Below are 453,750 nucleotides of genomic sequence, written 5' to 3'. Positions count from 1 at the left end.
TCCGGAGTACCGGTTGCTCTGTTGTCGGTGGCAGGCGAGAACCACACGATGCTCCAGCGCAGCCCGGACTGGAACGCGCTGGTACGAGACTTCGCTGCCGGTACGTCGTACGAGCTCAGCCTCGACTCCGATCGCGTCGACCCGCTGCCGCACTCGAAGCACGCGGACAGCGCGCTGCGCGGCGTACTCGACATCGCCAAGGCACGGCTGACCCATCGGGTCGTCGGGCGGCTGTAGAAAACTGCGGACCAAAGTGCACCGCTAGGTCCCCAGTAACGGCCAGCGGTAGGCCGGTTCTGAGGATCAGCCTGCCTCGACAAGGTGAACATCCTCCTGCGTCCGCATGACGCCGAGCTGTCGAACGACGGCCTACTGCTTAGTGGCGGGCTCCTGGCCGGGGCGGCGGCAACGGACGCAGCACCTCGTCCGTCGGCGAGCCGGTCAGGAGCCCGCTCGTGAGATCGATCATATGTTCGAATCTCCTGCGAACGCAAGTCAGGGGCGGGCGACCCGCCGGCAGGAGTACGCGACGGCGTCCCGGCCGATCCGGGTGACGATCAGGGTGGCGCTCGCCGCGCCCTTGGGGGCCAGCTTCTTGCGCAGGACGGCCGGGTCGAAGTCCACGCCGCGCTTCTTGATCTCCAGCGTCCCGATGCCCTGTGTGCGCACCCAGGACCGCAGCGCCTTCTCCTTGTAGGGCAGCTCCTCGACCACCTCGTACGCCGATGCCAGCGGCGTCGCCACCAAGCTATCGGCGCTCACATAGGCGATCCGCGGATCCAGCAGCCACCCGTCGACGGCTTCGGCCACTGCGGTGACCAGGCCGGCCCTGACGACGGCTCCGTCGGGCTCATAGATGTACTGGCCGACCGGAGCGCTGTCGACCTCCGGTGCGGACGTCACTGTCGCTCCACTGGGGAGGAGGGTCGCACGGCGCGTAGTACCGGCGTAGAGCTTGCCGGACCAAAGCGCTGCCTCTTTGACCTCGCCTGCGTCGCTGACCCACTCAGCCTCGACGCCGTCCGGGACGGCCTCGTGCGGGATGCCCGGGGCGACCTTCACGCAGGCAGTGCCCGCCAGTAGATCGGTAATGAAGGACCACGGCGGCGAATAGGCGTTGTGATCGAACACCCGCTTCCCGTCCGCCCGCCGTGCCGGATCAGCAAACACCACCTCGTACTGCGAACAGTCCTGCGCCTCTGCATCACCCACCAGAACTTGGCCGGGCAACTCCAGGGCGGCAAGGTTCGCCTGAGCCGCTGCAGCCGTCGCGGGATCCCGCTCGACACCGGTGACTCTCAACCCGGCCCGTGCCGCGCTGATCAGGTCGCCCCCGATCCCACAGCCGAGGTCGACCACAGTTGCTCCCGGAAGCGTCGCAGCGATGCGAGCGGCCCGGTGCACCCCGACCGTCGTGCGCGTGGCCTGCTCCAGGCCGTCCGGGGTGAAGTACATGCGTACTGCATCCTCGGCACCGAACTTGGCCACCGCCCGATGCCGCAGAGAAGCCTGCGTGACAGCAGCGGTGACCACAGCAACGTCGTACCGGCGTCTGAGCTTCTCGACCAGGCGTAGTTCGCCTCCTGGCGTGAAGCCGGCGCAGGCCTCGGCTAGCACTTCAGCTCCGGCCGGCGCCAGCAACAGCGAGATCGAGTCAGGTGTCACCCGGCACAGTCTGCCCCGCCGCTCAGAGCGGGCTTGCGCAGGTGTTGCTCCAGGCGTGCTTCTGCAGCGAGTACATCCGCCAGTTCATCGCGGACCTGGTCTTCGGGCCGTAGATGCCGTCGGCGGTGATCTTGTGCTTGCGCTGGACCTTCAGCACCGCCGCGCGGGTCTTGCTGCCGTACTTGCCGTCGACGGTGAGCTTGCTGCCGTAGCAGAAGTTCAGGTCCCGCTGCAGGGCCTTGATCGCCGACGCGGGATCGCCGACGTAGTCCGGGCCGTAGCGCCGCGGGTTGTCGCCGTACTTCAGGTTGCAGTTGGTGGAGGTGTCCTCCCAGCCGCCCGGCACCTGCACGGCCCAGCCCTTGCCGACCGGCTTCATCAGCGCGGACAGACACTGCTCCAGCCCTTTGATCTTGACCGGTGCGGCATCGGCCGTCGTGGTCGCGACCACTGCGCCGCTGATGGCCATCACGGCCGTCGCGCCGACAGTGACTGCGGTACGTAGAAATCCCATGGTGTGCCCCTCGAGTATCCGATCCCCCCTCCGGGATCGCTTGCTCGTTGAGACTGCGCCGGCTGCCCTTTTGTTCGTTGCAGTTGGTTGCAGGAAGTTGCAGCGGGTCAGAGCGGGCTGGAGCAGTTCTTGCTCCACGTGTTGGTCTTGGTGGCGTACAGGCGCCAGTTCATCGCCGAGCGGGTCTTTGGACCGTAGATGCCGTCGACGGCCAGCTTGTGGCGCCTCTGGACGGCCTTGATCACTCCACGGGTATTGCTGCCGTAGATGCCGTCCACTGTGAGCCTGTAGCCGTAGCAGTAGTTCAGGTTGCGCTGAAGGACCCGGATGGCGGTGTCCGGGTCGCCTCTGTGGTTCGAGCCCCGGAACGGGTCGTCGCCGTACATCAGGTTGCAGGTGGTGCTCGGGCTGTTCCACAGCGACGGCATCGGGATGCCCCAGCCGGTCTTGCCGATCGGTACGACCCGGGCATACAGGCACTGCGGGGTCGCGGCGGCCGCCTGGGCCGCTGCTGTCCGGGCAGCGGTCTCTGCGGCCGCGTCCTTGGCCTTGAGCTGTACTGCGGGCGCGGCGCCGCCAGGGGCCGCGTTGCCGGGGTGGCCGGAGGAGGAGTCGTGCGCGCCTTTGGCCGCGAGGCCGGCGACCGCGAACGGGCTGATCACCAGCAGTGCGATCACCACCGTCTTGCGGGTGGTCAGCTTCGGCAGTGACGGGAGGTGGAGCGCCATGGTTCTCTCCTCGGGCGGTCGGTCCCGGGGCGGCCGGGATCCCTACAGAGACGACGGTCCCACGAGCGGGCGGGGTTCGCCCAGCCCTTGATGGCAGAAAGCGTCGAGGCGGACACGGGCGGTACCTGCGTTCGCCGGTGGCGAGAATCTGGCACTCGAGTTGACCGAGTGCTAATCGCGGCCTAGATTCTTTATTGGCACTCTCCACTCGAGGGTGCCAGCGGCCCGGCCTCTGATCCCCGCGACGGCAGAGGTGGAACGGCCGCTCGCAGCACCCCTTGAACACACAAGAACTCGACCGTGGAGGTCAGCAAGTGTCGGTCACGATCAAGCCGCTCGAGGACCGTATCCTCGTTGCGCCGCTCGAAGCCGAGCAGACCACGAAGTCCGGCCTGGTGATCCCGGACACCGCCAAGGAGAAGCCGCAGGAGGGCGAGATCCTCGCCGTCGGCCCCGGCCGCATCGACGACAACGGCAACCGCGTCCCGCTGGACGTCAGCGTCGGCGACAAGGTCATCTACTCCAAGTACGGCGGCACCGAGGTCAAGTACGACGGCCAGGACTACCTGATCCTGGGCGCCCGCGACATCCTCGCAGTCGTCACCAAGTGACGATCGCTCGTTCCTGACCGACACCGCTCCGGCGCCGACTCGGCTCCGGAGCGGAGTCGTTCGGGTCGCGGGCATCATTGTTGAAACTCAGAGAGGGACTTGTTTTTTATGCCGAAGATCCTCGAGTTCGACGAGAACGCGCGGCGCGCGCTGGAGCGTGGCGTCGACAAGCTCGCGAACACGGTGAAGGTGACGCTGGGGCCCAAGGGCCGCTACGTCGTGCTGGACAAGAAGTGGGGCGCCCCGACCATCACCAACGACGGTGTCACCGTCGCGCGTGAGGTCGAGCTGGACGACCCGTTCGAGAACCTCGGTGCGCAGCTGGCCAAAGAGGTTGCCACCAAGACCAACGATGTCGCCGGTGACGGAACCACCACCGCGACCGTCCTGGCGCAGGCGCTGGTGCACGAGGGCCTGCGCGCCGTCGCCGCCGGCGTCAACCCGATGGGCCTGAAGAAGGGCATCGAGGCCGCCGTCGAGGCCGTCTCGAAGAAGCTGGTCGAGACCGCCCGTCCGGTCGACGACAAGGGCGACATGGCCCACGTCGCCACCATCTCCGCCCGTGACGCCGAGATCGGTTCGCTGATCGCGGAGGCGTTCGACAAGGTCGGCAAGGACGGCGTCATCACCGTCGAGGAGTCGAACACGTTCGGCACCGAGCTGGACTTCACCGAGGGCATGCAGTTCGACAAGGGCTACATCTCGCCCTACTTCATCACCGACGCCGAGGGTGGCGAAGCGGTGCTGGACGACCCGTACATCCTGATCAACCAGGGCAAGATCTCCGCGGTGTCGGACCTGCTGCCGTTGCTGGAGAAGGTCGTCCAGTCCGGTAAGACGCTGCTGATCATCGCCGAGGACGTCGACGGCGAGGCGCTGTCGACCCTGGTCGTGAACAAGATCCGCGGCAACTTCACCTCCGTCGCCGTCAAGGCGCCGGGCTTCGGTGACCGCCGCAAGGCGATGCTCGAGGACCTGGCTGCCCTCACCGGCGCCCAGGTGATCGCGCCCGAGGTCGGCCTCAAGCTGGACCAGGTCGGTCTCGAGGTGCTCGGCACCGCCCGCCGGATCGTCGTCACCAAGGACAACACCACTGTTGTCGAGGGTGCCGGCAAGTCCGACGAGATCGAGTCCCGGGTCAACCAGATCAAGGCCGAGATCGAGCGCACCGACTCCGACTGGGACCGCGAGAAGCTGCAGGAGCGGCTGGCCAAGCTGGCCGGCGGCGTCTGCGTGATCAAGGTCGGCGCGGCCACCGAGGTCGAGCTGAAGGAGAAGAAGCACCGGATCGAGGACGCGGTGTCCGCGACCCGTGCGGCCATCGAGGAGGGCATCGTCGCCGGTGGCGGTTCTGCTCTCGTCCACGCCGCCGCGGTGCTCGACGAGGGTCTGGGCCTGGAGGGCGACGAGCTCGCCGGTGTCCGGATCGTCCGCAAGGCGGTCGTCGAGCCGCTGCGCTGGATCGCCGAGAACGGTGGCTACGAGGGCTACGTCGTGACCGCCAAGGTCGCGGAGCTCGAGGTCGGCAGCGGCTTCAACGCCGCCACCGGTGAGTACGGCGACCTGCTCGCCCAGGGTGTCCTGGACCCGGTCAAGGTGACGCGTTCCGCGCTCGCCAACGCCGGCTCCATCGCCGCTCTGCTGCTCACCACGGAGACGCTGATCGTCGACAAGCCCGAAGAAGAAGAGCCCGCCGCAGCCGGTCACGGCCACGGTCACGGTCACTGACCTCTTCGTACTTGGCACCACCAGAACTGCCCGGCCGGTCCTCGGACCAGCCGGGCAGTTCTTTGTCTGGGTGCCCCTGGGCGTGGCTACCGTCTGGGGTGTGAAGTACTGCTGCGAGTACGCCTACGGCTGCCCTGAGCGGGTGGCGGTGGTCTGTTATGTCCACGGAGGTGAGGACCCGTGCTGCCTGGACGAAGGGGCGCACGAGTGTCTGGAGGACATGTACGGCAGCGAGGACGGGCTGATGCTCGGCGATGGGTTCGTCTGCCTGCGATGCGGGAACTACGAGATGGTCGGGCTGGCGCATGGCCCGGCCACGGAGCCCGGGTTTCCGCGCAAGCAGGGATTGCCCAGGGAGCACTGGCTGGAGGTGCCGGCTGAGGTGGCGCCGGTCGTGTTCTCGGTCGAGGAGGTCTTCGACCTGGACTCGCGGGGTGGGTTGCTGGTCGCAGGACAGCTCGTCACGGGCAAAGTCGCGGCGGGGTCGGTACTGCGGACCGCCGACGGCCAGGCGGTCAAAGTGCTCGGGCTGGAGCTCACCGGGGTGGGTGGCGGACGGTTCACGCTGCTGGTCGAGCGGAGCGGCGTACCGGCGCTGGCGGCGGGGGCCGTGCTGACCTCGTAGCGGCGATCACTGTTCGTGATGAAAAAAGCTCGGTTCTCACCTATTGCCACTAGGCAAAGGGGGGCCGGCGTCGTATTCTCTTGCAGGCTGGTCAGTCCGTGAACTAGGGGGGCGAGGGGTGACCGAGGTCCAAGTGCCGCACACCCAGGATCGCGTTGAACTTCGTGATCTCGCCGCTTTGGCGAGTGCAGGCGACCGGAATGCCCTGAACGACCTGCTCACCCGGGTCCGGGCCGTTGCTCACCGCTACGTGCGGTCGCGGCTGTGGACGTACCCCGGTGGCGCCGACATGGTCGATGACGTCGCTCAGGAAGTGTGTGTCGCGGTGTTCGGCGCGTTGGGCCGGTACCGGGACGAGGGGAGGCCGTTCGAGGCCTTCGTGTACGGCATCGCAGCCCGTAAGGTGGCCGATGCGCAGCGTGCGTTCGCGGTGGCGGACTTGTCGACGCCGGATCTTCCGGACGGAGCGGACGAGTCGCCGACGCCGGAGGAGCACGCGGTCAGACATTCAGAGGTCCAGCACATCGTGGGGCTGCTGGACAGATTGCCGGAGAAGCTGCGGGAGATCCTGCGGCTCCGGGTGGTAGCGGGGATGTCAGCCGAGGAGACCGGCCGGGCACTGGGGATGACACCGGGGGCGGTGAGGGTCGCACAACATCGGGCGTTGAACACGCTCAGGGGGTTTGTGGGGCATGAAGCAAAGGCGCAACGAGAGGCAGGGGAGGAGTGACCATGGCTGACCGTTTCGATCTAGACGCGATTGAGGCCGATGACGCACTGCTCGACCTGCTCGCAGCCGGTGGGGAGTCCGCCTGGCAGGCGGGCGAGCACGACCCGGCCCTGATGCTGCTGGCCGATCTGCGGCTGGCGGTCGAGGTCGAGGGCGAGCTCCCGGTGGAGTCGATCGACGATCCGGAGAGCTTCCTGGCGCGCTGTGCCGCCTTGAACCCGGTCACCGACCCGTTCGCCCGGAAGCTGGCCGCGCGCGGCCTGGCGCTGGGTGTCGCCGCGGTCGCGGCGCTGTCGGTGTCGGGTGTGGCGGCGGCCGTGACGGGCAACCCGCTCTCGCCGTACGAGAAGGTGATCGAGAAGATCGCCGACGGGCTGCGGCCCGAGACCAGCCTGCCGAAGGAGCAACTCGACGGGCTGCCCGCCTTCGACAAGACGAAGATCGTCAAGGTCGGCAAGGACTTCCGCGCCCACCAGGAACAGCGCAACGACGGCCAGCAGACGGCCTCCGCCACCGACACCGACGATTCGACCAACGCGCCGGCCCAGTCCGTCGCACTGCCGAAGCCGCCGTTCCTGGTGCAGCCGGTGGTCGACAAGACGTCGCCGATCGAGACGACGCCGGCCGCGCCGCCCCCGCCGGTGGACCCGAAGCCGGCCGACCCGGAGCCGACGGACGCCAACCCGCCCGCGCCGGTGGACCCGCAGCCGAGCCAGCCGACGACGACCGAGCCGACGCCGCAGCCGACCGACGGCCCGACGACGACCGAGCCGACGCCGCAGCCCACAGACGGCCCGACCACGACCGAGCCGACGGAACCGCCGGCCACGACGCCGCCGACCACGCCGGCTCCAGGGCCGGGCGACAACGGCTCGACCGGAAACCCGGGAGACACCCCGCCGCAGGGCCCGGGAGACACCCCGAGCGCTCCGGTCACGAGCGAGCCGCCGATCACGCTGCCGAACACCGGTCCCGGCGAGACGAGCACGGGTACCGACACCGAGGACCCCGGGACTCCGCCTGCCGGCGACAACGGTGGGGACAACCAGACGCCGCCGGGTGGCCAGACGGGTGACTCGAAGCCCGACGTGCCCGCAGGCGACCAGCCCGTCAAGGATCTGCCTCTCCCGGACCTGCCCATCGTCCCGGTCGGCGACCAGAGCGGGGAAGTGAAGGGCGACCCGATCTCCGAGGTCGTCGAGAACGTGCTGCCGGTGGCGCTGTCGACTCGGACCGCTGCGCCGGCCGAGGAGCCGGCCCGGCTGCCGCAGTACGTCGGCAAGGGGTTCACCGGCCACGGGAAGCACTCCAGCGGCAAGCCTGCGCTGGGCTACGCCAAGTCGGAGTACGCCAAGGGCAAGCACTCCACCGGTCACTACGCCGAGGGCAGGCACGCCGCGTTCACCCGGGCGCACGGCTCGATGGCGCCAGTCACCATCCGCCAGATCCTCGGAGTCCTCAACACCCCGATGTCCGACCGCTGATCCACCTCTGACCGCCGCCGCTGCCTCCGGCAGCGACGGCGGAAGAGCGTGATATCCGCGCCGGAGCGTGGGGCGGAGGCCGGGGAGTGGTTCTGTTTGGCGGGGTGGCACGGGGTGGTTGAGTAGGACCGATTCGGGAGGCTGGGGAGCAGCGGCTTACGATGGGAGCCCGTTCTCGCCGTGCAAAGGTGCTTGCCTTCCTCATGGACATCACACCCGCTGGAGTTCCCGACAAGTTCGCCGTGCTCGGACTGACGTTCGACGACGTGCTACTGCAACCGAACGAGTCCGACGTGATCCCGTCGGAGGCCGTCACCAAGTCGCGGGTCAGCCGCAACATCGAGGTGAACATCCCGCTGGTCTCCAGCGCGATGGACACCGTGACCGAGGCGCGGATGGCGATCGCGATGGCGCGCCAGGGCGGTCTCGGCGTGCTGCACCGCAACAACTCGATCGAGGACCAGGCCCAGCAGGTCGACCTGGTCAAGCGTTCCGAGTCCGGCATGATCGCCCAGCCGATCACCATCGGCCCGGACGCCACGATCGGCGAGGCCGACGCGCTCTGCGGTCAGTACCGGATCTCCGGCGTGCCGGTGGTCGACAACGCCGGCGTCCTGGTCGGCATCGTCACCAACCGTGACATGCGCTTCGAGAACGATCCGTCCCGGCCGATCCACGAGGTGATGACCCGCCAGCCACTCGTCACCGGCCCGCAGGGCATCTCCGCGGATGACGCGATCAAGCTGCTCAGCCAGCACAAGATCGAGAAGCTGCCGCTGGTCGACGAGTCCGGCAAGCTGACCGGCCTGATCACGCTGAAGGACTTCGTCAAGCGCGACCAGTTCCCGCTGTCCACCAAGGACTCCGGCGGCCGCCTGGTCGTCGGCGCCGCGATCGGCTTCTTCGGTGAGGCCTGGAAGCGCGGCATGACGCTGATCGAGGCCGGCGTCGACGTGCTGGTGGTCGACACCGCGCACGGTCACTCGCAGGCCCAGCTGGACATCATTCGCAAGCTCAAGGCCGACCCGGCCACCCGCGGCGTCGACATCATCGGCGGCAACGTCGGCACCCGGGCCGGCGCCCAGGCGCTGGTCGACGCGGGCGCGGACGGCGTCAAGGTCGGCGTCGGACCGGGCTCGATCTGCACCACCCGGGTCGTCTCCGGAGTCGGCGTCCCGCAGGTCACCGCGATCTACGAGGCGTCGCTGGCCTGCAAGCCGGCCGGCGTCCCGGTGATCGGCGACGGCGGCCTGCAGTACTCCGGTGACATCGCCAAGGCACTCGTCGCCGGCGCGGACACCGTGATGCTCGGCTCGCTGCTGGCCGGCTGCGAGGAGTCGCCCGGCGACCTCGTCTTCATCAACGGCAAGCAGTTCAAGGCGTACCGGGGGATGGGCTCGCTCGGCGCGATGCAGTCGTCCGGCGGTCTGCGCAAGTCCTACTCCAAGGACCGGTACTTCCAAAGCGACGTCGGCAGCGACGAGAAGCTGATCGCCGAGGGCGTCGAGGGCCAGGTTCCGTACCGCGGCCCGCTGTCCGCCGTCGCCCACCAGCTGATCGGCGGCCTGCGCCAGTCCATGTGGTACTGCGGCTCCCGCACCGTCCCCGAGCTGCAGGAGAAGGGCCAGTTCGTCCGGATCACCTCGGCCGGCCTGCAGGAGTCCCACCCGCACGACATCCAGATGACGGTCGAGGCGCCGAACTACTCCGGCCGCTGAGCTCCGCCAACACCGAAGGATTCAGATGACCGAGATCGAGATCGGCCGGGCCAAGCGCGGCCGGCAGGCCTACGCGTTCGACCACATCGCGATCGTGCCGTCGCGGCGGACGCGGGACCCGGAGGAGGTCTCGGTCGCCTGGCAGATCGACGCGTACCGGTTCGAGCTGCCGATCCTGGCGGCGCCGATGGACTCGGTGATGTCGCCGGCCACCGCGATCGCGATCGGCAAGGCCGGCGGGCTGGGGGTGCTCAACCTCGAAGGTCTCTGGACCCGGTACGACGACCCGACCTCGCTGCTGGAGGAGATCACCAGCATCAGCAAGGACCAGGCCACCACCCGGTTGCAGGAGATCTACTCGGCGCCGATCAAGCCCGAGCTGATCTCCCAGCGGGTGCAGGAGATCCGCGACTCCGGGGTGACCGTGGCCGGTGCGCTGTCGCCGCAGCGGACCAAGCAGTTCGCCAAGCACGTCGTGGACGCGGGTGTCGACCTGTTCGTCATCCGCGGTACGACGGTGTCGGCCGAGCACGTCTCGGGTCAGGCGGAGCCGCTCAACCTCAAGCAGTTCATCTACGACCTCGACGTACCGGTCATCGTCGGTGGGTGTGCAACGCATCAGGCCGCGCTGCACCTGATGCGGACGGGCGCTGCCGGCGTACTGGTCGGCTTCGGTGGCGGTGCTGCGCACACGACGCGCAAGGTGCTCGGTGTGGCGGTGCCGATGGCGTCGGCGGTCGCGGATGTCGCGGCGGCCCGGCGGGACTACATGGACGAGTCCGGCGGCCGGTACGTGCACGTCATCGCCGACGGCTCGGTCGGTCGCTCCGGCGACCTCGCCAAGGCGATCGCTTGTGGCGCCGACGCGGTCATGGTCGGCTCCCCGCTGGCCCGCGCGAGCGATGCCCCCGGTGGCGGCTTCCACTGGGGTGCCGAGGCCTGGCACGCAGACCTGCCCCGCGGCGAGCGCGTCGAGGTCGGCGTCAGCGGCACGATGGAGCAGATCCTCTTCGGCCCGTCCTTCGTCCCGGACGGCACGATGAACCTCGTCGGCGCCCTCAAGCGCGCGATGGCCACCACCGGTTACACGGAGCTCAAGGAGTTCCAGCGGGTCGAGGTCGTCGTCGGGTGACCACCGGGGTCCTGCTCCTGCATGGCTCGAGCGGGCAACCGGGTGCCGATCGCATCCGGATCCTGGAGGCAGCGGGGTACGACGTCGTCGCGCCCCGCTGGTTCGACGGGCCGATCAGCGAGATCCCACTGGAGTCCTTTCCCCTGGACGAGTTGGCCGCTCGCACCGACCGGCTCGTCGTGATGGGAATGTCGTACGGCTCCCTGGCCGCGTTGCTGCTGGCCAGCTTCGACGAGCGCATCGACGCCGTCGTCGCGATCGCTCCGGGCGCACACGTGTGGGCCTGGATCGGGGACGGCGAGCAGACGTCGACGTTCAGCCGGCAGGGTCAGCCGCTGCCGTTCGTACCGTTCGACCTGGACTGGCAGCCGGCCGACGATCCGCCGAGCTACCTCGGGCTCTATCGCCAGTCGCTGGAGCGGTACGCCGAGCAGGCCGACGCGGCACAGATCCCGATCGAGCGGTTCAAGGGCGACCTGCTGCTGCTCGCCGGTGGTGACGACCAGACCTGGCCGTCGGCGCAGTTCGCGGAGCAGCTCGCCGCCCGACGAGGCAGCCTGCCCACCCGAGTGCTCATCTCCAGCGCGGCCGGACACCGGGTGGTGTTTCCCGGCGAGGAGGTCAAGACGAGCGGACAGCGGATGGCTCGCGGCGGGAGCGAGGAGGCCGATCGGGCCTTCGGCGGCCTGGCCTGGCCAGTTGTCGATCGGGTGCTGTCGGGGACGCGCTGAGACGACCCCGCTTTGCTGAGTCTGCAAGGATTGGGGCATGGGACTGTTCAGCAGCCGCCGTACCGAGGTTGACAATGTCGTGCTGGCCGAGGCTCGTGGCCGGCTCACGTCGGAGGATGTCGATCAGATTCGTTTCCTTCTGACGACGAAGAAGACGGTCTTCGCGGTCAAGTACGTGATGGACCGGACCGGCATCCAGATGAAGCACGCGAAGGACATCGTCGAGGACATCCGGCTCGGCCGGTACGTCCCACCGGTGACCGACACGCCGGTACTGCGGAGGCCGGGCAACAACCTGGCCGAGCGCACCCGTGCCTTGAAGGCGGCCGGCGAGCTGCACCAGGCGACCGCCCTGGTGGTCAGCGAGACCGGCATGACCGAGCTGGAGGCCGGCCTCTTCGTCGGCGCCCTCCGCGCCGAGAACCACTCGACCCAGGACTCCTGAAGTTCAGCCCTTCACGTAAGAGAGCTTCTCCGCGACCTTGCCGTCGCGCAGCCGCATCACGTCGACGCCGCGCACATGGCCGCGCTCGCCGTCGTCGCCTGAAGCCCACGAGAACTTCCACCGGACGATCGCCCGGTCACCGCGCACGACCCACTCCTCGGTCTCGAAGAGCGGATCCGGCGTCTCCGCGAACAGCTTGCGCCACTGCTCCCGTACCGCCTCCGCGCCCTCGTACCGAGCCCCGTCGGGCGCCGGCGAGGTCGACTCGAAGACGCAATCGTCCGTCATCTGCGCCATGATCGCGTCAACATCACCTGCCCCGAAAGCCGCACCGAGCAACGCGACCGCCGTATGACCAGGCGTCCAGGCAGGATCGCGACCGAAAGCGCCGATCAGCGAATCCGAGGCGCTGGAGAACCCGTCGACCCGCGCCCCGATCGCACCCCCACCGCGATAGAGCTCCTCCCGGTCCTTGAACCATGCCGACACCGCCTCGACCACCTCAGGATCGAGCTGAGCCGTTCCACCGATCGCGACGGCCAGATCCCACCCATGCACCAGATGGTCGGCCGCCAGCTGATACGCGTACTCCGCGGCCGACTCCTCGCCGTACGAGAGCTGCACGGTCGCATCGCGCGGGATGCCCTCGGCCAGCGCGTCCTGGGCCGCGCGGGCCGCTTGATCCGCAGCCGCGGCCGGGTCGTCGCCGAGCAGGTCACCGTCGAGCGACGAGCCGACTTCCGAGATCGTCCGGCCGGCCATCAGCGGTACCGTCCAGCGCTCCTCGCCGACGACATGGTTGACCAGCTCGCGCACATCCCAGTCCGGGCACGGGGTCGGAGCGCCCCACTGATCCGCCCGCACCGCAGCCACTTGCCGGACGAATTCCGCGACCGCCCGGCGATGAAGTTCCACAACGTCCATGACAACCTCCCCCAAGCGTCAGAGTGCGCCTGGGGGACAACCAGGTCAATGGTTACAGCTGGGCGGCCGCCTCGTGCGCGTGCTGCGAAGCGGTGAAGTCACCCTTCGCGGCCAGCAGGTCACCGTGGTGGCGCAGGCAGTCGCCGGCCAGGATCTTCATCTCGAGATCCGTCATCGTGAACGGGATCAGCGCGGTCGCCACCTCGGCGCTCCAGCCGGCCAGGTCGAGCGCCATCTCGGTCTGGCCGCTCGCGTGGTACGCCCCGGAGATGTCGAGCAGCACCTTCGCCCAGACCGGCGCATAGGTGCTCGTCTCGTAGCGCATCCGCTGCGACTCACGCTCCGACGAGATCGCGAAGAGATAATGCGCCTCCAGCCCGAGCGTCAGCGCCGTCTCGGCGTCGTGCGCGAGCAACGGACGGACCAGCTCGGCGAGCTCGGTGGCCCGTACCGCGGCCGACTCCGGATCGGTCCGCCCGGACACCGTCGCCAGCGTCATCCCCGGCGCGGGCTGGCTCAGGGCGAGGAGTCGGTGGTACTGCTCGTACGGACCGAGCTTGATCTCTGCCGTCTCCAGCGCGGTCGTCAACGACGGCGGTACGCCGCGCTCGAGCTCCTCGGTGACGAGCGCGGCCGTCGTCGGGTCGGTCGCGAACGCGGTCCGCACGCAGTTCTCGCCTTCGAGCACCCGGCCGGCGATGGCGAGGTGCTTGCCCTTGCGGGTCAGGGCGGAGACGAGGGTGCGCAGGTCCGTCGCCGACTCCGAATCGGCCAGGGTGTCCGCGGTGCTCAGCCCGATCTCGTCGGCCTCCAGCGCGAGGTCCAGCCGACCCTCAGCGGCATGGATGTCGGCCGAGACGGCTGCCGCCGAACAGAGGTAGCGCGCGTATGACAGGGACTGCGAGCTCGCGTTGATCTGATCGGCCAGTTGCAGGAACAACTGGGTCGCCGCGTCGGCGGATGCGACAGCGAGGTCGGGATCGCCGTACCGGCGCAGCACGAGCGCGTTCATCGCGAGCACCCGGGCGAAGTCCGGTTGGTGCAGGAGGCCGTCGGGACCGCCGACCAGCTGGCCGTACGCGATCACCGCGCCGTCCATCTCCAGTACCGCGGTCGCTCCGTACCCGCGATGCGCCTGCGTCATCGCGCGTCGCGCACGCACGTCGGCGAGGAACGAGGTGCAGTCGAGTACGTCGGCGTCGCTCAGCTCCGTGTAGCCCAGCTGGGCCTCGTGCAGAGCTGCAAGCGCTTCCTCGTGCCGGCCCGAGGCGTTCAGCGACCCGGCCAGCTCGTACTGCGTCGCCGCCATCAGATGCTTGGCCTCGTAGTGATCCGGGCGATCCCCGGCGCGCTCCCTGGCCAGCTCGATGACGCGTTGCTGGTACGGCCCGGCCTCGTCGGCGCGACCCTCCTCGATCAGCACCTGGGCCGTCTGCAGAGCCTCACCGAGCTCGTCCTCAGGGGGCGTCCAGAGCCCCCCGCTGTCCACCATCTTTACGTTCCACCCCTTCACAGGTTCAATCGCTCACCCTAGCGCCAAAGTCCCGCCGATCGCGCACGTTCAGGACCGTTACATCGGTGCCGTGGCAAAGTACTGACACGAGCTGTTACCGGCAGGTAGCCTGGGTGGATGAGCGAGCAGACCTCGATCCCTGCCGACCCCGAGCTCGACCCGACCGCGTCGTACGCGACCGACCAATCGGTCATCCGTCGGCTGGCCGGTCTGTTGCGCGCCACGGCGGGTACGCGCACCTCCTATGCGCCGGCGACCGGGCAACCGGTTGCCGAGTTGCCGGTGTCCGGTCCGGACGACGTGGTGCGGGCGGTCAGGTCCGCGCGCAAGACGCAGCGGAGCTGGAAGGGCACGTCGATCGCCGACCGCTCGGCCATCCTGCTGCGGTACCACGACCTCGTCCTGGACCACCGCCACGAACTCGTCGACCTGGTGATCACCGAGTCCGGCAAGGCCCGCAAACAAGCCTTCGAGGAGGTCGCGCACGTAGCGCTGACCGCCCGGTACTACGGCCGCAAGGGCGCCGAACTGCTCGCCCCACAACGCAAACTCGGCATGTTCCCGGTGCTCACCCGCGCCGAGCAGCGGTTCGTCCCCAAGGGTGTCGTCGGCATCATCTCGCCCTGGAACTACCCGCTCAGCATGGCGATGGCCGACGGCATCCCGGCGATCATGGCCGGCAACACGGTCGTCCACAAACCCGACAGCCAGACGCCGCTGACGGCTCTGCGCGCGATCGAGCTGCTGTACGAAGCCGGTCTCCCACGTGATGCCTGGCAGCCGGTGAACGGCGACGGCCCGACCGTCGGCGGCGCGATCATCCAGAACACCGACTACGTCTGCTTCACCGGCTCGACCAAGACCGGCAAGCTCGTCGCCCAGCAGGCCGGCGAGCGCCTGATCGGCTGCAGCCTCGAGCTGGGTGGCAAGAACCCGATGCTCGTACTCCGCGACGCCGACGTCCACCGAGCAGCCGAGGGCGCCGTCCGGGCCTGCTTCGCCAGCGCCGGCCAACTCTGCGTCTCGATGGAACGGCTCTACGTCGCCGACCAGATCTACGACGCGTTCGTCACCGCGTTCATCGACCGGGTGAAGAAGCTCAAGCTCTCGGCCGGCACCGGCTGGGACGTCGACATGGGCTCGCTCATCTCCAAGGCCCAGCTCGAGACGGTCAGCCGGCACGTCGACAACGCCCGCGAGCACGGCGCCGTCGTACTGGCCGGTGGCAAGGCGCGGCCGGACATCGGCCCGCTCTTCTACGAGCCGACCGTGCTGTCCGGCGTGACGCCGGAGATGGAGTGCTTCGACAACGAGACCTTTGGGCCGCTGGTGTCGGTCTACCGGTTCTCCGACGAGGCGGAGGCGATCGAGCGGGCCAACGAGGGCGAGTACGGGCTGAACGCGAGCGTCTGGACCAAGGACGGCCGCCGCGGCCGCGCGATCGCTGCCCAGCTGGTGGCCGGCACGGTCAACGTCAACGAGGGCTACGCCGCGACCTTCGGCTCGATCGACACCCCGATGGGCGGCATGCGCTCCTCCGGCTTGGGCCGCCGCCAGGGCGCCGAAGGCATCCGCCGGTACGTCGACCCGCAGGCGATCGCCACCCAGCGCGTCCTGCCGATCGCCGCCTCGCACGGACTCAAGGACGAGGCCTACGCCGAGCTGATGACCGGCGCCCTGCGGGTGCTGAAGAAACTGGGTCGCGCATGAGTTTCGACCACGACGTCCTGATCATCGGCTCCGGTTTCGGTGGCAGTGTTTCAGCGCTGAGGCTGGTCGAGAAGGGGTATGACGTCGGGGTCCTGGAAGCCGGCGCGCGGTACGAGGACCAGGGGTTCGCGAAGAACTCCTGGGACAAGAGCCGGTTCCTGTTCGCGCCGAAGCTGGGCTGGTACGGCATCCAGCGGATCAGCGCGCTGCGCGACGTGATCATCCTGTCCGGCGCCGGAGTCGGCGGCGGCAGCCTCGTCTACGCCAATACCTTGTACGAGCCGCTGCCCGCCTTCTACGCCGACAAGCAGTGGGCGCACATCACCGACTGGAAGACCGAGCTCGCCCCGTACTACGACCAGGCCAAGCGCATGCTCGGCGTCACCACCTATCCCGGCTTCACCCCGGCCGACAAGGTGATGAAGCAGGTCGCGGACGACATGGGCGTCGGCGACACCTTCCACCCGACGCCGGTCGGCGTGTTCTTCGGCGAGCCCGGCGTCGAGGTGGACGACCCCTTCTTCGGCGGCGCGGGACCCCGGCGTACCGGCTGTATCGACTGTGGCGAGTGCATGACCGGGTGCCGGCACAACGCGAAGAACACGCTCACCAAGAACTACCTGTACCTGGCCGAGAAGGCCGGCGCGCAGGTGTACCCGATGACCACGGTGACGTCGGTCGAGGAGCTGCCCGGTGGCGGCTACGCGATCGAGACGCGGCGGACGTCGAACAAGAAGGCGACCCGCAAGTTCACGGCCCAGCAGGTGATCTTCGCTGCCTCCGCCCTCGGCACCGCGAAGCTCCTGCACCGGCTGCGTGACGAGGGCAAGCTGCCGCACCTGTCCGACCGGCTCGGCGTACTGACCCGGACCAACTCGGAGTCGTTGCTCGGGGCAATCGCCCGGGACAAGTCGGTCGACTACACCAAGGGCGTGGCGATCACCTCGTCCTTCCACCCCGACGACATCACCCACATCGAGCCGGTCCGGTACGGCCGCGGCAGCAACGCGATGTCGCTGTTGCAGACCGTGCTGACCGACGGCGGTGGCGACAAGCCGCGCTGGCGGACCTGGCTGCGCGAGATGGCGCTGCAGCGCAAGAACCTGCGCCGGCTGTACGACCTGAAGCACTGGTCCGAGCGGACCGTGATCGCGCTGGTGATGCAGACCGCGGACAACTCGATCACCACCTACGGCAAGCGCGACCGGCTCGGCCGCTGGAAGCTGACCTCGAAACAGGGCCACGGCGCCCCGAACCCGTCCTGGATCCCGGTCGCCAACGAGGTGGTCCGGCGGATGGCGAAGCTGATGGGCGGGACGCCGGGCGGCACGATCGGCGAGCCGTTCAACGTGCCGATGACCGCGCACTTCATCGGCGGCTGCGCGATCGGCGACTCGGCCGCGACCGGGGTGGTGGATCCGTACCACCGGGTCTACGGGTACGACGGGCTGCACATCGTCGACGGCTCGACCATCTCGGCGAACCTCGGGGTGAACCCGTCCCTGACGATCACCGCCCAGGCGGAGCGGGCGCTGGCGTTCTGGCCGAACAAGGGCGAGGAGGACTCGCGACCGGCCCTGGGTTCGGAGTACCAGCGGCTGACACCGGTCGCACCGGCCAACCCAGTGGTACCCGTCGATGCCCCGGCGGCACTCCGCCTGCCCATCGTCACCATCACCCACCCTGACAAGCCAGGCGCCACCCCCACCCAGCCTGACAAGCCGGGCGCCACCACCACCCGCTGACCCACGTCGGCCGGACGCGGCTACCCACCGCTCCGCGCCAAGAGGACTTGGCCGACTGGGGAGGGAAATGCACCGGGATCGGGCTAGAACACTCCCCGCCCCCGGACAAGTTCCTCCCCGGGAACGGTTAGGTGGGCTGTTCGGGGGACGGTGGGGCAGCGGGTTGTAATGAAACCGTGACGCAGTGATGACAAAGTCCCGTGACCAGAGAGGGTCGCGGGACTGGAATGCACTGGGGGGAAAGTGAAAAACCCTCAGAATGAGGTTCTGAGGGTTTGGTTGGTGCCGTAAAAGGGAGCAAGCCCCTCGGGAACGTTTCCGCCCAAATCGTTTCCCGAGGGGCTCACTCAAGCCGGGGTGAGGCGCCCGGCGCTTTGGGATCGGGTCACCGACCATAGCCGGCGACCCGAGTTCGTGGTCCTCACTCTACTACCGATCCGAGCCATTTTGACCTGCTCGCGGTGACCGTAATCACTCTGCGTGCTGTTCGTAATGTGCGACCTTGCAGTCGCTCCTCGTAACCGGAAGCGGTGTTCTTGCGATCACCGCCTCTGCACACATCAACGAGGCCACTCACAAGGGGTTACGAGATTGGCCAAAAGTTTTTTCTGCGGGGTGATACCGCTCGCAGCGGCCGGTGGGGACCTGGCTTACTGTGGGCCGACCGTTCGATGAGGCAGGAGAACCATGAACGACATCCTCGATGTGGCGCGTGAGCAGGTTCTGGAGCGAGGGATCGGCCTCACCCAGGAGCAGCTGGTCGAGGTCCTGCGATCGCCGGACGAACAACTCGACGACCTGCTGGCGCTCGCGCACGAAGTACGGGTCAAGTGGTGCGGTGAAGAGGTCGAGGTCGAGGGGATCATCTCCCTGAAGACCGGCGGCTGCCCGGAGGACTGCCACTTCTGCTCGCAGTCCGGCCAGTTCACCTCGCCGGTCCGCTCGGTCTGGCTGAACATCCCCGAGCTGGTCGAGGCCGCGAAGGAGACGGCGAAGACCGGCGCGACCGAGTTCTGCATCGTCGCCGCGGTCCGTGGCCCGGACGCCCGGCTGATGTCGCAGGTGAAGGCCGGCATCGAGGCGATCAACGCCGAGGTCGACATCAACATCGCCTGCTCGCTCGGCATGCTGACCCAGGAGCAGGTGGACGAGCTCAAGGCGATGGGCGTGCACCGGTACAACCACAACCTGGAGTCGGCCCGCTCATACTTCGGCGACGTGGTCACCACGCACTCGTTCGAAGAGCGCTGGGACACCTGCCTGATGGTTCGCGAGTCCGGCATGGAGCTGTGCTGCGGCGGCCTGGTCGGGATGGGCGAGTCGCTCGAGCAGCGCGCGGAGCTGGCGGCGCAGCTGGCTGAGCTGGAGCCTCACGAAGTACCGCTGAACTTCCTGAACCCGCGTCCGGGCACTCCGTTCGGCGACATGGAGATCATGGCGGGCAAGGATGCGCTGCGGACGATCGCCGCGTTCCGGCTGGCGATGCCGAAGACGGTACTTCGGTACGCGGGCGGCCGTGAGCTGACGCTGGGCGACCTCGGCACCCGCGAGGGCCTGCTCGGCGGCATCAACGCCGTCATCGTCGGCAACTACCTGACGACCCTGGGCCGTCCGGCTACCGCAGACCTGGACCTGCTGGCCGACCTGAAGATGCCGGTGAAGGAACTCCAGAAGACGCTATGACCACTCTGCTCTACTGCGGCCACTGCGGCCGTGACGCCGCCGACGGCAGTCACTCGGACTGCCGTCGCGCGCTGGCGATGGAACCGCCGCGGTACTGCGCGGAGTGCCGGCGGCGGATGATCGTCCAGGTGCACCCGATGGGCTGGACCGCCAAGTGCTCCGTCCACGGCGAACTGGCGGGTTGACCTATGTGGTCGGCTGAGGAAGTGCTCGGGCGGGATGCGGCGACGTTGTGGCATCCGTACTCGTCGTTGACGGAGCCGGCGCCGATGCATCTCGTGCGCGGGGCGTCGGGGGTGCGGCTGCAGTTGGATGACGGGTCCGGTGGGACCGTCGAGGCGATCGATGCGATGGCTTCGTGGTGGTGCATGATCCACGGATATCGGCACCCGGTGCTGGATGCGGCGCTGAAGGCGCAGGTCGACTCGTTCAGCCATGTGATGTTCGGTGGGCTCACGCATGAGCCGGCTGTGCGGCTGGCGGACCGGCTGGTGGAGATCGCGCCGGAGCCGATCCGGCATGTGTTCTTCTGCGACTCGGGGTCGGTGTCGGTCGAGGTCGCGATCAAGCTGGCGCTGCAGTATCAGGTTGCGCGGGGCAACAACGGGCGGACGCGGATGCTGACCGTCCGGGGTGGGTATCACGGGGATACGTTCGCGCCGATGAGCGTGTGCGATCCGGTGAACGGGATGCATTCGCTGTTCACGGGGGCGCTGAAGGAGCAGGTCTTCGGGCCGCAGCCGCCGGCTGGGTTCTCGCGGGCGGAGGATGACCCGGAGTACTTGGCTTGGGCTGCTTCGATGCGCGCGCTGGCTGCGGAGTACCGGGAACAGGTGGCGGCGATCATCGTCGAGCCGATCCTGCAGGGGGCGGGTGGGATGTATCCGTACAGCCCTGCTTGCTTGAAGTTGCTGCGCGAACTGGCCGACGAGCACGGCTTCCTGCTCATCCTCGACGAGATCGCCACCGGATTCGGCCGCACCGGCACTCTCTTCGCCTCCGAGCATGCCGATGTCGCCCCCGACATCCTCTGCGTAGGCAAGGCCCTCACCGGCGGCTACCTCTCCATGGCAGCCACCCTCTGCACCACAGAGGTCGCCCACACTGTCTCGAGTGGTCCCGGCGGCGCCCTCATGCACGGCCCCACCTTCATGGCCAACCCACTCGCCTGCGCGGTGTCGTTGGCGAGCATCGACTTGCTGTTGTCCCAGGACTGGGCTGAGCGGGTGGGGGAGATCTCCGCCGGTCTGACCTCCGGCCTCGCCCCAGCTGCTGCGTTGCCTGGCGTGAAAGACGTCCGGGTGCTCGGCGCCGTCGGTGTCGTCCAGCTGGCCGGCCCGGTCGACTTGAAGCGCATGACCGACGCGGTACTGCGTCGAGGCGTCTGGGTCAGACCTTTCCGGGATCTCGTCTACACGATGCCGCCGTACGTCAGTACCGATGAGGACATCGCCACGATCACCTCCGCGATCACCGAAGCAATTGCCGAGGGCAACTGATGTTGGAGGACTGGCTGGCCCCGAAGGCGGCCGCTCTCGAGTCCCGCGGCCTGACCCGCCGGCTCCGCCCGCGGCCGGCTGACGAAGTACTGATCGACCTGGCCGGCAACGACTATCTCGGCCTGGCGCGTGACCCACGCGTGGTGGAGGCGGCCGTAGCTGCCGTCCGCGAGTGGGGCACCGGCTCAACAGCCTCCCGACTGGTGACCGGTACTACGGAACTGCACGCCGAACTCGAGTCGGAACTGGCCGCCTACACCGGCCACGAAGCCGGCCTGGTCTTCTCCTCCGGCTACTTGGCCAACCTAGGCATCATCACCGCACTGGGCGGCCCCGGCACCCTGCTCGTTTCCGACGAGCACGTCCACGCGTCGATCGTCGACGCCTGCCGCCTGGCACGCTCGCGAGTGGAGGTCGTCCCCCACAGCGACCTCGACTCCATCGGCAAAGTACTAGCCGAACGCAAAGAACCACACGCCATCGTGCTGGTCGAATCCGTCTACAGCGTCCTGGGCGACGCTGCACCCCTTGAGGCCCTGGCCGCCCTGGCCCTCAAGCACAACGCGCTCCTACTCGTAGACGAAGCGCACGGCCTAGGCGTCACTGGCAACGGCCGCGGCTCAGTAGCAGCCGCAGACCTAGCCGGCCTCGACCACGTCCTGGTCACCATGACCTTGTCCAAAGCCATGGCCAGCCAAGGCGGCGCAGTCCTGGGCCCCACCATCCTGCGCGACCACCTGATCAACCGCGCCCGCCCCTTCATCTTCGACACCGCCCTAAACCCAGCCGCCTGCGCCGCAGCCCTAGCCGCCCTGAGGATTCTGCAGGGCGAGCCCGCCCGCCCCCGACGGATCCACGAGACCGCGGCGCGACTGGCCGAAGCATGCGAAGTCATGCCGTCTTCGGGGGCCGTCGTGTCCGTACCGATGCCCGGGCCGCGAGAGGCGGTCGCGGCCGCAGAGGTGTGCCTCGCAGCCGGCGTACGGGTCGGGGTGTTCCGGCCACCGTCGGTACCCGACGGCATCAGCCGCCTTCGGCTGACCGCCCGTGCGGATCTCTCGACCGCGGACGTCGACCGGGCCTGTGCCATCATCAGCAGCGCGATCCGCTGAGCCCGGCCGACTGACCGACCGGGCTCCAGCGGCCAGGGGGCCAGTTCAGAACGCCACTGAGTCGAGGTTGAACGAGCTGTCGTAGCGGATCTTGGCCAGCGCGGTGTGCACCTTGGTGCCCGGCCGGTTGCCGACCGGATCGCCACCTTGTGCCCAGTTGCAGGTCCCGTCCTTTGCGACGAACAGGTATCGGTTCGCGCCGCTCCACGGCTGATACCAGGTGCCCTCGACCCGGTCGCCGCTGTCCCGGTCGTAGTAGCCGCCTGGCTCCTCGCCACTGACGCCGTCGAATACGACCCGGCGCGACCAGGTGTCGTAGCTGTCGTCCGACACGTTCTCGGCGGTGAAGTAGAACGCGGCGTTGGTGCCGGCCTTGGTCCGCTTCTCGACCTTGCCCACGACGGTGCCGATCCGGGCCTTGAAGGCGGCGTGCACGTTTCGGCCGAACATCCCGCCGTTCCCGGCAGGCTTGGTGTCCGGCACGATCCAGACGAACGAGCGGCCGAGGTGGTCGGTGGCGGGAATCTCCACGTCGGCTTGGGGATCCCCCGCGGGAAGCGGGATGAACGTCCGGTCCATCGCGTACAGATGCCCTCGGGCACCACTGACCAGCCGGACCAGCCAGCAGGGCTGACCGTTCAGCTCGCCGGTCAGCTGCCGCGACAGAACCGTCTCGACCCGGACCCCTTCGTCCGTCGTCGTCGGGCAGGTGGGTGGTCCGGCCGTCGCCTTGCCCTGCGGCAGCGCCCGTTTGAGCGCGCCGGTGATCGCCTCGATCCGGCCGTAGAGCTTGCCGCCGTCGACGTCCTGGGCCGCGGTGGCCGGGATCGCCGACGCGATGATCTTCGCGATCCGGCCGGCCAGCGCGCGGATCGCCGTACCGGCCGCCAGCTCCACCGGGTTGAGTAACGTGAAGACGTTCGAGGTGATGGTCTCCTCGAGATCGTCGAGCATCCCCTCGCCGGTGTCGCCGACGATGCCGGCGAGCCGCTTGGCCGATTCCTCCAGCGTCAGGTCGGACCAGTCCGCCTCCTTCTCCTTCAGCCCGAGCTTGACCTTGGCGATCTCGATCCGCTTCTGCTCGTGCTCGTCGACCGTCTTAACGATCGTCTCCCGGATGCCCTCCCACAACGTGGAGACCACCATCGGCGGCGCGAACGGGGCCAGCTCCCGGATCACCGGGTCGGCGACCTTGCTGAGCACGTAGTCGGCGTCGCTGACCCGCTTGCGGGCGAGCATCTCGGCGATCAGCATCGGCTTCTTGTCCAGCGCGATGTAGGCCGCACCGACGTTCTCCTTCTTCTTGTACTGCGCGACGTCCAGACTCGACGCCGACGACTTGACCAGCCGGTCGAAGTCGACCTTGAGCACCGTCAGCACGCTGACCGCCGCGGCCAGCCCGACCGAGGCGGTCTTGACGTGGGCCTCTGGCACGTCCGCCATCACGTCGGAGGTCGTCTCCAGGGCGCCCATCCCGTTGTCGGTGATTTTCAGCCCGGCCTTGGCGCTGTCCTGGTAGGTCTGGTACTTCGGGTTGTCCGGGTCGGTGACGATCGCTTTCATCGCCTCGAACTCGAGTGCTTCCTGGGCGTCTTGCTGGCTGGTCGCGATCTTGCCGGCGATGTCGACCGCGATCTCCTTGGCCTCCCGCCAGTACCGCGCGTAGGCGACCCGGGCGTCCGAATCCGGATCCGGCTGCTCGCCTTCGGCGGTGATCGCCTCGACCAGCCTGGCCGCCTTCCCATGCCATTTGGTCGTGTCGCCGCGGACCTGGCTGAGATAACCGACCGCGATGAGCAACCCGCGGCCGTGGCCGGTGTCCTGTACCAGCTCGAGATCGGACAGACCGCGCAGTGCCTTCGTCAGCTCGTCGAGCACCCTGTTCTGCAGGGTAAACAGCGCCATGTGGCCGGTCAGATCGTCGAGGATCTGCTGCCGGGGGACTGGCCGGCCACCCTCCAGGTCCCCGGTCTTCACCGTATGCTTGATCGACTGGTGCCGGTAGATCTCCTCGATCCACTCCTCCTTGTCGGCGGCGCCCGCCGAGATCACCCGGCCCATGTTGAGCGGCCCGACGATCCGGATGAAGTTCTTGAGCTCGAAGCCGGTCCTCCCCATGGCTTCCTTCAACTGGGCCTTGATCTTCTGCTTCAGTTCGGCCTTGGCCTCCTCGGTGCCGACCGGAGCTTCCAGCGTCGTGTGGTCATTCATGCTGCTCCACCCATCGTGAGTTCATCGGTTCAGTTCTCGGCCTCGCTGAGCTCTTCCTCGAAGATCTCAGCGAGCACCTGCTCCACCTCGGCTTGCGACAGTTCGGTGACGAGCGAGCGGTCCAGTTGCTCCAGCGAAGGAACGAGCAGGTCGGCGACGAAGGTGTCGACGACCTGGTCCAGGTCGGCGGCGCTGTCGGGCGCCAGGCGCAGAACGCTCAGGACCGTGGACAGCCACTCGACGAGTACCTCGTCAGGTTCCGACTGCCAGCCCGGCCAGCGCTGGTCCAGCTCCTGCGGTACCCATTCGTGCCAGTTGCCGCGGTCTTTGGCGAGTTCGTCCAGCTGGACCAGTTGTTCGTCTGTCACCCAGTCGAGCTGACGAGTGCCGGCGGCCGTGATCTCGTCGACCACCGTGCCTTCCACGCCGGTGTCGCCACTGGCCGCGGCGGCTTCGGCTTCCGATGTGTCCTCGGGGGCGAGGGCGAGTAGGGCTTGGTCTAGCCAGGGGGTTAGTTGGGATGGTGGGGCTTCGGTCCAGCCGGGCCACCAGGTGTCTAGTTGGAGGGGGAGCCATTGGCGCCAGTCGCCTCGGGTGGGGGTTAGGGAGTCGAGGTGGGTTTGCTGGTCTGGGGTCAGCCAGTCCAGGGCTCGTGGGTCGGAGGTGGGCTGGGTTGGGGTGAGGCTGGGGAGGGCCTGGGTTAGCCAGGGGGTTAGTTGGTCGGCGGGGGCGGTGCTCCAGTCGAGCCACCAGGTATCCATCTGGAGGGGGAGCCACTGGTGCCAGTCGCCGCGGGTGGGGGTGTGGACCTCCAGTTGCGCCGCCTGTTCGGCGGTAACCCAGGTCAGTGCGCGGGCATCGAACGCCGCCTCCTGCTGGGGAAGGAGGCTGGGGAGCGCGCTGTCGAACCAGTTCGTGAGTTCGGTGGGCGCGGCCTTCGACCAGTCGGGCCACCACTCGTCGAGTTGGCGGGGCAGCCATTCGCGCCAGTCGCCTCGGTCGGCGGTCAGCGGGTCGAGCTGCGTCCGCTGGTCCGGGGTGAGCCAGCCGAGCGCGATCGACTGGATGCGTTCCTGGACCCAGTCCTGACGAGTCTCGTCGCCCTCGTTCTCCCAGCTGGGCCAGGTCTGGTCGAGGTACTTGCCGAAGTACTCCGGCCACTCCCTCTCCCAGGCCGAGCTCTGGCTGTCCTCGAGCTGTTGCCGCTGGTCGTCGGTGAGCCAGTGGAATGCTTCCGCGTCGGTCACGGGGTGCTCCCTTCGGTCGAGATCCGCGCGCTGCGGGCCGCTCCGGGCGGCATGAATCACTATCGGCAGGCAGGCTGGACCGACGGGGAAGACGTCGGACCGGAGATCGTGCACGCACGGATGCCCGATGGGGCGGACGGCCGGGCCGGGCGGTCAGAAGAACTTGCGGAGGTCCCGGCGGGACGAGATGCCCAGGCGCGTGAAGACGTTGCGGAGGTGGTACTCGACGGTTTTCGGCGTGATGTGGAGGGTCGCCGCGATCTCGCGGTTGGTGCGGTTGTCGAGGACCAGGTCGACGACCTCGCGTTCGCGGGCGGTGAGCTGGGGAGACGGGATCGCGGCGGGGTGGGTGGTGAGGATCGCGAGGTCGGCTCGGGCTCGGTCGCGGTAGGGGGTTGCGAGCAGGGCGGTGAAGCACTGGTCTGCGGCGGTCAGCCACTGGGTGGCAGCAGATGTGTTGCCTGCTTGGAGAAGGTGCCGGGCGTGGGCGTGGTAGAGCTGGCCGTCAGCTAGGCGGGGGCGGCTTTCCATGGTGGTGGAGAGGTGGCGGGCGGCTAGGGCGATTGCCTCGGGGAGGTTGCCTTCCGCAGCGGCTTGTTGGGCGGAGAGGCGGATGACGGTGGAGGCGAGGACCACGCTGGCGGTGGTGCGTTTGCGCAGGAGGGAGAGTTCGGAGGCTGCCTCGCGGAGTTGGCCGGTGGCTTGCAGGGCGTCGATGAGGAGTGGTTGCCACCAGGGGCTCCACCACTCGTGCAGGCCGGAGGTGCCGCCGTTGCGGAGGTTGGGGACGGCGCTGAGCGCTCGTAGTACGCCGGAGTGGTCGCCGCGGGCTTGGTGGAACAGCGCGGCCGCGATCGCGGCGTACTTGAGGTCCTGGGGACCGCCGACTCGTTGAGCAGCGGTGACGGCGGTTCGGACCAGTTGGTCGGCCGTGTCCCAGTCGCCGCGGGCGGACGGGACGATCGAGGCGACGAAGGAGAGGATGACGTCGTTCATCGCCGGCTGGTCGTCGTCCGCGAGCATCGAAGCGCGACGCAGGGTCCGGACACAGGCGTTCCACTCGCCGAGCTGGTACTGGACCGCGGCCAGGTAGCAGTGCGGGGTCACACCGGACAGCATCGGAGCGCCGGCCTCCTGACGGCGTACGACCTCGGCCAGGTCTCGCTGTGCCTCCTCCACCAGGCCGACCATCGCCCGCAACGCCCCGCGGCAGGACAGCGCCTCCAGGTGGCGGGAGGGGATGTCGGCCGCATGCTCGGACAGATACCGGAACTCCTCCAGCCCGGCCGGCAACCCGTCCTTCCTGGCCCGGGCCACCCCGCGCAGGCAACACACATAGTCCCGCAGGGGAGCCGGTACGCCGACCGAGCCGAGCGCGAGTTCGGCGTAGACGAGGGCGTCGTCGTCCTGGCCACGCCAGACGCTCACCCCGGCCATCCCGGCCGCGGCCGAGCCGTGCACCCAGGTGTCCTCTCCGGTAGCTCCGAACGCATGCAGGAGATGGCGCTCGGCGGAGCTGCGGTCGCCGGTCATGTACAGGTCGCAGAGCCCGAGAGCCAACGAGCGGAGAGCGCTCGGGGCACAACGGTAGGCTCGCTCGCGCAGCTGTTTGGCCCGGCCCCGGCGCGAGCTGAGCACCAGATGGATCATCGACCTGAGCAGCAGTTGCTCGCTGCGCGGACTCCAGGGCGTCAGGCCGGCTGCCCAGTCCAGGAAGGTCGCTGCCGTTCCGTGGTCGCCGTCGGCTGCCTCGTCCTCGGCGGCCTGCTCGAGCTGAGCAGCGAGGGTGGCGTCCGTGGTTCCGGCGGCGGCAACTCGGTGCCGCCAGGCGAGGAATGGTTCGACGGTGGCCGCGGCACGTTCGTGCAGCTGGCTTCGACGGGCCGGTGACATCGCGCCGTAGATCGCTTCGCGTTGCAGGTCATGGGTGATCGCCACCGGGCCCGCGGGTTCTGCGGGGGACCAGGTGGCCAGCCCGGCCTCGATCGCCGGGCCGAGCGCGTGGTGGGCGGATCCGAGCCCTGCCACGTCGGCAGCCTGGGACAGCAGTGGCCGGCCACCTAGGACGGCCAGTGCCTCCAGCAACGACCTGGAGGCGCTGGGCAACTTGTCGAACGTCTGCCGGATCGCGGTGTCGACCGAGGGCGGCACCGCCAGCCGCCAGTCCATGCTGCTGAACCGCTGGGACGAGATCTCGTTCAGCATCGTCCGCAGCATCAGCGGATGCCCACCGGTGTAGGAGTGGAATCGCCGAGCCACTCCGGCGGGCACCTGCCGCCCGGCCAGCGCCCTCGCCAGATCGCTGACGTCCACCAGGTCGAGCCCGGCCAGCTCGAGCGACAGATCGGCCGGGATCCCGCGGATCAACCGCTCCAGCGCCGGATCGGGGGACTGGTCTGTCCCGGTCCGGGTGGCCAGTACGACGATCAGCCGCTCGGTCCACAGCCTGCGAAGTACGAACCGGAGCGCTTCGAGGGAGGAATGGTCGGCCCACTGGACGTCGTCGACGACCAGCGCCACGGGGCTGCGGCGCTGGAGCTCGCCGAGCGCGTCCAGTAGCTGGCTGCCGACCGCGAGCGGGTTGGCGCCGGCCGGTGCGCCGGAGCCGAGCGATGCCGTGCGCGCGCGGATGTCCGCGGGGGTCTGCAGCAGCAACTGGTCGATCACGCCCAGATCCAGCAGCGACTCGGCCGGATCGCCGGTGGCCGACAGGACCGCGAAATCGCCGATGGTGGTGAGGAACCGGCGGATCAGGCTGGACTTGCCGATCCCGGCCGCGCCCTGGATCACCACGGTCGCGTGCTGGCCGAACCGGACCTTGCCGGCCAGGTCGGCGAGCAGGGCGATCTCATCCGTGCGGCCGACGAAATCTCGGTCCGCACGCTGCGCGGTGCCAGGGGTCATGGGCGCCTCAACTCCATGAGGGAGCAACCGACCGGCCGCCTGCGCCCCCGAAGCGACACGTCATTTGATCAACTATCGAGAGTGCCCGGAAGTTACGCGGAATCCCGGAGAAAATCTCGATGGCCCCGGCCGAAGCCCCAGGCAACGGTCCCGGGGCTCTGGGCAACGACCTCGGAAGAGGATCAGGTCCAGGCCGGTATCAACCCAGCAGGACCTGGCCGGTGGCAACGATCGTGCTGGTCGGAGCGGGCGCGGGGTCGTTGCAGGTGAGCACCTTGTCGCCGGCCCGGGCGAGCGGCTTGCCGTTCACCAGGACCAGCACACCGGTGGCGATCAGCGTGCCGCGGTTGTCCGGCTGATGGGCGAAGGTACCGCCGGTGGGCACGTGCGGCGGCTGGTTCACCGCCACGCTGCCGTGGACGGCGGCCGGCTTCCCCTCGATCAGTACGTCCGTGCTGCACCCGGTGAGGATCCGCCCGGTGAACGGCATCGAGCGGGGCGTCGGGACCGAACCGCCCGACGCCGGGACCAGCACGATGTGGATGTCGGTGCCGATCACCTGATCACCCAGCTTGGCCGCCGGCTGCGGCATCGCGACTCCCCTCCGTGATCCGGCCCATCGGCCGTCGGGGCACCCGGTCCGGACTGTCCGCCGGGTTGTTGCCGACGGCAGCGGATCCGACCCCCAGATCGATGATGTCGGGCGGTCCCGCGATCTCGGTGATGACGACGGGCGCCACCGGCGCCGTGACGACGAGGTCGAGGAACGTCCGGGGGCGGACCCCGAGGGCCGGCCAGATCTCGGACGCGGCGGCCGGCGTACCGGTCCGGCCGATCGTGATGGTGACCGGGCCTTCGGCGTCGGCCAAGGTGCCGGCCAGCAGTTCGCCGGGGACGGTCGGATGGTGCGCGACAGCGCGGAGTACGCCGCCGAGCAGGTTCAGCTCACGCTCGTAGCTGGCTGCCCACGCGGTGACGAGATAGCAGAGGTCGTACCGCCGTTCGGCCGCGGTACGACGGATCACCCGGCCGGTGTCGTCGCGATCCTCCGACCAGCCGCGGATCGCACCGTCGGCATGGCTCTCCCTGACCAGGTGCAGGAACAGCCCGACGCAGCCGGGGCCGTCGTCGCCTGCCAGTTCGCCGGACCAGGTGTCGCAGGGCGGCTCGGTCCGGAGCAGCGTTCCGGCCGGCAACTGCTCACAGAGCAGCGCGCCGACGGCCTGTTCCACCTCGTCCAGCATGCAACCCACTGTTCGGCCCGGCCGGGCAGCCACCCAGATCCTTCCGAGCAGCGGTCCGGGCGTCCGGATTGGCCCGATCAGGCATCCATTCGTGCACCGGCTCTTATAGCGGCCGGACTCCGCGGCGGCGCACGCTGACGGCAGATCGATCCGTCGGTCCGCAAGCCCAGCCAGCCAGGAGGTCCGGATGCCGTCGTACCTGTCCCCAGGGGTCTATGTCGAGGAGGTCTCCTCGGGTTCGAAGCCGATCGAGGGCGTCGGGACCGCGGTCGCGGCCTTCGTCGGGTTCGCCGAGAAAGGCCCGCTCGACGAGCCGGTACTGGTCACCAACTGGACCCAGTTCGTGGAGACCTTCGGCCAGTTCACCGAGGGCGCGCTGCTGGCCCACTCCGTCTACGGCTACTTCCTGAACGGCGGCGGCACCGCGTACGTCGTCCGTGTCGGTGGTGGCCCTGGGCAACGATCCGGGGAGCCGGTGGAACCGGCCGCGCGGGGTACCGAGCTGCCGAGCAACGGATCCGGCAAACCACTCGTCGTCCGGGCGATCGAAGGCGCCGCGGGCGGGCCGCTGACGGTGGAGGTCCAGGAGGCGTCCGAGCCGGCCGACGAGACCTTCAAGCTGGTCGTCCGATCGGGCGAGGACGAAGAGGTCTTCGACAACATCACCACCCGGCGTGGACCGGCCAACGTGGTCACCGCACTGCGCAAGTCGCGCTGGATCGCGGCCGAAGAGGTCAAGGGCGGCGCTCTGGCCGTACCGGAGACCGGGAGCCGGACCACGGTTCCGCGCAACGAACCGGTACGCCGGACGGCCGGCGCCGCCGAGTACATCGGCGACGCGGAGGAGCGAACCGGGTTCTCCGGTCTCGAGGCCGTCGACGACATCACCATGTTGTGCGTCCCCGACCTGATGACCGCGTACCAGGCCGGCACCCTCGACCTCGATGGCGTCAAGGCGGTCCAGTCGGCGATGATCGCGCACTGCGAACTGATGTCCGACCGGGTGGCGATCCTCGACCCGCCACCGGGACTGCGGCCCCAGCAGATCAAGGACTGGCGGCTGAACGTGGCCGGCTACGACTCGAAGTACGCCGCCCTGTACTGGCCCTGGGTGAAGGTCTCCGACCCGCGCAGCGGCAAGCCGCTGATGATGCCGCCCAGCGGGCACGTGGCCGGCGTCTGGGCGCGCAACGACGACACCCGCGGGGTGCACAAGGCGCCCGCGAACGAGGTGATCCGGGGCGTGCTCGACCTGCAGTCCTCGCTGACCCGTGGCGAGCACGACCAGCTCAACCCGATCGGGGTGAACTGCCTGCGGTTCTTCCCCGGCCAGGGCATCCGGATCTGGGGAGCGCGCACGCTGTCCAGCGATCCGGAGTGGCGCTATCTCAACGTCCGCAGGCTGTTCAACTACCTGGAGAAGTCGATTCTCGGCGGGACCAACTGGGTCGTGTTCGAGCCGAACGACCCGTTCCTGTGGTCGTCGGTGGAGCGCATCATCGGCATGTTCCTGCGCCGGGTCTGGCGGACCGGGGCGCTGTTCGGGCGGACCCCGGAAGAGGCCTTTTACGTGAAGTGCGACGCCGAGAACAACCCGCCGGAGAGCAGGGACGCGGGCATCCTCACCGTCGACATCGGGGTGGCGCCGGTCAAGCCGGCCGAGTTCGTGGTCTTCCGGCTGGCGCAGTTCGCCGAGGGAACGGAGCTGCAGGAATGACGGGCACCACTTTCGCGACGGTCGCCGGGAAGGCGCTGAGCCCGCCGGTCGTCAGCGCGCCGCGGTTCTTCGTGATGTGCGAGGGATGGACGGCCGGGATCGGGTTCTCGAAGCTGGCCGGCTTCACCTCCGAGGTGGAGATCCAGGAGTACTCGTACAACGGGCGGCTGGGCAACGTGCACAGCAAGCAGTTCGGCCGGGCCAAGGCGCCCACGATCGTGCTCGAACGCGCCCTGGACCGGACCGGGTTCGCTCAGCTCTACGGGTGGCACGTGCTGGCCCGGGCGAACAACCCGCTGGCGAAGCTGCCGGCCTCGTTCGACATCTGTGACAGCTCGGGCGAGCCGGCGATGGCCTGCCTGCTGGAGAACGCGTGGTGCTCGAAGCTCGAGCTCGACGCCGCCCAAGCGGGCGGCGCGGCCGTGCTGATGATGCGCGCCACCCTCAGCTGCGACTCAATCATCCAGCTGTGACCTCGCTGCGACGAAAGGATCGATGAGATGGCGACCAACGAGGGAATCGTCAGCGCCGCGAGATTCGTGGTCGACTTCCCCGGCGCGATCGGGCGGATGGACTTCTCCGAGCTCGGCGGGATCAACTCCAAGGTGGCGTCGCAGGAGTACATCTTCAGCGACCCGCAGGGCCAGATCGTGCACACCAAGCAGTTCGGCAAGACCGAGCCGCCGACCATCAGCCTCAAACGCGCCGTCGACAAGACCGGTACCAACGCCTTGCTGGTCTGGCACGAACGAGCCCGCAACGGCGATCCGGGGGCCAAGGTGGACGGCACGCTGAGTGTCTTCGGGCCCAGCTCGCAGCAACCGACGGCGGTCTACATCCTGCACAGCGCCTGGCTGATGGAGGTGAGCATCACCGCGTTGAAGGCCGGCGCCTCGGACGTGGCGATGATCGACTGCAAGCTCACCTGCGAACGGATCGAGGGCAAGCAGTGAGCGTGGCCGGGGTGGTCTCGCCGGCCGGGCTGCGGACGGAGTACCCGTTCGTGCTGCCGCGCGGGTTCGTCGACGAGCAGGGTGTCCTGCATCGCGAGGGCGTGATGCGGCTGGCGACCGCCCGGGACGAGATCAGCACCCAGACCGACCCGCGGGTGCGGCAGAACCCGTCGTACCTGACCGTGCTGCTGCTCGAGCGGACGCTGGTCCGGCTCGGGGCATTGCCGATCGTGGACACGCTGGTGGTCGAGTGCTTGTTCGCCTCCGATCTGGCCTTCCTGCAGGACCTCTACCGGCGGATCAACCAGAGCGGGCACACCGAGGTGGACGTGACCTGTCCGTCCTGCGGGCACGACTACGCGGTCGACATCGCCGGTGATCTGCCGGGGGAAGCCTGACGACGTACCCGGCCGAACGCCTCTGGGAAGAGGTCGTGTACGTCGCCTACTACCTGCACTGGTCGCACGCCGAGATCCTCGATCTCGAACACGGCGTCCGGGCCAAGGTGATCGAGGGAATCGGCAACATCCACACCAGGCTCGACTGAATCGGAGGTAACCGATGCGCTGGCCGTTCACCCGCAAGCCGGCCACTCCACCGGCCGCCCCAGCCCTGTCGACCACGGCGGCCCCGGTGGCCGGCGACCTGGTGCGTTCGCGGGCGACGCGGGCCTGGATGGGAGTGCCGGTCCTGGACCCGGCAGTGTCGATGCGCCCGCCGATTCTCGTTCCGCTGCTGGAGGCGCCGGAGATCGCCGGCGCCCGTCAGCTGGCACGGCAGCCGGAGGAACTGCTCGGCATCCGCCCGGAACCCCTCGGAGTCGAACTGCTGAGAGGACCGGACCACGGACGAGGAGCACCGGCTTCCCAGCCAGGTCCGCCTGGTACGACGCGCCGCGCCGCGCGACTGGCGCCGCCCCGACGCCACGCCGTCGGCCACCCACGCGATGAGCTGGACGGTTCGAGCGGTGTGCCCGACGGGGCGAGCGATGAGCTGGACGGTTCGAGCGGTGAGCTCGGCGGGGCGGGCGATGGGCTGGGCGCTTCGAGCGGTGACTCGGGTGACGGGAGCGCTCGGCGTGGCCGGGTGACGGACAGAGCCGGACGAGCACGCGGGGAGAGCGAGCGGCTCGGCGGGGAGAGCGAGGAGTTGGCCGGGGGGAGCGAGGGGTTCGGCGGTTCGAGCGGTGACTTGGGTGACGGGGGTGCTGGGCGTGGCCGGGTGACGGGCAGAGCCGGCGGGGCGAGTGAGGGGTTTGGCAGGGCGAGTGAGGGGTTCGGCGGAGCGAGGGACGGGGGCGGTGCGGAGGGGGACGGGGCTGGTGGGGTGTGGGACGGGGATGGGGCGGAGTTGGGGGGTGCGGGGGGTGAGGTTGTCGGGGTGCGGCGGGCGCGGGTTGTACTGCGGGGGGCGGGGGACCGTGGCGTGTTGACGCGGGTGACGGCGGAGTCGGTGGGGGTGCCGCGGGAGCCGGATCGGCCGTTTCGGAGTATCGGGGAGTACGAGCGGATGCTGGCCGAGTTCGAGGCGAACGATGTGGCCGGCCTGGCGATGCTCACCGGGTTCTCGTCGGTCGCGGCGCCACCGCCGGTCACGCCGGTCGCTACCCCGGCGTCGGAGGTCCGGCAGTTGCCGCGCCCGAGCCTGGCAGAGAGCCGAAAACGAGGGCTCAAGGCAACCACTTCCACCGAACCCGATCCCACCGAACCCTCACCCCACCCGCCCACCACCCCAGACGGAAGCGCGCCCACAGGCCACAACGGGCCTCCAGACCGGAGCGGGCCCACGGACCGGAACGCGCCCACGGACCGGAGTGCGCCTACGGACCGGAGTGCGCCTACGGACCGGAGTGCGCCTACGGACCGGAGTGCGCCTGTGGACTGGAGTGGGCCTACGGACCGGAGCGGGCCCATGGACCGGAGCGGTGTGGTGGGCCGGGGGGTCCCGCGGGAGCCGTCTGAGCTGCCGTTGGCGGCCGAGCTGCCGTTGCCGCTGGAGGTGCCGTTCGCGCTGGGGGTGACCGAGCCGGCCGAGTCGGCGGGATTTGGTGGTTCAGCTGTGCTGCCTGCCCGGGGCGAGGCTGCTTCAGGTGGCTCGGGACCAGCCGATCCGTCCCATGAGTCCAGCGAGTCCAGCGAGTCCAGTGAGTCCGGCCGGGACTGGTGGTCCGGAGATGGCGGTTCATCACGCGGGGCCGACGGGCCAGGTTCGGCCGGGCGGGCCGAGTTGATTGGTCGGAATCGGGCGGTGCAGGCCGACATGGTGAGGCGGGCGAGGTCGGAGGAGGTGGTTGGGCTTCGGTACGAAGGGCGGCTGGCGGTTGGGGTGGCGCCGGATTCGTTGGCGGAGGCAAGCGTTGGTCAAGAGGTGATGCTGCGACTTGGTGGAGGTTGGGGCAGCACCTCCGGGGAGGTGCCGGTACGACGGGGACCGGCGGTGGGGGTGCGGGCGAACGAGCTTGGTGCGCGGGCGTTTACGGCTGACGGAGTGGTGTATCTGCCGGCGGAGGCTGGTGAGCCGAGCGACCCGGCTGTGCAGGGCCTGCTGGCTCATGAGTTGACTCATGTTGCTCAGCAGCGGGTTCTCGGGGCGAACCTACCGTCGGCCGACTCAGCGGAGGGGCGATGGCTGGAGGGGATGGCGGTCCGAGCTGAGCAGCGGCAACGGTCGTCGGGGGTCGCGATTCCCCTTGTACACAAGCCGATCGAGCATCCGTCCGCCGGTCCAGCACCAACAGAGCGCATCCAGGCGGCACCGGTCGGCGCAGAGCTGACCTGGTCGATGCCGGACCACTTCCTCGGTGACAACCAGCTGCTTTCAGAGCCAGCCGGGAGCGAGTTCACTCAACCCCACGATCCGGGCGAAGGCGTACCGGCAGCACAGGACCCGTCCGACGGTTGGTCGCCGGCCTGGCAGCGGCCGACCGCGCCGGCGGCGACGACCGATCCGGGCGTGCTCGACCGACTGGATCGGCTGGAGGTCACGCTGGACGAGATCCAGGACCGGTCCGGCCCGGACCTGACCGACCTGGAGGTCAGGCTGGACGATCCGTCGCTGCTCAGCCGGCTCGCCGAAAGGCTCTATGCCAACTTCCGGCATCGGCTGCGTTCGGAGTTGCTCATCGACCGCGAGCGCCATGGCGCGCTCGCCGATCCGCGGTAGGAGGAGACGCCATGACACCGTCGCCGTTGTCGGCCGGCAAGGGACTGGAGCAACTCACCGGCCAGGTCGGTATGTCGCACCGGTACGTGATCGACATCGACAAGTCCAGCTATCAGCTCGGCTCGTGGAGCAAGGCCGCGGGCCTCGGCGTCAGTTGGCAGAAGCTCAGCTACCGGCCGGGCAACGCGACCCACGAGACCATCGTGCCGGGCAACGTCAGCTACCCGAACATCAGCCTCTCGCGCGCGGCGGGCGCCGATTCCGAGCGGGTCCAGGACTGGCTGAAGTCGGTCATCCGCGACCGGAGCCCGTTGAGCGGCGCGATCTACCTGGTCGACTTCCTCGGCCTGCCCGTCGTCACCTGGCAGCTCAAGGAGTTCTTCCCAATCGGCTGGCGGCTGGCGGAGTTCGACTCGGCCGGTTCGCGGCCGGCCCTCGAGACGCTCGAGCTGGCCCACACCGGGTTCTTGAACGCCGAGGGGCGGTTCGGGCGATGAGCGTCCCGGGCGTTTCGATGGTGGGCGGTGTACTGGGCACCACGGAGACGCTGATCCCCCGGCAGCCGGTCACGAAGCAGCGGGGCCCGGCCCCGGGCGTGACCATGTGGTTCAACGTGTGGGTGTCGAGACTGGACCACTCGATGTCGCTGGGTACCTGGTCGGCGTGCTCGGGGCTGGAGGTCCAGCTGACGCCCGAGGGACCGTTCGACGAGGGCGGCAACTACGCCGTACCGCACTATCTGCCGGGCAAGGTCAGCTACGGCAAGGTGACGCTGGAACGAGCGATGACGTACGCCGGTTCGCGAAAGGTGCGGGAGTGGCTGGAGGAGCAGGCGGCGGAGTGGAGCGCCGGCCGGGACTCCGAGGTGCTGAAGAAGAGCGCCACCACGACCGTCGTCGTCGAGTTGCACAGCGGGCCTGGCAAGAAGGACCAGCTGATCCATAGCTGGAAGCTGACCGAAGCCGTCGCGGTGGGCTGGACGGTGCCGCCGTTCTCGACCTCCGGCGGCGGCATCGCGATCGAGAAGCTGACTCTGGTGCACGGTGGCTTCCTGGACGGAACCGAACGGCAGCCGGTCAAGCTCAGCCTGGTCGACAAGGCCGATGAGAGCGAATCGCTGACCTTCGAGTACAACCCGGCGAAGATCACCCTGAACCGGAAACGGCAGGTCGACACCGGACGGAGCACGGTCGACAGCTCCGCCCCGATGGTCGATCCGAACGCGGTGGCCATCACCCTGGCGGACCTGCGGCTGGAGGGCACCGAGACGGTCAAGACCTCCGTGAAGAAGCTCAGGAAGTGGATCGAGCTGCGTTCCGACCGGTCGTCGTCCGCGGGACCGACGCCACCACCCGCGACACCAGGCACTCGCCCGGTCTGCGAGGCGTGCAAGCGACTGGAGCCGTCCCCCGACAGTGACACCGCCCCCGGATCACCGGTGGTGCTGAAGCTGCTCTGGGGAGCGGGTGGGGGCGGTCTGCCCAAGGAGATGCTGCTGAAGGGCTTCGACCTGCACTTCGTGCGGTTCACCTCGGCCGGCGTACCGAGCCGTGCGACCGTCACGCTGACGCTGGAGGAGTACAAGGGCGCCAACACCGCGGGTGGCGGGCTGAGCAAGGGCCGGTCCGCGCCGGGGCGGTCTCGATGACCATCGTGGCCGAGCGGGAAGAGCCTGCTGCCGTCCGGCCGACCGTGTACTGCGGGCCGGCCCGGCAGCCGCTCGCGCAGGACCTGGCCGACTGCATCATGCGGGTGGTGGTGGACCAGAGCCAGCGGCTGCCCGACATGTTCGAGATCGTGTTCGACGACCGGGGGCTGCTGGACCAGCTGTTCGCCCGGCTCGCGATCGGTACCGAGGTCGGCATCGCTGCCGCGTCGCCGTGGCGGTCGGGCGATCCGCGGATGCTGATGACCGGTGAGGTGACCGCGATCGAAGCGGAGTACGGCGAAACGGCGTTCGTCACCGTGCGCGGCTACAGCCAGGACCACCGGCTGCAGCGGGTCCGCCGGACCAGGACCTTCGTGAACATGTCCGATGCCGACATCGCCCGCAAGATCGCCCGCGAGGCCGGGCTGACGATCGGCGAGATCACCCCCGGCCGGGTTGTCGAGGAGCACGTCGGCCAGGTCAACCAGACCGACTGGGAGTTCCTGACCGCGCGGGCGGCGGCGGCCGGCGCCGAGGTCGGTGTCGCCCAGGACAGGTTCTTCTTCGGGGCGCGTACGCCGGCGCCGCCGATCGCGTTGCTGATGCTGTCCAACCTGCGCGCGTTCGCGCCGCGGATCACGGCCGGCAATCTCGCGCCGGAGGCCGAAGTGCGGGTCTGGGATCCGCTGGCGGCGACCGTGGTCAGCGAACGGGTCAAGCTCGCGGCGGCCGATACCGTGGTCGGCGCCGGGCTGGGCGAAACAGTTGCCAAGGTCAACGATCGCCCGGCGGCGCGGGCGGCGGCGAGTGGTGAATGGGGTCCACCGCCGTCGGCCGAAGCGACCGTCCTGGCAGACCGGCCGCTGTCGTCAGGTGCCGGGATCAGGCCGGCTGCCAGGCGCCGGGCCGGCGGACTGGCCGAGCGGCTGGCCGGCACCTTCGCCGAGGCGGTCGGCGAGAGTGTCGGCGACCCCTGGCTGGCCGCCGGGCAGCTTGTCGAGGTCTCCGGCGTGGCCGCGCCGTTCGCGGGCCGGTGGACGGTGACCAGAGCGCGACATGAGTTGGAGCACGGCCGGTATCGGACCAGGTTCGAGGTGAGTGGCGGGCACGATCGCAGTCTGCTCGGGCTTGTTCGTGGTGGTCAGGGCGCCGACGACCGGATCGCCGGCGTGGTCTGCGGCATTGTGAGCAACAACCTCGATCCGCTGGGGAAGGGCCGGGTCAAGGTGATCCTGCCGTGGTTGTCGCCCGACTACGAGACGGGCTGGGCCGCTGTCGTCCAGGCCGGCGCGGGTGAGCGCAGCGGCGCGCTGTTCCTGCCGGAGACCGGTGACGAGGTGATGGTCGGCTTCGAGTTCGGCGATCTCCAGCGGCCGTACGTCCTGGGTGGGATCGTCAACAACCGCAGTACGTACGGACTCGGCGCGCCGGCGATCCGGGCCCAGGGCAACAGTGCGGCCGTGCAGTGGCGCGGGCTCGTCGCACCGTCGGGATCCCGGTTGGCCTTCCACGACGAGCTGACCGGGCAGGCCCGGGTCGACCAGGCCGAGATCCTGCTCGGCAGCGGGGACGGGAACCTGACGCTACGGATCGACCAGGTGGCCGGTGTGGTCGCGCTCCGAAGCGTGCCCGGGCAGTTGACCCGGCCGGGAGAGAAGGGCCGGTTGGTGATCGAGTGCGGTCCCGGTGGCGCGATCGACATCGTCGCCGGGGCCGGCGGCGCGGTCACCATCGACGGTGGCGCGGCGCTGAACCTGAAGGCCCAGCGGCTGAATCTCGAAGGCGCGCAGATCACCGTGAACGGGACCGGGCCGGTCGAGATCAAGGGCAAGCCGATCAAGCTGAACTGATGGCCGGAGGAGACTTCATGACGACGCAGGCTGTGGCCGGGCTCCGGTTCCCGCTGGAGGGCGCGACCGGACGACTGGGTTTCGCGCGCGGGATCGACAAGCTCGAGCAGTGCATCCGGCTGGTCCTGCTCACCTATCCCGGCGAGCGGGTGATGCGCCCGGACTTCGGCTGCCGGTTGCGCGACTTCCTGTTCGAAGCGGCCACCCCGGCCACCATGGTCAGGATCGCCGACGAGATCGAACAGGCGATCGCGGCGTGCGAACCGCGGGTCGAGGTCCGGCAGGTCGAGGTGACCCCCGACGAGGCCGTCGACGGACTGCTGCACATCGCGATCCACTACCGGCCTGTCGACGAGAGTGAACCGGTCGTGATCGTGGTCGACTTCGCCACGGATCGCCACCCGGCCGCGGCGGAGGTGGCGTGATGGCGCTGCCCGCCCCCGACCTGGACGACCGGCGCTTCGGCGATCTGGTCACCGAAGCGCTCGACATCGTCCGCCGGTCCTGCCCGGAGTGGACCGACCAGAGTCCGGCCGATGCCGGCGTGACGCTGATCGAGGCGCACGCCTATCTCATCGACGGCCTGTACCAGCGGTTGAACCGGGTGCCGGACCGGCTGCAACTGAAGTTCCTCGACCTGATCGGTTTGCGGCTGGTACCACCGACGCCGGCCACCGCGCCGGTCACCTTCTGGCTCTCGGCGCCGGCCCGCGCGCCCCTGACAGTTGCCCGGGGCACCGAGATCGGCACGATCCGGTCCGGGGCCGAGCCGGCGGTCGTGTTCACCTCGACCGCCGACCTGACGATCTCTCCGTGCTCCGTGGTCGCCTTGCTGACCAGGACCGAGGACGAGCCGGACCCGGTCGAACACGACCTCGGCGCCTCGGCCGCCGTGGCCTTCTCCACCCCGCCGCGAGCCGGTGACGAGTTGCTGATCGGCTTGGACGGCGCCGCCCCCTCCCTCGCTGTACGGCTCGAGTACGGCGGGCAGACCGAGGGGCTCGGGATCGATCCGGACGATCCGCCGCTGGCCTGGGAGGCGTGGACCGGCTCCTCGTGGACGGCCTGCGACGTCGATCGGGACGAGACCGGGGGCCTCAACCGGTCGGGTTCGATGGTCCTGCATCTGCCGGCGGGACATCAGACCAGCGTCATCGGTGGGCAGCCGGCGGGCTGGATCCGGGCGCGGGTGGAGGAGCCGGGCGATGGCCAGGCCGGCTACACGGCTTCCCCGTTGGTCCGCCGGCTGGACGCGTGCAGTGTCGGGGGTACCGCGGACGCGGTCCACGCGGAGCTGGTGTTCGACGAAGTACTGGGCGAATCCGACGGAGTACCCGGCCAGGTGTTCGCGGTCGGTACCGCGCCCGTTCTGGCCGGGATCGCGAGTCCGGTGATCGAGGTGAGTTCGGAGCATGGCTGGACGGAGTGGAGCGAGGTCGACGACTTCGCCGCCAGCGGGCCGGAGGATCGGCACTTCCGGCTGGACGCGGTACCGGGTGAGGTGTCGTTCGGCCCCGCGGTCCGCCTTGCTGACGGCGGTTTGCGGCGGCACGGCGCGGTACCGGCCAAGGACGAGATCGTGCGGATCCGGGGCTACGCGACCGGTGGTGGACTCCGCGGCAACGTGCCCCGGGCGGCGATCGTGAGCCTCCGGTCATCGATCCCGTTCGTTTCGGCGGTCGAGAATCGGGTGGCGGCGCAGGGTGGTACGGACGGCGAGAGCCTGGCCGAGGCACGGGACCGGGCGCCGATGTTGCTGCGCACCCGTGGCCGGGCGGTGACTGCCGAGGACTACGAGGCGCTGGCACGGGAGGCGGTGCCGGAGGCGGCGAGGATTCGCTGTATCACCGCGGGCGATGCCGAGTTGGCCGGGACGGTGAAGGTGCTGGTGGTGCCGGCCGCGGCGCAGCGGGACGGAGAGATCATCTTCGCCGACCTGGTGCCGCCCGTGCCGCTGCTGGAGAAGCTGGCCGAGCGGCTGGAGCAAGTGCGGTTGATCGGGACGCGGGTGTCCGTCGAGCCACCCCGGTACCGCGGAGTGACGGTGGTGGCGCGGTTGGTGGCCCGGCCGCGGGTCGATCGCGACCGGGTTCGGGCGGAGGCGCTGGCGGTGCTGTACCGGTTCCTCAATCCCTTGCCTGGTGGGGGTTTCGACGGTTCAGGCTGGGAGTTCGGGCGGTCGGTGCGGTCGGGCGACGTGTATGCGGTGCTGCAGGCGGTGCGCGGGGTGCAGGCAGTGGAGGACATCCGGCTGTTCAGTGCCAATCCGGTCACCGGTGAACGTGGTACGGAGCAGGCGCGGATCGATCTCGAGCGCAACAGTCTGGTCTATTCGTTCGAGCACCTGGTCAAGGTGGAGGACCACTGATGCTGATCTGTGGCGAGTGCGGACATCACAACTCAGGACGCGACACCTTCTGCGGCTCCTGCGGCGAGTTCCTGGAATGGAACGCCCAGCGGGTAGTCCCGCCAACCCCGGTAGCCGAACCCGCTGACCCCGAGCCGCTCCCGCCGAGACCCGGCTTCCTGACCCGCCTCTCCCGAGCCACCGCCGAACTGATCGGCGGCCCACCCCTCCTCGAAACCACCCCCGCCGCCACCGCCCCCGGCACCCCGGGGGCCCCACCCCCACCGCCCGGAGCCACGCCACCCCCACCGCCCGGAGCCGCCCCGCCACCCCCGCCAGGTCGAACCCCGCCACCACCAGCAGGCGCCGCGCCGCCTCCACCACCCCCACCTCCGAGCGCTGCGCCGCCACCACCTCCGAGCACTGCGCCGCCACCACCTCCGAGCGCCACGCCCGTGCCTCCACCACCTACGAGCATTGCGCCCGTGTCTACGAGCGCTGCTCACCTGCCTACTAGCGCAGTGCCCCCGCCTCCACCTCCCAGCCCTCTGTCGTCCGCGCCGCCTCCTCCGGGCGGTGCGCCACCACCGCCTGCCCTTGCAGCGCCTCCTCCGACACCGGCAAATGCTGCGGCGGTGAAGCTGGTTGCGCCGGTTGTCGAGGAAGAGCCGGAGGAAGTGGAACCGCAGGTGGTGAAGGCGCGGCCGGGGCCGGTGCGCCGCGTGGCGCCCAGTAGCAAGCCGCGGCCGGGGGAGTTGATCTGCGGAGAGTGTGGGGAGGGCAACGACCCCGCGCGGAAGTTCTGCCGGCGGTGTGGGAACTCACTGGCTGAGGCTGAGGTCGTCAAGGTGCGATGGTGGCGGCGGCTTCGGCTGCGCCGCAGGCCGCGGGTGCTCGCGGCCGGCAGCCGCCCGGCTCGGCCCGGCGACGGCAAGGGACGGCGTGCCTACCAGTCGACGCTGCGGCGGGTGCGCGCCGGGATCGGCGTACTGATTCTCGGATTCGGTCTGCTGGCCGGGTTCTATCCACCAGCGCGCACCCTGGTCACCCAGCAGGTCGGCAATGTCAAGCAGAAGATCCGCGGTGTGGCGGACACCGCCCTGACGCCGATCAGACCGGTCTCGGTGCAGGGCCCCAGAGGATCCACCGGCCACCCACCGAAGGCGGCGTTCGACACCTTCAAGAACACCTCGTGGATCACGGCGTGGAACGAGAAGTCCCCACCGCGGCTGACCGTGCAACTCGACCATCCGGTCGCCTTGCGGAAGGTGATCGTCTCCACCGGCGACTCGACGGACTACGCCGGCCACATCCGTCCCGCGCTGCTCGAGTTCGCCTACTCCAACGAGAAGTCCGATCTGGTGCAGCTCAAGGACACCCCAGGCCCCCAACAGGTTGCCCTTCGCAACGCTGTCGGCGTCAGCTCGATCACGGTCAAGGTGCTCAACGTCTACCCGGCGCCTGACGTCAAGACTCTCGCTCTGACCGAGATCGAGCTCTTCGGAATCGGCTGAAGCCGCAAGGAGGACCATCATGCGCGGAGCAACCACCGGCCTCGGTACGCCGTACCCGCTGGGCTCACTGCTGCCCGCCGTATTCCAGGAGGACCCGCTCCTGATGCGCTTCACCGCGGCGATCGACGAAGTACTCGCTCCCGCGATCAGCACGCTGGACTGCCTGACGGCGTACGTCGATCCGGCTCTGGCCCCGCCCGACTACCTCGGCTGGCTGGCTGGTTGGGTCGGGGTCGAACTGGACGAGAACTGGCCGGTCGCCCAGCAGCGGGCCGAGATCGCACGAGCAGTGACCGCGCACCGTCGCCGGGGCACCGTCGACGGACTGCGCCAGCAGCTCGAGTTGGTCACCGGCGGCGAGGTGGAGGTCAGCGACACCGGCGGAACCACTTGGTCGACCGCGCCTGTCGATGGTCCGAGCGACCGGGTCGTACCGAAGGTGACCGTGGTAGTGACCGGCAGCCGGGTGAGCCGGACAGCGGTGGATGCCGCAGTCGACGCGGCGAAGCCGGCTCACGTCCTCCACGAGGTGCAGATCGTGCAACCGGTCAACGACGCGACGTGAACCCAGGGGGTTGATAGCTCCCGGGCACGAGCAGCACCGGCGCCTGGGCCCGGACCAACGTCCCCCCGACACTCGCCAGCACAGGCCAGGTACCGGTGCTTGTTTGCGGGAAGACCACCAAGGCAGCGGAGAACGTGCCGTCCGGCTGGGCGACGGTGTTCAGAAGCAACCGGGTTCCGGGCGTGGTCAGCGTGAGTGTGACGGCCTTGCCCGGCGGGAAGTTCTGCCCGGTCACCGACGCCACGCGGTTCATCCGGACCACACCAGGATTCACCTGGAGAACAGGTTGAATCGCCGTACTCCGCAACGCGATCAACCGGCTATAAGCCGGATCGGCCGTGGTGATGGCCAGTACGCCGACCCGTTGCCCGCTGTTCTGCGGCGTCGCCACCATGACGATCGAGCAGCTCGCGCCGGACGCCAGCGTGCCGGAACAGGTGTTGGCGCTGATGGCGAAGTCGCCGATCGTGAAGCGAGGCCCTTCGAGAACGCCGACCGAGACCACCGTGATCGCGACGGTGGCCGCATTGCGCACCTGCACGGTCTGCGGGGGAAGCGTCACCAGCGCCGGCCGCGAGCCGCCGAAGTCCAGCGGATCGGGACTCACCAGCAACTGCCCGGACGGCCCCTGCGTCGGCGGCTCAGGTGGTCCAGGCGGCCCCGGCGGCTCGACCACCGGGGATTCGATGCCTTCAGCAACCAATTGGACCTCGTCCGGTACCTCGCCCGGCCGGCCGATCCGCAGGATCGCCTGTTTCACCCCGGCGGCCGTCGGTGTGAACGACACCGCGACGCTGCAGGTCTCGCCGGGGTTGAGGGTCGCCCCACCGCAGTTCTCCGCCCCGGTCAGCGAGAAGTCCGAGGCGTCCGGCCCCGCCAAGCTCAACCCCTCGATCAGCAACGGTCCGAAGCCGCTGTGCCGCAGGACGACCGTCCGTCCGACCGACGCGCCGAGCTCGACCGGCCCGAAGTCGGTCGTCGACTTTTCGATCCGGGGCTGAAGGACCCGGGCGAAGACGGCTCCCACGCAGCACGGATCAGGCAGCAGATCGTCGCCCGCCGAGCTGAAGACGACGACGGATCCGTTCGCGGCCAGCCGTGGCGAGCCGCTCGGCCCCGTCGCAGGGCAGACCATCCCGGCGCAGTCCGGATCCGCCGCCGGCGAGCCGAGTTCGCCCGCCAGCCGGGGCAAACCGGCCTGCTCCCGGCCGGCATCGAGGACGAGATCCCGCAGTACGACGGCCTGCCGGCCGGTGCCCTGCGCATCGTCGTGCATGCCGTCCGCCGAGCTCGCGAACGCCAAGTAGCGCCCGTCACTCGAGAGCGCCGGAGTCAGCCCCTCCTGCTCCTGCCCCTCGATGTCACGCGAGGCGATCGACGCCGCGACCGGTACGCCGGGGGCCGGGCCGAGCGTGCCCGTGGCGGCTGGATCGCGATCGACGACGACCGCCACCATCGGCCCGCTCACACCGAGCCGATGCTCGTAGGCGATGAATCTGCCCGTGCCAGAGATGGACGGGAGGTCCGCCTTTCCGGAGTACTCGCCGCTCGGCAGGACGTCGACCCGGCTGGTCTGTCCCGTACCCGGTGCGAAGACCTCGATCGTCTGCGAGCCGTCCGGGCAGATCAGCGCCGTCTCGCAGTCGTCGGTGGCGAAGGCCACCTGCTGTCCGTTCGCGGAGACTTGCGGAGACGTGTGTCCGACGTCTTCGAGTGAGCTGCGCAGGAAGGTGTCCGGCCGCGGTGCCGCGATCCGTCCGGCGACGTCCTTGATCAGCCGGGCGACGACCAGGGTGCTGCGGGTGGTGAAGGGCGGCTGTTCGAGCCAGGCGATCACGCCGGCGTCCGCGGACAGGCTCGGCTCGGTTCCGCCGGTCGGTCCGTTGCCGGTCGGCGGCCGGCCGACGTACAGATAGAGGTAGTCCATCGTGCCGTTCGGGCGTTGCTCGTCGAAGGTACCGTCGCCGTCGGGATCGCGATCACACAGGACGACCCGGCCACCAGTGGCCGGGTAGCCGTCCTGGAGGTTGGTCGCCTCGCTCGCGAAGGCGATGTACCGACCGTTGGCGGACAGCGTCGGGTGCCGGCTGTCGGCGTTGCCCCCTTCCTCCAGAGGCGCGGCCGCGCGGCGTGGAGCGGAGTTGCCCCGCGAAAAGGTGAGCGAGGTCATCGGCAGGCCGCGGCTGATCAGGATGGTCCGGCCGGGCGCGCGCCGGTCCCGGACGTAGACATTGCTCGGCGGGTTCGCGGTCGGCCGCACGGCCGGGTCCAGCGCGGCCCGCGACTCGAAGGCGATCTGCTGCCCGTCGGCCGAGATCGCGGGCGCGCTCGCGGCGCCGACGGAATCGTTGCTGTCAGCACCTACTGAGACGACTTCGGTATGACCCGGCGACACCGCCCCGGCCGGCGGGAGCAGCGTCGCACTCAACCCGGCGGTGGCGGCGAGCAGCGCGCCCACCAGGACCACGCGGGGCACTCGTCGCTCGCGGTCGGCCAGGACCGGGCGGGGCAGTCGTCCCTTGCGTCGGCTCACGGCTCTCCCCTCGGTGGCTCTCCGATCGTAGGATCGGCGACCGGCCGCGAGCTGCCCGATGGCGGTAGCCAACGGGCCGCCCGGGCAGCCCGATCGGGCAGAAATCGTGTCGCTTCGGGTTAACCGCTTGACGCTGCCCGGCAGCCCGGCGCCACGTCACTGTGAACGGCATGGCAGCCACGGTGTCCTTGTCGACGGATTCGATCGAGCTCGTGCCGGGAGAGACCGGTGGGTGCGAGGTCAGTGTCACCAACACGGGAAGTCTGGTCGATCAGTTCTCGATCAGTCTGGTCGGCGTCCGCGAGGACTGGGTGACGGTCGAGCCGGCCACCCTCAATCTGATGCCGGCCGCCAGCGCGACCGCGACCGTGACGTTCGCGCCACCCCGGTCGCCGGAACTGGTCGCGGGCCGGCATCCGTTCGGGGTCCGGGTCGGCTCGCGGGAGGATCCCCGGGCCTCGGTGGTCGAGGAAGGCGCGGTCGAGGTCGCGCCCTTCCAGGAGATCGTCACCGAGCTGGTTCCCGGCCGGCGCCGGGCGGCCCGCCGGGCGAAGTTCAAGCTGGCCGTCGACAACCTCGGCAACAGCGAGGTGGTGGTCGGTGTCAGCCTGCGCGACCCCGACGACGAACTCCGGCTGGAGACCAGCCGGCAGGCGATCACGACAGCGCCGGGTACGGCGACGATCGTCAAGCTGCGGGCGACTCCGCACCGCCGGTTCTGGCGCGGCCAGCCGAAGATGCTGCCGTTCGAGGTGGTCGCGACTCCCGTCGGGGAGGAGCCGATCCGGACCAGTGGCGTGGTTCAGCAGGAGCAGCTGATGCCGAAGTGGCTCCTGCCTGCCCTTGCCGCGGCGGTGGTCGTGGTGGTCGCAGCGGCCGCGGCGTGGTTCGCGTTGCTGAAGCCCGCCGTGGAGTCCGTCGCGACCGAGCAGACACAGCAACAGGTCGCCAAGGCCGAGAACGCCGCTTCGCGGGCCAGCGGCGCGGCCGACAAGGCGACCGCGGCGGCGACGGTGGCGCAGCGGGCCGCCGGGATCGGCCCGTCGCCGACACCAGGTGGCGCGGCGTCGGCGGCCGGGCTGACGTCCGTACCGCCGCCATCCGGCCGTACTCCGTCTGCTGTCAAGCCCGGGGCCGCCGCCCCGACCGGCCCGCTCCCGTTGAGCTTCCGGGTCGCCACCGAGGCCAAGCTGGTGACGGACGGCTCGTTCCAGACCTTCAGCTACACCGCACCGCCGAAGAAGCGGATCGAGATCGCCGACCTGGTGCTGCAGAACCCCCGCGGCGACAGCGGGATCCTGCGGATCTCGATCGGCAAGGACATCGTGCTGGAGATCGGGCTGGCCAACTTCCGCGACCTGGACTACCACTATCTCGAGCCGCTCAACGCGGCTGTCGGGCAACCGGTCGTGGTGTCGGTGAATTGCACGGCGGCAGGCGTCGGGTCGGATCGCTGCACGCCGTCGGTCTCGTTCTCGGGCCGGCTGCTGTCGTGATCAGATCAGGCCTTCCTTCAGCGCGTACGCGACCGCGTGCGAGCGGTTGCGCAGCTGGAACCGCGTCGTCACCCCGTGCAGGACGTTCTTCACGGTGCGCGGCGAATAGCTCAGCCGGTCGGCGATCTCGTCGGTGTCGTAGCCCTCGGCGACCAGCTTGAGGATCGCGGTCTCCCGCGGCGACAGTCCCGCCAGCCGCAGTCCGCGCGGAGTCAGTACGTCGTTCTGCATGTGGGAGACCTGCCGGAACAGCCGGGTGAGCAGATCCGACGGCAGCTCGGCCTCGCCGGCCGACGCCCGCCGGACCAGCTCGGCCAGCCGGTCGGGGGTTACCTCGGAACGGCGGATCAGGGCGCAGACACCGGCCTCGATCACCGAGATCAGGTCGGCGTCGTTGAGGGTGGCGACCACCAGGATGATCTTGTCCACGCCGCGCCGGCGCAGGTCGGCCAGCGAGTCCAGCGTCGCGGGGTCGGGTGACTCGGCGGCGACGACGGCGACCACGCTGTCGTCCAGCCGGTCGTCCTCGACCACCCGGACCTCCGGCCGGAACCGGAGCTGACTCTCCACCCCCGATCGCGAGATCGAATCGGCCGAGTGCACGTACACCGGAACCCGTAGCCCCATCGTTCCTCCCCATGAGTGACGCGATGCGTACTACGATGCGCGATCGGCCGGTTACCCGCCCTAGGGTCAATCCCTAGGGGTGCCCCAGCACCCACCCGGTTCACACCCGTAGGCTCGGCGAAATGACCCGGATCCTCTTCGTCACCGGTACCGACACAGGCGTCGGCAAGACCGTCGTCACCGCGGCGTTCGCGGCCACGGCGCGGGGATCGGTCGCTGTCCTGAAGCCCGCTCAGACCGGTGTGACCGCCGACGAGCCGGGCGATCTGCAGGAGGTCCAGCGGCTGACCGGGGTGGCCGATCTGCACGAAGGGGTGCGGCTGCTCGAGCCGCTGGCGCCGACGACGGCCGGACGGCGGCAGGGGGTTGTGTTGCCGTCGGTCGACGATCATGCGCGGACGATCGAGAAGCTTGCGGTGGATCGTGATCTGGTGTTGGTCGAGGGCGCGGGTGGGCTGCTCGTCGGGTTGGATGACGATGGCAACGATCTGGCGGATCTGGCCGCCCGGTTGGAGATTCCGTTCGCGTTCGTTGTTGTTGCCCGCGCAGGGCTCGGGACGTTGAACCACACCGGGCTGACCGTCGAGGCGTTGCGGGCGCGGGGGTTGCCGATCGCGGGGCTGGTGATCGGGTCGTGGCCGGCTGAGCCGGAGCTGGCTGAGCGGTGCAACTTGGAGGACTTGCCGGCCACGACCGGCGTACCGGTGATCGGCCGCATTCCGGCAGGCGCTGGTGCGCTTGAGCGGGAGGCGTTCGTTGCGGCGGCGGCCAGTTGGTTCGAGTGAGTTGCAGGTTTTGACATCTCCTGGGCTGTAGGAGATCGGTTTCTCTGCGGGTAGGACAGAGCAGAGTCCGATCTACGGTGGGGGATAGATGAAGGTATTGGGATCGATGGCGCTGGCGGGTCTGCTGCTGGCGGGAGTGGCCGGGACGGCAGCGGCCGCGGATCCGGTGGGGACGAAGAAGCTCAACGGGGTGCGGTCGGAGCAGCCGCGGATCAGGGTGCTCGGGGCTTCGGCCGCCGGGACGCTTTACCAGGTGGGGCGGGTGGGCGACCCGACACCGGCGACGACTTGGGTGAAGCCGGCCGGCGCAGCTGCGTACGAGGTGACTTTCGGGCGGCTGTCCGGGGACAAGGTCTACAGTCCGGGGCTGCAGACGAAGTACCAGGTGATCGGGGATCCGCAGGTCAGGACCTGTCCGGCCGGTACGCCGGAGCCGGCTGACGACGGCGGCGTCGATCAGTCGGACCTTGCGGTGCGGGCGGTGACTCCGTTCGGGTGGATCAGCGCGGATGGGCGGCGGGTTGATGTCTCCGCTGGTGGTTGCGTGGTGAGCTCACCTGGCTATCCGGCTGGGGATCAGATCGTTGCTACCGGACCGGCGGGATATCTGGTTGCGCCGGCTGGACCGACCGACGGGAAGATCACCGTCACCTATGTCCCGTACGCCGCGCCGTCGGCGCAGGTCGTGCTGGGCGACGTACCGGCGGGGAGTGTCTGGGCCTACTCGCTGTCCGCGACGCATGCAGGCTGGGCGCGGTTCAACCCGGCGACGGGTGGCAGCGAGATCTGGCTGGCAGCGCTCGGTACTGCGGGGTCGGGGCACGCGATTGGGGATGTGCCCGGGCGCGTCTCACGGACCGCGGTTGCGGGTACTTCGGCTGCCAGTACGTCGGTTGGCTGGGACGTGTGCTCGCTAGGGACCGCCGACGAATGCACCTCGGGGTCGATCACCGCGGGCGGGGTCGCGAGCACGCTGGTCGGGACGAGGACGGTTGTGTCCAACGGGAGCAAGTTCTTGTACGACGTACCGGGTGAACCGGCTTCGATCGTGAAGGCGGCGGCTGTCAGCGCGGCGGCGGTGAAGACCCGGGTGCAGGCGGTGCAGCGGCTCGTGCCGGTCACGGGGTCGGTCGCGCTGGGTGCGGATCGGGTGTTCTACAGCGACGGGCGGGGCAAGGACACGCTCTACCAGCGCAGCTACAAGGTGCAGGCCGGGGCGGTCAAGCTCGGCGCGGAGACGACGGTCGCGCCGGTGGTCCGGGCGACGCAGGTGACGACGGAGAACCGGAGTACGGCGTATCTGGACGGTCATGGCGATCTCCGGCTGATCTCGCCTGATGGGAGCCAGTCGCTGGTCTTCGTCTCGGACCAGGAAGGGCTGCGGGCCTCGCCGGATTACGCGATGAGTGTGAGCGGGCGGTGGGTGCGGTGGACGCGGGAGCAGTACGCCGGACCGCCTTGTGAGGGTGGGGTTTGCGAGGACCTCTACTCGGATCAGACCGCGATGCTGTACGACCGGGCGACCGGGACCAACACGGTGCTGGGCGAGGAGGACTTCCTGCCGGTTGCCGATGGCAAGCTTTATCACTACGACGACGACTTCGCGATCGTGCAGAAGGACCTGTCGACCGGGACCGAGACGGTGATGCGGCCGGCGGGCTCGGAGACGGTGCTGGCGGCGGACGCGGACTCGCAGTACCTGGTGTGGCTGAGCTACACGGGTGCCGGGTATCGGATCGGCTATCGCAACCTGGCGACCGGGGTTGTGACCGAAGGGGTCTCGCTTGGAGGCGAGTTGGGCTTCGGGCAGCTCAAGGTGGGTGGTGGCAAGGCGGCGTACACGGTGCAGCAGGCTGGTGATCCGCAGGTGCGGCAGGTGCGGGTGCTCGATCTGGCGAGCGGTACGTCGACGGCGGTCGGCGAGACCCGGCTCGGCTTCGATGTCTCGGGCAACGCGCTGGCGACGATCGGTGCGGACTGGACGGCGCGGATCACACCGCTCGGCTAGCGGCTCGAGGCGCTGGATCTACACTCGCTCGGTGACCCACTGCCCTGCCCGGTACGACGAATCGCTGGGTATGTGGGTCATCGACGAGCCGGCCGAGGTGCGCGAGGTGTTGCTCGATCCGGCGACGTTCCGACCGGACAACGCGGTGGTCGCTCACACTGCGTTGAGCGTGAAGGCACTGCGCGTGCTGCAAGGTGCTGGGTTCGCGCTGCCGCCGACGCTGGCGAACAACGCAGGACCGTCCCACCGCCCGATCCGCGCCGCTGTAGCCCGCTTCTTCAGCCCCGCCCGGGTCGCCGCTGTCGAACCACTGACCCGACGGCTGGTCTCCGAGCGGATTGATGCTGCTCGCGCGGCGCTGGAGTTCGGTCCGGTCGATCTGGTCGAGGCGGTTGCCGCAGAGCCGCCGGCTTTGGTGCTGCTGCATCTGCTCGGGCTGGACGATGTCGACGTACCGGCGCTGAAGGCCTGGAGCCGGGAGTCGCTCGAGTTGTTCTGGGGCTGGCCGGACGAGGATCGGCAGTTGGAGCTGGCGCACAGCGCGGCGGAGTTCTACGGATGGTTATGGCAACGAGTGGGTGCTGCGAGGCGGCTGCCCGGCGACGATCTCTTCGGCGTACTGGTCACCCTCGGCCTGTCCGATGAAGAGATCTGCGCAGTCGCCTACTTCCTGCTGATCGCAGGCCAAGAGACAACCACCCAGTTGATCTCCACCGTTTTCCACCGCTTACTCACCGCCGCCGCGGCTGTGGTGGCCGATGCGGCCGCTGTCGTTGAGGATGCGCTGCGGGAGGCCTCGTCGGTGCCGACTTGGCGGCGAGTTGCGGCTCGGCCTGCCGCAGTCGGGGGAGTTGAGTTGCCTGCTGGTGCGCCGATCCTGCTGGGGCTGTCCGGGCATGGAGGGCCGGCCGATCTGGCTTTCGGGCTCGGGATTCACCGCTGCCTCGGGGCCGGGCTGGCCCGGTTGGAGGCGCGGGTTGCGGTGGAATGTGCAGGGGCGTTGCTGTCCGTAGTACGGGCTGTGGAGGATCAGCCGCCGATGATTGAGTTGTTGTCGTTCCGGGCGCCTGCCCGGGTGGTGGTGGCCAGCGCGATTACAGCCGAGCTGACCTGCACCGATACCCTTGACAAGTGACTGAGCATGAGCTGGTTCTGGTCGTCGACTTCGGGGCGCAGTACGCGCAGTTGATCGCGCGCCGGGTGCGCGAGGCCAACGTGTACTCCGAGATCGTGCCGTCGTCGATGGCGGTCGAGGAGATGCTGGCCCGGAAGCCGAAGGCGATCGTCCTGTCCGGCGGACCGCAGTCGGTGTACGCCGAGGGCGCGCCGCGGGTCGAGTCGGGGCTGTTCGAGGCCGGGGTGCCCGCGTTCGGGATCTGCTACGGGTTCCAGGCGATGGCGCAGACGCTCGGCGGCGACGTCCGGCGTACCGGGCTGCGTGAGTTCGGCCGGACCCCGGTGACCGTCGGCGCGGCCGGCACGCTGCTCGCCGGGATCCCGGTGGACCTCAGCGTCTGGATGTCCCACGGCGACGCGGTGCACGCTGCGCCGGCCGGGTTCGACGTACTGGCTGCGTCCGAGGGTGCTCCCGTGGCGGCCTTCGAGGACCTGGACCGCAAACTGGCCGGTGTGCAGTGGCACCCGGAGGTGCTGCACTCGCAGGCCGGGCAGGCCGTGCTCGAGCACTTCCTCTACGACATCGCCGGCTGCAAGGGCGACTGGACGACCACCAACCTGGTCGACGAGCAGGTCGAGCTGATCCGCAAGCAGGTCGGCGACAAGCAGGTCCTGTGCGCGCTGTCCGGCGGCGTCGACTCAGCCGTCGCGGCCGCCCTGGTCAGCAAGGCGATCGGCGACCAGCTCACCTGTGTGTACGTCGACCACGGGCTGCAGCGGGCCGGCGAGTCCGACCAGATCGAGAAGGACTTCGTCGCCGTCACCGGCACCCGGCTGGAGGTCGTCGACGCGGAGGACCAGTTCCTCGGCGCGCTGGCCGGCGTCACCGAGCCGGAGCAGAAGCGCAAGATCGTCGGCCGCGAGTTCATCCGCACCTTCGAGGCGACCGCCCGCAAGCTGGACGCCGAGCGCCACATCGAGTACCTGGTGCAGGGCACCCTGTACCCGGACGTGGTCGAGTCCGGCGGCGGGACCGGCACGGCCAACATCAAGTCGCACCACAACGTCGGCGGGCTGCCGGACGACCTGCAGTTCTCGCTGATCGAGCCGCTGCGGACGCTGTTCAAGGACGAGGTCCGTGAGCTCGGGATCGCCCTCGGGCTGCCCGAGTCGCTGGTCTACCGGCACCCGTTCCCGGGCCCGGGGCTGTCGATCCGGATCATCGGCGAGGTCACCAAGGACCGGCTGGAGATCCTCCGCGCGGCCGACCTGATCGCCCGCACCGAGCTGACCGCGGCCGGTCTGGACCGCGACATCTGGCAGTTCCCGGTGGTACTGCTCGCCGACGTCCGCTCGGTCGGCGTCCAGGGCGACGGCCGCACGTACGGGCACCCGGTCGTCCTGCGCCCGGTCACCAGCGAGGACGCGATGACGGCCGACTGGGCCCGCCTGCCGTACGAAGTACTGGAGAAGATCTCCACCCGGATCACCAACGAGGTCGACGAGATCAACCGGGTCACCCTCGACATCACCAGCAAGCCGCCGGGCACCATCGAGTGGGAGTAGCCCCCACCACGGTCCAGCTCATCGTCGTCCGCCACGGTCAGTCGACCTGGAACGCGGACGGCCGATGGGCCGGGCAGGCAGATCCACCGCTGACCCAGCTCGGCAGGCAGCAAGCAGCCGAGCTGGCCCGTCGTTGTCGCGACGCCGGAATCGGAGCCGTCAGCTGCTCCGACCTGAGCAGAGCACGAGAGACCGCCGCAATCGTCGCCAAGACCCTGGGCCTCGCCGAGCCGACGGAGTTGCCGGACCTGCGAGAGCGGTGGAGCAGGACCCTCACCGGGCTCACGGGCGCCGAGATCGAGAGCGCCTTTCCCGGGGCGTTGGCTGCCTGGCGAAACGGCACCTCGACTGCCCTTCCGGGTGACAGCGAACCTTTCGATCTGTTGGCCGACCGCGTCCAGCGAGGGCTGAAGAGTGCCGCCGCCCTTGCGCCGGTGGTCCTCGTGGTTGCTCACGCAGGTGTACTCCGCGCCGTGGCCGCACTCACGGCAACTGCCACAGCCGGCCAGCTGCTGAACACGGACGGTCGGCGAATCGCGGTGGCGGGGGATCAGTTGAAGGACGACGGGCCGGCCTTCGGGAGCCAGTAGGAGCCCCGCCATGTGGTGGATTGCTGAGAGTTCCTGCAGAATTCGGGGGGATCGGTTGTGAGGCCGTGAGTCGAGACGCAGAGTAGGGATTGTGGGGACGTCTGTGGGTGGGGTGAGGCTGTCACGCCGTCGTCTGCTCGGATTCGGGGCAGTCGCCGTTGCCACGGGTGCGGCGATGGTCGCGACGTCGAACTCGGTCTCGGCGGACACCTACGGCTCGGGGCAGCTTGAGCCGTGGGAGGGGCTGAACACCTCGATCTCCTCGGACGACCAGATCCGCCGGGTGCTCGCGGCCGATGGGGTCTTCCTGTTCGGCGACAGCATCATGGTCCAGGACGGCAACCACCTGGCGCGCCGGGTGCTCACGCTGACCCACAAGCCGATGGCCATGCACAACTGGGCCGGCCAGCCGACCGAGGCCGCCGTCGACGCACTGGAACGCTGGAAGACGAAGTACGGGCTGCCGAGCCGGATCGTGATGGCAGTCGGCTCCAACGACATCTTCAAGCCCCCCGCCTTCGGCCCGCAGGTCGACCGCGCGATGCGCATCATCGGTCCCGCCCGCGAGGTCTTCTGGGTCAACACCTACGTCTGCCGCACCCGCGAGTCCGACCTGGTCCAACGGGCTGACCGCCGCAACACCAACTGGGTCAACCGCCAACTCGACGACGCCGAACGCCGCTACCCCAACCTCCATGTAGTCCGCTGGGCCGAGTTCATAGCCACGGTCAAATCCACCCGCCACTACGTCCGGGACGGCGTCCACACCACGGTCCCCCTGGGCCAACGCTTCCGCGACGAACTAATCACCGACGCCCTGACCTCCAGCCGCCAGGTCACCGGCTCCTGAACCAATCCCGCCGTACGCCGGCAGCCGTCCTCGCTCGCCACGAGCCGGCCGCACTGCAGAACCACGGGCCGGCCGGGCCTCAACCCCCTGCTGCACGAGTTTTGATCGGCTGGAGGTCGGGCCCCGACCGCCAGCGCACACCAAACGCAACGAGCAAACGCTTACCTCGGCGTGTCGCGACCGTTCGCGGGGGTTGTGTATGCGTGGCGAGCCGGTTTATTGGTTGGTGAGCCGGGTCTCCAGGGCTGTTGCTTCTTCGGTTTGGCCTTGGGTTCGGAGGCGGTCCAGGAGGAGGTAGCCGGAGCGGTACCAGAAGTCGTCGCCGGGGGTGGTCGAGTTGAAGATCTCGCGGGCCAGGGCTTCGTCTGTGGTGCCGTGTTCGGCGATGAGGAGTTTGGCGTTGGTCAGCTGGGAGTCGAAGGCGCCGCGTTCGTAGTACGCCGCGGCTTGGTGGGCTTGGGCTACGGCTGCGGCGGGGTCGCCTTTGCTGAGTTCGAGCATGGCTAGGTCCCAGTGGATGCCTGCTTGCTGGAAGATGACTGACTCGTCGGCTGAGGGCAGGGCTTCCAGTACTGGTTGGGCTTTGGCCAAGAGCTCCGGTACCAGGGGGAAGTTGCCGCAGTAGCGGGCTGACTGGGCGGCCAGGCGGATTGCCTGGACGTACTCGATCGGCTGCTCGGCGGCTTCGAAGTACTCGGCCGCCGCGACCAGGGCGTCGACTGCTTCCTCGTCGCGGTCCATGCGCTCGAGGAGCATGCCCTCGTCCTTGCGCAGCAGGCCCAGCCAGTGCGGGTGCGCCTCCTCGGGAGCGTCGGTCAGCTGGGCGCGGACCTTGGCCAGCGCGGCGTCCAGTTCGCCGAGAGCACGGTAGGCATCGACCAGTACGCCGCGAGCGTCCGCCAACGTCCAGGCGAAGTCAGGGTCGCTCTCCAGCACCGGCGACGCCTCCTCAGCCGTCTCGGCTGCCTCGAGCGGCCGCCCGGCCATCAGGTAGGCGCGCGCCAGGTCGACCTGACCGAAGGCGACGTGCGGTTGCGAGACGGGAAGGCCGGACGCGATGGCGATCCCCTCCTCCAGATCGTCGACAGCCTCAGCCGCGCGATCCAGCTTCGCCCGGACTCGACCGCGCTGCCGGTAAGCCACCGACCGAGCCAGGTCGTCGCTGGCGGTCAGGCCGACGGTCGCAGCCGCCTCGGCCTCCTCCAGCCGGTTCAGCTGGACCAGGAGGTTGCTCAGCAGGATCGACGAGCTGGCCAGCTGGTCGGCGTCGGTCTCGGGGAGTTGGCGGGCGGCGTCGAGCTCGGCGATCGCGTCTTCGAAGCGGCCGTCCTGGGCGTAGAGCGTGGCCAGCGAGTCCTGCCAGCCGGCGCGTCGCCGGGGTTCGTCGTTGGCGATCAGCCAGCGCATCGGCTGCTCACCGGTGGCCAGGGCCTCTTCGACTTGGCCCAGGTGACCCAGCATGCGGGCGATCCGCGCACGGTTGCGCAGGAGACGGGCCTCTTCGCCCAGGTCGGCGTACAGGCTCAGGGCGCTGCGCCAGGCGTCCAGAGCGACCTCCGGCTCGTCCTGGGAGGTCAGGCCCAAGAGGTCGAGCAGACGGGCACGGTCCAGCGCAGTGCGGGACTCCTCGGGGACCTCGGCTTCGAAGGACTTCCAAGCTGCGATGGCTTCGTCACGCCGGTAGTGCTGCCAGGCCTCCTCAGCCCGGTCCAGCCACCCACTGCCATGGGGCATCTCAGTCGGTACCTCCGCCGGCTCCGGTTGAGGCTGCGGTACTTCGACTCGTGCCCGAGCGCGCCGCGCTGTCTCGGACAACGGCAGGTACTCGACCCAGGGCTCAGCCGTGAGTACCGACTGGATGACCTGAGTCTGGTGCTGGGTCCCATTGCGCTCGTCAAACCGAGCCGCGAGCCCGAGCGCTCGATCAGCCAGCTCCGCGGCGAGCTGAGGCGCCGGTACGTCGTCACCTTGGGGCCGACGGATCATGAGGGAGCCGACTCGCCCCAGCGCAAAGGATGCGGCTGCGGCGAAGTTCATCTCCGCCAGCGTGGTCGGCGGGTCGTCGAGATCCGCCAGGTGCCGCTCCACCAGCTCAACAGCCTTTGTTTCATTGCCGGTCCGGGCAAGGAAGACGACATGGTCGGCGTAGGCCTTCAGCTCACCGGGCAGATTGCGCAGCGCTCGATAAGCCCGCCGATGTGCGTCGACCGCCTCCGAATACATGCCCTCGGCAACATAAGCCGGCAGCAACGCGGTCAGCATCTGCTGTGGTTGCTCGTTGCAGGTCAGCGTCCCGTCCAGTACGCCGACAGCCAACGCCACCGCATCGGCCGGCCGCCCGATGTCGATCAGGTGGCTGACCTTCGAGGTCGGATCGCACCCGACGCAGTCCGACAACGAGTCGCGCGGCGCGGTCGACCAGAGCCGGTACTGCTCGGCTGCCGTCTCCGCATCACCGACATGACTAGCCACCAGCCAGCGGTACTGGTGCACCGCATGCATGCTGTGCCCGCCGGTACGCCACCGCCGCTCCATGTCATCCAGTACGCCGTAAGTCTGCGCCAACGGCACCTCAGGGAACTGGCTCAACGTGCTGGGCGCGTACTTGAACGTCCACAGGAACGTATGCGTGTGATCGCTGTACCGCTCCGGCTCCGCATCCCAGTCGGCCACGCACCGCGCGAACGGCACCAACGACTTCCGCGCCTCGCCACCCATCACGTACGCCGTAACCAGGCTCAGCCGCGAGTAGAACGACAGCTCCTGGTTCTCGGCCGCGTCAGCCCGGCGGACGACGTCCTCCAGCAACGCCGACCGCGCCTTCCCGTACGGCGTACTCTCCGCGCGCTGCAGTCGGTCGACGAGCTCGTCACTCATCGCGGGTCCTCCTGGGACGGTACGGCCTGGTCGAGCAGGCCGAGGAAGGAGCGGTTCACCAAGGCGGAGTCCGCGGGGCCGATCGGGTGGTAGCCGAGCATCAACGCGTGCCCGTACAGGCCTTCCACGGCCAGCCGGGTCAGCTCGGGGTCGGTCAGCGAGACCATCCGGCGTACCAGCGGGCTGCGGTGGTTGAGTACGAGCTGCGGACGGCTGTCGTCATGCGTGTCGAGCGCGCCGAGCACCTCGGCCCACAACGCGTCTGCCTTGCTCTTCGTACTGCGAAGCTCAGCGGCGAACTGCGCCGACCGGTCGACCAGGTAGATCGCAGGCAACCCGGCCGGGTCGAAGGCGCGCACGACGACCTCGCACCCGACCGCATCCAAAGCATCCTGGGCAAGGCGGATGAACGGCCGCAACGCCAGCTCGGTGGCCGGATCCAGACTGTCGAAGCTGGTCGAGAGCTCGGTCGGGTCGAAGCGGCTCGTGGTCAGCTCGGGGACGACGTCGGGCAGCCGTTCGAGCAGCTCGCTGTCGTAGGTGTAGCCGCCGTTGACGACCGTGAGCTGCTGCGCGGCAGCGACGGCGGCGAGCTGCCGAAACTCCTCGATCGTCGCGACATAACGGATCTCGCCATGCCGTTCGTGCAGCTCGGCAGCGGTCATCCGGCCGTGGTTGGTCTCGAACCGCAGCCAGCGGTAGACCAGCCGGAGCATCTCGTCGTCGTGCAGCGCGAGCGCCTTCACGCCGAGCTGGTGGATGCCGAGGAAGCGGTCGAGCTTGGCCGGATCGGTACTACCGAGTCTGACCAGCCAGCCGCGCAGCTGAGCGCCGAGCGCCTCCCGGGTCGCCTCGAGGTTGCCGTCGTCGAACAGGGCCTCGCGACTCGCGGTCGGGCGCAATTCGGAGGTGTCGATGACAGCGCGGACGAAGAACGCCCAGTCCGGCAGCAGCCCCTCGACGCCTTCCGCGAGCAGCATCCGCTTGAGGTAGACGCGATGGGTCGCGCGCTCAGCCGGGTTGGCGGGGAAGGGCAGCACGAACGCGACGCCGGTCAGCCCGGCGGCCGGGATGTCGAGTGGGATGACGTCGAAGGGGGTGAACCCCAACTTGTCCTGCGCGTAGCCGAGTAGTTCGGCGCGTTGCGTAGTACCGGTTGCTTCCCAGGGGGCGCGGCCGTCGGTGACCTGCTCGCCGTTGACCTTGATCTCCAGTGGGAGCAGGGCGCCGAAGAGGCGGATCAGCTCGATCACGGTGGCCTGCTTGTACCACTGCTCGGCGCCGCGTCTCGCGGTCAGCGTGACGGTGGTGCCGACCTCGTCGCGCGGGGCGGTCTCCTGGAGCGAGTAGCTGCCGTCCGCCGTACCGATCCAGAGCGTCGTCGGGCCGTCGGCCGGGCGGGTGACCACCTCGATCTCCTCGGCCACCATGAACGCCGACAGCAGCCCGATGCCGAACTGGCCGAGGAACTCGGTCCGCGCGAAGCCGATCTCGTCCCGCTTGGAGCTCCGCCCGATCGTCGCGAGCAGCTCGGTCACCTGGCCGGGGTGCAGCCCGATCCCGGAGTCGCTGACGCTGATCCGCCGGTCATCGACCTGTACGTCGATCCGCCCAGGCGCACCGGCGTCGCCGGCCCGGCGCGCGGTGATCGCGTCGACGGCGTTCTGCAGCAACTCGCGCAGGTAGACCCGCGGACTGCTGTACAGGTGATTGCTCAGCAGATCGACGACCCCGTGCAGGTCGACCTGGAACTTCTCGCTTCCCATCCCCACTCCTTCTTCGGCCGCCCCCCAGCGGCTGGGCACACGCTACTAGCACCCGCAGTTCACCTCCGAGTTGGTGACGAAGCGTGGCCGGGGCCGTACCTTGAGGAACAGGGGGCGAGCCTGGGGAGGGCTGATGGAGCTCACGGTGGGGACGTTCAATCTGAACAACCTGTTCGACCGGTGGAACTTCGCCGGCGCGGTCGAGGTGCTGGCAGCCGGGACGAGTTCGGTGCCGGCGACGTACACGTTCGACAACGAGGACCGGCGGCGGCTGCAGCTGGACGGGCACGGGAAGCTGCTGGTCGCCAAGCCGCCGGAGGACACGGCCCGGATCGCCGAGCGGCTGCTGGCGGCCGATGTCGACGTCTGGGTGGTGCAGGAGATCGAGAACGTCGACGTGCTGCGGGAGTTCAATCGCGACCACCTGGGCGGCGCGTACGAGCACGTGATGGTGATCGACGGCAACGACTCGGTCCGGTTCATCGACATCGGGATCCTGTCACGCCGGCCGCTGGGCGGGGTGACGAGTTATCAGCGGGTGTTCCATCCCGACGTACCGGACCGGCCGATCTTCTCCCGCGACCTGGTCGAGGCGGAGATCCTGGACTCGACGGGCCGCCGGATCCTGACCATCTTCGGTACGCACCTGAAGTCGAAGTTCGTCGACTTCACCGTGGCCGACCCGGTCGCGGCGGCCGCGGCGGCCCAACTGCTGCGGCAGCGGCAGGCCGAGACGATCACCCGGATCATCGCGGCCCGTACTTCGAGCCGCCAGCGCTATCTGCTGTGCGGGGACATGAACGACACGCCTGACTCGCCGGCGCTGGTCGCGTACGAGCAGGCCGGGCTGGTCAGTGCGCTGCTGTCGCCGACCGAGGTGGGAACGGTGAAGACGACCGTCGAGCTGCCCGCGAGTCCGGCGTGGACGTCGACCTTCAAGGAGACCGGGCAGCCGCGGTCCTTCGATCTGATCGACCAGATCTGGCTGTCGCCCGCGCTCGCTCCGCGGCTGACCGGCGCCTTCATCGGCCGTCGGCGCAAGCTGGCCCGCGACGGAACCGACCACGACCCAGCTTGGGTCACCCTCGACCTCTAGTCGGTGGTGGGTCGACCTCGACCTCTAGTCTCTTGGGGTGGACCTTGAACTGCTGATCGCCCAAGTGGACCGGCTGGTGTTCGGTGCGGATCCGGCGCTGGCGCTGGAGCCGTTCGGTCGGGCGGTCGCGGCGTACGACGCCGAGCCGGATCCGGAGCAGCTCGACAGCCTGCTGACCACCTTCGGGTACGTCGTGCTGCAGTTCGACGAGTATCCCGGGTTGCCGCTGGATCGCACGATGGAGCTGCTCGACGATCTGGAGCGGCGGCATCGGGCGGCCGGGAACAGCCTGCGGATCGTGCATTTCTGCCGGTGGCTGGTGGCCCGGCATCTCGGTGACGCGGAGACGGCGGAAGCGCAGTACCAGGCGTGCCTGGCCGCCGAGCGGGACGACTTCGCTTGGTGTGAGGGTTGTGAGCAGGTCTACCAGGTCAGGCATTTGATCGAGACGGGTCGCGCTGCCGAGGCCGTCGCGGTGACCGAGGCGGCCTTCGCTTCGCCGGTTGATGGTTGCCATCAGCAACCGCAGGCGTTGCTGGCGGCGGCGCTGCCGGCGTACGTCGCGGTGGGGGATCTGGCGGCGGCCGCTGATGCTCATCGGGTCGCCTATCGGCTGGTGCGTGACGATCCCGACGAGTTGTTCGCGCATGCGCAGCACATCAGGTTCTGCGTGCTGACGGGGAATCTCGAGCGGGCTCGGGAGCTCGTCCAGCGGCATGCATCCGGTCTCGACGCGCAGGTCTCGTCGGCTGACGCGCTGGCCTTCTGCATCGCGGCCGGGCGGGTCGACGAATCGTTCACCGAGCAGGCGTGGAAGCTGGCGGCGGGCTTTGATGCCCGGAACGGCAACTGGCATCAGAGCGAGCTCGCCCGCGCGTTGCTGGCTGAGCGGCCGTGGGTCGCTTCACTGGATCTCTTCGGCGACGGTGGTTGCGCTGAGCAACTTGCTGCGGTCGCTGCCCGGCCGGACGACCCGGTGGCGGGCTGGGCGCTCGCCAAGGCGCGGATCGAGATGGCGCATCGGATGCACCTTCAGGAGCGCAACCTGGAGGCTGCGGAGATCGGCGAGCAGGTGCTTGGCATGCTGACCGACTCCGCTGTTAGTTCGCTGGCCGAGGCGGAGAGCTTGCGGGTACTTCGTAATGTGCTGTTTGCCGCTTACCTGGACCTCAATGAGCCGGCGGCCGCGTTGCCCCAGGCTGAGCTGGTACTGGCCGACGTACCGCCTGATGCCGGGCCGGAGTGGCTGGGCATGGTCCTGCGCAAGAAGGGTGAACTGCTCGAACAGCTCAACCAGGACTCCGAGGCTGTCGAAGCTCTGGTGGCCGCTGCAGCGCAGTACGCGCTGGCTGGGGAGTTGCACGACCAGGTGGCGGCGCTGCGGCTTGCTGCGCAGTCGGCGCGCTATACCGGCTCGTTGGACCAGGCGGAGGGGTTGCTCGACGAGGCCCGGGCTGTGGTCGACGAGTTGCCTGCGGATGACCTGCGGAGTCCGACGAGCGATGCGGTGGTGCATTGGGAGCTGGCGCTGGTACGGGACATGCAGGGGCGGTTGCTGGAAGCGATCGAGCTGGCGACGGTGTCGGCCGAGCTGTACGAGTCGGTCGGGCAGTTGGAGAGTGCCTCGAACGCTCGTGACTACATCGCGGATCGGCAGGAGCGGCTCAGGGCTTCAGGCTCGTGAGGGCCTCGATGCCGTCGAGGAGGCGGTCCAGGCCGAAGCGGTAGGACTCGTCTGCGGCTTCGCGGGTGCCGTCGCCGTAGCCATTGGCGTTCCAGATCGCTGTCATCGTGGGGTGGCGGTCCTGGTCGAAGTAGGTCTCCCAGAGGTCCCAGCGCTCGGTCCACCAGGCGTCATGGCTCTGGCCGGTCTGCCGCTCCAGCTGGTCGCTCTCCGCCTCCAGACCGGCTGCAGAGTCGATGTACGTCGTGATGGCAAGGGCAGCTGTGTTGGTCTGGCGGGGGGAGAGGCCTAGTACTGCACAGGCGGACAGCAGGTACTCGCGAGCGGCCAGCATGCCAGGGCCGACGGGTGGGCGGATGGTGGAGATGCTGGCCAGCCAGGGGTGCCGGTGGAACATGGCGCGGGTCTGCTCGGAGTACAGGTTGATCTGGTCTCGCCAGCCGGTGGGGCGTGGTTCGCCGGGGGCGGGGAGGTCGCGCTCGGCCAGCACCTGGTCGACCATCAGGTCCAGCAGTTCCTCCTTGGAGGGGACGTAGGTGTAGAGCGTCATCGTGCCGACGCCGAGCGCCTTGGCGACGCCGCTCATCGAGGCGGCGGCCAGGCCCTGTTCGTCGGCCAGCGCGATGCCGGCGTCGACGACCTTGTCGAGGTCGAGAGTGGGGCGGCGGCCGAGCTTGGTCGGCCGGCTCGGCTCAGCCTGCTTGTGGTTCCGCCAGAGCAGGGCCAAGGTGCGGTCGGCCGAACCGCCGCCGCTGTGCCGTACCGCCATGTCGCCTCCCCGTTTCCTGCCGTCGAGGAACTTTCTCATATGCATGCCCCTGCTATTCTCGTATAGGCTACGGAAATTGCTGTGGGGTCGGCGTGAGGAGTGGCGGATGACGATTCTGGTGACGGGCGCGACGGGCAGCGTGGGGCGGCTGCTGGTGGATGAGTTGGTGGCTTCCGGGGTGTCTTCTGTTCGGGCGCTGACGAACAACCCTCGGCGGGCCGCTTTGCCTGCTGGAGTGGAAGTTGCGGAGGGGTATCTGGGCCGGCCGTCGACGTTGCCGGCTGCGTTGAAGGGCGTGGACACGGTCTATCTCGCGCCGCTGCCTGCTGCGGTGGATTCCTTTGTGGAGTGCGCGGTGGAGGCGGGGGTGCGGCGGGTGGTCGTGTTGTCGGGGGAGCCTGCGGAGTACGAGGCTGCGGGGGATCCGTCGGGATGGCACTACTACAAGGTGGAGCGGGCTGTGGAGGAGGCCGGCTTCGAGTGGACGCATCTGCGGCCGGGGCAGTTCATGAACAACACGCTGGATTGGGCCGCGTCGATCAAGGCCGAGGGGGTGGTGCGGGCGCCGTATCCGGAGGCGGTGCAGACGCCGATCGACTTGGCGGATATCGCGGCGGTGGCACGGGTCGTGTTGCTGGATGAGCGCTATGCCGGGCGGAAGTTGGTGATGAGCGGGCCGGAGGCGATCACGCAGCCGGAGGAGGTGGCGTTGATCGGGGCGGCGATCGGGCGGTCGGTGCGGTTCGAGGCGTTGACGCGGGCGGAGGCGTTGGCGGCCTGGGCGCCTTCGATGGGGGTGCAGACCGCTGAGTGGTTGCTGGACGGGTTCCGGATGATGTCGGAGTACCGGATGACGCCTGAGCCGACCGTGCTGGAGGTGACCGGGCGGGCTGCTTTGTCTTATCGCGAATGGGCGGTGCGCAACGCTGCCGCGTTCATTTGATTCCTGACCGAACATGTGTTCGACTGTTGTCCATGCGATGGGCTGGGCAGCGGATCGAAGCAGAGGCGCCGGGTGCGCTGCCGGGGCTGGGGTCGATCGCGGGGCTGGTGCGGAGCGTGACGACCCCGGAGTTCCGGGGCGTCACGTTCCACGAGGTGCTGGCGCGCTCGGCGCTGAACTCGGTGCCGGGCTCGGGGATGCCGTTCAACTGGACGATCAATCCGTACCGCGGCTGCACCCACGCCTGTCGCTACTGCTTCGCCCGCCCGAGCCACCGCTATCTCGAGCTCGACACCGGCCTGGACTTCGACCAGCAGATCGTCGTGAAGACCAATGTCGCGGACGTCCTGCGCCGCGAACTGGCCCGCCCGTCCTGGGGCTTCGAACAGGTTGCCCTGGGCACCAATACCGACCCCTATCAACGGGCCGAGGGGCGCTACAAGTTGATGCCCGGCATCATCGAGGCGCTGGCCGCCTCAGGCACCCCGCTCTCGATCCTGACGAAGGGCACGCTGCTCCGGCGCGATCTCTCGGTTCTTGCGGCCGCCGCCGAGGAAGTCCCCGTCGGCCTGGGCGTCTCGCTGGCCCTCGCTGACGAAGACCTCCGCCGCTTGGTCGAGCCCGGTGTCCCGTCGGTGCGCGGCCGCCTGGACCTGATCCGCGCCATCCGCGAAGCCGGCCTCCCCTGCGGGGTGATGGTCGCGCCCGTACTTCCCTGGCTCACCGACTCACCCGAGCAACTCGACCACCTCTTCGGCGAACTGGCCGAAGCCGGCGCAACCGGCGTCACCACCCTCATCCTCCACCTCCGCCCCGGCGTCAAGGAATGGTTCATGAAATGGCTGGCCGAGGATCGTCCCGACCTGGTCCCTCGCTACGACCAGCTCTACTCCCACGGCTCCAACGCTCTGCAGAGCTACCGCAACGCCTTCGAGGAGAAGGCCCGCCCCCTCCTCGACAAACACGGCTTCGGCCGAGGCTCCCGCCACCGCTCCTCAACCAATGGAGTAGTAGAAGCCTCCGGCCCAGGCTCCCAATCCGGCTGGGGCGAACCAGACCAGACAAACGCCCGCTTCCGCACCCGCCGCCAACCTGTCGACTACACCAACCGCCGCTCCACCCGGCGCACTTCTGCGCCAGTCCCGCCCATCACCCCAGACCCCAACCAGCAAACGCTCTTCTAGCGCAGTTGCCGCTGCTGCACGTGAGCAGCAGGTCTGGTGGTGAGGGGTCAGCTCAGGAGGTCGCGCAGTGCCTGGACCTGGGCGAGGAAGTCTTGCTCGGGGATCTGCGGTTCTGGGTGCCGCGGTGCAGGGAAGGGGAACGGCTGGCCGGGGCGCGGGTCTTCGGTGTACCTCGGCAGTAGGTGGGTGTGCAGATGCGGACTGGTGTTGCCGAGGGTCTCGTAGTTGAGCTTGAGCGGCTGGTAGATCGCGATGACCGCCCGCGCGACCCGGAGCGTCTCCAGCCAGTAGCCGGCTGCCTCCTCGTCGGTCAGCTCAACCGGCTCGACGACGTGCCGGCCCTTCCAGATCGACAACGAATAGCCCGTCTGGACGACCGCGCTCTGCAGGTAGGCGTCGATGTATTGCCCCTGGAAGATCCGCGCACCGTACTCGTTGCGGTCCTGCCCCATGCCCTGGCAGAAGTCGCATTCGGCCCCTGACACCAGGGCGGCCCAGTTCTCCGGCCAGCGCGCGGTCATCCGCGGGCCGTCAGGATCTCGGGGCCGTCCGGGGTGATGGCTACGGTGTGTTCGGCGTGGGCGCCTCGGGTTTGGTCTGTGGAGCGGAGGGTCCAGCCGTCTTCGTCTATGAGGTAGACGCTGCCGGGGCCGTGCCAGAACCAGGGTTCGATGGCGATGACGTGGCCGGGACGGAGTTTGAGGCCTCGGCCGGGGTGGCCGCCGTTGGGGACGTGGGGTTCTTCGTGCATGCGGCGGCCGATGCCGTGGCCGCCGAAGTCGAGGTTGGTGCCGACGCCGGCCCGGCGGCCGATCTCGCCGATGGCTGCGCCGACGTCGCCCAGTCGGGCACCCGGTACGGCGGCGGCGATGCCCGCGGCGAGTGCTCGCTCGGTCGTCGCGATCAACTCGAGATCCTCGGCGCGCGGCGTACCGACGACGAAGCTGGTGGCCGAGTCGGCGCACCAGCCGTCGACCGAGGCGCCGCAGTCGACATTGAGCAGGTCGCCGTCGGCCAGCCGGAGATCGCTCGGCAGGCCGTGCAGGACCGCGTCGTTGACCGAAGTACAGATCACTCCGCTGAAAGGTCGCGTCGCGAATCCGGGCTGGTAGCCGTCGAACAGTGACACCGCGCCCGCGGACCGGAGTACCTCGCGGGCGACCTCGTCCAGCTCGCGGAGCGAGACGCCGACCGAGGCATGCTTCTTGACCGCGATCAGGGCTGAGGCGACCACTCGCCCGGCGACGCGCATCTGCTCGATCTGGTCCGCGGTCTTCAGTTCCACCATCCGCTGAGGTTAACCCGCTCACAGGGCCTCAACTTTTCCGGCCGCCACGGCGTCTCTTCAGCAGGACCGCGGCGTGCGGACCTGCTGAACCGGGGGAAACAGATGACAGGCTTGGGGCGGGCTGCACGAAAGACGGTCGCAGCGTTCCTGTTGACCGCGGGCATGGTGGCGCTCACCGGCTGCATCGCGGACACCGAAGCAGCGGAGAACAAACCTGCTGCCGCACCCAAGACGAAGCCCGCCAACGAATCGAACCAGCCGGACCAGCTGACCTTGGTCGCGACCGGCGACGTTCTCCTCCACGAGCGCCTCTGGAACACCGCCAAGCGCGACGGCGACAACGGCGAATGGGACTTCGCACCACTCCTCAAGGGCGTCAAACCCCTGGTAGAACAAGCCGACCTGGCCGTCTGCCACCTCGAGACCCCGCTCGGTACGCCGCCCAAGGGCTACCCACTCTTCCAAGGCCCACCGCAGATCGTCCCGGCCCTGGTCAGTACCGGGTACGACGCGTGTTCCACGGCCAGCAACCACAGCTTCGACCAGGGAGCGGCCGGCATCGACCGCACTCTGAAGCTGCTCGACAAGGCAGGCCTGAAGCACACCGGCACGGCCCGCACACCCGAAGAGGCCGAGACCCCGACGATCGTCACCGTGCGAGGCGTGAAGGTCGCCCTGCTCAGCTACACCTACGGCTTCAACGGCCTCCCGTACCCAGACGGCCAGACGTGGCGGGCCGGCAAGCTCGACGTCGGCAAGATCAAGGCGATGGCGCGGAAGGCCCGCGACAACGGTGCCGAGATCGTCGTGGTCAGCTGCCACTGGGGCGACGAATACAGCAAGAAGCCCAACGAGCAGCAGCGTACGGTCGCCAGGGAACTCCTTGCCGACAGCAACATCGACCTGATCCTCGGCCACCACGCGCACGTGGTCCAGCCGGTCGAGCAGCTCAACGGCAAGTGGGTCGTCTACGGACTCGGCAACCTCGTCGCCGCGCATCGGCAGCCGGACAGCACGAAGGCCGAGGGGCTGCTGATGAAGTTCACCTTCCGCAAGGACGGCGACCGGTGGAAGGCGGACGCGCAGTACGCGCCGTTGCTGATGACCGACACGCTGCCTGTTCGTGTCCTCGACGTACAACGCGAACTGGCCAAGCCCGACGTGTCGGCGGCCAGGAGGGACCGGCTCGAGCTGGCGCAGCGGCGTACCAGCGAGACTGTCACGTCGTTGGGCGCGCAGCCGAAAATGCTTTGATGGCAAGGCGATCCACGTTCTAGGGTCGGGGCATGTCTGTGAACTACTTCGTGATGGTCCGTCGTGCCCGGCTACGGGCAGGCGAGGGGTGCCTGGGGATGGCATCCGCTCGATAGTCGTTGGGCCCAACGTGTCGTCGACGCTGCCGGAGTCAAGCCCGGTGACCTCGTCCTCGACGTCGGGGCCGGCCTCGGCGCGCTGACCGCGCCGCTGGTCCGGGCCGGGGCCAAGGTGGTCGCCGTGGAGCTCCACCCTGGTCGCGCCAACCGTTTGCGGCGGCGGTTCGCGGACGATCCGGTCACGGTGGTCCGTGCCGATGCGAGTGACCTCCGGTTGCCGTCACGGCCGTTCCGGGTCGTCTCCAGTCCGCCGTACGGGATCTCCACCGCGTTGCTCAAGAGACTGCTTGCCCCAGGCACCCGTCTGGTCGCAGCGGACCTCGTCCTGCAACGCCAGGTGGTCAACCGCTGGACCAGCCACCAGGCACCGGCCGCTTCCAGATGGAGCCGGTACTACGACCTGTCGCTCGGCCTGCGTCTTCCCCGCAAGGCCTTCACGCCCCCACCTCACGTCGACTCCGCTGTCCTGACCGTCAGGCGCCGGTAGGTCAGGCGGCGGAGCAGTACCTCGAACGGCCCGCGCATGCCATGCCGGCGGACGCCCAGCACGACCATCCAGCGGCCGCGGCGGCGCAGTAGCTTGCGGGTGCCGGGCCAGTCGGCGCCGCTGGCTTCTTGGCGGCGCATGATCTGCACCATGCCGTAGCCGAACAGTGCGGCGAACATCGTGTACGACCGGCCGTCGACGAGCGTGGTCTCCAGGAAGGCGGCGATGCGGTCCGGGAGGGCGGAGGCGATCGGCGTACCGCGGATGTCGCTGACGCCGGGTGGGTGAAGGAACCCGTGGGTGTTCGCCAGGGCGATGAAGAGCAGGAGAAGGCCGCGGGCAAGGTCCGGCCCGAGCGCCCGGGCGGAGACGGCGGTCGGCCCTGGCAGAGTCATGGCTCTGACAGTAGGGCCGGGTTCGGCGTACGGCGTCTGACTTCGGTATCCGGTCACCCGCCGAAAGGAGCGGAGCACAGTTGGTGGGCGAGCTTCACTTTGCGTTGGGCAACGAGTTCCCGCCCCGCCACCTGGGGCGCTTGTGCTGGAACCATGCTGGTGATCGCGCATCGGGGAGCGAGTGGCTACCGTCCGGAACACACGCCGCAGGCCTATCGGCTCGCTGCGGCCCTAGGCGCCGACTATCTGGAGCCTGACCTGGTCCCGACGCTCGACGGCGTGCTGGTGGTCCGGCACGAGAACGAGCTGTCCGGTACGACGGACGTCGCCGACCACGCGGTGTTCGCGGACCGGCGAATCACCAAGATCGTCGACGGGACGGCCGTGACCGGCTGGTTCGCCGAGGACTTCAACTACGCGGAACTCCGCATGCTGCGGGCCCGTGAGCGGATGCCCGCCCTGCGCGCCGCCAACACGGCGTACGACGGCCGCGAGGGGATCCAGACCTTCGACGAGGTCGTCGCGCTGGCGCGGCAGGAGTCGGCCCGGCTCGGCCGCCCGATCGGGGTCATCCCGGAGATCAAGCACCCGGCGTACTTCCGCCGCCTCGGCCTGCCGCTGGAGGAGCTGCTCGCGGAGCGCCTGGTCGCGCTCGGCCTGCACAAGGGCGAGGCGATGATCCAGTCGTTCGAGCCGACCAGCCTGCGCCGGCTGTCGGTGATGACGGACGTCCCGCTGGTCCAGCTGATCGACTCCGAGAACGCGCCCAACGACTTCCTCCGGGCCGGCGACACCCGCACCTTCGCGGATCTGATCGAGCCGGCCGGCCTGCGCGAGATCTCGACGTACGCGCAGGTCCTGGCGCCGCACAAGGACCTGGTCATCCCGCGGACGCCGAGTGGTGCTCTCGGCGAGCCGACCCGGCTGGTCGACCTCGCCCACCGCGCCGGCCTGTCGGTCCAGCTCTGGACCTTCCGTGCCGAGCGCCGCTTCCTCCCGACCGGCCTGGACCTGGCCGGCGAACTGGCCCGCTTCGCCGCTACCGGCGTGGACGGCGTCTTCTCAGACCACCCCGACATCGCCGTCGCGGCCGCAGCCAAGACCTCCCTGAAGGTCTAACGCAGCGCAGCCAAGACCTCCCTGAGGACTAGCGCAGCGCGGACCGCAGCTCCTTCAGAACGGTCCGTGCGGGTCCGGCCAGCTCCTTGTCGATGACCTGGCTCTCCTCGAGCTCCAGCTCTACGAGCGGGTCCTGCGCGGGCCTGGTCCGGATCAGCTTCGCGCGGAGATTTGTCGGCGGGTGAGTCGAGTCGCTGCGGGTCTCCCGCAGCCGGCTGACCCGGAGCCGCCGCTCGACCTCACGGGCCGGGATCTCGCTTACGGCCCCAGCAGCCGCCTCCAGCGGGTCGGCCTCCGAGTTGAAGCGCAGTGCCTGCTCCATGGCCCGGTACGAAGTCGAGCCGAGCTCGTACCGCTCCAAGGCGCCGGCGGCCGCGTCCGAGCCGGCGATCTCCGCAGAGCGCCGGTCAGCCAGGTACTCCTCGCGCTGCTGGGCTCTCAGGTCCGCTGTCGTCAGCACCCACTGCACGGCTCGGGCCAGCGAGCCGATCGTCGCGTCGAGGAAGCTGTTGACGGCGTTGTTGCTGTAACCGTGGAAGTAATAGGTCTGGACCTCCAGCCGGTACTCGTCGGACTCGTCGTTGCGCGACGTCATCTGAATCTCCTGCAGCGCATCCACCGCCGAGCCGACGACCCAGCGATGCAGGCCGTCACCGTTCTTGCCATGGCCGAGCTCGTGCGCCAGTACGGCGACCCGCTCCTGTGGCCCGAGCCCTGCCCACAGCGGCAGGCCGATCCTGATCACCGGCGTGAACCGCCACCCGACCTTGAGGAAGCCGATCCCCGGATACGGACTGAGCTCGATGAGCCCCACGCTCCTGGTACCGATCTTGGCGGCGATCTCGTCGACCAGGCCGAAGAGCCGGGGCGCCTGCTCCCGGTGCACCACATGGGTGTCGGGGCCGAGGCGATGGGCGCGGGGGCGGAGCAGGAAGGTGACCCCGAACGGGATGACGGACAGCAGCACGCCCATCCAGAGCGGCCGGTACGAGACAAGTGCGTAGACGCCACCGATCAGGCCGGCCAGGGGGAGGACCACCAGGATCACTGTCGACAGCAGATAGGTACCGACCCGTGCGACGGTCCAGCCCGGACGGCGGATCTCTCCGTGCTCCAGCTCCCGGAACAGCGTGTCCGCCAGCCGATGCTCGCGTCGCCGTCGCCTGGCGGAGACCTGATGGGTCGGGCCGGTCGGGTCCACATTCCAGTCGCACTGGTCACACCACGTCACGTACTGCGGATCAGTGGGGATCTCGTGGTCGCACTGGGGGCAGCGGCTGGTGCCCTGGTCGGTCTGCACTTGAGGAGTGTGGCAGGAGAAGCCAGTTACGGAGTGCTGTGAGCTCAACTGTTGCAGGAACTTGCAGCTCCGGACACTAGGTCAGTGCGGCGTCGGTCGGCACGGCAGCAAGTATGAGAGCGCCTGTGGCCTATCTGTTGGCGCTGTCACCTTGCTGCCGTGCGTCCGCCCGTCACGCCGCCGGCGGCTTGTCGTCGTAGATGCGAGCGGCGATGTCGGACTCGGGGGTGGACTGCTGCTGGGGCTGCTGGACCGACTGCCAGACGGCCTTGCCGTCTGCCTCGGGCATCACGATCCAGGCGATCACGTAGCCGATCAGCGCGGTGCCGCCGGTGATCAGGGTCAGGCCGACGATGGCCAGCCGGACCAGCGTGGCGTCGATGTTGAAGTACTCCGCCAGGCCACCGGACACACCGGAGAGCATCCGCTGGTTACGCGAGCGGCGAAGGGACTTACCGGACAGGTTCGAGAACGGTGCAGTGGAGTTCGTCATGTCCACTACTCTGCCGCCGCGAACCCCTTCCCCACATCGGGATCGGTACCGACCCGACCCTGGTCGCACCCCTGGTCCGGGTCAGCCGGGGCGGCCCCGGACCCCTGACTACTTTCGATATTTTCTGTCGGTGGCGGGTCGTACCGTCAGGGGATGGATGCTGAGGCGGTGACGAAGATGCTGCTCGCCTTGCCCGGGGTGGAGGAGCACGTGGGGTGGGCCGGGCAGCCTGCGTTCAAGGTGCGGAAGAAGGGCTTCGTCTACCTGTCGGCGGACGAGACCTCGGTGATGCTGAAGGCGCTGCGCGAGGAGCAGGAGGCGCTGGTGGCGGAGAGTCCGGAGATCTACACGGCCTCGTGGGCGTCCGGGCGGTTCGCCTGGCTGGAGGTCAAGCTGGCGATCGCGGACGAGGACGAGTTGGTGGAGCTGCTGACCGAGGCCTGGCGGCTGACCGCGCCGAAGATGCTGATCGCGCAGCACGAGCAACCGTCTGCTTGACCGGCGTGCGCTGTCAGGTCGCCCGGCGGTAGGCGCTCGGGGTGGTGCCCACCTCGCGGCGGAAGTGGGCGCGGAAGTTGGTGGCGCTGCCGAAGCCGGTGGCGGCGGCTATTCGCTCGACTGACCAGTCGGAGGTCTCCAGCAGTCGGCGGGCGCTCAGCACGCGCTGCAGGGCGACCCACTGCATCGGTGGCATGCCGGTCTCGGTGGTGAAGTGCCGGATGAACGTCCTGCGTGGAAGGTTCGAGTGCTCGGCCAGATCCCGCACAGTGAGCGGTTCGCCCAGGTGCTGCATTGCCCACTGGCGGGTGGCCGACAGGTCTGAGCGGGGCGGGGTCAGTACGTCGACGTACTGGCGCTGATCGCCGCTCCGGGCAGGTCCTGCCACCACGTGCTTGCCGGCCTCGTATGCGGCCGCGGCGCCGAAGTCGGAGGTGATCACGTGCAGGCAGGCGTCGATGGCAGCGCCGCCGCCGGCCGAGGTGAGGATCTTGCCGTCCTCGACGAACAGGCGGTTCTCCAGGACGTTGACGAGCGGGTGGTTCGCGCGCAGGCGGGCCACGTACTCCCAGTGGGTGGTCGCGTCCCGGCCGTCCAGTACGCCGGCTGCCGCCAGCGCGAGCGTCCCGGTGCAGATGCCGACCAGCCGGGCACCCCGGTCGGCAGCTGCCCGGAGCAGGTCCAGGTACTCAGCGGGCAGCGGGACCTCGGGGTCGTCGTACCCGGGTACGACGATGATGTCGGCGTCGGCCGCCGCGGCCAGCGGGTGCGTGGACATCGCCTCTCCGCAGACGAGCACGCGGTAACCGGCGTACCGGCCGAGGATGTGCAGCGGAATGCTCAGATCGAGCGCGATCAGGCGCGGTACGCCGAGGATCGCCACCGTCAGGCCTGGCATCATCCTTGCCCCCTTTGGCATCGTCGCTCCTGGTGACGTGCGGTACCCGAATCCTACGGTTGATTCAATATTCAGCTTTCGGATCGGGAGAGACATGACCGCGACACAGGTGGAGAGCTTCGGACTTCCGTGGGAGAGCAGCTACGGCTACGCGCAGGCTGTTCGGCACGGGGACACCATCTACCTCTCCGGGCAGCTGGGGCACCGCGGCGAGGACCTGCTGGCGCCGGCGCCGCTAGACGCGGCCGGTGAGGTGACGGACTTCTCGGGGATGGCCGAGCAGATGCGGCAGACCTACGTGAACGCTGCCGAGCTGCTGGGCCGCTTCGGCGCCGGACTGGAGAATGTAGTCGAGGAAGTGCTCTACGTGCTCGACATACCGTCGGCCTTCGAGGCGGCGGGGCCGGTGCGCAAGGCGGCATACGGGCGGGAAGACCCGCAGGTCGCCAGCACTCTGGTCGGGGTCACCCGGCTGGCGCTCCCCGGCCAGCTGATCGAGGTCAAGTTCATCGCCAAGGTCTAGAGCGTCTTGCTGACCAGCACCCATTGCGGCGACGTACGGCTGAGTTCTGTGAAGCCTGCCTCGAGGTAGACGGACAGTGGGCCGCGGTAGAGGTCAGCGGAGGGGACCCTGCCCGAGTAGGAGAGGTCCACCGCGCAGGCCTCCAGTACTGCGGCCCCCTGGGTGCGGGCGAAGTCGATTGCTCCCTGTAGGAGCTCCCCGGCCAACCCCTGACGGCGGTGACCGACCGGTACGACGAAGCAGGTGACCACCCAGGCGTCGGGGTCGCCGCCGCGCCAGTTGGGGGAGGCGATGACCCGGGGATAGGCCGAGCGGGGAGCGACGGCGCACCAGCCCACCGGCGTACCGTCGGCTGTCGCCAGGACGCCTGGTGGTCTGTCCGAGGCGACCTGAGCGCTGAGGGCGTCACGCTTGGCTGCGGGGGAGGTGTCGGACCAGTCCTTGCCGCGGAGGCGGAAGTACTGGCAGAAGCAGCGGGCGGGGTCGCCGCGCTCACCCATCACCGTGACGACGTCCGGCCAGCGGTCCGGGGTGGCCGGGAGGACCTCCAGAGTCATGCCGGCACCGTACTGCGGACGGGGACCTGGCTTGCACTCGCTTGGGTCGAGTGCTAATACTTGGTTAGCACTCGATGGGCGAGAGTGATAACGCTCCTGCCCGGACGGTGTGACCATAGACGGCCTCGATGAGGTGCCGGAGGCGTGGCGGGACGTGACCGCCGCACCGATGACACCGTCCGTCGCGGGCATCCGGCCGGCTGAACAAAAAACTCGACGCGGGAGGACTCGCGGAGAATGCCCAAGCTGATTTCTTTCAATGAAGAGGCGCGCCGTGGCCTCGAGCGGGGTATGAACACCCTCGCCGACGCCGTGAAGGTGACGCTCGGCCCCAAGGGCCGCAACGTCGTGCTGGAGAAGAAGTGGGGCGCCCCCACGATCACCAACGACGGTGTCTCCATCGCCAAGGAGATCGAGCTCGAGGACCCGTACGAGAAGATCGGGGCCGAGCTCGTCAAGGAAGTTGCCAAGAAGACGGATGACGTCGCAGGCGACGGCACCACCACGGCGACCGTGCTGGCCCAGGCGCTCGTGCGCGAGGGTCTGCGCAACGTCGCCGCGGGCGCCAACCCGATGGGCCTGAAGAAGGGCATCGAGAAGGCGGTCGACGCCATCAGCGAGCAGCTGCTGGCGCAGGCGAAGGACGTCGAGACCCGGGAGCAGATCGCTTCCACGGCCTCGATCTCCGCCGCCGACACCCAGGTCGGCCAGATCATCGCCGAGGCGATGGACAAGGTCGGCAAGGAAGGTGTCATCACCGTCGAGGAGAGCAACACCTTCGGTCTCGAGCTCGAGCTCACCGAGGGCATGCGCTTCGACAAGGGCTACATCTCGCCGTACTTCGTGACCGACACCGAGCGGATGGAAGCGGTCCTCGAAGACCCGTACATCCTCGTGGTGAACAGCAAGATCTCGAGCATCAAGGACCTGGTCCCGGTGCTGGAGAAGGTCATGCAGACCGGCAAGCCGCTGGCGATCATCGCCGAGGACCTCGAGGGTGAGGCGCTCGCGACCCTGGTCGTGAACAAGATCAAGGGCACCTTCAAGACCGTCGCCGTCAAGGCGCCGGGCTTCGGTGACCGCCGCAAGGCCATGCTGGTCGACATCGCCGTGCTGACCGGCGGTGAGGTCATCTCCGAGGAGGTCGGCCTCAAGCTCGACACCGTGGACCTGGAGCTGCTCGGCCAGGCCCGCAAGATCGTCGTCACCAAGGACGAGACGACCATCGTCGAGGGTTCCGGCGACGCCGACCAGATCTCCGGCCGGGTGAACCAGATCCGCGCCGAGATCGAGAAGTCGGACTCCGACTACGACCGCGAGAAGCTGCAGGAGCGCTTGGCCAAGCTGGCCGGCGGCGTTGCGGTCATCAAGGTCGGCGCGGCCACCGAGGTCGAGCTGAAGGAGCGCAAGCACCGCATCGAGGACGCCGTTCGCAACGCGAAGGCCGCCGTCGAAGAGGGCATCGTCGCCGGTGGCGGCGTGGCGCTGCTGCAGGCTTCGGTCGTCGCGTTCGAGAAGCTGGAGCTCGAGGGTGACGAGGCCACCGGTGCCGCGATCGTGCGGTCCGCGGTCGAGGCCCCGCTGAAGCAGATCGCCTTCAACGCCGGCCTCGAGGGCGGCGTCGTGGTGGAGAAGGTTCGCAACCTCGAGCCGGGCTGGGGCCTCAACGCCGCAACCGGTGAGTACGTGGACCTGATCGCCACCGGCATCATCGACCCGGCCAAGGTGACGCGCTCGGCGCTGCAGAACGCAGCGTCCATCGCGGCCCTGTTCCTCACCACCGAGGCCGTCATCGCCGACAAGCCGGAGAAGGCCTCGGCCGCTCCGGGCGGCGCGCCCGACATGGGCGGCATGGACTTCTGATCTCCTAGAAGTTCCTTCTGTACAAGAAACCTGGCTCCGGGCACTTCGCCCGGAGCCAGGTATTTTTTATGCGTCTCTTGCTGCTTTGAGCAGGCGGAGTTGGCCGATTTCGGCGGCGTTCTTCATCAGTTCGGTGTTGACCCAGGCGAACTGGTCGGCGGTGGAGCGGCGGGCTTCGGGGGGCCAGGGGAAGACGGCCGGCCGGGTGAGGTCGGTGATGTCTTCGAGGATGTGGGACCACTGGTCGCGCAGGGCTCGCATCCAGCCGAGGGTCTTGGCCAGGTCGCCCGGCCACAGCACCGCAGTACGGTCCGGTGGTACCGCGCCACGGGCGTGGGCGGCCGCGGTCGACCACCACCAGCCGATGTGCCAGGTGAGCCAGCCGATCGTCGGGACCGGGATCGGGTCGAGCGCGCTGTCGGACCAGTCCGCCCGCCAGTTACCGATGCTGTCCGGGCGGACTGTCCAGCAGAGTTTGGCCGGTTCCCAGAGCAGATCGTCGGGGGTCAGGCGCTCCAGGTGGTACTCGAACAGCGCCCAGGTGAGCTCGAACTGGTTGCGCAGTACGTTCTGGATGTCTGACGTCACCGGCCGATTCTCTCAGCCGTTCTCGTTCACCAGACAGAAGGACGCGTAGTGGTCGCCGGTGTAGTACACCGACACGGGCGTGGTGAGGGCGCCACCACCGATCAGCCGGCGGGCGCCGCGGGTGGAGGAGCCGGGCGTCTTCACGGTGTACTCGTGGTAGTAGCTGCTCGGCTTGGCGGGCAGGATCCCCTCGCGGTTCTGGAAGACGGTGCCGTCCTGGCTGTACGGGAACGGGCCGCCGGAGTGGATCAGGCGGAGGGTGGTCGCCGCCTCCGACGGGAGGGTGCTGAGGCCGCAGGAGGGGATCGCGGTGACGGCGGACGGTACGGCGTACCGGGTCTGGGTTGTTGTCGAGGCGGTCGCGGGGGTCGCGGTCAGGCCGATCGAGAAGACGGCGACGGCGGCTAGCGCGCTGAACTTGTGTGCGGTGGGCGTTCGCATGCCCTTCAGCTTTCCCGTGGCAAACGACGCCGGTACATCTCAACCATGAATAATCGGTGGACTATGACCTCGGGCGGGTTCTAGTGTCTGCGTGGCGAGAACGACCCCTCGAGTGGAAGGAGCGACCGATGAAAGCTCATGTTCCGGCGCGCCTGATCCGCTCGTCCAGCTCGCACTGAGCGGAATCGCGCGCCTCCTTTCTGGAGGACCTGTGAAGATCCGTACCACCGTCGAGTCCGACCTCGACACCATCCACACCCTGATCGCCGACCAGTCGCTCAACACGGTCACGCGGGAGCGGTGGGATTCCTACCTGCTCACCGGCGCCTACCGCCACGAGTGGTCCTGGGTCGCCGAGCAGGACGGCAAGATCATCGCCCTCGCCATCTGGTGGGGGATGGAGCAGTTCGCCCATCCGTTCAGCATCGACGGCCTGTACGCCGTACCGGGTGTCGACCGCGTTGCCGTCTGGAGCTCGTTGATCCGGCATGCGCTGGACACCTTCCCGACGGACGGGGAGGAGCCGGAGTACCACATCTTCCTGCCCAACGGCTGGCGTGATCAGCCTGCTGTGGTCGACGCGTTGGAGCCGCGACTGGCGGCGGCTGCGGCGGCTGGGTTGTCTCAGCTGACTGAGCGTTTGCGCTACGAGTGGACGCCGGCTGATGGATTGCCGGCCCGGTCGACCCGGTTGCGTTTCGAGCCGGCCGACGACGATGCCTTCCTCGACGTCTTCCGTCGTGTCATCGAAGGCAGCCTCGATGCGGCGACTGCGCGGGCGGTCGCGCGGGTCGGGGTCGAGGGCGCGGCGAAGGAAGACCTGGAGATCTACCAGTCGATGCCGGGGGAGTGCTCGTGGTGGCGCCTGGCCTATGACGCTTCTGGCTCGTTGGTCGGCTTCGCCCTTCCCTCTGCCAACAACGGCGGCCCGGTCGTCGGCTACCTCGGCGTACTGCCCGAACACCGAGGCCACCGCTACAGCGACGACCTCCTGGCCGAGATCACCCACCTCCTGGCCGAAACCGGCGCCGACCGCATCCGGGCGGACACCGACCTGACCAACACCCCCATGGCAGCCAGCTTCGAACGCCTTGGCTACCGCAACCACGCAGTACGAATGGTCGCCAGCTACCCCATCCGCTAACCGATTCCCCCACGCTCGGCTCCTTCGTCGCTCCCACGGCGCTGAGCTCCCACCCCGGGGCGCGGGCTGCTTCGCACGCCCGCTTGGTGATAGCGGGTTGTTGTGGAGCCGGGCTTGGGGGCGGGCTCCAATCGCATCTGCCTGGTCTGGTGTGTCCCCGTGGACGCGCGCGATGGTGGATGGCGTGCGTATTCAGGCCGTACGTCATCCACCGCTGGGGATTGCCTCGGACGAGACCTGCGGTACGCCCCTCAGCCTCCGACGTCGGTCTCCGGCCGACCTGATGGGTCGTTCCCGTCGGCTCGGCGTACCTCGGTGAGCCGACGTCGGGGGTGAGCCGCGCACTTCTGGTGGGTTTGAACACCATCCGGTGGGCTTGGACACCGTATTGCTTGTTCAAGGTCGCCATTTGGTGTTCAAGCCCACCAGGGGTGGGCGAAGGGTGCTGGGCGCCGGCGGGGATTTCGGCGGGTGCGAGGGGGAGACGGGGCGGGGTGGGAGGACTATGGTTCGCTGACATGTCAGGTTGTTGTGCTGATGCGTGATATTGCGCTGATTCTGCATGTGGTGGCTGGGCTGGTCGGGGTTGTGTTCGGGCCGCTGGCGGTCGTTGTCACGTTGCGGGTGCGGCGGCTGAACTGGGCCGGGGAGATTTTTCACTGGGCGGTGGCGTTGATCTGTCTGACGGCGCTGGTGATGGTGCCGTACGACTGGGCGCGGTTGTGGGTGTTCTGGCCGTTGTCGATCGCGGCGTACCTGTTCGTGTGGCTCGGTCAGCGGGCCGCGGAGTCGACGGGTGAGCTTTGGTATCGGGGTGTGCTTCGCGGGTACGGCGGTAGCTGGATCGCCTTGTGGACGGCGGTTCTGGTGGTCAATGTGGCTGGTCGTCCGTGGAGCTGGCCGTTGCCGATCGTCCTCGGTGGGGCGGGGATCGAGTGGTTCAGCGCAAGGGGCGGAAGAAGGTTCGCAGGTCAGCCGTGAGCAGGTCCGGTACCTCCATCGCGGCGAAGTGACCGCCGCGTTCGTACTCGACCCAGTGCTCGATCTTGCCGGCCGGATCGGTCAGGCTCTTGATCGCCGTCTCGTTCCCGAACACCGCCACCCCGGTCGGCGGCCCAGCGACCTCGCCGACGTCGGAGCCCCAGTCGCCGGAGTCGCCCCAGCCCTGCCCCGCGGCGTCGCCCGAGCCCCAGCTCTGGGTCGCCAGGGCCTTCCAGGCGGCCATTCCTTCATAGACGGCGTGCGCCGACGACGCGCCCGAGCCGGTGAACCAGTACAGGCTGACGTTGGTGAGCAATTGATCGCGGTCGACGGCCTCCTCGGGCAGCCTGTACGCCGGGTCCGTCCACTCCGCGAACTTCTCCACGATCCACGCCAGCTGCCCGATCGGCGAGTCGTTCAACGAGTACGCGAGCGTCTGCGGCCGCGTCATCTGCTGGACCAGATAGCCGAACCCCTCGTCCATCAACGCGTTGAACCGCTCGGCCCGCACCCGGTCGGCAGCACTCAACCCATCAAGCGCGATCGGATCGCCGAACGGCGTCGACGCAGAAATCCCGGCCAGGTGGATCCCGATCACATGCTCCGCATCCACCATCGGCAGCATCCCGGCCACCCCCGACCCAGCATCCGTGCCGTGCGCGGCGTACCGCTCGTAGCCGAGCCGGTTCATCAACGACGCCCACATCCGCGCCACCCCGAACAGGTTGAACCCACCCTCGCCAAGAGGGTTCGAGAACCCATACCCGGGCAGCGACGGTACGACGACATGAAACGCGTCCGCCGCGTCACCGCCATGCGCAACGGGGTCAGTCAGCGGCCCGATCAGCCGCTGGAACTCAACAGGTGACCCCGGCCACCCGTGCGTCAGGATCAGCGGCGTCGCGTCCGGCTCGGCCGAGCGCTGGTGGAAGAAGTGGATCCGCTGCCCGTCGATCTCGGTCACGAACTGCGGGATCTCGTTGAGCGCCGCTTCCTGCGCCCGCCAGTCGAAGCCGTTGGCCCAGTACTCCGCCAGCTCCTTCAGATACCCGGTCGGTACGCCGCGGCTCCAGTCGTCGACCCGAGGCGCCGCCGGCCAGCGCGCGCCCAGTAGCCGGGCCCGCAGGTCGTCGAGCTCACTGTGCGGAATCTCGATCCGGAAGGTCTGAATCTCGCTCTGTTCCGTCGTCATGAGACAACGGTATGAACAGTAGCGGCCAGCTTCTGGCCGCTACTGCGATCGTCTTTCAGGCCTGGCCGGCCTGCTCCTCCGGGGTCGACTTCCGTACTACGAGACGCGTCCAAGCACCCACGTAGACACGATCGTCGGCGTTCAGCTCCCGCCGTTGGCCAGGACTGATCGGGTCCTCGGGCAGCGGCCCGGACGACGGCCCGACGAAGGTGCCGTTGGAGGACTGCAGATCCTCAACCCACCAGCGTTGCCCGTCCGTGGTGAGCTGCGCCTGGCGCCGGCTGACCCCGGTGTCCTCGCCACAGTCGATCTCCGGAGTGATGCCGCGACTTTTGGAGGGGCGACCGACGAGGACGCTCTTCGCGGTGACCGGGATGACCACGGGCAGACCAGGGGACGGGCACGGGTCGTCACTCTGCTGGACCTCGTACCAGTCCGGGTCGACCCAGCGCTCCACCACCCAGTCGGCGACCTCCTGCGGCGCAGGAGGTACCGGGGGCGGCGTACCGAGGTCCAGTGCGGACGCCGGCCGGGGCATGGTGCCCGTGGTGAAGTCGTAGCCGCAGTTCTCGCAGAACAGCGCGTCCGGGGCGGCCGGCTCCGAGCAGTTCGGGCAGGCCTGCGTGGTGGGCCCAGGAGCCGCCACGGCGGGCGCCGGCACCGACGCAGCCGACGGTGTAGCGGCTGCCCCGATCGGCAGGCCGCAGACGTCGCAGTAGTCGGTGGAGACGGACGGGTGCCCGCTCGGACACGTCGCTGAGGTCATTTCTTCACCCGGGTGGTCTTGGTGGAGGCGGTGTCGAGTGCCATCTCGTCAGCCTTCTCGACGGTCCGCTTGAGCCGTACGGTGCCGTTGTCCTGGTCGTCGATGTCGACCACCTTGCGCAGCCGCGTGGTCGCTTCCTCGTTGCCGGTCTGCGCGGCGAGCTGCACTGCCCGGCCCAGCTTGGTAGTAGCCGTCGCCGTGTCGCCGGCGGCCTTCGCTGCAAGGCCTTCCTGGATCGCATCGGCCAGCTCGGTCTGCCCGGTGTAGTGGGCGACCTCTGGGCTGATCCGGGTGGTCAGAGCCTCGTCCTCGGACCACAGCGCCCGTACGAGCCCCTGTGCCACCACCTGGTCGCCCAGTGCCAGCTGCACCCGAGCAGCGAGCTGCTCCTGGCCGATGCCCTTGGCAGCGAGCCGGATGGCCACGTGGTAGTCGCGGGACTCATCGCCCCACGAGCCGGTCGGGTAGGACCCGGTCAGCGCGTTCACCTCGGTACGCCGGGACGTCAGGTCATCCACTGTCGGGGCAACCTGCCGTACGAACAGCACCTGCGCGCCCTGTGGAGCCCAGACCCGCATGTCGGCCTGCGCGACACCCTTGCTCATCGCGTTCTGGATGATCTTGGCGAACTCGGCGGCGAGCTGGTCCTGCGCCGGGATGATGTCGACCGTGCCGAGCAGGGCGGTCGCGATCCGGCGTACCTCGTCGACCTGCCAGGCGACGCCGACACCGCGGCAGTCGCACTGGAACTGGCCGGTGACGGACTGGATCGCCTGGGTCAGCGCCTCGGGCGTCTCGTGCTGGTTCTCGCCGTCGGTGAGCAGCAGCGCGTGCTTCTGGGTCAGCGACGGCACGGTCGCGAAGACCCGCGAGGCCAGCCGCAGCCAGGTGCCCATCGCGGTGCCGCCGTCGGCGTAGAAGCGGGCCACCGCGTCCTTGGCGGCCTGCCGGGTGAACTGGTCCATCTTCACCATCACCGGCTCGGGCGACGGCGGGAAGGCGAGCTGGGCCCGGTCGTTGCCGGAGATGACCGCGAACCAGACCCCGTCGAGGATCTGGTCGAGCGCGGTCTGCGCGGCGAAGGCGGCGGCCCGGACGCCCTCGGCGCCCATCGAGCCGGAGGTGTCGACGATGATGATCTCGCCTGCGTCGCCGCTGCCGCTCTGGCCGGCCGAGCCCGCGCCGCTGCAGGACACCGTGACGATCGCGTGCACATCGGTGCCGCCGTCGGGCAGGAACTCGTTCTGGTACACGGTGGCGGAGAACTCGGCCATCTCAGGCGTCCTTTCAATACGGCGACTAGCGGAGCAAGATCAAATACGAGCGAGTGCGACGGTGATGTTGTCCTGGCCGCCCTGGGCGTTGGCCCAGTCGACCAGTGCGGACGCCGTGGCCAATGGCTCGTTCGCATTGGCTGCAGCGGTCTGACGTACCAGGTCGGCGAGCGGTGCCGCCTCGGAGCAGTAGTTCCAGAGCCCGTCCGAGCAGACGACCAGCCAGCCCGGCCCGGCCACCTTCAGCGACGTAGTACGAGGTGTGTGGTCCGGAGCGTCCTTGCCGAGCCAGCGGGTGATCGCGTGCGCCTGCGGACCCGTCTCGGCCTCATGCCGCGGTACGCCGGTAGCGATCAACTCAGCAGCCCAGGAGTCGTCCACAGTCAACGCAACAGCCTCAGCGTTGTCCGGGAACCAGTACGCCCGGCTGTCACCCACCACCCCGGCCACCAGCAGGTCGCCCTCGAGCACAGTGGCCACGAACGTGCAGGAAGCCGGGTTAGGACTGTCCGGCGAGGTGTTCGCCAGTACTGCGTCGCTAGCGGCATCCGCTGCAGCCTTGAGCCGCGCGATGACCGCACTGTTCCGGGAGGACTCAGTTCCCATCCCCTGCGCATGACCAGCAGCCAGTACGTCACGCGCTGCGCGGGCAGCGGCCAGGCTGGCCACGTCGGAGTCGAGCGAGGAGCTCACCCCGTCGCAGACCACGAGCATGGCGCGGCTACCCGGCTCTGGGTCGGCAGCGATCGCCGCTGCGTCCTCATTGCGGCTGTGCCGGATCCCGCGGTCGCAGACGGCGGCCACCCAGGGAGCGGGCTGCTCGCTGAAGTGGTCGCGCGCCTTGGTCGCCTTGGTACCGCAGGTCTCGCAGTACCCGTCGGCGCCGATCGTGCCGCCGCAGGAGCGGCAAGGGCCGGGCAGCGCTTCCGCACCGCGCGCAGCACCCGGGTTGAGCTCGACCGTCGGCTCAGTGTCAGTGTCGATAGCCGGTGTGGCCGCAGCCGGGACGGCCGGAGTGAGCTCGGCCCCACACGCCTCGCAGAAGCGGTCGGCGTCGGAGATCGGTCCACCACAGCTGGGGCAGACCGTCTGGGTCGTACTCGTCATCGCAGCGTCCATCCTCGAACATCGTTGGCCAGGTCGACCAGGGCGACACGTTCCTGCCGGCTGTGCGCGTGGCCGGCGAGTTCACGGTAGGCCGCCTCGAGCCCGTCCCGCAGGTCCGGCTCGACCGCCTCCCGGCCGGCGATCTTCAGCCCCGGCTGTGGGCCGCTGCCGAGGACCTCCGCCAGCGCGGTCCGGAAGATGCTCGCGGTCAGGTTCGCCCGGTCGACCGGGTCGATCGTGACGCTCTCGATGTTGCTCATGGCCTCGGCCAGCGCAGACAGTCCACGCCCCGATCCTGCCAGGAGACCGGCTCGCGCCCGGCGAGCCCGCACATACGACCCGCTGGTCGGCGGTACCAGGTCGAGCGCAGCGACCGCGCCGTCGAGGTCACCCCGAGTCGATCGGATCGCTGACAGCCCGAAGGCCGAGGGGGCGATGTAGTTGGCGTCGGTACGGGCACAGGTGAGGTACAGGCCCTCGGCCACGTCGTACTCGCCGCTGGCCTCACAGGAGACAGCCAGTGCGAGCTTCGGCGCCAACTCACCCGGTACCTGGCCGTAGACCGCGTTGAACGCCGACTGGGCCGTAGCGGCGTCGTTGCGAGCCAGCGCGACGAGTCCGGACATCCAGACCGCACGCCACTCCCACGGGTCATCCGCGAGGAGGTCGGAGACCGCGGTGTCGACCATGTCGTACCGCGACGGGCCGATCTCCAGCGAGGTCTGCGCGATCTCCAGCAGGATCTGGGCAGAGGACTCGGGTGCATCGACCAGCAGATTGAGCCGCTGCTCCGGGTCGGGCACGCTCACGGTCTTCAGCCAGCCTGCCATCTTGTCGCTCTCGTCCCGTACCAGCGACGGCAACCGCCGCCACAGCTCCGCCTGGTCTCCCAGACCGGCAGCGAGGTCGCCCGGGCTGCCGAAGAGCAGTGACGAGGTGGAGTGCTGCGCAGCCTTCACACCCTGCTTGTCGGCCACCACCTCCCGCAGTACGCCGAGCAGCTGCACCCGGAACTCGTCAGCCGACACGAAGCGGTCGGCCGGGTCGGGCGCGCACGCCTTCACCAGCAGCCGGTAGACCGAGTCGTACTTCTGGAACAGCGGCACCTCCGCCACCGGGGGCAGCGTGGCGACGTACTTCGACTGGTAGCCGCGGAACTCGAAGGCGAGCACGCACAGCGTCCGGCCGAGCGTGTAGATGTCCGACGCCACCGACGGGCCGACCTCAGCCACCTCAGGGGCCTGGAAGCCGACCGTGCCGTAGATGGCCGAGTCCATGTCGTCGATCCGCCGCACGCCGCCCAGGTCGATCAGCTTGACCGCGTCGCCGACCTGGATGATGTTGTCCGGCTTGAAGTCGCAGTAGACCAGCTCGAGGTCGTGCAGGTAGGAGAAGGCCGGCATGATCTCCAGCATGTAGGCGATCGCCTGGTCGATCGGCAGCGCGTCGTACTGGCCGCGGTTGGCCTCCATCCGCTGCTTGAGCAGGGTCTTCAGCGAGGTGCCGCCGACGTACTCCATCACGATGTAGCCGGCGCCGTCGTGGGTGACGAAGTTGTAGATCTCGACGATCAGCGGGTGCTCGACCCGGGCCAGGAACTGCTGCTCGGCGATCGCGGCCGCGACGGCGTCCGGGTCCTCCGAGTTCAGCAGGCCCTTCAGCACCACCCAGCGGTTGGACACGTTCTGGTCCTGGGCCATGTAGATCCAGCCGAAGCCACCATGCGCCAGGCAGCCGCGAACCAGGTACTGGCCGCCGACCAGGTCGCCGTCCTTCAGCTTGGGCGAGAACGAGAACGGGCTGCGGCACTTCGGGCAGAAGCCGTCGGTACGGCCGGGCTGGTCGCCCCGCGAGCGGCCGACCGGGTTGCCGCAGTTGGGGCAGTTGCGGCGCTCCTCGGGGACCATCGGGTTCTTGAGGATCGCCTTGCTGGCGTCGATCGCGGGGATCGGCGGTACCTGGGTCAGGCCGGCGCCCAGTCGCGCTCCGCGCAGTCGCGTGGACGACGTACCGAGCTTGCGGGTGAGCTTGGAGCCGGCCGCTGTCGCCCGGGCCGAGCCCAGTGGGGTCGAGGCCAGGCGGTTGGACGCACGGGAGACCGTCGAGGCGGTACTGATCGGGTCCAGCGCCGCTGAGCTGGATCCAGCGGCAGGTGTGCCGCAGACGTCGCAGTACCCGTCCACTACCGTCCCGGAGCAACCAGGTTGCTGGCAGGCGCCAGTAGCCGTGGGTGCTCCGGAGATGCCCGGCCGTCCGGTGACAGCCGATACCGGCGGTAGACCCGAGGAGGAGGTACCTCCAGGGGTACCGCAGACATCGCAGTAGCCGTCCACGATCGTGCCGGTGCAGCCCGGCTCTTTGCAGGCGTTGGTCGTCATGTCGTCACTCCCAGATACGTCTGGTACGCCGCAACGAGCGCGCCGAGCCGAACCAGGTCAACTGGTTCCGCGTCGAGCACCTCACGGCCGCGTCGGTAGAGCTCTGCCAGGTCTTCGGTCGTTCCACTGCTCCGGGGGACGCTGCCGGCCTTCACCTGATACGCGTCCAGCCGCCCGGCCAACTCATCCTTGCGCTCCAGTGCGGAGCCGTACGCCGTCTGCGCCTGCCCCAGTGCACGCCGTACTGCGTCCAGCCGGGTCAGGTACTTCTCCAACTCGGCCGGTGTGTTCGGCACCGGCCCCAACGCGGTGACATCGGGTACTGCGAGCCGTGGCGCTGGTGTGACCGCGGCGACGCAGCGATCGGCCAGCGTCCGTACAGCCTGCCCCTGCGCTTCGAGCTCGGTCCGTACCGCGCGAGCCCGGGCCACGTCGGCCGCGCGCTCGCGCCGGGTCGCAGCCCCGACGATGAGGTCCCGCTCGGCATGCGCGGCGTCGATCTCCAGCGGGCCGATCAGCCCGCCGATGTCCGCGCCACGCTTGGCCCGCTCGGTCAGATCGGTGGTACGCCGGTCGAGATCGTGGTGCGTCGCGATCGCCGCGTTGCGGGTCGCTGCGGGCTCGATCGCGACCAGGTCGTTGATCCGCTCGACTCCCGCGCGCAGCTGGCGCAGGCGTGCGGCCAGGTCGGCGTCGCCGGGTTCGAGCGCGAGCTTGGCCCGCAGCGTCGACGCCAGCGCGTCCGACAAAGTGCATGCCTCAGGCAACGAAACCGCGAGCGAGCCGGCCGCGCCGCCGGTGTCCAGGCCGCCCCAGATCAGGGTCGAGATCCGTTCGGTCTCGGTGGTCCCGACCCGGCCGGAGTCCCAGGTGACCAGGATCAGCTCGTACCGGTCCGAGACCGCCTTCCAGACCGCCATCGACAACACGATGTCGCCACTCAACGCGTCGGCGTCAGCCGAGTTCAGCGCCGCCTGGTCGAGCTCGTCCAGCTCCGCCCGCCGCCGATCCCGCCAACTACCCAAGGCGTCCAGAAACGCCAGCAGCTCCTTGGCAGGAATGCTGCTGCCGATCCGCCCCGGAGGAGACGGCGCCGTCGCCGTCGGCGTACCAACTGTCATTACGGCGCGACTCTCCCGTAGACAGCCACCGGCGGCGTCGCCTTACCAAGCGCAGGCTCAAGCCACCGCTTGTACGACACCTGCCACGCCGTGTTACCGGCCGGCTCCGTCTTCATCTTTTCCAGTACGCCGTTGACGAACCTGACGAAGTCGACCTGGTCCTTGTTGATCCCGAGGCCGTACGGCTCGTCGCTGATCTTGGCGGCGGTGGTCACCCGGGCGTACGGATCCTGAGCGGCGTCGCCGGCCAGCACGGTGTCGTCACCGGAGATGCCGACGACCTTGCCCTGCTGGAAGAGCGCCAGGCAGCCCGTGTCGGTGTCCGCGGTGACCGGGATGATCTTGGGATTCGCCTTCACCATGTTGTCGAAGCTGGTCGAACCGGCCGGTGTGCAGATCTTCTGGCCGCTCAGTTGCGACAGGTTCTCGACCTTCAGATCGCGCTGGACGAGCAACTTCTGGCCCGAGTGGTAGTACTCGGCGGAGAAGGCGATCTCCTTCCAGCGGGCGCAGTTGATGGTCATGTTGCGCGCCACGATGTCGACCGTCTTGTTCTTCAGTGACGGGATCCGTTGCGGGCTGGAGATCACCCGGTACTCGACGTGTCCCTTGGCCTCGCCGAAGATCGCGGCCGCGACGGCGTTGATCATGTCGATGTCGAAGCCCTCGATCACGCCGGTGATCGGGTTGCGCGACCCCAGGTTGAGACTGTCGGCCGAGACTCCGGCGATCAGCCGGTTACGCTCCTTGATCTTGGCCATCGTCGAGCCGGCCGGCATCTCCCCACCAGGGGCCGGCAGCGGTTCGACCGGCGCGTAGGACTGCAGTGCGTTGGTGCAGTCCTGGGCAGCGGGAGTGGCCGGCTTGGCCGGGGTCGGTGCCGGTTTGGTCGGGACCGGGGTTGCGTCGTAGGAGCTGGAGCCACAGGCGGTGGCGGCGAAGAGGAGGGCGATGGTGCCGGCGATCAGACGGGTCTTGTTCATCGGTACTCCTCCAGTCGCTGGGAGAATCCCCAGGCGGCGAGCAGGGCGGCGGCGATGCCGATCGGCAGGCCCAGCCAGCCGATCGGCGGCAGCCCGTCGCGGGCGTCGGTCAGCTCGGCGCGGGTCTGGTCGCTGAAGTCGGCCAGCTTGCCGGCCGACTGGTCGTCGAAGGTCTTGAACGTCGCGTTGGACGTCCCGTTGGCGGACCCGATCGCCCGGTCGACCGCCTTGTCCCAGTCGCCGCGGTCGTCGAACCCGCGGATCTCGACGTGCACCTCGCGGTAGTTGTCCCAGGCCGAGCCAAGGCCGGGCGCGACGTTGCTGACGTCCCTGAGCCGGTCGCTGGTGTTGTTCGCCGACGCCTTCCAGCCTTCTTCGAACGTGCCACCCGAACCACGCGCGATCAGGGTCAGGCTCTCGTTCGACTTCGCGTCGTACGCCGAGATCCGGGCCTGGGAGAGGGCGAGCGTGTCGGCGTACGCGTTCTTCCTGGTGTCCTTGGCCGAGCTGGATGCGCCGGCAAGTGAGGCGCCGCCGACGACCATGGTGAGCAGGACCAGCGCGGCGGCTGCTGCGACCGGCAGGTTCAGGTAGCGGTGGGTGCGCTTGGCCAGCCACCACAGGGCGAAGCCCAGTACGGCCAAGGCGACCAGGCCGCCGAGAATCAACCAGATGTTGCCCTTGCTGACGCCGTCGAACTCGGTGTCCACCCGGGCCTGGTTGGCGTCGACCAGCGCGTTCAGCAGCGGCAGGGAGTCGTCCTGCAGGGTTGCGCTGGCGTCCTTCAGGTACTGGGAACCCAGGGGCAGGCCCTGGCGGTTGTTGGCTCGCGCCTGCTCGATCAGGCCTTGGTACGTGAGCAGCGTGACGTTGAGCTCGCCCAGTGCCTTCTGGTCGGCGGGCTGCGCGGTAGCGGCCTCGGAGATCAGCTTGGCGGCGGTTGTCATCGCGTCGGTGAAGTGCTGGCGCTGGGCGGGCGGCTCGAGGCCGCCGACCAGGAAGGAGTTGGTGGCGTCCGCGTTGGCGCTGACCAGGTTGGTGTGGATCGCCTGGATCCGGACCAGCTGGGCAGTGTTCGCCTCTGCCCGGCTGAGCGCTCCGTCGGACTGGTTGAAGCCCTGTGCCGCGGTCAAGCCGAAGACGACGCTGAACACCGCGGCGACGATGAGCATCGCGCGCATCCGTCCGGGCGTGCCCTCGAAGAGCTGGGCGACCCGGCCGCTCTGACGCTGCTGGGCCGGCGGCGGCGTCGGCAGGCCCGGCGTCGCGGCCTGCGGGACCACCGGCGACCTGGTCGCGGGTGGCGCACTGGCTGTCTGTGTCACGCCGTCTCTCCTTGCTCGTCCTCAGGCTCATCCGGTACTACGGGCTGCTCCGGTACTGCATCGTCCAGCTCTGCCGCGACGGCCGGCTTGTCCGGTACTGCGGTCTCTGGCTCTTCGTCGGTCAGGTCTTCGGCGAGGATCTGACGCAATTGCTCGGTGGTCGGTGCCGTCACGTCGCGCAGCCGCCAGGCGTGCCGGCCGATCGCGGCCTCCAGCATGTTGCGCGCGAACCGGCCGTTGCCGAACGAGCGGTCCCGCCGGGTCGACGCGAGGATGACCTTGAACTCGTCCAGCGCGTTCGGCGTCAGCTCGTAGTCGGCGCCCTCGGCCAGGCCGGTGAGGATGTCGGTCAGCTCGTCGTCGGTGTAGTCCTCGAACGCGATCGTGGTCCGGAACCGGCTGGCCAGCCCTGGGTTCGCCGCGATGAAGTCCTCCATCGGCTCGGGATAGCCGGCGACGATGACGACCAGGTCGTCCCGCCGGTCCTCCATCTCCTTGACCAGCGTGTCCACAGCCTCACGCCCGTACTGGTCAGCCCCCAACTCACCCGCCGTCAAGCTGTAAGCCTCGTCGATGAACAAGACCCCACCCGCCGCCGACGCAACCACCTCGGCGGTCTTGGTAGCCGTCTGCCCCAAATACCCAGCCACCAACTCGGACCGGTCCACCTCGACCAACTGCCCCTTCGAGAGCAGCCCCAGCGCTTTGTAGATCCCGCTCACGAGTCGGGCCACTGTCGTCTTACCCGTGCCCGGATTACCCGTGAAGACCAGGTGCCGGGTGATCGTCGGACTCTTGAGCCCTGCCTCGACCCGCAACTTCTCCACCCGGAGCACAGCAACCTGCCGATGCACTTCCCGCTTGACCTTCGCCAACCCAGTCAGCTCATCCAGCTCAGCCAGCAACTCCTCAACCGACCGCTCCGGCACAGCCGGCTCCGCCTCCACGGCGGGCTGCGTCGCGCTGGCCACGGCGCCGATGCCTGTCCCCGCGCCCGGCCCCGCGGGGCCACGCCCGCTTCCAGCGCCTTCAGCGCTGTCGCTCCCGGGTGCATTCGCGCCGAGCAGTCCTGGCGTTCCACCCAGCAGCCCGGGAACTCCGCCTACTTCCAGGCGCCTTGCGCCCGCTGCTTGTAGCTGCGCAGCAGCTGCTACCGAGGCGTTGCCGATGACTCGCATGGTCGGTTCGCCTAGCGAGCAGGCTGCTGAGGCAATCTCGGCCAGGGCTACTGCGTAGGGGACCTTCTCGGCGGAGCCCTGGGCAACGAGGTCGGTCAGCACCGCGGTGGGTGCGCCGCGCCAGCGGCGGCCGCGGACTGCTGCGTCGAAGAAGTCCTGGGTGCCGAAGCCCGGGGTTACAGCGGCCCAGTCGGCGGGAGCGCCTGGGGCTGACTCGGCCAGGGCAGCGGCCAGGGAGAGGGCCTCGGCACGGGCGACCGACTCGTCAACCCCTGCGCGCACAGCGACAGCAAGCAGGCCGGCTAGTGCGTCCTGCAGCGAAGTACCCCCCGCGCCGCTCATGCGCCTCCTCGTCCAGGTGGTGGTTGCAGTGGGCCGGACCCGGTGTCCGGTGGTGGTGTCGACTCCGTCGGGCCGAGGGCGAGACTGCCACCCGTCGACCCGGTACCGAACTTCTCCTGCAGGAACCGGCCATGGGCGATCAGCGCCGCCGCGTCCGCCCGGTTCACCGCGTCGAAGACCTTGTCCATCGTCGACCCCAACAGGTCCAGCTGGTCGATCAGGATCATCAGGGACGTCTTGCCGCGATCCACCGGCCGGCTGTCCGCCCACTGGCGTGGCAGCCGCAGGTAGCCCCCGATGGCCTCCGGCAGGTAGTCCGTCGCGGTCGCCATCACGGAGTACGCCTGCGCACTGCCGCCGAGGTTGCCCAGTCGCGGGATGGTCTCCCGCACGATGCGGACCACCCGGTTCACCCGAGACGCCACCACGGCCGGTACCGCGCCATCCGCGACCAGCTGCTCGACCCTGACGAGCGACTGCAACAGGTCGTCGTTGGTCGGCGCGCGGGGGATCGGGGCAGGCTCGGGCTCCGCCTTGCGGCCGGTCAGCCGCGCAAAGAAGTCACCCAGCGCCATGCAGTCAGTCCCCGCTTCTGTGGTCAACAGAGCCGGACCGGGCCTCACCTGCGCCCGGCCGGCTGCTTCCGGCGTACCTGCTGTGTACTTGTGCTCAGCGGCCGAGGTCGAGCGTGCCCGAGACGACCCGCTGGTCCTGCTTGGCGACCCGGTCCAGGTAGCTGCGGGACTTGGTCACCTCGTTCTCCAGGGTGCCGATGGTCGCCGCCATGTTGTCCAGTGCCTCCGACTTGAAGGTGTCGATCGCGTCCATCGTGGCGTAGATGTTCGCGAACGCCGCCTGCAGCTGCGGCAGTCCGATGGTCGCCGACGCCGCCTGCTGCTGGATCGCGACCGAGTTGTCCCGCAGCATCTGCGAGGTGCGCTCGATCATGCCGCTGGTGGTTGTGTTCAGCGCGGTGATCTGGTCCAGCACCAGCTTCTGGTTGCCCAGTGCCTGCGCCACGATGACCGCGGTCCGCAGCGCCGAGACGGTCGTCGTGGACGCCCGGTCGACACCCTTGATCAGCTCGATGTTGTTCTTGATCACGATGTCGATGGCCAGGTAGTTCTGGATCGACACGGCCAGCTGGACGAGCAGGTCCTGGTGCTTCTGACGGACGTAGAACAAGACGTCCTCGCGCAGCGCCTTGGCCTTGTCCGGGTCGGTCGCCTCCAGCTCGGCGATGGTCGCCGACAGTCGCGCGTCGAGCCGCTCGGCGACGTACACGTACTGGTTCAGCCGGCCCATCGCGTCCCAGAGCTGCTGCTTCTCCAGGTTCAGCGCCGCGTTGTCCTTGCCGAGCTCGTCCTGGCCGTTGCGCAGCGAGTGCAGGATGCCCTCGAGGTGGCTCTGGGCGCTCTGGTACTTGCGGAAGTAGTCCTCGATCTTGTCCCCGAACGGGATCATCCCGAGCAGCTTCTTCGGGCCGGTGGCTTCCTTCGGGTCCAGGTTCTCGACCGTACGCCGAAGCTCCAGCAGCGTCTTGCCGACCGTCGAGCCCTCGGACAGGCCGCCACTGGTCAGCGCCTTGACCGGCGACTGCAGGAGCCGGTTCGAGCTCTCCGCGGCGTGCCGGATGTCGACGTCTCCCATGCTGCGGACGTCGCCGGCCTTCTGGGCGAACTCCGGCGAGCGCGGCGCGGCCGTCATCAGCGAGGTCAGGAACGAGTCGACCTTCGAGTCCAGGCCGGGCAGCGCGGCGGGGTCGACCGCCGGGGCCAGGCTGGGCGCTGCGGTGGCAGCTACTGGCTGTGTCGGTGCCGGCGCGGTTAGTATCAGGCCAGGCGCGGTCGCGGTGGGCGGCTGCAGTGGCGACATAGCCGGTGCAGCGGCAGCTTGCTGTGCCGCCGCCGGTGCTGCTGCGGCGCCTGGTGTGTTGTCAGCTTCGGTCATCGTCGTTCCCCTCGGTGGCCTACCGCGAGCCTCGGGCCCGCGTCCCCTGTCACACACTCCGTGACGCGCACACAATCTACGCGGTTCCCGGTCATCTGCGGGGAACCTTCCCCGATCCGTGACCAGCTCCTTGCCAGACAGCGATCACGGATCCAGAATCGGTGACTGACCGAGGGGGGCCTCGATGAAACGGTTACAGCGTGGAGTGAACATCCGTTTGTTCACACTCGTCTTCATAGGAACATTGATCGCGGTGCTGCTGACCGCAACCGGGGGCCGCGCGGTACAAGCCGCCACCGACCCCGGCTATGACTGGGACGACGGAACTCTCCAGGGGTGGAGCCTGGACTGGGGCGACGCGGCTCCGGTGAACTCCACGACGGCCGCCCGCAGCGGCGACCGATCGCTGGCGCTGCCGGTGGAAGGGGACGAGTACCCCGGCTTCCAGTCGCCCGCCAAGCCTGCCGGACTCGGTGTCGGGTCCGTGGTGACGTACTACGTCTATGCGCCCAGGAACGCCAGGACGCTCGAGGTCAAGCCTTACGTGACCGACGACGCGTTCCTGGAGCACTTCGGCGACAAGGTGGACCTCAGGCCGGGTGAGTGGACCACTGTCACCTTTACGGTGCCATCGGTGCCGAACGTCCACCACCTGGGCATAGAGGTCGACAGCGCTTCGTGGAGCGGGCGCGTGTACCTCGACGACGTGCAGTGGACGGCACCGACCGAGTTGCCGCCCGTGGTGACGACGGGGCCGGCCCGGGAGGTTCGCAGTACGACGGCTGTGGTCACCGGGACGGTGGATCCGCGCGGCCTGGCTACTACTTGCCACTTCGACTACGGCACCTCCAGGCGGTACTCCGCGGCTACGCCGGACGCTGCAGCCACAGCGGACGTGTCGGCCAAGTTGACCGGCCTCAAGGCTGGTACGACGTACCACTACCGCCTGAACTGCCAGAACTCCGGCGGGCGTCTCACTGGCGCCGACGCGACCTTCACGACGGCCACCAAGGCGACGGACCCGCGCGGCGCGCTCTTCGAGGCGCAGAACCTCATCTACGGCTCGCACATCGGCGCCTGGGACATGGACGGCGGTACTGCGATCAGCAACGCCACCGCAGGTGCCAACGTCATGGCCGCCAAGATCCGGGTCATCAAGTGGCAGATGTGGAAGCCACCGTGTGAGTTGCGCCCGACCGACTGCCAGACGGAGGCGCAGTTCAACACAGCCATCGACGGGATCCGCCGGCTCGGCGCGGAGCCTTTGATTGGCCTGCCACCGATCTGGGACCAGCAGTGCGCGACAGCACCCGACGCCTGGTCGCTTGCCTGGCAGCAGTGGATCATCCGGACCGCAGGTAGCCGGGTGCGGCTCTACGAGCTGGGCAACGAGCCGGACCACTACTGCAACATGACCGGGCAGCGGTACCACGACGAGCTCTGGGTGAACGCACCAGTGCTGAAGGCCTACGCCCGTACGCTCGGCCACCAGATCTTCATCGGTGGGCCCGGCGTGGCCAACACCGATGCGAGCACCCTGGCCAACGTCGAGACGTGGCTGGCCGCGACGAAGGCCGACTACCTGGCGAACGGCCAGAACCGTGACTGGATCCCGGACTTCGTCTCGACCCATACCTATCTGACCTCGGCCGAGAACGACACCCAGGCTCATGCCCAGGCCCGGATCGACGCGTGGGGAGCCTTCTACGACCAGCTGGGGGCGTTCATCGCCACCACCTTCGCCGGCCTGACCGACGAGGGCTTCCCGATCGCCGACCAGGTGAAGCTCGCGGACACCGAGTGGAACGACACGATCGACATCGACTGGCAGGGCAACGAGGACGGCGCCTGGACCGACTTCTACATCAACGCGATGTTCACCATGCTCCGCGGCCACGGCGTCTGGCTGTCCAACCAGTCCACCATCGCCTCCCACAACGGCGGCTCCTTCGACCTGCTCCTGCCGGACGGCAACGCCAAGCTCCTCTACGAGTCCTACCGCACGGCAAGTACGTCGGACCCGCGCAACAACTAGCGAACGTAGGTGACGAACGCGAAGCCGTCGTGCTGGGTGCGGGCGGTTTCGCGCCAGTCGGTGCGGTCGAAGGCAGGGAAGGTGACGTCGCCGTCGGGGGACTGGTCGACCTCGGTCAGTTCCAGGCGGTCGGCGTACGGGAGGGCCTGGCGGTAGATCTCGCCGCCGCCGGCCACGTGCGCGACCTCGACGCCGTCGACAGACCAGTCGGGCTGCCGGGTGACGACGACGGTACGCCGGCCGGGCAGCGGCCGGCCGATGGAGTCGTAGGTCTTCCGGCCCATCACCAGCGTGTGGCCGAGGGTGAGCGCCTTGAAGTGCTGCAGGTCCTCACGAATCCGCCAGGGCAGGTCGTTGTCCCGCCCGATCACGCCGTTGGCGCCGACCGCGGCGATCAGGATGACGGTCATACGGCGATCGGCGCCTTGATTACGGGGTGCGGGTCGTAACCGTCCAGCACGACGTCCGCGATCTCGTACGAGTCGATCGAGTCGCGCTTGGCCAGCTGCAGCGTCGGCAGCGGCCGGGGCTCGCGGGTGAGCTGGAGCTTGGCCTGGTCGAGGTGGTTCAGGTACAGGTGCGCGTCGCCGAGTGTGTGGACGAAGTCGCCGACCTCGAGACCGGTCTGCTGGGCGACCATGTGGGTCAGCAAGGCGTACGACGCGATGTTGAACGGGACGCCGAGGAAGATGTCGGCCGAGCGCTGGTACAGCTGGCAGGACAGCTTGCCGTCGGCGACGTAGAACTGGAACATCGTGTGGCACGGTGGCAGTGCCATCCCGTCGACGTCGGCGACGTTCCAGGCGTTGACGATGTGCCGGCGGGAGTTCGGGTTGGTCCTGATCGACTCGATCAGCGCGGCGATCTGGTCGATGTGCCGGCCGTCCGGGGTCGGCCAGGAGCGCCACTGGTAGCCGTAGACCGGGCCCAGCTCGCCGTCGGCGTCGGCCCACTCGTCCCAGATCTTGATGTTGTTCTCGTGCAGCCACTTGATGTTGGTCGAGCCGCTGAGGAACCAGATCAGCTCGCCGATCACCGACCGCAGGTGCAGCTTCTTCGTCGTCACCGCGGGGAAGCCCTCGGTGAGGTCGTAGCGCGACTGGTAGCCGAAGACGCTCAGCGTGCCGGTGCCGGTGCGGTCGCCCTTCTCGATGCCGGTGGTGAGGACGTGGTCGAGAAGCTCCAGATACTGCCGCATGCCGCCAAACTAACAGGCCCGGAAGTCGGTGACCTGACAGACTCGGCGGGTGAGTTCTGATGAGTACGTGGCTTCGCCTGAGTATGTGCTGACGCTGGTGCTGCAGGTGGAGAAGGCGGAGCGGCCTGGGCAGACGGATGCGCTGGAGACGGCGGCGCGGGCGGTGCTGGCGATTCTGGCGGATGAGCGGTCGGTCGGTGAGGGGGAGTGGGCCGAGGCGATGCGCGGCTGGCAGGACGCGCGGATCCGGAAGGTGGTCCGCCGGGCCCGCGGTGCCGAGTGGCGCCGGGCGGAGGCGCTGCCGGGGATCACGGTGACGGGCGGGACGGCCGTAGTACGGGTATTTCCACCGGTACCACTCGACGACGTCCCCAAAGACCTGGCCAAACTCCAAGTCACCGGCACCGATCTGGAGGATCCGGACGAGTTGCCCGCCACAGCTGACGGCGAGCCGGTGCTCTGGGTGAATCCAGGACTCGAGATGTCCACCGGCAAGACGATGGCCCAGGTAGGCCACGGCGCACACCTCGCCTGGTTCGAGCTGTCGGACGCTGACCGGAAAGCCTGGCAGGAGGACGACTTCCACCTCGCCGTCCGCACCGCCACCCCGGCCCTGTGGAAAGAGTTGATGGGCAGCGGCCTTCCCGTAGTACAGGACGCTGGTTTCACCGAGATCGACCCGGGCAGCTACACGGTCATCGCAGACCATCCCGCGCTTCGGTAGCGGTCCTCCGCATGAGCAAACGAGTCGCACCTGGACCAGCGGATCTGGGCCGGTACGAACTGCAGCGGTCGTAACACCCTGATCCGCTCCGGTGGCCAGGGCAGCGTCAACCTTTTCTGGAGTGTTGGCGGGTTCTAACTGATCTTGTAGTGCAAGTGGGTGACCCGGTCGCCTTCGACGACTTTGGGGTTGTCGAAGAGTTGTTGATGGCCGGTGTAGTTGCCGAAGAAGGGGCGGCCGGTGCCGAAAACGACGGGGACCAGGTTGAGGACCAGGTCGTCCAGGAGGCCGGCTTCGAGGAGTTGGCCGGTGAGGTTGCCGGCGGCGACGGCGATGTCGCGGTCGCCGGCGAGGGACTTGGCCTGGGCGACTGCTGCCTCGATGCCGTTGACGAAGGTGAACGGGGCGTCGGGGAACGGCCAGTCGGTCGGGGGTTCGTGAGTGACCACGACGACGTGGTCACCCACCGACGGTACGCCGTTCCAGCCGTTGGTCAGGTCGAAGAGGCGGCGGCCGATCATCGTCACGCCGATGCCCGGCCAGACGGATCCCAGGTAGTCGGCGCTCGCCTGGCTGAGGTGGAACGGGCGGCCGGGGTCGGCGCCGTAGAACTCCACCGGCCCGTTGTTGTACCAGTCGAACAGTGGACCGACGGCGTCCGACGTATCAGCGACGAAGCCGTCCAGCGAGACAGCGGCGGTCGCGATCACCCGGCTCATCTGCCCTCCCCGCGGGCGAGGAGTTCGGCGAGGCGGTCCATCGACTCGTTGATGCCGTGGACCATCCCGCTCTCGACCGCCGCGTCGCGCGACGCGATCGACGGGAAGATGGACTGGGTGTGCAGCCGTACGCCGGTGTCGGTCTTCTCGTAGGTCGCCCGCTCCAGGCAGACCTCACCGGGTGCCCCTTCCCACTCGAAGGTCTGGATCACCAGCGTCTCCGGCTCGACGGTGTGGAAGACGCCGCGGAACGCGTACTCCTCGTCGCCGCGCCGGTGGAGGTACCGGTAGCTGCCGCCCGGGCGGACGTCGTACTGCTCGATCGTCATCTCCAGGTCGCGCGGGCCGAGCCACTGGACGACGAGCTCGGGGTCGGTCTGGACCCGGAACAGCTGGGCCGGCGTCGCGTCGAACTCACGCGTCGTCTCGAGGAACGGCGTCCCCGCGGGTGCTTCGATGGTGGTCGGGTTGGTGCTCATTTCTCCTGCTCCTTCACGGTTTCGAGGACGGCGTCGATCCGGCGGAACCTGGCCTCGGCGGCCAGCCGGTACCCGTCGATCCAGCTCGTCAGGCTCTCCAGAACGGCCGGGTTGAGACGACACGGACGGCGCTGGCCGTCCCGGCTGCGGGTGATCAGACCGGCGGCCTCGAGCACCTGCAGGTGCCGCGAGATCGCCTGCTTGGTGATCTCGAACGGCTCCGCGAGCTCGTTGACCGTCGCCTCACCGCGCGACAACCGCGCGATCAGCGCCCGGCGGACCGGATCACCGAGTGCGGTGAACGCCCGATCGAGTGCTTCTTCATCAACCGGCATCTTTATCAACCATTCCGTTGATCAACTGATGTGTTGAATATAGGCATCGCGTCCACGCAAGGTCAAGGGTGCGCTTTTAGCAACCTGGGTTGACAGTTGAGGCTTGTCAACCTAAGTTGCTAAGCATGGAGAAGTTGGTGGAGGAGGACGATCCCGGCGCCGGCCTGGCGTCGGTGGTCGCGTTGCGACGGCTGGCCGACCGGATCGAGGACAGCCAGGTGGAGCAGGCGATGCGAGCGGGCTGGAGCTGGTCCGACGTCGCCGAGGTGCTGGGCGTGACCCGGCAGGCCGTACACAAGAAACACGCCAAGCGGCTGATCGCCGCGGGCGTCGCCCTGAGGAGGCGTTGATGACGACGAAGGTGAACGATGTCCGCGCGGTGGTGGTCCACGGCGCCCGAGCCGAAGCTCTCGAGGACGGCTCACCCATGATCGAGGCCGAGCATGTACTGCTCGCCCTGACCGAACTATCCGGTACTACGATCGCCCGCCTCCTCGCCGACGCCGGCCTGACCCATGACGCCACGCGGGCGGCGCTCGACCGCGAATGGGAACAAAGCCTCGCAACAGCAGGCGTCGCCGTATCGATCGCCGAGTTGCCCAAGGCGACACCAGATCGCAGCCGGAACCCCCAGATCGGTGAAACCGCGAAGCTCCTGCTCAAGCGCGCGATGGCCACCGCCTCCACAACCGGCGGCGGCCGCATCGGCGCCGCCCACCTACTGATCGGCGCGCTCGACACCACCCTCGGCCGCATCCCGCGCGCCCTGGAGCTGGCCGGCATCGACCGCCAAGGCCTCCGCGACCAGGCCTACCAAGCAGCGATCCGCAGCGAGCACTGATGACCACCACGGCCCGGCTGCCGTTGGTGCGGAACCGCTTGCTGGACTGCGGATTGCTCGCAGGGCCGCTGTTCGTCCTCACCTTCCTGCTCGAAGGATTCTTCAAAGGCGACGGCTACAGTCAACTCCGCCACCCCGTCAGCTCGCTTGCCCTCGGCAACAATGGCTGGATCCAAACCGCCAACTTCCTGGTGGCAGGCGTGCTGACGGTCCTGTTCGCCATCGGCCTGTGGCGCCAGGCGCGTGTGGCACCGGCACCCCGGGCCCACCTGGGTGCAGTGCTGGTGGGTATCTGGGGAGTCGGGTTGCTCGGTGCGGGAGTCTTCACCACCGACCCGGTCAGCGGATTTCCGCTCGGAACACCCGCCACGGTCGAGTACACAACCTCGGGTGCCTTGCATGACGCCTTCTCCCTTCCGGCCTTCCTGGCCTTGGCGGTGGCGATGGTCGTTCTGGCCCGCGGTTGGCGGCTCTACTCGCTGCTGAGTGCTGCTGCCTTCGCCATCACTTTCATGCTGGCCAGCGCAGGCTTCTCGCAGACCGGATCACTGGTCGACGTGGGCGGGTTCTTCCAGCGGCTCGCCGTGATCATCGGCTGGACCTGGCTGGCCGCCCTCGCCTGGCGGAGGCGCTAGACCGTTTCGAAGGCGGCCATCATCGCCATGTCCTCGTGTTCGAGGTTGTGGCAGTGGATCAGGTATTTGCCCTTGTGGGCGGTGAATCTGACCAGGACGTCGACGACCTCGGCGGGGCGGATGTCGACGGTGTCCTTCCAGCCGGCGTCGTACGGACCGGGTTTGCCGCCGCCTCGGCGGAGTACCTGGAAGGGGGCGAGATGGACGTGGACAGGATGGTGGACGTCGGTGACGAAGGACCAGACCTCGTACTGGTCGAGCTTGACCGAAGCCTGCATCTTCTGGGGATCGAAGGCCTTGCCGTTGATCGTCCAGCCCTGGTGACCATTGGCTGAGCCCCGGCGGAAGCGCCACTCGCGGTGGATCAGGCCGGACGGTTCGGGGACAGCGGCGTACGACGAAAGCTTCGCCGGGACATTGCTGTCGTCGCCGGCCCTCCGCATGACCTTGAAGCGCATGACCTGGCCGGCCCGGCCACTGTCCAGCTTGTTGAGGAGAGTGACTTCCGTGCCGGGCTGGTACGCCGAAAAGTCCACTACCACGTCGAATCGCTCAGCCGGCGCGACCACCAGCGTCTTGTGTTCGACCGGCGCGCCGAGCAGCCCGCCATCGCTTCCGATCTGCACGAATCGAGCCGGCCCGCTGTCCAGCGCCAACTCGAACCGCCGAGCGTTCGACGCGTTGAGGATGCGGAACCGATAGCGCGCCGCGTCCACCTCGAGCACCGGCCAGGGAGCGCCGTTGACCAGCATGACGTCGCCGATCACACCCTCCATGTACTTCGCCTCGACCCCCGGCCCGTCCGTCGCGGCCGGGTAGAGGAACGACCCATCGGCCGCGAAGGCCCGATCCGCCAGCACGAGTGGGATCTCCCGATCGCCGCCAGGCAACGGAAGCGCGTCCTCCTCGGCATCGCGAATCAGGTGCAACCCGAACAGCCCGCGATAGACCTGCGGAGCCGTGTAGTCCATCCGGTGATCGTGATACCAAAGCGTCGCGGCGCGTTGCGTGTTCGGATACGTGTACTTCCGACTGCCCGTCGCCACGTCGCCGCCACCCATGCCGCCGTGCCCGGCGTGCTCATGGTGCTCGCCGTTGGGCATCAGCAGATCCAGTGGCCAGCCGTCGCTCGCAGCCGGCGTGTGCCCGCCATGGAGATGCACAGCCGTCGGTACGTCGAGGTGGTTGACCTGCTCGACGACCGTCGTCCGGCCGCTGCGTACGTCGAAGGTCGGGCCCGGTAGCAACCCGTCGTACCCGAGGATCTCGGTCTTCAGGCCGGGCAGGATCTCCAGCGACGCCTTCTGCTGGACGACGCGGTAGTAGTCGATCCCCGCTTGCGTGCGCAGAGGCTTCTTCACGGGCGGGATCGGCAGCGGCACCTTGAACGCTTCGGGCAGTGGCGCTTCGCTCTTGAGGAGTTCGGCGCTCTGGGCGGGGGAGGTCTCGAGGCCGCAGTTGGCCAGTGTCAGGGCGAGGCCGGTACCACCGGCTGCTCCGAGGAATCCACGGCGGGACAGCTTCATTTGTTGACCTTTCGGCGTGCTCCGGAGCGGAATGACCAGACCGTCATCCAGAGCACGGCGATCACGATGGCGGTGCCGAGTGGCACGTGGACGGCGAAGTTCTGCTGGTAGCCGAAGACGACCTGGGTGAGCTCGGCGACGATCAGGCCGACGGTGACGAGAGCCGGCCAGAGGCGGCCACGGCCCGGGCGCCAGTACAGGATCGCGGCGATGAGCTGGATGAACGCGATCAGGAACAGCGACGACCCGATCGGCCCGTGCAACTCCATCGCGTCGACCTCGCCGGACAGGAAGTACCCGGCGAGGATCGGCTGCGCTGCGACGAAGACGGCATGCAGGAGCAGCGTCAAGCGCAACATCCACAGCGTCATGCCGGCACCTCCGACGAGGATCGCGGACGCCGTACTGCCGCTGCCGGGCGGAAGGTCCAGACGGCGAAGGCGCAGACCGCCGCCACGATCGCGATGCCGAGCGGGATGTGCAGCGCGAGTTGGCGGTTGTAGCCCATCGCGATCTGGAAACTCTCCGCGGCGAGGACCAGCAGCGTCACCAGTACGGCCGCGGCGCGGCCGCCGGAGCGCCAGTAGATCGTCGCGATCACCAGTTGGCCGAGCGAGGCGAAGGCGAGGCCGAGCCCGATCGGCTCGTGCAGGCGCAGCGCGGTGCCCGAGCCGTTCAGGTAGACGCCCGCGAGCACTGGTTGCAGGCAGACCGCGACGGCATGCGTCACCGCGACAACCCGAAGGACCACCAAAGACTTCATGGTGGTGAGAGTAGTAGCCTGTCTACATGTAGCGCGACCAGTTAAGTCCCTGGCTGAACCCTCAGGTCAGATGGCCGAGAGGTGATACCGATATGCCCGCACGTTCGCAGACCCAGTGTGGATCGGGGCCGAGCTCGGGCTCGATCCGGAGTTCGTGGTCGTGGAGGTCGTCGCAGGCGGTGCAGCGTGGCCAGCGGACGCCGGAGTCGGAGAGGCGGTCCTGGACGTCCTGAGCGACCAGGCCGGCGATGTGCTCGGCCCCGTCCGGCCATTGGTCGAGCCACCATTGCCGTCCGGCGACGGCGTCCTCCAGCAGGGACACCATGATGGCGTCGTCGAATCCCCGCGCGGCCAGGTCGTGAAGCACCTGTGCCCGGGCCGTCAGCAACACACCTGGTTCGTTCATCGCCCTTCAGAGTGCCAGACGGAACCGACAAAACCCCAGGCCGATCGGCCCGGGGTTCTGTCGCCGTGGGAGTGGCTACTGGTGATCACCCGGCAAGCGGCTCGCAGCGCGGTGCCGGGTCGAGCCGATCGGCGAGCTTGAGCTCGCGCTCGGCAGCGGTTCGCAGTACCGCGCTGAGGCGGGTCCGGACGGCGAAACCGCGGCGCGCGGCCGGCTCGTAGTACTCCTCCTGGGGAGCATTCGGCAGTGCGGACTGGGCGAGGGACCTCGCGTTCTCCACTGCGGTGTTGCCGGCGATGAAGTAAGTCATGGTCGTGCTCCCTTCCGAAGGGCGTGGTGATCAGAACCCATGGCCGGGACGGCCATCGGCGAGCTGTGGTGGGTTGATTCAGTTGCGGGGTGCCGGACCGCTGCTGGCGCGGACCACCAGCTCGGTCGGCATCGTGAGGTGCCGCTCGGTCGCGTTCGGGTCGAGCAGCAGCCGGCCGACGGCGCGGCCCTTGTCCTTGATCGGCTGCCGGATCGTGGTCAGCCCGGCCGTCTCGGCGGCGGGGATGTCGTCGAAGCCGGTGACGGTCAGATCCCGGCCGGGGATCAGTCCGCGCGTCTTCATCGCTTCCATCGCGCCGAGCGCCTGCACGTCGCTCAGTCCGGCGATTGCGGTCGGCCGGTCCTGCGAGTCGAGCACCCAGCCGGCCGCCGCCAGCCCGGACCCGAACGCGTTGTGGCCACCCGAGACGATCCTGAGCCGCGCGTCGGGCATCGTCTTGCGCAGGCCCGCGATCCTGAGCTCGCAGTCGTCGCAGCCGACCTGGTCGAGGTCCAGCTCGATCGGCTGCCTGCTGGTCGCCTGGTGGCTGTCGACCAGTACGACGACGTCGCGGTGGCCGAGCCGGGCCAGGTGCTCGCCCATCGCCGCGGCGCTGTCCAGCTCGTCGATCGCCACCCAGCCGTCGGCCAGGTCGTGACCGCGCTGCGTCGACACCATCGGGATGCCCCGGTTCTTCAGCATCTCCAGGGCCGGGTGGCCGTGGTCCACGCAGAAGATCGCGGCGGTGTCGATCGCGGCCTGGCGGACCGCGTTCGTCCCGGACTCGATGTCGACCGAGCTGATCGGCATCAGCAGCAGGCTGGTGGTGAACTCCTCGGCGACCTCGGCCAGGCCGGCCAGGAAGCCGACCGCGTACGGGTCGGAGAACGCGTAGGAGAGCTTGTCGGTGAACAGCACGCCGACAGCACCGGCCTTGCCGCTGCGCAGGGCGCGGGCGGCGGCGTCGGGACCGGCGTACCCGAGTTCTGCGGCCTTGGCCAGGATGCGCTCGCGGACTGCGGCGGACAGCTGGTCAGGCTTGTTGTAGGCGTTGGAGACGGTCGACGGCGAGACCCCGGCGGCCTGCGCCACGGTCTTGATGGTGACTCTCGGTGCCATCGGCCTGCCTCCTTCTGCATCGTTCTACTAAATCGTTCTAGAAAAACGATACAGAAGACTTTCGGAGAGTGCAACAGGTATTTCCGGGGCGATGCCGTGGGGCGATGCAGGATGATGGCGGGCATGGGTTCGTTGCTGGAGATCATCGCTTTGCATCCGGCGGATGCCGAGGCGGCTCAGGAGGGCGGCGCGGACCGGCTGGAGCTGTGCGCCTCGATGGAGGCCGACGGCCTGTGTCCGTCGGTGTCGACGGTCAGTGCGATCCGCCGGGTGACCGACCTGCCGTTGCGGGTGATGCTGCGGTTGTCCGACTCGTTCGGTACCGACGGCGCGGAGCTGAACCGGCTGACCGCGATGGCGCAGTCCTATCTGTCGGCGGGGGCGGACGGGTTCGTGTTCGGCTTCCTGAATGCCGACAACGAGGTGGACGTCGACTCGGCCGCCGCCCTCGCGAGCACCTTCGCCGGTACGCCGTGGACGTTCCACCGGGCAGTCGATGCCGTACTCGAGCAGCAGAAGGCGTGGCGGGCGCTGCGAAGCCTGCCGGGTCTGGACTGCGTGCTGACCGCGGGGTCGTCGCTCGGGGTCGGGCATGGGCTGGACGATCTGCTCAAGCTGGCGTCCGGCGACGAGCAGGTGGCGAAGGTGATGATGGCGGGCGGGTCGCTACAACCGGAGCATGTGCCGTGGCTGTACGGCGCCGGGGTGCGGCGATTCCATGTCGGCTCGTCGGTGCGGCAGGACGGATCGTGGACGAAGGCGTACGTGAACTCGCGCTTCGTCCGGGCGTGGCGGAATCTGCTGGATGCGCAGGACGAGAAAGCATGATCTATATCGATCCGCCGGCCTGGACGGCCCACAATCGGTTGTGGTCGCATCTGGTCAGCGACTCGTCGTACGAGGAACTGCACGAGTTCGCGCGGAAGGCCGGGATTCCTGCCCGTGGCTTCGACCGTGATCACTACGACGTACCGTCCGATCGGTACGACGCGTTGGTGGCGGCCGGCGCCGTACCGGTGTCGAGCCGGGTGATCGTCGAACGGCTGCTCGCGTCGGGGCTGCGGCATCGCAAGGGAGCCCGGCGTGGACGCTGAGCTGGACCTGGCGGCCTTCGCCGGTCTCGGCGCGGTGGTCGGGGTGTCGCAGCATGGGAAGCGCTCGATGGCGGCGACCGGGGTCGCGGTCGATGCACCGTTCCGGATCGCCTCGCTGAGTAAGACGTTCACGGCGGCGGCGACGGTGAGAGCCCTGCAGGACAAGGGGTTTGCGCTGCAGGCGCCGGTGGCTGACATCCTGCCGGAGCTCGACACGGCTTTGACCGTGGAGCAGGTGCTGGCGCAGTCGACCGGCCTCAAGCAGACCGTGGCTGCCGCGACCGTGGCGGCGCTGGGAGAGGGCGACGAGGTCTTCCTGGAGGCCGCGAAGCTGGTGATCGCCGGCGGCCAGGAGTATCCGCCGGGAGACCGCTGGTCCTACTACAACGGCAACTACTTCCTCGCCGGGGCCCTACTGACTCGCCTGACCGGAGAAACCTTCGAGGAGGGCCTCGCCAAGCTGACCTCAGCAGCTGGCCTCATGGCCACCGGCTTCACCGCGCCGGAGTCGAGCGCGGGAGCGGCTTATCCTCGGGCTCGGCGGCCCAGCGGTGGGCTCTGGTCGACGGTGCCGGACCTGCTGAGCTTCTGCGAGTTTCTGCTGCGGGACAAGGGGTTGCTGGGCGAGATCTCCACTCCGCGGGTGTGGACGCCGTTGGCCTACGGGCTGGCGTGGGCGGTGGGTCCGGCGGGGATGTTGTACCTCAACGGGCGACTGCCGGGGTATCGGGCGGCGATGCTGTTGTCGCCCGGGGACGAGTGGGCGGCTGCGATGCTGGTGAACGATACCGATGCGTTGCCGGCGATCGCGGAGTACCTGGATGGGCTGCAGCGACCGCTTACCGGCGTACCGATGGCTGGGTTGATCGATAGGTTCGCGGCATAAGAAAGGTGCCCCGGGCAACTAGCCCGGGGCACCTTCTCTTCAATCCATCAGTTCGGTCACCGTGCCGGCGGCGACGGTGTGGCCGCCTTCGCGGACGGCGAAGCCGAGGCCTACCGTCATCGCGATCGGCTTCTCCAGCTCCACGCCGAGCTCGATCGTGTCGCCCGGCATGACGAGGGCGATCTCACCCAGGTCGATACCACCCGACACGTCCGTGGTCCGGAAGTAGAACTGCGGCCGGTAGTCCGAGGCGAACGGCGTGTGCCGACCACCCTCGGCGGTCGACAGCGCGTGCAGTTGCGCCCGGAACTTGCGGTGCGGCTGGACAGTGCCCGGCAGTACCAGTACCTGACCACGACGGACCTCGTCGCGCTTGATGCCACGCAGCAGTACGGCCGCGTTGTCGCCCGCCTCCGCGGACTCCAGCGACTTGCCGAACGTCTCCAGCCCGATCGCCGTACTGGTGATCGTCGGGCCGAGACCCACCACCTCCACGGCGTCGCCGAGCTTGAGCGAACCCTGCTCGACCGCGCCGGTGACAACGGTGCCACGACCGCTGATGGTGAGCACGTTCTCGATCGGCATCAGGAACGGCTCGCCCAGCTCACGGTCGGGGACCGGTACGTACTCGTCGACCGCGTCGAGCAGGTCGCCGACCGCCTTCATCCACTCGGGGTCACCCTCGAGCGCACGCAGGCCGGAGACGCGCACGACCGGTACCTCGTCGCCCGGGAAGCCGTACTCCGACAGGAGTTCGCGGACCTCCAGCTCGACCAGGTCGAGCAGCTCGGGGTCGTCGACGGCGTCGGCCTTGTTCAGCGCGACGACCAGGTACGGAACCCCGACGCGTTGCGCGAGCAGTACGTGCTCACGGGTCTGCGGCATGGCGCCATCCTGGGCCGACACGACCAGGATCGCGGCGTCCACCTGGGCGGCGCCGGTGATCATGTTCTTCACGTAGTCGGCGTGCCCGGGCATGTCGACGTGCGCGTAGTGCCGGTTGGCGGTCTCGTACTCGACGTGCGAGATGTTGATCGTGATCCCGCGCTGGACCTCCTCGGGCGCCCGGTCGATCCCGTCGAACGCGACGAACGAGTTGAGGCTCGGGTAGCGCTCGGCGAGCACCTTGGTGATCGCGGCGGTCAGCGTGGTCTTGCCATGGTCGACGTGCCCCATGGTGCCGATGTTGAGGTGCGGCTTGGTCCGCACGAACTGGCTCTTGGCCATGATGTGTGTTTCCCCTTGCTGGTCAGAAGATTCGACTGAGCCAGGACCCAGGGCACCCGTCCGTACCAGCTGGTGTTTCAGCGGTCGGAGGGGGCCGGTTGCCAGCCACCCTCCTCCGCGGGTCCTGCGTGTCAGCAGGAGGAGGGTCGGCTTCGCGCGCCGGTGAAATCGACTGAATCGACTGACGCCCACGCAGCAGCGCCTGACAGGCCCAGGCCTGACAGGTACGCAACAGAATCCACGCGGAACATGCTCATCACGGTAGGTGTCAACGCTGCCGTCGGCAACGGATATTCCCGCTAGGCCAGCTTCTCCCGGGCGTACCGGAGGGTGGCTTTTTGCATGGCCGGTTCGTGGGTTCGGAGGAAGGTTCGCAAGGACGGTTCGTCCAGGATGCCGGCGTATTTCAGGGCGATGCCTACGGGCTTGGAGACGACTGGGTTCTTGTCGTCGAGGAGTAGTTCGGCGAGGGCGTAGAGGTCGGTCAGGTCGGCGGGGGTGCCGTAGCGGGCGAAGTACAAGGGGGCTGTGATCGCTGTCCGGCGGCGTAGTGGGTCAGCGGTTCGGGCCAGGTCGAACAGCGGTGTTCTGTCGCGGGTCAGCAGGTGAAGGCCGATCACGTGGGGTGCCGCTCGGTCGACCATGTCCCAGCTGTCGATGGCGTTGTGTCGGGCGAGGTACAGGTCGTAGGCCGCCTGCCGGTCTGCGGCGGTGGTCTTTTTGGAGCGGGCTTTGAAGTCTAGGACGCAGAAGGCGGCCAGGCGCAGCTCGTACGCCGGCTCGTCCATCAGCTTCGCTACCTCGGGCAGCGGCAGGGTGGTGAAGGTTTTGGTGGTGTCGAAGGTGTTCCGCATCGGCACCCCCAGCACTTCGCCGGTACCTGGGTAGTGCTTGTGTACGACCTCGCCGGGCCGCGCCTGCGCCCGCAATGTGTTGGCGAGGGCAGACGCGGTGAGCTCCACGCGGTCAGCTTAAGGCGGTACTGACCAGCTTGGCGGCGTCGGCGACCAGTTGGTCGTTGTACTGGGCGTCTTTGACGCCGCGGGTCGACAGGATGGAGATGACGATCGGGGCGCGGCCGGGAGGCCAGGCGATGGCTATGTCGTTGCGGCCGCCGTAGTTGGCTGAGCCGGTCTTGTCGCCGACCTTCCAGGTGGCGGGGACGCCGGCCCGGATCAGTTTGGCGCCGGTCGTGTTCGTGACCATCCAGTTGATCAGCAGATCGCGCTTGGGCTTCGGCAGGACGCCGTTCTGAAGGGTGAGTTTGCGCAGGCTGGTGGCGATCGAGCGCGGCGTACTGGTGTCCCGCGGGTCGCCGGGGATCGCCTCGTTCAGGGTGGGTTCGGTGCGGTCGGTGCGGGTGACGTGATCACCGATCCGCCGGAGTTCGCGCTGCAGTCCGGCGGGGCCGCCGAGTTCGCGCAGGATCAGGTTGGCGGCGGTGTTGTCGCTGTAACGCAATGCCGCGTCGCAGATCGCGCTGAGCGTCATGCCGGTGCCGACGTGCTGCTCGGTGATCGGGGAGTAGGTGACCAGGTCTGCTTCCGTGTAGCGGATGAGCTTGGAGAGGTCGGCGTGCTGCAGCAGGATGCCGACGGCGAGCGCCTTGAAGGTCGATGCGTGCGCGAAGCGCTCACCGGCGCGGTAGCCGACCGTCCGGCCCGAGCCGGTGTCCAAGGCGAACACACCGAGCCGAGCCGCGTACTGCGCCTCCAGCTTGCGGAACTGCTCGGCACCCGGCGTGGGCTTGGCGGCGGCCACGGGCGCCGGCGTCGAGGGGGCAGGTGTCGACGCGGGTGCAGCTGTTGCTTCGGGTTCCGAGGAGCAGGCGGCGCTGATCAGCACCGCGGCGGAGAGGGCGGCTAGAAGGGCTCGTCGCATGCCCTCGACACTATTCAATCGATCAATTGAGGGCGAAGAGGCGGGTGCCGTCTGTGAAGATGGGCCGGCCAGTGGCGACTGTGACGGCCGGCTGGTTGCAGGTGACGTTCTTGGTGTCGGCTACCGAGGCTGCGGTCGGGCCGGGGACCAGGGGGCGTGGCTGGACGCCGGTGGTGCCGACCATGAGGGGGGAGCAGCTGCCGTCCGCTTGTGGCATCAGGGTGACCACCCGGCCGTCCGGGAGCAGGCCGAAGCCGTCACGGGGGAACTCGGGGTGTTGCAGCTTCGGCGGCACCTGCAGCAGGTGGTGCCACTGTGGTGTGCCGTCCGACGGGTTGAGAGCGGACACGTCGTACGTCTGGTCCTCGCCCTCCTCGGTGCTAGTCCGGCAGGTGACCAGCACGATCGAGTTGTGCGTCGCGGCGAGCTGGGCGTCGCAGGATGCTCGCCCGAGCCGCGGCCTCGGCGTACCGGGCACTGGGTCGGTCCAGAGGATGCGGCCCGAGCCGACGTCCACTGACCACTGGTACAGGGTGCCGCCAGCCGCGCCGGTCCAGACGAGCCCGGAGACCTCACGGGTGTCCGGTACTGCGACCAGCTCGCCGATCCACGTCGACGGGTCCAGCTCGGCGCTGAGCTCGAACTGGATGCCCAGGTTGACCTCCCAGCGCTGATCCCCGTCAACGAGGTCCAGCCCGCGCACTACCGCGCCGTTGCCGCCGCATGCGTCCACCACGACGGCCTGGTCGGCCAGCAGCACGCCCTGGGTGACAGTGCACTTCAGCCGCGCCCTCCAGTGCGTCGGGCTGCTCACCCCGTGCGCCACGACCTCTGTACCTTCGGCCACCAGCAGCTGGTTGGCGTCGACCGCCAGCGCAGTACCGTCCGTGTGAACCTCAGTGAGCACCCGGCCGCTCACAGCGTCCAGTACTGCGTACGTCGGCAGCTCGATCCCGCGAGGAGCGTTCCCGTTGTCGTACGGCAGATGCGCTGCGATCGTCCGGCCGTCGCTGGAGACCAGTAGTCCGTCGGAGCCGTTGGACGCGGCATCGTCGACGTCTGCTCGTGTGTACCGCCACCGGGTCTGGCCAGTGGTCGCGTCGGACATCACCACACCGTCCGACCGCAGCTCGGCCACGCCACCTGCAGTACCGGCGATAGCGCCCGTCGCTGGCACCTCCCGGCTCCAGGCGACGCCACCGTCGAGCTGCACCGGCAGTGTCCCGGGTGCCTCGTCCGTAGTCGTGCTCACCGTGTTGGCCGTCTCCAGCCTGGCCTGTACGAACGGCTCACCCGCCGACACCACGATCCAGGCGAGCAGTGATGCGCACACCACGGTCACGCCGAGACTCAGCGCCCAGGGAGGAGTCAGCGCGTACGGCGGTGCGAGCCGTAGCCGCCGCGCCAGCCCGAGCAGCGCACCGGCGACCAGTAGAGCGAAGGACGCGAGGATGAGGTACGGCCAGCGCTCACTCATGGCCGCACCGGGCTTGGCCGAGGGCCACTGCCACCAGCAGATCCCGATGGAGATCACCCCGACCACGGCGAACACCAGCGCGGGGATCGTCACCAGTCGAGGCTGCGCCCGGCGAAACCATGCACACGCCAGTCCGGCCGCGACCGCCGTACCGGCGATCGGTGCCCAGACCGGGAAGCCATTGATGTCGCCGGGCCCGGCAGGCCAGCGTGCGGCCGCTCCGAGTCCGCGGCCGAGTAGTACAGAGGCTGCGATGATCACGCCGAGCGCTGCGCCCAGGTAGATCATCGGGATCAGCCCGGCGATCGGCCGGGCCGCCTTAGGGCCCCACTGCTTCAACTCGCGCTTGAGGTTCTCCCGGGCCGCGTGCTCCCAGTGCTCGCGGCCGTGGTCGGTCGCGTACAGGGAGGTCTCGGACAGGCCCTGCAGGAACTTCGTCCGGCCCCTGGCGAAGTCGCGGTCCGCGACGTGCGCGTACTCCGCGCGGATGCCGACCGCGTATTCGTCGTACCGTTCCGCGGACATGCTCAGCACCCGCAGGTCCGCGTCGCACAGGACCGCGCCGTTCGCGTCGCCGGGCTCGCAGTCGTGCTTGGCGGTCAGCCGGATCAGCCGGCCGATCTCGGCCACCTTGGCGGCCTCGACGCCGTACGCCGACAGTTCGAGCTCGGCGAGCTGGGCGGAGACCTCTTCGTTCTCACCCGGGTCGGCCTGCGGGTCGTAGATCGCGTCGTGGAACCAGGCCGCCAGCCGGACCGCCTCGACGTCCTTGGCCACCGCGGCGAGCTCGTCGATGGTCTCGAGCATCTCGGTCAGGTGCCGCTGATCGTGATAATGACGATGTTGCTCTGCGTAACGAGCCAGCAGATCATCGCCCAACGGCTGCGCGTGCGGCAGCAGGCGATTCCACTGGTCGCGCAGGTCCATGGCGGTGAGTCTCGCACCCTGTGACGGCCTCCTCCGACCGATCCGGCGTTCCCGGTTAGGGTCGTGGCCAAAGCGATATCGGCTCGTCACCTGTTCGGGGCCGGCGGGGTGGGGAAGGCTGAAACAGTGGACACCATGCGCTTCGGATTGGTCGGAACCGGGCCTTGGGCTCATTTGACCCAAGGGCCGGGCCTGAAGGCCGCCGAAGACGTTGAATTGGTGGGTGTTTGGGGCCGCAATGAGGACAAAGCGACTGCATTGGCTGCAGATCTAGAGGCCGCGGCCTATACCGATTACGCAGAGTTACTCGCAGACGTCGATGCGCTGGCTTTCGCGGTACCTCCGAACGTGCAGGCGTCGATGGCGCTCGAGGCCGCGGCGGTCGGCAAGCACCTGCTGCTCGACAAGCCGGTGGCCGATTCGCTGGACGATGCCCGGGCGCTGGCCGACGAGGTGAACGACGAGGGGATCGCCTCAGTGGTCTTCTTCACGGGCCGTTTCCAGCCGGAAACACGGGTGTTCTTCGATCAGACCCAGAAGACCGGCGGCTGGAGAGGTGGCTGGTCCCGGATGCTCGCTTCGCTCGATGCACCCGGCAACCCCTTCGGCGGATCGGCCTGGAGGCCGGAGCAGCGGGGTGCGCTCTGGGACGTCGGGCCACACGCGCTGTCCAACCTGATCGGTCTGCTCGGCCCGATCGGCGAGCTGCGCGCAGTAGGCGGTCAGGGCGACCTCGTGCACCTCGTCCTCACCCACGAGTCCGGTGCGACCAGTACCGCGAGCATGACCCTGTCGGCGCCGCCCGAGGGCATCAGCTTCGAGACCGCCGTCTGGGGAGAGACCGGTACTGCGATCCTGCCCGCCCCCGAGACCACGGCCGTCGAAGCCTTCGCCCTAGCCGCTACCGAGTTGGTCGCAGCCGCTGAGTCCGGGGACACGCACCCTGTCGACATCACCTTCGGCACCAACGTCGTAGAACTCCTGGCGTCGGCAGAGGCTCAACTAGCCGCAGGGCGGTGAGGGCGCGAGACGTCAGTGCAGGGCGATGACGCCGGCCGGGCCTGAGGTCAGGACCAGGTTGCCGATGGCTACCGGGTCGCGGCTGCAGGAGATGCCAGTGGGGAGCGCTACCCGGCGGAAGCCGGTGCTGTCGATGATGTTGGCCGCACAGCCGCCCGAGCTACTACCACCCAGCGACACGACCCGGCCATCGGCAGTTACTGCGACCCGAGTGCGAGGGTCGACCGGCGCGGTGGTCTGCCAGGCGGTCTGACCGGTCTGCGTGTCGATGGCGGTGACCACCGTCTTGGTGTTCTGCTGACTCTCCGGCCCCGGGCAGTCCACGACGATCAGCAGCCGCCCGGCCGCCTTCAGCAGCGTCCGGCAGGACCAGTTCGCCGGTACCGGCCACCGCCACTTCGTCTCGCCGGTACGCGGCTCGATCGCCACCAGCGCGACCGGTACGTCGGAATCGCCGCCCGGCTCGGCCACCACGACCAGCCCGCCGACCACGACCGGCCGCCGGTACATGTCGGTCGGCGACTTGCTCCACAGCTTCTTGCCGCTCTTCAGGTCGAGCCCGGCCACTTCATCGGGCTCGCTGCCGCAACTGTGCCCGAGGAACGCCACCACGGTCTGCGAGGTCGCCACCGCCCCGATGTCGGTGCAGCGGCCCGGCTCGAAGGTCCACCGGTTGTCGCCGTCCGGATCAACTCCGTAGAGCTTGTCGGATCCACGTGAAAACCGCTGGCCGGTCAGCAGCGGGTCGGCCTGCTGGATGCTGTGGTCCCGGGTGCTGCCGGGCCAGGCCGCCTCGCGCTTGCCAGTGTTCGCGTCGAGCAGGAGATATCCGATGTCGGGAAATGACGCCAGCACGTACTCGCCGTTGCCGGTAGCGACGATGTCCGGCTTCTCGTCCGAGTCGGACCGGCTGTAGCGCCACCGCAGCTCCCCGGTGGCCGCGTCCAGCATCTCCACCACACCGCTCTGCCGCGGTACAGCGATCCCGTACTTCGTCCCGACAGCCTCCTCGGCGCCGGCGCTGGTCAAAGCCCGGCTGACCCAGGTGACACCACCGTCGAGCAGCGACGCAGGCATCTGCCCGGCCGGCCTGCGTGGACCTTCCGACCGCTCGTTGGAGCCCAGCACGTACCCCCTGGCGAGCGGTTGCACGACCAGGAGGAGCAGCAGTGCGATCACCCCCGGCACCGCGAGCCATGAGAGCTGCTGGCCGAGATTCCGGGTCGGCAGAAATCGTGCGTTCCTGGTCCGTAGCAGCGAGGCGACCAAGGCCGCAGTACCGGCTACGAGCAGTAGTAGGAGGGCGGAGATGACCAGTGGGACGCGGAGGCCGATACCAACGGCAGGGTTGGTCGCTGGGACTTTCGCCCAGGCAATCAACACTGCGGTGACTGCAACGGCCACCACCGTGCCAGCGATCAGCCTTGCGCGTTGACTCGCGCTGCGGGACGTCCGGAAGAGCAGTGGCGCGCAGAAGAGTGCGAAGACGGCCAGAGCGACCGGTGGCCAACCAGCCTCGGGCTCTACGGCCGGCACCTGCCAGGGAGCTCCAGCGGCGGCTATCGAGGTCACTGTCGCCGCTATCGCGGAAAAGGTCGCAGTGGCAGCCAGAGCAGCCTGCTGCCAACCACGCCAAGGCGCTGGCAGCTCACTGTCGAGCCCGGTGAGCTCGGCCTCCAGGTTGGCGCGAGCGGGTGCGCCCATCCGCTGCCGCGCTAGTTGAGTCCGGTAGAGATGCCCGTCGAGCAGGACGCGCACTTCGTCGTACCGGCGTCCGATGGCGGCAGTGCGGTCACCCGCGTCCCGGCGTACCTCGGATACATGGGCGGCATAGCGGGCCGGAGCCGTCGCCATGATGCCGTTGACCGCATCCAGCAGGACGTCGCCGTTCGCATCTCGCCGCGGCGGTGCATAGGAGTCGGTGGGTGGAGTCGCCAGGTCACCGGTGAGCCGGACGAGCCGGGCTACCTCGGCGATGCGGATCGGATCCACCCCGTACGCCGGAAGCGTCTGCTCGACCAGCCGGGCCGACGACTCGGCGTCCTCGGCGGACCCGCCACCGGGCTGGTGCACGGCCCGATGGAACCAGGCCGCGAGCCGCACCGAGGTCGGGTCGGTACTGAGCTGGATCAGGGAATCGAGAGTGTCGAGGACCGCTTCGAGGTACTGGTCGCGATACGCGCGACGGGTCCGCTCGACGTAGCGCGCGACGAGGTCGTCCGCCAGCGGCGCAGAGCCGGGCAGCAGCTCGTTCCACCGTTCACGCAGGACCACCACCGCCACAGTCTGCCAGCCCGATCGCAACGGTGACCGCTCGATCGCCGCACCTCTGCCTTGCGGTTGCGGATCAGCGGCGTGCGGCGAGGACTCCGGAGAGCAGGCCGGGGTAGAGCTCCTCCAGGTCTTCGCGGCGCAGCTTGCTGATCCGGCGAGTGCCCTCGGTGTGGGTGGACAGCACGCCGGCCTCGCGCAGGGTGCGCAGGTGATGAGCCCGGGTCGACGCCGTCACGGGCAGCTCGATCTCGCCGCAGGCGATGCCTTCGGGGACGTCCGCCAGGGCCCGGACGATCTGCAACCGGACGGGCTCGCCCAGTGCCTGCAGGACGGCCTCGACGCGGATCTCCTCGCGGTCGGGCTGCGGCAGGGCTTTCGAGGTGCTCATGGGTCCATAGTACGACGTTGGTCGAAGTTCGACGACAATCGTAGTACGATCATCATCGAACAAGTGCCTGAGCCGAACCCTGAGTCTTCTGGAAGGTTGTTTCATGTCCGCACGGATCTACCTGCTGGCCGCCGGCGCCTTCGCCGTCGGCACCAGCGCGTACGTCGTGTCCGGGGTGCTGCCCGCGGTCAGCTCCGAGCTGCACGTCTCGCTGACCGCCGCGGGCCAGCTGGCCACCGCCTTCGCCCTCTCGTACGCCGTCGGCGCGCCGCTGCTGTCGACCCTGACCGGTCGCTGGGAGCGCCGCACGCTGCTGATCGCCGCGCTGCTGCTGGCCGCGCTCGGCAACGGGATCGCGGCGATCGCGACGAACTACCCGATCCTGATCGTCGGCCGGATCGTGGCCGCTTTCGGCGCTGCTGCCTACACGCCCGCGGCCACCCTGTTCGCGACCAAGTTCCTTCCGCCGGAGGAGCGGGGTCGAGCCGTGGCCGTCGTGTTCGGCGGATTGACCTTCGCGCTCGTTCTCGGCGTACCGGCGGGCAGTCTGCTCGGTGACAGCCTCGGCTACCGCGGGGTGTTCGCGCTGATCGCCGCCGTCTGCCTCGTGGTCACGCTGGCCGTCCGGTCCGCGCTGCCGACAGTCGAGGCGCCCGAGGCCGTGAGCCTGCGTGAGCGCTTCGCCGGGCTGACGGATCGCCGCGTGCAGACCGTCCTCGCGATGACCGTGCTCGCAGTACTGGCGACCATGAGCGTCTTCATCTACGTAGTGCCGCTGCTGGCCGAGACTGCCCACCTCAAGGGCGGCACAGTCAGCATCCTGCTCCTCGTGTACGGCGTAGGCGCGGTGCTCGGCAACCTGGTCGGTGGTCGCGCCACTGACCGCTTCGGCAGCCTGCGGACTCTCACTGTCACCCTCACCGGCTTCACCGTCGTCATCGCCACTCTGACGCTGACCGCCACCACCGTGGCCGGCGCAGCCGTCGCGCTCTTCGTGTGGAGCCTCTTCACCTGGGCGTTCAACCCGCCGATCCAGAACCTGCTCCTGGAGATGGGTGAAGGCGGTGGCCTGCTGCTGGCGATGAATGCGTCCGCCATCTACCTGGGCGCGGGTCTGGCAGCAGCGGTCGGCGGTGTGGTCATCCACTTGGTAGGGGTACAGATGCTGCCGCCCATCGCCGCAGTACTCGGCGTGGCCGTTCTCGGCCTCCTGGTGACGCTCCGCCGCGACCCTGCGCTACAGCAGGTCGAGCACCTGGACGAGGAAGCCGAGTACGCCCCCGAAGCGGCCTAGCTGAAGGACAGGTGGGCCAGCTTCTCGGGGTTCAGCATCCACTGGACCTGGTCGATCCCGTCGGACGAGGCGCTGACGGTGATCACCACGAAGACCTCACCGTCGCGGGAGGCCACGGCGGACCAGCCGCCGTTGGTCTCGGCGAAGGTGAGGTCGGAGCCGGTCCAGAAGGTGCCCGCGAAGGCGGCGGTGACCTTGGCGATCACGTCGGCGCCGACCAGCTCGACCCTGGTAGCACGGACGATGCCGCCGCCGTCGGAGTAGCTCACGGCGTCGGCGGCGAGCAACTCGACCAGGGTCGCGAGGTCGCCTTCCTGGGCGGCGGCCATGAAGGCCGCCAGCAACTTGCGCTGCTCGTCCTTGTCGACCGGCTCGCGGCGCTCCTCGGCCAGCCGCTTGCGCGACCGGCTGACCAGCTGACGAACGTTCGCCTCGGACAACTGGACGATCTCGGCGATCTGGTCGTACGGATAGTCGAACGCCTCGCGCAGGATGTACGCCGCCCGCTGCGTCGGCGACAGCTTCTCCAGCAGCACCAGCATGGCCAGCTCGAGCGCCTCACCGCGCTCGGCGCCCAGCGTCGGGTCGGCGCTGGTGTCGACCGGCTCCGGCAGCCACGGCCCGACGTACGTCTCCCGCCGGGCCCGGGCCGTCTGGCTGGCGTTGATCGCCAGCCGGGTCGTCGTGGTGGCCAGGAACGCGGCCGGCTCCCGGACCGTACTGCGGTCGTAGGCCTGCCACTTCACCCACACGTCCTGGACCAGGTCTTCGGCCTCCTGCACGCTCCCGAGCATCCGGTAGGCGATCCCGAACAGTCGGGGCCGCACCCGCCCGAAGTCGACAGCAGCCTCGTCCAGGTCAGTAGTCACGCACCCCAGCCTACGATCAGCCCTTCAACACCTCGGGCAGGTCCTCGCTGTGCAGTACGGCGAGCGAGGTGACCGCACGCGTCAGGCAGACGTAGAGGCGGCGCAGTCCGGTCCGCTCGTCCGCCTCGCCCGCGACGATGCCAGCCGGCTCCACCAGCACCACGTGGTCGAACTCGAGACCCTTGGCCAGCCCGGCCGGTACCACGTCCACGTGGGCCTCGACGTCGTCCACATCGCCCAGTACCGCGTAACTCAGTCCCTTGCCCTCCAAAGCCTTCCGAGCGGCCGGGACCAGGGCGTCAGGAACGATCAGCCCGATCGAACCGGGCCGGTCCATCACCCGGCTGACCGTGTCGACGGCGGCGGACATGCTGTCGGCGACCAGCGTGATGTCCAGCTCACCGCGGGACCGTCGTACCGCGGTGGGCGGGGTCAGGTGGGGTGCGATCTGCGGGAGGAGGCGGGCGGCGTACTCGATCACCTGGCCGGGTACGCGGAAGCCTGCGGTCAGCTCCTCGGTGTGGGCGCCGCTCTTACCCAAGTGTCTGAGGGCCTCGTCCCAGGAGGGTGTCGCCCACGGGGTCGTGCCCTGGGCGATGTCACCGAGCACGGTCATCGAGCCGGTCGAGCACCTGCGTCCCACTGCCCGGAGCTGCATCGCGGACAGGTCCTGCGCCTCGTCCAGTACTACGTGCCCCAGACTGGGGGTCCGATCGACCAGGTCAGCGATCTCGTCGATGAGCGTGGCGTCGGCGACCGACCACTTGGCGGCTCCGGCGGACCGGGGAGCCTTCTCCCAGAGCAGGAGTGCCTGCTCGTCCTCGGTGAGAATGCCCGCCGCGTGCTCGGCCAGTAGCTCGGCGTCGGTGAACAGCTGGAACAGCAGCTTGGCCGGGTCTATCGCGGGCCACAGCGCATCGGCGTACTGCTTCACTGGACGGCTACGGGCCACTGAGTCCTGCACGAGGTCGTCAGGGGAGTCACCGGCCGCTTCCATCCGCAGTAGGACGGCGTGCGCGAGCCGCTGCGGCAGCATGGCCCGGCCGGCGCCGTACCGGACTCCGCGGGTCCGCAGCTCGTTGACCAGCTCCTCAGCCTGGTACGCCGCTACGCGCCATCGGTGGGATCCCCTAGGGACTACTAGGGGTTCCTTGGGCAGCTGGACCTGCGACCAGACCGCCCGATGCAGTACTTCGGCCAGCCGCGCATCCCCCTTGAGCACGTCCAGCGCGGCCGGACCCGGCCCGGCGACCTTGACCCGGGCGACCATCTCCTCGACCGTTGTCTGCTTCGCCTCGATCTCGCCCAGCGCCGGGAGCACGTCACCGATGTACCGCAGGAAGCTCGCGTTGGGGCCGACCACCAGGACGCCCGCCCGGCTGAGCTGGTCCCGGTACGCATAGAGCAGGTACGCCGCCCGGTGCAGCCCCACGGCCGTCTTCCCGGTGCCAGGCGCGCCCTGGACGCAGATGGTCTCCTCGACGCCGGCGCGGACGATCACGTCCTGCTCGGGCTGGATGGTGGCAACGATGTCGCGCATCGGGCCCGAACGAGGCCGCTCGATCTCGGCGTCCAGGATGTCGCTGTGCTGCTCGGGGACGGCCGCGCTGGTCAGGTCCTCGTCCTCGAAGGCGGTCATCTCGCCGTGCGTGAATCCGAACCGGCGGCGGATCCCGACGCCCATCGGCTCGGTCTTGCTGGCCCGGTAGAACGGCACCGAGATGTCGGCCCGCCAGTCCACCACGAGCGGCTCGCCGGCCTCGTCGTTCACGTGCCGGCGGCCGATGTGGAAGGTCTCCTCGGCCGGTTCGAGGTAGTCCAGCCGGCCGAAGAACAGCGGGACGTCGGGGTCGTCCTCGAGCTCCTTCATCCGCCGCCAGATCGCGGCCTTGAGGAACTCGGTGTTGACCGGGTCGGCGCTGGCGATCTCCAGCGATCCGGTCTTCTCGCGCATCACGGCCAGGGCGGCGCGCGACGTACTGAGATAGGTCTTCTCGGCGTGGAGGATGGGATCGTCTGGGGGCACGACAGAACCTCCGCAAGTGCGGTCGAGGGCAGGGAAGCCCCGTCACGTTACTTGAGTGCCAGCTCCGGAGCGACTGATTTATCCGCGCCCGGCCTGTCGGCGTGCAAGCCCGGCCGGAGCAGCAGCGGCAGCGTGACGGCCAGCAGGATCAGCGCGACGATGCCGTCGAGCCAGTAGTGGTTCGCTGTCATGACCACTACGGCGAAGGTGATGATCGGGTGCAGCAGCCAGAGCCAGCGCCACTTGGTCTTGGTGATCAGGATCATCGACAGCGCGATCAGGGCCGCCCAGCCGACGTGCAGGCTCGGCATCGCGGCGAACTGGTTAGCCACCCCGCCGGAGGCGTCGGGACCGTACACCGACTGCCCGTACAGCAGGCCGGTGTCGACGAATCCCGGCATCATCCGCGGCGGCGCGAGCGGGAACAGGATGTGGCCGACCAGGGCCAGTCCGGTCAGCGCGACGATCGTCCAGCGCACGTTGGAGTAGGCCTTGGGGCGCCAGATGCTCAGCCAGATCAGCACCGCGCCGGTCAGCGGCGCGTGTACTGAGGCGTAGTACAGGTTTGCTCCCTCGACCAGATGAGGGACTTGGAGGGCCGCGTGCTGCAGCGATGCCTCATTGGGCAGATGCAGCCAGTTCTGCCACGCCAGTACGTCGCGGGCGTGGCCGCGGGCCGACCCGGTGTGCTTGCCGGCGAACTGCCGGCCGGCCGTGTAGATCCCGAACATGGTGGCCAGCAGGACTGCTTCCCGCACCACCCGCCACACCACCGGCGCAGCCCCCGATGGGGCGCGCCCCCGCTCACCAGCCAGCTCCACCTGCTCCAGTGCGTGTGTCCCCATACCCCTCGACGGTACCGGTCAAAGCCTCCGGAATGGCCCAGGCAGAGCCCTGATGTTGCCCTGGGCAACCCCTGAGACACGCTTCGTGACCGCGCCGTCACCCCCCAATCCCTGGTTGTCTGCCTTCTATTACGCAACCCGGCAGGGGACTGGTCCATTCCTTTTCCGCTCAGCCCTTCACCGCACCGGTCAGTACGCCCTTGGCGAAATGCCGCTGCAGGAACGGATAGACCACCAGGATCGGCACGATCGAGACGACCAGAATGGCCATCTGGATCGACGCCTGGGGCGGCAGCCGCTCGGTGCCCAGCTCGGCGCTGCCCAGCTGGGTGTCGTTGATGACGTACGTGCGTAGTACCAGTTGCAACGGCCACAGCTTGCTGTCGTTCAGGTACAGCAGCGCGGAGAAGAACGCGTTCCAGTAGCTCACCGCGTAGAACAGGCCGATCACCGAGAGCACCGCCTTCGACAGTGGCAGCACGATGTACCCGAACGTCTTCAGCTCGCCGGCCCCGTCGATCCGGGCGCTCTCGGTCAGCTCGCCCGGCAGGTTGGCGAAGAACGCACGCAGTACGACCACGTTGAACGCGCTGACCATCGTCGGCACGATCAGCGCCCAGAGGCTGTCCAGCAGCCCGGCCCCCTTCACCACCAGGTACGTCGGGATGATGCCAGGCGAGAACAGCATGCTGAACAGCACGACGAGCAGGATCGGGCGTCCCGCGGTGAATCCCGGCCGGGCCAGCGCGTACGCCAGCAGGGCGGAGACCGTGAGGCTGAGCAAAGTACCGACGACCGTGACGAAGATGCTCACGAACAGCGCCTGGGTGACCACGCCACCGGAGAACAACGACCGGTACGCCCCGAAGTCGACCGAATGCGGGAACAGCACCAGCCCGCCCGACTCGTTGACCTGCTTGTTCGGCGCGATGCTGGTCGAGATCACCGCCACGAACGGCACGATCACCGCTGCGCAGAACACCAGCAACACCAGCCCCTTGAACCCCCGCATCGGCCACGACGGCATCTCGACGCCGTTCACGATCTGCCGGCTCATCTGCTGTACACCCCTTGCTCTCCGAAGATGTGCGCGACCTTGTTGGCTGCCAGGACCAGGACGACGCCGACGATGCCCTTCACCAGGCCGACCGCGGCGGCCACGCCCCAGGCGCCGCCGATGACGCCGTTGTTGTAGACGTAGGTGTCGAGTACTTCGCTGACGTCGCGGCCGACCGCGGCCTGCTGCAGGATGATCTGCTCGAAGCCGACGGTCAGTGAGTCGCCGAGGCGCAGGATGAAGAGCAGGATGATGATGCCGCGAAGGCCCGGCATGGTGACGTGCCAGAGCTGCTTCAGCCGGCCGGCTCCGTCGACGCTCGCCGCCTCGTAGAGCTGCGAGTCGATCTGGGAGAGCGCGGCCAGGAACAGGATCGTCGCCCAGCCGGTGTCCTTCCAGATGATCTGCGAGGTCAGCAGGACGTGGAAGAGCTCGGAGTTGCCGATGATGTCGAGCGTGGCGAGGTCGTGGGATCTGAGGTAGTTGTTCAGCAGGCCGCTGCCGCCGAGCATCTGCTGGAACAGGGCGACCACGATCACCCAGGACATGAAGTGGGGGAGGTACAGGATGCTCTGGGCGATCCGCTTGATCCGCTCGGAGAACAGCGAGTTGAGCAGCAGGGCCAGGGCGATCGGCGCGGGGAACACGAAGATCGACTGCAGGCTGGTCAGGATCAGAGTGTTCTTCAGCGCGTCGAGGAAGGCCGGGTCGCCGGTGAAGATGACCGAGAAGTTCTGCCAGCCGGCCCAGTCGCTGCCGCCGATGCCGAGGAACGGCTGGTAGTCCTTGAACGCGATCACGTTGCCGAGCAGCGGAACGTAGTGGAAGGCAACGATCAACGCCGTACCGGGCAAGGCGAACAGCAACAGCACCCGATCCCGCAGCAACCGCCGGCCGAGCGACAGTTGCTGCGCGGCTGGAGATTTGGTTGCCTTCAGCATCTAGCGCCCTGCCGCGTCGGCGAAGGCCTGCTCGAGCTCGGTCCGCATCGCGTCGCCACCGGAGGACCTCCAGGTCTTGACCGCCGCGGTCCAGTCCGTGACCGGTTTCTTGCCCTGGACGATCTGGTTCTCCAGGTCGGTCAGCATCTTCGCGAGTTGCGTCTGCTTCTTCGACTGGGTGTCGGAGTACAGGCCGTACGACGCGTCGTAGGTGAGCCGTGGCGCGACCTTCGCCTGGATCGCGTGCTGCTTCTGCGGCACGTCGGGCTTGCCCGCCCAGTAGAGCGCGAGCGTGGAGTCGCTGATGTACTGCAGGCCGATCCCCGTCTCGACCGAGCCGATCTTGGTCGGTACCGGATCAGTGCCCGTGAGTGCGTAGTGGCGGCCTTCGACGCCGTACTTGCGGAACAGGTACTCCTCCGTGCCGAACGGCGCCGCCATCCAGTTGGCCACCTTGAGCAGCGTCTCGACCGAGTGCTTGCTGTTCTTGCTGAACGCGGTGAGGTTGTTCAGCGCCGATCCCATCCAGGGCGCGCCCAGGCCGCCGTCGAAGCCGGGGACGTCGAGCATGTTCACCGAGAACGCGTCGCCGGCCGAGTTGTCGGCGTAGTACTGGTTCCAGGCGACGAAGCTGTCGTAGTCGAACGCGGCCGTCCCGCCGTTGAACCACTGCTTGCGGGCGGTCGCTTTGTCGTTGAACGCGTCCGGGTTGATCACCCCGGCGGCGACCATCTTCCTGCCGGCCTCCAGCGCCTCGGCCTGCGCCTCGTGCTCGTACATCGAGGTGAACTTGCCGCCGTCTTCCTTCCAGACGTTGGGTATCCCGAGCATCTGCCGGACGGTCGACAGCGGCACACGGGTCCAGGCCCACTTGTTCTGCTTGGCCGCCGTCATCTCCTTGGCCAGGTCGAAGAACTCCTGGAAGTTCTTCGGTGCTGGGTCCTTGATGCCCTTGGCGGCGAGCAGGTCCGCGCGGTACAGCGGTAGCGAGGTCCGCGACATCCCCCGCGGGACCGGTACGCCGTAGATGCCGCCGTTGAAGACGCAGCCCTTCCAGTACTCGCTCGGGATGTTCGCCAGGAACGGGTACTTCGAGATCGCGTCGCCGGACAGGTGCTCGGTGAGGTCGATGCACTTCGCCTTCACCAGGCCGGGGATCTGCACGGTGTCGATCGGGATGTTGAGCAGATCAGGCAGGTCGCCGCCGGCGATCCGGGTGGCGAACTTGTCCTTGTACTCGTCGTTGGACGCCATGCTGATCTGCAGCTCCGAGCCGAGTCGCTCGTTGAGTGCCTGCCAGAAGGCGTTCTTGTCCATCGCAGGCGGGATGGCGCCGGGGATGTTGGTCATGAAGGTGATCGGCTGCCCGTCGCCCGGCCTGTCGTTGATCGTCTTCAGGGGATTGGCCGGGTACCTGAGGAAGCCGTCGAGCACCAGGTCGGTGCCTGGCAGGTCGGGCTTCACACCGGTGAAGCGCGTGTAGGTGGGGAGTTTGACGGCGAGGTTGGCGGCCGCCTGGTTCTTCTTGTCGGCCGCGCAGCCGCTGATCAGCGGGGTGCCGGTGACCGCGACCGCCGCCGCGGCCAGGCCGCCACCGAGGAACGTTCTTCTGCTGAGCTGCATGGGGCCTCACTTCAGGGGAGCGATTGTGGCTGCGGCCTCACAGTGACATAGTACGTCCTATGTCTTCAAGAGTCGGCGATCCCGAAATCGTCTTCGACCCGAGCGGGAGCCGGTATCACACGTACCGGATCCCGGCGGTAATCGCTGCTAGTGGGGCGTTGCTGGCGTTTTGTGAGGGGCGGCTGCATTCGTCGGCGGATGCCGGTGAGATCGAGGTCGTCCTACGTCGGTCGGTTGATGAGGGTCGGACGTGGTCGGCGGTGCAGGTGGTTTCGGCGGCTGCGGGGAAGACCTGCGGGAATCCGGTGCCGGTGGTGGACCCGATGAGCGGCGACGTCGTGCTGGTCACTTGCCAGAACGGGGCCGCCGCGGTCGAGAGCTCGGTGGCCCGGGGTGTGGATACTGAGGACGGGCGTCGGGTGTTCGTGCAGCGCAGTGCGGATCTTGGGGTGACGTGGAGTTCGCCGGTGGAGATCACGGCTTCGGTGAAGGCCGCGGAGTGGGGCTGGTATGCGACCGGGCCGTGCCACGGAGTTGCCTTGGGCAACGGGCGGTGGGCTGGGCGGATCGTAGTACCGGCGAATCATTCGGTGGTGCCTACCGGGCCTGATGGCGGGCATTGCATCTTCAGCGATGACGGTGGGTTCTCGTGGGCCTGCGGGTTCGTCGATCGCAACGACGGTGATGAGATCAATGCGAACGAGACCGCCGTGGTGGAGCTGGGCGATGGACGGCTCTACTTCAACGCTCGTAACCATCGTGGGACCGGGCCGGCCCGGGTGCACGCGTGGTCGTCGGACGGCGGGCTCACGCTTGATGCGCCGTACGCCGGGATCGCTGGAGTTACGGCACCGGGGATCCAGGGGAGTGTGCTGCGGGCCGGCGATCGGTTGCTGATGTCGACGCCGGTGGATCCGGTCGTGCGGCGCGAGTTGACCGTCTTCGTCAGTGATGACTCGGGCGCAAGTTGGCGGCCGGGGGTTGTGGTTCACCAGGGGATGTCCGGGTACTCCGATCTCGTCGCGCTGCCTGGCGATCGGGTCGGAATTCTTTACGAGGCGGGGGAGACGTCGTCCTTCGCCACTGTGCGGTTCGCAAGCTTCGATTGGAGATCTTTGTGACCACCACCGCCCAGAAGCTCACCGGGGTCGTACCCCCACTCGTCACGCCGCTGACTTCTTCGTACGACGTCGATACCGCCTCGCTCGCCTCGCTGGTCGCACATCAGCTCGACGGTGGCGTGAGGGGTGTCTTCGTCCTCGGTACGTCGGGGGAGGGGACCTTCCTGACCGACGAGCAGCGGCAGACCGTGCTGGAGACCGTCGTCTCGGAGGTGGCGGGTCAGGTACCGGTACTTGCCGGCGCGATCGACACGTCGACGGCGCGGGCGGGGGCGCATGTGTCGGCGGCGCTGAAGGCGGGGGTGGATGGGATTGTTGCCACGGCCCCCTTTTACGCGGCGACGCATCCGGCGGAGATCGAGCGGCACTTCGTCCGGCTGGCGTCGATTGCTGGGGCGGTGCCGCTTTATGCGTACGACATTCCGTCTCGTCTGGCCGGGACCAAGCTGCCTGCGGCCTTGCTGATCGAGCTCGGGCGGCAGGGGGTGCTCGCCGGGGTGAAGGACTCGAGTGGGCAGGAGACGAGTCTGCGTCGGTTGGTGCTGGATCGGGCTGATGCCGGGCTTGATGAGTTTGTGGTGATGACCGGGTCCGAGCTGACCGTGGACTCGGCGTTGGGGTTCGGGGTGGACGGCGTCGTACCGGGGTTGGGGAATGTGGATCCGGCTGGGTACGTACGGATCTTCGATGCGGTGGCCGCGGGGGATCTTGCGGCCGCGCGGCGCGAGCAGGATCGGCTCTTCCGGTTGTTCGAGATCGTCGACGTGGCGGACCGGGGGCGGATGGGGTTGAGCTCGTCGGCGCTCGGTGCTTTCAAGGCGGCGCTGTTCCTGCTCGGGGTGATCGCGTGCCCGCTGACGGCGTACCCGTCGATCCCGCTCGACCCGGATGAGATCACCTCGGTTGGCAGGCTGCTGGAACGGGCCGGGTTACGGTGACTGCGTGAACCAGTCCTTCATCCGCGACCAGATGAAGTCGTTCATCCTCGAACGCGGCCTCCAGGCGGGTGACCCGCTGCCCAACGAGCAAGAACTGATGGCGCAGCTAGGCGTCGGCCGCCACCCCCTCCGCGAGGCGATCAAAGCCCTGCAAGCAGTAGGCATCATCGAGATCCGCCACGGCCACGGCACCTACGTGGGCCAGGTGACCCTGCAGTCCCTCGAGGACGGCCTCGCCTTCCGCATGTCCCAATCCATGACCGGCGACCTGCAAGACGTCCGCAACGTCCTGGAAGTCCGCCAGGCCCTGGAGGTCGGCCTGGCCGCCGAGGTGGTAGCCCACTACTCCACCACCGACACCTCTCACCTGGAAGCCTTGGTCTCCGCCATGGAGTCCAAAGCAGCCGCCGGCGAATACTTTCCGAAGGAAGACTGGGCCTTTCACGAAGCCCTCTACAAACCCCTCGGCAACGCCCTGATCATCGACTTCCTCAGCGTCTTCTGGCGCACCTTCGCCGACGTGGACCCCCGCCTCCCCGGCCCCCGCTACACCCCCACCGACGCCGCCGGCTGGCACCGAGACCTCCTGACCACGTTGAGATCCGGCACCCCAGACCTCTTCGCCCACTCCATGAAGTCCCACTTCACCGGCATCCACACCCGGCTCGGCGAATGACCCTCCGAGGCTGACCCCCGAGCAGAGGGCTTGGGGAGGCTTTTACCCCCGTACGAGCCTAAAAACCGCCCCACCCCCCGGCGAAAGTTCTCCCCAGACTTCGCGAGTCCATCAGGACCTGATCGGGTAACCGTTCTGGAAAGCGAGTCGATCGTCGGCGCCATCCGCGATCCGAGTGAGGAAGTCGTCCAGCGCCAGGAACGCCTGCCAGCTCTCTCCGCAGGTCACCGCCATCAGTCGCTCGACCAGCAACTGCTCCAGGTCGACGACTCGCTTCGCTTTCCAGACCTTGTCGGCGAGGCTGACGAGCAGGTCCTCCAGTACGACGCCTGCGGCGGTCCAGCTCCCGTGGGTCGCCGCGAACCGGGCGAGCCTCGGCTCGACTCCACTGCGCAGCAGAAGCTGTTCACCGGCGGGCTCGTGGAGTTTGCCGGGGCCGGACAGCTCCTCGGGGTGGACGATCTTGCCGATGTCGTGAGTCGCCGCGCCGAACAGGACTGCCTCGCGGTCGAAGTACAGGCCGGGGTACGCCGTTGCCAGCCAGTCGCTCAGCTGGATGGCGACGTCGTGGACCAGGCGTAGGTGGGCGGCCAGCCTTGGTGGGGCGTTGTCGGCAAGCAACAACTCCGCCGCTGCGGGTGGTAGTTCCGGCAGCGGCGGGTCGGTCAGCGCGTTCGATAGCACCGCGGTCAGGCGAAGAGGTTTTCGGCGTCGACGATGGTGTAGGCGTAGCCCTGTTCGGCCAGGAAGCGTTGGCGGTGGGCGGCGAATTCTGCGTCTACCGTGTCGCGGGCGACTATGGAGTAGAAGCGGGCTGTACGGCCGTCGCCCTTGGGGCGGAGGACTCGGCCCAGGCGCTGGGCTTCTTCCTGGCGGGAGCCGAAGGTGCCGGAGACCTGGACGGCTACCGAGGCTTCGGGGAGGTCGATGGAGAAGTTGGCTACCTTGCTTACTACCAGGCGGTCGATCTCGCCGGTGCGGAAGGCCTGGAAGAGGCGTTGACGTTCTTTGACCGTGGTTTCGCCTTTGATCACGGGGCATTCCAGGCGTTCGCCCAGTTCGTCCAGCTGGTCTATGTACTGGCCGATCACCAGCATGGGTTCGCCCTTGTGGTGGTCGGCGATGCGGCGGACCAGGCGGGACTTGGCTGGGGTTGAAGCGGCCAGGCGGTAGCGGTCTTCGGGTTCGGCGGTGGCGTAGACGAAGCGTTCGGTTTGCTCGAGGTCTACTCGTACTTCGACACAGTCGGCGGGGGCGATCCAGCCCTGCGCTTCGATGTCCTTCCAGGGGGCGTCGTAGCGCTTCGGGCCGATCAGGGAGAAGACGTCGCCTTCGCGGCCGTCCTCGCGGACCAGGGTTGCGGTCAGGCCGATCCGGCGGCGGGTCTGCAGATCGGCGGTCATCCGGAAGATCGGGGCGGGCAGCAGGTGCACCTCGTCGTACACGATCAGGCCCCAGTCGCGGGCGTCGAGCAGCTCCAGGTGGGTGTAGACGCCCTTTCGCCGGGTCGTCATCACCTGGTACGTCGCGATCGTCACCGGGCGGATCTCCTTGCGCGCACCGGAGTACTCGCCGATCTCGTCCTCGGTCAGCGTGGTGCGCTTGAGCAGCTCGTCCTTCCACTGCCGCGCCGAGACCGTGTTGGTCACCAGGATCAGCGTGGTCGCCGACGCCTGCGCCATCGCGGCCGCGCCGACGATCGTCTTGCCGGCGCCACAGGGCAGCACGACCACCCCGGAGCCGCCGTGCCAGAACGCGTCGGTCGCCTGCTGCTGGTACGGACGGAGGTCCCACCCGTCTTTGACCAGGTCAATCTTGTGCGCCTCGCCGTCGACGTACCCGGCGAGGTCCTCGGCCGGCCAGCCGATCTTCAGCAGCGTCTGCTTGAGGTGCCCGCGCTCGGACGGGTGCACCGCGACCGTGTCGTCGTCGATGCGCTCGCCGATCATCGGCTTGATCTTGGCGGAGCGCAGCACCTCCTCCAGTACCGGCCGGTCCGTCGTGACGAGGACCAGCCCGTGCTGCGGGTGCTTCTCCAGCCGGAGCCGCCCGTACCTGTCCAGTGTCTCCGCGATGTCGACCAGGAGCGAGTGGGGGACCGGGTACCGGCTGTAGCGCAGCAGTACGTCGATCACCTGCTCGGCGTCGTGTCCGGCCGCCCGGGCGTTCCACAGGCCCAGCGGCGTCAGCCGGTAGGTGTGCACGTGCTCCGGCGCGCGCTCCAGCTCTGCGAAGGGTGCGATCGCCTTCCGGCAGTCGGTCGCCTCCGGATGGGCGGTCTCCAGCAACAACGTCTTGTCGGACTGAACAATCAACGGCCCGTCAGTCACTACAGCTTCTCCCGTCACCGGCAACGGGTGGAACACTCCACCCGACCCTCCATTGTGCCTCGTCCCGCCAAACAGCCCGCTCAGCTGCTCTGATCGCGGTAGCAGACCGTGCGGCCGTTCAGCGGCTGCATCATCCGGCTGTCTCCGGCCGGGAAGCGCAGCCGGAGGTTGTGCAGCGACGCTGCCTGGATGGACAGGTGACTCCTGAGGATCAGCCAGGACACCGGCTCGCCGTACGGCGGTGTGGTCAGGGAGCCCTCATAGCGGAAGGTCGAGAGGTCATCCGGCAATGAGGTCGCCAATGCGGCTTGCGGAACGTATACCTCCGGCCCGCTCTCCTCCGGCACTACGCCAAGCACCTGGTCCTGCACGGTCCCACCCTTGCCGCCGGGCGTGAGGAACAACCCGATGACGAGCGCCTCACCGCCAGGCCCGCTGTGCACGAAGTGCTGCTCCAGCGGGAACTGCCGGCCGTCCAGCCGATGTTCGGAGAAGGTGTGGAAGTGGAAGTTGACCAGGTCGTACCGCACCGCGCCGAGCATCACCCAAGCCGCGCCGGCCGGGATCGGGGCGAGCACTGTCCTGCCGCTGCCTTCGTACCGGAGGGACAGGTCGAGTGTGGACGGGTAGTGGACCCGCAGGGCAGGCAGGCCCGGGCTGTTCACCGCATGGATGCTGTGGATATTGATCGGGCTCTGCGGCACGGCTGAAAGGTAGCCGACCCGAAGGCCGGTCCACGGCACGGCCCAGCCCGCCGGAGCAGGCCGGGCCGTAGTGGCTCAGTGCTGCGACCGGTACTTGACCGTGCGGCCGTTGAGCGGCTGGACCGGGCGGCTGTCCCCGTCCGGGAAGCGGGTCTGGAAGTGGTGGAGCGACGACGGCAGGATCGCCCGGTGGCTCTTCAGGACCAGCCAGGAGATGTGCTCGGTGTACGGCGAGGTGGTCAGCGACCCGTCGTACCGGAAGGTGGACAGGTCGGTCGGCAAGGCAGTCGCCAGGTTGAGGTGAGGGAGGTGCACCTCGTCACCGCACTCGGTCGGCACAGTGGTGAGCACCTTGTCCTGCAGTGTGCCTCCGGCCCCGCCGGTCGTGATGAACAGCCCGATGACGAGCTTCTCGCCATTAGGCCCGGAGTGCACGAAGTGCTGCTCCAACGGGAACTGCCGGCCGTCCACCCGGTGCTCGGAGAGGGTGTGGAAGTGGAAGTTGACCAGGTCGTACCGGACTCCGCCGAGGGTCACCCAGGCCGCGCCGGCCGGGATCTCGGCGAGCACGGTCTCCTCTGCGGTGCGTGACTCGCAGCCGCCGGGCTGGCCCTTGTCCTTGCTCTCGTACCGGATCGACAGGTCGAGCGCGGCCGGATAGTGGATATGTACGGCGGGCAGCTCAGGGCTGTGCACCGCGTGAAGGGTGTTGATGTTGATCGGGCTCTGCTGCGGGAGCTGCGCCGAGGCGGTCGACAGCAGGCCGGGGGTCGCTGCGGTTGCGGCGGTCGCGGCGGCTCCGAACAAGACGGCGCGACGGGATACGGAAACTGACACGGATGAACTCCGAATTCGGGCGGGAACAAGGGGTCGAACGACAGGTGCCTCATACACCTGTCGCAGAAGGTAGCTGACCAGTCACTTCCCCTTCGCGCGGGTTCCGGATAATTCGATGTCTCCGGAAACCGGTTCGTGGGAAGGTGCTGGGATGGCCGTCCTGAGTCTGACGCGCGCCGAAGCCGAGGAACGCGCCCGGCTACTGACCATCCAGCGGTACGACGTCGCCGTCGACCTCACCGGCCTGCCCACCGGCACCCGCGTCGTCTGTACGTCGACGATCGCGTTCGGCTGCCACGAGCCGGGCGCGACGACGTTCGCCGACTGTGTCGCGGAGATCGAGAGCGCGACCCTCAACGGGGCCGCGCTGCCGGGTGCTGTCGACGGGCGGATCGTGTTGAGCGGGCTCGCCGCCGACAACGTGCTCGAAGTGACGACCGTGATCGCCGACAGCACGTCGGCGCAGGGCGTTCGCAAGGCGGTCGATCCGGCGGACGGGCGGGTCTACTTCTGGACCGACCTTCCTCCCGATGTCACCCGCTACGTGTGGGCCTGTTTCGACCAGCCCGACCTCAAGGCTCCGCATGCCTTCACGGTCACCGCGCCGGCCGAGTGGCTCGTGCTGACCAACTCCGGCGACCCGGCGGTCGAGTCGGCGGGGGAGGCGCGCCGGTGGACTTTCCCGCCGACCCCGCCGCTGTCGACGTACAACCTGGTGATCAACGCCGGCCCGTACTACGAGTTGCGTCGCGAAGGTGCCGGGCATGATCTCGGACTGTTCGCCCGGCAGTCGCTGGCACCGATCCTGGATCGTGACGCGGATGAGCTCTTCACGCTCACCACGCAGGGGCACGAGTTCTTCGCCGAGGTCTTCGGGATGCCGTTCCCGCAGCGGAAGTACGACCAGGTCTTCGCTCCGGAGTTCGCCGGGGCGATGGAGAACTACGGGTGCATCACGTGGATGGACTGGTTCCTGCGGCGCAGTACGCCGACCAAGGCCGAGTGGGATCTGTTCTCGCGGTATCTGCTGCATGAGCTCGCGCACCAGTGGTTCGGGAACATCGTCACGATGCGCTGGTGGGACGACCTGTGGCTGAACGAGGCGTTCGCCGAGTTCGCCAGCAACTGGGCGGCGGTCAGGGTGACCTCGTACTCCGACGCGTGGGCCGCTCACCTGGCCGGCGAGAAGCTCAAGGCCTACCTGGTCGACCAGGGGCCCACCACACACCCGATCCGCCAGCCCGTCAACGACGTGGCCGAAGGTGCCGCCACCTTCGACGCCATCACCTACCCGAAAGGCGCGTCGGTCCTCCAGCAACTGATGACCTACGTAGGCGAAACCCCTTTCTCCCAAGGCCTGACCAAGTACTTCGCCGAACACGCCTGGTCCAACGCCACCCTCGAAGACCTCATCACCGCCATCGCCGGCGAAACGGACCGCGACCTGACCCGCTGGAGCGCAGGCTGGCTGGACGAAGCAGGCACCGACCGCCTGACGCTGGAGCAGGACGACGACGGCTGGACCTTGGTTGCCGAGGGCCCCAATGGTGAACCCCGCCCACAGGTGCTCGCAGTCGGCGTCTACCAGCGCGGGGCGGGGGCGCTCGAGCGCATTGCACTTGTTGAGGTTGAGGTGACCGGTCGGCGCACACCCCTTGAACTACCTGCTGGAGCTGACCTCTACCTCGTCAACGATGATGACCTGACCTTCGCCTCCACTCGCCCGGATGCGAACACTCGGGACGGCTTCTTCGAGGATGCTGCTGGGTTGCCGACGCCGTTGTCGCGGGCTGTTGCGGTCGCCACTGCCTGGGACATGCTGATCACCGGGGAAGCAACCGCCGGCGAAGCCGTTCGGTGCTTGACCGGAGTGGTGACGGTGGAGACGTCTGAGTCGCTCATCGAGCCGCATCTCAACAGGGCCGTCGATGTGGCTCTGCTGTGGAGCCCGGAGTCGGTGCGTGACGAGCTTGTGGCCGAGGTGGCGGCCAGCTGCCGTGCCCTCGCAGCCAACCCGCGCCTTCGTAAGGTCGCGCTTCGGGGGTTTGCCAGGACTGCGGCCGATCTGGACAGCGTCGCCTGGCTTCAGAGTGAGGCGGGGGATGACGTCGACCTGCAGTGGCGGGCGTTGATCCGCAAGGCTCAGCTCAAAGCCGACACCACCGCCGAGGTGAGGGCTCTGTTGGCCAGGGATCAAGACCCTGAGGCTTGGGTCAGTGAGCTGACGGTCCGCGCCGCGATCCCCGAGCACGACGAGAAGCAGGCGGTTTGGGAGCGGCTGGTGAATGATCAGGATGTGCCGCTTGGCTCGTTGCATCAGGTGACGGCGGCATTCTGGAGCCCGGGGCAGGACGAGTTGCTGAAGCCGTTCGTCGCCAAGTTCCTCGAACTCGTCCCCGAGATCAGCACCTGGGGCCAGATGGCTGCGACGACCTACACCCGCACACTCATCCCGGTCTTCGGAGTCGACGAAGGCTTCGCCGAGAAGATCCAAGCGCTGGCAGCGGACGCCGAGCCGGTGGTCAGGGCCAATCTGCTGGAGAAGACCGACCTGCTCACCCGCATGCTCCGGGCCCGCGCCTGACGCCTACTTCTCGACCGGTCGGGCATTGGCGATCCGGTGCAAGGCGTACGTGCGTGGCTGATCGGCGTCTTCGTCGTACGCCGTGAGCCACCCGTCCGCCACCCGCACCGGCTCGACGATCCGCTCGGCCGGCGTCCCGTTGTGGTCGACGTACGAGATCCAGGTCCGCGTATGTGCCTCAGCCGCCTCACTGAGCACGCTGATCGTCTCGGCCGGCGCCGTAGTATCGCCCGACGTGTGCTCGGCTGGCCGCTCAGCAGCGACCCGATCACCCGAGCGGACCTTCTCGATGACCGCCTTGACCTGGTCCTCGGTCAGCTCCATCGCGTTGTCGGCGAAGTCCCGGCTGGTACGCCGACGTGGCGGCTCACCCCGCCGATGCCCAGCCGTCGTGACGTGCACAACCCCGTCAAACGTCTCACCCAGCGGAGCCAGCCCAGCATCGCGCAACCGCGCCAGCACCAGATCAGGCGCCGACGGCGACACCACCACAGTCGGCGCAAGCCGCCGGAAGCGAATACCCGGCAGGTTGGCGCTCAGCAGCCCAGTCAGCACGTTCTCGTCATCACACCGCAAGTACGTCGACGCAGCGCCGATCCGCAGCACCCCATGCCGCCGCGCCACATCATCGATCAGGTACGTCAACGGCTGCGGCACAGGTGTACGCGAGTGCTCGGCCAACCACTTGTGCAGCTGATCACTGGTCTTCCCAAGATCGAAGGCCCGTCGCACTGAACTCTCACTGAAGCGATAGACGCCACCGCCCCCATGCGACTCCATGTCAGCCATGGAAGCCAATTCATCCTGTACTTCGCGCACGAGCGGCCCCGGCGCGACAGCAGTCAGGTCAGCCTGCAGCAGCACCTCAGAGACCGGCTCCGGCACCAGCGGCTGGATAGCAGCCGCCAACTCATCAATGGTCGGCTCATCCTTCAGGAGCACCGCAGAGTGCGACGCAAGCGTGCCCAGCCCAGTCAACCCGAGCAGAGCCGCCTCAGTGATAGTCCACTCGACCAGGTCATCCCGGAACTGCCCACCCCGTCGCGGCCGATGCCACGCGACCCAAGTGACCACGGACTCGACCGCAGGCGCAGTACCTGAGGGTGCCTCCGACAAAGCCTGCAAAGTGAGCAGCCGGATCTCCGGAGCGAGCAACCGCTCCAGATCGGGCGCCAACGCGTTCACCAACCGCTCACGAGCAGCAGCAGTCGCACCGCCGCTGTCCCGTCGACCGATGAGCCCGATCGCCCGCAGCCCGGTGAACCACGCGTGGACCAGCACGGCCCAGCGGTGTGCGGTGTCGAGCTCCAGCCAGTCGTCGTATGCGCCGGTAGGCAACCACATCTCGCTGTTGCCGACCTCAACGGCCGCAAGGAGCCCTGCGGAGTACGCGATCTCTAGGACGGCTCCAGCAGCCGACTCCTCGGCGCCGATCTTGGTGGCGAGGGTGCGGAGCTCACGGACGCCGATGCCGCCAGTACGGAGTACCGGGGGAGGTTCTGTGCCTAGCTGCTCAAGCGTGCGGTCCACCTGGCGTACGAGGTCCAGCGCGGCTCCGGCGGCGGCACGGTCGGCTATGGCGTTCGATACCGGCTTGCCGTCGAGCGGGGGAGGGGTAGGCCGCGTGGAGGCCAGCACCCGGCCGCCACGCAGGTGGAGGCCGATCTGCCGGGGCAGCACGACAGTGGTCGCGTCCTTCGGTACTACGAGCCCGCGCGCAAGCAGTTGCTCGATCGGAGACCGGGCAGACGCGATCGTCACCGGGCGCTCGGCCTTCTCGACCGTGCCGGTGGGCGGGCCCCAGGTGAGCTTGTCGAGCACCTCACGGGCTTCCGGGCCGGCGTCCTCGATCAGCTGGTCGAGATTGCCGAAGTGCCGGGTCGTGAGCGGTCCGAGCCCGGCCGGTGTCGGCCCGAGGAGCTCGTGCACGGCCCTGATCGGGCGCAGATCGTCTTCGGTACCCCAGACCAGCGCGAGCGCGAGCAGCTCGGTCACTCGCGGCTGAACCACCTCGACCGGCTGGTCGACGCCCTTGGCCAGCGCCTCGACGTCCACCGGCTCGGTGAGCGCGGACAGCGCCTCCAGCAGATCGACGCTGAACTCGTCGAGCCGGTTGATCGCCCGGGCCGCGGAGGCGTTGGTGGTCGCCCGGGCCGCGAGCTGGCCGGTGTCGGCCGGAATAGGTGTTGCCAGGTCAGGCCGGTGCCGGAGCAGCTGGCCGAGGGCAAGGTCGTCCCAGCCGCGCAGTGCCTCGGCGAGGGTACGGGGGCGGGTCCGCTCGGTGTTGCTCATCCCTCCAACGGTATGCCCATTACCCCAACCCGAACGATTCGCGGCCCAACTCTTGTCGCTATTCAGCAGGTTGGGCGGGTTCAGCGGCGCCCGCGTGGCCGATCCGGCGGAAGCCGACCCGTTCGTAGACCGACGCGATCGTGTCGCTGCCGGCCGAGAGCAGGACGAGGTCCACTCCGTTGTCGAAGGCGTGCTCGACCAGGCAGCTGGTGACCGCGGCGCCCAGGCCCTGGCGGCGCATCGCCGGGAGGGTGGCCACGCCGACGACCTCGCTGGCGTCGCCGACCGGCTGGTGGATGCCAGACGCCACGAGCCCCCGGTCGCCGTACACGCCGGCCGTGACGGAGAACCCTGCCTCGGCCCGCTCGACCAGGGCCGCGATCTTTTCGTCAGTGGCCGAGGCGGCGCTGGCGTCCCGCGCCTCGATCCCGCCCTCGCCGATCGCCGTACCGGGTGCGCCGAAGCCCACATCGGCCACTGCGCGGGCCTGCCGCAATAGCTCGGCAGAGGCCGGCAGGATCTCGCACCGCAGCGAGGTCGTGACCGGCGTGAAGTCACCCCGCTCGAGCACGAGCAGCGGGTACGAAGTCACCTCGAGCCCAGCCTCGGCAGCAGCCGGACCCAGTGAGGGGCACGTCTCGACCACCCACTCGAGGTTGAACGGCAACCCGAGTTCCGCACAACGAGCCCGCAGTTCCTCGAGGTCGGCGACGGTGACGGTCGCACCCGACCCGGGCACCGGGCGAGCGTAGTACGGCCAGATCGTGGTCGACCGGAACAAGGTGAACGGCCCAACGTCCAGCGCCTCGGCGCCGGACAGCGGGGCGGCGTGCAGGTAGTCGTCGACTCTCGAGAGATAGCTCATCACCGCGCAGTGAAGCAGCCGCCAGGTCCGCCGACAACCGAATATGTCGAGCGAGCCGCGGCCGCTCCGACGTCACCGGTATGGACACCACACGCTCAGCAGACGGTACGACGATCGCCTACGACCGCTCCGGCTCCGGTACGCCGGTGATCCTGGTCAACGGAGCACTCTCCACCCGCAGCGGCGCCCACCCCTTGGCCGAGGCGCTCGCGTCGAACTTCACCGTCATCACCTACGACCGCCGGGGCCGCGGCGACAGCAGCGACACCAGCCCGTACGCCGTCGCGCGCGAAATCCAGGACCTCGGCGCACTCATCGACGCGGTCGACGGAAGCGCAGCCGTCTACGGGCACTCCTCCGGCGCCGCGCTCGTCGCCATGGCCGCCAGCAGCCTTCCGATCACCCGGGTCGTGCTGCACGAGCCGCCCTACGGGCCCGACGACGAGGAGTCGCAGCAGCAGTCCGACGAGGCCGGAGCCGCCGTGCTGCAGCTGCTCGCGGAAGGTCGCCGGACCGATGCAGTCGCGACGTTTCTCACGATGGCGGGCATGCCGTCGGAGGACGCGACCGAATACGCGAAAACCCCCGGCATGGCCGAGGTCGCGCACACGCTCGCCTACGACTTCGCCGTCATGGACCACCCCGCGAAGGGCGGCATCGTGCCGGTCAGCCTGCTCGGGACCATCCACCAGCCGACGCTGGTCGTCGCCGGGTCGGCGAGCCCCCCGTTCATGACCGAGGCGGCGCGATCCGTCGCCAAGACGCTTCCGAACGGGAGGCTCGTCGAGCTCGACGGGCAGCATCACGTAGTACCGGCAGAGGTGCTGGCGCCGGTACTCACCGAGTTTCTCAGTCGGCGATGATCTCGATCGAGACGCGGTCGGGGTAGAAGGCGACGTGGTCGCGGATGTCGGCGACGGCGTCGTAGGGGTTCTCGTAGGTCCAGACGGCGTTCACGGTCTGCTCGCCGCCGGGCACGATGCTGAAGTAGTTGGCGTCGCCCTTGTAGGGGCAGTAGGTCTCGTTGTCGGTCCGCTGCAACAGCGTCATGTCGACGTCCTTGCGCGGGATGTACTGCGCGGCCGGGTAGTTGGCCTCCTGCAGTGACAGCGCGTCACGGCTGTCCGCGATCACCTGACCGGCGACCTTCACGACGACCCGGTCCGGGTTCTTCTCGACCGTGATCGGGTGGTCGGGACCGGGGATCTTGACGGGCTTGTCAGACATGGCTCAGCTCCAAAGGGCGTGCGGCATCTACTTCAAGCGTCAACCACCCCTGGCCCCAGGGCATTCCGTCAGATCGGCAGCAGTTTGACGACCAGGCAGGGCCCGCCGTCGAAGGTGCCGCCGTCGATGCCGAGCGCCAGCCCGTCGGCGTACAGCAGCGGACCGGTCAGGTACGCCGGGTCGATGCCGAGCTGGTCGGCCACGATGCTGTGCCCGTGCACGATCCGGCGGCCGCCGAGCCGGTCGAGCAGTTCGGCCGCGACCACCGGGCCGGCCTCGCCGCGGAACGCGTACCGCGACGTCATCCGGCGCCAGATCTCCCACCAGACGGTGATCTCGTCGCTGTGCAGCTCGGCCCGGACGTTCGCGTTGATCTCGTCGATCGAGTCACCCCAGTCGAGGTACTCCTCGGTGTCGGAGTGCATCAGCAGGTGATCGGCGTCCAGCCCGAGCATCGGCTGGTCCAGCAGCCAGGCGACGTCGTCGTCGGTGAGCAGCTCCTGGTCACGGTCCTGGCCGCCGTTCAGCGCCCAGCTGCGCTCGAAGCTGCGGGACGTGATGCCCTCGTGCGGTACGAACGTGTCGCCGAACTTGCGCATCCCGAGCGCGAGGATCTCGTGGTTGCCGAGCAGCACCCGGACCTCGCCCTGGCCCGCCTCGGCCTGCGCCACCAGCCGGCGGACCAGCGCCAGTACGCCGACGCCGTCCGGCCCGCGGTCGAAGAAGTCGCCCAGGAACCACAGCCGCACGTCCTGGTTCGACCAGTTGCCCTCGGCGTCGATCAGCCCGGCCTCCTGGAGCGCCGCGGCGAGCTTGTCCGGATGGCCGTGGATGTCGCTGACCGCATAGACGGCGGTCACGCGCAGTTCACCCCCGCAGCGTCAGCACGATCAGTACGACGTTGAGGGCCGTGACGGCGGTTGCTACCAGGCATGCCAGGAGAGTAGTCGGCAACCGGTTGACAAGCTCACCCATGACGCGCCGGGAAGCCGTGAGACGTACCAAAGGCCACAGCGCGCACGGGATGCCGAAGCTCAGCACGACCTGCGAGACGACCAGCGCCCGGCTGGGGTCGATCCCGATCGCCAGGATGATCAGCGCCGGGGCGAGCGTGATGAGCCGCCGCGTCGCGAGCGGCACGTGCCGCTTCCAGAACCCCTCGAGGATGACCGACCCCGCGTACGTACCGACCGAGGACGATGCGAAGCCCGACGCGAGGAGTGCGAGCGCGAACAACAGCGCCGCCGTATGACCGAGCCGATCGCCGATCGCGGCGTGGGCGGCGTCGAGCGAGTCGGCCCCGGTGCCCTTCAGCGCAGCGGCCGCGAGCACGACCATCGCCAGGTTGACCGCGCCGGCCAGCGCCATCGCGACCGCGACGTCCATCCGGGTGGCGCGCAGCACCCGTTGCCTGCCCTTCGCGGACCGGATCGACTTCCAGTGCCGGTCCGTGACGAGGGCCCCGTGCAACCAGATCGCGTGCGGCATCACCGTCGCGCCGAGCATGCCGGCGGCGAGCACGATCGACTGGGTGCCGTCCAGGCGCGGTACCAGACCGCCCACCACGCCCGACGCGGACGGATGCGACTGGAACGTCGAGACCACGAACCCGACCAGTACCACCGCCAGCAACCCGACGATCGCCGCCTCGAACGGCCGCTGCCCGCGCTTCGACTGATAGATCAGCAAGGCGAACGAGACCGCGCCGGTGATCACGCCACCCAGCAGCAGCGGGATCCCGAACAGCAGGTTGAGCGCGATCGCGCCGCCGACCACCTCGGCCAGGTCGGTCGCGACCGCCACCAGCTCGGCCTGCGCCCACAACCCGGACGAGGTGGATCGCTTGAAGTGCTCCCGGCACAGCTGTGGCAGGGTCCGGCCGGTCGCGATGCTCGCCTTGGCCGCCAGGTACTGCACCAGGACGGCCATCAGGTTCGCGCCGACCACGACCCAGCAGAGCAGATACCCGTACGTCGCGCCCGCGGCGATGTTCGTCGCGAAGTTGCCCGGATCGACGTACGCGACCGCCGCCACGAAGGCGGGACCGAGCAGCAACAGACCCGAACGATTCAGTTGTCGCCTGAGCGGAGCCGGTGCGTACATGGCTCGACCTTAGGTACCGGACCCCGTTCCGTCATCTGCGCAAGCGTAGGAGAGTCGTCTCAATCTGAGACGGCCGCGATCAGGCCCCGGTCTTGGGGGCGCCGAGCACCTTGATCGCCTTGGCCGCTGCGTCGCCGAGCGCGCCGTCCAGGACATCGGGGGTGTCGAAGCTCATCGCGAGCACGACATCGCCGATCCCGGTGAAGCCGAACAGCACCTCGCCGCCGTCCAGCGGCCCGCCGTCGGCCACGAACCGGCCGCCGACCGGGCCGGTGCCTGCCTTGGGTACAGAGATCTCGCTGACCTCGACCGTCGAGCTGCCGGTGCCGGGGACGGTCAGTTTGGCCGACTTGCAGGACCTGATCGCCGCCCTGGTGCGGTTCAGCAGCGCGGTGGCGGCGGCGGGTGAGCCCATCGCGTCCAGCTCTTCGTCGAAGAACGGGCCCTGCTGGCCGCCGGTGAACGAGCGGGTCGCGACGACCTTCGCGCCGGGCGGGGTCTTGGCGTTGAAGAGCAGGACGAGGTCCTTGCACCGGGCATCGGTCGACGACAGCTTGGTGTCGTCCGCCTCGTCGGGGGAGTTGTCGATCGAGAAGCCCGACGGGAGATCCGGCAGCTCCAGGAGTGCCTTGGTCAGCTCCGCCTTGGTCCGCGCCGCGGGCACCGGGGCCGACTGAGTGACCGAGGGGGTCGTCGGCGCCGGGGTGGTGCTCGGCGGCGGGGTCGAGGACGACGTGCTGGTGCTCGGCGACGTCGCGGTCTTGTCCGAGCTGCCGTTGCAGGCTGCGAGTGTCGTCGCAAGCCCGGCGGCGAGGACGAGGGACAGGAAGGATCGGCTGTTCACCATGGGTGGAACCTTTCGGGTCGGGACGTGACGAAACGATTGCCGACCAGACTTCCCGGCGCACCTGGGTGCACCATATCCCTCCGCCGGCCGCTCGGTGGCCGTTTTGCAGCTTTGTGCAACGTGTCAGGCCCAGTTCCACCGGACGTCGAGGGAGATCTGGATGGTCTGCTCGCCGGGCGTGATGGTCAGGGCCGAGTCGTAGGCCCCGGAGCCCTTGGCGACACTGAGCGCCATCGGGATCGGGCCGTGGCCGTAGGTCTCGGTGACGGCGGCGATGGAGCCGAGGGACTGGCCGGCCAGCTCGGCCAGCTGAGCGGCCTTCTCGCGCGCCTGGGCGAAGGCGAGCTGCCGCGCCTGGTCCATCAGCGGCTGCTTCTCCGCCACGTCGAAGTTCAGCCCGTCCATCCCGAGATCGTTGCCGACGGCATCGACCGCGGCGTTCAGCAGCGCCCCGAAGCCGGTCAGGTCCCGGGTCGTCACGGTGAGCGAGTGCGACGCCCGATAGCCGGCCACCGACATCGAGTCCTTGTACTGCGGGTAGACGTTGACAGTGCTGGTCTCGATGTCCTTCGCCTCGACCCCCCGCGCACTCAACGCAGCATGAACAGCGTCGGTCTTCTCGGCTACTTGTGCGACAGCAGCCGCCACATCGCCCGCATCATGACCGACACTCAGAGTCAGCCGCAGTAGATCCGCCGGCGCAGTAGCCTGCCCGGTTCCGGTAACCGTGATCCCAGTGTCCATACGGGCCAGTCTGACAGGAGAAGCGTGATGCGCAGGAAGACGTTGGTGGCAAGCGTGTTGGCCGGAGTGCTGGTAGCCGGGTTGTCGGTCGTCGGCGCCGATGCGGCTGGGCGCGATGACAAGGTCGTGCGGGCATTCGAGGCGACGACGCGGAGTACGGCGTGGACGCAGGTCGCGCGGATCCCGTTGAAGTTCCCGACGTACCACCCGCAGGGGTTCGCGTTGGTGGGAGACCGGATCTACCTGTCGAGTGTCGAGGTGCTGGAGGCGCCGGTGCCGTATCCGGTGCCGGTGGACGGGTACGACCGGACGCCGGGCAAGGGGATCGGGCATGTCTTCGTGCTGGATCGCCAGGGCAACCTGTTGAAGGACATCCGGGTGGGCGAGGGTACGGCGTACCACCCCGGCGGGATCGACTACGACGGGGAGAACGTGTGGGTGCCGGCCGCGGAGTACCGGCCGAACTCGCGGGCGATCGTCTACAAGATCAACCCTCGGACGTACCGGGTGAGTGAGCAGTTCCGGGTGAAGGATCACGTCGGCGGGGTTGTGCGGGACCGGCGTACCGGGCTGGTGCACGGGGTGAGCTGGGGGTCGCGGACGCTGTATGCGTGGACCGCCGCTGGCAAGCAGGTGGACGCGCAGCCGAACCAGAGTCACCTACTGGACTACCAGGACTGCGACTACGTCGGCCGGAGCAAGCAGCTGTGTGGTGGCGTCACCGGGCTCAAGACGCCGACAGGTGGCAACTTCGAGATCGGTGGGCTGGCACTGCTCGACCTGGACGACGACAACCGGATCCTGCACGAGATCCCGTTCCCGGCGTACTCCACGGCCGGCCACTCCGTCACCAGGAACCCAGTGGCGCTGGAGGTTGACGGTACGAAGCTGCGGCTCTTCACTGCGCCGGATGACGGCGAGGGGCCGACCGGTACGGAGCTGCTGATCTACGAGTCGCCCATCAGCTAGCGCGCGGGACGATGCGGGCGGGGATGTCGTGCTGATGGCAGAGGGCGAGCAGGCCGGTGCCGTCGATCAGTTGCAGCGGCTTCCCGTTGGCGAACTGGTAGCTGGACGGGCCGAAGCCACTGGTGGTGATCAGGATGCCCTTGGTGGCTCCGGCGTCCAGCACCGTCCCGAAGAGGTCCCGCACGGCCGATGGCGGGACAGTACGCGTGTAGAGCTTGGCCTGTACGACGAACTTGCCGCCGGTGATCGGTCGGGGGTCGTAGGCGACGCAATCGATGCCACCGTCGTTGCCACTACGGAACAACCGCGTCTCCAGCCCCATCCGGGTCAGCAGGTTGTGCACCAGGTGCTCGAACTCGTCAGGGGTGAGCTCCAACAGGTTCGGGCGGCTGTCGATCTCGCTGATGACGTCGATGGGCCGGATGGTGCGCGGGTCGGCCAGGTCGAAGTCCAGCACGGGTTCGACCGGCTGCAGCTCCTCTGGGTGCCTGGAGACCTCTGCGGCGAAGTAGTGGCGGACGCAGGCGACTGGGTCGAGCTGGTCAAGTACCAGGGCTTCGAACTGCTCGCGGGTGGCCCTGAGGGTGATGAGGCACGGGCGGACGGTCTGGCCGGTCGGGAGGTCCACGGACTCGACCATGCCGTTGAACACGACGGTGTCGACCACGTTGTAGCGGTCGCTGCCGAAGACCACGTGCAGGGCCCGCAAGGCCAACTGGGCAACGAGTTGCTGGTACAGGAGCCGTACTTGCTTCTCTGGGCGCGGCACAGCGACTACCGCGTCTGCTTCACGGTCATAGCGGTACGACGCCTCGGCTGGTACGACGCTGAGGTCTGGGAGGTCCCATTCGACGGCCAGCAACGTCGACTCGGGCACGTAGCCGACCCTCCGTCGGCGGGGGAAGTCTTGGGGCTCGGTGACCCGTTCGAGGGCCTTGCGGAAGTAGCGGGTGACCGCCTCGCGGTCGTGGTTCTCGACAGCGCGCTGGTAGGCGTCGATGCGGGCGTGCTGCTCCTCGGTGGTCTCGTCCAGCCGGCGCTGCTGCTCGGCCTGCTCCCGCAGGGCTCGTGCCACCCGCTCGCGCCGGGTGTCCTCGGCCGCCCGGTGCCGGTCGATGGCCTCCGCGAACCGGTCCTCGGCCTCGGCCAGCCGCCGCGCGTACCGGCGTTCGGTGCCCCACCAGCGGAACCGCCCCAGCCGCGGGGGCACGAACGCGTCCCAGACAGGTCCGGGACGCGCCGCGAGCTCAGCTGCCGGCACGGTCGGCGGGGCCCGTCGGGGCGCCCGCTTCAGCGTCTGCAGATCGGTGCCGTGGACATCGATCGCCAGCGCGCCGGCCAGGATGCCACCCAGCTCCAGGACGCGCTCCTGCACCGCAGCGGTACGTTGTGCCGCCTCGGCGGTACGCCCGGGCGGCCGGTCGCTGCGGGCGTGACCTTGCGCGGTTCGGCCCATCGCCTCACACCTCTCACCCCAAAGGTAACCGCCCCACCACGCTCCGCAACCGAAATGACGCAGAGTTGGCAAGGACATTGCTTGCCGTCCACCCCTTGTTTCCAACCGCACACGCAGCTGCAAACGCACCGTGGCCGACCGCCGCAACCCCAGCCGGGCGGTAACTCTGCGCGACTCCCGGTGTCGTCTTGTCGTTGGTGGGGTGTGGGGTGACGATGGCTGGATGAGGCTGCCTTCTTACGCGTCCGGGGTTTCTGCGGTTCCGTTGCTGGGGGAAACGATCGGGCAGAACCTGAGACGGACGGTCGCGGAGTACGGGGACCGGGAGGCGATGGTCGAGGTCGTCAGCGGGCGGCGGTGGACTTATGCCGAGTTCGGGGCCGTGGTTGACGAGTTCGCCCGGGGGTTGATGGGGCGGGGGATCGCGAAGGGCGACCGGGTCGGGATCTGGGCGCCCAACTGTGCTGAGTGGACGATCACGCAGTACGCGACGGCGGCGGTCGGGGCGATCCTGGTCAACATCAATCCGGCGTACCGGACGCACGAGCTGGCTTATGCGCTGAATCAGTCGGGGGTGAAGCTGCTGATCTCGGCGACCGAGTTCAAGACGAGTGACTATCGGAAGATGGTCGACGAGGTGCGGCCGGACTGTGCGGCGCTGGCGGATGTCGTCTACATCGGTACGCCGGACTGGGACGCGGTCGTCGAGGCCGCCGGTGACGTCAGCGTCGAGCAGCTGGACGAGCGCGCGGACGAGTTGAGCTTCGACGACGCGATCAACATCCAGTACACGTCGGGGACGACCGGCTTCCCCAAGGGCGCCACCCTCAGCCATCACAACATCCTCAACAACGGGTACTTCGTCACCGAGACGATCGGCTTCGGCCCGGACGACCGGCTCTGCATCCCGGTGCCGTTCTACCACTGCTTCGGCATGGTGATGGCGAATCTCGGCTGCACGACGCACGGTGCCTGCATGGTGATTCCGGGGCCGGCGTTCGACCCGGCGGCGACCCTGAAGGCGGTTCAGGACGAGCGGTGCACGGGGCTGTACGGCGTACCGACGATGTTCATCGCCGAGCTCGGGTTGCCGGACTTCGCGTCCTACGACCTCACCTCGTTGCGGACCGGCATCATGGCCGGTTCGCCGTGTCCGATCGAGGTGATGAAGCGTTGTGTCGCCGACATGCACATGGCCGAGGTGGCGATCTGCTACGGCATGACCGAGACGTCGCCGGTCTCCACGCAGACCCGGCGTGACGACGATCTCGACCGCCGTACGTCGACAGTCGGCCGCGTGATGCCGCACGTCGAGGTGAAGCTGGTCGATCCGGCGACCGGTCTCGTCGTACCGCGCGGTGAGCCGGGGGAGCTGTGCACCCGTGGGTACTCCGTGATGCTGGGCTACTGGGACGAGCCCGAGAAGACCGCCGAGGCGATCGACCAGGCACGCTGGATGCACACCGGCGACCTCGCCGAGATGCGCGACGACGGGTACGTCAACATCGTCGGACGGATCAAGGACATGGTCATCCGCGGCGGCGAGAACGTGTACCCGCGGGAGATCGAGGAGTTCCTTTACACCCACCCGGATATCGCGGACGTGCAGGTGATCGGCGTACCGGACGACCGGTACGGCGAGGAACTCTGCGCCTGGATCAAGCTCAAGGACGGGGCTCGACCGTTGGACGCGGCCGCGGTGAAGGAGTTCGCCACCGGCAAACTCGCCCACTACAAGATCCCCCGCTACGTCCTGCTGGTCGACGACTTCCCGATGACCGTCACCGGGAAGATCCGCAAGATCGAGATGCGCGAGAAGTCACTCGGCCTGCTCGGACTGAAGTAGCCAGTGCCCTGCGTTGAGGAGGGTTTTGTCCGGAACTGGGGAGGGTTTTACCCCCGACTCGGTATATTTCCCTCCCCCCTCGGGCAAGTCACTGGGTGCGGTGTCACCGGCGAACCGTCGATCGGGTTCTGGCGGCACCTGGATGTGGGTGACGACGCCGGCTGACCGTTGCGGACAACGCGGTAGCCAGCGCACCCAGGCTGAAGGTTGCCCCTAGCAAGCAAACGGCGATCCACCCGGCCGCTTCGTACAAGGCGGTCGAGAGGATCGCGCCGAGCGCGCTGCCGATCGAGTAGAAGATCATGTAGCCGGCGATGAGGCGGCTGGCCGCGTCCGGGCGGAGCTCGATGATGCGGCTCTGGTTGCTGACGTGGATGGCCTGTACGGCGAGGTCGAGGGCGATCATGCCGAACGCCAACGGCCACAGGGACTGTGGTGTCCAGACGATCAGGAGCCAGCTTGCGATCAGCAACGCCGAGGCGGCCGTCGTCACCAGTTGGCCGCGGCCCTGGTCGTTGAGCCGGCCGGCCGGGCTTGCGGCGATAGCGCCGACCGCGGCGATCAGGCCGAAGGCGCCGATCTGGGTGTGGGACAAGGACTGCTCGGTGAGTGGGAGCACGACCGAGCTCCACAACGTGTTGAACGCGGCGAAGATGAAGAAGGCCATCAGGGCGCGGGCGCGGAAGACCGGCTCCTCGGTCCAGAGCCGCGCGGTCGAACGCAGCAGGGCGTAGTAGGACAGGTGCGGCCGGGGTTGCGGCGCGGCTTTGAAGAGGGTCAGGGCTATCAGGAGGCTCAGGCCGCAGGAGATGAGGTAGACCGACCGCCAGCCTGCCAGGTCGGTCAGCGCGCCTGACGTAGTACGGGCGAGGAGGATGCCGATCACGACGCCGCTGGTGACTGTGCCGACTGCGCGTCCTCGCTCGGCGGGTGCGCTCAGGGAGGCGGCGAAGGCGACCAGGGATTGGGTGACGACGGCGAGCAGGCCGACTGCGGCCAAACCGATGATCAGCATGGCGGCGTTGCGGGCTATGCCGACCAGGAGCAAGGCGACGGCCAGTACTACGAACTTCACCCGGATCAGCTTGCGGCGGTCGAGGAGGTCGCCGAGGGGGACGAGGAAGAAGAGCCCGAGGCCATAGCCGAGCTGGGTGACGGTGACGAAGACGCCGACCGTGCCGGGGGAGATGCCGAGGTCCGCGCCCATCGTGGCCAGCAGAGGCTGCGCGAAGTACACGTTGGCGACCGCGACGCCGGCGGCGACGGCCAGGAACAGTCGCTGAGGTTGCATGTTGAAACCGTAAACTCAAGTGGTAGCATTTTGCAACCATGGTGAAGCGAACGAGTTTCGGCGACGCGGAGTGCCCGGTCGCGCGGTCCGTCGACGCGGTCGGCGACTGGTGGTCGCTGCTGATCGTGCGGGATGCTTTCGACGGGAGCCGGCGGTTCGGCGAGTTCCAGCGCAGCCTCGGCGTCGCCAAGAACATCCTCAGCGCGCGGCTCAAGGCGCTGACCGACAACGGCATCCTCGAGCTGGTCCCGGCCGGCGCGCACAACGAGTACGTCCTCACCCCCAAAGGCGAGGCACTGTTCCCGGTGATCGTCGCGCTGCGCCAGTGGGGCGAGGCGTTCTCCTTCGCGCCAGGGGAGCCGCACTCGGAACTACTGGACACTCGCGACGGGGAACCGCTGCGGCCGTTGGAGGTCCATGCCGCCGACGGCCGGCTCGTCACGCCGGCCGAGACCGAGGTCCGCAAGCTCGCGTGAGCGCGGCCCGCGTGGCTGTCCGCTGAGAGATCGTGGTTACCCACCCGAAACTCAGCAGGGCAGTTCGGAAACCGGAGTTTGTTCCGGGGGCAATCGTGCGGCAATCGGGCGGTTCTTCACTGGATGACATCCAGGCCGCACCGAATCCCCGGGAGCCGACATGCCGCAGGTCAGTCTTCGCGAAGACGCGCACTACCCGGTGGTCGTCGTCGGCGGCGGCCAGGCAGGTCTGGCGACCAGCTGGCAACTGACCGCCCGCGGCCTCGACCATGTCGTACTGGAGGCCGACCGCGTCGGCAGCGAGTGGCGCAATCGCCGGTGGGACTCCTTCTGCCTGGTCACGCCCAACTGGCAATGCAGGCTTCCCGGTTTCCCGTACGCCGGACCCGACGCCGACGGCTTCATGCTCCGCGACGAGATCGTCGCCTACCTGGAGTCGTATGCGAAGTCCTTCGACGTACCGCTGGCCGAAGGCGTGCGGGCGACTGGCCTCGAGCAGACAGCGCAGGGCTTCCGGCTGACCACGGACGTCGCAACCGTGACGGCCGATCAGGTCGTCCTCGCGACCGGTCCTTACCAGCGGCCGAAGATCCCGCGGTTCGCCGATCGGCTGCCGGGCGGTTTGCAGCAGCTGCATTCTTCGCAGTACCGCAATCCTGAGCAGCTCGACGCCGGCGAGGTTCTGGTCGTCGGCACCGGGCAGTCGGGTTGCCAGATCGCCGAGGATCTCCACCTGGCCGGGCGGCAGGTCCATCTGGTGACGGGGTCGGCGCCACGCGTCGCGCGGTTCTATCGCGGCCGGGATGTCGTCGCCTGGCTGGACGAGATGGGCTACTACGCCAAGGGGATCCACGAGTTCGACGATGTCGACGCTGTTCGGTTCCGGGTCAATCACTACGTCACCGGCCGCGACGGCGGGCGCGACATCGATCTGCGCCGCTTCGCGCTGGAGGGTATGAAGCTCTACGGCCGGCTGGTGGAGGTACGGGATGGCCTTTTGTGTTTGAAGCCGGATCTCCGCGCCAATCTGGATCACGCCGACGCGGTCTCCGAAGGCATCAAGGACTCGATCGACGCCTTCATCGCGTCGAAGGCCATCCAGGCGCCGGTCGAGGCTCGCTACCAACCTGTCTGGGAGCCTGCCGACGAGCCGGAAACCCTTGACCTGCAAGGCATCAGCGCCGTCGTCTGGAGCACCGGCTTCAGCCGTGACGACGCCTGGATCCGGGTCCCGGTCTTCGACGGCCGCGGCTACCCGACCCATCACCGCGGCGTGACCAGCGTCCCCGGCCTGTACTTCGTGGGCCTGCCGTGGCAGCACACCTGGGGCTCCGGCCGCTTCGGCGGGGTCGCGGACGACGCGGCGTACTTGGCCGAGCAGATCGTCCAGCGCCGGATGCAGACCGGGGTGCGCTGGATCGCCGGCCTGCCCCGTTCCCAGAAGACGGTTGCGTAGGGCAATAGACATGTCGACAAACGACGCGCACCGGCATCTCGGTGTCCTCCCGGCCTACCCCTTCTACGGCGGCCCACCGGTCAATCCGGACCTCACGGCCCGCGCCACGATCGACGAGCTGCTCGCCGATCTCGACGCCGAGGGCACCGAGCGCGCACTGGTGATCCCCAACTACGGCGTACCGGATGTCGCGGTCTCCTTCGGCTTCAACGAGCTCGTGGTCGAGGCGGCCGCCCGCGACGACCGGATCCGGGCCGGGCTGTGGGTCTCGCCGCGACCGCAGGACGCCGAGCTGACGGCCAAGGCGCTGACGCTCGCGACCGAACCCGGCGTACGGGCGCTGAAGTTGAGTTTCCTGCTCGGCGGTCACCCGGCCGACGAGGAGGTCCGGCCGCAGCTGGACGAGATCTTCAAGACAGCAAGGCGAAACGGCCTCGTCGTCCACGTCCACACCTCACCCGGGGCCGCGTCCGACATCGACCACGTCGGTCTGCTGGTCGAGACGTACGCCGACCAGGTGCCGCTGCATCTCGTCCACTTCGGCGGCGGGATGAGTGGACACATCAAGCTGATCGGCTCGCGCTTCTTCGACTGGATCGCGGCCGGCAAGCGCGTCTACACCGATCTGTCCTGGGCGATCGGATTCGCCCCGGCCTGGCTGGCCGCCGAGATCGAGCGGCGCGGCATCGGCCACGACCGGGTGCTGTTCGCCAGCGACCAGCCCTGGGGTGACCACGCCGGCGAGTACGCCAAGGTCCGCGCCGCGATGGGCGACGGCGAGCTCGGCGACCACGTTTTCCACCACACCTTCAACCATCTCTACGACTGACCCCGAGGAGTAGCAATGCCCGAACTGGCCGAACTGACCGAGCTCGAGACCAAGAGCCTGGAAGAGATCCCGCACCCGTCCCTGCCGCAGGGCTCCAGCATCTACGGCGGTACGAAGGTCTTCCCCGACTACCAGGCCGAGGACGGCGAGACCTACTTCACCCTCGTGCACGGCATCGCGCACGAGTCGTCGGTGAGCTTCGTCGCGATCCTGCAGGCAACCCGGGCGCAGCGGAAGGGGTTCGAGTCGGCGATCTACTTCTACGGTCCCGGTTCGCTGAACTGTCTGGCGACGCGGGGCTTCCCGACCACCGGCAACTCCGCGTTCCCCGGCGAGCACAACATCAACGAGTCGCTGAAGACGTTCATCGCCGAGGGCGGCAAGGTGTACTGCTGCCGCTTCGGGTTGTCGCTGCACGGGGCCCGCGAGGAGGACCTGATCGAGGGGGTCATCCCGACGCATCCGCTCGATGTGCAGGACGCGTTGATCCACTATGCCCGCAAGGGCGCCATCATCAACTCGACGTACATGTTCTGAGGGGTTGCTCATGAGCGTTGGTACCGACGAAGCTCTGGCGGCCCGGGCCGAGATGGCCGTGTACGGCGTTCAGGTGGACGCCCCGGTCCGCCGCAGCAAGGGCGCCGGCCCGAGCGACGACGGGCACCTGGTCGTCGACGGTGCCAACGCCACCCTCCCCATCGTTGCCGACAGCCCCTATCAGGTGCGGGACGGCGGGGTGTACCGCAACGGCCTCAGCCTCGGGCTGTCGGTCGAGCCGGTCCGTCGTCCGCGCTTCTACGACCTGACGACGGCTGACGGCATCCCCTACCAGCAGATCGCCTTGCTGCATGGGAAGGACGTCCTGGCCACGACCGTCGTCCAGACCTGCATCCGGTACGACGAATCGACGCGTTGCCGGTTCTGCTCGATCGAGGAGTCGCTGCGTGCTGGAGCGACCGTCGCCGCCAAGACCCCACGCCAACTGGCCGAGGTGGCCGAGGCCGCTGTCCGTCTGGACGGCGTCACCCAGATGGTGATGACCACTGGTACCACCACCGGCCCCGACCGCGGCGCCCGGAACCTGGTCCGCTGCGTCCGAGCCGTCCTCGAAGCCGTCCCCGGCCTACCGATCCAGGTCCAGATCGAACCCCCGGGCGACCTCTCCGTCATCACCGACCTGTACGAAGCGGGCGCGACCTCCATCGGCATCCACGTCGAATCCCTCGACGACGAGATCCGCCGCCACTGGATGCCCGGCAAATCAACGGTGCCGCTGGCCGAGTACGACGCGGCCTGGGACGAGGCAGTCCGCGTCTTCGGCCGCAACCGCGTCTCGACGTACCTCCTGATCGGCATGGGCGAAGACCCCGACGACTTGGTAGCCGGCGCCGCCAACCTCATCTCCCGCGGCATCTACCCCTTCGTCGTCCCCCTCCGCCCCATGCTCGGCACCCTCGCCCGCGCCGACGGCGTCACCCCACCCGACCCCCGGTTGGTGCAAGACATCACCGCCCGAGTCTCCGCTCTCCTGAAGGAAGCGGACATGCGAGGCGCCGACCAAGCCGCAGGCTGCGCCGCCTGCGGAGCCTGCAGCCTCCTGTCAGCAGCCGGCGCATGAGCAGCTCTCAGGCACTCGGCCTACAGCCCGGTGCTGCGGCGTCTGCGCCGCCGCAGCTGAGCGCAATGGCGGCTGTGCCGGCACAGCCGACGGGGGTCCGGCGGGCGGCTGACGTGCACGCCCTCTTGGGCGACCCGGCGCCGCGCTTTCTGATCGAGCGAGCGGCTGACGCTGAGACGCTGCAGGCGTACTACGCGCTGCGCCACCAGGCGTTCGTCGAAGCCCAAGGACTGTTCGCGGGCAGCGATCGCGACGACCGGGACGACGATCCGCGCACCGTTGTGCTCGTCGCCCGGGCGCAGTCCGAGGAGGTCGTCGGAGGTGTCCGGTTGGGCCCGGCCGTGGACGGCCCGGACATCGGCTGGTGGCAGGGCGGCCGCCTGGTGACTGCGTCCGGCGCACACCGCTCAGCTCCTCACCGCGACGCTCCCGCACATCGCGCGGTACCGGGTGCCCGCCCCACCGCAGGCGGTCACGCGGTACCGGGCGCCCGCCCCACCGCAGCCGGTCAGGTGGATGGCGGGGTCGCAGCGGCTGCCGGTGCCGCACCCGGGGTCGGGGCGGCGCTGGTTCGGGCTGCGGCGGCTTGGGCTGAAGCGAGTGGTGTGTTGCGGTTTGAGGCGACTGTGCAGACGGGGACCTATCGGTTCTTTCAGCGGTTGGGGTGGGAAACGGTTCGGCCGGTGGAGGTTGCCGGGAGACCACATGTGTTGATGCGGTGGCCGATCGGCAGGGTGCAGCAGTTGGTGGCGGCCACCAAGTCGGAGTTGGGGGAGTTGTTGCAGGGTGTGGGGCCGGAGGGGTTTGTTGGGGATGACGGGGCTCCGGTGCCGGGGAGTGATTTGGTGGCGGCGTGTGATGCGATCGTGCCGGCGATGGTGGAGCGGGATCCGGAGTGGGCTGGGTGGTGTTCCGTGCTCGTCAACGTGAATGACTTGGCGGCGATGGGGGCTACGCCGGTTGGGTTGCTGGATTCGGTGGGGGCTCGGGATGGTGCGTTTGTCGCGCGGATACTGAGCGGGCTGAGGCGGGCGGCGCAGGCTTACGGGGTGCCGGTGTTGGGTGGGCATACGCAGTTCGGCGTACCGGCTGCGCTTAGCGTCACCGCGTTGGGGAAGGCGGAAGAGCCGGTACCTGGGGGAGGCGGCCGCCCGGGGGATGCGGTGAGGTTGACGGCTGATCTTGGAGGTGGTTGGCGTCCGGGGTATGCGGGGCGGCAATGGGATTCGACAAGTCATCGGAGCAGTGCGGAATTGCAGACGATGGTGAAGGCCGTGGGCCGGGCGAAACCCAAGGCGGCGAAGGATGTCTCGATGGCGGGGGTCGTGGGGACGCTGGGGATGCTGGCTGAGGCCAGTGGGTGTGGGGCGGTCCTCGATGTTGCGGATGTTCCCAAGCCGGCGGATGCGTCGATGGGGGATTGGCTGACTTGTTTCCCCGGGTTCGCGATGGTGACCGCGGGTCCGCAGGAGCTTGAGGCCGGCCCGGCTGAGAGTCGCGTCTGTGGGCGGCTCACCGAAGGGCAGGGCGTGAGTCTGCGGTGGCCGGACGGCGAGATCACGGAGGTCATCCCGGCCGGGGTGACCGGAATGGGAGCGGCATGACGACCCTGCGGATGGCGGCCGTCGCCGCCAACTTCGATCGCGACCTCGAGGCCGACTTCCAGCGCATCGCGCGGCTGATCGCCGACGCCCGGGCAGCCGGAGTACAGCTTCTCGCCCTGCCAGAAGGCGCCCTCGGCGGTTACCTCCTGAGCCTCGACGGTACTGCGGACTCCCCGCCCGCCTTCGCCCTCGACGGCGACGAGATCGCCCGGCTGTCGAAGCTGGCCGGCGACCTGACCGTCATCGCCGGGTACGCCGAATCCGACGGCGGGCTGATCTACAACAGCGCGGTCTGCGTCAACGGCGACGGCGTCCTCGGCCATCACCGCAAGGTTCACCAACCGCTGCAGGAGGACGCGCACTACGCGGCGGGTGATCGCTTCGAGGCGTTCGATACCCCGGTCGGGCGGCTGGGCCTGATGATCTGTTACGACAAGGCGTTCCCCGAAGCGGCTCGTACGCTCGCGATGGACGGCGCTCAGATCATCGCCTGCGTCTCGGCCTGGCCGGGCGCTCGGACCAACCCCGATCCCGACCTCTCCAAGGACCGCTGGAAACGCCGCTTCGACCTGTTCGACCGCGCGCGTGCGTTGGAGAACCAGGTCGTCTGGCTGTCCGCCAACCAGTCCGGCAGGTTCGGCGCGCTCCGCTTCGTCGCCAGCGCCAAGATCGTCGACCCCGGCGGCGAGATCATCGCCGACACCGGCATCACCGAAGGCATGGCCATCGCCGAGCTGGATGTCGAAGCCGCACTGGAGCAAGCCCGCCGCTCGATGGGCCACCTGCGCGACCGCCGCCCGGAAACCTACGGAACCCCCGAGCTCGTACGGACCTGAAAATGCTGAAGATCGGCGCGGTGGCGGCCGGGTTTACCCGGGATCTGGAGTTTGATCTGGCTCGGGTGGAGCAGCTGATTCGGCATGGGCGGCGGGAAGAGGTGCAGCTGCTGGTGCTGCCTGATGCGGCGCTCGGCGGCTATCTGTCCGATCTCAGCCGGTCCGATCACGACGATCTGCCACCCGCGCTCAAGCTGGACGATCCGTTGATCGCCAAGATCATCGCGATGGCCGGCGAGATGGTTGTCTGCTTCGGGTTCTGTGAGTCCGACGAGGGCAACCGCTACAACACCGCCCTCTGCGTCACCGGCGACGGCGTACTGGGCCGCCATCGCAAAGTCCACCAGCCGCCGGGCGAACGCGCCGTCTACACAGCCGGCGACCGCTTCGAAGCCTTCGACACCCCGATCGGCCGGCTCGGCCTGATGATCGACTACGACAAGACCTTCCCCGAAGCAGCCCGCGCACTGGCCGTCGACGGCGCCGACATCATCGGCTGCCTCAACGCCTGGCCGACGAGCATCACCAACCGCGCGCCGCGGATGAACGAGGACCGCCAATCCCGCCTCTTCGACCTGTACGACCGTTCGCGCGCCGCCGAGAACCAGGTCGTTCTGGTCTCCTCCAACCTGACCGGTTCGATCGGCGGGATGCGATTCCTCGGCCAGTCGAAGGTGGTCGGCCCCGGCGGCGACATCGTGGCCCGCACCTGGTCGAAGGCCGGGATCGCGATCGCGTCCCTCGACGTACGGGCCGAGATCGAGACGGCGCGCCGTGTCCTGCACCACCTCGACGAGCGCCGCCCGGAGGCGTACTGATGCGCATCGCTCTGCTGAGCTACTCGACCAAGCCCCGCGGCGGCGTCGTGCACACCCTCTCGCTGGCCGAAGCCCTTGCAGCAAAGGGTGCCGACGTCACCGTCTGGTCGCTCGGCCGCGGCGGCGACACGACCTTCTACCGCGCCGTCGATCCACGCGTCCGCCTGTCGGTGGTCCCGTTCCCAGACCAGCCGGGCGAGGGCGTCGGCGACCGCATCCTGCGTTCGATCGCGGTACTACGCGACGCCTTCGACCCATCCGCCTACGACATCATTCACGCCCAGGACTGCATCAGCGCGAACGCCGTCGGTCGCTGCATCCGTACGGTCCACCACCTCGACACCTTCACGACTCCCGAGCTGGTCGCCTGCCACGAGCGCGCGATCGTCACGCCGTACGCGCACATCTGCGTCTCCACCGCCGTCGCCGCCGAACTCGCTGCCGGATGGGGGCTCAAGGCAACGGTCATCCCGAACGGTGTCGACGCACCCCGCTTCGCCGCGGCAGCAGCCGGTACTCCGGACGCCGCGTCAGCGCGCGCTGCCTGGCGAACCCGCTTCGGCCGGTACGTCGTCACCGTCGGCGGCATCGAGCCGCGCAAAGGCTCCCTCGAACTCCTGGAAGCATTCGCCCTCATCAACGACCCCGACCTCTCCCTCGTGATCGCCGGCGGCGAAACCCTCTTCGACTACCGCGACTACCGAGCGATCTGGGAGAAGCGCGCAGCCGAACTCGGTGTCACTCCACTCGTCCTCGGCCCGGTCCCCGACCCCGACCTCCCGTCCCTGGTGGCTGCCGCCGAGGCCTTCGCTTTCCCTTCGATCAAAGAGGGTTTCGGCCTCGCCCCACTAGAAGCCCTCGCCGCCGGCGTGCCCCTGGTCGTCTCCGACCTCCCCGTCTTCCACGAGATCTTCGGCACCGCAGCCTCGTACGCCGCCGGCCCCACTCAACTCGCGGCCCAACTCACCACCCCGACCGACCCAGCCCGTCGCGCGGCCGGCCAAGCGCTCGCAAGTTCCTACACCTGGGAAGCAGCCGCCACCGCCCACCTGGAGTTCTACTTTAAGACTGTCTGAAGGCGGCGCCTGACGATCGACCCATGCGGACCTCACTCAAGAAAGCAGCCGGTATCGGCGTACTGGCAGTCTCTATCGTCACCATCGGCTCGGTCGCGTCGGCGGCGGCACCGGAGCCAACCGTCAACGGCTGCGTCGGCAAGCTCACGGGCCTCCTCCGGGTCGTCGACCCGGCCAGGAACCAGCGCTGCTCGGGCCTCGAGACCCCGATCAGCTGGGCGCAACGCGGCCTACCGGGAGCTCCTGGCGCGCCTGGCGCGCCCGGCGCGACTGGTGCCCAGGGACCCGCGGGACCGCAGGGTCTGCAAGGACCGGCCGGGCCTGCTGGGAGCAGCAATGCACTCTGGGCCAGGGTGAAGACCAGGGACAGCGAGGACCACCAGAGCTATGTCGCCAGCTTCGTCACCCAGAAGCACGCGATCGGTCTCAGCTACAACCAGCAGAACTCCCACTACCGGGTCCAGTTCGACCGTCCGGTCGACCAGTGCGGCGCCCAGGCGACCATCATCTCGAGCAACAACAAGCTCGCGATCGTCGACTATCCCGCCGACGCCCCCGACAGCATCGAAGTCACGCTCTGGATCGACGACTGGAGCTCGGCGCTGCCGGGGGACTTCGTGCTCACCGTGAACTGCTAGTTCTTGCGGAAGACGATCCAGCGCAAGGCGCAGTACATGTAGATGCCTTCGCAGGCGCCGGCGATGATCCGGGCGAGGTGGTACTCGATACCGAGTGCGCTGAGCCCGGCGCCGGCGCCGAGGATCCAGACGACGTAGTTGACGACCACCACGACGACGTACACCGCGAGCTGCGGGCCGACCGCGCCGTGGGAGTGGAAGTTGAGCGCCCGGTTGAGCACGTAGCTCAGTCCGAAGGCGCACGCGTAGGCGATCGTGATCGACAACCACAAGGGCAGCTCGATCCACGACCGGAAGACGGTGAGCAGGCCGAGATCCACGCCGAAGGTGAGCCCGTTGATCACGATGAATCCGAGCAGGCTGGGCGGTACGACCCGCGACAGCCCCCACGGCAGACGGCGTACGACGGCCGCCATGGCCCCACTGAACGACGCGCCACGCTGCTCGGCACGGGTCAGCACCGTTGTCATGCGGCCCAGCCTGCCAGACCACCCCAACCAGCCGACGCCGGGCAACCAGCGAACGGTGGGCGGCTAGCGAACGGCGGCCAGGGCTGCTGAGTCCTCGTCGCCGAAGACGTCTTCGAGTTTCTCGGGTGAGTAGTCGAGGTCGATGCCGGCGACATCCGCGCCGACCGCCGATTCGATCGCCCCGAGGCGGCGGGTCGCGCGGTCACCGGCGTACGTCATCAGGGCGGTCGGGTCGATCTCCGGTGGGATCTCGGGCATGTTCTCCAGCGCCCACTGGATCTGGGTGAGGGCGTGGGGGAGCAGCTCCTCCATGGTGTCGGTGACGACCTGCCAGTTGGACTCGTCGGCGGCGATGTGGCGACGGCAGGTGAAGGTGCCCCAGGCCATGTGGCGACGCTCGTCGTCGCCGATGCGGCGTACCAGCTCCTGCATGCCGGGGAGGACGCCGCGGGCGGTACAGAGCAGGTTCCACGCGTGGTAGCCGGTAAGGGCCAGGGTGCCTTCCACTACATGGTTATAGGTGACAGAGGCCTTCACCTGGTTCGCAGGGGAGGGGTCATTCGCCAGGGACTTCAGTGCGACCGGCAGGGCCTCGTAGAAGATCGCCCGGTAGCCCGGGTTGTTCTCGATGTACTTGTGCAGGTCGTCCTTGACCCCAACGGCGTCCAGCCACATCCGGAAGACCGCGGTGTGCTTGGCCTCCTCGAAGCAGAACTGGGTCAGGTACATCTCGTCTCCGAGCCGGCCCTCCGCGGCCATCGCGGCCAGGAAGGGCTGGATGTCCTCGGTGACGGCCTCTTCGCCGGCGATGAACTGCGCGCACAGCATCAGCGCCGCCTCGCGCTCGTTGTCGGTGAAGGTCTGCCAGTCGAGCGCGTCCTGGCTGAAGTCGATGTCGCGCGGGTTCCAGAACTTGCGGTTGCCCTTGTCGAACAGCCGCAGCGGCAGTGCGTCCCAGTTCAGCCCGCCCTCCCGCAGCGAGCTGAAACCCTGCCGATGAAGGGGATTCGTCATGTCATGACCTCCGAGCGCTGAGGAAGGGACCGAGCACCCGGGCGACCTGATCGGCGACCACGGCCGGAGCCGCACCGGGGTTGACGATGTGACTCAGTACTACGCGCAGCGCGACGTCCACGCAGGTAGTGGCGTCCTCGGCCGGTACTTCGGGCCAGTGCTCGCGTACATGCGCGTCCAGCCGTTGATGGCTGAGCTCCAGCACCTGCTGCCCCCGTGTAGTCAGCAGCTGGCTCGCCTGGTCCGACCCGGGCTGCCCGAGCGCCGCCTTCACCAGCGGGTTGTCTGACGCGAGCCGCAGCGCGCACTCGACCGCGGCCCGCAACCCGTCGATCGGATCGGTGTGCGCGGCCAGCGCGGCGTTGACCTCGACCAGGAACCGCTCGGTCTCCCGCGCCGCGACGGCCTGCAGCACACCCCACTTGTCGCCGAACTCGTTGTAGACGGTCTGCCGCGACACCCCGGTACGCCGGCCGACCTCGGCCATCCGCAACCCGTCGTACCCGCCGGCGACGACCGCCTCGTAGGCAGCGTCCAGCAGCTCGTCCCGCAGCCTGCGTTTGGTCCGATCGCTGAACGAGTCCATACCGCTCAGGGTTTACATTTCGAGCCCAGATGTCAAGAGCCAAGACATCCGGGCTATGAATGTCAACTGGAGAAGTGCGTCGCGTCTCCGGTCCGAGCCGTACTGCGGACGCCGTCGACGCTGACCGGGATGTCGCCGGCCAGCGTGATCCGGTGCAGCCGCCGCGGCTGGTCGTCGTAGTCGGCGACGCCGTAGTGCTGGGTCGCCCGGTTGTCCCAGATCGCCAGGTCACCCGGCTGCCACTGCCAGCGGACGGTGTTGTCCAGGTTCGTGACGCGGTTCTGCAGCAGCTGGAACAACGCGGTCGTCTCGGCCGAGCTGAGCCCGACGAACCGGCGGACGAAATGCCCCAGTACCAGCGACCGCTCGCCCGTCTCGGGGTGCACCCGAACGACCGGGTGCTCGGTCTCGAACAGCTTCGACACGAACTGCTTGCGATGCTCCTCGACCTTCACGTCCACCCCGCCGATCCGCAGCTCATCCGCCGCGCCGACGTAGTCGTACACGTTGCTGTGCACGGCCCAGAGCTTGTCGACCAGCGCCTGCAGCGCGACCGGCAGCTTCGCGTACGCCGCAACGGTGTTGGCCCAGGTCGTCGCGCCGCCGTACGCCGGCAGCGTCACCGCCCGAAGGATGCTGATCGCCGGGATCCGGTCGACGAACGTGACGTCGGTGTGCCAGCTGTTGGCCTTGCCGTAGTCGGAGTCGATCGGCAGCACGTGCTCGTTGCCGTCGAGGCCGGTGGAGGTCGGGTGGGCGAGCGTCGGCGTACCGAGCAGCTTGGCGAAGGCGAGCTGGCCGGCGTCGTCGAGGTGCTGCTGGTCGCGGAAGAAGATCACTTTGTGGTCGAGCAGGGCCTGCCGGATCGCGGCGACGGTCTGCGGGCGGAGGTCGCCGCCGAGGGCGACATTGCCGACGACGGCGCCGATCGCGCCGCCTGCCTTGGTGACGGTGATGGCGGGTGCTTCGAGCTGAGTTGTCATAACAGCTATATTCCAGCTGAATTAGTAGACTATTGGGCCGTTTCGGGATGCGAGACCGGTTGCGGGAACGGGCCACGTAAGGTTGGGGACGTGTCAACCGCCGAGATCCGCCCGCCGCAGCCCACCGCCACCGATGTGCCGGAGCTGGTCGTCGGGTTCGACCTGGACATGACGCTGATCGACTCGCGGCCGGGGATCAAGGCCGTCTGGGACCTGCTGGCGGCCGAGACCGGGGTGGCGATCGACACCGAGCTCGTGGTCAGCCGGCTCGGCCCGCCGCTGACCTGGGAGATGGCCAACTGGTTCCCTGCCGACCAGGTCGACGCGATGGTCGCGCGGTACCGGGAGCACTACCCGGAGCACGCGATCACCGGCAGCCTGCCGCTGCCCGGGGTTGAGGAGTCGCTGGCCGCAATACGGGCGCTCCGGGGCCGCACGGTCGTGGTGTCGGCGAAGTACGCGCCCAGTGTTGAGCTGCACCTGCAGCACCTCGGTCTGGACGTGGATGAGCCGGTTGGCGACCTGCACGGCGCAGAGAAGGGCATAGCGCTGCGGGAGCATCAGGCGACGATCTATGTCGGTGACCACACGGCTGACATCGACGGTGCGCGCGCTGCTGGTGCAGTGGCGGTGTCGGTGGCCACTGGGCCGTTCACTGCGGATGAGCTGCGTGCCTACGGGGCGGACGTCGTACTGAACGACCTGACCGAGTTCCCGGCCTGGCTGGACGAGTACGTGCTCGAGCAGCGGCTGTCAGCGCTGATGGAGCGGCTGTCCGGCTACGAGAGCCTGGTAGTCGCCTTCAGTGGTGGTGCCGACTCTGCCTTCCTGCTGGCCGCAGCGGCGCGCGCTATCGGCCCGGCAAACGTAGTGGCCGCCACTGCGGTCAGCCCGAGCCTCCCGGTCGCTGAGCTGGAGCCGGCCGCTCACTTCGCCGACAGCATCGGCGTACGCCATGTCACCCCGCACACGCACGAGATGGAGCGCGAGGGGTACCAGGCCAACGCCGGTGACCGTTGCTACTTCTGCAAGGCCGAGCTGGTCGAGACGCTGCAGCCGATCGCGGACGAGTTCGGGATCGAGGCGATCGCGACCGGGACGAACGCCGACGACGCCATCGCCGGGTTCCGGCCGGGCATCCGGGCCGCCTTCGAGCGCGGCGCGATCACCCCGCTGCGCGACGCCCGGCTGACCAAGGCGCAGATCCGCGAGGCGTCCCGCAGTTGGGGGCTCGAGACCTCGGACAAGCCGGCCGCTGCCTGCCTGTCCAGCCGGATCGCGTACGGCATCCGGATCACGCCGAACTTGCTCGCCCGGGTCGACCGGGCCGAGATGGCGGTCCGCAACCACCTCACGCCGTACGGCGTCCAGAACGTCCGGGTCCGCGACCTCGGTGAGTCGGCCAGCATCGAGATCGACGCCAACCTGCTCGGCACCGTCGACAACTCGGCGCTGGTCGAGCTGGTGCGCGCCGAAGGCTTCGCGGCCGCCGCTGTCGACGCCCGCGGATTCCGGTCCGGGTCGATGAACGAACGCTTGACAAATCCGGACCGTTATCGCTGACCCGTCATTGCGAGTCGCGTGGATGCGGAATCGTTCCCGCATCAGGTAATTTCCGGGGCGTGGGTACCCAGAGTCACGTACGCTGGGGCTTCCGTCCTGTTCCGACGATCAACACCGAAGAGGTTCCCGTGCCTGTTGGCAAGGTCAAGTGGTATGACTCCGAGAAGGGGTTCGGCTTCCTCAGCAAAGAGGAAGGCGGGGACGTCTATGTCCGTGCGGAGGCACTGCCGGCCGGTGTGACCAACCTCAAGCCGGGGCAGAAGGTCGAGTTCGGCGTCGTCGAGGGCCGCAAGGGCGAGCAGGCGCTGCAGGTCCGGCTGATCGACCCGCCGCCGTCGGTGGCCAAGGCGATGCGGCCGAAGCCGGAGGAGATGGCGCTCGTCATCGAGGACCTGATCAAGCTGCTCGACAACATCGGCGAGGGCTACCGCCGCGGCCGCCACCCCGACAGCAAGGCCGCCCGCGGCGCCGCCACCGTACTGCGCGGAGTCGCCGACCGGCTCGACATCTGATCCTGCCGGACTACGCCCGCCGGGCGATCAGTGCCTCGATGCCGTCCAGCACCGTGTCGAGGCCGAAGATGAACTCGCCGGCGTCGTAGTCCACATCGAAGTCCTCCGCGGGCCTCGACTGCAGATTCCTGGCGATCGTCGGGAAGCGGTCGGGGTCCGCGAGCATTGCCAGCCGCTGCACGTAGAGCCGGTTGGCCTGGGAGACCTCTTCCGACCCGGACGGCGTACCGACGGTGAGGGCGCCGGCGCCACGCACGTAGATGTTCACGAGCAGCATCGCCGACAGGCTGTCGGCCGGGCTCAGGCCGGTGTCCTCGAACGCGCGCAGGCCGTTCTCCATCCACTCCAGCTGCAGCGGTGACAGCGGCGGCTCGACGATCGGGATCTGGAGCACCCAGGGGTGCCGCCGGAGTCCGTCGCGGAAGGCGACCGCCCAGGTGGTGATGCGCTCGCGCCAGCCCGCCTCGGGATCGATCGGGGCCGGCGGTCCGAACGCCTGCTCGAGCATCACGACGTACAGCTCGTCCTTGGAATCGACGTACCGGTAGAGCGACATCGTGGTGAAGCCGAGCTCGGCGGCCACCTTGCTCATCGAGACCGCGCCGAGGCCGGCCGCGTCGGCGAGCTTGATCGCGGCGTTGCCGATGTCGCTGATGTGGAACGTCGGCTTCGGCCCCGGGCGGGCCGGTCCCTCCATTCCCCAGAGCTGCTGGAGCACTCTCGGCAGATCCTCGGCAGTCATCGCTAAGTCCTCTCTCCGGGCTATCTGTTTACATCATAGACAGATCGTGTGTATGGTCTGTGTATGGCGCACACAGTGTGCGGCGTAGACAGATCATCTGGAGGGGTAGACATGAGCACCTCGGAGCTCACCGGTCACCGGGCCGGCCGCAAGGAATGGATCGCTCTCGGCGTGCTCGCGCTGCCGCTGCTGCTGGTCTCGATGGACGTCTCGGTGCTGTACTTCGCGGTTCCCTACATCTCGGCCGACCTCGGGGTGAGCGCCACCCAGCAGCTGTGGATCTTCGACATCTACGGCTTCGTACTGGCCGGCCTGCTGATCACCATGGGGTCCCTCGGCGACCGGATCGGCCGGCGCCGGCTGCTGATCTTCGGGGCGATCGCGTTCGGGGCCGCATCGGTCGCCGCGGCGTACGCGCAGTCTCCGGAGCAGTTGATCGCGGCTCGTGCGGTGCTCGGGATCGGGGGCGCGACCTTGATGCCGTCGACCCTCGCGCTGATCCGCAACATGTTCCACGACCCGATCCAGCGCGGGAAGGCGATCGCGTTCTGGAGCGCGGTGATGCTGGGTGGGATCTCGCTCGGGCCGGTGCTCAGCGGCGTACTGCTCGAGCACTTCTGGTGGGGTTCGGTGTTCCTGATCAACACCCCGGCGATGCTTCTGCTGCTCGTCCTCGCGCCGCTGCTGCTGCCGGAGTTCAAGGCGGCCGTGGCTGGGCGGTTCGACCTCTTCAGCTCGGTGCTGTCGCTGGCCGCGGTACTGCCGGTGATCTGGGGGATCAAGGAGCTGGCGGCCAACGGTGTCGAGGGTCTGCCGATCGTCGCCATCGTCGTCGGGCTGCTGATCGGCTACGTCTTCCTTCGCCGGCAGCGGACTGCTGACCACCCGATGATCGAGCTGGCGATGTTCCGCAACCGCGCCTTCAGTGGGGCGCTTGCTGCCAACACCATCGGCACCCTGGCGCTGGTCGGCAACGCGGTCTTCATGACCCAGTACCTGCAGCTTGTACTCGGCATGGGCCCGCTCAAGGCCGCCCTCTGGTCGCTCGCTCCCTCGGTCGTCGTCGGCGGCGCCGCCCCGCTGGGTGCGGCCCTGGCCCGCAAGATCGACCGTGCGTACGTCCTGGGTCTCGCGTTCCTGGTCGCCGCTTCTGGCTTCGCCGTACTGACCCAGATGCACGTAGACGGCCACCTGATCGTCCTGCTCGGCGGCGCCGGTCTCCTCGCCGGCGGTCTGGTCATGGTGATGTCCCTGGTCACCGAGGCCATCGTCGGCTCGGTAGCTCCCGAGCGCGCCGGCTCAGCTTCCGCCCTGATGGAAACCTGCAGCGAATTCGGCGGCGCCCTGGGAATCGCCATCCTCGGCAGCATCGGCACCGCCGCCTACCGTCACGACCTGACCCTGCCGTCCTCGATCCCGGCCTCCGCAGCCAACGCCGCCCACGAAGGCCTGGCAGGCGCTACCGCCGCCGCTTCCCAACTCCCCGCCAACCTGGCCACCACTGTCCTGGATGCAGCCCGCCACTCCTTCAGCCACAGCATGAACGTCACCGCCCTGGTCGGCACCATCCTCCTCACCGCAACCGCCGTCACCATCACCCTCGTACTCCGCGGCACCACCCCAACCCCCAACCCCACCCCCGTTGCCGCCGACGCAGACCTCCCCGAAGAGGCCGCCCCCCTCGAGCGCACCGCAGCCGCACTCAACTGACCCCACCCCCACCGAAGGGTCCACCCGAACCCCCGGGTGGATCCTTCGCCGCCCCCTGCCCCGCCCCAGCAACTGGGGAGCCTTATGCCACCCGCCGGGGAGGATCTTCCCCCCGTACAAGGGCAAAATCCTCCCCGCATCCCGCATCCCGCATCCCGCATCCCGCATCCCGCATCCCGCCCCCGCATCCCGCACCCGCGCACCCGCGCACCCGCGCACCCGCGCACCCGCACCCGCGCACCCGCCCCCGCATCCCGCACCCGCGCACCCGCACCCGCGCACCCGCACCCGCGCACCCGCACCCGCGCACCCGCACTCGCATCGGCGCCTGCCTCGGTCGACTGCGGCAGCGTCAGGTGGTGCGACGGTCTGGCAACTCGTCGCAGTTGAGGGGTTGACCGCTGAGGTGGTGGGTTGCCTGCGCAGATTCCGGGGAGGCAACCCACAAGGTGAGGGGTTGACCCCTCAGATGGGCGGCGGCTCGGAAGTGTCGGCGTGCAAGCGGCCGGACAGGATGAGGCCGGTCTCCACCGGGGTGCGGGCGGCCGACCAAGACGGTCCGGTCTCCACCGGGTGCGGGCGGCCGGCCAGGACGGTTCGGTCTCTACCGGGGTGTGGGCGGCGGGCCAGGACGGTTCGGTCTCCACCGGGGTGCGGGCGGTCGGACAGGATGAGGCCGGTCTCTACCGGGGTGCGGGCGGCGGGCCAGGACGGTTCGGTCTCTACCGGGGTGGGGCAGGGGGTCAGCGGGGTGGGCGGCGTCGGCGGAAGGGGTTGGCCCGGCGGGGTGGTTGGGGGGTGCCGGGCGCGGGTGAGGGGTCGCCGAGTTGGCTTGGCGGTGTGCCCGGGTGAGGTTGTGGGGGCTTGTTCTCGACGGTTTTGTCGGCTGCCCACGGAGCTTCGTCGACGGTTGTTTCGTCCTCGTCGGGCTGGCCGCTCCACCAGCGGCCGGTTGGTGCGGCCGCTGGGCGGGGTGGCGGTTCGGGGGAGCGGTCGGCGTGGGCTTCTGGTGCGGCGCCGGTGCGAGGGGTGCTGGGTTGTGCGGTGTCGTGCGGGTGGTCTGAGGACTGGACGACGGTGGGGTCGACGCGGAGCTCGACGGTGGGTTCGGTGGCGCGGGGGGTTGCGGCGGCGCGGGCGCGGGCGGCTCGGCGTTCGGCGATCGACTCGGGTTCGGTGGTGAGCGGGTCGCTGGTGAGGATCGTGCGGGTGGTGCTCGGCTCGCGGGTCGGCCGTCCGGCGTCCGCCTCGTGGTCGCGCGCGGGCCGGGGCTGGTGGCTGGAGCGGGTGCTGCCGGGGTCGTCGGCCGCGCGACTGGTACCGGGCTCGTGGTCTGGTACGGGGCGGGTTTCGCGGTGTTCGCCGGGGATGACTGTGCGGGGGCCTGAGCCGTCGGCGCCTGGTGAGCGCGGGCGGGACGGGGGATGCGGAGCCGGCTTCTGGCGGATGACCAGGAAGACGGCGAGGACCAGGACGGCGGCGAGGAAGCCGAAGCCGAGGCGGGGGATGAGGGGGAGCAGGATGCCGCAGCCGCCGCCGATCACCCAGGCGAGTTGGAGGACCGTCTCCGAGCGGGCGAAGACCGAGGTGCGGACCGTCTCCGGGACGTCGCGCTGGATCATCGCGTCAAGCGACAGCTTGCCGAGTGAGCTGCACAGGCCGGCCACCAGGCCGAGCACGATCAGCAACGGGAAGCCGTACAGCACGGCGACAGCGATCGCGACGACCGTGTCCGCAAGCAGTACGGCGAGCACCACGGCCTCGGGTTTGCGGGCCTTGAGCAACGATCCGCTCAACGTGCCCAGGCTGTTGCCGATGCCGGCGGCCGCGATCACCGCGCCGGCCGCGACCACGCCGTCGATACCGCTGATCGGTTTGTCTCGCAGCAGGAACGCCAGGTACATCGTCAGGAAGCCGGACACGAAGCGCAGGCCCAGGTTGCAGCGGATGCCCCGGGCCACCGCGGCGGTGATCGCCTTGCGGCGGGCGTCGCGTCCCGCAGTACCGGTCATCTCTTCGCCGGCAGGCGAGTCGACGCGAGCAGGCAGCCGGATCGCGAGGATCAGCCCGACAAGATAGACGAGCGCCGCCCACCGCAGCGACCACTCCGGCCCGATCGCGGCGAAGGCTCCGGCGATACCCGCGCCGATCGTCGCGCCCGCGACACCCGCGAGCGAGATGCGTGAGTTGGCGGTGACGAGGGTGACTTCCTTGGGGAGCAGGCGCGGTACTGCGGACGCACGCGTCACGCCATAAGCCTTCGACGCGACCAGACACCCGAGCGCTGCCGGATACAGCCACGTCGAGCTGTCGTGGATCGACGCCGCCAGACTCCACACCAGGAACCCGCGCAACCCGAGCGTCGCCCCGATCGCCCACCGCCGGCCGTGCCGGAACCGGTCGAGCACCGGCCCGATCAACGGCGCCATCAAGGCGAACGGCGCCATCGTCAGCAGCAGGAACAACGCGACCCGGTCCCGCGCCTGCGAACTCGGTACGGCGAAGAACACCGTCCCCGCCAGCGACACCGCGAACGCCGTGTCCCCGGCCGAGTTCACGAACCCCAGCTCGATCAACCGCGACAACCCGGACTCCCGAGCTCCCTGCGCCCCGGTCAACCCACGGATCCGCCGCCCGGTCGCCTTGCCCACCCGCCCGGTTACACCGGCCGTCTTCTTCGACACGCTCGCAAAGCCGGCCGCGCCGACCTTGGAGGCATGCCCGACCTTCTTCCCCGCAGCACCGACCTTCTTGGTGGCCTCCCCGAGCCGCTCCCCGGTACTGCGCTCGCCCGGCCGAGGCCCCGTGCTGCCGTGTTCCGGACCCGGTCGTTGACCGCCTTCGGCGCCTTGGCGCGGGCGGTTCTGGGGGTCCGGACGGTCCATGTCACCATCCTGCCTTGTGAGGGGGACAGACCGGAGTCTCCACGCGGTTCGGATCGTGGCGGCGGCCGTGCGAGAATGACCGATTGTGACTCCCGTCAAGACTCCGGAACCGGTCCGCGCCAAGCCTGACGCCATCAGCGTCGCGGCGGTCGAGCCTGCCCGCGAGGCGGCGATCGACGAGGCCGGCGCCGCCCAGGTGGGCGATCACCTCGGTTATCTGGTCGAGGGTGAGCGGCTCGTCACGCACTACTTCGCGTCCACCCACCCCGGCTACCGCGGCTGGCGCTGGGCGGTCACGCTGACCCGCGCCTCCCGCGCGAAGAACGTCACGATCAACGAGGTCGTGATGCTGCCGGGCGAGGAAGCCATCGTCGGCCCCGACTGGGTGCCGTGGTCGGAGCGCGTCCAGCCCGGCGACCTGCGGCCCGGCGACCTGTTCCCGACGTTGCCGGACGACCCGCGGCTCGAGCCCGGCTACACCGAGACGGGCGGGCCTGACGAAGTACTGGCCGTCGTCGAGGAGCTCGGCCTCGGCCGTGAGCGCGTGCTCTCCCCAGAAGGTCGCGAGGACGCCGCCGAGCGCTGGTACGCCGGTGACTTCGGTCCGGCCTCGGCGATCGCGCAGGCGGTTCCGTACAAGTGCTTCGCCTGCGGCTACTGGATCCGGCTGAACGACAGCCTCGGCCAGGCGTTCGGCGCCTGCACCAACGAGATGGCGCCGGGCGACGGCCGGATCGTCTCCTACGACTACGGCTGCGGCGCGCACTCGGACGCCGTCATCGAGGCACCGGATCACCCGTCGACCGAGCACGCCTTCGACACCACCGGGTACGACGACCTGTCGATGGACGCCGTCGAGCCCGACGTCCAGGTGACCGAAGCCGCGCAGGCCGAGATAGAGGAAGCCGAAGCCGTGCAGGAAGCCGACGCCGCCGCGCAGGTGGAGGAGGCCGACGCGGTCCAGGTCGAGGTCGAGGCAGCCGCCGAGCCCCCGTCGGACGACGAGGTCCAGGCGACGACGGCCGGCGAAGCCGAAGACGACATCGACGACTTCCCGATGCCCACCGCCGAAGAGATCGCGGCGGAAGCCAGCGCGAACTACTAGCAGTCGCGCGGCGACCGGGGTCAGTCCTCGGTCGCGGGGCGGTGGCCGGCCTGGATGGCGGCCCAGCGGCGACGGCAGTACAGCAGGCCGATCCAGCCGAGCCCGAAGCCCGCGACGGTGACCCACAACCACCACTCGTCGCCGTCCTTCTTCAGGTCCGAGCGGAAGATCAGCACCACCACGAAGGCGACCGCCCAGGCGCAGATCCCGAAGATCACCGTCGGGATGCCGGACAGGTCCAGCGGCTTCACCTCGGCGTGCACGATCTCGCCACGGGCCAGCTGGCTGGTCGGGTCGGTGCGCTTCTTCGGAGCCGAAGCCGGTACCTGCTCGGAATCTGCCACCCTCCCACCTTAGAGCCATGCCCATCTCAGGCGGCGCGCTACCCACCTGACCGGATTACCTCGCCAATGGCACACCGCACCTGGCACGATTCCGCCATGAGCTCAGGCTTCCTGGATTCCTTCTTCAAGATCAGCGACCGCGGGTCGACGCTCGGCCGTGAGGTGCGCGGCGGGCTCGTCACGTTCTTCACGATGGCCTACATCGTGGTGCTGAACCCTCTCATCATCGGCACCGTCAAGGACGGCGCCGGCCAGTACATCGGCGGCGGTACCGACCCGGTGGCCGCGATCGCGAAGGTCGCCGTGGCCACCGCGCTGGTGGCTGGTCTGGTCACGATCGCAATGGGGCTGGTCGCGAACTTCCCGCTCGCGCTGGCCGCCGGCCTCGGCCTGAACGCGTTCATCGCCTTCAGCGTGGCGTCCAAGATGACCTGGGCGGACGCGATGGGCCTGGTGGTGATCGAGGGCATCATCATCTTGATCCTGGTCCTGACCGGCTTCCGCAAGGCGGTCTTCGAGGCCGTTCCGGTCCAGCTGAAGATCGCGATCAGCGTCGGCATCGGCCTGTTCATCGCCTTCATCGGCGTGATCGACGCGGGCTTCGTACGCCGTCCTTCGGCGCCCGGCGGCCCGCCCGTCGAGTTGGGTGTCGGCGGCAACCTCCGCGGCTGGCCGGTGCTCGTCTTCGTGGTCGGCCTGGTGCTGGTGATCGCCCTGTACGCCCGCAAGGTGAAGGGTGCGATCCTGATCGGCATCCTGGCCGCGACCGTGCTGGCGATCGTGGTCGAGGCGATCTTCGACGTCGGCGGCCGGACCACCGAGAATCCGGGCGGCTGGGGCCTGAGCGTGCCGAAGCTGCCGGACGACTGGTTCAGCAAACCCAACCTGGACACGATCGGCGAGTTCAACCTGTTCGGCTCGTTCGACAAGATCGGCGTGATCTCCGCGCTGCTGCTGATCTTCACCCTGATGCTGGCCGACTTCTTCGACACGATGGGCACGATGACGGCGATCGGCGCCGAGGCCGGGCTGCTGGACCAGGACGGCAACCCGCCGCACGCGCAGCGGATCCTGATCGTCGACAGCGTCGCGGCCGCGGCCGGTGGCGCCGCCTCGGTGTCCAGCAACACGTCGTACATCGAATCGGCCTCGGGTGTCGGTGAGGGCGCCCGGACCGGGCTGGCCAGCGTCGTCACCGGGATCTGCTTCCTGATCTCGATGGTGGTCGCGCCACTGGTCACGCTGGTGCCCTACGAGGCGGCCACCCCGGCGCTGGTGCTGGTCGGCTTCCTGATGATGACGCAGGTGAAGGGGATCGACTTCGACGATCTCGAGGTGGCCATCCCGGCGTTCCTGACCATCATCCTGATGCCGTTCACGTACTCGATCACGGCCGGCATCGGGGCCGGGTTCGTCTCCTACGTGCTGCTCAAACTGGTCCGCGGCAAGGCCCGCCAGATCCACCCGCTGATGTGGGTCGTCTCGGTCCTGTTCGTCGTGTACTTCGCGATCGGACCGCTGGGGGACTGGCTCACCTGAGCCTGGAAACCGATTACTCGCAGTTAGTTGTTTGCTAAATCATCGTCAGGCTCCTTGGGCCGGACGGCGCTTTCCGGCTACGCTCCCCCGGGTATACGGCGACTCGGGGGAGTTCGGTGTGAGGCAGGGAAAGGCTCGTTTGATCGAGCGGGACCAGCACGTCCAGGAACTGCTGGACGTGATCGGAGCAGGCGACAGCACGGCCGTCCTGGTCACCGGCGAGGCAGGGATCGGCAAGACCAGTCTGGTCCGGGAGATGGTGGCCCGGGTCGGCCCGGAGTACCGGGTGCTGGTCGGCTCCTGTGACGACTTCCTGGCGCCGCCGCCGTTGCAGCCGATCCGGGACGCCTTCCGGGTCGCGGGCGGCCCGATGGCGACGGCGACCGAGCCGGAGGCGGTGTTCAACGACCTGCTGGCCGAGTTCCGGCGGCCGACCGTGCTGGTGATCGAGGACGTGCACTGGGCCGACGACGCGACCCTCGACGTGCTGCGCTACCTAGTGCACCGGCTCGACCAGTTGCCGGGCGCAATCGTCGTCCTGACCTACCGCGAGGACTCGCTCGACGCCCGGCATCCGTTGCGTGGCTGGCTCGGGTCGCTCGCCGACGTACCGATCCGGCGGATCGGCCTGCAGCCGCTGTCCCCGGCCGCGGTCCGCTGGCTGGCGGCGGGCAGCGGCAGGGACGCCGACGAACTGTACGAACTGACCGGTGGCAACCCGTTCTACGTGACCGAGGTCCTGGCCGGCCCGGTCGACGCGATCCCGGCGACCGTCGTCGATGCCGTTCTGGCCCGTTTCAGCCGGCTCGACAAGGAGAGCCTGGCGGTCGTCGAGCAGCTCGCGGTCATCCCGACGACGATCGAGCTGGAGCACATCACCAGGGTGATCGGCAGCCGGCTGGACGGATTGAGCCAGGCGGAGCAGTCCGGCGTACTGGAGACGCACGGCAACACGATCGGCTTCCGGCACGAGCTGGCCCGGCGGGCGGTCGAGCAGGCCCTGCCGCCGCTCCGCCGCAAGCTGCTCAACGCCCATGTACTCGACCTGATCATGCACTGCGACGACAACGGCCACGGGGCGCGAGTCGTTCACCACGCGGTCGAAGCCGGCAACATCGACGTACTGCTCGAGCATGGTCCGCAGGCGGCCCGCGAGGCCAGCCTTGCCGGGTCGCACCGGCAGGCTCTCGCGCATCTGGAAGCCGTACTGCCGTACGCCAACCGCCTGGACGTGCCGGAGCGAGCAGTGCTGCTCGACGACTACGCGTGGGAGCTCCACATCGCGCACCGGTTCGCCGATGCGGTCCAGGCCGGGCACAAGGCGCTGGCGCTGTTCGGCCAGCTCGACGAGTCCGTCGCGCTGGTGGAGACCCAGATGCGGCAGTCGCGGTTCCTCTACATGGCAGGCGACACGGCAGCGGCGATCGCCATGTCAGACACGGCGATCGCGATCGCATCGCGGGTCGGGACTGTCGCAGTACGGGCCTCGGCCGCTGCTGGTCGGGGGATGCTGCTGGCGCTCACCGGTGATGCTGTCGAGGCGATACCGGAGCTGGAGCGGGCGCACGAGCTCGCCTGCGAGGCGGGGCGGTCGGACATCGACGCGCTGTGCCACAACTACCTCGGCCTGGCCTGGTGCGATCTGGGATCGCCGACCGGGTTGAAGCACCTGCGGACGAGCATCGAGCTGGCGACGCTCACGGGTGACTACGAAGCCGTTGCCCGCGGCTACACCAACCTGGCCGAGATGCTGTACCGCGAGACGCACTGGACCGAGCTGGCCGAGTGCTTGCGGGACGGGCTGGAGTACGTCCGGGAGCGGGGCTTCGGCTCGCATGCCTACAACCTGGAGGTCCACCAGGCATTGCTGGACCTGCGGCTGGGGGAGTGGGCCGCGGCCGAGGAGCGGCTGCGACGGCTGATCGACTCGGTGGACGACCAGGGCATGCTGTCGGTACTGAGCCTGTCCAGCCTCGGCCGCGTACTGGCTCGGCGGGGTGCTCCGGAAGCGGGCGGCCTGCTCGCCGACGTGTGGCAGCGGGCACGGCGGCAGCGGTCGTTGACCGGGCTCGCCTATGCGGCGACGGCGTACGCCGAATGGGCCTGGCTCAACGATCGGCCGGACCTACTGATCAGCATTCGCGAGGAGATCCGGCATCTGACCGAGATCCAGGCGTTCCGCCGGTTGCCCGGGAGCTATGGCTGGACCAATCCGGACGACCCGTACGAGCAGGCGCTCGGGCTGGCCGAGTCGGCCGATCCGGACGACGCGCTGCAGGCGCTGGAGACGCTGGACAGGCTTGGTGCGGCGCCGGCCGCTGCGATGGTCCGGCGCCGCCTGAAGGAGCTCGGCGTGGCTAGGATCCCCCGAGGCGCCCAGAACCCGGCAGAACCCTCGCGGGCTCACCGAGCGCCAGCTCGAAGTACTGGTACTACTCGCGGACGGCCTCACCAACCCGCAGATCGCGGCAGAGTTGGTGCTGTCCACCAGAACAGTCGACCGCCACGTCTCCGCCATCCTCGCCCGCCTCGACGCCCGCACCCGCCAGGAAGCAGCCGCAGCCGCCCGCTCCCTAGGCATCTCCCGAGAACGCTCCGCCTAACGCCGGCTCCTGCGGGCGCTCCCCTTGGCAGCGGCGGCTCCAACCTCGCCGGGGTGGAGTGGTGAGCGGGGCCGGCGAGGACCCCGCTCACCACTGGGGAGGGTCAGACCAGAGGGCGGTTGCCGCGGATCAGGTTGGTGGGGTCGACGCGGTTCTTGATCTCGCGGAGGCGCTGCAGGGTTGCGGCGGGGTAGACGTCTTCGACCGGCTCGCCGTGGGCCATCGTCGGTGGTAGGAGACCGCCGGTCCAGGGTGCCATCCCGCCGACGACGGTGCTGATCTCCGCGTGAAGTGCGGGTGCGTGCTCGGGTGCCATCACCATGCCGCCGAGCAGCAGGAAGTACGGATCGGCCATCGTGCCGACCGCAGACTCCTGCGCGCCCGGCCGGGCGAAGGCGCCACCCACGTGCCGGATCTCCAGCAGCATCAGCGGTGACGGCTGCGGCCGGTCCAGGGCGAGCTCCAGCAGCGCGTCGATCGTCGCCGGGCCGAACTCCTTCAGCATCACGACCTTGCCGACGCCCGGCATCGGGTCCTCCGGCTCCTGGGCGATCTCGCCGACCTTCTCGAGCGGCACCAGGCCGACCGTGTCGACCAGCGGCTCGGCCACGGCACGGATCGGCGCGAGCAGCTTCTCCGCTTCGTCCCCGTCGCCGAGGTAGGTGGAGTCGATCGCGACCATCCAGCGCCCGCGCATCGGCGGCGGGACCATCTCCAGGTCGGGCATGTTGATCAGCCAGGCCCACAGGCTGAACTCGTCCGGCGCGGTCGTGGTCACCTCGCTGAAGGCGCGCAGGAGTTGGCGGGCGTCTTCGGCGTACCACATCATCCGGCCGCCGTAGATCGCCGGCTCGGGCAGCAGTTCGATCTCCATCGCGGTGACGATGCCGAACTCGCCACCGCCGCCGCGCAGCGCCCAGAACAGGTCCGGGAAGGCGTCCTTGGTGACCCGCAGATGGTGGCCCTCGGCATCGACCAGCTCGAACGCGCGGACGTGGTTCGACGCGAAGCCGTGCTTGCGACCGAACCAGCTCACGCCGCTGTTGAGGGTGTAGCCGACCACGCTCGGGTCGCCGCTGCTGCCCGGCAGCGAGGTCAGGCCCGTGCCGGTCAGCGCCTTGTTCAGGTCGCGCCAGCGGACGCCGGCACCGACCCGCGCCACCCCGTCGGCGATGTCGATCGAATCCAGTGCGTTGGTGCGGAGCAGGATCATCGCCTCGCTCCCGGTCGCTTGGGTGGCGCCGTGCCCCACCGGCTGAGCCCCCACGGTCAGCCGGTGGCGGCGCGCCAGGCGGATCGCCGCCTGGACGTCCTCGGTTCCCGTCACGTGTACGACGGCGGCCGGACGCTGGTCGACGAGCAGGAACCACGCCTGCCGCTGCACGTCGTACTCCGGGTCGCCGGGGCCGAACACCTCGCCCTTGACGGCCGCGCGCAACTCCTCGATCAGTGTCATCCGGTCTGCATCCTTCGCTAGTACGTTTCGGTGCCTCCATTGGACGTCGATGGAACCGCTGCCCACATCGGTCACGGCTGCTCACATTTGCGGGTCCGGCTACCCACATCAGCCGGTATTGGTAGACTGTCTGTCATCTGGGTGTCCCTGTCAGGGCTGCCCAGACTCCTGTTTATGGACACCAACGCTTTTCCCACCCAGTCGGCCCGCACCCGCCGCTTCACCCTCGGCCTACCCCGCGACTTCACCCTGTCCCCGGACGGCCACCGCGTACTTTTCCTGCGCTCCCAAGGCCCCGAAGACCCAGTCGTCTGCCTCTGGCTCCATGTCGGCGGTGAGGAACACCTGCTGGCCACCGACGTCGGCACCTACACCACCGACGCCGCGATGAGCACCGTCGCCTACACCACCAACGGCGAACTCTGGAGCCTGACACCTACTGCTGCCGAAGGCGGCTCGCCCAAGCACCTGCCGACCGCAGGTCCGGTGACCGACCCGCGCCTCGATCCCACCGGACACCGGATCGCCTACGTCACAGACCGCGCGCTCAGAGTGATTTCAGTTGCTGATGGCAACGACAAGCTGGTTGCCGCCGACGCCGACCCCGAGGTGAGCTGGGGCGTGGCGGAGTACATCGCCGCCGAGGAGATGTACCGGACCCGCGGACACTGGTGGTCACCCGACGGCACCCAGTTGATGGCAGCCAGAGTCGACCTGACCCCGGTCCAGCGCTGGTGGATCGCCGACCCCGCCAACCCCGCCGAGCCGCCCCGCCAGATCCCCTACCCTGCAGCGGGCACCCCCAACGCCCTGGTCTCACTCCACACCTTCGACCTGGCCGGCGGCTCAACACAGCTGCGCTGGGACAGTACGGCGTACGAGTACCTGGCCACCGCCGACTGGGACGCCCACGGCCCGCTCCTCAGCGTGCAGTCCCGGGACCAGCGCACCCTCCAGATCCTCGCCGCCGACCCCACAACCGGCGATACCCACCTACTGCACGAGCAGCGCGACCCATCCTGGGTGCAACTCATCGATGGTGTCCCCGCCCGCACCGCCTCCGGCAAACTCGTCCACACCGAGGACTCAGGTGAGACCCGTTACCTGACGGTCGACGGCACCCGCGTCACCCCGGACGGCCTGCAACTCCGCGTAGTACTCGACGTCACCGGCGAGTCAGTCCTCTTCCTGGCCAGCGACGAGCCCACCGAATGCCACCTCTGGCTGTACGACGAAACAGGCCTCCAGCAACTAAGCGACGGCCCCGGCTCCCATGAGGGCTACCGCGCCGGCAACACCCTCCTGCTCAGCTCCAACACCGAGGCGGGCCGTACCTACGTCGTACGCCGCAACGGGCAAGACCACCCCATCACCTCCCACCGCGCCACCCCCGCAGCCACCCCACGCATCACCTGGCTGCAGGCGGGCGACCTGCAGATCCGTACCGCCCTACTACTCCCGTCCTGGCACACACCCGGCTCCGCCAAGCTCCCCGTAGTCATGGCCCCGTACGCCGGCCCCGCGATGTCCCTGGTCATGAAGGTCGCCGCCCCCTGGTTCTACAAGGCCCAGTGGTACGCAGAGCAAGGCTTCGCCGTCGTCATCGCCGACGGACGCGGTACGCCGGGCCGCGGACCCGCCTGGGAGAAGACCGTCCACCGCGACCTCCTAGCGGCCCCCATCGAAGACCAGATCACGGCACTGCACGCCGCAGCGGAGTACTGCCCCGACCTGGACCTGACCCGCGTCGGGATCACCGGCTGGAGCTTTGGCGGCATGCTCGCGACCGCCGCCGTACTGCGCCGCCCGGACGTCTTCCACGCAGGCATCTCCGGAGCAGGGCCGGCTGAGCAGCGCATGTACGACACCCACTGGCGCGAGCGCTTCCTGGGGCATCCAGACGAGTACCCGGATGACTACTACCGCTCATCCACCGTCAACGAGGCCGCCAAGCTCGAGCGCCCGTTACTCCTGGTCCACGGCCTTGCGGACGACAACGTATTCGCTGCTCACAGCCTGCGCCTCTCGGCAGCCCTACTGAAGGCAGGTCGCCCGCACCAGTTCCTGCCGCTGACAGGTGCCGCTCACTCGCCCACCGACGAGGCCACAGTGGTCGGCCTGCTCCTGCACGAACTCAACTTCCTGAAGACGATGCTGGGAGTAGGCGAGCCCGCAGCTCCAGGTACTCCGCGCGAGCGGTGAACAGTTCGCGCAGCTCGATGGTGACGTTGTCGAGGAAGTCGGTGCGGTACGTCGCGTCCGTCATCAGCGAGATCGAGTAGTACAGCCCGGTGAAGGTCGCGATACCGGCCGCGACCTTCACCAGCGTCGCGCCGAGCAGCAGCGGATGGTCGAGCAGGATGATCTGGTGCGACCAGCTGCCGGGGTCGATGCCCCACAGCTCGTAGACGTGCCGGCTGATCGCGAGCAGCCCGAAGCCGACGAAGAACAGGCCGACCCCGGCGCTGACCACGAGCACCTGCATCCATTGCCGGATCACCAGGCTGATGCTGAGGTTCAGACGCTGGATCCGGCGCAGCGGCGGACCGGAGCCGGTGTCGCGCTCGATCTGGTCCAGCTCGCGCGGCAGCCGTAGTACCAGGAACAGGTTGCTGAGCACGGCGAAGGCAGCGGCCAGGAAGACGATGAACACCGTCGGCATGCCGGCGAACACCTGCCACATGTCGGCGGTCATGAACAGCACCAGCGAGAACACCAGCAGTAGCGGCAGGGCGCGGACCAGGCTGGCCACCGAGCTCCCCAGCTCGGAGCCGAGCCGGTGCAGGCCCCAGAACGTCGTACCGATCAGGCCGTAGCCGACCACCAGGTAGATCACGCCGACGAGCAGCAGGTTGCCGACGGCCACGCCGAAGAACTGCCGCAGCTGGACCTCGGTGGCCAGCGGCAACAGTGCGGGCAGCAGCACGAAGACGGCCAGCTCCGGGGTGCCGAAGCGGGTCGGGAAGGACCAGAACCGGCGGCCGCGGAAGCGGTTCAGCAGTCCGAAGCCGGCGATCAGCACGGCCAGCCCGCCGATCGCGGCCAGCAGGTTCTGCCACCAGGTCCACTCCAGCGAGGTGGCGCCGAGCATCTCCACCAGGAAGACCAGGACCAGTACCGGCGTCGCCCGGTTGAAGATGTCGTGCGCCGGCGAGAAGTCCTCGACGAACAGCGGCAGGCCCGCGCGCCGGAAGCGCTGCTCGTACCGGGCTAGCTCCGGTGGTGTCCCCATGCGCGGAACCCTAGCGTAGCTGCCCGCTCACCCGCTTTATTTAGCAAAGGTAATGAGTTAAGCTAAAGGCATGCCCGAAATCGTCGCCCAGCAGGTGAAGAGTGATGTCGGGCTGGCCAGCGCCCTGAGGTCGTCCACGTTGCGGTTGTCCCGGCAGATCCGCCGGCAGCGCGTCGAGGGCCACGACCTGACCGCGAACCAGCTCGGCGTGCTCGGCGCGCTCGGCAAACACGACGCGATGACGATCGGCGAGCTGGCCGCGCACGAGCAGGTCAAGCCGCCGTCGATGACGCGGATCGTGTCGAACATGGAGGAGGCGGGCCTGGTGGTCCGCCGGCCGCATGCGACCGACAAGCGCCAGATCGTGGTCGAGCTGACCCAGGCCGCGCACGACCTGATCCACGCCAACCGGCGCCGGCGCGACGAGTGGCTGCAGACGAAACTGAAGAAACTCACCCCTGAGGAGCGCGACATCCTGCGCAAGGCAGCACCTGTTCTCGAACGCCTGGCGGCCCAGTGAGTCCGACCTTCCGCGCGTTCAAGGTCCGCAACTTCCGGCTCTACGCCAGTGGCGCGATCATCTCCAACATCGGCACCTGGATGCAGCGGGTCGCCCAGGACTGGCTGGTCCTGGAGCTGACCCACTCCGGCACCGCCCTCGGCATCGTCACCGGCCTGCAGTTCCTCCCCGCCCTGCTGATCTCCCCGTACGCCGGGCTGATCGCCGACCGGTTCCCCAAGCGCCGGGTGCTGACCATCACCCAGATCGCGATGGGCGCCGTCGCGCTCGTCCTGGGAACGATGACGGTGACCGGCATCGTCGAGGCCTGGCACGTCTACGCGCTCGCCTTCCTGTTCGGGATCGGCACCGCGTTCGACGCGCCGACCCGGCAGGCGTTCGTGGTCGAGATGGTCGGCAAGGACGAGCTCTCCAACGCGGTCGGCCTCAACTCGGCCTCCTTCAACGCGGCCCGGCTGATCGGCCCCGGGCTGGCCGGGTTGCTGATCCACTGGATCGGTACCGGCCCGGTGATCATCATCAACGGCTTCAGCTACGCCGCGGTGATCCTGTCGCTGCACCTGATGCGCTCGAAGGAGCTGCACACGCCGAAGGTGGCGGCCCGGGAGAAGGGCATGATCCGGGACGGGATGCGCTACCTGTGGCGCCGGCCGGACCTGATGATGGTGCTCGTCGCGGTGTTCTTCGCCGGTACGTTCGGGCTGAACTTCCAGATGACGTCCGCGCTGATGGCCACCCAGGCCTTCCACAAGGGTGCGGGGGAGTACGGCATCCTCGGCTCGATCCTGGCGATCGGCTCACTGGCCGGCGCGCTGCTGGCCGCCCGGCGGGTTCGGACCCGCGCCCGGCTGGTGATCGGCGCGGCCCTCGCCTTCGGCGTGATGGTCGTCGTCAGCGGCCTGATGCCGACGTACCTGTCCTTCGCCGTCGTCCTGCCGCTGGTCGGTTTCACCGCCCTGACGATGCTGACCGCGGCCAACGCGACGATGCAGCTGGGCATCGAGCCCACCATGCGCGGCCGGGTGATGGCCCTCTACATGACCGTCCTGATGGGTGGTACGCCGCTGGGCTCGCCCTTCATCGGCTGGATCGGCCAGGAGTTCGGCGCTCGCTGGTCGCTGATCGTGGGTGGATCCATCACGATGCTGGGCACCACCGCCTCGGTCCTGTACTTCTCCCGCCGCCGCGGTCTGGCGATCCGGCCCCGCCTGCTGCCCCGCCCCCGGCTGGACATCCTGACCCCGACGACGGACCTCCTGGGCGAGAAGTCCACCCTCACCGAAACCCCGGTCGCAGCACCCACCTCGCCCCACCCCGAGCCCGCCAAACCCCAGGTGGCCTAGCCCTCGGCTCACCCACGCCGCGGGCGGGGTGAGTCGTAAGGGCCAGATAATGGCTGCCGGTGCGGCGGGTTGGGGGACATGCGCACAATGGGGTGTGACTCATTACGACTTGGTGGTTGTCGGGACCGGCTCCGGGAACACGATCGTGACGAAGCAGTTCGCGGACCGGAAAGTGGCGATCGTCGAGCGCGGCATCTTCGGCGGGACCTGTCTCAACGTGGGCTGTATTCCGACCAAGATGTTCGTCCATACGGCCGACCTGGCGGCGGTACCGTCGCACAGCTCACGGCTCGGGGTCGACGAGAAGCTCACCGGAGTGCGCTGGCCGGACATCCGGGACCGGATCTTCGGGCGGATCGATCCGATCTCCGCCGGCGGAGCGGAGTACCGGGAGCACCACCCGAACAACGTCAACGTCACGCTGTACCACGGCACCGGACGGTTCACCGCTGAGCGCGAGCTGACGGTGACGGCGAACGACGGCGGCTCTTCGGAGGTACTGACGGCTGATCAGTTCGTCCTCGCCGCGGGGAGCCGGCCGATCGTGCCGTTCATCCCGGGGCTGGAGGAGACCGGGTTCCACACCTCGGACACGATCATGCGGCTGCCGTCGTTGCCACGGCGGCTGGGGATCATCGGGAGCGGGTTCGTCGCCGCTGAGTTTGCGCATGTGTTCTCGTCGCTCGGGGTCGAGGTGACGCTGATCGCGCGGTCCGACCGGATGCTGCGGCACGAGGACAGCGAGATCGCGAAGCGGTACACGGAGCTTGCTGCGGAGAAGTACACGGTGAAGCTGCTGCACGAGACGGTGCATGTGTGGCGGCGCAACGACGCGATCGTGCTCAAGACGCTGAGCCCGGCGGGTGCGGACGAGATTCTTGTCGACGAAGTGCTGGTCGCCGTCGGCCGTACGCCGAACTCGGACCTGCTCGACGTCGGCGTCACCGGGGTCGAGACGGAGAAGGACGGCCGGGTGGTGGTCGACGAGTACCAGCAGACGGCGGTGGAGGGGATCTACGCGCTGGGCGACGTCTGTTCGCCGTACCAGCTGAAGCATGTCGCCAACCACGAGGCGCGGGTCGTCCAGCACAACCTCCTGCACCCCGACGACCGCATCAAATCCGACCACCGCTACGTCCCCCACGCCGTCTTCGGCTCCCCCCAGGTCGCGTCCGTCGGCCTGACCGAGGAGGAGGCCATCGACCAAGGCATCCCGTACGCCGTCGGTCGCGAGGCCTACGCCGACATCGCCTACGGCTGGGCCATGGAAGACACCACCGGCTTCGCCAAAATCCTCGCCGACCCCGACAGCGGCTTGCTCCTAGGCGCCCACATCATCGGCCCCCAAGCCTCCACAGTCATCCAGCCCATCATCCAAGCAATGACCTTCGGCCTGGACGCCCACACCATGGCCCGAGGCCAATACTGGATCCACCCCGCCATGCCAGAACTAATCGAAAACGCCCTACTCAACATAAAACTCAAAAACTAAGAACTAAGAGCAACAGCCAAGAGCAACAGACAGGCCCGGCTGTAGCTGTGGTTCAGGCGGTGCCGGGCGTCAGGCTTGCTTGGTTTGCCGAACGACTGACAAGCATTGACCCGCGCCACACGGCTGCGTCAGATGTGTCGACCGGTGACAGCTCGACCGAACTGCTTGCTTGGTTGCCATTCTTGGTCGGCTCATCGGCTGACGTCGGGGAGGATGAAGGCTGGGGGCCGCGCTCGGGACCCAGGCAGCGGCTCCGGGTGGGCGCGCCTCTGGAGTAAGTTCGGCATTGGAGCCGACGACTGCGAGCTGTCTCCGGCTGTTCCGGGCACTGGCAACGAGGTGGGTCTGGAGCTGAGCATCAACAGCCTCGGCCGCGAGCCGACGCCGACCGGCTCGCCACCTGGGACGCCAGGTTCGTGATTGGTCGTGCGGTGGACTGTGGATAGCCGCTATCTGGTAACTAACTTGCGCCAGGCGACGAATAGTTTCCCCGTTGGCCGCATCGCACCTCAGATGAGTCGGGCGGGCGCCCGCCTTGGCGGATGAGTGACCCTCTAGTTGTCGCGGCCTTGCCAGGTTGTTATGCAGGCTTCGTTACCCTCGGGGTCGGCGAGGACCCAGAAGGCAGGTGCCCGGACCTCGGACAGCAGCCGGCCACCTGCAGCGAGTGCGGCTTTGAGGCGGTGGGGGGCCTCGTCGTGGGGGACGGAGATGTCTAGGTGGATGCGGTTGCGTTGGGGGCGAGGGTGGTCCATTTGCTGGAACCAGATCGCGGGGCCCTGGCCTAGGGGGTCAATGAGCGGGTCCGTGGGGCCGTCTGCTTCTGCTTCGGGGGCGTAGCCCAGGGCTGCTTTCCAGAAGGGGCGGATTGCGGCGATGTCCATCGCGTCGATGCCGATCTCCAGGAATTGCACCGATCTCGGTGCTTCCGGGCTGAGGTCAGGGTCGGTGCGTGAGCCGGCTTCCTCTACAACGGCGGAGATCTGATGTGCGAGTTCGACGTCGCGCGTGGTTACCGCGGCATGCTCGCGCGACTGGAGAGTGAGAATCACCCGGCTGGGGCGGAGGTCAACCAGAAGGTGCTGATCGGCGTACTCGCCACCTACCTCCACCGCACGTGAAGCGATCTGGGCTCCCTCGGCCAGTGATCCGACCGGTACGGACGTTCGCAGTGTGCCGAGTAGGAAGCGCCACCCCGCATCGCTGACCGCTTCTGAGGATTCCGTCCGGCTCAACGTCTGCTCCATGGCTACATCCTCCCAGCCCAACCGTCCACGCAGCGCGGCCCACGCAGCGCACCCGAGCGGCCGCAGAGGCGCAGCTCCGGCCGTCCATGCAGCGCAGCCCGACCCGTTCGTGCAACGCAGCCTCGACGGCTTATACAGCGCACTCCGAGCGGCCGCGGTATCGGTTGTGCATCTGGGACCTGGCCTAGCGGAAGGCGGCGATTACTTCGGATGCGGTTTCGAGGGGAGTGAGGTCGTCGTTCAGGTCGGGGAGGGTGAGCATTACCTCGGTTGCGCCTGCTTCGGCTAGTTCGCGGAAGCGGCCTATTTGGTCGGGGATGGTGGCTGCGTTGACGGTGGCGGCGTACTTGGCTGGGTCTTGGTTGCGGGGGCGGAGGCGGTCGACCAGGTCGGTGAGGTGTTGGGGATTCTGGCCGATGAGGGTGGTTGAGAGCTGGGTCAGGCGGGGTGGTTCTTTGCCGGGTGGGGTGTTTGCTTTCAGGTAGGCGGCTTTCTCGCGGACTTTGCCGGCAGGGCCGAAGACGTTGACGGCGTCGGCGTACCGGGCTGCCAGGCGGAGGGTGCGGTTGCCGCTGCCGCCGACGAGGATCGGTAGTGGGTCCTGGAGAGGGCGGGGGTAACAGGCGGTTTCCGGTACGTCGAGGACCTTGCCTCGCCAGGGTTTGTTGCCTGGGCCCCACAACACGGGGAGCAGCTGCAAAGCGTCCTCCAGCAGGGCGTACCGATCGCCGACAGGAGGAAACTCCCAGCCGTATGCCTTGTGTTCGGCCTCGAACCACGCCAACCCCAGCCCACACACCGCCCGGCCACCACTCAGCACATCGAGGGTCGCGACGATCTTTCCTAGGTGCGCGACGTTGCGATAGGTGATCCCGCTGACGAGCGTCCCAAGCTGTACCCGCGACGTACAGGCTGCCAGATACGCGAGCGTCGTCCAGCTCTCGAGGAAGTCCTCCCAAGCCCGCCCGACCTGCGGGATCTGCCGGAAATGATCCATCACATAGATCGCATCGAACCCAGCCGCCTCCGCCGCGGCGCCGACGTCCTTGATCCACTGACCAGTCGTCTTCCGCCCCGCCTTGTGCGTATAGCTGCTCAACTGCAACCCGAACCGCAACCGGGCCGGCGCCTCCCGCTGCCGCTGCGCCGCTTCCCCCGCACCCACGAACGCCTCCGGTACGACGCGTACCGCCGTAGGCGCGAGCACGTCGTCATACCCTTCGCCGGCCAACTCCTTCTTGACCGCTCCCCAAGCCTTGAGTTGCCCGGTCAGCACATCCGCCGGTATCCGCTTCGCCCGCTCCCGATTCCGCCGCCGGCACTCCTCCGCCGGCGTATCGAACCCCACCGCCACACAAGCAATCCCGCGCTCCCGAGCCATCGCCAGCCAATTCAGCCGCCGCTCCCGATCCAGCCCGAGCGTGTCGATCACGGTCGTCAGCCCCCGCCCGACCCGCTGCCGAACCACCTCCTCCAGCAACGCGAACGCATCCGCACTGGCCGCCAGATCGTCTTCCCCGGCCCCGACCAACGCCGCAACCGATCGCTCGACACGATCAGATCCGGCGCGAACGTCTCCGCGGCCCACGTCGACTTCCCCGCCGCCCCCGGCCCCACCAGCACCACCACACAAGGCGCCGGCAGGCTCCGCCCCTCAATCTCCATACCCCAGTCTCACCCCGCGATTCGGGAACGCGCGAACCGGATGGGGACTTTCGGCGTCTCATCTTCTGCAAGGCCCCGAAGCGGGCCGTCTGATCAACGGGGAGTCGTCATGTCACGCAAGCTCGGTGCCTTCATCAACTTCGGCATCGGTTTGTCGGCGGTGTTCGTGATCGTGGGGGCGGTCGCGTTCGGGATGGGGCAGGCGAATCAGGCGGCGGCCAGCGCGCCGGTGAAGACGGTCGCCCCGACGAAGGTGTCGGCTCCGGTTGCCAGTATGCCGGTGACGAAGCCTGTTGTTGCCAGTGGCAAGAAGGTTTTGTACTTCACCTTCGACGACGGGCCGGATCCGGTGTGGACGCCGCAGGTGCTCGAGGTGCTGGCGAAGTACGGGGCTCATGCGACCTTCTTCGAGCTGGGGAGCATGCAGGCGGAGCACCCGGAGCTCAAGGAGCAGGTGCTTGCTGCGGGCAACAGCATCGGGAGTCACTCGATCTCACACGCGCAGTTGACGAAGGTGTCGGCGGCCAAGCGGCATCACGAGATCTTCGACGGGCCGGCCTCGAAATGCTTCCGGCCTCCGTACGGTGCGGAGAACGCGAAGGTGAAGGCCGACATCAAGGCGGCGGGGATGCGGCCGGTGCTGTGGGATGTCGACACGCTCGACTGGCAGAAGCCGGGCAAGCAGGCGATCGTGAACAGCATCCTCACCACCGTCCACAACGGAAGCGTGATCCTGATGCACGATGCCGGCGGGAACCGCAGTCAGACGGTCGCGGCGCTCGACCAGGTGCTGGAAACGCTCCAAGCCCAGGGATATGCCTTCGCGGCGATGGACTGCTGACCTCTAAAGTCGGGGGATGCGACTGTTTGTGGCGGTCATCCCGCCGGTGGAGGTTGTCGAGCATCTGGCCGAGTTCGTCGGCCCCCGAAGAGATCACCCGGACGAGGACCTCCGCTGGGCGTCGGACGAGAACTGGCACATCACGCTCGCGTTCCTGGGCGACGTGCCGGAGTACAAGACCGAAGACCTGGCCGAAGGGCTCGAGCGGGCAGCCAACCGGCAGAAGCCGTTCGACCTCCGGCTCAAGGGGTCGGGAGCGTTCCCGAGCGTGGCGGACGCCCGGGTGCTGTTCACCGGCGTCCAGGACGAGTCCGAGGCCCTGCCGCACCTGGCGATGACAACGCGGTCAGCGGCGAACAAGGCCGGCGTGACCGTGGACGGGCGCAAGTTCACCCCGCACCTCACGCTCGCGCGTTTGAAGCAGCCGATGGACGTGGTCCGGTGGGTGCGGGTCTTCGACACCTACGAGGGACCGTCCTGGACAGCGGAAAGTATCGAGTTGGTTTCATCGCGTCTCGGCGAGGGCCCGAGCCATGGTGCGGCGTACGACACAGTGGGCGAATGGGAGTTCTTAGGCTAACCTTCGGAAGGTTAGCCGTACCTAATACCTGGAGTTCCCGCCATGCTCGCCAACTATCTGATCGGTCTTCGTGAAGGTCTCGAAGCCTCGTTGGTGGTCAGCATTCTCGCCACCTTCCTGGTCAAAGCGGGCCGGCGGGACAGACTGAAACTGGTCTGGGCCGGAGTCGTCGCGGCGCTGGCCGTCGCGGCCGTCGGCTGGGGTCTGCTGCAGTTCGTCACCGCGCTGACGGCCAAGTCGTTCACCACCCAGGAGACGATCGGCGGGGTGATGTCGATCGTCGCGGTCGGCTTCGTCACCTGGATGATCTTCTGGATGCGCAAGGCCTCCCGCACCATCGCCAGGGAGCTGCGCGAGCGGATGGGTCAGGCGCTGGAGCTCGGCTCCGGCGCCGTCGTCCTGCTCGCCTTCCTGGCGGTCTTCCGCGAGAGCATCGAGACGGCCTTCATCGTGTACGCCTCGGCGGCGACCGCGACGACGGCCGCGCCGCTCACCGGCGTACTGCTCGGCCTGATCACCGCAGTCGGCCTCGGCTTCGCGATCTACCGCGGCGCGGTGAAGATCAACCTGGCCGTCTTCTTCAAGTGGACCGGCGCGCTGCTGGTCCTGGTCGCGGCCGGCATCTTCGCCTACGGCTTCCACGACCTGCAGGAGGCGAACATCCTGCCCGGCCTGCAGAACCTCGCCTTCGACATCTCGCACGTGATCCCGCCGGACAGCTGGTACGGCGTACTGCTGAAGGGGATCTTCAACTTCAGCCCGGCCCCGACCGTGGTCGAGGCGATCGCGTGGCTGGTCTATCTGGTACCGGTGCTCTTCCTCTACTTCCGCCCGGTCAGGTCAACAACGCCGCCGCCCGCGGTGCCCGCTCGAACCGTCCAGGAGAACTCATGATCACCACCCGCCGGGCCGCCGCCATCGGCGCAGTACTGCTGCTGGCCGGCCTGACCGGTTGCGCCGACGACAAGCCCGCCGCCGGCGCCGAGGACGGCACCGGTCCGGTGACCGTCAAGGCCACCGACTCCGAGTGCGGTCTGAGCCGTACCGACGTGAAGTCCGGGACCAGCACCTTCTCGGTCTCCAACGGCGGCAGCAAGGTCACCGAGTTCTACGTGTACGCCGAGGGCGACCGCGTCATGGGCGAGGTCGAGAACATCGGCCCCGGCCTCAAGCGGGAGCTGATCGTCGAGCTGCCGACCGGGAAGTACCAGGCGGTCTGCAAGCCGGGCATGGTCGGCGACGGCATCCGTGGCGACCTCACCGTCACCGGCGACGCCGCCGCGCAGGTGGACGAGGACACCGCGCTGAAGCAGGCCGCGGACAGCTACCAGCGGTACGTGAACTCGCAGGCGATCGCGCTGGAGCAGAAGACCGCCGAGTTCGTCACGGCGGTGAAGGCCGGCGACGTCGCCAAGGCCAAGGAGCTGTTCCCGGTCTCGCGCACCTACTGGGAGCGGATCGAGCCGGTCGCGGAGTCGTTCGGCGATCTCGACCCGAAGATCGACGCCCGGGTCAACGACGTCGAGCCCGGCACCGAGTGGACCGGGTACCACCGGATCGAGCAGGCGCTGTGGGAGAAGAACACCACGGCAGGCATGGCGAAGTACGCCGATCAGCTGCTGGTCGACGTCAAGACCGTGGTCGCCAAGGCCAAGGTCGTGAAGCTCAACCCGCTGCAGCTGGCCAACGGCGCCAAGGAGCTGCTCGACGAGGTCGCGACCGGCAAGGTCACCGGTGAGGAAGACCGCTACTCGCACACCGACCTGTGGGACTTCCAGGCCAACGTCGAGGGCTCGCAGGCGGCAGTACAGGCCTTGCGCCCGGCGCTGCAGCAGCGCGACCCCGCCCTGGTCACCACGCTGGACACGAACTTCAAGGCAGTCTTCGCCGCGCTGGACAAGTACCGCGTGGGCGACGGCTTCAAGCCCTACACCGCGACCGACGCCGAGAAGAAGGAGCTCGGTGCGGTCGTGGACGCGCTGGCCGAACCGGTCAGCAAGGTCGCCGGCGTGATCGCGAAGAAATGAGCGAGCGCCAGGGAATCTCCCGCCGCGGCCTGCTGGGCGCGGCGGGAGCGGCCGTCGCCACGGGCGTCGCCGGATATGCCGCACACTCGGCCCTGACGACCGAAGAGTCGCAGGCCGCTGACAACTCAGGTCCGGTCGAGTTCCACGGAGCTCACCAGGCCGGGATCGTCACACCCGCCCAGGACCGGCTGCACTTCGCCACCTTCGACGTGACGGCGACCAAGCGCGACGCGGTCGTCTCGTTGCTGAAGGAGTGGACCGCGGCTGCCGCGCTGATGACGGCTGGGCGCGACATCGGCCAGTACGGCGCGGTGAACGGCCCGGGGGAGGCTCCGCCCGAGGACACCGGCGAGGCGGTCGGTCTGCCGCCGGCGCGGCTCACGTTGACGATCGGGTTCGGGCCGAGTTTCTTCGTCGATGCCAAGGGCAACGACCGGTTCGGGCTGAAGGCGAAGCGGCCGGGTGCGCTGGTCGATCTGCCGCATTTCATCGGCGACAACCTCGATCCCAACCGCAGCGGTGGCGACATCGCCGTACAGGCGTGTTCGGACGACCCGCAGGTCGCGGTGCACGCGATCCGCAACCTGGCCAGGATCGGCTTCGGTACGACGGTCGTGCGCTACTCGCAGCTCGGATTCGGCCGGACGTCGTCGACAAGCAGGGCGCAGACGACGCCGCGCAACCTGTTCGGCTTCAAGGACGGTACGAACAACCTCAAGCTCGAAGACACCACGAAGCTCGAGGAGCAGTTGTGGGTCCAGCCCGAGGACGGCCCGGACTGGATGGTCGGCGGCTCGTACCTGGTGTCGCGGCGGATCCGGATGACGATCGAGATCTGGGACCGGACGTCGCTCGGCGAGCAGGAGCAGATCATCGGCCGCGGTAAGGGCACGGGTGCCCCGCTGGGCAAGGCGGACGAGTTCGACCCGATCGACTTCAACGCCAAGACCTCCGACGGTACGCCGAAGCTGGCCGCGGACTCGCATGTCCGGCTGGCGCACCCGCAGTTCAACAAGGGCGCCGAGCTCCTGCGACGCGGCTACAACTTCGTCGACGGCTCGGACGGCCTCGGCCGGCTCGACGCGGGGCTGTTCTTCCTCGCGTACCAGCGTGATCCGCGCAAGCAGTTCGTCCCGATCCAGCAGCAGCTGTCCCGGTCCGACGCGATGAACGAGTACATCCGCCACGTCGGCTCAGGCATCTTCGCCTGCCCGCCGGGTGTTGCGGCGGGCTCCTTCTGGGGCGAGAAACTCTTCAGTTAGATCACCGTCGAAGTGTTGGGCCCGCTGACCTGGAGCGGACCTTAGGGTTTCGGCCGTGAACAGGAACAAGAACTTCACGGTGGTGTTCTGTCTGGCCGCGACGTTGGTCGTGGCGGGCTGTGGCGGCGATGGCGGCAGCATGGGGGCGGTGCCCACACCGCCTCCGAGCCGCGCCGCCACGGCTCCGCAACCGACCAAGCCGAGCAAGCCGGTGAGCAGTGCGCCGAAGCCGGCGGCCTGCAACGGGTGCTTCCCCGGGATCACCTATGCCGGTCTGGTCAAGACGCTGAAGACCAAGGGGTACGCCTGCAAGGTCGACCGGATCCTCGGGACCGAGTGCGAGAAAGGCATCATGGAGCTCCACATCGAGACCGATTACAAGCTGAAGAACCAGATCAGCAACATCGATGTGACCGGGCGGGCCAGCAGCAAGGGCGAGTACCCGCAGGGGCCGAGCGTGGCGTTCACCAGGTTGCAAGCGGCACTGCCGGTCGCGCTGCCGATGTTCATCGCCGATCCGGCGGTCCGCAAGCAGATCATCGCCTTCGCCGCGAAGAACAGCAGTCACGCGGCGACCGGTCCGGACGCGGTGCGGGACGCCAAGGCAGGTGGGTTCCGGATCTCCTGCCAAGGCGTCCACGGCTTCACCGTCCGGAAGAACGGCCGAAGCGCCTCCAGCTACTCGACGTCGGTCGACATCTACGGCCCATCGGCGTACTGACCTACTACTTCACGGCTCCAGCGGTCACTCCGGCGACGAAGTGGCGTTGGGCCAGGAGGAAGCCGATGACGACCGGGATGCTGACCACGAGGGCAGCGGCCATGATCTGGTTCCAGTAGATGTTGGTCTGGGTCGAGTACTGCCGTAGTCCGACCGACAACGTGCGGTTGGACTCGGTCGTCATCACCGAGGCGAAGAGCACTTCACCCCATGCGGTCATGAACGAGTAGATCGCCACCGCGATCACGCCCGGCCGGGCGGCCGGCAGGACGACGCGGGCCAGCGCGCCCATCGGACCGCAGCCGTCGACGAGCGCTGCCTCGTCGAGTTCGCGGGGGATGCTGTCGAAGTACCCGGCGAGCATCCAGATCGAGAACGGCAGGCTGAACGTCAGGTACGTGATGATCAGGCCGAGCCGGGTACCGACCAGCTGCACCCCGACCGAGTTGTTGATGTTCACGAAGATCAGGAACAACGGCAGCAGGAACAGCACGCCCGGGAACATCTGCGTCGACAGCACCGTGGTGGTGAAGGCGGTCCGGCCGCGGAAGCGGAACCGGGAGACCGCGAACGCGGCCAGGATCGCGATCGCGACCGAGCAGACCGTGGCCGCCACCGAGACGATCGTGCTGTTCACGAAGTACCGGGCCAGCGGCACCGTCTTCCACATGTCCATGAACGGGTCGAAGGTGATCTTCGACGGCCACCAGGTGAAGGCGCCCTGGACATCGCTCAGCGGCTTCAGCGAGGACGTCACCATCACGTAGAGCGGGACGAGCACGAACAGCCCGAGCACGATCAGCACGACCGCGCGATAAGCCTTGAATCCCTTGGTGTCACGCACGACGAGACCTCCGGCCGGTGACGATCAGATAGGCGCCGGTGACGATCATCAAGAAGATCAGCAGCAGCACGGACATCGCCGCGCCGGAGCCGAAGTTCCAGGTCAGGAACGACGCGTTGTAGATGTGGAAGGTGATCAGGTCGCCCGCCGGCGGCTGCGCGTTGCCGAACAGCACGTACGGCGTGTTGAAGTCGCTGAACGTCCACAGGAACAGCACCAGCACGAGCACCAGGTTGACCGGCCGCAAGGCGGGCAGCGTGATGTTGCGCCACTGCCGGATCGACCCGGCGCCGTCGACCGCGGCCGCCTCGTAGACGTCGCGCGGGATGCTCTGCAGCCCGGCCATCAGGGTGAGGAAGGCGAACGGCCACAGCTTCCAGACCGCCACGGTGATCAGCGAGACGAGCGCGTTGCCGCCGATCAGCCAGAACGGCCGGTCGGAGGTGAGGCCGAGGTTGTCGACCAGCACGTGGTTCAGCGCGCCGGTGTCGCGCTGGAGCATGAAGTTCCAGGTCAGGATCCCGGCGTACGCCGGCAGCGCGTACGGCACCAGGAACAGCGTCCGTACGACGCTGCGCCCCTTGAACGGTGGTTGCAGCGCAACGGCCGCCGCCATCCCGAGAATCCACGAGATCACCAGCGTGATCAGCGAGAACGCGACCGTGACGCCGAAGGACTTCAGCAGGCCCTCGCCGACCGCGTTGTGGAAGTCCACGGCCACCCGGTAGTTGTTGAAGCCCGCCCACGGCGCCGCCGACCAGTTCGAGATGAAGAACTTGGTCAGCTTCACGAAGCTCATCCAGATGCCGACCAGCATCGGGATGATGTGGATCAGCAGCTCCAGCAGGACCGCCGGAGCGAGCAGCAGGTAGGGGACCCGCTTCGCCGGCTTGGTAGCCGGCGAAGCGGGGGCCTGCTCGGTGACAACTGCCATCAGCTACCGGCCGCCACTTGGTCCTGGGCCGTCTGCAGCGCTGCCTTCACATCGTCCGCGCTCACGGTGCCGCCGGTGGCGATCTTGGCGAACAGGCCGTTCATCGCCTTGCCGACGGTGCTCTCGAACTGGTCCTCGGCCGGTACCAGCGGCAGCGGCTTGGACTTGGTGTTGTAGACGTCCTGGAAGGTCGCTGCCTCGGCCGCGTCGGTGGTGAAGACGGGCTTGGCGTCCTTGAGCACCGGCAGCGAGGAGAACGGCTTGCCCAGCGTCGTCTGGGTGGTCGCGTCCGTCATGTACTTGACGAACTTCAGCGCCGCGTCCTTGTGCTTGGTGTTCTTGAAGATCGACAGGTTGATCCCGGCCACGTGGCTGGCGGTCTGGTTCGGTGAGCCGGCCGGCGCGGGGAACGGCACGACGCCGTACTCGCCGGCCTTCATCCCGTTGGCGACGATCGAGGAGTCGGCGTTGTTCTGGTTGATCACCATTGCCACCTTCTTGGTGGCGAAGTCGTTCACCGACTTGGTGCCGTTGTCGTACTGCGCGTTCGACGGGTTGGCGACCTTGTCCTTCTGCATCAGGTCGAGGTACCGCAGCACGCCCTGCACGTTGCCGTCACTGGTGAAGGTCGGCTTGCCGTCCTTGTCGAACCAGTCGGCGCCGTTCTGGGCGCCGTTGATGAAGGCGAAGTGCACGTTCTCGGTGTAGCTGCCGGCCGCCAGCGCCATGCCCCAGGTCTTCTTCGCCGGGTCGGTCAGCTTCTGCGCGGCCGAGACCATCTCTTCCCAGGTCTTCGGCGGCTGCAGGCCGGCCGCGGCGAACATCGCCTTGTTGTAGTACAGGCCGTAGGCCAGACCGTAGAGCGGGACCGAGGTCGGGTCCTCGCCCTCCTTGCCGCCGGTCGCCAGAGCCGTCGGCACGAACTTGTCCTTACCCCCGATCGCGGTCATCGCGTCGTTGTCGAACGGCAGGAACGCGCCGGTCGCCTGCAGGGACGCGGCCCAGGTGTTGCCGATGTTGAGCACGTCGGGGCCCTGGCCGGAGGTGGTCGCGGTCTGGATCCGGGTCTGCAGGTCGTTCCAGCCGATCACCTCGAGGTTGACCTTGATGCCGGTGTCCGCGGTGAACTTCTGCAGGACCGGCGTCAGCACCTCTTTGTCGTTGTCCAGGCTGGTGCCCTGGTTACTGGCCCAGTAGGTCAGCGTCTGGTCTCCACCACTATCGCCGCCGGAGGAGTCGCCTGAATCGCTGCCACCACAGGCGGCCAGGCTCAATCCCAGGGCGGTCACCGCTGCTGCGGCTACAAACGAACGCAGTCTCACGTCGGACTCCCTCGTCCCATCGAGCCTCCGGCAGGAGAGCGGAGGCTGGTGCGGCCATAGTGGCCTAACCGGTTAAGTAGCGGAACCCTAACCGGTTCAGTTGACCCGGTTTCGTTACTTCACCGTGACTTTTCAGGCTGGGTTTTCAGGCCGGCGCCGTCGAGTCCCGCACGCGTAGTACCCCAGAAGGCGTTTCCCAATGCAGCCCCGACTCGCCGGCCGCGATCCGGAAGAGCAGATCGGCCGCCATCCGGCCGCGCTCCATCGTCTGCTGGTCCACGGCGGTGATGCCCGGCAGTGCGAGCTCGCACAGCGGCGAGTCGTCCCAGGCGATGATCGAGAGCTCGTCCGGTACTGCGGTACCGAGCTCGACGGCGACCCGGAGAGCGGCGACGGCCATCAGGTCGTTGCCCAGGACGAGCGCGGTCGGGCGCTTCTTGCTCTTCAGGAGCTTGCGGGTCAGCGCGGCGCCGTCGGCGTACTGGTAGTTGCCTTCGAGATGGGTGACCCGGATGCCGCGCGCCTCGGCGTGCTCCTTGAGGAGCTTCACCCGCAGTTGCTCGTGCACGAAGGTGAAGGGGCCGCTGACGTGCGCGATCTCCTTGTGGCCAAGCTCTTCCAGGTGGCCGACCAGGAGTCGCACGGTCTGCTCCGGCGAGCTGATCAGCCGGCCGACGCCGTCGTCGGGTGCGTTGGAGCTGACCACGACGCAGGGGACGCCGAGCTCCTTGAGCAGCGGGATCCGGGGATCGTCGTTGTGCTCGTCGAACAGGATGAACCCGTCGACGCGGCCCTGCCGGCTCCAGCGGCGGAGTACGTCGAGATCCTGGCCCTGCTCGCCGGTCAGCCGGAGCAGGAGCGAGGAGTCGACCTCGTTCAGGTACTGCTCGATGCCGACCAGCGTGCGCATGTAGAACGCCTCGGTCGAGATCAGCGCCGGGTCGCGGGCGATCACGATGCCGATCGTCCTGGTGCGGCTCGCGGACAGGGCGACGGCGGCGGAGTTCGGGTGGAAGCCGAGCTCGGCGGCGAGGCTGAGCACGCGTTGCCGGGTCTCCTCGCTGACGCCGGAGCGGCCGTTCAGCGCGTACGAGACCGACGCCTTGGAGATGTCGAGCCGGCGCGCGAGGTCGCTGATCGTGACGCGCTGACTGCGCTGCCCCCCACTGCTGCCGCCTTGCATGGGCGGAACGTTAGCAGCGCGGATTTCTGGATAGCGTTATCCCATGACCTCGTCCGGTATGACCTCCGCCGCTCTCCGCCTGGATTTCCTCCCCTGGGAGTACGCCGGCGCGTCCCTTGCCGAGCGTGAACGGCAGGCTGCGCGGTGCCGTGCGCTGACGGGCTCGGTCTCACTGGCCGCCGATGCTTATGTCGCGGAGAGTGCCGCGGTGTTCTGTGAGGAACTGCGGATGGGGGCGCGGTCCTACATCGCCGCCCACGCCTACGTCACCGGCTCCGTCCTGATCGGCGCCGACACCACCATCAACCCGTTCACCGCGGTCCGAGGCAAGGTCGTCCTCGGCGACGGCGTCAGAATCGGCGCCCACACCTCCCTGCTCGCCTTCAACCACGGCACCGCCCCCGACCGCCCCATCCACACCCAACCCCACACCTCCCTCGGCATCACCGTCGGCGACGACGTCTGGATCGGCTCGAACGCGGTCATCCTCGACGGCGTAACCATCGGCCCCCACAGCATCATCGGCGCCGGCGCAGTGGTCACCAAGAACGTCGAAGCCTGGTCGATCGTCGCAGGAAATCCAGCCCGCAAACTCCGCGACCGCCGCGACCCAAAGCCCGCCACCCCCACCGCGCCCACTCCCACCGCGCCCGCTGTCTCGGGCCCCGCCCCCACCCGCGCCTCCGCCGCGCCGCAGGCGCGGCTTGCTGCGCTCGCCGCCGGCTTTGCCGGCAAGGCCCGGGCGCAGGCGGATGCCTTGCTGGCAAGGTGTTTTGATGGTGAGAAGTTTGTGGATCAGCCTGGCGGTGAGGCTGCTGTCCGACCTTGGTGCGATGCCATCGAGATCGCCGATCTGCTCCTTCGACGTGCACCGGCCGGCCACTCGACGGCTGAGCTCATCAGCCGGTTGCGCGCGGCTGAGGTGTCTGTGCTGGATGGTCCTGGGGGCTATCACGTGCTCTGCGTCGGCTACGCCCTGCAACTGCTTGGTAGTTGCTTCGAGCATCCAATTGCAGTGGACTTCGAGATCGACCGCCTCGACGAGTTGCCGTGGGCAAGGAACGCGTGGAGTGCGGGCGCGGCCATCGACTCCGTCGGTACGGCGATCGCCCGGAACCTCAAGGACCACAGCGATTCCACCATGCTCTACCCGCTGATGGGCTGGCTGACGACCAACGCCGACCCAGCGACCGGCATGTGGGGCCAACCTCACCCCGACGACGGCTGGCTGCAGGTCGTCAACGGTTTCTACCGCCTCACACGCGGCACCTACGCGCAGTACGGCCTCCCCTTGCCCTACCCCGAACAGGCGATCCGCACCCTGCTGGCCCACTCGCAAGACCAGCGAGTCGAGTTCAACGCCTGCAACGTCCTCGACGTCATCCACCCACTCTGGCTAGCCGGTAAGCAGACCGACCACGGCCGCGCGGACGGACGCCGATGGGCCGAGCAGACACTGGCCGAAATCCTGGACCGCTGGATCGACGACGAAGGTTTCGCCTTCGCCCCGGACGCCACCGACAACCGCGCGATCCCCGGCCTGCAAGGCACCGAGATGTGGCTCGCGATCATCTGGCTCCTCACCGACTACCTCGGCTTCTCCGACGCACTCGGCTACCACCCCCGCGGCGTACACCGCCCCGAACCGCTCATCACCCTCAGTCGTTGAACCAGCCGTCGGCGTGCAGGGTGCCGCCGAGGCGGCCGGCGTACTGGCTGAAGAAGATCCGGGAGGAGAGTTCGCGGCGGCTGGAGACGCCTACCTTCTCGAAGATGACCTTGAGGTGGTCCTGGACGGTGTAGGGCGACAGGTGCAGGGCAGCGGCGATCTGGTTCGTACTGTCGCCGAGCAGCACGTGCTGGACGACGTCACGTTCGCGATCGGTCAGGCCGTACGCCTCGACGACGAGTGGGATGACCTTGGCCGCGCCGGCGGCCTCGATCGTCACGGCGATCTGGGTGGTGAGGCCGTTGCGGTCGCGGACCGGCGTACCGTGCAGCGCGAGCCACTCACCGGACCTGCTGCGCAGACGCAGGTGCGGCAGGTAGTTTGCGGACCCAGCCGCAGCCGCGCGGGCAGCCGACACGACAGTAGTGATCGTCGACGGCAGCCTGCCCCACAGGTCCCCGCCGAGTTCAGCGATCCGCTCCTCCGCGGTGTCGCTGGCCGAGATGACCTCGTTGGCGCCGTCGAAGATCACTACCGCCGCCGACGTGTCCCGCCCGGTCTGCTCGAGGTTGGCCGAGATCAGTCCGCGCCGGAGGCCCAATGCCATCGTGGTCTCGATCCGGTGCATGAACTGGGCCTCGGCCGGGGAGAAGCCCACCCGGCCGACAGCGCGGTACAAGGTGCAGACGCCCCACATCCGCTCGTCACTGCGGACTACACCCCTCAACTCGTGCTCCAGGCCGAGCGTGGGCAGGTAGTCGCGCTGCCGGGGGCTGTGCAGCCGGTTGCCGTTGGTCGCCTCGTCGAGGATGCCGACCGCGACATCGCGGCGGGCCAGGTCGGCGAAGTGGTTGAAGTCCGGCACCTCGTACTCGTACTGGACGAACAGGGCCTCGTCGGAGTGCTCCAGATCGACCATCACCCGCCCGGTGATCAGATGCGTCGCCGGATCCGTGAGCCCGATACAGATCGAGTCGAACGGGATTGCCCTTTCGAGCAACTCGACCGCGGCGAACGAGAAGTCCTCCCAGGAAAGCCCTGCCCGGGCAGCCGCTTCCAGCCCGGCCCGGGCGGACTCCGCGTGGTAGGTCTTCACCAGATCCCCAGATTACTGGGATACCGGCCCGCTGCCGCAGCGACGATCGTCGTACCCATGACCGACAACCTGCTCATCATTTCCCCCGCCACCCCCACCCGCGTAGCCGCCGGCGCGTACCGGCGTCCTTGAACCAAGTATGGGCAGATGCCTGTGGCAACCAGAACCCCAGAAACCTGGGATAGCGCTCGGTTCCGCCGGTGGCGAGGCTTCTCGGCATGATCGAATCACTGCGCGAAGTGCTGACCGGCCGGGTGGTTACACCCGAGGACGTGGATTGGGAGTCTGTACGGACGGCCTGGAACCTCACGGTCGACCAGCGGCCGTTGGCGGTCGTCGAGGCGGCTGGGCCGAGCGATGTCGAGCACACCGTGGCGTACGCCGCCGCCCATGGCCTGAAGGTCGCGGCCCAGGCCGGTGGGCATGGCGCGACCAAATCCCTCGACCAGACCATCGTCGTGCGTACCAACGCGCTGGACGACATCTGGGTCGACTCCCACGCCAGGATCGCCCGGGTCGGAGCAGGGGTGCGGTGGGGTGCTCTGCAGTCGGCTCTGGACGGTACCGGCCTCACTGGGCTGCTCGGCTCGACCGGGAACGTCTCGGTGGTCGGCTTCTGCACCAGCGGCGGTCTCTCCTGGCTCTCCCGCCCCTACGGCTCGGGGGCCGCTAGCTTGCGGGCGGCAGAGATCGTCGACGCCTCGGGTTCCCGACGGTGGATCGATGACTCCACCGAGCCGGACCTGATGTGGGCGCTCCGCGGTGGCGGCGGCAACTTCGCCGTCGTCACCTCGGTCGAGGTGGAGCTGTTCCTGGCGCCGGAGCTCACCGGTGGCCGGCTCATGTTCCCGATCCATCAGGCCGACGCGGTACTGACGGCGTACCAGGAGGCAACCGAGTCAGCGGCCGGCCAGGTCACCCTGTGGGCGTACCTGACCCACTTCCCGGATGCGCCGTTCATGCCTGAGCCCATCCGTGGCCAGTCGTTCTGCATGATCGACGCGCTCACCCCGTTCGACCCGGCCGCGCTCGACGCAGCCCTGGCCCCGATCCGGTCAGCCGGTACTGCGGTAGTCGACTCAGTCGGTCCGCAGACGCCTGGTTCGATCGGGGAGATCACCCAGGAGCCGGTGGAGCCGACGTCCTTCACCATCCAGACAGCGACCTTCGACGAGCTCACTCCTGAGCTGATCGGAGTACTGCTGAAGCATGCCGGGCAGCCGTCCCTGATCTTCCAGGTGCAGCTCAGGCACCTGCGGGCGAGCCAGGAGATGGCCTACGAGGGGGTGGCGGCCGCAGACCCAGCGGCGAAGTACTCGTTCAGTGCGCTGGCGATCCTGCCGGTACCTGAGCTGGAGCAGCCGGCGTCGCAGGCGCTGCTGGCGCTGAAGGACGCAGTGGCCCCCTGGCACGCGGGGGACTCGGTCCCGTCGATGCTGCCGACCGAGGGGACGCTGCAGGACGTGATCAGCGAGCCGGACCTCGCCAGGCTCCGGGAGATCAAGCAGAGGGTCGATCCGCTGGGCGTATTGGTCGGTAACTACCCACTGGCCTGACCTGGTCGGGAGGGGGTCCACTAACCTGAGCCGGTGGACCCCCGGACCCGACGGCTCGTCACCTCTGTCGTACTAGCGGCGCTGGTCGCGATCGTGGTGATCGCGGCGCTGGTGAAATGACTACCAGGTCGTCGTACCTGCTCCGAGCTGGTTTGGTCCGCAACGTGCGGACCGGGGAGCACCTGACCACCTTTGTGGTGTCGGGGGTCTCGACGGTTCTGATCACCCGCCTGATCCTGGGGCTGAGCGGCTACCCGCAGATCGGCGGCAAGGGCCTGCACATCGCGCACGTCCTGCCCGGTGGGCTGCTGATGCTGCTGGCGATCTACCTGCTGCTCGCCTACATCGGCCCGGTGGTCCGGCCCGCAGCCGCGCTGGTGGGCGGGGTCGGCTTCGGCCTGTTCATCGACGAGGTCGGCAAGTTCATCACCTCGGACAACAACTACTTCTACCAACCGACAGCCGCGATCGTGTACGTCATCTTCGTGCTGATCGTGCTCGGCTCCAGGTACGTCAGCAACCGGCGGCCGATCGACGAGCGGGAGCAGTTGGCCAATGTGGTCGACAACACGGTCGAGGGAGTCGCCGGTGGGCTGTCCCGGCGTCGGCGGGCGCAGGCGTCCGCGCAGTTGAGGGCGGTCGGGCCGGAGGTCGTCGGGCGGCCGCAGACCCGTGCACTGCTGGCTGCTTGTCCGCCTGACGAGGTGGAGCTCGCTGCGCCGATCGACGCCGCCTGGAAGAAGCTGCACCGGGGATTCGACCGGCTGGCGACCCATCCGCTGGCGCCGGCGGTGGCGGTCTTCGTGCTGACGCTGCAGGCGCTCGGTGCTCCTGTCATCGCGGCAGGGCTCCGGTTGGGTGACGGGCGGTTGCTGACGGACTTTCCGGTGATCGGGGTGGCTGCCGGGAGCTTGCTGTCGGCAACCTTCACGATCCGGGGCGGGTTCCGGATGCGGGCTCGCGATCGGGTGCGTGCTGTGCGGCTGTTCGAGCTCGCAGTACTGGTGTCGCTGCTAGTGACTCAGGTGTTCCAGTTCGCTGGTACGCAGTTCGCCGCGGTTGGTGGGATGACGCTCGACCTCGTCCTGCTCGGCTTGCTCGGTGCTGAGGCCGAGCGGCTGCGGCGAGCGGCCGCCCCAGTTCTCGTTGCGGCCGAAGAGGACCGGGGCGATGGTGGCGAGTAGGTAGAGCCCACCGGCGACCAGGAAGGTCGGGGTCAGTCCGATACCGGCAATGGTCGCTCCGGCCAGTACGCCGCCCAGCGGGACGCCTGCCCAACCGACGGCCTCGGCCAATGAGTTGACCCGGCCCAGCATCGGCCGCGGTACCCGCTCGATGAACAGTGCCCCGAGTACTGGGTTGATGAAGCCGCCACCCACACCGCCGACGGCATAGGTCACCAGTACGACCCACAGGGGTACGTCCAAGGCCAGGACTACGAAGCGCGGAGCGCCGCAGATCAGGAAGCTGAGGATGAACGCGGTCCGGCGGGGTATGCGCTCGCCGATGCCGGCTGCGACCAGGGCGAACGCGGTGGCGGTGATGAAGAAGGCGGTCAGCACCATGCCCGTCTGGCCCGGGCCGTAGCCGTGTGTGCGCATCCAGACCGGGATCATCACTGCTACTACGGCTGCGTCCAGCAGGTTGGTGAGAGCGATCATCAGGACCAGCGGCATCATCAGCCTGTCCTTGCGCAGGAAGGTCCAGCCCTCGCGAAGGCGCTGGGTATAGCTGCCTTCCTCCTGCTCTTTTGCGATGGTCCTGTGGCGGCGAGGGGCCCAGATGACGAACAGGACGGCGCAGAAGCCGAAGGAGGCAGCGTCGATCCAGAGCGCGTTGACCTCGCCCAGTACGGCGATCAGGCCGCCGGCCAGGCCGAACGCCAGGAAGCCGGCTAGGCGTTCCGTGGTGCTCTCGAGGCCGGTCACCCGCTCGAGCGGTACTCGGGCGGCCTCGGCGATCTCGGGGACGAGCGTTCCCTTGGCGGCGTCGCCCGGGCCGCGGAGTGCGCCGGCGATGCCCACGAGGACCAGGAGGGTCGCGAAGTTCAGTGCGTTGATCGTGTGGAGGAGAGGGATCAGCGCGACCACCAGCATGCTGCCGGCATCGGCGACGATGCTGATCCGGCGGGGGCCGATCCGGTCGATCAGCGGGCCGCCGAAGGCCTTGCTGAGCACCAGGGGGAGCATCTCCGCGAGTGAGACCAGGCCTGTCTTGGTGGGGGAGCCGGTGCTGATCAGTACGAACCAGGGGATGGCGATCGCGCTCACCCTGGTGCCGCAGATCGAGACGACGTTGGCGACCAGGAACGAGATGAGGGGCGCGCGGTTCGGCGTACCGGCCGTTGTCATCGGGTCTCCCGGGGGAAGGCCTGGATCTGGACGGTGACCTGCTCGGTGCCGTCGGGCAGGGGCTGGGTGAGGTCGGTGCTGTACTTCTCGAAGACGGCCTGGATCTCGGTCATCATCGACTTGAGTCCGGCCGGGCTGAGCTGGAACAGGTAGTCAGAGATCAGGCTGGCCTCGACCCACTCGGGTGATTGGGTCTGCAGCTCGTCGATCGCGCGGAACAGGTTCTCCGCGTAGAGCTGGCCGATGCCGTGCAGGAAGCCCATCGTGAGCTCGGGCTCGCTCTCGAGCAGGGCGCCGGTGTCGAACGACGTGCCCAGGTGAGCCGCCTTCCACCAGCGGTCGCGGGCGTTGCCGCGGCTGTCGTCCTCCACCACCAGGCCGGCCTCGGCCAGTTGGCGGAGGTGGTAGCTGGTCGCGCCGGTGTTGACGCCTAGGCGGTTGGCGAGCGTAGTGGCGGTGGCGGGGCCGTACAGCCGGAGCAGGCCGAGCATCCGGTTGCGCATCGGGTGCGAGAGGGCTCGCAGCGCGGCGCCGGCCAGCTCGACGACCGGGTGGCCTGCCTGCTGCTCGGTCGCGTGCTGCTCGGTCTCGTGCTGGTCGTCGGTCATGGGTTCAGAGTAGGACTGCAAAATGTGTTTGCAAAGAGATTTTGCAAACTGATTGTGCGATTGGTTGTCCACAGGGCTGAAATCCGTCGTCGGAGCGGGCCCGGATCGCGGCATCTTCTCTGGTGAGAACCCGTTTCGACACGAAGGAGAAGACACATGGTCCGGGTGATGCTCGAGGACGCCGACTACTGCGACGTCCCGTCCGACCTGATGACATTCGACGACGGCGTGGTCGTCTTCTGGCGCGATGGCGAGGAGGTCGGCCGGCACCGCCTGCTCCGGATCAGAGCCCTGGAGTTGCCGGCAGGCCGCTCCTACGGCCGCCGCGTGGAGGAGGCCCGCAAGACGTACCCCAACGCGTTCCGGCTCTGGACCGCGGAGCAGGAGGAGTTGCTCACCCAGATGTTCCAGGACGGTGCCGGCAAGGAGGCTCTGGTGACCGCCCTGGGGCGCCAACCGGGCGGCATCGAGACCCGGCTGAAGGCGCTCAACCTGCTCCCCGAGGACGGCAAGTTGGTGTAGTCGAGGCGAGACCCTTTTGTGATCTCGCGGAGCGGTCGGCGACAATGGCGCGATGCAGGCTGACCAGGAAGCGATTGAACGTGCCGGCGACGCGGGCGAGGAGTCTGTCGCGCGTGCCGCGGTCCGGGAGGCTTTGCTGGAGCCGGGGGCGTTGGTGCGGGCGGTCGGGTCTGGGCGGCGGCGTGGGGCGGACGCGCCCAAGTACCAGCGGGTGGAGTTGCGGTATGTGGACCTCAAGGGGGTCCGGCGGCTCCAGGTGACCGAGTTCGACGAGCGGCAGGCGCACACCCGCAATGCGGACGCCGGCGGTGCGGGCAAGGTCGTGGACGAGCTGCTGGGGCTTCCGTACGGAAACTGGCATGTCGAGACGACCTCCGAGACACTCCGGCTGCGCTACACCAAGAAGGGCCGGTCGCTGCTGCACCGGCAGGCCGAGCAGCACGAGCAGGAGACCTCGCACGACCGGGCCAAGCATCGGCTGCTCGATCCTGCCGCGCCGTTCCTGGTCGAGTTGGGGATCAGCGACCATCTCGGGCGGGTGAAGCCGTCGCGGCAGGCGAAGTACAAGCAGATCGAGGAGTTCTGCAAGCTGCTGCTGCCGGCCCTGGAGGACGCGGTCTCCGCGGGCCGGATCAAGACCGGGCGGCCGTTGCAGGTGGTCGACCTCGGCTGCGGGAGTGCGTACCTGACGCTCGCGGCGTACCACCTGCTGACCGATGCCGGGCATGACGTGCGGATGACCGGCATCGATCACAACCCGGCCGCCCGCAAGCGCAACACCCAGCGCGTCACCGCGCTGGGCTGGCAGGACCACCTGGAGTTCGTGGACGCGACCATCGCGGACGCCCAGCTCGACACGCCGCCGGACGTCGTGCTCGCGCTGCACGCCTGCGACACCGCGACCGACGACGCGCTGGCCCGGGCGGTCGGCTGGGAGGCGCCGCTGATCCTCGCGGCGCCTTGCTGCCACCACGACATCCAAAAACAACTCAAGAGCGTCGAACCACCGGCGCCTTATGCGCTTCTCACCAGATATGGCATCGTTCGGGAGCGGTTCGCCGACGTCCTGACGGATTCACTCCGGGCGGCGGTGCTCCGACAAGTCGGCTACCGGGTAGAGGTGGTGCAGTTCGTGGACAGTGAGCACACGCCGCGCAACCTGCTGCTCCGTGCTGCCCGGACAGGCGCGGCGGCCGGCCCGGAGGTGCGCGCGGAGTACGACACGCTGACCGCGGAGTGGCAGGTCACGCCACATCTCGCGACACTGGTGCTCGCCCCCGACCGCGAGGCGGTGCTTTGAGCTTGCTGCGCAATGCCCTGACCCTGACTGCCGTGGCTCTGCTGAGTCTGGCCGGGGCCGCGATCCCGGTCGGTGCTGCCGATGCGGCCGATCCGACTCCCGGGGCGCCGAAGAAGCTGTTCACGATCGACGACTCCCGGGTGGACGAGTCGTCCGGGCTGGCGAAGAGCTCGCGCTACGAGGGCATCTGGTGGACGGTGAACGACTCCGGCGACACCGCCCGGGTGTTCGGCGTCGACAAGACCGGCAAGGTCCGGGTCCAGCTCAAGTTCAAGGCGCCGGTCAAGGACGTCGAGGCGATCGCGGTCGACACCGACGGCACCATTTACATCGCCGACATCGGCGACAACAACCGCAACCGGGACATGATCGAGGTCTACACGATCCCCGAGCCGAACCAGCTCGAGGACGAGGAGAACGTCAGGTTCCACCGCTACGACTTCACCTACCCCGACGGCGCGCACGACGCCGAGACGCTGCTGATCGAGCCGGCCAGCAAGCGGCTGTTCTTCGTCACCAAGGTCAAGAAGAAGGCGGGCACGATCTACGCCGCGCCCGAGGACGCGTCCCGCGAGGGCACCAACAAGCTGACCGAGTACGCCGACGCGCCCGCCTCGGAGTACGGGGTGACCGACGGCACCTTCATGCCGGACGGCAAGACGGTCGTACTGCGGACCTACCTTGACGTCGCGACCGTGGCTTGGGGCGATACGCCGACGCTGGTCGCGCGGTCAGCCACGCCGGTCGCGCAGGGGGAGTCGGTCGCGGTGGGGCCGACCGGCAGCGACATTCTGGTCGGTAGCGAGGGCAAGAACTCGCCGGTCTACGAGATGGCCGCACCGGCCAAGAAGACCGCCGCAAAACCGCCGGCGTCCACCAACCCGGCGGCAACGCCGAAGCCGGCCGCGAACAGCAGCTCAACCGAGCCGAAGAAGAGCCACAGCCTGCGCTGGATCGTCGTCGGCGCTGCCCTGCTGGCGCTCATCATCACGTTCATCACGTTCCCCGCCGGCCGCCGCGAACGCCTCGACCGAATGGCCGAGAACGCCCGCCTCACCGGCCAGCCACCCCCCAACCCCCACGGCCGCCGCCGCTCCAACGCCTAGCCGGATCCAATCGTTTTCGCGAAGTGCACCCGGCGATGGCCGTGCTGTTCCTCGCGATGGGTCTCGGTGTAGCCGTGGCGCGGGTAATAGGCGAGGTTCTCGGTCATCTTCTCGTGCGTGTAGAGCACGATCCGCGAGTATCCGCGAGCCTGGGCCTGCTCCTCAACGAAGGCCAGCAGAGTGCTACCCACCCCGTGTCCCTGGGCCTCTGGAGACACCGCAATGACGTCGAGCAGCAGCGCATCCGCCTGCTCTTCGAGCAACACGAACCCGAGCAAGCCGTCGCCAGGGGCGGGCGTGCGCTCAGCCTCGGCCAGCCAGACCTTATGGTCGGCTATTGCGGTGGCGTAGTCCAGCGTCATCGGCATGGCGGGGCGGCCGATTCGTTCGGTGTACCGCTCGAAGGCGGCGATCGCGAGGGCGGTCACGGCCGGTGAGTCAGCCGCGACGGCGGGACGGATCGAGGTCATAGCCCATCAAAGCAACCGGCCGCCGTCCCGTGCGGGAGCGGCGGCCGGTCGAGGGCGATCAGGTCAGCGGAGCTTCTCGACGGTGTAGTCGATGGCCTGGGTGAGCTTTTCGACGTCGTCGGGGTCGACGGCCGGGAACATCGCGACCCGGAGCTGGTTGCGGCCGAGCTTGCGGTAGGGCTCGGTGTCGACGATGCCGTTGGCGCGCAGCACCTTGGCGACGGCCGCGGCGTCGATCGAGTCGTCCAGGTCGATGGTGCCGATCACCAGCGAGCGGGCGTCGGCGTCCTCGACGTACGGGGTGGCGTACTCGGACTTCTCAGCCCAGGTGTAGAGCCGGTTGCTGGAGTCGGTGGTGCGGCCGACGCTCCACTCCAGGCCGCCCTGGCTGTTGATCCAGTCGGTCTGCTCGGCCATCAGGAACAGCGTGGACAGCGACGGGGTGTTGTACGTCTGGTTCTTGCTGGAGTTGTCGACCGCCGTCGCCAGGTCCAGGAACGCGGGGATCCAGCGGCCGGAGGCGGTGATCTCCTCGACCCGGGCCAGCGCGGCCGGCGACATCAGCGCGATCCACAGGCCGCCGTCGGAGGCGAAGCACTTCTGCGGCGCGAAGTAGTAGACGTCGACCTCGTTGATGTCGACCGGCAGACCACCGGCGCCGGAGGTGGCGTCAATGGCAACCAGCGCGCCCTCGTCAGCGCCCTCGACCCGCTTGATCGGCGCCATCACGCCGGTGGAGGTCTCGTTGTGCGGCCAGGCGTATAGGTCCACGCCGGCCTCGGCGACCGCGGCCGGGCGGGTGCCCGGGTCGGCCTTGATCACGGTGGGGTCGCCCAGGTGCGGCGCGAGCTGGGCGGCCTTGGCGAACTTGGACGAGAACTCGCCGAAGCTCAGGTGCTGGCTCTTCTCCCGGATCAGGCCGAAGGTCGCGATGTCCCAGAACGCGGTCGAGCCGCCGTTGCCGAGCACGACCTGGTAGCCGTCGGGCAGCTGGAAGAGGTCGGAGACACCCTGCTGGACGCGGGCCACCAGGTTCTTCACCGGGGCCTGACGGTGCGAGGTGCCGAGCAGCTTGGCCCCTTCGGTGGCCAGGGCCGCGACGGCCTCCGGGCGCACCTTGGACGGACCGGCACCGAACCGGCCGTCGACGGGCTTGAGCTCTGCGGGGATCACGATGTCGCTGGTCACCAGCGGTTCCCTTCGTCGTCTGGCTGAATCCTGCCGACGACGCTGTCAGCACTTCACAGTCTTCCACATCTCCCCACGCCGTTGGCCGCGGGTCTCAACTGAGCTATTCGTGCTTGCGGGTGACCTTCTCCTGCCCGGTCATCACGGCGACCGGCCCGTCCTCGCCCGGCACCCACTCACCGCAGGCGCCGCCGCCCTCGGCAATCCCCAGCTCCAGCGGCGAACCGTCCATCCGCAGTGCCGGGTGGTAGTACTCGGCGACCTGGTCGGCCTCGCCCTGGATGTAGTGGCCGATCAGTGCGCGCCGGAAGCGGTCACTGCTGACATTGGGCGCGCTGCCGTGGACCAGAGCGCCGTGGAAGAACAGCACGTCACCAGGAGCCATCTCAACCGGTACTGCCGCCTCCTGCGACGGCAGCGGGACAGTGACGTCGGTGAAGCTCACCTTGGTGTCAGCCTTCTCGGTGCAGAGGATCGGCCACCGGTGGCTGCCCGGTACGACCTCCAGGCACCCGTTCTCCACATCGACCGTGTCGAGCGCCATCCAGGCCGCCACGCAAGTGCCCGGCTCGGCCTTCAGGTAGAAGTTGTCCTGGTGCAACGCCTGCCCCCGCGACCCCGGCGGCTTGAAGTAGATCATCGTCTGTACTGCGTAAGGCGACCGCCCGAGCAACCCCGTCATCACCTCGTCCAGCCGCTGGTCAATGAGCCACTGCAGCGACAACTCGTCCCACCGATGCATCTGCGCCATCCGCGGATACCGACGCAACGGATCCCGGCTGCCAGCCTGTACGCCGACCACATCGCCCGGGTAGGACCCCCGCCCGCGCAACTCCATGTAGTGGTCCCGCAACCGCTCCACCTCGTCCGTCGCGAACAACCCGCGCACCAGCGTGTACCCCGCCGTGTCGAACTCCTGCTTGTACGAAACGCTCACCGCTGGCTCCTCACGCACTAGGCTGACAGGAAGATTCTCCTCATCCACAACCCCTGCAGCGACGGATGATCCACGCAAGGAGTTGACCTTTTGACGCATTCCCCCGTCCTCGCCAAACCGGTCGCCCTAGAACTCCACTCGCCGCCGACCTTCTGGCGATGCGAGCCGTCCTGGTCGTGGGTGTCGCCGCCGCAACATGATCACCTGCTCTGGTGTGTCCTCGACGGCATTGGCCGGCTGGAGCTCAACGGCCGCACTCGAGAGCTGGGACCGGGCGTCTGCGCGGTGTTCGCGCCAGGGGATGCGCCTACCGCCAGCCACGATCCGCGGCGGCGGTTGCTGGTGTTCGGGATGCATTTCGCCGTGGACCCGCAGGGCGTAGTACCGGCGACGCGGTGGGCTGAGGTGCAGGACCGGGTGCTGCTCGGGGCACTCGCGCGGAGCAGCGATACGGCGTACAGGCGGGGTGATCCGCTAGGGCGACGGCAGGCCGAGCTGTGCCTGGAGCAGTTGCTCGGACTGATCTGGGACGCAGCACACAGTCCTCAGCCCAGCGCGACCGACACTGCCGTCCAGGAGGTCGCGCAAGCGATCAGGCAAGACCCCAGCCGGGACTGGAGCGTCGCGGAGATGGCCGCCCAGGCGCTGCTCTCCAGAGCCCAGTTCACCCGGAGATTCGTCGCCCAGCACGGCACCTCACCCGCGCAGTACCTGATCCAGGCCAGGGTGGAGCGAGCGCACCAGCTCCTGACGGAGACTGCCATGACAGTCACCCAGGTTGCTGCCGCGCTCGGCTACACCGACGTCGCTTACTTCAGCCGCCAATACAAGTTCCGCACCGGCAGCTCACCGAGCCAGACCCGCTAGAGGGCCCACTTCTCGTTCCAGCCCTCGATCTCCGTCGCCGGGCGGGAGGCAGGGCCCGAGTAGATGGCAGAGGGACGGATCAGGCGGCCCGTGCGCTTCTGCTCGAGCACGTGGGCGCTCCAGCCGGCAGTGCGGGCGCAGGTGAACATGGAGGTGAACATGGGCGGCGGGACCTCGGCGAAGTCGAGCACGATCGCGGCCCAGAACTCGACGTTGGTCTCGAGGACCCGGTCCGGGCGGCGCTCGCGCAGCTCGGACAGGGCAGCCTGCTCCAGTGCCTGGGCCACCTCGTAGCGGGGTGCGTCCAGCTCTTGCGCCGTACGGCGAAGTACCCGCGCGCGGGGGTCCTCGGCCCGGTACACGCGGTGGCCGAAGCCCATCAGGCGCTCGCCGGCGTCCAGCAGACCCTTCACGTACGAGCGGGCGTCGCCACTCTTCTCGACGCCCTCGATCATCGTCAGTACCCGAGCAGGAGCGCCACCGTGCAGCGGTCCGGACATCGCGCCGACAGCACCCGACAGGGCCGCGGCGACGTCGGCACCGGTGGAGGCGATCACCCGGGCGGTGAAGGTGGAGGCGTTCATGCCGTGCTCGGCGGCAGACGTCCAGTACGCGTCGACTGCCTTGACGTGCTTGGGATCGGGCTCGCCACGCCAGCGGATCATAAAGCGCTCGGTGATCGTGCTGGCCTTGTCGACCTCACGCTGCGGAACCATCGGTTGCCCGATGCCACGAGCGGCCTGGGCGACGTACGACAGCGCCATCACGGCCGCGCGGGACAGGTCGTCGCGCGCCTGCACGTCATCGATGTCGTAGAGCTGGCGCAGACCCCAGGCCGGGGCCAGCATCGCCAGGGCGGACTGGACGTCGACCCGGACATCACCAGTGTGCACGGGGAGCGGGAAGGGCTCGGCAGGCGGCAGGCCGGGGGTGAAGGCGCCGTCGACGAGCAGGCCCCAGACGTTCTCGAACGGCACCCGGCCGACCAGATCCTCGATGTCCACCCCGCGATAGCGAAGCGCCGAACCTTCCTTGTCCGGCTCCGCGATCTGGGTGTCGAAAGCGACCACACCCTCGAGACCGTGCTGAACATCGACCTTTGGATCTGACATCCCCTGAGACTCCCTTGTCCGGCTGTTGGATCTAGGCGCTCAGGCAGCATAGTTCTCCGCCTGACCGCGCGGACAGATCTGTGACCGGTTCGGCGTGAACCGCCGGCTGTGCGAGACTCTGGGCCCGGACCAGCCTGCCCACTGGTCTGGTACTGATCCGACCATCTCGCCGGGATGCAACTTTTCCGGCCACGATCGCATCTGGCAGGGCATGGAAACTGTTGTGGCATACGCCTTCGACCGCTTCGCGGGACCTGAGAAGGCGGCAGCGGGCGTACGGCGCGTCGAGGCGTACTACGGCGACCTCTGGCAGGGCCAGGCCCGGCGCGACGGCTGTGACGCCGGTACTGTCGGGCTGCACAGCTGGAACCGGCGCAATCCCGACAACCAATGGCCCGCGTGGCGTGACGACGACGACCTCTGTGTCGCCAGCCTGCACGTGCCACTCGGCTACCAACAGATAGTCGGCGACCTCGTACCGCAACGAGCCGCGACGCCACTGGCGCGGGCAGTGCTCGCGGATCCGGCTCGCATGGCGGAGCTGGCGCCTCCTTTCCTGCTGTCGGTGCTTGACCCCGCCGACGAGCGCCTGGAGCTCTTCACCGACTCCGTTGGCCTCGGCCGGCTGTTCCAGCTCCGTACTGCGGATGGCTGGGTGTGGAGCAACCGTGCAGCCGCCGCATGCCTGTTCGCCGACGTGCCAGCTGCCGCATCGGACCGGGGCTGGCGGTACGCCGCCGGCTGCGGCTGGTTCATGGGCGATACCACCCCGTACGACCGGGTGCTGACCGTGCCGGGCGCCACCCGCATCGTGACGGAGGGACGGCGCAACCGTCGTACTGTCACGCGGATCGAGGCAACCAGCATCTGGTCCGGGCCCAGCGGCGGCGAACTGCCGCAGCGGCTGATCGAAGAGACCGCCGAAGCTCTACGCGGCGTCGCCCGGTCCGTGAGCAAGCTGTGGCCCGGTACGCCGACAGTGGATCTCAGCGGAGGCAGGGACTCGCGCGTTGTCGCCGCGGCGTTCCTCTCGGCCGGCGTGGAGCTCAAGCTCAACAGCTACGACGCAGTACCGGGGGAGCTGGCCGTAGCCGAGGAGTTGGTGGCAGCCCTTCCGTACAAGGTGGAGCACATCGTCACCGGCAAGCCCGCGCCGGTGACTACTGATGTACCGGCACCGGCCCCACCGCCGATGACGCCCGTGATCGAGCGGATCCGGCGCTGGCATCGGTTCGCCGAAGGGCTGCGCCCGGCGAGCTACATCTTCCACAACCCGCCGGAGGGGCTGACCGACGTCGCGCACCTGGCGATCGGTGGCGCGGGTGGCGAGATCGCTCACGGGCACTTCTACCCGCAGGACGTGCTGAAGCTCGATCAGTACCCGCTGGAGGAGAAGCTGGAGTTGTTCAACGAGCGTCTCCAGAAGCGGCTCATCCCTGCGGTCGGCCCGTCTGACGCGGTCAGGGACGCAGTGGCCGGGCAGATCGACAACGTGTTCCGCGAAGCGATCCAGGGCGGCTTCGAGGACGCCACGATGCTCGACTACTTCTATGTGGTCGAGCGCCTGCGCCGCTGGGGCAGCGCGGGGGAGCGGACCGGCATCGTGTCGCCGCTGCTCGTGCCGGCCTTCGTCCGAGGGGCTTTCTCGATGAGCGCGCCGCAGCGGCTGGAGAACGCGCTGCACAGAGCGCTGGTACGTGAGCTGGTGCCGGAGTGGGCGGACATCCCGTTCTTCAAGCCGCAGCCTGTCGCCGGGGCCGCGCCTCGTCCGCCGGCGCCCGTGAAGCGGCTGGGCGCTGCGCCTGACCGCGACCTGATCGGCGAACTGCTCACGACCGACCAGACCGGGGACTTCGACCCGGTGGAGGTGCAGCAGCTCTGGACTGCGTCACTGGCCGGCGAGAGCACGGTCGGTCAGGAGGTGGCGCTGCGCCAACTCCTCTGGCGAGCCGTCTTCGACGACCACCTCGCCGAGGTCAACAAGCACATGACCCACTCACCCGCGCCGAAACCCAGGCCCACGCCCGCACCAGTACCTGCACCAGCAACAGCACCGGCACCAGCACCGGGACCGGCACCAGCGCCGGCGGCCAAGCCAGTGCCCGCAGCGCCGCAGGGGACAGCTCCGGTGGTGAAGCAGCGCAGCTCCTTCAAGACCAAGCTGCGCCGCAACCCGACCGTTCGCCGACTCGTGCGCAGCCCTGCCGGCCGCGCCCTCCGTAAGATGCTCCGCTCCCGCTAGCCCCGCTGAGTCGATGGAGAACTGACGGGCCTCGTACCCTCGACCCGTGGACCTTCAAGACATGCGGGAGACGTACGGCCTGGGTGAGCTGCTCGAGGAGCAGGTAGATGCCGACCCGCTGAAGCAGTTCGGGGTATGGCTGGCCCAGGCCGCCGATGCGGGCCTGCACGAGCCCAACGCAATGGTCCTGGCGACCGTTGACCAAGACGGCAGACCGTCGGCGCGGACGGTGCTGCTCAAGGGCCTCGACGAGCGCGGCTTCGTCTTCTACACCAACCAGCAGTCCCGCAAGGCCGACGATCTGGCCGTCAACCCGGCCTGCGCCCTCGTCTTCCCCTGGCACGCCATGGAACGCCAGGTGCGGGTCGAAGGCACCGCCACCAAGCTCCCGACCGACGAGGTCGACGCGTACTTCGCGAGCCGCCCGCGCGGCTCCCAGCTAGGCGCCTGGGCCTCACAGCAGAGCCAGCCGGTCGAGTCCCGCGAGGAGCTTGACCTGCAGTACGAGTCGTACGAGCGGCAGTGGCCGGAGGGCACCGAGATCTCCACCCCGTACTTCTGGGGCGGCTACCGAATCGCCCCGGCGACCATCGAGTTCTGGCAAGGCCGCACCGGCCGCCTCCACGATCGCCTGCAGTACAAGCGCACAGAAGCCTCCTGGCACCTCCAGCGCCTGCAGCCCTAGGCCCGGGTCAACTCCCGCTCCACAGCAGGCTCCTCAACGCCCGGGCCGCTCTCCCGGAAGCCGTGGCGCTTCCACCAGCGGGCCAGTGGCGCCGGAGCCCACCAGTTGGCGCGACCCAGTAGTCGCATCGTTGCGGGGACCAGCAACGCCCGTACGACGGTGGCGTCGATGGCGATCGCGATCACCAGGCCGACGCCGATCATCTTGACGAAGACGATGCCTGAGGTGGCGAAGGCGCCGACGACGATGATCAGTAGCAACGCCGCGCTGGTGATGATCCCGCCGGTCCGCTGCAGCCCGAGCGCGACCGCCTGGCTGTTGTCGCCGGTCCGGTCGTACTCCTCCCGGATCCGGCTGAGCAGGAAGACCTCGTAGTCCATCGACAACCCGAACAGAACGGCGAACAACAGCACGGGGTTGGTCGCATCGAGGAAACCTGCCGAGGTGAAGTCGAGGAACCCGGACAGATGCCCCTCCTGGAAGATCCACACCATCGCGCCGAACGACGCCGACAGCGACAGCACGTTCATCAGCAACGCCTTGGCCGGCAGCACGACCGAGCCGAAAGCCATGAACAGCAAGGCGAAGGTCACCAGCACGATGAACCCGGCCATCCACGGCACCCGCTCGCGCAGTACGTGCAACAGATCGACCAGCGCCGCGGTATCGCCACCGGCCTCGACCGTAACCCCCTCAGGCGGTTGGACTGCACGGACCCCAGCGACCACGTCCCGCGCCGGCAACTCCTGCGACGTGTAGTGCGTGTGCACGACAACAGAGGCAACGCCGTCGCGATAGCCACCCAGTCGCACATCGGTGACGTCCTTCACCTGCCGAAGCTCCGCGAGATAAGGCGTCAACGCCTCAGGCGACGACGTCCGCGCTGCAACCAGTACGTCGGACCCGCCGGCCGCCGCGAAGTCGCTCTGCAGCACCTCCGTCACGGTCCGGCTGTTGGCGCCCGCAGGCAATGCGCGGTGATCGACCCCGCCCAATTGTGCTTGCAGGAAAGGGATTCCGAGGACCAGCAGCAACGGCACCAGCACGACGACGTACCGGATCGGCCGGCGCATCACGCTGTGGGCGAGCTTGTACCAGGCGCCGTGTTCACTGGAGCCGAGCCCACCGCCGCGCCGAAGGAACGGGAGTCGCAGGTTGTTCACGCGATGACCGAGCACGGCCAGCAACGCGGGCAAAGCCGTCAAAGCCGCGACCATCGCGACGAGGACCGCGGCAGCGCCGCCGTACGCCATCGAGCGCAGGAACATCACCGGGAACAGCACCAGGCTGGAGATCGCCACCCCGACGGTGACCCCGGAGAAGGCGACCGTCCGGCCGGCCGTGCTCATCGTCACCGACAGGGCCGTCTCGACATCATTGCCGAGGGCAAGCTGTTCGCGGAACCGGGTGACGATGAACAGCGCGTAGTCGATCGCCAGGCCGAGCCCGATCATCGTCACGATGTTGATCGAGAAGACCGACACGTCGGTGAAGGTGGTCAGTGCACGCAGGACGACGAAGGCGCCGAGAATCGCCAGCCCGCCGACGAACAAGGGCAGGCCGGCCGCCACCAGCCCGCCGAAGACCACCACGAGCAGGATCAGCACGATCGGCAGCGAGATCGACTCGGCCTGCACGATGTCGTGCTCGGTCTGCGTGTTCACTTCGTCGAACACGGCCACCTCGCCGCCGACCTTCACGTCGAGGCCGGCCGGCGAGGTCCGGACCTGCGAGGCGATCTTGTGGAAGGTCTCCAGCCGCTGCTCCGGATCGGCGCCGGCCAGCGTCAGTACGGCGTACGTCGAGTGCTGGTCCTTCGACACGAAGGCAGCCGACTTGGTGGTCCAGAAGGTCTTGGTGCCGATCACGTCGGCGGACGGGAGCTGGGCGAGATGGCTCTCGACGGTCTGCCGGAAGGCCGGCGACGAGACCGTCTGCGAGTCGCTGCGGTAGAGCACGATCACGTCCGTGCCGGTCCGGCCGACGGTCTGCTCGATCGTCTTCACGGCCCGCGCCGCCTGCGTGTCCGGCGCCTCGAACCCGCCGTTGGCCAGCGAGCCGAAGACGCCCGTGCCCCAGGCGATCGCGGCGACCACGAAGAGACCGGTCAGCGCCAGCACCAGGCGGCGGCGCCGGTAGGTGAACCTGCCGAGTGTCTCGAACACGAAGCCCTCCCGAGGGCGTACTTTGAACAGTGATCGCCAGAGTGAACACCGTTAACAGTTAACGGTGTAAACTCTAGGCGGCTCTAGGGTGTGCTTGTCAAGGGAGAGATGTGTGGAGCTGACCCGGCGAGACCGGCAACGGGCCGCGACGGTCGCCGAGATCAAGGCCGCGGCGCGCAAGCTGCTGGTCGAGGGCGGCGCGTCGTCCGTCGGCCTGCGCGCGGTCGCCCGCGAGCTCGGCCTCAGCGCCCCCGCGCTCTACCGGTACTTCGGCAGCCACGAGGACCTGATCTCCGCCCTGATCGCCGACCTGTACGACGAACTGACCGACGCGCTGGTCGCGTTGCGCGACGGCGACCCCGAGGCCGACCTCGGCGACAAGCTGTTCCTGATCGCCGGTGGGCTGCGGGACTGGGCACTGGCCCATCCGGCCGAGTTCGGGCTGCTGTTCGGGGCGCCGGTGCCGAATCCGGACGCCGACGACCACGAGCTGACGCCCGGCCACCTGGCGGCGATGCGGTTCGCCGCGGTGTTCAAGGAGCTGGTGGCGCAGATCTACCAGCAGCAGCCGTTCCCGCACCCGGCCGAGGATGAGCTCGGCCCGGAGCTGCTGGCCCAGCTACGGCGCAAGTCGGAGTTCTTCGACGGCATGCCGGCCGGTGCCGTCTACCTGTCGCTGACCTACTGGACGCGGCTCTACGGGCTGATCTGCATGGAGGTCTTCGGCCAGCTGCACTGGGCCTTCGAGGACGCCGGCGCCTACTTCCAGGCCCAGCTCTTCGAGATCGGCGAGGCCCTCGGGCTCGACTGCCCGGTGCCAGAATAAAAAGAGACCCGCAGGCGCTTCCTGGGACACGACCGGGTGGTCGAACCAAGGGTCAGGCGGACTTTCCTGACTACCTGCGGGCCCGGTGACTGGCGTGAAACTGGCTAGCCACATGCCCACCACAAAACTTCAGTGGTTGACGGGACTCAGCCCGCCATCACCTCACGAGTCCGATTGCAATTCATGCGTTGGACCACCTCCCTTCGCGTGTACTCAGAACCTACGTCGCGAACCACCCGCGTTCAACCAGTTTTCGTGATCCCATATGAGCCATGTCCGTACTGCCCTCGCACCTCGAGCTGGTCCAGGGCATCGTGCTGCCGAAACCGGTCGGCGCCGACCCGGTCCTGGACTTCCTCAACACCCGTTCCGGCTTCGACGGCCGCGGCCCCGCGGTGGACGAGTGGCTCACCTCGTACGAGGCGTTCGTGATCTGGAACGGGTACGTCGGGCTGCTCTCCGACGCGAGCGTGTTCCGGCTGATCGAGCAGGCCTCGCTCAAGCCGACGGACGCGACCCGGCGGCTGGACGCGGTCCGCGAGTTCAGGGTCGACCTGTACGACGTACTGACCGACGAGGCCGCATCGGGTTCGTTCGAGGCGGTTGCCCGGGCGGTCGACCGTGCCCTCGCCAGACGGCACCTGAGCGCGGTACCGGCTGATGGGCTCGGGGTGCGGGCGTCCTGGGAGTTGCCGGAGGATCTGGGGCTCCCGCTGGACCAGCTGGCGCTGCTTGCGTCGGAGCTGCTGACCGGTGCCTCCAGGGATCACATCCGGCTGTGCCCGGGGGACAACTGTGGCTGGCTGTTCATGGATCCCCGCGGACGTCGCAGGTGGTGCTCGATGGCCACTTGCGGCAACCGGGCCAAGGTCAGGGCATACGCGGCCCGCTCCCGCTAGCTCTTGCAGCTAGCTGCAATTGTCGGCGGAGGCCCAACATTCCAGGCGGCCAAGACGTGTAAACAGGTATGGAGAACTGGGGCGGGGTGTCGCGGCGGGTGTTGCTCGCAGGGGCGTTGGGGGTGGTCGCGATAGGGACCCCGCTCTGCTGGCAGGAGGTCGGGTCCGGAACGCGATCGAAACCGGCCCGAGCTCCGGTGCCGACGCCGGTGGCTTCGGTCGGCTTCGGCTCGGGTGTGCCGGCGGACTGGAGGAAGTACCCCCGGTTGATCTCCGGGCGGACGCAGATCGAGCGCGTGGTCCGGATGGATGGCGTCTTCATGTTCGGCGACAGCCTCGGAGTGGCCGGTGGTCCTGTCCTGGCGGAGCGCCTCGTGGCCCGCACCCACGACACGCTCGCCATGGATGCCTGGTCGGGTCGGCCGACCGCACCGGCCGCGGATGTTCTCACGCACTGGGCCCGGACCTACGGACTGCCTGGCCGGATCCTGATGGAGACCGGGAGCAACGACATCTTCAACCCGCCGGCGTTCGCCGCCCAGATCGAGCGGGTGATGCAGATCGTCGGCCGGACCCGGACCGTCATCTGGGTGAACGTGTGGGTCGCGCGCCCCCGCACAGCCGCCGCGGACCGCGCCAACAGCGCCTCGATCAACCGGCAACTGGCAGCAGCCACCCGTCGCCACTCCAACCTGCAACTCGTCCACTGGGCCGAGTTCGTCAAGGCAGACCCGAAGCGCGAGCGCCGGTACCTCCGCGACGGCGTCCACACCACGCCGCTGGGCCGGGATGCCCGCAACGAGCTGATCATCCGGGCACTGGCAGCAGCGAAGGTCAGTTGAACAGAGCCGGGTCGACCAGGATCCAGGTGTGCCGGGCACGGGCCAGTACGCGGCCATCAGAGTCGTACAGGGTGCTGGCGGTGTGCGTCTTGCGGCCGTCCTCGCCGAGTACCCGGCCCATCACTACGCAGGGCTCGCCTGGTCGCGGCCGGGCGTCGATGCAGGCGGTCATCTGACCCAATACCGACGGACGGCCCTCCAGATCGATCGCCCAGCCGCCAGGGCAGTCGAGTGCCGACCAGATGTAGACCGGGTCGACCAGGCGGTCGCTAGCGGCCAAGTCAGCTGCCGGATGCCAGGTGCAGGCCGTCCGGCCGTCGCCTAGCGGCCCTGGCTTCAGCTGCAGCCCCTCGTGGTTCTCCAGACCGCAGACGAAGCAGCCGGGGAACGGGTGGTCTACCCGCCCCCTGTACTTCGCCTCGGCCGCCAGCGCCTCGTCCGGGCCGACCGGGTCGACAGTGGCGTCGGCCAAGGTGTCCAGGCTCACCGGGACGCCTTCCGCAACGGGAGTGGATCCGGCCAGCTTGGCGCCGGACGGATCCGCCGAGAGCTCCAGGTAGGTATCCATCGGCGGAGGCACCAGTAGACGCACCCGGGGAACCGTGTCCGCAGGGGCCGCCGCAGCGAGCGCAGTACCGACCAGACCTGCGACATAGCCCCCGTTGCCTGACTTGGCCGGCCCCCGAAAGCGCGGCGCGATCCGCATCGTGGTCATGCGCAGAGACCCTAGCCCCCGCCGATTGCGCGCCGTAGCGCGGGGATTCCCGTGTTTTCTGAGCTTCTTTCCAGATTTGCTGCTCTGACCACTCTCATTCAAACGTCCGTTTGAACTATGCTGAGGCCAGGCTACGGCGCGTGAGCAGGTGGGGTGCCTGAGCGAGCAGTGGCCGGGGGGAAGGAGAACTCTGTGGAAACACCCGTGGAATCCACCCGGGAGAGATTGCTCAACATCGCCGAACAGAGATTCGGCGAGGGGGGTTACGAGGGGACGTCGCTGCGCGCCATCACAGTCGCGGCGGCCGCCAACATCGCGGCGGTGAACTACCACTTCGGCTCGAAGGAAGCGTTGCTGCGTGCCGCGGTGGCGCGGGCGATGGCGCCGGTCAACACCGAGCGCCGGCGCCGTTTGGACCAATTGGAGGCGAAAGGCGAGCCGAACGCCGAGCAACTGATCCGGGCCTTCATCGAGCCGGGCCTGGATCTCGTACTACGCCGCGGCGAGCGCGGGCCGGTGGTCGCCCGGTTCATCGGCCGGGTCGCCTTCGACCCGAGCCAGCGGATCCGGGAGCTGTACGCGGCCGAGTCCGATCCGGTCGAGGCCCGCTATCTGGCCGCGTTGCAGAGAGCTTTGCCGAGCGCGTCGCCGGAATCGGTCGCCTTCGGCTACGTGAACATGCTCGGACTGCTTGCCCTGCATCAGTCGCAGGCGTTGACGAGACCACCGGGCGCGGAGCCACCCGGCATCGACGGCGGGGAGGATCCGGGCAAGCTGGCCGAGGACCTGATCGCCTTTCTGGTAGCGGCTTTCGACCGGGGACTGCGCTGACCGGGCTCCCCGAAGTTGTCCAGAAACTGCTCACGGATGTTCGAACCGGCAGGTAACGCTGCATAATGGCGCTCCGTGGACCCCTGTGAAGTCGTGGTTGCCGTCGATCTCGGTGGAACCCGGATGAAATGCGGCCTGGTCGCCGCCGACGGTGCCGTGCTGCACCGGGAGACCAGGCCGACTCCGCGTGAGGCCGGGGGCCGCGCAGTGCTCAGCGCCCTGCTCGAAACCGTGGTGGAACTGGCCCAGAAGGCCGCCGCCGACGGTCACCGCGTCCGCGCGGTCGGAGTGGTCGTACCGGGCATCATCAACGCCGAGCGCGGAACCGTCAGCGCGGAGAACCTCGCCTGGTCGGACACGCCCGTGCTCGCCGAGCTGCAGGCCGCGATCGGGCTCGACCAGCAGGTCCTGCTCGCTCACGACGTGCGCGCCGGCGGCTATGCGGAGCTCCGCCAGGGCGCACTCACCGGTACGACGAACTCGCTGTTCCTCCCACTAGGCACCGGCATCGCCGCCGCGATGGTGGTCGACGGCAAGCTGGTCAGCGGCGACGGGTACGCCGGTGAGCTAGGCCACACCAGATTCGTCCACGGATCGGCCGCCGAGCAATGTGCCTGCGGCCAGTGGGGCTGCTTGGAAACGATCGCGTCCGCTGCCGCGCTGGCCCGTCGCTACGCCGTCCGCACCGGCCGGGTGGTCGACGGAGCGCGCGAGGTGATCGAGTTGCTGGCGCAGGGCGACGCCGACGCCGCAGTGGTCTGGCGCGAGGCGCTGGCCGCGTTGACCGATGCGCTGGTCATGTACACGACCCTGGTCGCGCCGACCCGGATCGCGATCGGTGGTGGGCTGGTCGGGGCGGGGGAGACCCTGCTGGCGCCGCTGCGCGAAGGTGTGCACGCGCGACTGACGTTCCAGCGCGAGCCGGAGATCGTGGCCGCCGAGCTGGGAGAAGAGGCCGGGATGCTCGGCGCCGCATGGATGGCCTGGGACCGGGTGGCTGCCGACGAGAGCGGAGAAGAGACGGTATGACGACCTACAGGGTGGCGCGGCTCGTCACCCCGGACGATGTCCTCGAGAACGCCTGGCTGCAGGTGTCCGGCAGCGACATCTTCGCCTTCGGGCGGCGGTCCGACGGGATGCCGGCCGACGGTCAGCGGCCGGAGGAACTCGGCGACGTGACGGTCGTGCCTGGGTTCGTCGACATCCACACGCACGGCGGCGGCGGGTCGACGTACTCGACCACCGATCCCGAGGAGGCACGCAAGGTCGCTGCCTTCCATGCCAAGCACGGCACCACCACCACGATGGCCAGCCTGGTCACCGCGCGGCTCGACGACCTCGTGTCGCAGACGGCCTGCCTCGCTGACCTGGTCACCGATGGCGTGATCGCCGGTGTGCACCTGGAAGGGCCGTTCCTGTCGGCCGCCCGGTGTGGCGCTCACGAGCCGACGCTGCTGCGCGATCCGGTCGAGAGCGACGTGGCCAAGGTGCTCAGCGACGCGGTGGCGATGGTGACCATCGCGCCGGAGTTGCCGAGTGGGCTGGACGCGATCCGGCAGGTCGTCGACGCGGGTGTCGTCGCGGCGCTCGGGCACACGGATGCGACGTACGAGCAGATGATCGCGGGAGCCGATGCCGGTGCGACGGTGGCGACCCACTTGTTCAACGGCATGCGGCCGTTCCATCACCGCGATCCCGGTCCGGTCGGCGCCGCGCTGAACGATCCGCGGCTGCTGCTCGAGGTGATCAACGACGGCATGCATCTGGACCCGCAGGTGGTCCGGGTCGCGCTCGCCGCGGCGGGGGTCGACCGGATCGCGTTGATCACCGATGCGATGGTCGCGACCGGGATGCCCAACGGGCGGTACATGCTGGGCAGTCTCGAAGTAGACGTGAAGGACGGGCTGGCGACGCTTGCCCACGGCACCCATTCGATCGCCGGCAGCACGCTGACGATGGACGTCGCCTACCGCAACGCGGTCAAGGCCGGGGTGTCCCTGGTCGACGCGTCGCGGATGGCCTCGACGACGCCTGCCGGCGCCTTCGGCTGGTACGGCGTCGGCTCGATCGAGACCGGCAAGCGGGCCGACCTCGTGCTGCTGGACGAGGACTACCGAGTCCAGAAGGTGATGCGGGCCGGCTCGTGGCTGGACTGATCGGCACCGTCACCCTCAACCTGGCGCTCGACGTCACCTACGGCGTCGACGAGTTGGTGGTTGGTGGCAGTCATCGCGTCAAGGCGCCGCTGCAGCGGGCCGGTGGCAAGGGCGTCAACGTCGCCCGGGTCGCCGCGACGCTGGGGTATCAGGTGCTCGCGCTCGGGTTCGTGGGTGGGCTGACCGGCGAGATCGTCGCCGAAGAACTGTTCGACGCCGGCCTGACCGCGTTGCTCACCCCGATCCGCGGTGAGACCCGGCGGACCGTTGCCATCGTCAACGGTGTCGACGGCGACGCGACGATCTTCAACGAGGCCGGGCCGTCGGTGTCCGAGGACGAGTGGCGAGCCTTCCATGACCGGATGCCGTGGGCTCGCCTCGGCGTGCTCGCCTGCTCGGGAAGCTTGCCGCCTGGGCTACCTGCCGATGCCTATGCGGAGTTGGCGGTGCGCGCCCGGCATCACGACGTCCTGTCGGTGATCGACGTCGGCGGGGATGCTTTGGTGGCGGCCGCGAAGGCCGGTGCGGTGGTCCGGTCCAACGGTGCCGAGCTTCGCGAAGCGTTGGGGGAGCTCAGCGTCGAAGAGGGCGCCCGGCAGTTGGTTGCGGCCGGCGCGACCGCGGCGGTGATCACGGACGGCGCTCGCGGGATGGTTGCTGCTAGCAATCAAGGTGCCTGGCGGGCGCTGCCGGTCGAGAGGGTCGCCGGCAATCCCACCGGCGCAGGGGATGCCTGTACTGCGGTCGTCGCGGCCGCCGTCGCCGGGTCACCCGAGCCCGACTGGCCAGTGGTGCTCAAGTCGGCCGTGGCCGCATCTGCGGCTGCCGTGCTGACCCCCGTCGCCGGGGACATCGATCTCGAGGCGTACCGACGGTGGCAGCCGCAGGTCGTCGTACAAAGTCTTTAGAACAAGGGAGTTCATCATGCCGCTCGTATCCGGGGCCGAGGTTGTGCTGGGTGCCGCCAAGGACGGTCGTGGGGTCGGCGCGTTCAACGTGATCCAGCTGGAGCACGCGACCGCGCTGATCGCCGGTGCCGAGCAGCTCGGTGCGCCCGTCATCCTGCAGATCAGCGAGAACGCGGTCAAGTACCACGGCTCGCTGAAGCCGATCGCCGTCGCCACACTGGCAGCTGCGGCCGCCGCCACCGTGCCGGTCGTCGTGCACCTTGACCACGCGATGGATCGCGACTTGGTCACCGAGGCGGTCTCGCTCGGCTTCACCTCGGTGATGTACGACGCGTCGAAGCTCGACTACGCCGACAACGTCGCGGCCACCACCGAGGTGACGAACTTCTGCCACGACCACGGCGTCTTCGTCGAGGCGGAGATCGGCGAGGTCGGCGGCAAGGACGGCGTGCACGCGCCCGGCGCCCGTACCAAGCCCGAGGAGGCTGTCGCCTTCGCTGAGGCGACCGGGGTCGACGCGCTGGCCGTCGCGGTCGGGTCGTCGCACGCGATGACCGAGCGGACGGCTGAACTCGACTTCGAGCTGATCGCCGCGTTGCGGGCCGCAGTACCGGTTCCCCTTGTTCTGCATGGTTCTTCCGGTGTCGCGGATGCTGATCTGACGCGTGCGGTCGAGGCGGGGATGACGAAGGTCAACATCGCCACCCACCTCAACAACGTCTTCACCGCGACCGTGCGGCAGGTACTCGCCGACCAGCCGAACCTGGTCGACACCCGCAAGTACCTCGGCCCGGCTCGTACCGCGGTCGCCACCGAGGTCACCCGGCTGCTCACCTTGCTGAAGGCGGTCTAGAACTCAGGGCGGTCTAGAGGGAGCAATTGCCCCGGACCCAGCCCGCGCGGAGGTCGTTGCGGGCGGTCTGGACCTGGCTGCGGGCGACCGGGTCCGGCACCTCGTAGTCGTCGATCAGCCGGGTCAGCGCGAACTCGATCGCGGCCACCACGGCGTCCTCCTGGGAGACCTCCGCCTCGTTCACGCCGGACACCCCGGCCGTCAGCGCGACCACTCCGGCCAGCTCCTGCGGGGTCAGCCGGAGCAGGAAATCTGTTCTGGTCGGCACGAATCCTCCCTGTGTCCCGTCAGCGACGACGTTGGTAGAGTCATCCTGCAATGCAACGACCATGTTTCACAAGGGGAGTCCGATGACGGCAGCGGCGGTGGACGAGACCCTGCGCGCGGCCACGGTCGCGGTACTGGCCGAGCACGGCTGGGACGGCGTCACCCTCGAGCGGGTCGCCGAGCGGGTCGGGCGGTCCCGGGTGACGCTGTGGCGCCAGGGACTGACCGTCGAAGGTCTGCTGAACGCGCTGCTGGACGAGCTGGCCGAGGACTACCGGGACACGATGTGGCCGGTGCTGACCGCGACCGGCACCGGACGTGAGCTGCTGATCCGGTCGCTGAACGCGCTCTTCGACGTGATCGACCGGCATGTCCCGCTGATGCTGTCGTCGGATCTGGTCTTCCACCAGGAGCAGGCGCGGAACGGGTCGGTCTCCTTCCTCGACCCGTTCGAGCGGTTCCTGCGCGAGGGCGAGGCGGACGGTTCGCTGCATCCGCACGGCCGGATCAGCGACGTCGCCGAGGTGCTGATGGTGGCGGCGGCCTTCACCTACGTGCACATGCGCGGCCGGCACCACTGGTCGCGCTCGCGGGTCCGCACGCTGACGCTCGACCTGGTCCTGCGCGGAATCGTCGATCCCTAGCCGGATGCAACATAGGTGTTGCATAAACCGCAACGAGGGCGTTACATGGTTCCCATCAGTCGCAGCACAAGAGGGGACAATCCGATGACCTTGCCGTACGCCGAACCGCTGACCCGTGTCGAGTTGGGACCGCGAGTGATCCCGGAGCCGCCGCGCGTCGGCGAGCCGGGTGGGGATCCCTGCGGCCTGTGCAAGTGGTTCGCCGACTTCGACGAGTCCGAGCACACGCCGCTCTGGAGCAACGACGAGTGGGTGCTGTGCCGGGCCACCGAGGTGACCATCCCCGGCGTAGTGTGGCTGGCCAGCCGCGGCCATCACGACTCCTTCGCTGACCTGCCGGACAAGCTCGCCGCTTCCTACGGACCGGTCGTCGCCAGGATCGAACGAGCCATCCTGAGCGTCGGCGACATCGCCCGGGTCCACGTCTACCGCTGGGGCGACGGCTCCTCCCACTTCCACATCTGGTTCTTCCCGCGCCCCCTCGGCATGCTCGAGGCCCGCCGCGAAATGCTCCCGCTCTGGGCAGACCTACTCCCAGAGGCCCCCAAGGCCGAGGTAGCCGAAGCCGAAGAGAAGATCGCCGCAGCGATGGCCGCCGGTGACTGAGAACCCCGGCGGCTCCAGGCCAGGCACCGGACCCCAGCCGGCCGACGAAGCCCAGTCGCCCAACGACTCCCGGCCGGCGCTTGCGCGTCGGCTGGGGGTCGGGGACGCGGCGGTCATCGGGCTCGGCTCGATGGTTGGCGCCGGGGTCTTCGCCGTCTGGGCTCCGGCCGCGAAGTCGGCGGGCGCTCTGCTGCTCGTCTCTTTGGTCATCGCCGCTTTCGTCGCCTACTGCAACGCGGCCGCGTCGGCTCAGCTGGCCGCGGTCTATCCGGTCTCGGGCGGCACCTACGCGTACGGTCGTGAGCGTCTCGGCCCATGGTGGGGCTACACGGCCGGCTGCGCCTTCGTCCTCGGGAAGACGGCATCCTGTGCCGCGATGGCGCTGACCTTCGCCACGTACGTAGTACCGGGCCACGAGTGGGTGCGAAGACTGGTCGCCTTGGCAGCCGTCATCGTGCTGGCCGCCGTGAACTATCGCGGCGTCACCAGAACCGCGGCTCTCACCCGCATCCTCGTCGCCTGCTCCCTCGCGGTCCTGGCCCTCGTCGTGATCCTGCTGCTCTCCGCCGACCACGTCACGAACTGGACCACTGACACCAGCCCGTACGGCGTCCTGCAAGCCGCCGGCCTGCTCTTCTTCGCCTTCGCCGGCTATGCGCGCATCGCCACCATGGGCGAGGAGGTCCGCGACCCCGCACGGACCATCCCCCGGGCCATCCTGATCGCCCTCTTCGTTGCCGTAGGCATCTACCTGGTGATCGGCGTCAGCCTCCTGCTGGCCCTCGGCCCGGCCCGGATCGGCGAGGCATCAGCCCCGCTCGCGACCGCAGTGCAAGCAGTCGACGCCGCCTGGGCTCAGCCGATCGTCAGAGCAGGCGCCGCACTGGCCAGCCTCGGAGCACTCGTCGCGCTGATCGCCGGCATCGGCCGGACCACGCTCGCGATGGCCCGCACCAAGGACCTTCCGACCTGGCTGGCCGCGGTGCACCCACGTTTCCAGGTGCCGCATCACGCGGAGATCGCGCTGGCGGCAGTGGTCGGCGTACTGGTGCTGACCACCGACCTCCGTGGCGTGATCGGGTTCTCGTCCTTCGGGGTTCTCCTGTACTACGCGATCGCCAACGCCTCGGCGTACACGCAACCGGCCGGGCAACGGCGATGGCCGCGAGTCCTCAACATCCTCGGACTGCTGGGATGCGTCGTCCTAGCGGCCACCCTGCCACTGACCTCGGCCATCACCTGCGCGGTGCTCCTGGCACTGGCCCTGCTGGCCAGATGGGTCAGGCTCAGGTCAGGTCGCGCTTGATCCGCCAGAAGCTGAAGCCGGTCAGGGCCGCGGCCAGGAAGAGGAACAGACCGGCCTCGCGCCACTGCAGGTCCCAGAACCGGCTGGCCGGGAAGTACTTGATCTGTTGCCGGTAGCCGTCGTTCGCGAGCCGCTGGAAGCAGCTGCTCATCGGCGGCCGCGGCGTGGTCTCCTCCACGCCCGGCGGTGGCGGGCCGCAGGCTGCGATGTAGCTGGGCAGCGTCTTCTGAATCTGGCCCGCGGAGTTGACGGTGTTCTCGGAGATCTTCCAGAAGCCCTCGCCCGGCAGCCTCGCCTCGATGTGCATCACTTCGGCGTTGTCCTCCGGTCCGGAGAGCTGGAGCCCGCGCAGGTTCTCGGTGGTGACGATGACGCTGGCCTGGTCCGGCGTCATCAGGTGCGGCCGCAGCAGGACCGGCGACAGCGCCTCCACCGCGACCACGGCCGCCAGTGTGAGGGCGATCGCGACGATGCTGCGCCGGGTGACCAGCCCGAGCGTGACCCCGAGTGCGAATCCGAAGGCCGCGTAGCCGATCGGCACCACCCCTCGGGCGCCGAACACGGCCGGCAGCATCCGGGGGATGTTGTACGGACCGGCGGCCTGCCCGCTGTCGATGGCGTCGTCGATCGGGTTGGACCACCAGCTCACCGCGAGGCTGAGCAGACCGGTCACGGCGATCGCGCCCAGGCCGGTGACCGCCAGCTTGACGACGAGCCAACGAGTCCGGCTGATGCTCTGGTTCCAGACCAGCCGGTGGGTGCCGGCCTCGAGCTCCCGGGCGATCAGGGGCGCGCCCCAGAACGCGCCGATCACCGGGGGAGCGGCATACACGGCGACCTGACCCACGTAGTACAGGTACTGGTTGATCCGGTCGAACCGGATGCGGTCGAGGAACCCGGCGTGCTGGAGCGCGTAGTCGTGCAGCAGTCCGGGGCCGGTGACGGCGAGGAAGGCGACCAGGACCGCGACCGCCGCCGCGATCACGATGGCCTGGACGCGGAACTGCCGCCAGGTGAGCCAGATCATCGCTGCACCTCCAGTACGGGCCGGTCGTTGTGCCGGGACGGATGGGAGCGGCCCATGTAGGCCAGCACGAGGTCTTCGAGGGTGAGCTGGGTGACCGTCCAGGCCGGGTCGAGGATGTGCTCGTCGGTCCGGATCAGAAAGGTCGACTGGCGATCGGTGTGGCTCGCGGAGATGACGTGCTGCCCACTGGGCAACGACTTCTCGTCGCGGCGCGGTCCGACCAGGCGGTAGTGGGTGGCGAGCAAGGTGTCGATCTCGCCGCTGACCTGCACGCGCGAGTCGACCAGTACGACGAGGTAGTCGCAGGAGCGCTCGACATCGGAGACCAGGTGCGAGGACAGTACGACGCTCAGCTCCTGCTCGGCGACGGCCTCCATCAGGTCCTGCAGGAACTCCCGCCGGGCCAGTGGATCGAGCGCCGCGACGGGCTCGTCGAGGATCAGCAGCTCGGGGCGCTTCGCGATGCCGAGGGTCAGTGCGAGCTGGGCGCGCTGACCGCCGGACAGCTTGCCGGCCCGCTGCTTCGGGTCGAGCCCGAGCCGCTCGATCCGGCCCTTGGCGATCGAGTCGTCCCAGCCCGGGTTGAGCCGGGCGCCGAGCTTGAGGTGGTCGGCGATGCTCAGTCGCGCGTACGTCGGGGTGTCCTGCGCGACGAACCCGATCTTGGCCTGCTGCGTCGTACCGGCCGGGTTGCCGAGCACCTCGATCGAGCCGGTCGTCGGGGTGAGCATGCCGACCGCGAGGTTGAGCAGGGTGCTCTTGCCGGCGCCGTTCGGGCCGACCAGGCCGACGACGCGACCGGCCGGAACCTCCAGGGTGCAGTCGGTCAAGGCCTGCTTGCGGCCGTACTTCTTGCCGAGGCCACGGGCTTGAAAAGCGGCGCTCATGCTATTTCCTCCTGAGCGCCGGACCGAAAGGTGGTCTGGAACAACGCCTCGATGCTGTCGTCGTCCAGGCCGGCCTTACGGGCCTTCGACAACCAGTTCACCAGGTCCCGCCGGAGCGGGCCGTGCGCGGCCAGGCTGTGATCGGTCAGCGTCCGGGTGACGAAGGTGCCGCGCCCCGGCCGGGCCGCGACCAGGTCCTCGTGCTCCAGTTCGCGGTACGCCTTCAGCACCGTGTTCGGGTTGATCGCCAGTTGCCCGACGACGTCCTTCACCGTCGGCAACTGATCGCCCTCACGCAACAGCCCCAGCCGCAGCCCGTTCTTCACCTGCTGAACGATCTGCTGGTACGGCGACACCCCCGAGCGGCCGTCCAGATGGAACTCGATCATCCCCATCTCCATTCATCTAGTTAACTAGTACAATACCTAGATGACGGAGAAGGTCAAGGGTCAGCGGATCGCGTCGTACCGGCGCAGCGCCTCCAGCCGGGCCTCGGCGTGGTCGACGATCGGCTCGGGATAGTCCGGTGTGCCCAGCTCGGGGATCCAGCGGCGCTGGTACTCGCCGTCGGGATCGAACTTCTTCGCCTGTGTCGACGGATTGAAGACCCGGAAGTACGGCGAGGCGTCGGCGCCGCAGCCGGCCACCCACTGCCAGTTCAGCGAGTTGGACGCGAGATCGCCGTCGACCAGGTTCTGCATGAACCAGCGGGCGCCGAACTTCCAGTGCACATGAAGGTCCTTGACCAGGAAGGACGCCACCACCATCCGGACCCGGTTGTGCATGAAGCCGGTCGACGCGAGCTCTCGCATGCCCGCGTCGACGATCGGATAGCCGGTCATCCCACGGCACCAGGCGTCGAAGGCGTCGCCGGGTTCGTCGTACTCCATCTTGTCGAACTCAGGTCGCAGCGGCTTCCACGCGGCGTCCGGGTGTCCGGCCAGCAGGTCCGCGCAGAACTCCCGCCAGGCAAGCTCACGTCGGTACCCCTCCGCACCGGCGCTGCGCCTGCGGGCGAGATCGGCGAGCATCGTCCGCGGATGGATCTCCCCGTACTTGAGCGGCACCGACATCCGCGAGGTCGCGTCGAGATCCGGCCGGTCGCGGACCTCCCCGTACTCCGCGACTTCGTCGAGGTACGCCTCCCACTGGTCGCGAGCTGCCCCTTCGCCCGCAACCACCTTGCTCGACGGAAGCCGGTCGCCCTTGGCATCGACCCATTCGATGTCGGGCGGCGCATCGACGGGCTGCCGCCAGCCGTGTTCGAGCCAGGCGTGGAAGTACGGCGTGAAGACTCGGTAGGACGACCCTTGTTGCGTCAGCACTCGCCCCGGCGCAACGGCGTACGGGGAACCGGTGCTGACGAGCGGACATCTGAGCGCCTTCTCGACCGCCGCGTCGCGCCGCCGCCCGTACGGTCCGTAGTCCGCCGAGATGTGCACACTCACCGCATCGACCTCGGCCGCCAGCGCCCGCACCACCTCGACCGGATCCCCGCGCCGGACAACAAGTCGCCCACCCAGCGACTCGGACAGACTTCGCAAGGATCCGGCCAGATGCTCCCGCCGCGGCCCACCTGATTGATCCCACAACAAAGGATCGAGCACGAACAGCCCGACCACGCTGCCGTCGCCCGCCGCAACCGCATCCAGCAACGCCGGATTGTCGGCCAACCGAAGATCCCGCCGAAACCACATCACCGCAGTAGCCATCTCTAGATCCTCGCGGATGAACAACTTTCCGCGACACTTCACAGGAATCGAACACACGATTGGGTAAGGCTTGCCTCAGTAGGTGAGAATGGATGTCGTGAGCGAGCTGATCGATACCACCGAGATGTACCTGCGGACCGTCTACGAGCTGGAAGAAGAAGGCATCCTGCCGCTGCGCGCGCGGATCGCCGAGCGGCTCCACCAATCCGGACCGACGGTCAGCCAGACGGTGGCCCGGATGGAGCGCGACGGGCTCGTCACGGTCGAGGGCGACCGCCACCTCGAGCTCACCCAGGTCGGCCGGATGCAGGCCACCCGGGTGATGCGCAAGCACCGGCTGGCCGAGCGGCTGCTGGTCGACGTGATCGGGCTGGAGTGGGAGGACGTGCACGCGGAGGCCTGCCGCTGGGAGCACGTGATGAGCGACGCGGTCGAGCTGCGGCTGCTGAAGATCCTCGACAACCCGACCGAGTCGCCGTACGGCAACCCGATCCCGGGCCTGGAGGAGCTGCAGAAGGAGAGCCTGGCGACCCCGATCGGCGAGTTCCGGATCGGCGTCGAGCCGCTCGACAAGGTGCTCGACCAGGCCACCGGCGACAGTGTCCGGGTGCTGGTCCGGCGGATCGCCGAGCCGGTCCAGAGCGACGACGACGCGATGTCGGTGCTGCGCCGCGCGGGCGCGCTGCCCGGCCGCGAGGTCGACTCGATGCTCGACGCGGAGGGTGTCCTGATGGGCAGCCGCGAGGCCGGCGGCGTGATCAGCGACGAGACGGCCGGCCACATCTTCGTCAGCCTGGTTTAAGACTGCACCAAGAAATGGTACGGACAGCGCTCGATGCTGTACTGACAGTGTTCAGGCAGTAACGTCTGTCGGCGATGCCTGAGAACGATATCGACTGGCCGGGGTACCTGCGGGAGTTCCACACCGCAGCCCCGGGCAGCACTGAAGCCCTGTTGTCACGAGCGGTGGCCGGGGACCACACGCCCTATCGCTGGCTGGTCCGCGCGGTCTCCGGCGAGGCGCGACGCGTCCTCGACCTCGCCTGCGGCAACGGCCCGGTCGCCCGCGAGCTGTACGGGCGGTGGGTGGTCGGCGTCGACAACAACGCGGCCCAGCTGGCCGGCGCGCCCGGTCCGAAGGTCCAGGCGGATGCGCTGCACCTGCCCTTCGCCAACGAGGCCTTCGACGTGGTCACCTGCTCGATGGGGCTGGCGGTGCTGCAGCCGCTGCCCGAAGTACTGGCCGAGGCTGCTCGCGTACTGCGACGCGGCGGCGTCCTCGCCGCCACGGTCCCCGCGGTGCGGCCGCTGCGCCGGGGTGACCTTCGCACGCTCACCAGCCTGACCACCCGGCTGCGCTCGACGCCGCAGTTCCCAGGTGGCGGGGAGATCAAGGACCTGAAGGACCAGCTGCGCGGGGCCGGCTTCGACGTGATGGAGTCCCAGCGCGAGCGGTACGCGTACACCGTCCGCTCCCTCGACGACGCCCGCCGCCTGGTCGGCGCCCTCTACCTGCCCGGTACGTCGGACGCCCGCCGCGAAGCCGCCGCCGTCTGGCTGGCCAAGAACGGCGAGACCAAGGACGGCTTCGAGGTGGCCATCCCCGTCCGCCGCATCACCGCGATGCGGACGAAGGTCGCCCTCGCCTGAGTCACAGGTACCGTTCATGCTGTGCCTGCTCTGACCTGGTCGATCCGTGCGCTGGATCGTGCGCTGGACGGCGAGCGGTTCTACCGCGAGTTGCTGGCGGACGAGCCGGCCGCCTTCTGGCTGGACGGCAGCCTGACCGATCGGGGTGTTCGCCGGCTCTCGGTCCTCGGCACCTCGACCGGCGCCGACGCGGACGTCCTCGTCCGGGACGTCGCCGACGGAGACGTGTTCACCGAGTTGCAGGACCTGCTCAGCACTCGATCGGCTCAGCTGGGCGAAGTACCGGCTGTTCTGCGGGAGGTCTTCAGCGGCGGCTATGTCGGCTACTTCGGGTATGAGCTGAAGGCCCTCACCGGTGGCGCCGCCGCGCACGAAGCGCCGACCCCGGACGCCCTGTGGATCTGGGCCAACCGCTTCGTCCTGCTCGACCACGACGAGGACCGGGCGCTGCTCGTCGCCCTGCATTCCGCGGGCGACCGGTCGGCAGGTGAATGGCTCGACCGGGCAGAGACAGCGGCGGCAAGCTGGTACATGGGCTGGCGGGAAGCGCCGCCGATCGCCGAACTCGACCTGGAAGCCCACCTCGAGCAAGACCGCGCCACCTACCTGGCCGGCATCGACGCCTGCATGGCCGCCCTCGAAGCCGGCGAGACCTACGAGGTCTGCCTGACGAATCGCGTCCGTCTCCCCGCCATCGACGACCCGTTCGAGTTCTACCTGTGGCAACGACAGAGCAACCCGGCCCCGTACTCCGCCTTCCTCCGGTACGGCGACCTGGCCGTCGCCAGCTCCTCGCCCGAACGGTTCATCACCGTCGACGGCGACGGCTGGGCCGAATGCCGCCCGATCAAGGGGACCGCGCCGCGCGTCGAGGACCCGGCGCAGGACCAGCTCGTCGCGAAGGCGCTCGCCGAGGACGAGAAGACCCGCGCCGAGAACCTGATGATCGTCGACCTGATCCGCAACGACCTGGGCCGGGTCAGCCGGCCGGGCACCGTGCAGGTCCCACAGTTGATGGCGGTCGAGAGCTACCAGACCGTGCACCAACTCGTCACGACCGTCCGCGGCCAGCTGCGCGATGGCGTGGATGCCGTGGACGCAGTACGGGCGTGCTTCCCGCCCGGCTCGATGACCGGGGCGCCGAAGATCCGCACGATGGAACTGCTCGACGAGCTCGAGTGGTCGGCGCGCGGGGTGTACTCGGGCGCGCTCGGCTACCTGACCGTCGACGGCCGGGCGGATCTCAGCGTGGTGATCCGGACCGCCGTGATGACTCCGGGGGAGACCGTGGTCGGGGCGGGTGGGGCGATCGTGCTCGACTCGGATCCGGTCGCGGAGTACGACGAGATGGTGCTCAAGGCAACAGCAACGATCCAGGGGCGGGTATGAGTGTTCTGCGGGTGGCGGATTCCTTCTTGGTGGCCAATGGCAAGATCCGCGGGCTCGACCTGCACCGGCGGCGGTTCACCGGAGCGTGCGCGGCGCGCGGCGTCGAGGCGGGGGACTACTTCGACGACCAGGTGAAGCGCCTGCCCGGCTTCGGCCGCTGGTTCCCGCGCTTCGAACTGGATGCCGACGGCAAGCTTTCCGTCCAGCTCCGGCCGGCGCCACCGCAAGGCGGCCGCATCCGCGTGGTGGTCCACGATGGCCCCGACCCGCGCACCCAGCCGCTGGTGAAAGGCCCCGATCTCGAGGCCCTCGGTGAGCTGAAAGCCCAAGCCGCCAAGGCTTTCCATGCCGACGAGGTCCTGATCGCCGACCCCGACGGCATCGTCGTCGAGGCGGCGTACTCGGCCGTCCTCTGGTGGGAGGACGACACCCTTTGTGTCCCGCCCACCGACCGTCCCTACCTCGCCTCGGTCACCTCGGAACTGGTACGCCGAATCGCCGCCGCCGAAGGCATCGAGGTCGCCGAGCGCCCCCGCACCGCCACCGACCTCGCCGACACCGAGGTCTGGCTGGTCAACGCACTCCACGGCATCCGCCCGGTCGAGGCCTGGAACCACGACCCGATCGACCCGCTGCCCTTCACCCGCTCCACCGCCTGGCAGCAGATCTTGCTCGACTCAGCCGCCGTCATCTGAGTCGTCACCCAAACTGCCGGCTGCTGCTTGGGCGGGGTGGGGCCGATTCCGCCGGTCAGGGGTTGGGGAGGATTCTCCCCGGAACCGGGGAGGAATTCAGCCCGAATCCGGGGGACTTCCCTCCCCAAGCCCGCTACTTCCGGGGGGATTCCCTCCCCAGGCCGTCCGGTTCGTAAAACTGATATCACTATGCTACCTTCGAGATACTGAGTTCGACTCGAAGGAAACAGGGGTGTGCGATGAGTGCGGATGTCGACGTGATGGTGGAGATGCCCAAGCCGAAGGTCAGCGAGCGGTCGGCGGGGGATCTGAACGGATGGCCGATGCTCGGTCTGGCGTTCGTGCTCGGGGTCGGTGGAGCCGCGCTGTTCATCGTGGGGACGACCGGAGAGCAGGTCGCGCTGACGATCATCGGTGTGGTCCTGTTCGTCGCCGCCCTGATCGTGGCGGCGGGTCTCACCCCGGTCGCGCCGGGCCGGGCTCGAGTGCTGCAGATCCTCGGCCGGTACGCCGGAACGATCCGCGTCGACGGCCTGCGCTGGGTGAACCCGATCTCCGCCCGCAAGGAGATCTCGACCCGGATCCGCAACCACGAGACGGCCGTTGCCAAGGTCAACGATGCCGACGGCAACCCGATCGAGATCGCCGCGGTGGTGGTCTGGCAGGTGCAGGACACCGCGCAGGCGATGTTCGAGGTCGACGACTTCGTCCGGTTCGTCGCGATCCAGACCGAGACCGCGGTCCGGCACATCGCGAACAGCTACCCGTACGACGTCCACGAGGCGACCGACCGGATGTCGTTGCGGGACAGTACGGACGAGATCACCCAGAAGCTCTCGACCGAGATCGGTGCCCGGGTGCGTGCGGCCGGCGTCCACGTGATCGAGTCGCGGATCACCCACCTGGCCTATGCGCCTGAAATCGCGCAGGCGATGCTCCGTCGCCAGCAGGCCGGCGCTGTGGTCGCGGCCCGGCAGCAGATCGTCGAGGGCGCCGTGGGCATGGTCGAGCTCGCGCTGGCACGGCTGTCCGAGCGTCAGGTGGTCGAGCTGGACGAGGAGCGCAAGGCGACGATGGTCAGCAACCTGCTCGTCGTGCTCTGCGGTGATCGCGACGCCCAGCCCGTGGTCAACGCCGGTTCGCTCTACCAGTAGGGCGGGCTCGTGGCCGTTGAACGCAAGAAGATCCTGCTCCGGCTGGATCCCGTGGTCCACGACGCGCTGGCCCGGTGGGCAGGCGACGATCTGCGCAGTACGAACGCGCAGATCGAGTTCCTGCTCCGCCGCGCCCTCGCCGACGCCGGCCGGCTGCCCGGCAACGTCGGCAAGATGCGCGGCCCGGGCCGCCCGGCCAAGGAGGAAGAGGACGCCTAGCCCTCGCTGCCGCGGGCGGCGATGACGCTCAAGCTGTGCGCGATCGAGGTCAGCGCCAGCGCGCTCACCGAGTCGTAGGTCCCGGCCTTCAACTTGCCGGCCACCTCCGTCGCCTTCGCGGCCAGTTCACGGGCGACCTGCAGTTCCTGCTCATGATTCGAAGCCATGTGGTCACGCTACGCGTCGAGTTCGGTGAACAAGGTGAGTTGCACGCCGCCGGGGCCTTCGAGTCGCGCGTTCAACGAGTTCCAGGGTGTCCGGGTCGGCTCGGCCACCACCTCGGCGCCGGCGGCAGCCAGCTTGGCGGTCGTCGCCGCCGAGTCGTCCACCTCGAAGGCGACGCGGTACTTGCCCGCCACCCGCCGTCCGACCTCGACCCGGTCGATGAACTCGGCCTGGTTCGGATCTGCGATCTCCAGCGTCGCCCGGCCGGCCTCCAGGATCGTCACCCGCCCGTCCGCCGACTCGTAGGCCTCCCGTTCGGTCAGTCCCAGCACGTCGCGATAGAACCCGACGGCCGCCTCGTAGTCGTCGACCGTCACCACCAGCCGCAGTTCCCGCACTCCGTCTGCCACGATCCGCTCCTCGATCCGTTGCGCTTCGCCGAATTGTCCGATTGCACGGTACCGATCCAGGGTGCTACGGTTCATTAGTCAAGTAATGAACCTATGAACCGAAGAACCTAGCAGCAGGGGTGGAGGTGAGCGCGGTGTTCGACGATCGCAGCCCGATCTATCTGCAGATCGCGGAGCAGATCAAGAACGACATCGTCAGCGGCGCGCTGGCCGAGGACGAGCAGGTGATGTCGACCAACCAGTACGCCGCGTTCTACCGGATCAACCCCGCCACCGCCGCCAAGGGTTTCGCCCAGCTGGTCGACGAGGGCGTGCTCTACAAGAAGCGCGGGATCGGGATGTTCGTCAGCCCGAATGCTCGCGAGCTTCTCCGGACCGGCCGGCGCGACTCGTTCTTCGCCGACGTGGTCGACCCGATGATTCGTGAGGCCAAGGCGATCGGCGTACCGCTGTCCGACGTCGTGAAGCACATCCAGAAGGATGGTGAGAAGTGAGCGGCCTAGGTGTGAGGACCGAGAACCTGACCGTCGCATTCGCCGGCGTACCGGCCCTGGACGGGCTGGATCTGCGGCTCGCGCCGGACAAGATCCACGGTCTGCTCGGCCGCAACGGCTCGGGCAAGAGCACGCTGGCCGCCGTCCTGGCCGGTTTCCGGCAGCCCGATGACGGGCGGGTGCTGATCGAGGGCGACGAGCTGGGTGCGCTGCCGCCGTACGAGGACGCCGTCGTCACCAGCCGGATCTGCCTGATCCGCGAGTCGGGTGACCTGGTCGACTCCGCGCCCGTCCGGCATGTGCTCGAGCTGGCGAGCAGCCTGCGGCCGTACTGGAACGAGGACCTGGCGGGCGAGTTGCTCGACAAGTTCGAAGTACCGACGAAGAAGAAGGTGCAGAAGCTCTCGCGCGGTAAGAAGTCGGCACTCGGGGTCGTGCTGGGACTGGCCAGCCGCGCGCCGCTGACGATCTTCGACGAGAGCTACCTCGGGATGGACGTGCCGTCGCGCAACCTGTTCTACGACGCGCTGCTCGCCGACTACACCGAAGTACCGCGGACGATCATCTTGTCCACCCACTTGGTCAGCGAGGTCAGTGCGCTGCTCGAGGAGGTCGTCATCCTCGACAACGGCCGGCTCGTCACCCAGTCGCCGGTCGACTCGCTGCGCGGCCGCGGCGCCTCGATCGTCGGCCCGGCCCGGGCGGTCGACGAGTTGACCGCAGGGCTGACCGTGCTCGCCGAGCAGCGGCTCGGTGGTACCAAATCGTCAACGGTGCTTGGCGATCTGGACGACATGCTGCTCGCGCAGGCGAAGTCGGCGGGGCTCGAGATCGGTCCGGTCGGCCTGCAGGAACTGTTCGTCCACCTGACCGGTACGACGCGCTCGAAGGAGGGCTCCGCATGACCACCCAGTCCATCGCCCGTACTGCGGCCCTGCCGCGCGGCGTCACCTCGTCCGGGCGGCTCAAGCGAGTGGTCAGCTCGATGGCGATCGGCCTCCGCCCGATGATCGTCGGCTACTGGGTCGTGATGACCGGGTCGTTCCTGATCGGCGGACTGGTCTCGCAGCTGATCGGCGGCGGTCTCGACCACAGCATCTGGGACTACGGCACCCAGTCGCCGAAGTACTTCTCCGCGGCGATCGGCATCACCTTGGCGCCGGCGCTGTTCAACCTACTGATCGCGCACGGGGTCACCCGGCGGATGTTCTCCGTTGCCGCCGGCATCCTTCTGGTCGGCGCCGCGGCCGCGACCGCGCTGCTGTGGGTGGTCGCCTACCAGGTCGAGCGGGTGATCTACGACTGGGCCGGGCTGACCCAGACGCTGGCCAACCCGCATCTGTTCACCAAGACCTCGCAGGTGGGGCTGATCTTCACCGAGTTCTTCCTGCTGATCATCGCGCACGAGGCCGCCGGCTGGCTGATCGGCATCAGCTTCTACCGGTTCGGTTTCTGGAAGGGTCTCCTGCTGCTGCCGCTCGGCGTCCTGCCGGCTGCCGCGGCGGAACTCCTGCTGGTCGCACAGTGGCTCGCTGACGCGCTGCGTACCACCAGCTATCACCGTCCATCGCTGGCGATCGGCGTACCGGGAGTGCTGGTGGCCAGTGCCCTCGGCCTGTACTTCGGTTATCTGATGCTTCGCCCGATGGCGCTCAAACCCGCCAAGGGCTGACTCCACAAACCCTTTGGCAGTAGGTAGGGAGGCTCCGCCATGCCCAGAAACAGCCGTGACGACGACCTGGTGGTCGTCAACTTCCTCCGCAAGACCTACGGCGCGACCGTCGCCGTCGACAACGTCTCGCTGACCGTGCGCGAGGGTGAGATCTTCGGCATCCTCGGCCCGAACGGCGCCGGCAAGACCACCACGGTCGAGTCGATCGCCGGGCTCCGCCGGCCGGACGCCGGTACGGTCCGGGTCGCCGGTCTCAATCCGTACAAGCGGCGCAGCCAGATCACCTCGCTGGTCGGCGTCCAGCTCCAGGCCAGCGAGCTGCCCGAGCGGATCAAGGCCCGCGAGGCGCTCGAGCTGTACGCGTCGTTCTACCCGAACCCGGCCGACCCGGCGGAGTTGCTCGAGCAGCTCGGGCTGACCAAGGTCCGCGACACCGCCTTCGGCAAGCTGTCCGGTGGGCAGAAGCAGCGGCTGTCGATCGCGCTGGCGCTGATCGGCAACCCGAAGCTCGCCATCCTCGACGAGCTGACCACCGGCCTCGACCCGCAGGCGCGGCGGGACACCTGGGAGCTGGTCAAGCAGATCCGCGACTCGGGCGTGACGATCATCCTGGTCACTCACTTCATGGAAGAGGCCGAGTACCTCTGCGACCGGATCGCCATCATCGACGCCGGCTTGGTCGTCGCCCTGGACACTCCGGCCGGCCTGGTCGACGCGGCCCGTACCGAGCAGCGGATCAGCTTCCGAGTCCCTGGCGTCTTGGACGACGCGGTGCTGAAAGCCCTGCCCGCAGTGAACTCCGTGATCCGCGACGGCGGCCGGATCGTTGTCACTGGCAACGACGACCTGCTGGTCGCAGTCGTCACCGAACTCGCGAGCCGCGGCCAGGCGCCGCTCGACCTGCACACCGAACAGGCGATGCTGGACGACGCCTTCCTGGCGCTGGTGCCCGCTGATCGGCGGCACTCGAGCGACGCCGATCAGGGGACACCAGCCGGCCGGACCTTCGAAGGAGCGGAGCGATGAGCCAGACCCTCACTCTCACCCGGATCGAGAGCAAGCTGTTCCTGCGCGAGTGGGCCGGGCTGTTCTTCGTCTTCGTGCTGCCGGTCGGGCTGTTGACGATCTTCTCGCTGATCGGCGACGGCGGCGGGTCGAGCGACGGCGTACCGGCGAGCTTCCTGCCCACGATGGCGATCGGGATCGGGATCGGCATCCTCGGAATGGCCACGCTGCCGATGATCCTGGCCGGGTACCGCGAGAAGGGCATCCTGCGGCGGATGTCGACCACGCCGGTACGCCCGGTGAAGCTGCTGATCGCCCAGCTGCTCCTGCACCTGGCCGCGGGCGTCGTCGTGATCGCCCTCATCCTCGGGCTGGGCTCGGCCGTCTTCGGCGCCGACCTCCCGGCCGCGCCGTTGCCCTTCGCCCTCTCGGCCGTTCTCTTCACGGTCGCCGAGCTGTCGATCGGTGTGCTGATCGCCGGCCTGGTCTCGACCGCCAAGGGCGCGAGTATCGTCGGCAACATCCTGTTCTTCCCGAGCATGTTCTTCGCCGGTGTCTGGACGCCCGGCGATCTGATGCCGCACGCCATCCGCTGGGTCCGCGACATCACTCCGATGGGCGCCGGGATGACCAGCATGCAGGATGCGTGGTCGGGGCACTGGCCGGGCCTGGAACACGTCGTCGCGTTGCTCGCGGTAACCATCGGTTGTGTTGCATTGGCGGCTCGATTCTTTCGTTGGCAATGAAGGTTATGCACAGGGGTTGTGCATAACATCGATCGTTTCTGTGGATGGTCGGGTACACACTGTGGACGACACGCTGACGGTGGCAGATTCGCCGATCCTCTTTGCCAGAAAGGGTTGTGCGCGCACCGGACGGGGAGGTAGAAATGTCGACACGCTGTTCCTCAGGGAACGGCGGGTCGGACGGAAACCGAGGACCCTCGCGGTGGGGATCCCCACTGAGGTAGACCGGTGACGGGGTCTGCCGGACCCGACGGACCCGTCTGGGAAGCTGGAGACGTCACCTTCCTTCAGCTCTTGCAGGCCCCTCCGACTCATACTCGGAGGGGCCTGCTTCTTTGTCGTCCACAGGGTGAAACGAAACCGGCCGGTGCACGAATGCGCACCGGCCGATTACTTGGTAGAGCGTTCAGCGAAGCTTGACCGTCAGTGTCGAGCGGTTCCCGTGACCAGTCACCTGGACCTCGGTTCCACGCGCGGTAGTCACCAGCTTGTACTTCGCCGCGCGACCGTCGAGGCTCACCGCCTGTACCTTCGCGCCGGCCGGAAGTACCGCACCGACCGTGAGGGTTGCCGACAACCCCTTGCTGCGGACCTCGGTCCGAAGTTCCTTGCCTGCAAGGGATGCCGAGACATCGATCGACCCACGACCGAGCCGGATGTTGCTACCGGCCACCTTCTGCTGCCCGCCCGGGATCTGCGGTACGACGGTCAGCTTGCCGTGCCCGAGATCCGGATCGACGCCGAGCTGCTGGTGCACCACCGGCCAGAGGATGCCGTACGCGCCCCACGCCTGCAGCGTCATCGAGCGGTCGGTGAACGCCCGGTCGATGTTGGCCGGCGAGTCCGGCGACGGCGCGATCTCCGGCATGGCGCCCGGCGTCTCCCAGACCTTCGGGTCGAGCTGGATCCGCGCGTTCCCGGTCGTGTAGACCTGCTGCTGACTCTTCCCCAGGCGACCGAAGTTGCCCTCGGCAACCGCCATGATCGAGGTGTTCAGCGAGAAGATGCTCCGCTCACTCTTCACACCCGACACGACGGTGTCGCAGGAGGCTCCGGGGTTGCCCGCAGGATCCGAGGTCGGCCCGGTGCCGGTGTGGAACAGCCCGAATTCGCCTGTGTAGCAAGGCTTCTCGCGCTGGTCGAGTGCGGTCTTGGCGTGCTCGGTGGAGGCCAGGGCAGTGGTGGGCCGGCCGGGGCGGACCAGTTCGGCCTCCATCGGGGTGACGCCGGTCCAGTGCCGCTGGAAGATCGGCGTGTTGTCGTTCGCCGGGTTGGCAGGGTCGTCGATCGAGTCGGCGTACCCGAAGGCCTGGTCGACCCACCACTGGCTCTCGAACCGCTTCTCGACGTCGGTCGCCTTGGCCGTCGCCCATTGCCGCGTCGCCTGGTCGTGCTTCGAGGCGGCGAGGTCGGCGAGGTCGCGCAGTCCGCGAGCGAGGTACACGGTGCTGTCGAGTTTCTCCGAGCCCATGCCGTTGCGCTCGACGTTGGCGAGGCCCTCGAGCCAGCCGTCGCCGTCCTGGTCGAGTTCGCGGTAGACGTACTTCAGGTTGCGCACGCTGAAGTCGTACATCTCGTCGCGGAACCGGTCGTCGCCCGTCCAGCGCCACAGCAGCGCCACGATGCTGGGGAACTTGACCGTCTCGTCGGTGTTGCCGGCGCTGGTGTTCGAGCCGAAGTAGACGTCGCCGGTCGGCGTCACCTCGTGGGCGACCTTGCCGCTGCGGTTGTTGAGGATGTCGCTGACGTCGCGCAGTGCGCGCAGGTGGGACTTCACCGTGTCGAACTGGCCGGCCGCGACCGCGGCGTACGAGGTGTATTCACCGTCGGTCGCGAACAGCCAGGGGTAGTCGGGGAAGCCGGCGCCGAACCAGCGGGCGGTGTCGACGGTGCCGCTGGGTGCCGGGTACGCCTTGCCTTCGTTGACGTCGCGGATCTGCAGGTTGTGCGCCTCCTGGACGGAGTCGGCGAGGTTCTGCTTGCTCCACTCGACGCTCTGCTGCAGCAGCCGGTCACCAGGCAGGTCCACTGCGGACATCTCGTCGATCGCGGCGCGGCTCTTCTTCTTTGCCTGCAGCAACTTCTCGGGGTTGCTGGTGGCCTTCTTGTACTCGCGCTGTGCGGCTGTTCTGCCTTCGTCCGATCCGGCGACGGCGAACCAGACCGTCGTCGTCCGGCCGGGCTTCAGATCGATGTTGTAGGTGAGGCGACCGCCGGTGCCTTTGCCGAAGGCGGTGTCGTCGCAGTGCTTGGGTGCGTCGCCGTCGGCCGGGCAGATGACTGCTGGGTCCTGTGGGCCGCGGTTGTTGGCACCGAGGGCGTGGTTGGTCGGTTTGATGGTTGATCCGACGATCGCGGCGTAGTCGTGTTCGGCGGCGTTGGCTATCGGTGGGGTGCCTTGCTCGCGGAATTGGAGGGTGCCGTCGCTGTACGAACCGGTGTCCGGGAGGTTCATCTGGGCGGCGTTGGGGGTCGTCCAACCCCAGGGATAGGACTGCATCAGCTCTGAGTGTGCGTCTACATCGAGCGCGACTGTCTTGGCGGTGGCCGATTCGAAGGTCAGGCCGACCACTGTTGCGCGGACCCCGTCGGGGACGAAGTCGGTGCGCTCGACGCTGACGGCGCCGGGGTAGCTGATTCGCTGGTAGCCCTGGCCGCTTGTGTACTTCGCGGCCACGGTGTCCTTGCCGAGCCAGGATCCGTCGACGCCGAACCAGATTCCGTCGAGCAGCTTCAGCGGGGCGGTCCAGAAGCCGCCCATCTCGCCGCGGGTGTGCCAGCCGGTCGCGGGGTAGAGGCCGTTCTCGTCGCCCATCGCGTAGGCCCGATCCCCGACAACCAACGACCGCCGATCCGCCAGCCTTGTCGACTCCGACAACTCACTCGACCGTGTGGTCGCCGCCTGGGCGTCGACCGTTGCGCCCGCGCCTGCGGCGGCGCCCGCGCCTGCGATGGAGGCTGCGCTCGCGCCTGTGGCGGAGGCTGGGCTCGCGCCTGGGGTTGCGGTGGCGAGGGAAGGGATGCCGCTGAGGGCGAGGACTGTTGCTGCGGCGAGGAGGCCGGCAGGGGCGGCGTACCGTCTTGTGCTTCGTCTTGTGGTTGGTCTGCTTCGTCCGACAGGGCGGGGTGTCATGACGTACTTCCTCCTTCTGGTGGCGTCTGAGCGCCACCTGCGTCAGCCGGGGGCCGAGCTGCCCCTGACCACCAGCTCCGGTTGCAGGAGCCGTTCCGTCGGACCCTTGGGATCCGGTGTCGTGAGAATGTCGATCAGCTCGCCGGCGATCTCGTCCATCGGCTGCCGGATGCTCGTCAACGCCGGCGACACCACCGACGCCAGCGGCGAGTCGTCGAAGCCGGTCACCGCGACGTCGACTCCGGCCACCAGCCCCCGGCGGCCGAGCTCGCGCAGCGCCCCCAGCGCGAGAATGTCGCTGATGGCAACGATCGCGTCGATCGCGGGGTCGGCGTCGAGCAGTTCCGCAGTACTGCGGGCGCCCTCGTCGATGGTGTCCGCGCGGCAGCGGACGGCCAGCTCGTCGTGGTTCGGCAGCCCGAGCTCACCGCACCTCGCGCGCCACCCGCTCAGCCGGTTCTCCGCCAGGCCGGAGGTCTGCGGCCAGCTGAGGAAGCCGATCCGGCGGCGGCCGGTGTCGTACAGATGCTGAACCGCGGTCGCGCATCCGCCGGCGCCGTCGACATCGACCCAAGGGCCGGGCTGGGTGGACTCCTCCCACACCCGCCCGAACGACACGAACGGGATCTGCTGCTCCTTGAGCCACGCGTGCCGCGGGTCGTGCGTCTCGGTCTGCGACAACACGAACCCGTCCACCAGGCGCCGGGCGTGCAGATCCTCGTAGACCGGCATGCCCTCGACGCCGACCGGTGCCGTGAACAACAAAATGTGCCGTCCGCTGCTCTCGGCGGAAGTGCACAGCGCATGCAGGAACTGGTCCATCACCAGGTGGACCTGCCCGTGCGGCCAGCTCGGTACGCAGTACCCGATCAGCTCGACGGCGCTCGTCCGGAGGCTGCGCGCGTTACGATTGGGACGGTAGTTGAGCAGCTCGATCGATCGGGTCACCCGCTGCAGGGTGTCCGGGCGTAGTCGATGAGGCGCATTGAGGGCGTTGGAGACGGTCTGCACCGAGACCTCCGCGTGAGCGGCAACCTGCTTCAACGTAGCCACGAACCAACCTCCCACCGCACCAGAAGCCACCCGTTTTAACGTTCAAATCCACCAGCAGTCTCACCGCCAAACCCTCCCGTGTCAACGCCTGACCAGTACCCACCCCCCACTCACGCCCCTGGCACCCCAGCCCCGCCACGCCGCTTCCCGCTCCCACCATCTGAGGGGTTAACCCCTCAGATGGTGGGTTGCCTCGCCAGAATCTCGCGGGGCAACCCACCGGTTGAGGGGATAACCCCGCAGATGTGTTCGTGCAGGGCTTCGCCCTCAGTGAGGTTGAGGTGGCCCGGCGCGGAGGATCTCGCGAGCGGCGGCGACCGGCCCTGGCGCGATCCACCGGCCCCACCAGGTGGCGCCTGCCTCGGCGAACGCCGCCGGATCGCCACCACTCGCCTTCACCTCGAACCGGCGTTCGGCCCCACCCGGCCGGCGTTCGGCCCCACTCGGCCGGCGTTCGCCCCCACCCGGCCGGCGTTCGCCCGCCCCGACTTCGCCCGCCTCGACCTCGTCGGCCTCGACTTCGCCCGCCTCGACTTCGTCCGCCTCGACCTCGTCCGCCTTGGCGGCTTGCTTGTCTGCAAGGAGCTGGCGGATGTCTTCTGGGGTTGTTTGTTGTGGGGCTGTGGTGGTGCCTTTGTAGGCGCAGGAGCCGTCCCAGCGGAGGATCCGGCGGCGGACGGACGGGACGAGGAAGTTGCCACCCACCCAGATCGGGATGCGTGGACGCTGGAGTGGGGTGGCGGTCAGTTGGACGCTGTCGAGCTGGTAGTGCTTGCCGGCGTACCGGACGGGCTCACCGGTCCACAGCGCGGTGATGATCTCCAGCGACTCGTCGAGCTTCTCGGCCAGCTCGCGTGGAGTGCCGGTGAGGAACGGGTCGCCCGGATCGCCGATCCCGACGCCGAGGATCAGCCGCCCACCCGATAGGTGATCCAAGGCAACGGTCTCGGCGGCGAGCTGCCAGGGATGCCGGCGGGGGACCGGCGTCACCGTAGTACCGATCCTGATCGACGACGTTGCACAAGCCATCGCCGCCAGACAGATCCACGGATCGTACGTCGGTTCCGCCGCGTCCCCCTGATAGACGAGATAGTCCTCCAGGAACACCCCGTCCCACCCACAGTCCTCCGCCATCCGCGCCAGCGCAGCCAGCCCGCGCGGATCCCGCCCTACCCCCACCGCCCCGAACGTCACCGAAAACCGCATCCCCCGAAGCTAGCCGCCCCCACCGACAGAACCCTCCCGCCGGCCGGCGTCCCCGCCGACCCCGCCCGCCGGCCCTGCCCGCCCACGGCGCCGGCCGACCCCGACCGCCGACCCCGACCGCCGACCCTGCCCGCCGACCTCGCCCGCTGGCGACGGCGCGCCCGTAGGCGAGGTAGGTCAGGCTGCGTGGCCGCCGTCGACGTTCAGTTCGGTGCCGGTGACGTATGAGCCACCCGGCCCGGCCAGGTAGAGGACTGCCGCAGCGACGTCGTCGACGGTGCCGAAGCGGTCGAGTGCCAGGAACGCGCGCTGGGCTTCGGCGAACGGCCCGTCGGCGGGGTTCATCGAGGTGTCGGTCGGGCCGGGCTGGACGACGTTCGACGTGATCCCGCGAGCACCGAGCTCCCTGGCCAGTCCTCGGTTCATCCCGACGACAGCCGACTTGCTCATCGCGTACAGGCTCATCCCTGGCCCGGTGCTCCGATCGGCGATGCAGCTGCCGATGTGGATCATCCGTCCGCCATCAGCCAGCACACCCGCCGCGGCCTGCGCAGCGACGTACAGGCCGCGCACGTTCACCGCGAGCACCCGATCCAGTTCCTCGAGGGTCACATCGCCGATCATCCCCATCGTCCCGACGCCCGCGTTGTTGACGAACACATCCAACCCACCCAGTACTTCGTACGCCGTACCGACCGCCTCCCGCACCGCCCCCGCATCGGCCGCATTCGCCGGAATCGCAAACCCGCGCCGGCCAACCGCCTCGATCTCCTTCACCACCGCCGCGGCCTCATCCGGCGAACGGTGGTAGGTGATCGCCACATCCGCCCCACCCACCGCCAACGCAACCGCCACCGCAGCGCCGATCCCGCGGCTCCCACCAGTCACCAATGCCATCTTGTTCTCGAGTTCTGTCATGTCCCCAGTCCACCCGTCGCGGACCGCCCGGGCTGGCGGAAATACGACCCCGGATCCTGACGTCGTTTTTCCGCTGAACCTCGATGGCGTAAAACCGCTAGAAACTGTCGGTGCGGCCATGGATGCTGGAGCACGTGTACGAATGTGTCGAGCGGTGCGTGCGAGCGGTCCAGTCGAAGGATGCCCGCTTCGACGGCTGGTTCTTCACTGCCGTACTGACCACCAGGATCTACTGCCGCCCGAGCTGCCCGGTGGTGCCGCCCAAGGTCAAGAACATGCGGTTCTACCCGAGCGCCGCCGCGGCCCAGCAGGCCGGCTTCCGCGCCTGCAAGCGCTGCCGCCCTGACGCGAGCCCGGGCTCCCCGGAGTGGAACGATCGCGCCGATCTGGTCGCCCGCGCGATGCGGCTGATCGGCGACGGCGTGGTCGACCGCGACGGCGTACCAGGCCTCGCGACCCAGCTCGGGTACTCGGTCCGCCAAGTCCAACGCCAACTGCAGGCTGAGCTGGGAGCCGGGCCACTGGCTCTGGCAAGAGCTCAGCGAGCGCAGACCGCGCGGCTGCTGATCGAGACCAGCTCGCTGCAGATGGCCGACGTCGCCTTCGCTGCGGGATTCTCCAGCGTGCGGACGTTCAACGAGACCGTGCAAGAGGTCTTCGCGCTGTCACCCAGCGAGCTGCGCACCCGCGCCAAGCGCGGCGACGCTCCCACCGCGCCGGGCACGATCGCGTTGCGTCTGCCGTTCCGTCAGCCGTTGACGCCGGACAACCTCTTCGGGCACCTGATCGCGACCGGTGTACCGGGGGTGGAGGAGTGGCACGACGGCGCCTATCGCCGGACCCTGCGGCTCCCGCACGGTCATGGCGTGGTGGCGCTCCGGCCGATGCCCGACCACATCGCGTGCCAGCTCTCGCTCACCGATCAGCGCGACCTCTCGATCGCGATCAGCCGCTGCCGCCGGATGCTCGACCTCGACGCGGATCCGGTCGCCGTCGACGACCTGCTCAAGACAGATCCTGTACTCGCTCCGCTGATCGAGAAGGCGCCCGGGCGACGAGTGCCGCACACGGTCGACGGCGCGGAGTTCGCCGTACGGGCTGTGCTCGGTCAACAGGTGTCGACGGCGGCCGCGCGGACTCATGCGAGTCGGCTCGTGCAGGCGTACGGGGAACCGGTCGACGACCCGCTGGGCAATCTGACCCATTTGTTCCCGACCATGCAGGCGCTGGCCGGGCTCGATCCCGAGACGCTGGCCTTTCCGAAGTCACGGCGTACGACGCTGACGACGTTGATCGCGACCCTCGCGGCCGGTGAGATCGACCTCGGCGCGGGCAGCGACTGGGACAAGGCGCGTGAGCAACTCGCGGCGCTGCCCGGCATCGGGCCGTGGACCGTCGAGTCGATCGCGATGCGTGCGCTCGGTGACCCGGATGCCTTTGTGGCAAGCGATCTGGGGATCAAGTACGCGGCGCGCGACCTCGGGTTGCCCGAGGCGCCGAAAGCGCTGATCGCACATGCGCGGGCTTGGCGGCCTTGGCGGGCGTACGCGGTGCAGTACCTGTGGGCGACCGGCGATCATGCCATCAACAAGATACCGACGGAGTGAAATGACTGCGCTGACCACCGACCGCCTGTTGCTCAGACAGTGGAAGGACAGTGACCGCGAGACCTATGCGGCGCTGAACGCCGACCCGGCCGTGATGGAGCACTTCCCGAACGCGTTGACCCGCGCCGAGAGCGATACGATGGTCGACCGGCTCACGGCGGCGATCGACGAGCGCGGATTCGGGTTCTGGGCGGCCGAAGTACGGGAGACCGGCCAGTTCATCGGCTTCATCGGACTGTCGGTGCCGAGCTTCGAGGCGTCCTTCACGCCGTGTGTCGAGATCGGCTGGCGGCTGGTGAAGGATGCCTGGGGCAACGGTTATGCGACCGAGGGCGCGCGGGCTTCGCTGGCGCACGCGTTCGGTCCGCTGGGGCTCGACGAGGTGCTGTCCTTCACCACGACGACGAACAAACCGTCCCAGCGGGTGATGGAACGGATCGGCATGACGTACGTCGAGGACTTCGACCACCCCAGGCTGGCTGCCGGGCATCCGTTGCAACGGCACGTGCTCTACCGGATCACCCGCGCACAGTGGGCGGGCTGACCATGTCGTACGCCGTAATGGACAGCCCGGTCGGCCCGCTCACCCTGGTCGCAGCCGACACCGGCGAACTCGCCGGCCTCTACATGGAACAGCACCGGCACCGCCCCGCTTTGGAGACCTTCGGTCTGCGCGACGACTCCATCCTTCCCGAGGTCCAGCAGCAGCTGAAGGAGTACTTCGCCGGCGACCGCACCACCTTCGACGTACCCCTCAAACTCACCGGAACCCCTTTCCAGCAACGAGTCTGGACCGCTTTGAAGGATATCCCCTACGGCGAGGTCATCACCTACGGCCAGCTCGCCGCCACCCTCGGCCTGGTCCCCGGCGCCTCCCGCGCGGTCGGCCTCGCCAACGGCAAGAACCCGGTCAGCATCATCGTCCCCTGCCACCGAGTCATCGGCTCCACCGGCAGCCTCACCGGCTACGGCGGCGGCCTCGACCGCAAACAAGCCCTCCTCGACCACGAACGAGCCGACGTACTCTTCTAAATCAAAGTGCTCACTTGATGAGCACTTATCACCAGCATGCTGTCTCCATGACCACCAAGCAGGTAGTAACCGACGCCGAAGCCTTCGCCCCCGCCACCGTCGCGGAATGGCGCGATTGGCTGGCCGAGCACGGTCGTACCGAGAAGGCCGTCTGGCTGGTCGTCCAACGGGGGAGCGACGCCGGTATCGACCTGGCCGAGGCGGTCGAGCACGCGTTGTGCTTCGGCTGGATAGACAGCAAGACCCTCCGCCGCGACGCCACCAGCACCTACCAAACCTTCACCCGGCGCAACCCCCGCAGCACCTGGAGCCAAGTCAACCGAGACCGCGCCGACCGGCTACTCGCCGCCGGCCTGATGGCGCCGCCCGGCCAGGAACTGATCGACCTCGCAAAGAAAACCGGCACCTGGGACTGCCTGGCAGAAGCCCAGAACGGCGTAATCCCCGCCGACCTCCAACTGGAACTCGACCACAACCCCACGGCAGCCACCCACTTCGCCACCTTCCCCCCATCCTCCAAGCGCCGAATCCTCGAATGGATAGCCCTGGCCAAACGCCCCGAAACCCGCTCCACCCGCATAACCCAAACAGTCACCCTCGCCGCGCTCAACCAACGAGCCAACCACCCCCGTTGATCAACCACCCACTCCCACCACCACCCACTCCCACCACCACCCACTCCCACCACCACCCACTCCCCTGGACCAGCGACCGTCCCGCCGAACTGCCCCCACGCAACCGCCCCCCAAACCCGCCACACGCGCGCCCCGCCCCGGCTTGCAACCCACCATCTGAGGGGTTAACCCCTGAGATGGTGGGTTGCCTAGCCGGAATCTCGGGGGGCAACCCATCGGTTGAGGGGATAACCCCTCAGATGTGATGGGGGGACGGGGGGCGGGCGGGACGGGGTCAGTTGCTGGTGTTGGCTGGGTCGTTGAGGCGTTCGGTTAGCGGCGGGCCGACTGGGGTGGGGGGTTTGCGGAGGTTGGTCAGTTTGCGGGCTGCTGGTTCGGTGAAGCGGGCGGTGATGGGGCCGAGGACCACGAGGATGAGGACGTAGGCGGTTGCGAGCGGGCCGAGGCGGGGTTCGACTCCGACGGCTAGGCCGGCGATGACGATGGAGAACTCGCCGCGGGCGACGAGGGTGCCGCCTGCGCGCCAGCGGCCGGCTGACTTGACGCCCGCCTTGCGTGCGGCGTACCAGCCGGTGGCGATCTTTGTCAGTGCGGTAAATACCGCGAGCGCCAGCGCGATCCCCAGTACCGGCGGAATGTCCGCCGGATCGGTGCTCAACCCGAAGAAAACAAAGAAGACGGCAGCAAACAGGTCCCGTAACGGGCTCAGCAGGTTACGCGCGCCCTTGGCCACCTCACCCGACAACGCGATCCCCACCAGGAACGCCCCGACCGCCGCCGACACCTGCAGCTTCTGCGCGACCCCAGCGACAAGCAGCGTCAACCCCAGTACGACGAGCAGCAACATCTCGGGGTTGTCCGACGAGACCGCCCGACTGATCACTCGCCCGTAGCGCAGGGCGACGAACAGTACGACGCTCACCGTCCCCAGCGAGATCAGCAACGTCACACTGCCACCCGCCAACCCGACGCCTGCCAGCAACGCCGTCAAAATCGGTAGGTAGACGGCCATGGACAGGTCTTCGAGGACGAGAATGCCCAGCACGATCGGCGTTTCGCGATTGCCGAGCCGCCCGAGATCCCCGACCACCTTCGCGATCACCCCCGACGACGAGATCCAGGTGACACCGGCCAGCGCGACCGCCGCCACCGGTCCCCACCCCAGCAGCAACGCAACAGCAGCACCCGGCAACGCGTTCAGCAGGAAGTCGACCACACCGGACAGGTACTGCGTCTTCAGCGTCCCGACCAGATCCGCCGCCGTGTACTCGAGCCCGAGCAGCAACAGCAGCAGAATCACCCCGATCTCAGCGCCGGTCGCGACGAACTCCTCCGACGCATCCAGCGGCAGCAACCCGCCATGCCCGAAGGCCAGTCCGGCCAGCAGATACAGCGGAATCGGCGAGAACCCGATCCGTCCGGCGAACCGCCCAAGGATGCCGAGGGCAAGCAGTACGGCGCCGAGCTCGATCAGCATGGCGGTCGTGTCGTGCATCTCAGCCTCCCGTGATCAGTTCGGCGACGGCGTCGACGCCCTCGCGGGTGCCGACCACGACGATCGTGTCCCCGGTGGCGAACCTGAAGTCGGGTGTCGGGGAGGGCACGGCGCCGGTACGGCGTAGTACGGCGACGATCGACGCGCCGGTCCGGGTGCGGGCCTGGGTGTCGCCGAGGGTGCGGCCGGAGTACGGGGACCGGCTGGTGATCGGGATCTGCTCGGTGACCAGGTCGATCTCGATGTCACCGCGCAGCGGCTCGATCGGCGCGGGGATCAGGAGCTGGCCGAGCGCGCTCGCCTCGGCCGGGCCGAGCGGGACACTGCCCAGGCAGCTGTCGTCGTCCTCGGGATCGTGGAACCCCAGGAATCGCCGGCCGTCCGTGTGCACCACCACCGAGACGTGCTTGCCGCCGTCGGTGATGAGGTCGTACCGGGTGCCGATCCCGGGCAACGTGGTCCTGGTCGGGTGTTCCATGGAATTTCTCCGCTCCGCAATAGCTGGCGTCTGCAACCATTCTCCCTCATCCGACCAACCGGTTGGATATCCCCGCCCACGGTGAACCGGTGTGAACTGCGTTGCAATCAGGTGCAGTGCAACTCGTTGCATAGGTATGGTCGGCGGCATGGCCCTCGAACACGCGATCCTCGTCTCGCTGACCGAGCGCGCCGGGTCCGGCTACGAACTGGCCCGGCGGTTCGACCGGTCGATCGGCTTCTTCTGGCCCGCGACCCATCAGCAGATCTACCGGGTACTGCGCCGGATGGACGACGCCGGCTGGATCACCCACACCGACGTCGCCCAGGACGGCCGCCCGGACAAGAAGGTCTACGAGGTGTCCGAGGACGGACGCTCCGAGCTCGCGCGCTGGTTGGCTGAGCCGGTCGACCCCGCGATCCTGCGTGACGGGCTGGCGGTGAAGCTCCGCGGCGCATCGTTGGGCGACACTGCGGCGGTACTGCGTGAAGTCGAGCGGCACCGCGCCGAGCACGCGACCCGGCTGGAGACCTACCGCGGCATCCAGCGCCGCGACTTCCCCAAGCCGGACAAGCTCAACGGCCGTGAACTACACCAGTACCTCGTACTCCGCGGCGGCGTCCGCGCCGAGGAGTCGTTCCTCGGCTGGTGCGACGAAGTCATCCAGGCGATGCGATCGGAGAGCACCTCATGAGCGAGTACCCGAACCTGCTGGCTCCGCTCGACCTCGGCCACGTCACCCTGAAGAACCGGGTGATCATGGGCTCGATGCACACCGGTCTCGAGGACCGGGCCAAGGATCTGCCCAAGCTCGCCGCGTACTTCGCCGAGCGGGCGCGCGGCGGTGCCGGGCTGATCGTCACCGGCGGGTATGCGCCGAACCGGACCGGCTGGCTGACTCCTTTCGCTTCGAAGCTGACCAGTCGCCGGGAGGCTCGGGGGCATCGCCAGGTCACCGACGCCGTGCACGCCGAGGGCGGGTTGATCGCGCTGCAGATCCTGCATGCGGGGCGGTACGCCTATCACCCGTTCAGCGTCTCGGCGTCGGCGTTGAAGGCGCCGATCAATCCGTTCAAGCCGCGCGCCTTGTCGGATCGCGGGGTGCGGCGGCAGATCGCGGCATACGTCGACTGTGCCGCGCTGGCGCGCGAGGGCGGGTACGACGGGGTCGAGGTGATGGGGTCCGAGGGGTACTTCATCAACCAGTTCCTGGCCGAGCGGACCAACAAGCGGCGCGATCACTGGGGTGGCAGCGCGGAGAACCGGCGCCGGCTCGCGGTCGAGATCGTCCGGGGGATCCGCGAACGCGTCGGGCCGGACTTCCTGATCATCTACCGGCTGTCGATGGCGGACCTGGTCGAGGGCGGCCAGGACTGGACCGAGGTTGTTGCGCTGGGCAAAGAGATCGAGGCGGCGGGCGCGTCGATCATCAACACCGGGATCGGCTGGCATGAGGCGCGGGTGCCGACCATCGTGACGTCGGTGCCGCGGGCTGCGTTCACGTCGGTCACGGCGGCGTTCCGCCCGCATGTGTCCATCCCGGTGGTGACGTCGAACCGGATCAACTTGCCGCAGGTTGGTGAGGAGGTGCTGGCTCGTGGGGACGCTGATATGATCAGCATGGCGCGTCCGTTCCTGGCCGATCCGGAATGGGTGCTCAAGGCAACGGCAGGCCGGGCGGACGAGATCAACGTCTGTATCGCTTGCAACCAGGCCTGTCTGGACCACGTGTTCGCCAGACAGCACGCGAGTTGCATGGTGAATCCACGCGCCGCCCGGGAGACCGAATTGGTGCTGCTGCCAACTCGGCGTACCCGCCGCATTGCCGTGGTCGGCGCCGGACCGGCCGGCCTGTCGGCTGCTGTCACCGCAGCCGAACGCGGGCACGACGTCGAGCTTTTCGAAGCGGACAACGAGATCGGTGGGCAGTTCGGTATCGCCCGGCGGATCCCCGGCAAGGAAGAATTCGCCGAAACCATCCGGTACTACGAACGCCGCCTCGAACTCACCGGCGTCAAACTCCACCTCGGCCACCGCGCCGAGGCCGCCGACCTGGAAGGCTTCGACGAGGTCATCCTCGCCACCGGCGTAGTTCCGCGCATCCCGTCCATCCCCGGCATCGACCACGAGAAGGTCCTCTCGTACGTCGACGTGGTCCGCCACGGCCGCCCGGTCGGGAAAACGGTGGCCGTCATCGGCGCCGGCGGCATCGGCGTGGACGTCACCGAATTCCTCACCACGGTCGACTCCCCAACCCTCGACCTCCCCGCATGGCAAGCCGAATGGGGCGTAGCCGACCCTCGCACAACCCGAGGCGCCCTCACCAAACCCCACCCCGAACCGTCGCCCCGCCAGATCTACCTACTCCAACGCAAGCCCGGCAAGATCGGCGCCACCCTGGGCAAAACCACCGGCTGGGTCCACCGAGCCGCGTTGAAGAACAAGCAGGTAGAGCACCTCACCAACGTCAACTACGAACGCATAGACGACGAAGGCCTCCACCTGACCTTCGGCCCCAGCCACGAAAACCCCCGCGTACTAGCCGTAGACACGATCGTCATCTGCGCCGGCCAGGAGTCGGTCCGCACCCTCGCCACCCCCACCACCCACCTGATCGGCGGCGCCCACCTAGCCACCGAACTGGACGCCAAACGAGCCATCCTCCAAGGCACCGAACTAGCCGCCACCCTGTAGGTGGCAAGCCCACATCAGGTGGGCTTGAACACCAAACGGCGGGCTTGAACAAGCAATACCTTGTTCAAGCCCACCGTTCGGTGTTCAAGGTCACCGCTGGGTGTTCAAGCCCACATGATGTGGGCTCGGACGGCGGGGTGTGGGTTCAGAGCTGGGGTTTGCCTGGTTGGTAGAGCCAGGTTTGGAAGAACGGGGCGAGGTTGCGGTGGGTTTGGTGCTCGACGTACTTGATGAAGGTTTGGGTTGAGACGTTTGAGTGGCGGTGGGTGGTGGGCCAGGTCTTCAGGAGGGTGAAGAAGGCCTTGTCGCCGATTTTCAGGCGGAGGGCGTGGAGGGTCAGGGCGCCTCGGGTGTAGACGAGGTCGTCGAAGATCTGGTCTCGGCCGGGGTTGGCTACCTTGCCGGTCCAGTCTTTTTCGGCTGCGTAGGCCTGGGCGAAGGTCTTCTGGGCGGGGACGCCGTTGAACTTTTCCTGGTAGAGCCATTCGGAGTACGTGGCGAAGCCTTCGTTGAGCCAGATGTCCGACCAGCGGGCGGGGGTGAGGGAGTCGCCGAACCATTGGTGGCCCAGTTCGTGGGCCAGTAGGTCGCCGCTGACCTTGCTGCTGCGCTGGTCGTAGACCGGGCGGCCCTGGGTCTCGAGCGCGTAGTGGACGCCTACGTCGCCGATGATGCCGCCGGTCGAGGCGAACGGGTAGCGGCCGTACAGCGACTGCTCCCATTCGACGACCTGCGCGGTGGTCTTGTTGAGGACCTTGCCCTGGCCGGCGACGGTGTCGACCGACTGGCCGATCGCGGTGATGTTCGGGCGGCCGTCGCGCAGCTTGCCGCGGGTGACGTTGTACTTCCCGATGGCGAGCATGCTGAGCTCGCTGGCCATCGGCTGGTTCATCTTCCACCGGAAGGTGGTCCGCCCGCCTCGCTTGGTGACGGGACCAGGCTCGCCGTTCGCCAGTACCGTCAGGCCGTTGGGCACGTTCACGGTCTGGCTGTACGTCGCCTTGTCGCGCGTCGTGTCGTTCACCGGGTAGTACGTCGCCGCGCCGATCGGCTGGTTGAGCGCGACCGCGCCGTCCTTCGTCGCGGCCCAGCCCGAGATCCCCAGAGCGGGGTCATCGATCTTCCGAGGGACGCCCGCATACGACACCGAGACGACAAACTTGCTCCCGCGCCGCAACCCGTGCGGCGGCGTGATCACCAGCTCCTGCGCGCCGGTCCGCTTGAAGGCCGCACTCCGCCCGTTGACCGAGAGCTTGCTGATCTTCAGCGGCCCGAGGAAGTCGAGGTCGAAGCGCGACAGGTTCTGTGTCGCCCGGGCCGAGATCGTCGTCGTCGCGCTGATCGCATGAGTCGTCGGGCTGAACGCGAGTTTGATGTCGTAGTGACTCACGTCATACCCGCCGTTCCCCATGTCAGGGAAGTACGGATCCCCGTCCCCAGCAGCGCCGGGGGAGAACTGTGAGGTCGGCGCTGCTGACGCCGCCGGACTCACCGCGGCAACCAGCCCCAGAGCCAACGCACCGGCAATCAACGAATGGCGACGTACGGCACGTCCCATAACTCCTCCTCAAAGGGTTCAACGACTCGCACGGCGTGCGGCAACCAAACTAGTCGGCAGGGCGTCTACCTTCGGGGCAGGGGTCCGGGGGCCTATGGAGGATAACGTGGCATTAGAGGTATCGCTGCTGAGCGGATGGCTGCCGTGGACCCTCGAGAGCGTCGCTGTCATCGCGCTGCTGGTAGCCGTCGGGTGGCGGGACAGCCGGTGGCGAACCAGGAAGCTGCCGGTCATCGCAATCGGCGCGGCGGCGGCCGGCTTGCTCACTGCCCGAGTGGTGCTGCCGGCGGCAGGCGTCACTGATCCGCTGCCGTTATCGGTGTGGCTGTGGTTCGGCGTCGTGGTCGGCTCGCTACTGGTACTGATCGTCGGCTGGAACGCGCCCCGGCGGGTCACCGGGCACGCGGCAACAGCAAGGACAGTGAACTGGCGCCATCGAGGAGCAGCAGCCGTCGCCGCCACCTTGGCCGCCGTCGTCTGCGCCAACGGCGTCAACCAGTTCGTCGGGTACTTCCCCACAGTCGGCGATGCTGTCGCGGGGATCGAGAACAAGCAGGTACCCGGCGAGGTGTCACTCCACCAGCTGACCACCAAGCCGGACCCGGTAGCCCAGAAGACCGGCAAGCTCGTCAAGATCACCATCCCGGCGACGCCCAGCGGCTTCAAGCACCGGCCCGAGCTGGTCTGGCTGCCCCCGGCGTGGTTCCAGAAGGAACGGCCTGCCCTCCCAGCCGTCGAGATGATCGCCGCCGAGCACTCCAAGCCGGAGAACTGGATCCGCATCGGCCAGGCCGTCCAGACCGCCGAGCACTACGCGGCCCGCCATCACGGCGCCGGCCCGATCCTGGTCTTCGTCGATCCGACCGGCGGATTCGGCAACGACACCGAGTGCGTCAACGGCCCGCATGGGCAGTCCGAGGACCACCTCGTGCTCGACGTTCCGCAGTACGTCGAGAAGCACTTCGGCGCCTCGGCGGATCCAGACAAATGGGCGATCGCCGGCTTCTCGATGGGCGGTACCTGCGCCATCGGGCTCGTCACCGAGCACCCCGAGGCGTTCCGGCACTTCGTCGACATCTCCGGCGACGAGGCCCCGAACACCGGCGACGAGGCTCAGACGGTCGCCAATCTCTTCGGTGGTTCGCAAGCGGCGTACAACGCGCACGCCCCGCTGACCGTGATGGCCAAGCACGGCCCGTACCCGCCGATCACCGGCCAGTACCTGGACGGCACCGAGGAGCTCACCCACATCCGGGTGGCCAAGGAGTTCATCGCCGCCGGCAAGAAGGTCGGCATCACCTCGACCCTGACCGTCCAGCCCGGCGGCCACAACTGGCAGTTCGCCACCCAGGCCTTCAGCTACGCCTACCCGTGGCTGGCCGATCAATTGCTCAGCGCGTAGTCACCCCGTCGCTGGTTGTGAAGCTGACAGTGCTACTTAGGTGAGGCTATCCTTCGGTCCATGCGGGAGTCAGTGGGGCTGACCGGGAGCGCGCTGTCTCTCGGCTATCACGGCAAGCAGGTGGTCGACGGAGCGTCGCTGGAGATCGCGGCTGCCGAGGTCACCGCGCTGGTCGGGCCGAACGGCAGCGGCAAGTCGACGCTGCTGCGTGCCCTGGCCCGGCTGCACAAGCCCGACGCAGGCGAGATCACCTTCCCCGACGGGGAGTCGGCGCTGAGCTTGACCTCGAAGGACTTCGCCCGGCGGGTGACCTTGCTCTCGCAGTCCCGCCCGACGCCCAACGGCGTCAGTGTGAGGGACGTAGTCGGGTACGGAAGACACCCGTACCGCGGCCGCTGGCGTCATGACGACCCGGACGGCAATCGCGCCATCACCCACGCGATGGACGTCACCGGCGTCGCCGCGATGGCCGAGCGCGCGGTCGACGAACTGTCGGGCGGCGAACTCCAGCGCGTCTGGCTCGCCACCTGTCTGGCCCAGGACACCGGCGTCCTGCTGCTCGACGAGCCGACCACCTTCCTCGACCTGCGCTATCAGGTCGAGATCCTCGACCTGATGCGCGACCTCGCCGACGACCACGGTGTCGCCGTCGGCGTCGTCCTGCACGATCTGAACCAGGCAGCGGCCGTCGCCGACCGGATCGCCCTGCTCGACCAGGGCCGGATCCGCGCGACCGGTACGCCGGCCGAGGTCCTGCAAGCCGATGCGCTCTCGGAGACGTACGGGATCCGGATCGAGGTCGGCACCGATCCCGCGACGGGCCTCGTCACCACCCAGCCCGTCGGCAAACACCTGCAACGCCAAACCCTCCAGCAAAGGTCATAGATGAAAAGAGTCACCGCCCTAACCGCCGCAACCCTGGCGTTGGTACTGACCGCCTGTGGCAGCAGCGAGAACGTCACCCCGGAGGCGAACAGTTCGAACGCGAACCAGCCCGTCTCCGTCACCGACGCGCGGAACAAGAAGGTCGATCTCAAGGCCCCCGCGACCAAGGTGGTCGGCCTGGAGTGGGGCATCGTCGAGAACCTGATCACCCTCGGCGTCCAGCCGGTCGGCGTCGCCGACGTGAAGGGCTACAACACCTGGGTGAGCGCGGAGAAGCTCGACGCGTCGGCCAAGGACGTCGGCACCCGCGGTGAGGCGAGCGTGGACGCGATCGTCGCGCTCACGCCCGACCTGATCATCACCACCACGGACGAGTCGCCGGCCACCATCGCCCAACTGGAGAAGGCCGCGCCGGTCCTCGTCATCCGGGGCGCGGACGCCAAGAACGCCATCCCGCAGATGCGGACGAACCTCGAACTGGTCGCCCAGGCGGTCGGCAGGACCGACCAGGCCAGGACCGCGCTCGCCGACTTCGACAAGAAGCTTGCCGAGGGCAAGCAGAAGCTCGCCGACGCGGGCAAGGCCGGTACGCCGTACACGATGGCCGACGGTTACAAGCAGGGCAGCACGATCTCGATCCGGATGTTCACCTCCGGCTCGCTGCTCGGCGCGGTGACGAACGAGCTCGGCCTGAAGAACGCCTGGACCGGCGCCGGCGATCCCGACTACGGCCTCGCGCAGACCGACATCGAGGGCCTGACCAAGCTGAAGGACGGCGAGTTCCTCTACATCGCCAACAACGGCGACGGCGGTGACGTGTTCGACGGCGACCTGGCCAAGAACGCGATCTGGAAGAACCTGCCGTTCGTGAAGAGCGGCAACGTGCACCGGCTGGCCGACGGGATCTGGATGTTCGGCGGCCCGAAGTCGACCGAGCAGTTCATCGACGCGACGGTGCAGGCAGTCACCTCTTGACCCAGCTGACCGCCCAGCGGCCCGGCCTCGCCACCGCGCCCCTGGAGCCTGTACGCCGGGTGCGGGTGGCGGGCGTCTTCGCGATCGCGGTCGTCGCGATCGTGGTGCTGGCCGCGGTCCACCTCACCCAGGGCACGTCGTCGGTGAACGCCGGCGACCTGCTCAAGCTGGTGATCGGCCAAGGCACGGACAACTCGGCCAACGTGCTGGTCGCGTCCCGGCTGCCTCGGTTGCTGGCCGGCGTACTGGTCGGGCTTGCGCTGGGTGTCGCTGGAGCTGGTCTGCAGTCACTCGCCCGGAACCCGCTCGCCTCGCCGGACACGCTCGGCGTCAACGCGGGCGCTTACCTGGCGGTCGTGATCTTCGCGGCCTTCGGGATCACGCTCCCGGCCCTTCCGTCGGGTGGCATCGCGTTCGTCGGCGGATTGGCGGCGGCAGTACTGGTCTTGGGATTGTCGGCCGGTGGTACCGCCGGGCCGACCCGGTTGATCCTGGCCGGGTCGGCCGTCGCGATGGCGCTGGCCGGGGTGACCACCCTGCTGATGCTGCTGTATCGCGAGGAGACGATCGGCACCTTCGCGTGGGGCGCCGGGACGCTCGTCCAGACCGACCTCGTCGCGGTCGAGCAGATGGCGCCGGTCGTTGCCGTCGGCATCTTCGGGGCGATGATGCTGGCGTCGAAGCTGGACATCCTTGCCCTGGGCGACGATACGGCTTCCGTATTGGGTGTCCGGGTACGCCGTACGAGGGTGTGGATCACGCTCGTCACCGTGCTGTTGTCCGCAGCTGCGGTCACCGTCGCCGGCCCGGTCGGGTTCGTCGGGCTCGTCGCACCGGTGCTCGTCCGGCTGATCGCTCCGCTCGTCCCGGGGCTCATGCGGCACCGGGTGCTGCTGCCGTTGTCCGGGCTGGCCGGCATCCTGGTGGTGATCGCGTCGGACGTCGTACTGCGCGCGATCCTCGGCGGCCAAGCGGGCGTGGAGATCCCGACCGGCATCATGACGATGCTGGTCGGCGCGATCGTGCTCGTCTGGCTGGCTCGCCGGTTCCGCGACTCCGGGCCGAGCCGGCAACAGGCCGGGGGAGTCGGTGGCGGTCTGCGGTCCCTGCGCACGTTCTGGATCGTCCTCGTTGCGCTGATCGTGCTGCTGGTGGCGGCGTTCGTCTTCGCGATGCTCGCGGGTGATGCCTTCCTGCGGACCGGCGACATCGTCAACTGGCTCAACGGCCGGTCCGGGCGGGCGATCACGTTCGTCCTCGACACGCGTTTCCCGCGGGTCCTGTCGGCCGTTCTCTGCGGAGCGGCGCTGGCGATCGCGGGCGCGACCGTGCAGGCCGTCTGCCGCAACCCACTTGCGGAGCCGGGCATCCTTGGCATCACAGGCGGTGCCGGTGTCGGCGCCGTCGTCGTCCTGATGGCGGTACCGGCAGCCGGGATCTGGCTCCTGTCCGGCGTCGCCGCCGCGGCCGCACTGGCCACCTTCGCGCTGGTCTATCTGGTCTCCTGGAGGGGTGGGCTCAGTTCGGACCGGCTGGTGCTGATCGGGGTCGGCGTCTCGTCGGCGACGACCGCGATCATCACCTTCGTCATCGTCTACACCGACCCCTGGAACCTCAGCCTCGCGATGACCTGGCTGTCCGGCAGCACCTACGGACGCACCTTGCCGCAGGTGATCCCGGTGGCGCTCGCGTTGCTCGTCCTGACACCGGTGATCGTGCTGGCCCGCCGCGAGCTCGACCTGCTCTCGCTGGACGACGACATCCCGCGCATTCTCGGCGTACGGCTGGAGCGCACCCGCCTCGTCGCGCTGGTCGGCGCCGCGCTGATGACTGCCGCGGCCGTCTCCGCGATCGGGGTGGTCGGGTTCGTCGGGCTGGTCGCTCCCCATGCGGCCCGGGCACTCGTGGGCGGACGGCATGCCCGGTTGCTGCCGGTTGCGGCGTTGCTGGGCGCAGTACTGGTCAGTGTCGCGGACAGCCTCGGGCGGACGCTGCTGGCGCCGGCGCAGATCCCGGCCGGCCTGCTGACGGCGCTGATCGGGGCGCCGTACTTCGTGTACCTGCTGTGGCGGACGCGTGCGCTAAAACTCTGAACAGTCCGCTGGAAAACGGGTTCCGCGGCGTGCTTCACGCGGTGTTCATTCAGTGAACATCGGATAGAGCTTTTCGGGGTGGTTGCTGATTGTGTTCAGCCCGCTACTTTGCTGTTCACCCCCTACCGCCCGAGGTGGAACCATGAACAGACCGTCCCGTCGTACCACGATCGCGGCCCTCGTCACCGGAGGACTGCTCGCCGGCGCCCTGACCATCGTCGCCACCAACTCCTCCAGCAGTGGCGATGCTCGGCCTGTGGCCGCATCGATAGAACCCCAGCAAGACACCGTCGTCGCGGGTGAGCAGCTTCAGCTCGCCGAGAGCGGCGCGAAGACGGTGGCAGTCCCGGCCTTGGCGAAGGCCGGGACCAGTCAGCAGGTGTGCGCGAGCACGGACTCTCGGTGGGTCCGGGTTCGCTTCCGGGAGCTGACTCTGACCGGCAAGGACACGGTCACGGTGACCGGCTCAGCCGGTGGGCAGTACACGCTCAAGGCAACCAACTGGGCCGGGAAGGCCTTCTACACCAGGGCTTTCGTCGGCAACTGCGTGACGGTCAAGCCGAACTTCACCTCGTCGGCCAGTAGCTATCGGGTCGACGCCTACCAGGCCGGTGTCCTGGCGACTGTGACTGTCGCGGCCGCTGGTGACATCTGCGGCTCGGCGTGCAACCAGACCCGCCCGCTGGTGGAGGCGATGAATCCGACGGCGGTGATCACGGCCGGGGACAACGCTTATGAGAGCGGGACGCTGTCGGAGTACAACAACAGCTACAACCCGCAATGGGGAGTCTTCAAGAGCAAGACGTTCCCGACGCCGGGCAACCACGAGTACGTGACGGCCAACGCGAAGGGGTACTTCGACTACTTCAACGGCGTCGGGCAGGCGACCGGCCGGGCGGGGGACCGGACCAAGGGCTACTACAGCTACGACGTCGGTGACTGGCACTTCGTCGCGCTGAACTCGAACATCGCCAAGACCTCCACGAGCGCCCAGGTCCAGTGGCTGCGCGCCGACCTCGAGGCCAGCACCAAGCCTTGTACTGCGGCGTACTGGCACCACTCCCGCTTCGCCGCCGGCAACTACAGCGACAACACGTCGGTCCAGCCCTTCTTCCAGGCCTTGTACGACTACAAAGCCGACCTGGTGATCAGCGGCCACGACCACAACTACATCCGCTTCGCCCCCTCCAAGCCCGACGGCACCAAGGACACCACGAACGGCGTCCGCCAACTCCTCATCGGCACCGGCGGCCGCGCCCTCTACGGCGCAGGCGGCACCACCAAAGCCACCATCGAAAAGAAGGACTACAACACCTTCGGCGTCGGCAAACTAACCCTCACCGCGACGGGCTACACAGCCGACTTCGTCCCAGTAGCCGGCCGAACCTTCACCGACTCCGTCCAAGGCACCTGCCACCCCAAATGATGTACCTGTCGAACACGCGGGCGGCCGACGCCGCCCGCACCACCGCTGGGGATCCTCCCTCGCTTGCCGGCTCCCCGCCTCCCACGAGCCGCGCCGCGCGGCGAGTTTCGGGCACGGTCGTGGCGCTCGGGTTGGTGAGCCTGGTGACGGATGCCTCCGCGGAGATGGTGACGGCGATTCTGCCGCTCTATCTGATGTACGGGCTCGGACTTGGATTTCTGCAGCTGGGGGCGCTGGATGCGCTCTACACCGGGGCAACCGCGTTGTTGAGGTTGGCCGGTGGGCATGTGGCTGATCGGCTTGGACGGCCGAAGGCTGTTGCTATTGCTGGGTACGGGTTGTCGGCGGTGACGAAGCTTGGGTTGCCGGCTGTGGGTGGGTCGCTGTCTGGGCTGAGTTCGGTGATCGCCGTCGACCGGGCGGGTAAAGGTATTCGTACGGCGCCGCGCGACGCGCTCATCTCGCTGTCGACACCAGTGGAGGACCTCGGGCGCGCCTTTGGCGTCCATCGGGCGCTCGATACGGCGGGCGCATTGCTTGGACCGTTGCTCGGGTTCGCCATCATCGCGGCGATCCCCGGTGGCTATGACGTCGTCTTCACCACCAGCTTCTGTCTGGCCGCCGTCGGCGTGCTCATCCTGATCTTCTTCGTCACCCAGCCCCGCACCATCGTGACCAAAGCGGCGGTCAGCATCCGCGCCGGCCTAGCAGCCGCAACCGCCCCAGAACTACGCCGCCTGATCATCGCCGCCACCCTCCTCGGCCTGGTGACAGTCGGCGACATGTTCCTGTACTTCTCCGTGCAGCGCACCGCCGGCCTCCCACCCAAGATCCTCCCGCTCCTACCCCTCGGCACCGCCCTCACCTTCATGCTCGCCGCCATCCCCTTCGGCCGCCTCGCAGACCGCATCGGCCGCTGGAAGCTCTTCCTCCTAGGCCACGCCCTCCTCCTGACCGCCTACCTCCTCATCGCGACCAACACCCAAGGCCGCCTGATCGCAGCCGCGATCCTCCTACTCCACGGCCTCTTCTACGCCGCCAGCGACGGAGTTCTGATGGCGTACGCCGGACCGCTCATCCCCACCCCACTGCGCGCAACCGGCATGGCAGTAGTCCAAACCGCCCAAGCCCTAGCCAGAGCAGCCGGCGCCCTAGCGTTCGGTGCGATGGCAGCTGCGGTCGAGCCGACTCTGACCTTCGCGCTCTTCGCGGCAGCGCTGGCGACGGCCATCGCGGCCGGTGCTTGGCTCTGCCGTGAGGCCAAGCCGGCTCCTGCGGTGGGCGCGGCATGACAGGCGCCGGCGTGTTGAGCCGTCGCCGGATCGTCGCCGGAGCCTTGGCGATCGCCGTCTTCGTTGCCGCAGGCATCGGCTACCTCGGCTGGCGAGTCGCAACCACACAGCAAGCGGCTGCCCAGAGCGGCCTACAACTCGACCGATCAGGCACGATGCTGTACGTCGAGCCAGGCAGCAACCGAGTCCGGCAAATCGCCCTCGGAGGCGGCGCCCCGACTCCGATCGGCGCCGGACCGACCTGCCAACGGGTCTATGCAAGCGGCGGCACCATGGCCTGCCTCAGAGCGACCGCCGTACCAATGGCATCAGAAGTCGACCTGATCAACACAGCCGGCAAGGTGGTCAAAACCCTTCAACTCTGGGGAAATCCCAGCAGGGTAAGGGTTTCTCCGTCAGGCCGTCTAGCCGCCTGGACGGTTTTCAGGTCGGGGGACAGCTACCTGATGGCCGGCGCGTTCTCGACGACCGCGGGGATCTATGACCTCAAAACCAGCACCCACTACGGGTCGCTCGAGGACTTCACTGCATACCTTGACGGCCGCCCGTACCAGTCGACTGACGTGAACTACTGGGGTGTGACGTTCGCTCAGGACGACGAGACGTTCTACGCGACGATGGCGTCGAAGGGGAAGACCTGGCTGATGCGTGGCGACCTGAAGAACCGGAAGCTGACGGCAGTACGGGAGAATGTCGAATGCCCGTCGTTGTCGCCGGACGGCAGCCGGATCGCCTACAAGTTCCGCGATGGCAAGACCTGGCGGCTGCATGTGCTCACGCTGGCCGGTCAGCAGGACATTGCCTTGGCCGAGACGGCGCACATCGACGACCAACCCGCCTGGGTCGACAACAAGATGGTTGCCTACAGCAAGCAGGACGACGGGGAGCCGGGCGTTTTCGTAGTACCGGCTGATGGGAGCGGGGAGCCGCGCAAGCTCGTCGTGGGTTCCTCCCCGGCGGCCTGGTAGTGGGCCACCATCACAGTCCAGCCGGCCGGATAGCGCGGCGCACCCGCGTACTGGTGCTAGCCCTGCTCCTGCCCCTGCTAGGCCTGACGATCATCCTCCTCGTCTTGCTCAGACCAGGAGGCGACCTCAAAGTCGACGCCCTGCAAAGCGCCAAGGCCAAAGGCATCGTCACCGCCGTCGTGCCCTGCCCGCTAGCACCCGACGAGTGCGACCGGGCAACGGTCAAGGTCACCGACGGCGTCGGCAAGGGAACCGTCGTGACAGCCCGAGCGGTCAAGCACCCCCTGGTCCCAAAAGTCGAGACCGGCCAACGAATCCTCCTAGGCGTCGTCGAGCAGGCCGACCCGGCCGACCGCTACCTGTACGTCGACCAAGACCGAAGCCGACCCCTTCTCCTACTGGCCGCGCTCTTCGCAGTGGCCGTGATCGCCCTGTCCCGCTGGCGTGGAGTAGCGGCGCTAGTAGCGCTAGCGGTGACAGCCGTGGTGCTGACGCAGTTCGTGCTGCCGTCGATCCTGTCGGGCTCGGATCCCTTGCTGGTGGCGGTTGTCGGCGGTACGGCGATCATGGTGCTCGCGTTGTACCTGACCCACGGCATCAGCATCCACACGTCGGTCGCTCTCCTCGGCACCATCGGCGCGCTGATGCTGACGGCTGTACTAGGTGAGGTCTTCCTCCGGGCAGCCCGGATCAGCGGCCTCAGCTCCGACGGCGCCTCCGAGGTCGCCTCGTACGTACCAACTGTCGACCTCAAGGGCCTACTGATCGCCGGCCTGGTGATCGGCGCACTGGGTGTGCTCGACGACGTAGCGATCACCCAGACAGCTGTGGTGTGGGAGCTGGCCGCCGCCAAGCCGACGGCGTCACGGCGCGAGCTGTTCAGCGCCGGGCTGAGAGTCGGCCGCGCCCACGTGGCCGCCGTCGTCAACACGCTCGTCCTCGCGTACGCCGGCGCCGCCCTCCCGATGCTCATGCTTTTCAGCATCAGCGGCGTCCCCGAGAGCTACGTCCTGTCGACGGAACGAGTAGCGGTCGAGGTAGTACGGGCGCTGGTCGGCGGCCTGGGCATCGTGGCGGCAGTACCGATCACCACAGCCCTGGCCGCGGCAGTGCTAGAACCAGTCCCACCCGAGGCTGTGGATGCCGGGAGCCGGATCGAGGACGGCGAAGGCGGCGGTGTGGCTGGCGCCGACGGAGAGGTCGCTGACGGTGCCGCGGTCACTGACCGAGGAACGGTAGCTGCGGCAGACCCGGGCCGGTAGTACCGCCGGGGCGAACGACACCTGCATCGAGAAGTCGCGCGTCGACTGCTGCACGCGCTGGTTGTGCAGGGTGTCCGGGAGGTCGGTACGGACCTTGTAGTGGAGTACTGCGAGTTCGCCGACGCGCAGCGGGCGGTCGAGGAGCAGTTCGAATGTGGTGAAGCCGGTGGCGGCGTCCTGGCGTTGACGGCCGACCCGGCAGCCGCGGGTGCTCGTGATGTCCAGCGGTTCGGCGGTACCGGCGTCGCTGCGGACTGCGACGATCTTGCGGTCGATCCCGTCGACATCGGCGCGGGCGACCAGGTGATAGCTGATCGACTCGAGCCTCCGCTCGGCGTCCACGCTGAGCTGAAGATGCAGCCCGAGCTGCGCGAACTGATGGAACGCGTCGAGACTGCTCCCCATCCGTTCCAGCGCGCGGGCCAGCCCGTCGGGCCGCGCCCAGGCCTGATCGGGCCGCAGGGCTCCCGGCTTCTGTACCAGCCAACGCCCCCGAGGCCGAGGCGGCCCGACCAATGCGGCCAACGCCCCGGCGTCCAGCCCGAGAATCTCCTCGATCACCGCCAGTGCCCGCAGCGACTCGGCCCGCTCAGGCTGGTTGTGCCCGTGCTGCCAATAACTCAGGGCAGTCTTGCTCACCGGCGTACCGCGCTCCCGCAGCTTGAACTGCAGCCGCTCCAGGCTCAGCCCGCTCTCGCGCACCGCCAGCCGCAGGGCGAGGCTGAACGGCCCTCGGTCGAGCGCCTCCGCCAGCCGCACGCCATCGACCTCGGCGGACTCGCGGGCGGCGGGCATGAACCGAGTCTGCTGGTCAGCCGACCGCGTTGTCCTGTTTGTCGCGTTTCGCGGCCTTCTGGGCCTTCTTCCACTCGCGGACCTTGGCCAGCGACTCCGGGCCGTCGATGTCGGCGACCGAACGCGGCACGTCATCGCCGAACTTCCCGGCCGCCTCGCGCCAGCCGTCCGGCGCGACGCCCTGCGTCTTGGCCAGGATCGCGACGAAGATCTTCGCCTTCTCCTCGCCGTACCCGGGCAGTGCGTGCAGTCGTTCGTACAGCTCGGCGCCGGTGTCGACGCCCTTCCAGATGTTCGCCGCCTTGCCGCCGTACTCGTCGGCGAGCACGACACAGACCTGGTGGATCCGCTTGCCCATCGACCCCGGGAACCGGTGGATGGACGGCTTCTCCGAGCAGATCGCGACGAACTCTTCGACGTCCATCGCGGCGATCTTCTTCGCGTCCAGGTGGCCGAGCCGTTCCTTCAGCTTTGCCGGACCGCCGAACGCCCACTCCATCGGCACCTGCTGATCCAGCAGCATGCCGATCAGCAGGGCGGTTCCGTCCTTGTTGAGCAGACCGTCGGCGGCCTTGTCACCTGTGATGTAGAGCGTCCCGGGCATGCGGTCAGGCTACCGGCTGCGGGTTATCCCGTGCACAGGCCCGGATCCACGCCGCAAAGGGGGCGACCGCGAGCCGACCGGCCTATGCTCAGCGAGGGCAGGGCGACGACGTGGAGGAACGCGGATGGACATCCGGGATCTGGATCGGCGAGCCGGCGCGGTACTCGGCGAAGTAGTCATGCAGGTGCGACCAGAGCACCTGTGGTTTCCCACTCCCTGCCCCGACTGGACGGTCCGCGGCCTGCTGCGGCACATCGTCAGCGAGAACGAAGGCTTCGCCGCGGCGGCCCGCGACGGCTCGGCCCCGGTCCAGACCTGGACGGGCGGGCGGCTGGGCGACAACCCGGCCGGCGCCTACCGCCGCTCCAACGTTCGGGTGGCCGAGGCCTTCGCCGACGGCGGCGCGCTGGACCAGCCGATGGAGGTCCGCGAGTTCGGCACCTTCCCCCGCCGGGTCGCCCTCACCTTCCGCCAGCTGGACTGCGTGGTCCACGCCTGGGACCTCGCCCGAGCCATCGACACCCCCTACGACCCACCCCAGGACATGGTCGAGATGGCCCTGACTCTGGCCCGCAGAATCCCCGACACCGAGGCATCCCGAGGCCCCGGCGCCGCCTTCGAACGCAGCCTCAAAGTCCCCGGCGACGCCACCGACCTAGCCACCCTGCTAGCCCTCTTGGGTCGCAACCCCGACTGGATCTCCCCCCTCGACTGACGTACTTAACAACAGGACGTCCGTCGCCCTAAGCAGTGCACCTGAGCGGGAGCCGACCAAAGGTGTACAGCGTCTCGCGCTGCACTACCTGTCCTTCGGTACGCCGCTGAACCGCGCCCGATGCCGCCCCGGCGTCGTGTTGAGCACCCGGGCGAACGCCCGTCGCAGCGTCTCCGGCGACCCGAGCCCGACCTGTCGAGCGATCACGTCGAGTGGGTCCGTCGTTGCCTCCAGCAAGAGCTGAGCAGCCTCCACCCGGACCTTCTCGACGAACCGCGCCGGCGTAGTGCCGACCTCGTCATGAAACAACCTGGTCAGATGCCGGCCGCTCACCCCGGCCCGCGACGCCAGTACTTCGAGACTGTGATCACCCGCCGGATCCGAGGTGATCGCATCAAGCACCTTCCGCACCAGCTCATGCCGCGCCTGGCCGGCGCTCAGCCGCACACTGAACTGCGACTGCCCACCCGGCCGCTGCAGGAACACCACCATCTGCTTGGCCACCAGCCGCGCCGTCTCCGCGCCGAGGTCCTTCTCGACCAGCGCCAGCGCGAGATCGATCCCCGACGTCACCCCGGCCGACGTGATCACCGGCCCGTCCTCGACGAAGATCGCGTCGCTGTCCACCTCGACCAATGGGAACCGCCGCGCCAGTTGGTCCGCGAGCTCCCAGTGCGTCGTGGCCCGGCGCCCGTCGAGCAATCCGGCCGCGGCCAAAGCGAAGGCCCCGGCGCAGACTGACGCAGTACGGGCTGATTGACCCGAGAGCCGCCGGATCTGGTCGAGCAGGCCCGCATCGCTGATGGTGTGCAGCCAATTGGGACCACCCGGTACTACGAGAGTCGCGCCCCGCGCATCCGCCGACGACAGGCTCAGGTCGGCCCCGAGCCGGGTGCCCGTGTTGGCGACCACATCGCGCCCGTCGGGTGAGGCCAGGCGGGAGCGGTACTCGCCGCCCTGCTCGTTGGCGACCGCGAACACCTCGAGCGGTCCGGTGACGTCGAGCAGCCGGACCCCGTCGTAGACGACCACCAGCACATCAGGCACTCCCCGAGTATGCGGTGCCGGCCGTCGCGGCCGCTCGGTCAGGTGTCCGGATGCGAGGGATACCCGTCCGGATCGCCCCGACCGCCGGGGTGCCGCCCGCGCGAGGCTGGACCTCAATCCACAAGGAGGATGAATGTCCAGCATTGCAGGCATCGAGATCCCGGACAGCAAGCTCGCCGAGGAGGCGACCGAGCTGGTCCGCGACGTGACCGACGACCTGGTCTACGACCACTCCCGGCGGGTGTTCCTGTTCGGTTCGCTGAACGGCAGGGAGCTGAAGTACGACCCGGAGCTGCTGTACGTCGGCGCGATGTTCCACGATCTCGGGCTGACCCCGAAGTACCGGGAATCGCAGCAGCGGTTCGAGATCGACGGCGCCGACGCGGCCGCCGACTTCCTGCGCCGGCACGGGATCGGTGACGACGAGACGCAGTTGGTCTGGACGGCGATCGCGCTGCACACGACGCCGGAGATCCCCGCGCACATGGCGCCCGAGATCGCGCTCGTCACGGCCGGGGTCGAGGCGGATGTGCTGGGGCTGGGGCTGGACCGGATTACGGCCGGCGAGCGCGCCGCGATCGTGGCGGCGCACCCGCGGCCGGACTTCAAGAACCGGATCCTGCAGGCGTTCAACGACGGGATCAAGCATCGGCCGGCGACGACGTTCGGCAATGTGAAGGCGGATGTGCTCGATCGGTTCGTGCCCGGCTTCGAGCGCACCAACTTCGTCGACATCATCCTTGGGTCGTCCTGGCCTGAGTGATCGCCGGGTACGGCTTGAGGGCGATGGCGTCGGGCTGGCCGGCCAGCTTGGCGAGCAGCGGGCGGAAGGGGCGCGACGTCATCAGCCGGGTGGAGGCGTCGCGCAGCCGGATGCCGGTCGCGGTCATGGGCATCGCCATCTTCAGTCCGCCGGGTGGCAGTTCGGTGCGCTGATCGACGTACGGCTGCATCTCCCGCTGGTACGCCGGGAAGGCGCGGGCGTGATCGCCGTCGTACCTGGTCAGCTCGCCGGCGAGAACGTAGGCGCCGACGAGCGACAGCGCAGTACCGTGGCCGGCCATCGGGGAGCCGCAGTAGCCGGCGTCTCCGAGCAAGACGATCCGCCCGCGCGACCACTCCGGTACTACGACGCGGCTCGTGCTGTCGAAGTAGAAGTCGTCGGCGCCTTCCATCGCGTCGATGGCGTGGGCCGCGTGCCATCCGGCCCCTGCGAAGGTCTTCGCCAGCAAGGCTTTCTGCTCGGCCGGCTTGAGCCGGGGGAGCAGCGGTGAGCGGAAGCTGAGCAGTGCCTTCGCGTACTGCGGGTCGTGGTCCGGCCGCATCCCGACCCAGCGGCCACCCGGCGCGGAGTAGATCTTCATCCAGCCGTCGAGCGGTTCGGGCGTCTTGACGGTGAAGAACGACCCGTAGCCGCCGAGGTGCTCGACGAACTCCGCCTCGTTGCCGAAGGCAAGTGAACGGACTCGCGAGTGCACGCCGTCCGCACCGACGACCAGATCGAAACGACGCTCGCTGCCGCTGTGGAACGTCACCTGGACACCGTCGTCGTCCTGGACGAGCTTGGTGATCGAGTCGCCGTACAAGTACTCGATCTTCTGGCTGGTCGCGTCGAGCAGGATCTCCGACAGATCACCGCGCAGAATCTCGATCTCGGCCACCGGCCCGCCGCCGTCGAGGATCTCCGCGGGCAGCGCGGCCGACCGTCGGCCGTCGGCCCGCACGTACGCCAACCCGCGCTCATGCATCCGCCGCTCCTTGACGGCCTCCATCACGCCCATCCGCTCGACCACCTCGCGAGCGATGCCACGGATGTCGACAGTCTGCCCGCCCGGCCGCGGCGCCTGGGCGAGCTCGACGACGGTCGGCTCGAAGCCTGCCTTTTCCAGCCAGTAGGCCAGTGCGGGTCCGGCGATCCCTGCGCCGGAGATGAGGATCTTCATGGCGGTTCCTTCCGTAGGGGTAGTGCACGTACGGTGTACACGAGACAGCGTCACATCATCTGGCGTCCCGTGCCGGGGTGCACTAGTTCGGAGGACCGATGGCAGCGCCGTACCAGCAGATCGCAGCGGAGCTCCGCAGGCAGATCACCGCCGGAGAACTCCAGCCAGGCGACCGCATCCCGTCCACCCGTGCACTAGTACGCACCCACGGCGTCGCCATGGCCACAGCCACCAAAGCCCTGACTGCCCTCCAACAAGAAGGTCTGGTGCACTCCCTGCCCGGAGTCGGCACCGTGGTCGGCCCAGCTCCCCGCCCACCCGGCTCCGCCGTCGGATCCACCCGCAGCGGCTTCGGTGTTCTCCACCCCACCTCCGGGTCCTTGAGCCAGGAGGAGGTTGTGCGGACTGCGATTTGGATTGCTGATGCCGAGGGGCTTGGGGCTTTGTCCATGCGCCGGGTGGCTACTGAGCTTGGGGTTTCGACGATGGCGCTCTACCGGTATGTGGGTGGGAAGGAGGCGTTGGTGCTGCAGATGGTTGATGTGGCCATCGGGGAGTTTCCGATGCCGCGGCGGGAGCCGGCTGGGTGGCGGGCGGTGATCGAGACGGCGGCTCGGGCACAGTGGGCGGCGTACAAGGCTCATCTGTGGTTGGCGAGCGCGGTGAGCATCGGGCGGCCGCAGGTGTTGCCCAATCTGCTGCCGCACACGGACGCCGTACTGCGTGCTGTCCGCAGCTTCGGTGTCGACGCGAACACGTCGATGTATGCGGCGATCACCGTCTTCGGTTATGTCCGTGGGGTCGCGCTGAATCTGGAGAGCGAGGCGCATGCCGAGCAGGACACCGGGATGACCGCCGACGAGTGGGCGGACCAGCAGGCGGGGCGGTTGGCGGAGTTGATCGTCGAGCAGGATCTCGCCGGGTTCCGCGCGCTGGCGGAGCCGGACGGGTTCGAGTTCGACTTCCAGCTGGACGACTTGTTCGAGTTCGGGCTGGGAATCGTGCTCGACGGGCTCGCGGTCAAGCTGCAACGGCTGCGGACGCCGCTACGCTGAGTATCGGCAGGTTCGCGATCAGCCTGGACGGTAGGTGGACAGCAGCGTGGACAGGGGAGGTGCGATGGGCCCGGAACCGGTGTTCGCGCCGGACGTGCCGGTGGAGGTCCGCCGGCTGTTCGAGCGGAAACCCGAGCTGTTCGTGCCCGCGAGCAGCCCCAAGCCCAAGCGGCAGACCTCCTGGTCGACCGAACCGGCCGCGACCTTCGGCTCGCTGCTCGTCTGGCTCGCGGTCTGCGTCGGCGGCTGGATCCTCGCGCTGATCATCTTCGCGCTCACCCTGCCGACCGCCGTCGCCGCGTGGGCAGCCCTCGTGCTCGCCATCGTCGGTGTCGTCACCACCGGCGCGGTCGGCGTCGGCTCCGCGGTCGAGAACCGCAAACAGAAGGCGGTCCGGCTGCAGCACGGGAAGTACCTGCTGGCCGAGGACTTCGACGAGGAGTCCGGCCGGCTGCTCGCCCGCGGCCAGCGCGCCGTCAAATCGGTGCTAGAGGCAACGGTTACCAAACGTGGCCTCCTCGACGACGTCAAGAATGAGCTAGTCCTCCCCGAGCAACTCTGGGACATCGGCCAGGTCCTCCACGAACAGTCCGTACTCCGCGCCCGCCAGCGCGAGGTAGCCCGCGGCATGGCCACCGCCGAACTCGAGGCGGTCCTGGGTCCCCAGCGCCGGGCCCTCAACCGCTCGGTCGACGCCATCAAACGCAAAGTCGAACTCCTGGAGCACTACGCCGACCGAGTCCGCTCCGCCGACGCCGCCCTCCGAGCCGAAGCAGCCCTCGAAGACGGCGACCGCTACATAGAACTCCTGGCCCGCACCGAACCAGTAGGCGACACCTCCGTCGTCCAAGGTTTCGCCGACGAAGCCGCCAGCCTCAAGAACACCCTCTCCCAAACCATCGCCGCAGCCCGAGACGCTGGCCGCACCCTCGCTCTCCCCGACTAGGCTCCCGGGTATGACTGGGACTGTGGTTGTTGCTGGGGGCACCGGCGGGCTTGGGTCGGCGGTGACTGCCGAGTTCCTGGCGGCGGGCTGGCGGGTTGTCGTGCCCGGGCGGTCTGACAAGTCGTTGGGTGAGCTCGGGAGTCCTGAAGGGCTGCACACGGTTGTTGCTGACTTGAGTGATCCAGTGGGTGTTGCTGAGGTGGCTCGGCTAGCGGCTGCTGATGAAGGGGCGCCGGTTCGGGCGTTGGTTAATTTGGTGGGTGGGTTTGCGGCCGGGAGTCGGGTGCATGAGACGCCAGTCGAGGAGTTCGAGGCGCAGCTCCGGCTCAACCTGCGGCCGACGTACCTGGTGACTCAGGCGGTCCTGCCGTTGCTGATCGCCGCGGGTGGTGGATCGATCACCTGTACTTCGAGTATGTCCGCCCTCAAGCCCTTCTCCGGAGCGGCCGGCTACATCACCGCGAAGGCCGCCGTCCTCGCCTTCGTGGACGCCCTCGCCGTCGAATACGCGAAGGACCACATCCGCGTCAACGCGATCCTCCCCGGCACCATCGACACCCCCACCAACCGCCGCGCGATGCCGGACGCGAACACCGCCAAGTGGACCCCACCGGCCCGGATCGCGACCGTACTGCGCGTGCTCGCCGAAACCCCCGGCGTCACCGGAGCCCACCTGCCAGTCTGACCCGCGAGCTTCGATTTGCGCTGTAATCGAATGCATGTGCGATGCTGAACCCATGGGGAGCAACCGGCGCTATCCGCGTGAACCGCCGCCTGACCGGAGCCGCCGGCACTGCTGGGTTCTCGGTACGGCGTACGAGCGCGGCCCGTGGCCGGGGCTGATCCTGGAGTGGCGGCGGAACAACTCCGACGACTGGATGGCACGCGTCGTCTACGTGCCGAACACGAAGGAGGCGAAGTCCGTCGAGGCGTGGTTCGCCGCCGGCTTGTTGCGCCCGCTGGAGCCCTCGCGCGTGCCGCAGGGGCAGGTGGATTTCCGCCAGGGGTAAACCTTGTGCCCGTTTTCGGCGTCTAACGAGGTGTGCGACCGGGGTACTGGTCACACATCCACCGGTGGACAGGGGAGGTCATGGGGCGTCGTTCACGCGCGAAGCGCGCCAAAGGCACGCCCCTCCCCGGCACTGATCCCGCCGTCGATGGGCAGTCGAGCCGTACCCGAGACGAAGTCGACCTTGCGGGCCTCGCCCGCGCGGCCGACTCTGGGGGAGTGGGCTCCAATGACGGAGTGGGCGACACCGCTGGGGTGAGCGGTGCCCCCGGATTTGGTGCCGCTGGGGATGCTGGTGGGACTGGGGACGCTGCGAGCCGGGGGGACGGTGAGCGGGTGATGGGGGACGACGGACTCGATCGGCGGGCTGCGGAGCGGGCTGCCGACAACTCGGCCATGACCGGGCAGCGGAGGGATAGCGGGAGCGCGGGGGAGACCAGACGGGATCGGCGGGCGGCGGAGCGGATTGCTCGGCGGGCCCGGTCGGTGCCCCGGTCGTTGGGGTTGACGTTGCTGAGTGCGTTGCTGCCGGGGATCGGGCTGATCATCGGTGGGCGCAAGCGGCTGGGCGCCTTCGTACTGACTTTGACGCTCGGGCTGATCGGGCTGGGGGTGTACGTCGGGCTGACCCGGCGTGAAGAGGTGCTGTCGGCTGCCGTCGTACCGAGCCGGCTGCTGATCACCAGCGTGGTGATCGGCGCGATCGCGTTCGGCTGGATCGTCGTGATCGTCGGCTCGCACCGGTTGTTGCGTCCGGCAACGGCTGCCCCGGGCGGCCGGGCCGTCGGCGCGCTGCTGGTCGGGATGCTCTGCTTCGCGATCGCCGCGCCCGCCGCGATCGCGGTCGAGAACGTGCTCGCCCAGCGCGACCTGGTCCAGAACGTGTTCGTCTCGCAGGGCGAGAGCAAGAGCGCGACCCGGCCGAAGACGGTCAACGTGAAGGACCCGTGGGAGAACCGCCCGCGACTGAACCTGCTGCTGCTCGGCGGTGACGACGCGCCGAGCCGGCCTGGCGTCCGTACCGACACCGTGATCGTGGCCAGTATCGACACCAAGACCGGCGACACGTCGCTGATCTCGATGCCGCGGCAGCTCACCTTCATGCCGTTCCCGAAGGACTCGCCGCTGCACAAGTTCTACCCGGACGGCTTCGGCAAGGAGGGGCTCAGCCTCGAAGGCCGGCTGGAGTGGATGCTGACCGCGATGTACCAGAACATCCCCGACGCGCATCCCGGCATCCTCGGCCCGTCGGACAACGAGGGCGCGGACGTGGTGAAGCAGTCCGTCGGCGAGGCGACCGGGCTGAAGATCGACTACTACCTGCAGGTCAACCTGAAGGGCTTCTCGCAGCTGGTCCAGGCGCTCGGCGGCATCACGGTCAACGTGAACGAGCGGGTCGCGATGGGCGGCGTCAGCAGCGCGCACATCCCGCCGAACGAGTGGATCGAGCCGGGGCCGAACCAGCACCTGGACGGGCCGCACGCACTGTGGTTCGCGCGGGGACGGTACGGCGCCGACGACGACCAGCGGCAGATCCGGCAGCGGTGCACGATCAAGGCGATCGTCGACGCGGCCAACCCGAGCACGCTCGTCACGAAGTACCAGGCGATCGCGAAGGCGGGCAAGAACCTGCTCCGCACCGACATCCCGCAGGAACTCCTGCCGGCCCTGATCCAGCTCGCCCTCAAGGTGAAGTCGGGAACGGTCTCGAACGTCTCGCTGGACGTGTCGAAGCTGAAGCTCAAGTACCTCCACCCGGACTACGAGGGCCTCCGCGAGACGGTCGCCAAGGCACTCGAGCCGAAGCCGGAAACTCCCGCGACCACGACCCCGCCCAGCACCCCGGCCACCAAGGACCCGAAGACCCTCGCCCGGCCCGGCGCCGGCAAGACGACGCCTCCGCCGGCGACCGTCGACCTGGCCGATGCTTGTGCGTACCACCCCGAGGGCGATCAGCCGAGCTGAAAACTTCTTCCTCGCGAGTGTCGATCTGGTGGTGACCCGGTCGACGTGAGATCAAAGGATCTCCAGGACGAGGGAGTTGGACCGATGCGTTACATGATCATCAACAAGGCGGACGACGACACCGAGGCCGGCCGGATGGTGAGCCAGCAGGTGGGCGAGGCGGTCGGCAAGGTCGTCGACGACCTGTCGAAGGCGGGCGTGCTGCTGTTCGCCGAGGGCGTGCACCGCAGTTCGCTCGGCGCCCGGGTGAAGGTGGCCGACGGCAAGCGCACCGTCACCGACGGCCCGTTCGCCGAGACCAAGGAACTGATCGGCGGCATCATCGTCGTCGACGTCCGCACCAAGGACGAAGCAGTCGAGTGGGCCGCCCGGCTGGCCGAAGCCCTCGACAACGAGGTAGAGGTCCGCCGGGTGGTCGAGGAAGCCGACTTCGCCCCCGACGCCGGCATCTTCACCAGCTGACCCAACCGGCGACCTTGAACACCAAACGGCGACCTGGGACATGAAATAGCGTGTTCAAGGTCGCCGGTGGGTGTTCGAGGTCGCGACTTCTGGCTTGCTGTTGGGGCGACGGTGGGGTTCTATCGGGTGGGTGACGGTGACTGAGACGCATGGGGCGATCGACGCTGTTTGGCGAATCGAGTCGGCTCGGATCATTGCCGGGGTGGCCCGGATCGTGCGGGATGTCGGGCTGGCCGAGGAGCTCGCGCAGGACGCGCTGGTGGCGGCGCTGGAGCAGTGGCCGGAGTCCGGCGTACCGAACAATCCGGGTGCGTGGCTGATGGCGATCGCCAAGCGGCGGGCCATCGACCTGATCCGGCGCAAGGAGACGTACCAGCGCAAGCTCGCCGAGATGGGGCACGAGCTCGAGATCGACGGCGACAGCGTCGAGGACGATGTCGAGGCGATCCTCGAGGACACGATCGAGGACGACCTGCTGCGGCTCGTGTTCACCGCGTGTCACCCGGTACTGACGACCGACGCGCGGGTCTCGCTCACGCTGCGGCTGCTCGGCGGGTTGAAGACCGACGAGATCGCCCGCGCGTTCCTCGCGCCCGAGGCGACCATCGCGCAGCGGATCGTCCGGGCCAAGCGCAATCTGGCCAAGGCGGAGGTCGAGTTCGAGGTACCGACGGGCCAGGACCTGATCGACAGGCTGTCGTCGGTACTGGAAGTCATCTACCTGATCTACAACGAGGGTTACTCCGCGACCGCCGGTGACGACTGGATGCGGCCGTCCCTTTGCAACGAGGCGCTCCGCCTCGGCCGGTTGCTCGCCGAACTGATGCCTGCCGAGCCCGAAGTACACGGTCTGGTCGCGCTGATGGAGATCCAGGCCTCCCGCGCCAACGCCCGCGTCGGCCCGCAAGGTGAGCCCGTTCTCCTGCTCGACCAGGACCGCCGCCGCTGGGATCGCCTGCTCATCCGCCGCGGCCTCGAGAGCATCGACCGAGCCTGGAACCTCGAAGGCACCCCCGGCCCGTACCTCCTCCAGGCAGCCATCGCCGCTTGTCACGCCCGGGCAGCCGAGGCCGACGACACCGACTGGGCCCGCATCGCCGGCCTGTACGCCGTACTCGCCCAAGTCACCCCCTCCCCGGTGGTCGAGCTCAACCGGGCGGTCGCGATCTCGATGGCCTTCGGCCCCGAACGCGGACTGACCGCCGTCGACGCGCTGGCCGACGAGCCGTCGCTGAAGGACTACCACCTGCTGCCGAGCGTCCGCGGCGACCTGCTGTTCAAACTCGGCCGCCTCGACGAAGCCCGGACCGAGTTCGAGAAGGCAGCCGGCCTGACCCGCAACGAGCGCGAACGCACCTTCCTCCTCGACCGCGCCGCAGCCTGCTAGAAGTCTTTTCGCGGGCCCTGTCGATCTGGGGGGTGGTTGTTCGACGCAGCGGTGAAGGCCAGATGAGAGGCATCGGCCGCTGTGAAGGAGCACATCATGCAGAAAGTCACCTCGGCCGACGGCACCTCGATCGCCTACGACCGCCTCGGCGAAGGCCCTGCCGTCGTCCTGGTCTGCGGTGGGTCGGTCGACCGGATGTCGAACGCACCGCTGGCCGCGTTGCTGGCGCAGAGCTACACCGTCTACAACTACGACCGCCGGGGGCGCGGCGACAGCGGTGACGCCGAGGTCTACGCGATCGAGCGCGAGTTCGAGGACCTCGACGCGATCTTCGCCGCCGCGGGTGGCTCGGCCCATCTGTACGGTACGTCGTCCGGCGCCGCGCTCGCGTTGCTGGCGACGGCGGCCGGTCGCCCGGTGAACAAGTTGGCGCTGTGGGAGCCGCCGTACTTCCTCGAAGGGGCCGAGGGCCGCCCGGTGGCCGATACCGCGTCGATCTACCGCGGGTTCGTCGCCGAGGGCCGGCGGGACAAGGCGGCGGAGTACTTCATGGCCGAGGTCGTCGGGATGCCGGCCGAGTTCGTCGCGCAGGCGAAGGCGTCGCCCTGGTGGCCGGCGCAGGAGGCGATCGCGCACACGCTCGCCTACGACGCGACGGTGATGGGTGATTACTCGATCCCGGTCGAGGCGATCAAGTCGATCAAGCAGCCGGCCCGGGTGCTGACCGGGGGAGTCGCCTGGCCGTGGATGAGTGATAGCAACAAGGCGGTGGCGGAGTTGTTGCAGGATGGCAGTCACGTAGTACTGGCCGAGCAGCAGCACAACGTCGACCCCGCAGTACTGGCTCCCGCGCTGAAGGAGTTCTGGGCATGAAGACGACAGCCTCGAAAGACGGAACCACGATCGCGTACGACCGGGCCGGCGATGGTCCAGTGGTGATCTTGGTGGACGGCGCGCTGTGCAGTCGCGCGCAGGGGCCGATGCCGGAGCTGGCCGGGGTGCTGGCCGCGGCCGGGTTCACGGTCTACAACTACGACCGGCGTGGGCGGGGTGACAGCGGCGACGCAGCGGAGTACGAGGTGGAGCGGGAGATCGAGGATCTTGCCGCTGTGATCGAGGCTGCCGGCGGGTCGGCTTATGTTTATGGCTCCTCGTCGGGGGCGGCGCTCGCGTTGCGGGCGGCAGCCGCGGGGGTGCCGATCAGCAAGCTGGTGGTTCGAGGCGCCGTACGTGGTCGACGACAGCCGGAAGGCGATCCCGCGGAGCTGGGTGGCTGACCTGGAGGCGTTGTCGGATCGGCCCGGGGAGGCGATCAGGTACTTCATGACGAAGGGGATCGGGCTGCCCGGTTTCGTCGTCACGCTGATGAAACTGATGCCGGCGTGGAAGGGGTTGAAGGCGGTGGCCCACACGCTCCCGTACGACGCTGCGGTGGTTGGGGAGAACGCTTTTGGGAAGCCGCTGGATGCGGCGCAGTGGGCGGGCGTGGAGGTGCCGGTGCTGGTGGTGGGTGGCGGGAAGAGTCCTGGGTGGATGCGGGCGTCGGTGAAGGCGGTCGCGGAGGCGGTACCGGGGGCTGTGCATCGGGAGATCCCGGGGCAGAACCACATGATCAAGGCGTCGGCGATCGGGCCGGTGCTGACCGAGTTCTTCGGGGGCTGAGATGAAGTTCACGACGACGATCGCCGGGACGACGGTGACCGGGATCGAGGTGCCGGCGGAGGTGATCGAGGCGCTCGGGCGGGGGAAGAAGCCGCCGGTGGTGATCACGCTGAAGGGGTACACGTACCGGAACACGGTGGCGGTGATGGGTGGGCGGTACATGGTCGCCCTGAGCGTCAAACACCGCGAGGCGGCTGGGGTGGCCGGGGGTGACGAGCTCGAGGTGGACATGGTGCTCGACGACCAGCCGCGCGAGGTCGCCGTACCGTCGGACTTCGCCGAAGCCCTGGCTGCCAACCCGAAGGCCCAGACCTTCTTCGACAGCCTCTCCTACAGTCAGCGCAGCTGGTTCGTCCTCGGCATCGAAGAAGCCAAGAAACCCGAGACCCGAGCCAACCGAATCACCAAAGCAGTAGACCGGCTGGCCTCCGGCCGCGGCCAACGCTGAGTCCTGTGGGCTGGTGACGCTGGGCGTCACCTCGCCACCAGGAGGAGGCGAGGCGCCCGATGTCCGCCGGAGGGACGATGGCGCCACCCCGATGTCCGAAGAACCGCCGGACGGGCCGGGGTTCTTCGGACTGTCAGGTGTTCGTCAGGCGACGGTGATGAGGCCGCCGGCGTTGGTGCGGGCGGCGTCGAAGCGCGCCTGGGCGTCGGCCCAGTTGACGACGTTCCACCAGGCCTTGACGTAGTCCGGCTTCACGTTCTTGTACTGCAGGTAGAAGGCGTGCTCCCACATGTCCAGCATGACGATCGGGATCTGCCCGGCCGGCAGCTGACCCTGCTGGTCGTACAGCTGGTGGATCAGCAGGCCGCCGCCCAGCGCGTCCCAGCCGAGGATGGCCCAGCCGGAGCCCTGGATGGTGGTCGCGGCAGCGGTGAAGTGGGCCTGGAAGGCGTCGAACGAGCCGAACGACTCGTCCAGCGCGGCAGCCAGCTCGCCGTCCGGCTTGTCGCCGCCGTCCGGGGAGAGGTTCTTCCAGAAGATGGAGTGGTTGACGTGACCGCCGAGGTTGAAGGCGAGCGTCTTCTCCAGCCCGACGATCGAGCCGAAGTCACCGGCCTCGCGGGCCGCGGCCAGCTTCTCCAGGGTGTCGTTCAGGCCGTTGACGTAGGTCTGGTGGTGCTTGGAGTGGTGCAGCTCCATGATCTCGCCGGCGATGCTCGGCGCCAGCGCGCCGTAGTCGTAGCCGAGGTCCGGAAGCGTGTACTTCGTGGTCAACTCTGCTCCTTCGTCAGGGCCCAGGAGGGCCGGTGGCTCTACCTTGAGACTTCAACCAGTGTTGAGGTCAAGCGGGCACTTTCATGCCCACCTGTACCCGGCCGGCTAGCTCCTAGTCTGCCCCGTCCGTCCACAGCTCCGTAGGCCGCCTCACAACAGTTCACCCTCTGGCCGTCTCACCCCTTGGCGAGCACCGCCCGAAGTACCGGCTCGAAGGCCGCCGGGTCGTCGGCGAAGCCGGTATGCCCGCCCGGGAACCGGGCCGGTTCGACCTGCAAACCCGCCGCGAGCGCCGTCGAGGTCCGCTCACACAGCTGGCCACCCGACTCCTCGCCGATCCCGACCACGATCCGGACCGGCCCGTCTCGCAGAGCGTCCACATCGGCCTCCCAACCGACGCTCGGCCCCAGCTCGTGGCCGAACCAGAACCGCTCGTCGGTCACCGACTGCGGGTCGCGCTCGCCTCCGAACATCCCCTCGATCATCGCCGGCGGCACCTCGATGTTCGCCTGCGCGAAGAACTTCTCCCACGCGCCGATCACGTCCCCCGACAGATAGGTCGCCCGCAGCTCCTCGGACAGCCCGAGCTGCGAGACCCGATCGTCGAGCAGCTTCAGCAGCGGCGGCTCGTGTGCGATCACCGTCCGCACCGCATCTGGGAAGAGCTCCGCCAGCGCCAGCACGCTCACAGCTCCGCCACTCGACCCCAGCGCGATGGCAGGCCCCGCGCCGACGTGGGTGATCAGTGCAGCCAGATCGGCCGCCCGCTGCGCAGGAGTCGAGTCCTGATCGGGGTTGTCGAGCGGACTGCGGTTGATCCCGCGCGGATCGGTCGTCAGCACCGTGTAGTCCGTGGCCAGCAGCTCGGCCAGCGGCGCGAAGGAGTCGGCGTCCATCGGGGCACCGACGAGCACCACGAGCGGACCGGTGCCGCGCAGTTCGTAGTACAGGCGGGCATCGTCGACATCGAGGGTCACAGCGGTTTGTGTAGTCATGTCTCGACCATGCGGGAGGACGCCTGCCGGACTCCAACACCTGTTGGCCGGTGATTGACACGCCTGGTGTGTTAATAAGAACGGGTGCCCGACGATCTGGAGATCCGGCTGCTGCGGTACTTCGTCGTCGTGGCGGAGGAACTGCACTTCAGTCGCGCGGCCCAGCGGCTCTTCATCGCGCAGCAAGCGTTGAGCCGGGACATCCGCAGGCTGGAGGATCGTCTCGGCGCGCGACTCTTCGATCGCACCACCCGCCGGGTCGAGCTGACGCCGTCGGGGCAGAAGCTGCTCGTCAGGGCCCGCGAGCTGATCAGCCTGCACGATCTGACCGTGCATGAGCTGCGCGGCTTCGCCCCGTCGATGACCGTCGACGTGGTCGGCCCCGGCCTGACTCCTGCGCTCGTCCTCGCGGCCGCGCGACGGAACGCACCCGAGCTGGAGTTCTTCGTCCGCTTCCACACCGGCACCGAGGCCGCCGTACCGCTCCTGCTCGCCGAACGCCTCGACGTCACCTTCGGCCGCAACCCGGGGGCGGCCGAAGGCTTAAGGCAACGCGTCGTCCGGTACGAGCCCCTGGCGGTCCTGCTCCCCGAGGAGAACCCACTCGCGGAGCTGGCCGAGGTCCCGCTGCAGGAGTTGAAGGGGACCGGATTGTGTTACCGGGCAGGGAATCACGCCACCCCCGGCTGGGATCAAGCCATCCTGCAGCTCCTGGCGCCCTGGGATGTGGACCCGACGCTCGCGCATCCACACGTCCAGGGCGCCGACGAGCTCGCCCAGCACATCCGCGACCGGAACTCCCCGATCCTGACGATGAGCACCCAGCCGCCGGTTCCGGGCGCTGTACTGCGGCCCGTCGTCGACCCGGTGGTCCTCTATCCGTGGTCGATGATCTGGCGGGCCGACCTCACCCACCCCGCCCTGGACGCCCTCAACGCGGGGGTCGATGAACTCGCCACCGATGACTGGCTGACGATTCCCGCCGGCGCCTGGCTGCCCGAACCCGAGGCCTCGCAAGCCGGCCGGGTCAGGCGGTGACGTCGAGCACGAGCTTGCCCTGGGTCCGGCCGGTCGCCATCCGGCGGTGAGCTTCGGCGGCGTCGGCCAGCGGGAAGGTCTGCTCGACCTCTACCTGTAGTTCGCCGTGCTCGACCAGTACTGCGATCTCCCCGAGCGCATGTCCGTCCGGCTCGACCAGGAACGGCCGCACCCGCACACCAGCCGCCGCAGCCTTGGCGAGCAGCTCAGGTGAAGTACCGGACGGTACTGCGACCAGCAGCCCACCCGGCTTGAGCACCGTGATCGACTGGTCGAGCGTGGTCTCGCTACCGATTAGGTCGACCACCAGGTCCAGGTCACCGGTCGCCGTCTCGACAGCCGTCGTCTGGTAGTCGATCACCTCGTCGGCGCCGATCGACAGCAGCCAATCGTGCTTGGCCTTGCTGGCCGTCCCGATCACGTGCGCACCAAGGTTCTTCGCCAACTGAACCGCCAGGTGCCCGACGCCACCACCCGCCGCGTGGATCAGCACTCGTTGCCCGTGCTGAAGCTCAGCCGCCGCAGTGAGGATCTGCCAAGCCGTCAGTCCGGCCAGCGGAAGCGCGGCCGCCTCGGCATGACTGAGGTTGGCAGGCTTCTTCGCGAACTGACGGGCCGGAGCGGTGACGTACTCGGCGTACGCCGAAGCCGCCCGCGGGAACCACGGCATGCCGTAGACCTCGTCGCCGACTTCCAGCGTGTGTACGCCGAACCCGATCTCCTCGACCACGCCGGACACGTCCCAGCCGAGGATGAACGGCGGCGCACCGAGCACGCCCTGCATGCCGCCGCCCTCGCGGGTCTTGTAGTCGACCGGATTCACCCCGGCCGCGTGCACGCGGACCAGGACTTCGGTTGGTAGTGGTTCGGGTCGCTCGACCTCGGCGACGTGCAGGACCTCGGGTCCGCCCAGTGTGTTCTGTGTGATGGCTCGCATGCCGCGGACGCTATCTGCGCGACCGTACTTTCCCGCAAGGGCTGCTACTATCTTCTGGAAAGTGACCAGCTCAGGAGGGTAGCCGTGACCGTCATCTGCTCGACCGGAGTGCACGACAAGCACGATGTGTATGCCCTCCAGTGTCCCTGCCGCGACGTCCTCGACCTGCTCGCGAACAAGTGGGCCGCCCTCGCGATCGGCGCGCTCGAGGACGGTCCGGTCCGGTTCGGCGAGCTCCAGCGCCGGCTGCAGGGCATCAGTCCGAAGGTCCTGACCAACACCCTGCGCCGGCTCGAGGACAGCGGCTTCATCAACCGCGAGATCTACGCCGAGGTCCCGCTCCGCGTCGAGTACTCACTGACCGACCTCGGCCACAGCGTCTCGGCCCCCCTCAGCGGCCTCCGCAGCTGGGTCGAAGCCCACCTCCACGAGATCAGCTGACCTTCAACCGCCAGAGCGAAGTCACCTCCTTCACCCGCGCCCAGTGCAGCGGATCCCTGCTGTCCTTGGCCTTCCGATGCTCCGGTACTACGTGCGCCCGCCCCGCGACCCTGAGATTCGCCCGCCCGATCGCAGCCACCAACTCAGCTCGCGTGCGCAGGCCGAGGTGCTCGGCTAGGTCGGAGAGGATGAGCCACCCTTCCCCGTTCGGCGTGAGGTGCCCGGCCAGGCCGTCGAGCCACCCCTGGAGCATCCGGCCGTTCTCGTCGTAGACGGCGTGATCGAGCGTGGTGATCGGCCGCGCCGGGATCCAGGGCGGATTGCACACGACGAGATCCGCCCGGCCGGGTGGGAACAGATCCTGCTCCATCACCTCGACGCGCCCGGTCTGGCCGAGTCGCTCGAGATTGTCCTCTGCGCAGGCGATCGCGCGGTTGCTGGTGTCGGTCGCGATCACCTGCAACCCACGTCTGGCCAGCAGTGCAGCGAGCACTCCGGTGCCGGTGCCGATGTCGAACGCAGTGGTTGCCTTAGGCAATGGTTGGATTGCCGCCAACTCGACGTACTCGGGTCTGGTTGGAGCGAAAACGCCGTAGTGTGGGTGGATTCGCTCGTCCAGCGCCGGGATCGCGATGCCGCGGCGGCAGAGTTGGTGCGCTCCGATGACGCCGAGGAGTTCGCGCAGTGGGATGAGTCGCGGGCTGCCGTGCGCCCCATAGGCCTCGCGACAGGCTTGCGCGACGTCCGGTGCGCGGCGGAGCGGGACGACGTACTGGTCGTCTATTGCTATCAGCAACGAATTGAGGCGGCGGGCCTGGTCGGCCTGATGGTTGCGGTATTGCTGGAAGGTCGCGGCCTTCCGGGGTCGTTTGAGGGCGGCGAGCAACTGCTTGGCGTGGTGGAAGTCGCCTTGCCAGACGAGTTGGTTGCCTTGGGTGATCAGGCGCTGGGCCTGCTGCGCGGACAGTCGATCGTCCACGGTGATGACGTTGTCCATGAACCGTTCCTGCTTGCTTCGAGAGCTGAAGTGGGCAGCGTCGCTCAGCCGGCGCCACGGGATCCGGGCACCGGCGAGCAGGAACGAACGACTAGCGAACTACGGCAGCATGCCTGGGCGAAGTCACCCGGACATCCTAGGTCAAGGGCGAGCGCATGCAAACGCTTGATTGAGGTGGTTTCGGAGTTGCCCCCAGAGGTTTTGGATGACGGTCGAGTCCGGGATGGCTGTACCGCGCGCAGCTTGGCCCGCCCGCCCGGGCACCCGTGGGGGTCATCCGTGATGTGACTCTCGTCGCGGTCTCATAGACTGCGGCTCTCGATCCCCCCGAATCTCGACCGAACCTGAGGAAGTTGTTCGTGCTCACGATGCAGGACGCGCTGCTCGCGCTGACGAAGTACTGGACCGAACGCGGTTGCATGGTGGTGCAGCCGTTCAACACCGAGGTGGGGGCCGGCACGCTGAACCCGGCGACCATCCTGCGCGTCCTCGGTCCGGAGCCGTGGCGGGTCGCCTACGTCGAGCCGTCGGTCCGGCCGGACGACGCCCGGTACGGCGAGAACCCGAACCGGCTGCAGACGCACACCCAGTTCCAGGTCGTGCTCAAGCCGGACCCGGGCAACCCGCAGGAGCTGTTCCTGAGCAGCCTCGAGGCACTCGGTATCGACATCGACGCGCACGACGTCCGGTTCGTCGAGGACAACTGGGCCAACCCGGCGACCGGTTCGTGGGGACTCGGCTGGGAGGTGTGGCTGGACGGGTTGGAGATCACCCAGTTCACCTACTTCCAGCAGGCCGGCGGGATGACGCTGGACCCGGTGTCGGTGGAGATCACCTACGGCATCGAGCGGATCATGATGGCGCTGCAGGGCGTCTCGCACTTCAAGGACATCGCCTACGCGCCGGGCATCTCGTACGGCGAGGCGTTCGGCCAGGCGGAGTACGAGATGTCCCGCTTCTACCTCGACGACGCCGACGTGGAGTCGCAGAAGCGGCTCTTCGAGGAGTACGCCGCCGAGGCCCGCCGGATGCTCGACGCGCGGCTCCCGGTGCCGGCGCACATCCACGTGCTGCGGTGTTCGCACACGTTCAACGTGCTGGACGCCCGCGGTGCCGTCAGTACTACGGAGCGCGCGAAGGCGTTCGGCCGGATGCGGACGCTGGCGCGCGAGGTGGCTCAGTTGTGGGCGGAGCGGCGTACCGAGCTCGAGCACCCGCTGGGTATCGCCTCGTTGCCTCCGGCGGTCCCGGCGCCGGCTGAGTTCCCGGTGATGAGTGGGACTCGGCAGCTGCTGTTCGAGATCGGTACCGAGGAGATGCCGCCGTCGGAGGTCACCAAGACCGCCGCCGCCGTTCGTAAGGCATTGGAAGAGAAGCTTGCCGCGACTCGGCTCGGGCATGGCGAGGTCACCACCTACGCGACGCCGCGCCGGGTGGTTGCTTTCGTGGCCGCGGTCCAGGCGAGTGAGCCGGATGCGGAGAAGGTTTCCCGCGGGCCTAAGAAGGCCGCGGCGTTTGATGCCGAGGGCAACCTTACGAAGGCGGCCTTGGGATTTGCCCGGGGGCAGAAGGTCGAGCCTTCCGAGCTGCACGAGCTTGTCGTCGACGGGGTCGAGTATGTGGCGGTGACCAAGCCCGATCCGGGGCGTGGGGCCGCTGAGGTGCTGAGCGGCGTACTGGCCGACATCGTCAGCGGGCTGCGGTCGGACAAGAACATGCGCTGGAACGACGCCAAGCTGTCGTTCACCCGGCCGGTCCGCTGGCTGGTCGCGGTGCTCGGTGACCAGGTCGTACCGGTGTCCGTCTCGTCGCTGTCGGCGGGGCGTACGACGCGCGTACTTCGTACCGCCGCGCAGCCGACCGTCGAGATCGCGTCGGCCGAGGGATACCTCGACCTGCTGCGGATCCACGGCATCGAGGCCGACCCGGCCAAGCGGCGTCAGCGGATCGTCGAGGCCTCGGAGCTGCTGGCTCGTGAGGTCAACGGCAGCATCGACTTCGAGGCCGAGTCGGCCCTGCTGGACCAGATCGTCAACCTGATCGAGGAGCCGACGCCGATCCTCGGCAACTTCTCGGCCGACTACCTGGACCTGCCGGCCGAGATCCTCACGACCGTGATGCGCAAGCACCAGCGCTACCTGCCGGTGCGTGGCGCCTCGGGTGAGCTGCTGCCGCACTTCGTTGCCGTGGCCAACGGTTCGGTCAACGAGGCGATCGTCCGGAACGGCAACGAGGGTGTACTGCGTGCTCGCTACGAGGACGCTGCCTTCTTCTGGCGCGCGGACCTGCAGAGCACGCCCGAGGCGATGAAGAAGGGCCTGGAGAAACTGGCCTTCGAGGAGCGGCTCGGCTCGATGGCTCAGCGCGCGGGCCGAATCGCTGCTGTTGCTTTGTCTCTTGCGTCTGTTGTGAAGCTGTCCGGTGACGACCTGGTGGCCTTGCAGCGGGCTGCGGAGCTGGCCAAGTTCGACCTCGGCTCGCAGATGGTCGTCGAACTGACCAGTCTGGCCGGCACGATGGCTCGCGAGTACGCCCGCCGCAGCGGCGAAACCGAAGCCGTCGCTCAGGCTCTCTTCGACATGGAACTCCCACGCTCCGCCGGCGACCCGGTCCCGTCCACTGTCCCAGGCGCCCTGCTGGCGTTGGCGGATCGCTTCGACCTCCTGGCCGGCCTGTTCGCCATCGGCGCCAAGCCCACCGGCAGCTCCGACCCCTTCGCCCTGCGCCGCGCCGCCGCCGGCGTCGTCGCCATCCTGCGCGAGCACCCCTCGCTGCGGGCGATCACCCTGTCGACCGGTCTGGCCGCTGCTGCAGCCCAGATCACCGCGCAGGGAATCGAGGTGTCCGATGCCGTGCTGGCCGACGCCGCGGACTTCACCGTCCGCCGCTACGAGCAGCAACTGATCGACCGCGGCGACGACCACCTCCAGGTCGCTGCTGTACTGCCGTTGGCCGAGGCTCCCGCGGCAGCCGACGAAACCCTCGCCGAACTACAACGCCAGGTAACCAACGACAACTTCGCCAACCTGGTCGCCGTCCTCCAGCGAGCCCGCCGCATCGTCCCCGCCGACGTCACCGCGTCGTACGACTCCACCAAACTCACCGAACCGGCCGAGGTAGCCCTCCACGAAGCCGTCCAAAAGGTAGGCACCGCCCCCACCAACCTCGCCGACTTCGTCACCGCCACCCAGCCCCTGGTAGCCCCCATCACCACCTTCTTCGAAGAAATCCTGGTAATGGCCGAAGACCCAGACCTGAAGGCCGCCCGCCTAGGCCTACTGGCCACCATCCGAGACCTCGCATCCCCCGTCCTCGACTGGCAAGCCCTAGGCACCAGCCTCACCAAAGAAAACTGACCGAACAGCCGGCGTGGGCGAAGTACTCCCCACGCCGGCTCGGGCCCGCGCGACAAAGAAACTGACTGCTGTTGACCTTCGTCGGCCCTTATCGTTCGGGCATGTGCGGCTTCGCTGGGAAGTGCTGCACCGGCGAAGGGGACTTCATGTTTGCTTGGTATGGGAACGGACGGCTGGCGCGGACGGTGGTTGCGCTCGGCGCTGTCAGCGCGCTCACCATCGGTGGCGCAGTGACCGCGAGTGCTGCCTTGCCGAAGGTTACCGGGCCGACGCCGGCAGGGACCGCCAAACCGACCTCGGCGAAGTACACGGCGCTCAACGGCGGGGTCACCGACGGCACGTACTGGTACAGCGTCGTGTCGGAGCACGCCAAGTCCGGCACCAAGGTCTACGACTCCACCCAGCTGATCAAGACCAAGCTGTACGCGTCGACGCCGACCAAGATCGCGACCTTCCGGATCCGCTCCGGTCACCACACGAACCTGCTCGGCCACGGCAACGACATCGCCTACAACGCCGACACCAAGCGGTTGATGATCCCCGCCTGGACCAACGACGATTCGGTCCAGGGCGCCACCCAGGCACGGGCCGTCCGGATCATCAACCCGGGAACGCTCGCGATCGAGAAGACCATCCAGTTGCCGCACACAACGACCGGCCTGTGCTACGACGCGGTCGGCAACCGGTACGCCGGCGGCACGCTGAACCAGTACTACGCCTACAACAGCGCGTTCAAGGAGACCGGGAAGTCGGCGAAGCTGGCGATGACCGGCCTCGGGCAAGGTATCGACTGCGACCAGAGCTACGTCTACGTGATCACCAGCCCCAAGGGCACGCAGAAGACCAACCGCATCTTCGTCTACAACTGGTCCTTCAAGCTGGTGCGCACCTATGAGCACACCTCCGGCTCCGAGAGCGAACACCTCACCCACCAGCGCGGCACCTACTACCTGGGGTTCAACATCGGCGCGGGCCGGCTCTACCGCCTCGAGAACTTCCAGTTCACGGTGACGTACGCCGCCGCGGGCGGCACCGGATCGATGTCACCCACCGTGGTGCTCTACGGCCGGTCGACGGCGCTGCGGAAGAACACCTTCACCCGCTCCGGCCACACCTTCGCCGGCTGGACCGCGAAGCGATCCTTCGACGACAAGACCCGGTACCAGAACCCGAAGGACACCAGCAAGACCGGCTGGTACGCCGCCGGCCACCAGCCGAGCGGCTGGAAGCCGTACCTCTACAAGAACGGCGCGACCGTCCTGCACACCACCCCCCGCGGAGCCGTCGCACTCACCGCGGTCTGGCGCGCGACGTAGTACCAGCCTCACCAAGGAAACCTGAAGCGAGTCTCGGGAAGGGGTGTTCGATGCGTTGGTGGAAGCCGGTTGTGGTGGTGGCTGTTGGGGCGGTGGCGATGGCTGGGGTGGTGTGCCGCGGGTGGATTCCGTAGCGGCGCAGGATGGTCGGTGCACTCCGCCGCCGGCGAGCAGTCCGGCGTACTACGACTTCGTGTCGACGTATCGGGCTGCTTGTGCGACGCGGCAGAACTGGGATCGTGCCTTCGACGACGTGACCGTTTCGAGTTTGGTTGATGGGCGCAACCGGTTGGCGGTGACGTCGTCGGCGGCGTTGGCCGGGGCGGTCGCTTCGGTTTCTGTGAATGGCAAGGAATTCATTGCCAGTGGTGGGTACGGGTCGGCGTTCCAGTACGCCTTCCACGGGTGGGGGAACGGCAAGCAGGCGAGTGAGTGCTACAACCCGACGCAGGCCGGGGCGCGGATCGATTCCGACGGGCAGGCGCCGCCGTTCCATGCGAAGTCGAGTACGAGCGCGTTGTACACCTTCGAGCACGAGGGCGCGGCGACGATCCGTACCGAGCAGCGGCCGGCCATGTACATGACCTGGGCCGACCAGCACGCCGGCTACGACGGCTGCCACGGCGCCGACCTGCAGCCGGCCAGATCGCCGTACACGCAAGGCTTGTCGCCGTACTGGCTGCGGACTCGAGTCGCCCTGGCACCCGACCACGGCCTCGCCACCAACGTGATCCGTCTGTCGGCCGACCTCACCTCCGAGGACACGGTGCAGGACAACTTCGACGGCGTGCTGGTCGCCTACCTGCAACGCGACTTCGTAAACGTCTACTCGTACGACCCAGCTACCAACAAGCTGGTCAAGCGAGCACCCGAGTCGTACGCAAGCAACCTGCCATTGATGCGCTGCACCGCAGACGGCGGCTACTGCCTGGGCATGCTCCTCCCACCCGCGGCCCGCGAGGCCGGTGCCTACTACTATGCCCAAACCCGCCCACCCGCCCCGTACAACGCCATGCTCGGCGAAGCGAACCTGCAGGTCACCTACCAGACCACCACTGCCCTCAACGCCGGTGACCGCCTTACCTACGACCTGTACGTCGCCATCGGCAACCGGGCCCGAGTCGCCAGCACGTTGGCCGCCCTCACCAAGAAACTGAGCTAGCCGGTCGCTGGCCATTCCCCGGCTCGGCAGTGGGCCGACATACTTGCCGTGTGGTCGGGCGTCGGGGGCGGAGATCGAGGAGCGGTCGTGATCGCTCGCTGCGGTTCATCCGCGGGGTCATCTCCCGGTACGAGCGGTCGCAAGACCCGGGCGAGCTGTTGTCCGAGGAGGTCGACGGCCGGGTGCAGGACGCGATGGGCGACGTTCTCCGGAGTGACTTCGCCCTTCCTGTGTGGACTTCTGGGGTGGACGTCGAGCTGGCGAAGGCGATCGCGGAGTACTACTGGTGCCGGTACGAGGCCGGAGCTGATGACGTCGACCGGGGGATCGCCTTGGAGTTCGACGGTCTGGCGAGTCGCGGCGAGTTGACCTGGGAAGCGTATGACCCGATGCTCAACCGCGAGCCGCCGCCAGAGACGCACAACGAGGACGCCGGTGCGGAACGTGACGCTCGCTGGGCCGTCGACGCCACCGCCGCCGAGCTGGTCGAGGAGCTTTTGCCGTTTGCCGCGGAGCACGGCCCAGATGCTGCTGCCGCCAACCTCGTTCCTCGTCTGTACCTCCATCGCAGCCTCGAAGAGGCGGACGAACTAGCCGGTACGGTCGCCGCGATGTTCATGGAAGAGCCGCGTGCCCGGCGCCTGGGGCTCGACGTCGCCGAAGCCCTGTTCTCGGAGATCGCAGCGATCAAGCCCGATCCTGCTGACCGCAGCCAGATGGCGGCGAACATCGCAGTGGTCCTCCGCACCCGGTTCGAACGTTTCGGTGTGCCGGCCGACATCGACGCGGCGATCGAGGCCGGCCGAACCGCGCAGGTCCTGGCCGACCCGTACCCGGCGCTCGAGGCGGAGGCGTCCTACGTCCTCGGCCGTGCACTGCTGGCCCGTGGTGTGCAGCAATCCAGCGCCCACGATCTGGCCGAGAGCGTCGCGGCCTTCTTCCAGGCCACCCAACGAGCCGCACCGAACAATGAGCGCCGATGGATGTACCTCGAGGGACGCGCCGTCGCGTTGCGCGACCTTGCCCTGGCCACAGGGGACCTGACACGGCTGGACGAGGCCGTCGAGATCGCGCACATCGCGATTCGCTTCGCGCCACCGGACCAGCAACCGGGGCCGCGGGTGAACCTCTCGGCGGCCCTCATCTCGCGTCTGGACCGCACCGGCAGCGTGGCTGACCTGGACGACGCGTACGACGCGGCGGAACAGGCAGTGCGGGCCGGGCAGAGCCCGAGCCGGATGCAGCAACTCGCCCGGGTGCTGTTGCGGAGGTATGAGTGGCGCAACAATGCCGAAGACCTGGACTCCGCGATCCTGCTGTACCGCGGCGCCCTCGACCTGCTCTACGAGGACAGCGCACGCCATCGTGAGGGTGCGCGCGACCTCGGCCTCGCGCACCAACGCCGGTTCGCCCGTTTCGGCGAGCGGTCCGACCTGTACAACGCGATCTACTACGGTGCGATGGCGGCCGATCCGAACACCGACAGCGGACGGGACCGCATCGAGCGGCTGGCCGACTACGGCCTCGAGCTCGGCCAGTCCCTCAAGGACGCCGACGATCAGCAGTTGGCCGCCGAGGCGATCGCGGTCGCGCGGAGAGGCTTGGACGCCGTCGATACCGGCCATCCGGATCGAGTGGTCTACCTGCACAACTACGTCACCGCGTACCTGAGAGCCCAACCATCTCCCGGTACCGGCCAGGCTGAGCTGGATCGGGTCATCAGTGCGGCAGAGGAATCGGTCAGCGCGCTCTCCCGGGACCACTCGGGCCGCCCGCGTTCGCTGAGCTTGCTGGCCACCAGCCTGCTCGCCAGGTACGACGTGAGCCTCGATCCCGCGGACCTGGCCGAGGCCGAGCGGGCCTGTCGCGAGTCGCTGGACACAGCAGCCGCCGACGACCCACAGCTCCACCGGTATGTGATCGGTCTCGCCGGCGTCCGAGTACGTGAGTTCCGAACCAACGGCGACCACGAGGCCGCTCGGGCAGCCATCGGCCATAGCCGGGACGTCGTCGCCGACAGTGCTGTCCCGACCTTCCTCCGGGCCCAGATCGCGAAGCTGTGGGGTGAGCTGGCGGCCGACCTGGGCGACTGGAGCACGGCGCTCGAGGGCTTCAGCGCGGCGGTCGGGCTACTGCCTGAGCTGGTTTGGCGCGGTCTCGAGCACCGGGAGCGACGTCGGCTGCTCGCCGAGCTGGCCGGGTTGCCGTCCCAGGCCGCGGCTGCCGCTCTGAACCAAGGCCGACCGGAGTTGGCGATCGAGCTCCTGGAGACCGGTCGCGGCGTACTGCTGATGTCTCCGGGCGCCGAGGCGGACCCCGAACTCGCGGAACTGCATGACCAGCTGAACGGGCTGACCGACAGACGGGAGTACTGGGCCGGCCCGCGACGCCGCGAACTCGCTCGGCGCTGGGACGAACTGACTGCGCGCCTGCGGGCCGCCGGCGGATCGAGGTACGGGGAAATTCGCGACGTGGCGGTCGACGGACCGGTCGTCGTGGTCAACGTGAGCCGCTACCGGTGCGATGCATTGATCGTGACCGATACAGGTCTCACCGTGGTACCACTGCCTGCCATCGATCTGCCCGAGGTGACCCGGCACGCGGAGGATTTCGACTGTGCGATCCGCGAGCCCGGCCGGCTGAGGTCGCGGGTCGTCGTGCTGCAGACCTGTGACTGGCTGTGGGAGACGATTGCCGGGCCGGTGCTGGCGGCGTTGGAGCCGACGCGGGTAGGCCGGCTGTGGTGGTGTTTGACGGGGCCGATGATGGCGCTCCCACTGCACGCGGCGGGCGAGGTCCCAGATCGGGTGATCTCGTCGTACACCCCGACGCTGACGGCGCTGGTCGCCGCGCGGGGCCGCCTGGTCCGGGAGTGGCGGTCCGCGTTGATCGTGGCGATGCCCGAGACGCCGGGCCTGTCGGCTCTCCCGCATGCCGAGCGGGAGAGCGAGGTGGCCGCGGGCCGGTTGCCGGCACCTCGGGTGCTGTCCGGGCCGGACGCAACCTGGCGGGAGGTGGTGGCGGCGATGGAGCAGGCCGACGTCGTGCATTTCGCCTGCCACGGCAGGCAGGACGCCGACGTACCGTCCGATGGGCGGCTCATCCTGGCTGACGATCCGCTCACGGTCGTCGAGCTCATCCGGATCGGGGTCGTGCCGAGGTTCGCCTTCCTGTCTGCCTGCGAGACCGCCCGTGGCGACGTCGGCGTTCCGGATGAGTCTCTGCACCTTGCAGGTGCGCTCTTCCTCGCAGGCTGCCCGCAGGTCATCGGAACCGTCTGGCCGGTCAGCGATGCCCGGTCAGTCGACCTCGTGGCCGAGGTGTACGACGCCGTACCGGCGGTCGGCCCGGCGTCAGCTCTGCATGCCGCCGTTGCGACCGTGCGCCGCCGCTTCCCGGACGACCCGATGCGGTGGGCATCGCACGTTCACTTCGGTCCTTGATGCTCGTACGCGGTCGACACGGTCGCGCCCTGTCGCCAGGACGCGCACAGTTCGGCGGCCAGCTTCCGTTCTGCTTCCTGATCGGCGGGCAATGGCAGGTGCAGTGCGGCGAGCAGGTCGAACCGGTGCAGATCGAACGCTGCCTCGATCGCTTCGCCGTACGCCATCGCCGACTCCACAGCGCCGCGGTAGGCCAACAGGCCGATGGCGACCGGCACCAGCGCCAGGAAGAGCCACCATCCTGAGCTGAGCAGCAGCACCAGCCCAGCCGCACCGGTCACCAGCGAGACCGCACACAGTCGCACTGAGAAGTCCATCGTGTTGCGCCGGTCGTCGACGATCTCACGGACCCGCTCACCGAGCACCGGGTAAAGCCGTGGCCAGGCAACCACCGCATCCCACCCGAACCGTGCTCCGGCGCACGCCTCGGCTGCCGCCAACGCGTTGCCGAACGCCGTCGCCCGGACGGCGTCCTTCGCCGGGTAACGCTTGGCCAACGTGGTCGCGGCGATTCCGATCCGATTGAGCTCGTCCTGGGTGAGAGCCTCGGGCCGCTCCGGCAACGCGGCAGCCCTGACCATCGCCTCCCGGCGCTCCTCGTGCCGCCTCCGCAGCCGGCCACCGAGCCGGTCGAGCCGCCGCGGCCAGTATCCCTCCACCAGTCGGACCAACCCCAACTGCAAGGGCTGCGTCGCTGCCCCGATCACGGTGAGCGCAACGGTCAGCAGCAGTACTTCGCCCAGCCCGAGCCCACCGGCGATGGACCAGGCCCGACCGAACCGCAACTCACCTGGTGCGCCGGCCCAGATCACCACCAACAGGAACAAGGCGGCGCCATAGAACGGAAGGTAGTTCACGAGCCCGAATCTGCCGCCGAACACGTCCCCCAAGGGCTTGGCCGCGGCGTCCAGGTTCATCGCTCCAGCTCCAATGCTCCGTGTCCGTCCACGCACCGCGGCTCGTCCCGCGGATCGACCTGAAGCCGGTACGTCACCCGCCCGCACTCCGCACAGACGAACTTCAGCAACTCGTACGTCGCCGAGTAGCCCGGCAGGGTCGCTCCGTCACCGGTACCGACCGAACGCTCCTCCTCGACCGGCACCAAGACGTGATCTCGGCTCGTACCGCCGACCACCTCATCTCCGACCACCAGCGCGACCGCGTCCAACCGGCTCTCCGTCGTGAACAGTTCCTCGAGTACGTCGGCCGCCCGCAACACCTCGAAACCCATCGGCAACTCCACCCGCGGCACCCGATCCGGCGCGTCCCTCTGGTCGCGCAGAATTCTGTACTCGTCCCCAGCCATGCCCGCATTATCTCCGTCAGCAGCCATCGCCGGGTGGTCAGAGCGGGAGGGTCAGGAGTGGGGCCAGGCGGGTCGCTATCAGGTGGTAGCCATCGGGGGTGGGGTGGACATCGTCGGCGTACAGGGTTCGGGCTTCTTCGGGGGTGAGGATGGTGCGGCCGTCGACCAAATGGAGGTCGGGGTCGGCGAGGGTGCGGGCGCCTAGGGATACGCAGGCTCGGATGTCGTCGAGGGTTAGGCCTACGGCGTTGGGTTTGCCTTCGAGGGTGGGGGCTACCAGGGGAGTGATGACGACCATGGGGGTGTGGGGGTGGCCGTCTCGGACTGTGCGGAGGAAGGCTTCTACCTGGCCGGGGAGGGTTCGGCCGTTGTAGGTTTCGCCGCCGTAGATGTTGATGCCTAGGCAGAGGGAGATCAGGCGGGCTGGGGTGTCGCGGATGGTGCGGGCGGCGATGGGGTCCAGGTGGCATTCGCCGGCTAGGCCTAGGGAGACCAGGTCCCAGCCGTGTTGGCGGGCTACCAGGGCGGGCCAGGTTTCGGAAGGGCCGTTCGCGCCGGTGCATTGGGTGATGGAGCTGCCGTAGGTGATCCAGCGGGGGCCAGTTGGTGGGAGTGGTTCGGCTTCCCCGGTGAAGGAGACGGTTCGTACGCTGATGGCGCCGGCCTGCGGTAGCCAGATCTCGAGATCGCCCGAGCCGGGGAGGGGGACGGTGATTTGTTGTTCGCCGAAGTCCAAGGGTTGGCGGTAGTGGAGCTCGCCGTTGAGGAGGAAGTCGACAGGGGCGGACTCCGCGTAGATGGTGGGGGTGTTGCGGATCTCCAGGGTTACGGAGGTTGCCGTCGTACGCCAGGAGGCTCGTACTCCGGCGGGTGTGGCGGCGCGTAGCCAGAGGCGGTGGCCGGGGCGGTCTGGGCGGCCTAGCCAGTCGTGGAGTTCGAAGGGCTGGTCGCGAGGGTCCAGGCGCCAGAAGGTCAGCCAGCCGTCGTCGTCCACGGCTCGGTATCGGTAGCCGGTCCAAAGCGGATCACTGCCCACTGCGCACCACCTCGAGTCGAACCGACAGTCCCCGCATTCTCGCCTATCCCGGCGCGGCGGCGGCAAGGTCAGCCGAGGAGTGGTCTGACCTCCTCGGCGATGAAGCGGGCGAAGGCGGCGATGTCGGGTTCGTCGGCGCAGGGTTGGATGGAGATACCGGTTGCGCCGGCGGCGGCCAGTTCCAGGAAGCGGTCGGCGATGGCGGTCGGGGAGCCGGCCGCGCCTGTGTCGGGGCCGCCGGGGATGCCGTAGTTCGCCAGCTCGGCATCCACCCGGGCACGCGCGTCCGGCCCTGTTGCAACGGGCAGGCTGGCGAACACCTCATGCGGTCGGCCGTCCGCTGCGGCCAGGGTGATTTCGGCTGACTCCTTCACAGCGGTGGGCGGTAGGCCGAGGGAGAGGAGGGTGCCGGTGCCTAGTTCGCCTGCGGAGGCGAGGGAGCGGGGGCCGGCGGCGCCGATCAGCAGCGGTGGCGGTTGCAGCGGGGGATACGCCAGCTCCACTTCACTCAGATTCACGTACCGCCCCGACACCGTCACGGACTCGCCATCCAGCAATCGCCGCAACGCAAGAGCAAACTCCCGCAGCAAGGTCAGGGGCGCGTCGGCCTGTACGCCGGATTGCCCCATCCACATCTGTACGCCGTGCCCGATCCCGCCCACGAACCGCCCGGGGAACAGTCGGTCGATCGTCGCCAACTCCATTGCCGCCTGAGCCACCGAGCGCAGCGCCACCGGTAGGAGCGCGATCCCCACTCGCACCCGCTCAGTGGCAGCCAAGGCGACCACTGCGCTGGCGACGGCGCTCTCCTTGAAGCAGTCCTCTGACACCCAGAAGTCGTCCAGCCCGGCGGCGTCGACCGACACCGCGACCGACCGGAGCGTCTCCGGCGGCAAAGACGGAGGGAACACGAGTCCGATACGCAATGAACCAGTCATCGCTCCACCCTCGCCGACCCCACCGACAGTTTCCCCCGAAGCCGTGTCCCCGGCCGGGCGAGCGGCGGCTGGGCCGAGCCGGATAGCGTGGCGAGAGTTCCGACGTACCCCCGCTGATGTGAGGAGATCCGGATGACTCAGGCGCCGTCCCCCGCCGAGATCGCGGCGAAGGCCGAGGAGTTCGCGCCGAGGCTGCGCGAGCATCTGCCGCCCACCCCGCTGGTCACCTTCGACGCGTTCAGTGACGAGCTCGGCGCCGAGGTGCTGGTGAAGAGTGAGCATCGGCAGCGGACCGGGTCGTTCAAGGCGCGGGGGTCGATGGCGAAGATCCTCACGCTGACCGATGAGCAGCGGGAGCGTGGGGTGGTGACCGCGTCGACCGGTAATCACGCGCTCGGTGTCGGGAACGCGCTGGCGGCGCTCGGTGGTCGCGGGATCGTGTATCTGCCGGAGAACGCGTCGCCCAGCAAGGTCGGCGCGCTCAAGCGGTTCGGTCTGGAAATCCGGGCCGAAGGCAACGATTCCGGCGTACTCGAACCGAAGGCTCGCGCCTACGCGGCAGAGCACGACCTGACCTACGTCTCGCCCTACAACGACCCGGACATCATCGCAGGCCAAGGCACGGCGGCGCTGGAAATCCTCCAACAGATAGCAGACAAGCCAATTGACGCGGTAGTGGTAGCGGTCGGTGGCGGCGGCCTGGTCAGCGGCGTCGCGGCAGTGCTCAAGAAGCACCTGCCCGGCATCAAGGTCTACGGCGCCTCGCCCGAGGTCGACGCAGCAATGGCAGCGTCGGTCGCGGCCGGCCAGATCATCGCGATCGAGGGCGGGGAAACACTCTCGGACGGTACGGCGGGCAGCGTCGAACCGGGCAGCATCACCTTCGACCTCTGCAGCCGGCTGGTCGACGACTGGGTCCTGGTCAGCGAGGACGCGATCAAGAACGCCCTGAGAATGGTGATCGACACCGAGCATCAGCTCGTCGAAGGCTCAGCCGCGATGGCCTTCGCAGCCGCCAAAGCCCGACAGCACCAACTCCAAGGCAAACGAGTAGCCGTCGTCAGTTGCGGCGGAAATATCTCCTCGACAACGCTCATCAAGGCACTAGCCTGACCAAGTGCGAGAACTGGTTGTGCTGGGCACCAGTAGTCAGGTGGCGTCGCGGGAGCGGAACCAGAACGGCTACTTCCTGCGCTGGGACTCCGAAGGCTTCCTGTTCGATCCGGGCGAGGGTACGCAACGGCAGATGCTGTACGCCGGTGTGCCCGCGACCGCCATCACGCGACTCTGCGTCACCCACTTCCACGGCGACCACTGCCTCGGCGTACCGGGTGTCATCCAGCGGTTGTCGCTCGACGACGTGCAGCACCCCGTCCACGCGCACTACCCGCAGTCCGGGCAGGAGTACTTCACCCGGCTCCGGTACGCCGCTTCGTTCTACGAGCGGGCCGAATTGCGGGAGGAGCCGGTGGAGGAGGACGGGTTGCTCTCCGTCGGCAGCTTCGGCCAACTCTGGGCGCGCAGGCTGGAGCACCCCGTCGAGTCCTTCGGTTACCAGCTGATCGAGCCCGACGGTCGCCGGATGCTGCCCGAGGAGCTCAGCCGGTACGGCGTAAGTGGACCCGCCGTAGGCCGTCTTCAACAGGCCGGATCGCTGGTCGTCGACGGCCGCACGGTCACCATCGAGCAAGTGAGTGAACCCCGTGCCGGTCAGCGGTTCGCGTTCGTGATGGACACCCGACTCTGCGACGGCGTCTTCCGGCTCGCCGACCGGGCCGACCTGCTGGTGATCGAGTCGACCTACCTGTCGTCGGAGGCCCAGCTGGCCAGGAACTTCGGCCACCTGACCGCGCGCCAAGCGGCCCGGGTCGCGCAGGAGTGCGGCGTACGGAAGCTCGTGCTCACCCATTTCTCTCAGCGGTACACCGATCTCACCCCCTTCCACGCGGAGGCGGCCGAGGAGTTCGACGGCGAGATCGTCGTCGCCACGGACCTGGCCCGTACGCCGGTACCGGCCCGCCGCTGATCCGCCTGCTGACCCCCGGTGGCTGACCGGGAACAACCGGTGCCGGATGATGGTTCTAAGTTCTATTACCCGCGCGAGCAAGGAGAACTGAATGCTGTACGGAGCAGAGCACATCGAGCGCTACGAAGCGACTGATGGCGCCGAAGGATACGACTTCGGCGACCACGGCGCGGAGATCCTCATTCTGACCACGGTCGGCCGGAAGTCGGGCGAGGAGCGCAAGAACGCACTGATCTTCCGTGAGGTCGACGGTGGCTACGCGGTCGTCTCCTCCGCCGGTGGCGCGCAGGCGCACCCGGGCTGGCACTTCAACCTCGTGGCGGACCCGAACGTGAAGGTCCAGATCAAGGGCGACAAGTTCGCCGCCAAGGCACGGATCGCCTCCGACGAGGAGCGCGCCGCCATCTGGCCGAAGATGGCCGAGGTCTGGCCGGACTACAACGAATACACCAAGAAGACCGACCGGGTGATCCCGATCGTCATCCTCGAGCGCCAGTAGCAACAGCACCGCGGCCGCCGCCGTCGAGCGGCGGCCGTGAAGTGATCGAGATGCCGTGGCTCTAAGCTTCAGCTGTGTCACTGAGTGTTCTGGAGAACCGGGTCGAAACTGGGCCCGTCGACTGGCTGGCGGTGCTGGCCAGGGAGAAGGTCGCGCTCGCGATGGCGGTCCGGCTCGGGGACTGGATGTCGCAGGGCTACAGCCACCTCGCGCTCGGCCGGGCCGCGCTGGCTCTGGGCGACGAGCGCAGAGGACTGCAACAGCTTGCCGAGGGCACGTACATTCTGCGTGCCCTCGGCATCAATCCGGATCCAGCGGCCTAGCTGAAGAATCTCACCGCAGGTCGCGGAAGAACTCACGGACGTCGCCGACCAGGATCTCCGGCTCCTCCAGCGCCGCGAAGTGCCCACCGCGGTCCACGTCGGTCCAGCGCGTGATGTTGTTGGTGGGTTCGCAGTACTTCCGGATGCAGACGTCGTGCGCAAAAGCGAGCACGGCCGTCGGTACGCCGGAATTGACCGGCTGCTCGCCCCACGAGTTCTGCGCGTACCCGACGTACGCCGCCGAGCTCGCCGTACCGGTCAGCCAGTAGATCATCACGTTGGTCAGCAGCCGGTCCCGGTCGATGATCGTGTCCGGCAGCGCGCTGCGCGGATGCGTCCACTCGCGGAACTTGTCCATGATCCAGGCGAGCTGCCCGACCGGTGAGTCGACCAGTCCGTACCCGATCGTCTGCGGCCGGGTCATCTGGATCTGGATGTAGCCGAACTCCTCGCGCTGGAACGCCTGGATCCGCGCCATCCGATCCTGCTCCAGCGGAGTCAGCGTCGCGAGCTCCTCCGCCGACATCTGCATCGGCGGCAGGTTCGGCCCACCATTCGTGTGAACGCCGACGACATGCTCGGGCGCCGATCGGGCGACCTCCGGCGAGACCGCCCCACCGATGTCACCACCCTGTACGCCGTACCGCTCGTACCCGAGCTCGGCCATCAACTTCGCCCAGGCCCGCCCGATCCCGGCCCGGGTCCAGCCGCTCTCGTGCACCGGCCCCGAGAACCCGAACCCCGGCAGCGACGGAATCACCAGATGAAAGGCATCCGCTGCGTCGCCACCATGAGCCTCGGGATCGGTCAGCGGCCCGATGATGTCCAGGAACTCGGCGATCGAACCCGGCCAGCCGTGGGTGAGTACCAACGGCAAGGCGTCCGGGTTGGGCGACTTCACGTGCAGGAAGTGGATCAGTTGACCGTCGATCTCGGTCGTGTACTGCGGGAAGCTGTTCAGCTGCTTCTCCGCCGCGCGCCAGTCGTACTCGGTCCGCCAGTACTCGACCAGCTCACTCAGCCAACTGACCGGTACGCCGGTGTCCCAGCCGTCACCGGGCAGCGGCGCGGGCAGCCGGCTGTGGTCGAGCCGGTACTTGAGGTCGTCGAGGGCACTCTGCGGGATGTCGATGGTGAAAGGCTTCATGTCTCCGACTCTCTCACCCAGTTAGGTCAGCCTGTGTCCTAGCTGGATGACAGACTTCAGAACATGTTGGAAACCTCGGCACGCCTCCTCAAGCTGCTCTCCTTGCTGCAGTCCCCGCGCGACTGGAGCGGTACTGCGCTCGCCGAGGAGCTGGGCGTCGGCGTACGGACCGTCCGCCGCGACGTCGACAAGCTCCGCAACCTCGGCTACCCGGTCGACGCCGTACCGGGAGTCGCCGGCTACCGGCTCGGCGCCGGAGCCGCCCTGCCACCCCTCCTGCTCGACGACGAGGAAGCGGTCGCCGTCGCCATCGGGTTGCGCGCGGCCGCGACCGGAAGCGTGGCGGGCATCGAGGAGTCGTCGGTCCGCGCACTGACCAAGCTCGAACAGGTCCTGCCGTCGCGCCTGCGCCACCGAGTGCGACTCCTGCAATCGGTCGCCGTCGCCCCATCGGTCGGCGCCGCCGTCTCACCCGAGGTGGTGATGGCGGTCGCGACTGCCGCCCGCGACCATCAACGCCTCCGCTTCGACTACCGCAGCCACGACGGCACCTCCACAGTCCGTACTACGGAACCGCACCGACTCGTCCACACCGGGCGAAGGTGGTACCTGGTCGCCTGGGACCTGGACCGCGACGACTGGCGGACCTTCCGCCTCGACCGCCTCGAGCCGCGCATCCCCACCGGTCCCCGCTTCACCCCACGCGACGCCCCCGAACTCGACCGCACAATGCAGGGCGTGGCCTCAGGCGGCTACCGCTACCAGGCCGAATTCGTCATCCAGGCCCCCGCCGAGCAGATCGCCGACCGAATCCCCAGCACCGTCGGCGCAGTCGAGTCGATCGACGACAGCAGTTGCCTGCTCAAGGTCGGCTCGAACTCCCTCGACGACCTCCTGATGCACACCGGCTCCCTCGGCTACGACTTCACGATCCTGGAGCCGTCAGAACTCATCGAGCGCTCACACCTGCTCGCCGCTCGGCTGACCGCGGCAACCGTCAGGCCGGCTTGATGTTCTGGTTCAGGTGGAAGATGTTCGCCTGGTCCCAGATGGTCTTCAGCATGGTCAGGCGGGCCAGCTTGGCGGGCGGGAAGGCGCGGTTGACGGTCTCGCCGTTCAAGGTGTTGAGGTAGGCGCCACCGGCGTACTGGTCGATGGTGGCGGCGTACGCGCGAATGGTGGCGATGCGCTCGTCGTCATCCTTGGCGTCCTCCCAGCGCGTGGCGGTGACGAACTCGAAGAGGGTGTCGCGGTGGCTGAAGGCCGCGTCCTCGTCCGGTACTTCGGAGATCGCGCCGCCGTAGGCCTGCAGGCTCGCGCCGATGCCGGGGTTGCGGAGCAGAGCGCGGATCGCCTCGTCGGGCAGACTCTTGAAGTAGTGGCCCTTCCAGTAGCGGCGGAAGCGGTGACCCTGGACGTTGTCGTCGCGGGTCTGCAGGGTCAGGTAGGACATCTCCTCGACGGACTCGCTCGTGGCGTTGCCCATTGCCCGGAAGGCGTCGAGCAGTGCGTCGGGGTTGCCGGGGGCGCCGACCCAGACGAAGCCGACGGTGACCCGGTCGCCGTTGATGCTCGCCGTGAAGGTTGCTTGGCGCGGGGCGGTGGCGTTCAGGTCGCGCCAGGCCTGCAGGATTTCGAAGGCCTCGGCGGTGGGGTAGGTGAAGTCGGCGACGAGCGCGCGGGTGCCGATCTGGTGCAGCCGGAAGACGAACTCGGTGACGATGCCGAAGTTGCCGCCGCCACCGCGCAGGCCCCAGAACAGTTGCGGGTTCTCCGTCGCCGACGCCGTGACGACATCGCCGTCGGCGGTGACCAGTTCGTAGGAGAGGACGTTGTCGCAAGCGAGTCCGTACTGCCGTGCCAGCCAGCCCATGCCGCCGCCAAGGGTGAGCCCGCCGACGCCGGTGTGCGAGACGTTGCCGGCCGTCGTGGCGAGTCCGTACTTCTGGGCGGCACGGTCGAGCTCGCCGAGCAGCGCGCCGCCCTGGACCCGGGCGACCTTGGCGTCCGGGTCGACGTCGACCTCGGCCATCGGGGTGAGGTCGATCATCAGGCCGCCTTCGGGGACCGCGAGGCCGGCGATGTTGTGCCCACCGCAGCGCACGGCGATCTCGAGCTCGTTGGCCCGGGCGTAACGGACGGCGGCGGCGACTTCGGCGGTGCTACGGCAGCGGGCGATCGCGGCCGGGTAGCGGTCGACCATGGCGTTCCAGACGGTGCGCGCCTCGTCGTACCCGGTGTCGCCGGGGTGCAGCAAGGTCAGGGTGTCGGTGGCGGTCATCGTGCTGCTCCTCTGGCTGGAATTTGCTGTTGTCTCCACCCTGACAGCGAAGCGGTACCCGGATAAGGTCCAGTTGTATGAGCCGATCCAGGACCAATTCGGGGGCCGGGGAGCTGCTGGTCGAGCTGCGCCGGGATGGTTCCGTGCCGCTACATCAACAGTTGGAGAGCGGGATCCGGGAGCGGATCCGGCAGGGGTTGCTCCGCGCCGATACGGTGATGCCGGCGACGCGAGCGCTCGCCGCAGACCTTGGGTTGTCGCGGGGAGTGGTGGTCGAGGCGTACCAGCAACTGGTCGCCGAGGGGTATCTGGTCAGCCGGGCAGGTGGGTACACACAGGTTGCCCCGGCCGCTGTTCCTGGCTCTACAGCGAAGCTGACAACCATCGCTACACAACAGATCGTTGGGCCGCCGCGGATCGACTTTCGGTACAGCCGGCCTGATGTGACGCAGTTTCCGCGGGCGGCTTGGTTGCGGTCGGTTCGGAGGGTGCTGAACGAGACGCCGCATCGGGCGCTGGCCTATCTGGACGGGCAAGGGGCGATCGAGTTGCGGGAGGCGATGGCCGATTACCTCAACCGGGTTCGCGGGACGTCGGCGCAGGCGGAGAACATGCTTGTTTGCAACGGGTTTGCACAGGGATCGCGGTTGTTGCTCCAGGTGCTCGCCGCCGCTGGGTACAAGCGGTTGGCGGTTGAGGATCCGTCCGATGACGAGCTTCGCGGGGTGGCGGCCGCGGCTGGGTTGGAGGCTGTCGGCGTACCGGTGCTGGAGGCTGGGTTGGACGTCGAGGCGCTTGAGCGGTCGGGGGCGGACGTCGTACTGGTGACGGCGGCGCATCAGTTTCCGACCGGGGCGGTGACGTCGGCCGCGACGCGGGCCGCGCTGATCGAGTGGGCGACGCGGCGGGAAGCCTTGATCATCGAGGACGATTACGACGCGGAGTACCGGTACGACCGGGAGCCGATCGGGGCGATGCAGGGGCTCGCGCCGGAGCGGGTGGCGTATGCGGGGACGGCGAGCAAGACGCTGGCGCCGGGGTTGCGGCTGGGGTGGTTGATCCTGCCGGAGTGGTTGGTGGAACCGATGGCGGCGGCGAAGTTCGTGGACGATCGTGGGTCGTCGGTGCTGGACCAGTTGACGTTCGCGGACTTCGTGGCGCGGGGTGAGTTCGACCGGCATCTGCGGCGGATGCGGCCGCGGTACCGGGCGTTGCGTGATCTGCTCGTCGGGCAGTTGGCTTCACGGGTGCCGGATCTGCGACCGGTCGGGGTGTCGGCCGGGCTGCACGTGCTGACCTGGCTGCCGCCGGACCTGACCGAGCGCGACGTGACGCAGGCCGCACGCGAACGCGGCGTCGGGGTCTATGGGCTCAGGCCGTACTGGGTGCAGAACCCCGGTCCTGACGGTCTGGTCTTCGGCTACGGCAGCCTGACCGCCTCAGATGTTGCTGAAGGCATCGACCTGCTCGCGGACGCCGTCGCCGCCGTACGGAAGTAGGACACTGATGGTGGACCGCTACGTCGACACGGTGATCGTCCAGATCCTCGACGCCCCTGACCATCGACCGCACCCACATGATCGGCAACTCCTGGGGCGGCATGATCGGCGGGAGTCTTATTCGTAGTCGGTTGAGGTGGTGAGGTGGGCCCAGTGGGCGGCTTCTTCGGCGCGGGAACGGGAGGCGCGGTCGGCGTGCTCCAATGCGTCTTTGCCGAGCAACAGGCGAAGCGGCGGCTCGTCGAGCGCGACGACGGTGATGATGGCTGCGGCCGCCTTGGCGGGATCGCCGGGTTGTTGGCCGTCTACCTTGAGGCGGTAGCGGTTGAGCTCGCCGACCGTTGACTCGTAGTCGGCCCCGACAGCAGCGATCGTCATCGACGAACCGCCCCAGTCCGTGCGGAAGGCGCCGGGCTCGACGATCGTCACCTTCACACCGAAGGGCTTCACCTCATTGCTGAGCACCTCCGAGAACCCCTCGACGGCGAACTTCGCAGTCTGATAAGCACCCATGCCCGGCGTACCACCAACCCGCCCGCCGATCGACGAGAACTGCAGGAAGTGGCCGGCGCGCTGCGTACGGAAGTACGGGAGTGCCGCCTTGGTGACGTTCACGACGCCGAACAGGTTGGTCTCGAGCTGCGCACGGAAGTCCTCGTCGGGCGTCTCCTCGATCGGCGCGCTGTTCGCATAGCCGGCGTTGTTCGCGACGACATCCAGACCACCGAACTCGTCGATCGCCGTCTGGACCGCGCTCCGAGCCGCCTCGGCGTCCGTCACGTCGAGCGCGACGGCGCGGATCTGATCGCCGTACCGCGCGACGAGGTCGTCGAGCTGTTCGGGCTTGCGGGCGGTGGCGACGACGCGGTCGCCGCCGGCGAGGACTGCCTTGGTGAGCTCGCGGCCGAGGCCGCGGGAGCTGCCGGTGATGAGCCAGGTCTTGCTCATGATCTCTCCGTAAGAATGTAACTGACTGGTTGGATAGTTCTATGAAACCTCGCCTGACGGCAAGATGCAACTGACCGGTTGGTTGGCTACCCTGGACGGCATGCAGAGAGACGCGGAACGGACCCGGCGGCAGATCCTCGTGGCGGCGACCGAGGAGTTCGCCGAGCGCGGGATCGCCGGGGCGCGGGTGGACCGGATCGCGACGGTCGCCGGGTGCAACAAGGCGATGCTGTACGCGTACTACGGGAGCAAGGACGGGCTGTTCGACGCGGTCTTCACGGCGTACGTGGAGCTGTATCTGGCGGAGGTGGGGTTCGACGCGGAGGATCTGCCGACGTACGCGGGCCGGGTCTTCGACTACTTCGAGCGGAATCCGGGGCATCTGCGGCTGGCGACGTGGTACCGGCTGGAGCGGCCGCAGGGTGCGCAGCTGGATGCGGTGGTTGCGGTGAATGCTGAGCGGTTGGGGGCGCTGAAGGAGGCGCAGTCGGCGGGGGAGGTACCGGCGGACTTCTCACCGGTCGCGTTGCTGTCGTTGATCCAGTCGATCGCGACGAGTTGGTCGACGATGAATCCGGAGTACAGGGCTGCTCAGCCGGCCCGGACGGTGCGCCGGCAGGCGGTTGTGAAGGCGGTCGAACTGCTTCTTCATCGGTAGTTCACAGGGGTGTTCCAGGTCACTTCGGATTCTCAGGTGATTCATCGGTTCAGCCGATGGAGTTCTCAGACTGCCGAGGTCTACTCGTTGTCAGGCAGGAAGGGCTGAGGAGGCAACGGGACATGAACAGCACCGAAGGACCGCAGGAACCGGGAAACCAGAACCCGGACAACCAGCAGTCGGCGCAGGCAGGCGGCGTGCAGGCAGAAGGCGTGCAGCCTGAAGGTGTGCAGGCGGAAGGTGTGCAGGCGGGAGGCGCCGCGGAGGCAGCCGGTGGGTCGGCGCAGCAGCAGCCCGCACCGCTGCAGCAGGCCGCACCGCAGGAGCCGCTCGCACCGCAGGCGCAGACACCGGGTCCGGCGCAGCCTTCGGCGAATCCCCAGCCAGGGCAGGGATACCCGCAGCAGGGATGGGTGCCGGACGGGCAGCCACACTACGGTCCGGCCTATCTCGGCAACGGCCCGCAGGGCCAACCCCAGTACGGCCAAGCTCCCCAGGGCCAAGCTCCCCAGAGCAACGCTCCTCACGGGCAGGCGGCTTACGGGCAAGGGCCGTTTGGTCCGGGGGCGTACGGGCAGGGGCCTTATGGCAATGGGCAGTTTGGGCCTTCGCAGTACGGGCAGCAGTACGGGCCGCCGGCGTACGGGCCGCAGTGGGGGCCGCAGGCGGTGGCGCCTAAGCGGCAGCATAAGCGGTTGCCGATGGTGATCGGGGCGCTGGGGCTGGCGGCGGTTGTGGCGGCCGGAGCCGTTGCCTGGGGCATCGACCAGCAGTCGAACGCGAACAGCTCCACGATGTCGCAGGTGATGACTCCGTCGGCGGTGGCGGCGAAGGTGACGCCCGGGCTGGTCGACGTGAACACCGTGCTCGGCTACCAGGGCGCCCGCGCCGCCGGTACCGGCATCGTGCTGACCTCCGACGGCGAGATCCTCACCAACCACCACGTGATCGCCGGCGCGACCGAGATCAGCGTGGTCGACAAGGGCAACGGCAAGACGTACAAGGCCACCGTCGTCGGCTACGACACGGCGCACGACATCGCGGTACTGAAGCTGAAGGACGCGTCCGGGCTGGAGACGGCGAAGATCGGCGACTCGTCCAAGGTGAAGGTCGGCGACCAGGTCGTCGGCATCGGCAACGCGGGCGGCAAGGGCGGTACGCCGAGCTACGCGGCCGGCGCCGTCACCGCGCTGAACCAGGCGATCACCGCGACCGACGAGTCCGGCGCCAATCCGGAGAACCTCACCGGGCTGATCCAGACCGACGCGAACATCCAGCCTGGTGACTCCGGCGGTCCGCTGGCCAACTCGGCCGGCGAGGTGATCGGCGTCGACACCGCGGGCGGCACCAGCAACCCGGGCAGCGGCAACTCGCAGACCGGGTACAACCCGAACGTCAACAACAGCAAGGTACCCAGTACTGCGATCGCCGCACTGACCGCCTACGGGAACGGCTCCGGCAACGGCGACGGCAACAGCTCCGGCGACGGCAACGGCCCCTTCGGCGACGGCAATGGGCCGTTCGGTGACGGCGGCGGTCTCCCCGGCCAGGGCTTCGGCAACGGCCAAGGCGATCAGGGCCAGGGCGACGGGCAGGGCGACGGGCAGGGGCAGAACGGTGGCCAGGCGACCACCACCGGGTACGCCGTACCGATCAACCAGGCGATGGACGTCGTCAAGCAGATCGAGTCCGGCAAGGAATCCGCGACCGTCCACATCGGAAGCTCCGCGATGCTCGGTGTCTCGGTCCTCTCCAACGCCAACGGCACCGTCGGCGCGGTCATCAACGACGTCGTCGCCAACGGTAAGGCGGCCGAGGCAGGCCTGGAGGCCGGCGACGTGATCACCAGCTTCGACGGCAAGACGATCGACTCACCCGACGCGTTGTCGACCGCCCTCAACGCCCACCACCCCGGCGACAAGGTCTCCGTCTCCTGGACCGACCAGTCCGGCACCCAACACACCAAGACCATCGAACTAACCACCGGCCCGGTTCGCTGACCCCCTCCCGTCACCGAACCGCCCCGAACGGGCCCGCGCGCTCCCTCCCCCAGAGCGCCCGGGCCCGTTCGCACACCCTCCCCCGACCCGACCCGACCCGACTCGCCAAGCCCCGCCCCCGACCTGGGCCCACTCCGGCCCACCACCCCGCCCCAGCGCCACCCCGCCCGCGCCCGCGCCACCGCGCCCGTGCCACCGCGACCGAGCGCCCATGCCGCCGCGACCGCGCCAGCCTGCCGCCGCGCCCGTGCGCCACCGCCACCGCCACCGCGCCCGTGCGCCCCGCCTCCGCCTCCGCCACCGCGCCCGTGCGACTGCGCCACTGCGGCCACGCTCATGCCGCCGTGCCTCCGGGTGCGGATTGCCGTGCAGGCGTAACCCTTTGTCTGCGGGTCGACACGCCGGGGTATGCGGTTTCCCGCTGAGGTTGGGTGTGCGCCGGCGTCCGGTAGTTGCCATCGGCAAGCAATCGCTCTGGCGGTGACACTGGCCAAGGCGTCGACGGCGTCAGCCTCCATCTCGGGGAACCCCCGGGGCGGGGGAGGTGTGGGCATGCCAGGGTGGGGTTGTGACGAAGGCGGGCGGGGGACTCGATCTGCATCTGGAGTTGCTGGATCCGGCGCAGGCGGTCGGGCGTGCGCTGGAGCAGGCGCTTCGTGAGGCGATTCGTACCGGACGGCTGGCGGCGGGGGTGAAGTTGCCGGGAACGCGTTCACTGGCCGGCGACCTCGGAGTCGCCCGGGGAACCGTGGTCCAGGCCTACTCACAGCTGGTCGCTGAAGGCTGGCTGGTGGGCCGCCCAGGCGCCGGCACCCAAGTAGCAGCAGTAACCGCCGCCCCCACCAACAACCCCGTCGCCCGGAGGGTGCCGGGCTTTGCCGCACCTCATGGTGAGCAGTTGGATTCCAAGGGGTTGGAGGTTCTGAGTTTGCAGGCTGGGCGGCCGGATCTCAGTTCGTTTCCCCGGGAGGTTTGGGGGCGGGCGGTGCGGCGGGTGTTGGCGGGGTCCGCCAGTGAGAGCTTTGATTACGCGCCGCCGGAAGGGCTGTTGGTACTACGGAACGCGGTGGCCGACTACGTGTCGCGGGCTCGGGGAGTGCGTGCGGGGGCTGGGGATGTGGTGATCACTGCCGGGTACTCGCATGGGCTGGCCTTGTTGGCGCGGACGTTCCGTGAGCTCGGGATGGATCGCGTGAGCATGGAGAATCCGGGCCTGGCGCGGCATCGGAAGTTGGTTGCGGCGGCGGGGTTGGAGGTCAGCCCGTTGTCGGTCGACGCGTCGGGGGCGGATCCCGACGGCGTACGAGGGCAGGTCGCTGTGTTGACGCCGGCTCATCAGCATCCGCGAGGGGCGGTGCTGGCTCCCGAGCGGCGGATGAAGTTCGTCGAGTGGGCGAAGGACGGGTTCGTTGTCGAGGACGACTACGACGGTGAGTTCCGGTACGACCAGCAGCCGGTTGGGGCCATGCAGGCGCTTGCTCCCGACCGGGTGATCTTCGCCGGCTGCGCGAGCAAAGCTCTTGCGCCAGGTGTCCGGCTCGGTTGGCTGGTTGTTCCGCCGGTACTACGGAAGCCGTTGCTGCAGGCAATGACCAGTACTGGCTCGGGTGTGTCCGCGATCGAGCAACTGGTGATGGCTGATCTGATCACCCGTGGCGACTACGACCGGCACATCCGCAAGGTCCGGCTGGAGTATCGCCGTCGCCGGACCGAGCTCGCCGAGCGTGTCAATACCGTCTGGCCCCATCCGCTCCAGGGCATCGCGGCCGGCCTGCACGCGATGCTCCCACTCGAATCGGCCGAGGAGGAGCGCAGGGTGATCGACGTCGCGCAGTACGGCGGATTGTCGGTGCATGGCCTGCATACGATGGGCTACTGGCACACCGAGGACGACTCGCAGCCGGCCGCGCTCGTCCTCGGTTACGCCACTCCGCCACCGCATGCTTGGCGGACGGCGCTCGACCGCCTCACCAAGGTGCTTCAGGCAACGAACCCCGCGCGCCAGGACGGGTAGCGCGGAATCCACTTCAAGTGCTTCCGGGCATAGTGGTTGTCCGCCCCGCGCGCCCACGGCGTGCGCTCCGACTCGACCAGCGCCGGCTCCGGCGCCCCCACCGACCGCGCAAACGCCGGTACCCACACACTGCCCGCCGACGGCTCGTCATCAACGACGTTGACCGGCCCGGTCGGCCACTCAAGAGCCTGTACGGCCGCACTCGCCGCATCCTCGATGTGCACGAAACTGGTGACATCCGCGTTCGGCAGCAGCTTGCCGATCCGAACCGCGTCGTCCATCAACGCGCCCTTCGCGTACCAGGTGCCCGGACCGTAGAACAGCCCGTACCGCAACACCACCCACTCAGGCGCCTCCGACACGATGTCCTCCAACACCCTGACCGCCTGAACCGTGTACCGCCGAGGCCCCTCAGCCCCAAGGTCAAGCGGGGTGTCCTCGATTGCAGGAGCCGGCGCGGTGGCGGTGGCGGGGGAGTTGGTGAAGGCGTCGCTCGCATCGTCGTCGGGGGCGTAGGCCCAGGCGATGCTTTGCGCGATCACCTTGCGCGCGCCGGCGGCGACCGCTGCGTCAACCAGGTTGCGGGTGCCGGTGCGGCGGATCTCCATGTTGGCCGCGTAGTCCTGGTTCGCCAGATCCGTCAGCTGATGCATCACCACCTCAGGCGCAGCGTCGGCAACCGCAGCCGCGATCGCCGCTGCGTCGTAGATGTCGGCGAGCACCGATTCAGCACCCTGGCTCCGCAGACCCTCAGCAGCCTCCGGCCGCCGGATCAACCCGGTGACCTGATGCCCCGCCGCCACCAACTCAGGTACAAGCAGCCGCCCAACAGCCCCGGTCGCCCCCGCCAAGAACACCCGCATCAGTGCCCCGCAGCTTCCGCACCAACGGCTCGCTCGGCACCCGAACCATCCCGCGGCGCTCCGCGCCGATCCCGCCTCGCTTCCAGTTCTTCGGCGTCCACGAAGGTGAGCATCGGTTCGCCGGGGACGCCGATCATCACCGCGACGAACTTGCTTTCGCGGTCGGGGAGGTTGTTGGCGGCCTGGTAGTGGATGACGTCGCCACCCGGTTCCCAGAACGCCTCGCCGGCCTTGATCACGTACGGGTCCTCGCCCTCCAGTTCGAACAGGATCTCGCCCTCGAGCAGGTAGCCGAAGACCGGTCCGGAATGCCGGTGCGGGGCCGCGCCGGCGTCGCCGGGTGGGAGTTCGTTGGTGATCGTCATGACCTCGGCGCCGGCCGGGACCATCGGCGGCACGATGTCGAGCAGCATCGTCAGTTTGTTCGTCATGCTCGCCAAGCTAATCCGCCGCCGGACCATTCGACTGGTCCACTTCCAACTCATTCCACTGGACCACTTGAGCCGTCGGACAGCAAAGGTGAACGATCGTTTAGCATTGGGGGTAAACAAACGTTCACCCCCAATGCCCGTGAGGACCTCCGAGTTGACCGTCCGTCCTGCTGCTCACCCACGCCTGGTACTCGCGGTGCTCTCCTCCTGCGGAGTGCTCGTCGCGGTCATGCAGACGATCGTCGTGCCGTTGCTGCCGCAGCTCCCCGCGCTGACCCACAGCAAGCCGGCCGACGTCAGCTGGCTGGTCACCGTGACCCTGCTGACCGGCGCGGTCTTCACCCCGCTGCTCGGTCGCGCCGGTGACATGTACGGCAAGCGCAAGGTACTGCTGATCGCGCTCGCATCGATGGTCCTCGGCTCCCTGCTCTGCGCCATCAGCTCGCTGCTGCCGGTACTGATCCTCGGCCGCGGTTTTCAGGGCGCGGCGGTCGCCGTCGTACCGCTCGGCATCAGCATCCTGCGCGACGAGCTCCCGCCGGAGCGCGTCATCCCGTCGATCGCGATCATGAGCTCGACCCTCGGCGTCGGCGCCGCGTTCGGCATCCCTGCCGCGACGCTCGTGGTCGAGTACCTCAACTGGCACACGATGTTCTGGATCTGCCTCGGTCTCGGCCTGCTCAACATCGCAGCCGTGCTGCTCGTCGTACCCGAGTCGAAGCTGCGCAGCAGCGGCCGCTTCGACATCCTGGGCGCGCTCGGCCTGAGCGGCTTCCTCGTCTGCCTCCTGCTCGCAGTCTCCAAGGGGAGCGCCTGGGGCTGGGGCTCGCCCAAGACCGTTGGGCTGTTCGTCGCCGCGCTGGCGATCGTGCCGCTCTGGGGCTGGTACGAACTGCGCAGCGCAACCCCATCGGTCGATCTGCGAGTGTCAGCTCGTCCGGCCGTGTTGTTCACCAACTTGGCGGCGCTGCTGATCGGCTTCGCGTTCTACGCCAACTCACTCAGTACTGCGCAACTCGTCCAGGAACCCAAGTCGACCGGCTACGGCCTTGGCGCGTCGATCGTGGTCAGCGGACTCTGCCTCCTGCCGGGTGGCGTCGCGATGGTGTTGCTCTCACCCGTCTCGGCCCGGATCTCGAAGGCTCGCGGGCCACGATTCACGCTCGCGGTGGCCTCCGGGCTGATGGCGCTCGGGTACCTCGTCCGCCTGTTCACCAGCGGGAACCTGGCCGCGATCGTGGTCGGCGCGACCGTTGTCTCGGCCGGAACCGCCGTGGCGTATTCGGCGCTGCCCGCCCTCATCATGCATGCTGTGCCGGTGACCGAAACGGCCGCGGCGAACGGCCTCAACACTTTGATGCGGACGATCGGCCAGGCGGTGTGCAGCGCCATCGTGGTGACAGTGCTGACCAACGTGGTCGCCACCCACTCCGGAGTCACCGCTCCGACCTTGCACGCATACCTGCTGGTCTTCGTGATCGCGGGCATCTGCGCGCTGGTCGCGGTCGGCCTGACGCTGCTGATCCCCGCACGGCGCGCAGTACCGGCCAGGCACCCCGAACTGGCCGAGGCAGGCCGTACGACGTGACCGACGCCAGCCGCCCCGCCATCCTCAAGGCAGCTCGCCGCGCCTTCGCCCGCCAGCCCTACGACGCGGTCACCCTGCGCGGCATCGCGGCCGACGCGAATGTCAGCGCCTCGCTGATCATCAAGCACTTCGGCGGCAAAGAGGCGCTCTTCGACCGGGTCGCCGACTTCAGCGACGCCGCCGCCCTCCTGCTGGCCGCGCCGGATGCCGAGCTGGGCCGGCACGCCGTCGAAACCCTGATCAACTGGCGCCGCGAAACCGAGACCGACCTGCTCCTCCGGGTCATCTTCGCGATCGGCGTCGGCGACGAACGCAAACTCCTCCGCGAGCACTTCCGCGACCAGGTCGTCCACGCCTACGCCCAACGCCTCACCGGCGACCACACCGCCATCCGCGCCGAACTGATCGTCGCCCATCTCCTGGGCCTCGGCGCCACCCTCTCCGTGGACAAGGAGGGTCCGACCGCCACGGCCGACCCCTCCCTGATCGCCGACCTCTATGGCCCAGGAATCCAGGCCCTGATCGGTTAAGCGGCTGCCCGTTTCACCCACCTGACTGCCTACGCTGGACCGATGAAGATCGCCTTTGCCTCCGATGACGACAACGAATGCGTGCAGGCAGTCCTGACCTATCTGCGGTCGGAGCACGAGCTGATCTCACCGACCGGCTCGACCATCTGGCCGGCCATGTCCCAGGAACTGGCGCGGGCCGTCGTCGCGGGGGAGTGCGATTTCGGCGTACTGATGTGCTGGACAGGGACCGGTACTGCGATCGCGGCCAACAAGGTGCGGGGTGCCCGCGCCGCGACCGTCAGCGATGCGTGGACCGCCCGCGGCGCGAGGCTCTGGAACGACGCGAACATCCTGGCGCTCAGCCTCAAGCGGCTGGCGCCGGATGTGGCCGTCGAGTGTGTGACCGCGTTTCTGAGCGAGCCCGAGCCGGATCCGGAGGAAGCCGGCAACATCGACGCCATCCGGGAGCTGTAACTGCCATCTCAGGTACTGGCGGGTAATCTCAGTATCCGGGCAAAGATTCTGCTTCCGTCATCTCGATCAGTAGGATCGAAGTCCAGGTCGAGAGGCGCTGCGACGGGCCCGGAGGGCTCGCCACGCTCGGTCTGGGTCTACCGAGTAAGGGCGCCTCCGGAAACTCTTCTGGAGGTGGCCGACGGTGACGGATCGTCAGACCGAGTTACGGACCTTGCTCGACCAGCGGGTCGCGGTGCTCGACGGTGCCTGGGGCACGATGCTGCAGGGCGCGAACCTGACGCCCGAGGACTTCCGCGGCGACCGTTTCCTCGACCACACCCACGACGTCACCGGCGACCCGGACCTGGTCAACCTGATGCGCCCGGACGTGATCCTCGACGTCCACCGGCAGTACCTGGCCGCCGGCGCCGACATCACCACCACCAACACGTTCACCGCGACCAGCATCGGCCAGGCCGACTACGGCCTGCAGTCCCTGGTGCGCGAGATGAACCTCGAAGGCGCCCGGTTGGCCCGCCAGGCCGCCGACGAGGCCGGTGGCAAGTTCGTCGCCGGGTCGATCGGCCCACTGAACGTCACCTTGTCGCTGTCGCCGCGGGTCGAGGACCCGGCGTACCGGGCGGTGTCCTTCGAGCAGGTCCGCGACTCGTACGCCGAGCAGATCTCCGCGCTCAAAGACGGCGGCGTCGATCTGCTGCTGATCGAGACGATCTTCGACACCCTGAACTGCAAGGCCGCGATCGCCGCCGCCCGCGAGGTCGCCCCCGAGTTGCCGCTGTGGATCTCGGTGACCATCGTCGACCTCTCCGGCCGCACGCTGTCCGGCCAGACCGTCGAGGCGTTCTGGAGTTCGATCGAGCACGCCAAGCCGCTCGTCGTGGGCGTGAACTGCTCGCTCGGTGCCGCCGAGATGCGCCCGCACGTGGCAGACCTCGCCCGATTCGCCGACACCTACGTCGCCTCCCACCCGAACGCCGGCCTCCCGAACGCCTTCGGCGGGTACGACGAGACCCCGGACCAGACGGCCGGGATGCTGCAGGAGTTCGCGGAGTCAGGCCTGGTCAACATCGTCGGCGGCTGCTGCGGTACTACGCCCGCGCACATCGCCCAGATCGCGAAGTCGGTCCAGGGGCTGCCGCCGCGCACGGTCGCCCCGGCGTACGAGCAGACCCGGTTCAGCGGGCTCGAGCCGTTCTCGATCGGCCCGGACACCGGGTTCGTGATGATCGGCGAGCGGACCAACGTGACCGGCTCGGCCCGGTTCCGCCGGCTGATCGAGTCCGACAACCACCAGGCTGCGGTCGATGTCGCGCTGGAGCAGGTCCGCGGCGGCGCCAACCTGCTCGACGTCAACATGGACGCCGACCTGCTCGACAGCGAGCAGGCGATGACGACCTTCCTCAACCTGGTCGCGACCGAGCCCGAGGTGGCCCGGATCCCGATCATGATCGACAGCTCGAAGTGGTCGGTGCTCGAGGCCGGGCTGAAGTGCGTGCAGGGCAAGGGCGTGGTCAACTCGATCAGCCTGAAGGAGGGCGAGGAGGAGTTCCTCGAACGCGCCCAGCGGATCCGCGACTACGGCGCCGGTGCCGTCGTGATGGCCTTCGACGAGCAGGGCCAGGCCGACACGGTCGAGCGCAAGGTGGAGATCTGCGGCCGGGCGTACGACCTGCTGACACAGAAGATCGGCTTCCCGCCCGAGGACATCATCTTCGACCCGAACGTACTGGCCGTCGCGACCGGTATGTCCGAGCACAACGGGTACGCGAAGAACTTCATCGACGCGCTCCCGCTGATCAAGGAGCGCTGTCCGGGCGTCCACATCAGCGGTGGTATCTCGAACCTGTCGTTCTCGTTCCGCGGCAACGACATCGTCCGCGAGGCGATGCACTCGGCCTTCCTGTACCACGCGGGGCAGGTCGGTCTGGACATGGGAATCGTCAACGCCGGCCAGCTCGCCGTCTACCAGGACATCCCGGCCGACCTGCTGGAGCTGGTCGAGGACGTCATCTTCGACCGGCGCGACGACGCCACCGACCGGCTGGTCGCCTTCGCCGAGAACGTGAAGGGCAAGGGCACCAAGCGGGAGGTCGACCTGACCTGGCGCGAGGGCACCGTGGAGGAGCGGCTGTCGCACGCGCTCGTGCACGGCATCGTGGACTTCATCGAGGACGACACCGAAGAGGCCCGGCTGACCCGCAAGCGGCCGCTCGAGGTGATCGAGGGCCCGCTGATGGATGGCATGAAGGTGGTCGGCGACCTGTTCGGCGCGGGCAAGATGTTCCTGCCGCAGGTGGTGAAGAGCGCGCGCGTGATGAAGCGCTCGGTCGCCTACCTCGAGCCGTTCATGGAGGCCGAGAAGGAGCTGGCCCGCCAGGAGGGCCGCGACGAGGACGTCCGCGGTCAGGGCAAGGTCGTGCTGGCGACGGTCAAGGGCGACGTGCACGACATCGGCAAGAACATCGTCGGCGTCGTGCTCGGCTGCAACAACTACGAGGTGATCGACCTCGGCGTGATGGTGCCGGCGGCGAAGATCCTTGACACGGCCATTGCCGAGGGCGCCGATGTCGTCGGGCTGTCCGGGCTGATCACGCCGTCGCTCGACGAGATGGTCGCGGTGGCAGCCGAGATGGATCGGCGCGGGCTCAAACTTCCTTTGCTGGTCGGCGGTGCGACGACCTCGAAGCAGCACACGGCGGTACGGATCGCACCGGCGTACGAGAACACCACGGTGCACGTGCTCGACGCGTCGCGCGTGGTCGGGGTGGTCTCCGATCTGCTCGACGACGATCGGGCCGAGGAGCTTGCCATCAGCAACCATGCCGCTCAGGAGATCCTCCGCGAGCAGCACGCGAACAAGCAGCGCAAGCCGATGCTGACGGTCGAGGCGGCCCGGGCGAATCGGGAGGTCGTCGACTACGGCGAGATTCCGGTCCCGGAGTTCATCGGCGTACGCCGGGTGGCCCCCGATCTCGAAACGCTGCGGGCGATGATCGACTGGCAGTTCCTCTTCCTGGCCTGGGAGTTGAAGGGCAAGTACCCGGCCATCCTGGAGCAGCCCGTCGCGCGCGAGCTGTTCGACGACGCGAACGCGATGCTCGACCAGATCATCGCCGACGGCTCGTTCACCGCGAAGGGTGCTTACGCCTACTGGCGAGCGCACAGCGAGGGCGACGACATCGTCCTCGACGACCTGGACGCGTCCTTCCCGATGCTCCGGCAGCAGACCCAGAAGCCCGAGGGGCGCGAGAACCGTTGCCTGTCGGACTACATCGCACCGGCGGGTGACCACCTCGGCGGTTTCGCCGTGGCGATCCACGGGGCGGAGGAGCTGGCGGCGAAGTACGAGGCCCAGAACGACGACTACAAGGCGATCATGGTCAAGGCGCTGGCCGACCGGCTCGCCGAGGCGTTCGCCGAGTGGATCCACCTGGAGGCCCGCAAGGGCTGGTTCGAGCCCGACGCGGAGCCGCTGCTGGAGGACCTGCACGCGGAGCGCTTCCGCGGCATCCGCCCGGCCCTCGGCTACCCGGCGAGCCCCGACCACAGCGAGAAGGAACTCCTCTTCAAGTTGCTCGAGGCAGACCAGCTAGGCCTCGGCCTGACCGAGTCGTTCGCGATGACCCCAGCCGCAGCAGTCAGCGGCCTGATCTTCGCCAGCCCCGCCGCCAAGTACTTCAGCGTCGGCCGCGTCGGCAAAGACCAGGTCACCGACTACGCCCAGCGACGCGGCATGCCCCTCGAAGAACTCGAACGCTGGCTCCGCCCAAACCTGGCCTACGACCCGGACTGAGGATTTACAGTGACGGGATGACTGTCACGCTGCGGGCCGCGACGGCGGGGGATGCTGACGCGATTGCTTCTATTTGGTACTCCGGGTGGGGGGACGGGCATCTGGGGAATGTGCCGGAGGAGTTGGTTGCGGTCCGCACCAAGGAGTCGTTCTGGGAGCGGGTGCCGGCCAGGATCCCGGACACGACCGTTGCGGTCGTCGGGGCTGAGCCGGCCGGGGAGGCGGGGGGCGGTGAGCCTGTTGGGTTTGTGATGGTTGTTGGTGATGAGGTTGAGCAGGTTTATGTTTCGGGTGAGCATCGCGGGTCTGGGATTGCTGGGTTGCTGATCGCGGAGGCTGAGCGGCAGGTCGAAGCCAATGGGTATGACGAAGCTTGGCTTGCGGTGGCGACGGGGAATGGGCGGGCGCGGCGCTTCTACGAGCGCAGTGGGTGGGTGGATGCGGGTGCCTTCGACTACCCGGCGACCACGGACGGCGACGCCATCCCGGTGCCTTGCCACAGGTACGTGAAGCGGGTCTAGATGCTGGAGCGTGGGGCGCTGTTGGCGGCGCTGGGGGAGGTTGAGCCCGGGGCGATGGTGTTCGTCTCCGGTGAGGCGGGGATCGGCAAGACCTCCCTGGTGCGTGCCTTTTGCGCAGACCAGCCGTTGGTCCGCTACGGCTTCTGCGATGCTCTCGGTACGCCGCGAGCGCTCGGCCCACTGCATGACATCGCGAGGTCGAGCCACGACTCCGCATTGGCCGGCCTACTGGCATCAGGAGCTGACCGGCACACGCTCTTCACCGCGTTCCTCGACCTGCTGGCCGCCGGACCGTCGGTGACCGTCGTGGAGGACGCGCACTGGGCAGACGAGGCAACGCTCGACCTGCTCCTCTTCGTCGGTCGCCGCATCGACGAGCTGCCCGCGCTCGTCATCGTCACCTACCGCTCGGAGGAGGTCGGCCGCGACCACCCCCTGCGCCGAGTCCTGGGCGACCTGGCCACCGCCCGGCCGGTACGCCGGTTGCAAGTGCCCGCGCTGACCCCAGCAGCAGTGGCTGAGCTGGCCGAGCCACTTGGCCTGGATGCCGACCAGTTGTTCGCAGTGACTGACGGCAACCCGTTCTTCGTCACGGAGGCACTCAGTGCGCCCGGCGAAGAGCTACCAGCCACCGTGCGGGACGCAGTACTGGCCAGAGCGGCTCGCCTTGGGCGGGAGGCCAGGGCGGTCCTGGACATCGTCTCGCTGGTGCCGGACCGGGCCGAGCTTGCCCTCGCAGGTAAGGGCGTTGAGGAGTGCATCGAGTCCGGCATGCTCTTGCTGGAAGGGCAGACCGTGCGTTTCCGCCATGAGCTGGCCCGGCGGGCGATCGAGTCCGATGTATCACCCGTGCGGCTGCCCGTGCTGCATGGCGAGGTACTGGACTACCTGGCCGGCCTGGACGAGGTGGACCCCGCACGACTCTCGTACCACGCGGAGGCGGCCGGGGATCGTGCCGCTGCTCTGAAGTACGCGCCACTGGCCGCCCAGCGAGCAGCAGAGGTCGGCGCGTATCGGCAGGCGGCCGACCACTACGCCCGAGCGCTGCGGCACGTCAGTGGAGCATCCGTCGAGTTGCAGGCCTCGCTATGGCGAGACAGTGCCGAGGCCTGCGACAACAGTGGCTACCTAGCCGAGTCGATCAAGGCATCGGAGCGATCTGCCGAGCTGTGGGCGTCACTGGGAGAGGTCGGCAAGCAGGCCACAGTGATGGCCCGCTGCTCGCACGTGCTGTGGAAGGCGGGCCGCAATGCCGAGGCCCACGCGATGGCACGCGAAGCAGTCTCCCTCGCCGAAGCCGGTACGCCGGGTCCAGGGCTGGCGATGGCCTACGCGGCCCTGGCGAGGTTGCTCATGCTCGGTCGGGACATGCCCGGAGCTATCGCCCTGGGCACGCGAGCAGCGGAGTATGCCGAGCGGTTCGGCGACACCCAAGCACTGGGCCGTGCGCTCAACGCGGTCGGGAGCGCTCACTGGCTGACAGATCCTGAGCGTGCTGTCGCGGTGCTGACGGCCAGCCTGGATGCGGCGGTGGAGGCCGGTGATCAGATGGGCGTCGCGTCAGCGATGACCAATCTCGGGTCCGGAGCCGGTGAGGTTCGGCGGTACGACTTGGCCGACCACTGGCTCGCAGCAGCCGCCGAGTACTGCTCAGACCGCGACCTGGATGCCTCCGGGAGCTACGTGCAGGCCTGGCAGTCGCGGAGTCTGTTCGAGCGTGGCCACTGGACCGAGGCGGGGGCCAGGGCGGCTGCGGTTCTCGCTGCGCATACGCAACACGTGCCGTCGTACATCGTGGCCAATGTCGTGCTTGGCCGGTTGCGGGCCAGACGTGGGGACCCGGACGCGGATACGCCATTGCAGCGCGGGTGGGAGCTCGCAGTACAGACAGGGGATCTGCAGCGGCTGTGGCCGGCTGCTGCGGGGCTGGCCGAGCACGCGTGGCTCACTGGGAAGCCTGAGCTGATCGAAGGGCTTGTTGCCGAGACCTACGAGCACGCGGTGCAGCTGAAGCATCCGTGGGCAGTGGGGGAGTTGGCCCAGTTGCTGCGGCTCGGCGGGGTCGAGACGGAGCTACCGGAGTACGTCGCCCAGCCTTACAAAAATGAGGAGATGTGGCAGGAGGTCGGGTGCCCTTACGAGGCTGCGCTGGCCCTGACCGCGAGCGAGGATCCTGAGCAGCAGGTGGATGGGTTGTTCGGCCTGCAGCAGCTGGGTGCCTGGTCGACGGCTGAAGTGGTCGCCAAGCAGCTGCGCGAGAGCGGGATCCAGCGGCTGCCGCGGAGGCCTCGCGCGACCACCCGCGAGAACCCTGCTCACCTGACCGACCGCGAGACCGAAGTACTGGCCCTGCTGGCGGAGGACCTGCGCAACGTGGACATCGGCGCCCGCCTGCACATCTCTCCGAAGACGGTCGATCACCACGTGTCATCGATCCTCGGCAAGCTCGGCGTCTCGTCACGGCAGGAGGCGGCTCAGTGGGTGCGGCGGACAAGATAGGGAGCTGACCCACCGAACATAGGGAGCTGCTCCCGATGGCCACGCGGCCCCGGCCGAGCAGAGTTCTTCGTGGGAGGCGATCCAGCCTCCGGACAACGAAGAAAGGTATTGCCATGACCCGCTACCTGGTGGAGCGCAGCTTTCCCGAAGGCCTCACCATCCCGACCGACGACCGTGGCGCCAAGTCGTGCCTGAACGTGGTCGACGGCAACGCGCAGCACGACGTGACCTGGGTGCACTCCTACGTGTCACCGGACCACAAGACGACGTACTGCATCTACGACGGCCCGTCCCCGGAGGCGATCCGGAGCGCGGCCGTGACGACCGGCCTGCCGGTCACCAAGATCACCGAGGTCCGGGTCCTCGACCCGTACTTCTACCACTGACGGCTCTCCCAGGGTTAGTTTGCATTTGCAAGCATTTGAGCCCGTACTTGGGAGAGATCATGGTCAACCGTTCCTGGCGCCTTCCGTCGCGCCGGCTGATCCTCACCGGGGTCGCCACTCTCGCCGTCGCCTCCGTGGCCGGCGGAGTGGCGTACTCCGCGGGGGTGGCAGCCCAGCAGCCGGCCATCCAGACGTCGACGCCGCGGTCCGAGAAGCAGGTCACCAACATCGACGTACTGCGGCAGCAGCTCCGCAACTACTACGGCGACCCGTTGGGCACCGGCACCTTCGCCGCCGACAGCAACTACGCCAAGGAGGCCAGTTCGGTCGCCAAGGACGGCACCCGCTTCCTCGCCGGCCGGCACCACACGCGTGGCACCAAGGCGATCCTGCTCGACGTCGACGACACGTCGCTGGCGACCTGGAACTACGAGATCGCCAGCAACTGGGCGTTCAACCCCGGTACCAACGGCACGTTCGTCACCGAGCAGCGTTTCCCGGCCGTCCCGGGCATGGTCGACATGGTGAAGTCGGCCGAGCGCGAGGGCTACGCGATCTTCTTCCTGACCGGGCGTGGCGCGGCTCAGGAGCAGGCGACCCTCGGCAACCTGACCGAGGACGGGATCGGCGTCGACGCCGGCTACCCGAAGCCGACCGGCCTGCGCGACGGTGAGGACGGCCTGTTCACCAAGCCGCCGGTCGCCGAGTACCCGGACTACCTGAAGGCCGCCTGCGCGGGCGACCCGAACGGCTCCTGCACGACGATCCACTACAAGTCGGCCACCCGGGCCCACATCGAGTCGCTCGGCTACGACATCGTCGCCAACTTCGGCGACCAGTTCAGCGACCTCAAGGGCGGCTACGCCGACCGAACCTTCAAGCTGCCGAACCCGAACTACTACCTGCCCTGAGAGCGTGCCGGCCGCCGGGGGCTCAGGGCGCGAAGACGCGCCCCACCAGCTCCCGGCGGCTGCGCACGCCCACCTTGCCGAAGATCGACTTCAGGTGACTCTGCACGGTGTGCGGCGACACGAACAGCCGCTCCGCGATCTCGCGAGTCCCACAGCCCTGGAGAACAAGCTCGATCAGCTCCCGCTCCCGCGTGGTCAGCCCGTACGCCGCGGAGATCAGCGGCTCGATCGACACGCTCGGCGCAGCCTGGAGGACGACGGCCACCTCCTGCCCGGACCCGGCCGGTGAGGCATGCAACTGGATCCAGCGGCCCGAGGCACCGAGCACCCGCGCGGTCGCGTCCCCGGCGGTCGCCCGTACCCGTTCGACCAGGCTGACGACCTCGAAGGGCAAGGGGTCGCGGCCTGGCGCTCCGTAGTACCCGAACTCCTGCAGCCAGTCGACGGCCGGTGGGGTGACCGAGACGATCTCCCGATCGTTGCCCAGGACAAGGACTCCCGGCCAGAGCTCGGCGCCCGGAGCTGTGGGCCTGGCGTGGATCCCCGATCGGCGGAAGGCTCGCCCGAGTACGGCGGACATCCCATGCATGAAATCGCGCTCGTCGGCAGTGAAGTCGTGCGGGGCCTCGCGGAAGAACGACACGCACCCCCAGCAGGAGCCGTCGGCAACCAACGTGACCCGCAGCTCGCCGCGCACGCCGTTGGGCGACAGCAGCTCGCGATAACGCCTGCTCCGGTTGAGGTCACCGCCGGTCGCCTCACTCAGTACTGCGCTGTGCCGCGGCCCCCTGATCAGCTCGCTGAACCCGTTGTAATCACCCGCCTGGTAAGCGAACTCGGCCACCCGCGCATCCGGCGGTGGCATGTTCTCGACCGCGTAGCTGGTCTCGATCAGGGTCGCCGGATCCATCGCGTGCCAGCACACGCTGTCGCGCGGGAGGGCGCCGTCGAGGAGCCGGGCCGCCGCCTCGATCAGCTCCGGCAGCGGCAGCTTCGCCTCCTCCAGCAGCGCCACCCGGTCGTAGGCCCGGGACCGTGTGGCGTGGTTCATGTACTGATGGTCACATGCGTCCGGGTTCACCGGAAAACCCCACAAATATGGCATGGCCGGACCCGTGCCCGATCGGTAGCGTCGATGGCAACAACCACAGGGGGAGCCAGGATGCCAACAGCAGAAAGCGTATTCGCGCTCGTCGACAAGCAGGACGTGCAGGGGATCGGGGCGTTGCTCGCACCGCGGGCACGGTTCGCCATCGGCAACCGCGAGCCGGCCGACGGGCGGGACGAGATCGTCGCGACCCAGGGGATCTTCTTCACTTTGGTGCAGGGCCTGAGGCACGAGCTGCTGCGCGAATGGGCAGTCGACGACACCACCATCGCCGAGACCAGCGTGACCTACACCCGGCTGGACGGTCGCGACGTCACCGTACCGGCGGTCTCGATCTGGACGGTCGACGAGGCCGGCCTGATCACCGACTTCCGCGTCTTCATCGACCAGAGCCCGCTCTTCTTCGAAGAACCGCTGGAGTGTTAGCGGGGTAGTACTCCGGTCAGGATCGTCTGCAGGGCGTCGCGCAGGGCGGGGGCGAAGGTGATCCGGAACGCGGCGACCTCGGGGTGGGTCTGGTAGACGGCGATGATCGCGGCCGAGGGGTGGGAGTGGGTCCAGATGACGCCGGTCAGCATCACGGTCGCCGCGATCAGCCGGCTGGCGCCGTCCTCGCCCAGCTCGGGGAGGTGGGCGAGGACGTGGCGGATCATGACCGCGTAGTTCGCGATCGAGCCGCGTTTGAACTCCGCCGCGACCTCGACGGAGATGTTGTGCTCCAGGACGGCGGCCTGCGCGGCGGTCAGTGCGCACAGCATCGGCCGTGACTCCAGCGTCGTGACGATCGCGTCGGCCAGGGCGGCGGCGCGGTCGTCGATCGCTGCCGCCGGGTCGACGGTCGCGGTCAGCTCCGCGTCGAGCTGGTCCATCCACGCGTGTGTCTCGGCGTCGAGCAGTTCCAGCAGGACCGCCTCGCGGGAGTCGAAGTAGTTCAGGACGTTCGACTTCGCCAGCCCGACGCGGCGGCTCAGCTCGTTCAGGCTGAGCTGGGCGACCGGCATCTCGGCCAGCATCGCCGCCGCGGTGGTGAGGATCGCCTGCCGCCGGACGGCCCGCTGCTCCTCGCTCCTGGCCCGCTGGAAAGTCGTCATGCCCACATCCTACAGACCGCTGGTCTGTTGTCATCAGACCGTCGGTCTGATAGCTTCGTTCGTAACAGACCGCCAGTCTTTTACGAAGGAGCAGCTCATGTACGACGTCCCGGACCAGACCGGCAAGTACGCAGTGGTGACCGGCGCGAACAGTGGTACCGGCAAGGAAACGGTCCGGCGGCTGGCCGGTGCCGGCGCCCGGATCGTGATGGCGGTGCGGACGCCGGCGAAGGGCGAAGCGGCCCGCGCGGAGATCCTGGCGCAGCACCCGCAGGCCCAGCTGGAGGTCCGCCGGATCGACCTGGCCGACCTCGACTCGGTCCGCGAGTTCGCCGAAGGCATGATCGCGGACGGCACCCCGATCGATCTGCTGGTCAACAACGCCGGCGTGATGGCCCCGCCCTCGCGGATGACGACCTCCGACGACTTCGAGCTCCAGTTCGGCAGCAACTTCCTCGGCCCGTTCGCGCTGACGCTGCGGCTGCTGCCGTTGCTACTGGCCGCGCCCGCGCCGCGAGTGGCGACGATGGCCAGCGGCGCGGCGAACTTCGGCCGCATCCACTTCGACGATCTCCAATGGGACAAGAGCTACCGGCCCAGTACCTCGTACGCCCAGTCGAAGCTCGCCGACCTGATGTTCGCGCACCAACTCGCCGCGATCGCCCACGACCGCGGCTGGAACCTGATGAGCAACGCGGCCCACCCCGGCTTCACCCGGACGAACCTGCAGACGACCGGCCCGACCCTCGGCCTGGACAAGAAGCCCTTGACCGTCAGGCTCTTCGAGCGGGTCAACCCGCTTCCGTCCCAGGAAGCCCAGCAAGGCGCCGAGCCGTTGCTGTACGCGGCGACCAGCCCCGAGGCAGTCGCCGGCGCGTACTACGGTCCGAGCAAGTGGTTCGGGCTGGTCGGCCCGACCAAGCTCACCAAGGCCCCGCGCCGGTCCCTCGACGAGCAGGCCAATGCGCGCCTCTGGCTGGAGGCCGAGCGCCTCACCGGCGTCACACTGCCCAGCCGAGTCGCTTGAGGCTGGCTGAGGCGGCCGCACCGACTTATGGTGCGGAGATGAGCAGCCAGTGGTCGCAGGGGGAGATCTACGAGTCGTATGTCGGGCGATGGAGCCGACTGGTCGCAGCCGAGTTCGTGGCGTGGCTGGACCAGCCCGCAGGTCTGCGGTGGCTCGACGTGGGGTGTGGGACCGGGGCGTTGACGACTGCGGTCCTTACTCAAGCTGAGCCGAGTGCAGTGGTCGGGGTGGACCCGTCCGAGGGTTTCGTCGGGTTCGCCCGGGGCGCGGTGGCCGATGAGCGGGCCCGCTTCGAGGTGCTGCCCGCGGCCGAGCTGAGCACGGACGCAGTCGGTGGAGCGGTCGACGTGGTGGTGGCAGGGCTGGTGCTCAACTTCATCCCGGACCGGCCGGACGCGCTGCGCCGGATGCGGGAGATCGGCCGGACGGTCGGCGTCTACGTGTGGGACTACGCCGAGGGCATGCAGTTGATGCGGTACTTCTGGGAGGCGGCGGCCGACGTCGTACCGGACGATCGGGAGCGGGACGAAGGGCGGACTTTCCCGTTCTGCAATCCGGCCGGGCTCGAAGGGTTGTTCGCCGAGGCAGGCTTCAGCGACATCGAGACCCGCGCGATCGTCGTACCGACCGTGTTCGAGTCTTTTGACGCGTACTGGACGCCGTTCCTCGGTGGCCAAGGGCCCGGACCCGCCTATCTCCGCAGCCTGCACCCCAACACGCAGACAGCGATCCGGCATCTGGTGGAGTCCAGGCTGCCGGCCAACCCCGACGGCTCCATCGAGCTCACCGCTCGTGCTTGGGCTGCCCGCGGTACGAGCTGAAGTCGCTGCGCAGCAGCCCGAACAGCAGGTCGTCGGTCCACTCGTCCTTGAACCACGTGTTCTGCGGCCGGAACCCCTCCTGCTGAAAGCCGAGCCGCTCGAGCAGTCGGGCCGAAGCGACATTGCGGGCGTCGACCTCCGCCGAGACCCGATGCAGCTCGCGCACGGTGAAGAGGTGTTCGAGCAGCCCGCCGACGGCCTCGGTCGCGTAGCCGTTGCCCTGGTACTCCTGGGCCAGCGTGTAGCCGATGTCGGCCTGCATCAGGTTGTCGAAGGTGTTCAGCCCGATGTCACCGATCAGCAATCCGTCCAGCGCGATCGCGTACTGGAACCAGCCCGCCTGCAACGGATCACCTTCCGCGTAACTGGCCACCGTCCGCTGGGCCTCCTCCAGGCTGAAGGGCGCGGTGAAGGACTGGAAGCGGGCGACCTCGGGCACCGACCGGTACGCCGAGAAGGCTTCGGCGTCCTCAGGCCGGAAACGGCGCAGCTCGAGTCGCTCGGTCGTGATCATCCACCAAGTATGGATGTCAAGAAGGGCCGATCGGCCGCGTACATGTGGTGAGGGCCGCAACGCGCGGACCGGGACGGAGGAGGCGATGAAGTACTTGCTGGTTCTGCAGGCCGACGCCGGGGTGCAGCTGACGACCGAGCAGCGCGAGGCGGTGCAGGCCGGGCGCGGCGAGTTCGAGCGGGTCGCCTCCGAGGCCGGCGAGCTGGTCGGTACGCAGGCGCTCGCCGACCCCTCGCGGAGCACGGTGATCCGCAGCAGGCACGGTCGACGTGAGGTGTCGACCGGGCCGTTGCGGGACGAGTACATGGGCGGGTACTACCTCGTCGACGTCGACGAGCTGGATCGCGCGCTCGAACTGGCCGGGCTGCTTCCCGACGTACGGATCGACGGTCTGGCAGTGGAGATCCGCCCGATCATGGGTGGCGCTATAGCGTCAGATAGCGCGTAGCGCCGGCGGCGCCGGCGACATCGACGGTGATCTTCCTGCCGAGGACAGTCAGCTGGATGGTGGTGGCCAGTTGGGTCGGGTCGGAGACGGCAAGCTCGATGGTGCGGCCCTTCAGCCGGGCGATCACTGAGCAGGGCGTGTCTGTTTGGAGGTCGCCCAACCGGTCGGGCTGCCAGAAGTTCACCATGGTCATACCGAGCCGCAAGCTGGTGACTGCCTGCACGGAGGCGGTGTTTCGCAGTACCAGCAGGCCGGAAGCCTTGGACAGCTGCTTGGTGCGGGCTGCTGAGGCTCCCGGCACTACGAGATAGCTGTACGCCGCTCCGCTCGGGTTGACGCCGTGGTCTTGCCACATGGTCAGGTACCGACGGGTGATGGGCGTAGTGGTGCCACCGGTGTTGATGTCGCGCCAGGAGCCCGTCCGTGCTTCGCGGCGGAGCTGCAGTGTCGAGCCACTGGGGAAGATGTAGCCGCCTACGCCATCCAGATGCGCCCACTTGGCGTTGCTGACCGTTGCGGAGTCGCCCAGCGCCGGTACGCGGCTGAGGTCGTCCACGGTCAGGGCGTTGGTACCGGCGCTGTGCAGGTTGCGGTTCTCGATCACTGTCTCGACGGGGTAGCCACTGGTGCCCGTGATGCCGGCGCCTAGCGCAACGACGTACTCGTCGAGGCAGAACCAGGACTTGCGGGCTCGCATGGGGGAGAGCGGTCCCTCCAGGTCTTGGCCGACTGCGGCGTAGCCGTCGAGAGTGCTGCCGCCGACCCAGGCTGTTGTCGGCCGGGGCGCGCCCCACTCGCCGCCGGCCTTCGGGGGCAGCGGGAGCTTGTCGACCGTGGTGCCGGGGAGACGGGTGCGGTCCACCGTCGGCCAGAAGGCATCGGCGTACTGGCCGTTGTCCTTGTCGTACAGGTAGGTCATGCCGGAGCCGGTGTGGTACCCCAGCTCGTTCTCGCCGTTGCCGCATTCGTAGTACGTGATCCGGCGGCTGGCCATCGAGATCGAGTACGCCCAGCCGGAGCGGCGATGCACCGAGCGGTCCATGCTGGCGAAGAGGGTGTGTCCGTCGCGCTCGGGTGCCGGGGTCACGCCGCGGAGCGACTTCACCAGGGCCACTCTCGGGATCGTTGCCCCGGACAACATGTTGCCGAAGGTGTCGCGTTGCAGCCAGCCGGCCACCGCGGATCGCCACTGGGTGGCCAGCGCCGTGTCGACGCCGGCGGCGAGGCGCAGGATGGCTTCGGCCGCGGTGTAGCCGTCGTTGTGGTCGGAGGCGTTGTAGCGGGAGACGGCGCGGCCGCGGACGAAGTCCATCATCCGGGCGTCGTGGACGACCGGGAGGTACGCCTTGGCGACCGAGTCGAAGAGGATCTGGCGCTTGGGGTCGGTCACCTGCCAGGGCGAATTCGCCAGCAGGGCAAGGAGTTTGCCGATGCCGCTGAGCAGGACGTGGCCGTAGGTGCCGGTGTAGGCGACCCAGGTGTGCTGGACGAACGAGCCGTCGCGGTAGAAGCCGTCGCCGGTCGTCACGTACTGCCAGGTGTCGCTGAGACCGTCGCGGGCGTGGGTCAGCTTCACCTCGTCGTCGGTGACCAGGGCGCGAACGATGATCGCCTGGCAGAGGTCGACCCGGTTGGCGCCGGTGGAGAGGACCTTGCCGCGCTCGGGCGGGAACATCCAGTACGGGTCTTCGACGAAGTGGTCGATCGCTGCGCAGTAGCGCTCGCGGGTTGCTGGTGGGAGTTCGGCGTACAGGAGGACCAGGGTGTTGGCGAGGGGGCGCGTGGCGCCGATCTCCCAGGACCACCAGTTGCCGAACTCGACGGTGCTGGGGTTGTAGATCAGCTGGTCCATCGACTCCAGGGCTGCCTGGATGTCGGCCAGCAGGGAGGCGTTCGAGTGGTACCCCGAACCGGGGGTGGTCCAGGCGGTGGCCAGTTGCTCCAGGCGGACGTAGGTGTTGGCGATCGACGGGTCCTGGGTGAGCGGGTAGTCGATGAAGACGGCTTTGCGGTCGGTGGAGCGGTCGAGCTTGGCCAGTGACGCCTTGACCGCGTTGTCGAGCCGGGTGAGCGCGGCGGCGTAGTCGGGGTCGGCTGGGTCCAGGGACGCGCCACCGGTCAGATCGGCGGCCCACTTGGCACGCAGCGCGGCGAAGTCGGCCGGGGCGGCGAAGGCTGCTTTCGGGAGTCCGAGAGACATCGCTGCGACGGTAGCGCTACCGGCAGCCAGGAACGTACGGCGGTTCAGCATGGCGGATTCCTTCAGAGAGGCGGATCACTGAGGAGGGCTGTTCGCATGAGTCTCTGGCAAGTCATTCTCTTCGTCAATGGATTCATGCTAATGAATTTCCAGGGGCGGGCCGCTAGAGTCAGCCCGATGAGTGCGTCGGAGGCTGTGCGGGGGCAGAAGGCCCGGCATCTCGCGGAAGAGTTGCGGCGGGGGATCGCCGAGCTGCGGTGGCCGGGTGGGAAGTTGCCGACCGAACAGCAGATCGCGGGGGAGCAGGGGGTCAGCCTCAATACCGTGCGCCGGGCGGTCGATCTGCTGGTGCAGGACGGGCTGGTCTATCGGCGGCAGGGCTCGGGGATGTACATCGCGAGCAATGAGAGCGGGCCGCTGATCGGGGTCGCGGTGCCGTCGATGACGTACTACTACCCGCGCATCATCGTCGGGATCGAGCGCGAGCTGGCCAAGCAGGGTGCGCAGATGTTGTTGCGCAGTACCGAGTGGGACAGCGCCGAGGAGCGGCTGGCCGTCGACGGGCTGATCGGCGCGGGCGCGGCCGGGTTGATCCTCGCGCCGGACGGTCCGTCAGGGCTGGCGGAGCTCGAGGAGCTGGAGCTGCCGATCGTGCTCGTCGAGCGGGGGCTGGAGGATCCGGCGACGGTGCATGAGTTCGTCGGGACCAATCATGCGGCGGGTGCTCGGGCTGCTCTCAAGCATCTGCGCGGTTTCGGACATACCCGGATCGCCTATCTGGAACGGGTCAGCCCGCACACTGCCCCGCAGGTCAGGGCCGGCCTCGGCGACGTGCCCGTCTTGATCGACTCGCGCGAACGCTGGAGCACGGCCGGCGCTGACGAGTTCCTCGACGAGGTGCAGCGGCGCGGGGTGACCGCGGTGATCTGCTTCGCGGATCGGGAGGCGACGGTGTTGCTCAATGCGGCGCTCGCTCGCGGCATCGACGTACCGGGGGAGTTGTCGGTGATCAGCTACGACGATGAGGTCGCCGACCTGTCCGAAGTACCGCTGACCGCCGTTTCCCCTGCGAAACTTGAGGTTGGGCGGATCGCGGTGGAGCTGCTGCGTGCCCGGCTGGCCGATCCGGAGGCACCGCGCCGGCAGGTGTCGCTCGTGCCGCGGCTCGTCGTCAGGGAGTCGACCGGGCCGGCTGCACGATAGAACGCGCGGCCGACTCTGCCAGCTTCTCTGCCTCGTCGGCCTCGGCCAGGACGCCTTCGAGCACGAACACGGCGAACCCGTGCGCCGCCGCGGCCACCGACAGCACCAGCTCGCGCGACGCCGCCTCGGTCGGCCGAGCCTCGCGGGCAGGCTCCTGCAGTACTCCGAACAGCTCGTTGCCCGCAGCAAGCAATTCCGGATAGGCCGCCTTGTCCAGCCCCGCCGAGAAGGTCAACTCGAACATCGCCCGGCGCTCCGCCGCGAACCGGACGTACGCCCGCGCGAACGCCGCCAGCTTCGCCACCGGATCCCGCGCCCCCTCCATCGCCGCGACATACCGCTCACGCTGCTCGGAGTACCCCTTCTGCACCAGCGCCGCCAGCAACGCATCCCGATCCGCAAAGTGCTTGTACGGCGCCGCGACGCTCACCCCCGCCCGCCGACTGACCTCCGCCAACGTCGCCGCCTTCGGCCCACCCTCGCCCACCAACTCGAGCGCAGCCTCCTCCAGCACCCGCCGCAAATCCCCGTGATGCTGTCCGCTGGGCCGTTTGCCTGCACTGTTCACTCGACCTAGGTTAATGCCACTAACTACCTCATGGCTTGATCGCCTGGCACGCGAGCAGGAGCGGGATCGGATCGCCGGGCAATCGCCAGAAGCCGTCGTCGCCTTGGACCATCGCCGGATGGCGCTGACGCAGGTCGAGGGGTAGTTCGTCCACGCGAGTGACCTGCAGTCCGGCTCGGCCGAGGGCGGTGACGAGTCTGCCGACAGTCCACGGCCAGGTGGTCTGGATGTGGGGCTGGTCCATCTCACCGGCGTACGTCTGCTTGACCTCGCGTTCGGCGGGTCCGGAACGGAAGTACGACCTGGCCAGGGCGAGGTCGTCGTCGAACAGCATCGCGATCGGATGGAAGTCCGCGACGAACAAAGTGCCGCCCGGCTTGAGGCACCTGGCCGCCGCACGAGCCCAGCCGTCCAGATCGGGTAGCCAGATCAAGGTCCCGTAGGTCATCACGACGAAGTCGAAAGCGCCGTCGAGTTCGCCCGGAAGCTCGTAGACGTTGGCCTGCACGAATCTCGCGTCGAGCGACAGTTCCTGCGCCAACGCGGTCGCGGTGGCGATTGACTCGGCCGAGAAGTCCACGCCGGTGACCTGAGCGCCGAGCCGGGCCCACGACAACGTGTCCAGCCCGAAGTGGCACATCAGATGCAGCAACGACCGCCCGCTGACGTCACCGAGCGCCTCCTGCTCGAACGGCCGCAAGGAGTTCTTGCCCGCCTTGAACGACGCGACGTCATAGAACTCCGACCCGACATGCGCCCCCGTCTGCGCATCCCAGGCCTGCTGGTTCCGCAGCATCTGCTGCTTCTCATCCATGCCGACGAAGCTAACTCGTCAGGTCACCTTGAACCACAGGTTTGTCGCCAGTGGTACCTCCGTAGCGCTGACCCGTTCGAGCTTCACCGTGTGCCCGCCAGGCTGGTCGAAGAGGCGGGTGCCGTCGCCGAGCATGACCGGTGCGACACAGGTGAGAACCTCGTCGAGCTCGCCTGCCTCGAGACACTGCCGGGCGATGTCCGCGCCGAGCACGTTCACGTACTTGTCGCCCGCGGCCTCCTTCGCCTGTGCCAACGCGGTCGCGAAGTCGTCAACGAAGTACAGGTCGGCAGAAGAGCTTTCCGGCGGACGATGGGTGACGACGTACTGCGGTCCGTCCCACCCGCCGCCGAAAGCCTTGCCCTCGCCGGGACGGCCCTTGTTCGGGTCGTCGCCGTCGAAGGTCCGCCGGCCGACCAGCAGCGAGCCGATCTGCCCGATGAGGTCCCGTACCTCGGGGTTCGGGCCGAGGTACGGGGTCATCCACTGCATGTCGCCGGCCGGGCCGGCGATGAAGCCGTCCAGCGACATCGTCACCGCGTAGAGCACCTTCGCCATCTCTCCTCCAGGAATCTCCGTTGGATTCATGAAGACGAGCGAGCGCCGGAAAACTCATCGCAGGAGGTCAGGCGGACTGCGGGCCCACATCGGCGGGGTTCAGCGGGCGGTTGATCGGCGCGGCCGTGCCGTACTCGTCGGCGCCGACGTCCGCCTTGCCCGACCGGGCGTTGCCGTCCAGATCCCGGGTGACGGTGGAGTACGTCCTGCTGGCCGCGTTGATCGCCGGGCTCGACGAGGTCAGCCGCCGGACGCCGTCGGATCCCGTTGCCAGTAAGGGATCCTTGCGGCTGAAGCCCGACGCGGGGATGTTGCCGTTGCCGGCCGCGCCCCAGAGCAGGTTGCCCGACCAGGTGATTCCCTGCTGATACGGCATGTCGACGAGCTGACGACCCGAGTCACCCACCAGAAGGTTGTCGGAGATCGTGCAGCCCAGCGGGGGGAGCGTCCGCATCGTCTCGCCGGCGATCGCGGTACCGCAGGAAAGTACCGTGTTGAGCGCGATCGTCACCCGGTCCGGGGCGTCGTTGCCCTTGCGGCTCTCCGGAGAGTCATCGGGCTTGTCGTCGCGCACCGATCCGCTGCCGAGCACGATCCCGGCGCCGGTCACCTTCTCGACGTAGTTGTTCACCACCAGGTGGTCGTTGCCGTACATCCGGATCCCGTTGGTGCCGTTGAGGAGGAAGTTTCCCTCGACCCGGGACCGGCTGCCGTGCCGCAGGACGATCCCGCCGAGGCTGTTGCGAACCGTGTTGTCCCGGATCGTGTTGCTGCACGACTTGACCGAGATCGCCTCCGGGTCGCCGTTGGCCCGCTCGAACAGGTTCTGCTCGACGATCGCGCCGGCATCGCTCAGCGACCGGCCGCTCAGCCCGAGCCGGATCGGCTCACCGCCGTTGGAGCCGCCGAAGGTGTGGTCGGAGAAGTAGTTGCGCAGGATGTGCACCCCGCGCGCCATCCCGGACGTCCCTGGTCCCTCGACGCACAGGAACACCCCGAGCGACGACTTGTTGTGGAAGTGGTTGCGATCCACCTTCGAGTAGTCCGAGCGGACCATCAGCCAGTTGAGACCTTCGGTGTTCGCGAGCTGGATGTCGTTGCGGCTGAGCCGGAGATGGGTGCAGCTGGTCGGCAGGGCGATCATCGTGGTCTGCCGGAACTTGAATCCGCTGACCGTCACCCACGACGAGTCGGCGAAGGTGAAGCCCTGGCTGCCGGTCAGTGTGACGCCGCCGACCGACTCGGCCTGCACGATGATCGAGGCGGTCGAGTTGCCGTGCTTGCCCTGGATCGCGATCGGCCTGCCGGACGGTACCGCGTAGCTGCCGTTGGCCAGGGTGACCGTGTCACCGGGGTTGGCCGCGGCGATCGCCGAGCGCAGCTGGTCGAGCGTGGTCACCCGTACCGCGCGGGCCTGGGTGAAGGCCGCGCCTGCGACGGTGGGGAGTGCGACGGCGAGGCCGGCGCCTAGGGCGGTACTGGTCAGGAATGTCCTGCGGTCCATGGTGTCCTCCGGTCGGGGCGGTGATCCGGGTGATCGGCCGACGGTGTCGGCCAGTGGCTCAGTCTGGGGTGGCCCAAACGCCTTCGGCAAGCGCTTGCCGGAGTGTCGGCGAGGGATGTCCCGTGGGCCGGAACGAGGTTCCATTAACGTTCCGCCGGGTAAGAGGTGAGGGGCAGCGCGGGGCAGGTCGCGGGCAGATCGCCGGTAAGGGTGTGCTGGCGGTGTACAGAGCGAATTGCTGCGATAGCCTCCGGTAATTGCGATTTTCTGATTCGGGCGGGTGGAGATGGACGAAGGGACCGGCGGCCGGCGCAGAACCGCGCCAGACGTCGACATGCAGCGGCCGAACGACGCCCGCGTGTACGACCTTCTGCTCGGTGGCAAGGACAACTACGAGACCGATCGCCAGCTCGCCCAGCAGGTGCTCAAGGTCGCGCCGGAGATGCCCGAACTGCTGCAGGCGAACCGGCGCTGGCTCGCCGAGGTGGTCGAGCGGCTGCTCCGCGAGGCGGCCGTGGTCCAGTTCCTCGACCTCGGCTCCGGCCTGCCGACCACCGACAACACGCACGAGATCGCGGCCCGGGTGAACCCGAAGGCCAAGGTCGTCTATCTCGACAACGACCCGACAGTGATCCGGCACGGCCAGGCGCTGCTCGCCGACGACCGGCACAGCTTCTTCGCCGAGGGCGACCTGTCCGACCCCGCGGCCGTGCTGGCCAACCCGATCATCACCGGCGCGCTCGACCTCGGCCGGCCGGTCGCGGTGATCCAGTGCCTGGTACTGCACCACATCCGCGACACCAAGGCCGCCCGGGAGATCGTCGTGGGCTACCTGGACGCGCTGCCCTCCGGGTCGTATCTGGCGCTCACGCATCCGTGCAACCCGCGCGACGGGAGTCGACGGGCGGAGTTCGCCACCGGCGTGGAGGAGAAGCTGCGGCTCGGCTTCAAGGCCGTCACGTTCCGCACTCCCGACGAGATCGCCACGCTGTTCGAAGGCCTCGAGCTGCTCGACCCAGGGCTGGTCAGCCTCGGCGAATGGTGGCCGTCCCCGACCGCCAGCCCTACGGGCGCCAGTCACCTGATCATGGCCGGCCTCGCCCGCAAGCCCTGATCAAATAGCTTGGCCCCAGCCATCTGCTCCATCGATGATGGCTGCATGTCCGCTGCGAAGGCTGCTGCCGCTTACTGATCCGCGTTCCATCGCGTGATCGACGACCCTGCTTAGTCGCCGGGTCCCTCAAGCGTGCAGTTTTTCCTTCCCAGGGAGCCCCATGTCGTCGCGACATCTCGAGATCGCCTGTGACGAGTCCGGATTCACCGGAACGAACATGCTCGATCCCGGCCATGAACTCATCACCCACGCAGGCGTGCATCTCGACCAGGAGACGGCTGCGGAGTACGCCGCCCTGATCCGCACCCGATTCCACCGGTACTCCGCCACGGAGTACAAGGCCGGCCAACTCCTCCGCAACCGGATCGCGGTCGAGTGGCTGCTCGGTACGCTCAACGGCCAGGCGACCGTGCACCTCACCGACAAGACGTACTTCACCGTCACCCGCCTGGTCGACCTGCTGATCGGCGAACCGACGTACGCCGCCGGCACCAGCCTCGCGCTCGACCTGCGTCCCGTCGCCCGGACCCTGCACCGCGCCGGACCGGTCGTCTTCGGTACGACGCGATGGCGCGCGTTCCTCGACACCTTCGTCGAGATGATGCGCCACAAGCGCTACCGCCTGATCGACGGCCCGTGGGTCGCTCACTTCCTGCAGACGCTCGACGGGATGCGCTCCGAGCGACTCGACCCGCTGATGCAACCGCTCCGCGACGCCCGCCCGCAGCTCTTCCACGTCCTCACCGAACTCCAGGACGATCGCTCGCCGGTACCGCCGCCGCTCGAGCCGTTGATCCCCGCACTCTTCGAAACCGGCCGCCTGTGGACCGCCGACGGCTCCGAGATCACGATCCTCCACGACGAGCAGAGCGCGCTGACTCGACACCGGGTGGCTCGAGTCGGCGAGCTGCTCAAAGCGGTCTCCCCAAGCCCCGAACCGCTCCGCGGCATGACCATGCTCGACTCCCGCACGGACCCGCGCATCCAGCTCGCCGACCTCCTGGCCGGCACCGCCCGGTACCTCGCCACGGCCGAGCTCCGCAACCGCGCCGACCCCCGCCTGACCGCCCTCCTCCGCCCGTACCTGGCGCCCACCTCGCTCTGGTCCGACCAGACGAGCTGGCAGCGAATGACCGGAGATCTCGTATTCCGCCAGTGACGAGCCGTTGACGTAGAGGCGATGGGGCTGCAACCTTTGGCTACCGTCTCGCAAAAAGCTTGCAAATCTCTGCAACTTTGAGATCCCGCCCTCCCGCCCTGAGGACACCTATGAAACGAATGCTCGGCGGCCTTGTCGCGGCCGCCCTGATCGTCATCGGCCTCGTGCCGACCGCCCCCGCAGCCTCGGCCGCCACCACGGCGGTCCTCACCAAGACCCTGACCGCCAACAGCTCGCTCGGCGACTACCCCGTCACCAACGCCGGCGACGGCAACCAGAACACCTATTGGGAGAGCACCAACAACGCCTTCCCGCAGTGGATCCGGGCCGACCTCGGCAGCTCTGTCGCGGTCGACCGGGTCGTTCTGAAACTCCCCGCAAGCTGGGGCGCCCGCACTCAGACGCTGGCGGTCCAGGGCAGTACCAACGGCACGACGTACTCCGACCTGGTGGCGAGCGCGGGCTACAACTTCGCGCCCGGGAGTGCCAACACCGTCACGATCACCTTCCCGGCCGCGACCACCCGGTACGTCCGGCTGAACATCACCGGCAACACCGGCTGGGCCGCCGGCCAGCTGTCCGAGTTCGAGCTCTACGGGCCGGACACCGGCGGCGACACCCAGGCGCCGAGCGTGCCCGGCAATCTCGCGCTCACCGAGCCGAGCTCCGGCCAGATCCGGCTCGCCTGGAGCGCGTCGACCGACAACGTCGGCGTCACCGGCTACACCGTCTACCGCAACAACGCAGCCGTCACCACGGTCGCCGGCACTGTGCTCACCTACACCGAGTCGCAGCCCGCGACGGCGACGGTCGAGTACTTCGTCCGCGCCCGCGACGCGGCCGGCAACGAATCGGGCGACAGCAACCGGGTCCGGCGTACCGGTCAGGGCGGTGGTACCAACCTCGCCAACGGCAAGCCGATCGAGGCGTCCTCGTCGGTCTTCGGTTTCGTCGCGACCAACGCCAACGACAACAACGTCGCCACCTACTGGGAGTCCAACGGCTTCCCGTCGACGCTGACCGTCAAGCTCGGCGCCAACGCCGACATCAGCTCGGTCGTCGTCAAGCTGAACCCGGACCAGGCCTGGGGACCGCGGACGCAGAGCATCGAGGTGCTCGGCCGTGACCAGGGCGCCACCACCTTCACGACTCTGAAGGCGCGTGCCAACTACGACTTCAGCCCGGCCTCGGGCAACACCGTCGAGATCCCGGTCGCCGGTCGCCTCGCCGATCTGCGGCTGCAGGTCTTCAGCAACACCGGCGCCCCCGGTGGGCAGGTCGCCGAACTCCAGGTGATCGGTACGCCGGCCCCGAACCCGGATCTGGTCGTCGCCGCGGCCAGCTGGACCCCGGCCTCGCCGAGTGAGTCGACCCCGATCACGCTCTCGGCGACCGTACAGAACATCGGCACGGCAGCGGCCCCGGCCAGCTCGCTCAACTTCAACCTCGGCGGAACGGTCGTCGGCACCGTTGCAGTCGGCGCTCTCGCCGCCGGTGCATCGACGACGGTCTCGTACAACGCCGGTACCCGCGCCGAAGGCACGTACAGCGTGTCGGCGGTGGTTGACCCGACCAACGCCGTCGTCGAGCAGAACGACACCAACAACACCTTCACTGCCGCGACTCAACTGGTGGTGTCGCAGGCTCCCGGTCCCGACCTGCAGGTCCTGAGCATCACCTCCAACCCGCCGAACCCGGCCGTCGGAGCCCAGGTCAGCTTCACGGTCGCCGTCAACAACCGCGGTACGTCGTCAGCAGCAGCCAGTACGACGCGACTGACCGTCGGCAGCGCGACCCTCACCGGCGCAACCGGAGCAATCGCCGCCGGCGCTACCTCCAACGTCGCCATCAGCGGCACGTGGACCGCGACCAGCGGGGGAGCGACCCTCACCGCGACCGCGGACTCGACCAACGCAGTCGCCGAGACCAACGAGACCAACAACTCGCTGTCCCGCGCGATCGTCGTCGGCCGTGGCGCCGCGGTCCCGTACACCTCGTACGAGGCCGAGGCCGCGAACTACACCGGCACGCTGCTCACCACGGACGCACTCCGGACCTTCGGCCACACCAACTTCGCCACCGAGTCGTCGGGGCGGCAGTCGGTCCGGCTGAACTCCACCGGGCAGTACGTCGAGTTCACCTCGACCAACCAGACGAACTCGATCGTCGTCCGCAACTCGATCCCCGACTCGGCCAACGGTCAGGGCATCGACGCGACGCTGAGCCTCTACGTCAACGGCACGTTCGCGCAGAAGCTCAACCTGTCGTCGCATTACAGCTGGCTCTACGGCACCAGCGACGGTCCCGAGTCGCTGACCAACACGCCGGGTGGCGACGCGCGCCGGCTCTTCGACGAGTCGCACGCGTTGCTGTCGCAGTCCTACCCGGCGGGTACGAAGTTCAAGTTGCAGCGCGATTCGGGTGACACCGCGTCGTACTACATCGTCGACATGATCGACCTGGAGCAGGTGGCGCCCGCGCTGTCCCAGCCGGCGGGGTGCACCAGCATCACGCAGTACGGGGCGATCGCCGGTGACGGTATCGATGACGCGGACGCCATCCAGCGGGCCGTCACCGATGACCAGAACGGCGTGATCAGCTGCGTGTGGATCCCGACCGGCCAATGGCGGCAGGAGAAGAAGATCCTCACCGACGACCCGCTGAACCGGGGTCAGTACAACCAGGTCGGGATCAGCAACGTCACCATTCGCGGCGCGGGCATGTGGTACTCGCAGCTCTACTCCACGATCGAGCCGCAGAACGCGGGCGGTATCAACCACCCGCACGAGGGCAACTTCGGGTTCGACATCGACAAGTTCACGCAGATCTCGGACATCGCGATCTTCGGGTCCGGCCGGATCCGGGGTGGTGACGGTAACGCCGAGGGTGGCGTCGGGCTGAACGGCAGGTTCGGTACCGGCACCAAGATCACCAACGTCTGGATCGAGCACGCCAACGTCGCGGTCTGGGTCGGCCGCGACTACGACAACATCCCCGACCTGTGGGGCCCGGCCGACGGCCTGGAGTTCAGCGGGATGCGGATCCGCGACATCTACGCCGACGGCATCAACTTCGCCAACGGGTCGCGCAACTCCAAGGTCTTCAACTCGTCGTTCCGGACCACCGGTGACGACTCGATGGCCGTCTGGGCCAGCAAGTACGTCAAGGACCAGTCGGTCGACATCGGCCACGACAACTCGTTCACCAACAACACCGTCCAGCTGCCGTGGCGCGCCAACGGCATCGCGATCTACGGCGGCTACGGCAACAAGATCGAGAACAACCTGATCTACGACACGATGAACTACCCCGGCATCATGCTCGCGACCGACCATGACCCGCTGCCGTTCTCCGGCACGACGCTGATCGCGAACAACGGCCTGTACCGCACCGGCGGCGCGTTCTGGAACGAGGACCAGGAGTTCGGCGCGATCACCCTGTTCCCGTCCAACCTCCCGATCCCCGGCGTCACAATCCGCGACACCGACATCTACGACTCCACCTACGACGGAATCCAGTTCAAGACCGGCGGCGGCGAGATGCCGAACGTCGCCATCACGAACGTCCGCATCGACAAGTCCAACAACGGCTCCGGCATCCTCGCCATGGGCGGCGCCCGGGGCAACGCCAACCTCACCAACGTCGTCATCACCAACTCCCGCGACGGCGACATCCTCAAGGAACCCGGCTCGAGCTTCGTCTTCACGGGCCAGTAACCCCGTTCGCCAGCCCCCGGACCCGGCCTGCCCGCCGGATCCGGGGGCCTCGGATTGCGCTGGTCGCGTCGCGGCGGCCGCTGTCGGCCAGTTCAGCGGACTGTGGATCGCGACGCCGGGCGACTGGTAGGCGCCATCCCCAACGCCCAGCCAACCCGCCACCCGCCCCGCGACGACCACGACCAGCCCCTGTCGAGTGCGACTGTGCCGGGGCGACCCTTTGCCGGCAGCACCTAGTGCTCCGCCTGAGCATTTCCGGACGACGGATTCACTCACGTCGAGCACAAAGTGGCCAACCCGCATCGCCATGCATGCACAACTCCGGCGAATCGGCCCGACACGCTGGGGTAAGCGGTTGCCTGTCGAGTTGGGTATGCATGGCCAGCCGCGCGCAGCCGCGGCAACCGATTCGGGGGGCTCGGCGTTTCAGTGCGGCGCCTCGGGGAGGATGGCGAGGACCATCGGCGAAGGGGAGTACTGGGATATGAGCGTCTGCATCGTCACGGGTGGGGGCGGGCCGCGGATCGGGAACGGGATCTGCCGGGCGCTGTCGGCCAAGGGGTGGACCGTGGTGGTTGCGGATCGGGACTTGGCGGCGGCCGTTGGTGTTGCTGATGAGTTGCGGGCCGCGGGTGGGGAAGCGGTGGCGATGGAGCTCGATGTCACCGATGTGGAGTCGGTGCGGGGCGTGGTGGCCGCGACGGTGGCTGAGTTCGGGCGGATTGATGGGTTGGTGAACAGCGCGGGGGTGGGATCGCGCGGGGATGGGGCGGAGGCTTCTCCGGAGGAGTTCGATCGGGTCAACGGGATCAACTATCGGGGGCCTTGGACCTGTATCCGGGAAGTTGTGCCGGTGATGGTGGAGGGCGGTGGGGGGAGCATCGTCAATATCGGGTCGGTGCATTCGGCGGGGGCGGCTGACACGTTCACCTTGTACGCCGGGACGAAAGCCGCGTTGGCTGCGTTGAGCCGGGGGATTGCCCGGGACTACGGGCGGCGCGGGATTCGGTGCAACATCGTGCATCCGGGGGCGGTTGAGGTCCGGGGGAACGAGCACGTGCTGGATGAGTTCGTCGCCAAGCAGCAGATGTTGCCGGCTGCGGTCGAGGCGATCGACATCGGCAATGCGGTCGCGTTCCTGTTGTCGGCGGAGGCCCGGGCGATCACCGGGGTCGAGCTGTTTGTAGATGCCGGTACTACGGCGATGCTTTTCTCCAACGGGTTCACCGACTGAACCCGCTCTGTGGGGGAGGGACGAACGATGGCGCTGAAGCGGTACGGCGTACTGGTGGGGACCGTGATCGGGCGGCGGGCCGAGGGCGGGGTGGACTCGCCGCATTTCCAGGTGCACGTGCGGGGCGGCGGTACGGAGTACCGGGTGGCGGTGAATGTGTTGTCGCAGCAGTCGCCGTCGGAGTTGCTCTATCTGGCGGTGGAGGACTTCAAGCATCCGGTGCTGGATGTGCTGCGGACCGTTCCCGATGGGTTCAGCGACGTGGACAGCGTCAGTGGGGGAGCGGCGCTCGACTACATCCGGGGCAATCTGTTCGACCGGGCGCAGATGCGGCCGATGCCGGCGACAGCGCCCGGGCCGGACAACGATCTCGCCGACCGGCTGGAGTTCTTCACCGCTCGCGCGCTCGCCGACCCGGATGCGCGGATCTACGCGATCGGCGAGCGATGGGGGCCGGAGAGCGGCGTACCGGACAAGATCTTCGGCTTCTCGCCGGGGAACGGTGTGCACGACATCCACATGAACCAGGGCAACAGCGGATCGTTCACGAAGGACGACGGGGTGTGGCAGGACGGCGGGCTGCTGTTCCGGTTCGCCGATCAGTGGGTGGCGATCTTCCTCGCCTTCCAGAGCCAGACCTGGCACACCGACGACACGACCGGCCATGCGTTGCCGGGTGAGCCGGGACCGATTCCGGGCCCGACCGACCCGCATCGCACGCTGCGCATCATCGCCGCGCTGGTCAACCCGATCGGCCCGGCTCCCGAGCCCGAGACGGTCACGCTGCTCAACCCGGGCGCCGCGCTGATCGACCTCCACGACTGGGCTCTGGTCGACCGGCTGGGCCAACGCATGTCTCTGCCCGCGATGGAGTTGCCGGCCGGCGATGCGCTGCGGATCGCTCTGCGGGCACCCGTCCAGCTCGGCAACCGGGGTGGCACCCTGACCCTCCTCGACCCGAACGGCCTCAAGGTCGACGGCATCTCCTACACGAAGGAGCAGGTGGCGGAGGAGGGTTTCTCGCTCGTCTTCTGACCGGCGCGGGTCAGCGGGTGTAGGTGCGGGCGACGTCGACCCCGACGACGGTGGGCTGACCGGCCGGCTCGGGGCCGAGCGCCTTGGCCAGCGCCGGGCCGAGACGGTCGGCGAAGAAGCGGTCGGCGGCGTCCTTGGACTCCCACAGGGTGACGACGCGCAGGCCGTCCGGTGCCGTACCGACGTACCGGGCCTGGAGGCCCTCGGGCTCGGCGCCGACGTGCTCCATCACCTTGTCGAACTGGTCGATCGAGGCGAACGGCGGGGTGGCGATCGCGATCCATTGCATGGCTGGCTCCTCTGTTCGGGCGGCTGCGGTTGCGGCCACACGGATCAAGTTAGGAGCCGGCCGGCTTGCGCGAATCCGCCGAATCACTCATCGCGGTACTCAACTGCCCGCGGGTCGCCCAGGTGGCGATCTGGCTGCGGGTGGTGAAGCCGAGCTTGGTGAGGATGTGCTGGACGTGGTTCTGCGCGGTCCGCTCGGACAGCACCAGCCGGGTCGCGATCTGCCGGTTCGTGAGGCCTTCGGCGACGAGGGCCGCCACCTCGGTCTCCCGGGTGCTCAACACAGGTTCCTGGCTCGGCGTTTGGTAGGCGGTCATGCCGAGGGCGCTGATCAACCGCGCTGCATCGCGCGAGTTGGATTCGGCCAGCGCCCGGTCGCCAGGACGGTTGCGCTCGAGGAGAGTCCGGGCGAGGTGGTACTGCGCTTCGGCGACGAACCCCGGCGCACCCGCAGACCCAGCCTGGTGGACCGCAGCGGTCAGGTCCTCGACGGCATCGTCCAGCCGACCGAGTACTGCGGCCCCGCGGCCGACCGTCAACTCAACGGGACCCAGGTACGCAACGCCGTTGCCGACCGCGTGCTCACCCCGGAACGGTTCGAGCTGGCGCAGGAGTTCCGCCAGGTCGTCGTACCGGCCGATGCCCGCGCAGGCGAGAGCGGCGTACACATACCCGGGCAGGGTGAAGAAGACGGGTAGCGACCAGGTGTCGAGCGGGCCGGCCTGCCGGTACGACGCGGCCGCCTCGCTCGTGAGCCCTGCACAGGTCTGGAGATACGCGCGCGACAAATGAGCCATCGTCGCGAACCGGGGCGGCGGGTCGAACGCCTGCCGGGCGACCTCCGGGCTGACCCCGACGTGACCGGCCAGCGCCGCCAGCAAGGCGAAGTACGCGCCCGTGGCCGGTGCCTTCTCGATCACCCGCATCCGCTCGAACCCGCGTCGGGCAACCGTGGCAGCCTCGTCATACCGCCCGCGAGCCTGGGCGATACACGCGGCGACGCGGTCGTGATGCCAGGCGCTGACCGGGCCGCCTACTCTCTCGACCGCGACCTCCAGAGCGGGCAACTCCTCTGCCGCTGCTGCCAGTCGACCGCTCTCGATCAGGGCGTCCAGCCGCCAGAGCTCACCCCACATGGCTGCGCGGGGATTGCTGGTCCGCTGGGCCAGTTCGAGCATCTCCGTTGCCAGCTGCAACCGTTCGGCGCGCCCGGCCGGTCCTGGGCAAGCCTCCTGCCGGGCATGCAGTGCATCAGCCAGCGCCTGCTCGGCGAGTGCCTGGCTGTCGAGCGCTTGGCCGACAGTCGGTTGGCTGGCGTGTGCCTGGCGGGCTAGGCCGAGGGCTGCTCGGCTGAGTTCGTCCGTGCGGTCCTGTTCACCGTCGTAGAAGGCGAGGTGGCTGCGCTGGGCCAGCAGCCTCGCCCTGGTCGCATCGGTCACTTGGCCAGCCATGGCTTCCTCGCACAGGCGCTTGGCGACTGTGTTGATCCCAGGGTCAGGGACGGCCTCGAGGACGAGCGCTGCCTCGGCCCGCTGTTCGTCATTCATCGCGGCCGCCGCCGCCTCGGTTGCCGCTTTGACGCAAGTCGGCAGATCACCGGCCAGCCGGGCCGCTCGTCCAAGGGTTATTTGCCTTGCGCAACGTTCATCAGGCTTTGGAGGTGCGATCTCCCAGGCCGCTTGATAGAGCCGCACACCTTCCTCGTACGCCAGCCGCCGGACCGCCTCGTCGCCGGCCAGGGTCAACCAGTACTGCGCGATCGCACCCTCCCCATACTGCGCCAAATGCGCCCGATGCCGAGCGATCTCCACCAGGTGCTCACTCAGGTCGCCCGCGTGCTGCCGCTCCAACGCCTCCGCGATCCCGCGATGCAGGGCGGCCCGTTCGGCGGTACCGAGCGAAGCCGCCACCGCATCCCGGGTCAGCGCATGGCTGAACCGTCCCGGCTGATCAAGGAAACCGAAGGCGATGGCCTCGTCGACGAGTGGCAAGCAGTCTTCAACGGTCAGGTCCAGCACCGGAGCAACTGTGGTGAGCTGGAAGTCCCGGCCGACGATCGCCGCCGCCTGCACCATCCGCCGGCAGTCGCCACTGACCCGGTCGAGCCGGCCCGCAACGATGTCCAGCACCGACCGCGGCGGCCGGTCCGGCTGCCACGAGCCGTCGGCGATCGCCCGCCCGACTTCGGTGACGAACAGCGGGTTGCCACCGGTCACCTGGAAGACCTGCTCGGCTTGCTCCGCCGAGGCCATCGGCAGTTGCTCCCGTACAGCTCCGAGATCGAGCCCCCGGAGCTCCAGACGCTCGGCAGGCAGCTCGGCGAGCACGCGTGCGCTCCCCGGCTCACCTAGGCGATGGGTAGCGAGGACTAGTACCGGCAAGTCGCTCACCTGGGCCGCGAGATGCCGTAGTACCAGCAGAGACGGCTCATCCGCGCGGTGGACGTCGTCCAGCAGGATCACCAGCCCCTGCGAACCCGCTGCCTGCGCTATGGCCTCAGTGACGGCCTCGAACAGGCCGAAACGGTCATCTCCCGCGAGTACCTCGTCGGCATCCACCCTCAGCCCGCGCAGAACCTGCCGCCACGGCCAGTAGGCAGGCGCGCCCTCTCCCTCGATGCAGCGGCCCCAAGAGACAGCAGTACCGGCCGCCAGCGCCATCCCCGCGAACTCCTGAGCCAGCCGGGTCTTTCCGATCCCCGCCTCGCCCCCACAGACCACTAGCCGGCCCCTGCCGCCGCGTGCGTCATCGAGCCACCCGCGCAGCGCACCGAGCTCCCGCCCCCGCCCAACTATCCCCATCCGCTCAGCATCACCTAACCCCCGGTACTTCGGGAAGCCCAGTGAACCTCCGCTTGCGTGGTCGGTCAGACTTGGCCGGTGAAACGGTTCCTGCGGCGGGCTCTCATCGCGATCGTCGTGTTCCTCCTGGTCGTCACGGCCGGCTCACTGACGTACAACGCCTTCACCGGTGGCACGGAGCCGGCGCCGGAAGGGCTGAAGTTCGTGCAGGCGGGTGACGTCAACACCCGCTACGACAGCTGGGGCACGACCGGTACGCCGGTGGTACTCGTGCACGGCTCAGTGGAGTCGGTCGACACGTGGTCGCGCCTGGTGCCGTTGCTGGCCAAGACGCATCGGGTCTACGCGTACGACGTCACCGGCTACGGGTACAGCGAGCGCAAGGCGCCGTACACGGTCGAGCATCTCGCGGCGCAGTTGCTCGGCTTCCTGGATGCGATGCATCTTGGGGGCCCTGGGCAACCACGGCCGGTGCTGGTCGGGCACTCGCTCGGCGCGGGGATCGCGGCCGAGGCGACGCTGGAGCAGCCGGGCCGGATCGGCGGGCTGATGTTCCTCGACGGCGACGGGCTGCCGCTTCCCGGCGGTAGGCCGCCGACGGGCGTGATCGTGCCGCCGTACCGGACGACGTTGTTCCGGATGGTGCTGGGGTCCGACTGGCTGCTCAAACGGATCTACAAGTCCACCTGCGGTGCGTCGTGTCCGCCGATGGACGTCGAGCAGTGGGTCCGCCCGTTTCGTCAGCCGGGTGCCGAACAGGCCGTCTGGCAGATGACGTCGGGCGGGATCCCTGCAGTCGCAGCTGATCGGTTGGCGAAGCTTCGCGACGTACCGGTCCCGACGTCGGTCGTCTTCGGCGCTCGAGACACCAACGGCGGCAACGCGGCCGAGACCGCCGAGCGGATCGGTGCGCCGGCGCCGACGTTGATTCCGGATGCCAACCACCTGACCCTGATCTCCAACCCAGCCGAGATCGCCACTGCGATAGCTGCCCTTGCGGCCCGCGGTTTGTAAGGTTGTCAGGCTCCGGAGAGCTGGAGGTTGCTGGCTGCCGCGGTCAGGACGATGGACTGGCCTTCGATCGCGACCTGCTGGAGCTTGGCCTTGAAGGGCAGCTCCGGTACGACGATGCCGCGCGACAGGATCGCGCCGACCGTGCCGCGGAGTTGCTCGGGGATGCCTTGCAGGGTGCTCTCGTCGACCACCAGCCCGATCCGGCCGTTGCGCGCCTCGGGCCGTACCGTCGCGGAGACGTTCAGGCCCTGGATGGTCGCCTTGGCCACCAGGTTGCCGCTGACGGTCTGCAGCGTGAGCTTGTCGATGCCCCTGGTGTTCGCGGTGAGTCTGGCCAGCGCGGACGGGGACAGACGCAGCTTGACGTCGGCCCGGTCCACGGTGACCGCGGCGCTCCGGTCACCGGTCAGGGCCTCGCGGGGTACGTGGATGCCGTGCATGTCGACGGTCAGGTCCTCGGCCGCGATCTTCTCGATCTCCGGCTCGCGCATGGTCATCGTGACCTGGTCGAACTTGCTCCTGGCCAACTGCGGCAGGAAGCCGAAGCCCCCGATCTCCACCTTGGTTTCGGCCGCGGTGACGTCGTACTTCGCTGCCTCGTCGGCCGCCGACTTGGCCAGCTGGCCCTCGGCGAGCGACTCACCGATCCGGTCGGCGGCGACGGCGAGGCCGACGAGGATCAACAAGACGACGATCAGCGCGCGGAGTGCCCGGCGTGGTCTTCTGGAGCTCATGCAGGCAGAGCCTAGTGTCCGGGTCCTAACCCCGTCGGCCGCCCTGGTGCCAGCGCTGGTGGCGGACGGGTCCGCTGATCATGGCGACCCAGAAGAGCATCCACAGCAACCAGGGCGCTGCCAGTATCACCGCTGAGGCGACCAGCCCGATCATCAGCACGGGCAGGATGAACATCAGCGGGGGCGGTGGGCCGGGACGGCCTTTGCGGCTGGGGCGGCCCGGGTTGGCCGACTCCAGTTCTGGGAGGTCGGCGAAGAGGAGTTCGACCTCATCGGCGTACCGGGCCCTGGTCGCCTGGTCGCTGCGCTCCTCGAACTCCTCCTGCGTCAGCCGGCCGGCGACGAAGTGCTCGCTCAACTGCTCGACGGCGGTGTCGCGCTCGGCGTCACCGATGCGCAGCGATCCTCTGGCGGGGAGGTATCCGCTCATGACCGGTCACCGTCGTCGTCATCCGCGAGGATGGAGTAGAGCGTGCGGCGCAAGGTGATCAACGCGTCCCGCGCCTTGGCCTGCTGCTCGGCCGAACCGGCGGCCATGATCTGCCACATCGCCGTCGCGACCTGCCCGAGGATCGGCTTCAGCCCGTTCTCGTCGTCGTCCTGCGCCGACATCGCCTCCCAGGGCGCCGAGACCTCGTCGGCGTGCTCGGCGACATAGGCGCGACCCTCGTCGGTCAGCGTGAACGTCCGCCGCCCGGTCGCCGCATCGGCCGTCACCAGCCCCTCGTCCTCGAGCTGCTGCAAGGTCGGATAAATCGAACCAGGGCTGGGCTTCCAGGCTCCGCCACTGCGCTCGGCGACCTCCTGAATGATCTGGTAACCATTCATCGGCTGCTCCGCCAGTACTGCGAGAATCGCCGCCCGTACGTCGCCCCGCCGCGCCTTCGGGCCCCTGCTGAACCCACGCGGCCCGCCACCCCACTGCGGCCCGCCGAACATCGCCCACGGGTTCTGCCCGCCGAACGGATGCCCACCGAACGTCTGCTGCCCACCGCGCCGGCCACGCTGCCCGGTCATCGCCGCGCGCAGCTCTTCCTTCAGTTGCTCGAACCCATCACAATCCAGCCGCCCGAACCCGGGCCACCCACCGACAAACGCCGAACCCGTCATCCCAACCACTCCTCACCGAGCCATCACGATAATCCGACGATATATCGCGAACAGCCACCACCCAAGGAGATCGTCAGCTCTCAGCAACCTCTTACCCTGCCTTGCTACGGTCGGTGACTCCCCTCCTAGCCGACAACGACTGAAGGGTCAGCAGATGAGTTTCTTCGACAGCCTCAAGGACAAGGCGTCCGAACTCCTCCAATCCGCGACGGACAAGGTCACCGAAGCCACCGGCGTAGACCTCGGCGGCGTCACCGACCAGGCCACCGAATCCGCCGAAGGCCTCACCAACCAGGCCGAAGGCCTGACCGACCAGGCCCAGGACCACGCCAACACAGCCGGCGACCAACTCGCCGACGCCACCGGCATCGAAGTACCGACCGAAGGCCTCACCGACACAGCCACCGACAAACTCAACGACCTCACCGGCCGCTGACCGAACGGACCGGCATCGTCAATCCAGCGACGATGCCGGTCCGCTGTCCGGCTGCTCGGTCAGTTGTAGAGCCAGTAAAGATTGGTCCGGTCGCCGGACCCGGCATAACTGTAGATATTGGCGTTGCCCGTGTTCATGATGTAGGGGTTACCGCTGGTCTCGGTGAACTCTGCCAGGCCGAGCGCCTGACCGGTGATCCTCGAGACATGGTTCGCCAGGTGCTGCGCGGAGGATTTGCAACTGGGGTAGTAGTTGTTCATCTGGATTTCGACCTCGGTCGCCCAGATCTTCGGCGCATCGCCGGTCCATTGGCCGGTCGCCTTGGAGCACCTGTTGTCGTTGGCGTTGTAAACGGAGTAGTGAATGACCTGGTACGGCGGAATGCTGGCCGGACAGTTCGAGCCCGGCCCGGCATAGGTGAGTACCGGGTTGACCGTGCCCGACTCGAAGGCGTTGCCGGCCGCCTCGATCGGCCAGGTGGCGCCGATGTTGTTGTCCTGGCAGATCGTCTTGTTCTGGAATCTCCAGCCGTTGTAGTAATTGGTGAGTACCTTGCCGGGTGCGGCCGTCGCTACTTTGCCGTCGATCCGGGTGGTGGTCTTCCCGTCCACGCCGACCGAGAACTCTGCGTTGTGCAGCGTCGGCTGGGGTGCTTTTCCTGAAGCGGCAATCCCCGGAGCGGCCTGGAGCCCGGCGACACAAACGAGTGCTGTCCCTGCGAGTGCCGCGATGATGCGGTGGCGCATAGTGAAGCCCTTCTGAAGTCGTTCGGTCATTTGCCCGGGTCAGACTGAAGGCTGGTTTCAGACGCGAAGGAATTCAAGACGGAAGCCCCGATTCTGCACTTTGTTGCAAAAACCCGGTTCAGCCTCCGACGGTAGGCGGGAACCGTTGCAGTTCTTGGGGCCAGTCGAGGGCTACGGCGAGGCGGCCGGCCCAGTGGCGGGCGGTTTCGTCGTCGGGGACGCGGATGACGCAGAAGCCGCCGAGGTGTTCTTTGGACTCGACGTAGGGGCCGTCGCTGAAGACCGGCCGGCCGTCCTGGGCGGTGACGCTGCAAAGCACGGTCGAGGCGTCGAGGGCGCCGTTGCTGAAGACGAAGACGCCGGCCGCCTTCATCTCGTCGATAACGGGCTTCACCGCGGCCGACTTCGCCTGGATCTGCTCGGGCGTGTGCTCGGGCACCCACTCGTCGTTGAAGGTGATCAGATACTCAGTCACTGTCGTCTCCTCTCGGGGCAACAGTTGCCCCTGCACCATCACCACGAACGGCGGTGCCCCGATCCGACATACGGCGGAATCTCGAGCGGAACCTCGAGTCGTACTCGAGCTGCACGTAACCCGAGGAGTGCACTCCGACCGCCACGAACCCCATCACCAGGAACACGATGCCCGCACCGAGGGAGATGTGCCAGAAGGCCGCCGTGAGCCCGACGAACGCCGAACCCTGGGCAACCGCCTTCGCCACCCCGACGAGCGCCGACGTGCTCGTCCGGCGCCGGAAGGACTCCTGCCGGTTCAGCACCAGCAGCGCGGCGAGCAACGGGATCGAGACCGCGAACGCGACGACGCACACCGTCGCCGCCAGGTCGAGCGGGTCCTCGGTCAGGAACGGCTGCACGACCACCAGCCCGGCAGCCGCCAGTCCGCCGTAGACCAGATTGGACTGCCGGATCCACTCCTCCTGGGCCGCCGGGTCGGCGGCGGCACTCTCGACTTCCTGCCGGACGCGCTCGGCGTCGGCTTCCATCAGGTTCGCCTGCTCGGTCGGAGAGTCCTCGTCCATGCGGCTATCTTCCCGAACCCCCCCCCGCGGCGGCCGAACAACACCTCGGGGCCGGACGACGAATCGTCCGGCCCCGAGGTCTTGCGTGTCAGTGCTTGGTGACGGCCCCGGTGGCCGGGTTGAGCAGTACCGGCCGGGGGTTCGGGCGGTGGTGGAAGTCGAGCATGCCGGTCAGTGAGCCGGCGCGGGCGTCGTACGAGGAATCGCCGATCGAGCCGGTCCGCCAGTTGTCCTCGATGAACTTGAGGATCGAGGTCTGGTCGGTCCGCTTGTGGTCGACGTAGTTGGTCTTGCTGAACGGGCTGATCACCAGCAGCGGTTGCCGCGGACCGAAGCCACAGCGGTCGGCGTACCCGCCAGCGGCCGGCTTGCCGCCGCATAGTGCCGGCTGGTCGTTGGCCGGGTCCGCGGAACCGTTGCGGAGCGGCGGCGTCACGTGGTCGTACCAGCCGTCGGAGTCGTCATACGCGACGACTACTGCGGTCGAGGCCCAGTCCTTGGACTTCTGTAGCTCGTTGATCGTGTTGACCAGGAAGTGCTGCTCGTCCAGCGGGTCCGAGTAGCCGGCGTGGCCATCCTGGTACTCCCCAGCCTTCAGGAAGCTGACCGCCGGCAGGTTGCCCGCCTTCGTGGCAGCGGAGAAGTCGGTCAGGTCGTACTGGTGGTTGGCCTGGTCGGTCTGCCCGATCTTGGCGACCGAGGTCGGCGGCAGGTGCTTGGGGTTGCTGGTCGACTGGTAGTACTCGAACGGGTTGTGGTGCGGGCTGTAGCCGACCACTGTGTTGCCGCCGACGTTCTGGTGCGTGGCGCCGCAGACGGAGTACCCGTTGGCGGTACTGGTCGGCCGGAAGCCGCCCTGGAACCAGCCCCAGGTGACGCCCTGCTTGTTCAGCAGGTCGCCGACGTTCTTGCCGGTCATCACGCCGAGCGCGTTCTTCGACGTGTGGTTGTTGTCCGAGCAGTCGTCGAACGCCGGGTCCGGGTCGTTGATCATCGTGCCGACGCCGTTCGCGTCCGGCGACGCGACGGTGTAGGCGTCGGTGACCTTCTTGCCGGTGACCGAGTCGACGGCGTAGATCCCGTGGGTCTGACCGGAGACCAGGTTGATCGCACCGGGCGAGGAGGGACCGTAGTTGCTGCTGTACGAGTTGTCGCTCATCGCGTAGTGCTGGGCGTAGTTCCACAGCCCGGTGACCGTGTTGCCGTCGTAGTAGTCCATGACGAGGCCGGGCGCGCCGTACAGGATCGGCTGGCCGGTGCACTTGTCGGTCTCGGTGTACTCGACGAACTTGTCGGCCTTGCCGCCGTTGTACGCCTTCTGCTCCGCGCCGTAGCCGTGGTTCTGGTCGCAGGTCATCGCCTGCTCGTGGCTCAGCCGGCTCGGGTTGAACTGGTTCGGGTTGTGCTCGAGCAGCGTCGGCGTCAGGCCGTTGATCCGCGGCGTGTGGCGGGCCGCCTGGAACTTGGTGCCGTCGGTGTTGGCAGCGTTCGGGTAGGTGCCGAAGTAGTGGTCGAACGAGATGTTCTCGTCGAAGATGACGACCAGGTGCTTGATCGGCGTACTGGCGGTCACCGGTGGCTTGGGATGGTCGCCGCCATCGTGATGCCACCAGCCGTCGCCGGCCCAGGCGGGACCGGCCGCGGCGACCAGCGCCAGCACGCCGGCTCCGGCGACGCCGGTGATCGCCGCCGTTCGGGTTCGTTTACTCCAGGTACGAGGTTTGAGGACCACAATTGCCTCCTTTGGTGAAGCACTTCATGCGAGCAACCCGCGGCCGAGATGGTCGGCGGAGTCCCGGACCCCGGGCAGAATGAGGAAGTAGCCGCCACCCACCGGCTGGATGTAGTCGACCAGCGGCTCGTCGGCCAGCCGCTTCTGGATGGTTTCGAACTGGCGCTGGAGATCGCGCTGGTAGCAGACGAAGACCAGCCCCATGTCGAGGTTGCCGACGTTGTCCACGCCGCGGTCGTAGTTGTACGGCCGGCGCAGGATGCGGCTGTCGTCGCTCTGCGGGGTGCGCGGATTCGCCCGGCGGATGTGGCTGGTCAGCGGGATCGCCGCGCCGATCGGGTCGGCGGCGAAGTTCGGTACGTCGTGCTCGTCGTTGCCGTCGAGCGGGGCGCCGGTGTCGCGCCGCCGGCCGAACATGTTCTCCTGCTCGTTGATGGAGACGCGGTCCCAGAACTCCACCAGCATGCGGATTCGCCGTACGACCTGGTAGCTGCCGCCCTGGGCCCACGGCTGATCGGTTGCTGGCGGCAACCACACCATCTTGTCCATCAGGGCCGCGTCGTCGACGTCCAGGTTGGACGTACCGTCCTTGAACCCCATCAGATTGCGGGGAGTGCCTGCGGGCCGGGGCGGTGAGGTGAACCCCTCGTACCGCCACCGCACCTGCATCGCGCCGCGGGTGTGCCGGGCGATGTCGCGCAATGCGTGCACCACCGTGTCGCGGTTGTCGGCGCATAACTGCAGGCTCAGGTCGCCATGGCTCTCGGCCGGATCGAGGTGGTCGTTGGGGAAGGTGGTCATGCGGGTCAGCCCGGATGGCTTGCGGTTGGCCAGCCCGTACCGATCGTCGAACAACGAGGCCCCGACGCCGACGGTGACCGTCAGCCGGTCGGCAGGAACTGTCGGCCCGAGTACGCCGGAATCGGTCGGCGGCGCCGAGATCCCCGGATCTGGCGGCGTCCCACCGGCGGTGAGAAAGCGGGCCCTGTCGGTCAACGTCCGGAACAGCTCGGTGAGCTCAGCGCGATTCTGGGCAAGCACATCAAAAGACACATGAATGGCCTGCGGCTGAGCCGGCGTAGTAACCCCAGCCTGATGCACCCCATGAAACGGCACGACGGGATCGCTCGCCGGCGCCGCGTCGGCCCTTCCCACCCGGGCAATCCCGGCCCCCGCACCCGCCCCAACCGCAACCCCGGTAACCCCAGCCGTCAGCGCACCCCGCAGAAACGCCCGCCGACCAGTCCCCGCCCGCCCCGCGCCCGACGTCGCCCCGCCCGACTGCGCCCCGCTGGCCCGCCCGGAGGTGGACTGTCCCGTGCCCGCCCGCTCCGCGCCGGATTGCTCCGGGTTGGGGCGCTTCGCGCCGGACCGCCCGGTGCCGGACCGCCCGGTGCCGGACTGCCCGGTGCCGGGCCGCACCGTGCCGGGCCGGTCCCCGGCCGGCTGGTCGTCGGGGGCGCTCATGAGGTCCTCCTGACGTCGCCGATGGCAGCGATCGGCGCTAGTACTTCCACCAGTTGGCTGACGGCAGCGTTGAGGCGTGTGCGGGTCTGCTGGTCCAGTGCGGTGGGTGCGATCCAGGTGCCGTCCGGCCGGTGCCCCTTGGCGACCAGGCGTCGGGTGGTCGCGATCCACGTGGCTAGCTGCGGCCAGCCGGAGTACCGCTTGCTCATGACCGGCGCGAGCGCACGTAGTACCGCCTGCGTGCCATCCAAGTTCGCCCCAATGGTGGCGAGCCCAGTGCCGCTGCCCTGGTCGGCCTGCCCAGTCAGCTCGAACTGCAGCGCGTTCTCCATGATCTCGTGGGCGCGCAGCGGCAGATCGTTCGGATCCGTCCGCTCCCTCGGGAAGTCCTCGTGAAGCCCAGCGACAGCAGCAGCAAGCTGAGTCCCGACAGCCACCAGCGATCGAGGCGACTGCCCATGCCACAGCCCGTACTCAATCCGCCGCAACCCACCGAACCCCGGATCCCGCACCCCTGCAGGCAACCCATCCGGCATCCCATCGATCTGATCGGCGAAGTCGCCAAACGTGTCGTACGCCGCCCCCAGCCGCTCATACGCCAGATGCGCGCTCAACCACGCCGCCCGAGACGCCCCCAGATCCCCGCCCCGCAACGTCAGTACCAGCGTGCTGACCTCACCCGCCAGCCTCCCGAGCCCCGCGCCGACATACCCCCGGTACTCCGTAACAGCACCACTCAGGTCCTGGCTGGTGACCGGCAAGACGGCAGGCACCGGTGGGGGAGGACCATCCGTGATCTGGATAGCCGGCCCAGTCACCGCATCGGTGTCCTCCGCCAAGCACCGGAACGCATACGACGCCCGCCCGAGGTTGAGCTGCATAGGCCGACTGGTGTTCGGTGCAAGCCCCTCCACCTCGGCGTACACCCCACCGGTCGCCGGATCAATCAGGTCGACCTCGGTAGTCACCGTCCCCACATTGCTGACCTGAACGGTCTGCGCCCCGCTGTGCGGATCCTTCCACCCGGTACCGCAGTTCCCCCGCGACACGGTGACAGTCGGCGTCTCACCTGCCAAGTCGTGCCCGGAGCACCCGGACAGGACCAGCAGGATCCCGCAGACGGCCAACGCACCAGCGGGGCGCAAGCGCACGACAAACGGCACGAGGGCTCCGGGGGAGGGGTAAACGGTTGATCACCGCTGACAGTAAGCCACCCGGCGAAGGCCACCCCATGACAGATGTCAGTGCTCCAGGATGTTGGCCTCCGGGTAACCCACCGTTTGCCTTACCCAGGCAAGTGGTCCCGTATCAGTCCTTGCGACCCTTCAGTCGCCGGCTGATCGCGCGCTCGACCTCACGGGTCGCCTCTCGCTCTGCGAGCGCGTTCCGTTTGTCCCAGCTCTTCTTTCCCCGGGCCAGCGCGATCTCCACCTTCGCCCGCCCGTCCTTGAAGTACAGAACCGTAGGCACGATGGTCAATCCGCTCTCGTTGACCTTCCGCTCGATCTTGTCGATCTGTGCCCGATGCAACAACAATTTCCGCTTCCGCCGCGACCCACCCTCGAACCACCGAGCCTGCGAGTACTGCGGAATATGCACCCCATGCAGCCAGATCTCGCCATCCTCGACCTGAGCGAACCCACCCACCAACGAAGCCCGCCCAGCCCGCAACCCCTTGACTTCCATCCCCTGCAACACAATCCCGGCTTCCCAAGACTCCCCCAGCTCATACTCATGGGCAGCCTTGCGATTGCGTGCGATCACAGGATCGGTCTGAGGCTTCTTCACACACCAATTCTCCCTCACCTGCGGGTGCGAGAGGATTCCGCTCGTGGACGCTCATCAGATCACCGCGGCCTTCGACGACATCTACGACCACGCGCTCGTCTTCCACGGCTACACCGACTACATGCGCGACTACGACGTACTCATCTACACGACGGCTGATCCGCAAAGCGGCATTGCACCGGAGTACCTCCGCTACCGCTTCAAGCACTGCGTCCGCGCATCCGTCACCACATCGGTCTCACCAGACGTCTGGACCCGATCGCTGGACGACCGATTGCTCGACTTCGATCAAGGCTGCGAACTCGACGGCCTCGTCTGGGGCGTCCGCTGGCATCCCCTCTACCCAGGCGCCAAGCTCCTACCCACCACACCGGAAACCGCGACCTGGTCCGCCCAGTTGGGCCAACCAGTCCACGAAGCGACGATCGAAACCAACATCCACGCCATCACACTGGTCTTCGCCGACCTGTCCGTCGACCGCGTCGACCCTGGCTACGCACCCTTCACCGTGACCCAAGACGATTGAAAGGCAGAAAGCGGCTGGGTGCCCCCGGCAGGATTCGAACCTGCGACGCACGGTTTAGGAAACCGACGCTCTATCCCCTGAGCTACGGGGGCGCACGTGTGGACCGGGGACAAGGGTAGCGGAGTCAGCCGATGAGTGCGTTCACGCCTAGGTGGCCGGAGATGGAGGCGTAGCGCTCGGCGTAGAGGGTGATGCAGTTGGAGGCGGTGCAGCCGCCGCCGGCGAAGGAGAGGCCGCGGATGGTGGCGCCGCCGCCGGGGGAGGTGGTGTAGATGGGGCCGCCGGAGTCACCGCCGCGGATGGCGACGGCGTTGTCGCGGGTCGCGCGGATGACATAGGTGGTGCAGCCGTCCGTGTCGCAGTACTTCGCGCTCAGCGACTTCACCGTGAGCCGGCACATCGAGAGGCTCTTGTAGCCGGACTGGCAGATGAAGGAGCCGAGGGCCGGGTCGCCGGCGGCCTTGACTGTCCGGGTGTCGACCGAGTCGCCGGGGCCGTCGGTCCAGATCTTGGGGCCGTACGAGCTGCCGGTCAGCAGGGACTGGTCGTAGTCGGGATAGTTCGTCCGCACCGACGTGGTGCCGTAGTAGTTGGTACCCGAGTTCCAGACCGTGCCGACGCCGCCGCAGTGGCCGGCCGTGACCGAGCCGCGCTGGCCGTTCGACCGCTTGACGACCGAGAAGCCCGCGGTACACAACTTGAGCGCCGACTTGATCATCGCGCCGCCCCAGTGGCCGCCGGTCGGGGTGTCGCTCACCCGCGACGTCCGCTGCAGACCACCGGCCGATGCCCGTACGCCGTCCAGCGACTGCAACGCCGCGACCGACGCAGCCGACGTCGAGGCCTTGTCGTACTCGACCACGACTTCCTCCGTCGCCGGGTCCAGGTCCGCGCTGTACGTCGTCTTGGCCGCGTCGGTCCATGAACGCGCGCTGATCCGGTTCCAGGCGTCCGCGATCGAGCGGGCGGAACGGCAGCTGCGCTCGAGGCCGAGCATCTTCTGCCCCGCGGCCGGAACGTTCTTGGAGACGGCTGCCTGGTACTTCTTCTCGTCGACCACCGAGTCGTCCACAACGACCTTGTAGCCGGTCTCAGGCGACCCCAGTACGCCGACGATGCCCTGGCTCAGCCCGTACGGAAGACCCGAGGTCGGCCGGCCGGTCGCGTCGAGCGGCTCGATCGAGCGGACCGCGCTGGTCACGCCCTCCGCGATCGCCTGGCCGAGCGGTCGTGAGTCGCTGGCCGAGACGGGCTGGGACAGCCTGGTGGCGTCGGAGGACGTGGTCGTCGGATCGGCGTGGTTGCACACCGTGGCCTGCGTCACAGTTGCCGGTACTCCCGGCGCAGCCGTCGACGGCAGGGCCGAAAGTGATGCGGTGACCAGTGACACTGAGCTAAGAGCGAGCAGCGGAACGGTAGCTGAGAGTCGCACTAAGCTCCCCAATCGGTGGACGGCCTCCGTGAATCGTCCGGTCAGGGACAGCTCATAGTCAATAGGCGATCACCGTCCGCAAGCAAATTTGACTACCGTGCGCGAGCGTATCTCGCAACTTCTCGCCCGTCGCCGGCGTAGAACGTCAGGCCGGTCTTGTCGCTGGTGATCCGTTTCGCGGCCGCCAGGATCGCGGTGTGCGGGACGTTGTCGCAGCCGACCATCCGTTGACTGCCCGACTTGCTGCTGAACTCGCCGCGCTGCCCGATCGAGTAGGTGCCGTTGATCCCGTTGCAGCCGTCGGAGCCGACCCAGGTCCCGTCGGCCTTGAAGGTGATGGTCGGGTTGTCCGGCCGGGCCGCCTTGAGGGTGGTGAAGCCGCTGAGATGCACCGGTCGCCAGGTGCCGACTACGGCCTGGGCCGTGGCTGCAGGAGCCTGAGCATTCGAACCGGCCGGTGCAGGGTTGCTCCCCGCCGGCTGCGGAGTCGACTGGGACGGACCGGCCAGGCTGAAGCTGACCGCGGCGACCACGGCCACCGCGGCTGCGGCGGCACCCGAGATCAGCCAGGTACGCCGTTGCGCCTGCTGGGCGCCGACGGTCGCCCGGCCGACCAGGTCGGCGGACGGTGGCACCGAAGCGGCGGCGCGCTCGAAAGTGGCGCGCAGGCCGTCCTCCAGTTGCTCTGTTTCCAGCTCTGTCTTGCTCACGACAACCTCTCATCAACACGGTGGGACTGCCTCGTCCTGCGGAGCGCGGCGAGGGCTCTACTCGCGGTCGCGCGCACCGAGGACGGTTTGATGCCGAGCAGGTCGGCGATCGTCCGGTCGTCCAGGTCCTGGTAGTAGCGCAGCACCAGGACGACCCTTTCCCGGGCCGACAGCGTGGCGAGGGCTCGCCAGAGGTCGTCGGAGTTCACGATGTCCGTGGCCGGATCCGGCACCGTGCGATCGGTGTCGAGGTCGGCCGCCGGGGCCTCGGTGAAGGACCGGCGACGCGTCATCGACAGATAGGAATTGATCAGGATCCGGCGCACGTAGTGGTGCGGGTCGTCGGCCCGCTGCACCTTGCGCCAGGACCGGAACGCCTGCATCAGCGCGATCTGGGCCAGATCCTCCGCCCGCTGGTAGTCGCCGGAGACGGTGAAACCGAGGCGCACCAGTTCCTGCCCGCGCGCGGACGCGTACTCCTCGAACTCCACTCGCAACTCCCCAACTGGGCGTACAACACCTCACACCTATTAGACGCAGTGTGCTACCCAGGGTGCTGCAGAGATTCACACACAGTTCGATCTCACCGGTGCGGAGGCCGAGCCGCCCGCCTTGCGGGTGGAACCCACAAGGCGGGCGGGGTGACCCCGGCCCGGACGGCTTCGGGGGGCACGTCCGGGGCAGGGTCAGCGCAGGCCGAGCGCCTTGATCAGCTCGGGAGAGACCTGCCGCGGCGACGCGAGCTCGCCGGGCTTGCCTTGTCCTTCGAACGAGGTCGCCACCAGCTGGCGGCAACCGAACGCCTCCGCGGTGTACGAGAGCACGCCGCGGTCGTTGTCGGTGAACCGCAGCACGTAGGTCGGCCCCAGTTCCTTGGTGCAGACGGCCGGCTTCTTCGGCACCGGCTTCGCGCTGTTCACCAAGGCGAAGAGGTCGACGGCCTGGGCCGCGGTCCGCTTGGTGGTGACGGTCGCATAGTCCTGGCCGGTCGCCTGCGCGTCGTACTGGCAGATCGTGACGCTGACCGGCTGGAACAGGGACTTGGCGGTCCCCTTGCCCCAGACGGCCTTGCCGACGGCGTCCCGGACGGCGGTGATGGTCTGCGGGCAGTCCATGCTCGGTGTTCCGCTCGGGGTGGCGGTGGGCATTGTTGGTGGCGTGCTGGGGGTGGTCGGCGGGTTGCTGGGCTGGGCGCCGGCGCCGCTGGAGTCCTCGTTACCGCAGGCGGCGGTAAATCCGAGCACTGTCACGACGAGCGTCGCCCCGATGAAGCCCCGTGTCCTTGATGCACTCACGACTCGGTCCTTCCGGTTGGGCAAGGGAACCCATCATGGTCGAGGAGGATCTCACTGGTCGTGGCAGAACTGTCACGGCACTGCGTCTATCTGGTCACGGGGTAAAATGAGCGTATGACGAGCCCGTACGAAGACGACGAGCCGCTGCTGCCCGAACAGACCCGGGACGACGACCCGCGCACCTGGGGTGAGAACGACTTCAGCAGTGACGACGACGAGCGGATCCTGCGCGAGGTCCCGCCGCATCACTGACCGGCTGCGCTGTCGATGAGCACGGTTTTCCTGGTCCACGGTGGCTTGTGGGAACCGATGGACGCGGAACGCTTCTGGCGTACTCCGGGCATCGTCGCCACACTCGAGGCGCGCGGTGTCACCGTCCTGGTGCCTGATCGTCCCCAGCAGCCAGGCAGTTGGGCCGAAGAAGTCGCGGTACTGCGCGAGCACCTTCCGCAGGAACCGGTCGTGGTGGTCGGCGCCTCCAACGGGTGCTCGGTGGCTGCCCTACTGGCGATCGAGTACCCAGAGCTGGTCGAAGGACTCGTCCTGGCCTGGCCGGCGACGGGCGGCGACCCGGTGACCGACGAACGCACGCACGCAGGCCTCACCTCCAGGGGCGCATCATCAACCGTGGCTGACGAATTGCTCGCTGCGGACACCTTGCGTGGAGTGCGGGACGAAGACCTTGCGCGCCTGGGTATTCCAGTGGCAGTCCTCCCTTCGGTGCCAGAGAATCCATCTCATCAACGCAAGACGGTCGATGCCTTGCTGGGCCTGATCCCCGGCAGTCGCGAACTCCCCGGCTGCCCAGAACCACCCACCCCATACTTCCCACCCCACAAAGACGAACTGGCCGGGACGCTGGCTGCTTTCGCGAGGAGACAGTCCTGATGGAGCTGCGGTCGTTCGAGAGTGAGTACACGGCACTCGTCGCGGGCTGGGCGACGACGGCCCATGAGGTCGCGTTGCTGACCGGGCGGGACGAGTACCCGTTCCCGGCCGACATCCTGACCAGCTGGCGCGCGATCGCCGACGACATCCGGGCCTACCTGTACTTCGATGGCGAAACCCCGGTCGCGTACGGCGAACTCTGGCTCGACGACGAAGAAGACGAAGTCGAGCTGGCCCGCCTCATCGTCGACCCGGCGCTGCGCGGCAAGGGCGTCGGCACCGACTTCGTCCGCGCTCTCCTGGAACCGGCCCGGTCCGCCGGCTACGCCGAAATCTTCCTCCGCGTCCGCCCCGACAACATCCAAGCCATCCGCGCCTACCTCCGAGCCGGCTTCCAGCCCGTCCCCGACGACATAGCCGCCGAATGGAACAAGCCCCAACCCATCAACTACACCTGGCTCCAATACCCCACGACCGACGAACCCGCCGGAGCCAACTGACCCGCCGTGGCCAACTGACCTGCCGTGGCCAACTGACCCGCCGGAGCCGATTGACCCGCCGTGGCCAGCTGCCCTGCCGGAGCCGATGACTCGCCGGATCCGACCGGACTGCCGAAGCCGACCGGACTGCGGGTCCGCGCCGCCGGTCCGGTCGACTGCGTTGTACTGCGAGGACACAGCCGACCGGACCTTCATGACCTCGGTCAGTTCAGCGGACGGGCCCGCAGAGCGTCGCGGATCTCGACCAGCAACTCCTGGTCCATGGTCAACGGCTCCGGCTCCTCCTCGGGCGTGCCGGCCTTGGCCGCGCGGCGGTCCTGGATCTTCTTCATCGGGACGACCAGGACGAAGTACACGACGAGCGCGGTCAGGAAGAAGACGACGAAGGCGTTGATGATCGCGCCGATGTCGACCTTCGAGGCAGCGTTGCCGTCGACGATGTGAAAGGCCAGTCCGTTCACGTTGCTGCCGCCGAGTGAGGCGATCAGTGGCGACACGAGGTTGTCGACCACTGTCTTCACCACGGTGGCGAACGCGGTGCCGATCACGACCGCGATGGCGAGGTCGAGGACGTTGCCCCGCATAAGGAATTTCTTGAAGCCGTCGATCATTTTGCAGTGCCTCCACGATGCGGGGCCCGGGCGGACCCTCGGCTGGGTACCCGCAAAACGTAGGACTCCACTCGCTGGATCGCGAGCAACCGCGCCGCACCGCCACCGATCGCCACCGCCCGTGTCTGATAAGTGACCAGTCGATGGATCAGCTGGTGTCGGGCGTCAGTGCGAAGCTGATCCGTGCATTCGCCGTCGCTTGCGCGATTCGGCCGATCACGTCCCGCCCGGCCGCGATCACGACCAGCGCCCCCGAGGCCCCGGTTGACGACGGACGCGCCGCGGGCAATGCGATCACCCGCACGGCGCCGGCCAGGGGAGTCCCGGCATCGGCCGGAGTGCTCGTCGCGGCGTACAGGTCGATCCGGTCGCCGACCTGGAGCAGCGTGGTCAGGTCCGCGTCGTCGATTCGGACGGGATAGGCCAGTTGCCCGGCGGGGAGTGACGCAGGACTCAGAAACCGCGCGTCGGTGAGTGGCTCGCCGGAGCGCACCGGTCCCGCGAGGACACGTCGGGCGACGTCGCTGCCCGGCTGCAGGGCGCCGGCGGGCACGACGGCGACAGGGAGTCGCAGCGTTCGAAGGTCGCGCGCCGTCGGCGGCGAGCCACCGGCCAGGTCTCTGGCGGCGGCCAGGACGGCGACCGTCGGTGATGGTGGCGGGGAAAGGGCGGCCATGCCGCAGTACACGGCTGCCGCCGCGGACACCCCGGCCAGCAGGCGGCGGTGCCGGCGAACAGCTTTCAGCAGGTCACGAAGAAGAAGTCGGCTCATGCCAGGGAAGGTACGAGCCTACGAAGCCCGTTCTTCCGTTGTCCACAAAGGAAGTTCAGGCAGCGCTGGTGTTGCTGCTCGAGGACGGCCCGGACGAACCCGACGAGCCGGAAGAAGACGACGACGAACCCTTGGACGAGTCCGAGGACGACGCCTTCGACCCGTTGGACGACGACTCCGACGACGAAGACGAGGACGACTCGCTCTTGGCCGGCAGCGTGCTGGTCCCCGACGAGCGGCTGTCGTTGCGGTAGAAACCGGAGCCCTTGAACACGACACCCACGGCGTTGAAGACCTTGCGCAGGGTCCCTTGGCACTCGGGGCAGACCGTCAGGGCGTCGTCGGTGAAGCTCTGGCGGACCTCGAGCGAGTTACCACACTCGGTGCACTGGTACTGGTACGTCGGCACGTGATTCCCCTTCAGGCCGCTGGCACTCCTACTACTCGACTGCTAATAATGCGTTACGGGCCCGAAGTATTCCAACTTCTGCCCGGGATCGGCGGTCTAGACCGCTCTGTGTCCACAGGTTTCGGGGAGCGGCATTTGGGGTGCGGGGCCGGATTCTCTAAGTTTGGTCCGTGCGTCGCCTGCTGCGTGTCATCATCCTGTCCGGAATCGTGTTCGCCACCTTGCTCCTGGTGGTGGCCGGGACCGGCGTCTTCGTCGTCCGCCACTCCTTCCCCGGCTACGACGGGACGGTGGAGCTGACCGGACTCGACGCGGACGTGGAGGTGGTCCGCGACGGCAACGGCATCCCGCAGATCTATGCCGACAAGCCGGGTGATCTGTTCGCCGCTCAGGGTTACGTACACGCCCAGGACCGGTTCTTCGAGATGGACTTCCGCCGGCACGTGACGTCCGGCCGGCTGGCCGAGCTGTTCGGCAAGAAGGCGCTGGAGACGGACAAGTTCGTCCGCACGCTCGGCTGGCGACGGGTCGCGGAGAAAGAGCTCGCCCTGCTCACGCCGACCACCCGGCAGTACCTGGACGACTACGCCCGCGGCGTCAACGCCTACCTCGACACCCACGAGGGCTCCGCCCTCAGCCTCGAGTACGCCGTACTGTCGCTGAAGGACCCGACCGGCCCCGACTATCACCCGGAGCCCTGGACCGCGGCCGACTCGCTGGCCTGGCTGAAGGCGATGGCGTGGGACCTCGGCGGCAACATGGACGACGAGATCACCCGCACCAAGCTCGCGGCGAAGTACCCGGTCGCCAACATCGCCAGCCTCTACCCGGACTACCCCTTCGATCGCAACGAGCCGATCATCGCGACGGCCGCGGTGACCAAGGGCGGCGCGTTCACCACCTCCGAGCAGGCCCCGGCGCCGCAACGCGGCATGCTGACCGAGGACCTGCTCAAGTCGCTCGACACGATCGACAAGGTGGCCAAGGGCCTGCCGGACCTGATCGGCCGCGGCGACGGCATCGGTTCGAACTCCTGGGTCGTCTCCGGTGAGCACACGACCACCGGCAAGCCGCTGCTGGCCAACGACCCGCACCTCGGCGCGACGATGCCGGGCATCTGGACCCAGATCGGCCTGCACTGCAACAACGTCAACACGCAGTGCCCGTACGACGTGTCCGGGTTCAGCTTCTCCGGCCTGCCCGGCGTGGTGATCGGCCACAACGCCTCGATCTCGTGGGGCTTCACCAACCTCGACCCCGACGTGATGGATCTGTACCTGGAGAAGTTCGCCGGGCCGAACGCGGTGATGTACGACAACAAGCGCACCGGCCTGGCCCGGCGCGAGGAGAAGTTCAAGGTCGCCGGCCAGGACAAGGAAGAGACGATCATCGTCCGGGAGTCCCGGCACGGCCCGATCATCTCCGACGTCGGCGACGACGAGCGCGAGGCCGGCGAGCTGTCGGCGAAGAAGCTGAAGAGCCCCGAGGCGTTCGGCGTCGCCCTCCAATGGACCGCGCTGACCCCGGGCCGGACCGCCGACGCGCTGTTCGCGATCAACCGGGCCCAGAACTGGACCCAGTTCCGGGCCGCCGCCTCGATCTTCGAGGTCCCGTCGCAGAACCTCGTGTACGCCGACCGCGAGGGCCACATCGGCTACCAGGCGCCCGGCCGGGTCCCGATCCGCAACGCCGGGTTCGGCGACTGGCCGGTGCCGGGCTGGGACTCGCGCTACCACTGGAAGGGCTACATCCCGTTCGACGCGATGCCGACCGAGGCCGACCCCGTCGACGGCGTGATCGTGACGGCGAACCAGGCGGTCGTGCCGGAGACGTACCCGTACCACCTGACCGACGACTGGGACTACGGCTACCGCGCGCAACAGATCCTCGAGCGGGTCCGGGCCGCGGGCAAGCTCGACGCGAACGCGATGGCCTCGATCCAGCTCGACACCAAGAACCGCAACGCCGAGCAGTTGATGCCGTACCTGCTGCACGTCCAGATCAACGACGAGTTCGACCGGCAGGGCCAGGACACGCTTCGGAACTGGGACTTCACCCAGCCGGCCGACTCCGCGCCCGCGGCGTACTTCAACGTCGTCTGGCGCAACTTGCTCCAGCTCACCTTCCACGACCAGTTGCCGGAGAGCGCCTGGCCGGACGGCGGGTCCCGCTGGTTCGAGGTGATGCGGACGCTGGTCACCCAGCCGAACAGCACCTGGTGGGACAACCTCGACACCACGCAGCGGGAGAGCCGCGACGACATCCTGCGCGAGGCCCTGGTCAACGCGCGGGCCGAGATCACCACCAAGATGGCGCGCGAGCCCTCGAACTGGCAGTGGGGCCGGCTGCACAAGCTGACGCTGACCAACCAGACGCTGGGCACGTCGGGCATCGGCGTGGTCGACAAGCTGTTCAACCGCGGCCCGTACGAGCTGGGCGGCGGGTCGTCGATCGTCGACGCGACCTCGTGGGACGCGGCCGAGGGGTACAAGGTGATCTCGACGCCGTCGATGCGGATGGTGGTCGACCTGTCCGACTTCGACAAGTCGCGCTGGATCAACCTGACCGGCGTCTCCGGGCACGCGTTCTCGTCGAACTACATCGACCAGACCAAGCTGTGGGTGCGCGGCGAGACGCTGCCATGGGCCTTCACCCGCGGCGCCGTGGAGGCGACCCGCAAGCACACACTGACCTTCACCAAACCGGAGAAGGACAACTAGCTATCCGAGCTGGACCAGCCGGGTCGGGGTGAGTGCTGCCTTGACAGGCTGGTCGTGCGGGTCGGCCGGGAGCTCGTCGAGGATCTCGGAGTCGTGGACCACGGCCCAGGTCGGCGTACCGGGAGAGACTCGGGCCAGCGCCCGGTCGTAGGAACCGCCACCACGGCCTAGCCGTACGCCGCGACGGTCGACCGCGAGCGCAGGGCAGATCACCAGCTCGGCGGAGGCGATCGCGTCGGCGCCGAGATCCACCGGCGGCTCTGAGAGTCCCAGTCGACCGGGGACCAGGTCGGCCGCGCCCGGGGCGATACCCCAGCCGAGGTCGTTGTCGGCGTACAGGACCGGCAGCAGAACCTCGCGGCCGGAGGCGAGCAGCCAGTCGATCAGCGGCCCTGTCTGCGGCTCGTTGGCCATCGAGACGTAGACCGCGATCGTCCGCGCGGCGACCACCTCGACCTGTTCGCGGGCGACCGCGAGCAGCCCAGGTCCGGACAAAGCGGCCGTTACGCGCCGGGCGGCCAACAGTTGCGAACGCAATGCCGCCTTCGAAGAGAACACAGGGTGATCCTAGAGACGCATAGTGACGCAGTTAACGTCGCGGTGAGGATGCCTACCCTAGTGTTGGGTCATGAGTGAGGCAGGTCTCCAACAGGCACAGGAGAAGATGCGCGCGGCCGGAGTCGCCGACGTCGCGGTGAAAGTCTTCTCGCACTACTACCGGTTGTTCGAGTCGGGCCAGCAGGGCACGATCCGCGAGGACGACATCGATCCGGTGGGTGAACTGCCCCATCTGGAGCACCTCGATCCCAGCGAGGAGTCGCGGCGGGCCGCCCTCGCCGAGACGGTGGTGATCAAGCTCAACGGCGGTCTCGGTACGTCGATGGGCGTCACCGGACCCAAGTCGGCGCTGCCGGTCAAGGACGGACTGAGCTTCCTCGACATCATCGCCCGGCAGATCCTGGCCACCCGCAGGGCGTACGACGTACCGCTGCCGCTGGTCCTGATGAACTCCTTCCGCACCAAGAAGGAGTCGCTGGCGATCCTCGGCGAGTACTCCGACCTGCCGGTGGACGGCGTCCCGCTCGACTTCGAGCAGAACATGGAGCCCAAGCTCCTCGCCGACGACCTCACCCCGGCCGAGTGGCCCGACGACCCCGAGCTCGCCTGGTGCCCGCCCGGCCACGGCGACATCTACACCGCCCTGGTCGCCTCCGGCACGCTCGACGCGCTCCGGGAGAAGGGTTTCCGGCACGCGTTCATCTCGAACGCGGACAACCTCGGCGCCACCCCCGACGGCCGGATCGCCGCCTGGATGGTCGAGCACGACGTCCCATTCGGGATGGAGGTCTGCCGCCGGACCAGGTCGGACCGCAAGGGCGGCCACGTCGCCGTCCGCAAGTCCGACGGCCGGCTGATCCTGCGCGACAGCGCTCAGGTGCACCCAGACGACGCGAAGCACTTCCAGGACATCACCCGGCACAAGACGTTCAACACCAACAACCTGTGGATCGATCTCGACCGGCTCGCCGAGTTGATGGCCGGCCACGACGGCATCCTCGGCCTGCCGATCATCGTCAACCGCAAGACCGTCGACCCGGCCGACTCGTCCTCGCCGAAGGTGATCCAGCTGGAGACCGCGATGGGCACCGCGATCGAGACCTTCGAGGGCTCGCAGGCGGTGGTCGTCGACCGGAGCCGGTTCAAGCCGGTCAAGACGACCAACGACCTGCTGGTACTGCGCTCCGACGTGTACCAGCTGAACGACGCCGGCGACCTGACCACCCATCACGTGGGCGACGAGCCGTACGTCGACCTCGATCCGGAGTACTTCAAGATCCTCGCCGACTTCGAGGCACGGTTCGCGGCCGGACCGCCGTCGCTGGTCCGGGCCGACCGGCTCGAGGTCCGCGGTGATGTTGCCTTCGGCAAGGATGTGGTGGTGCTCGGCGAGGTCGAGGTGGAGGCGCCGGCCGGTGAACGCCGGGAGATCCCCGACGGGACCGAGCTCCGTGGATGATGTCTGGATCCGGCCGTTGGAGCCGTACGACACGGACGAGGCCGCAGCGGTTTGGTGGCGGTCCCGGCACGCACAAGACTCGCAGTTGCCACCGGCGATCCACACTGAGGAACAAGTGCGCGGCTGGTTCGCCGAGGTGCTGCTACCGGACGGGCAGAGCTGGGTAGCGATGGACGACGGCCGGATCGTCGCCGTACTGACGCTGGACGGCGACGACCTCGACCAGCTGTACGTCGACCCGGAGGTAGCCGGCCAGGGGGTCGGCTCGACGCTGGTCGACCTGGCCAAGGACCTGCGGCCCGGTGGACTCGCCCTGTGGACGTTCCAGAGCAACACCCGGGCACAGGAGTTCTACCGGCGGCATGGGTTCACGGAGGTACGGCGTACCGACGGCGCCGACAACGAGGAGCGCGTGCCGGACGTACGCATGGTCTGGGGCGCTCATCCCGAGCGACTAGAGTCCTCTGCGTGAGACGGAGTGTTGACGAGCATCTGGAAGCAGTACTCGGCAGGGTGAGGCCACTGCCGCCGTTCGAGCAGCCGTTGATGGAGGCGCTCGGGCTGGTGCTCTGTGAGGACGTTGTCTCTCCAGTGAGCCTCCCTGGCTTCGACAACTCCGCCATGGACGGGTACGCCGTACAGGCGGCCGACCTGGCCGGTGCATCCCGGGAGAACCCGATCGCTCTGCCTGTGGTCGGTGAGATCGCCGCTGGGCGGGCTGAGCCGATTGTGGTCACTCCAGGGACGACAGTGCGGATCATGACGGGCGCACCGATGCCCCGCGGGGCCGACAGCGTCGTACCTGTCGAGTGGACCGACGGGGGAGCCGCGCGAGTCCACATCGCGCAGCAGCCGTCGCTAGGTGCCTCCGTACGCCACGCCGGTGAGGACCTGCAGGCAGGCGACAAGGTCATGGACCGGGACACCGTGCTGGGTCCGCGGCAGATCGCAGTACTGGCTGCTGTTGGACGCGCCCGGGTGACCGTACGGCCGCGTCCTCGAGTAGTAGTCGTCTCCACCGGCGCTGAACTCCGCGAGCCGGGTACGCGGCTCGGAGATGGGCAGATCTACGACTCCAACAGCTACACGCTCGCTGCAGCGGCTCGGCAGGCCGGCGCCGTCGTCTACCGGGTAGGCATCGTCGATGACGACCCGAAGAAGATCATGGACACGCTGTCGGACCAGTTGGTCCGTGCCGACCTGGTGATCACCTCCGGTGGCGTCAGCAAGGGCGTGTACGACGTGGTCAAGGAGGTGCTGACCAAGCTCGGCACCATCGACTTCCCCGAGGTCGCCATGCAGCCGGGCAAGCCGCAGGGCTTCGGGGTGATGGGTGACGACGAGGTACCGATCTTCACGCTGCCGGGCAACCCGGTGTCGGCGTACGTGTCGTTCGAGGTGTTCGTACGGCCCGCGCTGCGCAAGCTGATGGGGGCGATGCCGTACCGCCGCCAGACGGTGCAGGGCGTGGTGCTGGACGGGTTCTCGTCCCCGGCCGGGCGGCGGCAGTTCGTCCGGGCATCGGCCACCTCCGGCGATCAGGGCTGGATGGCCAGTACAGTCGGCGGCCACGGCTCACACCTGCTCGGCGGGTTGAGCCGGTCGAACGCGCTGATCGTGGTGCCCGAGGACGTCACCTCTGTCCGGGCCGGCGACCAGGCAGAGCTCTGGCTGCTGGACGAGGAGACCGGATGACGGAATCTGCCGGGGGGCTGACCCACGTTGACGCCACCGGCGCCGCTCGGATGGTCGACGTCTCGGAGAAGTCGGCCGGTGCGCGGCGAGCGGTTGCCTCGGGCAAGGTCTATGTGTCGGCGGAGGTCGTCGCGGCGCTGCGCGGCGAGGGAGTGCCGAAGGGTGACGCGCTGGCGGTCGCCCGGATCGCCGGGATCATGGGGGCCAAGCGCACGCCCGACCTGGTGCCGCTGTGCCACCCGATCGCCATCACCGGAGCGAAGGTCGAGCTGGAGGTGGCAGACGACGCAGTACTGATCGTTGCCACCGTCAAGACCACCGACCGTACCGGGGTGGAGATGGAGGCGCTGACGGCTGTCGCGGTCGCGGGGCTGACGGTGATCGACATGGTGAAGGCGCTCGACCCGGCGGCTGTGCTGACCGACGTACGGGTGGAGCTGAAAGAAGGCGGCAAGACCGGGCACTGGGAGCGGCCGTGAGGGCTCTGGTCATCAGCATCTCCAACCGAGCTGCTGCTGGTGTCTACGAGGACACCACTGGGCCGCTGATCGCGGAACGGCTCGCTAGCTGGGGCTTCACCGTCGATGGGCCCGCGGTCGTCCCGGACGGGGCTCCTGTCGGTGAGGCCCTGGTGAAGGCGGTCGACGCGGCATACGACGTCGTACTGACCACCGGTGGTACGGGTATCTCGCCCACAGACGAGACGCCGGAGCGCACGCGCGCAGTACTGGAGACAGAGATCCCCGGTATCGCCGAGGCCATCCGTGCTTACGGCATCGCGCAGGGCGTGCCCACTGCCGCGCTGTCCCGAGGTCTGGCGGGGTTGGCCGGCAAGACGGTCATCGTGAACCTTCCGGGTTCCCGTGGTGGCGTCAAGGACGGGCTGATCGTGCTGGAGCCGCTACTGCGGCATGCGGTCGACCAGGTGCGCGGCGGCGACCACGTCCGGACGGACCAGGACTGATGGCCGTAGTGCACTGGCCCGTGGAACTCCAACACGGGCAGGTAGGACTCAGACCCCTCAAGGCCACTGACGGCCCCGAGTGGAGTGCTGCCCGCCAGCGGAACATCAGCTGGCTCCGCCCGTGGGATGCGACCCAACCGCCCGGCGCCGACGACGGTGCCCGCACCTTCCGGGCCATGGCTCGCGACTGGAACCGCCAGGCGCGGTACGGACGCATGCTGCCCTTCGTCATCACGTACGCCGGTGCTGCCGGTCCCAAGGCCAAGAGGCCCCTGGTGGGTCAGTTGACGGTCTCCGGGATCACCTACGGCTCGGCGCGCTGGGCGAACCTCGGCTACTGGGTAGACGAGCAGTACGCCGGGCGGGGGATCGTACCGGCGGCAGTGGCGCTCGCTGCCGACCACTGCTGGTTCACGCTCGGCCTGCACCGGCTGGAAGTCGCGATCCGCCCAGAGAACAAGGCGAGTCTGCGGGTGGTGGAGAAGCTCGGCTTCCGCTATGAAGGTGACCGGCCGCGCTTCCTGCACATCGACGGGGAGTGGCGCGACCATCGCATCTTCGCCCTGAACGCCGAGGAAGTCGGGCCCGGCCTGGTAGCACGTTTGCCCTGATCACGCTGCGTGCCTATTCACACCAGTCACACGAGTCTTCTTGCGACACACCGGCTCACGTACCGGACCTGACCCGTCCGGGGTCTTAGCGTCGTCGCATGGGGACGACAGGGCTGATCTATGTGGCGATCGTCGCCGCGTGGGCTGCCTACCTTGTCCCGATGCTGCTGAAGCGCAACGACGAGGCGAGTGCACGCCGCTCGGCGGAGAAGTACTCGTCGTCGGAAGCGCGCGTGCTGTCGCGGGCGACCGACGTACAAGCCAGGTCCCGGTATGTCGTGCGACCTCCGGGCCAGTCGCCTGACGAAGTGACTGAGGATCCGTCGCCGCCTGCGCGGTACGTTCCGAACCGAGCCCGCCGGGTGGCCGCTATGCGCCGCCGGCGGGTGCTGTCGATCCTGACCCTTTCGCTGTTGTCGGTCACGGCGCTGGCCAGCTTCCAGATGCTTGCCTGGTGGACGTTGTCGGTACCGGCGGGGCTGATCGTCGGCTTCGTCGTACTGACCCGCGTACAGCTCCGTCGCCAGGCGCGTGAGCGGGCTGCCGTCGCCGCCGAGCGCCGTGCCCGGGCTGAGGCTCACCACGACCGCGGCCCGGCGACTGCGCCACCGCTGTCGCCGGACCAGGAGCTGACCATCGAGGTGAAGCTCCCGGTCGTCGCCGAGCCCGTTGCCGAGACCAAGCCCGAGCCACGCACCGACGGCCTCTGGGACCCGGTCCCTGTGACGCTGCCCACCTACGTGATGAAGGAGAAGGCCCCCGACCGGACGGTCCGCACTATCAGCCTGTCCGGCCCCGAAGTCTTCTCCTCAGCCCGCACCGCCGACCCCGAACCGGAGGCGGCACCGGTGGTACCGGAGCCTGCTCCTGCCCCGGTGGAAGAACCCGAAATCCGCCGGGCGGTAGGCGACTGATCCACACCCCAAACCGATTTCAGACAGCGACCGCCCGCGTGTTAGAGTTTCGCGGTCGCAAGGCAATCAGCGACAACCTGGGGCTGTGGCGCAGTTGGTAGCGCGCCTCGTTCGCAACGAGGAGGCCAGGGGTTCGAATCCCCTCAGCTCCACCAGGGCGATGGGCGATCTGTGTTCACGAAAATCCGTGAAGCGGGTCGCCCTGGTTATTTTGTGCGGCGCTTCGCGCCGCGGGCGGGGGGCTTCGCCACCCCGCACCCCCCTTTGCGTGGGTTGGGTTGGGTTGGTACGCCGCGACAGTTCTGAGGAAGCGGTCATGAGGTGGCCGGTATGGCTGCCTAGGTTGGCGGGATGAAATCACTGAGCAACCCCAGCGACTTTCCCGAGCCCATCTTGATCGCTGTCAACGGTGTGGAGTTGGAGGTTTTCGAAGCAGGTAGGCGGAACGGCGGGAAGCCGGTTTTGCTCTGCCATGGGTGGCCGGATCTTGCCTTCACCTGGCGTCATCAGGTGCCTGCTCTCGTTGCTGCGGGCTACCACGTCATCGCACCCAACCAGCGCGGCTATGGCAACTCCTCTCGGCCGGCCGAGGTTGCCGCTTACGACGTCGCGCGGCTGGCCGGCGATCTTGTCGCACTTCTCGACCACTACGGCTACGAGGATGCGACCTTCGTCGGCCATGACTGGGGGGCGATGGTCGTGTGGAGTCTCACCCTGCTGCATCCGGCGCGGGTGAACAAGGTGATCTGCCTGAGCATGCCGTACCCGGTGCGCGGAGAGACCCCGTGGATCGAGTTCATGGAAGCGGTGCTCGGCAGCGAGTACTACTTCGTCCATTTCAACCGGCAGCCCGGCGTCGCCGACGCCGTCTTCGAGGAGAACCCGGCACAGTTTCTTCGCAACCTGTACCGCAGGAACGAGCCTCGCAAGGAGCCGCAGCCAGGGATGGTGATGATCGACCTCGCCCGAGCGGAGACTCCCGTCGGAGGCCCCCTGATGAGCGACTCGGATCTGGCCGTCTACGTCGCCGCCTTCGAGAAGTCCGGATTCACCGGCGGCATCAACTGGTACCGGAACCTCGACCGCGACTGGCACCTGCTCGCCGACGTCGACCCGATCATCCACCAGCCCGCCCTGATGATCTACGGCGACCGCGACACCGTGGCGCCTGCCGAGAACCTCGCAGCATTCGCGCCCGACGTCGAGGAGATCCACCTCGACAGCGGCCACTGGATCCACCAGGAGAAGCCCGAAGAGACCAACCGCGCAATCCTGCAATGGCTGGCACGGTAAACCCCGGGTGAGGTGAGCTTGAGGTCTCATCCCTGGGGTGAGGGCTCGGTGGTTGAAGGCTCATTCGGTGGGGGATGGGCGGGGAGTGCGGAGAGTGACAGTCTTTGCGTCAGGGGGATGGAGGAGGCCGATGGTTCGGTCGTTCAGTGGTTGCTTGTTCCGGTGGGGGCACTGGGGACGGGTGGTCTGAGCGCTCGAGCGGGTCTCGGAACTGTGGGCGTGGGTGGTGGTGGACGGTGTGGCCGGGGAGCGCAGGGCTCCAGGTTGGGGATGTGTCGTAAGGGTCGGTTGAGTTCAACCAGGTGGTGAACTCCAAACGATCGATCGCCGGGTGTACTGGGGGCGGTACATCGGGCGGTCCGCATCTGACTGGTCACACTGGTCGCCACCCCCGCGTTCACGCCAACGGTCTTGGCTGAGAAGGAGAAACGGTGGAGGCCGTTCGGGAAGTGGTGGTGATCGATCCCGTCGATCTGCAGGCGATCCGGGAGACGGCCGAGCGGGTCGGGGTGCAAACGGCTGAGGTGCCGCCGTTTCGTGGGATCCAGCCGGTGATGGCTTCGGTACTCGTCGTCGGCGAGCGTGGAGCGGTCGGGCAGGTGCGGGCGGAGGTCGAGCGCCGGCGGGGCGGTCTGGTGTTCGACCTGCGGGCGGGCGCGGTGCGGCCGATTCACCGGAGCCGGGCGCTGGGCCATGGCGAACTCAAAGTAGTCGCTGCCGACGGGATGGTGAAGGTCGCGCAGTGTGACGCCGAACTGGTCGCGGCGTTGACCAAGCTGGCCTCAGGGCGAGGGGAGAAGACCGTCGCGAGCGTGCGCGACCTGGTCGACACACTGAGCTGATCCACCTGGCGTCGTCGTCACTTGCAGCTATTGGCATCTGCCTTGTTCCCGGCCGAGCCCTTGGCAACCGAGCGTGACGGCGGCATAGTCCTGCTTGCAAGGAAGGACTAGCTAGGGGGACGGCGGCCGGTGAATTCCGACAAGCCTGCTCCGCTGCGGGTGGACGCCGAGACGGCGATCATCCTGCGCGAGGCGTACCACAAGATCCAATCGCTCTACCGGGGCGATCACTACGGTCTGTACGACTATGTGCGGGCGGTCTGCGCCAAGATCGCCCGGGTGGACACCTTCTACGTGGGGTTCCTGCACGGCACGAACCGGGTCCGGTTCCCTTATGGCTACGACTCCGGCACCTACCTCGATCCGGATACGCACAACTTCGGGCCCAACGGTCAGACCGCGTGGCTGCTGAAGCACCGGCAGACCTACCGGTTCGCCTATGACAACGGTGCCGTCCTGCACACGGGGGTCCAGTTCGGCGATCTGAGCCGGCTGTCCGCGGATGCCGTCACGGTACCGATCTTCCGGGCCGGCGAGGGCGGCACCGACCGGTTGTTCGGCATGTTGTCGATGCACAGCTACGAGCCGAACAGCTATGACGACAACGCGGTCCGCGCGTTCGAGTGGTTGAGCGGATTCGTGGCGCGGGTGCTGACCCGGGAGGGTGAGGACGCCGAGGCGCTCCGCCGGTTGCCGGCCGGCGACGAAGGGCAGAACCTTTTGACCTCCGATCGGGTGATGGAGTACCTCGGCCATCAGATCGCGTCGCTTCGGGCGATCGCCGTCGAGGCGATGGCCGAGCCCGAAGGGTCGGGTCCAGCCGTCCAAGGACACCTCAGCCGGCTGGTTCGCGCGACCGAGCAGATCCAGTCGGAGCTGATGGAGATGATGCTCGACACCGACCAGGGCCCCGAACGCCGCTACGCCACCCTGACCAAGGCCCAGCAAGGCGTTGCGGTCCTTCTCGTCGACGGCTTCGACAACGACCAGCTCGCCGCCGAACTCGGCATCAGCCTCAACACGGTCAAGACCCACCTCAGCGCGATCCTCAAGAAGTACGGCATGGTCCACCGCGCCCAGGTCGCCGACGACGTCCGCAAGTACCTCGCCCGCTGACCTGCTCTCAGGCGGCGATATTCATGCGGCCGTGAAGTGGAGTTCATCGAGGGAACGAAAAGTGGGCGGGTATCCCCGCTGAACTTGGAGCAACTCGTGAGACTTCGCCGTGCGTCCTTCATCACCGGATCCGTCGCGCTGATCGCCGCGACGGTCGGTCTTCCGTCCGCCACCGCCACCAGCGCGAGTCATGAGGACAAGCCGTACGCCTTCGCCGTCATCGGCGACATCCCCTACGGGGCGGCGCAGATCGCGGCGTTCCCCAAGGTGGTCCAGCAGATCAACGCCGACCCCCAGGTGAGGCTGGTCAGCCATCTCGGGGACATCAAGGACGGCTCGTCGCAATGCACCGACGAGTACTTCGGGCAGGTGAAGACGCAGTTCGACAAGTTCTCCGATCCGCTCGTCTACACCGTCGGTGACAACGAGTGGACCGACTGCCACCGGGTCAACAACGGCGGGTACAACCCGCTCGAGCGGCTGGCGAAGATCCGGTCGGTGTTCTTCCCGACGCCGGGCCGGACGCTGGGTGAGCACCCGGCGAAGGTGACTAGCCAGGCCGGGCAAGGCCTTCCCGAAGACGTGACGTTCACCCGGGCCGACGTGGCGTTCGCGGCGGTGCACGTCGTCGGAAGCAACAACAGCCTGGCGCCGTGGACCGGGAGAACGGCGCCGACGCCGGAGCAGACCGCCGAGGTGCTCGGCCGGACCGCCGGCGTCATCCAGGAGATCCGTGACACCTTCGCGCGGGCGCGCGAGGAGCACAACCGGGCAGTGGTCCTGCTGACCCAGGCCGACATGTTCGACCCGACCGTGACCGCCCCGGCGTACGCGGACTGGTACGCATTCCAGCCGGTCGTGCAGGCGATCGCCCAGGAGTCGGCTGCCTTCCGCGGTCCGGTGTACCTGTTCAATGGCGACAGCCACCAGTACAACGCCGACCAGCCGTTGGCGGCCGGGTCGAAGTGGCTCACCCTGTACGGCGTCACGAAGCCGGTGAGCAACCTGACGCGGGTGACGATCGACGGCTCGACCGCGGTGAACAACTACCTGCGGGTGACGATCGACCCGAAGAACCGCGACGTCCTGAGCTGGACCAGGGTGCCGTTCACTTCCTGAGCTGGTCTGCCAGCCAGGGCTCGACCACCGGCAAGATCTGGGCGGCCTGCATCGCTTGCATATGGTCCAGGCCATCCAGCACCTCCACTGTCCAGCCGAGTCGCTCCAGCTCGGCCCGGTTCTCAAGCACCGGGGTGCCGATGCTGACGAGGGTGTTGCCCCAGCGTTCGCCGTACTGGATGTTGTCTGCGCTGCCGGCGACGCAGAGCCGCGGGATGGTCAACATGACCGCGTGGTCGTCGAAACCCTGTAGGGCTTGGTAGAGCGTGACGAATTGCTGGGTCTGTTCCTTGGTCAGGGGAACTTCCGTACTGTCCCAGTCGCCGGGCTCGACGACGGTGCCCGTGACCGGTTGGCCGGCCTCGGCGTGGGTCGCGGTCGTGACGGCGAGCATTGCTTCGTACGGGCCGTCGAGGGGTGGGTAGCCGCCCATCGCCAAGGCGGTCAGGCGGTCGGTGCGGACGGCGAGTTGTAAGCCGGCCATGCCGAGCCAGCTGTAGCCGTAGTAGGCGAAGGACGGAGCATCGGCGGCATCGGCGACCGACAGGAAGTCGTCGACCAGGACCGAAGGCGTGAGTGTCGTCGGCTTCGGTTGTGCCTGGAGGAAGCCTTCGTAGTCGAAGGCGATCACCCGGAACCGCTTGCTGAATCCCTCGACCAAGCTGTGGCCGAGCTCCGGATCGGCGCCCCAGGCGCGCATCTGATCGGCCTCTGGACCTTCGACCGGTGGGGCAGGATTGACCGGTAGCAAGAGATTCGGCCCGGTGCCGTGGACTTCGAAGTCGATCACGATAAACTCCTTACGCTGTAAGCCGTTACCGTAACACTTTACGTCGTAAGGAGTAAAATGCGGACTGATCCGGCGCGGGCGATCGCGGTGCTGTGGGGCCAGGTCGCGAGTCCCCGGCGCGGGCCGCGGCAGGCTGCGAGTGTCGAGGAGATCGTCGCCTCCGCGGTCGGGATCGCCGACGCGGACGGGCTTGAGGCGGTCACGATGCGGGCCGTCGGCAACGAACTCGGCCGGACCGCGATGTCGCTCTACACCTATGTCGTCAGCCGCGATGTGCTGATCGATCTGATGTACGACAGCGTCCATGCGGAGTTGGGCGAGGTCCGTGCCGGCGGCGACTGGCGGAAGGCGGTCGCGCGGTGGAGCGGCAAGCTTCGCGACCTCTATCTGCAGCATCCATGGCTGCTCGAGATCCAGTCGGCGCGACCAGTGCTCGGTCCGCATGAGCAGCAGGCGCTCGAGTCTTTGCTGAAGATTCTGGCGACCGCGGAGCTGGCGTTCGAGGATCGGCAGGCGGCGACCAGCGCGCTGTTCAGCATCGTCAAGGGCGCGGCCAGGCAGGCCGCCGACGCCCGGGCGGCGATCGCGAAGGCCGACGCCGAGTGGTGGGCTGCCGCAGGCAAGGCGCTCGCCGAGGCCGCGCCGGATTTCGCCGAGCGCTTCCCGGAATCGGCGGCGATCGCCACGAGGCAACGCGAGTACGGCGCGCAGCCCTGGGTGACGGCAGCCGATCAGGCATTCACCAGGGCCATCGACCTCCTGATCGCCGGCATGGATAAATTGAGGGATTGAAGTAAATCCCCGGATCTGCGTTAATTACGAAATAAAACCCCACACCGCCCTGGGAGTCACAACGTGCCGTCCGATCCGCTGTCCCGCCGGACCTTCCTCGCATCGACCGGCGGAGTGCTCGCCGGCATCACCCTGAGTTCGGCCCTCCCCACCGAGGCCTTCGCTGCCCAAGCTGCTACCAGGACCGACCTCGCGCTCTACCGCCCGGTCACCGCATCCTCCACCGCGTACGCCGCCACCCCGCCCCAGTTCGCCGTCGACAACCTCGCGCAGACGGGCGTACGAGGCTCAGGCTGGCGTGCTGCGACCACTGATCCGCAGTGGATCACGGTCGACCTGCAGGCCAAGTGCCGCGTCGAGGCGCTCACGCTGACGTTCGAAGGCAAGGCTGGTGACCCTACCTTCGACCTGTCCGGCGGCAACCCCTACGGCCAGACCCAGGGCCAGGAGATCCTCTCCAGCTCGCCCGCCAACTTCCGCATCGACGTATCGACCGACGGCAGTTCCTGGCGCACGGTCCACCAGGCGACCAACAGTCCCGGCGGCGTAGTCGACATCACCCTCGACACCGCAACCAGTGCCCGGTACGTCCGCCTGACCGGCACCAAGCAGGCCAACGGCAATCCGCTCGGCCTCAACGGCTTCCAGGTCTACGGCACGGCCCAGGGCTCCCGCCCCGCGGCAACCGGCTGGACCTCCTGGGGCACCCGCCACGGCACGGCGCCCGCTCTGGTCAAGGCAGCCGACGGCACAGTCCCGGTCGAAGACGGCTGGACCCTCACCATGGACGACTTCGCCGGTACTACGGATGGCGCCGCCCTCTCCAGCCCCACCCAGGACACCTCGACCTGGCTACCAGCGGTCGTCCCCGGCACGGTCCTCGCGACCCTGGTCGAGCAGGGCCACTTCCCCGAGCCCGCCGAGGGCATGAACAACCTGGAGATCCCCGAGGCGCTCAGCCGCCACGCCTGGTGGTACCGACGCGCCTTCGACCTCCCCAAGGGCCTCGACGTCAGCACGGGTCGCCGGATCTGGCTCGAGTTCGACGGGGTCAACCACCAGGCGGATGCGTGGCTCAACGGCGTACAGGTCGGGACTTTGAAGTCGCCGTTCGCCAGGGCTTCGTTCGAGATCACCCAAGCGTTGAGGGCGAAGAATGCGCTCGCGGTGAAGGTCACGCCGATGCCGCACCCCGGGTCGCCGGGGGACAAGGGCGACAAGGGTGACGCGTTCGTCCAGTCGGGCAAGCTCTGGCAGGACTCGCCGACGTTGCTCTCGGCATCCGGGTGGGACTGGATGCCCGCAGTACGGGACCGCGCGGCCGGCATCTGGAACCATGTCCGCCTGCGCTCGAGCGGCGACGCGGTTCTCGGCGACGCACGCGTCGTCAGCAAGGTGCCCGACACGAGCAAGGCGACCGTCGCGGTCACCATCCCGGTCCGCAACGCGGCGACCGCCGACCGGACCGTCACGGTGAAGGCGGTCTTCGACGGCAACACGCTGACCAAGACCGTCACCCTCAAAGGTGGAGAGCAGAGCAACGTCGCCTTCGACGCGGTCACCGTCACGAATCCCAAGCTCTGGTGGCCGAACGGCTACGGCGCGCCCGACCTGCACACCCTGACCTTCAGCGCCGCGATCGGTGGCAAGGTCAGCGACAGCCGGACGACGACCTTCGGCATCCGCGAGTTCGGCTACAGCTACGACCTGCCGATCAAGATCGACCCGGCGACCAGCAGTGCGGCCCAGACGGTCCAGTTCGCCAAGCAGACCAAGCGGTACCTGCGCATCCAGGGCCGCCGTCGCGCGACCGGCTGGGGCTTCTCCCTCTGGACGTTGGCGATCAAGGACTCGGCCAATGCGGCAACGGACCTGGCTCGCGCCGGCACGGCGACCGCCTCGTCCGACGACGGCAGCCCGGCCACGAACGTGAACGACGGCAACGACCGCAGCCGCTGGTCGTCGCAGTACAACGACAACGAGTGGGTCCAGATCGACCTCGGCGAGGCGAAGGCCTTCGACCAGGTCGAGTTGCTGTGGGAGACGGCGTACGCGCTGACCTTCGTGGTCCAGGTGTCCGGCAACGGCCAGGACTGGACCGACGTCAAGGAGGTCAGCAACGCGCCGGTCCCGTTGAAGATCAGCGTCAACGGCGTCCAGGTCTTCTGCCGCGGCGGCAACTGGGGGTACGACGAACTGCTCCGTCGTGTCTCGCCGGCGAAGATGCGCGCGCTGATCGGCATGCACCGGGACATGAACTTCACCATGATCCGCAACTGGATCGGCTCGAGCACCCGCGAGGAGTTCTACCAGGCCTGCGACGAGAACGGCATCCTGGTCTGGAACGACTTCTGGGAGGCCGGCGAGTTCTCCGACAACCTGCCCGGGTACGTCGAGATCGCCCGCGACACGATCGTCCGCTACCGGACGCATCCCAGCATCGTGATCTGGTGCGGCGCCAACGAACAGCACCCGCCCGGCGGCATCAACCAGGGGCTGATCGACGCGGCGGCCGAGGAGGACGGCGAGATCCTCTACCTGCCGGACTCGGCGGCGGGGTTCGTCTCCGGCCATGGTCCGTACTACTGGGTCGATCCGGCCAAGTACTTCGACAAGTTCACCTACGACACGGTCAACTTCGGCTTCCACACCGAGATCGGGATGCCGACGATCCCGGTGATCGAGTCGATGCAGAACCTGGTCGGCAAGGGCGAACCGGGGTGGCCGATCGGTACGCCGTGGTATCACCACGACTGGTCGACGAACGGCAACCAGCATCCGGAGACGTACCTGGGCGCGATCGATGACCGGCTCGGGTCGTCGAGTGGGCTGGCGGAGTTCACTCGCAAGGCGCAGTTCGTGAACTACGAGAACATGCGGGCGATGTTCGAGGCGTGGAACGCGAATCTGTGGGAGGACGCGTCGGCGCTGCTGCTGTGGATGTCGCATCCGGCGTGGCACAGCACGGTCTGGCAGACGTACGACTACGACCTCGATGTGAACGGCAGCTACTACGGCGCTCGCAAGGGGTGCGAGGCGATCCACGTCCAGGCCAATCAGAGTGACTGGAAGATCGTTGCGATCAATCACACCACGAAGGTGCTGGCGGCAACGATCAGTGCGGATCTGTATGACCTGAAGGGCGTGAAGCTCAAGCCGACGCAGCAGCAGGCGGTGAGCGTCGGCGCGTCGGCGAAGGCCGACTCGTTCACGGTGCCCAACTCGGCGGATCTGCCGGCTCTGCATTTGCTGCGGCTCAAGCTGACCGATGCCCAGGGGAAGGTGTTGTCGGAGAACACCTACTGGCGTTATCGCGAGGCCGCCGACGTACAGGCGGTCAATGCTTTGGCGAAGGCCAAGTTGAGCGTCAACAGCACCGCCGGCAAGGGGAAACTCACCGCCACCATTCGCAACACCGGTACGTCGGTGGCTGCGCTGACCCGGCTCTCGCTGCGGGATCGCAACAACGAGCGGGTGTTGCCGGCGCTGTACTCCGACAACTACTTCTGGTTGCTGCCGGGTGAGTCCCGGACGGTGACTGTCACGGCTGACACGACTGCCAGCTTGAAGCTCTTGGTGGAGCCGTACAACAGCTAGTCATCCGTACATCCGGCGGTACTGCTGGATGGCGCCGGTGTGGAGGTCGATCGGGGCGCTGACGACCAGCGATTGCAGGTTGAGGAACTGCGCCCCGACGGCCGACGGTGGCACCAGGTTGCTGGCGCGCCGGACGAGGGTCTCTACGATCCGGCGCGCCGTGGCTGCTGGGAGGTCGGGGCGGCAGAGGAGGAGGTTGGGGATGCCGACGACCTTCACCGGTGCCGTGCCGCGGTAGACGCCGGCCGGTACTCGCACGTCTTGGTAGACGGGGCCGTAGGTACGCCGGAGTGCGGGTAGCGGGCCGTCGAGCGGTATCAGGCGGAGGGGGACGCGCTGGCTGAGCTTGTCGAGGGTGGAGGTCGGTACGCCGCCTGACCAGAACATGGCGGCGATCCCTCGGGACTCCAGCGACTTGGTCGCTTGCTCCAGCAACAGATGGTCGACGGTGCAGTCGACGCCGACGGTGGTGAGGATGCGGGCAGCCGTCAACGCTGCGCCGGACCCGGCGGCACCTGCGGAGATCCTGGTACCTGCTAGGTCGGCAAGCGTCTTGTACGTACTGTCCGCGCGCACCACGCATTGCAGATAGTTCTCGTAGACCCGCCCCAGCGCTTTCACTTGCGGGTTGGGCGAGACGGCGTCCGCCAGACTCAATGCGAGATCCGTCTTGCGGTCCTGCAGCAACCGCAGATTGTCCTTGCTGCCAAGCGTCGGCAGCACCACGACCTCCTTGGCAACCCCGGCCAGGTTGAGCTGAGCCGCCAACAGTTGAGCAAACTCCAAGTAGAACCCACCCGGCTCACCCGCTGCGATGGTGAGCCGATCGCTCTCATCCTCACCTTTGCTACAAGCGGCCACAGCAAACGCTGCGGTCGCGGCTGCCAGGGCCGCAAGAGTGGTGCGCCGGGCAAGCCTCGACTGCGGTGCTGGAGGGGTGGTGCCGGTGGTTGGGGAGGTGGTGGGGCTGGGGTGGGTGGTCGGGGAGTCGGGGGTGGGGGTGTTGCCGAGGAGGGTCATGTTGCCTCCGGCAAGTGGATGGTGGCGGTCAGGCCGTGGGGCTCGGTGTGGGACAGGGTGAGCTCTCCGCCCACAGCCAGTGCGGTTTGTTCGGCGATTGCCAGGCCGAGGCCGGTGCCCAGGGTGGAGACACCGCCGCGCCAGAAGCGTTGGGTGGCCAGCGGTAGCTGTTCGGTTGGAAGGCCCGGGCCGTCGTCGGAGACTTGGATCTGTAGGCCGTCGGGTGCCCGGGTAGCTGTTAGGGCGACGGTTGCTGACTTGCCTGCGTACTTGATGGCGTTGTCCAGTAGGGCGCCTACTAATTGGCGTAGGTCGTGTTCTGCTGCGGCGGCGACGAGGTTGTCTTCGGTTTGCAGGAGGAGGGTTACTCCAGCGGAGGTGGCTGCTGGGCGCCAGATTTCGAGTTCCTCGGTGAGGACTGCTTCGACCAGGCATTCGTCGGGTGAAGACGGCAGGCCGTTGGTTACCCGGCTTTCCACGGCAGCGAGTTTGAGTAGATCGCTGAGGACGTCTTCGAGGCGTTCCAGGTCGTCCTGGAGGTGTAAGAAGGCGGGGCTGCTGGGGTCGCGGAGTTCGGGGGCCAGGCCGTCTATGCGGAGGCGGATGGAGGCCAGGGGGTTGCGGAGTTGGTGGGAGGAGTCGGCGACCATTTGGCGTTGGACGTCGATTGAGTGCTGGACGGTGGCTCCCATGACCTCTACGGCTTGGGCTAGGCGGCGTAGTTCGGGTGGGCCGCTGGCTTCCAGGGATTGGTTCCAGGTGGCTGAGCGGCCTAGTTCGACTACGGCGTCTTCGAGTTGTTTGACGGGGCGGATCACCCAGCGGGCGGCGCGGGATGCCATGAAGAGCAGTAGTAGGGCGGCAGCAAAGGCTGCCAAGCAGATGACCAGCCACAGCCGGCGTACCGATCCGACCGCCCGTGAGGCGTCGACCTCGAGTACCACCGCGCCCTCGGGCTCGTGGGGTGAGCCGACCGGTGTGGCGATCAGCGGGTGGGCAGAGCTCCACGGGCGGAGGGCGTTGATGCTCAGTTGCGGGAGGTCGCGCGCGGCCAGGTCGGCGAGCGCGGCGACGCCGGGTGATGACTGGGTGAGGCCGCCGGTGGCGACGACGACGTTGCCGGAGGCATCGATGACGAGTACCGATTCGCCGTACAGCTCCTGGTGTCGCTCGGCCTCGATCCGGACCGAGCTGTAGTCGGCGCGATCGGCCAGACCGGCGAAGCGGTCCAGCGCGGCGCTCCGGGTCAGTTGTAGCCGTTGGGTTTGCGCATCGGAGACGGCGAAGAGGAAAGGCAGTACCAGAGCCGCCAGCAGCACAAAGGAGACGACCGCGAGCACGCTCATCAGCCGGGCTCTCATGCGTCGAGGGGTTCCAGTCGATACCCGAAGCCGCGGATGGTGGTGATGACCGGCTTGCCGAGCTTCATCCGCAACTGGTGAAGATGGACGTCGAGCGCCTTCGACTTGGTCAGGAACGCGTCGCCCCAGATCTCGTCCTGGATCACCTCCCGGCTCACCGCCGTACCGGCCCGCCGAGCCAGTACTGCGAGCAGGTCGAACTCCAACGGCGTCAAATGCAGCACCACGCCATCCACAACCACCTGCCGCAACCCGAAGTCGATCCGCAGCCCGCCCGACTCGTAACCGTTGTCGTCGAGTTCAGCCCGCCGCGACCGGCGTACCGACGCCTCGATCCGTGCCAGCAGCTCGGCCAGTCGCACCGGCTTGGTCAGGTAGTCGTCCGCGCCGAGCCGCAGTGCGAGTACCACCGAACGCTCATCGTCCCGGGCGGTCAGCACGATCACCACCACGTCGTCGACCCGGCGGAGCTTGCGCAGTACCTCCAGGCCGTCCATGTCCGGCAGGCCCAGGTCGAGCAGGATGACCTGGGCCTCGGCGTGCCGGAGCAGTACGTCTGCACCGCAGTCGACCAGCGTGACGGTGTGTCCGTTGGCGCTCAGGACGTCCCGCAGGGCCCGGCCGACCAGCTTGTCGTCCTCCGCGATGAGAGTGCGCATTGCGTCATTGTGCCGTTGTGGTCCGCTCACGGTGTACCGGACGAGCGCTGCTCAGCGACTTCCCGCGCGTCTCCGACATGGTCAGGTAGACGATCAGGCTGACTGCCGCGCACCCGGAGACGTAGTAGTAGAAGGCCGACTCGTGACCCGCGTTCTTGAGCCACAGCGCCACGTACTCCGCGGTCCCACCGAACACCGCCACCGTCACGCCGTACGGCATCCCGACCCCGAGCGCCCGGATGCTGGTCGGGAACAACTCCGCCTTCACGATCGCGTTGATCGACGTGTACCCGGTGACCACGACGAGCCCCGCGAGCATCAGCAGGAACGCGCGCAGCGGGGTCGCGTCCTCCAGCGCCGTCAGCAGCGGGACGGTCAGCACGGTGGTACCGACGCCGAAGAAGATCAGCAACGGCCGCCGGCCGATCCGGTCGGACAGCATCCCGCCGAGCGGCTGCAGCCCGACGAAGAGCAGCAGCGCGAAGAAGTTGATCCAGGTGACCGTCGTCTTCTGGATACCGGTCGTGTTGACCATGAACTTCTGCAGGTACGTCGTGAAGGTATAGAACGCCACCGTGCCGCCCAGCGTGAGGCCGACCACCGTGAGGACCGCGCGCGGGTGCTTGGCCAGCTCGGCCAGCGAGCCCTGCCGGAACCGCCGCGACGCCGGCTGTGCCTCGAACTCGGCCGACTCGTCCATCGACCGCCGCAACCAGAACACGATGACCGCGGCAACGGCCCCGATCACAAAAGGAATCCGCCACCCCCATGACGCCAAGTCACTCTTGGACAGCGTCTGCTGCAGCAGGATCTGCACTGCGAGCGCCACCAACTGACCCGCCGCCAGGGTGACGTACTGGAAGCTGGAGAAGAATCCACGCCGACCCTCGGACGCCACCTCGGACATGTACGTCGCGGAGGTGCCGTACTCGCCACCGACCGACAGGCCCTGCAGCAACCGTGCTGTCACCAGCAACACGGGTGCGGCGATGCCGATGGTCGTGTGACCCGGCGTACACGCGATGACCAGGGAGCCGGTGGCCATCAGGGTCACGGACAGGGTCAGGGCGGCTCGTCGGCCGTGCCGGTCGGCGTACCGGCCGAGCAGGAAGCTGCCGACCGGGCGCATCAGGAAGCCGACCGCGAAGACGCCCGCGGTGTTGAGCAGCTGGCTGGTCTGGCTGCCGGAGGGGAAGAAGACGGGCGCGAAGTAGATCGCGAAGGCGGTGTAGACGTACCAGTCGTACCACTCGACCAGGTTGCCCATCGAGCCTTTGAAGATGTTGCTGACGACCCGTTGTGAACTGCTTGGTGTTTGCACGATGCCTCCAGGTGTCCTTGTGCCCGCAACTGTCCGAGCGACGGACCGTGGCGGCAAGGTCACCTCGCGCATCCTTAACTCGCCTTAAGAGAGCTCCTCCGGGTCGCCCAGCGTGATGCCCAGGGCGGTGGCCATCGCGACGGTGACGGCGAGGGTGTCGATCGGGGAGGAGTTGGCGATCGTGGCGCCGGACAGGCTGCCGATGCCGCGGGTGCCGTCCCAGGTGCAGTCGATGAAGACGGCGCCGGCGGCGGTCACCTGGGAGAACTCGACCGACGTCAGGTCGCAGTGGCGGAAGACCGTGCCGGTCAGGTCGGCCGAGACGAAGTCGGCGCTCTGCAGGCGGCAGTCGGTGAACTCGACCCGCTGGAACTTCGCGAACCGGAACGAGCTGAAGTCCAGCACAGAGTCCCGCACGGTGACGTGCTGGAGGCTCATTCCGGACCCGGCGAACCCGGTCAGCCGCGATGAGGTGATCGCCAGCCGGGTGCCGGATGCGTCGGCCCAGCGGGCGTTGGCGAGGTCGCAGTGGTCGAGCTCGAGGTCGACCAGGATCAGCTTGTCGAGGTCCGAGCCGCCGAGATTGACCCTGGTGAGCCGGCAGCCGCTGAGCTCGACGTGCTCCGCGAGCAGGCCGCCGAGGTCCTGGTCGGTGAGGGCCAGATCGGTGAGGCGGTCCTCGTCGTCCACCTCGCCCGCGGTCAGCGTCCGCTCGTCGAGCTGCGCCCGGAGGCGAGGGGCGGCGAGCTTCGTGGTGGCTTTGCGGGGAGGCATGCTGGCCACCGTAGCGGCAGGCTCCGTCAGTTTCTGAGGTAGTGCTCCGCGGCCCCGATCAGGGCGGAGTGCTCGGCGTCGGCGGTCGCGCTCACCGGGAACGGGAACACCTCGGCGACGACGTCGAAGGCGCCGGCGATAGAGCCACCGAGCACGACGCGGGTCGCCTCGAAGCGCTCGAGCCAGGGGACGAGCGCATCGGAGAGCACCTGGAACGATTCCACCAGCGCGCTCTTGGCGACGGCATCGCCGGCTCGGGCGGCTTCGGCGATCTCCTTGACCCCGGTTGCCGGCGGTAGTGGGTCGCTGAGCTTTTCGGCGTACCGGCGGAGGATGGCCCGGGCGGAGATCCAGTCCTCGATCGGGCGGCCGTCGTACGAGGTCTTGTAGAGCTCGCCGCCCGGTGGGACCGAGTCGCCGGTACGGACCGCGCGCCCGTCGTCGAGGAAGGCCGAGCCGATCCCGGTGCCGATCGTGATCCCGACGCATCGGTCGAGCCCACGCAACTCGCCCACCGACCACTCGCCGACCGTGAAGGCCTCGGCGTCGTTCAGGAAGACGACCCGGTCGAGCCCGAGCCGCTCCCGCAGACTCCGGCCGAGGTCGTGCCCGTAGAGCGCGGCGAACTTGTCCAGCCTGTACCAGGCAACGCCGGCCGCGAAGTCGAACGGCCCGGGCAGCGCCACCGCCAGCCCCTTTGCCAACGGCAACTGCTTCGCCGCCGCGCACAGCTCCCCGATGATGGATTCCGCCGAAGCCTTCGAATCCAGCCCCGCGCGGTACAGCCCCTCCACTCCATCGGTAGCAGGCGAGACCACCGCCGCCGTCACGTGACTTCCGCCGACCTCCAGGACCGGCACACCCGAACTCATACCGCCTATCATCCCTGACAGGCGGCCGACTTCAGCGCCGGGCCGCGATGTACTCCGGCCTGCCGGGGAACGTGAACCGGACGATCACGCTCGGTTGGGGCCCGGGCCAAGGCGTCTGCTCGATCCGCCGGTAGGCAAAGTAGCCGGCCTTGATCGTTGCGTTGCCGACGTGGCCGTCCTCGGTCTGGATCGTGATCCGCTGGATACCCTTCGGCGCCTTGCCGAACACCGTGGTGACGCTGCCGGGCTGCGCGAGTCCGCGGCCGACGGCAGCAGACTTGCGGAGCACGACGTTGCCTGCGGCACCGCCGGGGACGACCGAGTCCTTGGCTCCGTTGCCCCATTCGCTGGTGCAGTAGGCAACGACCTGGGGGTCCTTCGGCGAGTGACGCACCACAGAGGCGCCATAGGTGTCCTGGACACTGAGTCTGACGGCCCAGTTCCACATGTCGGCACCTAGCGTCGGTACCGGGTCGCCGTTCTCGTCGGAGCACAAGATGGTCGAGCCACCAGGTCCTACTGAGGGTAGTGACCAGGTTGGCGAGACGGCTGGGGCCGAGCGGTCGGTGGTGTCCAGAGTGAGGATGGTGCCGCCGGCAACGACCGCGATCGAGGCGGCGACGGTGGCCGCGGTGACCAGGAGGCGGTTGCGCCGGCGTCGGCGGCCGGTGGTGAGCAGTCGGTCGACGTCCGGGGTGAAGGCCGGTCGATCGGTTGCCTCGTGCATCAGATCTTTGAGTTGACGGGTCATCTCAGCCTCCCAGTCCGGCGGAGTCGGTGAGGTCGGCGAGCGCTGGGTCGAGGCGGAGTTTCTCCAGTGCTCGCAGGGTCTGGCTCTTGACCGTGCCTGTGCTGCAGCCGAGCGCCTCGGCGGTCTCTTCGACGGAGAGCTCGTCGAAGTACCGCAGGACGACGCAGGCGCGTTGCCGTGGCGGCAGGCCGGCCAATGCCTTGATGATCAGCAGGCGGTTCTCCAGCAGGCCCACTGGATCGGCAGGGTCGGCCGTGGAGGCGAAGTAGGTCTCGCCGCCGACCACCTCGGTACTGGACCTGCGCCGCAGGCTGTCCAGGGTTGTCGAGACCACCACCTTGCGGGCGTAGGCGCCGGTGGCGCCCTTGTGGTGCAGGCGAGGCCAGTTGCGGTACAGCTTGAGCAGCGCCTCCTGGGTCGCGTCCTCGGCGCGCCGCCAGTCTCCGCACAGTAGGTAGGCGGTATTGCAGAGTCGGCCGGCGTGGTGGGTCGCGAAGTCGACGTACTCGGCTTCAGCCTCGCTTCTCACGGTCACCTCTCTCTAGCGGTCGGCTTACAAACGTGCCGGGCGGTGAATCGGTTGCACGGTCGGGCAAACTGGGGTTCATGTCAGAACTGAGCGTCGATGGTGTGAAGGTCAGCTATCACGTCGCGGGGGCGGGGTCGGTGTGTCTGGTGCACTCGGGTGGGCCGGGGATTCACTACGGGTATCTACGGATGCCGGAGCTCGAGCAGCAGCTGACGATGGTTTACATCGAGCCGGTGGGGACGGGTGCGTCGGATCTGTTGCCTGATGGCGACTACAGCATGCCGAAGTACGCGTACTACGCCGCGCAGGTGGCGCGGGAGCTCGGCGAGGAGAAGGTGTTCTTCCTCGGGCACTCGCATGGTGGGTTCGTGGCGCTGCAGTTCGCTTTGGATTATCCCGAGCTCTTGCGTGGGGTGATCGTGTACGACGGGATGGCGTTCAACGGGCCGGAGCTTGGCGAGGAGGCTGGACGGCAGCTGGCGGCGTACGTGGCTCGACGGCCGGCCGGGGATGCGTTGGCGGCTCAGGTACAGGCGGCTTGGGATGAGGACTCGGAGCTGCCGGACAGCCGGGAGGCGCATCTCGACAATCTGCGGCGGTTGCTGCCGGTCTACTTCAAGGACTTCGAGGAGATCTCGCCACGGCTGACCTCGTGGTTCCCGACGATGGACATCACGATCGATCCGCAGCGGCAGCCCGCGTTGTGGGATGTGCGCGATCGGCTGGGCGAGATCACGGCGCCGGTGCTGGTGATCGTCGGTGCGTACGACTTCATCTGTGGGGAGAAGTTCGCGCGGCAGTTGCACGACGGGATCGCGGGATCGGAGCTCGTCGTACTGGCCGATTCCGGGCACTTCGGGCATCTGGAGGAGCCGGAGCGGTTCTTCGGGTCGGTACTACGTTTCGCAGCGGCACACTGAGACGGGAACCACCGGCCCCCGTCCACTCGTAGAGTTGTCTGGAGCGCGGCCCGCCCACCGTCGGTCACGCTGCCATCACTGCGAATGACGAAGGTGACCGGGTTTGCGTGCCGAGACGAGTGCGACTTCCGCCATCGCGACGCTCAGCGTTGCTGTCGCGGCACTCGGCCACGCCGTCGCCGGCGGCACCGTCTCCCCGACAGCACTCCCACAACTCCTCGCCCTCGCAGCCCTCGGCTGGTCCCTCGGTGAGCAGGTGGCCGGCCGCCGCTGGCTGTCGTTCGGCTTTCTCGGCGCCCTCCAACTGATCACCCACCTAGCTTTGGAGGCCAGCCATCGCACCCCCACGTCCATCGCCACGGCGGCGGCCGGTTCGACGGACGGCACGGCGCAGCGCGCGGCGCTGGAGCCCGGAGCCGTCGGCCACGCGGCCATGGGCCACAGCTCAATGCACGACATGGCCGGGATGGCTGGGATGCATGACATGGCCGGGATGGCTGGGATGCATGACATGGCCGGGATGGCCGGAATGCATGACATGGCCGGGATGGCGATGCCTGGGGTCGACGCCTCGGCGGCCGTCGGCTCCGGCAGCTTGGCGAGCGCTGCCTCCGGCGGCCTGGTTGATGCCGCCTCTGGCGGCGTCGCTCACTCCGCGTCCGACGGGCTGGTCAGCGCTGCGCCCGGTGACATGGCAGGGGCTATGCACAGTGGGCTTGCTGGTGTGGTGAGCATGTCGGCGGCGCACCTGTTCGTGTTACTGGTGGGGGTTGCGCTGGTTACCCAGGCCCATCGGTGGGTGCACCGGGTGGCTGGGCTTCTGGCTCGGCTGGTGCCGCAGGTGCCGGCTATGCCGGTTGCAGTGCCCGGTGTCGGTGCAGTGCTGGTCGGCGTACCGGAGGTGCCGCGACTTACTCAGCGGTGGTTGGTTTCTGGGGTTTCGCGGCGGGGGCCGCCTGGGTGCGGAGTTCTTGCAGCTTCTTACTGATCCGCCCCCAGAACCGTTGCCCTAGAGAGGGTTTCCAGTCATGCCCAAGAGTCTTGTCCTGCGTGCTGCCGCGATCACCGCGGCGACCGCGCTCGTCCTGGTCGGTGCTGCCGGCTCGGCGTCTGCCCATGTGACCGTCTCGTCGCCGGACGCGAAGCCTGGTGGGTACGCCAAGCTCGTGTTCCGGGTGCCGAGTGAGTCCGACACGGCGAGTACCACCAAGCTGGTCGTCACGCTGCCCAAGGATCACCCGTTCGCCCATGTCGGCGCGCAGGTGAAGGACGGGTGGAAGGTGGTGAAGACGACCGAGAAGCTGCCGCAGGCGGTCAAGGTCGGCGACGTGACGCTGACCGACGCGATCACCACCATCACCTGGACCGCGCAGGCCGGCGGCGTACCGCCGAACGACTTCGACGAGTTCGGGCTGTCGGTCGGCAAGCTGCCCGAGGGCGTCGACTCGCTCGACTTCCCGGCGGTACAGACTTACAGCGATGGGGAGGTGGTCAAGTGGGAACAGGTCGCCAAGGACGCCTCGGACAAGCCGGAACACCCGGCGCCGTCGCTGAAGCTCGCCACCGCGATCACGCCGGTCGCCGCCACCACGGAGGACAAGGGCGGTTCGTCGGACACGCTCGCCCGCGTGCTCGGCGGGGCTGGGCTACTGCTCGGCCTGGTCGGACTCGGCCTCGGGCTGCGGGCCGGCCGCACGCGGAAGGTGACGCCGTAATCGTGCGTCGCCTGTTCGCTCTGCTGGGTGCTTCGCTGCTCGTCCTGGTGTTCTCCACCGGGACGGCGGCGGCGCACGCCAAACTCGATTCGATGACGCCGGCCGACGGTTCGACCCAGGCGGCGCCGCCGACGCAGGTGGTGCTGACCTTCAACGAGCCGGTCGGAAGTACCGGCGCCGAGGTCCAGGTCACGTCGCCGAAGGGCACGAACGTCTCCACCGGCGAGATCAAGGTGATCGACAACACCGTCACCCAGCCTGTCGACGGGCTGGTCGATATCGGCGAGTACACCGTCGTCGCGCGGATCGTCTCGGCCGACGGCCATCCGATCACGGTCGGTGGGAGCTTCAAGATCACCCATGCGGGTCATCCGGCGGTGCCGGTCGCCGCGACGCCGCCGACTTCGGAGAGCAGCTCGAACGTCGTGGTGATCGTCGCGATGGGCCTTGTGATGCTGGTGGTTGTGGCGCTGGCGATCGTGATCGTACGCCGCCGGCCCGCGCCGCAATGAGCGTCGAGACGGCGCCTCGGGTGTCGGGGAAGGTGCTGGGGTTGGGAGTCGTCGCGGCTGCGTTCGTGGTCGTGGTCGTGGCACTCCTAGCCGGGGGAGGTGCTCCCAAGCCATTACCCCCAGGGCTCACGGGCGCAGGTCGGCCTGTGGCATGGGCAGTCCCCGTACTACGAGTCCTCGCCGACCTATCCGCAATCGCCACCGGTGGCGCTGTGCTGGCTGCCGCATGGTTGCTCCCAGCAACAAACGCCAGCGAACCGCAGAGCGGAAGCGGGCGGGGGCTGCCGCGGGCTGGAAGCGTCCGAGGCGGGGAGGCGCAGGGCGGAATCGCGCGGGGCGAGGCGGTGCGCCGCGTGCAGCAGCTTGGCCCGCAGGGCCTGCGCGCCTGCCAGGATGCGGCGGTGGCGGCTGGGGTTTGGGCTGTGGCCAGCGTTGGGGGGTTGCTGGTTACTGCTTCGGTGATTCTTGGGGTGCCGCTTTCGGAGTTGGGGGCTCGGGCCGGCGATGCTGGTGGAGTTGACCAGGTGCGGGCGCTTGCGGTTGCGGTGGTGTTGACGGCGGTGCTGGCTGTGGTGCTTTCGGGGGCTCGTACGGTCCGTACGGCGCAGGTGGCCTCGGTGCTGACGGCTGCTGCGTTGACAGGCCCTCTGCTCACCGGACATGGCGCGATCGAGCGGACTGCCTTCTGGTCGGTGCTTGCCACCGCGTCCCTCGTGGTGCACGTGTTCTGCGCGACCGCGTGGATCGGCGGGCTCGGCTCGCTGATCCGGTACGGCCGTGATCAGCAGGCGGCAATCGAGAAGTTCAGCCGGCTCGCCCTCGTCTGCGCGCTGACGATCGGCGCCACCGGACTGCTCACCGCCGAGATCCATCTCGGCGGCCGCGAGGACGGCTTCGGGCTCATCACCCAGTGGGTGACCACCGGCTACGGCGCTCTCGTCTTCGCCAAGGCGATCGCCTTCGCCGTACTCGTCTACATCGGCCGGCGCCATCGCCAAGCAACGCTCCCCGCCCTCGCCGCCAACGAACCAACAGCATTCTGGCGCCTGGCCGCGGTCGAACTCCTCGTGATGGCCGGCACGGTAGGACTCGCCGTGGCGTTGTCGCGCACACCGTGACATGTCAACAGAAGCACGTAGGATAGGTGGATGACGCAGACACGGTGGCTCGATGCGCGGGAGTCGCATCTGTGGCAGACCTACCGTGACGCCTATCGCGAGCTGACCGCGACGCTCGAGGCCCGCCTGATCGCCTCCGGGCTGTCCGGCGCGGACTACGCCCTGCTCCACCCGCTGTCCAGCTCCGAAGCCGGCGTACTGCGCACGCGCGACCTCGGCCGCTCGATCGGCTGGGAGCGCAGCCGGCTGTCGCACCAGGTCAGCCGGATGGAGAAGCGCGGCCTGGTGGTCCGCGAGGAGTGCGAGTCCGACGCCCGCGGCTCGATGGTCCGGATCACCGCGGCCGGCCGGGCCGCGATCGAGGCCGCCGCGCCCGATCATGTCGACGCCGTCCGGACCCACTTCCTGGAGAAGCTGACCCGCGAGGAGCAGGAACAGCTCACCAAGATGCTCGACCGCGTCCTCGCGGACCTCCCCGCCGCGGACTGCTGAAACCCCTTAGGTTGACGCGTCATCTAAATCTGCTACTTTTGGTGATGCGTCACCAAAACAAGACCCCACAGCGTTAGGAAGAACATGCCCAAGATCGCGATCATCCTCGGCAGCACCCGCCCGGGCCGCAACGGCGAGGCCGTGGCCAAGTGGGTGCTCGACATCGCGAAGCAGCGCAGCGACGCCGAGTTCGAGCTCGTCGACATCGCCGACTTCAAGCTGCCGCACCTGGACGAGGCGATCCCGCCGGCGGCCGGCCAGTACTCCCAGCCGCACACGTTCCCGTGGGCCGAGAAGATCGGCTCGTTCGACGGCTACGTCTTCGTCACCCCCGAGTACAACCACTCCACCTCCGGCGCGCTGAAGAACGCCATCGACTTCCTCTTCGCCGAGTGGAACGACAAGGCGGCCGGCTTCGTCAGCTACGGCTCGGCCGGCGGCACCCGCGCCGTCGAGCACCTCCGCCTGGTGATGGCCGAACTCAAGGTCGCCACCGTCCGTGCCCAGGTCGCCCTCTCGCTGATGACCGACTTCAAGAACTTCAGTGAGTTCACCCCGGCCGAGTACCACGTCGCCGAAGTCACCACCCTGCTCGACCAGGTCGTCTCCTGGAGCAACGCCCTGACGACCGTCCGCACCGCCGCCTGACCCCGGCGAACCGGTAGTAACTCCCAGTACCCGGCGTCCGTGCGCGGTGACACGCCGTCACGGGCGACGGGGTGGGGGAGTGTGCCGGAAGAATGATGAGGGTCCGTTCAGATGCGCCTGAATTTGACAACTATTTTCATTAACGGCAGGATTCGAGCCGGCGACCACTCCTCGTCGGGGCCCCCTCACCGTGAAGGAAATGCGGATGTCCGATGCTCTGAACAGGCGGGGATTTCTCGGCTTGGCCGGTGGTCTGGGGCTGGCCGCGGTGGCCGGTTGCGGGTCCGGCGGCGCTAGCGGATCGGCGGCTGGACCGAAGGCCGGCGGGCGGTTGCGGGCGGTGTTCGCCGGTGGCGGCGCCAAAGAGGTGCTCGATCCGCACGTGCAGAGCCTGTTCGTCGACATCGCCCGCCACAAGGCGATCTACGAGAAGCTGGTCGAGCTCGGGCCGGACCTGAAACCGTTGCCACGGCTGGCGGAGAAGTGGGAGCCAGACGCGCAGGCGGCGACCTGGCGGTTCACGTTGCGAGATGCCACCTTCCACGACGGCAAGCAGTTGACCAGTGAGGACGTCCTCTACAGCCTCGCCCGGATCGCCGACCCGAACACCCCCGAACGCGTCGCCCAGTCCTCGCTCGCGGCGCTCGATCTCAAGCGGTGCAAGGCGATCGGCAAGCGGACGGTCGAGCTTGTCCTGACCGCGCCGAACGCCGAGTTCCCCGCCTTGCTGGCCGGCATCGGCACGCAGATCGTCCGGGACGGTTTCAAGGACCCGGCCAAGCCCGTCGGTACCGGCGCCTTCAAGTTCGTCTCCTTCGAGGCGGGCCGGTCCCTGGTGGCCAACCGCTACGACGACTACTGGGACGGTGCGGCGAAGATCGAGGAGCTGCAGATCCTGTCCGCCGACGCCGAGGCGCGGGCCAATGCGCTGCAGGGCGGACAGGCGGAGTACGCGAACGAGATGACCGCGACCTTCGCGCGGACCGCCGAGGCCGGCAAGACGGTCAAGATCGTCGCGGCCAAGGGCAGTACGACGCAGGCGTTCGTGATGAAGGTGGATCAGCCGCCGTTCGACAATCCCGACGTACGGATGGCCTTCAAGCTGCTCGCGGATCGGCAGCGGCTGGTGGATGTCGTCCTCGCCGGTCGTGGGGTCGTGGGCAATGACTTGTTCGGCAAGGGATTCCAGTACTACCCGGCCGACCTGCCGCAGCGCGAGCGCAACGTGGAGGAGGCGAAGGCGCTGCTCAAGAAGGCCGGCCTGCTGAACAAGGAGGTCGAGATCTTCACCTCCGACGCCTCGGCGGGCTTCGTCGAGGCGGCGACGCTGTTCGCGGAGCAGGTCGGCGAGGCGGGCGTGAAGCTCAAGGTGACAACCGGCTCTGCGCAGACCTACGCCAAGGACCTTCTCAGCAAAGGGGCGATCGGCAGTCATCGGTCGGGGGCGATGCCGATCCCGCAGTATGTCACCGATCGGTTGCTGTCGAAGTCGCCGTTCAATGTGACGCATTGGCGTCGGCCGGCCTTCGATGCCGCGTTCGCCGCGGCGCAGGTGCAGACCGACGAGGCGGCGCGCGCGGCGAAGTACGCGGAACTGCAGAAGACGTTGCGGGACCAGGGCGGCATCCTCGCGTGGGGGCACCCGGACTTCCTGGTCGCCGTCTCGGCCAAGGTGCAGGGTGTCCAGGCGGTCCCGCCGAACACCTTGGACTCGGGCCGGTTCGACAAGGTGTGGCTGGCCTGAATGCGGTCGTATGCCGCCCAGCGGGCTGCATTGGCGATCGTCCAGCTGGCCGTTCTCTCCGTCCTCGTCTTCGTGCTCACCGCGTTGCTGCCGGGGGACGCCGCCGACATGCGTTTCACGGAGACGTTGACGCCTGAGCAGGTTGCACGGTTGCGGGAGCAGCTCGGGCTGGATCAGCCTGCGCTCGAGCGGTTCGTGCACTGGTTCGGCAATGTGCTGAGCGGCGATCTCGGTACTTCGCTGATCAGTGGCGGGCCGGTGCTGGACATCGTGAAGGCGTCGGTGGGGGCGACGTTGGTGCTCACGGTTGCCACGCTGGTTGTGGTGGTACCGCTGGCCGTTGCCCTCGGCATCTTGATGGGGACACGGGAGAACGGGCGGCTGGATCGGACGATCACGTCGATCACGCTGGCGTTGAGTGCGATTCCTGACTTCGTGATCGCTGTCGTGCTGGTTGCCTTGTTTTCGCTGAAGCTTGGGTGGCTGCCGGCGACCTGGGTTGGTGGGTCACTGGTGGCGTCGCCTGTGTTGTTGGTGCTGCCGGTTGCTGTGTTGCTCGGGCGGACGGTTTGTTTGCTTTCGCGGCAGGTGCGGGCGGGGACGATCAACGCGTTGCACGCGGAGTACGTCGTACAGGCTCGGCGGTTGGGGGTGCCGCGGCGGCGGTTGCTGCTCAGGCATGTGTTGCCTAATGCGGCTGTTCCTGGGGTGCAGGAGTTGGCGCGGACCGGGGACACCTTGCTGGGCGGGGTGTTGGTGGTGGAGGCGATCTTTGCGATCCCTGGGTTTGCGACCGCGTTGGTTGATGGGGTGGAGACGCGGGATGTGCCTGTTGTCCAGGGACTGACCTTGGTGCTGGCGGTGGCGGCGTTGTTGATCAACCTTGGTGCTGACCTCGTCTGCAACCGGTTGGTCCCGCGGACGGAGTTGCTGCGATGAGAGCGCTTCGATCCCGTACGCCGCTCGCCGTCTCCGCGCTGCTCGTGCTGGTGCCGTTGCTGGTGGCTGTCTTTGGGCCACTCGTCGACGTGACGGCGAAAGCCGGGCTGCCTTATGAGGGCACAGGGCTGCTTGGGACTGATGGTCTTGGGCGGGATGTCTTCGGGTTGCTGTTGGTGGGCGGGCGGACGGCGCTGGGGATGGCGTTGGGGGCGGTGCTGATCGCGTACGTCCTCGGCGGGTTGATCGGTCTCGTCGCCGCGTCGACCAGGCATCGCTGGGTTGATGAGCTGCTGATCCGGCCGCTGGATGTGCTGCTGCCATTGCCTTCGCTGCTGGTGATCAGCGTGGTCGCGGTGGGGTGGCGGGCGTCGCCGCTGGCCATCACGTTGGCGGTTGCCGCGGTGAATGTGCCCACTGTGGCGCGGTTGGTGCGGGCGGCGGCGCTAGATGCGGCGAGCGGTCCGGTGGTCGAAGCACTGCGGATGCAGCGGGAGAGCTGGGCCGGCATCCACTTCGGGTACGTCGGCCGGGCGGTGCTCGGCCCGGTCGCCGCCGACATCGGCACCCGAATCACCCTCGCCGTCTTCCTGGTCGCCTCGGTCAACTTCCTCGGCCTGGGCCTCAGCCCAACCGCCCCCGACTGGGCAGTAAGCGTCTCCCGCAACCGCGAGGGTTTCCTGCTGCAGCCCTGGGCCGTGCTGGCTCCGGCACTCCTGCTGGTCTCGTTCACGTTGGGCTTCAACCTGCTGGCCGATCGGTTGGTCCACCGCACCAGAAGCCTGGCCAAGGCAACCCGATGAAGGGGGTGGAGCGGGCCGACCGCGGTGGAGTGGAGAGTGAGCCGGACGGCCGCCGCCGGGGCGCGAGCGGGCTCGAGCGGCAGCGTCCTGTGGTCGAGGTCGTCGGGCTGTCGGCGGTGGCTGGCGGGGTCATCCTCGTCGACGGTGTCGACTTCGCGGTGTGGGCGGGCGAGGTTACGGCACTCGTCGGTGCATCAGGGTCGGGCAAGACGACCTCTGCTCTGGCTCTGCTGGGGGAGCACAGCGAGGGGGTGACTTTGAGTGGATCGGTGGAGGTTGATGGGCGACTGGTTGTCGACAGCAATGGCGTGACGGGTGCTGCGGTGGGTGTGCGGGGGCGGGTGGTGGCTTATATGCCTCAGCATCCGGGGAGTGCGCTCAATCCGGCTCGGCGGATCGGGGCCGGTCTGAGTGAGCTGGGCAAGCTTCATCATCCTGGGGAAGAGGTGGTGGGTGAGGCGCTGAGGGGTGCTCAGTTGCCTTCCGACAGAGCCACGCTGCGGCGGTTTCCGCATCAGTTTTCGGGTGGGCAGCGGCAGCGGGTTGCGCTCGCTCAGGCGTTGACCTGCCGACCGAAGGTGCTGGTGCTGGACGAGCCGAGCACTGGGCTGGACTCGATCACGAGGCTGCAGCTTGTTGAGGAGTTGAAGGAGCTGGCGGCCGCGGGGTTGGGGATTTTGCTGCTGAGTCATGATCTCGAGCTGGTCCGGGCGCTGGCTCACCGGGTCGTCGTGCTCGACGCCGGGCAGGTGGTCGGTGATGTTCTTCCAACCGCAACACAACTGCCAGCAACACAGGGAACCCAGCAACAGACCGAGCCGTTGCTCCAGGCAATGAACGTGTCCGCGTCGCTGCGTACCCGCGGCCGCGACCCCATCCTGCAGGAGGTCGATCTCGCCGTGCCACCAGGCGGCTGCGTAGGCGTGGTCGGTCGGTCCGGCAGTGGCAAGACCACCCTCGCCCGCTGTCTGGCTGGCCTCCACGAGCGCCAGACCGGCCGCATCACCCTCGCCGGCGAAGACCTCCCCGTACTACGCAAGCGCACCCCCGACCAGACCCGCCAAGTCCAATACGTCTGGCAGGAAGTCCGCGGCTCCTTCGACGAGCGCCGACTCGTCGACGAACAAGTAGCCCGCACCGCGATCCGCCTCCGCGGCGTCACGCCGTCGAAAGCAAGGGCGGAGGCCGTAGCAACCCTCGCCCGTCTAGGCGTCTCTGCCCACACGGCAGCCAGACCGCCAAGCCGCCTCTCCGGCGGAGAACTCCAGCGAGCAGCCCTGGCAAGAGCGCTGCTCGCCCACCCCGAAGTACTCATCTGCGACGAGATCACCACAGCCCTCGACGAACACGGCACCAGCCTGGTCGTCGAGCTACTCAACGAGCTGAAGACGCAAGGCACAGCCCTCGTCTGGATCAGCCACGACCTCGGCCTCGTCGCCCAAGTATCCGATCACGTCCTGGTGCTGGACGCCGGCCGCGTGGTCGAACAAGGCCCGCCGGCCACCGTCATGACCAAGCCCGACACCGAACTGACCCAGCGGCTGGTGAGGGCCGCCCGGATCGGGCATCGACCCCCAGAGCCTCCGCCCGTGCTGACCAGTAGTGCCGACACGAGGAGCGAACCGCACCGATGAAGCAACTGCACGATCACCTGGCGGAGGCGATCAAGGACCCGGACCCGATCCGTGTCGGCAAGGACCTGATCTGCCTGCGGTTCGAAACGATGAAGGTGTACTCCGCGCTGGGCGCCGTACGCCACCTGCTGGAGACGGGCGCGGTCCGGCCGGGCGACACCCTGATCGACAGCTCCAGCGGGATCTACGCACACGCCCTGGCGCTTGCCTGTCACAGGTACGGCATGAAGTGCCACATCGTCGGCTCCACTACGGTCGACCGGACGCTGAAGATCCAGCTCGAGATCCTCGGCGCGACGGTCGAGCAGGTGCCGTCGTCCAACAACCTGCAGCTCGACCAGAACCTCCGGGTCCGCCGGATCGGGGAGATCCTGCGCGACAACCCGTCGTACCACTGGATGCAGCAGTACCACGACGACATTCACTACCTCGGGTACGGCGCGGTGGCCGATCTCGTGGCCGAGCTGGTGCCGGCCGGGCCGCTGTGTCTCGTCGGGGGAGTCGGCACGGGCGCGTCGACCGGCGCGATCGCGGCATTCCTGCGGGATCGCGGGCGGGACGTCAACCTGGTCGGCGTGCAGCCGTTCGGGAGCATCACGTTCGGCGCCGGGCATACCCAGGATCCGGAGATGATCATCGCCGGGATCGGCAGCTCGATCGAGTTCCGCAACGTGCGGCACGAGCTGTACGACCGGCTGCACTGGGTCTCCTTCGACTACGCGATGTCGGCGGCCGTGGATCTGCTGCGGACGAGCGGGGTCTTCGCCGGGCTGTCCGCGGGCGCGGCGTACCTGTCCGCACTGTGGGAACACAACTGCGACAGCAGCCGCACGCACGTCTTCCTGGCCGCCGACACCGGCACCCGGTACGTCGAGTCCGCTTTTTCCCGGTACGCCGAGGCGCGCCCGATGGACACCATGCGCCCCCGCGAGATCGACTCGCTCGACGAGCTCGCCGTCCCCTGGTCAGCCATGTCCTGGGACCGGCGGCAATCGGCCTGGGCCGAGCGCCGCGAATTCCCATCTGCGACCCCGTCGCATTAAAGTACCGGTCATGACCAGCGGTTATCTGGTACTACCGACGTTGTTCTCGGCAACGGAGATCGACGGGTTGCGCGATGCCGCTGAGCAGGTGCACGCCGAGGTGGTGTCGGCCGCCGAGTCCGGTCAGACGAAGGTGACGATCTGGCCGGACGGTCATCGCCTGGAGGAGATCCGCGGCACGACGATCCACTGGGAACCGGACGCATCTGGCAAGGCTGTCCGGAGCCTCGCGCCGGTCGCTCACCTGCATCCGGCGCTCATCGCGTTGTGGACCGAGCCGAGGCTCACGAAGCCGATGGCGGAGCTGATCGGCAAGCAGGTCGGCCCGTTCGTGTCGAAGCTGAACTTCAAGCGGGCCGGCGTCGGCTCGGAGTTCGCCTGGCACCAGGACTTTCCCTACTGGTACTGCTGCGCCGGCGACGCGGCGTACGAGATCGCGACGGCGATCGTGATGCTCGACGACAACACGACGGCGAACGGCGCGATGACGCTGGTCCCGGGCAGCCAACGCAACGGCCCGGCGCCAAGGGATCCGCGCGATCCGACGGGCCTACTCGTGGATCCTTCGACGGTGGATCCATCGACAACGGTGACTGTCACGGCCCCCGCGGGTTCCGTGCTGATGTTCCCAGGGCTGATGGTGCACCGGTCCGCGCCCAACCGGACCGCCTCCGATCGCAGGTCGTTGCTGTACTGCTTCCAGCCTGCAGGACGTCCTGAGTTGTCCGCCCTGACCTGCGACGCCGAAAAGCTGAGGGATCTGCCATGACCGTCGCCGCACTCACCGCCGCCATCCTTGCCGGAGCCCACGGACCCGCGCCCTCCTCAATGACCGTCACCAGCGCCTTCTGGCTCCACCACACGACCAGACTCCCCGGCGCAGACGTCACCTACCGCAACTACTACGTCCTCCTACGGGTCGGCGAGGTCTTCGGCGCCTGCTCCTTCGAGGCCGGCGAGGTCGATCCCGACTACTGTGCCGACGCCTCCGGCCTACCCCTCTCCGATTTGCTTGCCGATGGCCCCCTTCCGATCCGGATCGCCGCCCTGGATGCCTACCTGGCCGCCGTCGAGCCCCACCACCTCTCGGCCAAGGCCGAAGAAGTCATCCTCCCCGCCGGTACGCCGGACGTCCGCGCGCGAGCCCGTGACGCCGCCGTAGTCGGCCTGCTCGAGGTCACCGAAGGCTCGAAGGTCGCCCTGATCGGCGTGGTCAACCCACTGGTCGACGCGATCACCGCTCTGGGTGGCACTTGTCTGCCTTGCGATTTCAACCTGAGCGAGACCTCGTCCGGACTCCCGGTTTCCCGCGACATGACGGCGGTTATCGACGCTGCCGATGCGGTCGTTGCGACCGGAATGACCTTGAGCAACGGGAGTTTCGACACCTTGCTCGATCGTTGCCTACAGCAATCGAAGCCGCTGGCCATCTATGCTCAGACCGGCAGCGCCGTCGCCCGCGCCTTCCTCGGCGCCGGCGTCACCGCCCTGTCCGCGGAGCCCTTCCCCTTCTCCCAGTTCAGCGCCCGCCCGACCTCCCTCTACCGCTACCGCCAGAACGGACCACAGACGCCGTGAGCACCACTGAAGTTCGCAGGACAGGAGAAGTGCCGGGCGACTGGCGGATGGCGAAACGGCTGTGGCCGTTCCTGCTCGCCTCCACGGTCAGCCTGATCCCGTTCACCGTCTTCGGCATGTACCTGGTGCCGATCGCGGCGGCCGCGGACGGGAGCGTCGCCGAGATCGGCGGACTGCGGGGACTCGGAGGCCTCGCAGCCCTCATCGTTGGCATCGCGCTCGCACCGCTCATCGACCGCTTCGCCAGGGAACTGGTGGCTGCCGGCGGTCTGGCGCTGCTGGGGATCTCGGCCGCGCTGGGTGCCATCGGCAACGTCTTCGCGCTGGCCACCTTCTGCCTGCTGATCGGCGCCTCGACTTCGATCCTCGGCCCGTCGATCGGCGCGGCCGCTGCGGACCGCTTCAAGACCCCGGCGGCTGCGGGACGAGCAGCCACGTTGGTGTCGGCAACCACGTCGATGATGGCGATGCTCGCGGCGCCGGTGCTCGCAGTACCGGGTCTGTTCTGGGGCTGGCGTGGCAACTTACTTGCCGCCTCCGCCATTGCGCTGACCCTGTCGGCAGCCTTCTTCTGGCGCGGCCGGGGCCGCAAATCACCCCTGACGGCAACGCAGCGCACGAGTTACTTGGCCACCTACCGAGCGCTGGCCAAGATCCCCGGAGCGCTACCTCTGCTGGGGGTGGCGATGCTGCGGACGGCCGCCTTCATGGGTTATCTCGCCTACCTGGCCGCCTTCTACGACGAGAAGTTCGACCTCGCCCCCGGTTGGTTCGCCCTCGTCTGGTCCCTCAGCGGAGCGTCCTTCTTCCTAGGCAACCTCTTCGCCGGCCGATACCTGGTAGCAGCCGTACGCCCTGAGAAGACCCTGCTGCTGGGCCTCCTCGCCGCCCTGCTCGCCGTCTCCACCTTCTACTTCACTCCGAGCCTCCCGGTCACCTTGTTGCTGACCGCCCTCATGGGCGCCGCCCACGCCACCGTTGCGGCGTGCGTCACAACCCTCCTGGTACGCCGAAGTGGCGACCTCCGCGGCTCGGCGCTCAGCGTCAACGCCGCCGGCATGAGCATAGGCACCTTCCTGGGTGCAGCGCTGGGCGGCGTCGGCCTGGGATTCGGGGGATATCCCGGCCTGGCGCTGATTTTCGGCGCCGTCACCCTGGCCGGCGTCCTGCTCGCCTTACGGGTAAGGCCTTAGTTGCAGCTATTGACATGGATCCGGGGCGAGTTCTGGTCCGTACCTCTGCCATACTCCGGCTCATTGTCACTTCTGAGACCCTTGGGGGGGTCCTGTGTCCTTCCGTCCTGCCCATCTCCTGCGCCTCGGCATTCCTGCCGCCCTGGTCGCAGCCACGCTGGTAGCCGTCACCGGTTCCGCCAGCCAAGCGGCCCAGCCGGGTCCATATACACCGAAGTTCACAGCGCACGACGCCACCGGACCGAAGTACGACCCGAACTCGGTCGTGGTGAAGTTCAAGCCGTCCGCCACCAAGGCGGCCCGGCAGTCGGCGCTGTCGCGGTTCAAGAGCAAGACCGACGACTCGGTCACGGCCGAGACCGTCGAGGTCACCGGTGAGCTGCCCGCTCCCGAGCTGTTGAAGAAGGTCAAGGCCGACCCGACCGTCGAGCTGGCCTCGCTGAACTACAAGCGGCACATCTCCGCCATCCCGAACGACGAGTACTACGGCGAGGACCAGTCGATCTTCGCCAGCACGGTCCGGCTGCCGCAGGCCTGGGACCTCTCGAAGACCTCCGGCACCCAGTACATCGCGGTGCTCGACACCGGCGTGGACATCGGCCACCCGGACCTCGCCGGTCGCCTCGTCGCCGGCTACAACGCGATCTCGCCGGGCAGTCAGCCGATCGACGACGAGGGCCACGGCACGATGACGCTCGGCCTGATCGCGGCCGCAGGCAACAACGCCATCGGCGTGGCCGGTACGGCCTGGACGGCGAAGGCGATGCCGGTCAAGGTGCTCGACCACGAGGGCTCCGGGTTCGACTCCGACATCATCAAGGGCCTCAACTGGGCCGTCCAGCACGGCGCCGACGTGGTGAACATGTCGCTCGGCAGTGATCAGGACGACCCGGTCCTGCACGACGCGATCGCGCAGGCGGTCGCCGACGGCGTGGTCGTGGTGGTTGCTGCCGGCAATGACGGCAACTCGGTCCTGCAGTACCCGGCCTCCTACCCCGAGGTGATCGCGGTCGCGGCCACCGACGAGCGCGGCAAGCTGTCCGACTTCAGCTCGTTCGGTGACTGGGTCGACGTCGCGGCACCGGGCGTCCACCTGCTCAGCACCGGCTTGCGGGCCAAGACGGACCCGGACTACGTGCCGTACTGGTACTGCACCGGTACTTCGTGCTCCGCGCCGATCGTCACCGGGATCGCGGCTCTGGTCCGCAACAAGTACCCCGCGTTCACCCCGGCCCAGATCCGTCAGCGCCTGATGGCGCTGTCGCGTGACGCCGGCCCGCGTGGCTTCGACCGGTACTACGGCGCCGGCATCGTCGACGCGTTCGCGGCGCTCGGCGGCAAGACGACGACGGACTTCGCCGGTGGTGCCGCCGACGGCAACGACCAGCCGTCCCGCTCCACCCACATCGGCCTGACTCCCGTCTCGGGGCTGATCAGCACCGAGGGCGACGTCGACTGGTACTCGATCAACTCCGCCGCGGCGCGCAACCTGCGGGTCTCGGTGACCGGCGCGCGCTTCGACGAGTCGACCGGCAACTGGGCGAACGTCGGCCCGGAGGTCGACGTCTACAACGGCGACCTGCAGTCGCTCGGTCGCGACGTCAACGCCTTCCCGCCGATCAACCCGACCACGAAGGAGCCGATCTGGGGCCCGCTGACCGCGTCCGTCGACGTCAGTGCCGCCGTCGGCCAGACCTACATCGCGGTCCGCAACAACAACGGGTCCTGGGACAGCCGGTCGTACAGCCTGTCTGTGACCGAGGCCGGTTCCGGCGGGACGAGCACCGAGCCGGCGTACCCGATCCGGGACGTCACGCCCGCTCACCTGTCCTCGGTCGCCACCCCGGACACCACGCCGGTGGTGACGTTCGCTCGCCCGGTCGCCGAGTCGACGGTCACCGCCGCGACGGTCAAGCTGCAGAACGGCAAGACAGGCGCCACCGTGCCCGCGACGGTCGCCTACGACCCCGCGACGCTGAAGGCGACCATCACCCCGGTCGCTGCTTTGCCGGAGGCAACGGCGTACAAGATCGTCATCTCCGGGGTGGAGGAGACGGCCGGTACGCCGCTGGCGCCGCTCTCGATCGTGTTCAGCACCGGCGACCTGATCCCGCCGAAGCTGCCGACCTTCACCGCGACCGGGGCGTACCTGGCCGCCAACGTGGCGTGGACGCTCCCGGACATCACCGATCTCGATCAGGTGATCATCCGGCAGAACGTCGGTGGCGTCGCCCCGACCATCAACACCGGAACGGCTGTCTACACGGGCACCGGGACGTCGGTGAAGGTGACCGGGCTGAAGGCGGCGACGACCTACACGTACGCCGGCTGGGTAAGGGACAAGGGCGGCAAGCTCAGCCCGATCTCCTCGAAGGCCGTCAACGGCGTCAAGTCGAGCATCACCACGACCGCCGCGGCGATCAACTACGGCGGCACGATCACGCTCAAGGGCAGCGTGCTGCGGATCGACAACAAGGCGTACGCGGGCCTGCCGGTCCAGCTGTACGGCCGGGCCAAGAACGTGGCGGCGCTCAAGCTGATCACCACGCTGACGACCAGCTCCACCGGTGCGGTCAGCTACGCGATCAAGCCGACCACCTCGTCGGTCTACACGATGGTCTTCGTCGGTAACGCCGACCTGATGGGAACCCGCACCGTCGACCTCAACGTCGCCGTCGCGCCGACCGTCACCTCGGTTCTCTCCCCGACCGCCATCACCCTGGGCAAGACGGCCAGATTCTCCGGAGTCGTCACCCCGGCCCACGCCGGCAAGCTGGTCTACCTCCAGCTCTACTCGGCCAGGACCTGGAAGAACATCGCCTCGGTCAAACTGACCACCACCGGCGGCTACGCCTTCGGCATCAAGCCGACGACCCGAGGCTCCTTCGCGTACCGCGTCCTCTTCACCGCCGACGCAGACCACGCCCAGGCGCTCAGCCCGCAGCGCATCGTGAAGGTCAGCTAGCTCACCCAAACGCGCCCCGGCCCTCGCGGCCGGGGCGCGCTTTCTTTCCACGCACGTGGTTGCGGATGGCAGCTGCCGGACGCCCAGCCCATCAATGGCGGACAGGTAAGCGCCTACCTCGGTGTATCCGGCCGATCTACGGGCGATTGATGGGCTGGCGGTCGCAGCGTCAGTCCGAGGACTCGGCGGCGGACTGTTCAGCCGTGCGGTGGTTCTTGAGCAGCTCCTCTAGCCACTGCTGCAGGGCCTGCATGTCCTTGGCGGCGGTCGCGGGGATGATCAGCTCCTTGCCCCAGGCGTCTTTCGGGATGATCGGCAACCTCCCACCGCGGAGCAGGCCGATCGCGCCCAGGTCGGACCAGCCGATGGACTTCTTGAGGCCGATCTTCAGGCCGAACTCGTCGACGGTCAGGGCCGGGTAGCGGGCATAGAGCCGCGAGGTGTGCCAGAAGGTCACCACGACGGCCGACAGCACCACAGCCAGTGCGAGGTACTGCCGGGTGTCGCCCTCTCCCCACGACTGGCTGAATGAGAGCGTCTGGGTGATGGCGACGATGAGCCAGATCAGGCCCAGCTCCCGCCAAACCGCAGCCGCGCGGATCGGGAAGATCACCCGCCCCTCGCGTTGAAGCTCGTCGGACCACTTCTGTGGCTGGGCGTCGCCCATCACTGTCATGCCTTCTCCTTCAGAAGTCCTTCGAGCCACCGGGCGAGCGCCGGAACGCTTCTGACTGCGGCCCGGGGGACCAGGAGTTCCTTGCCCCACGGGTTCTTCGGGAGGATCGGGAGAACCTGCGCCGGTCCCCAGCCGCGGGTGAGACCGACCGCTCCCACTTCACTCCACGGCAGGAACTTCTTCCGCCCCACCCGGATCCCGAGCTCGTCGATCGTCAGCGCCGGGTAGTGGGTTGCCAGTCGCCAGCAGTACCAGGCGGTGACACCGAGGGCGTACGAGACGAACAGCCCGACGAAGATCAGCCGCACCACGTTGCTGTCCCTCTCGCTGTATGCGAGGGGCTGGGACACGATGACCACCAGCCAGAGCAGTCCGATGTTTTCCAGGATCGCCCGACGGCGCAGCGGAAATATCACCCGCCCGTCGCGTTCCAGCGCCGCCGACCACGAATCCGGCCAGCCGTCACCGATCCCCGCCATTGCCCATACCCCCAGTTGTTCCACCCCGATCAGGGCTAAGAGTAGGTCCTCAGGCGGGCGGCTCGGGTGTTGAGATAGCGCTGTTCGGGGAGGTTGGTGGACTTGCGGGCTGCGGCCAGATACGCGGTGAGGGCTGCTGGGAGGTCGCCGGCCAGTTCGAGGAGATGGGCTCGGGCTACGTCCACTCGATGGTGGTTGGTCAGGCGGGGGTCTTTGGCCAGGTCGTCGATGAGCTTCAGGCCGGCTTGGGGGCCTTGGAGCATGGCTACGGCTACCGCGCGGTTGAGGAGGGCGATGGGGGTGTCGTCGAAGCGGATCAAGAGGTCGTAGAGGGCGACGATCTGTGGCCAGTCGGTGGAGTCCGTGGTTTTCGCTTCGTTGTGGACGGCGGCGATGGCGGCTTGGAGTTGGTACGCGCCCAGCGGGAAGCGGGTCATCGCGTCGGTGATCAAGGCGGTGCCCTCGGCGATCAGGTCCGCGTCCCAGAGGCTGCGGTCCTGTTCGTCCAGGCGGATCAGGTCGCCGGCGGGGGTGGTACGGGCTGGACGACGGGCGTGGGTGAGGAGCATGAGGGCCAGCAGGCCCGCCGTTTCTCCGTTGATGGGGAGCAGGCGGGTCAGCCGGATGGCTTCTTCGGCGAGGTCGACGCGGTCGGTGCTCGTGTAGCCCTCGTTGAAGATCAGGTACAGAACCTGCAGTACTGCGGCCAGCCGCGCGGCCAGCTCGCTCGGTGGCGGCGGACGGAACGGGATGCCCGACGCCCGGACGCTCTGCTTCGCGCGGGTGATGCGTTTGCGCATGGTGTCTTCGGGGACGAGCAGCGCGCGGGCGATCTCGTCGGTCGTCAGACCGCCGACCGCGCGCAGGGTGAGAGCGATCTGCGCCGGCCGGTTCAGCGACGGATGGCAACACAGGAACAGCAAGAGCAAGGTGTCGTCAGCGTCGCGAGGGCCGGCAGAATCGGCGCCGGGGGCAACCAACGGAACCTCCACCGCCACAGCGTTCTCACGCCGCCGCCGAGCCTCCTCGCTGCGCAACTCATCGGTCAGCCGCCGCGACGCGACGGTGATCAACCACGCCCGCGGCTGGTCCGGCACGCCGTCGCGCGGCCACTGCTGCGCCGCCGCCAGCAGCGCTTCCTGTACTGCGTCCTCGCACGCGTCGAAGTGCCCGTACCGCCGGACCAGCGCGCCGAGCACCTGCGGCGTCAGCTCACGCAGCAGGTGCTCGAAGCCGGTCACGGTCAGGAACCGTCCATCAGCGGCCGCACCTCGACGATGTCACCGACCGCGTCGACGATCTGCTGGGCGATCTCGTACGCCCGGTCGGCGCTCACCACGTCGACGATGCCGAAGCTGGCCAGCACCTCCTTGACCTCGGCGTACGGGCCGTCGGCGGCGACCGTACCGCCGGGGGTCTCGCGGATCGTCCTGGTCAGCGACGGGTCGCCGAGACCGGCCGTGTAGACGCCTTCGCCGCTCGCGGCCAGGTCCTTGCCGAGCTGCTCGAAGAAGTCGCAGGCCTTCTGGACCTCCTCCGGGTCCCAGGTGCCCTCGACCCAGTTCTGGGCGTTCGTGTAGGCCAGCATGATGAATTTCATCTCGCACTCCTCGCCGATGCGGCTCCCTTGTTGGGGGCCTCTCGTCCAGCAGTCGGAGTCAGGTCCGCTGCAGGGACATCCTCTCGCATGTCCCTCTCCGGCAGATGGCTCCGACCAGGTGGATGAAGGTTCCCACCGAGAAGGAGCAGGACGATGAAGAGAGCAAGTCGAGCGCTTGCGGCGGCAGTTGCTACGGGGTTGGTTGCGATGTCGGGTACCGCGGCGGTGGCCGCCGAGCAGGCCGTGGGTCGTCACACGTATACGGGGACGATCGGCGGAGCGGCGTACAAGGTGGAGACGCCGGTGCGGTGGAACGGGACGCTGCTGATCTACAGCCACCCGTACTACCCGGCGGACATGCCGGAGTTCCCGCCCGGGAACGGCAATCGGGTCGACAGCGAGGAGTGGCTGCTCGAGCAGGGGTACGCGCTGGCGGCGTCCGACTTCACGGGGCGCACGGGCTTCGTGGTCAAGGAGGCGGTGCGGGATCAGATCGGCGTACTGGACTGGTTCGAGGATCATGTCGGCAAGCCGCGGCGTACGGTCGCGACCGGGTCGTCGGGCGGTGGCGCGATCTCGGTGCTGCTGGCCGAGAAGCACCCGGACCGGATCGACGGGGTGCTGGCGATGTGCACGCCGATCGATCTGTACGGGCAGATGAACATGTCGCTCGATATCAACTTCGCACTCAAGACGCTGCTTGGCGCCAAGGACGTCGAGCTGGTCAACGCGAAGGATCCAGCAGGGAGCGTGCAGCGATTGCAGCAGGTGATGACGACGCAGGTGGAGACCCCGCAGGGCCGGGCGCGGATCGCGTTGGCGAGCGCGTTCGGCAACGTGACCGGCTGGAACTCGGCGCTCGATCCCAAGCCTGCCTCGGTCGAAGGGCAAGCGCGGGCGCTCTACGAGATCCAGCTGTACGGCGCCGTGGGCGTCTTCGGCGCGGTCGGCCAAGCAGACCTCGCCAAGCACGCAGGTGGCAACCCGTCGTACAACATCGGCGTCGACTATGCGCGGCAACTGGCCAAGTCGGACCAGCTGCCCTTCGTCCGCAAGGCTTACAAAGAGGCCGGTCTCGATCTGGGCAAAGACCTCGCGCGGCTGGCGGCGGCTCCCCGGATCAGCCCGGATCGCCAAGCCAGGCAGTGGATGCTGCGCCATGCGGTGCCTCGCGGTACCACCCCGTCGCCGGTCGTGACGCTGCACAACACGGCCGACCTGGCGGTCCCGGATCACGAACGTTGGTACGCAACCCAAGTCCGCCAGCACGGCAGCCCGGCCGACCTCCGCCAGCTCTTCGTCGCCCGCGCCACCCACTGCGCCTTCACGGTCGGCGAGGAAGGCGTCGCCCTCCAAACGCTCCTGACTCGCATCACCACCGGCCGCTGGCCCAGCACGGATCCGGCTCAGCTGAATGCCAAGGCAAGCGCGCTCGGTGAGCGCTGGAGCAAGGTGTTCGACTTCGCCACCGGTGGCGACGCGGTGCGCGAGCCTGGCTTCACGAAGTACCGGCCGAGTTCGTTGCTCCGGTCGTCTCGGTGAACGCCCTGGGTGCCCCCTGAGATCGGCGGAAATCTCGTTCCGGTGGCCGGGCGGTGGGGATATCGTTCGGGGTTATGGACAATCTGCCCGAGCGCCAGAATCCGCATGCTCATCTGCGGGCCTCCGACACCGATCGGGACCAGGTCGTCGACGTGTTGCGGGATGCGTTGATGGCCGGGCGGCTGACGCAGGACGAGCACGCTGAGCGGCTCGAGCAGACGTTGCAGGCCAGGACCTTGGGGGAGCTCGAGCCGATCACCCAGGACCTGGCGGTACCGGGTCAGCCGTTCCAGCCGGTCGCCGCGGCGTCGAACAGTCCGGTGCCGATCGAGGAGCCGGCCAACCCGTCCGACAGTTTCGAGGCGATGGTCGCCGTCTTCGGTGGCGGTGAGCGCAAGGGCCGCTGGCGGGTCAAGCGGCGGATCAACGCGATCTGCGTCTTCGGCGGCCACGACCTGGACATGACGGATGCCGTCTTCGAGGGTCGCGAGGTGACGATCTGGGCGTTCGCGATGTTCGGCGGGATCGACATCACCGTGCCGGACAGCGTCGAGGTCCGCAACGAAGGCGTCGGGATCTTCGGCGGCTTCGGCGCCCGCGGCGGCGAGTCACCCGACCCGAACGCTCCGGTTGTCATCGTCAAGGGCATCGCGCTGTTCGGCGGCGTCGGTGGCCAGGTCAGCTCGCGCCGCCACAAGAAGCGGTTCCGCGACCAGGGCGGCCAGGGGCACGGCCAGCTGCACTAGATCCAGGACTTGAACCACATGCGGTTCAGCCAGTCCGGATGCGGCATCACCTTGTCGGTCAGGATCGGCCAGATGTAGGCGAAGTTCAGCACGACCAGGACGACGAAGGCGCCGACGACCGCGCTGCCGACCAGCCGGCGCGGCGTCGACGCCTGCAGCGCCTGTCTGGCCGGGCCGAGGATCTTGCCCAGCACCATCGCCAGCGCCATGCAGGTGAACGGGATCATCGTGACGGCGTAGAAGAAGAAGATCGGCCGGTCGTCGAAGAAGAACCATGGGATCCAGCAGGTGAAGAACCCGACGATCGGGATCCCGAACCGCCAGTCGCGCTGGGCGATCCAGAACACCAGCGCGGCGATCAGGGCCAGTGCGCCGGCCCACCACAGCAGCGGCGTACCGACGGCTGAGATCACCGACAGGCAGTTCACCCCGGCTTTCGCGGTGCAGCCGTCCGTACCGGGCTTGATGTCGTTGACCGCGTCGAACCCGATCGGGCGGGCGACGATCGGCCAGCCGGCCGGGTGCGACTGGTACGGATGGGTGGCGTTCTTGATGTAGTCGCCGGTGTGGAACGCCAGCACTTCCTGGTGGTAGTGGATCAGCGACCGGAAGTCGTCGGGGATCACCTTCATCACGCCGTGCGCCGGATGGTTCGCCGCGTAGTCGTGGTCGTAGGCGTTGTCGTGCAGCAGCCAGCCGGTCCAGGTCGCCGTGTAGGTGATGCCGGCGACGAGCACGATGCTGACGAACGCGGGCAGGCCGTCGACGAAGACCGACTTGATGAACGCGCGCCGGGCGCCGAGCGCGCGCCGGGCGCCGAGGTCCCAGGCGAAGACGAGGATGCCGAAGCCGGCCATCACCCAGACGGCCGACCACTTGGTGCCGAGCGCCAGCCCGAAGCAGACGCCGGCTGCGAGTCGCCACGGCCGGATCAGCAGCCAGCGGCCGATCTTGCGGCTGCCGTCGCGGTGCTCGAGGGAGTCCGCGTGCCGGCGCCGGGTCCAGTCGCGGTCTGCCACCAGGCACGAAACGGCGGCGACCAGCCAGAAGGCGAGGAAGATGTCGAGCAGGGCGACCCGCGACATCACGAAATGCAGTCCGTCGACGGCGAGCAGCAGGCCGGCGATACAGCCGATCAGGGTCGAGCGCGTCATCCGGCGTACCGTCCGGATCACCAGGAGAACGGTCAAGGTGCCGAAGAGCGCCGGCATGAAGCGCCAGCCGAAGGTGTTCATCCCGAACAGCTGCTCACCGGCCGCGATCATCCACTTGCCGACCTCGGGGTGCACGGTCAGGCTCGGGGTGTCCTTGAAGACGTCCAGGTTGCCGGCCAGGATCGCCTTGTCGGCGGCCCCCTCCGGCTTGTCGATGAACTGCAGTGCATACCCGTGCTTGAGCAGCGAGTACGCGTCCTTGGCGTAGTACGTCTCGTCGAAGACGAACTTCACCGGGTTGCCGAGGTTCCAGAACCGCAGGATCGCCGCCAGCGCCGTGATCGCCAGGGTCGCGATCCAGCCGCCCTCGAAGTCCTTCGGCATCGGCGGGTACAGCCGCTCCTTGAGCGGGGGCAACCGTCTACCGAGAACGTCCCGACCGAGCGTCTCCCGATCTTCCCCAGGCAGCTCAGCCGGCTGGGCGGTGTCATCCTCGATCACGGCAGTCACGTCGGCCATGGTACGGAGGATGCGGTACCACCGCCTCCCCGGCTGCGATGATGGCCGGTGTGACCGGGCGATTGGTGTTGGTGGGGACTCCTATTGGGGACTTTTCGGATGCGTCTGCGCGGTTGCGGCGGGTGTTGGGGGAAGTGGACGTGGTGGCCGCGGAGGATACGCGGCGGCTGAAGCGGCTGACCAGTGAACTGGGGATTGTCGTCAGCGGGCGGGTGGTGAGCTTTTTCGAGGGGAACGAGCGGCAGCGGACCGATGAGCTGGTGGCGCTGCTGGTCGAGGGGCAGACGGTGGCGGTGGTGACCGATGCGGGGATGCCTAGCGTGTCGGATCCCGGCTACCGGCTCGTGGCTGCCGCGATCGAGGCCGGCGTACAGGTGACCGCAGTACCTGGGCCGTCGGCTGTGTTGACGGCGCTGGCGTTGAGCGGGCTGCCGGTGGACCGGTTCACCTTTGAGGGGTTTCTGCCGCGGAAGTCGGCGGAGCGGTCCAAGCGGTTCCAGGAGCTGGCCCGGGAGCAGCGGACGATGATCTTCTTCGAGGCGCCGCATCGGCTGGCCGCCTCGCTGCAGGATCTGGCTGACGCGCTCGGCAAGGATCGCCGTACTGCGGTCTGCCGCGAGCTCACCAAGACGTATGAAGAGGTCAAGCGGGGCACGGCCGCCGAGCTGGCCGAATGGGCGGTCGACGGCGTCCGGGGCGAGATCACCATCGTCGTGGCCGGCGCCGACCCCTCCGCCCGCGAACTCGGCCCGGAGGAGCTGGCCGCTGAGGTAGCCGCCGACGAAGAAGCGGGCACCCCGCGTAAGCAGGCCATCTCGGATGTCGCCAAGCGGTTCGGAGTACCGAAGAGAACGGTCTACGACGCAGTACTGGCCGCCCGAGACCCTGGTAAGACCAGCTAGTCCGGCGCACTACCCTTTAGGCATGTCCGAGAAGGCCTTTTACGTCACTACCCCGATCTACTACGTCACGGCCCCGCCGCACATCGGCAGCGCCTACACGACGGTGGCCGGGGACGTCCTGACCCGCTGGCACGCCCAGCGGGGCGAGCGCAAGTGGTACCTGACCGGTACCGACGAGCACGGCGAGAAGGTGATGCGCAGCGCTCAGGCGCAGGGCATGACCCCGCAGGAGTGGACGGACAAGCTGGTCGAGGAGGCCTGGAAGCCGGCCTGGGTGGACGTCGACATCGACTACGACGACTTCATCCGGACGACCGAGAAGCGGCACACCGAGCGGGTCCGCGACTTCTGGCAGACGCTGTACGACAAGGGCGACGTCTACAAGGGCGAGTACGAGGGCCTGTACTGCGTCGGCTGTGAGGAGTTCAAGCTCCCCGCGGACATCCGGACCGACGAGGACGGCACCCAGCGGTGCATGATCCACGGCACCGAGCTGGAGACGGTCTCGGAGACCAACTACTTCTTCCGGCTCTCGGCGTACGCCGACAAGCTGATCGAGCTGTACGAGTCCCAGCCGGACTTCGTCGCGCCGTCGAGCGCCCGCAACGAGGTCATCTCGTTCGTGAAGCAGGGCCTGCAGGACCTGTCGATCACCCGGTCGACCTTCGACTGGGGCATCCCGGTCCCGTGGGACGAGGACCACGTCCTCTACGTGTGGATCGACGCGCTGCTCAACTACGTCACCGCGGCCGGCTACGGCACCGACCCGGAGCGGTTCGAGGAGCTGTGGCCGGTCGACGTGCACCTGGTCGGCAAGGACATCCTCCGCTTCCACGCGGTGATCTGGCCGGCCATGCTGATGGCCGCGGGTGTCGCCGTACCGAAGCAGGTCTTCGCGCACGGCTGGCTGCTGGTCGGCGGCGAGAAGATGAGCAAGTCGAAGCTGACCGCGATCGCGCCGAAGGAGATCACCGACCACTTCGGCTCGGACGCCTTCCGGTACTACTTCCTGCGGACGATCCAGTTCGGCTCGGACGGCTCCTTCTCCTGGGAGCACCTGAACGCCGTCTACACCTCCGAGCTCGCGAACGGTCTGGGCAACCTGGCCAGCCGGATCGCCGCGATGGTGAACAAGTACTTCGACGGCGAACTGCCCGAGCCCACCGACCACGGCCCCGCCGAGCAGGCCCTGGCCGACAAGCTCGCCGAGACCGTCGCGGCCGCTGACAAGGCGATCGACTCCCTGGCCTTCCACGACGCCTTGGCTGCCATCAACGACCTCGTCGGCGCCGTCAACGGCTACGTCTCCGAGCAGGAGCCCTGGAAGGTGGCGAAGGACGAGTCCCAGAAGGCCCGCCTGGCCACCATCCTCTACACCTCGGCCGAGGTACTCCGTGCCGTCGCCGTCCTGCACAACCCGACCATGCCCAAAACAGCCGCCAAGCTCTGGACCCTCCTAGGCGCTGAAGCCAAGCTGGGCCCCCTCAAGGACCAGCGAATCCAGGAAGCCGGCACCTGGGCCCAACTCCCCGTCGGCTCCGTCCTGGTCAAGGGCGACTCCCTCTTCCCCCGCCTGGCCGACCCGGACGCGTAGCCGGCCGGGAATATTCGCGCCGCTCCTGTCATTGAAGACTCAAGTACTTCACTTGACGCTTCAATGAATAGGAGCAGTGCGATGCGAGCGGTTGTCTTCGAAGAGTTCGGTGGGCCCGAGGTTCTGCAGGTCAAGGACGCCAAGGAGCCGCAGGCCGGCCAGGGCGAGGTCCGGGTCGCGGTCAAGGCCGCCGGCGTCAACCCGATGGATTTCAAGGTCCGGTACGGCTGGTTCGACAGCTTCATGCCGACCACCTTCCCCGCGATCCCGGGCGCAGAGGTGGCCGGTGTGGTCGACCAGATCGGTGAGGGCGTGACCGAGTTCGCTGTCGGAGACGAGGTCGTCGGCTGGTCCCAGGGCGGCTCGTACGCCGAGTACGCGCTGCTCGGCGTGGCCACCAAGAAGCCCGCGAACGTCTCCTGGGAAGAGGCCGTCGCCGTCCCGGTCGCCGGTGAGACCGCGGCCCGGGTGCTGAACGAGCTCGGCCTCAAGGAGGGCGAGACGCTGCTGCTGCACGGAGCTGCCGGTGGGGTCGGCTCGGTCGGCGTCCAGCTCGCCGTCGCGCTCGGCGCGACCGTGATCGGTACGGCGTCCGAGGCCAACCACGAGTACCTGCGCTCGCTCGGCGCGATCCCGATCACCTACGGCGAGGGCCTGGTCGACCGGGTCAAGGAGGTCGCTCCGCAGGGTGTCGACGCCGTCTTCGACGCGGCCGGCAAGGGCGGGCTGCAGGAATCGATCGAGCTGCGCGGCGGTACCGACCGGATCGTCACGATCGCCGACATGGCGGCCGGTGAGATCGGCGTGGCCGTCTCCAGTGGGGGCGTGGCGGACGACGTCAAGAAGGCCGGTCTGGCCGAGCAGGTCCAGCTGGTCGCCGATGGCAAGCTGAAGCCGGCCATCGCCAAGACCTTCACGCTCGACGAGGCCCGCGCGGCGCACGAGGTCAGCGAGGCCGGGCACAACCGCGGCAAGCTCGTCATCGTGGTCTGACCCGTCCGGTGACGCTTTTCTACAAGACCGTACGGCGGTGACGTCGTACGGTCTTGTCAGAAGACACCGATGGGAGTTGGACATCATGGCCGACTATCTGGCCACAGCGCAGACCGAGATCGACGCGTCGCCCGAGCGGGTCTGGGACGTCCTGACCGACCCGGCGCAGATCAAGAAGTTCATGTTCGGGGCCGACGTGGAGACCGACTGGCAGCCGGGCAGCCCGATCACCTGGCAGGGCGAGTACGAGGGCAAGCAGTACACCGACAAGGGTGAGATCGTCGCGGTCGAGAAGGCCCGGTTGCTCAAGGTGACGCACTACAGCCCGTTGAGCGGGCAGCCCGACGTACCGGAGAACTACCACACGCTCACCTACTCACTGTCTGCCACCGAAGGCGGCACGCGGCTGAAGCTGACCCAGGACAACAACGGCAGCCAGGAAGAGGCGGATCACTCCAGCGGCATGTGGGAGATGCTCGTGAAGGGTGTCAAGGAGGCCTCCGAAGGCTAGTAAGATCCGACGGTGACCAGTCGATTACGGCCTGGCATCGGGCTGCTCGGGTGGTGGCTGTTGGTGCCGCTCAGCGCGGTCCTGTTGCTGGTCCGGATCGGCGACTCGACCGGCGAGAGCGTCCGCTGGGTGCTCACCTGGCTGATCGCTGTACTCCTGCCAGGCACGCTCCTCTGGCGCGCACTGGCCGGCGGCCGCTCGTTGACGCAGGACCTGGGCTTCGGCGCAGTGCTCGGCCTCGCCTGGCAACTGGCCGTCTGGGCGATCTGTACGGCGCTCGGCCTCCCGCTACTCCAGTGGGCTTTCGTCGCCGGCTTACTGCTGTTCTTCGCGTTCAACAAGTCACTGCGACCGCCGGTCGCCGCCCCACCACGCTGGTGGCACGTACTGCTCGTCTCCAGCCTCCTACTGGCGATGGTCCGGACCGTTCTCGTCCTCCTGCGCCCCGTCCCGCTCCCGCCGCTGCCGGCGACCCGCCACCAAGACATCTGGTACCAACTCGGTCTGGTCCAGCAGCTACTGCACGACGTCACGCCGCGGGACCCATGGGTGCTGGGCGAGCCTCTGATCTACCACTGGTTCGCGACCGCCTCCATGGCGAGCGGCTCCGTGATGGCCGACGTTCGGCCGGCCACGGTGCTCATTCATCAGTGGCCGCTGACCATGCTGCTCACGCTGGTCCTGGTCGGCTGGGCGGCCGGGGAGTTGCTCAGCGAGCGCAAGTGGGCCGCACCGCTCGCCGGCCTGCTCGCTGGAGTCCTGCCGGGTGCGATCCAACTGGTCAACACCCCAACGGCCAACATGTCGGCTGCTCAGGTGGTGCAGGGACCGACCGGCACCATGGCGGCGGTGGTGATGCTGGGCCTGCTCGGGCCGACCGTACTGATCCTGCGACGCCAGGCAGGACGAGGTGTCTGGACAGTGATGGTCCTGATGCTCGCCTTGGCGACGGGGACGAAGCCGACCTTGCTCCCGATCATGCTGGCCGGCTGTCTGCTGGCAGGCGGCGTGGCGTGGGTTGCCGAGCGCGAGGCGCCATGGCGGATCGCGGCGTTGACCGGTGTCACGGCGACCTTCTTGTTGGCCTCCTCGTTCGCGCTGACCGGTAGTACAGGCGGCAGCCGGTTCCAGTTGCTCGCCGCGCTCCGGGTCCAGCCGTACTACCAGGCCGTCACCGGCGACAAGTCCTACCCGGCCACGGGCAACTGGGTGCTGCCGTCGCTGGAGCACGGCGACGCCCGGATGATCCTCTTCGCGGTCGTGCTCGTGACCTATTACTTACTGGTCGACGCGCCCCGGCTGCTGACGCTGCTCGGTATGAAGATGTCGCCGATGCGCCGCGACCCGGCGTACTGGTGGATCAGTGGCTGTGTGGCGGCCGGGACCGGGGTGACGCTCGTGTTCTCGCACACGGGCTATTCGGAGTACCACTTCCTCGGCGCGATCCTGGCGCTGGGGATGGTCGGCGTGGTGGCCGTTGGCGTGAACCTGGCCGGGCAGACGCGGCCTCGGGACCTCGTCATCGTCGCAGTGGCCGGGCTGGCGACGGCTGTTGCGCTCTACCTCTTCTGGCCGACCGACACCGAGACCCACACGGTGGCGCGCGCAGCAGCCGGGTTGCTGGCGCCTTTCGGAGTACTGGCCCTGGTCGGGAGCCTGGTGATCCTGGGGATCAACCGGACGCGGCAGGCCGCCTCGGCCGCAGTGCAGGTGATCGTGCTGACGGTCGCGGCCAGTCTGCCGGTGCAGTTCATCGTGATCGGGGACGCGCTGCGGGACGCGTCGAAGCCGTTGCCGCCGCCGAACATCGAGTACCGGACGTACCTCACCCGCGAGGAGCAGAGCGCGATGCTCTGGCTGAGCAAGCATCTCGAGCCCAACGATGTGGCCGTCAGCAACGTCTTCTGCATGCCGGTCCCGTACCGGCCGGGTTGCCCCAACGATGCGTACTGGATGTCCGGGCTCAGTGGAGTGCAGATGTGGATGGGCGGCTGGGCCTATGCACCGGCCAACCTGGCCGCCACCGAGCACAAGCACAGCTTCCTGCTTCAGCAGTCGCCCTGGCCCGACCGAGTGCTGGACAGCCGGATCGCCGTCGAGAAACCGTCCGAGGCGCACCTCGCCAAACTGGCCGGCGACGTCGGTGTCACCTTGATCATCGGGGATCTGCGGGCCGGCCCGGTCTCACCGAAGCTGGACCAGCTGGCCATCCCGATCTACCGGAACCAAGATATCCGGATCTACCGGCTCAAATGACTAAGTAGTCTGGACCCCATGTCTACCGACGGTGTGGAGGTCGCTCGCCCGACGCGGGAACGTGCTGCTATCGGGGAGGACGGCCGGTCACGCGATCGCAGCCGTCCCGCGGTGCCGGACCCGTTGCCGATGAGCGTGGTCGACGCGCACTGCCATCTGGACATCGCCGACGGCGAGGACGGCAACTGGCTGGCCGCCGCCGAGGCGATCAAGCTGGCGTCGTCGGTCGGTGTCACCCGGATCGTCCAGGTCGGTTGCGATCTGCCCGGCGCGGTCTGGGCGGTCGAGGCGGCCGAGCAGTATCCGAACCTCATCGCCGGTATCGCCCTGCATCCCAACGAAGCGCCCAAGCTTGCCGCTGTCGGCGAACTGGACGATGCGCTGGCCGAGATCGAGCGGCTTGCGTCGAGTTCGCCCAAGGTCCGGGTCATCGGAGAGACCGGCCTCGACTACTTCCGGACCGGTGAGGACGGCCGGGCCGCGCAGCATGAGTCGTTCGCCGCGCACATCGAGCTGGCCAAGCGGCTCGACAAGACGCTGATGATCCACGACCGGGACGCGCACGACGACATCCTGAAGATCCTGGACCGCGAGGGCGTGCCGGACCGGCTCGTCATGCACTGCTTCTCCGGCGACACCGAGTTCGCCCGCGAATGCGTCAACCGGGGCGCGTTCCTGAGCTTCGCCGGGGTGGTGACGTTCAAGAACGCGCAGTCGCTGCGGGACGCGCTCGCGGTCACGCCGCTGGATCGCGTGCTGGTCGAGACGGACGCGCCGTACCTGACCCCGTCGCCGCATCGCGGCCAGCCGAACGCGTCGTACCTGATCCCGCACACGGTCCGGAAGATGGCCGGCGTGCTGAACATCTCGGTCGCCGAGCTGTGCCAGGCGCTGTCCGACAACGCCGACCGCGCGTTCGGTGGTTCGTGGTAACTGTTCTCACCGACTCCGACATCGCCGCGCGGCTGGATGCGCGCACGGCTGTCGGCTGGATGCGCTCTGCACTGCTCGCCGGGCATCGGGGCGAGCTGCACTCGCCACCGCGGGTCAGTACGTCGCTGGGGGACGGCCGGTTGGTGTTCACGACCGGGGCGCTGGAGGGGGAGTGGTACGGGTACCGCTCGTACGACTCCTTCGATTCATCGCCGGGCGCGCAGGTCGTGGTGGTCCACGACCTGCGGACCGGGATCGTCCGTGGAGTTGCCGTGGGCAATGAATTGGGTCCGCGACGGGTGGGAGCCATCGGCGCGGTCGCGGTCGACGCGCTGGCCTCTTCGTCGGCATCCACGCTCGGCGTCGTCGGTACCGGCGTACAGGCGTGGAACCAGTTGTGGGCGATCTCGGTGGTTCGCGAGTTGACCGAGGTGACCGTCTTCAGTCGGTCGGTGGAGCGTCGGAACGCCTTTGCTGCAAGGGTTTCGGCCGAGTTGGGGCTGCCGGTCGTGGCGGCGCCGTCGGCCCGGGAGGCGGTCGAGGGCAAGGAGTTGGTGGTGCTCGCGACGGACAGTCCGGTGCCGGTGATCGACGCGTCGTGGATCGCGCCGGGGAGTTGCGTGACGACGCTCGGGCCGAAGCAGTTCGGACGCGCCGAGTTCGGACCTGACCTGGTGGCGCGGGCAGACGTCGCCGTGACGGACTCGCTGGCCCAGACCGCGGCGTACGATCCGCCCTTCATTCTGACCGGGACGCTGCAACACGACCGGCTGGTGAGTCTGGGCGCAGTACTGGCTGGAGATGTGCCTGGTCCGTTGCCCGGGCAGACGGTGGTCTTCTGTTCGGTGGGGCTGGCGGGGACCGAGACGTACCTGCTGGCCAAGTTGCTGGGCTGATAGACAGGCCTCATGGAGTTCAGTGAGGTCGTCCGGCGCCGGCGCATGGTCCGAAACTACGATCCGGACCGGCCGGTGCCTGCCGAGATCCGGGAGCGGATCCTGGAAAACGGTCTCCGGGCGCCGTCCGGCGGGTTCACCCAGGGCTGGGCGTTCCTGACCCTCGAGGGCGACGATCGGGAGCGGTACTGGCGGATCGCGGCCGAAGATCCGGACGAGAAGTATGTGGAGTGGATCACAGGGCTGCGGCGCGCGCCGCTGCTGATCTTCGCCTTCGCCCACAAGGACGCGTACCTCGACCGGTACACCGCGCCGGACAAGGGCTGGACCGACCGCGACGAGAAGCACTGGACGGCGCCGTACTGGTACATCGACACCGGGATGGCGGCGCTGCTGATGCTGCAGACGGTGGTCGACGAAGGCTTGGGTGCTTGCCTTTTCGGCCCTCCGGCGGAGAAGGTCGGGCGGTTGAAGGAGGAGTTCGGCGTACCGGCCGGCTTCGATCCGATCGGGGTCATCTCGATCGGTTACCGGGCCCCCGACAAGAGGTCGCCGTCGCTCAAAAGAGGGCGTCGCAGTACTGCCGAAGTGGTGCATCGGGGGCACTGGGGCCGTCACCAGGCGTGAGCGGCCCGTTACACCTTTTTGCGCCACGCCGACTAGGGGATTGGCACTCTGGCGACTTATTCGTTACTGTCCCGTGATGTTGGCCGGGATCGGGGAAGGTTCCGGACGGCACGCCCCTCGGCGTCGGACCCCGGCAACGCGGACCGATTCCTGTGTCGTCCCACCCCGTGCCCGGGTAGCTCTACCTGGGAGCGTTAGTGCGTAAGTCCATCATCGCGGCCGTGGGCGCCACGGCTGTGTTCGCCGTCGTGGGCGGCTCCGTGGCCTATGCGACCAAGAGCAAGACCGTCAGTCTGTCCATCGATGGCCAGGTCCAGAAGGTGCACACCTTCGGCTCGACCGTCGGGGACGCCCTGAAGGCGAAGAAGATCCAGGTCGGCGAGCGTGACCTGGTGGCCCCCTCGCTGGACGCCAAGCTGCAGGACGGGCAGGAGATCGCGGTGCAGTACGGCCGCCAGCTCACCGTCAACGCGGATGGCACGAAGAGAAGCTTCTGGACCACGGCGGACAGCCTCAGCGAGGCGATGACCGACCTGGGCCTTCGATATGACGGAGCAGTCTTCTCCACCAGCCGGAGCGCCCCCATCGGGCGTGAGGGCCTGGAGCTGACCGTTCGCACCCCCAAGACCCTGCAGATCGTCCGCCTCGGCAAGGCGGTCGCGGTGAAGTCGATGGCGACGACGGTGGGCGAGGCGCTGACCAGCGCCAAGATCCCGTTCGACTCCAACGACCGGATCGTCCCGGCGGTGGCCACCGTGCTCAAGCCCGGCAGCATCACCCGGGTCACCGTGGTGAAGGTCGAGACGAAGTCGGTCACCGAGAAGCAGGCGATCGCCTTCGGTAAGAAGGAGACCAAGGACGCCACGATGCTCGAGGGCGAGACCAAGACGACCGCCAAGGGCGTCGCGGGCTCCAAGAGCGTCAAGTACCTGCTCACCTACCTGGACGGCAAGCTGGCGAGCAAGAAGCTCGTCACCAGCTCGGTCGTCACCGCGCCGGTCGACGAGCTCGTCACGGTCGGTACCAAGAAGAAGCCGGTCGAGGACACTCCGCCGGCCACCGGTGGCAACGCCGGCGCCTGGGACCGGATCGCCGCTTGTGAGTCGGGCGGCAACTGGGCCTCCAACACCGGCAACGGGTACTACGGTGGCCTGCAGTTCGACCACGGCACCTGGGCCGCGTACGGCGGTACGGCGTACGCCAACAACGCCAACGGCGCGTCCAAGGCGCAGCAGATCGCGATCGCGGAGAAGGTCAAGGCCGACCGCGGTGGCTACGGCGCCTGGCCCGTCTGCGGCAAGAAGGCTTGATTCTGAGCCTGACCTGCGAGACTGGCGCTTGTGACCAGCGCTGATTCGTCCACTTCCGCCGGACCGAGACTTCTCGGTCCGGCGGAAGTGCGTTCACTGGCCGCGCAGCTCGGGGTCCGCCCGACCAAGCAGCGCGGCCAGAACTTCGTGATCGACCCGAACACGGTCCGCCGGATCGTCCGCGCCGCCGACCTGTCGGCCGACGGTGAGACCGTGCTCGAGGTGGGGCCGGGGCTGGGGTCGCTGACGCTCGCGTTGCTTGCCGAGGGCCACCGGGTCACCGCGGTCGAGATCGACCCGGTGCTGGCGGACGCGCTGCCGGCCACGATCGCGGAGTACGCGCCGAACCAGGCCGCTGCGCTGACCGTCGTCGAGGCGGACGCGATGACCGTCGTACCGGATCAGATCGGCTCGCCCTCGGCGTGTGTGGCCAACTTGCCGTACAACGTCGCAGTACCGGTCCTGTTGCATCTGCTGGCGATCTCGCCGTCGTTGCGGCACGGGCTCGTGATGGTGCAGTCGGAGGTGGCTGACCGGCTCGCGGCGCCGCCGGGCTCACGGACGTACGGCGTACCGTCCGCCAAGGCCGCCTGGTACGCCGACGTGCGCCGAGCCGGCCCGATCGGGCGCAACGTCTTCTGGCCGGCACCGAACGTGGACTCCGGCCTGGTCGCCTTCACCCGCCGCGAACCACCCGCTTCCACCGCATCGCGCGAAGAAGTCTTCAAGGTGATCGAGGCCGCCTTCTCCCAGCGCCGCAAGACCGTCCGCTCCGCGCTGGCCCGCTGGATGCCCGACCGCGACCGCCTCGACGCCGCTCTTGCGCAGGCCGGCGTCGACCCCTCGCTGCGCGGCGAGATGTTGGGAATCGAACAGTTCGCCGCGATCGCCGACGCTGGGCATTAGCCTGTGCCCGTGTCAGCTCATCAGGTCACGGTCCGGGCGCCGGCCAAGATCAATCTCGGCCTGTCCGTCGGTCCGCCGCGTCCGGACGGTTTCCATCCGCTCGCGACGGTGTACCAGGCCGTTGCCCTGTACGACGATGTGACGGCGACCCTGCGCGACGACTCCGACGTCACCGTCGAGGTGTTCGGTGACTTCGCCGCGGACGTCCCGACCGACAGCACGAACCTCGCCGTCAAGGCGGCCCGGGTGCTGCAGGCGGAGTACGACGTCGAGGAAGGCGTCGACCTCGTCATCCGCAAGACCATCCCGGTCGCCGGCGGTATGGCCGGCGGCTCCACGGACGCCGCTGCCACCCTCGTCGCCTGCAACCGGCTGTGGGGCCTCGGGCTCACCCAGCCCGAACTGCAACACCTAGCGGCCGACCTGGGCAGCGACGTCCCCTTCTGCCTCGTCGGGCACACCGCCCTGGGCCGTGGCCGAGGCGAACAGGTGACCGAGGTGATGTCCCGAGGCACCTTCCACTGGGTCTTCGCCATCGCCGAAGGCGGCCTCTCCACCCCCGCCGTCTTCCGCGAACTCGACCGCCTCCGCCCCCTCCGCCGGGTAGAACCCCCCGAAGTCCACCCCGAACTCCTCACCGCCCTACTCTCCGGCCAGCCCGCCGCCCTGGCAGTTGCCCTAAGCAACGACATGCAAGCCGCCGCCCTCTCCCTACGCCCCGAACTCTCCGCCACCCTCCAATTCGGCCTGGACCAAGGCGCCCTGGCCGCCATGATCTCCGGCTCCGGCCCCACCTGCCTCTTCCTGGCCGCCGACAGCCGCCGAGCCGTAGACCTGGCAGTAGAACTGGCCGAATCCGGCCTCTGCCGAATGGTCCGCCAAGCCGAAGGCCCAGTCCCCGGCGCCAGAATCCTCCCAGCCCCCATCCCCCGCTAAGCGTCGTGCGAGCTGCCGCGACCGCGGTTTATCTCTTCGGCTTGGGTGCGGTGGAGGGCGGCTGCGGTGGGGTTGCCGGCGGCTTCTAGGGAGTCGGCTAGGTGGGTGAGGATGAGGTGGTGGCGTTGGCCGTCGTCGTAGTGGGTGGCGATGGTCAGGGCCTCTTCCAGGTGGTGGATGGAGGTGGGGAGGTCGCCTGAGAGGCGGAGGGTTACGCCTAGTTCGTCCAGGGCTTCGGCTAGGGACAGTTGGTCGTTGAGGGTTTTGAAATTGGTGGCGGCTTGGTGGAGGTGGGTTGCCGAGGAGGCCAGGTCGCCGGCTTGTTGGTAGGCGACGCCGGAGCCTAGGAGGGCGATGGCCAGGTGGTGGTGGGCGTTGTTCTGGGTGCTGAGGGCGATGGCCTCGTCGTAGGACGCGCGTTGGGCTGCGGTTCGGCCCAGGCGGCCTTGGGAGTTGCCGATGTTGATGTGGGCGATGGTCGCGCCGGGCGCGTCATCTAGTTCGCGGTAGAGCGTGAGGGCTTGTCGGCCGGCGTTGATGGCTTGTTGGTAGTTGCCGTTGAGGTCCAGGACGTGGCTCAGGTTGGCCAGCGCCAGGGCCTCGCCGACCAGGTCGTGGGCGGATTCGAAGAGGTCGCGGCTGCGGTGGAGTTCGGCGATGGAGTCGTCGGGGTGGCCGGCGCCGGAGCGGGCGAGGTCGAAGAGGACCAGGCCGAGATCGCTACGGATGTGGGCTTCGGCCTGGGGGTCGTCGACGATTTCGAGCGCAGTACGGAAGATTCGCAGGCAGTCGAGCCAGTGGCCCCGGGTGGCGTAGAAGGTGTGCAGGCCGATCACCAGGCGGATCACTGAGACGGCTGGCACGTCAGCAGTTCGTGCGCCTTGGGAGACCAGTGCGACGAGGTGCGGGCGTTGGCCGTCGAGCCAGGACAGGGCCGCGCCGCCGTCCTCGTACTTCCGGCCTCCGTTGACGATCGGCGGTTGAGCCCGGTACCAGGGCAGCCGACCGGATCGGGGGAAAGCGAGTTCGATCGACTGCCAGGCCGCCGATGCGTACAGGTCGAGGATCCGGGTGATCACGGCAGCCTGCAGTTCCGGACTGACGCTCGCGTGCGCCCGCTCTCTCGCATACATCCGCAGGAGGTCGTGCAGTCGGTACCGCCGTGGCGCCAGCGATTCGATCAGATGCAGGTTGCAAAGGTCCTCGAGCGCATCCAACGCCGCATGCTCATCGCAATCGAGCAGCCGGGCCGCGACTTCAACGGTCAGATCAGGTCCATCCGGTACTCCGAACAGCGCGAACGCCCCTGCCGCCCGCTGCTCGCGGTCGCTGGGCCCAGCCGCCAGGTCGTCGATCGAGACGTCGAAGCTGGCCCGTACTCCCAGCTCGTGATCCTCCAGTTGATCCAGCCGCCGGCGCTCGTCCTGCAGCAGACCGGCGAGGTGGGCCAGCGGCCATTGGGGTCGTGCCGCCAGGCGGCCGGCGGCGATCTTCAGGGCGAGGGGGAGGAGACCGCAGGCCTCCACGATCGACTGCGCGGCCTGCGGTTCGGCGTCGACCCGGGCGGCGCCGACGGCCGTACGGAGCAGGTCGAGGCCTTCTGATGGAGTCAGCAGCCCGAGGCGCAGGATCTGCGCGGTCGGCATCCCGGACAGCTCGTGCCGGCTGGTGATGATGACGGCGGAGCGGCCGGTGCCGGGTAGCAGGGACTGGACCTGGGCTGCGTCTCGCGCGTTGTCGAGCAGGATCAGCGCGCGGCGACCGGCGAGCAGCGTCCTCAGTCGGGCGGCGGCCTCGTCGACCTGGACTGGTACGTCCGGGCCGGACAGACCAAAGGCGCGGAGGAGGTAGTTGAGGGCTTCGAGCGGTGAGACAGCCGCTTCGGTGTCGTAGCCGTGGAGATCCAAGTAGGCCTGGCCGTCGGGGTACTCCGCGATCGCCGAGTGCGCGGCCTTCACCGCGAGCGTCGTCTTGCCGACACCACCCATCCCCGTGATGGCGACGATCGCGACGCGAGACCCGCTGGTGAGCGCTGAGTGCAACGCATCAAGATCGCCCGTACGCCCGGTGAACCCCGCATCTGGCATCGGCAACTGCCGAGGCACCACCGCCTCACCCGCCGCCACTGTTCCCGCCCCCGCCGGCCCCGAGCCTGCTGCCCCCGAACCAGACCCCGACTCCGAACCAGACTCCGACCCCGAGCCCGCCGGCTCCGACCCCGACCGTGCCCTCCCTGACACTGCGTTGCTGGTCGACGGCTGCCCATCGGACCTTGGACGCCGCTGACGGCGCGCGGCTGCGCTGAAAGCCTGGCGCTCATCGGCGGTCAGACCCATGGCGTAGGCCAGCGCGTTCGCGGTGTCCGCCCGCGGGAACCGGCGGACGCCGCGCTCCAGCGCGCTGATCGCCGCGAGGCTGACCCCGGTCAGCTCCGCGAGTTTCTGTTGCGTGAGGCCGGCTGCTTTGCGGTGGCGGTGGAGCAGGGTTGCGAAGTCCGGGTCCATCGGCCGTCCTCTCCGAAACTCGATCGCCAGCGCCTCACCGGCAGGTTATCCTCGCAAAGTCAGTCGTCCGCGGTACCGCAGCGAAGGAGTCTCAGATGCGCCGAGCGTCGGTCTACGCCATCACTCCTGATCGCTGCGACGCACCCGCGAGGACCTTTGAACACTCTGACGATGGGCATTCTGGCGCATGTCGACGCCGGTAAGACCAGCCTGACCGAACGCCTGCTGTACGCCGCGGGCGTGATCGACCACGTCGGCCGCGTCGACGACGGCAGTACCCGTACCGACTCGATGGACCTCGAACGCCGGCGCGGGATCACCATCCGCTCGGCGGTCGTCTCGTTCGAACTGGGTGACCTGACCGTCAATCTGATCGACACCCCCGGGCACTCCGACTTCATCGCCGAGGTCGAGCGCGCGCTGTCCGTGCTGGACGGTGCCGTGCTGGTCATCTCGGCGGTCGAGGGTGTCCAGGTGCAGACCCGGTTGCTGATGCGCACGCTGACCCGGCTGCGCATCCCGACGCTGCTGTTCGTCAACAAGATCGACCGGATGGGAGCCCGGTACGACGAGTTGCTGGCGGACATCGCCCGGCTCCTCACACCGTCCGCCGTGCCAATGGGCGCCGTCACCGACCTCGGCACCCGGCAGGCGAAGTACCAGCTGTTACCTCTGGAAAACAAGGCGCTCAAGGAGCTGCTTGCGGAGGGCAATGACCAGTTCCTGGCCAAGTACCTGGATGATGAAATAGAGCCAGAGGACTGCCGGCGGGAGCTGGTCGAGCAGGTACGGCGGTTGCGTGTGCATCCGGTGTACTTCGGCTCGGCAATGACCGGCGAAGGGGTGCCCGAGGTGATCGACGGCATCCGCGAGTGGTTGCCACGGGCAACCGGCAACAATGATGAGCCACTCAGAGCCCAGGTGTTCAAGGTGGAACGCGGGCCTGCGGGGGAGAGGATCGCGTCGGCGAGGGTGTTCGCCGGGCGACTCCAGGTGCGGCAGCCGGTCGCCGTGCATCACGGTGCGACGCAGGACGCCGGCCGCGGCGCATCGACGTACGAGGTCAAGCCGACGTCGGTGCAGGTATTCGATCGCGGCGGCACTCGGACGGCCGACACCGCCGAGGCGGGGCGGATCGTTGCCTTGCGCGGGCTCAAGCAGGTGCAGATCGGGGACCAGCTCGGGGTGCCGACCGGCCAGGGCGGGCAGCTCTTCGCGCCGCCGACGCTGGAGACAGTCGTTCGGGCGCAGGATCGGGTGAAGTTGTTTCAGGCGTTGCAGCAGCTTGCGGAGCAGGATCCGTTGATCCGGGTGCGGAAGGACGCGCGTGGGCAGATCTCGGTGAATCTGTACGGCGAGGTGCAGAAGGAGGTGATCGCGTCGCTGCTGGAGGAGGAGTACGGGCTCGCGGTCAGCTTCAGTGAGACGACGCCGATCCACGTCGAGCGACCGATCGGAACCGGTACCGCGGTCCGCGAGATCGGTGAATCCGGCAACCAGTGGTGCGCGGCCGTCGGCTTCCGCATCCGGCCGGCACCCGTTGGTACCGGCATCGACTACCGCCTGGAGGTCGAGCTCGGCGGGTTGCCGCGCGCGTTCCACACCGCGATCGAGGAGACGACGCGGCTCACCCTGCAGCAGCAAGGGCTGCAGGGGTGGGAGGTGGTGGATTGCCGGGTGGACCTCATCCGCACCGACTACGTGTCGCCCGTCACCGTCGCTGCGGACTTCCGCCGACTCGTGCCGCTGGTACTCACGCAGGCGCTGCAGGAAGCCGGGACGAGGGTGTACGAGCCGGTCAACTCCTTCGACCTGGAGCTACCGCCGGATTCTGTCGCATCGGTGATCGCCAAGCTCGCCGAGGCCAACGCGACCCTGGAAAACACCGAAGTCGCGCCGGAGTGGGCAACGCTCAAGGGCCGGATCCCGGTCGGCCGGATCCACGCCTTCGAAGCGCAGCTTCCCGGCCTGACCCACGGTGAGGGGGTCCTGCTGACCACCTTCGACGGGTACCAGCCGATCACCGGTTAGGCTTGAGGGGATATGGCCGCTACCCCTGCACCCAACCTTGTCAATCTGGAAGCTGTCTCCAAAGGCTTCGGGACCCGCACCCTGCTCGATGGGGTGACCCTCGGCATCGGCCGGGGCGAGCGGATCGGGGTGGTCGGGCGGAACGGGGACGGGAAGTCCACGCTGCTGCGGCTGCTCGCCCGCGAGGAGACGCCCGACAGCGGGCGGATCACCCACAACCGTGACCTGCGGCTGGGCTTCCTCGGGCAGGTCGACAGCCTCGATCCCGAGCTGACCGTCGCGCACGCCGTCCTCGGCGACGTCGAGACCTACACCTGGGCCGCCGATCCGAAGGCGCGCGAGGTGATGGAGGAGTTACTCGGTGGCGTCGACCACGACGCGCTGGTCGGTACCCTCAGCGGTGGTGAGCGCCGGCGCGCGTCGCTGGCGAAGCTGCTGATGACCGAGGTCGACCTGCTGATCCTCGACGAGCCGACCAACCACCTCGACATCGAAGCGGTCAACTGGCTCGCCCAGCACGTCGTCGACCGGGCCAGCGCGCTCATCGTCGTCACCCACGACCGCTGGTTCCTGGACGCCGTCTGCAACGAGACCTGGGAGGTCCAGGGCGGCAAGGTCAACTCGTACGACGGCGGCTACGCCTCGTACGTGCTGGCCAAGGCCGAGCGATCCCGCAACGCCGCCGTCGTCGAGGGCAAACGGCAGAACCTGGTCAAGAAGGAGCTGGCCTGGCTGCGCCGGGGCGCTCCTGCGCGGACCGCGAAGCCGAAGTTCCGGATCGAGGCGGCCAACGCGCTGATCGCGGACGAGCCGGCGCCGCGCGACAAGCTCGCGCTGGCCCAGCTCGCCACCTCGCGGCTCGGCAAGGACGTCTTCGACGCCGAGGACGTCTCGCTGAAGTTCGGCGACCGGGTGATGCTCAACCACGTCACCTTCCGGCTCGGCCCGGCCGACCGGATCGGCCTGCTCGGCCCGAACGGCGCCGGCAAGACGACCTTCCTCAAGGTGCTCACCGGCCTGCTGCCGCCGGACTCCGGCAAGGTCAAGCAGGGCAAGACGGTCAAGATCGCCAACCTCTCGCAGACGCTGGAGGACCTCGACGGCTCGGTCACCGTGCTCGCGCACATCACCGACATCCGCCGGGTCGCCGCGCTGGCGGCCGGGGTCGGCGAGATGAACTCCTCGCAGCTGCTGGAGCGCTTCGGCTTCACCGGCGACAAGCTGACCACCCGGATCAACGACCTGTCCGGTGGCGAGCGCCGCCGGCTGCAGCTGCTCCGGATCCTGCTCGACGAGCCGAACGTGCTGATCCTCGACGAGCCGACCAACGACCTGGACGTCGAGACGCTGACGGTGCTCGAGGACTTCCTCGACAACTGGCCGGGCGTCGTCGTGGTCGTCACCCACGACCGGTACTTCCTCGAGCGGGTCAGCGACATGGTCTACACGATCCTCGGCGACGGCAATGTCCGGCACCTACCGCGAGGCGTCGACCAGTACTTGGAGGAACTGCAGTCCGGTACGCCGGTACGCCGGGTCGACTCACCATCGGTGGCTACCAAGCCCAAGCCGTCGGCACCGTCGGCGGCCGCGCCTGTCGTCGACGCGGCGGAGGCTCGTGCTGCCAAGAAGGAGCTGAACCGGATCGAGCGCCAGCTGTCCAAGCTGACGTTCAACGAAGCAAAGCTGCACGACCAGCTGGCGGCGAACGCGAGCAACTACGAACGGCTGGCCGAGCTCGACACCGATCTGCGCAAGCTCGCCGAGGAACGCGCCACGCTGGAAACCGCCTGGCTGGAAGCGGCCGAGCGGGCCGAATAGGTCGGCACATTCTCCGGGCGCCGGAGAAATGTATACATGATCAAATCCCTCGGGACCTGAGTCGCGGCATACCCTCCGATCCCCTGTGATTGGGAGGGTATGCCGCGCCTGCGGGCGAGCGGGCCCCGACCGGCCGGGTTGTCCGAGCCCCGAGCCCCGGACACCACCAACCGGCTTCGGCGAACCACCTCTTGCCGCCGAAGACACCGATCTCTAGAACGTTGCGTAGCCGCCTGATCACCAACGGTCACGACCCTAGTTGGAGCGGTCGTTCACTGTCGATAGTCGTGAGCTACAGCAATCTCTCGATCTCGTTGCAACTAGCAACGATCGGCGCACACATAAAGTGACGGGTCGTCTTTTCGGATTATTCCGACACATTTCCGGCGAGTAACTTGGCGGCCGCGAAGAAATACGGCGTCAGTGATTTTCCTGGTCGAACGGGCCGACCAGTTCACGCAGCACGCGGGCGATCTTGGCCTGGTCACGCTCGCTGATCGAGCCGAGCAAGGTGCGCTCGTGGGCTAGCAGATCGGCCATCGCCGCGTCGACCGAGTCGCGGCCGGCGTCGGTCAACTGGACCAGTACGCCGCGCCGGTCGGCCGGGTCGGGCAGTCGCTCGACGAGGCCGCGGGCGGTCAGCCGGTCCACCCGATTCGTCATCGTCCCCGACGTCACGAGCGTCTCCTTGAGCAACCGTCCCGGCGAGAGCTGGTACGGCTTGCCGGCCCGGCGAAGCGCGGCCAGTACGTCGAACTCCCACGACTCCAGCCCATGCGTCTCGAACGCATGGCTTCGGGCGCGATCGAGATGGCGCGCCAGCCGGGTCACCCGCGACAGCACCTCCATCGGCGCCACGTCGAGATCGGGCCGCTCCCGGCGCCAGGCCTCGATCAGCCGGTCGACCTCGTCTCTCATAGCCCGAGGGTATGCCATCAAGACTCTTGACATCAAGACAACTCACAGGCGTAAAGTATCTCGACGTCAAGACATCTCGGCAGAAGGGCTCGCCCCATGCGCACGTCCCCGGTCTGGAACCCCCAGCAATACAACAAGTACGCCGACGAGCGCGGCCGCCCGTTCGCCGATCTGGTCGGCAGGATCCGGGCGGAGGAACCCACGACGGTGGTCGACCTCGGCTGCGGGCCGGGCAACCTGACCGCCACGCTGCTCGACCGCTGGCCAACCGCGCAGGTGCAGGGGATCGACAGCTCGCCGCAGATGATCGAGACGGCGCAACCGCTGGCCAACGAGCGGCTCACCTTCGAGGTCGGCGATCTGTACGAATGGACCGCCCCGGCCGAGTCCATCGACGTGATCGTCACCAACGCGACGCTGCAGTGGATTCCGGAGCAGTTGAAGTTGCTGCCGGGATTCGTGCGGGCGCTCAAGCCGGGCGGGTGGCTGGCGATCCAGATTCCGGGGAACGGGAACGCGCCGTCGCATGCCATCCTGCGCGAGCTGGCCGCGACGGAGCCGTACGCCGAGTACGCGAAGGACAAGTCGCTCCGGCCGGACGTGCCGGGGCCGGCGGAGTACGTTGCGGCACTCAGTGCGGAGGGATGCACGGTGGATGCGTGGGAGACGACGTACAGCCATCTGCTCGAAGGCGACAACGCGGTGCTCGAGTGGGTGAAGGGGACCGGGGCCCGGCCCGTCTTGCAGTCGTTGCCCGATGAGCTGCGCGAGCGGTTCGAAGCGGAGTACGGGGCGAGGTTGAATGAGGCTTATCCGCGGCGGGAGTTCGGCACGCTGCTGCCGTTCCGGCGGATCTTCGCCGTCGCCCAGAAGAAGGAGAGCTGATGAGACTCGATCACGTGCAGGTGTCCTGCCCGCCGGGCGGTGAGGAGGTGGCCCGCGCCTTCTACCGCGACGCGCTCGGGATGACCGAGCTGGAGAAGCCGCCGTTGCTGGCGGCCCGTGGCGGCTGCTGGTTCAAGGACGGCGACGCGGAGGTGCACGTCGGGGTCGAAAAGGACTTCAGGCCGGCGTTGAAGGCTCATCCTGCTTTGGCGGTCGACGATCTCGATGCTGTCGCCGAAACCCTTCTGGGTAAGGGATATTCCGTAGCCTGGGACAACGACACGATTCCGGGCCGCCGGCGGTTTCACACCGCCGACGGCCACGGGAACCGGGTCGAGATCGTCTGACTACTCGGTGGCCAGCGCCCCGGCCGGTGCGACCTTCGCGGCGCGCCGGGCCGGGAGGATCGACGCGAGCAGACCGGCGACCGCGGCGACCAGCGCGATCGTGATCAGGAGCCGGCCCGGTACGGCGTACGAGATCGGCCCGTCGATCTGGCCACCCATCAGGGCCGCGGTCCCGGACCAGCCGTAGATCAACCCGAGGGCGATCCCCAACCCGGCCGCGACGAGTGCCATCAGCAACGACTCGACCGCGAGCATGCCCCGCAGTTGCGGCCTGGTCAGGCCCATCGCCCGGAGCAGGGCGTTCTCACGCGTCCGCTCCAGCACCGACAGGCTGAGCGTGTTGCCGACACCGACCAGCGCGATCAGTACCGAGACCCCGAGCAGGCCGACCGCGACGAGCAGCAGGATGTCGAACACCTTGGTGTAGAAGCTCCGCTCGGGCAGGCCGCCCGAGATGTTGAGGTTCTTCACCGTCGGCAGCGACTGCTTGAGCTCGTCCATCACCTTCGGGCCGTCGGCCTTCGGGTCGGAGGCGAGCCAGTAGCCGGTCACCGCCGCCGTCGGCGCGAGCTTCTGCAGGTCGGCCGTCGTGAGGGTGATCCGGGCCAGGCCGTTGGCCTTGACCGCCTTGAAGTTGACCTTCTGCTTGCCCGACACGATGGTGACGACGGCGCCGTCCTTGACGTTGAGCTCGTACAGCGTGTTCTGGTCCACCAGGGCTGTACCGGACTGCAGTTGCCTGACCAGCGCCGGGTCGTGGATCACGGAGCCGGCGGTCGACGGGTCGACCCCGGTGACCTCCAGCGTGTTCTGGCCGGACTTCACCAGCGCGGTCCGGATCGGTACGACCTCGGTGATGCCCTTGATGCTCTTCAGCTGGTTCGCTGCGGTGGCCGGCAGTTTCTCGTTGTCCACCGTCATGGTCACGTCGACCGGGTACTCCTTGTCCATCGTGACGTCGAAGGTCTTGCGGACCGAGGCGATCCCGACGCAGGTCAGGCTGATCAGCGTGACGCCGATCAGTAGCGCCGACGTGGTCGCCGCAGTACGCCGGGGGTTGCGGACTGCGTTGGCGACGGCGATCCGCGCGGGTACCCCTCCGGTCCGCGCGGGCAACGCCCCCAGCACCTTGACCAGCGCGGGCACCAGCAGTGAGCCGATCGACAGGATGCCGACGAAGGAGATCACGCCGCCGGCGACCCCGATGATGACCTGGTGCGAGCTGGCGCCCTGGGCGAGCAGCGCGCCGCCACCAGCCAGCAGGAGGAAGCCGAAGACCAGTCGTACGATCCCGGCCTTGGACTTGGCGACCGGAGCCGCCTCGGGCCGGAGCGCGGCCAGCGGAGCCACCCGCGTCGCCCGACGAGCCGGTACTACGGCCGCCAGGATCGTCGCGATCGTACCGAGCAGGAGCGGGATGAACACCGACGCGAGGTCGAGGTGCAGGTCGACCGGCGGCAGCCCCCAGTCGAACGAGCGGGCCAGCGTCAGAGCGATCGCGGACAGGGCGACGCCGAAGACCACGCCGATGCCTGAGGCAACCAGCCCGACGATGGTCGCTTCCGCCAGTACGGAGGAGAAGACCTGCTTGCGGGACGCGCCGACGCAGCGCAGCAGCGCCATCTCGCGGGTCCGCTGGGCGATCACGATGGTGAAGGTGTTGCCGATCACCAGGCAGGCGACGAACAGCGCGATGACGGCGAACATGCCGAAGACGCCACCGAGGACATCGATCCCGTTGGTGATCTGCTTGACCTCGTGGTCGATCCAGCCCTCGCCGGTGAAGGTCTCCAGGCCTTGGCCGACGGCGGCGGTGATCGCGGCGGCCAGCGCCGGCTGGGTCACGCCGGGGTTGGCGGCGACCTTGACCTGGTTGATGTAGGACTGCGGTTCGAAGGTACTGACCGTCGCGGCCGTGGCGACCGCGTTCGCGCTGCCGATCGAGGTGGTGTCGTCGAGCAGGCCGACGACCTTCACCAGGTAGGCCCTGCCCTGCCAGGTGCTGAGCTTGATCTCCTGGCCGAGCGCGATCTTGTACTTGTCGGCCAGCTTGGCCGGCAGCGCGATCTCGTTCTTTGCTTCCGGCAACTTCCCGGAGCTGGTGGTCGGGCCGGCGATCTTCGAGGTGTCGTAGCGGGCAGCGACGGCCAGGCTGTCCGGCCGGACCTGACCAGCCCACTGCACCTGCATGTACGCCGAGGTCTCGGCCACCACCGATGCGACCTGCGGCAGCTGCTTGACCTTGGCCACGTCGGCGGCCGTGACGGTCTCGCGGTCGGACTGGATCACCGCGTCGACGCCGGCGTTCTGCTTGCCGATGGTCTCGTCGATGCCGTGGGTGGCCGACGAGTGCGCGGTCATCGCGAGGGTGCCGAAGCCGACACCCAGCACGATCGCCAGACAGGCGGCGACCAGGCGGCCCAGATGGGCGCGCAGGGAGGAAAGGATCGAGCGTCGCACGGGTCAGGCCCCCAGCTGCCGCAGGGCGCCGAGTACGGACTCCGGGGTCGGATCGGTCAGCTCGCCGGCCAGTTTGCCGTCGGCGAGCATCACTACGCGGTCGGCGTACGAGGCAGCCAGCGGGTCGTGCGTGACCATCACGACGGTCTGGCCGAACTCGCGGACCGAGCGGCGCAGGAAGCCCAGCACCTCGGCGCCGGAGCGCGAGTCCAGGTTGCCGGTCGGCTCGTCGGCGAAGACCACCTCGGGCCGGCCGACGAGTGCGCGGGCGACGGCGACGCGCTGCTGCTGACCGCCGGACAGCTCCGACGGGCGGTGCGTGAGCCGGTCCTGCAGGCCGAGGACGTCGATCAGCGTCGACATCCACTGCTGATCGGGCTTGCGGCCGCCGAGCTCCAGCGGGAGCAGGATGTTGTCCTTGGCCGACAGCATCGGCAGCAGGTTGAAGGACTGGAAGACGAACCCGATCCGGTCCCGGCGGATCTTCGTCAGCGCGGCGTCCGGGAGCTGGGTCAGTTCGGTCTCGCCCAGCAGTACCTGGCCCGAGGTCGGGGTGTCCAGGCCGGCCAGGCAGTGCATCAGGGTCGACTTGCCGGAGCCCGACGGGCCCATGATCGCGGTGAACCGGCCCACCCCGAAGTCGACGGAGACACCGTCGAGAGCGGCGACCGCGGTGTCACCCTGGCCGTAAACCTTGCGAAGTTCGTGCGCACGGATCGCAGTACGGTCGGGTGCGTCCTGGGGCAGCCGCCCGGGCGCGAGTTCGCCGGTCTGGATGGTCATCGTTCTCCTCGGAAAGTGCCGGGGGCAAGACGTTCTCACCCACGTTCCAAGAAGTTACTGAGGTTGGCCGCCGTAAGAGTCGGACCAGGGAATGGACTGTGCGTACGACCTGAGTCGTACTAGCAAGCTGACGGATCAGCTGCTGGGCTTGACGATGCCGGTTTCGTAGCCGAGGACTACCAGGGCTACCCGGTCGCGGAGGCCGGTTTTGGCGAGGATTCGGCCGATGTGGGTCTTGACGGTTGCCTCGGACAACGTGAAGAGGGTGGCGATCTCCGTGTTCGACAGGCCGCGGGCGACCTCGACCAGTACTTCGCGCTCGCGCGCGGTCAGGTCGCCGAGGTCGGGGCGCTCGGTCTCGCCGTCGGGGAGCGAGCCGGCGAAGTGCTCGAGCAGGCGGCGCGTCGTACTGGGGGAGACCACCGCGTCGCCGGAGTGCACCTGGCGGATCGCGCTCAGCAGGTCGGCCGGCGGGGTGTTCTTGAGCAGGAAGCCGGCCGCGCCCGCCTTGATCGCGGCGAACGCGTACTCGTCCAGGTCGAACGTGGTCAGCACGATCACCCTGGGGGCCTCGGGCAACGACTGCAGCTGCCTGGTCGCCTCGACGCCGTCCAGCCTGGGCATCCGGACATCCATCAGTACAACGTCGCTGGCCGTGACCTGGAGCTTCTCCAGCGCCTCGCCGCCGTCACCGGCCTGACCGACCACCCGCATGTCCGGCTGGGAATCCACCAGCATGGTGAAGCCGGCGCGGACCAGCTCCTGGTCATCCACCAGAAAGACCCGGATGACGTTGTCGTCGGTCACTGAATTCCTCCTCCGTTGGGCAGGTTGTACGGCAGCTTGGCGATCACCTCGTAACCACCGCCCGCCTTGGGTCCGGCGTTCACCGTACCGCCGGAGATGGATGCGCGTTGCCGCATCCCGACCAGGCCGTGGCCGGGATCGCTGCTCGGCGCGACGCCGGCACCACGGCCGTCGTCGTTGACCATCACGGTCAGCATCTCGCGCCCGAAGTCGAGATGGACGCAGGTACGCGCTCCCGGCCCGGCGTGTTTCAGCGTGTTGGTCAGCCCCTCCTGCACGATCCGGTACGCCGTCAGGCCCAGCAATGCGGGGAGGTCGCGAGGGGTGCCGGTGACCTCGTAGTCCACGGTGAGGCCGGCGTCGCGGACGTTGTCGATCAGCTCAGGGAGGGACGAGATCCCGGGTTGCGGGCGGGGCTGGTCCGGATCGAGCTCCTGCTGGGCGTCTTGTTTTAGCAGGCCGAGCATCTTGCGCATCTCGGTCAGTGAGGCACGGCCGGTGTCGCCGATCGTGGCCAGGGCCTTCTTGGCCTGCTCGGGGGAGGCGTCCGCGGCGTACAGTCCGCCGTCGGCTTGGACGATCATGATCGAGAGGCCGTGGGCGACGACGTCGTGGATCTCCCGGGCGATGCGCGTGCGCTCGTTCGAGACGGCGAGTTTGGACTCGCGGTCGCGGTCGCGCTCTGCTTGGATGGCGCGTTCCTCGAGCTGAGCGACGTACAGGCCTCTGGTTCTGCGGCGTTCGCCGGTGGCCCAGACGCCGAAGACCAGGGCGCCGAGCGCGACCATCATGGTGATCTGCTGGCGCCAGTCGGAGCCGCTCCAGTAGCGGGAGGTCGCCATCAGGACGCCGAGGCCGCCGATGCCGAGCGCGATCCGGCTGTAGCGGACCTCGCCGTAGACGGAGATCGCGTAGAGGGCGACCAGCAGGCCGACGTTGCCGGGCTGCAACTCGACTCCGGCCAGCCACTGCAGGACGGCGACCGCGGAGACGACGAAGAAGACCGGCTCGGGACGGCTGCGGCGCCAGACCAGTGGGGCGAGCATGCCGAGGCCGAGGATGCCGCCGAAGCCTGCCTGGGCGAAACCGATCAGGCCGAGGAAGAACGTGAGGGCGCCGGCGAAGAGCAGGTCGAAGGCTTGGCTGCGCGCGCCGATCTCTCGCCGGGGCGCCAGGATCCCAGCGAGGCTGCCCGTGATGCTCCCCGTCATGGTGGCCAGGTTACGGCGAAATCTTGCCTGGCTGGTCATGCTGCGGGGGGATGTCGCTGTACTACTCCGGTCTCACGTCTGTGCGGTCGGACAGGCTTCACTGGCCCGCTCGAGCCACTCTGACATCAACAGGCGCTCGGTCGCGGTGAGCCCGGGCAACTCCGGTACGACGGTCCGGAAGGCGACCGCGGATGCCGTCGTGCTGTCGTCGGTGAGCGCGGGAGTGTCGGTCAGGATCGCCCGTGTCAGGGTGTCGTACAAGGCGTCGGCGAGGCCGAGATCCCTGCTCTGCGCCGGTTGGGACAGCAGCGTCAGTACCGCGCCGGTACCGATGGCGTGGATGAGCTCGACGGCCCGGCTCTCGGGGACGCGGAGCCGGCCGATCGCGGCGACCCGGCGGACGCGGGTGCGTAGTACCTCCAAGCCGGCGGCGACGGTCGAACTGCTCGGTCGGCGCGGATCGATGAGGAGGGCGAAGAGCGCCGGGTTGGCCAGGCCGAAGTCGAGATGGGCGTCCCAGCCCGCTCTGAGGTCGGCGATCGGGTCACCATGGCCGGCAGTGAGCGCCTTCTCGGCGACATACGTGGCGAAGACGTGCTCGGCGACGGCGTCGAGCAGGCCGTCCTTGTCGCCGAAAAGGCGGTAGATGGTCGGCGCCTGCGCCCCGGCAGCGTGGGCGACCGCCCGGGTAGTGACAGCGGCCGGCCCTTCGGTCCGCAGCAGCCGGGCCGCGACCTCGATCAGGTGCGCGCGTGTCTTGTCCTTCGTATCGACCATGTTTCCAATGATAACGCGTCTCTGCTATCGATGTAGTATCGTTGATATCAATATTTCGTTCCGTTGATAACAAGTGAGGTGCGCATGATTGTTGTGACCGGCGGTACCGGGCAGTTGGGCTCGCAGATCGTTCGGCAACTGCTCCAGCGGGTTCCCGCGGATCAGGTGGGAGTCAGCGTTCGCGATGTCGAACGGGCGGGTGAGCTTTCTGCCCTCGGGGTACGCGTCAGGCGAGGGGACTACGGGGATCCGTCCTCGCTGGCGGAGGCGTTCGAGGGAGCCGACCAGGTGCTCGTCGTTTCGGCGAGTGATACAGGGCCGGCGGCGATCGCGCATCACGTCGCGGCGATCGATGCCGCCCGGGCGGCAGGTGCCGGGCGGGTGGTCTACACGAGTCATCAGGCCGCGGCGGCCGACTCGCTGTTCGCGCCGATGCCCGACCATGCCGCGACGGAGGAGTATCTGGCGGCGACTGGGACGTTCACCGCGTTGCGGAACGGGTTCTACGCGAGCACCGTGCCACTGCTCTTGGGGCAGGCGGTCCAGACGGGTGAGCTGGTCGCGCCCGCCGATGGGCCGGTGTCGTGGACGGCGCATGCCGATCTCGCGGAGGCGGCGGCGATCGTGCTGGCGACGCCAGGGCGGTTCGAGGGAGCGACGCCGGCGTTGACCGCGCCCGACGCGCTGGATCTCAAGGATGTCGCCGGGCTGCTGGGTGAACTGACCGGGCGCTCGATCCATCGAGTCGTCGCCGATGATGACGAGTGGGTGGCAGGGCTGGTCGGGCACGGGGTTCCGCAGGCGCAGGCGAGCATGCTGCTCGGGATGTTCCGGGCATCGCGCCGGGGTGAGTTCGCGGCCACGGGGACCGACTTGGAGAGCTTGCTAGAGCGGCCGGTCACGCCGGTTCGGGTGGTTCTCGAAGGGACTCTGGAGCGGATCTCGTAGTTACTTGTGTGGGCGGGTCGAGAGGGTCGGTTTGGTCTCCAGGCCGGACAGGCCGTTCCAGGCGAGGTTGACCAGGTGGGCGGCGACGTCGGTCTTCTTCGGGCGGCGGACGTCGAGCCACCACTGGCCGGTCAGGGCGACCATGCCGACCAGCATCTGCGCGTACATCGGGGCGAACTTCGGGTCCAGGCCGCGGCGCTTGAACTCCTCGGCGAGGATGTGCTCGACCCGGGTGCCGACGTCGCTCAGGATCGAGATGAACGAGCCGCTGGACGAGCCGACGGGGGAGTCGCGGACCAGGATCCGGAAGCCGTCGGAGGAGTTCTCGATGTAGTCCAGCAGGGCGAGGGCCGCTTGCTCGACGAGTTCGTGGGCGCGGCCGGCGGTCAGGCTGGCTGTCACGGTGTCCAGTAGTTTGCGGACCTCGCGGTCGACGACCACGGCGTACAGGCCCTCTTTGCCGCCGAAGTGTTCGTACACGACCGGCTTGGAGACCTCGGCGCGGGCCGCGATCTCCTCGACGGACGTCGCCTCGTAGCCCTTCTCGGCGAACAGGCCACGGGCGATCACGATCAACTGCTCGCGTCGCTCGGCACTGGTCATCCGGACTCTGGTCGTGCGGCGCGGCTTGGGGTCGGTCACTTCGGGATCACGTCAGCATCATGCCGCAGATCGGGGTTAGAGGGTGGGAGATTTACGGTTGAGCGGTGACCCGCCGGGCCTCGAGGCGTTCCTTGACCGGCCAGCGGACGTCGCTGACCCAGCGCAGCTTCTCGAAGAACCAGATGGTCCGGGCCGAGGTGTCGAGCTGGCCTCTCAGTACGCCGTGGCGCGCGCAGGTCGGGTCGGAGTGGTGCAGGTTGTGCCACGACTCGCCCTGGCTGAGGATCGCCAGCCACCAGACGTTGCCCGACTTGTCGCGGGACTTGAACGGCCGATTGCCGATCGTGTGGCAGATCGAGTTGATCGACCAGGTCACGTGGTGCAGCAGCGCGATCCGGACCAGGCTGGCCCAGAAGAACGCAGTCAGCGCGCCCTCGATCGACCAGGACCACAGGCCGCCGATGACGGCCGGGGCGAAGAGGGAGACGAGCACCAGGAAGGGGAACATCCGGGAGACCTTGACGATGTCGCGGTCCTTCAGCAGGTCCGGCGCGTACTGCCGCTGCGGGGTCTGCTCGGTGTCGAAGAGCCAGCCGATGTGGGCATGCCAGAACCCCTTGGTCAGTGCCTTGAGGTTGCTGCCGTAGCGCCACGGGCTGTGCGGGTCGCCCTCGCGGTCGGAGAACTTGTGATGCTTGCGGTGGTCGGCCACCCAGCGGACGACGGGGCCCTCGATCGCGAGCGAGCCGGCGATCGCGAGGGCGTATTTGAGGGGCCGGTTCGGCTTGAAGGACTTGTGGGTGAAGTACCGGTGGAAGCCGATCGAGATGCCGTGCCCGGAGATCGTGTAGAACACGGCCGCGATCACGATGTCGCGCCAGCTGAGGAAGCCGCCCCACGCGATCGGTACGGCCGCAAGCACCGCCAGGAAGGGGATCCCGATGAACAGTGCCAGGGCGATCTGCTCCCACGGCCCCTTCTGCTCACCGCCGCGCGTCCCGTGGTCGGTGTCGAACTCGCCAGCCTGCCGGGCGCCGGTGGGCGCCTCCGGAGCCGCAACTGGAGTCATGATTTTCCCTCGTGGTGGAGGACGGCTTTACCTACGCAACCGTAACCTACGGCGTCGTAGGTAAGGAACCCCTTCGCGTGTCACCTTGCCCACCCATGGCAGACTGTTCCGGCGTACCAGCGATCCCCCGTGGGGTAATCGGCAGCCCGCGAGACTTTGAATCTCGAAGATCTGGATCGAAACCAGGCGGGGGAGCAACGCAAAGCCCCAGGTCAGAGGCAACTCTGACCTGGGGTCACTCTTTTGCCCCACCGTCCGAGGCCCCACCCGTACTCGTATCGCGCGCTGGCGTCTCGAGCCCGCCCGAACCACTGGCGGGGTGGCGTACCGGCGTACGGGACTCGTGGGGCGGTTGTGGCGCTTGGGTGCGGGGGCGCTGGATCGGCCGAAAGTACGAGGGGGAGGCCGTGCCATTGGCCGGGTGAAGTCTGGCCTGCGGGCCGATATGGGCGCCGTTGGGGTCAGCGATCGTGGAGGTACCGATCCTCACCACGACAACGGGAGCCCAGGATGAGAACACTTCAAGCCACCACCACACTGGACGAACAGCCGGTTCCGGTGAGGGCCAAGCTTGCCGCGGCTTGGACGAGCTTCATGTTCCTGTATGCCTACGTGGACATTCTCAACTTCTTCACGCCCGGCGTCATCAAAGACATTCTCGACGGCAAGGTGTTCGAGTTCGATCTCTCGCAGACCTTTTCGACCGCGGCGCTGGCCCTCGTGGCCATCCCGATCCTCATGGTCGTGCTGTCGATGATGCTGCCCGCCGGGGCGAACCGCATCACGAACCTCATCGTGGCCTCGGTCTACGTCCCCGTCTCGGCGTTCAACGTGGTGGGCGAGTCCTGGACGTACTTCTACGGCCTTGGCGTCGTACTGGAACTGGTCCTTCTCGCCCTCATCCTGCGCTACGCCTGGACCTGGCCCCGCATCACACTGTCGGCGACCACCCCGGACCGCGAAACCGTCCGTGCCCAGACGCCGGTCGTGTAGATGATGCCCGTCAGCCGATGGCTCGGCGGTGGGCCGACTTGGTGAGGGTTTCGATCGCGTCGACGGGTAGCGGGCCGACGAGCCCGTTCGAGTCGGCGACCAGGACCGAGGCGAAGACCCCGCCGCTGCACATCTGACCCGATACCGCCTTCGGATCCGAGCGCGTGGGGAGCACCGATACACCGAGCGGGGTCTTCGGCGGGAGACCCTGCAGCTCAAGCATCTGCGAGAACAAGGAACACGCCTCGGTCGGGTCGACGTCTTGGCCGGCCTCGACAAGCTTCACCGCGGCACGAAGCTTTCGCATGTTCTCCGTATCTGAGAACTGCCCTGACGCTTGAAGAGCTCGGATGGCCTCTGGCAGGGATCGCGCCCACTCCGAGGCATCGAGGCCGATCACCTGCGCGAACTGACCGTCGGGCGCCCTCCACTGGCAGTTGGGAAGTGCGCCTGTCAGGCCGGGCTTCGCAGGTCCGGCGCCCTCCAGGAGTTGCGCAACCTCGGACGTCGTCAGCAGGCCGCAGGCGTCAGGTGCAACGGCCGAGCTCGACGCGACCGCCGGCGAGGCCGGTACCGTGGCAGTCGGCGTCGACTCCGGGCGCGGCGAAGAGGTGTCCGCCGATGAGCAGCCGGTCGCCAGCGCTAGCGCCAAGGCGGCGATGAGAGTACGCACCGCGGAAGTGTCACACACCTGAGCGGTGGTCGCCGTACGATGCGCACCTGTGAGCGAGGCACAGGAATTTGACGTCACTGCGCGGATCGAAGCGCCATTGCACGGCAGCGAAGTCGCGATCTTGCGTGGGGCGCTGGCGTACCAGCGTGACACGCTGCGGTGGAAGTGCGCGGGGCTGACCGGGGAGCAGTTGGCGCAGCAGTGTCCGCCGACCGGTATGACGCTGGGTGGTCTGATGAAGCACCTCTCGCTGGTTGAGTCTCAGTGGTTCGATCACTGGTTTCGCGATGCGGGGTACGCGCCGCCCTTTGACGGTGTCGATTGGGCTGTCACCGAGGACGACTGGGAATTCGAATCGGCGCGTGACGACCCTCCTGAGGAGCTGCGGGCGCTCTTTGACGAGGCCGTCAGGCGCTCGGACGCCGTCGTCGACGAAGCGCTCACTCGCGGCGGACTCGACGAGGAGTCGGTGCGCAGGAGCCCGAAGACCGCGCAGACATTCACCTTGCGGTGGATCCTGGTTCACATGATCGAGGAGTACGCCCGCCACAACGGCCACGCCGACCTGATCAGGGAGTCGATCGACGGCCAGACCGGGTGAAATTGTGCCGCGCCCGCTCGAACCAGTCGCGGGCGGCGTACCGGCGTACCTCGGTGAGAACAACAAGCCCGTCAATCTTGTGCTGGCGATCCAGGAGACGGCTCGGCCACAGTTGACAGCGCATGTAGGAGTGGACGCCGCCCGGCTTAGGTCTTGTGAGGACCAGGGGGTCCGGGCGGCGGTTGCCCGCACTGGCCCGGCTCGAACGGGCTGCTCCCCTCCACAACGGGCACAGAAGCCGGGCTTGGCTACTTCTGTACCGAGGCAGCGGCCTAGGCCAGCGGGTCCACTACCTCCGCTGGCTGCTCCAGCGTGGGGATGCCTGGAGGGTGCCGTCAACAGCATTTCTTCGGCTACGCGAGCAGTGCTGCAGCTATGTGCGTTGCTGCGCATGTCTGGGGAGGGGAGCATGGGAGGTATGGAGAGGTCGCGGGGGAGATGGTGGGGGCGGCTTCGGGTTAGTGGTGAGGGTGTGGAGTTTCATCTGTTGCGGTTCCTGTGGGTGTTGGTTCTTGGGCCGACTGGTGCGCTGTTGGGTGGGGCGGCGGTGGCGTCGGAGGATGGGGATAGGTGGTGGCCCTGGGTGGTTGGGGCGGGGCTTTGGTTCGTTGTGGGTGGGATGGGGATCATCGCGGTGTGGTGGCCGTTGGTGAGTTTGCCGCGACGGCGGTCGCCGGGGGATTGAGCGGGGTTCAGTTGGTACGGGGTTGGGGTTTGAAGCGGCGGACTTCGTGGGGCCAGCCGCAGGCTTCGGCTACCTTGGCTGCCCAGAATTTGGCGGTTTCGTCGTCGGGGACGCTCACCAGGGCGAAGCCGCCCAGGAACTCTTTGGTTTCGATGTAGGGGCCGTCGGTCATGACGATCTCGCCGCTGGTGGGGTTGGCGGTGTAGACGGGGCCGTCTTCTTCCTCCAGGCCGCCGGCGAAGACGTAGACGCCGGCTGCTTTCATCTCGTTGACGACGGCCATGGCGAGCGGGCCGCGGCTGGCGAACCATTCCTCGGTGTGGTCGCCTACCCACTGCTGGTTGAAGTAGATGAGGTACTCGGGCATGGGTGCTCCTTCGGGTTGCTAGCGGTACGGGTGTCCGCCTCCACCTTCGCTACGAACGGGGTGGGGCGGATACGACAGGGTCGCGCCGGAAATCGATCAGTTCGCGGATGATGTCCGCGTGGCCGGCGTGTTGGGCTGTCTCGGCGGTCATCCGGATCAGGAGGACGCCTAGCGTCGTTTCCTGGTGGCCGGGGGCCCAGTGGGCCACATGGCCTGGGGTGTCCAGGGTGAGTTCGGTGACGGTGGTGTCGGCATGGGCGCAGGCTTTGCGGTAGGTCTCGGTGACGTAGGCGGTCGACTCGTCAGGGGTGGCCCACATGTCGATCTCGGTCGAGGGGTCGTCGCGAAACCAGGTCGGGCGCTCGAGTGGCGGGCGGTTGAAGGATTCGCCGAGGTAGCCGTACTCGAGGCCGGCCAGGTGTTTGACGAGGCCGAGCAGGTTTGTGCCGGTTGGAGTCAGGGGGCGGCGTTGGTCGTACTCCGGTAGGCCGGTCAGGTTGTCGAGCATGGCGGCTCGGTTGTTGCGTAGGGCTTTCAGGAGTTCGGGTTTCAGGTCGACGGTCACTTGGTACCTCCCTGGTGGAGCCTAGGGTGGGGTGATGATCGCGGTTCCTGGGGCGTTCGTGGCGGAGACCTGTGAGCGGGAAGGCGAGCGGGGGCGGGAGTGGATCGATGCGTTGCCGGGGCTGGTCGATCGCGCGTTGGCTCGGTGGGAGTTGACGCCGTCGGGTGGGGTGATGCATGGGGCGGTTGGGGTCGTCGTACCGGTGGAGCGGGTGGATGGGACCGCTGCTGTTTTGAAGGTGTCGTTTCCTCATCCGGGGAATGTGGCTGAGCCGAAGGCGCTGGCGGTGTGGGCTGGGCGCGGGGCTGTGCAGTTGCTGGAGAACGATGCTGCGGCGTTCGCGATGGTGTTGGAGAGGGCGGGCAGCGAGTCGCTGCGGGACCTGCCGGATGCGGTTGAGCGGGTCGTGGTCGCGGGGCGGTTGAATCGGCGGTTGGCGGTGACGGCGGGGGAGGAGTTTCCGTCGTTGAAGGGGGTTGCTGACGAGTGGGCGCGGGAGATCGAGTCGCGGTACGGGAAGGTACGGACCGAGCTGCCGGATCGGCTCGTCGGGCGAGCGCTGGAGAGTTGTCGTGAGCTGGCGAAGGATCAGCCGGATCTCTTGGTGCATGGGGATATGAACTTCAGCAATGTGCTCAGCGGCAGGCGCGAGCCTTGGCTGGTGGTCGATCCGAAAGGGTGGGCGGGGGATCCGGCGTACGACGCTGTCAATCTGCTGCGGGACCGGTGGCACACGATGCCGGAGCTGGCGAAGACGCTGCCGTATCAGTTGGCGGCATTCGCGGAGGCCGCCGAGCTGGAGCACGAGCGAGTCGTCCGCTGGGTCCAAGCGTGCGCGGTCAAAGACACCCTCTGGAGCGCCGAGTGCGGCGAGCAACATGGAGCCGGAGTGAGCGAGACCGTCGCAGCTATCGCCTGACGTATCGTCAGGCATGGCCGGTTGGGAGAGTCTGCGGGAGGACTTGCGACGCCTGTACGCCGAGTCGCCGGATGCGCTGATGTCGGGCCCTGTCCCTGACAGCGAGCGGTCCGAGACGCGGATCCACATCGAGTTGGACGCCTGGGCGACCGAGATCGCGGCGACGCTGCATACGAAGTACGGAGAGCTCGTCGACCTGCGCGTCGGGGCGATGACCTTTCCAGCGGGCGAGTTCTGGCTCGGCGAGCGCTGGGACCAGCTGTACGGAGTACCGGTTGAACCCACCAGGTTCGAGGTCGATTCGGCGGAGCCGTTGTCGGTCCGGAGCGGGCGGACGTCGCGCAGGGAGGTACTGGTGACGAATCGGGCTGCCTATCCCCAGGTGCTGTCCAGCAACGGCGAGCTGTCCTCGGTGGTGACCGACGATTCCGGCAACGTGGTCGGTAGGTTCGTCGGCCCGCAGCCCCTGTCGCTGATGGGGTTCGAGATCGAACCGCACCAGACCCGTTCCTTGCCCGTCTTGATCGGCACAGCCTCGGTGGTGCCCGACCTGCCGTATGCGGTTCCGCCCGGACAGTGGGAGCTGATCATCGAACTTCAGGTCGGCGGCGAGAGCCTGCTGTCCGCCCCGCTGGACCTCACCATCACGCCCTGACAGCTACCTTCTGTACCTATGGAAGCGGAGCGAGTCGAGGTCGACGGCGAACTGTTCGACGTACGGGTTGACCAGCCCGGCCACTACCACTTCGACTGGATCTCCGGCCCGAACCCGGGCTACGGCTTCAGCTCGGCGACGTCAGACGGGTCGCCGCTGAGTACAGCCTCGATGGAGGAGTCGATCCGCTCGTTCATCAAGCAGGTCGACCCCACGACCGGCTACATCGAATAGACGCGGCCGGGTGGAGCCTTTCACGGTGGTCTCGGGCCCGCGAGCGGGGCTGGTGCCGGGTGGGTTTCGGGCGGAGAGTGGTGGGGCGGGGAATCGGGCGGCCGAGAGGTGGTTGTGATGCGGGCGGACATTGCTGCGGGTGGGGTGTTTCCGGACTATTCGTTGCCGGATCAGGATGAAGTGGTTCGGAAGTTGAGTGAGATTCAGGGGCGGGATCCGATGATTCTGACCTTGGCTCGGGGGCATTACTGCCCCAAGGAGCATCTGCAGCATCTGGAGTTGGCGGGGATGCAGGCCAAGTTGGCGGTGGCTTACACGAAGATCGTGACGATCACCACCGACGTGCATCACACGATGCAGGAGTTCCGGGCATCGGTGGGGGCGCAGTGGCCGTTCTTGTCGGATCCGGGACGGATCGTGCAGCGGGAGCTGGAGATTCAGGAGTACACGGATCCTGACAACGACCCGATGATTCCGCACACGTTGGTGCTCAAGCCGGGGCTGGTCGTGCACAGCGTCTACAACGGGTACTGGTTCTGGGGGCGGCCGTCCACCGACGAGTTGTGGCGGGATCTACGGGCCGCCTCGGCGGAGGTTCGGCCGGACTGGGATCTCAGCAAGCCTGGGCTCCGGGAGGCTTGGGACTCGGGCGATCATTCGAAGTTCCACGGGTGGGATCGCAAGGCCTAGGAATTGGTGTCCCAACAGTAAGTACGTGACGATGGGCGCGTGCGTGGGTTGCGAGGGGCGTTGACGCCGGTCGTTGCGGCGTTGGTGGTAGCTGGTGGGCTGTGGCTGGCGATCACGCCGGCCGCTAGTACTGCGCGGCTCACCAGCGAGGCGACTCGTGGGGTGTCGCTCCAGACCATGTGGCCCAGCCGGACCGGTGAGGTGGATCCGGTGCTGGCCAGCGCGGTGGATGCGAGTCTGGCGCGGCGCGGGATCGCCATCGACACCAACAACGAAAAGTTGTTTCTGCAGGATGTGGTGCCGGCGCTGCGACCGAGGCAGGCGCAGTTGTTCCGGAATCTCCGGGCGATCGGGATGAGCGTGGTCTATCGGCGCGCCGAGCCCTGGGAGAACCTGAAGGGTCAGCCGGGCACCTTCCGGGTCAGCATGCGGTTCACGCTGACAGGCAGCAGGCTCGATCAGGCGGCCACGGACGTCGGCTACAGCTATGTCATCCGGAAAGGCCGCCTGTGGATGACGTCTGATCGGGCGCTTGACGACGAGATCGGGTCCAATCGGCAGCCATGGGACTTCGGGCCGATCGCGGTACTGCGGAAGCCCAACGTCGTCGTCATCACCAACCAAGGCCAGCTGGCGAAGGCCCAGCGTCTCGCCACCGAGACAATCGCGGCGGCCAAGCGGGTCAGGGCGATCTGGCCGGGCCAGCTGCAGGTCGTCCCGTACGTCGTTGCGCTGCGCGAACCCCAGGTCCTGACCGAGATCCCGCCGACCCTCCCCGGCGCCGAGCCGGCCCAGGTCCGCGCCATGCTCAGCCCCGCCATCGGCTCCATCCAGCCCGCGGGCGGATGGGTCGTACTCCGGCAAACCACGCTCACCCCAGCCCAGCTGAACCACGTCCTCATGCACCTCCTCCCCGTCAGGCAAGGCGACGGCGCCCCGCACTGGCTGGCTGAGGGCATGGCCCAGTACGCCGAAATCCAGGCCCTCCCCAGCGCGGAGCGACAAGCCAGACGCGCCGAGCTCAGCAAGCAGCAGCTCGCCCAGCTCACCCGCCTCCCGGACGACGACGAGCCCGTCAATGAGGCCATCAGCCTGCGTGCCGTGGAGCAGTTGATCGCTGAAGCGGGAGTGAAACCGGTCACGGAGTACTACCGCCAAGTCGCCCGTCGCGGCTACAACGACGCGGCCAGGGAGCGTCTGATGCAGGAATACACCGGTTTCACCGAGGAGCGGCTGGTGGAGTCCGTGCGAGGGTCCGCCGGCTGAGCAAGTAGGCTGACCAGGGCACCGTTCCGAGTGTCCGTAGACAGCTGTTCCAGCCGAACTTGCCGGGAACTCGAGGAGAAGACCGAGTGACTTCCCACCGTCCTGCCTCCGTCATCATCATGGCCGCCGGGCAGGGGACCCGGATGAAATCCGCCCTCCCCAAGGTGCTGCACGAGATCGGCGGGCGCACTCTCGTCGGGCACGCCGTGGTCGCCGCCCGGGCACTCGCCCCGGAGCACCTCGTGGTCGTGGTCGGTACCGGCCGTGAACTCGTCGAGGCGCACCTGGCCGAGGTCGACCCCGGAGTCCGTACCGCCGTCCAGGAGCAGCAGCTGGGCACCGGCGACGCGGTCCGCTCCGGCCTCACCGCCGTACCGGCCGATTTCGACGGTACTGTCGTCGTCACGTCGGGTGACGTCCCCCTGCTCGAGGCGGAGACGCTCAAGGAGCTCGTCGCCGAGCACGAGCGCAGCGGCAACGCGATCACCGTGCTGTCCGCGCGGGTCCCGGACCCGACCGGCTACGGCCGGATCATCCCGGGTGACGACGGCAGCGTGGCGGCCATCGTCGAGCACAAGGACGCCAGCCCCGAGCAGCGCCGGATCGACGAGATCAACGCCGGCATCTACGCGTTCGACGCGGCCACCCTGCGCGACGGACTGACCCGGATCACCACCGACAACGCGCAGGGCGAGCTGTACCTGACCGACGTACTGGCGATCGCCAAGAGCGACGGCAAGCGGGTCGGCGCGTACGTCACCGAGGACGCGATGCAGACCGAGGGCGTGAACGACCGGGTCCAGCTGGCCACCCTGCGCGCCGAGCTGAACCGCCGCACCCTCGACACCCTGATGCGGGCCGGCGTCACCGTGGTCGACCCGAACACCACCTGGGTCGACTCCACCGTCACCCTCGACCGCGACGTCACCCTGCTGCCGAACACGCAGCTGCACGGCGCCACCAAGGTCGCCACCGGCGCCACCATCGGCCCGGACACGACGCTGACCGACATCGAGGTCGGCGAGGGGGCCACGATCATCCGCACCCACGGGTTCGGCGCGGTGATCGGCGCCGGAGCGAGCGTCGGGCCGTTCGCGTACCTGAGGCCCGGGACGACGCTGGGCGTGAAGGGCAAGATCGGCACCTTCGTCGAGACCAAGAACGCCGCCATCGCGGACGGCGCCAAGGTCCCGCACCTGACGTACGCCGGTGACGCGACGATCGGCGAGGGCGCGAACATCGGCGCCGGCACGATCTTCGCCAACTACGACGGCGTCAACAAGTTCCACTCCACCATCGGCAAGTACTCGTTCGTCGGCAGCAACTCGGTGCTGATCGCGCCGGCCGACATCGCTGACGGCGCCTACATCGCGGCCGGCAGCGCGATCGACACACCGGTCGGACCGGGCGAGATCGCCATCGCCCGCGTCCGGCAGCGCAACATCAAGGGCTGGGTCGCCCGCAAGCGTGCAGGTACCAAGACCGCGAAGGCTGCGGAAGAGGCGCTCCAGGGTGACACTGGCGAGAAGGACCAACGGGAGGCGCGGCCATGAGTGGAATGAAACGGGCGACCGAGAAGAACCTGATGGTGTTCTCCGGACGGGCCCATCCGGCCCTGGCGGAGCAGGTCGCGGAGGAGCTCGGCTCCGGCCTGGTGCCGACGTCGGCGTACGACTTCGCCAACGGCGAGATCTACGTCCGGTTCGAGGAGTCGGTCCGCGGCTCGGACGCGTTCGTGATCCAGAGCCACACCTCGCCGATCAACGAGTGGATCATGGAGCAGCTGATCATGGTCGACGCGCTGAAGCGGGCGTCGGCCAAGCGGATCACCGTGGTGCTGCCGTTCTACGGGTACGCCCGGCAGGACAAGAAGCACCGCGGCCGGGAGCCGATCTCGGCCCGGCTGATGGCCGACCTGTTCAAGACGGCCGGCGCGAACCGGCTGATCTGCGTCGACCTGCACACCTCGCAGATCCAGGGCTTCTTCGACGGACCCGTCGACCACCTGATGGCGCTGCCGATCCTGACCGACTACGTGCGGGAGAAGTACGGCGAGCAGCAGCTGGCCGTGGTCTCGCCGGACGCCGGCCGGATCAAGGTCGCCGAGCAGTGGTCGGCCCGGCTGAACAACGCGCCGCTGGCCTTCATCCACAAGACCCGCGACATCGACCGGCCGAACGAGACCGTCGCCAACCGGGTCGTCGGTGAGGTCAAGGGCCGGGTCTGCATCCTGGTCGACGACATGATCGACACCGGCGGCACCATCACCAAGGCGGCCGACGCGCTGATGGCCGACGGCGCCGCGGGCGTGGTGATCGCCGCGACCCATGCGATTCTGTCCGGTCCGGCAGTGGACCGGCTGAAGAACTGCCAGGCCACCGAGGTGATCGTCACCAACACACTGCCGATCCCGGCCGAGCGCGAGTTCGACAAGCTGACCGTGCTGACCATCGCGCCGCTGATCAGCCAAGCCATCCGCGAGGTGTTCGAGGACGGCTCGGTGACCAAGCTGTTCGACGGTCGCGCCTAGACCGTCGCTTTCTTCCAGGCGTAGTACGCCGTACCGAGGCTGGCGGCGGTCATCGGTACGGCGGTGATCAGACCGGCGACCCCGTTGCCCGGTACGACGAACGTCGCCACGATCGTCAGCCAGAGCACCGGGATCCAGCGCGGGACGGCGCGCGAGCGCAGCAGCCCGACCGCCTGGACAACGGTGCCGATGGCAACGAGTAGCGAGCCGGGGATCAACGCGCCGAAGATGTGCGCCAGGTCGTCGTTGACCCGCTCGATCACCGAAGGATCGACGCCCGGCGCGGTGGCGAAGTAGTACGCCGACGCCCACAGGCCCCCGCCGACGGCGTACAGGGCGGTGCCGATCCACATGATGATGCCGCCGACCGCCGCCCAGGCGGCGCCGCGTGCCTTGACGAGGTAGACGGTGAGCAGCGCCTGAGCCGGGACGTTGATGACCAGGTTTGTGGCCAGTGCGACGAGGAGTACCCACCAGAGGGTGCGGTGGGGCTGGATGTCGGCGTACGAGTAGGTCTCGCCGCCGCCTGATGGCTCCGGCCAGAGCAGGCCGCCGGGGAGAGCGGCGAGGGCGGTGAGAGCCAGGGCGATGGCGACGTAGCCGACCCGGCGTGGGGCGACGGTGCGGGTGAGCGTTTCGGTGGACATTTTCTGGTACCCCCTGAGGTGCAGAATCGCGGACCTTCTCAGCGAAGCGGCTGGGGGTGGGCGGGCACATCGGAGCGGGCGCGGAGACGGATCTCCGTGGTAACCCGGAGCCGGGGCGGCCTTCGCGGACTTACTCTGACGACATGCGGTGGCCGCGATGGGCGACGCTCGGCCTCTTCCTGCTCGTCCTGACGATGGCAGCGGGGAGCGGTTCGTTGCTGCTCACCCACCCTGCCGGCGAGCACACCGCCCGCAACTTCATCGTCCTCGGCGCCGTCAGCATGGCAATCGCTGTCCTAGGTCTGCTCATCAACCGCAAGGTCCCCGACAACCTGGTCGGCCTCCTGCTGACCTGGGTCGGCACAATCGCCATGTTCCTGGCGGCCCGCGACGTCTACTACGCGATCGTCGCCGCGGCCGGTGTGCCGGGCGCCGTTCCGCCGACGTCCGGTGTGGTGGCCGACGGAGCCGTGCTCCCGTTCGACAGTCGCGTCGTCGCGCTGCTCGACGAGAGCGGGTGGTGGCTCTTCGTTGCGGTTGCTCTGCTCCTCCTCCATTTCCCCGACGGGTTACTCTCCGGCCGTCGCTGGCGGACGGTAGCGGTGAGCCTGGTGGTGCTCGGGTTCGCCCAGCAAGGTTTCGGAGCCGTCGCTACGATCCCGTTCCCAGCGCCATTGCAGGATCTCCCCAGACCCTTCGGCCGGCCACCCCTGGCGATCCGTGCGCTCAGCGAGGTCGTCTTCGCCTTGATGCTGGCGCTCTTCATCGCGGCCGCGATCTCACTCTTCGTGCGCTTCCGCCGGTCCACCGGTCGCGTGCGGGCCCAACTCAAATGGCTCTCACTCGCCGGCCTCGCCGTCGTCACGTACCCGTTCGTCTGCCTCACCGAGATCGTCCTCACCGGCGATACGGCCTCGGTCTCGACGGTCTTCGGCATCGCCACCCTGATCGCCCTGCCCGCCTCGGTTGCGGTCGCCATGCTCCGCCACGACCTGTACGACGTGGACCGGGTGGTCGCCGACACGGTCACCTACGCGATCGTCATGGTCGTTCTGCTCGGTACGTACGCCGTGACCGCGCTGACCCTGGGACTCTTCCTGGGCAAGGGATCTGCCACCGCCGCCGCGATCGCCACCGCGGCCTGCGCACTCGTCCTCGCACCCCTGCGCGCACGCCTGCAACGCTTGGTCGACCGTCGGCTCTATCCACCTCGCCGCGCCGCCTTGCTGGCGATCGAGGATCTCCAGCGGCGGATCCATACGGACCAGGCGCAGCCGGAGGAGCTCGAGAAGTCGCTGCAGACTGCGTTGCGGGATCCGACGCTGCGGGTCGGGTTGCTGGTGCCCGGTGCCTCGGGCTTCATCGACGCCAAGGGCAGCCCGGTTGGGATCAGCGGTGGCGTGCCGGTGATGCTCGGCGGCGTACAGATCGGATTGCTGGAAGGCGAGACCGGTCCAGCCGTACTCCGCGCTGTCGCGACCAGCGCCGCAAGTCTCGTCGAGGTCAGTCGCCTGCGAGCCGAATTGGCCGGAGCACTGCGTGAGGTGGAAGCCAGCCGCACCCGACTCGTCCAGGCCGGCGACCAGGAACGCCGACGGCTCGAACGCGATCTCCACGACGGCGCCCAGCAGCGACTCGTCTCGCTCGGCATGGCCATGCGGCTGGCGCAGCGCCACCTCGACGACGGGACGGTCGACGTGAACGGGCTGCTCGACCAGGGTGTCGCTGAGCTGGCGACGGCGATTGCCGAGCTTCGGCAGATTGCGCACGGGCTGCGGCCGACCAGCCTCGACGACGGGTTGCACGCGGCGCTGGCGGCGATCACGCAGACGTTGCCGATCCCCGTCCAGCTGCACATCGGGCCTGGGGAGTTGCCGGACGACCTGGCGACGACGGCGTACTTCGTGGCCGCCGAGGCGGTCGCCAACGCGGCGAAGTACTCGCGCGCGACGTCGATCGCAGTACGGGTGGCGCAGTCGGCTGGCGATGTGAGGATTCGGGTCGAGGACGACGGGTGTGGGGGTGCGATCCCGCGGCCTGGTTCGGGGCTGAGTGGGTTGGTGGATCGCGTCGCGGCGGTCGGCGGGTCGTTGTCGATGAACAGTCCGGCTGGGCGCGGTACGACGATCGAGGCGGTGCTGCCGTGCGGATCGTGATCGGGGAGGACTCGGCGTTGTTCCGTGAAGGACTCGCACGGTTGCTCGACGATGCCGGGCATGAGGTGGTCGGGCGGGCCGGCGACGCGGTGAGTCTGTTGACGGTGGTGGCGGAGACCTCGCCGGATCTCGCGGTGATCGACATTCGGATGCCACCGGACCACACCGATGACGGGGCTCGGGCGGCGCGGCAGCTCAGGACGTCGTACCCATCGCTCGGGATCGTCTTGTTGTCGCAGCATGTGGAGACGCGGCATTCGGTGGAGCTGGTGAGCACTGGCGGGTTCGGGTATCTGCTCAAGGATCGGGTGCTGGACGTCGACCAGTTCCTGGATGCGTTGGCGCGGGTCGCCGCGGGGGGTTCGGCGTTGGATCCTGAGGTGGTCGGGCGGCTGCTGGGGCGGGCGGATCGCCTTGCTGCGTTGACGCCGCGGGAGAAGGAGGTGCTCGCGTTGATGGCCGAGGGGTGTACCAACGCGGGAGTCGGCCGCCGGCTGTGGCTCAACGAGCGGACCGTGGAGACGCACGTCGCGAGCATCATGAGCAAGCTCGGGTTGTACTCGAATGCCGAACACAACCGCCGCGTCCTCGCAGTACTGGCATATCTTGGCCAGAACTGACCGAACGGATGTGCTGAATGCGAATCTCTGTCTTCCACCCCGGCGCAATGGGTTCCCAACTGGCCGCGCAATTGGTTGCCGCAGGCCACGAAGTGCGATGGGTGCCGGACGGCCGCAGCCAGGCATCGGTCGAGCGCGCCGAGGCCGCCGGCTTGATCGGTACTACGTTCGCTGACGCGATCGCGACCGCCGACGCCGTTCTCTGTTCCTGTGCACCCCAGGGCGCCGTCGACGTCGCGCGCCTGGTGGGAGAAGCAGGCTTCGCCGGAATCTACATCGAGGCCAACCCCCTCTCCCCGAAGTCCCTCCAAGCAGCCCAAGACGCATTGCCAGACGCAACCTTCGTCGACGCCGGCGTAGTCGGCCCACCACCGACCGGCGGCCCGAGCCCGACCCACCTGATGCTCTCCGGCCCAGCCGCCGCCGCAGCCGCCGACCTATGGGCCGAAACTGCGGTGACTCCGATGGTCGTAGGAGATGCCGTTGGAGCGGCGTCGGCGGCGAAGTCGGCGTACGCGCTTTACAACAAGGGAAAAGCCGCCCTCGCGGTACTGGCCTTCCAGCTCGCCGAGAAGCATGGCGTCACCGACGCACTGACGGCCCAGCAGGTGCGCGCGGACGCCGCGTCGTTGAAGGATCCGGGGTTGCCCGACGCGCTGCGGAGCGTGGCGTGGCGCTGGGGACCCGAGTTCGACGAGTTGGGGGAGACGCTGGACGCCGCCGGTCTCGAAGGCGACGCCGCACGAGCCCTCCGCAAAGTCTGGAGCAGACTTGAT

428 protein-coding genes, 2 tRNA genes and 2 pseudogenes (3 of these 432 cut by a window edge) are annotated in these 453,750 nt (G+C 68.2%); 251 read left to right on the top strand and 181 right to left on the bottom strand.

Annotated features, from left to right (window positions below):
- A protein-coding gene (locus ABD768_RS10790; RefSeq protein WP_344839916.1) for a dienelactone hydrolase family protein crosses the window boundary here: on the top strand, positions 1-237 show its 3' portion. It extends 489 nt beyond the left edge of the window; the window shows 237 of its 726 coding nt (coding positions 490-726); its start codon lies off the left edge, out of view; the stop codon is at positions 235-237.
- Positions 238-495: 258 nt separating this feature from the next.
- On the opposite strand, the gene ABD768_RS10785 is transcribed toward ABD768_RS10790, so the two are convergent.
- The 3 genes from ABD768_RS10785 to ABD768_RS10775 form a co-directional block, all read right to left on the bottom strand.
- Complete coding sequence (locus ABD768_RS10785) at positions 496-1,665, bottom strand: THUMP-like domain-containing protein (RefSeq protein ID WP_344839914.1); 1,170 nt, start codon at positions 1,663-1,665, stop codon at positions 496-498.
- Between the two features lie 22 nt (positions 1,666-1,687).
- Positions 1,688-2,179, bottom strand: a complete 492-nt coding sequence (locus tag ABD768_RS10780; protein WP_344839912.1) for a peptidoglycan-binding domain-containing protein — start codon at positions 2,177-2,179, stop codon at positions 1,688-1,690.
- A 107-nt stretch (positions 2,180-2,286) separates the two neighbouring features.
- Positions 2,287-2,907 carry a peptidoglycan-binding domain-containing protein gene (locus ABD768_RS10775; protein ID WP_344839910.1) on the bottom strand — a complete coding sequence of 207 codons (621 nt, stop codon included), beginning with the start codon at positions 2,905-2,907 and terminating at the stop codon, positions 2,287-2,289.
- A gap of 314 nt (positions 2,908-3,221) precedes the next feature.
- Between ABD768_RS10775 and groES the strand changes: the two genes are divergently transcribed.
- The 9 genes from groES (at position 3,222) to ABD768_RS10730 (ending at position 12,111) form a co-directional block, all read left to right on the top strand.
- Positions 3,222-3,518: a co-chaperone GroES gene (gene groES / locus ABD768_RS10770; RefSeq protein WP_328329211.1), complete on the top strand. Its 297-nt coding sequence runs from the start codon at positions 3,222-3,224 to the stop codon at positions 3,516-3,518.
- A gap of 108 nt (positions 3,519-3,626) precedes the next feature.
- Positions 3,627-5,246 (top strand): chaperonin GroEL, encoded by a 1,620-nt coding sequence (groL, locus tag ABD768_RS10765; RefSeq protein WP_344839908.1) that lies wholly within the window; start codon positions 3,627-3,629, stop codon positions 5,244-5,246.
- Between the two features lie 100 nt (positions 5,247-5,346).
- Positions 5,347-5,871 carry a hypothetical protein gene (locus ABD768_RS10760; protein WP_344839905.1) on the top strand — a complete coding sequence of 175 codons (525 nt, stop codon included), beginning with the start codon at positions 5,347-5,349 and terminating at the stop codon, positions 5,869-5,871.
- A gap of 118 nt (positions 5,872-5,989) precedes the next feature.
- Entirely contained in the window at positions 5,990-6,601 is a 612-nt protein-coding gene (shbA, locus tag ABD768_RS10755) for an RNA polymerase sigma factor ShbA (protein ID WP_344839902.1), read from the top strand.
- Between the two features lie 2 nt (positions 6,602-6,603).
- Positions 6,604-8,085: a hypothetical protein gene (locus ABD768_RS10750; protein ID WP_344839900.1), complete on the top strand. Its 1,482-nt coding sequence runs from the start codon at positions 6,604-6,606 to the stop codon at positions 8,083-8,085.
- A gap of 203 nt (positions 8,086-8,288) precedes the next feature.
- Entirely contained in the window at positions 8,289-9,803 is a 1,515-nt protein-coding gene (gene guaB / locus ABD768_RS10745) for an IMP dehydrogenase (RefSeq protein ID WP_343976725.1), read from the top strand.
- 25 nt (positions 9,804-9,828) lie between these two features.
- Positions 9,829-10,935 (top strand): GuaB3 family IMP dehydrogenase-related protein, encoded by a 1,107-nt coding sequence (locus tag ABD768_RS10740; RefSeq protein WP_343976728.1) that lies wholly within the window; start codon positions 9,829-9,831, stop codon positions 10,933-10,935.
- Positions 10,932-11,666: an alpha/beta fold hydrolase gene (locus ABD768_RS10735; protein WP_344839896.1), complete on the top strand. Its 735-nt coding sequence runs from the start codon at positions 10,932-10,934 to the stop codon at positions 11,664-11,666. The genes ABD768_RS10740 and ABD768_RS10735 overlap by 4 nt, the downstream gene beginning before the upstream one ends.
- 37 nt (positions 11,667-11,703) lie before the next feature.
- Positions 11,704-12,111 carry a hypothetical protein gene (locus ABD768_RS10730; RefSeq protein ID WP_343976734.1) on the top strand — a complete coding sequence of 136 codons (408 nt, stop codon included), beginning with the start codon at positions 11,704-11,706 and terminating at the stop codon, positions 12,109-12,111.
- 3 nt (positions 12,112-12,114) lie between these two features.
- Here the strand turns inward: ABD768_RS10730 and ABD768_RS10725 are convergent, their stop codons facing one another.
- Together ABD768_RS10725 and ABD768_RS10720 are read right to left on the bottom strand one after the other, a co-directional pair.
- On the bottom strand, positions 12,115-13,035 hold the full coding sequence (locus ABD768_RS10725; protein WP_343976737.1) for a TIGR03086 family metal-binding protein: 921 nt from the start codon (positions 13,033-13,035) through the stop codon (positions 12,115-12,117).
- Positions 13,036-13,087: 52 nt separating this feature from the next.
- Positions 13,088-14,527 carry a tetratricopeptide repeat protein gene (locus ABD768_RS10720; RefSeq protein ID WP_343976740.1) on the bottom strand — a complete coding sequence of 480 codons (1,440 nt, stop codon included), beginning with the start codon at positions 14,525-14,527 and terminating at the stop codon, positions 13,088-13,090.
- Between the two features lie 138 nt (positions 14,528-14,665).
- Between ABD768_RS10720 and ABD768_RS10715 the strand changes: the two genes are divergently transcribed.
- The 6 genes from ABD768_RS10715 to ABD768_RS10690 all read left to right on the top strand — a co-directional run bounded on the left by ABD768_RS10715 (position 14,666) and on the right by ABD768_RS10690 (position 22,297).
- Positions 14,666-16,258 (top strand): succinic semialdehyde dehydrogenase, encoded by a 1,593-nt coding sequence (locus ABD768_RS10715; RefSeq protein WP_343976743.1) that lies wholly within the window; start codon positions 14,666-14,668, stop codon positions 16,256-16,258.
- Complete coding sequence (locus tag ABD768_RS10710) at positions 16,255-18,003, top strand: GMC oxidoreductase (RefSeq protein ID WP_344839892.1); 1,749 nt, start codon at positions 16,255-16,257, stop codon at positions 18,001-18,003. The genes ABD768_RS10715 and ABD768_RS10710 overlap by 4 nt, the downstream gene beginning before the upstream one ends.
- A gap of 687 nt (positions 18,004-18,690) precedes the next feature.
- Positions 18,691-19,686: a biotin synthase BioB gene (gene bioB / locus ABD768_RS10705; RefSeq protein WP_343976748.1), complete on the top strand. Its 996-nt coding sequence runs from the start codon at positions 18,691-18,693 to the stop codon at positions 19,684-19,686.
- Positions 19,683-19,871 carry a biotin synthase auxiliary protein BsaP gene (bsaP, locus tag ABD768_RS10700; protein WP_343976751.1) on the top strand — a complete coding sequence of 63 codons (189 nt, stop codon included), beginning with the start codon at positions 19,683-19,685 and terminating at the stop codon, positions 19,869-19,871. Before bioB ends, bsaP begins: the two co-directional genes overlap by 4 nt.
- A gap of 3 nt (positions 19,872-19,874) precedes the next feature.
- A complete protein-coding gene (gene bioA, locus ABD768_RS10695; RefSeq protein ID WP_344839890.1) occupies positions 19,875-21,185 on the top strand; it encodes an adenosylmethionine--8-amino-7-oxononanoate transaminase in 1,311 nt (436 codons plus the stop codon).
- Positions 21,185-22,297 carry an 8-amino-7-oxononanoate synthase gene (locus ABD768_RS10690; protein ID WP_343976757.1) on the top strand — a complete coding sequence of 371 codons (1,113 nt, stop codon included), beginning with the start codon at positions 21,185-21,187 and terminating at the stop codon, positions 22,295-22,297. Before bioA ends, ABD768_RS10690 begins: the two co-directional genes overlap by 1 nt.
- Before the next feature lie 45 nt (positions 22,298-22,342).
- Here ABD768_RS10690 and ABD768_RS10685 read toward each other — a convergent pair whose 3' ends face one another.
- From ABD768_RS10685 to ABD768_RS10665, 5 genes are all read right to left on the bottom strand, one after another.
- Positions 22,343-24,508 (bottom strand): hypothetical protein, encoded by a 2,166-nt coding sequence (locus tag ABD768_RS10685; protein WP_344839886.1) that lies wholly within the window; start codon positions 24,506-24,508, stop codon positions 22,343-22,345.
- A 29-nt stretch (positions 24,509-24,537) separates the two neighbouring features.
- On the bottom strand, positions 24,538-25,755 hold the full coding sequence (locus tag ABD768_RS10680; RefSeq protein ID WP_343976763.1) for a hypothetical protein: 1,218 nt from the start codon (positions 25,753-25,755) through the stop codon (positions 24,538-24,540).
- A 153-nt stretch (positions 25,756-25,908) separates the two neighbouring features.
- On the bottom strand, positions 25,909-28,659 hold the full coding sequence (locus tag ABD768_RS10675; RefSeq protein WP_344839883.1) for an AAA family ATPase: 2,751 nt from the start codon (positions 28,657-28,659) through the stop codon (positions 25,909-25,911).
- 199 nt (positions 28,660-28,858) lie between these two features.
- A complete protein-coding gene (locus ABD768_RS10670; RefSeq protein ID WP_343976768.1) occupies positions 28,859-29,251 on the bottom strand; it encodes a PAAR domain-containing protein in 393 nt (130 codons plus the stop codon).
- The gene (locus ABD768_RS10665; protein WP_344839881.1) at positions 29,223-29,903 is read right to left on the bottom strand and encodes a Pvc16 family protein; all 681 of its coding nucleotides are present in this window, start codon (positions 29,901-29,903) and stop codon (positions 29,223-29,225) included. The genes ABD768_RS10670 and ABD768_RS10665 overlap by 29 nt, the downstream gene beginning before the upstream one ends.
- Before the next feature lie 187 nt (positions 29,904-30,090).
- Between ABD768_RS10665 and ABD768_RS10660 the strand changes: the two genes are divergently transcribed.
- The 13 genes from ABD768_RS10660 to ABD768_RS10600 all read left to right on the top strand — a co-directional run bounded on the left by ABD768_RS10660 (position 30,091) and on the right by ABD768_RS10600 (position 43,659).
- Positions 30,091-31,620, top strand: a complete 1,530-nt coding sequence (locus ABD768_RS10660; protein WP_344839879.1) for a phage tail sheath family protein — start codon at positions 30,091-30,093, stop codon at positions 31,618-31,620.
- Complete coding sequence (locus tag ABD768_RS10655; RefSeq protein ID WP_343976777.1) at positions 31,617-32,093, top strand: phage tail protein; 477 nt, start codon at positions 31,617-31,619, stop codon at positions 32,091-32,093. The genes ABD768_RS10660 and ABD768_RS10655 overlap by 4 nt, the downstream gene beginning before the upstream one ends.
- A gap of 27 nt (positions 32,094-32,120) precedes the next feature.
- Positions 32,121-32,573 (top strand): phage tail protein, encoded by a 453-nt coding sequence (locus tag ABD768_RS10650; protein WP_343976780.1) that lies wholly within the window; start codon positions 32,121-32,123, stop codon positions 32,571-32,573.
- 2 nt (positions 32,574-32,575) lie between these two features.
- Positions 32,576-32,971, top strand: coding sequence for a hypothetical protein (locus tag ABD768_RS10645; protein WP_344839875.1), 396 nt, complete (start codon positions 32,576-32,578; stop codon positions 32,969-32,971).
- A complete protein-coding gene (locus ABD768_RS10640) occupies positions 32,968-33,120 on the top strand; it encodes a DUF6760 family protein (protein ID WP_343976865.1) in 153 nt (50 codons plus the stop codon). The genes ABD768_RS10645 and ABD768_RS10640 overlap by 4 nt, the downstream gene beginning before the upstream one ends.
- A gap of 14 nt (positions 33,121-33,134) precedes the next feature.
- Positions 33,135-35,735, top strand: coding sequence for an eCIS core domain-containing protein (locus ABD768_RS10635; RefSeq protein WP_344839874.1), 2,601 nt, complete (start codon positions 33,135-33,137; stop codon positions 35,733-35,735).
- 11 nt (positions 35,736-35,746) lie between these two features.
- A complete protein-coding gene (locus ABD768_RS10630) occupies positions 35,747-36,232 on the top strand; it encodes a phage tail protein (RefSeq protein ID WP_343976786.1) in 486 nt (161 codons plus the stop codon).
- On the top strand, positions 36,229-37,383 hold the full coding sequence (locus tag ABD768_RS10625) for a phage tail protein (protein WP_344839871.1): 1,155 nt from the start codon (positions 36,229-36,231) through the stop codon (positions 37,381-37,383). The genes ABD768_RS10630 and ABD768_RS10625 overlap by 4 nt, the downstream gene beginning before the upstream one ends.
- On the top strand, positions 37,380-39,233 hold the full coding sequence (locus ABD768_RS10620; protein WP_344839869.1) for a VgrG-related protein: 1,854 nt from the start codon (positions 37,380-37,382) through the stop codon (positions 39,231-39,233). The genes ABD768_RS10625 and ABD768_RS10620 overlap by 4 nt, the downstream gene beginning before the upstream one ends.
- Before the next feature lie 17 nt (positions 39,234-39,250).
- Complete coding sequence (locus ABD768_RS10615; RefSeq protein ID WP_344839867.1) at positions 39,251-39,658, top strand: GPW/gp25 family protein; 408 nt, start codon at positions 39,251-39,253, stop codon at positions 39,656-39,658.
- On the top strand, positions 39,658-41,601 hold the full coding sequence (locus tag ABD768_RS10610) for a putative baseplate assembly protein (protein WP_344839866.1): 1,944 nt from the start codon (positions 39,658-39,660) through the stop codon (positions 41,599-41,601). The genes ABD768_RS10615 and ABD768_RS10610 overlap by 1 nt, the downstream gene beginning before the upstream one ends.
- A 614-nt stretch (positions 41,602-42,215) precedes the next feature.
- A complete protein-coding gene (locus tag ABD768_RS10605) occupies positions 42,216-43,094 on the top strand; it encodes an NADase-type glycan-binding domain-containing protein (RefSeq protein WP_344839864.1) in 879 nt (292 codons plus the stop codon).
- A gap of 19 nt (positions 43,095-43,113) precedes the next feature.
- Positions 43,114-43,659, top strand: a complete 546-nt coding sequence (locus ABD768_RS10600) for a phage tail protein I (RefSeq protein ID WP_343980065.1) — start codon at positions 43,114-43,116, stop codon at positions 43,657-43,659.
- Here the strand turns inward: ABD768_RS10600 and ABD768_RS10595 are convergent.
- Positions 43,643-46,192, bottom strand: coding sequence for a choice-of-anchor D domain-containing protein (locus ABD768_RS10595; RefSeq protein WP_344839862.1), 2,550 nt, complete (start codon positions 46,190-46,192; stop codon positions 43,643-43,645). The genes ABD768_RS10600 and ABD768_RS10595 overlap by 17 nt on opposite strands.
- A 170-nt stretch (positions 46,193-46,362) precedes the next feature.
- On the opposite strand from ABD768_RS10595, the gene ABD768_RS10590 reads away from it, so the two are divergent.
- Positions 46,363-47,688 carry a COG1470 family protein gene (locus ABD768_RS10590; protein ID WP_344839859.1) on the top strand — a complete coding sequence of 442 codons (1,326 nt, stop codon included), beginning with the start codon at positions 46,363-46,365 and terminating at the stop codon, positions 47,686-47,688.
- Here the strand turns inward: ABD768_RS10590 and ABD768_RS10585 are convergent, their stop codons facing one another.
- Positions 47,689-48,315 (bottom strand): helix-turn-helix transcriptional regulator, encoded by a 627-nt coding sequence (locus tag ABD768_RS10585; protein WP_343980054.1) that lies wholly within the window; start codon positions 48,313-48,315, stop codon positions 47,689-47,691. It abuts the gene before it with no gap.
- A gap of 122 nt (positions 48,316-48,437) precedes the next feature.
- Between ABD768_RS10585 and bioD the strand changes: the two genes are divergently transcribed.
- The 6 genes from bioD to ABD768_RS10555 all read left to right on the top strand — a co-directional run bounded on the left by bioD (position 48,438) and on the right by ABD768_RS10555 (position 55,230).
- Entirely contained in the window at positions 48,438-49,100 is a 663-nt protein-coding gene (gene bioD / locus ABD768_RS10580; protein ID WP_344839856.1) for a dethiobiotin synthase, read from the top strand.
- Between the two features lie 88 nt (positions 49,101-49,188).
- The gene (locus tag ABD768_RS10575) at positions 49,189-51,108 is read left to right on the top strand and encodes a hypothetical protein (RefSeq protein ID WP_344839853.1); all 1,920 of its coding nucleotides are present in this window, start codon (positions 49,189-49,191) and stop codon (positions 51,106-51,108) included.
- 31 nt (positions 51,109-51,139) lie between these two features.
- A complete protein-coding gene (locus tag ABD768_RS10570; RefSeq protein ID WP_344839851.1) occupies positions 51,140-52,243 on the top strand; it encodes a cytochrome P450 family protein in 1,104 nt (367 codons plus the stop codon).
- A complete protein-coding gene (gene guaA, locus ABD768_RS10565) occupies positions 52,240-53,790 on the top strand; it encodes a glutamine-hydrolyzing GMP synthase (RefSeq protein ID WP_343980042.1) in 1,551 nt (516 codons plus the stop codon). The genes ABD768_RS10570 and guaA overlap by 4 nt, the downstream gene beginning before the upstream one ends.
- Positions 53,781-54,380: a histidine phosphatase family protein gene (locus ABD768_RS10560; RefSeq protein ID WP_344839848.1), complete on the top strand. Its 600-nt coding sequence runs from the start codon at positions 53,781-53,783 to the stop codon at positions 54,378-54,380. The genes guaA and ABD768_RS10560 overlap by 10 nt, the downstream gene beginning before the upstream one ends.
- A 91-nt stretch (positions 54,381-54,471) precedes the next feature.
- The gene (locus ABD768_RS10555; protein ID WP_344839845.1) at positions 54,472-55,230 is read left to right on the top strand and encodes an SGNH/GDSL hydrolase family protein; all 759 of its coding nucleotides are present in this window, start codon (positions 54,472-54,474) and stop codon (positions 55,228-55,230) included.
- Positions 55,231-55,446: 216 nt separating this feature from the next.
- Here ABD768_RS10555 and ABD768_RS10550 read toward each other — a convergent pair whose 3' ends face one another.
- Together ABD768_RS10550 and ABD768_RS10545 are read right to left on the bottom strand one after the other, a co-directional pair.
- Positions 55,447-58,107: a hypothetical protein gene (locus ABD768_RS10550; RefSeq protein ID WP_344839844.1), complete on the bottom strand. Its 2,661-nt coding sequence runs from the start codon at positions 58,105-58,107 to the stop codon at positions 55,447-55,449.
- Entirely contained in the window at positions 58,104-59,873 is a 1,770-nt protein-coding gene (locus ABD768_RS10545; protein WP_344839842.1) for an HSP90 family protein, read from the bottom strand. Before ABD768_RS10545 ends, ABD768_RS10550 begins: the two co-directional genes overlap by 4 nt.
- A 133-nt stretch (positions 59,874-60,006) precedes the next feature.
- Here ABD768_RS10545 and ABD768_RS10540 point away from each other — a divergent pair, with 133 nt between their 5' ends.
- Positions 60,007-60,969, top strand: coding sequence for an endonuclease/exonuclease/phosphatase family protein (locus ABD768_RS10540; RefSeq protein ID WP_344839840.1), 963 nt, complete (start codon positions 60,007-60,009; stop codon positions 60,967-60,969).
- A 37-nt stretch (positions 60,970-61,006) separates the two neighbouring features.
- Positions 61,007-62,653, top strand: coding sequence for a hypothetical protein (locus ABD768_RS10535; RefSeq protein WP_344839838.1), 1,647 nt, complete (start codon positions 61,007-61,009; stop codon positions 62,651-62,653).
- Here the strand turns inward: ABD768_RS10535 and ABD768_RS10530 are convergent.
- On the bottom strand, positions 62,634-63,422 hold the full coding sequence (locus ABD768_RS10530) for a TetR/AcrR family transcriptional regulator (protein ID WP_344839835.1): 789 nt from the start codon (positions 63,420-63,422) through the stop codon (positions 62,634-62,636). The genes ABD768_RS10535 and ABD768_RS10530 overlap by 20 nt on opposite strands.
- A gap of 106 nt (positions 63,423-63,528) precedes the next feature.
- Between ABD768_RS10530 and ABD768_RS10525 the strand changes: the two genes are divergently transcribed.
- Positions 63,529-64,365 carry an NmrA family NAD(P)-binding protein gene (locus ABD768_RS10525; RefSeq protein WP_344839833.1) on the top strand — a complete coding sequence of 279 codons (837 nt, stop codon included), beginning with the start codon at positions 63,529-63,531 and terminating at the stop codon, positions 64,363-64,365.
- Between the two features lie 32 nt (positions 64,366-64,397).
- Positions 64,398-65,549: an Rv2578c family radical SAM protein gene (locus ABD768_RS10520; protein WP_343980016.1), complete on the top strand. Its 1,152-nt coding sequence runs from the start codon at positions 64,398-64,400 to the stop codon at positions 65,547-65,549.
- Positions 65,550-65,596: 47 nt separating this feature from the next.
- Here the strand turns inward: ABD768_RS10520 and ABD768_RS10515 are convergent, their stop codons facing one another.
- Together ABD768_RS10515 and map are read right to left on the bottom strand one after the other, a co-directional pair.
- Positions 65,597-66,070, bottom strand: coding sequence for an HIT family protein (locus ABD768_RS10515; RefSeq protein WP_344839831.1), 474 nt, complete (start codon positions 66,068-66,070; stop codon positions 65,597-65,599).
- A complete protein-coding gene (map, locus tag ABD768_RS10510) occupies positions 66,067-66,837 on the bottom strand; it encodes a type I methionyl aminopeptidase (RefSeq protein WP_344839828.1) in 771 nt (256 codons plus the stop codon). Before map ends, ABD768_RS10515 begins: the two co-directional genes overlap by 4 nt.
- A gap of 102 nt (positions 66,838-66,939) precedes the next feature.
- On the opposite strand from map, the gene ABD768_RS10505 reads away from it, so the two are divergent.
- Both ABD768_RS10505 and ABD768_RS10500 read left to right on the top strand, forming a co-directional pair.
- A complete protein-coding gene (locus tag ABD768_RS10505; RefSeq protein WP_344839827.1) occupies positions 66,940-68,091 on the top strand; it encodes a CapA family protein in 1,152 nt (383 codons plus the stop codon).
- A 63-nt stretch (positions 68,092-68,154) separates the two neighbouring features.
- Positions 68,155-68,697, top strand: a complete 543-nt coding sequence (locus ABD768_RS10500) for a 23S rRNA (adenine(2058)-N(6))-methyltransferase Erm(C) (protein WP_344839824.1) — start codon at positions 68,155-68,157, stop codon at positions 68,695-68,697.
- Here the strand turns inward: ABD768_RS10500 and ABD768_RS10495 are convergent.
- Positions 68,658-69,092, bottom strand: a complete 435-nt coding sequence (locus ABD768_RS10495; RefSeq protein ID WP_344839821.1) for a DUF418 domain-containing protein — start codon at positions 69,090-69,092, stop codon at positions 68,658-68,660. The genes ABD768_RS10500 and ABD768_RS10495 overlap by 40 nt on opposite strands.
- A 153-nt stretch (positions 69,093-69,245) precedes the next feature.
- On the opposite strand from ABD768_RS10495, the gene ABD768_RS10490 reads away from it, so the two are divergent.
- Positions 69,246-70,211, top strand: coding sequence for a glycerophosphodiester phosphodiesterase (locus ABD768_RS10490; RefSeq protein ID WP_343979999.1), 966 nt, complete (start codon positions 69,246-69,248; stop codon positions 70,209-70,211).
- Between the two features lie 28 nt (positions 70,212-70,239).
- Here ABD768_RS10490 and ABD768_RS10485 read toward each other — a convergent pair whose 3' ends face one another.
- Both ABD768_RS10485 and ABD768_RS10480 read right to left on the bottom strand, forming a co-directional pair.
- Complete coding sequence (locus ABD768_RS10485; RefSeq protein ID WP_344839819.1) at positions 70,240-71,511, bottom strand: M48 family metalloprotease; 1,272 nt, start codon at positions 71,509-71,511, stop codon at positions 70,240-70,242.
- Between the two features lie 172 nt (positions 71,512-71,683).
- Positions 71,684-72,004: a PspC domain-containing protein gene (locus ABD768_RS10480; RefSeq protein ID WP_343979993.1), complete on the bottom strand. Its 321-nt coding sequence runs from the start codon at positions 72,002-72,004 to the stop codon at positions 71,684-71,686.
- A gap of 153 nt (positions 72,005-72,157) precedes the next feature.
- Between ABD768_RS10480 and ABD768_RS10475 the strand changes: the two genes are divergently transcribed.
- Positions 72,158-72,502 (top strand): MmcQ/YjbR family DNA-binding protein, encoded by a 345-nt coding sequence (locus tag ABD768_RS10475; protein ID WP_343979990.1) that lies wholly within the window; start codon positions 72,158-72,160, stop codon positions 72,500-72,502.
- 13 nt (positions 72,503-72,515) lie between these two features.
- Here the strand turns inward: ABD768_RS10475 and ABD768_RS10470 are convergent, their stop codons facing one another.
- The gene (locus ABD768_RS10470) at positions 72,516-73,403 is read right to left on the bottom strand and encodes a GlxA family transcriptional regulator (protein WP_344839816.1); all 888 of its coding nucleotides are present in this window, start codon (positions 73,401-73,403) and stop codon (positions 72,516-72,518) included.
- Positions 73,404-73,494: 91 nt separating this feature from the next.
- On the opposite strand from ABD768_RS10470, the gene ABD768_RS10465 reads away from it, so the two are divergent.
- Entirely contained in the window at positions 73,495-73,923 is a 429-nt protein-coding gene (locus ABD768_RS10465; protein ID WP_343979984.1) for a RidA family protein, read from the top strand.
- Here ABD768_RS10465 and ABD768_RS10460 read toward each other — a convergent pair.
- On the bottom strand, positions 73,920-74,480 hold the full coding sequence (locus ABD768_RS10460) for a GNAT family N-acetyltransferase (protein ID WP_344839812.1): 561 nt from the start codon (positions 74,478-74,480) through the stop codon (positions 73,920-73,922). The genes ABD768_RS10465 and ABD768_RS10460 overlap by 4 nt on opposite strands.
- 237 nt (positions 74,481-74,717) lie before the next feature.
- On the opposite strand from ABD768_RS10460, the gene groL (ABD768_RS10455) reads away from it, so the two are divergent.
- Positions 74,718-76,343 (top strand): chaperonin GroEL, encoded by a 1,626-nt coding sequence (gene groL / locus ABD768_RS10455; protein ID WP_343979978.1) that lies wholly within the window; start codon positions 74,718-74,720, stop codon positions 76,341-76,343.
- Between the two features lie 66 nt (positions 76,344-76,409).
- Here the strand turns inward: groL (ABD768_RS10455) and ABD768_RS10450 are convergent, their stop codons facing one another.
- Together ABD768_RS10450 and ABD768_RS10445 are read right to left on the bottom strand one after the other, a co-directional pair.
- The gene (locus ABD768_RS10450) at positions 76,410-76,931 is read right to left on the bottom strand and encodes a DinB family protein (protein ID WP_344839808.1); all 522 of its coding nucleotides are present in this window, start codon (positions 76,929-76,931) and stop codon (positions 76,410-76,412) included.
- A gap of 12 nt (positions 76,932-76,943) precedes the next feature.
- Positions 76,944-77,372, bottom strand: a complete 429-nt coding sequence (locus ABD768_RS10445; protein WP_344839806.1) for a guanyl-specific ribonuclease — start codon at positions 77,370-77,372, stop codon at positions 76,944-76,946.
- 211 nt (positions 77,373-77,583) lie between these two features.
- Here ABD768_RS10445 and ABD768_RS10440 point away from each other — a divergent pair, with 211 nt between their 5' ends.
- Together ABD768_RS10440 and ABD768_RS10435 are read left to right on the top strand one after the other, a co-directional pair.
- The gene (locus ABD768_RS10440; protein WP_344839803.1) at positions 77,584-78,516 is read left to right on the top strand and encodes a GNAT family N-acetyltransferase; all 933 of its coding nucleotides are present in this window, start codon (positions 77,584-77,586) and stop codon (positions 78,514-78,516) included.
- Positions 78,517-79,053: 537 nt separating this feature from the next.
- Positions 79,054-79,497, top strand: coding sequence for a hypothetical protein (locus ABD768_RS10435; RefSeq protein ID WP_344839801.1), 444 nt, complete (start codon positions 79,054-79,056; stop codon positions 79,495-79,497).
- On the opposite strand, the gene ABD768_RS10430 is transcribed toward ABD768_RS10435, so the two are convergent.
- The 11 genes from ABD768_RS10430 to ABD768_RS10380 all read right to left on the bottom strand — a co-directional run bounded on the left by ABD768_RS10430 (position 79,457) and on the right by ABD768_RS10380 (position 93,113).
- A complete protein-coding gene (locus ABD768_RS10430; protein WP_344839799.1) occupies positions 79,457-80,689 on the bottom strand; it encodes an epoxide hydrolase family protein in 1,233 nt (410 codons plus the stop codon). The genes ABD768_RS10435 and ABD768_RS10430 overlap by 41 nt on opposite strands.
- Positions 80,690-80,744: 55 nt before the next feature.
- Complete coding sequence (locus ABD768_RS10425) at positions 80,745-81,455, bottom strand: FHA domain-containing protein (protein WP_344839796.1); 711 nt, start codon at positions 81,453-81,455, stop codon at positions 80,745-80,747.
- The gene (locus tag ABD768_RS10420; protein WP_344839794.1) at positions 81,452-82,729 is read right to left on the bottom strand and encodes a vWA domain-containing protein; all 1,278 of its coding nucleotides are present in this window, start codon (positions 82,727-82,729) and stop codon (positions 81,452-81,454) included. Before ABD768_RS10420 ends, ABD768_RS10425 begins: the two co-directional genes overlap by 4 nt.
- A gap of 39 nt (positions 82,730-82,768) precedes the next feature.
- Complete coding sequence (locus tag ABD768_RS10415) at positions 82,769-83,836, bottom strand: protein phosphatase 2C domain-containing protein (protein WP_344839791.1); 1,068 nt, start codon at positions 83,834-83,836, stop codon at positions 82,769-82,771.
- Positions 83,833-86,214 carry a serine/threonine-protein kinase gene (locus ABD768_RS10410; RefSeq protein ID WP_344839789.1) on the bottom strand — a complete coding sequence of 794 codons (2,382 nt, stop codon included), beginning with the start codon at positions 86,212-86,214 and terminating at the stop codon, positions 83,833-83,835. Before ABD768_RS10410 ends, ABD768_RS10415 begins: the two co-directional genes overlap by 4 nt.
- A complete protein-coding gene (locus ABD768_RS10405; protein WP_344839787.1) occupies positions 86,211-87,335 on the bottom strand; it encodes a hypothetical protein in 1,125 nt (374 codons plus the stop codon). Before ABD768_RS10405 ends, ABD768_RS10410 begins: the two co-directional genes overlap by 4 nt.
- Positions 87,335-88,318, bottom strand: coding sequence for a glutamate ABC transporter substrate-binding protein (locus ABD768_RS10400; RefSeq protein ID WP_344839785.1), 984 nt, complete (start codon positions 88,316-88,318; stop codon positions 87,335-87,337). The genes ABD768_RS10405 and ABD768_RS10400 overlap by 1 nt, the downstream gene beginning before the upstream one ends.
- On the bottom strand, positions 88,315-89,643 hold the full coding sequence (locus ABD768_RS10395; RefSeq protein WP_343979940.1) for a hypothetical protein: 1,329 nt from the start codon (positions 89,641-89,643) through the stop codon (positions 88,315-88,317). Before ABD768_RS10395 ends, ABD768_RS10400 begins: the two co-directional genes overlap by 4 nt.
- Positions 89,640-91,163 carry an AAA family ATPase gene (locus ABD768_RS10390; protein WP_344839781.1) on the bottom strand — a complete coding sequence of 508 codons (1,524 nt, stop codon included), beginning with the start codon at positions 91,161-91,163 and terminating at the stop codon, positions 89,640-89,642. Before ABD768_RS10390 ends, ABD768_RS10395 begins: the two co-directional genes overlap by 4 nt.
- The gene (locus ABD768_RS10385) at positions 91,160-91,738 is read right to left on the bottom strand and encodes a hypothetical protein (RefSeq protein ID WP_343979934.1); all 579 of its coding nucleotides are present in this window, start codon (positions 91,736-91,738) and stop codon (positions 91,160-91,162) included. Before ABD768_RS10385 ends, ABD768_RS10390 begins: the two co-directional genes overlap by 4 nt.
- Positions 91,739-91,832: 94 nt before the next feature.
- The gene (locus tag ABD768_RS10380; protein ID WP_343979932.1) at positions 91,833-93,113 is read right to left on the bottom strand and encodes a toxic anion resistance protein; all 1,281 of its coding nucleotides are present in this window, start codon (positions 93,111-93,113) and stop codon (positions 91,833-91,835) included.
- A 253-nt stretch (positions 93,114-93,366) separates the two neighbouring features.
- Between ABD768_RS10380 and ABD768_RS10375 the strand changes: the two genes are divergently transcribed.
- Positions 93,367-95,148 (top strand): hypothetical protein, encoded by a 1,782-nt coding sequence (locus ABD768_RS10375; RefSeq protein WP_344839778.1) that lies wholly within the window; start codon positions 93,367-93,369, stop codon positions 95,146-95,148.
- On the opposite strand, the gene ABD768_RS10370 is transcribed toward ABD768_RS10375, so the two are convergent.
- Positions 95,145-95,558, bottom strand: a complete 414-nt coding sequence (locus tag ABD768_RS10370) for a dihydrofolate reductase (protein ID WP_344839777.1) — start codon at positions 95,556-95,558, stop codon at positions 95,145-95,147. The genes ABD768_RS10375 and ABD768_RS10370 overlap by 4 nt on opposite strands.
- Entirely contained in the window at positions 95,555-96,346 is a 792-nt protein-coding gene (locus tag ABD768_RS10365) for a thymidylate synthase (protein WP_344839775.1), read from the bottom strand. The genes ABD768_RS10370 and ABD768_RS10365 overlap by 4 nt, the downstream gene beginning before the upstream one ends.
- A 49-nt stretch (positions 96,347-96,395) precedes the next feature.
- Between ABD768_RS10365 and ABD768_RS10360 the strand changes: the two genes are divergently transcribed.
- The gene (locus tag ABD768_RS10360; protein ID WP_344839772.1) at positions 96,396-97,070 is read left to right on the top strand and encodes a peptidyl-tRNA hydrolase; all 675 of its coding nucleotides are present in this window, start codon (positions 96,396-96,398) and stop codon (positions 97,068-97,070) included.
- 134 nt (positions 97,071-97,204) lie between these two features.
- Here ABD768_RS10360 and ABD768_RS10355 read toward each other — a convergent pair whose 3' ends face one another.
- The 3 genes from ABD768_RS10355 to ABD768_RS10345 are packed head-to-tail and all read right to left on the bottom strand — an operon-like array spanning position 97,205 to position 98,603.
- Positions 97,205-97,789, bottom strand: coding sequence for a dihydrofolate reductase family protein (locus ABD768_RS10355; protein WP_344839769.1), 585 nt, complete (start codon positions 97,787-97,789; stop codon positions 97,205-97,207).
- A complete protein-coding gene (locus tag ABD768_RS10350) occupies positions 97,786-98,268 on the bottom strand; it encodes an SRPBCC family protein (RefSeq protein WP_344839766.1) in 483 nt (160 codons plus the stop codon). Before ABD768_RS10350 ends, ABD768_RS10355 begins: the two co-directional genes overlap by 4 nt.
- Positions 98,265-98,603: an ArsR/SmtB family transcription factor gene (locus ABD768_RS10345; RefSeq protein WP_344839764.1), complete on the bottom strand. Its 339-nt coding sequence runs from the start codon at positions 98,601-98,603 to the stop codon at positions 98,265-98,267. The genes ABD768_RS10350 and ABD768_RS10345 overlap by 4 nt, the downstream gene beginning before the upstream one ends.
- Before the next feature lie 125 nt (positions 98,604-98,728).
- Between ABD768_RS10345 and ABD768_RS10340 the strand changes: the two genes are divergently transcribed.
- Genes ABD768_RS10340 through ABD768_RS10330 form a run of 3 tightly spaced genes read left to right on the top strand, consistent with a single transcriptional unit; the run spans position 98,729 to position 100,079 of the window.
- The gene (locus ABD768_RS10340; RefSeq protein WP_343979904.1) at positions 98,729-98,953 is read left to right on the top strand and encodes a hypothetical protein; all 225 of its coding nucleotides are present in this window, start codon (positions 98,729-98,731) and stop codon (positions 98,951-98,953) included.
- The gene (locus ABD768_RS10335) at positions 98,953-99,444 is read left to right on the top strand and encodes a Clp protease N-terminal domain-containing protein (protein WP_344839762.1); all 492 of its coding nucleotides are present in this window, start codon (positions 98,953-98,955) and stop codon (positions 99,442-99,444) included. Before ABD768_RS10340 ends, ABD768_RS10335 begins: the two co-directional genes overlap by 1 nt.
- Positions 99,444-100,079: a DUF998 domain-containing protein gene (locus tag ABD768_RS10330; protein ID WP_344839759.1), complete on the top strand. Its 636-nt coding sequence runs from the start codon at positions 99,444-99,446 to the stop codon at positions 100,077-100,079. Before ABD768_RS10335 ends, ABD768_RS10330 begins: the two co-directional genes overlap by 1 nt.
- Here the strand turns inward: ABD768_RS10330 and ABD768_RS10325 are convergent.
- The 6 genes from ABD768_RS10325 to ABD768_RS10300 form a co-directional block, all read right to left on the bottom strand.
- Entirely contained in the window at positions 100,076-101,605 is a 1,530-nt protein-coding gene (locus ABD768_RS10325; protein ID WP_344839757.1) for a multicopper oxidase family protein, read from the bottom strand. The genes ABD768_RS10330 and ABD768_RS10325 overlap by 4 nt on opposite strands.
- The gene (locus ABD768_RS10320; protein WP_344839754.1) at positions 101,602-101,976 is read right to left on the bottom strand and encodes a hypothetical protein; all 375 of its coding nucleotides are present in this window, start codon (positions 101,974-101,976) and stop codon (positions 101,602-101,604) included. The genes ABD768_RS10325 and ABD768_RS10320 overlap by 4 nt, the downstream gene beginning before the upstream one ends.
- The gene (locus tag ABD768_RS10315) at positions 101,973-102,368 is read right to left on the bottom strand and encodes a hypothetical protein (RefSeq protein ID WP_344839751.1); all 396 of its coding nucleotides are present in this window, start codon (positions 102,366-102,368) and stop codon (positions 101,973-101,975) included. Before ABD768_RS10315 ends, ABD768_RS10320 begins: the two co-directional genes overlap by 4 nt.
- Positions 102,369-102,429: 61 nt before the next feature.
- A complete protein-coding gene (locus ABD768_RS10310) occupies positions 102,430-102,774 on the bottom strand; it encodes a hypothetical protein (RefSeq protein ID WP_343979888.1) in 345 nt (114 codons plus the stop codon).
- 85 nt (positions 102,775-102,859) lie between these two features.
- On the bottom strand, positions 102,860-103,084 hold the full coding sequence (locus tag ABD768_RS10305) for a hypothetical protein (protein WP_343979885.1): 225 nt from the start codon (positions 103,082-103,084) through the stop codon (positions 102,860-102,862).
- A 78-nt stretch (positions 103,085-103,162) separates the two neighbouring features.
- Entirely contained in the window at positions 103,163-104,203 is a 1,041-nt protein-coding gene (locus ABD768_RS10300) for a LacI family DNA-binding transcriptional regulator (RefSeq protein WP_344839748.1), read from the bottom strand.
- A 123-nt stretch (positions 104,204-104,326) separates the two neighbouring features.
- Here ABD768_RS10300 and ABD768_RS10295 point away from each other — a divergent pair, with 123 nt between their 5' ends.
- From ABD768_RS10295 to ABD768_RS10285, 3 genes are read left to right on the top strand one after another with little or no spacing between them, the layout of a single operon-like run.
- Positions 104,327-105,031, top strand: coding sequence for a copper homeostasis protein CutC (locus tag ABD768_RS10295; RefSeq protein WP_344839746.1), 705 nt, complete (start codon positions 104,327-104,329; stop codon positions 105,029-105,031).
- The gene (locus ABD768_RS10290; protein WP_344839743.1) at positions 105,028-105,297 is read left to right on the top strand and encodes a DUF4031 domain-containing protein; all 270 of its coding nucleotides are present in this window, start codon (positions 105,028-105,030) and stop codon (positions 105,295-105,297) included. The genes ABD768_RS10295 and ABD768_RS10290 overlap by 4 nt, the downstream gene beginning before the upstream one ends.
- Positions 105,287-106,183 carry a serine hydrolase domain-containing protein gene (locus tag ABD768_RS10285; RefSeq protein WP_344839741.1) on the top strand — a complete coding sequence of 299 codons (897 nt, stop codon included), beginning with the start codon at positions 105,287-105,289 and terminating at the stop codon, positions 106,181-106,183. Before ABD768_RS10290 ends, ABD768_RS10285 begins: the two co-directional genes overlap by 11 nt.
- Positions 106,184-106,222: 39 nt before the next feature.
- On the opposite strand, the gene tuf is transcribed toward ABD768_RS10285, so the two are convergent.
- The 4 genes from tuf to ABD768_RS10265 form a co-directional block, all read right to left on the bottom strand.
- On the bottom strand, positions 106,223-107,410 hold the full coding sequence (gene tuf / locus ABD768_RS10280) for an elongation factor Tu (RefSeq protein WP_343979871.1): 1,188 nt from the start codon (positions 107,408-107,410) through the stop codon (positions 106,223-106,225).
- 299 nt (positions 107,411-107,709) lie between these two features.
- Positions 107,710-108,372, bottom strand: coding sequence for a DNA alkylation repair protein (locus tag ABD768_RS10275; RefSeq protein WP_344839738.1), 663 nt, complete (start codon positions 108,370-108,372; stop codon positions 107,710-107,712).
- A 4-nt stretch (positions 108,373-108,376) separates the two neighbouring features.
- Positions 108,377-109,291, bottom strand: coding sequence for a class A beta-lactamase (gene bla, locus ABD768_RS10270; protein WP_344839737.1), 915 nt, complete (start codon positions 109,289-109,291; stop codon positions 108,377-108,379).
- Positions 109,292-109,313: 22 nt separating this feature from the next.
- On the bottom strand, positions 109,314-111,695 hold the full coding sequence (locus ABD768_RS10265) for a hypothetical protein (RefSeq protein ID WP_344839734.1): 2,382 nt from the start codon (positions 111,693-111,695) through the stop codon (positions 109,314-109,316).
- A 135-nt stretch (positions 111,696-111,830) separates the two neighbouring features.
- Here ABD768_RS10265 and ABD768_RS10260 point away from each other — a divergent pair, with 135 nt between their 5' ends.
- Entirely contained in the window at positions 111,831-112,715 is an 885-nt protein-coding gene (locus ABD768_RS10260; protein WP_344839733.1) for a Gfo/Idh/MocA family protein, read from the top strand.
- A 12-nt stretch (positions 112,716-112,727) separates the two neighbouring features.
- Here ABD768_RS10260 and ABD768_RS10255 read toward each other — a convergent pair whose 3' ends face one another.
- Both ABD768_RS10255 and ABD768_RS10250 read right to left on the bottom strand, forming a co-directional pair.
- Positions 112,728-114,992, bottom strand: coding sequence for an outer membrane protein assembly factor BamB family protein (locus ABD768_RS10255; protein WP_344839731.1), 2,265 nt, complete (start codon positions 114,990-114,992; stop codon positions 112,728-112,730).
- A 70-nt stretch (positions 114,993-115,062) separates the two neighbouring features.
- Positions 115,063-115,377: an ArsR/SmtB family transcription factor gene (locus ABD768_RS10250; RefSeq protein ID WP_343979849.1), complete on the bottom strand. Its 315-nt coding sequence runs from the start codon at positions 115,375-115,377 to the stop codon at positions 115,063-115,065.
- Positions 115,378-115,480: 103 nt separating this feature from the next.
- Here ABD768_RS10250 and ABD768_RS10245 point away from each other — a divergent pair, with 103 nt between their 5' ends.
- Positions 115,481-116,671, top strand: a complete 1,191-nt coding sequence (locus ABD768_RS10245; protein WP_343979846.1) for an MFS transporter — start codon at positions 115,481-115,483, stop codon at positions 116,669-116,671.
- Here ABD768_RS10245 and ABD768_RS10240 read toward each other — a convergent pair.
- The 6 genes from ABD768_RS10240 to ABD768_RS10215 form a co-directional block, all read right to left on the bottom strand.
- Positions 116,668-117,540 carry an RNA polymerase sigma-70 factor gene (locus ABD768_RS10240; protein ID WP_343979843.1) on the bottom strand — a complete coding sequence of 291 codons (873 nt, stop codon included), beginning with the start codon at positions 117,538-117,540 and terminating at the stop codon, positions 116,668-116,670. The two genes, ABD768_RS10245 and ABD768_RS10240, sit on opposite strands and share 4 nt — an antisense overlap.
- A 16-nt stretch (positions 117,541-117,556) precedes the next feature.
- On the bottom strand, positions 117,557-119,566 hold the full coding sequence (locus tag ABD768_RS10235; RefSeq protein WP_344839729.1) for a HelD family protein: 2,010 nt from the start codon (positions 119,564-119,566) through the stop codon (positions 117,557-117,559).
- A gap of 47 nt (positions 119,567-119,613) precedes the next feature.
- Positions 119,614-120,411, bottom strand: coding sequence for a phosphatase PAP2 family protein (locus ABD768_RS10230; protein ID WP_343979838.1), 798 nt, complete (start codon positions 120,409-120,411; stop codon positions 119,614-119,616).
- A gap of 169 nt (positions 120,412-120,580) precedes the next feature.
- On the bottom strand, positions 120,581-121,468 hold the full coding sequence (locus ABD768_RS10225; protein ID WP_344839726.1) for a carbohydrate ABC transporter permease: 888 nt from the start codon (positions 121,466-121,468) through the stop codon (positions 120,581-120,583).
- Positions 121,465-122,409 carry an ABC transporter permease gene (locus tag ABD768_RS10220; RefSeq protein ID WP_344839725.1) on the bottom strand — a complete coding sequence of 315 codons (945 nt, stop codon included), beginning with the start codon at positions 122,407-122,409 and terminating at the stop codon, positions 121,465-121,467. The genes ABD768_RS10225 and ABD768_RS10220 overlap by 4 nt, the downstream gene beginning before the upstream one ends.
- The gene (locus tag ABD768_RS10215; RefSeq protein ID WP_344839722.1) at positions 122,410-124,032 is read right to left on the bottom strand and encodes an extracellular solute-binding protein; all 1,623 of its coding nucleotides are present in this window, start codon (positions 124,030-124,032) and stop codon (positions 122,410-122,412) included. It abuts the gene before it with no gap.
- Between the two features lie 59 nt (positions 124,033-124,091).
- On the opposite strand from ABD768_RS10215, the gene ABD768_RS10210 reads away from it, so the two are divergent.
- Genes ABD768_RS10210 through ABD768_RS10200 form a run of 3 tightly spaced genes read left to right on the top strand, consistent with a single transcriptional unit; the run spans position 124,092 to position 126,767 of the window.
- Entirely contained in the window at positions 124,092-125,153 is a 1,062-nt protein-coding gene (locus tag ABD768_RS10210) for a sialidase family protein (RefSeq protein ID WP_344839720.1), read from the top strand.
- Positions 125,150-126,091 carry a dihydrodipicolinate synthase family protein gene (locus ABD768_RS10205; RefSeq protein WP_344839718.1) on the top strand — a complete coding sequence of 314 codons (942 nt, stop codon included), beginning with the start codon at positions 125,150-125,152 and terminating at the stop codon, positions 126,089-126,091. Before ABD768_RS10210 ends, ABD768_RS10205 begins: the two co-directional genes overlap by 4 nt.
- A 4-nt stretch (positions 126,092-126,095) precedes the next feature.
- On the top strand, positions 126,096-126,767 hold the full coding sequence (locus ABD768_RS10200; protein ID WP_344839715.1) for a FadR/GntR family transcriptional regulator: 672 nt from the start codon (positions 126,096-126,098) through the stop codon (positions 126,765-126,767).
- A gap of 111 nt (positions 126,768-126,878) precedes the next feature.
- On the opposite strand, the gene ABD768_RS10195 is transcribed toward ABD768_RS10200, so the two are convergent.
- From ABD768_RS10195 to ABD768_RS10180, 4 genes are all read right to left on the bottom strand, one after another.
- The gene (locus ABD768_RS10195; protein ID WP_344839713.1) at positions 126,879-127,451 is read right to left on the bottom strand and encodes an HD domain-containing protein; all 573 of its coding nucleotides are present in this window, start codon (positions 127,449-127,451) and stop codon (positions 126,879-126,881) included.
- 5 nt (positions 127,452-127,456) lie between these two features.
- On the bottom strand, positions 127,457-129,097 hold the full coding sequence (locus tag ABD768_RS10190) for a DNA repair helicase XPB (RefSeq protein WP_343979815.1): 1,641 nt from the start codon (positions 129,095-129,097) through the stop codon (positions 127,457-127,459).
- An 80-nt stretch (positions 129,098-129,177) separates the two neighbouring features.
- Entirely contained in the window at positions 129,178-129,801 is a 624-nt protein-coding gene (locus tag ABD768_RS10185; RefSeq protein ID WP_344839711.1) for a carbonic anhydrase family protein, read from the bottom strand.
- Positions 129,802-129,876: 75 nt separating this feature from the next.
- On the bottom strand, positions 129,877-130,638 hold the full coding sequence (locus tag ABD768_RS10180; RefSeq protein WP_344839709.1) for a carbonic anhydrase family protein: 762 nt from the start codon (positions 130,636-130,638) through the stop codon (positions 129,877-129,879).
- 151 nt (positions 130,639-130,789) lie between these two features.
- Between ABD768_RS10180 and pepN the strand changes: the two genes are divergently transcribed.
- Positions 130,790-133,222, top strand: coding sequence for an aminopeptidase N (pepN, locus tag ABD768_RS10175; protein ID WP_344839708.1), 2,433 nt, complete (start codon positions 130,790-130,792; stop codon positions 133,220-133,222).
- 3 nt (positions 133,223-133,225) lie between these two features.
- On the opposite strand, the gene ABD768_RS10170 is transcribed toward pepN, so the two are convergent.
- Together ABD768_RS10170 and ABD768_RS10165 are read right to left on the bottom strand one after the other, a co-directional pair.
- Positions 133,226-135,514: a helicase-associated domain-containing protein gene (locus ABD768_RS10170; protein ID WP_343979804.1), complete on the bottom strand. Its 2,289-nt coding sequence runs from the start codon at positions 135,512-135,514 to the stop codon at positions 133,226-133,228.
- 58 nt (positions 135,515-135,572) lie between these two features.
- Complete coding sequence (locus ABD768_RS10165) at positions 135,573-136,379, bottom strand: GNAT family N-acetyltransferase (protein WP_344839704.1); 807 nt, start codon at positions 136,377-136,379, stop codon at positions 135,573-135,575.
- A gap of 80 nt (positions 136,380-136,459) precedes the next feature.
- On the opposite strand from ABD768_RS10165, the gene ABD768_RS10160 reads away from it, so the two are divergent.
- Positions 136,460-137,242 (top strand): alpha/beta fold hydrolase, encoded by a 783-nt coding sequence (locus tag ABD768_RS10160; protein WP_344839702.1) that lies wholly within the window; start codon positions 136,460-136,462, stop codon positions 137,240-137,242.
- On the opposite strand, the gene ABD768_RS10155 is transcribed toward ABD768_RS10160, so the two are convergent.
- From ABD768_RS10155 to ABD768_RS10135, 5 genes are all read right to left on the bottom strand, one after another.
- Complete coding sequence (locus ABD768_RS10155) at positions 137,229-137,606, bottom strand: DUF427 domain-containing protein (RefSeq protein WP_343979795.1); 378 nt, start codon at positions 137,604-137,606, stop codon at positions 137,229-137,231. The genes ABD768_RS10160 and ABD768_RS10155 overlap by 14 nt on opposite strands.
- A 68-nt stretch (positions 137,607-137,674) precedes the next feature.
- Positions 137,675-138,466, bottom strand: a complete 792-nt coding sequence (locus tag ABD768_RS10150; protein WP_343979793.1) for a metallophosphoesterase — start codon at positions 138,464-138,466, stop codon at positions 137,675-137,677.
- Positions 138,467-138,473: 7 nt separating this feature from the next.
- Positions 138,474-139,709 (bottom strand): Nramp family divalent metal transporter, encoded by a 1,236-nt coding sequence (locus ABD768_RS10145; protein WP_343979791.1) that lies wholly within the window; start codon positions 139,707-139,709, stop codon positions 138,474-138,476.
- 79 nt (positions 139,710-139,788) lie between these two features.
- A complete protein-coding gene (locus ABD768_RS10140) occupies positions 139,789-140,556 on the bottom strand; it encodes a hypothetical protein (protein ID WP_344839700.1) in 768 nt (255 codons plus the stop codon).
- A 123-nt stretch (positions 140,557-140,679) separates the two neighbouring features.
- Positions 140,680-141,300 (bottom strand): SIMPL domain-containing protein, encoded by a 621-nt coding sequence (locus ABD768_RS10135; protein ID WP_344839698.1) that lies wholly within the window; start codon positions 141,298-141,300, stop codon positions 140,680-140,682.
- 27 nt (positions 141,301-141,327) lie between these two features.
- Here ABD768_RS10135 and ABD768_RS10130 point away from each other — a divergent pair, with 27 nt between their 5' ends.
- Positions 141,328-142,269 (top strand): DUF6454 family protein, encoded by a 942-nt coding sequence (locus ABD768_RS10130; protein ID WP_344839696.1) that lies wholly within the window; start codon positions 141,328-141,330, stop codon positions 142,267-142,269.
- Here ABD768_RS10130 and ABD768_RS10125 read toward each other — a convergent pair.
- On the bottom strand, positions 142,262-143,725 hold the full coding sequence (locus tag ABD768_RS10125) for a restriction endonuclease (RefSeq protein ID WP_344839694.1): 1,464 nt from the start codon (positions 143,723-143,725) through the stop codon (positions 142,262-142,264). The genes ABD768_RS10130 and ABD768_RS10125 overlap by 8 nt on opposite strands.
- Positions 143,726-143,948: 223 nt before the next feature.
- Between ABD768_RS10125 and ABD768_RS10120 the strand changes: the two genes are divergently transcribed.
- On the top strand, positions 143,949-145,571 hold the full coding sequence (locus ABD768_RS10120) for an AMP-binding protein (RefSeq protein ID WP_344839692.1): 1,623 nt from the start codon (positions 143,949-143,951) through the stop codon (positions 145,569-145,571).
- Positions 145,572-145,674: 103 nt separating this feature from the next.
- Here ABD768_RS10120 and ABD768_RS10115 read toward each other — a convergent pair whose 3' ends face one another.
- Positions 145,675-146,862 carry an MFS transporter gene (locus ABD768_RS10115; RefSeq protein ID WP_344839691.1) on the bottom strand — a complete coding sequence of 396 codons (1,188 nt, stop codon included), beginning with the start codon at positions 146,860-146,862 and terminating at the stop codon, positions 145,675-145,677.
- A gap of 38 nt (positions 146,863-146,900) precedes the next feature.
- Between ABD768_RS10115 and ABD768_RS10110 the strand changes: the two genes are divergently transcribed.
- The 10 genes from ABD768_RS10110 (at position 146,901) to ABD768_RS10065 (ending at position 156,213) form a co-directional block, all read left to right on the top strand.
- The gene (locus ABD768_RS10110) at positions 146,901-147,338 is read left to right on the top strand and encodes a winged helix-turn-helix transcriptional regulator (RefSeq protein WP_344839689.1); all 438 of its coding nucleotides are present in this window, start codon (positions 146,901-146,903) and stop codon (positions 147,336-147,338) included.
- A 160-nt stretch (positions 147,339-147,498) separates the two neighbouring features.
- Positions 147,499-148,794: an MSMEG_0569 family flavin-dependent oxidoreductase gene (locus ABD768_RS10105; protein WP_344839687.1), complete on the top strand. Its 1,296-nt coding sequence runs from the start codon at positions 147,499-147,501 to the stop codon at positions 148,792-148,794.
- Between the two features lie 10 nt (positions 148,795-148,804).
- Complete coding sequence (locus ABD768_RS10100; RefSeq protein ID WP_344839684.1) at positions 148,805-149,623, top strand: amidohydrolase family protein; 819 nt, start codon at positions 148,805-148,807, stop codon at positions 149,621-149,623.
- Between the two features lie 15 nt (positions 149,624-149,638).
- A complete protein-coding gene (locus tag ABD768_RS10095; RefSeq protein WP_132190819.1) occupies positions 149,639-150,160 on the top strand; it encodes an MSMEG_0572/Sll0783 family nitrogen starvation response protein in 522 nt (173 codons plus the stop codon).
- A gap of 10 nt (positions 150,161-150,170) precedes the next feature.
- A complete protein-coding gene (locus ABD768_RS10090) occupies positions 150,171-151,241 on the top strand; it encodes an MSMEG_0568 family radical SAM protein (protein ID WP_344839682.1) in 1,071 nt (356 codons plus the stop codon).
- Positions 151,238-152,845, top strand: coding sequence for an MSMEG_0567/sll0787 family protein (locus ABD768_RS10085; RefSeq protein ID WP_344839681.1), 1,608 nt, complete (start codon positions 151,238-151,240; stop codon positions 152,843-152,845). Before ABD768_RS10090 ends, ABD768_RS10085 begins: the two co-directional genes overlap by 4 nt.
- The gene (locus tag ABD768_RS10080; protein WP_344839678.1) at positions 152,842-153,681 is read left to right on the top strand and encodes a carbon-nitrogen hydrolase family protein; all 840 of its coding nucleotides are present in this window, start codon (positions 152,842-152,844) and stop codon (positions 153,679-153,681) included. Before ABD768_RS10085 ends, ABD768_RS10080 begins: the two co-directional genes overlap by 4 nt.
- Positions 153,682-153,683: 2 nt before the next feature.
- The gene (locus ABD768_RS10075) at positions 153,684-154,499 is read left to right on the top strand and encodes a carbon-nitrogen hydrolase family protein (protein ID WP_343979745.1); all 816 of its coding nucleotides are present in this window, start codon (positions 153,684-153,686) and stop codon (positions 154,497-154,499) included.
- Positions 154,499-155,575, top strand: a complete 1,077-nt coding sequence (locus tag ABD768_RS10070; protein ID WP_344839677.1) for an MSMEG_0565 family glycosyltransferase — start codon at positions 154,499-154,501, stop codon at positions 155,573-155,575. The genes ABD768_RS10075 and ABD768_RS10070 overlap by 1 nt, the downstream gene beginning before the upstream one ends.
- A 23-nt stretch (positions 155,576-155,598) precedes the next feature.
- Complete coding sequence (locus tag ABD768_RS10065; protein ID WP_344839674.1) at positions 155,599-156,213, top strand: hypothetical protein; 615 nt, start codon at positions 155,599-155,601, stop codon at positions 156,211-156,213.
- Here ABD768_RS10065 and ABD768_RS10060 read toward each other — a convergent pair.
- The 4 genes from ABD768_RS10060 to ABD768_RS10045 all read right to left on the bottom strand — a co-directional run bounded on the left by ABD768_RS10060 (position 156,210) and on the right by ABD768_RS10045 (position 159,266).
- The gene (locus tag ABD768_RS10060; protein ID WP_344839671.1) at positions 156,210-156,683 is read right to left on the bottom strand and encodes a GtrA family protein; all 474 of its coding nucleotides are present in this window, start codon (positions 156,681-156,683) and stop codon (positions 156,210-156,212) included. The two genes, ABD768_RS10065 and ABD768_RS10060, sit on opposite strands and share 4 nt — an antisense overlap.
- A 63-nt stretch (positions 156,684-156,746) precedes the next feature.
- Positions 156,747-157,697, bottom strand: coding sequence for a R2-like ligand-binding oxidase (locus tag ABD768_RS10055; protein ID WP_344839669.1), 951 nt, complete (start codon positions 157,695-157,697; stop codon positions 156,747-156,749).
- Position 157,698: 1 nt separating this feature from the next.
- The gene (locus tag ABD768_RS10050; protein WP_343979727.1) at positions 157,699-158,283 is read right to left on the bottom strand and encodes a TetR/AcrR family transcriptional regulator; all 585 of its coding nucleotides are present in this window, start codon (positions 158,281-158,283) and stop codon (positions 157,699-157,701) included.
- A 62-nt stretch (positions 158,284-158,345) separates the two neighbouring features.
- Positions 158,346-159,266 (bottom strand): TauD/TfdA dioxygenase family protein, encoded by a 921-nt coding sequence (locus ABD768_RS10045; protein ID WP_344839667.1) that lies wholly within the window; start codon positions 159,264-159,266, stop codon positions 158,346-158,348.
- Between the two features lie 90 nt (positions 159,267-159,356).
- Between ABD768_RS10045 and larE the strand changes: the two genes are divergently transcribed.
- Positions 159,357-160,829, top strand: coding sequence for an ATP-dependent sacrificial sulfur transferase LarE (gene larE, locus ABD768_RS10040; protein WP_344839666.1), 1,473 nt, complete (start codon positions 159,357-159,359; stop codon positions 160,827-160,829).
- 128 nt (positions 160,830-160,957) lie between these two features.
- On the top strand, positions 160,958-161,341 hold the full coding sequence (locus ABD768_RS10035) for a cold-shock protein (RefSeq protein ID WP_343979719.1): 384 nt from the start codon (positions 160,958-160,960) through the stop codon (positions 161,339-161,341).
- A gap of 10 nt (positions 161,342-161,351) precedes the next feature.
- Here ABD768_RS10035 and ABD768_RS10030 read toward each other — a convergent pair whose 3' ends face one another.
- On the bottom strand, positions 161,352-162,083 hold the full coding sequence (locus tag ABD768_RS10030; protein ID WP_344839663.1) for a TetR/AcrR family transcriptional regulator: 732 nt from the start codon (positions 162,081-162,083) through the stop codon (positions 161,352-161,354).
- A 111-nt stretch (positions 162,084-162,194) separates the two neighbouring features.
- Between ABD768_RS10030 and ABD768_RS10025 the strand changes: the two genes are divergently transcribed.
- Positions 162,195-163,793: an MFS transporter gene (locus ABD768_RS10025; RefSeq protein ID WP_344839662.1), complete on the top strand. Its 1,599-nt coding sequence runs from the start codon at positions 162,195-162,197 to the stop codon at positions 163,791-163,793.
- 743 nt (positions 163,794-164,536) lie between these two features.
- On the opposite strand, the gene ABD768_RS10020 is transcribed toward ABD768_RS10025, so the two are convergent.
- Positions 164,537-166,678, bottom strand: coding sequence for an MFS transporter (locus ABD768_RS10020; protein ID WP_344839660.1), 2,142 nt, complete (start codon positions 166,676-166,678; stop codon positions 164,537-164,539).
- An 82-nt stretch (positions 166,679-166,760) separates the two neighbouring features.
- Here ABD768_RS10020 and ABD768_RS10015 point away from each other — a divergent pair.
- Positions 166,761-167,528 (top strand): annotated as a pseudogene (locus tag ABD768_RS10015) (DUF3027 domain-containing protein); the annotation flags it as partial.
- A 275-nt stretch (positions 167,529-167,803) separates the two neighbouring features.
- Here ABD768_RS10015 and ABD768_RS10010 read toward each other — a convergent pair.
- The gene (locus tag ABD768_RS10010) at positions 167,804-168,127 is read right to left on the bottom strand and encodes a DUF2530 domain-containing protein (RefSeq protein ID WP_343979705.1); all 324 of its coding nucleotides are present in this window, start codon (positions 168,125-168,127) and stop codon (positions 167,804-167,806) included.
- Between the two features lie 96 nt (positions 168,128-168,223).
- Between ABD768_RS10010 and ABD768_RS10005 the strand changes: the two genes are divergently transcribed.
- Together ABD768_RS10005 and ABD768_RS10000 are read left to right on the top strand one after the other, a co-directional pair.
- Complete coding sequence (locus tag ABD768_RS10005; protein WP_343979702.1) at positions 168,224-169,666, top strand: NCS2 family permease; 1,443 nt, start codon at positions 168,224-168,226, stop codon at positions 169,664-169,666.
- 118 nt (positions 169,667-169,784) lie between these two features.
- A complete protein-coding gene (locus ABD768_RS10000; protein ID WP_344839658.1) occupies positions 169,785-172,334 on the top strand; it encodes an ATP-binding protein in 2,550 nt (849 codons plus the stop codon).
- A gap of 38 nt (positions 172,335-172,372) precedes the next feature.
- Here the strand turns inward: ABD768_RS10000 and ABD768_RS09995 are convergent, their stop codons facing one another.
- The gene (locus ABD768_RS09995; protein ID WP_344839657.1) at positions 172,373-173,725 is read right to left on the bottom strand and encodes an FAD-binding oxidoreductase; all 1,353 of its coding nucleotides are present in this window, start codon (positions 173,723-173,725) and stop codon (positions 172,373-172,375) included.
- Between the two features lie 174 nt (positions 173,726-173,899).
- On the opposite strand from ABD768_RS09995, the gene ABD768_RS09990 reads away from it, so the two are divergent.
- A complete protein-coding gene (locus ABD768_RS09990; RefSeq protein ID WP_344839655.1) occupies positions 173,900-175,927 on the top strand; it encodes a S9 family peptidase in 2,028 nt (675 codons plus the stop codon).
- Here the strand turns inward: ABD768_RS09990 and ABD768_RS09985 are convergent.
- A complete protein-coding gene (locus tag ABD768_RS09985; protein ID WP_343979689.1) occupies positions 175,860-176,957 on the bottom strand; it encodes a hypothetical protein in 1,098 nt (365 codons plus the stop codon). The genes ABD768_RS09990 and ABD768_RS09985 overlap by 68 nt on opposite strands.
- A gap of 70 nt (positions 176,958-177,027) precedes the next feature.
- Here ABD768_RS09985 and ABD768_RS09980 point away from each other — a divergent pair, with 70 nt between their 5' ends.
- The 3 genes from ABD768_RS09980 to ABD768_RS09970 all read left to right on the top strand — a co-directional run bounded on the left by ABD768_RS09980 (position 177,028) and on the right by ABD768_RS09970 (position 180,312).
- Positions 177,028-177,477: a MarR family winged helix-turn-helix transcriptional regulator gene (locus tag ABD768_RS09980; RefSeq protein WP_343979687.1), complete on the top strand. Its 450-nt coding sequence runs from the start codon at positions 177,028-177,030 to the stop codon at positions 177,475-177,477.
- The gene (locus tag ABD768_RS09975; protein WP_343979685.1) at positions 177,474-178,820 is read left to right on the top strand and encodes an MFS transporter; all 1,347 of its coding nucleotides are present in this window, start codon (positions 177,474-177,476) and stop codon (positions 178,818-178,820) included. Before ABD768_RS09980 ends, ABD768_RS09975 begins: the two co-directional genes overlap by 4 nt.
- Positions 178,821-178,914: 94 nt before the next feature.
- Complete coding sequence (locus ABD768_RS09970; protein ID WP_344839653.1) at positions 178,915-180,312, top strand: mycothione reductase; 1,398 nt, start codon at positions 178,915-178,917, stop codon at positions 180,310-180,312.
- Positions 180,313-180,866: 554 nt separating this feature from the next.
- On the opposite strand, the gene ABD768_RS09965 is transcribed toward ABD768_RS09970, so the two are convergent.
- Entirely contained in the window at positions 180,867-181,226 is a 360-nt protein-coding gene (locus ABD768_RS09965; RefSeq protein WP_344839651.1) for a VOC family protein, read from the bottom strand.
- A gap of 72 nt (positions 181,227-181,298) precedes the next feature.
- On the opposite strand from ABD768_RS09965, the gene ABD768_RS09960 reads away from it, so the two are divergent.
- Positions 181,299-181,433: a hypothetical protein gene (locus tag ABD768_RS09960; protein WP_344839650.1), complete on the top strand. Its 135-nt coding sequence runs from the start codon at positions 181,299-181,301 to the stop codon at positions 181,431-181,433.
- Positions 181,434-181,743: 310 nt separating this feature from the next.
- On the opposite strand, the gene ABD768_RS09955 is transcribed toward ABD768_RS09960, so the two are convergent.
- Positions 181,744-183,147, bottom strand: a complete 1,404-nt coding sequence (locus tag ABD768_RS09955; RefSeq protein WP_344839648.1) for an LLM class flavin-dependent oxidoreductase — start codon at positions 183,145-183,147, stop codon at positions 181,744-181,746.
- Positions 183,148-183,333: 186 nt separating this feature from the next.
- Here ABD768_RS09955 and ABD768_RS09950 point away from each other — a divergent pair, with 186 nt between their 5' ends.
- The 6 genes from ABD768_RS09950 to ABD768_RS09925 are packed head-to-tail and all read left to right on the top strand — an operon-like array spanning position 183,334 to position 188,655.
- Positions 183,334-184,065 (top strand): polysaccharide deacetylase family protein, encoded by a 732-nt coding sequence (locus ABD768_RS09950; protein ID WP_344839646.1) that lies wholly within the window; start codon positions 183,334-183,336, stop codon positions 184,063-184,065.
- 16 nt (positions 184,066-184,081) lie between these two features.
- Entirely contained in the window at positions 184,082-184,645 is a 564-nt protein-coding gene (thpR, locus tag ABD768_RS09945) for an RNA 2',3'-cyclic phosphodiesterase (protein ID WP_343979670.1), read from the top strand.
- A gap of 42 nt (positions 184,646-184,687) precedes the next feature.
- The gene (gene efeU, locus ABD768_RS09940) at positions 184,688-185,539 is read left to right on the top strand and encodes an iron uptake transporter permease EfeU (protein ID WP_343979667.1); all 852 of its coding nucleotides are present in this window, start codon (positions 184,688-184,690) and stop codon (positions 185,537-185,539) included.
- Complete coding sequence (gene efeO / locus ABD768_RS09935) at positions 185,536-186,672, top strand: iron uptake system protein EfeO (protein ID WP_343979664.1); 1,137 nt, start codon at positions 185,536-185,538, stop codon at positions 186,670-186,672. The genes efeU and efeO overlap by 4 nt, the downstream gene beginning before the upstream one ends.
- Positions 186,669-187,934 carry an iron uptake transporter deferrochelatase/peroxidase subunit gene (efeB, locus tag ABD768_RS09930; RefSeq protein WP_343979661.1) on the top strand — a complete coding sequence of 422 codons (1,266 nt, stop codon included), beginning with the start codon at positions 186,669-186,671 and terminating at the stop codon, positions 187,932-187,934. Before efeO ends, efeB (ABD768_RS09930) begins: the two co-directional genes overlap by 4 nt.
- A gap of 55 nt (positions 187,935-187,989) precedes the next feature.
- Complete coding sequence (locus ABD768_RS09925; RefSeq protein ID WP_343979658.1) at positions 187,990-188,655, top strand: hypothetical protein; 666 nt, start codon at positions 187,990-187,992, stop codon at positions 188,653-188,655.
- Between the two features lie 4 nt (positions 188,656-188,659).
- Here the strand turns inward: ABD768_RS09925 and ABD768_RS09920 are convergent, their stop codons facing one another.
- The 4 genes from ABD768_RS09920 to ABD768_RS09905 all read right to left on the bottom strand — a co-directional run bounded on the left by ABD768_RS09920 (position 188,660) and on the right by ABD768_RS09905 (position 192,938).
- Positions 188,660-189,499 (bottom strand): carbohydrate ABC transporter permease, encoded by an 840-nt coding sequence (locus ABD768_RS09920; protein ID WP_344839644.1) that lies wholly within the window; start codon positions 189,497-189,499, stop codon positions 188,660-188,662.
- Complete coding sequence (locus ABD768_RS09915) at positions 189,492-190,433, bottom strand: carbohydrate ABC transporter permease (protein ID WP_344839641.1); 942 nt, start codon at positions 190,431-190,433, stop codon at positions 189,492-189,494. Before ABD768_RS09915 ends, ABD768_RS09920 begins: the two co-directional genes overlap by 8 nt.
- Positions 190,433-191,755: an ABC transporter substrate-binding protein gene (locus tag ABD768_RS09910; protein WP_343979650.1), complete on the bottom strand. Its 1,323-nt coding sequence runs from the start codon at positions 191,753-191,755 to the stop codon at positions 190,433-190,435. Before ABD768_RS09910 ends, ABD768_RS09915 begins: the two co-directional genes overlap by 1 nt.
- A 145-nt stretch (positions 191,756-191,900) precedes the next feature.
- The gene (locus ABD768_RS09905; RefSeq protein WP_343979647.1) at positions 191,901-192,938 is read right to left on the bottom strand and encodes a LacI family DNA-binding transcriptional regulator; all 1,038 of its coding nucleotides are present in this window, start codon (positions 192,936-192,938) and stop codon (positions 191,901-191,903) included.
- 43 nt (positions 192,939-192,981) lie between these two features.
- Here ABD768_RS09905 and ABD768_RS09900 point away from each other — a divergent pair, with 43 nt between their 5' ends.
- On the top strand, positions 192,982-194,607 hold the full coding sequence (locus tag ABD768_RS09900) for a DapH/DapD/GlmU-related protein (protein ID WP_344839638.1): 1,626 nt from the start codon (positions 192,982-192,984) through the stop codon (positions 194,605-194,607).
- Here ABD768_RS09900 and ABD768_RS09895 read toward each other — a convergent pair.
- Complete coding sequence (locus ABD768_RS09895) at positions 194,597-195,703, bottom strand: helix-turn-helix transcriptional regulator (protein WP_344839636.1); 1,107 nt, start codon at positions 195,701-195,703, stop codon at positions 194,597-194,599. The two genes, ABD768_RS09900 and ABD768_RS09895, sit on opposite strands and share 11 nt — an antisense overlap.
- 218 nt (positions 195,704-195,921) lie before the next feature.
- Between ABD768_RS09895 and ABD768_RS09890 the strand changes: the two genes are divergently transcribed.
- A complete protein-coding gene (locus ABD768_RS09890; protein ID WP_344839634.1) occupies positions 195,922-197,259 on the top strand; it encodes an FAD-binding oxidoreductase in 1,338 nt (445 codons plus the stop codon).
- Positions 197,260-197,375: 116 nt separating this feature from the next.
- Positions 197,376-198,443 carry a hypothetical protein gene (locus ABD768_RS09885; protein WP_344839632.1) on the top strand — a complete coding sequence of 356 codons (1,068 nt, stop codon included), beginning with the start codon at positions 197,376-197,378 and terminating at the stop codon, positions 198,441-198,443.
- 18 nt (positions 198,444-198,461) lie between these two features.
- Here ABD768_RS09885 and ABD768_RS09880 read toward each other — a convergent pair.
- Positions 198,462-199,610: pseudogene (locus ABD768_RS09880) on the bottom strand (MFS transporter); the annotation flags it as partial.
- Entirely contained in the window at positions 199,607-200,218 is a 612-nt protein-coding gene (locus ABD768_RS09875) for a helix-turn-helix domain-containing protein (protein WP_344839629.1), read from the bottom strand. The pseudogene ABD768_RS09880 and the gene ABD768_RS09875, both read right to left, overlap by 4 nt.
- A gap of 156 nt (positions 200,219-200,374) precedes the next feature.
- On the opposite strand from ABD768_RS09875, the gene ABD768_RS09870 reads away from it, so the two are divergent.
- Genes ABD768_RS09870 through ABD768_RS09860 form a run of 3 tightly spaced genes read left to right on the top strand, consistent with a single transcriptional unit; the run spans position 200,375 to position 203,146 of the window.
- On the top strand, positions 200,375-200,740 hold the full coding sequence (locus tag ABD768_RS09870; RefSeq protein ID WP_343979630.1) for a hypothetical protein: 366 nt from the start codon (positions 200,375-200,377) through the stop codon (positions 200,738-200,740).
- Between the two features lie 52 nt (positions 200,741-200,792).
- Positions 200,793-202,040, top strand: a complete 1,248-nt coding sequence (locus ABD768_RS09865; RefSeq protein WP_344839627.1) for a class I SAM-dependent methyltransferase — start codon at positions 200,793-200,795, stop codon at positions 202,038-202,040.
- 32 nt (positions 202,041-202,072) lie between these two features.
- On the top strand, positions 202,073-203,146 hold the full coding sequence (locus tag ABD768_RS09860) for a hypothetical protein (RefSeq protein WP_343979625.1): 1,074 nt from the start codon (positions 202,073-202,075) through the stop codon (positions 203,144-203,146).
- Here ABD768_RS09860 and ABD768_RS09855 read toward each other — a convergent pair.
- From ABD768_RS09855 to ABD768_RS09845, 3 genes are all read right to left on the bottom strand, one after another.
- Positions 203,143-203,616: a GNAT family N-acetyltransferase gene (locus ABD768_RS09855; protein ID WP_344839625.1), complete on the bottom strand. Its 474-nt coding sequence runs from the start codon at positions 203,614-203,616 to the stop codon at positions 203,143-203,145. The genes ABD768_RS09860 and ABD768_RS09855 overlap by 4 nt on opposite strands.
- A 63-nt stretch (positions 203,617-203,679) precedes the next feature.
- Positions 203,680-204,804 (bottom strand): phosphoserine transaminase, encoded by a 1,125-nt coding sequence (serC, locus tag ABD768_RS09850; RefSeq protein ID WP_425552198.1) that lies wholly within the window; start codon positions 204,802-204,804, stop codon positions 203,680-203,682.
- Between the two features lie 103 nt (positions 204,805-204,907).
- Entirely contained in the window at positions 204,908-205,741 is an 834-nt protein-coding gene (locus ABD768_RS09845) for a phytanoyl-CoA dioxygenase family protein (protein WP_344839622.1), read from the bottom strand.
- 90 nt (positions 205,742-205,831) lie between these two features.
- Here ABD768_RS09845 and ABD768_RS09840 point away from each other — a divergent pair, with 90 nt between their 5' ends.
- Entirely contained in the window at positions 205,832-206,608 is a 777-nt protein-coding gene (locus ABD768_RS09840; RefSeq protein ID WP_343979619.1) for an AraC family transcriptional regulator, read from the top strand.
- Here ABD768_RS09840 and ABD768_RS09835 read toward each other — a convergent pair.
- On the bottom strand, positions 206,605-207,720 hold the full coding sequence (locus ABD768_RS09835) for a citrate synthase 2 (protein WP_343979616.1): 1,116 nt from the start codon (positions 207,718-207,720) through the stop codon (positions 206,605-206,607). The two genes, ABD768_RS09840 and ABD768_RS09835, sit on opposite strands and share 4 nt — an antisense overlap.
- 211 nt (positions 207,721-207,931) lie before the next feature.
- Between ABD768_RS09835 and ABD768_RS09830 the strand changes: the two genes are divergently transcribed.
- Together ABD768_RS09830 and pdxH are read left to right on the top strand one after the other, a co-directional pair.
- Positions 207,932-209,962 (top strand): hypothetical protein, encoded by a 2,031-nt coding sequence (locus tag ABD768_RS09830; protein ID WP_344839619.1) that lies wholly within the window; start codon positions 207,932-207,934, stop codon positions 209,960-209,962.
- 61 nt (positions 209,963-210,023) lie between these two features.
- Entirely contained in the window at positions 210,024-210,647 is a 624-nt protein-coding gene (gene pdxH, locus ABD768_RS09825; RefSeq protein ID WP_425552205.1) for a pyridoxamine 5'-phosphate oxidase, read from the top strand.
- Here pdxH and ABD768_RS09820 read toward each other — a convergent pair.
- Complete coding sequence (locus ABD768_RS09820) at positions 210,644-212,812, bottom strand: MMPL family transporter (RefSeq protein WP_344839615.1); 2,169 nt, start codon at positions 212,810-212,812, stop codon at positions 210,644-210,646. The two genes, pdxH and ABD768_RS09820, sit on opposite strands and share 4 nt — an antisense overlap.
- Before the next feature lie 112 nt (positions 212,813-212,924).
- On the opposite strand from ABD768_RS09820, the gene ABD768_RS09815 reads away from it, so the two are divergent.
- The 3 genes from ABD768_RS09815 (at position 212,925) to ABD768_RS09805 (ending at position 215,379) form a co-directional block, all read left to right on the top strand.
- Positions 212,925-213,638 (top strand): TetR/AcrR family transcriptional regulator, encoded by a 714-nt coding sequence (locus ABD768_RS09815; protein ID WP_344839612.1) that lies wholly within the window; start codon positions 212,925-212,927, stop codon positions 213,636-213,638.
- Between the two features lie 272 nt (positions 213,639-213,910).
- Positions 213,911-214,537 (top strand): CGNR zinc finger domain-containing protein, encoded by a 627-nt coding sequence (locus ABD768_RS09810; RefSeq protein ID WP_343979602.1) that lies wholly within the window; start codon positions 213,911-213,913, stop codon positions 214,535-214,537.
- Between the two features lie 197 nt (positions 214,538-214,734).
- Positions 214,735-215,379, top strand: a complete 645-nt coding sequence (locus ABD768_RS09805; protein ID WP_344839610.1) for an SGNH/GDSL hydrolase family protein — start codon at positions 214,735-214,737, stop codon at positions 215,377-215,379.
- Here the strand turns inward: ABD768_RS09805 and ABD768_RS09800 are convergent.
- The gene (locus tag ABD768_RS09800; protein ID WP_344839607.1) at positions 215,372-216,094 is read right to left on the bottom strand and encodes a hypothetical protein; all 723 of its coding nucleotides are present in this window, start codon (positions 216,092-216,094) and stop codon (positions 215,372-215,374) included. The genes ABD768_RS09805 and ABD768_RS09800 overlap by 8 nt on opposite strands.
- A 192-nt stretch (positions 216,095-216,286) precedes the next feature.
- Here ABD768_RS09800 and ABD768_RS09795 point away from each other — a divergent pair, with 192 nt between their 5' ends.
- The 5 genes from ABD768_RS09795 (at position 216,287) to ABD768_RS09775 (ending at position 220,842) form a co-directional block, all read left to right on the top strand.
- On the top strand, positions 216,287-216,925 hold the full coding sequence (locus ABD768_RS09795; RefSeq protein WP_343979596.1) for a TetR family transcriptional regulator: 639 nt from the start codon (positions 216,287-216,289) through the stop codon (positions 216,923-216,925).
- A 75-nt stretch (positions 216,926-217,000) separates the two neighbouring features.
- Entirely contained in the window at positions 217,001-217,954 is a 954-nt protein-coding gene (locus ABD768_RS09790; RefSeq protein WP_344839605.1) for an ROK family protein, read from the top strand.
- Positions 217,951-219,081 (top strand): N-acetylglucosamine-6-phosphate deacetylase, encoded by a 1,131-nt coding sequence (gene nagA / locus ABD768_RS09785; protein ID WP_344839602.1) that lies wholly within the window; start codon positions 217,951-217,953, stop codon positions 219,079-219,081. Before ABD768_RS09790 ends, nagA begins: the two co-directional genes overlap by 4 nt.
- A complete protein-coding gene (locus ABD768_RS09780) occupies positions 219,069-219,989 on the top strand; it encodes a 1-phosphofructokinase family hexose kinase (RefSeq protein WP_344839600.1) in 921 nt (306 codons plus the stop codon). The genes nagA and ABD768_RS09780 overlap by 13 nt, the downstream gene beginning before the upstream one ends.
- A 16-nt stretch (positions 219,990-220,005) precedes the next feature.
- Positions 220,006-220,842: a class II fructose-bisphosphate aldolase gene (locus ABD768_RS09775; RefSeq protein ID WP_344839598.1), complete on the top strand. Its 837-nt coding sequence runs from the start codon at positions 220,006-220,008 to the stop codon at positions 220,840-220,842.
- A 13-nt stretch (positions 220,843-220,855) separates the two neighbouring features.
- On the opposite strand, the gene ABD768_RS09770 is transcribed toward ABD768_RS09775, so the two are convergent.
- Positions 220,856-221,110, bottom strand: coding sequence for a hypothetical protein (locus tag ABD768_RS09770; protein ID WP_343979581.1), 255 nt, complete (start codon positions 221,108-221,110; stop codon positions 220,856-220,858).
- A gap of 82 nt (positions 221,111-221,192) precedes the next feature.
- Between ABD768_RS09770 and ABD768_RS09765 the strand changes: the two genes are divergently transcribed.
- The 3 genes from ABD768_RS09765 (at position 221,193) to ABD768_RS09755 (ending at position 223,665) form a co-directional block, all read left to right on the top strand.
- The gene (locus tag ABD768_RS09765) at positions 221,193-221,753 is read left to right on the top strand and encodes a TetR/AcrR family transcriptional regulator (RefSeq protein WP_344839595.1); all 561 of its coding nucleotides are present in this window, start codon (positions 221,193-221,195) and stop codon (positions 221,751-221,753) included.
- An 84-nt stretch (positions 221,754-221,837) separates the two neighbouring features.
- The gene (locus ABD768_RS09760) at positions 221,838-222,359 is read left to right on the top strand and encodes an HIT family protein (protein WP_344839593.1); all 522 of its coding nucleotides are present in this window, start codon (positions 221,838-221,840) and stop codon (positions 222,357-222,359) included.
- Entirely contained in the window at positions 222,352-223,665 is a 1,314-nt protein-coding gene (locus tag ABD768_RS09755; protein ID WP_344839590.1) for an APC family permease, read from the top strand. The genes ABD768_RS09760 and ABD768_RS09755 overlap by 8 nt, the downstream gene beginning before the upstream one ends.
- Here ABD768_RS09755 and ABD768_RS09750 read toward each other — a convergent pair.
- Genes ABD768_RS09750 through ABD768_RS09735 form a run of 4 tightly spaced genes read right to left on the bottom strand, consistent with a single transcriptional unit; the run spans position 223,646 to position 227,291 of the window.
- Complete coding sequence (locus tag ABD768_RS09750) at positions 223,646-224,692, bottom strand: ABC transporter permease (RefSeq protein WP_343979568.1); 1,047 nt, start codon at positions 224,690-224,692, stop codon at positions 223,646-223,648. The two genes, ABD768_RS09755 and ABD768_RS09750, sit on opposite strands and share 20 nt — an antisense overlap.
- Positions 224,689-225,579: an ABC transporter ATP-binding protein gene (locus ABD768_RS09745; RefSeq protein ID WP_344839588.1), complete on the bottom strand. Its 891-nt coding sequence runs from the start codon at positions 225,577-225,579 to the stop codon at positions 224,689-224,691. Before ABD768_RS09745 ends, ABD768_RS09750 begins: the two co-directional genes overlap by 4 nt.
- Positions 225,576-225,968, bottom strand: coding sequence for a GntR family transcriptional regulator (locus tag ABD768_RS09740; RefSeq protein WP_343979562.1), 393 nt, complete (start codon positions 225,966-225,968; stop codon positions 225,576-225,578). The genes ABD768_RS09745 and ABD768_RS09740 overlap by 4 nt, the downstream gene beginning before the upstream one ends.
- A gap of 60 nt (positions 225,969-226,028) precedes the next feature.
- Positions 226,029-227,291 (bottom strand): cryptochrome/photolyase family protein, encoded by a 1,263-nt coding sequence (locus tag ABD768_RS09735; RefSeq protein ID WP_344839585.1) that lies wholly within the window; start codon positions 227,289-227,291, stop codon positions 226,029-226,031.
- A gap of 88 nt (positions 227,292-227,379) precedes the next feature.
- On the opposite strand from ABD768_RS09735, the gene ABD768_RS09730 reads away from it, so the two are divergent.
- From ABD768_RS09730 to ABD768_RS09705, 6 genes are all read left to right on the top strand, one after another.
- The gene (locus ABD768_RS09730; RefSeq protein ID WP_425552203.1) at positions 227,380-228,093 is read left to right on the top strand and encodes an iron-dependent transcriptional repressor DtxR; all 714 of its coding nucleotides are present in this window, start codon (positions 227,380-227,382) and stop codon (positions 228,091-228,093) included.
- Positions 228,094-228,167: 74 nt separating this feature from the next.
- Positions 228,168-228,941: a class I SAM-dependent methyltransferase gene (locus tag ABD768_RS09725; protein ID WP_343979552.1), complete on the top strand. Its 774-nt coding sequence runs from the start codon at positions 228,168-228,170 to the stop codon at positions 228,939-228,941.
- 21 nt (positions 228,942-228,962) lie between these two features.
- Positions 228,963-230,330 (top strand): aminodeoxychorismate synthase component I, encoded by a 1,368-nt coding sequence (pabB, locus tag ABD768_RS09720; protein ID WP_344839583.1) that lies wholly within the window; start codon positions 228,963-228,965, stop codon positions 230,328-230,330.
- Complete coding sequence (locus ABD768_RS09715) at positions 230,327-231,025, top strand: aminotransferase class IV (protein ID WP_344839581.1); 699 nt, start codon at positions 230,327-230,329, stop codon at positions 231,023-231,025. Before pabB ends, ABD768_RS09715 begins: the two co-directional genes overlap by 4 nt.
- Before the next feature lie 239 nt (positions 231,026-231,264).
- Complete coding sequence (locus ABD768_RS09710) at positions 231,265-232,179, top strand: SPFH domain-containing protein (protein WP_344839579.1); 915 nt, start codon at positions 231,265-231,267, stop codon at positions 232,177-232,179.
- Positions 232,180-232,188: 9 nt separating this feature from the next.
- Positions 232,189-232,398, top strand: a complete 210-nt coding sequence (locus ABD768_RS09705) for a type II toxin-antitoxin system antitoxin (RefSeq protein WP_343979542.1) — start codon at positions 232,189-232,191, stop codon at positions 232,396-232,398.
- On the opposite strand, the gene ABD768_RS09700 is transcribed toward ABD768_RS09705, so the two are convergent.
- The gene (locus tag ABD768_RS09700) at positions 232,395-232,565 is read right to left on the bottom strand and encodes a hypothetical protein (protein ID WP_344839576.1); all 171 of its coding nucleotides are present in this window, start codon (positions 232,563-232,565) and stop codon (positions 232,395-232,397) included. The two genes, ABD768_RS09705 and ABD768_RS09700, sit on opposite strands and share 4 nt — an antisense overlap.
- A 9-nt stretch (positions 232,566-232,574) precedes the next feature.
- A complete protein-coding gene (locus ABD768_RS09695; protein ID WP_343979536.1) occupies positions 232,575-232,973 on the bottom strand; it encodes a VOC family protein in 399 nt (132 codons plus the stop codon).
- A gap of 134 nt (positions 232,974-233,107) precedes the next feature.
- Here ABD768_RS09695 and ABD768_RS09690 point away from each other — a divergent pair, with 134 nt between their 5' ends.
- Genes ABD768_RS09690 through ABD768_RS09670 form a run of 5 tightly spaced genes read left to right on the top strand, consistent with a single transcriptional unit; the run spans position 233,108 to position 236,890 of the window.
- On the top strand, positions 233,108-233,467 hold the full coding sequence (locus ABD768_RS09690; RefSeq protein WP_343979533.1) for a GntR family transcriptional regulator: 360 nt from the start codon (positions 233,108-233,110) through the stop codon (positions 233,465-233,467).
- Positions 233,464-234,372: an ATP-binding cassette domain-containing protein gene (locus ABD768_RS09685; RefSeq protein WP_343979530.1), complete on the top strand. Its 909-nt coding sequence runs from the start codon at positions 233,464-233,466 to the stop codon at positions 234,370-234,372. The genes ABD768_RS09690 and ABD768_RS09685 overlap by 4 nt, the downstream gene beginning before the upstream one ends.
- Positions 234,369-235,139 (top strand): hypothetical protein, encoded by a 771-nt coding sequence (locus tag ABD768_RS09680; protein WP_344839573.1) that lies wholly within the window; start codon positions 234,369-234,371, stop codon positions 235,137-235,139. The genes ABD768_RS09685 and ABD768_RS09680 overlap by 4 nt, the downstream gene beginning before the upstream one ends.
- A gap of 39 nt (positions 235,140-235,178) precedes the next feature.
- Positions 235,179-236,165 (top strand): ABC transporter ATP-binding protein, encoded by a 987-nt coding sequence (locus ABD768_RS09675; RefSeq protein WP_344839572.1) that lies wholly within the window; start codon positions 235,179-235,181, stop codon positions 236,163-236,165.
- Complete coding sequence (locus ABD768_RS09670) at positions 236,162-236,890, top strand: ABC transporter permease (protein WP_343979523.1); 729 nt, start codon at positions 236,162-236,164, stop codon at positions 236,888-236,890. The genes ABD768_RS09675 and ABD768_RS09670 overlap by 4 nt, the downstream gene beginning before the upstream one ends.
- 406 nt (positions 236,891-237,296) lie before the next feature.
- On the opposite strand, the gene ABD768_RS09665 is transcribed toward ABD768_RS09670, so the two are convergent.
- The 4 genes from ABD768_RS09665 to ABD768_RS09650 all read right to left on the bottom strand — a co-directional run bounded on the left by ABD768_RS09665 (position 237,297) and on the right by ABD768_RS09650 (position 243,200).
- Complete coding sequence (locus ABD768_RS09665) at positions 237,297-240,023, bottom strand: glucosidase family protein (RefSeq protein WP_344839569.1); 2,727 nt, start codon at positions 240,021-240,023, stop codon at positions 237,297-237,299.
- Between the two features lie 42 nt (positions 240,024-240,065).
- Positions 240,066-241,076, bottom strand: coding sequence for a LacI family DNA-binding transcriptional regulator (locus tag ABD768_RS09660; RefSeq protein WP_343979517.1), 1,011 nt, complete (start codon positions 241,074-241,076; stop codon positions 240,066-240,068).
- Between the two features lie 267 nt (positions 241,077-241,343).
- On the bottom strand, positions 241,344-242,282 hold the full coding sequence (locus ABD768_RS09655) for an LLM class flavin-dependent oxidoreductase (protein WP_344839567.1): 939 nt from the start codon (positions 242,280-242,282) through the stop codon (positions 241,344-241,346).
- A gap of 177 nt (positions 242,283-242,459) precedes the next feature.
- Positions 242,460-243,200 carry an SDR family NAD(P)-dependent oxidoreductase gene (locus ABD768_RS09650; protein WP_343983022.1) on the bottom strand — a complete coding sequence of 247 codons (741 nt, stop codon included), beginning with the start codon at positions 243,198-243,200 and terminating at the stop codon, positions 242,460-242,462.
- 110 nt (positions 243,201-243,310) lie between these two features.
- On the opposite strand from ABD768_RS09650, the gene ABD768_RS09645 reads away from it, so the two are divergent.
- Genes ABD768_RS09645 through ABD768_RS09630 form a run of 4 tightly spaced genes read left to right on the top strand, consistent with a single transcriptional unit; the run spans position 243,311 to position 246,474 of the window.
- A complete protein-coding gene (locus ABD768_RS09645) occupies positions 243,311-244,807 on the top strand; it encodes an AlkA N-terminal domain-containing protein (protein WP_344839564.1) in 1,497 nt (498 codons plus the stop codon).
- A gap of 1 nt (position 244,808) precedes the next feature.
- Positions 244,809-245,351, top strand: a complete 543-nt coding sequence (locus ABD768_RS09640) for a GNAT family N-acetyltransferase (RefSeq protein ID WP_343983028.1) — start codon at positions 244,809-244,811, stop codon at positions 245,349-245,351.
- Positions 245,352-245,353: 2 nt separating this feature from the next.
- Positions 245,354-245,839, top strand: coding sequence for a methylated-DNA--[protein]-cysteine S-methyltransferase (locus ABD768_RS09635; protein ID WP_344839561.1), 486 nt, complete (start codon positions 245,354-245,356; stop codon positions 245,837-245,839).
- A gap of 47 nt (positions 245,840-245,886) precedes the next feature.
- Positions 245,887-246,474: a YdeI/OmpD-associated family protein gene (locus ABD768_RS09630; RefSeq protein ID WP_344839558.1), complete on the top strand. Its 588-nt coding sequence runs from the start codon at positions 245,887-245,889 to the stop codon at positions 246,472-246,474.
- Between the two features lie 274 nt (positions 246,475-246,748).
- On the opposite strand, the gene ABD768_RS09625 is transcribed toward ABD768_RS09630, so the two are convergent.
- Together ABD768_RS09625 and ABD768_RS09620 are read right to left on the bottom strand one after the other, a co-directional pair.
- On the bottom strand, positions 246,749-247,969 hold the full coding sequence (locus ABD768_RS09625) for a cation:proton antiporter (RefSeq protein ID WP_344839555.1): 1,221 nt from the start codon (positions 247,967-247,969) through the stop codon (positions 246,749-246,751).
- 1 nt (position 247,970) lies between these two features.
- Positions 247,971-248,447, bottom strand: a complete 477-nt coding sequence (locus ABD768_RS09620) for a cation:proton antiporter regulatory subunit (protein WP_343983039.1) — start codon at positions 248,445-248,447, stop codon at positions 247,971-247,973.
- A gap of 148 nt (positions 248,448-248,595) precedes the next feature.
- Between ABD768_RS09620 and ABD768_RS09615 the strand changes: the two genes are divergently transcribed.
- Positions 248,596-249,141, top strand: a complete 546-nt coding sequence (locus ABD768_RS09615) for a PadR family transcriptional regulator (RefSeq protein WP_343983042.1) — start codon at positions 248,596-248,598, stop codon at positions 249,139-249,141.
- Entirely contained in the window at positions 249,138-251,141 is a 2,004-nt protein-coding gene (locus ABD768_RS09610; protein ID WP_344839553.1) for an oxidoreductase, read from the top strand. The genes ABD768_RS09615 and ABD768_RS09610 overlap by 4 nt, the downstream gene beginning before the upstream one ends.
- Before the next feature lie 145 nt (positions 251,142-251,286).
- On the opposite strand, the gene ABD768_RS09605 is transcribed toward ABD768_RS09610, so the two are convergent.
- Positions 251,287-252,699: a M1 family metallopeptidase gene (locus ABD768_RS09605; protein ID WP_344839551.1), complete on the bottom strand. Its 1,413-nt coding sequence runs from the start codon at positions 252,697-252,699 to the stop codon at positions 251,287-251,289.
- Positions 252,700-252,805: 106 nt separating this feature from the next.
- On the opposite strand from ABD768_RS09605, the gene ABD768_RS09600 reads away from it, so the two are divergent.
- From ABD768_RS09600 to ABD768_RS09565, 8 genes are all read left to right on the top strand, one after another.
- On the top strand, positions 252,806-254,101 hold the full coding sequence (locus ABD768_RS09600) for an alpha/beta hydrolase (RefSeq protein WP_344839548.1): 1,296 nt from the start codon (positions 252,806-252,808) through the stop codon (positions 254,099-254,101).
- 60 nt (positions 254,102-254,161) lie between these two features.
- Positions 254,162-254,986, top strand: a complete 825-nt coding sequence (locus ABD768_RS09595; RefSeq protein WP_344839546.1) for an ABC transporter ATP-binding protein — start codon at positions 254,162-254,164, stop codon at positions 254,984-254,986.
- On the top strand, positions 254,987-255,961 hold the full coding sequence (locus ABD768_RS09590; protein WP_344839543.1) for an ABC transporter substrate-binding protein: 975 nt from the start codon (positions 254,987-254,989) through the stop codon (positions 255,959-255,961).
- Positions 255,958-258,054, top strand: a complete 2,097-nt coding sequence (locus tag ABD768_RS09585; protein WP_344839541.1) for an iron ABC transporter permease — start codon at positions 255,958-255,960, stop codon at positions 258,052-258,054. Before ABD768_RS09590 ends, ABD768_RS09585 begins: the two co-directional genes overlap by 4 nt.
- A 142-nt stretch (positions 258,055-258,196) precedes the next feature.
- Entirely contained in the window at positions 258,197-259,480 is a 1,284-nt protein-coding gene (locus ABD768_RS09580; protein WP_344839539.1) for a metallophosphoesterase family protein, read from the top strand.
- Positions 259,477-260,772: an MFS transporter gene (locus ABD768_RS09575; protein WP_344839538.1), complete on the top strand. Its 1,296-nt coding sequence runs from the start codon at positions 259,477-259,479 to the stop codon at positions 260,770-260,772. Before ABD768_RS09580 ends, ABD768_RS09575 begins: the two co-directional genes overlap by 4 nt.
- Complete coding sequence (locus ABD768_RS09570) at positions 260,769-261,740, top strand: hypothetical protein (protein WP_344839535.1); 972 nt, start codon at positions 260,769-260,771, stop codon at positions 261,738-261,740. Before ABD768_RS09575 ends, ABD768_RS09570 begins: the two co-directional genes overlap by 4 nt.
- Positions 261,741-261,793: 53 nt before the next feature.
- Complete coding sequence (locus tag ABD768_RS09565) at positions 261,794-263,002, top strand: YibE/F family protein (protein WP_344839533.1); 1,209 nt, start codon at positions 261,794-261,796, stop codon at positions 263,000-263,002.
- An 811-nt stretch (positions 263,003-263,813) separates the two neighbouring features.
- On the opposite strand, the gene ABD768_RS09560 is transcribed toward ABD768_RS09565, so the two are convergent.
- Positions 263,814-264,401, bottom strand: a complete 588-nt coding sequence (locus ABD768_RS09560) for an HhH-GPD-type base excision DNA repair protein (protein ID WP_343983077.1) — start codon at positions 264,399-264,401, stop codon at positions 263,814-263,816.
- Between the two features lie 124 nt (positions 264,402-264,525).
- Between ABD768_RS09560 and ABD768_RS09555 the strand changes: the two genes are divergently transcribed.
- A complete protein-coding gene (locus ABD768_RS09555; protein ID WP_343983080.1) occupies positions 264,526-265,116 on the top strand; it encodes a TIGR03086 family metal-binding protein in 591 nt (196 codons plus the stop codon).
- 84 nt (positions 265,117-265,200) lie between these two features.
- On the opposite strand, the gene ABD768_RS09550 is transcribed toward ABD768_RS09555, so the two are convergent.
- Entirely contained in the window at positions 265,201-266,163 is a 963-nt protein-coding gene (locus tag ABD768_RS09550) for a GlxA family transcriptional regulator (protein ID WP_344839530.1), read from the bottom strand.
- A 133-nt stretch (positions 266,164-266,296) separates the two neighbouring features.
- Between ABD768_RS09550 and ABD768_RS09545 the strand changes: the two genes are divergently transcribed.
- Complete coding sequence (locus ABD768_RS09545) at positions 266,297-266,926, top strand: HD domain-containing protein (RefSeq protein WP_344839528.1); 630 nt, start codon at positions 266,297-266,299, stop codon at positions 266,924-266,926.
- Here ABD768_RS09545 and ABD768_RS09540 read toward each other — a convergent pair.
- On the bottom strand, positions 266,898-268,106 hold the full coding sequence (locus tag ABD768_RS09540; RefSeq protein WP_344839525.1) for an FAD-dependent monooxygenase: 1,209 nt from the start codon (positions 268,104-268,106) through the stop codon (positions 266,898-266,900). The two genes, ABD768_RS09545 and ABD768_RS09540, sit on opposite strands and share 29 nt — an antisense overlap.
- 98 nt (positions 268,107-268,204) lie before the next feature.
- Here ABD768_RS09540 and ABD768_RS09535 point away from each other — a divergent pair, with 98 nt between their 5' ends.
- The 11 genes from ABD768_RS09535 (at position 268,205) to ABD768_RS09485 (ending at position 277,040) form a co-directional block, all read left to right on the top strand.
- Complete coding sequence (locus ABD768_RS09535; RefSeq protein WP_344839522.1) at positions 268,205-269,161, top strand: GntR family transcriptional regulator; 957 nt, start codon at positions 268,205-268,207, stop codon at positions 269,159-269,161.
- Positions 269,162-269,225: 64 nt separating this feature from the next.
- A complete protein-coding gene (locus ABD768_RS09530; RefSeq protein ID WP_344839521.1) occupies positions 269,226-270,107 on the top strand; it encodes a magnesium transporter CorA family protein in 882 nt (293 codons plus the stop codon).
- Positions 270,108-270,117: 10 nt separating this feature from the next.
- Positions 270,118-270,792, top strand: coding sequence for an SDR family NAD(P)-dependent oxidoreductase (locus ABD768_RS09525; protein WP_344839519.1), 675 nt, complete (start codon positions 270,118-270,120; stop codon positions 270,790-270,792).
- Between the two features lie 52 nt (positions 270,793-270,844).
- A complete protein-coding gene (locus ABD768_RS09520; RefSeq protein WP_343983101.1) occupies positions 270,845-271,117 on the top strand; it encodes a hypothetical protein in 273 nt (90 codons plus the stop codon).
- Positions 271,118-271,455: 338 nt separating this feature from the next.
- Positions 271,456-273,081: an LCP family protein gene (locus ABD768_RS09515; protein ID WP_344839515.1), complete on the top strand. Its 1,626-nt coding sequence runs from the start codon at positions 271,456-271,458 to the stop codon at positions 273,079-273,081.
- Positions 273,082-273,165: 84 nt separating this feature from the next.
- Positions 273,166-273,543, top strand: a complete 378-nt coding sequence (locus tag ABD768_RS09510) for a YciI family protein (RefSeq protein ID WP_344839514.1) — start codon at positions 273,166-273,168, stop codon at positions 273,541-273,543.
- A gap of 136 nt (positions 273,544-273,679) precedes the next feature.
- The gene (locus ABD768_RS09505) at positions 273,680-274,930 is read left to right on the top strand and encodes an RNA polymerase sigma factor (RefSeq protein WP_344839512.1); all 1,251 of its coding nucleotides are present in this window, start codon (positions 273,680-273,682) and stop codon (positions 274,928-274,930) included.
- 96 nt (positions 274,931-275,026) lie between these two features.
- A complete protein-coding gene (locus tag ABD768_RS09500) occupies positions 275,027-275,803 on the top strand; it encodes an alpha/beta fold hydrolase (protein ID WP_343983111.1) in 777 nt (258 codons plus the stop codon).
- Complete coding sequence (locus ABD768_RS09495; RefSeq protein ID WP_344839511.1) at positions 275,800-276,207, top strand: alpha/beta fold hydrolase; 408 nt, start codon at positions 275,800-275,802, stop codon at positions 276,205-276,207. The genes ABD768_RS09500 and ABD768_RS09495 overlap by 4 nt, the downstream gene beginning before the upstream one ends.
- Positions 276,161-276,592, top strand: a complete 432-nt coding sequence (locus ABD768_RS09490) for an alpha/beta fold hydrolase (protein WP_344839509.1) — start codon at positions 276,161-276,163, stop codon at positions 276,590-276,592. Before ABD768_RS09495 ends, ABD768_RS09490 begins: the two co-directional genes overlap by 47 nt.
- 1 nt (position 276,593) lies before the next feature.
- Positions 276,594-277,040, top strand: a complete 447-nt coding sequence (locus ABD768_RS09485) for a YdeI/OmpD-associated family protein (protein ID WP_344839506.1) — start codon at positions 276,594-276,596, stop codon at positions 277,038-277,040.
- 144 nt (positions 277,041-277,184) lie between these two features.
- On the opposite strand, the gene ABD768_RS09480 is transcribed toward ABD768_RS09485, so the two are convergent.
- Together ABD768_RS09480 and ABD768_RS09475 are read right to left on the bottom strand one after the other, a co-directional pair.
- Positions 277,185-277,814: a superoxide dismutase gene (locus tag ABD768_RS09480; protein ID WP_343983117.1), complete on the bottom strand. Its 630-nt coding sequence runs from the start codon at positions 277,812-277,814 to the stop codon at positions 277,185-277,187.
- Between the two features lie 176 nt (positions 277,815-277,990).
- Complete coding sequence (locus ABD768_RS09475; RefSeq protein WP_344839502.1) at positions 277,991-278,809, bottom strand: alpha/beta fold hydrolase; 819 nt, start codon at positions 278,807-278,809, stop codon at positions 277,991-277,993.
- An 84-nt stretch (positions 278,810-278,893) separates the two neighbouring features.
- Here ABD768_RS09475 and ABD768_RS09470 point away from each other — a divergent pair, with 84 nt between their 5' ends.
- Complete coding sequence (locus ABD768_RS09470) at positions 278,894-279,847, top strand: LysR family transcriptional regulator (protein WP_344839499.1); 954 nt, start codon at positions 278,894-278,896, stop codon at positions 279,845-279,847.
- Here ABD768_RS09470 and ABD768_RS09465 read toward each other — a convergent pair.
- Positions 279,837-280,784, bottom strand: coding sequence for an NADP-dependent oxidoreductase (locus tag ABD768_RS09465; RefSeq protein ID WP_344839497.1), 948 nt, complete (start codon positions 280,782-280,784; stop codon positions 279,837-279,839). The two genes, ABD768_RS09470 and ABD768_RS09465, sit on opposite strands and share 11 nt — an antisense overlap.
- 84 nt (positions 280,785-280,868) lie before the next feature.
- Between ABD768_RS09465 and ABD768_RS09460 the strand changes: the two genes are divergently transcribed.
- Positions 280,869-281,225 carry a winged helix-turn-helix transcriptional regulator gene (locus ABD768_RS09460; protein WP_343983129.1) on the top strand — a complete coding sequence of 119 codons (357 nt, stop codon included), beginning with the start codon at positions 280,869-280,871 and terminating at the stop codon, positions 281,223-281,225.
- Here ABD768_RS09460 and ABD768_RS09455 read toward each other — a convergent pair.
- A complete protein-coding gene (locus ABD768_RS09455; RefSeq protein ID WP_344839495.1) occupies positions 281,218-282,222 on the bottom strand; it encodes a methyltransferase in 1,005 nt (334 codons plus the stop codon). The two genes, ABD768_RS09460 and ABD768_RS09455, sit on opposite strands and share 8 nt — an antisense overlap.
- Before the next feature lie 368 nt (positions 282,223-282,590).
- Here ABD768_RS09455 and ABD768_RS09450 point away from each other — a divergent pair, with 368 nt between their 5' ends.
- The 4 genes from ABD768_RS09450 (at position 282,591) to ABD768_RS09435 (ending at position 291,499) form a co-directional block, all read left to right on the top strand.
- Positions 282,591-285,578 (top strand): glycine--tRNA ligase, encoded by a 2,988-nt coding sequence (locus ABD768_RS09450; RefSeq protein ID WP_343983193.1) that lies wholly within the window; start codon positions 282,591-282,593, stop codon positions 285,576-285,578.
- Positions 285,579-285,724: 146 nt separating this feature from the next.
- The gene (locus ABD768_RS09445) at positions 285,725-286,894 is read left to right on the top strand and encodes an InlB B-repeat-containing protein (RefSeq protein ID WP_344839492.1); all 1,170 of its coding nucleotides are present in this window, start codon (positions 285,725-285,727) and stop codon (positions 286,892-286,894) included.
- Positions 286,895-287,015: 121 nt separating this feature from the next.
- Entirely contained in the window at positions 287,016-288,056 is a 1,041-nt protein-coding gene (locus ABD768_RS09440; RefSeq protein WP_344839489.1) for a hypothetical protein, read from the top strand.
- Positions 288,057-288,106: 50 nt separating this feature from the next.
- Entirely contained in the window at positions 288,107-291,499 is a 3,393-nt protein-coding gene (locus ABD768_RS09435) for a CHAT domain-containing protein (protein ID WP_344839487.1), read from the top strand.
- Here the strand turns inward: ABD768_RS09435 and ABD768_RS09430 are convergent.
- The 4 genes from ABD768_RS09430 to ABD768_RS09415 form a co-directional block, all read right to left on the bottom strand.
- Positions 291,484-292,416: a hypothetical protein gene (locus tag ABD768_RS09430; RefSeq protein WP_344839484.1), complete on the bottom strand. Its 933-nt coding sequence runs from the start codon at positions 292,414-292,416 to the stop codon at positions 291,484-291,486. The two genes, ABD768_RS09435 and ABD768_RS09430, sit on opposite strands and share 16 nt — an antisense overlap.
- Positions 292,413-292,805 (bottom strand): hypothetical protein, encoded by a 393-nt coding sequence (locus ABD768_RS09425; RefSeq protein WP_344839483.1) that lies wholly within the window; start codon positions 292,803-292,805, stop codon positions 292,413-292,415. Before ABD768_RS09425 ends, ABD768_RS09430 begins: the two co-directional genes overlap by 4 nt.
- A gap of 37 nt (positions 292,806-292,842) precedes the next feature.
- A complete protein-coding gene (locus tag ABD768_RS09420) occupies positions 292,843-293,841 on the bottom strand; it encodes a GDSL-type esterase/lipase family protein (protein ID WP_344839481.1) in 999 nt (332 codons plus the stop codon).
- 68 nt (positions 293,842-293,909) lie between these two features.
- On the bottom strand, positions 293,910-294,779 hold the full coding sequence (locus ABD768_RS09415) for an LLM class flavin-dependent oxidoreductase (RefSeq protein WP_344839479.1): 870 nt from the start codon (positions 294,777-294,779) through the stop codon (positions 293,910-293,912).
- Positions 294,780-294,911: 132 nt separating this feature from the next.
- Here ABD768_RS09415 and ABD768_RS09410 point away from each other — a divergent pair, with 132 nt between their 5' ends.
- The 4 genes from ABD768_RS09410 to ABD768_RS09395 all read left to right on the top strand — a co-directional run bounded on the left by ABD768_RS09410 (position 294,912) and on the right by ABD768_RS09395 (position 297,627).
- Entirely contained in the window at positions 294,912-295,892 is a 981-nt protein-coding gene (locus ABD768_RS09410) for a pyridoxal-phosphate dependent enzyme (protein WP_344839477.1), read from the top strand.
- Between the two features lie 4 nt (positions 295,893-295,896).
- Positions 295,897-296,805 carry a ribonuclease Z gene (locus tag ABD768_RS09405; RefSeq protein WP_344839475.1) on the top strand — a complete coding sequence of 303 codons (909 nt, stop codon included), beginning with the start codon at positions 295,897-295,899 and terminating at the stop codon, positions 296,803-296,805.
- A 91-nt stretch (positions 296,806-296,896) separates the two neighbouring features.
- Entirely contained in the window at positions 296,897-297,304 is a 408-nt protein-coding gene (locus ABD768_RS09400) for a nitroreductase family deazaflavin-dependent oxidoreductase (RefSeq protein WP_343983161.1), read from the top strand.
- A 74-nt stretch (positions 297,305-297,378) separates the two neighbouring features.
- Complete coding sequence (locus ABD768_RS09395) at positions 297,379-297,627, top strand: hypothetical protein (protein ID WP_343983165.1); 249 nt, start codon at positions 297,379-297,381, stop codon at positions 297,625-297,627.
- Positions 297,628-297,637: 10 nt separating this feature from the next.
- Here ABD768_RS09395 and ABD768_RS09390 read toward each other — a convergent pair whose 3' ends face one another.
- Positions 297,638-298,774, bottom strand: coding sequence for an epoxide hydrolase family protein (locus ABD768_RS09390; RefSeq protein ID WP_344839470.1), 1,137 nt, complete (start codon positions 298,772-298,774; stop codon positions 297,638-297,640).
- 63 nt (positions 298,775-298,837) lie between these two features.
- Here ABD768_RS09390 and ABD768_RS09385 point away from each other — a divergent pair, with 63 nt between their 5' ends.
- A complete protein-coding gene (locus tag ABD768_RS09385; RefSeq protein ID WP_343983171.1) occupies positions 298,838-299,785 on the top strand; it encodes a helix-turn-helix transcriptional regulator in 948 nt (315 codons plus the stop codon).
- On the opposite strand, the gene ABD768_RS09380 is transcribed toward ABD768_RS09385, so the two are convergent.
- Positions 299,772-301,055, bottom strand: coding sequence for an FAD-binding oxidoreductase (locus ABD768_RS09380; protein ID WP_344839467.1), 1,284 nt, complete (start codon positions 301,053-301,055; stop codon positions 299,772-299,774). The genes ABD768_RS09385 and ABD768_RS09380 overlap by 14 nt on opposite strands.
- Before the next feature lie 77 nt (positions 301,056-301,132).
- On the opposite strand from ABD768_RS09380, the gene pdxR (ABD768_RS09375) reads away from it, so the two are divergent.
- Positions 301,133-302,554 carry a MocR-like pyridoxine biosynthesis transcription factor PdxR gene (gene pdxR, locus ABD768_RS09375; protein WP_344839465.1) on the top strand — a complete coding sequence of 474 codons (1,422 nt, stop codon included), beginning with the start codon at positions 301,133-301,135 and terminating at the stop codon, positions 302,552-302,554.
- A gap of 117 nt (positions 302,555-302,671) precedes the next feature.
- On the opposite strand, the gene ABD768_RS09370 is transcribed toward pdxR (ABD768_RS09375), so the two are convergent.
- Positions 302,672-303,502: an oxidoreductase gene (locus tag ABD768_RS09370; protein ID WP_344839463.1), complete on the bottom strand. Its 831-nt coding sequence runs from the start codon at positions 303,500-303,502 to the stop codon at positions 302,672-302,674.
- A 100-nt stretch (positions 303,503-303,602) separates the two neighbouring features.
- Here ABD768_RS09370 and ABD768_RS09365 point away from each other — a divergent pair, with 100 nt between their 5' ends.
- The 3 genes from ABD768_RS09365 to pdxR (ABD768_RS09355) all read left to right on the top strand — a co-directional run bounded on the left by ABD768_RS09365 (position 303,603) and on the right by pdxR (ABD768_RS09355) (position 308,174).
- Positions 303,603-304,160 (top strand): TetR family transcriptional regulator, encoded by a 558-nt coding sequence (locus tag ABD768_RS09365; RefSeq protein ID WP_343983185.1) that lies wholly within the window; start codon positions 303,603-303,605, stop codon positions 304,158-304,160.
- Positions 304,161-304,282: 122 nt separating this feature from the next.
- Positions 304,283-306,160 (top strand): trypsin-like peptidase domain-containing protein, encoded by a 1,878-nt coding sequence (locus ABD768_RS09360; RefSeq protein ID WP_344839461.1) that lies wholly within the window; start codon positions 304,283-304,285, stop codon positions 306,158-306,160.
- Positions 306,161-306,728: 568 nt separating this feature from the next.
- Positions 306,729-308,174 (top strand): MocR-like pyridoxine biosynthesis transcription factor PdxR, encoded by a 1,446-nt coding sequence (pdxR, locus tag ABD768_RS09355; protein WP_344839459.1) that lies wholly within the window; start codon positions 306,729-306,731, stop codon positions 308,172-308,174.
- On the opposite strand, the gene ABD768_RS09350 is transcribed toward pdxR (ABD768_RS09355), so the two are convergent.
- Positions 308,141-309,037, bottom strand: a complete 897-nt coding sequence (locus tag ABD768_RS09350; protein ID WP_344839456.1) for an NAD-dependent epimerase/dehydratase family protein — start codon at positions 309,035-309,037, stop codon at positions 308,141-308,143. The genes pdxR (ABD768_RS09355) and ABD768_RS09350 overlap by 34 nt on opposite strands.
- Complete coding sequence (locus tag ABD768_RS09345) at positions 309,037-309,468, bottom strand: cupin domain-containing protein (RefSeq protein WP_343973939.1); 432 nt, start codon at positions 309,466-309,468, stop codon at positions 309,037-309,039. Before ABD768_RS09345 ends, ABD768_RS09350 begins: the two co-directional genes overlap by 1 nt.
- Before the next feature lie 154 nt (positions 309,469-309,622).
- On the opposite strand from ABD768_RS09345, the gene ABD768_RS09340 reads away from it, so the two are divergent.
- From ABD768_RS09340 to ABD768_RS09305, 8 genes are all read left to right on the top strand, one after another.
- On the top strand, positions 309,623-311,056 hold the full coding sequence (locus ABD768_RS09340) for an MFS transporter (RefSeq protein WP_344839453.1): 1,434 nt from the start codon (positions 309,623-309,625) through the stop codon (positions 311,054-311,056).
- A complete protein-coding gene (locus ABD768_RS09335) occupies positions 311,053-311,586 on the top strand; it encodes a TetR/AcrR family transcriptional regulator (RefSeq protein ID WP_344839450.1) in 534 nt (177 codons plus the stop codon). The genes ABD768_RS09340 and ABD768_RS09335 overlap by 4 nt, the downstream gene beginning before the upstream one ends.
- Positions 311,587-311,628: 42 nt before the next feature.
- The gene (locus tag ABD768_RS09330; protein ID WP_343973930.1) at positions 311,629-312,042 is read left to right on the top strand and encodes an RpiB/LacA/LacB family sugar-phosphate isomerase; all 414 of its coding nucleotides are present in this window, start codon (positions 311,629-311,631) and stop codon (positions 312,040-312,042) included.
- A gap of 184 nt (positions 312,043-312,226) precedes the next feature.
- The gene (gene metH / locus ABD768_RS09325) at positions 312,227-315,838 is read left to right on the top strand and encodes a methionine synthase (RefSeq protein ID WP_344839447.1); all 3,612 of its coding nucleotides are present in this window, start codon (positions 312,227-312,229) and stop codon (positions 315,836-315,838) included.
- Between the two features lie 17 nt (positions 315,839-315,855).
- The gene (locus ABD768_RS09320; RefSeq protein WP_343973925.1) at positions 315,856-316,359 is read left to right on the top strand and encodes a GNAT family N-acetyltransferase; all 504 of its coding nucleotides are present in this window, start codon (positions 315,856-315,858) and stop codon (positions 316,357-316,359) included.
- Positions 316,360-318,858, top strand: a complete 2,499-nt coding sequence (locus tag ABD768_RS09315) for a helix-turn-helix transcriptional regulator (RefSeq protein ID WP_344839446.1) — start codon at positions 316,360-316,362, stop codon at positions 318,856-318,858.
- 113 nt (positions 318,859-318,971) lie between these two features.
- Entirely contained in the window at positions 318,972-319,244 is a 273-nt protein-coding gene (locus ABD768_RS09310; RefSeq protein WP_343973920.1) for a DUF4242 domain-containing protein, read from the top strand.
- A gap of 59 nt (positions 319,245-319,303) precedes the next feature.
- The gene (locus ABD768_RS09305) at positions 319,304-320,155 is read left to right on the top strand and encodes an HAD family acid phosphatase (protein WP_343973917.1); all 852 of its coding nucleotides are present in this window, start codon (positions 319,304-319,306) and stop codon (positions 320,153-320,155) included.
- A 22-nt stretch (positions 320,156-320,177) separates the two neighbouring features.
- Here the strand turns inward: ABD768_RS09305 and ABD768_RS09300 are convergent, their stop codons facing one another.
- Complete coding sequence (locus ABD768_RS09300; protein ID WP_344839443.1) at positions 320,178-321,206, bottom strand: helix-turn-helix transcriptional regulator; 1,029 nt, start codon at positions 321,204-321,206, stop codon at positions 320,178-320,180.
- Between the two features lie 111 nt (positions 321,207-321,317).
- Between ABD768_RS09300 and ABD768_RS09295 the strand changes: the two genes are divergently transcribed.
- Complete coding sequence (locus ABD768_RS09295) at positions 321,318-321,689, top strand: nuclear transport factor 2 family protein (protein WP_344839441.1); 372 nt, start codon at positions 321,318-321,320, stop codon at positions 321,687-321,689.
- On the opposite strand, the gene ABD768_RS09290 is transcribed toward ABD768_RS09295, so the two are convergent.
- A complete protein-coding gene (locus ABD768_RS09290; protein WP_344839438.1) occupies positions 321,686-322,354 on the bottom strand; it encodes a TetR/AcrR family transcriptional regulator in 669 nt (222 codons plus the stop codon). The two genes, ABD768_RS09295 and ABD768_RS09290, sit on opposite strands and share 4 nt — an antisense overlap.
- Positions 322,355-322,451: 97 nt before the next feature.
- Between ABD768_RS09290 and ABD768_RS09285 the strand changes: the two genes are divergently transcribed.
- Together ABD768_RS09285 and ABD768_RS09280 are read left to right on the top strand one after the other, a co-directional pair.
- On the top strand, positions 322,452-323,381 hold the full coding sequence (locus ABD768_RS09285; RefSeq protein WP_344839436.1) for an SDR family oxidoreductase: 930 nt from the start codon (positions 322,452-322,454) through the stop codon (positions 323,379-323,381).
- A gap of 38 nt (positions 323,382-323,419) precedes the next feature.
- Positions 323,420-324,202, top strand: a complete 783-nt coding sequence (locus ABD768_RS09280) for a class I SAM-dependent methyltransferase (RefSeq protein WP_344839434.1) — start codon at positions 323,420-323,422, stop codon at positions 324,200-324,202.
- Here ABD768_RS09280 and ABD768_RS09275 read toward each other — a convergent pair.
- The gene (locus ABD768_RS09275) at positions 324,165-324,716 is read right to left on the bottom strand and encodes a GNAT family N-acetyltransferase (protein ID WP_344839431.1); all 552 of its coding nucleotides are present in this window, start codon (positions 324,714-324,716) and stop codon (positions 324,165-324,167) included. The two genes, ABD768_RS09280 and ABD768_RS09275, sit on opposite strands and share 38 nt — an antisense overlap.
- A gap of 85 nt (positions 324,717-324,801) precedes the next feature.
- Here ABD768_RS09275 and ABD768_RS09270 point away from each other — a divergent pair, with 85 nt between their 5' ends.
- On the top strand, positions 324,802-325,164 hold the full coding sequence (locus ABD768_RS09270) for a YciI family protein (RefSeq protein WP_344839429.1): 363 nt from the start codon (positions 324,802-324,804) through the stop codon (positions 325,162-325,164).
- On the opposite strand, the gene ABD768_RS09265 is transcribed toward ABD768_RS09270, so the two are convergent.
- Positions 325,142-327,364, bottom strand: a complete 2,223-nt coding sequence (locus ABD768_RS09265) for a polysaccharide lyase 8 family protein (protein WP_344839426.1) — start codon at positions 327,362-327,364, stop codon at positions 325,142-325,144. The genes ABD768_RS09270 and ABD768_RS09265 overlap by 23 nt on opposite strands.
- Positions 327,365-327,541: 177 nt before the next feature.
- On the opposite strand from ABD768_RS09265, the gene ABD768_RS09260 reads away from it, so the two are divergent.
- Positions 327,542-328,567, top strand: coding sequence for a GntR family transcriptional regulator (locus tag ABD768_RS09260; RefSeq protein ID WP_344839425.1), 1,026 nt, complete (start codon positions 327,542-327,544; stop codon positions 328,565-328,567).
- On the opposite strand, the gene ABD768_RS09255 is transcribed toward ABD768_RS09260, so the two are convergent.
- From ABD768_RS09255 to ABD768_RS09240, 4 genes are all read right to left on the bottom strand, one after another.
- Entirely contained in the window at positions 328,536-329,135 is a 600-nt protein-coding gene (locus tag ABD768_RS09255) for a TetR/AcrR family transcriptional regulator (RefSeq protein WP_344839423.1), read from the bottom strand. The genes ABD768_RS09260 and ABD768_RS09255 overlap by 32 nt on opposite strands.
- Positions 329,136-329,163: 28 nt before the next feature.
- Positions 329,164-329,949 (bottom strand): class I SAM-dependent methyltransferase, encoded by a 786-nt coding sequence (locus tag ABD768_RS09250; protein WP_344839422.1) that lies wholly within the window; start codon positions 329,947-329,949, stop codon positions 329,164-329,166.
- 18 nt (positions 329,950-329,967) lie between these two features.
- Positions 329,968-330,507, bottom strand: coding sequence for a dihydrofolate reductase family protein (locus tag ABD768_RS09245; protein WP_343973882.1), 540 nt, complete (start codon positions 330,505-330,507; stop codon positions 329,968-329,970).
- A 67-nt stretch (positions 330,508-330,574) separates the two neighbouring features.
- On the bottom strand, positions 330,575-332,011 hold the full coding sequence (locus ABD768_RS09240; RefSeq protein WP_344839420.1) for a polysaccharide lyase 6 family protein: 1,437 nt from the start codon (positions 332,009-332,011) through the stop codon (positions 330,575-330,577).
- 286 nt (positions 332,012-332,297) lie between these two features.
- Here ABD768_RS09240 and ABD768_RS09235 point away from each other — a divergent pair, with 286 nt between their 5' ends.
- The 5 genes from ABD768_RS09235 to ABD768_RS09215 all read left to right on the top strand — a co-directional run bounded on the left by ABD768_RS09235 (position 332,298) and on the right by ABD768_RS09215 (position 340,269).
- On the top strand, positions 332,298-333,125 hold the full coding sequence (locus tag ABD768_RS09235; RefSeq protein ID WP_344839419.1) for an SAM-dependent methyltransferase: 828 nt from the start codon (positions 332,298-332,300) through the stop codon (positions 333,123-333,125).
- A gap of 160 nt (positions 333,126-333,285) precedes the next feature.
- Complete coding sequence (locus ABD768_RS09230) at positions 333,286-334,284, top strand: hypothetical protein (RefSeq protein WP_344839415.1); 999 nt, start codon at positions 333,286-333,288, stop codon at positions 334,282-334,284.
- Positions 334,285-334,394: 110 nt separating this feature from the next.
- Positions 334,395-338,000 carry a CARDB domain-containing protein gene (locus ABD768_RS09225; RefSeq protein WP_344839413.1) on the top strand — a complete coding sequence of 1,202 codons (3,606 nt, stop codon included), beginning with the start codon at positions 334,395-334,397 and terminating at the stop codon, positions 337,998-338,000.
- A 448-nt stretch (positions 338,001-338,448) separates the two neighbouring features.
- Entirely contained in the window at positions 338,449-339,234 is a 786-nt protein-coding gene (locus tag ABD768_RS09220) for an SDR family NAD(P)-dependent oxidoreductase (RefSeq protein ID WP_344839411.1), read from the top strand.
- 27 nt (positions 339,235-339,261) lie between these two features.
- Positions 339,262-340,269: a DUF2278 family protein gene (locus ABD768_RS09215; protein ID WP_343973867.1), complete on the top strand. Its 1,008-nt coding sequence runs from the start codon at positions 339,262-339,264 to the stop codon at positions 340,267-340,269.
- A 10-nt stretch (positions 340,270-340,279) separates the two neighbouring features.
- On the opposite strand, the gene ABD768_RS09210 is transcribed toward ABD768_RS09215, so the two are convergent.
- Positions 340,280-340,558, bottom strand: a complete 279-nt coding sequence (locus ABD768_RS09210) for a hypothetical protein (protein WP_343973864.1) — start codon at positions 340,556-340,558, stop codon at positions 340,280-340,282.
- Positions 340,559-340,607: 49 nt separating this feature from the next.
- Positions 340,608-343,358 carry an ATP-binding protein gene (locus tag ABD768_RS09205; RefSeq protein WP_344839408.1) on the bottom strand — a complete coding sequence of 917 codons (2,751 nt, stop codon included), beginning with the start codon at positions 343,356-343,358 and terminating at the stop codon, positions 340,608-340,610.
- Between the two features lie 78 nt (positions 343,359-343,436).
- Between ABD768_RS09205 and ABD768_RS09200 the strand changes: the two genes are divergently transcribed.
- Positions 343,437-344,372 carry an alpha/beta fold hydrolase gene (locus ABD768_RS09200; protein WP_344839405.1) on the top strand — a complete coding sequence of 312 codons (936 nt, stop codon included), beginning with the start codon at positions 343,437-343,439 and terminating at the stop codon, positions 344,370-344,372.
- A gap of 5 nt (positions 344,373-344,377) precedes the next feature.
- Here the strand turns inward: ABD768_RS09200 and ABD768_RS09195 are convergent, their stop codons facing one another.
- From ABD768_RS09195 to ABD768_RS09185, 3 genes are read right to left on the bottom strand one after another with little or no spacing between them, the layout of a single operon-like run.
- Entirely contained in the window at positions 344,378-345,106 is a 729-nt protein-coding gene (locus ABD768_RS09195) for an LmeA family phospholipid-binding protein (RefSeq protein WP_344839402.1), read from the bottom strand.
- Positions 345,107-345,131: 25 nt separating this feature from the next.
- On the bottom strand, positions 345,132-345,536 hold the full coding sequence (locus ABD768_RS09190) for a DUF1707 SHOCT-like domain-containing protein (RefSeq protein WP_344839401.1): 405 nt from the start codon (positions 345,534-345,536) through the stop codon (positions 345,132-345,134).
- The gene (locus ABD768_RS09185) at positions 345,533-346,216 is read right to left on the bottom strand and encodes a PadR family transcriptional regulator (protein WP_343973851.1); all 684 of its coding nucleotides are present in this window, start codon (positions 346,214-346,216) and stop codon (positions 345,533-345,535) included. The genes ABD768_RS09190 and ABD768_RS09185 overlap by 4 nt, the downstream gene beginning before the upstream one ends.
- Before the next feature lie 154 nt (positions 346,217-346,370).
- Between ABD768_RS09185 and ABD768_RS09180 the strand changes: the two genes are divergently transcribed.
- Positions 346,371-346,652 carry a hypothetical protein gene (locus tag ABD768_RS09180; RefSeq protein ID WP_344839398.1) on the top strand — a complete coding sequence of 94 codons (282 nt, stop codon included), beginning with the start codon at positions 346,371-346,373 and terminating at the stop codon, positions 346,650-346,652.
- Positions 346,653-346,711: 59 nt separating this feature from the next.
- On the opposite strand, the gene ABD768_RS09175 is transcribed toward ABD768_RS09180, so the two are convergent.
- From ABD768_RS09175 to smpB, 7 genes are all read right to left on the bottom strand, one after another.
- The gene (locus tag ABD768_RS09175) at positions 346,712-347,428 is read right to left on the bottom strand and encodes a hypothetical protein (protein WP_343973845.1); all 717 of its coding nucleotides are present in this window, start codon (positions 347,426-347,428) and stop codon (positions 346,712-346,714) included.
- An 88-nt stretch (positions 347,429-347,516) separates the two neighbouring features.
- Positions 347,517-347,873, bottom strand: coding sequence for a YciI family protein (locus ABD768_RS09170; protein WP_344839396.1), 357 nt, complete (start codon positions 347,871-347,873; stop codon positions 347,517-347,519).
- Positions 347,866-348,438: a hypothetical protein gene (locus ABD768_RS09165; RefSeq protein ID WP_344839394.1), complete on the bottom strand. Its 573-nt coding sequence runs from the start codon at positions 348,436-348,438 to the stop codon at positions 347,866-347,868. The genes ABD768_RS09170 and ABD768_RS09165 overlap by 8 nt, the downstream gene beginning before the upstream one ends.
- An 88-nt stretch (positions 348,439-348,526) precedes the next feature.
- On the bottom strand, positions 348,527-350,170 hold the full coding sequence (locus ABD768_RS09160) for a phospholipase C (protein ID WP_344839392.1): 1,644 nt from the start codon (positions 350,168-350,170) through the stop codon (positions 348,527-348,529).
- 24 nt (positions 350,171-350,194) lie between these two features.
- Entirely contained in the window at positions 350,195-351,637 is a 1,443-nt protein-coding gene (gene efeB, locus ABD768_RS09155; RefSeq protein ID WP_344839390.1) for an iron uptake transporter deferrochelatase/peroxidase subunit, read from the bottom strand.
- Positions 351,634-352,800 (bottom strand): EfeM/EfeO family lipoprotein, encoded by a 1,167-nt coding sequence (locus ABD768_RS09150; protein ID WP_344839388.1) that lies wholly within the window; start codon positions 352,798-352,800, stop codon positions 351,634-351,636. The genes efeB (ABD768_RS09155) and ABD768_RS09150 overlap by 4 nt, the downstream gene beginning before the upstream one ends.
- A gap of 145 nt (positions 352,801-352,945) precedes the next feature.
- Positions 352,946-353,425, bottom strand: coding sequence for an SsrA-binding protein SmpB (smpB, locus tag ABD768_RS09145; RefSeq protein ID WP_344839386.1), 480 nt, complete (start codon positions 353,423-353,425; stop codon positions 352,946-352,948).
- A gap of 43 nt (positions 353,426-353,468) precedes the next feature.
- On the opposite strand from smpB, the gene ABD768_RS09140 reads away from it, so the two are divergent.
- Entirely contained in the window at positions 353,469-353,951 is a 483-nt protein-coding gene (locus ABD768_RS09140; protein WP_344839384.1) for a YxiG-like protein, read from the top strand.
- A gap of 19 nt (positions 353,952-353,970) precedes the next feature.
- Here the strand turns inward: ABD768_RS09140 and ABD768_RS09135 are convergent.
- The 5 genes from ABD768_RS09135 to ABD768_RS09115 form a co-directional block, all read right to left on the bottom strand.
- Positions 353,971-354,043, bottom strand: a tRNA-Arg gene (locus ABD768_RS09135).
- Between the two features lie 32 nt (positions 354,044-354,075).
- Complete coding sequence (locus tag ABD768_RS09130) at positions 354,076-355,275, bottom strand: chymotrypsin family serine protease (RefSeq protein ID WP_344839382.1); 1,200 nt, start codon at positions 355,273-355,275, stop codon at positions 354,076-354,078.
- Between the two features lie 200 nt (positions 355,276-355,475).
- Positions 355,476-356,093: an META domain-containing protein gene (locus ABD768_RS09125; RefSeq protein ID WP_343973710.1), complete on the bottom strand. Its 618-nt coding sequence runs from the start codon at positions 356,091-356,093 to the stop codon at positions 355,476-355,478.
- The gene (locus ABD768_RS09120; protein WP_343973706.1) at positions 356,090-356,584 is read right to left on the bottom strand and encodes a SigE family RNA polymerase sigma factor; all 495 of its coding nucleotides are present in this window, start codon (positions 356,582-356,584) and stop codon (positions 356,090-356,092) included. Before ABD768_RS09120 ends, ABD768_RS09125 begins: the two co-directional genes overlap by 4 nt.
- 195 nt (positions 356,585-356,779) lie before the next feature.
- Positions 356,780-357,388, bottom strand: coding sequence for a hypothetical protein (locus ABD768_RS09115; RefSeq protein ID WP_344839379.1), 609 nt, complete (start codon positions 357,386-357,388; stop codon positions 356,780-356,782).
- A 114-nt stretch (positions 357,389-357,502) separates the two neighbouring features.
- Between ABD768_RS09115 and ABD768_RS09110 the strand changes: the two genes are divergently transcribed.
- The 3 genes from ABD768_RS09110 to ABD768_RS09100 are packed head-to-tail and all read left to right on the top strand — an operon-like array spanning position 357,503 to position 358,776.
- Entirely contained in the window at positions 357,503-357,640 is a 138-nt protein-coding gene (locus ABD768_RS09110) for a hypothetical protein (RefSeq protein ID WP_343973699.1), read from the top strand.
- A gap of 15 nt (positions 357,641-357,655) precedes the next feature.
- Positions 357,656-358,276, top strand: a complete 621-nt coding sequence (locus ABD768_RS09105) for an alpha/beta fold hydrolase (protein ID WP_344839376.1) — start codon at positions 357,656-357,658, stop codon at positions 358,274-358,276.
- Positions 358,276-358,776: a GNAT family N-acetyltransferase gene (locus ABD768_RS09100; protein WP_344839373.1), complete on the top strand. Its 501-nt coding sequence runs from the start codon at positions 358,276-358,278 to the stop codon at positions 358,774-358,776. The genes ABD768_RS09105 and ABD768_RS09100 overlap by 1 nt, the downstream gene beginning before the upstream one ends.
- 203 nt (positions 358,777-358,979) lie before the next feature.
- Here the strand turns inward: ABD768_RS09100 and mscL are convergent, their stop codons facing one another.
- The 3 genes from mscL to ABD768_RS43095 form a co-directional block, all read right to left on the bottom strand.
- Complete coding sequence (gene mscL / locus ABD768_RS09095) at positions 358,980-359,387, bottom strand: large conductance mechanosensitive channel protein MscL (RefSeq protein WP_343973690.1); 408 nt, start codon at positions 359,385-359,387, stop codon at positions 358,980-358,982.
- A gap of 148 nt (positions 359,388-359,535) precedes the next feature.
- Positions 359,536-360,159 (bottom strand): SAF domain-containing protein, encoded by a 624-nt coding sequence (locus ABD768_RS09090; protein WP_344839371.1) that lies wholly within the window; start codon positions 360,157-360,159, stop codon positions 359,536-359,538.
- Between the two features lie 55 nt (positions 360,160-360,214).
- On the bottom strand, positions 360,215-360,568 hold the full coding sequence (locus tag ABD768_RS43095; protein ID WP_425558413.1) for an FmdB family zinc ribbon protein: 354 nt from the start codon (positions 360,566-360,568) through the stop codon (positions 360,215-360,217).
- Between the two features lie 170 nt (positions 360,569-360,738).
- Here ABD768_RS43095 and ABD768_RS09075 point away from each other — a divergent pair, with 170 nt between their 5' ends.
- On the top strand, positions 360,739-363,288 hold the full coding sequence (locus tag ABD768_RS09075; protein ID WP_344839369.1) for a penicillin acylase family protein: 2,550 nt from the start codon (positions 360,739-360,741) through the stop codon (positions 363,286-363,288).
- On the opposite strand, the gene ABD768_RS09070 is transcribed toward ABD768_RS09075, so the two are convergent.
- On the bottom strand, positions 363,289-363,846 hold the full coding sequence (locus ABD768_RS09070; protein WP_343973680.1) for a 5-formyltetrahydrofolate cyclo-ligase: 558 nt from the start codon (positions 363,844-363,846) through the stop codon (positions 363,289-363,291). It abuts the gene before it with no gap.
- A 70-nt stretch (positions 363,847-363,916) separates the two neighbouring features.
- On the opposite strand from ABD768_RS09070, the gene ABD768_RS09065 reads away from it, so the two are divergent.
- The 12 genes from ABD768_RS09065 (at position 363,917) to ABD768_RS09010 (ending at position 373,859) form a co-directional block, all read left to right on the top strand.
- On the top strand, positions 363,917-365,305 hold the full coding sequence (locus ABD768_RS09065) for a UTP--glucose-1-phosphate uridylyltransferase (RefSeq protein ID WP_344839367.1): 1,389 nt from the start codon (positions 363,917-363,919) through the stop codon (positions 365,303-365,305).
- Positions 365,298-365,777, top strand: a complete 480-nt coding sequence (locus ABD768_RS09060) for a GNAT family N-acetyltransferase (protein ID WP_344839364.1) — start codon at positions 365,298-365,300, stop codon at positions 365,775-365,777. The genes ABD768_RS09065 and ABD768_RS09060 overlap by 8 nt, the downstream gene beginning before the upstream one ends.
- Positions 365,774-367,000 (top strand): molybdotransferase-like divisome protein Glp, encoded by a 1,227-nt coding sequence (gene glp, locus ABD768_RS09055; RefSeq protein ID WP_343973668.1) that lies wholly within the window; start codon positions 365,774-365,776, stop codon positions 366,998-367,000. Before ABD768_RS09060 ends, glp begins: the two co-directional genes overlap by 4 nt.
- A complete protein-coding gene (gene moaC, locus ABD768_RS09050) occupies positions 366,997-367,479 on the top strand; it encodes a cyclic pyranopterin monophosphate synthase MoaC (protein WP_343973665.1) in 483 nt (160 codons plus the stop codon). Before glp ends, moaC begins: the two co-directional genes overlap by 4 nt.
- Complete coding sequence (locus ABD768_RS09045) at positions 367,476-367,964, top strand: MogA/MoaB family molybdenum cofactor biosynthesis protein (RefSeq protein ID WP_344839361.1); 489 nt, start codon at positions 367,476-367,478, stop codon at positions 367,962-367,964. Before moaC ends, ABD768_RS09045 begins: the two co-directional genes overlap by 4 nt.
- The gene (locus tag ABD768_RS09040) at positions 367,964-368,575 is read left to right on the top strand and encodes a GNAT family N-acetyltransferase (RefSeq protein WP_343973659.1); all 612 of its coding nucleotides are present in this window, start codon (positions 367,964-367,966) and stop codon (positions 368,573-368,575) included. Before ABD768_RS09045 ends, ABD768_RS09040 begins: the two co-directional genes overlap by 1 nt.
- Before the next feature lie 98 nt (positions 368,576-368,673).
- Positions 368,674-369,489 (top strand): divisome protein SepX/GlpR, encoded by an 816-nt coding sequence (gene sepX / locus ABD768_RS09035; protein WP_343973656.1) that lies wholly within the window; start codon positions 368,674-368,676, stop codon positions 369,487-369,489.
- A gap of 79 nt (positions 369,490-369,568) precedes the next feature.
- Positions 369,569-369,644: transfer RNA gene (locus tag ABD768_RS09030), tRNA-Ala, on the top strand.
- 196 nt (positions 369,645-369,840) lie between these two features.
- Positions 369,841-370,782 carry an alpha/beta fold hydrolase gene (locus ABD768_RS09025; RefSeq protein ID WP_344839357.1) on the top strand — a complete coding sequence of 314 codons (942 nt, stop codon included), beginning with the start codon at positions 369,841-369,843 and terminating at the stop codon, positions 370,780-370,782.
- Between the two features lie 431 nt (positions 370,783-371,213).
- The gene (locus ABD768_RS09020) at positions 371,214-371,624 is read left to right on the top strand and encodes a hypothetical protein (protein WP_343973650.1); all 411 of its coding nucleotides are present in this window, start codon (positions 371,214-371,216) and stop codon (positions 371,622-371,624) included.
- Between the two features lie 129 nt (positions 371,625-371,753).
- On the top strand, positions 371,754-372,740 hold the full coding sequence (locus ABD768_RS09015; protein ID WP_343973647.1) for a LuxR C-terminal-related transcriptional regulator: 987 nt from the start codon (positions 371,754-371,756) through the stop codon (positions 372,738-372,740).
- A 96-nt stretch (positions 372,741-372,836) separates the two neighbouring features.
- Positions 372,837-373,859, top strand: a complete 1,023-nt coding sequence (locus ABD768_RS09010; RefSeq protein WP_344839353.1) for a metallophosphoesterase — start codon at positions 372,837-372,839, stop codon at positions 373,857-373,859.
- Here the strand turns inward: ABD768_RS09010 and ABD768_RS09005 are convergent.
- Entirely contained in the window at positions 373,849-374,649 is an 801-nt protein-coding gene (locus ABD768_RS09005; RefSeq protein WP_344839350.1) for an alpha/beta fold hydrolase, read from the bottom strand. The genes ABD768_RS09010 and ABD768_RS09005 overlap by 11 nt on opposite strands.
- 57 nt (positions 374,650-374,706) lie before the next feature.
- Here ABD768_RS09005 and ABD768_RS09000 point away from each other — a divergent pair, with 57 nt between their 5' ends.
- Together ABD768_RS09000 and ABD768_RS08995 are read left to right on the top strand one after the other, a co-directional pair.
- On the top strand, positions 374,707-375,441 hold the full coding sequence (locus ABD768_RS09000; RefSeq protein WP_344839347.1) for a TetR/AcrR family transcriptional regulator: 735 nt from the start codon (positions 374,707-374,709) through the stop codon (positions 375,439-375,441).
- A gap of 63 nt (positions 375,442-375,504) precedes the next feature.
- Complete coding sequence (locus ABD768_RS08995) at positions 375,505-379,038, top strand: discoidin domain-containing protein (protein WP_344839344.1); 3,534 nt, start codon at positions 375,505-375,507, stop codon at positions 379,036-379,038.
- On the opposite strand, the gene ABD768_RS08990 is transcribed toward ABD768_RS08995, so the two are convergent.
- The 8 genes from ABD768_RS08990 to ABD768_RS08955 form a co-directional block, all read right to left on the bottom strand.
- On the bottom strand, positions 379,039-380,058 hold the full coding sequence (locus tag ABD768_RS08990) for a TAXI family TRAP transporter solute-binding subunit (protein WP_344839342.1): 1,020 nt from the start codon (positions 380,056-380,058) through the stop codon (positions 379,039-379,041).
- Positions 380,055-381,419 carry a sensor histidine kinase gene (locus ABD768_RS08985; protein WP_344839339.1) on the bottom strand — a complete coding sequence of 455 codons (1,365 nt, stop codon included), beginning with the start codon at positions 381,417-381,419 and terminating at the stop codon, positions 380,055-380,057. Before ABD768_RS08985 ends, ABD768_RS08990 begins: the two co-directional genes overlap by 4 nt.
- Complete coding sequence (locus tag ABD768_RS08980) at positions 381,416-382,078, bottom strand: response regulator transcription factor (RefSeq protein ID WP_343973626.1); 663 nt, start codon at positions 382,076-382,078, stop codon at positions 381,416-381,418. Before ABD768_RS08980 ends, ABD768_RS08985 begins: the two co-directional genes overlap by 4 nt.
- Before the next feature lie 4 nt (positions 382,079-382,082).
- Positions 382,083-383,399, bottom strand: a complete 1,317-nt coding sequence (locus ABD768_RS08975; protein ID WP_343973623.1) for an MFS transporter — start codon at positions 383,397-383,399, stop codon at positions 382,083-382,085.
- A gap of 84 nt (positions 383,400-383,483) precedes the next feature.
- On the bottom strand, positions 383,484-384,173 hold the full coding sequence (locus ABD768_RS08970) for a pentapeptide repeat-containing protein (RefSeq protein ID WP_344839335.1): 690 nt from the start codon (positions 384,171-384,173) through the stop codon (positions 383,484-383,486).
- Between the two features lie 26 nt (positions 384,174-384,199).
- Entirely contained in the window at positions 384,200-385,045 is an 846-nt protein-coding gene (locus tag ABD768_RS08965; protein ID WP_343973618.1) for an ROK family protein, read from the bottom strand.
- Between the two features lie 31 nt (positions 385,046-385,076).
- The gene (locus tag ABD768_RS08960) at positions 385,077-385,796 is read right to left on the bottom strand and encodes a hypothetical protein (protein ID WP_344839331.1); all 720 of its coding nucleotides are present in this window, start codon (positions 385,794-385,796) and stop codon (positions 385,077-385,079) included.
- 1 nt (position 385,797) lies between these two features.
- Positions 385,798-386,325 carry a SigE family RNA polymerase sigma factor gene (locus ABD768_RS08955; RefSeq protein ID WP_344839329.1) on the bottom strand — a complete coding sequence of 176 codons (528 nt, stop codon included), beginning with the start codon at positions 386,323-386,325 and terminating at the stop codon, positions 385,798-385,800.
- A gap of 77 nt (positions 386,326-386,402) precedes the next feature.
- On the opposite strand from ABD768_RS08955, the gene ABD768_RS08950 reads away from it, so the two are divergent.
- The 16 genes from ABD768_RS08950 to ABD768_RS08875 all read left to right on the top strand — a co-directional run bounded on the left by ABD768_RS08950 (position 386,403) and on the right by ABD768_RS08875 (position 403,629).
- Positions 386,403-387,245 carry an alpha/beta fold hydrolase gene (locus ABD768_RS08950; RefSeq protein ID WP_344839326.1) on the top strand — a complete coding sequence of 281 codons (843 nt, stop codon included), beginning with the start codon at positions 386,403-386,405 and terminating at the stop codon, positions 387,243-387,245.
- Between the two features lie 103 nt (positions 387,246-387,348).
- Positions 387,349-388,233 carry a hypothetical protein gene (locus ABD768_RS08945; protein WP_344839323.1) on the top strand — a complete coding sequence of 295 codons (885 nt, stop codon included), beginning with the start codon at positions 387,349-387,351 and terminating at the stop codon, positions 388,231-388,233.
- Between the two features lie 40 nt (positions 388,234-388,273).
- Positions 388,274-388,960 (top strand): YcnI family copper-binding membrane protein, encoded by a 687-nt coding sequence (locus tag ABD768_RS08940; RefSeq protein WP_344839320.1) that lies wholly within the window; start codon positions 388,274-388,276, stop codon positions 388,958-388,960.
- Positions 388,961-388,962: 2 nt separating this feature from the next.
- A complete protein-coding gene (locus ABD768_RS08935) occupies positions 388,963-389,472 on the top strand; it encodes a copper resistance CopC family protein (RefSeq protein WP_344839318.1) in 510 nt (169 codons plus the stop codon).
- A 146-nt stretch (positions 389,473-389,618) separates the two neighbouring features.
- Complete coding sequence (locus ABD768_RS08930) at positions 389,619-390,590, top strand: copper resistance D family protein (protein WP_344839316.1); 972 nt, start codon at positions 389,619-389,621, stop codon at positions 390,588-390,590.
- Positions 390,591-390,620: 30 nt separating this feature from the next.
- On the top strand, positions 390,621-391,082 hold the full coding sequence (locus ABD768_RS08925) for a MarR family winged helix-turn-helix transcriptional regulator (protein ID WP_343973594.1): 462 nt from the start codon (positions 390,621-390,623) through the stop codon (positions 391,080-391,082).
- A gap of 84 nt (positions 391,083-391,166) precedes the next feature.
- Positions 391,167-391,730, top strand: a complete 564-nt coding sequence (locus tag ABD768_RS08920; protein WP_343973591.1) for an NADPH-dependent FMN reductase — start codon at positions 391,167-391,169, stop codon at positions 391,728-391,730.
- A 205-nt stretch (positions 391,731-391,935) separates the two neighbouring features.
- A complete protein-coding gene (locus tag ABD768_RS08915) occupies positions 391,936-393,474 on the top strand; it encodes an ABC transporter substrate-binding protein (RefSeq protein ID WP_344839313.1) in 1,539 nt (512 codons plus the stop codon).
- Complete coding sequence (locus ABD768_RS08910) at positions 393,475-394,413, top strand: ABC transporter permease (protein ID WP_343973585.1); 939 nt, start codon at positions 393,475-393,477, stop codon at positions 394,411-394,413.
- A complete protein-coding gene (locus tag ABD768_RS08905; RefSeq protein WP_344839309.1) occupies positions 394,410-395,216 on the top strand; it encodes an ABC transporter permease in 807 nt (268 codons plus the stop codon). Before ABD768_RS08910 ends, ABD768_RS08905 begins: the two co-directional genes overlap by 4 nt.
- Positions 395,213-396,850 (top strand): ABC transporter ATP-binding protein, encoded by a 1,638-nt coding sequence (locus tag ABD768_RS08900; protein WP_344839307.1) that lies wholly within the window; start codon positions 395,213-395,215, stop codon positions 396,848-396,850. The genes ABD768_RS08905 and ABD768_RS08900 overlap by 4 nt, the downstream gene beginning before the upstream one ends.
- On the top strand, positions 396,847-397,893 hold the full coding sequence (locus ABD768_RS08895; protein ID WP_343973575.1) for a pyridoxal-phosphate dependent enzyme: 1,047 nt from the start codon (positions 396,847-396,849) through the stop codon (positions 397,891-397,893). Before ABD768_RS08900 ends, ABD768_RS08895 begins: the two co-directional genes overlap by 4 nt.
- A 10-nt stretch (positions 397,894-397,903) precedes the next feature.
- Complete coding sequence (locus ABD768_RS08890; protein ID WP_344839302.1) at positions 397,904-398,662, top strand: phytanoyl-CoA dioxygenase family protein; 759 nt, start codon at positions 397,904-397,906, stop codon at positions 398,660-398,662.
- Positions 398,659-399,471 carry a Rossmann-like domain-containing protein gene (locus ABD768_RS08885; protein ID WP_344839299.1) on the top strand — a complete coding sequence of 271 codons (813 nt, stop codon included), beginning with the start codon at positions 398,659-398,661 and terminating at the stop codon, positions 399,469-399,471. Before ABD768_RS08890 ends, ABD768_RS08885 begins: the two co-directional genes overlap by 4 nt.
- A gap of 47 nt (positions 399,472-399,518) precedes the next feature.
- On the top strand, positions 399,519-400,664 hold the full coding sequence (locus ABD768_RS08880) for an MFS transporter (protein ID WP_344839296.1): 1,146 nt from the start codon (positions 399,519-399,521) through the stop codon (positions 400,662-400,664).
- Positions 400,665-400,758: 94 nt separating this feature from the next.
- Positions 400,759-403,629, top strand: coding sequence for a S8 family serine peptidase (locus tag ABD768_RS08875; RefSeq protein WP_344839293.1), 2,871 nt, complete (start codon positions 400,759-400,761; stop codon positions 403,627-403,629).
- Positions 403,630-403,798: 169 nt separating this feature from the next.
- Here the strand turns inward: ABD768_RS08875 and ABD768_RS08870 are convergent, their stop codons facing one another.
- The 4 genes from ABD768_RS08870 to ABD768_RS08855 are packed head-to-tail and all read right to left on the bottom strand — an operon-like array spanning position 403,799 to position 406,384.
- Entirely contained in the window at positions 403,799-404,305 is a 507-nt protein-coding gene (locus tag ABD768_RS08870) for a hypothetical protein (protein ID WP_344839290.1), read from the bottom strand.
- Complete coding sequence (locus tag ABD768_RS08865; RefSeq protein WP_344839287.1) at positions 404,302-404,784, bottom strand: hypothetical protein; 483 nt, start codon at positions 404,782-404,784, stop codon at positions 404,302-404,304. The genes ABD768_RS08870 and ABD768_RS08865 overlap by 4 nt, the downstream gene beginning before the upstream one ends.
- Before the next feature lie 35 nt (positions 404,785-404,819).
- A complete protein-coding gene (locus tag ABD768_RS08860; RefSeq protein ID WP_344839284.1) occupies positions 404,820-406,025 on the bottom strand; it encodes an RNA polymerase sigma factor in 1,206 nt (401 codons plus the stop codon).
- Positions 406,026-406,027: 2 nt separating this feature from the next.
- Entirely contained in the window at positions 406,028-406,384 is a 357-nt protein-coding gene (locus ABD768_RS08855) for a YciI family protein (RefSeq protein ID WP_344839281.1), read from the bottom strand.
- A 153-nt stretch (positions 406,385-406,537) separates the two neighbouring features.
- On the opposite strand from ABD768_RS08855, the gene ABD768_RS08850 reads away from it, so the two are divergent.
- Both ABD768_RS08850 and ABD768_RS08845 read left to right on the top strand, forming a co-directional pair.
- Complete coding sequence (locus tag ABD768_RS08850; protein WP_344839278.1) at positions 406,538-407,926, top strand: alpha/beta hydrolase family protein; 1,389 nt, start codon at positions 406,538-406,540, stop codon at positions 407,924-407,926.
- A gap of 74 nt (positions 407,927-408,000) precedes the next feature.
- The gene (locus ABD768_RS08845) at positions 408,001-408,672 is read left to right on the top strand and encodes a DUF1707 SHOCT-like domain-containing protein (protein ID WP_343973548.1); all 672 of its coding nucleotides are present in this window, start codon (positions 408,001-408,003) and stop codon (positions 408,670-408,672) included.
- On the opposite strand, the gene ABD768_RS08840 is transcribed toward ABD768_RS08845, so the two are convergent.
- Complete coding sequence (locus ABD768_RS08840) at positions 408,669-410,345, bottom strand: dolichyl-phosphate-mannose--protein mannosyltransferase (RefSeq protein ID WP_344839274.1); 1,677 nt, start codon at positions 410,343-410,345, stop codon at positions 408,669-408,671. The genes ABD768_RS08845 and ABD768_RS08840 overlap by 4 nt on opposite strands.
- Positions 410,346-410,383: 38 nt before the next feature.
- On the opposite strand from ABD768_RS08840, the gene rsmI reads away from it, so the two are divergent.
- The 11 genes from rsmI (at position 410,384) to ABD768_RS08785 (ending at position 422,209) form a co-directional block, all read left to right on the top strand.
- Positions 410,384-411,247: a 16S rRNA (cytidine(1402)-2'-O)-methyltransferase gene (gene rsmI, locus ABD768_RS08835; protein WP_343973542.1), complete on the top strand. Its 864-nt coding sequence runs from the start codon at positions 410,384-410,386 to the stop codon at positions 411,245-411,247.
- Between the two features lie 22 nt (positions 411,248-411,269).
- Positions 411,270-412,841 (top strand): methionine--tRNA ligase, encoded by a 1,572-nt coding sequence (metG, locus tag ABD768_RS08830; protein ID WP_344839272.1) that lies wholly within the window; start codon positions 411,270-411,272, stop codon positions 412,839-412,841.
- Between the two features lie 81 nt (positions 412,842-412,922).
- A complete protein-coding gene (locus ABD768_RS08825) occupies positions 412,923-413,834 on the top strand; it encodes an NADP-dependent oxidoreductase (RefSeq protein ID WP_344839269.1) in 912 nt (303 codons plus the stop codon).
- An 85-nt stretch (positions 413,835-413,919) separates the two neighbouring features.
- Positions 413,920-414,345, top strand: coding sequence for an SRPBCC domain-containing protein (locus ABD768_RS08820; RefSeq protein ID WP_343973533.1), 426 nt, complete (start codon positions 413,920-413,922; stop codon positions 414,343-414,345).
- Between the two features lie 12 nt (positions 414,346-414,357).
- Positions 414,358-416,601: a hypothetical protein gene (locus ABD768_RS08815; protein WP_344839266.1), complete on the top strand. Its 2,244-nt coding sequence runs from the start codon at positions 414,358-414,360 to the stop codon at positions 416,599-416,601.
- A gap of 18 nt (positions 416,602-416,619) precedes the next feature.
- On the top strand, positions 416,620-417,534 hold the full coding sequence (locus ABD768_RS08810; RefSeq protein ID WP_344839264.1) for a TatD family hydrolase: 915 nt from the start codon (positions 416,620-416,622) through the stop codon (positions 417,532-417,534).
- A complete protein-coding gene (locus tag ABD768_RS08805; RefSeq protein WP_344839262.1) occupies positions 417,528-418,430 on the top strand; it encodes an ornithine cyclodeaminase family protein in 903 nt (300 codons plus the stop codon). Before ABD768_RS08810 ends, ABD768_RS08805 begins: the two co-directional genes overlap by 7 nt.
- Positions 418,431-418,442: 12 nt before the next feature.
- Positions 418,443-419,057 (top strand): nitroreductase family protein, encoded by a 615-nt coding sequence (locus tag ABD768_RS08800; protein WP_344839259.1) that lies wholly within the window; start codon positions 418,443-418,445, stop codon positions 419,055-419,057.
- Positions 419,058-419,254: 197 nt separating this feature from the next.
- Positions 419,255-420,367 (top strand): resuscitation-promoting factor, encoded by a 1,113-nt coding sequence (locus ABD768_RS08795; protein ID WP_343973519.1) that lies wholly within the window; start codon positions 419,255-419,257, stop codon positions 420,365-420,367.
- Between the two features lie 87 nt (positions 420,368-420,454).
- Positions 420,455-421,273 carry a 16S rRNA (adenine(1518)-N(6)/adenine(1519)-N(6))-dimethyltransferase RsmA gene (gene rsmA / locus ABD768_RS08790; protein ID WP_344839256.1) on the top strand — a complete coding sequence of 273 codons (819 nt, stop codon included), beginning with the start codon at positions 420,455-420,457 and terminating at the stop codon, positions 421,271-421,273.
- A 9-nt stretch (positions 421,274-421,282) separates the two neighbouring features.
- Positions 421,283-422,209, top strand: coding sequence for a 4-(cytidine 5'-diphospho)-2-C-methyl-D-erythritol kinase (locus ABD768_RS08785; protein WP_344839255.1), 927 nt, complete (start codon positions 421,283-421,285; stop codon positions 422,207-422,209).
- Here the strand turns inward: ABD768_RS08785 and ABD768_RS08780 are convergent.
- A complete protein-coding gene (locus ABD768_RS08780) occupies positions 422,206-424,713 on the bottom strand; it encodes an NB-ARC domain-containing protein (protein WP_344839252.1) in 2,508 nt (835 codons plus the stop codon). The genes ABD768_RS08785 and ABD768_RS08780 overlap by 4 nt on opposite strands.
- Positions 424,714-424,884: 171 nt before the next feature.
- On the opposite strand from ABD768_RS08780, the gene ABD768_RS08775 reads away from it, so the two are divergent.
- Together ABD768_RS08775 and ABD768_RS08770 are read left to right on the top strand one after the other, a co-directional pair.
- Positions 424,885-426,744, top strand: a complete 1,860-nt coding sequence (locus ABD768_RS08775; protein WP_344839250.1) for a GTP-binding protein — start codon at positions 424,885-424,887, stop codon at positions 426,742-426,744.
- Positions 426,745-426,756: 12 nt separating this feature from the next.
- Positions 426,757-428,565, top strand: a complete 1,809-nt coding sequence (locus tag ABD768_RS08770) for an ABC-F family ATP-binding cassette domain-containing protein (protein WP_344839248.1) — start codon at positions 426,757-426,759, stop codon at positions 428,563-428,565.
- Between the two features lie 420 nt (positions 428,566-428,985).
- On the opposite strand, the gene ABD768_RS08765 is transcribed toward ABD768_RS08770, so the two are convergent.
- Positions 428,986-429,483 carry a MarR family winged helix-turn-helix transcriptional regulator gene (locus ABD768_RS08765; protein ID WP_343973502.1) on the bottom strand — a complete coding sequence of 166 codons (498 nt, stop codon included), beginning with the start codon at positions 429,481-429,483 and terminating at the stop codon, positions 428,986-428,988.
- 96 nt (positions 429,484-429,579) lie between these two features.
- Between ABD768_RS08765 and ABD768_RS08760 the strand changes: the two genes are divergently transcribed.
- Both ABD768_RS08760 and ABD768_RS08755 read left to right on the top strand, forming a co-directional pair.
- Positions 429,580-430,368 (top strand): trans-aconitate 2-methyltransferase, encoded by a 789-nt coding sequence (locus ABD768_RS08760; protein ID WP_344839246.1) that lies wholly within the window; start codon positions 429,580-429,582, stop codon positions 430,366-430,368.
- Positions 430,368-430,715, top strand: a complete 348-nt coding sequence (locus ABD768_RS08755; protein ID WP_344839243.1) for a VOC family protein — start codon at positions 430,368-430,370, stop codon at positions 430,713-430,715. Before ABD768_RS08760 ends, ABD768_RS08755 begins: the two co-directional genes overlap by 1 nt.
- Here ABD768_RS08755 and ABD768_RS08750 read toward each other — a convergent pair whose 3' ends face one another.
- The 5 genes from ABD768_RS08750 to ABD768_RS08730 form a co-directional block, all read right to left on the bottom strand.
- Entirely contained in the window at positions 430,716-433,175 is a 2,460-nt protein-coding gene (locus ABD768_RS08750) for an ABC transporter permease (protein WP_344839240.1), read from the bottom strand.
- Between the two features lie 3 nt (positions 433,176-433,178).
- Positions 433,179-433,958 (bottom strand): ABC transporter ATP-binding protein, encoded by a 780-nt coding sequence (locus ABD768_RS08745; RefSeq protein ID WP_343973490.1) that lies wholly within the window; start codon positions 433,956-433,958, stop codon positions 433,179-433,181.
- 135 nt (positions 433,959-434,093) lie between these two features.
- On the bottom strand, positions 434,094-434,765 hold the full coding sequence (locus ABD768_RS08740; protein ID WP_343973487.1) for a response regulator: 672 nt from the start codon (positions 434,763-434,765) through the stop codon (positions 434,094-434,096).
- Positions 434,762-435,976 (bottom strand): sensor histidine kinase, encoded by a 1,215-nt coding sequence (locus ABD768_RS08735; protein ID WP_343973484.1) that lies wholly within the window; start codon positions 435,974-435,976, stop codon positions 434,762-434,764. The genes ABD768_RS08740 and ABD768_RS08735 overlap by 4 nt, the downstream gene beginning before the upstream one ends.
- Positions 435,977-436,048: 72 nt before the next feature.
- Positions 436,049-436,753, bottom strand: coding sequence for a TetR/AcrR family transcriptional regulator (locus ABD768_RS08730; protein ID WP_344839237.1), 705 nt, complete (start codon positions 436,751-436,753; stop codon positions 436,049-436,051).
- Positions 436,754-436,837: 84 nt separating this feature from the next.
- On the opposite strand from ABD768_RS08730, the gene ABD768_RS08725 reads away from it, so the two are divergent.
- Complete coding sequence (locus tag ABD768_RS08725) at positions 436,838-437,701, top strand: NmrA family NAD(P)-binding protein (RefSeq protein WP_344839234.1); 864 nt, start codon at positions 436,838-436,840, stop codon at positions 437,699-437,701.
- Here ABD768_RS08725 and ABD768_RS08720 read toward each other — a convergent pair whose 3' ends face one another.
- Both ABD768_RS08720 and ABD768_RS08715 read right to left on the bottom strand, forming a co-directional pair.
- The gene (locus tag ABD768_RS08720) at positions 437,702-438,343 is read right to left on the bottom strand and encodes a TetR/AcrR family transcriptional regulator (protein WP_343973475.1); all 642 of its coding nucleotides are present in this window, start codon (positions 438,341-438,343) and stop codon (positions 437,702-437,704) included.
- A gap of 52 nt (positions 438,344-438,395) precedes the next feature.
- On the bottom strand, positions 438,396-439,373 hold the full coding sequence (locus ABD768_RS08715; RefSeq protein WP_343973472.1) for an acyl-CoA desaturase: 978 nt from the start codon (positions 439,371-439,373) through the stop codon (positions 438,396-438,398).
- Positions 439,374-439,883: 510 nt separating this feature from the next.
- On the opposite strand from ABD768_RS08715, the gene ABD768_RS08710 reads away from it, so the two are divergent.
- Positions 439,884-440,366 carry a DUF6326 family protein gene (locus ABD768_RS08710; RefSeq protein ID WP_344839231.1) on the top strand — a complete coding sequence of 161 codons (483 nt, stop codon included), beginning with the start codon at positions 439,884-439,886 and terminating at the stop codon, positions 440,364-440,366.
- 10 nt (positions 440,367-440,376) lie between these two features.
- On the opposite strand, the gene ABD768_RS08705 is transcribed toward ABD768_RS08710, so the two are convergent.
- Complete coding sequence (locus ABD768_RS08705; RefSeq protein ID WP_344839229.1) at positions 440,377-441,039, bottom strand: DUF3558 family protein; 663 nt, start codon at positions 441,037-441,039, stop codon at positions 440,377-440,379.
- Between the two features lie 49 nt (positions 441,040-441,088).
- Between ABD768_RS08705 and ABD768_RS08700 the strand changes: the two genes are divergently transcribed.
- Positions 441,089-441,640 carry a DinB family protein gene (locus tag ABD768_RS08700; RefSeq protein WP_344839227.1) on the top strand — a complete coding sequence of 184 codons (552 nt, stop codon included), beginning with the start codon at positions 441,089-441,091 and terminating at the stop codon, positions 441,638-441,640.
- A gap of 692 nt (positions 441,641-442,332) precedes the next feature.
- Here ABD768_RS08700 and ABD768_RS08695 read toward each other — a convergent pair.
- A complete protein-coding gene (locus ABD768_RS08695; RefSeq protein WP_343973460.1) occupies positions 442,333-442,692 on the bottom strand; it encodes a YciI family protein in 360 nt (119 codons plus the stop codon).
- Between the two features lie 49 nt (positions 442,693-442,741).
- Positions 442,742-443,257, bottom strand: a complete 516-nt coding sequence (locus ABD768_RS08690) for a DinB family protein (protein WP_344839224.1) — start codon at positions 443,255-443,257, stop codon at positions 442,742-442,744.
- A 34-nt stretch (positions 443,258-443,291) separates the two neighbouring features.
- Here ABD768_RS08690 and ABD768_RS08685 point away from each other — a divergent pair, with 34 nt between their 5' ends.
- The 7 genes from ABD768_RS08685 (at position 443,292) to ABD768_RS08655 (ending at position 449,551) form a co-directional block, all read left to right on the top strand.
- Complete coding sequence (locus ABD768_RS08685) at positions 443,292-444,176, top strand: aminoglycoside phosphotransferase family protein (RefSeq protein ID WP_344839221.1); 885 nt, start codon at positions 443,292-443,294, stop codon at positions 444,174-444,176.
- A gap of 13 nt (positions 444,177-444,189) precedes the next feature.
- Positions 444,190-444,831, top strand: a complete 642-nt coding sequence (locus tag ABD768_RS08680; protein WP_344839219.1) for a hypothetical protein — start codon at positions 444,190-444,192, stop codon at positions 444,829-444,831.
- An 18-nt stretch (positions 444,832-444,849) separates the two neighbouring features.
- Positions 444,850-445,065 carry a hypothetical protein gene (locus tag ABD768_RS08675; RefSeq protein WP_344839217.1) on the top strand — a complete coding sequence of 72 codons (216 nt, stop codon included), beginning with the start codon at positions 444,850-444,852 and terminating at the stop codon, positions 445,063-445,065.
- A 117-nt stretch (positions 445,066-445,182) separates the two neighbouring features.
- Complete coding sequence (locus ABD768_RS08670; protein WP_343973443.1) at positions 445,183-445,755, top strand: redoxin domain-containing protein; 573 nt, start codon at positions 445,183-445,185, stop codon at positions 445,753-445,755.
- 39 nt (positions 445,756-445,794) lie between these two features.
- Positions 445,795-447,021, top strand: coding sequence for a hypothetical protein (locus ABD768_RS08665; RefSeq protein WP_344839214.1), 1,227 nt, complete (start codon positions 445,795-445,797; stop codon positions 447,019-447,021).
- An 86-nt stretch (positions 447,022-447,107) separates the two neighbouring features.
- Positions 447,108-448,574, top strand: coding sequence for a bifunctional UDP-N-acetylglucosamine diphosphorylase/glucosamine-1-phosphate N-acetyltransferase GlmU (glmU, locus tag ABD768_RS08660; RefSeq protein ID WP_344839212.1), 1,467 nt, complete (start codon positions 447,108-447,110; stop codon positions 448,572-448,574).
- Entirely contained in the window at positions 448,571-449,551 is a 981-nt protein-coding gene (locus ABD768_RS08655; protein ID WP_328328431.1) for a ribose-phosphate diphosphokinase, read from the top strand. Before glmU ends, ABD768_RS08655 begins: the two co-directional genes overlap by 4 nt.
- Here the strand turns inward: ABD768_RS08655 and ABD768_RS08650 are convergent.
- Positions 449,548-450,198: a hypothetical protein gene (locus ABD768_RS08650; protein WP_344839210.1), complete on the bottom strand. Its 651-nt coding sequence runs from the start codon at positions 450,196-450,198 to the stop codon at positions 449,548-449,550. The genes ABD768_RS08655 and ABD768_RS08650 overlap by 4 nt on opposite strands.
- 143 nt (positions 450,199-450,341) lie before the next feature.
- Between ABD768_RS08650 and ABD768_RS08645 the strand changes: the two genes are divergently transcribed.
- Positions 450,342-452,354: a sensor histidine kinase gene (locus ABD768_RS08645; protein WP_344839209.1), complete on the top strand. Its 2,013-nt coding sequence runs from the start codon at positions 450,342-450,344 to the stop codon at positions 452,352-452,354.
- Positions 452,342-452,974 carry a response regulator transcription factor gene (locus ABD768_RS08640; RefSeq protein ID WP_343973429.1) on the top strand — a complete coding sequence of 211 codons (633 nt, stop codon included), beginning with the start codon at positions 452,342-452,344 and terminating at the stop codon, positions 452,972-452,974. The genes ABD768_RS08645 and ABD768_RS08640 overlap by 13 nt, the downstream gene beginning before the upstream one ends.
- A gap of 17 nt (positions 452,975-452,991) precedes the next feature.
- Positions 452,992-453,750, top strand: the 5' portion of a protein-coding gene (locus ABD768_RS08635) for a DUF1932 domain-containing protein (protein WP_344839207.1). 6 nt of this gene lie beyond the right edge of the window; 759 of the gene's 765 nt are visible here — the first part of the coding sequence; the start codon lies at positions 452,992-452,994; the stop codon falls past the right edge of the window.
- A protein-coding gene (locus ABD768_RS08630; RefSeq protein ID WP_344839205.1) for a class I SAM-dependent methyltransferase crosses the window boundary here: on the top strand, positions 453,749-453,750 show a 2-nt sliver of it. The gene runs 760 nt beyond the window's last position; only 2 of the gene's 762 nt are visible here; only part of the start codon is in view: it crosses the right edge, with 2 bases visible at positions 453,749-453,750; the stop codon falls past the right edge of the window. The genes ABD768_RS08635 and ABD768_RS08630 overlap by 8 nt, the downstream gene beginning before the upstream one ends.

The organism is Kribbella ginsengisoli (assembly GCF_039537185.1).
Classification (GTDB): Bacteria; Actinomycetota; Actinomycetes; order Propionibacteriales; family Kribbellaceae; genus Kribbella; species Kribbella koreensis.
This window is presented reverse-complemented; position numbering and strand designations above follow the sequence as displayed.

What these genes read in the sequence shown, in the direction of transcription:
- ABD768_RS09185 (WP_343973851.1), bottom strand. Translation starts at nt 346,216, where the DNA reads ATGACGGGTTCGGCGTTTGTCGGTGGGTGGCCCGGGTTCGGGCGGCTG.
- ABD768_RS10505 (WP_344839827.1), top strand. Translation starts at nt 66,940, where the DNA reads ATGACAGGCTTGGGGCGGGCTGCACGAAAGACGGTCGCAGCGTTCCTG.
- ABD768_RS10390 (WP_344839781.1), bottom strand. Translation starts at nt 91,163, where the DNA reads ATGAGCGGCGCGGGGGGTACTTCGCTGCAGGACGCACTAGCCGGCCTG.
- ABD768_RS10065 (WP_344839674.1), top strand. Translation starts at nt 155,599, where the DNA reads ATGCGGACCTCACTCAAGAAAGCAGCCGGTATCGGCGTACTGGCAGTC.
- pdxH (WP_425552205.1), top strand. Translation starts at nt 210,024, where the DNA reads ATGCGGGAGACGTACGGCCTGGGTGAGCTGCTCGAGGAGCAGGTAGAT.
- rsmI (WP_343973542.1), top strand. Translation starts at nt 410,384, where the DNA reads ATGATGGCCGGTGTGACCGGGCGATTGGTGTTGGTGGGGACTCCTATT.
- ABD768_RS10050 (WP_343979727.1), bottom strand. Translation starts at nt 158,283, where the DNA reads ATGGACTCGTTCAGCGATCGGACCAAACGCAGGCTGCGGGACGAGCTG.
- ABD768_RS09560 (WP_343983077.1), bottom strand. Translation starts at nt 264,401, where the DNA reads ATGCCCGGGACGCTCTACATCACAGGTGACAAGGCCGCCGACGGTCTG.
- ABD768_RS10710 (WP_344839892.1), top strand. Translation starts at nt 16,255, where the DNA reads ATGAGTTTCGACCACGACGTCCTGATCATCGGCTCCGGTTTCGGTGGC.
- ABD768_RS10155 (WP_343979795.1), bottom strand. Translation starts at nt 137,606, where the DNA reads ATGTCTGACAAGCCCGTCAAGATCCCCGGTCCCGACCACCCGATCACG.
- ABD768_RS08695 (WP_343973460.1), bottom strand. Translation starts at nt 442,692, where the DNA reads ATGCCCGAGTACCTCATCTACTTCAACCAGCAGTGGGTAGGCGACCAC.
- ABD768_RS09595 (WP_344839546.1), top strand. Translation starts at nt 254,162, where the DNA reads ATGCGGGAGTCAGTGGGGCTGACCGGGAGCGCGCTGTCTCTCGGCTAT.
- ABD768_RS10730 (WP_343976734.1), top strand. Translation starts at nt 11,704, where the DNA reads ATGGGACTGTTCAGCAGCCGCCGTACCGAGGTTGACAATGTCGTGCTG.
- ABD768_RS09195 (WP_344839402.1), bottom strand. Translation starts at nt 345,106, where the DNA reads ATGAGCTCCAGAAGACCACGCCGGGCACTCCGCGCGCTGATCGTCGTC.
- groL (WP_344839908.1), top strand. Translation starts at nt 3,627, where the DNA reads ATGCCGAAGATCCTCGAGTTCGACGAGAACGCGCGGCGCGCGCTGGAG.
- ABD768_RS09105 (WP_344839376.1), top strand. Translation starts at nt 357,656, where the DNA reads ATGAGCACGGTTTTCCTGGTCCACGGTGGCTTGTGGGAACCGATGGAC.
- ABD768_RS08675 (WP_344839217.1), top strand. Translation starts at nt 444,850, where the DNA reads ATGGAAGCGGAGCGAGTCGAGGTCGACGGCGAACTGTTCGACGTACGG.
- ABD768_RS09610 (WP_344839553.1), top strand. Translation starts at nt 249,138, where the DNA reads ATGAGCGAGTACCCGAACCTGCTGGCTCCGCTCGACCTCGGCCACGTC.
- ABD768_RS08910 (WP_343973585.1), top strand. Translation starts at nt 393,475, where the DNA reads ATGCGGTCGTATGCCGCCCAGCGGGCTGCATTGGCGATCGTCCAGCTG.
- ABD768_RS09810 (WP_343979602.1), top strand. Translation starts at nt 213,911, where the DNA reads ATGTCCGTACTGCCCTCGCACCTCGAGCTGGTCCAGGGCATCGTGCTG.
- ABD768_RS10495 (WP_344839821.1), bottom strand. Translation starts at nt 69,092, where the DNA reads ATGACTCTGCCAGGGCCGACCGCCGTCTCCGCCCGGGCGCTCGGGCCG.
- ABD768_RS09535 (WP_344839522.1), top strand. Translation starts at nt 268,205, where the DNA reads ATGGCAGCGCCGTACCAGCAGATCGCAGCGGAGCTCCGCAGGCAGATC.
- ABD768_RS09285 (WP_344839436.1), top strand. Translation starts at nt 322,452, where the DNA reads ATGTACGACGTCCCGGACCAGACCGGCAAGTACGCAGTGGTGACCGGC.
- ABD768_RS08940 (WP_344839320.1), top strand. Translation starts at nt 388,274, where the DNA reads ATGCCCAAGAGTCTTGTCCTGCGTGCTGCCGCGATCACCGCGGCGACC.
- ABD768_RS10230 (WP_343979838.1), bottom strand. Translation starts at nt 120,411, where the DNA reads ATGGGGACACACGCACTGGAGCAGGTGGAGCTGGCTGGTGAGCGGGGG.
- ABD768_RS09530 (WP_344839521.1), top strand. Translation starts at nt 269,226, where the DNA reads ATGGGCCCGGAACCGGTGTTCGCGCCGGACGTGCCGGTGGAGGTCCGC.
- ABD768_RS09300 (WP_344839443.1), bottom strand. Translation starts at nt 321,206, where the DNA reads ATGAACCACGCCACACGGTCCCGGGCCTACGACCGGGTGGCGCTGCTG.
- ABD768_RS09465 (WP_344839497.1), bottom strand. Translation starts at nt 280,784, where the DNA reads ATGCGAGCCATCACACAGAACACACTGGGCGGACCCGAGGTCCTGCAC.
- ABD768_RS09615 (WP_343983042.1), top strand. Translation starts at nt 248,596, where the DNA reads ATGGCCCTCGAACACGCGATCCTCGTCTCGCTGACCGAGCGCGCCGGG.
- ABD768_RS10250 (WP_343979849.1), bottom strand. Translation starts at nt 115,377, where the DNA reads ATGAGCACCTCGAAAGCCCTGCCGCAGCCCGACCGCGAGGAGATCCGC.
- ABD768_RS08965 (WP_343973618.1), bottom strand. Translation starts at nt 385,045, where the DNA reads ATGAGTTCGGGTGTGCCGGTCCTGGAGGTCGGCGGAAGTCACGTGACG.
- ABD768_RS09665 (WP_344839569.1), bottom strand. Translation starts at nt 240,023, where the DNA reads ATGACACCCCGCCCTGTCGGACGAAGCAGACCAACCACAAGACGAAGC.
- map (WP_344839828.1), bottom strand. Translation starts at nt 66,837, where the DNA reads ATGGTGGAACTGAAGACCGCGGACCAGATCGAGCAGATGCGCGTCGCC.
- ABD768_RS09725 (WP_343979552.1), top strand. Translation starts at nt 228,168, where the DNA reads ATGCCTGAGAACGATATCGACTGGCCGGGGTACCTGCGGGAGTTCCAC.
- ABD768_RS08800 (WP_344839259.1), top strand. Translation starts at nt 418,443, where the DNA reads ATGGAGTTCAGTGAGGTCGTCCGGCGCCGGCGCATGGTCCGAAACTAC.
- ABD768_RS10690 (WP_343976757.1), top strand. Translation starts at nt 21,185, where the DNA reads ATGTTGGAGGACTGGCTGGCCCCGAAGGCGGCCGCTCTCGAGTCCCGC.
- ABD768_RS10160 (WP_344839702.1), top strand. Translation starts at nt 136,460, where the DNA reads ATGGACACCACACGCTCAGCAGACGGTACGACGATCGCCTACGACCGC.
- ABD768_RS08900 (WP_344839307.1), top strand. Translation starts at nt 395,213, where the DNA reads ATGAAGGGGGTGGAGCGGGCCGACCGCGGTGGAGTGGAGAGTGAGCCG.
- ABD768_RS09500 (WP_343983111.1), top strand. Translation starts at nt 275,027, where the DNA reads ATGCAGAAAGTCACCTCGGCCGACGGCACCTCGATCGCCTACGACCGC.
- ABD768_RS08865 (WP_344839287.1), bottom strand. Translation starts at nt 404,784, where the DNA reads ATGGCGGGGATCGGTGACGGCTGGCCGGATTCGTGGTCGGCGGCGCTG.
- ABD768_RS09040 (WP_343973659.1), top strand. Translation starts at nt 367,964, where the DNA reads ATGGCCGTAGTGCACTGGCCCGTGGAACTCCAACACGGGCAGGTAGGA.
- ABD768_RS10220 (WP_344839725.1), bottom strand. Translation starts at nt 122,409, where the DNA reads ATGCTGAAGGCAACCAAATCTCCAGCCGCGCAGCAACTGTCGCTCGGC.
- ABD768_RS08710 (WP_344839231.1), top strand. Translation starts at nt 439,884, where the DNA reads ATGAGAACACTTCAAGCCACCACCACACTGGACGAACAGCCGGTTCCG.
- ABD768_RS10120 (WP_344839692.1), top strand. Translation starts at nt 143,949, where the DNA reads ATGAGGCTGCCTTCTTACGCGTCCGGGGTTTCTGCGGTTCCGTTGCTG.
- ABD768_RS09830 (WP_344839619.1), top strand. Translation starts at nt 207,932, where the DNA reads ATGGAAACTGTTGTGGCATACGCCTTCGACCGCTTCGCGGGACCTGAG.
- ABD768_RS09635 (WP_344839561.1), top strand. Translation starts at nt 245,354, where the DNA reads ATGTCGTACGCCGTAATGGACAGCCCGGTCGGCCCGCTCACCCTGGTC.
- ABD768_RS09980 (WP_343979687.1), top strand. Translation starts at nt 177,028, where the DNA reads ATGCCCGAAATCGTCGCCCAGCAGGTGAAGAGTGATGTCGGGCTGGCC.
- ABD768_RS10740 (WP_343976728.1), top strand. Translation starts at nt 9,829, where the DNA reads ATGACCGAGATCGAGATCGGCCGGGCCAAGCGCGGCCGGCAGGCCTAC.
- ABD768_RS08895 (WP_343973575.1), top strand. Translation starts at nt 396,847, where the DNA reads ATGAAGCAACTGCACGATCACCTGGCGGAGGCGATCAAGGACCCGGAC.
- ABD768_RS10715 (WP_343976743.1), top strand. Translation starts at nt 14,666, where the DNA reads ATGAGCGAGCAGACCTCGATCCCTGCCGACCCCGAGCTCGACCCGACC.
- ABD768_RS10005 (WP_343979702.1), top strand. Translation starts at nt 168,224, where the DNA reads ATGAGCTCAGGCTTCCTGGATTCCTTCTTCAAGATCAGCGACCGCGGG.
- ABD768_RS10575 (WP_344839853.1), top strand. Translation starts at nt 49,189, where the DNA reads ATGAAGGTATTGGGATCGATGGCGCTGGCGGGTCTGCTGCTGGCGGGA.
- ABD768_RS08735 (WP_343973484.1), bottom strand. Translation starts at nt 435,976, where the DNA reads ATGACGGGGAGCATCACGGGCAGCCTCGCTGGGATCCTGGCGCCCCGG.
- ABD768_RS09675 (WP_344839572.1), top strand. Translation starts at nt 235,179, where the DNA reads ATGCCCAGAAACAGCCGTGACGACGACCTGGTGGTCGTCAACTTCCTC.
- ABD768_RS10030 (WP_344839663.1), bottom strand. Translation starts at nt 162,083, where the DNA reads ATGACTGCCGAGGATCTGCCGAGAGTGCTCCAGCAGCTCTGGGGAATG.
- ABD768_RS09495 (WP_344839511.1), top strand. Translation starts at nt 275,800, where the DNA reads ATGAAGACGACAGCCTCGAAAGACGGAACCACGATCGCGTACGACCGG.
- pdxR (WP_344839465.1), top strand. Translation starts at nt 301,133, where the DNA reads ATGAGCCGATCCAGGACCAATTCGGGGGCCGGGGAGCTGCTGGTCGAG.
- efeO (WP_343979664.1), top strand. Translation starts at nt 185,536, where the DNA reads ATGATCACCACCCGCCGGGCCGCCGCCATCGGCGCAGTACTGCTGCTG.
- ABD768_RS10085 (WP_344839681.1), top strand. Translation starts at nt 151,238, where the DNA reads ATGAGCAGCTCTCAGGCACTCGGCCTACAGCCCGGTGCTGCGGCGTCT.
- ABD768_RS09630 (WP_344839558.1), top strand. Translation starts at nt 245,887, where the DNA reads ATGACCACCAAGCAGGTAGTAACCGACGCCGAAGCCTTCGCCCCCGCC.
- ABD768_RS10385 (WP_343979934.1), bottom strand. Translation starts at nt 91,738, where the DNA reads ATGGCGCTGGGTGACTTCTTTGCGCGGCTGACCGGCCGCAAGGCGGAG.
- ABD768_RS10655 (WP_343976777.1), top strand. Translation starts at nt 31,617, where the DNA reads ATGACGGGCACCACTTTCGCGACGGTCGCCGGGAAGGCGCTGAGCCCG.
- ABD768_RS10660 (WP_344839879.1), top strand. Translation starts at nt 30,091, where the DNA reads ATGCCGTCGTACCTGTCCCCAGGGGTCTATGTCGAGGAGGTCTCCTCG.
- ABD768_RS10600 (WP_343980065.1), top strand. Translation starts at nt 43,114, where the DNA reads ATGCGCGGAGCAACCACCGGCCTCGGTACGCCGTACCCGCTGGGCTCA.
- ABD768_RS10470 (WP_344839816.1), bottom strand. Translation starts at nt 73,403, where the DNA reads ATGATGCCAGGCCTGACGGTGGCGATCCTCGGCGTACCGCGCCTGATC.
- ABD768_RS09800 (WP_344839607.1), bottom strand. Translation starts at nt 216,094, where the DNA reads ATGACCACGATGCGGATCGCGCCGCGCTTTCGGGGGCCGGCCAAGTCA.
- efeB (WP_344839390.1), bottom strand. Translation starts at nt 351,637, where the DNA reads ATGAGCGCCCCCGACGACCAGCCGGCCGGGGACCGGCCCGGCACGGTG.
- ABD768_RS10320 (WP_344839754.1), bottom strand. Translation starts at nt 101,976, where the DNA reads ATGACGCTGTGGATGTTGCGCTTGACGCTGCTCCTGCATGCCGTCTTC.
- ABD768_RS09730 (WP_425552203.1), top strand. Translation starts at nt 227,380, where the DNA reads ATGGATGTCGTGAGCGAGCTGATCGATACCACCGAGATGTACCTGCGG.
- bioD (WP_344839856.1), top strand. Translation starts at nt 48,438, where the DNA reads ATGACCCGGATCCTCTTCGTCACCGGTACCGACACAGGCGTCGGCAAG.
- ABD768_RS10380 (WP_343979932.1), bottom strand. Translation starts at nt 93,113, where the DNA reads ATGACCGAAGCTGACAACACACCAGGCGCCGCAGCAGCACCGGCGGCG.
- ABD768_RS08685 (WP_344839221.1), top strand. Translation starts at nt 443,292, where the DNA reads ATGATCGCGGTTCCTGGGGCGTTCGTGGCGGAGACCTGTGAGCGGGAA.
- ABD768_RS10430 (WP_344839799.1), bottom strand. Translation starts at nt 80,689, where the DNA reads ATGACGACGGAACAGAGCGAGATTCAGACCTTCCGGATCGAGATTCCG.
- ABD768_RS09425 (WP_344839483.1), bottom strand. Translation starts at nt 292,805, where the DNA reads ATGGCTGGGGACGAGTACAGAATTCTGCGCGACCAGAGGGACGCGCCG.
- ABD768_RS09990 (WP_344839655.1), top strand. Translation starts at nt 173,900, where the DNA reads ATGGACACCAACGCTTTTCCCACCCAGTCGGCCCGCACCCGCCGCTTC.
- bioA (WP_344839890.1), top strand. Translation starts at nt 19,875, where the DNA reads ATGTGGTCGGCTGAGGAAGTGCTCGGGCGGGATGCGGCGACGTTGTGG.
- ABD768_RS08905 (WP_344839309.1), top strand. Translation starts at nt 394,410, where the DNA reads ATGAGAGCGCTTCGATCCCGTACGCCGCTCGCCGTCTCCGCGCTGCTC.
- ABD768_RS10620 (WP_344839869.1), top strand. Translation starts at nt 37,380, where the DNA reads ATGACCATCGTGGCCGAGCGGGAAGAGCCTGCTGCCGTCCGGCCGACC.
- ABD768_RS10335 (WP_344839762.1), top strand. Translation starts at nt 98,953, where the DNA reads ATGACGACGAAGGTGAACGATGTCCGCGCGGTGGTGGTCCACGGCGCC.
- ABD768_RS10060 (WP_344839671.1), bottom strand. Translation starts at nt 156,683, where the DNA reads ATGACAACGGTGCTGACCCGTGCCGAGCAGCGTGGCGCGTCGTTCAGT.
- ABD768_RS08950 (WP_344839326.1), top strand. Translation starts at nt 386,403, where the DNA reads ATGTCAGAACTGAGCGTCGATGGTGTGAAGGTCAGCTATCACGTCGCG.
- ABD768_RS10425 (WP_344839796.1), bottom strand. Translation starts at nt 81,455, where the DNA reads ATGACCTCAGCGACGTGTCCGAGCGGGCACCCGTCCGTCTCCACCGAC.
- ABD768_RS09320 (WP_343973925.1), top strand. Translation starts at nt 315,856, where the DNA reads ATGACTGTCACGCTGCGGGCCGCGACGGCGGGGGATGCTGACGCGATT.
- ABD768_RS10630 (WP_343976786.1), top strand. Translation starts at nt 35,747, where the DNA reads ATGACACCGTCGCCGTTGTCGGCCGGCAAGGGACTGGAGCAACTCACC.
- ABD768_RS09960 (WP_344839650.1), top strand. Translation starts at nt 181,299, where the DNA reads ATGTGCGAGTTCGACGTCGCGCGTGGTTACCGCGGCATGCTCGCGCGA.
- ABD768_RS08960 (WP_344839331.1), bottom strand. Translation starts at nt 385,796, where the DNA reads ATGACCCGTCAACTCAAAGATCTGATGCACGAGGCAACCGATCGACCG.
- tuf (WP_343979871.1), bottom strand. Translation starts at nt 107,410, where the DNA reads ATGGCCAAGAGCCAGTTCGTGCGGACCAAGCCGCACCTCAACATCGGC.
- ABD768_RS09280 (WP_344839434.1), top strand. Translation starts at nt 323,420, where the DNA reads ATGAGCAGCCAGTGGTCGCAGGGGGAGATCTACGAGTCGTATGTCGGG.
- ABD768_RS09410 (WP_344839477.1), top strand. Translation starts at nt 294,912, where the DNA reads ATGACTCAGGCGCCGTCCCCCGCCGAGATCGCGGCGAAGGCCGAGGAG.
- ABD768_RS09415 (WP_344839479.1), bottom strand. Translation starts at nt 294,779, where the DNA reads ATGACTGGTTCATTGCGTATCGGACTCGTGTTCCCTCCGTCTTTGCCG.
- bioB (WP_343976748.1), top strand. Translation starts at nt 18,691, where the DNA reads ATGAACGACATCCTCGATGTGGCGCGTGAGCAGGTTCTGGAGCGAGGG.
- ABD768_RS10515 (WP_344839831.1), bottom strand. Translation starts at nt 66,070, where the DNA reads ATGACCGCGCGCTGGCCGGAGAACTGGGCCGCCCTGGTGTCAGGGGCC.
- ABD768_RS10465 (WP_343979984.1), top strand. Translation starts at nt 73,495, where the DNA reads ATGACCGCGACACAGGTGGAGAGCTTCGGACTTCCGTGGGAGAGCAGC.
- ABD768_RS10130 (WP_344839696.1), top strand. Translation starts at nt 141,328, where the DNA reads ATGCGCAGGAAGACGTTGGTGGCAAGCGTGTTGGCCGGAGTGCTGGTA.
- ABD768_RS10670 (WP_343976768.1), bottom strand. Translation starts at nt 29,251, where the DNA reads ATGCCGCAGCCGGCGGCCAAGCTGGGTGATCAGGTGATCGGCACCGAC.
- bla (WP_344839737.1), bottom strand. Translation starts at nt 109,291, where the DNA reads ATGCGACGAGCCCTTCTAGCCGCCCTCTCCGCCGCGGTGCTGATCAGC.
- pepN (WP_344839708.1), top strand. Translation starts at nt 130,790, where the DNA reads ATGGCCGTCCTGAGTCTGACGCGCGCCGAAGCCGAGGAACGCGCCCGG.
- ABD768_RS08850 (WP_344839278.1), top strand. Translation starts at nt 406,538, where the DNA reads ATGAAGAGAGCAAGTCGAGCGCTTGCGGCGGCAGTTGCTACGGGGTTG.
- ABD768_RS10170 (WP_343979804.1), bottom strand. Translation starts at nt 135,514, where the DNA reads ATGAGCAACACCGAGCGGACCCGCCCCCGTACCCTCGCCGAGGCACTG.
- ABD768_RS10105 (WP_344839687.1), top strand. Translation starts at nt 147,499, where the DNA reads ATGCCGCAGGTCAGTCTTCGCGAAGACGCGCACTACCCGGTGGTCGTC.
- ABD768_RS10590 (WP_344839859.1), top strand. Translation starts at nt 46,363, where the DNA reads ATGGCAGCCACGGTGTCCTTGTCGACGGATTCGATCGAGCTCGTGCCG.
- ABD768_RS09510 (WP_344839514.1), top strand. Translation starts at nt 273,166, where the DNA reads ATGCGTTACATGATCATCAACAAGGCGGACGACGACACCGAGGCCGGC.
- ABD768_RS10310 (WP_343979888.1), bottom strand. Translation starts at nt 102,774, where the DNA reads ATGAACGAACCAGGTGTGTTGCTGACGGCCCGGGCACAGGTGCTTCAC.
- ABD768_RS09650 (WP_343983022.1), bottom strand. Translation starts at nt 243,200, where the DNA reads ATGACAGAACTCGAGAACAAGATGGCATTGGTGACTGGTGGGAGCCGC.
- ABD768_RS09700 (WP_344839576.1), bottom strand. Translation starts at nt 232,565, where the DNA reads ATGGCTTCGAATCATGAGCAGGAACTGCAGGTCGCCCGTGAACTGGCC.
- moaC (WP_343973665.1), top strand. Translation starts at nt 366,997, where the DNA reads ATGACGGAATCTGCCGGGGGGCTGACCCACGTTGACGCCACCGGCGCC.
- ABD768_RS09740 (WP_343979562.1), bottom strand. Translation starts at nt 225,968, where the DNA reads ATGATCGAGTTCCATCTGGACGGCCGCTCGGGGGTGTCGCCGTACCAG.
- ABD768_RS09090 (WP_344839371.1), bottom strand. Translation starts at nt 360,159, where the DNA reads ATGAGCCGACTTCTTCTTCGTGACCTGCTGAAAGCTGTTCGCCGGCAC.
- ABD768_RS09100 (WP_344839373.1), top strand. Translation starts at nt 358,276, where the DNA reads ATGGAGCTGCGGTCGTTCGAGAGTGAGTACACGGCACTCGTCGCGGGC.
- ABD768_RS08780 (WP_344839252.1), bottom strand. Translation starts at nt 424,713, where the DNA reads ATGGACCCGGACTTCGCAACCCTGCTCCACCGCCACCGCAAAGCAGCC.
- ABD768_RS10090 (WP_344839682.1), top strand. Translation starts at nt 150,171, where the DNA reads ATGAGCGTTGGTACCGACGAAGCTCTGGCGGCCCGGGCCGAGATGGCC.
- ABD768_RS08820 (WP_343973533.1), top strand. Translation starts at nt 413,920, where the DNA reads ATGGCCGACTATCTGGCCACAGCGCAGACCGAGATCGACGCGTCGCCC.
- ABD768_RS10305 (WP_343979885.1), bottom strand. Translation starts at nt 103,084, where the DNA reads ATGACTTACTTCATCGCCGGCAACACCGCAGTGGAGAACGCGAGGTCC.
- ABD768_RS09735 (WP_344839585.1), bottom strand. Translation starts at nt 227,291, where the DNA reads ATGGCTACTGCGGTGATGTGGTTTCGGCGGGATCTTCGGTTGGCCGAC.
- ABD768_RS09745 (WP_344839588.1), bottom strand. Translation starts at nt 225,579, where the DNA reads ATGAGCGCCGCTTTTCAAGCCCGTGGCCTCGGCAAGAAGTACGGCCGC.
- ABD768_RS10100 (WP_344839684.1), top strand. Translation starts at nt 148,805, where the DNA reads ATGTCGACAAACGACGCGCACCGGCATCTCGGTGTCCTCCCGGCCTAC.
- ABD768_RS08745 (WP_343973490.1), bottom strand. Translation starts at nt 433,958, where the DNA reads ATGACCATCCAGACCGGCGAACTCGCGCCCGGGCGGCTGCCCCAGGAC.
- ABD768_RS08915 (WP_344839313.1), top strand. Translation starts at nt 391,936, where the DNA reads ATGTCCGATGCTCTGAACAGGCGGGGATTTCTCGGCTTGGCCGGTGGT.
- ABD768_RS09445 (WP_344839492.1), top strand. Translation starts at nt 285,725, where the DNA reads ATGTTTGCTTGGTATGGGAACGGACGGCTGGCGCGGACGGTGGTTGCG.
- ABD768_RS09000 (WP_344839347.1), top strand. Translation starts at nt 374,707, where the DNA reads ATGCGGACTGATCCGGCGCGGGCGATCGCGGTGCTGTGGGGCCAGGTC.
- ABD768_RS10350 (WP_344839766.1), bottom strand. Translation starts at nt 98,268, where the DNA reads ATGAGCACCAACCCGACCACCATCGAAGCACCCGCGGGGACGCCGTTC.
- ABD768_RS09915 (WP_344839641.1), bottom strand. Translation starts at nt 190,433, where the DNA reads ATGGCAGTTGTCACCGAGCAGGCCCCCGCTTCGCCGGCTACCAAGCCG.
- ABD768_RS10610 (WP_344839866.1), top strand. Translation starts at nt 39,658, where the DNA reads ATGGCGCTGCCCGCCCCCGACCTGGACGACCGGCGCTTCGGCGATCTG.
- ABD768_RS10410 (WP_344839789.1), bottom strand. Translation starts at nt 86,214, where the DNA reads ATGACGACCAACGCCTGCAAAGAGCCGGGCTGCACCGGCACGATCGTG.
- ABD768_RS09985 (WP_343979689.1), bottom strand. Translation starts at nt 176,957, where the DNA reads ATGGGGACACCACCGGAGCTAGCCCGGTACGAGCAGCGCTTCCGGCGC.
- ABD768_RS09180 (WP_344839398.1), top strand. Translation starts at nt 346,371, where the DNA reads ATGAGTTTCTTCGACAGCCTCAAGGACAAGGCGTCCGAACTCCTCCAA.
- ABD768_RS09620 (WP_343983039.1), bottom strand. Translation starts at nt 248,447, where the DNA reads ATGGAACACCCGACCAGGACCACGTTGCCCGGGATCGGCACCCGGTAC.
- ABD768_RS09245 (WP_343973882.1), bottom strand. Translation starts at nt 330,507, where the DNA reads ATGGCGAAGGTGCTCTACGCGGTGACGATGTCGCTGGACGGCTTCATC.
- ABD768_RS10585 (WP_343980054.1), bottom strand. Translation starts at nt 48,315, where the DNA reads ATGGGGCTACGGGTTCCGGTGTACGTGCACTCGGCCGATTCGATCTCG.
- ABD768_RS08920 (WP_343973591.1), top strand. Translation starts at nt 391,167, where the DNA reads ATGCCCAAGATCGCGATCATCCTCGGCAGCACCCGCCCGGGCCGCAAC.
- ABD768_RS10115 (WP_344839691.1), bottom strand. Translation starts at nt 146,862, where the DNA reads ATGCAACCTCAGCGACTGTTCCTGGCCGTCGCCGCCGGCGTCGCGGTC.
- ABD768_RS09905 (WP_343979647.1), bottom strand. Translation starts at nt 192,938, where the DNA reads ATGCAAGGCGGCAGCAGTGGGGGGCAGCGCAGTCAGCGCGTCACGATC.
- ABD768_RS09570 (WP_344839535.1), top strand. Translation starts at nt 260,769, where the DNA reads ATGACAGGCGCCGGCGTGTTGAGCCGTCGCCGGATCGTCGCCGGAGCC.
- ABD768_RS09680 (WP_344839573.1), top strand. Translation starts at nt 234,369, where the DNA reads ATGACCACCCAGTCCATCGCCCGTACTGCGGCCCTGCCGCGCGGCGTC.
- ABD768_RS08825 (WP_344839269.1), top strand. Translation starts at nt 412,923, where the DNA reads ATGCGAGCGGTTGTCTTCGAAGAGTTCGGTGGGCCCGAGGTTCTGCAG.
- ABD768_RS09710 (WP_344839579.1), top strand. Translation starts at nt 231,265, where the DNA reads ATGAGTGCGGATGTCGACGTGATGGTGGAGATGCCCAAGCCGAAGGTC.
- ABD768_RS09760 (WP_344839593.1), top strand. Translation starts at nt 221,838, where the DNA reads ATGACCTTGCCGTACGCCGAACCGCTGACCCGTGTCGAGTTGGGACCG.
- ABD768_RS10340 (WP_343979904.1), top strand. Translation starts at nt 98,729, where the DNA reads ATGGAGAAGTTGGTGGAGGAGGACGATCCCGGCGCCGGCCTGGCGTCG.
- ABD768_RS10355 (WP_344839769.1), bottom strand. Translation starts at nt 97,789, where the DNA reads ATGAGCCGGGTGATCGCGACCGCCGCTGTCTCGCTGGACGGCTTCGTC.
- ABD768_RS09290 (WP_344839438.1), bottom strand. Translation starts at nt 322,354, where the DNA reads ATGACGACTTTCCAGCGGGCCAGGAGCGAGGAGCAGCGGGCCGTCCGG.
- ABD768_RS10245 (WP_343979846.1), top strand. Translation starts at nt 115,481, where the DNA reads ATGTCCGCACGGATCTACCTGCTGGCCGCCGGCGCCTTCGCCGTCGGC.
- ABD768_RS08770 (WP_344839248.1), top strand. Translation starts at nt 426,757, where the DNA reads ATGGCCGCTACCCCTGCACCCAACCTTGTCAATCTGGAAGCTGTCTCC.
- ABD768_RS09640 (WP_343983028.1), top strand. Translation starts at nt 244,809, where the DNA reads ATGACTGCGCTGACCACCGACCGCCTGTTGCTCAGACAGTGGAAGGAC.
- ABD768_RS10210 (WP_344839720.1), top strand. Translation starts at nt 124,092, where the DNA reads ATGTCTTCAAGAGTCGGCGATCCCGAAATCGTCTTCGACCCGAGCGGG.
- ABD768_RS09605 (WP_344839551.1), bottom strand. Translation starts at nt 252,699, where the DNA reads ATGGGACGTGCCGTACGTCGCCATTCGTTGATTGCCGGTGCGTTGGCT.
- ABD768_RS09175 (WP_343973845.1), bottom strand. Translation starts at nt 347,428, where the DNA reads ATGACCGAACGACTTCAGAAGGGCTTCACTATGCGCCACCGCATCATC.
- ABD768_RS08760 (WP_344839246.1), top strand. Translation starts at nt 429,580, where the DNA reads ATGCGCACGTCCCCGGTCTGGAACCCCCAGCAATACAACAAGTACGCC.
- ABD768_RS09205 (WP_344839408.1), bottom strand. Translation starts at nt 343,358, where the DNA reads ATGGGGATAGTTGGGCGGGGGCGGGAGCTCGGTGCGCTGCGCGGGTGG.
- ABD768_RS10635 (WP_344839874.1), top strand. Translation starts at nt 33,135, where the DNA reads ATGCGCTGGCCGTTCACCCGCAAGCCGGCCACTCCACCGGCCGCCCCA.
- ABD768_RS09870 (WP_343979630.1), top strand. Translation starts at nt 200,375, where the DNA reads ATGGTCCGGGTGATGCTCGAGGACGCCGACTACTGCGACGTCCCGTCC.
- ABD768_RS10550 (WP_344839844.1), bottom strand. Translation starts at nt 58,107, where the DNA reads ATGAGTGACGAGCTCGTCGACCGACTGCAGCGCGCGGAGAGTACGCCG.
- ABD768_RS09390 (WP_344839470.1), bottom strand. Translation starts at nt 298,774, where the DNA reads ATGAAGCCTTTCACCATCGACATCCCGCAGAGTGCCCTCGACGACCTC.
- ABD768_RS08970 (WP_344839335.1), bottom strand. Translation starts at nt 384,173, where the DNA reads ATGCCTCCCCGCAAAGCCACCACGAAGCTCGCCGCCCCTCGCCTCCGG.
- ABD768_RS09475 (WP_344839502.1), bottom strand. Translation starts at nt 278,809, where the DNA reads ATGACTACACAAACCGCTGTGACCCTCGATGTCGACGATGCCCGCCTG.
- ABD768_RS09350 (WP_344839456.1), bottom strand. Translation starts at nt 309,037, where the DNA reads ATGCGGGTGTTCTTGGCGGGGGCGACCGGGGCTGTTGGGCGGCTGCTT.
- ABD768_RS10215 (WP_344839722.1), bottom strand. Translation starts at nt 124,032, where the DNA reads ATGCAGCTCAGCAGAAGAACGTTCCTCGGTGGCGGCCTGGCCGCGGCG.
- ABD768_RS09260 (WP_344839425.1), top strand. Translation starts at nt 327,542, where the DNA reads ATGAGTGCGTCGGAGGCTGTGCGGGGGCAGAAGGCCCGGCATCTCGCG.
- ABD768_RS08725 (WP_344839234.1), top strand. Translation starts at nt 436,838, where the DNA reads ATGATTGTTGTGACCGGCGGTACCGGGCAGTTGGGCTCGCAGATCGTT.
- ABD768_RS09890 (WP_344839634.1), top strand. Translation starts at nt 195,922, where the DNA reads ATGATCGAATCACTGCGCGAAGTGCTGACCGGCCGGGTGGTTACACCC.
- metG (WP_344839272.1), top strand. Translation starts at nt 411,270, where the DNA reads ATGTCCGAGAAGGCCTTTTACGTCACTACCCCGATCTACTACGTCACG.
- bsaP (WP_343976751.1), top strand. Translation starts at nt 19,683, where the DNA reads ATGACCACTCTGCTCTACTGCGGCCACTGCGGCCGTGACGCCGCCGAC.
- ABD768_RS09215 (WP_343973867.1), top strand. Translation starts at nt 339,262, where the DNA reads ATGGCGCTGAAGCGGTACGGCGTACTGGTGGGGACCGTGATCGGGCGG.
- ABD768_RS10460 (WP_344839812.1), bottom strand. Translation starts at nt 74,480, where the DNA reads ATGACTCTGGAGGTCCTCCCGGCCACCCCGGACCGCTGGCCGGACGTC.
- ABD768_RS10260 (WP_344839733.1), top strand. Translation starts at nt 111,831, where the DNA reads ATGCGCTTCGGATTGGTCGGAACCGGGCCTTGGGCTCATTTGACCCAA.
- ABD768_RS09270 (WP_344839429.1), top strand. Translation starts at nt 324,802, where the DNA reads ATGAAGTACTTGCTGGTTCTGCAGGCCGACGCCGGGGTGCAGCTGACG.
- ABD768_RS08655 (WP_328328431.1), top strand. Translation starts at nt 448,571, where the DNA reads ATGAGTGGAATGAAACGGGCGACCGAGAAGAACCTGATGGTGTTCTCC.
- ABD768_RS10615 (WP_344839867.1), top strand. Translation starts at nt 39,251, where the DNA reads ATGACGACGCAGGCTGTGGCCGGGCTCCGGTTCCCGCTGGAGGGCGCG.
- efeU (WP_343979667.1), top strand. Translation starts at nt 184,688, where the DNA reads ATGCTCGCCAACTATCTGATCGGTCTTCGTGAAGGTCTCGAAGCCTCG.
- ABD768_RS10020 (WP_344839660.1), bottom strand. Translation starts at nt 166,678, where the DNA reads ATGGACCGTCCGGACCCCCAGAACCGCCCGCGCCAAGGCGCCGAAGGC.
- ABD768_RS10140 (WP_344839700.1), bottom strand. Translation starts at nt 140,556, where the DNA reads ATGGTGAACAGCCGATCCTTCCTGTCCCTCGTCCTCGCCGCCGGGCTT.
- ABD768_RS08980 (WP_343973626.1), bottom strand. Translation starts at nt 382,078, where the DNA reads ATGCGCACTCTCATCGCGGAGGACGACAAGCTGGTCGGCCGGGCCCTG.
- ABD768_RS09765 (WP_344839595.1), top strand. Translation starts at nt 221,193, where the DNA reads ATGACGGCAGCGGCGGTGGACGAGACCCTGCGCGCGGCCACGGTCGCG.
- ABD768_RS10750 (WP_344839900.1), top strand. Translation starts at nt 6,604, where the DNA reads ATGGCTGACCGTTTCGATCTAGACGCGATTGAGGCCGATGACGCACTG.
- ABD768_RS08730 (WP_344839237.1), bottom strand. Translation starts at nt 436,753, where the DNA reads ATGGTCGATACGAAGGACAAGACACGCGCGCACCTGATCGAGGTCGCG.
- ABD768_RS09835 (WP_343979616.1), bottom strand. Translation starts at nt 207,720, where the DNA reads ATGTCAGATCCAAAGGTCGATGTTCAGCACGGTCTCGAGGGTGTGGTC.
- ABD768_RS09950 (WP_344839646.1), top strand. Translation starts at nt 183,334, where the DNA reads ATGTCACGCAAGCTCGGTGCCTTCATCAACTTCGGCATCGGTTTGTCG.
- ABD768_RS09575 (WP_344839538.1), top strand. Translation starts at nt 259,477, where the DNA reads ATGATGTACCTGTCGAACACGCGGGCGGCCGACGCCGCCCGCACCACC.
- ABD768_RS08680 (WP_344839219.1), top strand. Translation starts at nt 444,190, where the DNA reads ATGGCCGGTTGGGAGAGTCTGCGGGAGGACTTGCGACGCCTGTACGCC.
- ABD768_RS10300 (WP_344839748.1), bottom strand. Translation starts at nt 104,203, where the DNA reads ATGGCACCGAGAGTCACCATCAAGACCGTGGCGCAGGCCGCCGGGGTC.
- ABD768_RS08890 (WP_344839302.1), top strand. Translation starts at nt 397,904, where the DNA reads ATGACCAGCGGTTATCTGGTACTACCGACGTTGTTCTCGGCAACGGAG.
- ABD768_RS10720 (WP_343976740.1), bottom strand. Translation starts at nt 14,527, where the DNA reads ATGGTGGACAGCGGGGGGCTCTGGACGCCCCCTGAGGACGAGCTCGGT.
- ABD768_RS10095 (WP_132190819.1), top strand. Translation starts at nt 149,639, where the DNA reads ATGCCCGAACTGGCCGAACTGACCGAGCTCGAGACCAAGAGCCTGGAA.
- ABD768_RS10165 (WP_344839704.1), bottom strand. Translation starts at nt 136,379, where the DNA reads ATGAGCTATCTCTCGAGAGTCGACGACTACCTGCACGCCGCCCCGCTG.
- ABD768_RS09065 (WP_344839367.1), top strand. Translation starts at nt 363,917, where the DNA reads ATGAGTGAGGCAGGTCTCCAACAGGCACAGGAGAAGATGCGCGCGGCC.
- ABD768_RS10265 (WP_344839734.1), bottom strand. Translation starts at nt 111,695, where the DNA reads ATGGACCTGCGCGACCAGTGGAATCGCCTGCTGCCGCACGCGCAGCCG.
- guaB (WP_343976725.1), top strand. Translation starts at nt 8,289, where the DNA reads ATGGACATCACACCCGCTGGAGTTCCCGACAAGTTCGCCGTGCTCGGA.
- ABD768_RS09455 (WP_344839495.1), bottom strand. Translation starts at nt 282,222, where the DNA reads ATGGACAACGTCATCACCGTGGACGATCGACTGTCCGCGCAGCAGGCC.
- ABD768_RS10135 (WP_344839698.1), bottom strand. Translation starts at nt 141,300, where the DNA reads ATGGACACTGGGATCACGGTTACCGGAACCGGGCAGGCTACTGCGCCG.
- ABD768_RS10540 (WP_344839840.1), top strand. Translation starts at nt 60,007, where the DNA reads ATGGAGCTCACGGTGGGGACGTTCAATCTGAACAACCTGTTCGACCGG.
- ABD768_RS10625 (WP_344839871.1), top strand. Translation starts at nt 36,229, where the DNA reads ATGAGCGTCCCGGGCGTTTCGATGGTGGGCGGTGTACTGGGCACCACG.
- ABD768_RS10405 (WP_344839787.1), bottom strand. Translation starts at nt 87,335, where the DNA reads ATGACAGTTGGTACGCCGACGGCGACGGCGCCGTCTCCTCCGGGGCGG.
- ABD768_RS10420 (WP_344839794.1), bottom strand. Translation starts at nt 82,729, where the DNA reads ATGGCCGAGTTCTCCGCCACCGTGTACCAGAACGAGTTCCTGCCCGAC.
- ABD768_RS09190 (WP_344839401.1), bottom strand. Translation starts at nt 345,536, where the DNA reads ATGAGCGGATACCTCCCCGCCAGAGGATCGCTGCGCATCGGTGACGCC.
- ABD768_RS09900 (WP_344839638.1), top strand. Translation starts at nt 192,982, where the DNA reads ATGACCTCGTCCGGTATGACCTCCGCCGCTCTCCGCCTGGATTTCCTC.
- ABD768_RS10145 (WP_343979791.1), bottom strand. Translation starts at nt 139,709, where the DNA reads ATGTACGCACCGGCTCCGCTCAGGCGACAACTGAATCGTTCGGGTCTG.
- nagA (WP_344839602.1), top strand. Translation starts at nt 217,951, where the DNA reads ATGACGACCTACAGGGTGGCGCGGCTCGTCACCCCGGACGATGTCCTC.
- ABD768_RS10480 (WP_343979993.1), bottom strand. Translation starts at nt 72,004, where the DNA reads ATGACGAACTCCACTGCACCGTTCTCGAACCTGTCCGGTAAGTCCCTT.
- ABD768_RS10325 (WP_344839757.1), bottom strand. Translation starts at nt 101,605, where the DNA reads ATGAAGCTGTCCCGCCGTGGATTCCTCGGAGCAGCCGGTGGTACCGGC.
- ABD768_RS10525 (WP_344839833.1), top strand. Translation starts at nt 63,529, where the DNA reads ATGACGATTCTGGTGACGGGCGCGACGGGCAGCGTGGGGCGGCTGCTG.
- ABD768_RS09525 (WP_344839519.1), top strand. Translation starts at nt 270,118, where the DNA reads ATGACTGGGACTGTGGTTGTTGCTGGGGGCACCGGCGGGCTTGGGTCG.
- ABD768_RS09540 (WP_344839525.1), bottom strand. Translation starts at nt 268,106, where the DNA reads ATGAAGATCCTCATCTCCGGCGCAGGGATCGCCGGACCCGCACTGGCC.
- ABD768_RS08885 (WP_344839299.1), top strand. Translation starts at nt 398,659, where the DNA reads ATGACCGTCGCCGCACTCACCGCCGCCATCCTTGCCGGAGCCCACGGA.
- ABD768_RS09210 (WP_343973864.1), bottom strand. Translation starts at nt 340,558, where the DNA reads ATGCAATGGATCGCGATCGCCACCCCGCCGTTCGCCTCGATCGACCAG.
- ABD768_RS08670 (WP_343973443.1), top strand. Translation starts at nt 445,183, where the DNA reads ATGCGGGCGGACATTGCTGCGGGTGGGGTGTTTCCGGACTATTCGTTG.
- ABD768_RS10225 (WP_344839726.1), bottom strand. Translation starts at nt 121,468, where the DNA reads ATGAGCCGGCAGATCGTGAACGGCGTCGAGATGCCGTCGTGGCCGATG.
- ABD768_RS09430 (WP_344839484.1), bottom strand. Translation starts at nt 292,416, where the DNA reads ATGAACCTGGACGCCGCGGCCAAGCCCTTGGGGGACGTGTTCGGCGGC.
- ABD768_RS09225 (WP_344839413.1), top strand. Translation starts at nt 334,395, where the DNA reads ATGAAACGAATGCTCGGCGGCCTTGTCGCGGCCGCCCTGATCGTCATC.
- ABD768_RS09450 (WP_343983193.1), top strand. Translation starts at nt 282,591, where the DNA reads ATGCAGGACGCGCTGCTCGCGCTGACGAAGTACTGGACCGAACGCGGT.
- ABD768_RS10290 (WP_344839743.1), top strand. Translation starts at nt 105,028, where the DNA reads ATGATCTATATCGATCCGCCGGCCTGGACGGCCCACAATCGGTTGTGG.
- ABD768_RS09240 (WP_344839420.1), bottom strand. Translation starts at nt 332,011, where the DNA reads ATGGACCGCAGGACATTCCTGACCAGTACCGCCCTAGGCGCCGGCCTC.
- ABD768_RS09310 (WP_343973920.1), top strand. Translation starts at nt 318,972, where the DNA reads ATGACCCGCTACCTGGTGGAGCGCAGCTTTCCCGAAGGCCTCACCATC.
- ABD768_RS08870 (WP_344839290.1), bottom strand. Translation starts at nt 404,305, where the DNA reads ATGACAGTGATGGGCGACGCCCAGCCACAGAAGTGGTCCGACGAGCTT.
- ABD768_RS09110 (WP_343973699.1), top strand. Translation starts at nt 357,503, where the DNA reads ATGACGAGCCCGTACGAAGACGACGAGCCGCTGCTGCCCGAACAGACC.
- ABD768_RS09275 (WP_344839431.1), bottom strand. Translation starts at nt 324,716, where the DNA reads ATGATCACGACCGAGCGACTCGAGCTGCGCCGTTTCCGGCCTGAGGAC.
- ABD768_RS10345 (WP_344839764.1), bottom strand. Translation starts at nt 98,603, where the DNA reads ATGCCGGTTGATGAAGAAGCACTCGATCGGGCGTTCACCGCACTCGGT.
- ABD768_RS10295 (WP_344839746.1), top strand. Translation starts at nt 104,327, where the DNA reads ATGGGTTCGTTGCTGGAGATCATCGCTTTGCATCCGGCGGATGCCGAG.
- ABD768_RS09305 (WP_343973917.1), top strand. Translation starts at nt 319,304, where the DNA reads ATGGTCAACCGTTCCTGGCGCCTTCCGTCGCGCCGGCTGATCCTCACC.
- ABD768_RS09750 (WP_343979568.1), bottom strand. Translation starts at nt 224,692, where the DNA reads ATGATCTGGCTCACCTGGCGGCAGTTCCGCGTCCAGGCCATCGTGATC.
- ABD768_RS09885 (WP_344839632.1), top strand. Translation starts at nt 197,376, where the DNA reads ATGACTACCAGGTCGTCGTACCTGCTCCGAGCTGGTTTGGTCCGCAAC.
- ABD768_RS10675 (WP_344839883.1), bottom strand. Translation starts at nt 28,659, where the DNA reads ATGACCCCTGGCACCGCGCAGCGTGCGGACCGAGATTTCGTCGGCCGC.
- ABD768_RS10520 (WP_343980016.1), top strand. Translation starts at nt 64,398, where the DNA reads ATGCGATGGGCTGGGCAGCGGATCGAAGCAGAGGCGCCGGGTGCGCTG.
- thpR (WP_343979670.1), top strand. Translation starts at nt 184,082, where the DNA reads ATGCGACTGTTTGTGGCGGTCATCCCGCCGGTGGAGGTTGTCGAGCAT.
- ABD768_RS09230 (WP_344839415.1), top strand. Translation starts at nt 333,286, where the DNA reads ATGTCGTCGCGACATCTCGAGATCGCCTGTGACGAGTCCGGATTCACC.
- ABD768_RS10445 (WP_344839806.1), bottom strand. Translation starts at nt 77,372, where the DNA reads ATGCGAACGCCCACCGCACACAAGTTCAGCGCGCTAGCCGCCGTCGCC.
- ABD768_RS09165 (WP_344839394.1), bottom strand. Translation starts at nt 348,438, where the DNA reads ATGGACGAGGACTCTCCGACCGAGCAGGCGAACCTGATGGAAGCCGAC.
- ABD768_RS08765 (WP_343973502.1), bottom strand. Translation starts at nt 429,483, where the DNA reads ATGAGAGACGAGGTCGACCGGCTGATCGAGGCCTGGCGCCGGGAGCGG.
- ABD768_RS10530 (WP_344839835.1), bottom strand. Translation starts at nt 63,422, where the DNA reads ATGGCGGTACGGCACAGCGGCGGCGGTTCGGCCGACCGCACCTTGGCC.
- ABD768_RS09865 (WP_344839627.1), top strand. Translation starts at nt 200,793, where the DNA reads ATGCAGGCTGACCAGGAAGCGATTGAACGTGCCGGCGACGCGGGCGAG.
- ABD768_RS08775 (WP_344839250.1), top strand. Translation starts at nt 424,885, where the DNA reads ATGGGCATTCTGGCGCATGTCGACGCCGGTAAGACCAGCCTGACCGAA.
- ABD768_RS08840 (WP_344839274.1), bottom strand. Translation starts at nt 410,345, where the DNA reads ATGGCCGACGTGACTGCCGTGATCGAGGATGACACCGCCCAGCCGGCT.
- ABD768_RS09220 (WP_344839411.1), top strand. Translation starts at nt 338,449, where the DNA reads ATGGCGAGGACCATCGGCGAAGGGGAGTACTGGGATATGAGCGTCTGC.
- ABD768_RS09655 (WP_344839567.1), bottom strand. Translation starts at nt 242,282, where the DNA reads ATGCGGTTTTCGGTGACGTTCGGGGCGGTGGGGGTAGGGCGGGATCCG.
- ABD768_RS08650 (WP_344839210.1), bottom strand. Translation starts at nt 450,198, where the DNA reads ATGTCCACCGAAACGCTCACCCGCACCGTCGCCCCACGCCGGGTCGGC.
- efeB (WP_343979661.1), top strand. Translation starts at nt 186,669, where the DNA reads ATGAGCGAGCGCCAGGGAATCTCCCGCCGCGGCCTGCTGGGCGCGGCG.
- ABD768_RS10370 (WP_344839777.1), bottom strand. Translation starts at nt 95,558, where the DNA reads ATGACCGTCATCCTGATCGCCGCGGTCGGCGCCAACGGCGTGATCGGG.
- ABD768_RS10775 (WP_344839910.1), bottom strand. Translation starts at nt 2,907, where the DNA reads ATGGCGCTCCACCTCCCGTCACTGCCGAAGCTGACCACCCGCAAGACG.
- ABD768_RS10725 (WP_343976737.1), bottom strand. Translation starts at nt 13,035, where the DNA reads ATGGACGTTGTGGAACTTCATCGCCGGGCGGTCGCGGAATTCGTCCGG.
- ABD768_RS09995 (WP_344839657.1), bottom strand. Translation starts at nt 173,725, where the DNA reads ATGACACTGATCGAGGAGTTGCGCGCGGCCGTCAAGGGCGAGGTGTTC.
- ABD768_RS09515 (WP_344839515.1), top strand. Translation starts at nt 271,456, where the DNA reads ATGGGGGACGACGGACTCGATCGGCGGGCTGCGGAGCGGGCTGCCGAC.
- ABD768_RS10110 (WP_344839689.1), top strand. Translation starts at nt 146,901, where the DNA reads ATGGTGAAGCGAACGAGTTTCGGCGACGCGGAGTGCCCGGTCGCGCGG.
- ABD768_RS09520 (WP_343983101.1), top strand. Translation starts at nt 270,845, where the DNA reads ATGGGGAGCAACCGGCGCTATCCGCGTGAACCGCCGCCTGACCGGAGC.
- ABD768_RS08925 (WP_343973594.1), top strand. Translation starts at nt 390,621, where the DNA reads ATGACGCAGACACGGTGGCTCGATGCGCGGGAGTCGCATCTGTGGCAG.
- mscL (WP_343973690.1), bottom strand. Translation starts at nt 359,387, where the DNA reads ATGATCGACGGCTTCAAGAAATTCCTTATGCGGGGCAACGTCCTCGAC.
- ABD768_RS10075 (WP_343979745.1), top strand. Translation starts at nt 153,684, where the DNA reads ATGCTGAAGATCGGCGCGGTGGCGGCCGGGTTTACCCGGGATCTGGAG.
- groL (WP_343979978.1), top strand. Translation starts at nt 74,718, where the DNA reads ATGCCCAAGCTGATTTCTTTCAATGAAGAGGCGCGCCGTGGCCTCGAG.
- ABD768_RS08990 (WP_344839342.1), bottom strand. Translation starts at nt 380,058, where the DNA reads ATGACCCTCCTCGGCAACACCCCCACCCCCGACTCCCCGACCACCCAC.
- ABD768_RS08810 (WP_344839264.1), top strand. Translation starts at nt 416,620, where the DNA reads ATGTCTACCGACGGTGTGGAGGTCGCTCGCCCGACGCGGGAACGTGCT.
- ABD768_RS09265 (WP_344839426.1), bottom strand. Translation starts at nt 327,364, where the DNA reads ATGTCTCTCGGACTCCCGAAAGCAGCCTTCGCCGCCCCGGCCGACTTC.
- ABD768_RS10685 (WP_344839886.1), bottom strand. Translation starts at nt 24,508, where the DNA reads ATGAATGACCACACGACGCTGGAAGCTCCGGTCGGCACCGAGGAGGCC.
- ABD768_RS09250 (WP_344839422.1), bottom strand. Translation starts at nt 329,949, where the DNA reads ATGGATGAGAAGCAGCAGATGCTGCGGAACCAGCAGGCCTGGGATGCG.
- ABD768_RS09235 (WP_344839419.1), top strand. Translation starts at nt 332,298, where the DNA reads ATGGACGAAGGGACCGGCGGCCGGCGCAGAACCGCGCCAGACGTCGAC.
- ABD768_RS09855 (WP_344839625.1), bottom strand. Translation starts at nt 203,616, where the DNA reads ATGACCTCGATCCGTCCCGCCGTCGCGGCTGACTCACCGGCCGTGACC.
- ABD768_RS09485 (WP_344839506.1), top strand. Translation starts at nt 276,594, where the DNA reads ATGAAGTTCACGACGACGATCGCCGGGACGACGGTGACCGGGATCGAG.
- ABD768_RS08880 (WP_344839296.1), top strand. Translation starts at nt 399,519, where the DNA reads ATGGCGAAACGGCTGTGGCCGTTCCTGCTCGCCTCCACGGTCAGCCTG.
- ABD768_RS09580 (WP_344839539.1), top strand. Translation starts at nt 258,197, where the DNA reads ATGAACAGACCGTCCCGTCGTACCACGATCGCGGCCCTCGTCACCGGA.
- ABD768_RS10545 (WP_344839842.1), bottom strand. Translation starts at nt 59,873, where the DNA reads ATGGGAAGCGAGAAGTTCCAGGTCGACCTGCACGGGGTCGTCGATCTG.
- ABD768_RS09875 (WP_344839629.1), bottom strand. Translation starts at nt 200,218, where the DNA reads ATGACCGACGACCAGCACGAGACCGAGCAGCACGCGACCGAGCAGCAG.
- ABD768_RS10475 (WP_343979990.1), top strand. Translation starts at nt 72,158, where the DNA reads ATGGATGCTGAGGCGGTGACGAAGATGCTGCTCGCCTTGCCCGGGGTG.
- ABD768_RS09370 (WP_344839463.1), bottom strand. Translation starts at nt 303,502, where the DNA reads ATGAGCAAGACCTGGCTCATCACCGGCAGCTCCCGCGGCCTCGGCCGC.
- ABD768_RS08755 (WP_344839243.1), top strand. Translation starts at nt 430,368, where the DNA reads ATGAGACTCGATCACGTGCAGGTGTCCTGCCCGCCGGGCGGTGAGGAG.
- ABD768_RS09400 (WP_343983161.1), top strand. Translation starts at nt 296,897, where the DNA reads ATGCTGTACGGAGCAGAGCACATCGAGCGCTACGAAGCGACTGATGGC.
- ABD768_RS08855 (WP_344839281.1), bottom strand. Translation starts at nt 406,384, where the DNA reads ATGAAATTCATCATGCTGGCCTACACGAACGCCCAGAACTGGGTCGAG.
- ABD768_RS09775 (WP_344839598.1), top strand. Translation starts at nt 220,006, where the DNA reads ATGCCGCTCGTATCCGGGGCCGAGGTTGTGCTGGGTGCCGCCAAGGAC.
- ABD768_RS10780 (WP_344839912.1), bottom strand. Translation starts at nt 2,179, where the DNA reads ATGGGATTTCTACGTACCGCAGTCACTGTCGGCGCGACGGCCGTGATG.
- ABD768_RS10365 (WP_344839775.1), bottom strand. Translation starts at nt 96,346, where the DNA reads ATGCGGCAGTATCTGGAGCTTCTCGACCACGTCCTCACCACCGGCATC.
- ABD768_RS09590 (WP_344839543.1), top strand. Translation starts at nt 254,987, where the DNA reads ATGAAAAGAGTCACCGCCCTAACCGCCGCAACCCTGGCGTTGGTACTG.
- ABD768_RS09545 (WP_344839528.1), top strand. Translation starts at nt 266,297, where the DNA reads ATGTCCAGCATTGCAGGCATCGAGATCCCGGACAGCAAGCTCGCCGAG.
- ABD768_RS10665 (WP_344839881.1), bottom strand. Translation starts at nt 29,903, where the DNA reads ATGCTGGACGAGGTGGAACAGGCCGTCGGCGCGCTGCTCTGTGAGCAG.
- ABD768_RS10415 (WP_344839791.1), bottom strand. Translation starts at nt 83,836, where the DNA reads ATGACGAGTACGACCCAGACGGTCTGCCCCAGCTGTGGTGGACCGATC.
- ABD768_RS10650 (WP_343976780.1), top strand. Translation starts at nt 32,121, where the DNA reads ATGGCGACCAACGAGGGAATCGTCAGCGCCGCGAGATTCGTGGTCGAC.
- ABD768_RS10400 (WP_344839785.1), bottom strand. Translation starts at nt 88,318, where the DNA reads ATGAACAAGACCCGTCTGATCGCCGGCACCATCGCCCTCCTCTTCGCC.
- ABD768_RS09670 (WP_343979523.1), top strand. Translation starts at nt 236,162, where the DNA reads ATGAGCCAGACCCTCACTCTCACCCGGATCGAGAGCAAGCTGTTCCTG.
- ABD768_RS10330 (WP_344839759.1), top strand. Translation starts at nt 99,444, where the DNA reads ATGACCACCACGGCCCGGCTGCCGTTGGTGCGGAACCGCTTGCTGGAC.
- ABD768_RS10045 (WP_344839667.1), bottom strand. Translation starts at nt 159,266, where the DNA reads ATGACAACTCAGCTCGAAGCACCCGCCATCACCGTCACCAAGGCAGGC.
- ABD768_RS10055 (WP_344839669.1), bottom strand. Translation starts at nt 157,697, where the DNA reads ATGACGAATCCCCTTCATCGGCAGGGTTTCAGCTCGCTGCGGGAGGGC.
- ABD768_RS09345 (WP_343973939.1), bottom strand. Translation starts at nt 309,468, where the DNA reads ATGACGAACAAACTGACGATGCTGCTCGACATCGTGCCGCCGATGGTC.
- sepX (WP_343973656.1), top strand. Translation starts at nt 368,674, where the DNA reads ATGGGGACGACAGGGCTGATCTATGTGGCGATCGTCGCCGCGTGGGCT.
- ABD768_RS10070 (WP_344839677.1), top strand. Translation starts at nt 154,499, where the DNA reads ATGCGCATCGCTCTGCTGAGCTACTCGACCAAGCCCCGCGGCGGCGTC.
- ABD768_RS09555 (WP_343983080.1), top strand. Translation starts at nt 264,526, where the DNA reads ATGGACATCCGGGATCTGGATCGGCGAGCCGGCGCGGTACTCGGCGAA.
- ABD768_RS09360 (WP_344839461.1), top strand. Translation starts at nt 304,283, where the DNA reads ATGAACAGCACCGAAGGACCGCAGGAACCGGGAAACCAGAACCCGGAC.
- ABD768_RS10490 (WP_343979999.1), top strand. Translation starts at nt 69,246, where the DNA reads ATGCTGGTGATCGCGCATCGGGGAGCGAGTGGCTACCGTCCGGAACAC.
- ABD768_RS10435 (WP_344839801.1), top strand. Translation starts at nt 79,054, where the DNA reads ATGCGTGATATTGCGCTGATTCTGCATGTGGTGGCTGGGCTGGTCGGG.
- ABD768_RS08845 (WP_343973548.1), top strand. Translation starts at nt 408,001, where the DNA reads ATGGACAATCTGCCCGAGCGCCAGAATCCGCATGCTCATCTGCGGGCC.
- ABD768_RS09315 (WP_344839446.1), top strand. Translation starts at nt 316,360, where the DNA reads ATGCTGGAGCGTGGGGCGCTGTTGGCGGCGCTGGGGGAGGTTGAGCCC.
- ABD768_RS09330 (WP_343973930.1), top strand. Translation starts at nt 311,629, where the DNA reads ATGAAGATCGCCTTTGCCTCCGATGACGACAACGAATGCGTGCAGGCA.
- ABD768_RS10025 (WP_344839662.1), top strand. Translation starts at nt 162,195, where the DNA reads ATGAGCACCTCGGAGCTCACCGGTCACCGGGCCGGCCGCAAGGAATGG.
- ABD768_RS09715 (WP_344839581.1), top strand. Translation starts at nt 230,327, where the DNA reads ATGAGTGTTCTGCGGGTGGCGGATTCCTTCTTGGTGGCCAATGGCAAG.
- ABD768_RS08715 (WP_343973472.1), bottom strand. Translation starts at nt 439,373, where the DNA reads ATGACTCCAGTTGCGGCTCCGGAGGCGCCCACCGGCGCCCGGCAGGCT.
- ABD768_RS08645 (WP_344839209.1), top strand. Translation starts at nt 450,342, where the DNA reads ATGCGGTGGCCGCGATGGGCGACGCTCGGCCTCTTCCTGCTCGTCCTG.
- ABD768_RS09625 (WP_344839555.1), bottom strand. Translation starts at nt 247,969, where the DNA reads ATGCACGACACGACCGCCATGCTGATCGAGCTCGGCGCCGTACTGCTT.
- ABD768_RS09365 (WP_343983185.1), top strand. Translation starts at nt 303,603, where the DNA reads ATGCAGAGAGACGCGGAACGGACCCGGCGGCAGATCCTCGTGGCGGCG.
- ABD768_RS09380 (WP_344839467.1), bottom strand. Translation starts at nt 301,055, where the DNA reads ATGACCGCCACCGACACCCTGACCTTGCTGCACCCCGGCGACACCGGG.
- ABD768_RS10080 (WP_344839678.1), top strand. Translation starts at nt 152,842, where the DNA reads ATGACGACCCTGCGGATGGCGGCCGTCGCCGCCAACTTCGATCGCGAC.
- ABD768_RS10315 (WP_344839751.1), bottom strand. Translation starts at nt 102,368, where the DNA reads ATGAAGTCTTTGGTGGTCCTTCGGGTTGTCGCGGTGACGCATGCCGTC.
- ABD768_RS09025 (WP_344839357.1), top strand. Translation starts at nt 369,841, where the DNA reads ATGAAATCACTGAGCAACCCCAGCGACTTTCCCGAGCCCATCTTGATC.
- ABD768_RS09295 (WP_344839441.1), top strand. Translation starts at nt 321,318, where the DNA reads ATGCCAACAGCAGAAAGCGTATTCGCGCTCGTCGACAAGCAGGACGTG.
- ABD768_RS09385 (WP_343983171.1), top strand. Translation starts at nt 298,838, where the DNA reads ATGTTGGAAACCTCGGCACGCCTCCTCAAGCTGCTCTCCTTGCTGCAG.
- ABD768_RS08985 (WP_344839339.1), bottom strand. Translation starts at nt 381,419, where the DNA reads ATGAGAGCCCGGCTGATGAGCGTGCTCGCGGTCGTCTCCTTTGTGCTG.
- ABD768_RS10125 (WP_344839694.1), bottom strand. Translation starts at nt 143,725, where the DNA reads ATGGGCCGAACCGCGCAAGGTCACGCCCGCAGCGACCGGCCGCCCGGG.